Source organism: Pseudomonas sp. EpS/L25 (genome assembly GCF_001512295.1).
GTDB lineage: Bacteria > Pseudomonadota > Gammaproteobacteria > Pseudomonadales > Pseudomonadaceae > Chryseomonas.
The window spans coordinates 858,757-1,317,378 of sequence record NZ_LNUP01000002.1 but is presented as its reverse complement, the minus strand read 5'-3'; the positions used below and the strand labels follow the sequence as shown (position 1 = coordinate 1,317,378).

Below are 458,622 nucleotides of genomic sequence, written 5' to 3'. Positions count from 1 at the left end.
GGCCCCCACGCCGGCCACGGTCCTGCTCACCGGCGAATCCGGCGCGGGCAAGGAACTGTTCGCCAGCCACCTGCACCGCCTGAGTCGGCGCGCGGACGGCCCCTTCGTCGCCCTCAACTGCGCGGCCATCCCGGAAAATCTCATCGAAGCCGAACTGTTCGGCGTGGAGCGTGGTGCCTTCACCGGTGCCAACCAATCCCGCGCCGGACGCTTCGAACGAGCCCAGGGCGGTACCCTGTTCCTCGACGAGATCGCCTGCCTGAGCCTGCCTGGCCAGGGCAAGCTGCTGCGCGCCCTCCAGGAGCGCGAGATCGAGCGGGTCGGTGGCAGCCGCACCCTCAAGGTGGACGTGCGGGTGATCGCCGCCACCAACCTGGACCTGCGCGAGGCGGTGCGCCGCGGCGACTTCCGCGAAGACCTCTTCTATAGACTCAACGTCTATCCCATCGGCATCCCGCCGCTACGGGATCGTCGCGACGACGTGCCCCTGCTGGTGGACCTTTTTCTGCGACGCTTCTGTGCCGCCTACGAACGCCCGCCGGTGGGCCTGACCATGCGCGCCCTCAAGGCGCTGCTGCGCTATGACTTTCCCGGCAACGTGCGGGAATTGCAGAACCTGGTGGAGCGCGGCGTGATCGCCAGCGACCCCGGTGAGCTGATCGACCTGCCGCATCTGTTTCGCGGTGAACCCCTGCCGGACGATCTCGCCGCCCCCGCGCCCGCGGTGGATTGGCTGACTCGCCTGGGCGTGGACGCCGACCGTCCGCTGCACCTGGGCCAGCTCGAAGCCGAACTGCTGGACGAAGCCCTGGCCCGCAGCCGTGGAAACGTGGCCGCCGCGGCGCGCCTGCTGGGCCTGAGCCGCGCCCAGTTCGCCTATCGCCATCAGCGCGCGAGGCGGCACGGAGCGCGGGAACTGGATTAGAATGATGCAGCTGTCTCCTCCCTTCGCCACCACCGACGGAAACCCTTCCCGCCGATGAGTTCGCCCAACGACGCCGTGCCTCGCGACACCGCCACCCCCTGGCTGGACACTGCCGTAGGCTATGCCCTGCGCCGCGCCCAGATGAAGATGTTCCAGCACCTGGTGGACAGCCTGGCCAGCTACGACCTGCGCCCCGCCCAGTTCACCGCCCTGGTGATCCTGGAACAGGAGCCGGGCCTGATGCAGGCCGACCTGGCCCGGCGCCTGGCCATCGAGCCACCGCAACTGGTCCTGCTGCTGAACAAGCTGGAACGCCAGGGCCTGGCCGAGCGCGTACGCGGCACCCAGGACCGCCGCGCCTATGCCCTGCACCTCACCGACCAGGGCCGCGCCCTGGTGGGCGAACTCAAGGACCGCGCCGCCGCCAGCGACCGCGCCGCCAGCGCCCCGCTGGACGATGCCGAACGCGCCGAGCTGTTGCGTCTGTTGCGCAAGCTCAACGGGGATCTGCAGTAGTACGCCACGCCTGTCCGGCCCCCTCTGCTCTGGCTATCGCCCAGGTAGGCGTACCCTATCGCGGTCATGGCGGTCCGCTGCTGCGACCGCTCCTACAAGAGCACTGCCCTCTGTAGGAGCGACTGTATTGTCGCTACAGGCCTACATCACGCAGCGTGGAAAACGGCGCAGCCTTTTCCATGGGAGACGTCGCGCCGAGGGGCTCCCTCACCCCAACCCTCTCCCAAGGGGAGAGGGGCTATCCAAGCAGGCGTTCAGTTACATCCACCCCGGCAAAATCACGATAAACCGTCATGCCTCCTTCGTTAGGAGCAGCCCGTCACCGCGATCAGTCAGACAGTTGCCTCCACCGGTGTCGAGGTGCTTTGCAGGCGCGGCCGCATCGACGGACCGCTGGATCAGGTTGGCATCCGAGCCTGATCCAGGCTCCCTGCTCCCCCCATTGCACCGCCCAGCTCGCCCGAGCGTCAAAAGCCATAAAGACTGACCGGGTTGTCACGCAGGATGGCGCTGCGCACCCTGTCATCGGGCGCCCAGTCGGCCAGCAAGTCGAAGATATGGCCATCGTCCGGCTTGTTGCCGACCGCCACCGTGGGATGCGGCCAGTCGCTGCCCCACAGCAGCCGCTCTGGATGACACCGCACCAGTTCCCGGGCCACGGCGCCGACATCCACATAGTCCGGCGCACCACTGCGCGATTTGATGTAGGGGCCCGACAGCTTCACCCAGGTGCGCTCGCCGTCCAGCAGACGAGTGATGACGCCGAAGGCAGCCGAATTGATCCCCTCCGGTTGCGGCACGTGGCCCATGTGATCGATCACCAGACGCGCCGGCAACCGTCGCAGCCGGCTCTCCAGCTCTATCAGCTGATTGCCTGGCGCCACCACCTGGACATTCCAGCCCAGCTCATCGACCCGCGCCGCCAGGGGCTCCAGATCGGCCAGGTCGGCGCCGCCGTAGCTGAGGTTGAAGCGGATACCGCGCACCCCGGCCTTGTGCAGCTCCTGCAACTCGGCATCGGTGATGCTCCGGTCGATGACCGCCACGCCGCGGGCCTGGCCCTGGCTGCGCGCCAGGCCGTCGAGCAGGCAGCGATTGTCGGTGCCATAGGTGGACGGCGTGACGATGACCATGCGCTGCAGCCCCAGCAGTGCCTGGAGCCGGTGGTAGTCGTCCAGGGAGGCATTGGGCGGGAGCAGCTTGGCTCCCGGGGCGGCCGGGTAGCGGTCATCGTAGAGATGCATGTGGCAGTCGACGCTGCCGGCCGGGGCCTTGAGTTTCGGTGCCATCTGGATACTGGAGAACGGGGTGGCGGCCTGGACGCCGAGGGCATCGAACAGGCACAGGGCGGCACTCGCTGTGGCGCTCGCTTTCAGGAAGCGCCGACGATTGAAGGTCATGATGGATTCCTTGAAAGGCTGCCGGCCCCAGCGGGCCGGCAGTGATAGGCGACTTTTTCAGACCAGCCGCTAGCCGGCGTTGGTGGCTACGGTCTGGGCGTCTGCCTTGGCACGCGCGGCCTTACGGCCCATGACCAGCACCAGCAGGCCGCTGATGGCGCACAGCGTGGCCAGCGGCAATACCGCCAGGGCGTGGCTATGGGTCGCCCCATGGATGGCACCATAGACATTGACCATCACCCCGCCCCCGATCAGGTTGGCCAGGGCGCCGATGGCAGCCAGGCCGGCGGCGGCGGTCGAGGACGACAACCAGCCCGAGGCCAGTGCCCAGAACGGGCCCTTCATCGAGTAGGCACCGATCAGCACCAGGCTCAGCAGGATCACCGTGGCGGCCAGCGACGAGGTGAACATGCCCGCCAACAGACCCACGGCGATCAACAGCATGGTGAGCGAGGTGTGCCAGCGACGCTCGCCGGTGCGATCCGAGCTGCGGCCCCAGAGGACCATCGCCACGGAGGCCAGGCCATAGGGAATGGCGTTGGTCAGGCCGACCTCCAGGTTGGACAGGCCAAAGGACTTGAGCAATTGCGGCGCCCAGACGCTCATGGTGCTACCGGCCGCCGAGGCGCCCGAATAGATCAGCGCCATGACCCAGATGTCCTTGTGCTTGAGCAGCTGCCACAGGGAGATATGGCCGATGCTGGTCTTGCGCCCGCGCTCCTCGGCCAGTTTGAGGGTCAGCCAGCTGCGCTGTTCGTCGCTCAGCCACCTGGCCTGCTCCGGGCGGTCGGTGAGTACGAACAGGCAGGCGATGCCCAGCAGCACCGCCGGGATGCCTTCCAGGATGAATAGCCAGTGCCAGCCACGCATGCCCAGCCAGCCATCCAGGCTCAGCAGCAGGCCCGAGAGCGGCGAGCCGAGGAAGTTGGCGCCGGGGATCGCCACCATGAAGATGGCGACCATGCGCGCCCGGTAGTTGGAGGGCAGCCAGTAGGTGAGGTACAGCAGCACGCCAGGGAAGAAGCCGGCCTCTGCGGCACCCAGCAGGAAGCGCATCACGTACAGCGAGTTGGCGCCCTGGACGAAGGCGGTACCGGCCGAGACCAGGCCCCAGGTGATCATGATCCGGGCGATCCAGAGGCGCGCGCCGAAGCGCTGCAACGCCAGGTTGCTCGGCACTTCCACCAGGAAATAGGAAAAGAAGAACAGGCTGCTGGCGAAGCCGAAGATTGCCGGCGTCAGGCCCAGATCCTGGTTCATCTGCAGCGAGGCCATGCCGATGTTGCCACGGTCGATGATGGCGATGAGGTAGCAGACGATCAGGAACGGCAGGATGCGCCAGGCGACGCGGCGCATGGTGCTGCGCTCCAGTTCGCTGATCTCGGGCGTGGAAGAGGTCATGCAGGCTCTCCGTCTTATTGTTGTGGAGATAGGCGTAGCGGGCGGGCCCGGAAGGAGACCGCCCGCACTGACGCAAGGATCAGGCAGCGATGAGGTGACGATTGACCACGGCACGCGACTCGACGTTCTTGCCGCTCCAGTGATCGAGCACCTGCTGCACCGCCACCAGTCCGACCCGGTCCCGGGCCTCGGTGGTGTTGGCGCCCACGTGAGGGGTGGCGACCAGGTTGGTCAGGCCCCAGAGGGCACTATCGGCCGGCGGCGGCTCGGGGTGGAAGGTATCCAGGCCGGCACCGCCGATCCGCCCCTCACGCAAGGCGGCCACCAGCGCCTGGGTGTCGATCAGTTCGCCACGGGCGGTATTGATCAGCAGGCTGCCGGGACGCATCCGGGCGAACTGGGCGGCACCGAACAGGTGGCGGTTGGCCTCGGTCAGCGGGCAATGCAGGCTGATGATGTCGCACTCGGCCAGCAGGTTGTCGAAGCTCTCCTCCCGCTGCACGTGATCCCGCGCCGGCAGGGTCTGGAGATAGGGATCGTAGACCCGCACCTGCATCCGCAGCGGCGCCACCAGGTCCATCAGCACGCTGCCGATGGACCCCAGGCCCACCAGGCCGAGGGTCTTGCCGAACAGCTCGGTGCCGTTGGCCTGGGCCTTGTCCCAGTGCCCGGCGTGCATCCGCGCATTCAGCCACGGCGTCTGCCGGGCCACGCTGAACATCAGGGCGAAGGCGTGCTCGGCCACCGACTGGGCGTTGGCGCCCAGGGCGATGGTGACCGGAATGTTTCGGTCGGCAGCGGCCTGCAGGTCGATGGTGTCGTAGCCGACGCCGTGCTTGGCGATGATCTCGAGCTTGGCCGAAGCCTCGATCATCTCGCGGGTCAGCTTGCCCTGGCGGACGATGATGGCGTCGGGCTGCTCCTGGCGGATCAGCGCGACCAGCTCGTCCTGGGGCATGTAGGGCTGGGTCGGCACGACGCGGATGCCATGGGCAGCGGCCAGGGCCATGGCGTCGGGAGCGAGTTCGGGGCCGGTGAGAAGCAGGGTGCGGGTCATGTGGGTAATCCCTTGTTGTTATGACGTCGTCCGTCGGGCGGACAGCCAGAAAGGCAGGATTTGACCTTAGCATAATGGAACAGCGTTGCAATACTGGACGTAACTACGAATTACATGCCGATCATCCGACCATTGAATGTTCAAAAAAGAAATGACATTCTGAAATTCGACACCCGCTCCAGCGGCATCCAACAAAGCCCACAAGAGAAATGCCCATGACCATCGGATTCAGAGTTCTCAATGCCCAGCGCAAGGTCGCAGCCGAATGGGTTGCACGCTACCGCGAAGTCCCGGTCGCCAACGTCAGCGATTCCATGAACCGCATGACCGCCGGCGGCTCGCGCCTGCGCCCCATGCATCGCCAGGGCGTGCTGGCCGGCCCGGCGCTGACCGTGAAGGCGCGCCCGGGCGACAACCTGATGCTGCACTACGCCCTGGACATCGCCCAGCCGGGTGACGTCATCGTGGTGGATGCCGGCGGCGACCTGACCAATGCCCTGATCGGCGAGATGATGGTGGCCTATGCGGTCAAGCGCGGCGTGGCCGGCATCGTCATCAACGGCGCCATCCGCGATGCCGCCAACATCGGCGCGGGCGACTTCCCCCTGTTCGCCGCCGGCATCTCCCACCGCGGTCCCTACAAGGACGGCCCGGGCGAGATCAACGTCCCCATCGCCATCGACGGCATGGTCATCGAGCCGGGCGACCTGATCATCGGTGACGACGACGGTCTGCTCTGCGTGCCCTACGACCAGGTCGCCGAGGTCTACGACCGCGCCACTGCCAAGCACGCCGCCGAAGAGAAACAGATGCGGCAGATCGCCGAAGGTACCAACGACCGCAGCTGGGTGCTGGAATCGCTCAAGAAGAAGGGCTGCGCCCTGCCCTAGTCGTCTTCCTGTCCAAGCCGGGGTGCAACACCCGCCGGGCTGGACCGCTGGACCAACAAACGCCCGCTGCCTGCAGCGGGCGTTTTACCGTTCAGGACTTGGTAACGCCGCACTGTGTGGTAACGGCGCTCGGACTCCGCGCGTCTCTTCCGTTACCTCTTGGCGGTTGCCTGGATAACCAGGCCTTGAAGACCTCCGCTGCGCTCGGCCCGGGCGTCCAGGTGGTCGTGCCAGCCCTCTTATCGAGCGCCGGTGCCTTCTCGTTCAGGCAGCAACAACTCTCGCCCTCGTCGCGGCTGGCGCCGGCAAACCCGCGCCCAGCACCGGTGATAGCGCCACCAAAGCAGAAGGCGGCTCGTGGCCGCCTTCTGTGTCGCTCAACCCGGGCTCAGGTCCGCAGCGGTGCCTCGCCACCGGTCTTGAGCGGCGCCCGACGACTCGGATCGCCCAGCCAGAGCATCAGGATGACACCCAGCGCCAGTACCGAGGCCACCACATAGAAGGGCCCGGAGTAACTCTGGGTCGCATCCTTGACCAGGCCGATGGCGAAGGGTCCGACGAAGCCCCCGAGGTTACCGATGGAGACGATCAGCGCCAGTCCACCCGCCGCGGCCCGACCGGTCAGGAAGCTGGAGGGAATGGCCCAGAAGGTCGCCTGGAAGGACAGGATGCTCGCCACCGTCACGCTCAGGCAGCTCATGCGCAGCAGCGGATCGGCCGACAGCGCGGCACCGACCAGGCCGCAGGCGGCCAACCCCAGGGCGCCCGCCACATAGGGCAGGCGGTGGGTGCTCTGGTTGGCCTGGCGCGCCCAGAGCGTCATGGCGACGGCACCCAGTATGTAGGGGATCGCAGCCACCAGGCCTACGGTGCTGTTCTGCATGCCCAGGCTCTTGATGATCTGCGGCATCCAGATGCCGATGCCCACGGAGCCGACGATGCCGCAGAAATTGATGGCGGCCAGCATGAACACCTTGGGATTGGTCAGGGCCGCGCGCAGGGTGGAGCCATGGGTCGCACCGATCTCACGCTGCTCACGAGCCAGCCGCTCGGTCAGCCAGGTCCGCTCGCGGGTGGACAGCCAGCGCGCCTTGGCCGGCGAATCGACCAGCACGAAGAGACAGACGATCCCCAGCAGCACCGCCGGCAGGGCCTCCACCACCAGCAGGAATTGCCAGTTCTTCAGCCCCATGAAGTCGTGGACGTCCAACAGGAAGCCCGACAGCGGCGAGCCGATGATGTTGGCGGTCGGGATGCCCAGCAGGAAGGCGGCGGTGGCCTTGGCGCGCCATTTCCCGGGGAACCAGTAGGTGAAATAGAGATAGACCCCCGGGGTGAAACCGGCCTCGGCCACCCCCAGCAGGAAGCGCAGGATGCTGAAGCTGACCGGGCCGCTGGCGAAGGCCGTGGCCACGGAGATCAAGCCCCAGGTGATCATGATCCGCGCGATCCAGATCCGCGCGCCGAAGCGCTGCATGAGCAGGTTGCTGGGAATCTCGAAGATGAAATAACCGAAGAAGAACAGGCCGGCCGCCCAGCCGAACATGGTCGCGGTCAGCCCCAGGTCCTTGTTCATGCTGATGGCGGCGAAGCCGACATTGGTGCGATCCAGATAGCTGATCACGTAGCAGGCGAAGATGAACGGCAGGATGCGCCACAGGGCGCGCTGCAGGACCTTCTCACCTTCGGCATCGGTCATGGGCGCCTCGGCGCCCGGCGGGATCTGACTCATGGGTAACCTCTGTTGTAATTGTTGTGGTGCTGACAGGGATGTCGATACGCGGCTGGCTAGAGGTGAGAGAACATCGGTAGCCCCCGGACGCCGGTCTCTGCGCGCAGGATGCTGCCGGTCTCGGATTCGGTGATGAACAGGCTGCGCCCCTCGGGACCGCCGAAGGCCAGGTTGGTATTACTGATGCCGGCGCAGGATTTCAGCCGGGCCAGCGGCTCGGCCACCGGCGACAGCTGCCAGACCGAACCGAAGCCGGTATGGGCGATATAGAGGTTGCTCTGCTCGTCCAGCGCCAGACCGTCCGGACCGCCGAGTCCGCCGTGCAACTGGGCGAAGACGCCGACCTTGCCGATCAGCGAGCCGTTGCCCAGCGGAATGCGCCAGATCTGTTGCGCCCGGGTCACCGCCACCAGCAGGTGATTGAGCCGCGGATCGAAGACGATGCCGTTGGGGCTGGGCACCGTGGCCAGCAGGCAGCTGAGCTGGCCATCGGCGCCCAGGCGATAGACTCGGCCGCTGGCGTCCTGCAGACCGGTCTGGCCCTGATCGGTGAAGTAGAGATCGCCAGCCGGCGAGAACACCAGGTCGTTGACCCCTCTGAAACCTTCCGAGCCTGCACTCCCCAGCACCGTCTCCACTTCGCCGCGTAGCGGGTCGAGCAGCAGGATGCCGCGCCTGTAGTCGGTGATGAAGATGCGCCCATCACGATGGATCTTCAGGCCGTTGGGCCAGCCATCGTATTCGCAGACCAGCTCCCATTCGCCCCGTGGATCGATGCGGAAGATGCGCCCATTGGGAATATCGGTGACGTAGAGATTGCCCTGGCGATCGAAGGACGGCCCCTCCAGGAAGGAATCGATGGCCCGGCCCTGGCGATTGGCATCGGCCCAGGCCGTTCGCTTGGACTGACGATAACGGTCGGGCAGGCGGGTGAAGAGGGTGGTTTCCAGCGTCGGCGGCGCGGCGAAGAAGCTCATGAACAAGCACCTGAGAGAGGTCGAAGTCGTCCCCGAGGAAACCGAGGTCTTCGAGATTTTGTTATTTGCGGAATGTCGTTCCAAAAATAAAACAGCCAAGGCCAATTGCAAGCGAAAGTTTCACTAATCTACCGCTTGCCTTGACAGCACTGGCTTTTCTCCATACTCATAAAAGAAACGGCATTTCAAAAATAACAAGGAGAACGCCATGCTGCAGCCCTTCGGCCGCCCATCCCGTCGTGCCCTGCGCCGACTCGTCCAGCTACTGGGCCTAACCACCAGCCTCACCCTCGGCAGCGCCCTGCCCGTCCAGGCCCAGACCGAACAGGCCCAGGTCACCCTGGCGATCCAGTATGGCTATGCCTATCTACCGGTGACCCTGGCCGACAAACTGGGCTTCTTCCGCGAGCAGGCCAAGGCGGCCGGCCAGCCCGACACCCAGTTCGACATCAAGCGCATCAGTGGCTCGCCCGCCATCAACGATGCTCTCATCAGCGGCAACATCGACATCGGCGGCTATGCACTGCCGGGCACCCTGGTGGCCTGGCAGAAGACCCAGAAATCCCTCGACATCCGCGCCCTCTGCGCCCTGGTCGCCGGCGACAATGCCCTGTTCGTCAACGACCCCTCGATCAAGACGCTCAAGGACTTCAAGCCCGACCAGAAGATAGCCGTGAGCTCCCCCACCGGCCAGCAGGCCCTGCTCTTGCAGATGGCCGCCGAGCGTACCTTCGGCCCGGGTCAGGCGCATCGACTGGACAACCTGATGGTCGCGCTGCCCCATCCGGACGCCACCGCCAGCCTGCTCAACAAGGCCGGGATCACCGGCTATATCGGCCCCAACCCCTACAGCTACCTGCTGGCCAAGGACCCGAAGGTCACCAAGCTCTTCGATTTTGCCAAGGAACTGGACATGCGCATGACCAGCGGGGTGCTCACCACCACCGGCAAGTTCGTCAAGCGCAATCCGGGACTGAGCGCCGCGGTGGTCGCCGCCATCGGCCAGGCCCAGGATTTCATCAGGGCCGAGCCGCGCAAGGCCGCCGAACTCTTCCTGCAGTCCGAGCCTTCCAGCCTGAGCCTCGACCAGGTGGAGGACATGCTGCGCGGCGTCAGTAGCGAGTGGTCGGTGCAGCCCATCGGCGTCATGGCGCTGGCCAACTTCATGGTCAGCACCGGCGCCCTCAAGGAAGCCCCCCAGCGCTGGCAACAGGTCTTCTTCGATCCCGTGGCCAAGGGCGAGGGCAACTGACATGAACACCGCAGCCAATCAGTCGCCCGTCGCCACCCCCGCCAACGCCGCCTGCCTGTTGCAGGTGGACGAGGTCACCCTCCAGTACAAGACCCGCGAACAGCTGATCACCGCCACCCATCAGGTGTCCTTCGAAGTCCGCGAATACGACAGGTTCATCCTGCTCGGCCCCTCGGGCTGTGGGAAATCCAGCCTGCTCAAGAGCGTCGCCGGCTTTCTCGAACCGGCGGCGGGCCATATCCGTCTCAACGGCCAGGACGTCCGCGAACCCGGCCCGGATCGCATGATGGTGTTCCAGGAGTTCGACCAGCTGATGCCCTGGAAGACGGTGCTGGGCAACATCCTCTTCCCGCTTCAGGAAACCCGTCGCTTCCCCGCCAAGGAACTGCGCGACCGCGCCCGGACCGCCGCGGTCAAGGTCGGCCTGGAGAAGTTCGTCGATGCCTATCCACACCAGCTCTCCGGCGGCATGAAGCAGCGCGTGGCCATCGCCCGCGCCCTGGCCATGGAGCCGGCCATCCTGCTGATGGACGAACCCTTCGCCGCCCTCGACGCCCTCACCCGGCGGCGCATGCAGGAGGAGTTGCTCGGACTCTGGGAGCAGTCACCCTTCACCCTGATGTTCGTCACCCACTCCATCGAGGAGGCCATCCTGCTCGGCTCGCGCATCCTGGTGCTCAGCCCCCATCCCGGCCAGGTCCGTGCCGAACTCGATGCCAGCCAGTACGGCTTCCGCCAGCAGGGCGCCGCCGGCTTCACCGCCTTCCACCAGCGCATCAGCCAGATGCTGTTCGGCCCCAATGCCAGCGAGACCGCCCATGACTAAGCCCGCCGTCATCCTGCAACCGCGCCCGGATATCGAGTACACCCCCATCGCCCCCGGCCAGGTCGGCGACATCGCCCGCCGCCTGGGCCTGGCCGAGCGTCTGTTCGCCCAGGCCGGCGTGCGCCGCACCCTGGTACTGGTCGCCCTGGCCATCATCTGGGAGGTCTATGCCCGCTATCTGGACAACGCCCTGATGTTCCCGACCTTCAGCGACACCGTCGTGGCGCTGTGGACCGATCTGCTCAATGGCGCCCTGCCCCTCGCCGTGCTCAGCTCGCTCAAGGTGTTGATGGTGAGCTATGGCCTGGCCATCGCCCTGGCCATGCTGCTGACCACCCTGGCGGTATCCACCCGGGTGGGTACCGACATCCTCGCCACCCTCACCGCCATGTTCAATCCGCTGCCGGCCATCGCCATCCTGCCGCTGGCCATGCTCTGGTTCGGCCTCGGCGTGCAGAGCCTGATGCTGGTCATCGTCCACTCGGTGCTCTGGGCGGTGGCGCTCAACACCTACTCGGGCTTCCTCTCGGTCAGCCAGACCCAGCGCATGGCCGGGCGCAACTACGGCCTGCGCGGCATTCGGCTGGTGGCTAAGGTACTGATCCCGGCGGCGGTGCCCTCGATCCTCGCCGGCCTGAAGATCGGCTGGGCCTTCGCCTGGCGTACCCTGATCGCCGCCGAACTGGTCTTCGGTGTCTCCGGCAACTCAGGCGGCCTGGGCTGGTACGTCTTCCAGCACCGCAACGCCCTGGAGACCTCCAATGTCTTCGCCGGCCTGCTGATGGTGATCATCATCGGCCTGGTGGTGGAAGGCCTGGTGTTCCGCAGCATAGAGGTGCTCACGGTGCGCCGCTGGGGCATGCAGAATTGAGCCGCCGCGTGCCAATCGCCAAGATTAGCACCAGGAGCCGTCGTCATGGCTGATGTCCCGGCTTCTCCTCACGCTCCGGTACGCGAGGCCTGGCTGGCCCAGGTCCAGGAGCAGATCCTGGAGCCCGAGCTGCCCATCGTCGATGCCCACCACCACCTCTGGGACCGCCCCGGCCAGCGCTATCTGCTGCCCGAGTACCTGGCGGATACCAGCGGTGGTCATCGCATCCTGGCCTCGGTCTATGTGCAGTGCCGGTCGATGTACAGCGCGGATCGCGCCGCACCCTTCGATGCCGTGGGCGAAGTGGAATTCGCCGCCGGGGTGGCGGCCCAGAGCGCCAGCGGTCTGTACGGCGAGAGCCGGCTCTGCGCCGCCGTCGTCGCCGGCGCCGATCTCTGCCAGGGCGAGGGCGTCATCCCGGTCCTGGAAGAGATGCAGGCGCGCAGTGGCGGGCGGCTACGCGGCATCCGCAACGCCACCGCCTGGCATGCCGATCCGCGGCTGGTGTCCAATCCGCGGCCACCGCCGGCGGGCATCCTCATGGATGAGCGCTTCCATGCTGGGGTGGCCTGTCTCGCCCGCCATGATCTGTCGCTGGACATCTGGGCATACCACACCCAGCTCGACGAGGTGCTCGCCCTCGCCCGGAAATTCCCCGACCAGCCCATGGTGCTCGATCATTTCGGCGGCCCCCTGGGCGCCGGCCCCTATGCACAGCAGCGCCGGGAGGTCTTCCAGACCTGGTCCCTGGCCATCCGGGAACTGGCACGCTGCAGCAACCTGCGCCTGAAGCTGGGCGGCCTGGGCATGAAGGTCGGCGGCTTCGCCTTGGATGAAAGGGCCATGCCGCCCACCTCGGCCGAACTGGCGGACCTGTGGCGACCCTATGTGCTGACCTGCGTGGAAGCCTTCGGCGCCGAGCGCTGCCTGTTCGAAAGCAACTTCCCCGTGGACAAGGGCATGTTCTCCTATGGGGTACTGTGGAATGCCTTCAAGCGCCTGACCCAGGGTTGGCGTCAGACCGACCGTGAAGCCCTGTTCAGTGGCACGGCGATGGACACCTACCGGCTTTCATTAAATAGCTGATCAGCCGTGGTTACCGCACGATCCTGAGGCTGTCGCGACGGACGGCGCCGGGACTCTGGATACCCAACAGCGCCATGTTGCGCGACAGCTCGGTGGCCAGGATGCCGATCGCATGCTTGATGCCCGGCTGGCCGCCCACGGCGCCGGCATAGTTCATCGGTCGACCGACGAACACGAAGGCGGCACCCAGGGCGAGGGCCATGAGGATGTCGCCGCCGCGGCGAAAGCCGCTGTCGATCATCACCGGATAGTCCGGCCCGACCGCCTTGACCACCTGCGGCAGGATGGCGAGGGGCGCGACGCTGCCGTCCAGCTGGCGCCCACCATGGTTGGAAACGATGACGCTCTCCGCGCCGACCTCCCTGGCGCGCACGGCATCTTCCGGCGCGAGGATGCCCTTGACCACCAGGGTGCCTGGCCAGTGGCGGCGGATCAGCTCCAGGTGCCGCCAACTCAGGTGATCGCGGGCGCCGAAATCGCGCATCACCTTGGCCGACACGATGGGCGCGCCGCGGCCCACGCCGGCGTTCTCGAAGTGCGGCATGCCCCGTCGCAGCAGGGTCCTCAGGGCGGTACCGAGCAACCAACGCGGATGGGTGAGGCCTTCCCAGGCCAGGTGCAGATCCGGCTTGAGCGGCGTGGAAAAGCCCGCCCTGATCAGATTCTCGCGATTGGCCGACACCGGCACATCGGCGGTGATGACCAGCGTCTTGAAGCCGGCGTGTCGCACGCGGTTGAGCAGGGCCAGGATCCTGGCATCCTCGCCGGGTACATAGGCCTGGAACCAGGCGTCCGGATTCTCCCGGATCACCGCCTCCATGGGCAGCAGGGAGGAACCGCTCATGATCGCCGGGATATTGGCTTCCCTGGCCGCCCGGGTCTGGATGAGGTCCCCCTCGAAGGCGGTGAGTGCGCTGATGCCCATGGGCGCGATCCCGAAGGGGGCGCCATAGCGCTGCCCCAGGAGGGTCGTTTCGAGGCTACGCGTCGAGGTATCAGTGAAGGCGCGGGGCACCCAGGCATAACGATCGAAGCCCGCGCGGTTGCCGTGCAACGACTTCTCCTGTTCCGCGCCGCCGCTGACATAGGCGAAGAGCGGCTTGGGGAGGTGGCGGCGGGCGGCCGCCTCGAAATCATCGAGGGACAGGATGGCGCGCAGGCGCCGGGGTATCCGGTAGCCACCACTGCCCTTGGGCAGCGTGTGGGACGCCAAGGGATAGTCTTGCAGTCTGCTCGTCTGGTTCATGCCACTGGCCTGGTCGTTTTGGCCATCCTAGGCGCTCGACCCGCCAAGAAAAGTTATTCTTCGTCGCTCCAAAGACGAGAAAAACTCATGAAGATCGAAGCCTTCCTGACTCTGCAGGCGGCGGTGGAGCGCGGCTCCTTCGCCGCCGCCGCGGAAGCGGTGAACCTGACCCCCAGTGCGGTCAGCCTGCAGATCAAGCAGCTCGAGGCTTACTTCGGCCAGTCACTGTTCGATCGGTCGGGTCGGGCGGTGCAGGCCACCGGCTTCGCCCGACGATTGCTCGACACCATGGCCCGGCCGCTGGCCGATCTTGAGAAGCTGCGCAATCAGCGCGCCCAGCCGCTGACCGGTCGCGTCCGTCTCGGGGTGACGGGTTCGATCCTGACCACGCTGCTGCCCAGGGCGGTCGCCGAACTGCAGCGGCGCGCCCCCGGCATCACCCTGCAACTGGAACGGCACAATACGCCCGAACTGATCGCCGCCCTGAAAGCGGACCGCCTGGATGCCGCCATCCTGGTCAGACCACCGGGCGGCGGCTCGGCCCGGCTGCATTGGCATGACCTGCTCCGCGAACCCCTGGTACTGGTGGTGCCAGCGCAGCTCGCTCCCCTGGCGCCCGAGGCTTATCTGCGGCGTTATCCCTGGATCAGGCTGGACCGCAAATTGGTGGTCGGTCGCCTGGCGGCCCGCTTCGTCGACGGCCTGGTGCCCCAGTGCGAGGCCTTGCTCGACGTCCCCAGCGCCGACGCCATCATCGCCATGGTCGGCCTGGGTCTGGGCGTCTCGGTGCTGCCGCGGCTGCGCCCGGAACACCTGGGTCCCTATGAGATACGGGAGGTCTCCCTCGGCGCCGCGGCGCCCACTCGCCAGCTCGCCCTGGCACGGCGCAAGCAGGACTCCGAGAACGCCTTGCTCGACACCATCGCCCAGGCCTTCGACGTCGCCTGCCGCTAGCGCCACGACAGGGGGCGAGCGCAGCCCGTCGCCCCCTCCCCGCTCAGGCCTCTTCCTCCTGGAAGGCTTCCTCCCGCTTCCGGCGAAAGGCCGGCAGCACCATCATCACCAGCAGGATGGCGGAGGCGGCGAACAGGGTAGCGCTGATCGGCCGCTGGACCAGCACGGCCGGATCACCCTGGGAGATCAGCAAGGCGCGCCTCAGGTTGGTTTCCAGCAAGGGCCCGAGGACGAAGCCCAGCAGCAGCGGGCCCGGTTCGCACCTGGCCTTGCGGAACAGATAGCCCAGCAGGCCGAAGATGATCACCAGGGCGACGTCGAAGCCACGGTTGTTGACGCTATAGACCCCGACGCAGCAGAACAGCAGGATGGCCGGGAACAGCAGCCGATAGGGCACCTGCAGCAGCCGCACCCAGACGCCGATGAGCGGCAGGTTGATGACCAGCAGCATCAGGTTGCCGATCCACATGCTGGCGATCAGCCCCCAGAACAACGCCGGCTGGTTGGTGATCACCGAAGGCCCGGGGGTGATGCCATGGATCATCATGGCGCCGAGCATCATGGCCATGATCGAGTTGGAGGGAATGCCCAGGGTCAGCAACGGGATGAAGGACGACTGGGCGCCCGCATTGTTGGCCGACTCCGGCGCGGCGACGCCCTCCACCATCCCGGTGCCGAACCGCTCCGGCGTCTTCGAGACCTTCTTTTCCAGCGAATAGGCACTGAAGGCGCTCAGGGTCGCACCGCCGCCGGGCAATACGCCCAGGAAGGTGCCCAGGGCCGTACCGCGCAAGGTGGCCGGCCAGGCCCTGCGGAAGTCCTCGCGGGTGGGCCACAACCGGGTGATCTTGCCGGCGAGGGTGCCACGGGCTTCGCGGGATTCGAGGTTGACGGCGATCTCGGCGATGCCGAACAGGCCCACCGCGATCACCACGAAATCGATGCCGTCGTAGAGGTCAGTGGAACCGAAGGTCAGGCGCGTGGTGCCACTGCTGACATCCATGCCCACCATGCCGAGCAGCAGTCCCAGGCAGACCATGCCGACCGCCTTGATCACCGAGCCGCTGGCCAGGATGGTCGCCGCCAGCAGACCGAACACGGTCAGCGCCACGTATTCCGCCGGCCCGAAGGACAGGGCGAAGCGCGACAGCACGGGCCCGGCCACCGCCAGGGCCACGGTGGCGACGGTTCCGGCGAAGAAGGACGCCAGGGCAGCGGTGGCGAGCGCTGCCCCCGCCCGCCCGCGCTTGGCCATGGCATGGCCGTCCAGCGCCGTGACCACGGCCGAGGCCTCACCCGGCAGATTGACCAGGATCGCCGTGGTCGAGCCACCATACTGGGCGCCGTAGAAGATGCCGGCCAGCATGATCAGGGCGGCCAGCGGTGGCAGGAAATAGGTGATCGGCAACAGGATCGCCACCGTGGCCGTGGGCCCGATGCCCGGCAGCACGCCGATCAGCGTCCCGAGCAGGGCCCCGATCAGGCAGAACGCCAGGTTGGTCGGACTCATGGCTTCGGAGAAGCCCAGGTAGAGCGCGTCGAAGATCTCCATCAGAAAGGCCCTACCCGCATTTGGACATCCAGCCCGTAGATGAAGACCAGCACGCCGAACAGGGTCAGCACCACGCTGGAGATCAATACCTCGCGCAGCCGCCACTCGCGGTCGGCCAGGCTGCCGAAGATCACCAGCCCGGCCGCCGCGACGATGAAGCCGGCATACTCGGCCGCCAGGGCGAAGCCCCCGACGGAGGCCAGCAGGATCAGCAAGGGTCTGAGCTGCACGGCGCCGATGGACTCCGCGTGCTGCCACAGGCCCAGCAGGCCGATGACGACGCCGAGGATGATCACCAGCGAGCCGACCAATACCGGCAGATAGCCTGGCCCCATCATGGCCGCGCTGCCGAACGGCAGGTCCTTCGACGACCAGAGCACCAGCGCCCCCAGGCCGATGAAGAGGGCACTGGCGAGCAAGTCGGGACGATTGCCGCGCGTCACTGCACCCATGGAGAGACGCTCCACAGCTTCTGGTAGCCCGCGAGCTGCGCCGGCATCTGGGCGGCCCAGTCCTCACCGGACAGATAGGCCAGCGGCAGCGACAGGTCCTGGGCCTGTTTGACGAAGGCCGGATCCTCGATGACCTCCTTCACCGCCTGCGCCATGCGCTGCTCGATGGCCTCGGGCACCCCGGACGGCGCGGCGATGCCCCGTTCGGAGGTCATAACCAAGTTGACGCCCTGCTCCTTGGCGGTGGGGAGATCGGGCTGCTGGGGCATGCGCTCGGCGGAAAACTGCGCGAGGACGCGGAAGTCGTCGTCCGCGTTCATCTCGCTGATGTTCTGGCCCGCCGCGCTGATATGGCCACCCATCAGGGCGGTGCGGGATTCGGAGGCGCCACTGAAGGGCACGTGGGTGAGCTTGATGTCGGTCAGCTGTTGCAGCTCCACCATCATCAGGTGGTCATCCGTGCCGACGCCGGAGGTGCCGACCGAGAACTTGCCAGGTGCGGCCTTGGCGGCCGCGGTGAAATCCGCCAGGGTCTTGTAGGTGGAATCCTTGGGGACCGCCAGCACCGTGGGATCATCGACGATGCGCGCCACCGGGCGGATCTTCGCCGGGTCGTAACCCACCTTGCGCTGGACCCGTGTGCTCAGGAAGCCGGGGGTATTGATGAAGGCGAAGGTGTAGCCATCGGGTTTCGCCTTGCTCAGCATGGTATAGGCGATCTCACCCGCCGCGCCGGGCCGGTTGACGATGACGATCTTCGCGCCCAGGCGCTTCTCGAGATAGGGCTGCATCGCGCGCGCCATGATATCGGTGCTGCCACCAGGGGCATAGGCGACCAGGAATTCGATGGGCCGATCTTCCGGCCAGGCGGCGTGTGCCGTGACGGGGTTTAGGGACAGCGCCAGGAAAGAGGCTACTAAAGCGCTCGCGGTCTTGGTCATGGATGGCTCTCTGTTGTTCTTCTTGGAATGGCGGGTCACCGCGTCGGGCACACCCGAGGCATCGGGCGCCCTGGCCAGCGGTGTCCCTGCGCGGATACGCCGACAAGGACTCTCCCTGCGAAACCAAGATAATGCAATGCCGTTTCATAAACGAGCCAACAGACCGGGCGATGCTCAGAGAAATCGTAACCAGAAAAGACAGATACTCGCTCAATAGGACTTCAGGCCCGGCGGAAGGCCGACCAGCCAAAAGGCTCCCTTAAATTTTCAGAATGTAATTTTCTTTTTATCGATAAAGCCAGATCGGGAGCGTCACCCAGGTGGAGCCTCGTTCGGTCGGCGCCTGAGCAGCCGAGCAACATCCAGACCCAATCGGGTGACGCGCCAGCAGGCAGCCCGAGCGGCTGACAGGTGCGACTCTCTATGCGCTGCACGGACGCTAGCGGATAATGTGCGGATAGCTGCCCATTCAGGAACTTGAGCTTGAACACCACCCGTCCTCGCCCAGGCGTTTCCGGCGTCGCTTCCGCTGACCGCGTCTTGACCGTTCTCACCGCCTTTCGCGTCGGCGACGCCGCCTTGAGCCTCGCCGAACTGGCCAGCCGCACCGGCTTGATCAAGAGCACCATCATGCGTCTGGTGGTGTCGCTGGAGAAATACGGCCTGGTCACCCGGCTCGCCGATGGCAACTACATCCTGGCCAGCGAGGTGGTACGCCTCAATGCCGTCTACCAGGATTCCCACGACGTCGGCCGCCACATCATGCCGCGTCTGCATCAGCTCACCGAGGAAAGCGGGGAAACCGCCTCCTACTACGTCAGGCACGGAGCCTACCGCCTCTGCCAGTACCGGGTGAATTCCCCGCACCGCCTGCGCCTGCACCTGCAGCCCGGCGACATGCGGCCGATGGACAAGGCAGCCGGCGCCCTGGCGCTGCAGACCCCCTACGAGGTGGCCAAGGCCGGGATCACCCCCTACTACTCCTGTGGCGCCACGGACCCGCACGCCTCTTCCCTGGCCCTGCCCATCTACGACGCCCAGGAAGAGCTGCTGGGCGCCATCGTGATATCGGGCCCGGCGAACCGCCTCAGCCTGGAACGCGCCGAAACCCTATACGAGGTGCTGCGCAAGGCCGCGGATGAACTGACCCGCAGCCTGGGCGGCAAACCCCTGTACGGCACCGGCGCGACGACCAAGTCACGCAAGGGTTGAGCACCCTTCCCCTCCTGGAAGAAGGTCGGGGAGAGCGGTGGTATCAGCCACCGCCCCCCTGGTTGGGCGCCGCACGCGACCACCACCTACGGCAGCCGCACCCGCTGTCAGGCACACGCCCTAGCGCTTCCTATCCCTCAGGGAGAGGGTTGGGGTGAGGGACACCCAACTCCCCCACTCACGCCCGAATCAACAGTGGCGCCGTGCCCTGGTAGCAGGCCGCGACCCGCTCCGCCCGATAGGTCAGAACGCTGCGCTGGTTGAGCGAGCCCTTGTCGGTGATCTCACCACGGTCGGCGGACGGCGGCTCTTCCTGCAGGGCGATCCATTCCAGGCGGCTGGCGTTGCCCGAGGCGTCGCGGTTGAGGCGCCCCAGCCAAGCGGCGAACCATTGCTGTACCGGCGCGCTGGCCAGTACCGTGGCGGCGTCGGCGCCGTCGTCGAGCCCGGCCAGTTGCCGGCAGTCCGCCAGGCGCGGGAAGACCAGCAGTCCCAGACACTCCCGATCCGGCGCGGCCACTACCACGTCCTGCACCAGCGGCGTCCCCTCCAGCACCGCCCGGTTACGCAGCGGACCGACGCTGACGAACACCCCGGACGACAACTTGAAGTCCTCGGCGATGCGGCCATCGAACATCAGGCCCAGCTGCGGATTGGCCGGGTCGACCAGCTTGAGCGCATCGCCCGAGCAGTAGAAACCTTCCTCGTCGAAGCAGGCGGCGGTCTGCACCGGATCGCGCCAGTAGCCGGGCATGATGTGTGGACCCCGAAAGCGCCCTTCCAGCTTGCCGTCCACCGGCACCAGCTTGAGTTCACAGCCCGGTGCCGGCACCCCGACGTAGCCGGCCACCGACAGTGGCCCGGTAGTGAAGGTGCAACTGGGCGAGGCCTCGGTCATGCCCAGGCCAGCCATCATGCGGATGCGTTCGCCGCAGTGGGCCTCGGCGATGCGGTCCAGGCGATCCCAGACGCTTTGCGACAGCCCCGCCGCGGCGAAGAAGAACAGCCGCATGCGGGCGAAGAAGCGCTCACGCAGCTCGGCGTCGCGCTCCAGGGCATTGGCCAGTTCTTCCCAGCCGCGCGGCACCGTCAGGTAGGCGGTGGGTGAAACCTCGCGCAGGTTGCGCAGGGTCTCGCCGAAGCCCTGGGACGTCGGCTTGCCTTCGTCCAGATAGAAGGTGCCGCCGTTGTAGAGCACGATCCCCAGGTTATGGCTGCCGCCGAAGGTGTGGCTCCAGGGCAGCCAGTCCACCAGCACCGGCGGTTCCTCGCTGAATACCGGGAAGGTCTGCAAGAGCATTTGCTGGTTGGCGCAGAGCATGCGCTGGGTGGTGGTCACGGCCTTGGGCAACTTGGTGGAGCCGGAGGTGAAGAGGAACTTGGCGATGCTGTCCGGCCCGGTGGCGGCGAAGGCGCGCTCGGCCGCCGCCAGTTCACCGCGGGCGAGCAGCGTCGCGAAGGCCAGGGTGCCGCGGCCCTGTACCTGGCCGCGGGTCGCGATCACCGGTACGTCGGCGGGCAGCACGGCATCCAGCGCCTTCTGGAAGGCCGGGCCGTCGCTGACGAACACCAGTCCTGGCTGCAGCAGGCCGCAGACATGGCGCAGCTTGGCGTGGTCCTGGGACAGCAGCGAGTAGCCGGGCGATACCGGGCAGAACGGAATGCCGGCATAGAGCGCCGCCATGGCCAGTTGCAGGTGTTCGGGATCGTTGCCGGAGAGAATCGCCAGCGGGCGCTCGGCACAGAGGCCGAACTCCAGCAGCGCGGCGGCCAGCTGGCGCACCCGCTGCAGCATCTCGCCGTAGGAGAATTCGCGCCAGGCGCCGCCGGCTTGCCGGGCAGCGAAGAAGGTCCGCGTGGGCGCCACGCTGGCCCAGTGCACCAGGCGATCCAACAGCCGGTCCGGCAAGGGCGCCAAGGCTTCCTGGGATGTCATGTAGAGCAATCCATCCCGCTCTTCCACCTGGACGCCGGGGTGCCCCAGGGCGACCGGTCGATAGCGCAGCGACCGATCCGCAGGCGCGCGGGTTTGCGTGACATGGCTCACCGTGAATTCTCCTCTGGGCTGGCGCCAGGAGGCGCCTCTTATTGTTGTCGCGACAGGAGCTAGTGTGGTGTTTCAGAAGTTATCTACACAATTTTGGCGGCGCTTTTTCGGCCCTGGCGGCGTTGCCACTCCTCGCCATAGCTCTGCTATGACTCGTCGCGGCGCCTAGCCAGGACCTAAAAATCACTCGCCAATTCTTGCGCGAACTTCTGAAACACCACACTAGGCTTTGTCTGAAAAGTGCCTGCGCATCGGTGATGCTGCGTTAAAAATCAGCTGGATCGCCAGCCCGGCCTGGGCGGCCCCGTCGCAATGCTCATTTACCATTCGTAAACTCGAGCGCGAGTCCGATCCGCCTCCTCGCTGATTTTTGCCCTGCCTAACCTTCGTTCGGCGACTTTTCAAACAAGCCTTAATTAAGGAAAACTAGATCGGGTAGTGGCGCGGCCCCGTCTGCAGCGTCACCCAGCGCAACTGGGTGAAATGGTCGATGGACGCCCGCGAGCCGAAGCTGCCATAACCGCTGGCCTTGACGCCGCCGAAGGGCATCTGCGCCTCGTCGTGCACCGTGGGGCCGTTGATGTGGCAGATGCCGCTCTCCACCCGCTGGGCCAGTGCCAGGGCACGGGCGGTGTCGCGGCTGAAGATGGCCGACGAGAGCCCGAATTCGGAATCGTTGGCCAGGCACAGCAGGGCTTCGTCACCCTCGGCACGGATCACCACCGCGACCGGTCCGAAGGATTCCTCGGCATAGAGCTTCATCTCGGCGGTGACGCCATCCAGCAGCGTCGGCTGCAGGATGCTGCCCTCCAGCTCGCCGCCGCAGACCAGGCGCGCGCCCTTGCCCAGGGCGTCATCGATCAGCGCCTTGATGCGCGTGCCGGCGCTGGCGTCGATCAGGGAGCCCAGCACCGAATCGGGTGCGTTGGGATCGCCCGCCTTGAGGGTGCGCACCTTGGCCGCCAGGCGTTCGACGAAGGCGTCGGCGATCCGGCCGTCCACCAGCAGGCGCTCGGTGGACATGCAGATCTGTCCCTGGTTGAAGTAGGCACCGAAGGCCGCCGCGGCGACCGCGGCATCCAGGTCGGCATCGTCCAGCACCAGCAGCGGCGCCTTGCCGCCCAGCTCCAGCACGGCCGGCTTGAGATGGCGCGCCGCCAGCTCGCCGACGATGCGGCCGACCCGGGTGGAGCCGGTGAAGTTGACCCGCCGCACCGCCGGGTTGGCGATCAGCCGCTCGACGATGGCCGGGGCATCTTCCGGGGCGTTGGTGACGACGTTGACCACGCCGTCACCCAGCCCGGCGTCCTGCAGCACCTGGCCGATCAGCCGGTGCACGCCCGGGCTTTGCTCGGATGCCTTGAGCACCACGGTGTTGCCACAGGCCAGGGGCATGGCCAGGGCACGGGTGCCGAGGATCACCGGGGCATTCCAGGGCGCGATACCGAGCACCACGCCGCAGGGCTGGCGCAGCGCCATGGCGAAGCTGCCGGGTACGTCGGACGGAATGACCTCACCCTGGATCTGGGTGGTCATGGCCGCCGCCTCGCGCAGCATGTTGGCCGCGAGGTGCACGTTGAAGCCGTACCAGTTGGCCATGGCGCCGGTCTCCCCGGCCAGGGCGACGAATTCGCCACTGCGCGCGGCCAAGCCGTCAGCCGCCGCCAGCAATCGGCGACGGCGCTCACCCGGCGGCAGCGCCGCCCAGGCAGGATAGGCGACCTGGGCCGCCGCCACCGCGGCATCGGCATCGTCCAGGGTGGCAGCGGCCACCGTGGAGACCACCGCGCCGGTCACCGGATGGCGACGTTGATAGCTACGACCGTCACCGGCCGGGCGGCTGGCGCCGCCGATGAGCAGGGATACCTCGACCATGACGCTACCTCTTGTTGTTGTACGTGTGGGCAGTGGCGCTTCAGCGCTTGTAGGTCTGTAGGCCCGGCTTGATGCTCTTCTCGTCGAGGAATTGCTTCATGCCCTGTTCGCGACCGCCCTCCGGATCTTGCAGGCGCGACTGGTCGAGCTTGGCATAGAGGTAGTCCTCGTTCTGCTCCCAGGTCAGTTCGCGGCAACGCTTGAAGCCGACCTTGGCGGCGCGCAGCACCACCGGATTCTTGTCCAGCAGCTCCCGCGCCAGGGCGATGGTCACCTCGCGCAACCGATCGCGCGGCACGCTCTGGTTGACCAGGCCCATGGCCGCCGCCTCGGGACCGCTGAAGGTCTTGCCGGTCATCACATAGTAGAGAGCGGTGCGATGGCCAACGGTGTCGGCCAGGGCCTTGCTCACCAGGTTGCCCGGCGGGATGCCCCAGTTGATCTCGGACAGGCCGAAGGTGGCCTCGTCGGCGGTGATGGCCAGGTCGCAGGCCACCAGCGGGCTGAAGCCACCGCCGAAGCACCAGCCATTGACCATGGCGATGGTCGGCTTGGCGTACATGCGCAACAGCTTCCACTGCCACTGAGAGGCGTCGCGGCGAATCTTCTCTTGCAGAATCTCGGGGCCGGCATCGGTCTCGCGGAAGTATTCCTTGAGGTCCATGCCCGCGGTCCAGGCATCGCCGGCACCGGTCAGCACCAGCACGCCGGCGCTGGCGTCCTGCTCCAGGGTCTCCAATACCTCGACCATCTCGCGGTTGAGGGTGGGACTCATGGCGTTGCGTTTCTCAGGGCGGTTGAGCGTCACCCAGGCGATACCGTCCTCGATGTCCACCTTGACCGTCTGCCAGCGTCCGTCGTAGCTGCTCATGGCGTGTGCCTCTTGTTGTTTGGGGTATGGAATAGAAGCTACGCCGAGCATTTAGTTATGTCAATTAACTATTTTGCCGAGCTTGAACGATAGCGATGAGCGATGGGGATGATCCGGCAGACAGGATCCAATAGCAGAGGAGATAGCGACGCCATTCGTCCTGATAGACGCCTTTGCCACAGAATCACATTGACAGGAAAGGTTAAGCCTCATAACTATTGGATCCAATGAACAACAACAAGAGGTCCCGCTCATGTACCCGAAGAACGCCTGGTACGTCGCCTGTACCCCCGACGAAGTGCAGGACAAACCCCTGGGTCGCCAGATCTGCGGCGAACCCCTGGTCTTCTGTCGTGATGCCAACGGCCAGGTGGTGGCCCTGGAAGACTTCTGCCCGCACCGTGGCGCGCCGCTGTCCCTGGGCTTCGTCCGCGACGGCACCCTGGTTTGCGGCTACCACGGCCTGGAGATGGGCTGCGGCGGCAAGACCCTCGGCATGCCGGGCCAGCGGGTCGGGGTCTTTCCCGCGGTGCGCCCCTATGCCGTCGTCGAACGCTACGGCTTCGTCTGGGTCTGGCCGGGCGACCAGGCCAAGGCCGAGCCCGCGCTGATCCCCCACCTGGAATGGGCCGAGAGCCCCGACTGGGCCTATGGCGGTGGCCTCTATCACATCCAGTGCGACTACCGGCTGATGATCGACAACCTCATGGATCTCACCCACGAGACCTATGTCCACGCTTCCAGCATCGGCCAGAAGGAGATCGACGAGGCGCCGCCGGCCACCCGCGTCGAAGGCGACGAGGTCATCACCAGCCGGCACATGGAAAACATCTCCGCCCCGCCCTTCTGGCGCATGGCCCTGCGCGGCAACGGCCTGGCCGACGACGTTCCGGTGGATCGCTGGCAGATCTGCCGCTTCACCCCGCCCAGCCACGTGATGATCGAGGTGGGCGTGGCCCATGCCGGTCATGGTGGCTACCACGCTCCGGCCGCGGTCAAGGCCGCCAGCGTGGTGGTGGACTTCATCACCCCCGAAACCGAGACCTCCATCTGGTACTTCTGGGGCATGGCGCGCAACTTCAAGCCGGAGGACGCCGAACTCACCGCCAGCATCCGCGAGGGCCAGGGCAGGATCTTCAGCGAAGACCTGGAAATGCTCGAACGCCAGCAGCAGAACCTGCTGCGCTATCCCGAGCGCGGCCTGCTCAAGCTCAACATCGATGCCGGCGGCGTGCAGTCGCGGCAGATCATCGACCGCCTGCTGGCCGCCGAACAGGCCGCCACCGGCATCCCGGTCCGGCAGATCGCCTAGGAGACTCCTCATGCTCGATCTGATCGTCACCGCCGTGCAGCGCGAGGCCCCCACCGTCCTGGCCTTCGACCTGGCCCGGGCCGACGGCGGCCCCCTACCCGGCTTCGCCGCCGGGGCCCATCTGGAGATCACCCTGGGCGACGGCCTGGTGCGCCACTACTCGCTCTGCAGCGCGCCCGAGCCCGCACCGACCCACTACCGCATCGCCGTGCTGCTCGTCGCCGACTCCCGCGGCGGCTCCCAGGCCATGCATCGGCTGCAGGTGGGTGACCACCTCCAGGCGAGCGAGCCGCGTAATCTCTTCGCCCTGGTCCCCACTGCGCGCCGCACCCAACTGCTGGCCGGCGGCATCGGCATCACGCCGATCCTGGCCATGGCCGAACAGCTCCATCGGCTAGGCGCTCACTTCCAGCTGCGCTACCTGGTGCGGGACCGCGAGCATGCGGCCTTCATCCCCTGGCTCAAGGCGCGGCCCTATGCCGATCGGGTCAAGGTGCACTTCGACCAGCACGATCCGGCGCTACGCCCCAACTTCCAGCACCTGCTCGGTCCGGCGGCACCGGACGACCACCTCTATGTCTGCGGGCCGGCCGGTTTCATGGCCGCGGTGGTGGACGCCGCCCAGGCCCAGGGCTGGCAACCCGGGCAGATCCATCGGGAGTACTTCGCCGCCGATCCCGCCGTTCAGGGCGAGCAAAGACCCTTCGAGGTGGAACTGGCGCGCAGCGGTCGCCGCGTGCAGGTACCGGCCGAACGCAGCGTGGTCGAGGTTCTGGCTGACCTGGGTGTCGTCCTGCCGGTCTCCTGTGGCCAGGGCCTCTGCGGCACCTGCCTGACCCCGGTGCTGGCCGGCGAACCCGAGCACCGCGACCTCTTTCTCTCCGCAGCCGAGCACGCCGCCAATGACCGCTTCACCCCCTGCTGCTCCCGCGCCAAGGGCGAGCGGTTGGTGCTGGATCTCTGACAAACCGAGCCCACCCTAGAACCTGTTCACGATCTCGCGAGCTAGAGCCAAACAAGGCCTAGGCGGCCCCACGAAAATAGCTGAGGAAGCGCAGTTACAAGTGGTAAATGAGCATTCCGAAGGCATTTTCAACGCCGTTTGGCCGACGCGCAGCAGATCGTGAACAGGTTCTTACTCCCCCTCTCCCCTTGGGAGAGGGCCGGGGTGAGGGTCCGCTCTACACCAGCACCTTCAGCGCCCCCGTCTCACCCTCTTCCCCACCAAACCACCGTGCATACCCCAGGGTCGCCTGGGCGTGCTCGCGCATGATGCCCTCGGCGCACGCGCCCTGGCCGCGCACCAGGGCGTCGAACACCGCATGGTGCTGCAGATGGGCGAAGTTGAAGCGGCGGTATTCACGGTCGAGATTTCCGGCATCCACCGCCAGGGCGCTCACCGAGGCGAAAGGCAGATGCTCATGACGCCCCAGGGCCAGGGCGATGGCCGGATTGCCGCTGGCCGCGACGATGGCCTGGTGAAAGGCCCGATTGAGCTCGTGGTATTCCTCCAGGTCCTCCAGCAGCACGCACCCCTTGGCGAACAGCCGATCACCCCGGCGCAGGCAGTCTTCCAGCGTAGCGCGCGTCACGGCGTCCAGGCCTCGTTCGGCGGCCTGGCGCGCGGCCAGGCCTTCCAGCACGCCGCGCACCTCTACCGCGCCTTCCAGATCCGCGCTCGTTAGCGCCCGCACCTGATAGCCACGGGCGCCACTACTTTCCAGCAATCCCTCTTGGGCCAGGGTGCGCAAGGCCAGGCGCACCGGCATGCGCGACACGGCGAAGCGTTCGGCGGTGGGGATCTCCGCCAGTCGCTCACCCGCCGCCAGTTCGCCGGAGAGAATCATCTGCCGCAGCGCGGCCAGTACCCGCTGTCCCGGCTTGCTCATGGCTGTCCCTCTCCTTCGTTGATCTCGGCCAGCAGCCACTGACGAAAGGCCTGCAGCGACGGCAGCCCTTCGTTGCGCGGCGGATAGACCAGGTAATAGCTGCGTCGGCTGACCAGCACCGGACCGCAGGCCAGCAACTCGCCTTGGGCCAGTTCCTCTTCCACCAGCACCCGCGGCACCAGGCCGATGCCGATGCCGGCGCGCACCGCCTGGATCAGGTGCGAGGTCAGCTCGAAACTCGGCCCCGGGCGCATGGCCCGGTGCGGTAGCTCGTGGTGCCGGAACCATTCGCCCCAGGCCTGGGGATTGTTGGCCACGCCCAACAGCAGTTGCCCGGCCAGGGTGGCGGGCGTAGCGTCCGGTAATTCCGCCAGGGTGGCCGGGCTGGCGATGACGACGAGCTGCTCGGCTTGCAAGGGATGGGCACAAAGCCCCGGCCACTCACCGCTGCCGACGCTGATGGCGGCGTCGATCTCGCTGGCGGCGAAGTCCACCGCCTGGATGCGCGAATGCAGGTGCACCAGCATGCCGGGGTGGGCGGCGTAGAAATCGCCCAGGCGCGGCAACAGCCACTTGGAGCCGAAGGTCGGCAGCACCGCCAGGCGCAGGGTGCCCTGGCCAGAGGCGAAGGCCATGGCCTGCAGGGTGGCACTGCGAATCTGTCCCAGGGCCAGGCCCAGTTCGCGGCTGTAGGCGCGCCCCACATCGGTCAGCACGATCTGCCGGCCCTCGCGGCGGAACAGCGTCAGCCCCAGCAACTGTTCCAGCGCCTGCACCTGGCGACCCACGGCGCTCTGGGTCAGGGACAGCTCCTCGGCCGCCCGGGTATAGCTCTCGTGGCGCGCCGCCGCCTCGAAGGCCAGCAGCAGCGACATGGAGGGTGTCAGGCGACGGTGATTCATTCAGGATCTTCCGGCATAGGCGACGGAATCTTCGGTTGTGGCCCCGGCGCGCTGTGGTGAGAATGCCTACTATAGCCAGAAAAGGTCGACGCCATTCCTTCGTTCGCTGAAGGAGACGGCCGTCCGCCGCCAGAGAGCCCGCCTGATGAACATGATCGCCCGCCTGCCGGCCCCGGCGCCCCTCGCCGCCGCCTACACCGACTTCCTCAGCGCCCTCGCCGCCAGCGGCTTCCAGGGTGAGATCGCACCGGACCATGCCAGCCGCACGGTCATGGCCACCGACAACTCCATCTACCAGCGCCTGCCGCAGGCCGCGGTCTTTCCCAAGGACAGCGCCGACGTCCAGCGCCTGGCCCAACTGATGGGCGAGTCGCGCTTCCAGGGTGTGGTCCTCACCCCGCGCGGCGGCGGCACCGGCACCAATGGCCAGTCGCTCACCCACGGCATCGTGGTCGACCTCTCCCGCCACCTGAACAAGATCCTCGAGATCAATGCCGCTGAGGGCTGGGTGCGGGTGCAGGCCGGGGTGGTCAAGGACCAGCTCAACGCCGCGCTCCGGCCCCATGGGCTGTTCTTCGCCCCGGAGTTGTCCACCTCCAACCGCGCCACCATCGGCGGGATGATCAACACCGACGCCAGCGGCCAGGGCAGCGTGACCTACGGCAAGACCCGCAACCACGTGCTGGAACTGGACGCCTACCTGATCGGTGGCGAGCGCCTGGAAAGTCGTCCGGTGGACGGCACCGAGCTGGACGCCCTCTGCGCCCGCCAAGACCGCACCGGGGCCGTCTACCGCTGCGCGCGGGACATCGCCGTAAACCAGGCCGAACTGATCGAGGCACGCTTTCCCAAGCTCAATCGCTGCCTCACCGGCTATGACCTGGCGCACCTGATCGAGCCCGACGGCCACTTCAATCTCAACAGCGTGCTCTGCGGCGCCGAGGGCTCCCTGGCGTTCATCGCCGAGGCCAAGCTCAATGTCCTGCCGATTCCCAAGTATTCGGTGCTGGTCAACGTCCGCTACGCCAGCTTCATGGACGCCCTGCGCGACGCCCGCGCCCTGATCGAACTCAAGCCGCTGTCCATCGAGACGGTGGATTCCAAGGTCCTGCTGCTGGCCATGCAGGACATCGTCTGGCACAGCGTGGCGGAGTATTTCCCAGAGGACGTCGAGCGTCCCACCCTGGGCATCAACCTGGTGGAATTCAGTGGCGACGATCCCGAGGTCGTGGATGCCCGCGTCCAGGGCTTCCTCGACCATCTGCGCCAGGACGCCACCGTCGAGCGGCTCGGCCACACCCTGGCCGTGGGTCGCAGCGCCGTGACCCGCGTCTACACCATGCGCAAGCGCGCGGTGGGCCTGCTGGGCAACGTCCAGGGCGAGATCCGTCCGCAGCCCTTCGTCGAGGACACCGCGGTACCGCCCGAGCGCCTGGCCGACTTCATCGCCGAATTCCGCGCCCTGCTCGACGGCCACAACCTGCAATACGGCATGTTCGGCCACGTCGACGCCGGGGTGCTGCACGTACGTCCGGCGCTGGATCTCAAGGACCCGCGCCAGGCGGCGCTGGTGCGGCCGATCTCCGACCAGGTGGCCGCGCTGACGCAGAAATACGGCGGCCTGCTGTGGGGCGAACACGGCAAGGGCGTGCGCTCGGAATACGCCCCGGCCTTCTTCGGCGACCTCTACCCTGCCCTGCAGGCACTCAAGGGCGCCTTCGATCCACACAACCAGCTCAATCCGGGCAAGATCGCCACCCCGCTCGCCAGCGGCGCCGAGCTGCTGAAGATCGACGGCGTGCCCCTGAGAGGCGAACTGGACCGCACCCTCGACGAGCGCGTCTGGCAGAGCTACGGCACCGCCATGCACTGCAACGGCAACGGTGCCTGCTACAACTACGATCCCGACGACGCCATGTGCCCGTCCTGGAAGGCCACCCGCCAACGCATCCATTCACCCAAGGGCCGCGCCGCCCTGATCCGCGAATGGTTGCGCCTCCAGGGCCAGGCCGGCATCGACGTCCTGGCTCCGGCTCCGCGCGGTGCGCTGAACTGGCTCAAGGCCCTGCCCCAGCGCTGGCGCAATGGCCGCCAGGCCGAGGCGGACTTCTCCCACGAGGTCTATGACGCCATGGCCGGCTGCCTGGCGTGCAAGTCCTGCGCGGGCCAGTGCCCGATCAAGGTCAACGTGCCGGAATTCCGTTCGCGCTTTCTCGAGCTCTATCATCGTCGCTACCTGCGCCCGCTGCGCGACTACCTGATCGGCTCCCTCGAATTCAGCCTGCCGCTGTTCGCCCGCGCCCCGGGTCTCTACAACGCCGTGATGGGTGCGACGCCGATCCAGCGGCTGTTCGCCGAACGCATCGGCATGGTCGACAGCCCCCTGCTCAGCCGTTTCGACCTGGTACCGGTCATGCAGCAGTGGCAGGTCCAGATCGCCACTCCGGAGCGGCTGCTGGCCCTGAGCGACGCAGAGCGCGCCAAGACCATCGTGCTGGTGCAGGACGCCTTCACCCGCTACTTCGAGACGCCGCTCACCGCCGCCTTCCTCGAACTGGCCGCACGGCTCGGCCAGCGGGTGTTCCTGGCGCCCTATCGCGCCAACGGCAAGCCACTGCAGGTGCAGGGTTTCCTCGGCGCCTTCGAGCGTACGGCGCGGCGCAATGCCGCCCAGCTCGCCAGCCTGGCCGGCTTCGGTGTCAAGCTGGTCGGTCTCGATCCGGCCATGACCCTGGTCTATCGCCAGGAATACCCCAAGGTCCCCGGTATCGCCCGGATGCCCGAGGTCCTGCTGCCCCAGGAGTGGCTACTGCAGGTGTTGCCGAAGGAGCAGCAGGTGGTCGGCGACAAGGTCTATCGCCTGCTCGGCCACTGCACCGAGAAGACCAACGCCCCGGCCAGCGTCGGCCAGTGGCAGCAGGTGTTCGAACGCCTGGGGCTGGGGCTCAAGCCGGAATGCACCGGGTGCTGCGGCATGTCCGGCACCTACGGCCACGAGGCACGCAACCTGGCGACCTCCAAGACCATCTACGATCTATCCTGGGCCCGCGCCGTGGCGGCTCCAGCGGAACAGGGCGAAGCCCTGGCCACCGGCTATTCCTGCCGCAGCCAGGTCAAGCGCATCGACGACCGCCGCCTGCGCCATCCGCTGGAAGCGGTGCTGGAGGCGGTAAGGGGCTGAACCCACCTCGCGTTCTGCCAGGCTATCGCGGCCATGGGCCGCTCCTACAGAGGTATCCGTGCCTGTAGGAGCGGCCCTTGGCCGCGATCAGAGCTCTATCATGGGAGCGTCCGCATCGGCGGACCGCCACGACCACGATCAACGCGTAGCGTTTTCCACGCGTAGGCGATCAGGCCGAGATGCAAACCCCTCGCCCCAAGCAATCTATATAAAGGAGGGTAAACCTCAAGAAAGCCCGACCAGAAAATCGCGCCCAAACGAAAAGGCGGCCACTAGGGCCGCTCTTCGATGGTTGCTGGCGTTCAGAACCAGACAACCTTTGAATGGCGCAGCGGACGGGACTCGAACCCGCGACCCCCGGCGTGACAGGCCGGTATTCTAACCGACTGAACTACCGCTGCGCATTACCTCGAGTGGTGGGTGATGACGGGATCGAACCGCCGACCCTCTGCTTGTAAGGCAGATGCTCTCCCAGCTGAGCTAATCACCCGTTTGCTCTCGAAGTGGGGCGCATTCTACGGACGGGTCCCCGACCTGGCAACCCCTTTTTGAAAAAAAATTTCCCAGCACTTCCAAAGGCTTAGCGCCGTCCTCCGGCGCAACCGAAGAAAGCGCGCATTCCCGACGACCACCGCGATCCGGGGTTGGCCTCCAGGCCGAGCGACGCGGATAATGCGCGCTTCGTTTTTGGGAGTGACACCATGTGGTTCCGTAATCTGCTCGTCTACCGTCTCACCCAGGAAGTCGCCTTCGAGACCGAAGCCCTCGAAGCGGCCCTCGCCGCCAAGCCCGCCCGCCCCTGCGCCAGCCAGGAGCTCTCCACCTATGGATTCGTCGCCCCCTTCGGCAAGGGCCCGGACCTGCCGCTGGTGCACGAAAGCCAGGGCTTCTTGCTGATCGCCGCGCGCAAGGAAGAACGCATCCTGCCCAGCAGCGTGGTCAAGGAGGCCGTGCAGGAGAAGGTCGACGAGATCGAGACCCAGCAGATGCGCAAGGTCTACAAGAAGGAGAAGGAGCAGATCAAGGACGAGATCGTCCAGGCCTTCCTGCCACGCGCCTTCATCCGTCGCCAGACCACCTATGCCGCCATCGATCCCAAGCAGGGCTGGATCCTGGTGGACGCCTCCAGCGCCAAACGCGCCGAAGATCTGCTCTCCACCCTGCGCGATGCGATGGGCTCGCTGCCGGTGCGCCCACTGGGCGTGAAGCAGGCCCCCATGGCCACCTTCACCGACTGGGTCAAGGCCGGTGACGCCACCCATGGCCTGTTCATCCTCGACGAGTGCGAATTGCGCGATGCCGGCGAAGACGGCGGCGTGGTGCGCTGCAAAGGGCAGGACCTCACCAGCGAAGAGATCCAGAACCACCTGGGTGCCGGCAAGCTGGTCACCAAGCTGGCGCTGGCCTGGCAGGACAAGCTGGCCCTGCTGCTGGACGACAAGGTCACCATCAAGAGACTCAAGTTCGAGGACCTCTTGCAGGACCAGGCCGAACAGGACGGTGGCGAAGACGCCCTCGGCCAGCAGGACGCCAGCTTCGTGCTGATGATGATGACCCTGGCGGAATTCCTGCCACAGCTGATCGAAGCCCTCGGCGGCGAAGAATTGCCCCAAGGGCTCTAAGCTCCACTAGAGCCTGCTCAAAGTCTCGCGAGCTAGAGACAAACAAGGCGCAACGACCAACGGGAGTAACAGCCAACGGCTGGCCCGCAGGGTGAGCGCCAGCGAATCAAATGCCTGAGGAAGCGGAGTTTACGAGTGGTAAATGAGCATTCCGAAGGCATTTTCAACGCCGTTTGGCCGATGCGCAGCAGACTTTGAGCAGGCTCCAAGGCCGGCGCAGACCGGCCTTTTTTCTGCCCACTAAAAAAGGAGTTTGCCATGCGCGCCCTCGCCGCCTTCAGCCGCTTCGTCGGCAATACCTTCGCCTTCTGGGTGCTGCTCGCCGCCCTGCTGGCCTTCTTCGCCCCCGCGGCGTTCAAGCCGCTGAGCGTGGCCATCGTGCCGCTCTTGGGGGTGATCATGTTCGGCATGGGCTTGACCCTCAAGGTCGAGGACTTCGCTGCCGTTGGCCGGCATCCCTGGCGGGTGCTGCTGGGCGTGGTGGCGCACTTCGTCATCATGCCGGGCGTGGCCTGGGGGCTGTGCCAGCTGTTCCACCTGCCACCGGAGATCGCCGTGGGCGTCATCCTGGTCGGCTGCTGCCCCAGCGGGACCGCGTCCAACGTCATGACCTGGCTGGCCAAGGGCGACCTGGCGCTGTCGGTGGCCATCGCCGCGGTGACCACCCTGCTCGCCCCGCTGCTGACCCCGGCGCTGATCTGGCTGCTGGCTTCCACCTGGCTACCGATCTCCTTCGGCGGCCTGTTCTGGTCGATCCTGCAGGTGGTGCTGCTGCCCATCGCCCTGGGCCTCGTCGCCCAGCGCCTGCTCGGCCACCGCGTCGGCGCGCTGGTGGAGGTGCTGCCGCTGGCCTCGGTGGTGAGCATCGTGGTGATCGTCGCTGCGGTGGTGGCTGCCAGCCAGGCGCGCATCGCCGAATCCGGGCTGCTGATCATGGCGGTGGTGATCCTGCACAACGGCTTCGGCTTCCTGCTCGGCTACCTCACCGGCAAGTGCTGCAAGCTGCCAGTGGCCCAGCGCAAATCCCTGGCCCTGGAGGTCGGCATGCAGAATTCCGGTCTCGGTGCCGCCCTGGCCACGGCGCACTTCTCGCCCCTGGCCGCGGTGCCCAGCGCGCTGTTCAGCGTCTGGCACAACATCTCCGGCGCGCTACTGGCTACCGTTTTTCGCCGCTTCAAGGACGACGACGCTCGCTCCTGACGACTCGCGCCACACCTGCCGGACCAGCGCCTGGCAGGTGGCTTCGGTGAAGGGCTGCGGCCGGGCGATGCCGTAACCCTGGGCGTAGTCGACGCCCATCTTCGCCAGCGCCGCCACCACGGCCTCGTCCTCGGCGAATTCGGCGATGGTCTTCTTGCCGGTGAGCTGGCCGAGCTGGTTGATCGCCTCGACCATGGCGGCGTCCACCGGATCTTCGAGCAGGTGGCGGACGAAGCTGCCATCGATCTTCAGGTAGTCCACCGGCAGGTGCTTGAGATAGGTGAAGGACGACATACCGGCACCGAAGTCGTCCAGGGAGAATCTCACCCCCAGGCCGCGCAACTCGTCCATGAAGAGCCGTGCCGCATCCAGGTTGGCCACGGCGCTGGTCTCGGTGATCTCGAAGCAGATCCATCCCGGCGCGATCCGCCAGCGTTGGAGCTGCTGCTTGACGAAAGCCGCCAGCCCCGGCTCGCCGAGCGAATGTCCCGAGAGGTTGATGGCCAGGGTATCCAGCAGGCCGGCGGGCAGCTCGGCGAAACGCGCCAGGGTCGCGGCGATCACCCAGCGATCCAGGTCCGGCATCAGGCCGTAGCGCTCCGCCGCCGGAATGAAGGCTCCCGGGGCGATCAGTTGGCCACTCTCCTCCAATCGCACCAGCACCTCGACGTGGCGATCCGCCGCCGTCCGCTCGCCCAGACCGAGAATCGGCTGGACATAGAGGCAGAACCTATCCTCGTCCAGCGCCCGGTGCAGGCGCTGCACCCAGGTCATCTCCTCGTGGCGCTGGCCGAGCTCCACATCGCCCGGCGCGAACACCTGGACGCGGTTGCGCCCCTTGTCCTTGGCCGCGTAGCAGGCCAGATCGGCCAGGCGCAGGGCCTCCTCCGGCGTCAGCGGATGGCCCCCCAGATGCACCACCCCGATGCTCAGGCCCACCCGGAAGCTCTGACCCGCCGCCTCGAACTGCTGCGCACCGACACAACCACGCAGCCGCTCCGCCAGCGCCTCGGCCTCGCCCGGGGTGCGCCTCTCCAACAGCACCCCGAATTCATCGCCCCCCAGCCGGGCGAGGCAGTCATCCTCGTCCAGCTGGGCGCCCAGCAAGGCGCACAGTTGCCGCAACAGCCGATCACCGTGGAAATGCCCGGAGGTATCGTTGACGATCTTGAACTGATCCAGATCGATGAACAGCAACGAGGCCTGGCTCAGGTCGTCCCGCGCCAGCAGGCGTTCCAGCCGGGTTTCGAATTCCCGGCGATTGAGCAGCCCGGTCAGGGCATCGTGGCTGGCCTGCCAGGCGAGATCGCGAAGGAAGGCGCGCTCCCGGGTCTGGTCATGCATCACCAGTACCACCCCGGCAGCGGATTCGCCAGCCGGCAGGGCGGTCACCGTCAGGGCCACGGGATGGCGCGAACCATCGGTCAGCACCAGTTGCTGCGCCAAGGGTTCGTTGCCCTGCAGCCATCTCTCGCTCAGCAGCCGATCGGCCAGGGGCTCGGTGGACCCCAGCTGGTCCTCGGTCTGGATATCGAACAGCTGGGTGACGGGCGTGCCGACGACGAGCATCGGCTGTCGCAACAGCCGCTCCGCGGCGGGATTGTGATAGAGCAGCCGCCCCTGGGCATTCACCGCGAGCACGGCATCGCCGATGGAGGCGAGGATCACCTGGACCCGCTGCTTTTCCGCCTGCAGGGCGCGCTCGGAGCGCCAGCGCTGCTGCACCAGGAGATGCATGCGCCAGACCGTCAGCAGCACCAGCAGGGCCCCGACCAGGACGTTGGCGACGAGCAACCCCCAGACCAGTTGGCGCGAGGCCAGGCCGAGCCGCTCCGAAAAGGCCACCGTCTCCGGCATCATCCGGTCGTGCAGGTCCAGCAGATGGCGCTTCAGCGGGATCAGCAGCGGCCCGGGCTCCTGCAGCTTGATCAGCTCGAAGCCGGTTCGCGCCAGCGCCTGGAATTCGTCCAGGTAGGGGTCGGTGGCCTGCCAGCGGGCGATCACCCCCTGGAACGGCTCGACGTGGCGGGCTAGCTGGAAGAGCCCGATGAGCCCCTCGATGTCGTCCGGGTCGTTGCCGGCCAGCCGCAGCAGCCGTGCGGCCCCCTCCCCGCTGCCGCCGGTATCCAGCTCGTAGCGAGCGGCGCGGTCGAGAGTATTGACGCTGATCGAAGCCAGGTACGCCTGGTAGGCCTCCGGACGCCCCTCGTCGAGATAGGCGCCCAGGGAGAGCATGGCATTGCCCAGGCTCTTGCTCCACAGGCTTTCCGCCGAGACGTAGGCGCGCACTGTCGACAGCAGTTGCAGGCTGACGATGGCGACCAGGGCCTGGCACGACAGGATGATGACGAAGGGCCAGACCACCCTGAGCGTACGCAGCGCAGAAGTAGGCGAGAGTGGAAACATGCAGCGTCCGCGGATGAGTGCAGGCGAATTCTTGCCATTGAGCAAGAATGTCGACCGCCCTGCGGAAAACTGATGGGTAGCTGACGACTACCGTTGGATTACCGGCGCCAAAGTCGCGACGTAGACCTGTCGTCCAGGCACCACCGCCAATCCGTCCCGACGAACGGTAGCGGAGCCCTGGCCGATCAGTTGAAGGAGGCCTCGAGGCGCGCCTTCACCTCGGGCCATTCGCGATCGGTGATGCTGTACATCACGGTGTCGTCCAGACGGCCGTCGGCCAGACGACGGTGGTTGCGCAACAAGCCTTCGCGCACGGCGCCGAGCTTCTCGATGGCGCCCTGGGACCTGAGGTTGGCGGCGGCGGTCTTGAGCTGCACCCGGACCAGTTGCCAGTGCTCGAAGGCGTGCCGGAGCATCAGGTACTTGAGGTTGCCGTTGAGGCCGCTGCCATGCTGCTCCTGGTCGAGCCAGGTCCAGCCGATCTCGGCAGCCGGCAAGGCCGGCAGGAAGTCGGCGAAACGGGTAGTACCCACCAGCCGATCGGCCACCCGCACGGCGAAGGGCAGCGACCGCCCTTCGCGCTGTTCGGCCAGCGCCTGGCGATACCAGTCCGGCCGCAGGGGGCCGCTCAGGTAGTGCAGCGCCTCGCGATTGCGCTCGGCCAGGCTGACCAGCTCCAGGACATCGGCCTCCGCCAGGGGGTCCAGGCGCAGCGCACCACGTTGCAGGGAAATGGGCTGCGCTTGGAACATGACGGTCTCTCTCGCTTGAATCAGCCCGCCAACCTAACAGGGCCAGCGGCTGGGCTCAACCCACTGTCGCCGTACAGAGCCTCGGAGCCTGTTCAAAGTCTGCTGCGCGTTGGCCAAACCGCGTTGAAAATGTCCTGGAAGGCCAGGCCCGCCTGGGCGGCCCCGTCGCCATGCTCGTTTACCCCTCGTAGACCCGAGCGCGGGTCCGATCCGCTTCCACAGCCCTTTGACTCGCTGGCACTCACCCTGCGGGCCAGCCGCTGGCTGTTACTCCCGTTGGTCGTTGCGCCTTGCTGGGCTCTAGCTCGCGAGCCTTTGAACAGGCTCTCAGACCTGACGTCTGGCGGCCCAAGGTGCGACACTTTGTCCGGGCGCGACGGGCGCCCGGAACGTTCGGAGTCGCCATGTCCCTGCCCAGTGGGCTGATCATCACCGTTACCCTTGGCTACCTGGCCCTGCTCTTCGGCATCGCTTTCTATGGCGACCGCCGCCCGCCACTCCGGCCGCGGATGCGCGCCTGGGTCTACAGCCTGTCGCTGGCGGTGTACTGCACCAGCTGGACCTTCTTCGGCGCCGTGGGCCAGGCCGCCAATCAGCTCTGGTCGTTCCTGCCCATCTACCTGGGCCCCATCCTCTTCCTACTGCTGGCACCGCAACTGGTGAAGAAGATGGTGCTGATCAGCAAGAAGGAGAACATCACCTCCATCGCCGACTTCATCGCCGCGCGCTACGGCAAATCCCAGACCCTGGCCATCGTGGTGGCACTGATCTGCCTGGTCGGCGTGCTGCCCTATCTGGCGCTGCAGCTCAAGGGCATCGTCATCGGCGTCAACCTGCTGACCGGCATCAATGCCGAGACCCAGGGCACCCGCGCCCAGGACACGGCACTGTTCGTCTCCCTGGTGCTGGCGCTGTTCGCCATTCTCTTCGGCACCCGCAACCTGGACGTCACCGAGCATCACCGCGGCATGATGCTGGCCATCGCCTTCGAATCCCTGGTCAAGCTCGCCGCCTTCCTCGCCGTGGGCCTCTGGGTCACCTACGGACTGCACCAGGGCTTCAGCGATCTGCTCGAGCGCTCGCAGCAGGCGCCGCAACTGCAGAACTACTGGCGGGAGACCCTCGACTGGCCCGGCCTGCTGATCCAGACCGGTGTGGCCTTCATCGCCGTGATGTGCCTGCCGCGCCAGTTCCACGTCACCGTGGTGGAAAACACCGACACCCGGGACGTCAACCTGGCGCGCTGGGTATTCCCCCTCTACCTGGCATTGGCGGCGCTGTTCGTCATCCCCATCGCCCTGGCCGGCCAGTTGCACCTGCCCGGCGGCGTGCTGCCCGACTCCTTCGTCATCAGCCTGCCGCTGGCCCAGGATCGTCCCTGGCTCGCGTTGCTGGCCTTCCTCGGTGGCGCCTCGGCCGCCACCGGCATGGTGATCGTCGCCTGCGTGGCGCTCTCCACCATGGTCTCCAACGACATCGTGCTGCCCTGGCTGCTCAAGCGCCGCGGCCAGGTGGAAAGCCCCCACGAGGTATTCAGCCACTGGATGCTCACGGTGCGCCGCGCCAGCATCGTGGTCATCCTCGTGCTGGCCTACTGCAGCTACCGCCTGTTGGGCTCCAGCGCCAGCCTCGCCACCATCGGCCAGATCGCCTTCGCCGCCATCGCCCAGCTCGGCCCGGCCATGGTCGGGGCGCTGTTCTGGAAGGCGGCCAATCGTCGCGGTGTCTTCGCCGGGCTCACCGCCGGCGCCCTGCTGTGGGGCTACCTGATGGTGCTGCCGGTGGTCGCCGTCAGCCTGCAATGGCCGCTGGACGGCTTCCCCGGTCTCGCCTGGTTCGAGCAGCCCAGCAATGGCTGGACCCTGCAGCCCACCACCGTCGGCGCCCTGGTCTCCCTGGCCGGCAATTTCCTGCTGTTCGCCCTGGTCTCCCTGCTGTCGCGTACCCGGGTCGCGGAATACTGGCAGGCCGGGCGCTTCATCGCCCAGTACGCCCTGCCCAAGCCACGCAACCGCGCCCTGCTGGCGGTCAAGCTGGAAGACCTGCGCCTACTCGCCGCCCGCTTCGTCGGCGACGAGCGCGCCCGCCTCAGCTTCAGTCGCTTCGCCGAGCAGAGTGGCCTGACCTATAGGCCCGGCAGCAATGCCAACAGCGAATGGATCGCCCACACCGAACGCCTGCTGGCGGGGGTGATCGGCGCGTCCTCCGCCCGGGCCGTGGTGAAGGCCGCCATCGAAGGCCGCGACATGCAGGTCGACGATGTGGTGCGCATCGCCGACGAAGCCTCGGAGGTGCTCGAATTCAACCGGGCGCTGCTACAGGGCGCCATCGAGAACATCTCCCAGGGCATCAGCGTGGTCGACCAGTCGTTGCGCCTGGTGGCCTGGAACCAGCGCTACCTGGAGCTGTTCGACTATCCCGAGGGCATGATCCAGGTCGGCCGGCCCATCGCCGAGATCATCCGCTACAACGCCCTGCGCGGCCTCTGCGGCCCGGGCGATCCCGACGAACACGTGGCACGGCGGGTGGAGCGGATGCGCCAGGGCATTCCCCACACCTCCGAGCGTACCTTTCCCAATGGCCGGGTGATCGAGCTGATCGGCAGCCCCATGCCCGGCCGCGGCTTCGTCATGAGCTTCACCGACATCACCGCCTTCCGCGAGGCCGAGCGCGCCCTGCGCGAAGCCAACGAAGGCCTGGAACAGCGTGTGGAGGAACGCACCCGCGAGCTGTCCCAGCTCAACCAGGCGCTAGTGGAAGCCAAGGCTCATGCGGAAGCGGCCAACCAGTCCAAGAGCCGCTTCCTCACCGCGGTCAGCCACGACCTGATGCAGCCGCTCAGCGCCGCCCGCCTGTTCACCGCCGCCCTCGCGCACCAGGACGGCCTGGCCCGTGAGGCCCAGGAGCTGGTGCGCAACATGGACAGCGCCCTGAGATCCAGCGAAGACCTGATCGCCGACCTGCTGGACATTTCGCGGCTGGAAAACGGCCGCATCCTCGCCAACCCGGCGCCCTTCGCCCTGGCCACGCTGTTCGACGCCCTCGGTGTCGAGTTCAAGGCCCTGGCCCAGGACCAGGGCACCAGTCTGCGGATCCGCAACAGCCGGCTGGTCGTCAACAGCGATAGCAAGCTGCTGCGTCGGGTATTGCAGAACTTCCTCACCAACGCCCTGAGATACGCCGATGGCCGGGTGTTGCTCGGCGTCCGCCGTCAGGCACAGCACGTGAGCCTGGAAGTCTGGGACAGCGGCCCCGGCATCCCGCCGGACAAGCTCGGCCTCATCTTCGAGGAGTTCAAGCGCCTGGACAGCCACCAGACCCGCGCGGAAAAGGGCCTGGGGCTGGGTCTGGCCATCGCCGATCGCCTGTGCCGGGTACTCGGCCACGAATTGTCGGTACGCTCCTGGCCGGGCCATGGCAGCGTCTTCAGCGTCAAGGTGCCCCTCGCACCGCCCCTGGCGGTCCAGGCGGCGGCAGCCAGCGAGGCCAGCCAACCGTTGCCGGGCGACCCGGTGCTGTGCATCGACAACGAAGACAGCATCCTGCTGGGCCTGCGCAGCCTGCTCGGACGCTGGGGCTGCCAGGTCTGGACCGCACGCAGCCGGGAAGAATGCGCGGCGCTGCTCGAACAGGGCGTGGTACCGCGACTGCTGATCGTCGACTACCACCTGAGCGACGCCGATACCGGCCCGGAGGTCGCCGAGTGGATTCGTCGGACCCTCCGCCGGGACATTCCCGGCATCGTCATCAGCGCGGACGGCCGCCCCGAGTGTCTGGCCAGGGTGCGCGCCGCGCGCCTGGACTTCCTGCCCAAGCCGGTCAAGCCAGCCTCGCTACGCGCACTGCTGAGTCGACAACTGGCGCTTTCCGGCTGAGATCGACCCCCGGAGCGAGCCGCCGCAGGCGCCTGCGCCAGGAGGCTTTCGTTCAGCACCGATTAAGGTTGCAGCACCCTTGCCCGGCGGAACAATCCACAGCTTCTGTTGATAACTTTGTTGAAAACATGGTGGAAAAGAACCCTGAGCCTTGCTCTGCGGGCCCCCGGAACAAGTTGATCATTTTTTGATCACTTTAATAAGTTCAACATTATCAATGACTTAATTCAAAAGACTGGATTTTTGCGCCAAGCACACGACTGTCGAAGGGGCTTGACAAGCGCAAGTACAGGTTGTGCACAACTCCGCAGGAACATGACCCATTGCGGTCATCGATCCGTCGCACCCTTGTCAAGTATTCGTGAAACAAATTTTATCATCCACGCCTTCGCAACTTCTCGACACCATGACCCTGGGCTAGAGCCCGTCAAGCCGTCGACGCACCGGCCAATCGCCAGCCTTGTCCTGTGCCGGTCATCGGGTAGACTGGCGCCTTTTGCCGAGGGCTGTCGTGGCGACGGCCAACCTGTCACCCCAGGCATGGACGCGCCAGCCCTTCTGGAATCGATCAGTACATGAATGTCTTCATCGCGGGTCAACACGGACAACTCTCTCAAGCCCTCCAGGCGCTGCTGGCCGAACAGGCCCAGGTCATCGTGGTCGGTCGTGCCCAGGTGGATTTCACCCGGCTGGACGAGCTTCGCCAACGGGTACTGGCAGCCCAACCCGACGTCATCATCAACGCCGCGGCCTATACCGCGGTGGATGCCGCCGAAAGCGACGCCGAGACGGCCACCCTGATCAACGAGCGCGTACCGCGCGTCTTCGCCGAGGCGGCCCAGCAACTGGGCGTACCGCTGGTGCACTATTCCACCGACTACGTCTTCGATGGCACCCAGGAAGGCCGCTATCGCGAGGACGACCCCACCTGCCCGCTCAATGTCTATGGCCGCACCAAACTGGCCGGCGAGAACGCCGTACGGGACGTCGCCGAACGCCACCTGATCCTCCGCACCAGCTGGGTGTATTCCTGGCAGGGCAACAACTTCCTGCGCACCATGGTGCGCCTGCTCAGCGAGCGGGACGAATTGAACATCGTCGCCGACCAGGTGGGCGCCCCGACCTGGACCCGCACCATCGCCGACGCTACCCAGCGTCTGCTGGCATGCAGCGAACAGCACCAACTGTGGGGGACCTACCACCTGACCTCCACCGGCGAGACCTCCTGGTTCGGCTTCGCCGAGAAGATCGCGCAACGACTGCGCGAGGAAGGCCTGCTCAAGGCCCGGCTCAATCCCATCCCCAGCAGCGCCTATCCCACGCCAGCCTATCGTCCGAAGAATTCGCGCCTGTCCAGCGACAAGCTGGCCAGGGTGCTGGGCCAGCCGCTGCCCGACTGGCAGAGCGCTTTCGACCAGTGCTGGGCGGAGCGGACGGGACAGGTGGGCGGCTGAAACGGGCCGTCGGTCATACTTCTGGATATCGTTCCAGAACTACGCCCGCCCAGCGAAGTCAATGGCTCTGATCCCGCTCATGCCAGTCAGGTACGCCATGGATAACCCTTTCCAACTCATCGCCGCGGCTTTCGAGCACGACTATCGGGTCAATTTCCGCATCGAGCGCCTCGACGGCAGCGTCAGCCTGACCCTGTCCGACGACACGGGCATCAAGGTGAAGCGCCTGATCAGCAAGCAACAGTTGCACGACCGGACGCGCCTGGCACGATTGATCGACAGCATCCGCCTCGGCATGGCCATAGACGCGGGCCAGGGTGTCACGGCGCTTCTCGCCAATGGTGGCAGTACCGCCAATCGCCTGTCCGTCGCGAACTGAACCAGGATGAGAGGCATACAAGCCATGGACGGTGCCAGTCTGCTGTACCCCTCTAACCCCGCCCCGCTGTTCGACGCGACCCTGCCCGGTGCAGACCCGGCCGAGGCCTCCGTCTACCAATTGACCTGCGCCCGACTCGATGAGCAGCTGGCGCCGTTGAAGGTCTGGCCGACCCTGCCGGATCGCTTCGGGCGCTTCTCCTTCACCCTGCTGGACAGGTGCGGACGCATCCTCTATCGCTCGCCGGCGTTGCGCCAGGCGCTGTATCGGGAAGAGGAATTGCTCAATGGGGTCATCGCCAATGCGCGACTGGCCGCTACGCAGGCAGGTCAGGGATTTCCCTCCTGGGGCGTGGTCGACATCGCCTGTCCCATGTACAGCATGCCCGCCGCACAGTTGCCTTGCGCGCACTGTCGTCTGCTGAAGTGCAAGAGCTAGGGCAATAACTCTTTGTGGGTCGCTCAACCACCGCCTGGTGGGAGCCCTACGTTCAGCATTCGAGACCAACGAATGCGGGCGCATCCGTACTGCAAGTCTCGATCTGAACCTTTTCTCGGCAGTTGTTACTCCGAATATCTCAGCATGTTGGCACCGGTGGCGCGCAGTACCGCCATCGATTGCGGAGCCAGCGCGCCGGCACGCAGGGAAACGTCCTTGCGCACTTCGTCTATCACTGTCTTGAGCAGCTGGCTTTCACCCAGCTGTCGGGCACTGATCACTCGATTGACGCGGGCGTCATCGCACTGCTGGTCTTGCACGGTCAACACGATGCTGCCGTCGGGACGCGGTGCCGTCACCGAGCATTTATAGGTACTGAAAGCGGCCGTGAGTCTATCAATGGCGTTTTCCATTCTTCCCCTCTTATTTGTCTAGAAGCGCATGGACGATCAAATACGACGCAACTGACAGTGATAAAAACAGCAAAGTTCTCACGGGGGACTTGAATAAGTCGACCAATGGCGCTAGCGCTTGAATTTGTGAGCCATGGCGGTTATTGAGTAAGTGTCCGGAACTTTCCCAGCGAGGCGCATCCTGGCCCTGCAGCGCGGGCCTGAAGCGCAGCGCTGCCGACAGTTGCCAGCCGCGGGGGGCTTTGGCGCGAGGAACCTTTGCTCCGGGCGCTCACTCGAAAGGGCTGAAACGGATACCCACTACCTGAAAGGAGCGTGCCATGACCGACAAAATCCCTCCCGTGATCAAAGACGAGCTCGGCGCCGACATCGACAAACAGGCGCACACGCACAACACCGAGCGGGTCCGTCGTCATCTTGGCGAGGCCGAGCAGGCGCTCACCGACGAATTCCACACCCTGTTGGCCGATGCCGAGCAACTGCTCAAGCACACCGCCAGTATCGCCGGCGAGCAGGCTGACGAGCTGCGTGCCAAGCTGAGCTCCAGCCTGGAGCGCTCGCGCGACGTGCTCAAGACCAAGCAGGAAGACCTCTATCGCCAGGGCGTCGCCGCCAAGGAGACGACCGAGGAGTACGTGGTCGACAATCCGTTCAAGGCACTGGGCATCGCGGCCGGCGTCGGCTTCTTGATCGGCCTGCTGGCTTCGCGCCGCTAGGCCTGGGGGATGTCCATGGATACCTCACCGCCACGCGAGCTACCGGACGAAGCGCCCAAGCCATCGGTCAAGCGCCTCGCGGGTGCCGTGGTCGGGTTGCTGCAGAGTCATCTCGAGTTGTTGGGAATCGAGGTTCAGGAAGAGAAGGTCCGTACCTTCCAGCTGTTCCTCTTCACCGGGCTCAGCCTGATCTTCGGGCTGCTGGTGCTGGTGGGTGTTTCCGCAGCGATCATCATCGCCTTCTGGGATACCCACCGCATGACCGCCACCCTGGCGCTGTGCGGCTTCTATGCCGTGGCGCTGGTGATATGCATCGTGCGGGCCCTGAGCCTGGTGAAGGGCGCAGCCCCCTTCCATGCCACCCTGGAAGAGTTGAATCGCAACCGGGAGCGTCTACTGCCATGAATCAGCCACTGACAGCCGCCACGAGTCGTGAGAAGCGCAAGGAGCTGGTAAGGCTACGCATGGAAATGTACCGCCAGCAGCTCATCTATAACGCTCAGCCGCTGCATAACCCCATCAGCCTCATCGGCGATCTGATTCGTCCCAACAAGGACAAGGTCGCCAGTTCCGCGAAGAAGCCGTTAGTGCTGGGGGCCACGGTGCTCCTCTCGCTGTTCGGCAAGCGTCTCGGTGCGGTAGGCCGCCTCGCCCGCATCGGGCTGGCGCTCTACCCCATCGTCAATCGCCTGCAGACGCGGCATCGCGAACAGCAGCAGACGGATCATCCGCTACCACCCCCGCGCTGATCGAACGGCTCCCTAGGGAGCCGTTTGGTTTTGTGGCATCCTTCTCGCATAGGTTCTCCCTTTACCCGGCGCGAGCATTGCTGCCGCAGATAAGGATTCCCTCGTGTTGCAAGGCCAGCCCGCTGCCTTCTTTCAACCCTTCATCGACACCGCCACCGGCCGTATCGCCGGCGTCGAAGCCCTCGGCCGCCTGCGCCAGGCCGACGGCTCCCATGCCTCGGTCGGCCCCTTGTTCGCCGACCCGAGCCTGGCGACCGGCGACCTGCTGCAGCTCGACCGCGTGCTGCGGGACGACGCCCTGCGACGCTTCGCAGCCGCACCGGACGACTGGTTCCTGAGCCTAAATCTCTCCCCACTCTGGATCAGCCAGCTGGAGCCAGGCGCCAACCTGCCCAGCCTCTCGCAGCTGGAGCGCTCCGGTATCGCCCCGCATCGTATCGTCTACGAGATCACCGAAGCCGCTGGCGACCTGCCGCGCCTGATCGAGGCCGTGGCACGCTATCGGGCCATGGGCATCCGCATCGCCATCGACGATTTCGGTTCCGGCTACTCGCAACTGGACCGGGTATTCGACCTGCAGCCCGACATCCTCAAGCTGGACATGCGCCTGTTCCAGGCCGCCGCCCGTGGCGGCCCCCGTGGCGATGCGGTAAAGGCCCTGGCCCAGATGGCCGAAAGGACCGGTTGCTGGCTGATCGCCGAGGGCGTCGAGACCGAGGCCGAGCTGGACTTCGCCTTGGAATGCGGGGCGCGCTACGTCCAGGGCTTTCTCTTCGCCGAGGCCACCGCCGAACTCGCTGCCAGCGAACAGTACCGGGAGCGCTTCGCCGCCCTGCGCACGCGTTTCGTCGACGCCAAGCTGGCCCAGCAGACCCGCATGCTGGAATTACGCCAGCGTCTGGCAGACTTCATGCTACGCCTGAAGCCCTGGGCAGAACTGGGCGGCCCGCTGAGCGCCCTCCCCGATCCCCATGAGTTTCCCAGCCTGCTGCGCATCTACCAGTGTGATCGCAGCGGTACCCAGATCACCCCCAACCTCGAATGGAACGGCATGTTCTGGCGCGAGAATCGGCGCTACCTCAACCACAACTGGTCCTGGCGGCCCTACTTCTACGCGCTGCTGGCCGAGGGCTGGAACGAGCGTCGCCTGACCCTCTCGACGGTCTATCGCGACGCCACCACCAACCAGTACTGCCTCACCGCCAGCCAGTTCATGGAAAGCGGCCAGCGCCTGCTACTCATCGACCTGGATGCCAGCCTGCTGCCCGGTTTTGCAAGTGAGGGGGGATGATCGTATGTTGCCGAGGTCAGAACGCAGAAGCGCTTAACGGCAATCGCCGGCGCTCCCCCTACCGGTGATAGCTCGAGGACGGCCTTGGACTGGCAGACACTTCTTACCCGCGAACGGCTGGGCAAACCCCTGCACAGCCCGGATGAACTGGGGCGCAGCCCCTTTCACAAGGACCATGACCGCATCATCTTCTCCGGCGCCTTCCGCCGGCTGGGCCGCAAGACCCAGGTGCACCCCGTCACCAGCAACGATCACATCCACACCCGCCTGACCCACAGCCTGGAAGTCAGTTGCGTCGGGCGGTCGCTGGGCATGCGCGTCGGCGAGAGCCTGAGGGGCGCCCTGCCCGACTGGTGCGACCCCAGCGATCTCGGCATGGTGGTGCAGTCCGCCTGCCTGGCCCACGACATCGGCAATCCGCCCTTCGGCCACTCCGGCGAGGATGCCATTCGCTACTGGTTCACCCAGGCCGCCGGCCGCGGCTGGCTGGACGACATGAGCGAGGCGGAGCGCCAGGACTTCCTGCACTTCGAGGGTAACGCCCAAGGCTTCCGGGTGTTGACGCAGCTCGAATACCACCAGTTCGACGGGGGCACCCGCCTGACCTACGCCACCCTCGGCACCTATCTCAAGTATCCCTGGACCTCGCGCTATGCGGCGGCCCCGGGCTACAAGAAGCACAAGTTCGGCTGTTACCAGAGCGAGCTGCCGCTGCTGGAGCAGATCGCCGAGAAACTCGAACTGCCGCTGCTGGGTCCGGAGCGCTGGGCGCGACATCCCCTGGTCTACCTGATGGAGGCTGCCGACGACATCTGCTACGGCCTCATCGACCTGGAAGACGGGCTGGAGATGGAGCTGCTGGACTATGCCGAAGTCGAGGCCCTGCTGCTGGGCCTGGTCGGGGACGATCTGCCGGAAACCTATCGGCAACTGGGCCCGCGGGATTCCCGCCGGCGCAAGCTGGCGATCCTGCGCGGCAAGGCCATCGAGCATCTGACCAATGCCACCGCCCGCGCCTTCGTCCAGCAGCAGGATGCCCTGCTCGCCGGTACCCTGGGCGATGACCTGGTCGAGCACATGGACGGTCCGGCCAAGCTCTGCGTGCAGCGGGCCAAGGCCCTGGCGCGGGAGAAGATCTTCCACGACAAGCGCAAGACCCTGCACGAGATCGGCGCCTACACCACCCTGGAGATTTTGCTCAATGCCTTCTGCGGCGCGGCCCTGGAACAACACCGCGGACGCGAACCTTCGTTCAAGAGCCGGCGCATCCTCGACCTGCTGGGCAATAGCGCACCCGATCCCTCCTGGACGCTGCACCAGGCCTTCATGCGGGTGATCGACTTCATCGCCGGCATGACCGACAGCTACGCCACCGCCATGGCGGGCGAGATGACCGGGCGCTCCAGCCCGGTCTAAGGAGCCTCGATATGGCTACCGCGACGCGGTCGCGCAAGGGCCCTGGCAGCCGCTGGCTGGCCACCCAGGGCTGGAAGGCCTTTCCCTTCCAGCGCGAGGTGGCTGGCGCCATTGCTGCCGGGGAATCCGGGCTGCTGCACGCCACCACTGGCTCGGGCAAGACCTATGCCGTCTGGCTCGCCGCCCTGGATGCCTTCGTGGCGCCCAAGGCCCTCACCGCCAAGGGCCTGCCCAGCAAGCGCAAGCAGGCACCGCCGCCGCTCACGGTCCTCTGGCTCACCCCCATGCGCGCCCTGGCCGCGGACACCCTGCGCGCCCTGGAGCGCCCGGTGCTCGATGAAGGCCTGGAGTGGACCCTCGGCCTGCGTACCGGCGATACCGGCAGCAGCGAGCGAGCCAGGCAGAATCGTCGCCTGCCGACGGCCCTGGTCACCACCCCGGAAAGTCTGTCCCTGCTGCTGTCCCGCGAGGATGCCCAGGAGGCCCTGGGGCAGGTCCGCCTGGTGGTCATCGATGAGTGGCACGAGCTGCTCGGCAACAAGCGCGGCACCCAGACGCAACTCGCCCTGGCGCGACTGCGGCGGTGGAATCCGGGCCTGCTCACCTGGGGCCTGTCGGCCACCCTCGGCAACCAGGCCCATGCCCTCGACGTCCTGCTCGCCGGAGCCCCCGGTCATCTGGTGCAGGGCCGCCAGGACAAGCGCCTGCAGGTCGACACCCTCTTGCCCGAAGGCGGCGTCGAGCGCTTCGCCTGGGCCGGTCATCTGGGCATGCGCCTGCTGCAGCAGGTGATCCGCGAACTCGACGACAGCCCCACCACCCTGGTCTTCACCAATACCCGCGCCCAGACCGAACTCTGGTACCAGGCCCTGCTGCAGGCCCGTCCCGACTGGGCCGGCCTGATCGCCCTGCACCATGGTTCCATCGAGAAACAGGCCCGTGAATGGGTGGAAGCCGGGCTCAAGAACGGCCAGCTCAAGGCGGTGATCTGCACCTCCAGCCTGGACCTCGGCGTGGACTTCCTGCCGGTGGAGCGAGTGCTGCAGATCGGTTCGCCGAAGAGCATCGCCCGCCTGCTGCAACGCGCCGGCCGCAGCGGCCATGCACCAGGACGCGCCTCCCGCGCCACCCTGGTACCTACCTATAGCCTCGATCTGCTCGACGCCGCGGCCGCGCGCCGGGCGGTGGCCGCTGGAGAGATCGAAGCACGCAGCGCCCCGCTCAAGCCGCTGGACGTCCTGGTACAGCACCTGGTGACCGTGGCCCTCGGCGGCGGCTTCAGACCAGACGACCTGCTGCCGGAGATCCGCAGTACCTGGGCCTACCGCGAGCTCGGTGACGGCGAATTCGCCTGGGCCCTGGCCTTCGTCCGTACCGGCGGTGCCTCGCTGTCGGCCTATCCCGATTACCGCCGTGCCGAGCCGGATGCCGAGGGGATCTGGCGCGTCCCCGACAAACAGCTGGCCAAACGGCATCGCCTCGGCATCGGCACCATCGTCAGCGAGACCAGCCTCAACGTGCAGTTCTGGTCCAAAGGCGGCGGCGGCAATCGCCTGGGCAACATCGAGGAAGGCTTCATCGCCCGCCTGCGCCCCGGCGATCACTTTCTCTTCGCCGGCCGGACCCTGGAACTGGTGCGGGTAGAGAACATGACGGTCTATGTGCGCCGGGCCAGTGGCCGCAAGGCGGCCATTCCACGCTGGAGCGGCAGCCGCATGCCGCTATCGGGTACCCTGGCCAAGCATGTCCTGGCGCTGCTGGAAGAAGCCGAGGCCGATCGCTACGACAGTCCGGAAATGCGCCTGCTGCAGCCACTGCTAGACATCCAGCGGCAATGGTCGGCCCTGCCCAGCGCCCACTACCTGCTCGCCGAAACCCTGGAGTCCCGCGAGGGCTCGCATCTGTTCCTCTATCCCTTCGCCGGTCGCCACGCCCACCTGGGGCTCGCCAGCCTGCTGGCCTGGCGGTTGGCCCAGCGACGACCTTGCACCTTCTCCATCGCCGTCAACGACTACGGCCTGGAGCTGGTCTCGCCAGTCAGCCTGGACTGGCCTCAGTTGCTCGACACCAGCCTCTTCACCACCGACGACCTGCTCGGTGACATCCTCGCCAGCCTCAACGCCGCCGAACTGGCCCAGCGCCGCTTCCGCGAGATCGCTCGCATTTCCGGCCTGATCTTTTCCGGCTATCCCGGTGCCCACAAGAGCAATCGCCAGCTGCAGGCCAGCAGCAGCCTGTTCTACCAGGTGTTCCGCCAGTACGACCCGGACAATTTGCTGCTCGGCCAGGCGCAGAGTGAAGTGCTGCGCCAGGAACTGGATGCCGACCGCCTGCAGCAGACGCTGATCCGCACCGGTGCCCTGCCGCTACGCCTGGTCGCTCTGGAGCGGCCCTCGCCTTTCGCCCTGCCGCTCATGGTGGAGCGGCTGCGCGAGAGCCTGAGTTCGGAAAAGCTGGCCGACCGCATCACCCGCCTGGTCGGCGACCTCGAACGCGAAGCCGGACCGGATGAGCGCGCCCGCGCCTTCGACCCCGAATCCCTGGTTCAGCCGCACCATGACAGCGACCTGACACCACGTCGCTCCGCTAGTCCGCGGCGTCCTCGCGAACGGAAATCCGGTCGTCCTCGATGACGATGCGGCCCTGGCGATAGAGATGGCCGATGGCCTTCTTGAAGTTGCCCTTGCTGACACCGAACAGCTGATGGATCAGCGCCGGCGGACTGGCATCGCTGACCTCCAGCACGCCACCCCGGGCCTTCGCCAGATCGACGATCTGCTCGGCCAGATCGGCGCCGGCCGCGGCGCCCTGGGGCTGCAGCGTCAGGCTGATCTTGCCGTCCGCCCGCACCTCACGGATGAAGCCGCGCTCGCGCTGCCCCGATCGCAGCGGCTTGAACGCCTCGTTGCGATGCACCAGGCCCCAGTGCTTGTTGTCGACGATGACCTTGTGACCCAGGTCGGTCTGTTCGACCACCAGCAGCGGCACCGGCTGGCCGACCTTGTAGCGTGGCGGTTCGCGATCCAGGTAGCGATCCAGGCGCGCCGTGGCGACGATCCGCCGGGTACGGGCGTCCAGGTGCACGTGCACCACGCAGTGATCGCCGACCTGCAGCGGCCGCCTTTCCTCGGAATGGGGCAGCAGCAGGTCCTTGGGCAACCCCCAGTCGAGGAAGATACCGACCCGCTCCACCGCCACCACGCGCAGGCTGGCGAAGCCGCCGACCTGCACCCGCGGCTTCTCGGTGGTGGCGATCAGGCGATCCTCGCTGTCCAGATAAAGGAAGACATTGAGCCAGTCGCCTTCGGCGCAGGACTCGTCGCGCGGCGCATAGCGACGGGGCAGCAAAACCTCGCCATCGCTGCCGGCATCGAGGAACAGGCCGATGGGAGTGTTACGCAAGATCTGCAAGCTGTTGAAGCGACCCAGCAAGGCCATGAGTGGAGACTCCTGTAGAAAACGAACCATTTTACCGCGCCCATCAAAGCCGCTGTCTTGATAGGTAAAATTCACCGAAAAACAGTCGCACGGGGCAACGGAAAGGGTTAGAGTGCCCGCACTGTGTTGCTTGTGTACCGAAAATCGACCTGGTTCGTCTCGATCCACTTTACGGCTCGGTTCTTTGACTCTTTGCACTCAGTCGCGGCCTGGGCGGTCCAGTGCCGTTGTCCAACTTTGTTCAAGGAGAAATCCATGTCTACTCGCCAAACTGGCACCGTCAAGTGGTTCAACGACGAGAAAGGCTTCGGCTTCATCACCCCCCAGAGCGGCCCGGACGTCTTCGTTCACTACCGCTCCATCCAGGGCAACGGTTTCAAGAGCCTGCAAGAAGGCCAAGCCGTTTCCTTCCTGGTCGTGCAAGGCCAGAAAGGTCTGCAGGCCGATGAGGTGCAGGTGATCTGATCACCCGCCCCGTCGAAAAAAGCCCAACCCTCGGTTGGGCTTTTTTTTGGTCCATCGGTAGCTGCGCTACCTTTCGTTATCGGCTCTTAGGGATGAGGTGCGTTTCGTGAAGACTCCAGCCGCTCTGCTCTGCCTCCTGCTACTCGCCGGTTGCGCCGCCTTTCCCGGCGACGAACTCCCGTCCCAGCCGTTCCGCGCCCCCGCGAACGAGCAACAGCATCGCCCCAACGTTCTGGTGGAGTTCAACTTCTACCGTGGCGAAGCCCAGGACAAGGACGCTACCTCCATCGCCGTGGCCCGTGAAGGCCTGAAGCCTAAGCTGCGCGAGGTGCTGGAGCGCTCCGGCCTGTTCGAGCGCATCACCCTGGTGCCCGAGCCCGGCAGACCCGACGACGCCCTGTTGCGCCTCAAGCTCTACAACAGCACCTCCTACGCCGCGGCCATCGCCAGCGGCCTGATCACCGGCGCTACCTTCTTCCTGGTCCCGGGGACCGCCAAGGACGACTATGTGCTGACCGCCGAATGGCTGGCACCCGGCAGCCAGGCACCCGAGCGCGCGAGGAACGCGGCCTCGGTACGTACCTGGATGGGCGTCTGGTTCCTGCCGCTGGCCGCCAGCCATTCGGCCGGCACCGCCATCGAGGAAACCTTCGCTCGCCAGGTCAACGACGCTCTCAAGCAGTTGCAGGCCAGTAGTGCCTTCGCCGACCACTCCTCGCCCCGGGGGAACGGCGCTGCGCCGGCACAGGTCACACCTTGACCGGCAACCACGCAGACGAGGATCCCATGGCCGAAGAACAGCGCAAAGCCGACGAACGCAAGCTGCCCAAGGATGAGAAGCCCCTGCGCAGCGAGCACGCCAAGACCGATGACGGACGCGATCCGCCGTCGCCCAACAGCCCGGACCGTACCAAGGACGCCACGGGCTACAACTGATACTGCACTTTTGCGAAACGACCGCCGCGGCGGTCGTTTCTTTGTCCGCGCCACGTCCTCCGGGGTTGGCTCGTTCCTCCCTCCTTACTGCATAATGCCCACACTTCGACGTCTACCGGCCCCTTTCCTCTCCATCTCGGCCGGTACCCTGCAAAGGTGTGTGTTCCCATGCGAAATCCCTTCCGCTCCCTGGGCCTGCTGCTGAGCTGCTGCGCCCTGGGCTTTTCCCTGCCCGTCAACGCCGATACCTCCTTCCTGCCCCCGCGGATCGAGAAGGCCATGCAGACCAACAAGATCCCCGGTAGCGATCTGTCGCTGGTGATGCTGCCCCTCGATGGGCCGGGCGAGAACGACTACTACAACGCCGACGTCTCCGTGAATCCGGCGTCGACCATGAAGCTGATCACCACCTATGCCGCCCTGGAACTGCTCGGCCCCACCTACCAGTGGAAGACCGAGTTCTACACCGACGGCACCCTCAAGGACGGCATCCTCAACGGCAACCTCTATCTCAAGGGCGGTGGCGATCCCAAGCTGAACATGGAGCGGCTCTGGCTGCTCATGCGCGACCTGCGCGCCAACGGCGTGCTGGAGGTCACCGGTGACCTGGTGCTCGATCGCGGGCGCTTCGTGAAGCCCGAGTTGCCGGCCTTCAACGACGATGGCGAAGACGAGAACAAGACCTTCCTGGTCGGACCGGACTCGCTGCTGGTGAACCTGAAATCGGTGCGCATGGTGGTGCGCTCGGCGGATGGCCGGGTCAGCGTCTCCATGGACCCACCACTGACCAACGTCAACATCGACAACCAGATGCGCGCCACCGCCAAGAGCGGCTGCCCGGCCTGGCCGGACGTGCGCTTCAACCCGGTGCCCCAGGCCGATGGCAGTACCAGCCTGGTGGTCAGTGGCCAGTTGCCGGACGGCTGCAACGCCCAGAGCTATCTCTCCCTGCTGGATCATCCCGCCTATACCGCCGGTGCCGTACGGGCCATCTGGCAGGAACTGGGCGGCAGCATCAAGGGCCGCACCCGTGAGGGCAGCGTGCCGCGCAACGCCGAGCTGCTGGCGCGGGCTTTCTCCCCGGACGTGGTGGAGATCATTCGCGACATCAACAAGTACAGCAACAACACCATGGCCCAGCAGCTGTTCCTCTCCATCGGCGCGCAATTCCGCACCTCGGCGGATGCGGACGACGGCAAGGCGGCACTCCGGGTGATTCGCCAATGGCTGGCGCGCAAGGGCATCAATGCCAGCCACCTGATCATGGAGAACGGCTCGGGGTTGTCGCGCACCGAGCGGGTGAGTGCCCGGGAGATGGCCGAGATCCTCAGATCGGCCTGGCAGAGTCCCTATGCGCCGGAATTCATCGCCTCGCTACCGCTGGCCGGCATGGATGGCACCCTGCGCAAGCGCATGAAGAACTCGCCGCTGACCGGCCAGGCGCATATGAAGACCGGCACCCTGAACAACGTAAGGGCCCTGGCGGGCTTCGTGCGGGACGCCAACGCCCGCAGCTGGGTGGTGGTGGCCATTCTCAACAGCAACCGCCCCTGGGGCGCCTCCTCGATCCTGGACGAGGTGGTGCTGGACCTCTATCTGCGCAGTCGCCAGGATGGCACCGTCGCCAACTAAGAACCCGTTCAAAGTCTGCTGCGCGTCGGCCAAACGGCGTTGAAATGGCCTGGAAGGCCAGCCCCATCCGGGCGGCCCCGTCGCCATGCTCATTTACCCCTCGTAAACCCGAGCGCGGGTACGATCCGCTTCCTCAGCCATTTTCGCAGGGCCGCTTAGGCCCTGTGTGTCTCTAGCTCGTGAAAGGTTGAGCAGGTTCTGAGGCGCAAAACAAAACGGGAGCCTGTGCGAACAGGCTCCCGTTTTGTCTACAACACTCGGCAAGGCAGGCCGGAACGCTGACGTTACCGCGATGCACCGCTATGGGCAAGAACTTTGTCTAAAGCACCATTTCGGGGCATTTCCTGACCTGCCTCGACGCTAGATCATGCCAAGCAACAGCAGCACCAGCAGGACGACCAGAATGGCGCCCACGATGCCGGACGGGCCGTAACCCCAGCTACGCGAGTGCGGAAACACCGGAAGTCCGCCGATGAGCAGGACCAGCAGCACCAGAACCAGGATGGTCGAGAGAGTCATCTGCCATTCTCCAAGAAGTCCAGGAATCGGCCATCGTCGCAATATCAGGATACGGAGCGATGGGCTTATTCCATGGACCCCAGCGGGCCACTGAAAAATCCCGTTGCGGGTGGCCAGACTGCGGATTTGCGGTCCAGGACCAGTCATCCGCCCATGAAAAAGCCCGGATCGATAGCTCGATCCGGGCTTCGGCCTAACCGGGCAGACCATCAGTGGGTGACGGCACCGCTGGAACCCAGGCCGGTCTGGGATCTGACGAACTGCGGGTAAAAGCGCGCCCGCTCTTCCTCGGCCGCCGCCGACTTGTCGGTGATGGAGAAGAACCAGATACCGATGAAGGCCACGGCGATGGAGAACAGTGCCGGGTACTCATAGGGGTAGATCGGCTTGGCGTGACCAAGGATGGTCACCCAGATGGTCGGGCCGAGCACCATCAGAGCCACTGCGGTGATCAGGCCGAGCCAGCCACCGATCATGGCACCGCGGGTGGTCAGCCGCTTCCAGTACATCGAGAGCAGCAGGATGGGGAAGTTGCAGCTGGCGGCGATGGAGAACGCCAGGCCCACCATGAAGGCGATGTTCTGCTTCTCGAAGAGGATACCCAGGGCGATGGCGACCACGCCCAGGGCGACGGTGGTCATCTTGGAGACGCGGATCTCGTCCTTCTCGTTGGCCTTGCCCTGCTTGATCACGCTGGCGTAGAGGTCATGGGAGACCGCCGAGGCACCGGCCAGGGTCAGGCCGGCCACCACCGCCAGGATGGTGGCGAAGGCCACCGCCGAGATGAAGCCGAGGAAGATGCTGCCGCCCACGGCGTTGGCCAGGTGCACCGCGGCCATGTTGCTGCCGCCCAGCAGGGCGCCGGCGGCGTCCTTGAAGGCCGGATTGGTACTGACCAGCAGGATGGCGCCGAAGCCGATGATGAAGGTCAGGATGTAGAAGTAGCCGATGAAGCCGGTGGCGTAGAACACGCTCTTGCGGGCTTCCTTGGCGTCGCTGACGGTGAAGAAGCGCATCAGGATGTGCGGCAGGCCAGCGGTGCCGAACATCAGCGCCAGGCCCAGGGAGAAGGCCGAGATCGGGTCCTTCACCAGGCCGCCGGGGCTCATGATGGCCTCGCCCTTGGGGTGCACGGCGATGGCTTCGGCGAACAGTCGGTTGAAGTCGAAGCCGACGTGCTTCATCACCATGAAGGCCATGAAGCTGGCACCGGACAGCAGCAGCACCGCCTTGATGATCTGTACCCAGGTGGTGGCCAGCATGCCGCCGAAGAGGACATAGAGCACCATGAGGATACCCACCAGCACCACGGCGATGCTGTAGTCCAGGCCGAACAGCAGCTGGATCAGCTTGCCGGCGCCGACCATCTGGGCGATCAGGTAGAGGGCGACCACCACCAAGGAGCCGCAGGCGGACAGGGTACGGATGTCCTTTTGCTTGAGGCGATAGGAGGCCACGTCGGCGAAGGTGTACTTGCCCAGGTTGCGCAGGCGCTCGGCGATCAGGAACAGGATGATCGGCCAGCCCACCAGGAAGCCGATGGAGTAGATCAGGCCGTCGTAGCCGGAGGTGAACACCAGGGCGGAAATGCCCAGGAAGGAGGCGGCCGACATGTAGTCACCGGCGATCGCCAGGCCGTTCTGGAAACCGGTGATGCGCCCACCGGCGGCGTAGTAGTCGGCGGCGGAGCGATTGCGTTTGGAGGCCCAGTAGGTGATGCCCAGGGTGGCGCCGACGAAGGCCACGAACATCAGGATGGCGGAGACGTTCAGGGGTTGGCGCTGGACTGCGCCGCTGATGGCATCGGCGGCCCAGAGCGAAGGCGAAAGGGCCAGCAGTGTGGCAGCCAGGGAAAGACGTCTCATGGCTGCACCTCCCGGAGGATTTCCGCGTTGAGACGATCGAATTCGCCATTGGCCCGGCGGACGTAGATGCCGGTCAGGATGAAGGCCGAAAGGATCAGGCCGACGCCCAGGGGAATGCCCCAGGTCATGGCGGTCTCCGCATGGATACGGGTGCCGAGGACCTTGGGGGCGAAGGCGATCAGGAGGATGAAGGCGGAATAGAGTCCGAGCATGATGGCGGAGAGCGTCCAGGCGAAGCGTCCGCGCTTGGTCACCAGCTCTTGGAAACGCGGACTGGCTTCAATCCGCCGGTAGGTGCTGTCATTCATTATTGTTGTTCCTTACAGCATGACGGGAGCGTCGAGCTCTACTCTAGGCGCGCCCGGTAAGGCTTCCAGACGACTTTAGTCGTACTGAAAAGGGCATGCGCTCGGCCATGCCGCGTTGCAAATTCGCTCGGAATGCTCATTTACCACTCGTAGACTCGAACGCGAGCCCGGTCCGCTTCCTCGCGAATCTGATTCGCTGGCGCTCACCCTAAGGGCCAGCCACTGGCCGTTACTCCCGTTGGTCGTCGCGCCTTGCCTGGCCTTCGCTCGGCGACTTTTCAGCCCATTCGAGACTTTCAGTAGTCCCAGAGCCCGCGCCAGCCCTGCAGCGGATGATGACCCTCGTCATCGAGCACCGATACGCTGGCGGTCATGCCGGCGCTGAGGTGGATCTCGGCCGGCACATCCAGCAATTCGATGCGTACCGGGATGCGCTGCGCCAGGCGTACCCAGTTGAAGGTGGGCTCGACGTTGGCCAGCAGTTGCGCATCGTTGGCCGCGTTACGATCGGTGATTCCGCTGCTGATGCTCGCCACCCGGCCCTGCAGCGGTGCGGCGTGATTCATCAGCCGTACCCGCACCGCGTCACCCGGATGGATGTGGGGAATCTTGGTTTCCTCGAAATAGGCCATGACGTAGAAGGACCGGGTATCCACCAGGGCCATCACCGCCTGGCCGGTCTGCACGTAGTTGCCCTCGGCGAATCTGAGGTTGGTGATGCGACCTTCACGCGGCGCCAGCACCCGGCTGCGGTCCAGGTTGATCTGGGCCAGGTTGACGTCGCTCAGGGCCTCCTGATACTGGCTGCGGGCCACGGCGACATTGACCTGGGCCGTCTCGCGATCCTCGGCGCTGATGGCGCTGGTGCCCAGCCGCTGACGGCGCGCGGCCTCGCTCTCGCGCAGACGCAGTTGTTGCTGGCGCGTCTCGGCCACCGCCTTGGCATGCTCCAGATTGGCCTGGTAGCGCTGCTGGTCGATCTGCATCAGCAGGTCCCCGGGCTTCACCAGTTGGTTGTCCACCACCGCCAGGCGGGTGACCCAGCCCGACACGTCGGGCGCCACCACCACCACGTCGGCGCGGACCCGCGCATCTCGGGTCCAGGGTGTATAGAGATAGAAGTGCCACAGCCAGGTGCCGGCCAGTACCGCGAGCAGTACCACGACCAGGGTTATCGCCACACGCAGGGTCTTGTGCATCGCCGTCTCGATCCTCTTGTCGATAGAGCTCAGGTAGCCAGGACGGCGACGATGCCGGCCAGCCAGAGCACGAACAGGGCGCAGCCGAACAGGGCGCTGTGCCACAGGTAGCGCCCCAGCCCGCTGCGCTGCAGCAGCCACAGGGACAGCGCGGTCAGGACCAGGGCCAGGACGCCATAGACGAACAGCGGTCCGAGATAGACCCCGCCGATCGCCCACTCATGCAGATTCATAGGCACCCTCCTCCTGCTCCACCTTCGGACAACAGCCGCGCCAGGTCTGCTGGAGTTGACCGATGGCGCCGCGCGCGAGCCGATGGGGCTCGTCGTCCGGCGCCCCGTCCAGGGCCAGGCGCAGGCGACTCGCGGCCTCGTCCAGGGCGCTTGGTTGCAGCGCGCCGAAGCCTACGGCCAACCGCTCGGCGAAGAGGGCCAGAAAGGCATCCCGGGCCCGTGCCACCTCGCCCTGGGCACCGGCCAGGCAGGCGCGCAGGTGCAGCAGCTCGTTGCCCAGGTCCAGCGCCAGCAGCCCCTGCTCCCAACGCCTGCGCTCGCCTGGCGGCAGTTGCTCGATATGGCGCGCGAGCAGCAACAGGCGATCCGCCATGCGCCCACCGAACCAGGTCTCGGCGTTGGCCAGGGGGACGGCGGTCAGCCGCTGCAGGTCGTAGGTGGTGGCCTCCAGGATGCGGCGGCTGGTACGCCGCGGCGTGCGCAGGCTGATCAGGCGGAACATCAGCACCGCGAAGCCGACGCCGATCAGCAGACTCTGCAACTGATTGAGCAAGGCCGCCATGCCCACCTGTCCCTGGTTGCTCGGAGAGACCAGTACCAGCAGATGAATGGCGAAGGCCGTCGCCGTGCCCACCACCGCCGGCGGTCCGGCCATCCCCAGGGCGGCGAAGAACAGCGGCACACCCAGCACCAGGCAGAGCAAGGGATAGCCGGAAATCTGCGGCAGCAGCACCTGGCTGATGACGATGGCGACCGGTGCGGCATAGAGGATGCCGCGCAGGAAGCCGAAGCCGATGGTGACGGCATTGTCGCGGTTGGCGAACAGGCTGCAGATCACCCCGGCCATGAGCATGGCTCCGGGCGCCGAGGGCCAGGCGCTGGCCAGCCAGAACACCCCCACACCGAGCAGCGCGCCGGCGCTGCGCAGACCGTAGAGCAGCGCTGTCTGCAGATCACGATGGCGGGCCAGGGCCGAGGGTGCCACGGCGCTGAGCTGCGCCGTATGGACGCTGTCCAGGGCGCGCCCGGCGAGCAGGATCTTGTCCAGCAGGATGGCGAAGCGAGCGAGCAGGTAGCGCTGATCGTTGTCGAGCAAGGGGTCGGCACCCGCCGCCTCGCGCAAACGCTGCAGCAGGGCCTCCAGGGCCGGCGGACGGGGGTCGGCCAGGGTGGCGAGCAGTTCCTCGCGCCAGCCCTGCACCGCGGCGCGCCGGGGCGCATCCAGGGCCCGCCACTGGCGCATGGCACCCCGGGCCGTGCGCAGCAGGCTGAGCAGGTCGCGCGAGAGCAGACGCAACGCCCTGGCGCGTTGCCGACCGCGCTGGCCCTCGAACCAGGTGTGGTCACGCTGGGCATCCACCGCCACCACCTGGCCGAGCATGGCGAGCAGGCCCTGGGTGGCATCCTCGGCCTCAGCCAGCTCCGCCCGCGCCGCTGCCACGCCCTGCTCCCAGGTACGGCGCGCCTGGGCGGCCAGGGTCTGCTCGACGCGCTGCGGCCAGATCAGGGCGCTTACCGCCGAGGCCACCACGATCCCCAGACAGATCTCGGTGCAGCGGGCTACCGCCTGGTCGAACACCGTCAGCGGATGGGCGATGGCCGGCAGGCCGATGATGGCGACCGTATAGCCGGCCAGGACGAAGCCGTAGGAGAGGTGATTGCGCAGCAGCGTGGAGGCAGCCGTACAGAGCGCCATCCAGCTGGCCAGGGCCAGCAGGAACAGCCAGGGCGTCTGGGCGAACAGCCCCATGAGCACCACCGCCATGCAGGTACCGGCCAGGGTACCGAGCAGGCGGAACAGTCCCTTGGCCACCACCATGCCCGACAGCGGCTGGGACACGATCATCACCGTCATGCAGGCCCAGACCGGCTGCTCGAGATTGAAGCGAAAGGCCAGCCACAGTGCCAGTCCGGCGGCGAACAGGGTCTTGCCGGCGAAGGCGAGCGCCGCGGGCGAAGGTGCCAGAAAGACGGTCCAGGGTAGGCGCACTTAGGTTCTAGGATTGCCGGAGGTCCAGCATAGGCCGCGCTGCGCAGGCTAAGTTCCGACCGGTGCAGCAGACGAAAAAAAGGCGACCCGGGGTCGCCTGAAGTGCCTTGCGTGCTCGCGGCGACGACGCTCCGCCGTCACCACCCTTGGCAGCCTAGACGACCGGCGAGGACGCGTATTGATCGAGGTCAAGGTTGGCCGGGCTGGGGCCGTTCAGACCGAGCAGACGATCGATCAGGGCGCAATCGGACTCCCGCCGCACCTGGGCGAACAGCGCTGCGGCCTCGGGATAGCTGCGCGTCAGCATCCCCAGCCACTGCTTGAGTCGACCTGGCGCGTAGCGCGGTGCCAGCTTGCGCTGGGCCATCAGCCAGAACCGCTGCACCAGCGGCAGGATCTCGGCCCAGCCAAGGGGGCGCGCCTCCTCACCGCGCACGGCAGCGGCGATCTGCACCGCCAGGTCCGGGCGCGAGACCAGGCCACGACCCAGCATCACCGAGGCCTGGCCACTGACACTACGGCAACGCCAGTAATCGTCCAGGGTCCAGATCTCGCCATTGGCCAGCACCGGCACGGCTACCCGGTCGGCGACCCGCGCCACCCATTCCCAATGGGCCGGCGGGCGATAGCCCTCCACCTTGGTGCGCGCATGGACCACCAACTGCGCCGCGCCTCCGGCCGCCAGGGCCTCGGCGCAGGCCAGGGCGCTGTCCGGACTGTCATAGCCCAGGCGCATCTTGGCGGTCACCGGAATGGCCGCTGGCACGGCCTGGCGGACGCTCTCGACGATGCGGTTGAGCAGTTCGGGCTCCTTGAGCAACACCGCCCCGCCACGGGACTTGTTGACGGTCTTGGCCGGGCAGCCGAAGTTGAGATCGATCACCGGTGCGCCCTGGGTGCAGGCGAAGGCGGCGTTGTCGGCGAGGCAGGCCGGGTCCGAGCCCAGCAGTTGCACCCGCATGGGCGTGCCCGACGGCGTCCGCGCGCCCTGCGCCAGCTCCGGCGCCAGCTTGGCGAAGGCCGCCGCGGGCAACAGGCGATCGCAGACGCGAATGAATTCGCTCACGCACCAGTCGAGTCCACCGACCTCGGTCAGCAACTCGCGCAGGATGTCGTCGACGAGGCCCTCCATGGGCGCCAGGGCGATCTCCATGTTCAGACGCCCTCCCCTGGCAAGGCCTGGCCGTAACCGGCCAGGAACTCGGGTGGCATGCGCTTGGGCTTGCCGGACGACAGTTCGATGCAGACGAAGGTTGTCCGGGCGCGCAGCAGGGTCACGCCATCGACTGGACGCAGCAGTTGGAACTGGCGAGTCATGCGGAGGCGGTGATCCCAGTCCACCAGCCAGGTGCCCAGCAGCAACTCGTCATCCTGGCGGCCACTGACGAGATAGTCGATCTCGTGGCGGACGACGGCCATCGCCCGATCCAGCCGCCGGAAGGTAGCGAGGTCCAGGCCCAGGGCGCTGGAGTGCTGCCAGGCGCATCGCTCCAGCCAGGTGACGTAGGCCGCGTTGTTGGCGTGCCCCAGGCCGTCGATGTGCTCGGCACCGATCCGCAGCGGCATGACATGGGGAGCCGGTCTGTCCCATTGCATGTTGCGACCCTCTCGCTGGCAATATTCGAAAAACTGAGACCGGGCCTAGGCAGAACCTCGGCAAGGTGATTGACCCCAGATATCTTTATGGAGCCACGGGCAATAAGCACGAATCCATGGGCAATGACCATGAATTCCTGGAGCAATAAACATGAATCCACGGGCAATAAAAAAGGGCCTGCATCGCTGCAGGCCCTTCTTCATGTTTGGCGCACTCGGGAGGATTCGAACCTCCGACCGCTCGGTTCGTAGCCGAGTACTCTATCCAGCTGAGCTACGAGTGCGTTTCGGTGCGTTTAGCCAGAACACCGCTGGTACTGCTGAAGCCAGAGGCTTCGTCGATTTGGCGCACTCGGGAGGATTCGAACCTCCGACCGCTCGGTTCGTAGCCGAGTACTCTATCCAGCTGAGCTACGAGTGCGTTGAAGCCGTGTATTCTAGCCACCGTTTCTGACGTGTCAAGCGAATTTGCTTGTTTATCAGGTACTTACCTTCGAGGTCAGTACAGCGGAGCCAGGTCTTGCAAATGGCGGTGAGGGAGGGATTCGAACCCTCGACACCCTTTTGAGGTGTACTCCCTTAGCAGGGGAGCGCCTTCGGCCACTCGGCCACCTCACCGCAACGGGGCGAAACTATATCGAAGGTTTGCCCATTTGCAAAGAGAAAAATTCAAAAAAAATCAGTGGTTTGGTTCTTGGTCCTTTTCCTTCTGGATGCGCTGGTAGATTTCCTCGCGATGAACCGCGACTTCCTTGGGCGCGTTGACACCGATCCGGACTTGGTTGCCCTTGACTCCCAGCACCGTCACGGTGACTTCGTCACCTACCATCAGGGTCTCACCAACCCGACGAGTCAAAATAAGCATTCCATTCTCCTTAAGCTTTAACCCAGTCTGCACGAATAACCCGGAACGATCCCTGAATGGACCCTCTAGTCGCTATTGACCTGCATTCATGCAAGGAAAGTTCCGCAGCCCGGGCGATAGATGAAGCCCCTGTGGCAGGGGCCTCGCTTCACGATCACTCGGCGCCGCGTGCCGGGGCGTCGAGTTCGAAGGCGGTGTGCAATGCGCGCACGGCCAGCTCGAGGTATTTCTCCTCGATGACCACCGACACCTTGATCTCGGAGGTGGAGATCATCTGGATGTTGATGCTCTCCTTGGCCAGGGCTTCGAACATCTGGCTGGCCACACCGGCATGGGATCTCATGCCGACGCCGACGATGGACACCTTGGCGATCTTGGTGTCGCCCACCGACTCCCGCGCGCCGATCTCGACGCCGGTGCGCTTGAGGATCTCCAGGGCGCTCTGGTAGTCGTTGCGGTGCACGGTGAAGGTGAAGTCGGTGGTGTTATCGTGCGCCACGTTCTGCACGATCATGTCGACTTCGATGTTGGCCGCGCTGATCGGGCCGAGGATCTTGAAGGCCACGCCGGGGGTATCCGGCACACCGCGAATGGTCAGCTTGGCTTCGTCACGGTTGAAGGCGATGCCGGAGATGATCGGCTGTTCCATGGATTCCTCTTCATCAAGGGTAATGAGGGTGCCCGGACCCTCCTGGAAGCTGTGCAGCACGCGCAGCGGCACGTTGTACTTGCCGGCGAATTCCACCGAGCGGATCTGCAGCACCTTGGAGCCGAGGCTGGCCATTTCCAGCATCTCCTCGAAGGTGATCTTGTCCAGGCGCTGGGCCTGGGGCACCACGCGGGGGTCGGTGGTGTAGACGCCATCGACGTCGGTATAGATCTGGCACTCGTCGGCCTTCAGCGCGGCCGCCAGGGCCACGCCGGTGGTGTCGGAGCCACCCCGGCCAAGGGTAGTGATGTTGCCCTGCTCGTCGACGCCCTGGAAGCCGGCCACGACCACCACCTTGCGCGCCTTGAGGTCGGCACGGATGCGGGCGTCGTCGATCTGCTGGATGCGCGCCTTGGTGTGGGCGCTGTCGGTGAGGATGCGCACCTGGCTGCCGGTATAGGACACCGCCTGGACGCCGCGCTTGAGCAGCGCCATGGCGAGCAGGCCGATGGTGACCTGCTCGCCGGTGGAGACCATGACGTCCAGCTCACGCGGATCGGGTTGCTCCATGATCTGCTTGGCCAGGCCGATCAGGCGGTTGGTCTCGCCACTCATGGCCGACACCACCACCACGATCTCGTCACCCGCTTCATGGAAGCGTTTCACCTTGTCGGCGACCTGCTCGATACGCTCCACCGTACCCACCGAGGTACCGCCGAATTTCTGTACGATCAATGCCATTGCTTGCTGCCCGTCCGCAGAAAAATCTGATTTACATTGTTGGATGAGGTTTCGGGTCGCCCTCCCCTGGCAACCCGCACCCGCTTAGCAGCTGTTCACGATCTCGCGAGCTAGAGCCAAACAAGGCGCAACGACCACCGGGAGTAACAGCCAACGGCTGGCCCGAAGGGTGAGCGCTAGCGAATCAGATGCCTGAGGAAGCGGATCGGACCCGCGATCGGGTTTACGCAGGGTAAATGAGCATTCCGAAGGCATTTTCAACGCAGTTTGGCCGACGCGCAGCAGATAGTGAACAGCTTCTTAGAGGCTTTCCTCGGCGTATTGACCAGCACAAGCCAGGGCCGCTTCGAGCTGGCTGGCGTCGGTGCCGCCGCCCTGGGCCATGTCCGGCCGACCGCCACCCTTGCCCCCGACCACGGCCGCGGCGCGCTTCATCAGCTCGCCGGCCTTGAGCTTGGCGGTCAGGTCAGCGGTGACGCCGGCTACCAGCACTACCTTGCCGTCGGCTTCGCCGCCCAGCAGGATCATGCCGCTGCCGAGCTTGTTCTTGAGCTGGTCGACCAGCGCCAGCAGTGCCTTGCCGTCGAGGCCGTCCAGGCGCGCGGCCAGGACCTTGGCGCCCCGGACGTCCACCGCCTGATTGACCAGGTCACCGGCCGAGGCGCTGGCGGCCTTGGCCTTCAGCTGCTCGACTTCCTTTTCCAGCTGGCGATTGCGTTCGATCAGCGCGGCCAGCTTGTCCAGCACGTTGTCGCGGCTGCCCTTGAGCAGGCTGGCGGCTTCGCGCAGTTGCTCCTCGGCGCCATTGAGATAGGCCAGGGCCGCGGTACCGGTGATGGCTTCCACGCGGCGCACGCCGGAGGCCACGCCGCCCTCGCTGACCAGCTTGAGCAGGCCGATGTCGCCGGTCTGGGCCACATGGGTGCCACCGCACAGCTCGACGGAGAAATCACCGCCCATGCCGACCACGCGCACCACGTCGCCGTACTTCTCGCCGAACAGCGCCATGGCGCCACGGGCCTTGGCCTCGTCGATGGCCATGACCTCGGTAGTCACGGCGCTGTTCTTGCGGATCTCTTCGTTGACGATGGCCTCGATGCGCTTGAGCTCTTCGGGCTTGATGGCCTCGAAGTGGCTGAAGTCGAATCTCAGGCGCTGGTCGTTGACCAGGGAGCCCTTCTGGTGGACGTGATCGCCCAGCACCTGGCGCAGCGCCGCGTGCAGCAGGTGGGTGCCGGAGTGGTTCAGGGCGATGCCCTGGCGGCGGCCGGCGTCGACCTGGGCCATGAGTGAGGTGCCGACGTTGAGGCTGCCCTTGGTCACCACGCCGTGGTGCAGGAAGGCGCCCTGGGTCTTGGTGGTGTCACGCACGGCGAAGCCGACGCCGGCGCTCTCCAGGGTACCGGTATCACCGACCTGGCCACCGGACTCGCCGTAGAACGGCGTCTGGTCGAGGATGACCACGCCCTCCTCGCCTTCGGCCAGGCTGTCCACCGGCTGGCCGGCGCGGTACAGGGCGACGATGGTGCCCGAGGCACTGGTGGTGTCGTAGCCGAGGAAACGGGTCTCACCCTCGACCTTGACCAGGCTGTTGTAGTCCACGCCGAAGGCACTGGCGGAACGAGCCCGCTCGCGCTGGGCCTCCATCTCGCGCTCGAAGCCTTCCTCGTCGAGGCTCAGGTTGCGCTCGCGGGCGATGTCGTTGGTCAGGTCCACCGGGAAGCCGTAGGTGTCGTAGAGCTTGAACACCACGTCACCGGGAATGGTGTCTCCCTGGAGTTGTGCCAGATCCTGCTCGAGGATCTTCAGGCCCTGCTCCAGGGTCTTGGCGAACTGTTCTTCCTCGGTGCGCAGCACGCGCTCGATGTGCGCCTGCTGCTGCACTAGCTCGGGATAGGCCTGACCCATCTCGGCCACCAGGGCCGCGACGATCTGGTGGAAGAAGGTGCCCTGGGCGCCCAGCTTGTTGCCGTGACGGCAGGCGCGACGAATGATGCGGCGCAGCACGTAGCCGCGGCCTTCGTTGGACGGCAGCACGCCATCAGCGATCAGGAAGCTGCAGGAACGGATGTGGTCGGCCACCACCTTGAGCGACGGGGCGTCGTCGTTGGCGCAGCCGATGGCTGCGGCCGAGGCCGCCAGCAGGTTCTGGAACAGGTCGATCTCGTAGTTCGAGTGTACGTGCTGCAGTACGGCGCTCACCCGCTCCAGGCCCATGCCGGTGTCGACGCTGGGCGCGGGCAGCGGATGCAGGACGCCATCGGCGGTACGGTTGAACTGCATGAAGACGTTGTTCCAGATCTCGATGTAGCGATCGCCGTCTTCTTCCGGGGAGCCGGGCGGGCCGCCCCAGATCTCGGGACCGTGGTCGAAGAAGATCTCGGTGCAGGGGCCGCAGGGACCGGTGTCACCCATGGTCCAGAAGTTGTCCGACGCGTAGGGCGCGCCCTTGTTGTCGCCGATGCGCACCATCTGCGCCTCGGGCACCCCGACTTCCTTGGTCCAGATGTCGTAGGCCTCGTCATCGGTGGCATAGACGGTGACCCAGAGCTTTTCCCGGGGCAGGCCCAGCCAGTTCGGCGAGGTGAGGAATTCCCAGGCGAAGTGGATGGCGTCGCGCTTGAAGTAGTCGCCGAAGCTGAAGTTGCCCAGCATCTCGAAGAAGGTGTGGTGGCGCGCCGTGTAGCCGACGTTTTCCAGGTCGTTGTGCTTGCCGCCGGCACGCACGCACTTCTGGCTGGTGGCGGCGCGGGTATAGCTGCGCTTTTCCATGCCCAGGAAGCAGTCCTTGAACTGGTTCATCCCGGCATTGGTGAACAGCAGGGTCGGATCGTTCGCGGGGATCAGCGAACTGGAGGCGACGCGGGTGTGCCCCTTCTCTTCGAAGAAGCGGAGGAAGGCTTCGCGGATTTCGGCGCTTTTCATATTCATTCCAGACAATGGGCTTTTCGACGCGCGTGACGGGCATCCGACCTGGATCGCAGACGAGACGAACGAAGCGGGCGCCGCAGACGCGGCACGTGCGGAAAACGGACACGCATGCCTGGGAGTATATCGACGCCCGCGCCCCGGTGTCGCCCCGGTTGCGCAGGAAAAACGTCGTCGGAAGACTTAGCGGTGGAGGTAGGCGGCGAAAGCGGCGATGACGGTCTCGATATCGACGGCGCTGACGTCCAGATGGGTGACCAGCCGCAGCCGCGGTGCCGGGCTGATGCGGATGCCGCGTTCGGCGAGGAAAGCCTGCAGGGCGGGTGCCCCGTCGCCCATGGCGAGATAGACCATGTTGGTCTGCACCGGCTCCACTGAGTAGCCGAGTTCGGCCAGGGCGGTGCCGAGTTGCGCGGCGTGGGCGTGGTCCTCGGCCAAACGCTCGACGTGATGATCGAGGGCATGGAGACCCGCCGCCGCCAGCAGGCCGGCCTGGCGCATGCCGCCGCCGACCACCTTGCGCCAGCGCCGCGCCTTGGCGATGAGCGCGGCATCCCCGCAGAGTACCGAGCCGACCGGGGCGCCGAGGCCTTTGGAGAGGCAGACCGATACCGAATCGAAATACTGGCTGATCTCGCGCACGGGCACGCCCAGCTTGACCGCGGCGTTGTACAGTCGGGCGCCATCCAGGTGCAGCGCCAGGCCGTGCGTGCGGGTGAAAGCGTGCGCGGCGGCCAGATAGGCCAGCGGCAGCACCTTGCCGTGCATGGTGTTTTCCAGCGCCAGCAGGCGGGTGCGGGCGAAATGGAAGTCGTCGGCCTTGATATAGCTGCGCACCCGCTCGAGATCCAGGCTGCCATCGGCGGCCATCTCGATGGGCTGCGGCTGGATGGAGCCGAGCACCGCGGCGCCACCACCTTCGTACTTGTAGGTGTGGGCCTGCTGCCCTACCAGGTATTCGTCGCCCCGCTCGCAATGCGCCAGCAGACCCAGCAGGTTGCTCATGGTGCCACTGGGTACGAAAAGGCCGGCGGCCAAGCCGAGATCGCCCGCGAGGCGTTGCTCCAGGCGCGTGACGGTGGGGTCTTCGCCGTAGACGTCGTCGCCGAGCTCGGCGTCCAGCATGGCCTGGCGCATGGCCGGCGTGGGCTGGGTGACGGTATCGCTACGCAGGTCGATCATGGCTACCTCTATGCTGGGACCACGATGAGTCCAGCGCGCAGGCCGACGGCGACCTTGGGATTGGGGAAGATGATGCGCGCATCGGCTTCGTCAACGATCCAGCGCTCGCTGCCGTCCTCGGCCAGCAGCGAGCCCTGCCGCAGGGGCGAGAAGTTGGCTACATCGTCCGCCAGGTGCAGCTGGAAGCGCGGGCTGGACTTGTATACCTGCCGCGCCACGCGAAAGCGCAGCAACGACGAATCGGGTGGCGGCAATTCGGCTTCACGGCCTTCGATCAGGGCTTCGAGCATCAGCCGCAGGCGGCTCAGGTCAAGCTCGCTGTTCTCGCCGAAGGGGCGGGCCTGACCCAGCTCCAGGGTCAGGGCCTCGGCCTGGCACTCGGCGTAGGTGTAGGCGCTGAAGGTGATACCGGGTTTGTCGTAGAGCAGCACGGCTTCGATGCCGGCCGCTTCGAGGCGCTGCAGTTCGGCTTCCGAGTGTTCGCGCCCAGCGCTCCAGGGATAGAGGGCGAAGCGCGGCAGCGCCGAGGCGCGCAAGGCGGTGTGCAGGTCGTAGTGCAGCCGGGCGCGGTCGGGTTTGCTGAAGAATTGCGCGGACAGGCGCTCCAGATCGTTGGCGCGTTGCGCCTCGGGGCCTTCGGCCTGGGCATGGCGACCGTTGAACAGGCGGTTGAGATCCTGTTCCAGATAGCGGGTCCCCCGCCGCATGGCGTCGGGATTGCCGAACATGAACAGCAGGCGACTGGCCGGGCGCAGGGCTCCACTGGCGATGGCACCGAGCAGGTCGTCCAGCAGCTCCATGGGCGCCGTTTCGTTGCCATGGATGCCAGCCGAGAGCAGCAGGTCCATGCCATTGTCCCGAGCCACCGGCGGCGTCACTTCCAGGACGCCCTCGGTCAGCCAGTGGAGACGGGTACCGTCGGCGGTCAATTGAATCTTCTCGGTCGGCTCGCGGCCGGCCAGGGTCAGGTCCAGCAGGCGGCCAAGGGCCAACCGATAACGTTCAGGTGCAGCCATGCTCTACTCCGCTGAGCGATCTGTGCCTAGATACTCAATGATCGTGGCCGCAACCGCAATCGGCGTCATGGACATGATTCTCATCGCCGTCGTCGGCGAAGGTCTCGAAGGCGATGGACAGGCCAAGGGCATTCAGGGCCTGGGGCCGCAACACCAGTACCGGGGTCTGGTCTTCGTCATCCTGGGAGTCGGCGAAGATATTGAGGCCACCGGCACCGTCGGCCTCCAGCCAGAGGTCGCGGCCGGCCAGGCGGATGGCCAGGCGCTGGACCTGCAGTTCCTGCTGCTGGTCGGCGGTGGATTCGAGGATGAGGTCGAGACGATGGCTCATGGACACTCCGGGCATCAGGGCAATTGGAAGGGATAGACCGAGCCGAGGCCGAGCAACAGGGTCAGCTCGTCCAGGGCGGTACGGACCTCGCCCAGCAGCTGCGGATCGGCGAGGTCGGCCGGGTCCAGGCGATCACGGTAGTGGCGATCCACCCAGTCCAGCAACTGGGCGTGCAGCGCCGGGGTGAAGCGTACCCCGGGATTAACCGCCGCCAGTTCCTCGGCCTTGAGTGCCACCCGCAGCCGCAGGCAGGCGGGCCCCCCGCCGTTCTGCATGCTCTGCTTCAGATCGAAGACCTTGACCTCGCCCAGCGGACCCTGGCCGTTCACCTGGGCCTGCAGGTAGTCCCAGACCGCGGCGTTCTGCCGGCATTCGTCGGGTACCACCAGCAGCGCACCCTGGCCGGGCCGATCCAGCAACTGGCTGTTGAACAGGTAGGAGCGTACCGCATCGCCGACGCTGATCTCGCTGCGGCGCACGCAGAGCCGCTGCAACTCGCCGCCGCGCCGCGCCAGTTTCTCGCTCAGCTCGTCGAGGATGCGCGGACTGTCGAGGAAGGCGTCCTCGTGGTGGAACAGGACCTGGGCGTTGCCCACCGAGATCACATCGTTGTGGAAGACCCCCTGGTCCACCACCACGGGATTCTGCTGGGCGAAGACCACGCCCTCCTCGCTCAGGCCGTGCAGCCGGGCGATGGCCTGGGAAGCTTCCAGGGTCTGCCGCGCGGGGTAGCGGTGGGGCTCGGGATAGCGGGGATCGAAGGCGCTGCGGCCGAAGACGAAGAACTCCACGCCCGGGGCGCCGTGATCGCGACTGAAGCGGGTGTGGTTGGCCGCACCTTCATCGCCGAACTGGGCCACCGAAGGCAGCGGCGCATGGTGCTGGAAATGCGCAGGATCAGGGAACATCGCCTGGAGGATGCGCGCCGTGGTGGCCGGCTCCAGGCTGCGGTGGAACTTGCAGGCCAGGTTGGCCGGCGTGAAGTGGACGCGGCCATCCCGGGTGTCGGCGCTGGGGCTGACGGTGGCAGCGTTGGCCGTCCACATGGCCGAGGCGGAGCTGGCGGACAGCAGCAACGGCAGGGCTTCGCGCGCGGCGCTTGCCAGCACCTGGGCATCACTGCCGGCGAAGCCGAGACGGCGCAGCGAGGCGATGTCGGGCCGTTCGTGGGGTGCCAGAACCCCCTGCTCGAAGCCCAGCTCCATCAGTGCCTGCATCTTCGCCAGGCCCTGGCGCGCCGCTTCACGCGGATTGGAACGCAGCTGCTTGCTGGCCTGGGACGCCACGTTGCCGTAGGACAGGCCGGCATAGTTGTGGGTCGGGCCGACCAGGCCGTCGAAGTTGACCTCCCGAGCAGCGCAAGCGACGTGACTCATAGCTGTAGTCCTGGGGGCAGTTGGTTGGGCAGGTGCAAGGCGGCGCTCTCCAGCGAGGCAACCGGGAAGGCGCAGTAGTCCGCGGCGTAGTAGGCGCTGGGCCGGTGGTTACCGGAGGCGCCGACGCCACCGAAGGGCGCCGCGCTGGCCGCGCCGGTAAGGGGACGGTTCCAATTGACGATGCCCGCCCGCACGCCCTGCCAGAAGGTTTCGTAGGTGACGGGGTCGTCAGCCAGCAGCCCGGCGGCGAGGCCGAAACGGGTGGCGTTGGCCAGCGCCAGGGCTTCGGCGAAAGCGCCATAGCGCTGGACCTGCAGCAGCGGGCCGAAGACCTCTTCGTCGGGCAACCCGGCGACCCCGGATACCTCGAGGATCCCCGGCGTGAGCAATGCGCGACCCGCTTCCGGCTGACGCATCTCCAGCAAGGCGCGCGCGCCCTGGGCCAGGCGCTGGGCCTGGGTGCGCAGCAGGGCCTCGGCCGCGGCCAGGGAGATCACCGTGCCCATGAAGGGCGCGGGGTCGGCGTCGAAGCGACCGGCGGTGAGCTGGCTGCTCACGGTCACCAGGCGTTCCAGCAGGGCATCGCCCCAGGCACCCGCGGGCACGATCAGGCGGCGGGCGCAGGTGCAGCGCTGCCCGGCGGATAGAAAGGCCGACTGGACGATGGTCACCACGGCCGCGTCCAGGTCGGCCACGGGCGCCACCACCAGCGGATTGTTGCCGCCCATCTCCAGGGCCAGCAGCCGCTGGGGACGCTCGGCATTGAGCCGATGCAGGGCGGCGCCAGTGCTGCTGGAGCCGGTGAAGAGGATGCCGTCCAGGCCGGCATGGCCAGCCAGGGCTTCCCCGGTGGTGCGACCGCCCTGGACCAGGTTGAGCACACCGGCCGGCAGCCCGGCGGCGATCCAGCATTCCAGGGTCAGGGCAGCGAAGCGTGGCGTCAGCTCGCTGGGCTTGAACACCAGCGTATTGCCGGCCAGCAGCGCCGGCACGATGTGGCCGTTGGGCAGATGGCCCGGAAAATTGTAGGGTCCCAACACCGCCAGGACCCCGTGCGGCCGATGGCGGGTCACACTGCGGGCATCGGCCAGGGCGGTGGAACGCTCGCCGCCGCGGGCCTCTTCGGCCTGGGCGGAGATGGCCACCTTGGCGATCATGCTGCCGATCTCGGTATCGGCCTCCCAGAGTGGCTTGCCGGTTTCCTCGCCCAAGGCACGCGCCAGCTCCGCACGGCGTTGCTGCAGCACCTGGGCGAAGGCCTGCAGGATATCCAGGCGCGCGGACCGGCCGCGGCCTTCCCAGGCGGGAAAGGCTTGGCGCGCGGCCGCGATGGCCTGATCGACATCCGCGGCACTCGCCGCGGCACCCTGCCAGAGCACCGAGCCGGCATAGGGATCGAGCGAGGTGAAGGTCTCGCCCTGGCCGGGGCGCCACTGGCCAGCGAGGTACAGGCTATCCATGACGTCTCCTCAGGGCATCAGCCGCACGGCGCGCACCTGGGCACCCGCCATCAGCCGCAATTCGCGGGCGGTCGCAAGATCCACCACGAGGGTGCCGGCGGCCAATCGCGCCCGGGCGCTGGTGATGCGGCAGTCCTGGCACTTGCGGTTGTGGATCAGGTAGACCTCGGCATCGTCGCCCGGCGTGCCCACCGCCAGCACCAGGCGCTGGCTGTCGCGGATCGCCCGGACCTTGGCGGTCTCGGCTTCCAGGGTGGGGCCGGCGTCGAAGATGTCGACATAGCCCTGGTAGTTGAAGCCCTCGGCCTCCAGCAGTCGGCGGGCGGCCTCGGTGTCGGGATGGACCCGGCCGATCACCTGGCGGGCCTCGGGCGCGAGGAAGCAGGTGTAGAGCGGGAAGCGCGGCATCAGTTCGGCGATGAAGCCGCGATTGCCGATGCCGGTGAGGTAATCCGCCTGGGAGAATTCCATCTTGAAGAAGTGCCGGCCCAGGCCCTCCCAGAAGGGCGACTGGCCGTTGCCGTCGGACATGCCGCGCAATTCGGCGATGATCCGCTCGGCGAACAGCTCGCGGAATTCGGCGATGAACAGGAAGCGTGACTTGGACAGCAGTCGCCCGGCCGCGCCGCCCCGGCGATCGGCACGCAGGAACAGCGAGCACAGCTCGGAGCTGCCGGTCATGTCGTTGGCGAGGAACAGCGTGGGGATCTGCCGGTGGATGTCCAGCTCGCGGGAGGCGCTCACCGTCAGGCCGACGCGGTAGTTGTACCAGGGCTCGCGCAGGCCGAGGGCGGCGGCGATACCGGCGATGCCGATGACTTCGCCGTCGTCTTCCAGGGCGAAGAGATAGTCCGCATCGGCGGGCTGGGCCTGCTGCAGGAAGCTGCGCTCGGCGTTCTCGACGCGCTGCAGCAGGCGTTCCTCGCTGGCCGGCAGGGTGGTGAGACCGGCGCCGGCCGCTTGCGCCAGTTGCAACAGCGCGGGGACATCGGCACGGGTGACGGGACGGACGATCATCGGACCTCCAAAGACGCTAGGGTCGGCTACAGCGCTACCAGACGAACCCGGTCGCCTTCGGCGATCTCCAGGGCGGCGATCTGCTCGGTGGAAAGGGTGACGGCTGCGCCTGGCACCCAGTGCAGCGGCGCGGCCAGCGCCCGGAAGTTTTCCAGGCCATCGTTGGCGACGAGGAACCAGGGCGCGTCGTCGCGCGTGGCCGGGCCCTCCTGCACCGGTGCCAGGCGGCTCTCGACGATGGAGCGAATGGCCGTGGTGCGGGCGTGCAGCGTCGGGCCGCCATCGAAGATATCGATGTAGTTGTCGGTCTCGAAGCCTTCGCGACTGAGGATGTCGAAGGTGATCTGCGCCCGCGGGTGCACCTGGCCCATGGCCTCCTGGGCGCTGTCCGGCAACAGGGGCACATAGAGCGGATAGGTCGGCATCAGCTCGGCGAGGAAGGTACGGCTCTTCTGGCCGGACAGGCGTTCGGCGGAGGCGTAGTCGAGGTCGAAGAAGTTGCGCCCTACCCCGTTCCAGAACGGCGATTCGCCGGCCTCGTCCGACAGGCCGACGATCTCCACCACCACGGACTCGGCGAAGCGCTCCGGATGGGCGGCCATGAACAGCAGCCGGGCACGGGAATTGAGTTCGGCATGGGGCGTGTCCAGCAGCGGTCGCTGGACGTAGAAGCTGCTGAGGACGCTGTTGCCGGTGAGATCGTGGCAGAGCGACAGCACATGGACCTTGTTGTGGATCTTCAGCTCGCGCGAGGCGTGGATGAAGGTCTCGTTGCGGAAACTGTAGAAGGGCTCGGAGAAGCCGGCCGAGGCGACGATGGCCGAGCAGCCCAGCAGCTCGCCACTGGCGCTGTCTTCGAGCACGAAGAAATAGCTCTCCTCGCCATGGAAGCCCACCTCGGCCGCCAGCGACGCCTCGGAGGTGCGGATCTTGTCGCGCAGCCGCTCGGGGTTGTCGGGCAGCGAGGTGACGCCGACCGGGCTATCCGCGGCGAGCCGCTGGACCAGGGGCAGATCCGCGGCCCGCGCAGGGCGCATTACCAGCATGAGAACTCCTTGTGTACGGATCCATCCCTGGATGCCAGCGGTACGCGTCCCGCGTCCGGAGATTAGCCTTGGGTGAGGCGCGCCAGGGCGCGATCCAGCCGCGCCAGGCCTTCGTCGATGTCCGCCTCGGGGATGATCAGGCTCGGCGCTATACGCAGCACGTCCGGACCGGCCTGGAGGATCATCAGGCCCTCTTCGTTGGCAGCGGTGACGATATCCTTGGCGCGCCCCTTCCAGGCGTCGTTGAGCACGGCCCCGAGCAGCAGACCCAGGCCCCGTACCTGCTGGAACAGGCCATAGCGGGCGTTGAGGCGCTCGAGGCCGGCGACGAAGCGCTCGTGGCGGGCGGCGACGCCGGCCAGGGTATCCGGCGTGGCGACGATGTCGAGCAGCGCGGCGCCCACGGCGCACCCCAGCGGATTGCCACCGTAGGTACTGCCGTGCACGCCAGCGCTGAAGTGTTGGGCGACCTTCTCGGTGGTCAGCATCGCCGCCAGCGGGAAACCACCGCCGAGGCTCTTGGCGCTGGTGAGGATGTCCGGTACCACGCCGTAGTGCTGGTAGGCATAGAGGTGGCCGCTGCGGCCCACCCCGCTCTGCACCTCGTCGAAGATCAGCAGGGCGCCATGGGCGTCGCACAGGCGCCGAGCGCCTTCGAGGTAGGCCTGGTCGGCCGGCAGCACGCCGCCCTCGCCCTGGATGGGTTCGAGGATGACCGCGCAGGTCTTGTCCGAGACCACGGCTTCGAGGGCGGCCAGGTCGTTGTAGGGCACATGGCGGATGCCTTCGATCTTGGGACCGAAGCCATCGGAATACTTGGGCTGGCCACCGACGCTGACGGTGAACAGGGTCCGCCCGTGGAAGCTGTTGGTGGCGGCGACGATCTCGTAGCGGCTGCCGCCGCTGACGTCGTGGCCGTAGCGCCGGGCCAGCTTGCAGGCCGCCTCGTTGGCTTCGGCGCCGGAGTTGGCGAAGAAGACGCGGTCGGCGAAGGTATGGTCCACCAGCTTGCGCGCCAGGCGCAGGGCGGGTTCGTTGGTGTAGATGTTGGACACGTGCCAGAGCTTGTTGGCTTGCTCGGTCAGCGCCTGGACGAGCGCGGCGTGACCGTGCCCCAGGGCGCTGACGGCGATGCCGCCGGCGAAGTCGACGTATTCACGCCCGGCCTGGTCCCAGACACGAGAGCCCTCTCCTCGCACCGGAATGAACGCGGCAGGGGCGTAGGTCGGAACCATCACCTCATCGAAGGCGGCGCGTTGCACATTGGGTTGAGAAGCGGACATCGAGGTTTCTCCTGCCGATCACGGCGGTCGCTGAAAGGGATTGTAGGACGAGCCTCGGGTGCGGCATTGCGCCCAGGCGACAACTATTTACGGGCGAACACGCAAACGGGCGTCCGACTCGCAGTCTAGCGATTCGGACGCCCGCTCTGGAAGGGCAAGGGACGTACCCGGACGGCTACGTCCGCGACTTCGTCTGGAAGGTGACGACCTGGGTCAACCCCGCAGACCGGCCCAGGGCTCAGTTGGGCGCGACGCGGCTGGTGCCGTTGACGGTCATGATGCGTACCCGTTCGCCGACGCGGAACATCTCGCCCTTGTTCACCGCCTGCACATAGGCACGGGTGCCGCCATCGTCTTCCTTCACGGTGATCTCGACGCCGTTGGCCTTGGTGAAGCCCTCTTCGGTCGCCGCACCCAGCAGGCCACCGGCCACGGCACCGATGATGGCGGTGACGAAGCTGCCGCGGCCGCCACCGATGGCACTGCCGCCGATGCCACCCACCACGGCACCGGCACCGGCGCCGACGGGCGACTTGGTGCCCTCGATGGTGACCGGGCGCAGGGCGGTGATGGTGCCGGTGCGTACGGTCTGGACCTGGCGGGCCTCGTCGCGCGAATAGACGTCGCCGGACTGGTCGGAGGCGCAACCGGCCAGCAGGGCGACGGCGGTCAGGGAGGCGGCAAGTTGAAGGATTCTGTTCATGGAGCTACTCCGAAGGCAGTTGAAAGACCGAAAGCCGCGCCCGACGAGTCTGGGCCGCGGATCGCTACTATCCTTGACCCAGGGCACCCGGGGAGGTTTCCGGCGACTGTAGCTAGGGTACCTTGCGAACGCCTTAAGGTGCCAAGCGCTGGCGATGCCACTCATTGCCGACGCGCTGGTAGTCCAGTCGATCGTGGAGTCGGCTGGAGCGGCCCTGCCAGAATTCGATGCGCTGGGGCTTGAGGCGATAGCCCCCCCAGAACGGTGGCCGGCTGGGCTCGCCGTCGGCGAAGCGCTGCTGCACCTCGGCCAGGCGTTGCTCCAGTGCATGGCGATCGGCGATGGCCTCGCTCTGCGGCGACGCCCAGGCGCCCAGGCGGCTGCCCAGCGGTCTTACCCGGTAGTAGGCGTCGGATTCCTCGGCGGATACCCGCTCCACCAGCCCCTCGATGCGTACCTGGCGCTCCAGCGCCGGCCAGAAGAAGGTCATGGCGGCACGCGGCTGGCTGGCCAGTTGCTGGCCCTTGGCGCTGTCGTAGTTGGTGTAGAAGACGAAGCCCTGGGCATCGACGCCCTTGAGCAGCAGTACGCGGCAGTGGGGTTGCCCTTCGTCATCGACGGTGGCGAGCCAGCAGGCATTGGCTTCGACGGGGGGCTGCTCGGTGCGTACCGCCTCTTCGAACCACTGGCCGAAGAGGGCATAGGGATCGGCGGGTGCCTGCTGTTCGGTCAGGCCGTCGCGGGTGTAGTCGCGACGCATATCGGCGAGGGACGGTGACATGGTGGTCTCCAACGTGGATCGTCAGCGACCTAGCTTAACCAAGTCCCGCCCCGCTCGCCTGCTCCAGGACAAGCTTTGCCGATCTATCGCTGGGCCAAGGACTGCAGGCTGGCCAGCACGGTGGCGCGCGGCTGGATCAGTACCTCGACGCGACGATTGGCGGCACGGCCTGCGGCGGTGGCGTTGTCGGCGCGCGGATGGGCGGCGGCCAGGCCCCGCACGATCAGGCGATTGCCGCTGTAGCCGCTGAGACGGAAGATCGCCGCCACCGCCTGGGCACGCTGCAGGCTGATCTTGTCGTTGAGCGCCGCGGCGCCGCTGCTGTCGCTGAAGCCGAGCACGATCACCGCGCTGTCCTCGTCGACGCTGACCGACTTGGCCGAACGGGACAGCGGGCCGAGCATCACCGGCAGCAGCATCTCGGCGCGATCCGGGTTGAAGGAGCCGTCCACCGGCGTCACCAGCACCAGCGCATCGTCGCGGCGTTCGACCTTGACGTTGCTGCCGGCCACGGCGACGCGCAGCTTCTGCTCGTGCTCGTCCAGCCAGGCCTTGCTGACCTTGACCGGCACCGGCTTGAGTTCCTCGGCCTTGGCGACCGGCTTGGCATCCTCGCTCCCGAACGGCCACCACCAATGGGTGGCTTTCTCGTCGGCGGCAGTGGCAGGCGCGGGCTTGGCCGCCGTTGCCTTGGCCAAGGCCTTGGGTTCAGGCTTGGCTTCGACCGTGTTGGCGACCGGCTTGGCCGGCTCGGCAGGCTTGTCGTCAGCGCCGAAGGGCCACCACCAGTGACCGCCGCTGGCAGCGGTGGTGGAGTGGGCATCGCCCGGCTTGGCGGCGGCCTGGGTCTGGGCGTCCTGGCCTTGGAACGAACTGCAGGCGGACACGCCCAGGCAGAGAATCAGGGTGGTGGATTTGATCAGCTTCATGCAAAGTTTCCCATCGGCGAACCGGAGGACGGAGGAATCCGGCGCCCCGGCCAGAGCCAGAGACGCGAGTGAACTTAAAGTAGTTTCGAGATTGTGGCCGCAAAGCTACGGCCGGCAAAGCGGTGGCGTCACGAATTTTGCAAATTCGCCGACCAGCGGCAGCCCTTTGTAGTCATATCATTTAGCCATGAGCGCCATAGACGGAGGCGCCTGGCGGCACCGTTCGTGACCTCCGGGAGTCCACGCCCCTCCCTCCCCGAGTCCAATACCCCAAGGAAATCGCGCTCCTGGCCGTCCAGGCCGGCTGTCCATCGGTAATCTGCCGGTATGGGGATTTCTCGCGGGTGCCTTCATCGCCCTCGGCTTCCAGCACGTGTTGGCGAACATGTTCATCCTGCCCACCGCGGTCTTCGCCGGCACACTCGGCTGGGCGCAGCTGCTGCCCAACCCTGCCGCGGTGTTCCTCGGCAATCTGGTCGGCGGCGCAGTGTTCGTCGGCCTGGGGTATCACTCGGCCTATCGGCCGGGCATGCGGGGGGATGAGCGCTAGGGCGCCTCAGTGCCGCTGTAGCAATGAGTGGGGCGCGACCCCAAAGGCTTTGCGAAAGGCACGGCTGAAATGTGAGAAGTCGGAAAAGCCGAAATCCAGTGCCGCCTGGGACACGCTGCGGCAACGTCCCTGCTCCATGGCCTGGCGGCTGGCCAGGAGCCGCTCCTGGAGAATCACGCTCATCAGGGTTTTCTGGTGACGGGCGAAAGCGCGGGTAACGGTGCGGGTGGAGACGTGGTGCGCCTGGGCAACGCTCTCCAGGCTGAGTTGCGGGTCGCTCAGATGCCGCAGGACATGGTTCATCAGGCGAGGATAGAGATCCCGCTCGGCCACGGCCCGCTCCGAACCCTGCAGTTCGAGGCTCAGCACCAGCAAGTCGAGCAGGGTTTGGGAGAAACGCAGGGCGTAGGTTTCGTCTTCCAGTGCCGGCGAGCCATCGGCGGCCTGGCGCAGCATTTCCCGCAGCGGCACGATGCCCGGGCGCGCTTCGTCGAGCACCGTGGCAGTGAGCCGCTCCACGCCCGGTAACCGGGTACTGAGCAGGTAGCGCGGAATACGCACCAGGCGGTTGTCGCCGCCAAGGCTGAAATCGAAGGCCTGATCGGCGTCGTAGAGAAACAGGCGATTCGGTGCCAATACCGCCTGCCGTCCGCCCTGTTCCAATTGCCCATGCCCGGCCTGGCTGAAGCCGAGCCAGAGGTCGTCATCGGGACCGTTGCGCAGGTGATTGGCGCTCCGGCGCCAATGATGCAAGGGTGCGGACAGCGTACAGACGTCCAGCAAACCCAGCGGCGTGACCTGGAGCCGGGCGTCGAAGTCCAGACCGGAGTCGGGCCGGCTGGACGCCGGGATGCAATGCCGGCAGACCACTTCCTTCCAGTATTCGAAGCGCCGTTCGACGGAAACGACCAGAGTGGAGTAGCTCGTGCTAGCCATGCTGCTCATCCTCGTTGTGACCAACCGATCCTTTGCTGACGAGATTGGGCAACAACCATGCCACGCTCAGGCTAGACAGCTCGGCGCTGTTGCCTCGGCGCACCGCGCTCCGCCGGCAGCGCGGTCGGCACGCTGCCAGGCGGACCGGCAATCGACTCTGGCGTCCGTCCAGCCACGACTGGCGCCGCACCCAATGCATGCAGGGCCCCTCTCCGCCGTTCCGCGCTGGTGCAGACCACCGCTGCTCCTCATCGCTGTCCCTCCCAGTCAAGCACCTGTCCAGCTGGAACAAGCCGGACAGACGGCTGCGCCTTACCTTGGCTACCAAGCGAAGCCCAGCGCCGCAGGTACCGAGATGATCAACACCGCTCCCGTTCTTTCCACCGCCGAATGGGCCGCTGCCCATCCCGGTGAACCGGTGGCTGAAGAAGCCCTGGCGCTACTGATCGTAACGGCCTGGCAGCACCTGGTGCTGTGCCTGAGTTGCCGAGCAAGCCTTCGCCGGTAACACCCCGTCCAGCCGTGTTTCGAGGAGTTCGCCATGGAATCCGCCATCGCCAAGCACCTGCAGTGCCCCCGTACCCTGAGTCGTCGCGTGCATGATGAATACGAACCGCCCTACCCCATGTTCGTCGCCCGTGCCAACGAGGATCTCACCCAGGTCGTCATGGCCTACCTCGGCGTGCAGTTCCGCCCGGAGCGGCGCGCCGCGGCACTAGAAGCACTACGGACCCTGGTCGCCAGCTTCGCGGGCACCGAAGGCCCCGGCAATCACGACCTCACCTATCACGAAGATGCCCAGGGCTATGGCAACTTCATCGTGGTGGGCTACTGGCGCGATCCCGCAGCCTACTGTCGCTGGCTGCGTTCGCCCGCGATAGCCGACTGGTGGGCCGCCGATGCACGGCTGCACGAGGACCTGGGCTACTTCCGCGAGGTGATAGCGCCGCGGGCCGAGCAATTCGAGACGCTGTATGCCTTCACGGAGGAGCTGCCCGGCGTCGGCGCCCTCATGGATGGCATCAGCGGCGATATCCAGGAGCACGGCTACTGGGGCTCGGCGCGGGATCGCTTCCCGGTCTCCCAGACCAGCTGGATGCAGCCCGACGCCGAGTTGCAGGTGATCTCCGGCGATCCCCAGCAGGGCGGCCGGGTGGTGATCCGCGGCCACGACAACCTGACGCTGATCCGCTCCGGCCAGGACTGGGTCGAGGCCGGCCAGGAGGAGCGCGATATCTACTTCAACGAATTGCTGCCGCCACTGCAGGCGGGCATGGATTTCCTGCGCGATGAAGGCCAGGCGCTCGGCTGCTACAGCAACAGGTTCGTGCGCAACATCGACCTGGACGGCAACCTGCTGGACATCGCCTACGACATCGGCCACTGGCGCTCACTGGACAAGCTGGAGCGCTGGGCGGAATCCCATCCGACCCACCTGCGCATCTTCACCACCTTCTTCCGGGTGATCGGCGGCCTTTCCAAGCTGCGGCTGTACCACGAGGTGTCGGTCTCGGACGGCAATAGCCAGCAATTCGAGTACATCAACTGTCACCCCGCCACGGGAATGCTGCGCGACGCCAAGCGCCCGACGCCTTAACGAAAACCCTGACGCCTTGAGCCCCGTCTGCCTCGTGCAGACGAGGGACTCCCTTGCCCGAAAAAGGAACTTCGCCATGAAAGCCGTCCGTTATTCCCTGACTCTCGCCAGCGTACTGACGTCGCTGTCCGCCACTGCGGTAGAGGTGGCACCGGGAGACTACGAACAGTATCCCAGCGGCGCCACCATTGGCGTCCTCTATTACCAGTACGCAACGACGGATGCCCTCTATGCGAAGGGACACAAGACGAGTTCGGACTTCGACCTGACGTCGAACGTGAGCATCCTGCGCCTATTGCACGTCTACCAACTGACCGACCGTATCACCGTCGACCCCCAGTTCCTGCTGCCCTTCGGCCACCTGCAAGGGCGCGGTGACGCCTCGGCGCTGGGCAGTACCACGGGTATCGGCGATCTGATCCTGACCGCGCCCATCAAGTATCGCCTGAACGACGCACGAGACACGCTCAGCGCCACCGCCTACCTCTATGTACCGGTCGGCAGCTACGACCGGAACGATGGCCTCAACTTCGGCGAGAACCGCTGGAAGGTCGACCTGCAGGCCGCCTACATCAAGCACTTCAACGAGCACTGGGCCGTCGACCTAGTCGGCGACAGCATCTGGTATGGCGACAACGATGACTACGGTAGCGCCTCGGTACGCCGCGAGCAGGACGTCTCCTACGGCGCCCAGGCCATGGTGCGTTACATGCCCGATGCGACCTCGTCGCTCGCCGTGGGCCTCGGCCACAACTGGGGTGGTGAGAACCGCATCGCTGGCGTGGACCAGGACGATCGGCAAGAGACCACCAACGCCCGCTTCACCGCCACCAAGTTCTTCACGGCGAAGGACCAGCTCCAGCTGCAGCTGGGTCGCGATCTCAAGGTGGAGAACGGGACTCGCGAGGACTTCCGTCTGAATCTGCGCTACGCCCGTGTGTTCTAGCGCCGGGCTGACGGCAACAGACGGCCCGTGCTCGCCACCACGCCAGGGTGACTGATCTCAGCCAGCCTGGCCTCAACACCCAGCCGCTTCGGTGGTTCGACAAAGGAAATCCTTCCATGGCCATAGCCCGCCCCACTCCCGCCCAACTCCAGGCCCTCGCCGGCCGCCTGCACATGCAGTTGAGCGCCGACCAGGCGCAGGATTACCTGGCGCTGATGCAGGCCAGTTTCGACGCCTACGACCTGATCGACGACCTGCCCGACGAGATACCGCCGGTGCGTTTCCCCCGTGGGGCCGGGCATCGCCCCAGCGCGGCGGCAAATCCACTCAACGCCTGGTACTACCGGGCCGAAGTCGAGGGTGCCGCCGAGGGCAAGCTGGCCGGACGCACTGTGGCGCTCAAGGACAACATCGCCCTGGCCGGGGTGCCGATGATGAACGGCTCCACCACCCTCGAAGGCTTCGTACCGAGCCATGACGCCACCGTGGTGACCCGCCTGCTGGAAGCCGGCGCCACCATCCTGGGCAAGGCCACCTGCGAACACTTCTGCCTGTCCGGCGGCAGCCACACCTCGGACCCGGCGCCGGTGCACAACCCACGCCGACATGGCTACAGTGCCGGCGGCTCTTCCTCCGGCAGCGCCGCCCTGGTGGCCGCCGGGATGGTGGACCTGGCCATCGGTGGCGACCAGGGGGGCTCCATCCGTATCCCCTCGGCCTTCTGCGGCACCTATGGCATGAAGCCTACCCATGGCCTGGTGCCCTACACCGGGGCGATGCCCATCGAGGCGACCGTGGATCACCTCGGCCCCATCACCGCCAACGTGGCCGACAACGCCCTGATGCTGGAGGTGATCGCCGGGGCCGATGGCCTCGATCCGCGCCAATATGCTCCCCAGGTGACACCCTATACCCAGGCACTGGGACGTGGGGTGGAAGGCCTGCGCATCGGGCTGCTCGGCGAGGGCTTCGAGCTGGCCAACATGGACCCACGGGTAGCGGCCAAGGTGCGTGATGCCGCCGTTCGGCTGGAAGGCCTGGGGGCCAGGATCGAGGAAGTCTCGATACCCGAGCACCTGCTGGCCGGCGCGCTCTGGCAGCCCATCGGCTGCGAGGGGCTCACCGCCCAGATGATGCATGGGAATGGCATGGGCTTTAACTGGAAGGGCCTCTACGACGTCGGCCTGCTGGATGCCCACGGCGCCTGGCGCGAACAGGCCGATGCCCTGTCGCCGACCCTCAAGCTGTGCATGTTCGTTGGTCAGTACGGGATCGAGCGCTATCGCGGGCGTTTCTATGCCAAGGCGCAGAACCTGGCCCGCCGGGCCCGGGCTGGCTACGACCGGGTGCTGGAGCGCTACGACCTGTTGCTGCTGCCCACCCTGCCCATCGTCGCCCAACCGCTGCCGGCACCGGACGCTCCCCTGGCCGAGTATGTCGCCCGTGCCTTCGAGATGATCGGCAACACCACCCCCCAAGACATCACCGGACATCCGGCCCTGTCGCTGCCCTGCGGCACCGTGGACGGCCTGCCGGTGGGCGCGATGCTGGTGGGGCGGCACTACGCCGAGAGCATCCTCTACCAGGCCGCCGCGGCCTTCGAGGCCAGCGTGGATTGGCAAACCCTGTGAGACGGATCCGTTCTACCGAGGAGGAAATCGCATGAGTCATGACCATCATCACGACCACGACCACGACCACGACCACACCGAGCCGCCGGAAGAGGTCGCGCTGCGCGTCAAGGCGCTGGAGTCGCTACTACTGGAAAAGGGCTTGATCGATCCGGTCGCCATGGACGCTTTGATCGATACCTACGAGCACCAGATTGGCCCGCGCAACGGTGCCCAGGTGGTGGCCAAGGCCTGGGCCGATCCTGAATACCGCCGCCGCTTGCTGGAGGATGCCACCGCCGCCATCGCCGAGCTGGGCTTTTCCGGCGTGCAGGGCGAGGACATGGTGGTGGTGGAGAACACTCCGGCGGTGCACAACGTGACCGTCTGCACCCTCTGCTCCTGCTATCCCTGGCCGACCCTGGGATTGCCGCCCGCCTGGTACAAGTCCGCGCCCTATCGCTCGCGCATCGTCATGGACCCGCGCGGGGTGCTGGCCGAGTTCGGTCTGAACATCGCCGCGGACCGCGAGATCCGCGTCTGGGACAGCAGCGCCGAACTGCGCTACCTGGTGCTGCCGCAGCGCCCGGAGGGCACCGCGGACTGGAGCGAGGAACAACTGGCCACCCTGGTCACCCGCGATTCCATGATCGGTACCGGGCTGGCGCTGACGCCAGCGACCGCCTAGCAGAGGAGCCTTGCCCATGAACGGTATCCACGATCTCGGCGGCATGCATGGCCTCGGTCCCGTCGCCCCGCCCGCCCACGAACCGGTGTTTCACGCCGAATGGGAGCGACGGGTATTCGCCCTCTTTCCTTCGCTGTTCGTTGGCGGCTATTTCAACGTCGACGAATTCCGCCACGCCATCGAGCGCATGGCGCCCGGCGAATACCTGGAATCGAGCTACTACGAGCACTGGCTGCACGCCTTCGAAACCCTGCTGGTGGAAAAGGGCGTAATCAGCACCGAGGAGCTGCAGGGCCTGGTACAGCCGACGCCACCGTCCCAATCCGTCACGGTGCTGACGCCCGAGCTGGTCCAGCCGGTGGTATTGGGCGGCGCCTCGGCCCGCACCACCCACGGCGAGCCGGGACGCTTCCAACGCGGCGATCAGGTGCGCACCCGCAACCTCAATCCCGCAGGCCACACCCGGCTACCGCGCTATGCCCGCGGCAAGCTCGGCACCATCGAGCGGGTGCAGGGGCTGTTCATCACGCCGGACACCGCCGCCCATGGGCTGGGCGAACAGCCGCAACAGGTCTATGCGGTGCGCTTCAGCGCCCGGGAGCTGTGGGGCAGCGAGAGCCCGGACTCCATTTGCATCGATCTCTGGGACAGCTATCTGGAGGCGGTATGACGACGCTCGTACCCGTATGGCCATTATCGCCCAGCAACGAGGGCCCGGCCTTCGACAGCCCCTGGCAGGCCCAGGCCTTTTCCCTGGTGGTCCATCTGCACCGTAGCGGGCTCTTCGCCTGGCAGGACTGGGTGGCGATCTTCAGCGCCGTGATCCAGGAGGCGCCGGCGACCCCCAGCGAAAGCGTCAACGACGCCTACTACCGGCAATGGTTGCTGGCCACGGAACGCCTGGTGGAAAGCCTGGGCCTGACCACGGCCGCGGCCATCGCCGAGCGCACCGAAGCATGGCGCCAGGCCTATCTCAATACGCCCCATGGCCAGGCGGTGGCCCTGAGCCATGCCAGCTGCCCGCCCCATGCCGAACACCACCACCACCCTCGTCGCGCGCCGGTAGCCGTCAGCCAGGCGCGCTAGCCCTCACGCCCTCAACCCTTGTGCCGCCCCTGGGCGGCCTGGAGATCGTCATGCATATCGAACCTGGACTCGTGGATGCCGGCAAGATCGGCCTGAGCTACCTGACCGCCGCCGGTGCCGGCGCCTATGGCCTGAAATTATCGGGAGAGGCGTGGCGCGAACGCGGCCTGGGCTCGCTACTGGCCCGCACCCTGGCGACCACCGCCCTGGTGTTCGCCTTCTTCGAGGTGCTCCCCCATTACCCCGTCGGCGTCTCCGAGGTCCATCTCATCCTCGGCTCGACACTGTTCCTGCTCTTCGGCGCCGCCCCCGCCGCCCTGGGCCTGGCCTTGGGCCTGTTGCTGCAGGGACTGTTCTTCGCCCCCTTCGACCTGCCGCAGTACGGCATGAACGTCACTACCCTGCTGGTGCCCCTGTTCGCTACGGCAGCGCTGGCCAAACGCCTGATCGCCCCCGGCACGCCTTACGTCGCGCTCAGGTATCGACAGGCGCTGGCGCTGTCCACCGCCTTCCAGGCCGGCATCGTCGCCTGGGTGGCCTTCTGGGCGCTCTACGGCCAGGGCTTCAGCAGCAGCAACCTGATCGCCATTTTCAGCTTCGGCGGTGCCTACCTGGGCGTCATCCTGCTCGAACCGCTGGTCGACCTGGGGGTGCTGGCTCTGGCCAGACGCGCCACCCGCCTCCACGGCCATGCCGGGCTCGAACGGCGCCTCTATCAAGCCGCCTGAACTCGGGACTACTTGCCCGGCGCCACGGTTGGCGCCGCGGCGTATCGCAAAGGAGTGATCGATGGACCTGTTCAGTCGCACCTTCAATCACCAGCTCGATCTCGTCATCGACGCCCTGGAGACTGGCACGCAGCCAGCACCGCTCGCGACGGCAAACACCCGGCTGAAGCGCCTGGAAGGTGCCCTCGCACGGCAGCTTGCCGAGCGGACCGACCTTGTCCAGCACGTCAACGACCTACAGCGGCACACCGGGCAACTGGACGACCGACTCCAGGACCTGCAACGGCAACTGTCCTTGGCCGAGCAACGCTGGCAAGGCCTGGCCCCTGCCAAGGGCGCCTGCTGGGAGTTCAGGCCGCCGCTTGCGGGTCAGACGCCAACGCTGCGCTGGTCCGCCGAGCTCCCTGGCCTGGGTGCCCTGCCGACGCGGTTGCACGCCTGGTTGGAGCTGGTCCATCCAGAGGAACGCGCGGACGTTCGCCAGGCCCTGCTCACGCCCCACGGACCGGGCGAGTTCAGCTACGCCCTGCGCCTGGCAGACGGTACCGGCGCCTATCGTGGCTTCACCCTGCACGGCCGGCGCCTGGCTGGCAGCGCCGGGCAACCGCCGCTGCTGCTGGGTACGCTGCAGGACGATCACGAGCGGCGCAGCCGCGAGCACGCCCATGCCCTGCTCGAAACACGCTTCGACATCGCCCGCGACTGCATCCAGGATGCCTTGTGGGACATCGACATCAAGAACGGCGATCCGGCCAATCCCGCCAATGTCATCTGGTTCTCCCCGCAGATGCGGCACCTGCTCGGGTACGAGTCGGTGGCGGAATTTCCCGACGTGCTCAACAGCTGGCTTTCCCATCTCCATCCGGAAGACAGCGACCGCGCCGTACAGGCCTTCGTCGATCATGTCGGCGACCGCAGCGGCAAGACGCCCTTCGACGTCTCCTATCGACTGCGGTTGCGCACGGGTGACTATCGCTGGTTCCGCGGGCGTGGTGACAGCCAGCGCGCAACGGATGGCACCGCGCTGCGCACGGTTGGCGCCATCAGCGACATCCAGAGTCAGGAAGAAGAACGCTGGTTGCGGCAGGAGTACGAACAGCAGAGCGCCGGGGCCCAGGCTACCCTGCAGCGCCTGACGGGGATCGTCAGCACCATCCAGGGCATCACCCAGCAAACCAACCTGCTCGCGCTCAATGCGGCTATCGAGGCGGCCCGGGCTGGCAGCGCCGGGCGCGGTTTCGCGGTGGTCGCCGACGAAGTGCGCAAACTGGCGATCCGGGCCAGCGAAGCCACCCGTACCGCGGTCGAGATGCTCGAAGGTCAGAAGCAGGCCAAGGCACCTGGCACAGTCCATTCCTGAAGCGGTGGCGGGAAGATCTAAGAACCTGCTCACGATCTGCTACGCGTCGGCCAAACCGCGTTGAAAATGTCCTGGGTCGCCAGCCCGGCCTAGGCGGGTCGCAATGCTCATTTACCACTGGTAAACCCGAGCGCGGGTCCGATCCGCTTCCTCAGCCCTTTTCGTGGGGCCGCCTAGGCCTTGTCTGTCTCTAGCTCGCGAGATCGTGAACAGGTTCTAGCGGCGCACTAGCGCCGCGACCAAGCCAGCCAGGGCTGCTACCTGCTCGGTAGTCGCCACGGCGGCATCGGCCTGTGACTGGGCCATGGCCCGCAATAGCTGGGCCAGGGCGCCCAGCGCCATGCCCGGGTCATGACGAACACCGCCGAGTGCCTGGCTGAAGGCCTGCACCTGCTGCTGCCGGAGCGCGCCAATGCGCGCCCGCTGCCTGGAACTCAAGTGGCGAAACTCGTGCTGCGCCACCTGGGCGGACGCCCACTGCCGCTGGACCAGCACCAGGTAATCCTCGAGCAGAGCCGAGGGTGTCAGGGCGGACCGCCGCCCCCGCCCTGCATTCCTGAACAGCTGTAGGACGTCCAGCTCGTAGTCCTCGATCAACTCGAACAGCAGGTCCTGCTTGCCTTCGAAATAGTGGTAGAGCGAGCCGGGCAGCAGGCCGACGACATTCGCCAGGCGGCGCAGGCTGACGCCGTGATAGCCGTCCCTGCTGAACAACTCCAGGGCGGCCTGACGCAGGCGCTCGCCGCTGCCGTCGCCGGCCGGGTGCGACGCGACGGCGACCACCGGCTAGTCCCCCAGATGACGCGCGATGACCAGCCGCTGGATATCGCTGGTGCCTTCGTAGATCTGGCAGATGCGGGCGTCGCGATAGATCCGCTCCAGCGGATAGTCGTTCAGGTAGCCGTAGCCGCCCAGGGTCTGCAAGGCTGCGGAACAGACCCGCTCGGCCATTTCCGAGGCGAACAGCTTGGCCATGGACGCCTCCACCAGCGCCGGCCGCCCGGCATCGCGCAGCGCTGCGGCGTGCAGCACCATCTGCCGGGCCACGGCGATCTCGGTGGCCATGTCGGCCAGGCGGAAGGCTACCGCCTGGTGCTCGACGATGGGCTTGCCGAAGGTCTGCCGCTCGTGGGCATAGCCCCTGGCATAGTCGAACGCCGCGCGGGCCATGCCGACCGCCTGGGCGGCGATGCCGATGCGCCCGCCTTCAAGGTTGGCTAGGGCGATGCGATAACCCTCGCCTTCGGCGCCCAGGCGATAGGCCGCGGGCACCCGTACGTCATCGAGCTGGATCTGGCAGGTGTCGGAAGCGTGCAGCCCGAGCTTGTGCTCGACGCGCACCACCTGGTAGCCAGGGCTGTCGGTGGGCACCAGGAAGGCGGATATGCCCTTCTTGCCCGCTGCCGGATCGGTGACCGCGAAGACCAGCACCACCCCGGCCTGGCTGCCGGAGGTGATGAATTGCTTGGCGCCGCTGATGATGTAGTGGTCGCCGTCGCGCCGCGCCCGGGTGCGCAGGTCGCTGGCATCGGAGCCCGCCTGGGGTTCGGTGAGGGCGAAGGCGCCGATCATCTCGCCACTGGCCAGGGGCGTGAGGAAGCGCGCCTTCTGCTCATCACTGCCGAAGCGGTCGATGGGCACGCAGCCCACTGAATTGTGCACGCTCATGATGGTGGAGCAGGCGCCATCACCTGCGGCGATTTCTTCCAGGGCCAGGGAATAGGCCACGTAGCCGGTATCGCAGCCGCCCCAGGTATCCGGCACCAGCATCCCCATGAAGCCCAGCTCCCCCATCTCGCGCAAGGCTTGGCGGGGAAAGCTGCCGGTGCGGTCCCAGTCGGCGGACTGCGGTTGCAAGCGCTCCTGGGCGAAGCGGCGGGCCATGTCGACGATGCCCTGTTGTTCTTCGGTGATCAGCATGGAGGGTCTCCTCGCGAGGCTAGTGTGGTGTTTCAGAAGTTCGCGCAAGAATTGGCGAGTGATTTTTTGGCGGTTCGGCGTTCCGACTTGGCCAGGCGCCGCGACGAGTCATAGCAGGGCTATGGCGAGGAGTGGCAACGCCGCCCAGGCCAAAAAAGCGCCGCCAAAATTGTGTAGGTAACTTCTGAAACACCACACTATAGGGCTAGGCACTTTGCCGGGACGGCTCGGCCCTGGCGATTTCCTGGTTGCGCAGGATGAAACGCTGCAGCTTGCCGCTGGGCGTCTTGGGTAGCTCGGTGACGAATTCGATCTCCCGCGGATAGGCGTGGGCGGCCTGGCGCTGGCGCACGTGCAGCCGCAGTTCCTCGGCCAGCGCCGGGCTCGGCGGGTAGCCGGGCTGCAGCACCACGAAGGCCTTGATGATCTCGGTGCGCTCCGGGTCCGGCTTGCCGATCACCGCCGCCTCGACCACTGCCGGATGCTCGATGAGCGCACTTTCCAGCTCGAAGGGACCGACGCGATAGCCGGAGGTGGTGATGACGTCGTCGGCGCGGCCGACGAAGCTGATGCTGCCGTCGGCATTCAGCTCGCAGGTGTCGCCGGTCAGGTAGTAGTGGTCGACGAAGGCCTGGGTCGGGCCGCCCAGGTAGCCGCCGAACCAACACAGCGGCGAGCGTTCGAGATCCAGCGCCAGGATGCCGGGGACCCCCGCCGGCACTTCCTTCCGCGTCCCCTCGTCCAGCACTACCACGCGGTGACCGGGACTGGCGAAGCCGGCCGTTCCCGGCTGTACCGGATGGCGCAGGGCGTGATGGTTGCACAGCACCATGCCCAGCTCGGTCTGGCCGTAGTGATCGTGAATGGGCGCCTGCAGTTGCTCGGCGAACCAGCGGATGACCTCCGGGTTGAGCGGTTCGCCGGCACTGCTCACCACCCGTAGCCGTCCGCGCAGACTCTTACCGACCGCCTCGCCGCCCGCGATGAGCAGGCGGTAGGCGGTGGGCGAACCGGCCAGGTTGGTGATGCCATGCTCCCGTACCAGGCGACAGGTGCTGTCCGCCGAAAAGGGGCCGTCGTAGAAGAGCGTGGGATGCCCCAGCGCCAGGGGGCCAGTGACCGCATAGTAGAGGCCATAGGCCCAGCCCGGATCGGCCAGGTTCCAGAAGGCATCGCTGGGTCGCAGGTCGACGGCCTCCGTCATATAGCCCATGAAGGCGGCGATGGCCTTGAGCGGCACCGCCAGCGGCTTGGCCGGTCCGGTGGTGCCCGAGGTACACATCAAGAGGAAGGGATCGTCTGCGGTACGCAGCACGGGCTCGAAAAGGGTCGGCTGGCGCTCCAGCTCGTGCCAAAAGCTGAAATCGCCACGCTCGATGCCCTGGCCGCGCCGCTGGCACACGGTGAGGATCATGGGGCAGCCAAGCACCTCGGCCAGCTTGCCGCGATTGCCGGCATCGGTCACCACCAGTCGCGCCTGGGAGACCGCCAGGCGGTGCTCGATGGCCTTGGGCCCGAAGGCGGTGAACAGCGGCTGATAGACCGCGCCGATCCGCCAGGTGCCGAGAATGGCGATCAGCAGCTCCGGGGTCCGCGGCAACAGGCCGGCCACCCGATCCCCCGGGCCTATGCCCTGGCTGGCGAGAAAACCGGCGAATTGCGCGGCGCGCTGCTGTAGCTCGAGGAAGGTCCAGGACTCCCGCCGGCCATCGCGGCCTTCCCAGAAGAGGGCGATCCGGCCTGGCAGCGCATGGCGATCGCAGCACTCGACGCAGGCGTTGAGGGCCGCGAGCGAGCCACTCAGGCGCGCCGCGACGGTGGCGCGGTAATCGAACCGGGCATAGACGTCGGCGTAGTCCTGCATGATCCCTTCCTCGATCTTGTTGTTATCGAACGAGATCGACTCTAGCGCGCGCCTTGCGCCAGACAATGACCTTTAGCTACAACCGGGTTGAGCGGTTTGGACAGTCAGGCCGGAACGGCACCGGCCAGGATCAGTTGGCGGTAGTGGCCGGGATTGGTCCCGGTCCATTTGCGAAAGCCCTTGTAGAAGGCGCGCACGTCGGAAAAGCCCAGGGCCTCGGCGATGTCGTCCAGGCTGCGGCTCCGATCGGCCAGCCAGGCGATGGCGCGTTCGTGGCGGACGCTGTCCTTGAGCGCCTGATAGGACTGCCCCTGCTCCGCCAGGCGGCGCCTAAGGGTGGCCGAAGACAGGTGCAGCGCCTGCGCCATGACCTCGCCGGTCGGCCACTGGTCACCGGGCAGCGCCCGCAGCCGCGCCTTGAGGCGCTCGGCGAGGCTTTCGGGGTCGCGGTAGCGCTGCAGGATGTTGTTCGGTGCCCCGGCAAGGAAGCGTGCCACGTCCGCTGGCGTCCGGCGAACCGGGGCATCGAGCACCTCGGCGGCGAAGATCAGCCGGGTCTGTGGCTGGCCGAATCTGAGATTGTCGGAAAACAGCACCCGGTAGTCGTCGGTGAAGGCCGGCTCGGGGCAGCGCAGCTCCACCGCCAACAAGGGGATGCGGCGCCCGATCAACCAGCAGGCCAGGCCATGCACGATCAGCCAGTAGGTGAAACAGGTGAAGGCCCGTGTCTGCTGTCCCTCGGGCTCGCGCAGCTGAATGGACGCCAGGCTGCGTTGGCGGACCAGGTGCGCCTCCCGCTGCTCGAAGCCAAGGTTCAGGAAGTCCAGGACCAGCTCCAGGGCGTCGCCCAGGCGGGTCTGGGTCAGGCTCAGGCGGCAGAGAAAGGCGAAGCTGCCGGAGCGCAGGCGACGCGGGTCCATGCCGAAGAATTCGTCATCGAAGCGCAGTGCCAGGCGGCGCCAGAGCCGGCCGTAGAGCGCCACCGGCACCCGTGGCTCGGCCAGGCTGGCGGGACTCAGGCCCAGTTCGATGAGCAGGTCCGCCGCCGAGCGCTCTGCGGTGACGTAGGCCGCCAGGGCCTCGTGCAGCAGTTCGGTGGCGATGGTGCCGCGCGCCAGCGCGCCAGAGGTCATGGCAGACTCCCTTCGGAAGGTTGGTGGCACCGGCGCCGCTACCCGGCCGGTCCCGACAGCCGGTCAGCTAAGCACAACCGGGCGGCTGGCGCCAAAGGTCGAGGCGACCGCCAGACCTCAGAACCTGTTCACGATCTGCTGCGCGTCGGCCAAACGGCGTTGAAATTGGCCTGGGTCGCCAGCCCGGCCTGGGCGGCCCCGTCGCCATGCTCATTTACCACTCGTAAACCCAAGCGCGGGTCCGATCCGCTTCCTCAGCCGTTTGATTCGCTAGCGCTCACCCTTCGGGCCAGCCGCTGGCTGTTACTCCCTTTGGTCGTTGCGCCTTGTTTGTCTCTAGCGCGCGAGATCGTGGAAAGGTTCTCAGAGGCAGTCCTTCACCGCCTTGGCCAGGGCCTGGGCGCGCGGGTCCATCAGCACATAGGGCCCCAGGGTGTTGGTGACGAAGCCGAAGGCCACCTCGCGCTCGGGATCGGCGAAGCCGGTCGAGCCACCTGCGCCCGGATGACCGAAGGCCTGGGGACCGAGGCCGTAGCTGGCATTGGCCTGGTCCGGCTGGTCAAGCATGAAGCCCAGGCCGAAACGGGTCGGGGTCAGCAGGGTGCGGTCCTCGCCCTGGCTGTGTTCGCGCAGGGCTTCTGCGAGGGTTTCCCACTCCAGCAGGTCGCCTGCCAGCAGCCCGGCATAAAAGCCCGCCAGGCTGCGCGCATGACCGTGACCGTTGGCCGCTGGCTGCTCGAAGCGGCGCCATTCGGGTTTGTTGGTGCTGGTGAGCACCCCGGACGGATTGCCGAAGGCCAGGGTCGGCAAGGCTGTGGGATCGCTCATGGTGGTCTTGAGCAGGCGCTGCGCCGCGGCATCGCCCAGCACGCCCTTGCCACGGACGATGTGGGCGACGCGCGGCTCTTCACTCGCCGGCAGGCCGATGTGGAAGTCCAGGTCGAGCCGTCCCGCGGTGCGCGCCACGATGGCCTCACCGGGCGCGCGACCGTCGGCGCGCCGAATCAGCTCGCCGAGCAACCAACCGAAGGTGATGGGGGCATAGCCGTGGGCGGTGCCAGGTGTCCACCAGGGCGCCTCGGCGGCGACCGCGGCGGTCATCGTGGCCCAGTCGTAGAGGGCATCGCCTGCCAGGCGCTCACGTAGCGCCGAGACACCCGAGCGATGGCTGAGCAACTGGCGCAGGGTGATCGCGGCCTTGCCGGCGGCGGCGAATTCCGGCCAGTGCTCGGCCACCGGCGCATCCAGGGCCAGCTTGCCCTCCTCCACCAGTTGCAGGGCCGCCACCGTGGTGAAGGCCTTGGTGCAGGAGAACAGGTTGAGCAGGGTGTCGGTATGCCAGGGCGTCTGGCCATCCTTGTCGGCCAGGCCACCCCAGAGATCCAGCACCGTTTCCCCGCCGACCTGGACGCACAGGGCCGCACCCCGGGTCTGGCCGGCTGCGAGCAGGTCGGCGAAGGCGTCGCGGACGGATTCGAAGCGCAGATCGTGATAGCCGTGGACGGTCATGGGGGCTCCTGAGTGGATGAGGTGTCCGGCACTAGGTTCGACGCTGATCGCGGCCATGGGCCGCTCCTACGGTCGAGACTACCTGTAGGAGCGGCCCATGGCCGCGATATACGCCTGGCGTTCAGCGCTACTGAATCTCCCGCCGAAACGGCGGCAGGGCGTTGAGAATGGCCTTGCCGTAGCGCTGGGTGACCAGGCGGCGATCCAGCAGTGAGATGGTGCCGCTGTCCTGCTCGGTACGCAGCAACCGGCCACAGGCCTGGATCAGCCGCAGCGAGGCATCGGGCACGGCGATCTCCATGAAGGGATTGCCGCCGCGCGCCTCGATCCACTCGGCCAGGGCGGCTTCCACCGGATCGTCCGGCACGGCGAAGGGGATCTTGGCGATGACCACGTGCTCGCAATAGGCACCGGGCAGGTCGACGCCCTCGGCGAAGCTGGCCAGGCCGAACAGCACGCTGGCCTCGCCGTCGTCGACGCGGCTCTTGTGCTTGTTGAGGGTCTCCTGCTTGGACAGGTTGCCCTGGATCAGCACCCGCTTGCGCCAGTCGCGTTCCAGGCCGTCGAAGACGTCCTGCATCTGCCGTCGCGAGGAAAACAGCACCAGGGCACCGCGGGCGCCTTCGAGCATGGCTGGCAATTCGCGGACGATGGCGGCGGTGTGCTCGGCGGCGTTGCGCGGATCGGCCTTCAGATCCGGCACCCGCAGCACGCCGGCTTCGGCATGACGGAACGGACTGGGTACGATGGCGGTGGCCGCCGAACGCGGCAGGCCGGATCTCATGCGGAAGCGATCGAAGGTGCCGAGGGCGGTCAGGGTCGCCGAGGTCACCAGGGCGCCGTAGGCAACGTTCCACAGGTGCCGACGCAGCATTTCCGCCGCCAGGATGGGGCTGGCGTTGACCTCGATGTCGTACAGCGACCCCGTTTCCGCCAGGGTCATCCAGCGCGCCATGGGCGGGCTGTCTTCCGGGTCTTCGCAGGTGAAGGCGGTCCACAGCTCCCAGTTGCCCTGGGCGCGGGCCAGCAGGCTGCCGAACAGCGGATACCATTCCTCGGCCTGGTAGCTGGCCAGGCCGATGCTGGACTCGCCGTCCATGGCCTGCTTGAGCATCTCGGTCAGGCGGGTGAAGAGGTCGGTGAGCTTGGCGAAGCCCTTCTTCAGCTCGATGCCCATCTCGCGCAGGTCGTCGGGGATCACACCGCCGACGAATCTGTGCCGCGGCCGCTCGCGGCCTTCCATGTCCTCGCCGGCGCGGAAATCGGCCAGGGCCTCGCAGGCGCTGAACATGAATTGCTGCTGGGTACGGATCTCCCGCGCCAGCTCCGGCACCTGCTCCACCAGGCGACCGAGATCGCCCGGCAAGGGATGCTGGGCCAGCAGCTTGGTGAGGTTCTTGGCGATCTGCTCGAGCCACTCGGCGGTGGATCTCAGCCGGGTGAAATGGGCGAAGTGGCCGATGGCCTTGTCCGGCAGGTGGTGGCCTTCGTCGAACACATAGAGGGTGTCGCGCGGATCGGGCAGGATGGCGCCGCCGCCGAGGGCCAGGTCGGCCAGCACCAGGTCGTGGTTGGTGACGATGACATCGACCTTGGTCATGCCTTCGCGTGCCTTGTAGAAGGCGCACTGCTGGAAGTTGGGGCAGTGGCGATTGGTGCACTGGCTGTGATCGGTGGTGATGCGCGACCACTGGACGTCCTCGATGGCTTCCGGCCAGCTGTCGCGATCGCCGTCCCAGCGATTGCCGGCCAGACGCTCGATCATCTTGCCGAACAGCTCGTTGGCCGATTCGTCCACGTCGATCTTGAAACCGTCCTCGGCGAACAGCTGGGCGGTGGCGTTCTGCGCCTGGCCTTCCTGCAGGAGCATGTCCAGCTTGGACAGGCAGAGGTAGCGCCCCCGACCCTTGGCCAGGGCGAAGCTGAAGGACAGCCCGCTGTTGCGCAGGATGTCCGGCAGATCCTTGTGGACGATCTGCTCCTGCAGCGCCACCGTCGCCGTGGCGATCACCAGGCGCTTGCCGGCGGCCTTGGCCGCGGGAATGGCGGCCAGGGCATAGGCCACGGTCTTGCCGGTACCGGTGCCCGCCTCCACCGCCACCACCGCCGGCTCGCCTTCGCGATGGCCTTCCTCGTCCTGGGCGATGGCACCCAGGCCCTTGGCGGTTTCCGCGATCATCAGCCGCTGGCCGTAGCGCGGCTTGAGCGACTTGGCTTCGAGGAGACGCGTGTAGGCGCCCTGGATCTGGGTCTTGAGTTCAGTGCTGAGCATGCCTGGTTCCGGGCGATGGCAAAGCAGCGCCGCGTCCGGCGGACGAGCGCTGTATGCATCTACAGTAATGGATCTTGGGCGCTATGATAACGCGCCTGTCGTCAGGATGCGCCCGGCGTTGTGCCCACAGGCCTAATCAGGCACCCGGCAACTGCGGCGGCAGGCGATGAAAGGCACCGAAGATCAACAGGCTCAGACGGTCTAGCCAGGGATGGCGGCGCAGGCGCAGGGCACGGCGGCTGGCGAAGAGTTCTCCCAGGTGCAACAGCAGCAGGGCCAGGGCGACCAGGGCGAGCAATTGGGGGAAGGGACGCGCGAGGGGCAAGGCAAGAGCGGCGGCTGCAGCGAGCCAGAACAGCAGGAGAAGGATTTTGCCGGTAAGGGACAGGGTTTTCATGGATTCCAGCAGGAGAACGAGATGGATCGGACCATAACGCCTGTGGCTGGAAAAAGTAAAGGCGGCGGACCCAAGTCCGCCGCCTTTGCATCACTCGCGGTCGATCTGGATTTCGACGCGGCGGTTCTCGGCACGCCCTTCGGCGGTCTCGTTGGTGGCGACCGGGTTGGATTCACCCAGGCCTTTCACCGAGACAATGCTGGCGGCAGGCACGCCGGCCTGGATCAGGTACTCGCTGACCGACTTGGCACGACGCTCGGACAACCGCTGGTTGTAGGCGTTGGTACCGACGCTGTCGGTATAGCCCGTGATGGACAGGCGGGTACTGGCCGCCTCGCCACGCAGACGTCCGGCGATGCCATCGAGCTGAGCCTGGTCACGCGGATTGATCTTCGCGGAGTCGAAGGCGAAGTGCAGGTCACGCGCGGTGATCACTTCCTGCTTGGGCAGCGGCGCCGGAGCGGGAGCCGGTGCGGGCGCCGGCGCCGGGGCGGGAGCGGGTTCCATGCGAGCGACCTGCTCGTTGCCCTTGCCATGTACCCAGCAATAGGCGCCGGCGGTGGTGCCGAAGCCCAGGGCCGCCATGCCCGCGACGTTGCCGTTCTGGGTGGCACCCGCCGCGCCGCCTACCAGGGCGCCAACGGCCGCACAGACGGGCCAATCGGATTTCTGTACGCCGCCCGCGCAACCGGCCAGCACAGTGCTCGCCAGAATGAGGGGTAAAGCTGTCCTTGCGATGCTCTTGCTCATGAAGGGGTCTCCTATAGACCAGGTACCGCGAGTTGTGCTCGTCTTTGGCTTTATTGCGCTGTCAGACTAATGGTGGCGTACACGTCTTGACAACGCTGGTTGCTTAGTCAACACAGATTTAATTAGGGTTCCCTTAATGGCAAATTTATTCTCGTCCCGCACGCCCCAACAGGCTCTGGCAAGCCTGTTGACGCATCATCAGCCGTCTCGCCTGCTCTGCGTGGCGCGTGCGCCCTTGCCCGCGCTGCAGGCCTATGTCGACGCCCACCCCCAATGCCGCCTGGTACAGGCCTCGGTGCCCCTGGACGATCCCGCCCTGCTGGCCGAGCGCTACGACCTGGTGATCGTCGCCGACTGTCTGGAGCACCTGCCGCTGCGCCAGGGCCGCGAGCTGCTCGGCGGCCTGCGCAATTTCAACACCTCGCGGCTGGCCGTGCTGGTGGACCTGGCGGCCAGCGAATGGCAGGCCACGGATTTCTACGCCCTTGCCCTCCAGGCCAGCGAGCGCTTCGCCCGCGACGGCCAGGTGGTCACCCTGTTCAGCTATGATCTGCACGACTACAAGCAGGTCCCTGACTGGCTCAATGCCAAGTTCTGGGCCAATCCGCAGAATTTCGGCAAGTACTGGTGGTGAGATGGATTCCTTGGCTCCCTGCCCCTGTGGCTCGGCACACGCATTGGGCGACTGTTGCGGCCGCTACCACGCCGGCATGCCAGCGCCCGATGCCGAACGGCTGATGCGCTCGCGCTACAGCGCCTACGTGCTGGGGCTGATCGACTACCTGGTGGCCACTACCGCTCCGGCGCTGCAGCAGCGGCTGGATCGGGAGGCCCTGACGGCCTGGAGCCTGGGCAGCCGCTGGCAGGGCCTGCAGGTGCTGGAGCACAGCGCCGAGCCCGGCGATCCGGCCCATGCGCGGGTCGCCTTCGTGGCGCGCTGGGAGGATGGCCGCGGCGCCCATCGGCACGAAGAGCGCTCGGGTTTCGTCCAGCGGAATGGGCGCTGGTACTTTCTCGACCCCACCGTGCGCCCCCTGCCCGGTCGCAACGACGCCTGCCTGTGCGGCAGCGGCGCCAAGTTCAAGAAGTGCTGCGCCGACTATCTCTAGCGTCGCTATTGCCTGACCAGCGTCAGGTGATCGGTATCCGGCACGGCCACCGGCAGGGCCTCGGTGGCCGGCCCAAGGTCGCTGCCCACTGGCGCCAGGCTCAGGTGAGCGGTATCGACCCGGGGAGCGGGCGCGGATTCAGCGGCGTCCTGGAGGTCGGCGCCGACCGGCGCCAGCCCGAAGTCAGGCGCCTGCACCTCGCTGAAGGCGGCCATCACCGCATCCCGTGGGGCGACATTCAGGGAGGTACGCTCGCCGGACACGGCAGCAGCCGGCGACGTGGCCGGCGTGCGCGTCTCGGCAGGTGCAGCAGGCGGCTCGCCCGTCTCGGCCATGGGCACCACCTCCACCACCGCTCCGGCCTGGGCCAGGGTGGCGCGGTAACGCTCGGCGGTGGTGGCATCCAGGCGGTTCTTGATGATCATGCGGCGACCGGAAAAGAGCACGGCGATGCGCTGTTCATCGGCCTGAAACAGGCGCATCAGATTCTGTCGCGTCTGCTGCGCGTCGGCGCCGGCGATCAGTTCACCCTGGAAGGCGATTTCGTAGAGAGCAGCGGACATGACGACCTCCTCGGTCACGGCGAGAAGCGCAGGATGCAATGCCGGGCGCGAGCGGTCCAGCCACGGCGTCGTCAGGAGCCGACGTTTTTTTGTTAGCCTGTGCCGAAGCGGCCCCGACTTGTGCAGCAAGCGGTGCTCGTTAAACTGCGTAGAAAACGGGAGTGCCGCATGCTTCGCCAGGCTTTGATTCTTACCCTGCTTGGGGTTCTGCTGAGCAGCGTCGGTGGTTGCACCTACATCGGGCGCAACTACGACGAACCCCAGGTGGAGCTCACCGGCGTGGAGCTGATCCGCGCGCGGCTGTGGAGTCAGGACTTCGTGCTGCAATTCCGCGTCCAGAATCCCAACGACCATGCCCTACCCATCCGCAGCCTGGCCTACACGGTCTACCTGAACGATCTGTTGCTGTCCCAGGGCACGGCCGGCCTGCATGCCTCGGTGCCGGCCCATGGCCAGCGCAGCTTCGCCGTGCCGGTGCAGACCAATCTGTGGCGCTACGTGAAGGACGTGGGACGCATGCTGGAAGACCCCGACCAGCCGATCAGCTATCGCCTGCGCGGCCTGATCAAGACCGGCTGGCTGTTCGGGCGCAGTGTCCATTTTTCTCGCCAGGGACAATTCGTGCCTGGCGCCTACATCCCCGGAGTCATGAAATGAATCAACACGTCCACGGTCCCGATTGCAATCACGACCACGATCACGACCATGGCCATGCACACCACGTCCACGGCCCGCATTGCAACCACGGCCACGCCCAGGAGCCGGTGCGCAATCCGCTGAAGGAGGTCGGCCGCAACGATCCCTGTCCTTGCGGCAGCGAGAAGAAGTTCAAGAAGTGCCACGGTGCCTGATCGCGCCCCGAATGACGGGTGAGGCCCGCTCCTCACCCGTCTCACGACCCTGGCGCGTTACCAGGGCTGTCCGCCGCGTTGCGATTCCAGGCGCCGGATGAACTCCTCCAGTACCAGGGCATAGAGGTCGTCCTTGAGTACCAGGTCCTCCACCCCGCAATCGATGTTGGGGTTGTCGTTGACCTCGATCACCGCCAGCTTGTCGCCCGCCTGCTTCAGATCCACACCATAGAGCCCATCGCCGATCAGGTTGGCGGTGCGCACCGCCAGCTCCACCACCGCATGGGGCGCGTCCTGCACCGCGAGGGTGCGGAAATCGCCGCTGACTTCGGCAGCGCTGGCGCTGTGGTCGTAGATCTGCCAGTGGCCCTTGGACATGAAGTACTGACAGGCGAAGATCGGCTCCTGGTTCAGCACGCCGATGCGCCAATCATATTCGGTGTAGAAGAATTCCTGGGCGAGCAGCAATACCGAACGCTCGAACAGTTCGGCGCTGGCCTTGCGCAGCTGCGCCTGGTCCTCGACCTTGATCACGCCGCGGGAAAAGGAGCCATCGGGAATCTTCAGCACCAGCGGAAAGCCCAGGCGTTCGCCCAGGCCTTCGAGCTGGGCGGGATTGTCCTTGTAGAGGATCTCGGTGGCCGGCATGTCCAGTTTGTGGGCGCGCAGCAGGTCGGCCAGGTAGACCTTGTTGGTGCACCTGAGAATGGAACGCGGATCGTCCATGACCACCAGGCCCTCGCTCTCGGCCTTCTTGGCGAAGCGATAGGTGTGGTGATCGATGGCGGTGGTCTCGCGGATGAACAGGGCGTCGAATTCGCTCAGCCGCGCATAGTCCTTCTTTTCGATCAGCTCGACGTCCAGCCCCAGGTGCTTGCCGACCCGCACGAAGTTCTTCAGTGCCTTGGCGTCGGACGGCGGGAAGGCTTCCCTGGGGTCATGCAGGATGGCCAGGTCGAAGCGGTACTTCTCGCGGCGACCGGGCTTGAGCCAGACGCGGCGACTGAAGCGATCGAGGGCGTTGGCGAAGAGGTCTTCCTGGGTCTCGTGCAGCTTGTGGATACTGCCCAGCTTGAGGCCACCGATGTGCCAGCCGGCACGGTCGCGGCGGAATTCCACCAGCAGCAGCGGACAGGGAAAGGCCTCGAACAGCTGGCGCGCCAGGTCCTGCAAGGGTTCGATGTCGGTGGTGCCGAAGTAGAGCGTGAGGGTGAAGCCATCGGCGCTGCCATAGGGATGGCCGGCCAGCGCCTTGGTCAGCAGCTTGTCGAGATCCTCCAGCGCCAGGCCATAGAGGGCCTTGCGCGCCAGCTCGCTGATGGTGCGGACCGAGGGAATGACCTTGTGCCCACGGGCTTCGGCCAGCAGCGAGCAATAATAGCCGTGGCCGAGGTACTTCTGGCTACGGCAGAGGTTGATGACCTGCACCCGCTTGCCGTTGTCCTGCTCGTTGGATTGCTCCAGGTATTCCTGGGCGGTGATGACATCTTCGCTGGGATAGTAGGACGACCAGTCTTCCTTGCGCTCCACGACGATATACAGCTTGCTCACTGGACCTCCTGGTTGCGATACGGGGTGCCGACGGAAACCTGAATGCCGCCGACCACTCAAAGGTTGTAACGCGGGCGCTATTAACCATTGCTTAACCATGGCAGGCTGCCCGCTCCGCTCCAGGAGAATCCTTCGCGATGAGTTTCATGCTCAGGGCCGCCGACGTCGACGATCTGGCGGCGCTGGTCGATCTGGAAGCCCGCTGCTTCAGCTATGACCGCCTTTCCCGCCGCAATTTCCACTGGATGCTCACCCGGGCGAACGCCGTGCTGATCCTGGCGGAGAGCGGAACGCAGGTGGCCGGCTACGCCCTGGTGCTGTTCCACCAGAACACCTCCCTCGCCCGTCTCTACTCCATCGCCGTGGACCCAGCCGCCCGTGGCCATCGCCTGGGCCAGCGGCTGCTGGACGCGGCCGAGGCCGAAGCGGTGGAACGCGATTGTGCCTATTTGCGGCTGGAGGTCCGGCCGGACAACGCCGCCGCCATCGCCCTCTACGAGCGCAACGGCTACCTGCCGTTCGCCACGGTGGAGGACTACTACGAGGACCACAGCCAGGCATTGCGCTTCGAGAAGCGCATCCGCCAGCCCCGCGCAGGCCAGGCACGCCCGGTGCCCTTCTACCGCCAGACCACCGATTTCACCTGCGGCCCGGCCAGCCTGCTGATGGCCATGGGTGCCCTACAGCCCGGACGTCCGCTGGAGCGTCGCGAGGAGCTGCGGCTATGGCGCGAGGCCACCACCATCTACATGACCGCCGGCCATGGCGGTTGCGGTCCCCATGGCCTCGCCCTGGCGGCCCTGCGGCGGGGCTTCAAGGTGACGCTGCAGGTGAATACCCGTGGGCCCCTGTTCCTCGACGGGGTGCGCAGCGAGGAGAAGAAGGAGGTGATGCGCCTGGTCCACGAGGACTTCAGCGCCGAGGTCAAGCAGTCGCCCATCGAGCGGCTCTACCGGACACGCCTGGACATCGCCCACTGGGTCAACCAGGGCGCCTTCCCGCTGGTGCTGATCAGCTCCTTCCGGCTGACCAGGGCCAAAGGACCGCATTGGGTGTTGGTCACCGATTGCGACGAGGACTTCGTCTACCTGCACGACCCCGACGTGGATCACAGCCAGCACCGGCGCGAGCTGGATTGCCAGCACATTCCGGTTTCCCATGCCGAATTCGACAGGATGAGTCGCTTCGGCCGCGGCAAGCTGCGCGCGGCGGTGATCCTAGGTCCTGTACGAAAAGTCGCCGAGCGAAGGTCAGGCGAGGCGAAAAAGGCTGAGGAAGCGGATCGGACCCGCACTCGGGTTTACGAGTGGTAAATGAGCATTGCGACCGGGCTGGCGATCCAGGCCTTTTTCAACGAAGCATCACCGAGCGCAGGCACTTTTCGTACAGGACCGAGGGGCCGGCTGAACCCGGGGTTGTACTGGACGTCGAACAGGGCCACGATCAAGGCCAACAAGAACGATGGGTCGACCCATGAGTCAGTCCTTACGCAAGAGCAGCCCCTCCTATGAATTGATGGAGGACCTGAGCGGCCACTCGGTGATCTATCGGGAGCACGGCTTCCCCTGCCCGCTGGTGCGCTGGCACTTCCACAAGGAATACGAGCTGCACCTGATCGTGGCCAGTTCCGGCACGGCCTTCATCGGCGACTACATCGGCAACTTCTACCCCGGCAGCCTGTTCCTCACCGGCCCCAACCTGCCGCACAACTGGATCAGTCGCATCGCCGAGGGCGAGGTGGTGGTCAAGCGCGACATGCTGGTCAACTTCACCGACGAGACGGTGGACAACGCCACCGCGGTGTTTCCCGAGCTCAGCGGCCTGGCTCCCCTGCTGGAACGGGCGCGCTATGGGATCGAATTCCACGACCCCGAGTTGATCGGGCGTGCCGGGGAGCTGTTGCAACACATCGCCGACAGCGGCGGCGCCACCCGTCTCGGCCATTTCCTGGTACTGATGGAGGCGGTAGCCACCTCGGAGCGCTACCAGCTGCTGTCCGGCGCGGTGGAACCCGGAACCGCCAGTGAACAGGCGGTGGATCGCACCAACCGGGCGCTGAATTTCATCTTCGATCACTATCAGCGCGACTTCAGCCAGGAGGAAGCGGCCGAGCATCTGGGCATGACGCCCACCTATTTCTCGCGATTCTTTCGCCAGGCCACGGGGCGCACCTTCGTCGAATTCGTCAACAGCCTGCGCATCAGCAAGGCCTGCGAGATGCTGTCCCACAGCCGCATGCCGGTGACGGACATCTGTTTCGAGGCCGGCTTCAACAACATCTCCAACTTCAATCGGCGTTTTCATCAGCTCAAGGGCATGACGCCACGTCAGTATCGGAGCCTCACGGCGCAAAGACTCACCGAACAGAACGCCTGAACCGAGCCCTGGGAACGCAATGTTCGGTTATGATCGAACGACCGATCTATATCGACCGAGGACAGAGCCATCATGAGCGATTCCTACACTCCCCCGCGCGTCTGGGCCCCCACCACCTCCGGTGGCAATTTCGCCAGCATCAACCGGCCGGTGGCCGGTGCGACCCACGAGAAGGAGCTACCGGTGGGGGAGCATCCCTTCCAGCTCTATTCTCTGGGCACGCCCAATGGCATGAAGGTGACCATCCTGCTGGAGGAATTGCTGGCAGCTGGATATACCGACGCCGAGTACGACGCCTGGCTGATCCGCATCGGCGAGGGCGAGCAGTTCTCCAGTGGCTTCGTCGCGATCAATCCCAACTCCAAGATCCCGGCCCTGGTGGATCGCCGCGGCGCCGAGCCGTTGCGGGTGTTCGAGTCCGGCGCCATCCTGCTCTACCTCGCCGACAGCTTCGGTGCCTTCATCCCCCAGGATCATGCCGGCCGTACCGAGACGCTGAACTGGCTGTTCTGGCAGATGGGCTCGGCGCCCTTCCTCGGCGGTGGCTTCGGGCATTTCTACGCCTATGCGCCGGAAAAGCTCGAATACCCGATCAACCGCTACGCCATGGAAGCCAAGCGCCAACTCGATGTGCTCGACCGCCTGCTGGCCGAGCGCAGCTATGTAGCCGGCGAGGAATACGGCATCGCCGACATCGCCATCTGGAGCTGGTACGGCAACCTGGTACTGGGCCAGCTGTACAACGCCGCGGAATTCCTTTCCGTGCAGGACTATACCCATGTGCAGCGCTGGGCCAAGGCCATCGCCGCACGACCGGCGGTGCAACGCGGCCGCCGCGTCAATCGCACCTGGGGCGAGCCGGACGAGCAACTGGCCGAGCGGCATTCGGCAGCGGATCTGGACTGACGCTTCTTCGGACGCGGCGGGGCCGTGGGGCTGCGTTCAACGTTAGGGCGGTGTCTGGTCGCGGGTTCCCGGCCCCGAAGCAGGTCTTGGGTTCCTGATCGCGGCCATGGGCCGCTCCTACAGGAAGAGGTACGCCGGTTTGACGTGATCTTTGCCGTGGCTGATGGAAACTGAACGCCTGCTCGGCTAGCCCCCTCTCCCCTCGGGAGAGGGTTGGGGTGAGGGCCTCCTCGCCACCAAGTCTCCAGTGGAAAAGGCTGCGCCGTTTTCCACGCTACGTGAGGTATCCCCACAGCGACAAGGCAGTTGCTCCTACAGTTACATCGAGCCTGTAGGAGCGGCCGCATAGGCGGACCGCCATGGCCGCGATTGGAAGGCCGATCTCGTGCGGTGTTGCAGAAGTTATCTACATAGTTCTGGCGGCGCTTTTTCCGGCAACGGCGGACCGCCGGCCTGCGTTGTCGCTCCTCAGACCCTGGCCCGCGCTAAGTAGCGAACCGGCAAAAAGCGCCCGCCAACTCCTGCGCGAGCGTCTGAAACACTTCCTCAGCAGGCGCTGGAAGCCCTTTCCATATTTCCTGCACATTTGCCCAGCAGCCTGACACCTATCTCAGTCAGGTCTGGCAGGCATGAGCAGGAAATCCCGCATTATCGTCGTCGTTATCTTGGTCGGTGCCGCCGTGGCGCTAGGCCTCAGGCTGCATGAACGTTCGGGCGACGCTGGCAATGCCGCACACGGCAGCCATGGCGGTCGGGCCTGGAACGCGGCCGCCGGGCAAGGGCAGCCGATCACCGTCGCGGTGGGCCAGGCCGGGCATGCCGACGTACCCGTCACCCTCACCGCCCTGGGCACCGTGGTCGCCAACGCCAGCGTGACGGTGACCACTCGGGTGGCCGGCCAGCTGGAGCAGGTGTTCTTCACCGAAGGCCAGCGGGTGAAGAGGGGCCAGCTGTTGGCGCAGATCGATCCGCGCCCCTACCAGGCGACGCTGGACCAGTATCGCGGCGACCTGGCGCAGAACCAGGCGCAACTCAAGAGCGCCCAGCTGACCCTGGAACGCTATCGCCGGCTGGTGGCCAAGGATTCCCTGGCCAAACAGGAGCTGGATACCCAGGTCGCCACCGTGGGCCAGTACCAGGGCGCGGTACAGGCGGACCAGGCGCAGATCGCCGCTGCCCAGTTGAACCTGCAGTACGCGCGTATCACGGCACCGCTGGATGGCTACGTCGGCCTGCGCCTCGTGGACCCGGGCAACTACCTGGCGGCTGGCGACACCACTGGCATCGTCAGCATCACCCAGACCGACCCCATCGCCGTGACCTTCAGCCTGCCCCAGGCGACGCTCGCCAGCCTGCTGCCCAAGGTCCGCCAGGGCCAGGCACTGCCGGTTACCGCACTCGGCCAATTGGACAACACGACGCTGGCCGAAGGTACGCTGAAGTTCATCAGCAACGAGATCGATACCAGCACCGGCAGCCTCAAGCTCAAGGCGGTTTTCGCCAACCCGGACGAGAAGCTCTACCCCAACCAATTCGTCAACGTGCGCCTGCAGACCGACACCCTCAAGAACGCCGTGGTGGTCCCCGCCGCCGCGGTGCAGCTGGGCAGCGACGGCAGCTTCGTCTATGTGGTGGGCGCCGACGACAAGGTGGAGAGACGCGGCATCACCACCGGCCCGGCGCTGGGCGACCGGGTGGCCGTCACCCAGGGGCTCACGGGCGATGAACGGGTGGTCATCCGAGGTATCGACCACCTGCGCGACGGTGCCCAGGTCCGGGTGGAAGGCGCACCGGCGGCGGATGCCCGCCGATGAATCCGTCGCGGCTGTTCATCCAGCGGCCGGTGGCCACGGTGCTGCTGATGGTGGCGGTGCTGTTCGCCGGCATCCTCGGCTATCGTCTGCTGCCCATCTCGGCGCTGCCCGAAGTGGACTATCCCATCATCCAGGTGACCACCCTCTACCCCGGTGCCAGCGCCAAGGTACTGGCCACCGCGGTGACCGCGCCCCTGGAACGCCAACTGGGGCAGATGGCCGGCCTCGCGCAGCAGTACTCCACCAGCTCGGCCGGCGCCTCGGTGATCACCCTGAAGTTCGACCTGAGTCTGTCGCTGGACGTCGCCGAACAGGAGGTACAGGCCGCGATCAATGCCGCCAACAGTTTCCTGCCCAACGACCTGCCCAATCCGCCCACCTACAAGAAGGTCAATCCCGCCGACGCCCCGGTACTGACCCTGGCCGCCACCTCCGACAGCCTGCCGCTGACCCAGGTGCAGGACCTGGTGAACACCCGCCTGGCGCTGAAGCTGTCGCAGATCTCCGGGGTCGGCCTGGTGAGCCTGGCCGGCGGCCAGCAGCCGGCAGTACGCATCGACGTCAACCCCAAGGCCCTGGCCGCCCACGGCCTGACCCTGGAAGACGTCTACACGGTGGTCAACGCCGCCAACGTCAATGGCTCCAAGGGCGGCTTCGACGGCCCCGACCACTCCATCACCATCGACGCCAACGACCAGTTGCGTAGCGCCGCCGAGTACGGCGAGCTGGTGCTCAGCTACGAGAATGGCGCCGCCCTGCGCCTCAAGGACGTAGCCACCACCGCGGAGGCGCCGGAGAACGCCTACCTGGCGGCCACGGCCAACGGCCGGCCGGCCATCGTCATCAACATCCAGCGCCAGCCGGGGGCCAACGTCATCGGCGTGGTCGACGCCATCCAGGCGCAACTCCCCAAGCTGCGCGCGGCCCTGCCCGACAATGTCCAGCTGACGGTGCTGGCCGACCGCACCCAGACCATCCGCGCCTCGCTGGCGGACGTGCAGTTCGAACTGCTGCTGTCCATCGCCCTGGTGGTGATGGTGACCTTCCTGTTCCTGCGCAACCTCACCGCCACCCTGATTCCCAGCCTGGCGGTACCGCTGTCGCTGGTGGGTACCTTCGGCGTCATGTACCTGGCGGGTTTCTCGCTGAACAACCTGACCTTGATGGCCCTGACCGTCGCCACCGGCTTCGTCATCGACGATGCCATCGTGGTGGTGGAGAACATCGCCCGCCACCTGGAAGACGGCGAGCCGCCGCTGCAGGCGGCGCTGCGGGGTTCACGGGAGATCGGCTTCACCATCATCTCCCTGACCTTCTCGTTGATCGCCGTGCTGATCCCGCTACTGTTCATGGGCGACGTGGTGGGTCGCCTGTTCCGCGAATTCGCCATCACCCTGGCGGTGGCCATCCTGGTCTCCATGTTCGTGTCCCTGACGCTCACGCCGATGCTCTGTGGCCGGCTGCTGCAGCACGTGCCGCCGGAGCGCCAGAGCCGCTTCGCGCGCTGGGGCGAACGGCAATTCGAGCGCCTGGTGGCGGGTTACGATCGCACCCTGAGCGTGGTGCTGGACCATCAGCGGCTGACCCTGCTGGTGGCCGTGGCCACCGTGGCGCTGACCGCCCTGCTCTATCTGCTGGTGCCCAAGGGCTTCTTTCCCAGCGAAGACACCGGACTGATCGTCGGCTTCACCCGCGCCTCCCAGGATGTCTCCTTCGACGCCATGGCCCGCCGCCAGCAGGCGCTGGTGCAAAGGGTGCTGGCCGATCCGACGGTGGCCACGGTGACCTCGACCATCGGTGTCGACGGCAGCAACGCCACCCTCAACCAGGGGCGCCTGCAGATCCAGCTCAAGCCCTTCGACGAGCGCAGCGAGCGGGCGCCGGCCATCATCCAGCGCCTCAAGCAGGCCGCCGCAGGCGTCGCCGGCATTCGCCTGGACCTGGTGGCCAACCAGGAGCTGACGGTGGACGACCAGCTCACGCCCAGCCAGTACCAGTTCACCCTCGACGACGCCGACGGCACCCGGCTGGCCGCCCTGCTGCCGCGGCTGATGCCGCGACTGCAGGCACGGCCGGAGCTGCGTGACGTGCTCGACGACCTGGAAGACCAGGGCCTCACCGCCCAGGTGGAGCTGGACCGCGCCGCCGCCGCGCGCTTCGGCATCACCGCCGCCGATGTGGACACGGCTCTGTACAACGCCTTCGGCCAGCGGCTGATCTCCACCATCTTCACCCAGGCCAACCAGTACCGGGTGGTGCTGCAGGTGCCCGGTGCCTTCCGGCAGACCCTGGCGGCCTTCGGCGACATCTATCTGGCGCCCGCGACAACCGCCAACACCAGCGGCACCAGCACCAGCACCAGCACCAGCACCAGCACCAGTACGGCAACCACCAGCAGCAGTCCCAAGGGCCTGGTGCGCCTCACCGACATCGCCCGCATCGAGCAGCGCCCCGGCGCCCTGTCCCTGACGCGCCTGGGGCAATTTCCGGCGGTGACGCTGTCCTTCAACCTGGCCGATGGCTATTCCCTGGAGCAGGCGCAGCAGGCCATCGCCCAGTGCCTGGCCGAGGCCCAGGCGCCGAGCAGCGTCACCCTGAGGTACCAGGGCGCGGCCCAGGCCTTCCAGCAGGCGGCCGGCAATACCCTGTGGCTGATCCTGGCCGCGGTGGTGGTGATGTACATCGTGCTGGGGGTGCTCTACGAGAGCTTCATCCACCCGGTGACCATCCTCTCCACCCTGCCCTCGGCGGCCATCGGCGCCCTGGCGCTCCTGTTGCTGACCGGCACCGAGTTCACCCTGATCGCCCTGATCGGCGTGGTGCTGCTGATCGGCATCGTCAAGAAGAACGCCATCATGATGGTGGACTTCGCCCTGGAGGGGCGCCAGCAGCTGCACCTGGCGCCACGGGAAGCCATCCACCGCGCCTGCCTACTGCGCCTGAGACCCATCCTGATGACCACCCTGGCCGCCCTGCTCGGCGCCCTGCCGCTGATGTTCGCCAGTGGCTCCGGCGCCGAGCTGCGCCGGCCGCTGGGGCTGGTGATCGTCGGCGGGCTGCTGGTCAGCCAGGTGCTGACGCTCTACACCACGCCGGTGATCTACCTGGTCTTCGATAGCCTCGGCGAGCGGCTGGGACGGCGTTGGCAGCGGAGCGGCGGACGATGAATCCCATCCGCCTGTTCGTGCTCAAGCCGGTCGCCACCCTGTTGCTGAGCCTGGCGGTGCTGCTGCTCGGCCTGCTCGGCTACGCCCAGTTGCCGGTAGCGCCACTGCCCAAGGTGGACTTCCCCACCATCGTGGTCACCGCCAGCCTGCCGGGAGCCAGCCCCGAGACCATGGCCGCCACCGTGGCCACGCCGCTGGAGCGCAGCCTCGGCCAGATCGCCGGGATCACCGAACTGACCTCCAGCAGCAGCCAGGGCTCCACCACCCTGATCCTGCAGTTCGACCTGTCGCGCAACATCGACGGCGCCGCCCGCGACGTCCAGGCCGGCATCAACGCCGCCCGCAGCCTGCTGCCCAGCGGCATGCCCAGCCTGCCCACCTATCGCAAGGCCAACCCCACGGAATCGCCGATCCTGATGCTGGCGCTGACGTCCAAGACGCGCAGTCCGGGCGAACTCTACGACCTGGCGTCGAGCATCCTGCAGCAGAAGATCGCCCAAGTGCAGGGCGTCGGCCAGGTGTCGATCCGCGGGAGTTCGCTGCCGGCGATCCGCATCGACCTGCAGCCCCAGCAACTGGCCCATGCCGGCATCACCCTGGACAGCGTGCGCGCGGCCATCGCCAACGCCACCACCCATGGCGCCAAGGGCGTGCTGCACGCCGAGGGCCAGACCTGGTCCATCGAGAGCAACGGCCAGCTGGAGCAGGCGGCGGACTATGCGCAGCTGATCGTCGGTTACCAGCAAGGTGCCGCGGTGCGGCTGAGCGACGTGGCGCGGGTCTACGCCACGGTCGAGGACGTCTACGTCAGCGGCTCGCTGAACGGCCAGCCCTCGGTGACCCTGGGCGTCACCCGCCAGGCCGGCGCCAACATGCTGCAGACCCTGGACGCCATCAAGGCCCAGCTGCCGGCCCTGCAGGCCCTGGTGCCGGGCGACGTGGACCTGGTGCCGGTGATCGATCGCTCCGCCAGCATTCGCGCCTCGCTGCACTCCACCGAGGAAACCCTGCTGGTGGCGGTGCTGCTGGTGATCGCCGTGGTGTTCGTCTTCCTGCGTGACCTGCGCGCCACCCTGGTCCCCGCCGTGGCCCTGCCGCTGTCGCTGATCGGCACCTGCGCGATCATGTACCTGCTCGATTACAGCCTGGACAACCTGTCGCTGATGGCGCTGATCATCGCCACCGGCTTCGTGGTGGACGACGCCATCGTGGTGCTGGAGAACGTCACCCGCCACCGCGAGCTGGGCCGCGGGCCGCTGCGCGCGGCGCTGATCGGTGGCCGCGAGGTGGCCTTCACCGTGCTGTCGATGACGCTGTCACTGATCGCCGTGTTCATCCCGCTGCTGCTCATGGGCGGCATCGTCGGCCGGCTGTTCCGCGAATTCGCCGTCACCCTCAGCGTGGCCCTGGTCATCTCCATGCTGCTGTCGCTGACCCTCACGCCCATGCTCTGCGCGCGGGTACTGCGCGAGCGCTCACCCACAGCGCCAGTGCCAGCCCTCTATCGGTGGATCGAGAACGGCCTGGCGCGCCTGCAAGCCGGCTATCTGCGCGGCCTGGACTGGGTCCTGCGGCACCCGCTGCTGACCCTGGCGAGCCTGGCGCTGACCGTGGTGCTCAACGTCTACCTCTATGTGGTGGTGCCCAAGGGCTTCTTCCCGGACCAGGACACCGGGGTGGTGCTCGGCGCCATCCGCGCCGACCAGAGCATCTCCTACCAGGCCCTGGCGCCCTATGTGAAGGAAATCGCCGCCCGGTTGCGCCGCGATCCCGACGTGGCGGCGGTGATGGCCTCCACCGGCGGCGGCATGTTCGGCTCGCGCAACTCGGCGCAGTTCTTCATCCGCCTCAAGGACTACAGCGAGCGTCAGGACAGTGCCCAACAGATCGCCAATCGCCTGAGCCAACTGGGCAGTCGCCACGCCGGCATCCAGCTGTTCCTCATGCCGGCCCAGGATCTGCGCGTCGGGGGGCGCAGCGCCAACGCCACCTATCAATTCAGCCTGCAGGCCGACGATCTCGACGAATTGCGCAGCTGGACCCCGAAGGTGGAAGCCGCCTTCAAGACCCTGCCGGAACTCACCGGCGTGGATTCCGATGCCCAGAACGGCGGCCAGGAGGTGCGCCTGGAGATCGACCGCGCCGCGGCCAGTCGCCTGGGGGTGAGCGTCAAGGACCTCGACACCCTGCTGGACAACGCCTTCAGCCAGCGGCAGGTGGCCACCCTCTATCGCACCCTCAACCAGTACCACGTGGTGCTGGGGCTGGCGCCGAGCTACACCCAGGACCCAGAGGTGCTCAAGCAGCTGTACGTGGTGACCGGCAGTGGCGCCCAGGTCCCGCTGGCCGCCTTCGCCCGCTTCACCGGCGGCAATGCCCCCCTGGCGGTGGCGCACCAGGGTCAGATGGCCACCAGCACCCTGGCCTTCAACCTGGCCGACGGCGTCTCCCTGGAACAGGCCCAGGCGGCGATCCAGGCGGTGCTGGTCAAGGTCGGCCTGCCACGGGAGATCCAGTCCGGCTTCCAGGGCACCGCCCAGGCCTTCGCAACCCTGGTCGCCCAGATTCCCTGGCTGGTGGCCGCGGCCCTGGCGGCCATCTACCTGGTGCTGGGCATGCTCTACGAGAGCTACATCCATCCGCTGACCATCCTCTCCACCCTGCCCTCGGCCGGGGTCGGCGCCCTGTTGCTGCTGCTGGCCACCGGCACCCAGCTGACCCTCATCGCCCTGATCGGCATCCTGCTGCTGATCGGCATCGTCAAGAAGAACGCCATCCTGCTGGTGGACTTCGCCCTGGTGGCCGAGCGCGACCGCGGCCTCTCACCCGAGGCCGCCATCCGCGAGGCCTGCCGCCTGAGATTCCGGCCGATCCTGATGACCACCCTGGCAGCCTTCTTCGGCGCCCTGCCGCTGGCCCTGGGCAGCGGCGGCGACGACGCCCTGCGTCGCCCCCTGGGCCTGGCCATCGCTGGCGGCCTGGCCCTGAGCCAGGTGCTGACGCTCTTCACCACCCCGGTGGTGTTCCTCTGTCTCGACCGCCTGAGCCGCGCCAGCCGCCGGTTCTGGCGCCAGCATCTGCGCCGCGCCGCGGCCTGAAGGTGACGACCATGCCCCTCCTGCGCCTCCTGCCCCCGCTGCTCCTGCTGACCCTGCTCACCGGCTGCACCGTCGGGCCCGACTATCAGAGACCCAGCGCCCCCGTCTCGACCCAGTTCAAGGAGGCGGCCGGCTGGAAGGCCGCCAGTCCGCGCGACGACCAGGCCAAGGGCGCCTGGTGGCAACGCTACGACGACCCCCAGCTCAGCGCCCTGGTGGCGCAGGTGGCGGTCTCCAACCAGAACGTCGCCCAGTACCAGGCGCTCTATCGCCAGGCCCGCGCCCTGGTCCGCGAAAGCCGCGCCGAGACCCTGCCCAGCGCCACCCTGGACGCCAAGGCGACCCGCAGCGAGAACGCCAGCAGTTCCAGCGGCTCCAGCAGTTCCACTGCCGGCGGCGCCACGGTCAGGAACGCCGAAAGCCTGAGTCTCGGCCTGAGCTGGGACCTGGACCTCTGGGGCAGGCTACGCCGCACCCTGGAAGAGGACCGCGCCAGTGCCCAGGCCAGCGCCGCCGAGCTGGCCAATGCCACCCTCAGCGCCCAGGCGGAACTGGCCCAGGACTACTTCCAGCTGCGCGTGCTGGATCGGCGCCTGGCGCTTTACGACCAGACCCTGGCCGATTACCGGCGCTATCTCGCAGTGATCCAGAACAAGTACGACGAACAGCTCGCCTCCCGTGCCGATCTCGCCCAGGCACGGACCCAGCTGGAGAGCGCCGACGCCAATCGGCTGGCCCTGACCACCCAGCGCGCCCAGCTGGAACACGCCATCGCCCTGCTGCTGGGCAAGCCGCCGGCGGACTTCGCCCTGGCCGCCGATCCCCAGTGGCAGGCGCGGCTGCCAGACATTCCTGCCGGCCTGCCCACCGCCTTGCTGGAGCGCCGCCCCGACATCGCCCAGGCCGAGCGCCAGGTGGCCGCCGCCAATGCCGCCATCGGCGTGGCCACCGCCGCCTATTACCCCGACCTGACCCTGAGCGCCAGCGGCGGCTACCAGAGCAGCCTGCTCGGCGAGCTGTTCAAGACGCCGAGCCGCTTCTGGTCGCTGGGCCCGACGCTCTCCGGCACCCTGTTCGACTTCGGTGCCACCCGCGCGAGTGTCGACCAGGCCCGCGCCGCCTACGACGCCAAGGTGGCCAGCTACCGGCAGACGGTGCTCACCGCCCTGGGCGAAGTGGAAGACGACCTGGTGGCGCTGCACGTGCTCGGCCCCGAACTCGCCGCCCAGCGCCGCGCCGTGGCCGCCGCCCGCGACTCGGCCGACGTGACCCGCGACCAGTACGAGGCCGGCATCATCGACTACCTGGACGTGGCCACCACCCAGGCGACCCAGCTCAGCCAGGAGCAGAGCCTGCTGCAGCTGGAATCCAGCCAGCTGGTGACCAGCGTCCAGCTACAGATGGCTCTGGGTGGCGACTGGCAGGCCGCGCGCCTGGCCGACGCCCCCTGACAGCCACCCGTGGAGCTGCTAGCGTGCCACTACCTTCCGCCGTCGAGATCCGCATGGGCCTGCTGCGTCTGTCCCTGTCCGCCAAGGTCTTTCTCGCCGCCCTGGCGCTCTGCGCCTTCGCCGTGCTGGGCATGGCCTGGGCCTCTTACCTGAGTTTCTCGCGGGACTTCCTCGGCTATCTCAACGGCCAGGCCGAACAGCGCCTGGACGCCCTGGTGCCGCGCTTCGAGCACGCCTATGCCGAGCATGGCAGCTGGGATTTCCTGCTCAACCAGCATCCGCCGGAAGCCTGGATCCAGCTGCTGCGACCGGAATTGCCAGCGAACACCACCACGCGCCCCTCCCCACCGGTGTCGGATCTCACCGGGGCCTTTTTGCGCTTCTCGCTACTGGATACCGAGCATCGCTACCTGATCGGCTTTCGCGACCTGCCGCCCGTCCCCCTGCTGCGCGCCATCCACTGGCAGGGCCGGGTGGTCGGTTGGCTGGCATTGACCCCTTTCGAGGCGGTCATCAGCGACGGCGACCGCCGCTTCCAGCAGAGCCAGATCCGCTCCAGCCTGGTGATCGCCTTCGTCTGCCTGCTGCTGGCCGCCGCCCTGGCCTGGTGGATCGCCCGCACCCTGCTGCGCCCGATCCGTACCGTGGCCGCCGCCACCCATCGCCTGGCGGCCGGCGACTACGGCATCCAGTTGCCCGTCCGTTCCGCCGATGAAGCCGGCCAACTGGCCCAGGACTTCAACCGCCTGGCCAGCGTCCTGGCCAGCAACGAACGCCAGCGCCGCGCCTTCATGGCCGATATTTCCCACGAGTTGCGCACCCCCCTGGCGGTGCTCAGGGGCGAACTGGAAGCCATGGAAGACGGTATCCGCCCGCTGGATGTCGGCGGCCTGAAGTCGCTGCAGACCGAGGTCGGTTCGCTGAACAAACTGGTGGACGACCTCTTCGAGCTCTCCCTCGCCGAGGTGGGCGGCCCCACCTATCGTCACGAGCCGGTGGACCTCACGACCCTGCTGGCGCTGACCGCCGATGCCTGGCGCCCGCGCTATCGCCAGGCCGGCCTGGAACTGCGCTTGGAGCTGCCGGACGGGCCCCTGATGATCCGCGGCGACGAGGCGCGCCTCAGCCAGCTGTTCTACAACCTGCTGGAGAACAGCCTGAGATACACCGAGGCCCCTGGGCAGGTACACCTCGCCGCGCGCCAGGTCGGCAACCTGCTGCAGGTCGACCTGCAGGACTCCGCCCCCGGCGTGCCCACCACCGACCGCGAGCGACTGTTCGAGCGCTTCTACCGCGTCGAGGGTTCGCGCAGCCGGCGCAGCGGCGGTGCCGGCCTGGGCCTGGCCATCTGCCGCGGCATCGCCGAGGTGCACGGCGGACAGCTGCAGGCCCAGGCCTCTCCGCTTGGCGGCCTCCGGCTCGAACTCCAACTGCCCGCCCTCATTGATCGGAGCCCGGCATGAGCCAGACCATCCTGCTGGTGGAAGACGAACCCAAACTCGCCGCCCTGCTGGGTGACTACCTCAAGGCCGCCGGCTTCACCTGCGACTGGCACGCCGACGGTGAACAAGCCCTGGCGACCATCCGCGCCACGCCGCCCGACCTGGTGCTGCTCGACCTGATGCTGCCCGGCCTGGACGGCCTGGAGGTCTGCCGCGCGGTACGCGCCTTCAGCGCCCTGCCGATCGTCATGGTCACCGCCCGGGTCGACGAGATCGACCGCCTGCTCGGCCTGGAACTGGGCGCCGACGACTACATCTGCAAACCCTTCAGCCCGCGCGAGGTGGTGGCCCGGGTCAAGGCCGTGCTGCGCCGCAGCAGCACGCCGGGAGCCCTGCCCGCCCCCAGCGGCCTGCAACTGGACGCCGAGACCTACCAGGCCAGCTTCAACGGCCAGCCCCTGGAGCTGACCCCGGTGGAATTCCGCCTGCTGGCGACCCTGGCCAAGCACCCCGGCAAGGTGCTCTCCCGCGACCAATTGCTCAACCACCTGCACACCGACTACCGCATCCTCACCGACCGCACCGTCGACAGCCACGTACGCAACGTCCGCCGCAAGCTGCACCGCCTCGATCCGGACTGCGAGTTGATCCGCTCCATCTATGGCGTGGGCTACTGCCTGGAACCCTGACCCGCTCAGCCTGCCGTCGACCAGGCCGCACGTGCTGAACCCAGTTGGGTCGCCGGCCGCTCCCACTGCAGGCGCAGGTCGCCGATCTGCAGCGGCGGGCGCAACCGCAGCGCTGGCCCCCAGGCGGTAGGCTCGGGTGCGCTGTCGAAGTCGACGTTCTGCACGCCCCTGTAGAGCGGCTCACGAGCGATGGCCGGACGCTCGGTCAGCAGGCAGGCGGTGCGCGCCAGCGACAGGCGTGCCCTGAGGATACGGCCCTCACGCAGGCGGCCGGTGAGGCCCCGGATGACCGCGGCCGCCATCAGGTAGCCGGTGGCATGGTCGAGGGCCTGGACCGGTAGCGGCACCGGCTGCTCCGCCTGCCGCCAGTCGCGCCCGGCCGCCGCGATGCCAGCAGACAGCTGCACCAGGCTGTCGTAGCCGCGCCGCAGGGCCCAAGGCCCGGTCCAGCCATAGGCGCACAGGGACACGTCGATCAGCGCGGGATTCAGGGCCCGGCGCTCGGCGCTGCCATAGCCGAGCCGCTCCAGGGCGTCGGCGCGATAGCCGTGGACCAGGACGTCCGCCTCGGCCAGCAGCCCCTCGACTACCAGACGATCGGCCGGACGTCGCAAGTCCAGTCGCGCACACCTCTTGCCCAGCGTCACCTCCGGCGCCTGGGCTGGCTCGTCCCACCCAGGCGGATCGATGCGCAATACCTCGGCGCCCAGGCCGGCCAGCAGGCGCGTGGCGATGGGGCCGGCGAGGATGCGGGTGAGGTCGAGCACGCGGATGCCCTGCAAGGGACGTTGTGGATCGGGATGCCAATTGCGTGCGCTAGCAACGGCTGTCCATTCCTGGGCGATCAGCGGTTCGGCGCGGACGGCCTGCCCCTGGGGATGCGCCTGCCACTCCGCCTGGGTACGCAGCCTTGCCGCACAGCCACCCGCAGCGACGATGGCCGTCTCCAGGGCTTCGCCAGACCAGCCCGCCATGGCCTGTGCCACGGCTTCATGGCTATTGGCACAGCCCAGCACGGCCAGGGCACGCTCCCGGTGATGAGGCGCGTTGGCGTGCAGTCGCAGCCAGCCATCGCGGGTGCGATAGTCCCCCGTGACCGGGTCCCAGATCTCTGGCAATGCCCAACCCAGCGGGCGCAGAGTCGTCTTGAACCAGGCAGCGGCGAGGTGGCGATCCACCCGCACCGGGGCCGACGAGGCACCGTCGCCCAGCAGATCGGCGGTAGCCAGACCGGCTGCCGCGATGGCCGCCGCGGCGAGATCGCTGACCGGGAAGCAGGAGGAAAGGCTGTCGTCGCCCTGGACCTGAACGTCGGTTGCCAGGGGCGAGTGCAGCCCAAGGGCCGTGATGATGTCGCCGAGCAGGGAGTCCAGGACGGCCGGTGCGTGGGTAGGGTCGGACAAGGACGAATCCTCCGAGGCTGAACGCTGCCCCCACCATAGCCCTACTGGCCATGCCCGGACACCGACGTTCATCCGGCGACCGTCCAGCCCGCCAAGGGGACAAAGCAGCGGCTGCCAGGGTCTCCCCCTTCATCCCCAGTCAATAATCACCGGGAGTCCCCATGACCGAACGACAGCTACTCATCGCCGGCGCCAGCGGCATCATCGGCCAGGCCGTGCTGGAGGCCTTCGCCCAGGCCGGCTGGTCCATCACCACCGTGGGCCGCTCGAAGGATGCGCCGAGTCGCTTCCCCCATGTGACCGCCGACCTGCTGGACATCGGCAGCCTGGCCGCCGCCAAGGACAGCTTCGCCGGCGTTACCCACCTCTTCTACAGCGCCCTCAAGCCCGACCCGGACCCCGGCGTGGAGGCCGACGAGAACGCCGCCATGCTGGAGAACCTGGTGGCCGCGGTACGTAGCGCGGGAGCGCCCCTGGCGCGCATCACCTTCGTCCAGGGCGGCAAGATCTATGGCGCCCATCTCGGCGTCTACAAGACGCCGGCACGGGAAGACGACAGCCGCCACTTCCCGCCCAACCTCTACTTTCGCCACGAGGACTTCGTCCGCAGCCTGGCAGCCGAGGGTATCCGCTGGACCGCCCTGCGGCCCGACATCGTCATCGGCCACTCCCTCGGCTCAGCGATGAACCTGGGCAATCTGATCGGCCTCTATGGCGCGCTCTGCCAGGAAACCGGCACCGCCATGCAATTCCCCGGGCCGGAGCAGGCCTATCGCGGCGCCCTGGTCAACGTCACCGCCGCGCCGCTGCTGGGCGAAGCGGCCGTCTGGGCGGCTGAAGAGGAAAGGGACGGTGCCTTCAACCTCACCAATGGCGATGTCTTCCGCTGGAGCCATGTCTGGCCCAGGCTGGCCGACTGGTTCGGCGTCGAGGTCGGCGAGCCGCAACCCATCTCCCTGGCCCAGCGGCTGACCGCGCTCAAGCCGGTCTGGCAGGCGGTGGCCCAGCGTGAACAGCTGGTCGAAACCGATCCCGAACGGATCGCCCCGGGCGCCTTCGGCGACTTCATCTTCCACGTCGAGAAGGACGCCATCTTCGATGTCACCAAGGCCCGGCAAGCGGGCTTCCAACGGATGATCCTGAGGTCCGACGAAGTCCTGCTGGCGCACCTGGAGGACATGCGTCGACGGCGGCTGATTCCCTGAGCCTTGCACGGGGAAAACGCCAGGGACGGCGCGCGGTCTCATCCCGGTCGCTTCGCTCACCCTTATCAGGAGTCCTGGATGTACGTAGATACCCTCAGCTGGGGCCATGGCCCCCGCAGCTTCGAAGTCTTTCTCGAACCCACCTGCCCCTTCTCGGTCAAGGCCTTCAACAAGCTCGACGACCTGCTGGCCCTGGCCGGTCCGGAGCGGATCACCCTGAAGATCCGCCTGCAATCCCAGCCCTGGCACCTGTTTTCCGGGGTGGTGGTGCGCTGCGTCCTGGCCGCCGCTACCCTGGAAGGTGGCAAGGAGAGTGCCAAGGCGGTGCTGGCCGCGGTCGCCGCACATCGCGAGGAATTCGAGTTCCAGGACCACGCCACCGGGCCCAACCGCGACGCGACGCCCAACGACGTCATCGCGCGACTGGAAGGCTACAGCGGCCTGGCGCTAGCCGAGGCCTTCGCCGATCCGGACCTGCAGCACGCCATCAAGTGGCACTGCAGGTACGCCCGGCAGAACGGCATCCACGTGTCGCCCACCTTCATGATCGACGGCCTGGTGCAGCCGGATATCGGTAGCGGCGATTCGGTAGCGGACTGGGTCGCTCGGCTGGACTGAGCGGTGCAGTGTCCGTCCAGGGAGAAGACGCTCGCGTTCCTGGACGGCACGTTATGCCTGGCGGCTTCGTCCAGCCTGAAGAGCCAACCACCATGGCCGTTCCACCCGGTGCCCTCCCCTGGGAGCCCTGGGCGTCTACCTCAGGCTAGTCGCCCTCGCCTTCGGCGCCGCCACCCTGCTACCGCTGCAATCGGAAGCGGCCCTGGCCGGGCTGCTGCTGACCGAGCGCCATGCAACGACGGCGCTGCTGCTTGGCGCGACCCTGGGCAACGTCGCCGGCTCGACGCTGAACGGGGGGCTGGGTCGTCATCTCGAACGCTTTCGCCAGCGGCGCTGGTTTCCGCTCACCCCGGAGCGTCTGGCGCGTATCCAGAGCGTCTATCGGCGCCATGGCTGGTGGTCCCTGCTGCTGAGCTGGACACCGGTGATCGGCGATCCCCTGTGGCGCTTCCTGCTGGTGGTGACCCTGGTTCAAGGCGATCCGCTACGGCATAGTCGCCTGGCTCGCCCTGGGCTGGAGTTGACACCGGCAGCCCTTCATCCTTGGCGATGGAGAGGCCTAGCCGGCCTGACGCCTGCCGCGTGCCAGCCACCTGGCCTCGATGGCGGCGAGGTCGACGCGGGGAACGAGCTCGGCGGGAATACGGCTGCGGGTCGATAGATTGAACACTCGGCGACCGGCCGCCTGCATCACCGTCTGCATGATCTGCAGGCCCGGCAGGATGCGACTGTGCAGATGCTGCTCCAGGCCACAGGGCGACGCCGGACTGCGGCCGTCCTCGTAGAAGCGCGGCGCCTGGGTGTCGAGATCGACTCCAGCCAGGTAGATCTCGCTGAAGCCCAGGTGATAGGCCAGCTGCAAGGCGATGAAGGCCACGGTACGGACATCGAAGATGCCGTAGTCCAGGTCACGACTGAAGCCGATGTCCCGGGCGCGGCGACTGAACAGCGTGGACGCCCGCTGCGCCTGCTCCTGCTCGGCGCCCAGGTGATGCTCCAGGCGGGTCGCCGGGGCACGGTGCAGGGCATGGGCCTTGGCCGCCAGGTCCGCTGGTAGCGCCTGGATGGCTTCCGGCCAGAGCGCCAGACGCGTCGAGCGTTCGAGCCCTTGCCGGTAGAGGTCGGGTTGCTGCGCGGCGAAACTCAGGTCGCTGCAGACATAGAACAGCGGGCGCAAGGCGCTGTCCGCCAGCTTGGCGATGGCGCCGTTCATGGTGATGAGCGGAATGTCCTGCCAGGCCGCCAGGTCGAGCGCTCCCGCGGAGGGCCCCGAGGCGAGCAGCAGGACCGGGCCGCGATACCGGTTGCGCCAGGCGGCGAAGGAGCCAGAGGCCGAACTCACCGGCCTGGCCGACCGGAAAGAGAGGGGCGACAGGTACAAGACGCGAGACTCCAGACCAGAGAATGACGATGCGCACTCGGCAGCGACGAGGCCGAGCGCGCCCTGGCGACGGCTGCAGGCGGGGCACCGCTTCGGCCGCACACCCGGCCCGAGCTGTCACCCGGCCATTGTGCGCGCGCTGGGTTGGCCGGAATTCGAGCCAAGGTAAAAGTTTGTCGCGATCTTGTATCCACCGATATACAAATCACAGCACCGTGCCAGTATCGGCTTGCCTTCCCGTGCCAGGCCGTCGTTACAGGCGGTCTTCCAGCACTAGGAACCGCGGTAGGTACTGAAGCCGTAGGGACTGAGCAACAGCGGAATGTGGTAGTGCTGCTCCGGCTGGGTCACGTCGAAGACCACGGGGATCTCGGGGAAAAAGGCGCTGCGGCCCTGCTGGCGATAGTAGTCACCGGTCTTGAAGACCACGCGGTATTCCCCCTTCTCGAAGGTCTTTTCCTTGGGAAACAGCGCCGGCACCCGGCCCTGCTCGTTGGTGACTTCTTCCGCCAACGGCTGCCAGCCCTGTCCTACCTGACGCTCCAGGGTCACATGGACTCCCGCCGATGGCTTGCCGTCTTCCAGGTTGAGCACATGGACACTCAGGGGATTGGGTGCGGCGACCGCGAAGCCGGACAGGGCCAGGCCCGACAACAGCACGAACGTCTTCATGGATATCTCCTTCAAGGATGGGAGGTGAGGTTGAGGTGTTCAGCGGCCGCCAGCGCACAGCGCTCGTCCGCCCCGCCACCGCCGGCACCGGCGATGCCCAGGGCACCGACCAGGTGGTCGCCTTCGTAGAGGGGGATGCCACCGCCGAGCAGCAGCAATTCGGGTAGGGTGACGAGGTTGGCCGCATCCGGGTTCTGCCGGGCACGCTCGGCCAGCGCCTGCGAGGGGGTGCGGGTGGACAGCGCGGTGAAGGCCTTGCGCCGCGCCGCTTCGGCGTTGTGCGGCCCGACGCGGGTATCGCGTTGCAGGAGGATCAGTTGACCGCTGCGGTCGAGCACCGCGAGGGCGGCGCTGCAGGGCGCGGCTTGTGCCAGCCGATGAGCGGCAGCGAGGTCGAGATCAGGGTGCTGCGGCAGGGCCGCCTGCGCCTGACCGAGCAAGGTGGCGCCCAGCAGCGCGCCGGTTAGGGAAGAAAGAAAGCGCGACATGATTCGAGGTCCAGGAGATGACCCCGCCAACCTATCCTGATCGTTCGGTCAGGAATTGGTACTGCAGGATGACAATTTTGTCAGAAGGATCAGTGGGATAGCTGTCCCGACCCGACTGCGTCACCCCTCGCCCGCAGCATTAACATTCCTGCCTCGCGGCGCGTGGTTAACGCGCCGAGGCTCCCGTTGCCTTTATCCCTCTCTATTGCCAGCGACCGGAGCCGACAGTGGCCTCACAAAGGGCCGTTGCTTTCCAGAGGTGCACAGGCCCATCGAGCACGCAAAACCATCGGGCCGCTATTGATCGATTAGATCAAAACATGCTTTATTGTGATCAGAACAATCACAAGGTAGGCATGACCATGAAATTCCGCGGCATCGTTCCCGCCCTCGTTACCCCCTTCGACGCCCAACAGCGTGTCGATGAAAGCGCTTTGCGCGGTTTGATCGAAAACCTAATCGGCGCTGGCGTCCACGGCCTGTTCGTACTGGGCACCAACGGCGAGTTCTTCGCCCTGTCCGAAGCCGAGAAGCTGCGTATCGCCGAGCTCACGGTGGACGCCGCGGGCGGCCGGGTCCCGGTCGTGGCCGGTACCGGCGCCTTCGCCACGCACGAAGTGATCGAACTGAACAAAAAAATGGCCGATCGCGGCGTCGATGCTCTGTCGGTGATCACGCCCTACTTCAATGCCGTCAGCCAGAAAGAGCTGATCACGCATTACGAAGCCATCGGTGATGCCTCCAGCCTGCCGCTGATGCTCTACAACATTCCGGCCAAGACCGGCATGTCCATCGGCATCGGCGCCGTCGCGGCCCTGAGTCAGCACCCGCAGATCAAGGGCATCAAGGACAGCGCCGGCAATTTCGATGCGCTGGTACAGATGATGAAGTACCGCAGTGACGACTTCGCCGTCTTCGCCGGTACCGACTCCCTCATCTACTGGAACCTGCTGGCCGGCGGCGATGGCGCGGTGGCGGCCACGGCCAATGCCGTGCCCCAGGTCGTCATGACCATCTGGAATGCCTTCCAGGCCGGCGATCACGCCACCGCGCGCGCGGCCCAGGAAAAGCTGCGACCCCTACGCGACGCCTTCGCCCTGGGCACCATGCCGTCGGTGCTGAAGAAGGCCGCCGACCTGCTCAACGTCCCGGTCGGCCCCTGCCGGGCCCCGGTCGCGCCGCTGGACGAAGCCACGGTGCACAAGCTCGAAGGCCTGCTGGCCATCTACCGCGACTGATCCGGAGCGCCCATGTCCCTCTATCATTTCCAGACCGTCAAACACCTGGTCCACGGCGCCGGCGCCCTGGATCAGCTCGGCGACAAGCTCGCCCTCCTCGACGTCCCGCTGCGCCGCGTGGTGCTGGTCACCCAGCACGCCATGCACGGCCTGGGCGTGACCGAGCGCGTGAAGGCGCAACTGGCCGCCCGCGACATCGACGTGGCCGTGATCGACAACGTCGAGATCGAGCCGACCCTCGAGAACATCGAGCAGGTGTTCCGCGAGCAGGTCGCGCCGCGCCAACCGGACGCCCTGCTCGCCATCGGCGGCGGCTCGGTGCTGGATGCCGCCAAGCTGTTCGCGGTCATGCTCACCAACGAGCAGTCGCTCAAGTCCATGCTCGGCATCGACCAGGTCGCCCGCGCCGGGCTGCCCACCGTGCTGGTACCGACCACCGCCGGCACCGGCTCGGAAGTCACGCCCAATGCCATCGTCACCCTGCCCGACGAAGAGCTGAAGGTAGGCGTGGTCAGCCGCCACCTGCTGCCGGCCCTGGTGCTGCTCGATCCGCTGCTGACCCTGAGCCTGCCCAAGGCCATCACCGCGGCTACCGGGATGGACGCCTTCACCCATTCCCTGGAGTCCTTCATCTCCAACAAGGCCAATCCGGTCAGCGATACCTTCGCCCTGGAGTCCATGCGCCTGATCGCCGGCAGCATCGTCGAGGCCTACCAGCAACCGGACTCGGTGCGCGCCCGCAGCGACATGCTGCTCGGCTCCACCTATGGCGGCGTGGCCCTCACCGCAGCCGGTACGGCCGCGGTCCATGCGCTGGCCTATCCCCTCGGTGGCAAGTTCCACGTCACCCACGGCGTGGCCAACGCCATGCTGCTGCCCCATGTCATGGCCTTCAACCTGGACAGTTGCGCGCCGCGCCTGAAGCGCGCCGCCGTGGTCTGCGGCCTGGCCCGCGCGGAAGACAGCGACGAAGCCGCCGCACATAAGCTGATCGAGCAGATCGCCGCCTGGACCGCCACCCTGGAAATCCCTCAGGACCTGGCCGCCTTCGGCGTGCGCGAGGAGCACCTGCCAGACATGGCAGTGGCGGCGTCCAAGGTCACCCGGCTGATGGTCAACAATCCCAAGCCGCTGAGCCTGGACGACATCCAGGCGCTCTACCGGCGCCTGCTGCCATGACCCGCCTGCTGATCCTGGCCGACGACCTGAGCGGCGCCGCCGATTGTGCCCTGGGCTTTGCCAAGGCCCAGGCGACCCGGGTGCTGCTCGACGCCAGTGCCCTGGATGCCCGGGCGCCGGTGACGGCACTGGATCTGGACAGTCGTCGACTGGACGCGCGTGCGGCGGCCGCGCGCCACGCCGCACTGCTCGAGCATCCGGCGTTGGCTGGCGCCGCGCTGTACAAGAAGATCGACTCCACCCTGCGCGGCAATGTCGCCGCCGAGGTAGCGGCCCTCGCCCCGCGCGGCCTGGCCCTGGTCGCACCGGCCTACCCGGCACTGGGCCGCACGACCCAGGGTGGTATCCAGTACCTGGACGGCGTCCCGGTCGATCAGACCGACGTCTGGCGCAACGAGGGTCTGACCGGCAGTGCCGATCTGGTCACTCAACTGACCGATCACGGCATCAGCTGCGCGCGGCTGGACCTCGCCACACTGCGTCAACCGGTAGCCCTGGCCGCCGCCCTGCGCCGCGCCCTGGACAGCGGATTGCCCGCCCTGGTCTGCGATGCCGAGCGCCAGTCCGATCTGGAAGCTCTGGCGCGGGCCTCCGCGCCCCTAGCGCAACAGCTGTTCTGGGTCGGCTCGGCGGGCTTGGCCGAGGCGCTGCCCGCAGCGCTGGGCCTGACCGGCCACACCGCACTCCGCCCCCAGGGCACCGGCCCGATCCTCACGGTGGTGGGCAGCATGTCACGGCACTCCCAGGCCCAGGCCGAGCGTCTGGTGACTGGGAGCGGCCAACACTGGCAGCGGCTGGCCCCTGCCTGGCTGCTGGCTCCGCAGCGCGCCGCCGAGCGTACCGCGCTGGCCGCAGCCCTCGCTCAGCAGCTCGCCCGCGGCGAAGACGTCCTGGTCAGCCTCGACCAGCAGGCTCGTGATCCGCGCCAGGCCGCGGCCTTGAGCCAGGCCCTGGCCGAACTGCTGCAGCCCGCCCTGCAGGAGGCCGCCGCCCTCATGGCCACCGGCGGCGAGACCGCTCGCGCCCTGCTCGCCCAGGCCGGCATCACGGCGCTGGAGCTGCACGGCGCCCTCGCCCCGGGCGTGGCCCTGGCCAGTACCCGCTGGCGTGGTCGCGCCTTGCGGGTAGTGACCAAGGCCGGCGGCTTCGGCCAACCCGACACCCTCCTCGACGCCTGGCGCCAGTTGCGCGCCGACCTATCCGCACCGGCCGCACCGGCCGGCCTGCACAAGGAAGCCCACCATGTCTGAACGTCCCGTCATCGGCATCACCATGGGCGACGCCAGCGGCGTCGGTCCCGAGATCATCATGAAGTCCCTGGCCCACGCCGCGGTCTACGACAGCTGCCGGCCGCTGGTCATCGGCGATGCCGGTCGCCTGGAGGATGCCAATCGCATCGTCGGCGGTCGCCTGCAGATCAACGCCATCGAGCGCCCCGACCAGGCGCGCTTCCAACCCGGCGTGGTGGATTGCATCGACCTCGGGCTGATTCCGGCCGACCTGCCCTACGGCAAGCTGTCCGCCCTGGCCGGCGACGCCGCCTATCGCTACATCGAACGCACCGTGCAGCTCACCTCGGCCGGTGAACTCGATGCCATCTGCACCGCGCCGCTGAACAAGGAAGCCCTGCACGCCGGCGGCCATGTCTTCCCCGGCCACACCGAGCTGCTGGCGCACCTCACCGGCACCGAGGAGGTATCGATGATGCTGATGACGCCGATCCTCAAGGTCATCCACGTCACCACCCACATCGGCATCATCGATGCCATCGCGCGCATCGAGCCGGGCCTGGTCAAGCGCACCATCGAGCGCGCCCACGCCACCCTGCAGCGGGCCGGCATCCAGGATCCCCTGATCGCCGTCTGCGGCATCAATCCCCACGCCGGCGAGAACGGCCTGTTCGGCTACGGCGAGGAGGAAACCAAGATCCAGCCGGCCATCGACGAACTGCGCGCCCGTGGCTGGCGCGTGGAAGGGCCGCTGCCTGCCGACACCCTGTTCTTCCGCGCCGGGCGCGGCGACTTCGACTGCGTGGTGGCCATGTATCACGACCAGGGCCACGGGCCGGTCAAGGTCATGGGCCTGGAGGCCGGGGTCAACGTCACCGTCGGCCTGCCGGTGATCCGCACCTCGGTGGACCATGGCACCGCCTTCGACATCGCCGGCAAGGGCATCGCCGACGAGCGCAGCCTCATCGAGGCGCTGCGCCAGGCCACCGAACTCGCCAGCCGGCATCGCGCCAGCCAGGCCGCCTGAGGAGCTCGACCATGAAAGTCGTCTGCACTTCGCCGTCCTTCGCCAAGTACTCCCGGGAACCGCTCGACCTGCTGGCCCGCCACGGCATCGGGGTGGTGGTGGTCCCCGCCGACATCGACGCCCAAGGCTTCATCACGGCGGCCAGGGACTGCCAGGCCGCGATCACCGCCTTCAATGTCTTCGACGCCAACACCTTCGCGGCCCTGCCGCAGCTGCGCCTGGTGTGCAAGCACGGCGTCGGGGTCGACAACATCGACCTGGACGCGGCCCGCGCCAGCGGCGTGACGGTGTGCAATGTGCCCAACTCCAACCGCCACGCGGTGGCCGACTACACCTTCGCCCTGCTGCTGGCCTCGGCCCGCCAGGTGGCCCGCGCCGACCGTGAAACCCGTGCCGGCGAGTGGCCACGGCTGTTCGGCGCGGATGTCCACGGCAAGACCCTGGGCATCGTCGGCCTCGGCAGCATCGGCAAGGAAGTCGCCCGGCGCGCCAGTGGCTTCGCCATGCGCGTCATCGCCCATGACCCCTATCCCGACCAGGCCTTCGCCGACCGCGAGCGCATCGAATTCCGCGCCCTGGACGACCTGCTCGCCGAAGCCGACTTCGTCACCCTGCACATCGGCCTGTCCGACGCCACTCGCCATCTGCTGGACGCACGGCGACTAGGCCTGATGAAGCCGGGTGCCCACCTGATCAACGCCGCTCGCGGCGGCATCGTCGATGAAGAGGCGCTCTACCAGGCACTGTACAGCGGCCACCTGGGCGGTGCGGCCCTGGACGTGTTCGAGGACGAGCCGGCCAGCCAGCACCCGCTGTACGAACTGCCCACCGTGGTGGTGTCACCGCACATCGCCGGCTATACCCCGGGCGCGCTGGACATCCTCAGCCTCACCTGCGCCCGCAACGTGGTCGCCGCCCTCACCGGCAGCACCACCCTGGAGTCCGTCGTCGTCGCCCCCTGACCCCCAACCCTTTTCGGAACCTGATCATGGATAACAACAACAAGGCCACCAGGATTCGCTGGATCATCGCCGGACTGATGTGGACGGCGATCGCCATCAACTACATCGACCGCGTGGTGCTCTCCGCCGCCGCGCCCTTCATCAGCAAGGAATTCGCCCTCAACGCGACCGAGATGGGGCTGATCATGTCGGCCTTCTTCTGGTCGTACGCCCTGCTGCAGCTGCCCGCGGGCTGGCTGGCCGACCGCTTCGGCCAGAAGGCCACCCTCGGCGGCGCGGTGCTCTGGTGGTCGCTGGCGACCGCCCTGACCGGCCTTGCCACCGGCTTCAAGTCGCTGTTCGCCTTGCGCATCGGCCTGGGCATCGGCGAGGCGGCGGCCTACCCGAGCAACGCCGGCATCACCTCACGCTGGTTTCCCGACAAGGAGCGCGCCACCGTCTCGGGTATCTTCGACAGCGGTTCCAAGTTCGGCGGCGCGGTGGCCATGCCGTTGATCGTCGGTCTGATCGCGCTGTTCGGCTGGAAGCTGACCTTCGTCATCAGCGGCGCCCTCGGCATCCTCTGGGCCCTGGCCTGGTTCGCCTTCTACCGCAACGATCCGGAAGACCATCCGCGCATCAACCAGGCCGAACTCAATTACATCCGCGAGGGTCAGCGCCGCCGCGAAGGCAATGGCGAGAAGCCGGCCATGCGCTGGTACGAGTTGCTGCGCTATCGCAACGTCTGGGCCATGTGCCTGGGCTTCTTCTTCATCAACTACAACTCCTATTTCTTCATCACCTGGCTGCCCACCTACCTGGTCAAGGAAAAGGGCATGGACCTCATCTCCATGGGCTTCATGGCGGCGCTGCCGCTGCTGATCGCCATGGTGGTGGAAGTCTTCGCCGGCTGGCTGTCGGATCGCATCTACCGCAGCGGTCGCTATTCGCTGACCACCATCCGCAAGACCTTCCTGGTGGCAGGCCTGCTGATGGCCTCCTGCATCGGCCTGGCCGCCTTCGCCGAGTCGGCCTGGGTCGCCATCGTGCTGCTGTGCATCGCCAAGTCCGGCACCACGGTGGCCGCCACCCAGGTCTGGGCCATGCCCGGGGACATCGCCCCGCGCGGCATGACCTCGATGCTGGCCGGCCTGCAGAACTCGGTCTCCAACATGGGCGGCGTGGTCGGCCCCATCGTCACCGGGTTCATCGTCGCCACCACCGGCTCCTTCAACATCGCCCTGCTGTTCTCGGCGGCGCTGATCGTGGTCGCCATCCTCAACTACCTGTTCCTGCTCGGTCGGGTGGAACCCATCGTCAACGAGGATGACCCGGAGGCGGACGTGCTGGGCGTCGGCCAACCCAGCCACTGACGTTTCTCGCCCAGGGCGTCGGCGGCCTGCCGATGCCCTGTGAAAAAGCTCGTACAACAACAACACGGAGCGATTTCCATGCAGACGTTCGACGTGCAAAGCACCGCCATCATCGTCGGGATGGTGGTGGTCTACATCCTCTTCACCACCTGGCTCAGCATCCGCCTGCGCAGCCGCACCAGCGGCGAATTCATGGTGGCCGCGCGCAGCATGCCAGCCTTCGTGGTGGGTATCCTGATGATGTCGGAATTCATCGGCGCCAAGTCCACGGTGGGCACCGCCCAGGCGGCCTTCGAAAGCGGTTTCGCCGCCTCCTGGTCGGTGATCGCCGCGGCCATCGGCTTTCCGCTGTTCGGCCTGCTGATGGCGCGCAAGCTCTACGCCTCCGGCGAATTCACCATCTCCGGTTTCATCGCCCAGAAGTACGGGCTGTCCACCAAGCTGATGGTGTCGATCATCATGATCTACGCCCTCCTGCTGGTGAACGTGGGCAACTACGTCAGTGGCGCCGCCGCCATCGCCACGGTGCTCAAGATCAACCTGCCCACCGCGGCCTTCATCACCGCCATCGTCAGTACCCTGTACTACGCGTTCGGCGGACTGAAGAGCGTGGCCTATGTCAGTGTCCTGCACACCGCGGTCAAGTACGTGGGCGTGTTCATCGTCCTGGGCGTGGCCCTGCACCTGACCGGTGGCTTCACCCCGGTCATGCAGCAGATGCCGGAGCACTACTTCACCTGGGACGGCGCCATCGGCGGCAGCAAGATCTTCGCCTGGATCATCGGGACCGTCGGCGCCATCTTCTCTACCCAGTTCATCATCCAGGCGATCTCCTCCACCAAGGACGCCCGCGCCGCCCAGCGTTCCACCTTCCACGCCTCGCTGCTGTGCATCCCCATCTCCCTGGCGCTGGGCTTCATCGGGGTCGCCTCCAAGTACCTGCATCCGGAAATGAGCAGCCTCTACGCCCTGCCGGTCTTCCTGCAGTCGATGCACCCGGTACTGGCCGGGGTGGTGACCATTTCCCTGGTCGCCTCCATCTTCGTCAGCGTCAGCACCGTGGCCCTAGCCATCGCCTCGCTGGTGGTCCGCGACTTCTATGTACCGCTGCGCAAGCCCACGCCTGAGCGTGAATTCAAGGCCACCCGGGTGATCTCCCTGATCATCGGCTTCGTGCCGCTGTTCTTCGTGTTCTTCGTGCCCGAGATCCTCAACCTGTCGTTCTTCACCCGGGCGCTGCGCCTGTCCATCGCGGTGATCGCCACGATCGCCATCTACCTGCCGCTGTTCGCCACCAACCGCGGGGCGACCCTGGGCCTGCTGGCCTCGACCATCACCACCAGCGTCTGGTATCTGCTGGGCAACCCCTATGGCATCGACAACATGTACGTTGCCCTGGCGACCCCCGCCATTGTGGTGGTCATCGAACGTCTGTTTCCCCAGTCCGCCGCCAAAGCCGCTCCTGCCGAGGTCCCCCATGTCCACCACTGAAATCGCCATCGCCGGCCGCCAGGACAGCTTCCTGCCGACGCCCTATCCGCAGAACCACGCCGCCAACCTGCTGGCTCAGCCTGACGGCACCCTGCTATGCACCTGGTTCGCCGGGACCCAGGAAGGCAAGGCCGACATCTCGGTGCTGCTGAGCCGCCGCGATCCATCGAGCGGGACCTGGAGCGAACCGGTGCAATTGTCGGACGACCCGACCCGCTCCGAGCAGAATCCCATCCTGTTCCAGGCGCCGAACGGCCCGCTATGGCTGCTGTGGACGGCCCAGGTGGCCGGCAATCAGGACACCGCCATCGTCCGTCGTCGCCTCTCCACCGATGGCGGCCATAGCTGGGGCGCCATCGAGACCCTGATCGACACCCCCGGGACCTTCGTCCGTCAGCCGCCGGTGGTACTGGCCAACGGCGACTGGCTACTGCCGATCTTCCACTGCATCGCCCGCCCCGGCGAGAAATGGGTGGGCAGCCACGACACCAGCGCCGTGCTGATTTCCAGCGACCAGGGCCGCAGCTGGACCGAACATGCGGTACCGGAGAGCACCGGCTGCGTGCACATGAATATCCAGCCGCTGGGTGACGGCAGCCTGCTGGCGCTGTTCCGCAGTCGCTGGGCCGACTTCATCCACGCCAGCCGCTCCCAGGACGGCGGTCGCAGCTGGAGCGCCCCCACCCCGACGGCCCTGCCCAACAACAACTCCTCCATCCAGTTCGTGCGCCTCGCCAGCGGCGAACTGGTGGTGGCCTACAACCCCACCAGCGCCGCCGACTACAGCGAACGCCGCGCCTCGCTCTACGACGAGATCGACGATGGCGACAGCCGCGTCGATCCGGTGGCCCGGGACGGCGAGCGCAGCGCCATCTGGGGCGTGCCGCGCGGCCCCATGAGCCTTGCTGTCTCCACCGACGACGGGCAAAGCTGGCGGCGCCTGGATGTCGAGGCTGGCGATGGCTACTGCCTGACCAACAACTCCACCGAGAAGCTCAACCGCGAGTACTCCTATCCCAGCTTGGTACAGGCGCCTGATGGAGACCTGCACCTGGCCTTCACCTACTTTCGCCAGCGCATCAAGCACGTCCGCCTGCCCCTAGCGGCGCTGCGGTGAAGGAGACGGCGATGACAACTCAGCCTCATGCCCTGGTGACCGGCGTCAGCTCCGGCATCGGCGCCGCCATCGCCCAGCGCCTGCTCGCCGAGGGCTGGCGGGTGACCGGCCTCAGCCGCCGCCCGCCCGAGCACAAACATCCGGCGCTGACCTGGATCGGCGTCGACCTGGCCGATGATCAGGCGCTGGATGCCGTGCTGGCGGACATCGGCCCGCTGGACGCCATCGTCCATGCGGCCGGCTTCATGCGTACCGCGCCCCTGGGCGCGCTGGACCCGGCCGATGGCGACGCCATGTGGCACCTGCACGTCGCCGTGGCCAGCCGGCTGGTGGATCGCCTGATCGAGCGCCTCGCCGCAGGCGGTCGTATCGTGCTGATCGGCAGCCGCACCATGCAAGGCGCCGCTGGACGCAGCCAGTACGCCGCCACCAAGGCGGCCCTGGTGGGTCTGGTGCGTTCCTGGGCGCTGGAGTTGGCCGCGCGTGGCGTCACCGTGAACCTGTTGGCGCCCGGGGCGACCGAGACGCCTATGCTGCGTGATCCGGGTCGTGCCGGCACGCCGCCGCGGCTGCCGCCGCTGGGCCGCTATGTGCAGCCTGAGGAGATCGCGGGCCTGACCGCCTTCCTGCTCGGTCCGGATGCCGGTGCCCTCACCGGCCAGACGCTGACGGTCTGCGGCGGCGCCTCGCTGTGATGTGGGGGAAGCACGACTGCGCTAGAGTAGCGCGGTCTTTCCCGATGGATTCCCCATGAAGGTCGCCAAACGTCGCCAGGCCATCCTCGAGCTGGTTCTGGCCGGTCACACCAACGTCGAAACCCTGTGCCGGCATCTGGAGGTGTCGGAAGCCACGGTCCGCCGCGACCTGACCGCCCTCGCGGAAGAAGGCCAGATCCTGCGCACCTACGGTGGGGCGACCCATATCGGCACCCGTGAGCCGGAGCCGTCGCTGGAGCAACGCAGCAACCAGTCCGGTCCCGAAAAGGCCCTGCTCGCCCGCGCCGCCCTGGCTCATATCAACGACCACGACACCCTGGTGCTGGACGGCGGCACCACCACCGCCGCCCTGGCCAAGCTGCTCAACGAAAGACGCGGCCTGCACGTCATCACCAACAACCTGCTGGCGGTGCCGCTGCTGCGCGACCTGCCCGAAGGCCATGTGACGTTGCTCGGTGGCGACCTCCGCCCCGGCAGCATGTCCACCTTTGGCCCGGCGGCCTTCACCATGCTGGAGCGACTGTCGGCCGACAAGGTCTTCCTCAGCGCCGATGGCGTGGTCGCCGGCCGCGGCCTCTGCGAGGCCAGCACCGAGCAGGCCTACCTCAAGGAGCTGATGATCCAGCAGGCCGCCGAAGTCTTCGTCCTCGCCGACTCGACCAAGCTCGGCCGTGATCGCCAGCAACACTGGACGCCGCTGAAGACGGACTGGACGTTGATTACCGATGCGACGGCGAGCGAGGTCCTGGCGCCGTTCCGGCAGCAAGGGTTGGTGCGGGTCGAAGTGGTGTCCTGACGGCTCAAGCTTACAAAGTACGTAAGCTAGGCCCCTATTCAGGCAGATCGCAAAAGAGTTTGCGATTCAGCTTGCTCGCACCCGCCGACATCAAGGCAGAAGCTGCCAGATGATGACCACGAGCTACAGCCGGATACATCAGCGCGGACAGGACAAGGAACTATCAGCGGGGCCAAGGGGCTGGGCCGAACGCTATCCAAGAAACGTATATCAGCAAGATCGCGAGCTGATTTTGCCTAAATTTTGATTGAAGCCTTGAAACGAAAAAGGCCCAAGCCACTAAGTGCTTGAGCCTTTCCGTTAATTTGGTCGGGACGGAGTGATTCGAACACTCGCCCCCTTGCACCCCATGCGCTTATTTTTTGGATTCCCATGGATGTCCATAGACACTGACGGAGCACCTTAAACCTAGCAAACACGCGGATTACAGGCTAGATTAGCGTCCATTGCAGTCCACGAACATCCACCGACAGCCAAGCGATTCGGTGGGGCAAAAGTGGGGCAAAATTCCAGGGCGACCGAATCGAGCAAGGGGTAGGAAGTGGCCAAACTGACGGCGAAGCAATTGGAAGCGCTCACCTCGGCCGATGACGGCAAGACGCTGCGCGAAGACGGCGGGCTTGTTGCCAAGGTTCGCGCAGGGGTACGCGGTGTCACCGTCCTGTTTCGCTACGAGTTCAAGCTCGATGGAGCCAAGCGCGATCACCGCCTGGGTAGCTGGCCCAAGAAATCGCTGGCGCAGATCCGCGCTGAGCGCGACGAAGTGAAAGCGACCGTAACCAAGGGCATCGACCCTACTATCGCCCGTAAGGCCGCCAAGATAGAGGCCCAGGCTGCCATCGCCGCCACCATTGCCGAGGCCGAGCGCCAGGCTGCAGAGAACAAGACAGTCGCCGACCTTTTCGAAGAGTGGGTGCATGACGGCGTATCTCGCCAGGACGGCAACGCCGAACTGCGCCGGAGCTTCGCAAAGGACGTGCTACCGCTCATTGGCAAGAAGCCGTTGCGCAACCTCACCGAGAAAGACCTGCTCGCCGTCCTGCGCTTGATCAAAGCGCGCGGACTGAACCGTACCGTCGTAATCCGCAACAACGACATCGGCCAGATGCTGCGCTGGGCGGAGAAGCGAAGACCCTGGCGTGCTCTCATGGCCGACGGCAACCCGGCCGACCTAGTAGACGTTAACAAGCTCCTTGACCACGACTACCAGGAACAGCGCGACCGCCTTCTGTCACCCGACGAAATTCGCGAACTACGTGACATCTTTGCCCGCCTCGAACGCGACTACGACGCCCTCCCCACTGGCCAAAAATACTCCGGCATTCGCCCGGTCAACACACGTGTGCAATGCGCCGTCTGGATCTGCTTGAGCACCCTCTGCCGTATTGGTGAACTGCTCAAATCCGAATGGCGTCATGTGGATCTGGAAAAAGGCACCTGGTTTATCCCAGCCGAAGCTACCAAGGGCCATAAGGGTAAGCGCCAGGATCATCACGTGTTCTTGTCGCCGTTCGCGCTGGATCAGTTCAAGAGCCTGAAAGAGGAAACCGGCCATACCCTATTCTGCTTCCCAAGCAAGGACGAAAGCAGTCACGTCGACACCAAGACTGTCAGCAAGCTCATTGGTGACCGGCAGTGCCGGTTCAAGAACCGTAGCAAACCTCTAACAGGTCGCCACCATGATGACTCACTGGTGCTAAGCAAGGGCGCAAAAGGAGAATGGACACCGCATGATTTACGTCGTACAGGAGCGACCATGATGCAGGAGCTGGGCGTTACGCTGGAGATAATTGACCGCTGCCAGAATCACCTACTTGGCGGCTCAAAAGTACGCCGGCATTACTTACATCATGATTATGCTAAAGAAAAAACCGAAGCCTGGAGACTTCTGGGGCAGCAGCTTCTGAACATACTTGGTTCCTCTTGGCGCTCAATCAGCTGAGCATTTGGTAGATAGCTTCGCCCGACTCGGCCAATGCGGCCTGCTCAATGACATCCTGCCAATCGTCATAAAGGCGGTATAGCAAGATCGGTATACTAACCACCAGCAACGCTTAGTTTCTGCCCGACACGCACACCCATTTCATATCGCCACAGCCACCTGGTCCTGGTAGGCAAAGTAGATCGGCAGAGACGCAGCATCGATTGGATCGTCCTCTGCCGCAAGGCCGAGGAAGAGAAGCTGGTGCTGGCTCAGATCCAGCTATTGCATTCGCGCTCAGCGCTCTAACATGGCTGGGAAAACTTCCGTACCTCCCGACAATTAGACACCGACGCTGACCTACTCAAGAACCGACAGGTCCACAAAGCCTGGCAGCCTTGGCGACCGCACGCCCGTGCACTGCTAAGCTCTCGATATCACCCATACCAAACAGGTGACACCGCCCCCTGGGGCGGTGTCACCTGGACAGATGAACAGTCGAAAAGAGTTATCGGCATTTCAAGCGAAGCAACGCGTCGAAGACCTCACACCGAGACCCATACTATTGTTAAAATTAGCTGGCTCAGCTAACGTTGGGATGTTAATTTTTGCCGCCTATAATTGCTTACTTGAGAATCCGCCATTATTCATCGTTTCTAATAGCCCCTTCCGGGATATCTGTCAGCCACTAGAGTTAGCAGCAAAAATAATGAACCTTTTTATCACCCCACTAATTACACTTCTAGATCAAGGCCTAAACGAATCAAAAGGCGCAGTAAACGCTGAGATACAAGAACTCGAACTATTCGAGAAAATTGATATATTTTTACTCCGCCAAGTTATGCCGGAAGACCGGCACAGGAACATAAACCCTACAGCTCTTAAGCTTATGATACATTCTCGAAACTTATGGACGGCCAGTATTCGCATGACATTGAGTGGTCAGCCATATGCGGTGCCATCTATCGTGCGGACGGCTCTTGAAGCGAGCTGCTACGCCTTTTTGATCGCAAACGATGCTTCGCTTGCGCAAATATGGCAGGACCGTCACATCGACCAAGCGTCGATGAAAGCTTCCCGCAAGGCGTTTGGCAATGCTGTCGATGACGTAAAAAAATTGCTTAAAAACAAAGATTCTAGACTTAGCGAGCAGGTTTCTGACACATATCAGATCTGCATAGATGGCGGCGCCCATCCTAACATTAAAGGAATACCGTGCACTCCAAAACTAGCTATAGGCCCTAACAACTTTTATCAAGAACACGACGAAACAACTGACTTCTATGGCATTCCCTCCATTAAGTCTCGCGATGCCTTATGCCTAACAGCACACGTAGGGATACTTGTGGGGAAAATACTGAACCTTTCACTTAGCTCCTTTCAAAACTTACCCAGCAACCTCCTTGACGAGATAATAACAGAGTTAAAATCCATCATTCCTAACACTAGCGCTTCATCTATAGACTTTCCATCAATCATTTGATTAATTATATCACCCATCAACTAAAACCAGATGACCGATGAAGCTTTAATTTACAGGTGCAAAAACCCAAAACCACTCCAGCCTCATCTAGATCATAAAAGAAATTCATCGAAGACTATTATCTCCTGTGTATTTTCATCTCAATGCCCGGCTATTGACCTAGCGTTGAGACACCTTCAAATTAATCTTAAATGCAGCTGACGTTACCAGCCATGCCCAGGCGGTATGGATATCGAGACCACAGCACTAATTCTGTAACTTATCCTACCCCTCGGCCGTCGCTGCATAGGTACGCAAGATCCTATTATTGCCCAATCAACCATAATCCCCACGCCTCTAGGGAGGCTTGCCCCGAAATGCGCACCAGGGGGCTTTATGCCCAACGGTTCTCGAACTACGAATTAGAGGTGCCGATCTAGGTGAACGGAGGCGCAGTCATAGCTCGTGCGCTCTGAACCAGAACCAAACACTTTCCTTTCGCTCGCGTGATCGCATTGTAAAGAAGTCGCCTTTTTTGGATCTCGTCGCCCCCAATTGATGCGGGCCAGAGTACAAGCACCAAATCAAACTCACGATTTTTTGCGCCATGTACCGTAAGGGCTCGAATCCCAGCACCATCATTGCCTGCAAACCGACGCTGATTAGAAAACGCCTGGCGGATCGTTTCTTCCATTTCATGGCGGGAAAATGTGGTCCGCCCTTTGGTTCTTCGTTGCCGATTGACCCAGCGGGTAAAATCTTGAGCAATGCCTCGCGGCTTCCCATCCATCAACGCTAGGCTCTGTACGAAAAATACTGGCGCAGACAGCGCAGCGTGCAAGCGAGCGTGACCATCGCCGCGAAACTTTTTGCCAGCTTGTCGTAGCGAGTGCCGATCCTGCGACTCTCCTTCAGCCAGCCGAACATCGTAGGCGCTCGAGAACTCGATCAAAGGTGCCGTCATCTCGCCAGTCACGAAACCGCTGATACACCGTCGACCAGGGGCCGAACCGCTCTGGCAGGTCGCGCCAGGCAGCACCTGAACACAGGATCCAGAAGATGCCATTGAGCATCAGCCGGTCATCACTGCGTGGCCGCCCCCTCTTCTGCTCAGGCGAAACAACATCTGCAATCAGCTCCCACGCTTCATCCGGGAGTTCGTAACGCTTTGCCATGCGGCCCTCCAGCCCCTCATGGTGCCAATTCTACTCGCTCGGATTTTTCGTACAGAGCCTAGAGGGTATGCACGCTCCACTACAGGTGCGGCGCGAGCTGAGGCAGCTTTTCGGGCGCTGGCTATCGTTTTCAGGCCGCTCGCACTTCAACGCCGACCAGGAGGACGTAGTCGACGAGCTGAGCATTCTTAACTTGTGTCAATACTATCGATTAGAGTACCAAGGCGGCACCGATGATGTTGCCAAACTGTGGGATGAATCAGAGCAGCGTCTTGAAGACAACGGCCCAACGTTTGGCGAGCTCCAGTGCATGGGCTGGGTGTCGTACGACGGCGGTCGCTGGATTATGCCTAAAGCTCCTATCGGTACTTGGTCATACATCACCTATCCAAGCCCAAATACAAAGGTGTTTCTGAAAAAACTGGGCGAAGCCCGCCTCGTTGCTAAGTCCGATAGCCCTCCTCCTGATCTTAAAGCTCTCGTAGAAAAAATAATTGAGAAGCGTTGGTTAGAGCTAAAAATACCAACAAAGAGCCCGAATTGGCTTGCAGGACGACTGTGGGAGCAGTTATGCCCTAAGCAGCATAGCGCCACGGACGATACCAGCACTACTGCAAAGGTAGCAGTCCAGCTCGAAAGCGACACTGATCACGTGTCGCCGTTATTAGATGCGGAAGAAGAAGCAATCGATAGAGCTTTCTTGGAGTGGTCTGCGTGGTGCGACATCCTCGGCAGCTACAGTAGATGGGACACGAGCTGGAGCCCCCTTGAAATGCGCTACTGCCGTGAGGCAGCTATGAGGGCACTACAGCGGCAGACCCTCTGGGGCACATGGAAAAACGATACCACTCAGTACTATTCGCTTCTCAAGAATACATTTAAGATTCCGCGAGATCAACTACATTATCGACCGCCATCCTATATTTTTTCGAATGAAGCTTTGGTATTTAAAATCGACTTTCTCCAGCGCCCTGATTTCGAACACCTTGTGATGGAACGACTAATCGGATTTGACACGGCAAACTTTTCATTTGCTCTACTTTGCTCCGAGCTCGAACAAACCGATATTGCACATAACATTCTGGACACAGCAACATCAGTTTTATCAATCGCTGCTGAGCACCCAGTGGCATTGCAGCAGCTTCTGCTGCAGGTCCGTTCTGCGCCTGGGCTACTAGTGGATATGTTGATGCATCCTCATATGTCATGCCTGGCAACCAGACTTTTAGTCGAGTGGTGCCAAGAGTCTACAAGGCATGACGACCGAAGTTTAAGTCGTGAAGCCCAGACTAAGGATTTCGCAATCCAGGATGCTCTATCCCTTGTTGCTTACTATCTTCCTAGAGGCGCTATTCATCTAGCAGAATACGCCTCACTGATAACCTGGTGTCATACCGAAGCCTACACTCGCAGAAGGTCGCCTTCGGACTCACGCAGACCTATAGGCCGGACACTTTTGCAGTTATTGGCGAGAGAAAACGAAGAGCTACAAACCGCATTACTAAAAAATCTAGTAGACCTTGCATCATATAATGACAATGCCCCACGGGCTTGTTTTAATGCAGTGCTTGAGGGGTTAAACAATCTTCCAAAAGCATCGGTTTCCGTCGCCTTCCCAATCGTGACGCTGTATTCAAAATTTGCACGCGAACTCAATCTAGACTGGACGGATGCGCCTAATCTATCTGCAAACCTCGCAGCGCAGCTTATCAAGACTGCATTTGCGCACGATGCAGTCGAACGAGATAAATTGCTAATTCCATTCGATAGTTTAAAGTTATTACGAAATACACCGACCGAAGAAAAACCATCCTTACGCCATTCAATTGCCAAAACTTTAAGAGAACACGTGAGACTGCTAGCGCGGGCGGTTGCCTCTTGGCCAGACGAAGCCATTCCGCCAGAGCTAGCCACCACACTTCAAACGCTTATATCGCGCACTGTTATTGAGCATGATGAGAAAGGACGCATCGGTGCTCTAACAGACAGATATAAGCCTGCCAGTTTTCTTAAGCGTGAAGAGGCATCGCCTGCAGAAGATATTGCAGCCGCTTGGCGTCGGCTAAGCGGCAGCTATCAAGAGGATATCCTCCAAACGCTTTCAATATCCGATGATCCGGTGCTACTAGCGGAACTCTCCCAACACCTACCTGCTGTGGCAAAATCTACTATTAGGAAAAGATTGCAGCAGCTCAAGCCGGATGAAGCATCAGAATTTTGGACGTGGCCTGAGCTGCAACATCGCATTGAATCCTTAATACTTGCAGATGAAACAGACCTTGCCCGAGAGCATCTAGATGCTGCTGATCAAGACCTAAATCGTGCACCACCGCAGTTTCGGCTGGCATTTTTCGATCTTGAGCTACGATTACTTCTGAAAGAGAAAAATTGGCCTACCCTCGATGAAGCCATTATTCCCCTATCACTAGACCAACCTACAACGAGACAAGCACACGAAAAATTAGCTTTCTATAAAGCGACCTCTCAGTTATTACGCCCAAATGGAAACCTTAAAGAAGCCAGAGCAACCCTGCAGCGTCTTGCCGCACGTCCAGGAGCAGCAAGCGCATATAGAGAGAATATTTTTGCAGTTGCAATTCAACAGCTTCTCGGACCCACCTTGCAGCCGTTGGAAGGCGATGCCAAAATAACTGGCATAGATCTGATGACAGAAATAAATTCTGTTATTGCTACCAATGAGAACTCAGCCAGCAATAGCTTAATTGCTAATCGCGCCCTACTTATGCTGGCATTGCAACAGCCTGAAAATGCCTTAGAGGGAATCGCTACGTATCGCCAAGAGAGGCGAAGTCTAGATCTTGAAGTCATTGCGGTACTTTCTAAGCAGGAAATGGGACTTCATACAGACGCGATGGCAATATTAGATGCAGCCATTATTGAGTTCGGCCCTGATGATCGGCTAACTACGCTCAAGCATGACCTTCAATCTGGCAACTCTACTCCAAGCGTTGCTCAAGCATCGGTGGTTCAGGATTCGATTTCATCGATTCGGGCTGCATTGCAAATCCTGACTGAGCTTCAGCCTTCACAAGTAGGCGATATTCTTGGCCCTCTGGGTGGTGGGGTTCGCGGCTATCTCATCCGACAGGTGTCACGCGCCGTAGCTTCGCTACAACACATGACAGCGATGCTTCGTGACCGAAAAAATCCTGGTGAAGAGGCAAGGTTTGAAAACGATCTTAATACTGCATTTCGAGAAGTGCTAGCCGCACGGCTTGCAGTCACCAAATGGGATGTAGCAGATCAGTCCCTCGGAGGATCAACTGCAAATGGCAATCCTGGAGAGCGCGATGCAGTAATTCGTGTTTCCGGCCAGGAGATATCTATTTTCGAAGCACTCGTATGTACCTCAGTCGATCGAAGAAATATTAAGGCCCACTTTGACAAGCTATTATCTTACGGCGTCTGCGACCTATATTTCCATGTAATCTACTCATACACAAATCGCATAGGCGCCATCCTCGAATACATCGAAAAAATGATAGAACATGACCCTCCCATTCATCTCACGCACCTTGATTGCGAGCTTCTGGGACCTCCTGATTCTGAAATAGCTGGATACGTAGCAACCTATCGCATTGATCGTCGTGAGATTGCAGTGGCATTCATGGTTGTGGATCTCAAACACTAACTTGGCAAGTACGAGTTTCGCAAAACAGTTAGCAATTATTTTATTAGATGGAGAGTATACGGAGAGAAAGGCCGTGGCAGCGCACGGAATAGCAATTCAGTATCAGCGTCAGTGCTGGCAAAAAGAAGGACGGAAGCACTGTGCGGCCGACGATCCCGTGCTCCGCGGCAGTGAGGCTGACCTCTTCAACCTGCACTCTGTGGTAGGTGAAGTAAATGGACATCAAGCCAATCTCAACTAAGGTATTGCTTAGTTAAGCAACCACAGTACGGTCAGTGCTCAACGATGATGGACGTCCTAGACCGTACGGCTGAGCCGCGCGAGCTACGTAGGCACAACAGGACATCGGCATATTCCTGATGCAGCACTACAACTGGCAGCGGCCGCATCAATTCAATGGTGGGCTACCGCCCGCCATTGCCGAGGAAAGACTTAAACCAGTGTCCGGGATTAGTTGACCACTACAGCGCGCCAACGAGCGGAATGGAAGAATCCACCTACCTACCTACCTACCTACCGCGCTTAAGCGCTTGACCGGAAGGACTCGTCGCGGCCCTACCGGCCCTTTCCAAACAACCTCTAACTATTACTTGCCAACTCAATCGCACGTGACAGTCGCAGCCGGCTTGAGGCACTGAGCTTCTGTACTCCCAACTCTCGAGCCATACCGTAGAGTAATGCCTCTCCTGCAACCATTTGATTATCTAGCAGCTCACGTGCAAGCGACGCCAGCTCATCCAGGCAGATCTCATCTGCAGGACGACCTCCAGTCTCTGGACAGGCACGCCGGCAAATAACCTGCCTATTCAAGACCAAGCCGCTTGGCCAGAAGAACTCCCCTACCTGCTCTTCGTGGCTGCGGTGGTGACGCCGGGCAATATCTATCACTCGATCCCGAATTCGAGCGCCTGTCCGTGTCCAGCCATGAGCACGCGCAATACGTCGGGCCAGCGTCTGATCCAGCAAGGGCCCCTCGGCCTCGACGACATGAGCCACAAGCTGACTCAGAACCTGATCGTAGTCGGCATGTAGGAACGCATCTGCGTCAATGCCTTCAACCCAATCCTCCGGCGTGGACTCCCGGTAAATTGGCTTAGTTTGGCTGGAAGCTTGGTCTTCAGCCGCATGAGCGATAGGTACCGGTTCTAACGAGTGGGCGTAGCTAATCTGAACTGCCGCATTACCCGCAACGTGAGCCACCACAGGATCTTGCGCAGCGGGCACCTCGCTGGTTGCAGCCTGCTGCGCAGTCGCAAGAGCCTCTGCCGCCTGCTTCGCAGCTTGTCGCGCTTCCTCTCTTGCCTCCCGCTCCTGGCGGTTGGTTCGCGAAAGGGCTAACAAAGCTTCGAGTCGAGAATGCACTCGTGAAGCGGTTTCCTGAGCATCGATCCACCAGTCAGTAGACCAAATTCGCAGGATTTCCCAGCCCAAACCACGCAGCACCTGCTCGCGTAACTTGTCACGGTCACGCGCCGTTGCGCTGCGATGGTACGTCGCGCCGTCGCACTCGATACCCGCTAGATAACGACCGGGGGCATCTGGATCTACCACGCCCAAATCAATGCGGAAACCCGATACCCCAACTTGGGTGTGGACATGCCAGCCTTTTTTAGCAAGCGCTGCCGCCACGGCTTGCTCGAAGGGACTGTCGAAGCCACCTACACTACCGTTAACGGCTTCAGATAGAGCACGGGGACCGCGCTCGGCAAACTCCAAGAAGTGCTTGAGATCTCTTACTCCAACCGACTGGGTCCGAGAAAGATCGATGTGCTCAGGGCGGAGGCTAGAGAAAACCAGGAGCTCTTGACGCGCGCGAGTTACGGCCACGTTCAGTCGGCGCTCGCCTCCTTGCCGGTTCAGAGGACCGAAGTTCATCGACAGGTTTCCTACCTGGTCTTTGGCATAGGTGGTTGAGAAATAGATGATGTCACGCTCGTCACCCTGCACACTCTCCAGGTTTTTCACGAAGACAGGCTCAATTTGGTTTTCAGCAAAGAAGGTTTCTAGCACCGGATCAGTGCGGCGCTCATGGTCGAGCAGATCCTCGATCAGTCTCTGCTGTTCACCATTGAAGGTCACTACCCCGATTGTCTGACCGCTCTCGCGGAAACCTGAAGCTTTGAGACGGGCAACCAGATCCGCCACGACTGCGTGCGCCTCGATCGGATTCGTACGCGACAGACCTTTCTCGTAGACCCCCGACACCGCACAGAGGCGTACCGCGGTATCTGTCGTGACAGGCGACGGAAAGGTGATCAACTTCGAGTCATAATAGCGCTGGTTGGAGAAGGCAATCAGGCTTTCATGGCGACTACGATAGTGCCACCGTAGATTACGGGTGGGCAGATTCGCGCTAATGCACTCATCCAGGATGCTTTCAAGGTCCGTCTCGACATCGTCATCTTCGACACTGGATTCGGCTCGGTCGAAAAAGGAGGTTGGCGGCAGCTGCTTGGGATCACCCACCATGACGACCTGACGACCACGTGCCATAGCTCCAATAGCATCCCAAACTGGGATCTGTGAAGCCTCATCAAAGACCACCAAATCAAAGGGTGTGGCGCTCGGAGCCAAATACTGGGCGATCGATAGAGGACTCATGAGCAGGCAAGGCGTGAGCTTCATCAGGGCCTCCGGCGCCCGGGACATCAACTCGCGCAGCGGTAGATGGCGGGTCTTCTTACCCATCTCATGCCGTAGCAGTCCCCACTCAGAGGAACGGCTGACAGATTCCTGGTTGGGTAGATCGGCACACAGCCGTGCCCGCAGCCAGTCACGGGTCAAGGCGGTGAAACGCTCGTCCAAGGCGCGGAAGTCACGGATGCGTTGATCATGTTCGGCACTAACAAAGGTCCGGATCACCGACTCCTGATCAACAACGGTGTCCAGCCACCAACGTGCATAATTGACGCTAAAGGTCGTAAGTGTCATACCCGGTACTACCTGCTCTGCTTCCAGGGCCTCCACGAGTGGCATAAGGCCAACGCCCGCCGCCTCATCGCGGACCTTCTGCCAAGCGCACCAAGCCTTCAGACGCGGCTCGGCGCGAACTAGTCCGTCACACTGGGCCCGCAAGGCATCGAGGGTAAGATCGGACGACAGCGGCGATGCCGCTGAGAAATGCCCAGCGGTCGCCATCGCTTCGCGCTGCCGGCTAAAAATAACCAGTGCCTGCTGCAGTGCCACACCTGCTAGCGTTACAGAGCCCTGAGGTTCGAGGAGCGAATTTCCATCGCCTAGCAGAAGACCCAAGGCTGCTTTGCATGCCACTAGTTCCTCTGCCTGCGTGGCTAGCCGGGTAATCGCTCCGGCTAGTGCCGCCTGGAAGGCAATGACCTTTTGCACATTATCCGTGCGGGTTCGTAGCCCATTCCAAAGGCCTGCAGTGGCCTCGTGCAAATCATCGAGCTCTACCAATTTACGTTCTAGACCAGCACGCTGTTTGAGCAACTGGTAATCCTGCTGCATGCCCTTACCGCACTGACCAACTGCGACAAGATCATGGGCCTCCGACACTGCCCCATGCTCGCTAATCGACAGGCGCGCCCGCTGGAAAATAAGTGCAGCCTTAAGTGGCTCGACGGTGGTGGTAAGCCCCTGCCAGAGCCCGTCGGTGGCGACCTGCAGATCTTGGAAAGCCATCAGATCCTGCGTCATCTGCGCAACACTACGTAGCCTGTGAAGATCGGCCCGCAAAGATTCACCCAATGCCCCCTGCTCAATGGGCTCAAATCCACTGTCTGCCCAGATGCTGTCGCTCTTCTGTAGCTCTAGGGTCTGCTGCATACGAATACCGGCGGACAAGTGGGCGGGGTTAGATCGCCACCCTTGCCATACCGGACCGATCCTGTCTCCCAAAGCAAGGTCATCGATTTGCTTACGGACAACACGGATGTTGATCCAAGTAGAGAGATCCTTGGCCACATCCGTAGCGGCATGACCGCTTGCGGTCTTCCCGAAGGTTTCTCGGATCTTGCGCATACCAAAAAAGGATTTTGGCCAGAAAGACTGCTCTGCTTTACGCCAATGCTCCAGCAGTTGCTGGACATCGAGCGCTTCGACAGCGTCGGTATAGCTCACCGTCAGCTGTCGCCGTAGATCAGCGAGTTGCTCAAGCAAACCAATCGCCTGACTGGTCGCCGCTAACACCTCGGCTGTCCAGGTGGGCCCAAACACGGCTTGGGTTTCGCGTCGGCGCTGCAAAAGCGCCAGAGCTTCGTCCGCTTTGTTCAAGAGCATTGAAGGCCAAGCAGGCGTCAACTTTGCGTTAAGCGCTTGATGCTGAGCGATTAGCTCACATCCCTCCCCAAGTCTCTGGACCAACTTACGCGCATCTGGGCGTAGGACGAAACGCCAGTCATGACCCGCAGCTCGAGGCAAAACGGTCGACAGCATCGCCAAGCTGTCCAAAGCGGAACCGGTCAGGGCAACTGGAGGCAACTGAATCGTCTCAAAGAAACGGTCGGCGTTGCGCTGCATTGCATCAATCAGAGGGAGTAGATCACGTGTTACCTGGACGAGTTCGGACGCCCATTTGGGCGACCAGTCGGTCTGCCCGACCCCCATTAAGGCATGCGTTCTGAGATGGCCGTACCCCACTGCATCGGCATTCACCTCTATCCGTTTGGCTAGATCCTCCAGCGCCAGAAGTCCCGCCCGGTCATGGTGATGCGGCGATGACCAAAACAGCCTGATCGGACTCACCTCACGATTGGCAGTCACGACGCCGATGGCACCGAAGATCGACATACCATTTGGATAGCGGTGATGCAGACGCTCGACATACAAGTTGAGACTGTCGCGTAGGCCTTTGAGACGCTCTGCCTCTGCACGCCACAAAGCAGGATCGGTCTGCCCTTTGGCTTCCCATGCGGTTTGTAACTGAGCCAGGACGTCTACCTTGCTTGCCTTGCTGGAATGAACCTCCAGGCAGAATTCACCTAACCCGATTTCACGTAGCCGGCGATACACAACGTCTAGCGCAGCGATCTTCTCCGAGACGAACAGGACTCGCTTGCCCTGGGCAATAGACTGTGAAATCAGATTGGCAATGGTCTGGCTCTTACCAGTGCCTGGCGGCCCAATCAATACGAAGTTTTTACCTTTGGATCCGGCCATGACGGCGGCCAACTGAGACGAGTCCGACGGCAACGGGCAGAACACCTCCTCTGGACCATACTCAAGATCCAAGCGTTCGGCCTCAGGGAAGTCGACTTCCGAAGTAAAGGCGTCACGGGGAGTGTCCAGCAGATGGCGCACCACAGGGCTGTCCCGCAAATGATCCGCATGCTGGGACAGGTCTTGCCACATGAGGAATTTGGCAAAGGAAAAGGTCGAGAGGTAGATGTCTTCGCTCACCTCCCAGCCTGCGATGTCCTTGATGACCGTGGCTACCGTTTTCCAGATCAGTTCGACATTGAGCCCGGAGTCGTCCCTGGGTAACTCATGTTCGAGCTTGCCTAGGCTTAGCTCGAAATCTTCACGCAGCATCTCGATAAGCGTGGGATTGAAGCGAGGCTCGTCATCGTGCAGGTGAAGCGTGAATCCGGAGCGAGCGCTACGCCGCTCAAGGCGCACTGGAACAAGCACTAATGGAGCCCGGTATCTCTTGTCTTTACGGTCCTCAGGCGTCCAACTCAAGAAGCCCAATGCCAAGAATAGGGTATTAGCTCCGCCTTCCTGCAGCGCAGCGCGCGCTCCCCGGTAAAGCTCCGTCAGTCGGGTATCCAGCTCCATAGACGTTAGGCCAATAAATACCTCTTTGCGCTTGAGACCATCCAGTGCATGAGCACGACGCACGTCCTGACGTTCTCGTTGCTCATACAAGGCCCGCTCACGCGGATCAGCGCCATCCATGAAGTCCGGTCGCGACAGCATCTTTAGCGACTGCCCGGTAGCCAACACGTCTTCGAGCGCACCAGCATCAGGCGCCTCCAGCTTCAAGGAACGCTTGCCCGCCTTGAAATTGAGCAGATTGTTACGCATCGACAGGTCTAGCAGCTTGCGCTGCCAGCGCCCAAGGCGGTCTTGGGGATCCAGCTTTGACAGGTCTTCGATCTCAACCATATCGAGCTCTTCCGGAAGCGTCGGCGCATCCTCTACCAGGAGCTCACCATCTTGCTCGTATTCTAAGGCCGCATCGGCCTTAAGGTGCTGGGCATCAGCACTCGCCAGCGGTTTAATACGCTGCAATCGTGCCCGGCGAATATCGAGCACCATCTCGAATTGATGCTCTTGTTCTTCCGCGACCTGAGCAGCGCCACGCTCCACGGCATAGGCGAACGGTGAAACAGGCGCTTGGGTAATGAGCGTGGTTTCAAACAAGATAATCTCGCTCAATTTCAGCCGCTTGCGCAGAGCGGTCACGTCATCAATGAGCGTTGCGGAAAACTCTTCGGCTTTGAGCCAGACGCCCGCAAAAGCATGGCCCCGGGTGAAGACCAAAACAGGATTCAGGCCTGCCTGCTCAAGGGCTGCACAAAAGAACAACGCTAAATCAAAACAGGTGGCAAGGCCGGTGTCGGCTATGTGACTGGGGCTTCTGACCTTTTGGCCGTACAGCTCGAAACTGGCTGGCGGAAGGCTATAGACCAGCTTCATCCCAGCCATGGCGCCCCAAATCGCCGAGGCAATTTCCCACGCCCGTCTGGCGCCTCCGTTGTAACCATCCAGAGCTGGACTTTTGCCGCTCTTGCGCAACACCTCGGCGGCCTGGCGCAGTAGGTGTTCAACCGCCAGATCGTTGGGCTGTACGAAGGCAGCAGTCATATCCGGGATATGAGAGAGGCCGCCCCATTGCATACGAGGTAAAAGTTCAAGGACCGATTCGGCCGTCGCTATTTCTTCACCAGAAGCTCGAAGGCTGAACGTCAAAGTTGCTTTCTCCGCCTCGACGAGCCGAGCCAGCAAGGCACCATCAAGCACAAGATCTAGCCCTGAGATCTGTTGCTGCGCTTCAGCGCCTAAGGAGTCGATGTGCCATGTGGTTGGCTTGAAAACTTCTGGAGAAGAAGTCAGTGTCAGTACAAGCTCACGAAAACGCTGCGAGGTCTCATTGACAATCTTGAGCTCACGAATGACTGGTACGGCATTCTGGTAGTCCGCAAGGTTCAGCTTGGCAACGATGCTGTGTCGAATACCAATCACCGGCTCAGGCTGGGGCGACACGCTTGGCGACGTTTTTTCCAGGCTGTCGTCAAGTGACAATTGATTAGATTCGTCCATGAAAATACTCCATACACTAAAAAGGGCAATAATCCTGCTCACGCCATGATGGCGTCTTTAGCCAAACAGATCGGCACAGCTTTTAGATTCTTAAAAAAATTGATCCATTTACCGACCAGCGGTAACTCTAGCTGCCAAACGTCAAAGCCAGAGGCGTCGCTGAAATTACGACGATAGTAGCGCAGCTACCAACGTAGGAGCACGAGCGTGATAAAAGGATTGCCTTGGTGACATGCCACAGCATCCCATTCGTTGCAAGTAAGCAGCGTTGGATGCCTGCTCAAAAGCCCGTCGGTGACGACTTCGCGAGTTGTTACTGACACCTAAATCGGCGACGGTAGCACCTACTCAAATCAGTAACCTTGTGCCCTCCAGTCAGGGACTGATCCTCTGCAATCGCGGCAGTCATGTCTATCATCTCTCTGGAGGCTGCCAAGCTACGCTGAGGTGCTACCCTAGAATCAGGTTAGATTCGCTTCTGACTAACAGCAAGACGGCAGTATTCAGCAATTCGGGAAACTGCCGACTAGACTAGTAAGCCTCCAGCTAATTAACGCAGTTATCAATTATCAAAAGATTTGTGTATAGGGAATAACAGCTTTACGTATGGCTACTTCGGCCAGGAGACAGATCGAGCACAGTGAGAGTGCAAAAAGAGGATAGAGTGATGAGCATTCGTGGAATGAGCATATTTTTTGATTACGACCTTGAGTCACGTTGATGGAAAACTAATCATTCGCTGAAACGAAGGATTGCACATGGACATTATGGGTGGGCTGAAGGCTCTTGGCAGTGGATATCAATGGCTCAAAAGTCGCGTCAATCCAGCCCGCCAGCTATCCAGCCGTATGCTTGATGTCTTCGATGCACACGGCGTACCCCGGTCTCGGATCAATTCTCTTTTTCCCGAGTCGCTACAACTGCCGGTGATGGCCTGGTCCGATGCTGATCACCTCAAGATGGTCGTCCAACAAGGTCACATAGACTGGCTCATTGCACGGTTTGAGCTTCAGCGAGAATGGCTCGAAGGCAGCAGCCCGTCAGCAAATACGCACCTGTTCTGCTACAAGCAACCAAAGCTCCTCGAGGAATGGCTCGTCAGTCGCTCTGCTACCAACGACTCCGACTGTTTGCGGCTTCACGTCGTTGTCCCCGATGATTACGACATTCAACAGCCGAACGGATACTTCGCAATCGTGCTCGAGGTAATCCCAGCAGACGGCATCGATGATGCGTCGCGCTTCTATCACCTCGGCGAAGGTACGCATTTCGATCATCGTCCGAGCCTAATACACCTCGTTCAAGTGCAGGCCATAGCCTACTGCCATGGAGCAATCATGTGGCGCTCTACACTTAGGCAACGAGCGCTGAATAAGCTCAGCTGTAATGACGGGCTGATCCCCTTTTGGCTAGACAAAAGACGGTCTCATCGCCACACAGCCGACCATGAGCTGTGGTCTCACTTTTCCGGGTCTGCGCCCTGGTTGACGACGTTGCGGCAAGACGCAATGCATGGATTACACACCGCAGGCCTTGGCGGAATTGTCGAGCGAATCGAACTCGATCAAGCTCGCTACCTTTCCCAACGCAGATCGCCAAGGTAGAAAGTAAGACCTACAACGCAACGGCTTACGGAGCACCCTGGACACCCTTTCAATAGTTCAGCTGTCGCTCATCAGAGGGCGGATAGCTAAAGTAAGCCAAGTATCTCTTGCTGCACTGGGTGACCGAGGTGAAGCTGCCGGCAACCGCCATCTCCGGCACTGACAGAGCAGAATGCGGCAGTAGGCGGCGGCCTCCGTTGATGCGCAGTTCCAGGTAGTAACGTGTGGCCGCGGCGTAGAGATGTTTGTGAAACAGCCACTCGACCTGGCCCGCGATCGGCCGACCTAGTCGCGCAGCTGCTCGATGGTAAGAGGCGCTTCGACATTGGCGTTCATCTGGGTTCACCACCTCGAGCAGCGGCAGGATCATCTGCACCTTCTACGTTGGATTGAACTGGCGAAGCGCAATTTCTCATTACTGCCCCGTAGACGCGTTAGGCAGTCAATTCAACGCTTCGCGAGCCGGTCGACCAAAACTCGCCAATCGAAAGGCTCAGCATAAGGGATGTCCAGGTCCGCCATGCGCTCCACCAGATCACGCTGAGCCGCACTGATCGCCAGACTCATGCGCGGCTCCAGGCCCGCATCGGCGACGGTCTTGGCAACCCCTTCCATTTCTTCGGACCGGCGCCGACCATGCTCCGCCACGCGGCTGATCAGGTAGTGCGGTTGGCGAGCATCCCAGCCCATGTGCGGGAAGCTCGCGTGCAGTGACGTGAGCACCCTCTCTTCCGCGCCATAATGGCGGGCGGCCGACAGACATTCAGTCGTAAGCGCTTCCAGTCCTTTGATCATCACGCTGCGGCACATCTTGATGGCGGAAGCCACGCCTACCTCTTCGGCCACGACCTTCACGTTGAAGCCAAGCTCGCCCAGCGTTTCAGCCAGGGCGGCAGCGTCGGTGCCGCCCAGGAGCAGCGGCGTAGCCAGGCGCTGAGGTGGCACTGGTGCCATGACGGCAACATCCAGGTAGGAGGCGCCACCCCTAGTTACAGCGCTTTCCCCCGCCTTCTTGGTTGCTGGCGCGACAGAGTTTAGATCAAGAAAGTACTGTCTAGGTTTCAGCTGCCCCCCTGCTTCCGTTGCGACCTTCAACGCTGATCCGGCAGTCACCGTGGAGAACACCAAGTCAGTGTCAGCCAGAGCGTCACTGAGCGTGCGGCACAGTTCGACCCCGGCCTAGACAAGCGCTCAATGGTGTCTCCTAGCCGAAATGTGCGTCGCCGAAAACTGCAAGCATTACCAGGCCCTTCGGCGGTATCTGGTTGGCTCAACGAACTCTTCGATACAGTCTAAGAGAACGGTTGCTTTCAAGCCTTCGGAATCAAGAAGCCGACCGCCCTCATGCTTCGCAGCGCCCGGCATTCACACTGCGTTATTGCGCTGCTCTCCCAATCTCCAGACTGTGACTACAAGTTTGCCCTATTGCCGCTTGAACGCGCCCTTACGCAAACAGCGAGCCCCTTCCGGCTTTAGACACAGTTGCTGCTTATCCTTCACCAAATATCTCACTACCTCGTAGATATTAAATCGAGCTGACTGATCACTTCTAAGAATACGACCGACTCCTAGCTTTTCTCCAAGTTGCTCGTAATGATGGTTACTGCTATGGGCGAATCCCCGACCACATGTAACCTCTTGCCACAATTGGCAAATTCTTGTCGCCTTGTATATATCTCGACATGTCATATTGCCGTTGAAAAAGTACAACGCGTGAATATGGTAACCGCTCCCACCCTTGCGATCCCCCTGCTCCACTGCATAAGCGTAGCCAATTAGACGCTCGAATATCGGGTGACGACGCTGCTTGGCAATCAAGGCATCTGAATCTTCGAAAACATGCTCGATTCTTAACCTAGCTTGGCATTCAGCATGATATTTGAGATTCACTCTCACTAAGAGAGTCCTGGAATAGTGATCCATCACAGCGTCGGCGTACTCCGTAAGTTCTTGCTCTTGCTGCTTAACTATCTGTCGGCGAACCGTCTTGCTGCGACGATACCAGTGCTGCCGAGTCAGGTAACGGATCTGCGCAACAAGAAGATTCATACTCTGGTGGTAATCCAAATAGGCGGTACCACTTTCATTGAGACAAACAGGACCTTCAATGGAGCGCTCAAGGCCAATGTCTTGGCACGCACTACGAAACGCCTGCAGATATTCGCAGTAATCGTAGGGAACTCGATCATCGAAAAAATCGAACATCGGCTTAATTTGGTTAAAGTAATGGGAAAGCCGGGTACTCTTTACGCGCTCTGAGCCTAGCCGGCTTGGCTCGACCCAAAATGCGGGTCCATGGCCACTTTCGATCGCTTGAACTAAAGATTTAATCTGGAGTGCTGTGTCAGCTTGGGAAAGTTTGGCATGGCGAACTTTGTTATGCATGGCAGGTACCTGATGGATTCATTCTACATATCAGGTAACTGAGCATTTATTTTTAAACATCCCTACCACTGAACATGCATTGATAACACCACGTACACAACCCGCAACTGATACTCTAGATTTGCCCTCTACGAGTCCATTTAATTACCATTACGATTGCTATATCAATAGATGCATCTCAAACGCTTGAAGGCCACCCCGAAGATGTCGAGTAATCTGGAGCAGGATTGCCGTAATTCTTGAGAAATTCTCATCAAAACATGCTGACAGAGTTAACTGACATTACAACCTTTTTGAATAAAGCATAAACGCCACGATCAGCTTCAGCTGATCGTGGCGTTTATGCTTGTGATTCGAGATGCCAGATCACCAATTAAGACCGTGGCAGACCTCTAGGAAACATCGCGCTCTTCGATTTTGGCCAAGATCCAGTCCTGCACCTCACTATCAACCCAACCTACACACCGATCACCTAGAGAGACGGATTTTGGGAAAGTACCCTCCCCTATATATTTATAAATGGTCGACCGTGCCAATCCCGTTGAGTCCATGACTTCTTTCAAGCGGATAATCCTCATGAACGGGCTCCTCATATTCGTTCAGAGGATTGGCAGGATTCATAAATAAAAACTGTTCTAGCTGGCTGCTGGGGCAGCAGGCAGCAGGCAGCAGGCAGCAGGCAGCAGGCAGCAGGCAGCAGGCAGCAGGCAGCAGGCAGCAGGCAGCAGGAGCCTCCGTGACTGCCAAACCTATCGCTGCAAAAATTTCGTGAAAACTGATTTTTTTCTGCTAATTTCGCTAGCTATAGCCAAAATAGCTGTTTCACAGCAAGGTGGACTGAAATGGATGTACGAATGAGTAGCGGCGTTTCCGTGGCAGATGACGAATGGCCACGATTTAGGGAGCACAGCACTCTTGACGCCGCTGTCAGGGAGGCGGTCAGAGAACTGCAGATTTCCAGCGAGATGGCATATATGTGCGCTTTAGGTGCAATTACTACGGCCTGCCACGGGCGCATCGATCTAGAGATGCCTCCTGGCTATCAAACACCCACATCCCTGATGCTTCTTACAATCGCTGATTCAGGCGAGCGCAAAACAGCAACCCAAGACTATTTCTTTTCACGCATACACGAACTGGATAATTCTGCACGTAGAGCCGATGAAAGCGCTGCCAATGACTATCGAATAAAGCTCCAAATTTGGCACACAAAAAAGCGCCAACTAGAACGCGAATACAACAAATTTACATCGAAAGACAAAACTATTGCTCAGATAGCATTAACTACATTAGAAGAGCATCTTAAATCAGAGCCTAAGCTTGAACGTTCCGGTGCATTTCTTTATGAGGATACGACACCACAAGCTCTCGTCCAGATGCTCGATAGCCATAACCCCTACGGATGCCTGCTAACGAGCGAAGCCAACAGTATCTTTAACGGTAAAGCCCTTGGCGAACTCGATAAATTAAACACGCTGTGGGATGGTGGGACTGTAAACATAGGCCGAATCACCCGAGGCAACATTAACCTCGAAGGTGCACGCTTAACACTATCAATAATGGCTCAGCCAAGCGTCATTTCCCGCTTTATGGCTAAGCGCGGCGAAGAAGCTCGAGGCACCGGATTTCTTGCCCGATTTTTAGTTGCAAAGCCACGATCAATGGCCGGCAATCGCATTAGCAAGACCAATCAAAAACAAGAAAAAATTCGACATCAACAATTTAATAATAAAATAGAAAATTGCATTCAATCATCAACGAAAACGAACCGCCAAGTATTAAGATTTTCAGAGCCTGCTGTAGATTTTTGGCACAAGTGCGAAGAGCAGCTGGAAGAGGAAATGCGTGAAAATGGACTACATCAATTTTCTAAAGATCATGCGTCCAAATTGTTAGAAAATGCTAGCCGCCTATCTGCCAATCTGCATGCCTTCGAGCGTGACCGTGACGAGGACATTGAGATAGAGCTCGCTACTTTAGAGTTTTGCTGGAAGTTTGCACGCATATGCTCCAAGCACTTTCTTAAACATCTTGCTGGCGAACCCCAACTTGTAACAGATACTGAAAGCCTCGTTCAGCACCTCATTAAGAATTTTCCTCTAAGAGTCTATAGACAGGAATCTTACGATTCTAACCAAAATCAATCGGTTTCGATGCCCGAGCAGCCCCCTCCATACCTTGAGAATGGTGAGAGATACACATTCAGCCTAAGTGACATAAAGCAGAAAGGACCAAGCAAGCTTAGAGGAATAGCGGGCAATGATCGCCTGGAAGCGGCACTATCGTTATTGACAAAGCTTGGACATCTAAAAAGAGAACGAAATCGCTATACATTCAAAGAAACAATACTCCTAAAATCGGAACCAGAAATGAAAAACGGAGAAGCTATAACAATCAAATCTTTACCCTTATTTAAGGAACAAGAATATTGGAGACCAAAAAGACAAACCGGACTACTTGACAACTCCGGATATTACTTTATAAAAAGTAATCGTTAAATTAAAACATAAGGAAAAGCAGACGGTTTTGGGCAGAAGCTTTAGTCGTGTGGTCGTCAAGCTGAAAGCTTCGCTGCGAGGTGCATGCTCAATGAGGGCGATACGGAGATATGGAACCTGACGTTAGGCCTTCAGCACTCATTTGCCTCCATTGCATCTCACTGGAACAGTAATCCAATTGAAGCCTTTACTATCAAGTCATTCTTTCGAAACCAATCGTATCAACTATTGGCAGACTGGCGCCGATAGTCTTTGGGCGTACATGCGAAGCGCTTGCGGAAAGCACGGCTGAAATGGGCCGAATCGGTGAAGCCCCAGCGATAGGCAATCTCCGTGATGGAGGCGCTTTGGAGCATAGGGCTGCTGAGGTCGGCGGCGCTGCGCTCCAGCCGGGCGCGCATGATGGACTGGCAGATGCTGTCGCCCTCCTCGAAGGCTCGGTAGAGATTACGGACCGAGACGCCCAGTTCCTGGGCCAGCCAGTTGGGTGACAGCAGTGGCTGTCCCAGCGAGGCGTCGATCATGGCTAGGGCGTTGCGCTTGAGGCCACTCAGGGCCTGGTGTTCATTGCTCTCAAGCGGAAGATCACGTCGCTGATCGAGGGCTGGAATCAGCAGCGCGTGCAGGGCCTCGCTCAGGGCAGCGCCTTCTTCTGGGGTAGCGGCCTGCGCGTCGAGATGCGTGACCTGGCTGACCAGAGAGCGCAGCAGCAGAGTGGTCAGACCTGAGGTCGGCAGCTTGCCGAAGCGCGGATCGCCGCCGGCCAGCCGTCTTCCAAGCGCCTGGCGATCCAGATGGAAGGAGGTATGGCGGATCAGTCCGCAGGGCAGGATGTCACAATCAAACTCCGGGCACATCAGCGCCATGTCCCCGGGGCGCAACTCCACCGCCTCGCCCTGATGGCGCAGAACCGAGTGCCCGGCTTCTTGGACGATGAGAAAGCAGGTACGGTCATCCACCTGATCGCCCGGCGGCCGCTCGCAGGCGATGCGCCCGGCATTGGTGCTGATGGTGGTGTATTCGAAGCCGCCTATGTCGTGGTGCAGGATCTCGCCGATGAACAATGAGTGCTCGGGCGCCAGCCAGGACTGGAAGCGGCCGCAGACCGATTGCAGAGCCTGTGTCCAGTTGGCGAAATCCTGCATCAGGGCCTGTTGGGTCATCTCACTCTCCTCTGTTCGCGTGCGCTCGGGTTGCCGGGATCGGGCGTTACCCGCAGTAACCTGGCCGTTCAGAACGCAATAAGCACACCGGCGCACTATCCATATTCGGCACTTAACTTGGCACTACTTCCGGGGCGATCCAGGCCTGCAGGCGCGCGAGCACCTGCAAGGCGGCCTGGGCCTGGTCGGGCAGAAGCCGCAGGTAGCGGCGATAGGCAGGAAAGCGGCTCACCACCTCGCTGGCCGCAAAGGGCTCCAGCACAAGGCGCCACTGTCCTCCCCGGCGTTCAAGTTCTAGATGCCGGAAATCCAGTACCTGCAGCGCCTTGATTAGCGCCACATCCCGTACCAGTTCAACGCACCATTGCTCCAGCGCAGGATCGCGCCCTTCAAGGATGCGGAAAGCCAATCCCGTCCGCCGCCACCAGCCCCTATGCGTCAATCGGATACGAACAGGCGCAATGGCGCAGGTCGGCCGCTGCAACTGGAAGCGACAGGTCACTAGGTGCATGAGAAACAGCGCCTGAGGTCGCTCCTGGATCTCGAAGGTCCAGCCCCGGTCCTCCTGGCCCACCTGCAGGTGGTCGACGGCCAGTTCCGTTACCTTGAGACCGGGCAGATCACGTACTACGCGTGTCAGCGTAGCACCGGGACGATAGCCGGCCGGCTGCTTCCAAATTTGCCACATGTCAGACTGCACCACGCAGCACGGGCTCGATGGTGGGCAACTGCAGGGCGACCTCGCGGTTGAATTCTTTTTCAAGCGCCTCTTCCACCGGTACCGGGCGGAACGGGTGAACGCGCTGGACCACGAGCGTCCAGAACAACGCGAAGGCCGCCGTCAAAGCGAGCATGGCGCTAAAAGGGCGATAGATGTCCGCCGCGTTCATGCCTGGCGGGGTGATGAACCACATGCCCAGCAGCAGGCCAGCACTGGCGATGATCTGCGGCAGCGGGAACAGTGGTGAACGATAGGCACGCGGCAGGTCGGGCCGACGTATGCGCAACAGCACCACTGAGAGATTGACCAGCAGGTAGGCGGTACTCCAGGCACAGACCGCGGCGAGGATCAGCGGGACGATCCGGTCGGCATTGCCGCCCAGCCACCAGGCATGCAGGCAGGGAATGGCGGCGACCACCGCGATGCACACCACCGGTGTCTTGAAGCGCGGATGCAGGTAGGTAAAGACTCGCGGTAGGGCGCCATCCACAGCCATGCCGTAGAGAATGCGCGGCACACCCGCCATCAGGGTGTTGATGGTGGCCGCGCCGGCGAACAGTAGGCCAATGCCCAGCCAGATCCGGCCGAAGGGGCCCATCACCTGTTCGGCAAATTTGGGAATGGCCATGGGCGTGTCCAGCAGATGGATATTAGCTGCGGGATCGATCAGGACGTTCTCTACCTGCCGGCGCATGGCGGCGCCATATATGAACATGCAGCCCGCTACACCCAGCAGCCCAAGCAACATGGCGCGCGGGAGAGTCCGCGAAGCATTACGCACCTCGGGGGCCTGGGGGGTGACAAATTCGCAGCCGACAAACATGAACATCGCCATGCCGATCAAGGACAGCAGCGTGGTGAGGTCATCGCCTACCAGGGAGGCGCCGAAGGGACCGTCCAGAGCCACCGCGGGCGTCTTGAGCAAGCCGGCGATGCCAAAGATCATCAGGGTGGTCCACATGCCGAAGGTCAGGATGACTTCGGCCTTGCCGAACACCGTAACGCCCAAAACGTTGAGCACAGCGAAGCCGAGCACCAGGCCAACACCGACAAGCCAGGCCTGACCACCTGGTTCGGTCAGGACATTCAAGGATTCAAAATTGACCAGGGCCATAGTGCCGCTGAGGATGGTTTCTGCCGTGCCGGCAAAGACATGTACGATCAGGTAGGCGGACAGCGTGCCGGTGATGGCGAAGAAGCGGCCCAGGCCGCAGGCCAGGTAGTCGTAGACCGAACCGTTCGTGGGCAACAGGCAGGCGGCTTCGGCGAACGTGGTGGATTGCGCCAGCATCATGATTAGGGCGATACCCATGGCCAGGGCGAACAACCCACCGCCCAGGCCGAAGCCAGTGGTGGCCGTGAGGATCACCGGGCTGGCCATGATCAGGCGTCGGCAGTGCCCTCGCTCGCGCCTCGCGCTGGAACACCGTGCCCGACTACCTGAATCGTGCCGAGGAGCAACTCTGCCTGCTGGTGCAGGTGGAGAACCGCGCGGGCCTTGCCGCCCTGCCGGAGATCCTGGCGGTCGAGGGGGTCGACGGCGTCTTTATCGGCCCCGCCGATCTCAGCGCCGCCCTGGGCCATAGGAGCAATCCGGGGCATCCCGAGGTGCAGGCCGCAATAGAGACAGCCATCGGCCAGATCGTCGCCAGCGGCAAGGCAGCCGGCATCCTAAGCGCCGACCAGGGGCTGGCCCGGCGCTACCTGGAACTGGGCGCGACCTTCGTCGCCGTGGGCGTGGACACCAGCGTGCTGGTTAAGGGCTTACAGGCCTTATTGGCGAACTTCAAAGACGTAAAGCCGGTGGCAGGTGGTGGCGTCTACTAGGCGTCTAGGCGTCCTGCTCGGATCCAGAGGCCGGCGCCACCCCATCCTCTGGCTCGATCCGCTTGAGCTCTTCAAGCAGACCGATCAGCGTCCCGAGTTTCTCTTCGCCGAATTGCTCAAGGATGCGCTGATAGTTGGCTTCCATGCCGCCGGCCATGGCGGCAAAGCAAGCCTCGCCCTGGTCGGTCAGCTTGACGTGCACCCGCCTCGCATCCCGGGCATTGCGATAGCGCGTCACATAGCCCGTCTGCTCCATGCGCACCAGCACCCCGGACATGCTTGGTTTAAGGATGCAGGCCTGGTTGGCAAGCTCGTGCATCTCCGTATCTCCGCGCTGCTTGAGCAGCCGGATCACCCGCCACTGCTGCTCGGTTAGGCCATGCTGATTGAGCAACGGCCGGAAAAAGGCCATGGCAGCTTCGCGTGCTTGCAGCAATGATAAAGTCAGGGAAACGCGGGGGGTGAGCATCGAAAAACCAGGATCGGTGAAGGTTACTAATCGTACACCCTAGCCGACCGCTACATTGCTTTTGAGGCCTTTAGCTCGTTCAGACTAGCGATGATGGCGGATGGACCGCCGCTACCCAGTCTCGTGGGGATACAGGCAAAAACAGCTTGTTCAGAAGCAGCTTGCATAAGACTGGGCTTACCGCAATGCCCGGAATCGCCTCTACCTGAATCTGCAGCCAGTGTAAGCCGGGAGTCAGACAGCATCCCAGGCCAGCCCGGCAGTAAACGGCCATGGGCTGCTCGCTTTGTTGGTGACCGATTACTGCATTGCCTGCACTGAACGTGTCCAGGCCCTGCAGTGCGCCAGCCTAGCTTTAGACCTCTACCTGATAGCAATTAAAGCGACGATGCCAAATCCGCACTACCACGACCGGCAGCCATCGCCGCAGCGCTGATTAAATCTTGCCCCATGGGCCAAAGCTCCGACCAGATCCTGCAGGACGCCCGGCAGCACCTATTGCAGACCCTGACTGTGGAGGTAACCTGCAGCGTCTGGGTGCAGCCTTGAGGCTGTCGCAGGTAGCTGACGGCCAGCCATCCAAATGGGACTGCGGATTTCGAAGGGCCTGGCGGAGAAAGCCACACGTGCAGTAGTGGCTGGCGGAACGATCACACCGTCGGCGCCCATCAAACTAGCAGGCACCGTTTCAACACCTTTGAATCGCCTCTTTTGAGGCGTGATGAAAACAGGTGGGGCAAAAAGTGGGGCAAAATTTGAAAGATCGCGAAAACTATCAGGCATAAAAAAATCCAGTCACCGCTAAGTGACTGGATTTCTCGGAGTTTTTTGGTCGGGACGGAGTGATTCGAACACTCGACCCCTTGCACCCCATGCAAGTGCGCTACCAGGCTGCGCTACGCCCCGACTGTGTTCCCCTAGGGAACGGCGTGCATCTTACTGCAACACTTTGATTAATGGAAGCTTTTTTTCACTTTTTCAGTACGACGAGGACTTCTTCGAGTTCGCTGATCATCTGGCGGATGAGCTGGTGGTACTGCGAACCCTCGTCGCGGGTCTCGTCGCCTTGGGTGAGACGCTGGCGCGCCCCGCCGATGGTGAAGCCTTCGTTGTACAGCAGGGAGCGGATCTGGCGGATCATCAGCACGTCGTGGCGCTGGTAATAGCGCCGGTTGCCGCGGCGCTTCACCGGGTTCAGCTGGGGAAATTCCTGCTCCCAGTAGCGCAGCACGTGCGGCTTGACCAGGCAGAGATCGCTCACCTCACCGATGGTGAAGTAGCGCTTGCCCGGTATGACCGGCAGTTCGTCGTTATGACTTGGTTCCAGCATAGGCCTCGACCCTGGCTTTCAGTTTCTGCCCGGGGCGGAAGGTCACCACACGGCGCGCCGTGATGGGTATCTCCTCCCCTGTCTTGGGATTGCGTCCGGGGCGCTGGCGCTTGTCGCGCAGGTCGAAGTTGCCGAAACCGGACAACTTGACCTGCTCGTTGCTTTCGAGCGCATGACGAATTTCTTCGAAGAACAGTTCGACCAATTCCTTGGCTTCACGTTTGTTCAGACCGAGCTCTTCAAACAGACGTTCGGCCATCTCAGCTTTCGTCAGGGCCCCCATGCGCTATTTCCTTAACGTGGCGTTGAACCTTCTTTCCAGAGAAACGAGGATTTTCTGCGTCGTTTCGTTGACTTCTTCATCGGTTAATGTGCGCGATGGATGTTGCAAGGTCAAGCCGATGGCGACGCTTTTTCTATGTGGATCAATACCTTTGCCCTGGTAGACGTCGAACAGACGCAGCTCCTTGAGGCCTTCTCCGGCGTTTTCGCGGATGTCGGCCAGCAGGTCGCCTGCGGCTACGGTTTCGTCCACCACCAGCGCCAGGTCACGACGCACTTCCGGGAAGCGCGACAGTTCGCCGAAGCGCGGCAGGCTGCCGGTGGTCAGGGCATCCAGGGCCAGCTCGAAGAGGAACAGCGGACGATCCACGTCCAACTCGCGCGCCACTTCCGGGTGCAGGGCGCCCAGGTAGCCGACCGGCTGACCTGCCCGCTCGATCAGCGCGGATTGTCCCGGATGCAACGCCGGGTGCTCGCCCGCGACGAAGCGGAAGTCGCTACCTGCGCCAGCCTGGAACAGCAGCGCCTCGACATCGGCCTTGACGTCGAAGAAGTCCACCGCCTCACGCCCGGACGACCAGCTCTCCGGCAGACGCAAACCGCAAACGGCGCCAGCCAGGACGTTTTCCTGCACCAGGTTGTCCAGCTGGCCGACGAATCTCAGCCCCGATTCGAACAGCCTGACGCGGTCCTGCTGACGATTGAGGTTGTGCTGCACGGCCTTGACCAGACCCGGCCATAGCGACGAGCGCATGGCCGCCATGTCGGTGGAGATGGGGTTGGCCAGCATCACCGGCTGCGCCTCAGGCGCGAACAGCCGGAAAGTCTTTTCGTCGATGAAGCTGTAGGTGATGGCTTCCTGGTAACCGCGGGCCACCAGCAGGCGACGCAGCTGGCTCAGCTCGCCCTTGCTCTCGGGCAGGGGCTGCGGCGCCAGGCGCGCCTGGGGGAAGCGGATCGGCAACTGGTTGTAGCCATAGAGGCGCGCCAGTTCTTCGATCAGGTCCACTTCGATGCTGATGTCGAAACGATGGCTGGGTACGCCCACCTGCCAACGACCGGCTTCCAGGGGCGCCACGGCCAGACCCAGGCCACTGAGCAGACGCTCGACCTGGGCATCGTCCAGGGTAAGACCCAGGACGCGCTCGATGCGCTCGGCGCGCAGCAGGATCGGCTCGACCTGCGGCAGGTGCTCGGCACTGACCGCCTCGATCACCGGGCCCGGTTCGCCGCCGACGATATCCAGCAGCAGGTGGGTCGCCCGCTCCATGGCCTTGCGCGCCAGTTCGAAGTCCACGCCCCGCTCGAAGCGGTGGGAGGAATCGGTGTGCAGGCCATAGGAACGAGCCTTGCCGGCCACGGCGATGGTGTCGAAGAAGGCGCTTTCCAGGAAGAGATCACGGGTACCGGTGGCCACGCCACTGTACTCGCCACCCATGACGCCGGCGATGGCCAGGGCGCGTTCGTGGTCGGCGATCACCAGGGTGTCGTTGCGCAGTTCGATGTCCTGGCCGTCCAGCAGCACCAGGCGCTCGCCGGCATCGGCCAGGCGTACGCGGATGCCGCCCTTGATCTGGTCCAGATCGAAGGCATGCATGGGCTGACCGAGTTCGAGCATCACGTAGTTGGTGACGTCGACGGCGGCGTCGATGCTGCGCACGCCGCTACGGCGCAGGCGCTCGACCATCCAGTCCGGCGTCGGGCGGGACAGGTCGACGTTCCTGACCACACGACCCAGGTAGCGCGGGCAGGCCTGGGGGGCCAGCACCTCGACCGGACGGGTCTCCTGGTGCACGGGCGCTACCGGCTCGACCTGCAGCGGCTCGACGGTGGTGTTGTACAGGGCACCTACTTCCCGCGCCAGACCGGCGATGGACAGGCAGTCGCCGCGGTTGGGCGTCAGGTCGACATCGATGATGGCGTCGTCCAGCTGCAGGTAGCGGCGGATGCTCTCACCGACCGGAGCCGCGGCAGGCAGCTCCAGCAGGCCGCTGTTATCGTCGCTGATCTGCAGTTCGCTGGCCGAGCAGAGCATGCCGTGGGATTCCACGCCGCGCAGCTTGGCCTTCTTGATGGTGAAGTCACCGGGCAGGATGGCGCCGACGGTGGCGAAAGGCACCTTGAGGCCGGCGCGCACATTGGGCGCCCCACAGACTACCTGGAAGGACTCCTGGCCGTTGCTGACCTGGCAGACATTGAGCTTGTCGGCATCGGGATGGCGCTCGACGGAGACCACCTCGCCGACGATGACGCCCTGGAAGCTCCCGGCCGCCGCTTCGACGCCGTCCACTTCCAGGCCGGCCATGGACAGCCGGGCAACCAGATCCTCGTGCGTAGCCGCAGGGTTCACCCAGCTACGCAGCCATTGTTCACTGAATTTCATAGGACTCCCGTCTGGCAGCTAGCGGAATTGCGCCAGGAAGCGCAGATCGTTGTCGAAGAAGAGGCGCAGGTCGTTGACCCCGTAGCGCAGCATGGCCAGGCGCTCGGCGCCCATGCCGAAGGCGAAGCCCTGGTACTTCTCCGGATCGATGCCGGCCATGCGCAGGACGTTCGGGTGGACCATGCCGCAGCCCAGCACCTCGAGCCAGCGCGAGGCCGGTTCGCCGTCGCGGCTCGGGCGGCGGATGTCCACCTCGGCCGACGGCTCGGTGAAGGGGAAGTAGGAGGGACGGAAGCGCACTTCCAGCTCTTCCTCGAAGAATTCGCGCAGGAAACTCACCAGGGTGCTCTTGAGATCGGCGAAGCTGACTTCCTCGTCGATCACCAGGCCTTCGACCTGATGGAACATGGGCGAATGGGTCTGATCGCTGTCGCAGCGATAGACACGACCCGGGCAGATGATGCGGATCGGTGGTTGCTGGCTCTCCATGGTGCGGATCTGCACCGGCGAGGTGTGGGTGCGCAGCAGCATGTTGGCGTTGAAGTAGAAGGTGTCGTGCATCGCCCGCGCCGGGTGGTGGCCGGGAATGTTGAGCGCCTCGAAGTTGTGGTAGTCGTCTTCGATCTCGGGACCGGTGGCGACACCATAGCCGATGTTGGCGAACAGGCGCTCGATACGTTCCAGGGTGCGGGTAACCGGGTGCAGGCCACCGGAGGTCTGACCGCGCCCGGGGAGGGTCACGTCAATACGCTCTGCGGCAAGGCGAGCGGCCAAGGCGGCCTGCTCCAGCGTCGCCTTGCGGCTGTTGATCGCGTCCTGGACACGTTCCTTGGCGGCATTGATCAGGGCGCCGACCTGGGGCCGCTCCTCCGCCGAAAGGTTGCCCAGGGTCTTCATGATCTGGGTCAGCTCACCCTTCTTGCCCAGGTAATTGACCCGGAGCTGTTCCAGGGCATTGGTGTCTTCGGTGTGCCGCACGGCCTCCAGGGCTTGGGAGACCAGCGCATCCAGGTTTTCCATCTAGGGACTCCAGATACAAAATAGGGGAAGAGCTATGAGGCTCTTCCCCTATCGATAACGTTGCTTCGCGTCGGAGACGCGAGATTGCCGGGGGGCTTAAGCCAGCGAAGCTTTAGCTTTCTCGACAATCGCAGCAAACGCCGCTTTTTCGTTCACGGCCAGATCGGCCAGTACCTTACGGTCGATCTCGATGGCCGCTTTTTTCAGGCCGGCGATCAGACGGCTGTAGGACAGACCGTTGATACGAGCACCAGCGTTGATACGAGCGATCCACAGAGCGCGGAACTGACGCTTACGCTGACGACGGTCACGGTAGGCGTATTGGCCTGCCTTGATTACCGCTTGCTTAGCGACGCGGAAGACGCGCGAACGGGCACCGTAGTAGCCTTTGGCGAGCTTCAGGATTTTCTTGTGACGGCGACGAGCGATGACGCCACGCTTAACACGAGCCATGAGTAACTTCCTCTAGATTCTTGACCAGGATTAACGAAGGCGCAGCATGCGCTCGACCTTTTGCACGTCGGATGCATGCATCAGCGACGTACCGCGCAGCTGACGCTTACGCTTGGTGGTCATCTTGGTCAGGATGTGGCTCTTGAAGGCGTGCTTGTGCTTGATGCCGCCAGCAGTCTTCTTGAAGCGCTTCGCAGCGCCGCTTTTGGTTTTCATCTTTGGCATGTTCGGATACTCCGCATTGAGTGATTACGCATAACCGCAAGGCCTGCCAGTGCCCTGGTGGTTACTTTTTCTTCTTGGGGGCGATGACCATGATGAGTTGGCGTCCTTCCATCTTAGGATGCTGCTCAACGGCGCCATGTTCGGCGAGGTCGGCTTCGACCCGCTTCAACAGCTCCATGCCCAGCTCCTGGTGGGCCATCTCCCGGCCGCGGAATCTCAACGAGACCTTGGCCTTGTCCCCCTCGGTTAGGAAACGTACCAGGTTGCGTAGTTTTACCTGGTAATCCCCTTCTTCCGTCCCTGGACGAAACTTGATTTCTTTGACCTGAGCCTGCTTCTGGTTCTTCTTCGCCGCCGCGACTTGCTTCTTCTTCTCGAAGACGTGCTTGCCGTAGTCCATGATCCGACAGACCGGAGGTATGGCATCGGCGGTGATTTCCACCAGATCCAGCTTGGCGTCTTCGGCAGCCTGCATGGCCTCCTGGATGGAGACGATGCCTACTTGCTGACCATCGGCGCCAATAAGGCGAACTTCCCGGGCGGTGATATTTTCATTGATCGGTGCCCGAGGTGCGGCTCGCTTGTCTTGTCTCATGTCACGCTGCTTGATAGTGATTACTCCGATTCTTGCCGGCCACGCCGGGAAACCGCTTGCGTGAGCAGCTCGCGGAAACGCTCGACGGGCATCGAGCCCAGGTCTACGCCTTCGCGGGTACGCACGGCAACGGATCGTGTCTCAACCTCCCGGTCTCCAATAACCAGGAGATAGGGAACCTTGAGCAAAGTATGCTCGCGGATTTTAAAGCCGATCTTCTCGTTTCTCAAGTCGGCCTTCGCGCGGAAGCCCTCGGCGTTCAATTCGCCGACGACCTGCTGAGCGAAATCGGCCTGCTTGTCGGTGATATTGAGCACCACCGCCTGGGTCGGCGCGAGCCAGGCCGGGAACTGGCCGGCATAGTGCTCGATGAGCATGCCGATGAAGCGCTCGAAGGAACCGAGGATGGCGCGATGCAGCATCACCGGGCGCTGCCGGCTGTTGTCTTCGGAGACGTAGCTGGCGTCGAGGCGCTCCGGCAGGTTGGGATCGTACTGCAGGGTACCACACTGCCAGTTGCGACCCAGGCAATCCTTGAGGGTGAATTCGATCTTCGGCCCATAGAAGGCCCCCTCGCCCGGCTGGTATTCCCAGTCCAGGCCCGAGGCATTCAGGGCATCGGCCAGTGCCTTCTCGGCGCGATCCCACAGTTCTTCCGAGCCAACGCGCTTGGCGGGCCGGGTCGAGAGCTTCATGGCCACGTCGGTGAAACCGAAGTCGGCGTAGACCTGCAGGGTCAGCTTGATGAAGTCGGCCGCTTCCTTCTCCACCTGCTCCTCGGTGCAGAAGATGTGGGCATCGTCCTGGGTGAAGCCGCGCACGCGCATGATGCCGTGCAGGGCGCCGGACGGCTCGTTGCGGTGACAGGCACCGAATTCGGCCAGGCGCAGCGGCAGGTCGCGGTAGGACTTCAGGCCCTGGTTGAACACCTGCACGTGGCAGGGGCAGTTCATCGGCTTGACCGCGAAGTCGCGGTTTTCCGAAGCCGTGGTGAACATGTTCTCGGCGTAGTTGGACCAGTGCCCGGAACGCTCCCAGAGGATGCGGTCGACCACCTGGGGCGTCTTGATCTCCTGGTAGCCATGCTCGCGCTGGACCTTGCGCATGTACTGCTCGAGCACCTGATAGACGGTCCAGCCGTTGGCGTGCCAGAACACCATGCCGGGTGCCTCTTCCTGCAGGTGGAAGAGATCGAGCTGCTTGCCGATGCGGCGATGATCGCGCTTCTCGGCTTCCTCGATGCGCTGGATGTAGGCGGCCAGCTGCTTCTTGTCGGCCCAGGCAGTGCCATAGATGCGCTGCAGCTGCTCGTTCTTGGCGTCGCCGCGCCAGTAGGCGCCGGACAGCTTGGTCAGCTTGAAGGCCTTGAGGAAGCGGGTGTTCGGGACGTGCGGGCCCCGGCACATGTCGACGTATTCCTCGTGGTAGTACAGGCCCATGGCCTGCTCCTCGGGCATGTCGTCGATCAGGCGCAGCTTGTAGTCTTCACCCCGGGCCTTGAACACCTCGATGACCTCGGCACGCGGCGTCATCTTCTTGATGACGTCGTAGTCCTTGTCGATCAGCTCGCGCATCCGCGCCTCGATGGCCGAGAGGTCGTCGAGGGTGAAGGGACGCTCGAAGGCGATGTCGTAGTAGAAACCTTCGTCGATCACCGGACCGATGACCATCTTGGCGGTCGGGAACAGCTGCTTGACCGCATGACCCACCAGGTGGGCACAGGAGTGGCGAATGATCTCCAGCCCGTCCTCGTCCTTGGCGGTGATGATCTGCAGGTTGGCGTCCTGCTCGATGAGATCGCTGGCATCGCGCAACTGGCCGTCGACGCGACCGGCGATGGTGGCCTTGGCGAGACCGGCCCCGATGGACTGGGCGACTTCGGCTACGGTGACGGGCTTGTCGAATGGACGTTGGCTACCGTCGGGGAGAGTAATGACAGGCATGGCGCCTCCTCAACTCAGTGGTGACCCATACCAAGGGCCACATGGTGGGATTGGCCAGTAAGCAGCCGCACCGCTGGAAATCCCGCCGCACAGTGGCAGGGCCGCAAGGCATTCCGAGGCGACGCGAAAGGATCACTGGAAGTTTGGAACGGAAATCCTTTCAGAAACGGCCACCTGGCGCAACTGCGCGAAGGCGGCCAGGCAGATCAGCGCGGGGCGTCGGGATACTTCTTGAGGAATTGCTTCTGCATTTCCTGGCAGTTTTCCATCAGCGCCTGGCGATCGGCCGGCGAGGTATCCGGGGCGTCGGCGCGCGCCAGGCATTGGTCGATGGCCTGCTGCTCGTTGGCACGATTGGTGGGCGTCGCATTGTGGCGATAGACGTAGATGATGGAGCCGAACACCACCACCGCGAACAGGATCGACAGCAGGATCAAGCCCAGGCAGCCGCCCTTGCCGATCTGCCGCCCTTCACCCACTTGAGACATCTTCCCCTCCTCGTCGCTGCGGACCGCCATGCGCCGCTGTCACGGATCAACTGGCGGCCTCGGAAAAATCATCCGCCAGTCTACGTGAAAACGTCTGGCGCCACGAAGGAGGCAAGAGGTCACATCCCGGCAGCGCAGCCTCCACCCGCAACGACATTCAATCTTCGACCAGGCGTCAAGCACCCTATAACTTAATGCCTAGCCCCGGAACACTTGCCTTATTTAATCTCAAGATTAAATAAGGCAGACCAACACCCTCAATAAACCTGTTCAGCGCGCATTCAAGAAACTACCCAAAAGTGTTAATCCAGACTTAAGACGCCAGGCGGAGTATCGATCCCAGGCACTACAGAACCCAACCATGAAGAACCAGGTTCTGGTACCTGAGCGATAAACTTACTTCAATTGCATATCCCGCTGGAGGCAGCAAATGAACGTCAAGAACAAACTGGCAAAGAGCATGCTGGTCGTCGCCATCGTAGCCGCCTGCTCGTCCGCTGCAGTGTACGCCGCCACCGAAACGCCCGCCGCGAACGAGCTGAGCAGCTTCCAGGCCCTGTCCACCGAAGGCCAGAAGGCTTTTGCGGATATCTCCACTGCCCGCGTCGAGCTGTTCCAAGGCCATCCGAAGAAGGCCGAGGAGCAAGTCAAGGCAGCCCAACATGCGCTTAAACTCGCCCAAACGGACAATACGTCTTTCATCAAGGCCGCCAAGGACCTGAATGCCAAAGACAGCCAGGGCACAGCCGATATGGATACTACCGGAAAGGCCTGGCTACCCATCTGGGGTGACACCATTATCCAGGACAATTACTTGGCCAGCCCGCAGAAGGTGAAGGCAGTTGCCGACGCCAACCAGAAACTCAAACAGGGTGATGCCAAAGGAGCCGCGGAAGTTCTGCGCCTGGCCAACGTGAACGTCGATACTTCCATTGCCCTGGCGCCGCTCAAGCAGACCATCGCCGATGTCGATCAGGCAGCGCAACAATTGAGCAGCAACAAGTACTACGAGGCCAATCTGACGCTCAAACAGGCCCAGGACGAGGTACGTTTCGCCTCGACGGACGTGAATTTCGCCCCGCACGGCAAAGGCCTGCAGCCCGTTGGCTCCTTCACCGAGACGGTCACCCCGACCACCAGCCCGTCCAAGTAGCGGCTCGAGCTTCCGGCGCTCCCGGCGACGCCGGAGGCGAGAACCGACCAACCTCGAGAGAGGCCAGCCAACCGGATCGCCTCTCGGTTCCTGGATAGGGACCCGAGGCATTCGGGTAAGACAGGCAAACGAAAAAGGGCGACCCCTTCGGATCGCCCTTTTTCGTTACCCGCCAGCAGTGCGGGTTTTGTTTGGTAGGCACGATTGGATTCGAACCAACGACCCCCACCATGTCAAGGTGGTGCTCTAACCAACTGAGCTACGTGCCTGCTGTGGGTGCGCATTCTACAGACAGGCACCGGAGCGTCAAGCCCTTTTTCCAGCTAAACACCTGAAAACGTGAATTTTTTTCCGAGGCCTAGGAAATCCGCCGCGCCGGTCGCCTGGGGTAGAGCAGGATCGAAAGCCACAGGGCGAGGGTTTCCATGATCACCGCCAGAGCCAGGCCGAGGCCGACGCCCCAGGCGATGGCGGCGGGAGTGAGTACTACCTGATAGCGGTACTGCGCCAGGGTTTCGTCACGCAGTTCGGGGTTGGGACGCACCAGGATGCGCCAGGCCTTCTCGTACCAGGGCCCCTGCAACGCCTGCCACTCTTCGTTGAACAGGGCATTGCGGCGCATCAATATCCCGAGGCTGTCGGCATCGCTGCGGAAGACCGGGTCTTCGCTGGCCTGGTAGTGGGCCAACAGGCGCTCGAGACTACCCTCGAAGTATTGGTCCGCGGTGCGCCGGAAGCCGCCCAGGGATTGCTCGGACTCCAGCCGATGGGCATCCACCCGCTGCTCGTAGTCGAGCATGAACCCAGGCACCTGAACCCCGACCAGCAGGGCCAGGGAGAACAACAGCATTCGGATATAGCTACGCAACATCGCCGGTGAGATTCCTGTTCAGACGCGGCCCTGGGTGACGATCTCGCCATTCCACCAGAGATGCCATTCGCCAGGCTGGTGCAGGGTCCAGACCTCGTCGGAGGTCAGGGGTTCGGTAGCGACGATGGTGACCACGTCGTCGGGGGTGGTCTCGGCCTTGAAGTCGACGTGGACTTCGGCGTCGCGCAGGTGAGCCGGCCCGAAGGGTGCACGGCGGGTGATGTGGCCCAGCTTGGTGGTGCAGAAGCTGAACAGCCAGTCACCGTCGCTGAGCAGGCAATTGAAGACGCCCTTCCGGCGAAAGCCGTCGCAGGCATTCACCAGCTGAGGCAGCAGCATCTCCACCGGCACCGGCTCGGGGAAGCGTTCGCGGACCTGATCCAGCAGGCTGCAGAAGGCCGCCTCGCTATCGGTATCCCCGACCGGGCGGTAGAAGCGGGGTTCGGGGTGAAAATCCTGCAACTGGCCGTTGTGGGCGAAGCTCCAGTAGCGGCCACCCAGCTCGCGCACGAAGGGATGGGTGTTGGCCAGGTTGACGCCGCCGACGTTGGCATGACGGATATGGCCGATCACGGTGTGGCTCTTGATCGGATAGCCCTGGACCAGCTTGGCCACCTCGGAGTCGGCGCCCGGCAGAGCGTCCTTGAACAGGTGCAGCCCCCTACCCTCGTAGAAGGCCACGCCCCAGCCGTCGCGGTGCGGACCGGTGCGGCCGCCGCGCTGCATCAAGCCCTGGAGACTGAAGACCAGATCCGTGGGCACGTTGGCACTCATGCCCAGCAATTCGCACATGTCCGTCCCTCCGGGGTGGCCGCCTGGTTCGATCGCGGCTGCAGCCGCTGCCCATGGCAATCATGCTGAATGGGTGACGCCCCGGGCGCAAGCCTGGATTACAGCCGGGGTTCGACACGCTCGCCACGGCCACGGGGTTCGCGGCGCTCGACGGGCGCGGGGGCTCCGCGCCGCGCGGCGGACGCTTCCGGCAGCGGGTCGTCCACAGGGTCGGTCGTGGAGACGGCGGTCGGCTGCGGCCGTGAACGCCAGTACAGCCAGCGAACGATGACGAAGACCAGGTAGAGCACCAGGGCGAGGGCCCCGACGACGGAGAGGTCCGCCACCGCCGACCAGGCACTGTTGCCCACCTTGAACACCAGGTCGAGCACGGTCACGGCGATGGCCGGCGCATAGAAGCTGTGCTCCGGGTCGGCGATGGTCGGGGTCAGCAGGAGCACCGCCGCGACCAGGCGAATGGGCTCGCGCAGCCAGCGCCAGAGCCAGCCGGTGGCCTTGAAGGTCACCACCAACAGCAGCAGCGCGGCGATGGCGTAGACGGCCCAGGCGATCAGGTACTCTTGCTCGGTCATTGCGATCCATGGCGATAGCGGGAAGGGGAAGCCTATGATAACGGTTTTGCCCCGACCGCGTGCTTCCACGCGGCGCACAAGGAGCCCGCATGACCCAAGCCCCCACCGCTCGCCGCGCCCCTGGTGACGACCCCTACGCCTGGCTGGAACAGCGCGACGCTCCCGAGGTGCTGGCGCACCTGGAGGCGGAGAACGCCTACCTGGAAGCCCAGCTGGCACCCGAGGCCGCCCTGCGCGAGCAACTGTTCGAAGAGATCCGCGCGCGCATCCGCGAAACGGACCTGTCGCTGCCGGTCCCGCGTGGCGACTATCTCTATTACCAGCGCACCCAGGCCGGCGACGAATACGGCCGCAATTACCGCTGCCGCCGCCCGGCCGCTGGCGACCTGACGCCGGATGCCGCGAGCGAGGAACTGCTGTTCGATGGCAACGCCATCGCCGATGGGGGATTCCTGTCCGTGGGCCGCTTCACCGTCAGCCCGGATCAGAGCAAGCTCGCCTACAGCCTGGATCAGGTCGGCGACGAGACCTATCGGCTCTATGTGAAGGACCTGGTCACCGGCACGGTGACCGAACTGCCCTTCGACGAATGCGACGGCAGCCTGACCTGGGCCAACGACAGTCGCACCCTGTTCTTCGGCGAGCGGGACGACGCCCATCGCCCGCACAAGCTCTATCGCTATCATCTGGGCGATGCCGAACCGCAGTTGGTCTTCCACGAAACCGACGGCCGCTTCTTCCTCGGCTGCTATCGTTCGAGCTCCGAACGGAAGCTGTTGCTGCTGTCCCACAGCAAGACCACCAGCGAGGCCTGGGTGCTGGATGCGGATCGGCCGGACGAGGCCTTCGTCTGCCTGGCGCCGCGCGAGGAAGGGCACGAATACTTCCCCGACCATGGCGTCGATGGCTGGTACGTGCGCAGCAACCAGGACGGCATCAACTTCGCGCTGTACCGGGCTGCCGAAGAGAGCCCCACGCGGGCGCATTGGGAGTTGCTGGTGCCCCATGATCCGGAGGTGATGCTGGAGGATGCGAGCCTGGGCGCCCATGCCCTGGTACTGAGCCTGCGCGCCGCCGGCCTGCCGATCCTGGAGGTCCGTCCCTACGGCCGGGCGCCCTATCGCGTCGAGCTGCCGGACGAGGTCTACAGCCTGGATGCGATGGACGTGCTGGAATTCCACAGTCCGGTCATGCGCCTGCGCTACGAGGCGCTCAATCGCCCGGCGGAGATTCGCGAACTGGACCTGGCCAGCGGTACCCAGCGGGTGCTCAAGCAGGTGCCGGTGGAAGGCTCCTTCGACGCCGACGCCTACGAGAGTCGCCGCCTGTGGGCCACTGCCGCCGATGGCACCCGCATCCCCATCAGCCTGGTCGGTCGACGCGACCTGCCGCAGAGTGCCCCACTCTACCTCTATGGCTACGGCGCCTATGGCCATAGCCTCGATCCCTGGTTCTCCCATGCCCGCCTGAGTCTGCTGGACCGTGGCGTGCGCTTCGCCATCGCCCATGTGCGCGGCGGCGGCGAGTTGGGCGAGGCCTGGTATCGCAGGGGCAAGCTGGAGCACAAGCAGAACACCTTCGATGACTTCATCGCCTGCACCGAGCATTTGCTGGCCGAAGGCCTGAGCACTCCGCAACAAGTGGTCATCAGCGGCGGCAGTGCCGGCGGCCTGCTGATCGGGGCCGTGCTCAACCAGCGGCCCGACCTCTATGCCGCGGCCATCGCCGAGGTGCCCTTCGTCGACGTGCTCAACACCATGCTCAAGCCGGACCTGCCGCTGACCGTCACCGAATACGACGAGTGGGGCGATCCGAACGAGCCGGAGGTGCGCGCGCGCATCGCCAGCTACGCACCCTATGAGAACGTCAAGGCCCAGGCCTATCCGGCGATCCTGGCGGTGGCGGGTTATCACGACACCCGGGTGCAGTATTGGGAAGCCGCCAAATGGGTGGCGCGACTGCGCGAGCGGCGCACCGATCAGGCGCCTTTGCTGCTGCTCAAGACCGAGTTCGGCGCCGGCCACGGCGGCATGAGCGGGCGCTACCAGGCCCTGCGCGACGTGGCCCTGGAATACGCCTTCGTGTTTCGGGTGCTGGGCCTGAGCGGCTAGGGAACGGCGGGGGCTCTGGACAGGTCTTTCCCACAGTTGAAGGAGAATCTGCCATGCACCTAGACGCCCCCACTCCCCCTCTTGCTCCCCCAACCCGTGACGACGCCGCCGTGCGCGGCGTGGAACGCCTGGCCTCGCTGGCGGGCGGTGGCCTGCTGCTCAGTCGCGGCCTGGCGCGGGGCGGTCTGCTCGGCCTGCTCAGCGGGGCGACCGGCGCCTGGCTGCTGACCCGCGGCTTGCGTGGCCGCTGCCCGGTGCGCCGGGTGGTGGCCAACACCCGCTTCGAACGCGACGTGCGCCGCTCGCTGGCCTGGCGCTCGGCCGCCTCCCAGACCCGTCGGATCGTCATCGCCCGACCGCGCGACGAGCTGTATCGCTTCTGGCGGGACTTCTCCAATCTGCCGATCTTCATGCGCCATATCGAACGGGTGGACGTGCTCAACGACCGCTACTCCCATTGGGTGGTCAAGGCGCCCATGGGACGTTTCGAATGGGACGCGGAGGTCACCGACGACATCCCCGGCCAGTTGATCGGCTGGCGCTCCTGCGGCTATGCCGGCCTGAACAACCTGGGCTGGGTCAGCTTCGCCGAAGTGCCGGGCGGCACCGAGGTGACGGCAGTGATGGCCTACGAACCTCCGGCCGGTCGCCTGGGCCATCTCTTCGCCCGCCTGCTGCGCCGCGATCCCGGCACCCGCATCGCCCAGGACCTGGCTGAGCTCAAGGTGCTGCTGGAACGGGCCCACGCGGTGAGCGATCGCTACGGCGCGGTGGAGCGCACCTCGCACATGGAGTCGCCGCTGGGCTGACGCCAATGGCGGCGTCTCGGCCGAGACGCCGCTGCCCACCCCTGCTGCTTCGCGCTTGTCTCCAAGCGACACCTCTCCCCTGTTTACGACACTCCGATGACAGTCGGCTTCCCGCCACTTGCGACGCCTGGAAAGGCGATGTTAGCTTGAGAACAACAGAGCACTAAATGACAGATCGATAACATCGCAGGCCGCGGCGTGACCAAACCTCTCTTCTTCCAAGCCCTCGAAGGTGCCTTCGCCGACCTCACGCCCACCGGCAAGCGAGTCGCAGGCTACCTGTTGGCCAATCCGGAGAAGCTGCCCTTCGAGACCGCCGACAGCATCGCCCAGCGTACCAACACCACCGGCATTTCCGTGGGCCGGCTCCTACGCTCGCTGGGCTATCGCAACCTCGACGACGTCAAGCAGAGCCTGAGAGACGAAGGCCTGGAAGCCTGGCGCATCACCGATCGCTTCAGCGCCTTTCGCCAGCAGAGCGGACGCAGCGATGCCCTGGATCGCTCCCTGGCCGCCGAGCTCGCCGCCATCGAGGACGTCTATCAGCTGGCCCGCGGTCCGGTGTTCGAGCAGGTGGTGCAGCAGCTGACCGACGCCGATGCCGTGTTCATCGCTGGCATCCAGACCACCCGTGGCGTGCTCGGCAGTTTCCACAGCCTGCTGGAATACATCCGCCCCAAGGCCTTCTACGTCGACGGCCTGTCCGGCACCTACGCCGACATCTTCAACAGTGGCTTCGCCCGGCCCTATCTGGTGGTGGCCGACTTCCGCGCCTACTCCAGCGTGACCCGCAAGCTATGCGAAGCCGCCCGCGACGCCGAGCTACCCATGGCGCTGATCACCGACTACCACTGCCCCTGGGCCCGGGACTATCCGGCCGACCTGCTGCAACTGCGCCTGGAGGTCGGCCAGTTCTGGGACTCCGTGGCGCCCCTGGCCTGCCTGCTGAACCTGCTGGTGTCGGCGGTGGCGGATCGCTCCGGCGACGACCTGGAACAGCGCCTGGCGAGCAACCGCGCCTTGCAGCAGCGCTTCGGGCAATTCGAATGAGCCCCGGCATCTCTCTTTACTCCAAGGAAGCATCCCGTACCGTGAATCATCCGGAACTCGTCGAGATCGACGCCGACCACTATGGCGTAGCCATCCACCTGGTCTATGCGACCGCCGACAACCTGGCCGGCCGCGTGCTCTACCAGGACGCCCACTGCCTGCTGCACCGGGACGCCGCGGCCCGCCTGCAACGCGCCAGCGAACTGGCGCAACAGGCCGGTCTGCGCCTGCAGGTGCTGGATGCCTATCGTCCGCCCTATGCCCAGCAACTGCTGTGGCGGGTGCTGCCCGACGCCCAGTACGTGAGCGATCCGGCGCAGGGTTCGCACCACAGCCGCGGCGTGGCCGTGGACGTGACCCTACTCGACGAGGCCGGTGAGCCGCTGGACATGGGTACCGGCTTCGACGACATGCGCGAGCTGTCGCACCTGTTCAATCCGACGCTGCCCGCCGCCGCCCAGCGCAACCGCCTGCTGCTGCTGGGCATCATGCAGAGCGCCGGCTTCACCTTCATCCCCAGCGAGTGGTGGCACTTCGAATTGCCCGACGCCCGTCGTTATGCGCTGATCGACTACCACCATCTCAGTCAGGAGGAGCTCGCCGCCCTGCTGAACTGATCCTGCTGGCGACCGGGTCGTTCGAATCCGGCGCCGCGAGCTCTTCGCTCGACCGCCTTGCCCACTGCCGAAACACCCTTAGGCCTGCCCAAAGGCTGCTGCGCGTCGGCCAAACCGCGTTGAAAATGGCTTCGGAATGCTCATTTACCACTCGTAAACTCCGCTTCCTCAGCCATTTTCGCCTTGTTTGGCTCTAGCTCGCGAGACTTTGAACAGGCTCTTACAAACCCAAACAATCCGAGGTACCGGCATGTTCTCGTCTTCGCGCACTCACGTTTCATCGGCGTCCCGCCTGCTCGCCCTGGTTTCCCTGCTGGGCCTCGGCGCCTGGCAACCGGCCAGCGCCACCGCTACCGACACCCTGGTCATCGGCAAGCCGGCGGATCTGCAGACCGTCGACCCGGGCGTGACCTTCGACAACAACGATTGGACCGTGACCTACCCGGCCTACCAGCGCCTGATGCGCTACAAGGTGGAAGACGGCAAGGGCAGCACCGACGTGGAGGGCGACCTGGCCAGCGGCTGGACCGTATCCCCGGACAACCTGGTCTGGACCTTTACCCTCAAGCCCGGCAACAAGTTCGATGACGGCAGCGAGGTCACCGCCGAGGCGGTCAAGTTCTCCATCGAACGCCTGATGAAGCTCAAGCAGGGCCCGTCCAGCATCTTCCCGGCGGACATGACGGTCACCGTGGTGGACCCGCAGACGGTGAAGTTCACCCTGCAGAAACCCTTCGCCCCCTTCCTCTTCGCCCTGGCCCACGACGGTGCCAGCGTGATCAACCCCAAGGTGGCCAGCACCCATGGCAAGGACGTGGACGCCTGGCTGGCCGGCCACACCGCCGGCTCCGGTGCCTATCGCCTGGCCGCCTGGCAGAAGGGCCAGTCGCTGACCCTGGAGCCCAACCCGCACTACGCCGGCCAGACACCGACGCTCAAGCAGGTCGTGATCCGCATCATCGCCGAGCCCTCGGTGCGGCGCCTGCAGCTGGAACAGGGCGACCTGGACATCATCGAGGACCTGCCCGAAGACCAGGTCAAGGCCCTGGCGCAGAAGTCCGGTTTCGTCACCACCGCCTATCCTTCGCTGCGGGTGACCTACCTCTATCTCAACAACAGGCGCGCGCCCCTGAACGACGTCAACGCGCGCAAGGCGGTGGTCGACTCCCTGGACTACCAGGGCATCGTCGAAGGCATCGCCATGGGCAAGGCCAAGCTCATGAACGGTCCGATCCCGGACGGCATGTGGGGCCACGATCCGAGCCTGCCGCTGCCCAAGCAGGACCTGGAAGCCGCCCAGGCCGCCCTGGGCAAGGCGCCCAAGGTGCGGGAGCTACAGTTCCTCTACTCGGACAAGGACCCGGCCTGGGAGCCCATCGGCCTGACCCTGCAGGCGGGCCTGAGCACCCTCGGCGTCAACCTCAAGATGGAGAAGCTGGCCAACGCCACCTTCCGCGAACGTCTGGGCAAGGGCGACTTCGACGTCGCCATCGGCAACTGGAGTCCGGACTTCGCCGATCCCTACATGTTCATGAATTTCTGGTTCGACAGCAGCAATGCCGGCCTGGCGGGCAACCGCTCCTTCTACAGCAATCCCAAGGTGGACCAGCTGCTGCGCGACGCCGCCAGCGTCAGCGACGTGGCCCAGCGCAAGGCGCTGTACCAGGAAGCCCAGAAGATCGTGGTGGGCGACGCCGCCTACGCCTATCTCTACCAGAAGGCCTACACGGTGCCGATGCGCGCCACGGTCAAGGGGTACGTGTTCAACCCCATGCTCGAGCAGGTCTTCGATTTCGCTGCGATGTCCAAGTAAGGGCGACGGGTGCCGGCGCGCTCCGGCACCCGCCTCGCGAGGTGTGCCATGGCCTTCTTCCATCTGCTGCGCAAGCAGCTGACCGATATCCTCATCGTGGTGATCGGGGTGTCCCTGATCACCTTCGTCATCTCCCACCTGATCCCGGGCGATCCGGCACGGCTGATCGCCGGCGAGCGTGCCAGCGATGAAATCGTCGCCGGCATCCGTCAGCAGCTGGGCCTGGACCTGCCGCTCTACCAGCAATACTTCCGCTACATGGGGGACCTGCTGCAGGGCGATCTGGGCCAGTCGATCCGCACCCATCGCCCGGTGCTCGAAGACCTGCAGCTGTTCTTCCCGGCCACCCTGGAGCTGGCCCTGGCCGCGCTGCTGCTGTCGATCCTGATCGGTGTGCCGCTAGGCGTGCTCTCGGCGGTCTACAACAACCGCTGGATCGATCACATCAGCCGTACCCTGGCGGTGGCCGGCATCTCCACCCCGGCCTTTTGGCTGGGTCTGGGGCTGATCGTGCTGTTCTACGGGCACCTCGGCTGGCTGCCCGGCGGCGGGCGCCTGGACCAGGGACTGACGCCACCACCGACGGTGACCGGCTTCTACCTCATCGACACCCTGCTGGCGGGGGATCTCACCGGCTTCGTCAGCGCGGCCAGGCACCTGTTGCTGCCGGCGTTGACCCTGGCCTTCGTCAACCTGGGCGTCATCACCCGGCAGATCCGCGGCGCCATGCTCGAACAGCTGGGCGAGGACTACATCCGCACCGCCCGCGCCTATGGTCTGTCGCAGACCACCGTGGTGCTGCGCCATGCGCTGCCCAACGCGCTGATTCCCTCCATCACGGTGATCGGCCTGGCCTTAGGCGACCTGCTCTATGGCGCGGTGCTCACCGAGACCGTGTTCGCCTGGCCGGGCATGGGCGCCTATGTGGTCAAGTCGATCCAGGCGCTGGATTTCCCGGCGGTCATGGGCTTCGCCATCGTGGTGTCCTTCATCTACGTCCTGCTCAACCGCTTCATCGATCTGCTCTACCGGCTGGTCGATCCCCGCATCGGCAAGGTGAACTAGCATGACGACCCTGACCGCTTCGCGCCCCGGCTGGCGGGAGCAACTCGCCTGGCTGGCCTGGCGCATCCGCCGCAATCCGCTGATGCTCACCGGCCTGCTGATCACCCTGCTGGTGCTGCTGTGCATGGTCGCCGCGCCCTGGCTGGCGCCCTATCAGCCCAACGCCTTGAAACTCACCGCCCGCCTGCAGGCGCCCAGCGCCCTGCACTGGTTCGGTACCGACGAGGTGGGCCGTGACCTGCTCAGTCGGGTGATCTACGGCAGTCGCCAGTCGGTGGGCGTCGGCCTCTTCGTGGCCTTCGCCGCCTGCGCCCTTGGCGGCCTGCTCGGTTGCCTGTCGGGCATCGTCGGCGGCGCCTTCGACCGCCTGATGATGCGCCTGATGGACATCATCCTCTCGGTGCCGTCGCTGGTGCTGATCATGGCGCTGGCGGCCGCCCTCGGGCCGAGCCTGTTCAATGCCATGCTGGCCATCACCCTGGTGCGCATCCCCTTCTATGTCCGTCTGGCGCGCGGTCAGACCCTGAGCATCCGCCAACTGGCCTATGTGCAGGCGGCGCGCACCTTCGGTGCCGGCAAGTGGCACCTGGTGCACTGGCACGTGGCGCGCAACGCAATGCCGCCGCTGCTGGTGCAGTTCAGCCTGGACATCGGCAACGCCATCCTCATGGCCTCGGCACTGGGCTTCATCGGCCTGGGCGCCCAGCCACCCACCGCGGAATGGGGGGTGATGGTCGCCAGCGGCCGCAATTTCATCCTCGACCAGTGGTGGTACTCGACCTTCCCGGGCCTGGCGATCCTGGTCACCGCCATCGGTTTCAACCTGCTGGGCGATGGCATCCGCGATCTGCTCGATCCTCGCCAAAAGGGCAAATGACATGGGCCAGCCCGTACTGCACATCGACCAGTTGAACCTGGAGTTCCCCGGCTTTCGCAGCAGCGCCAAGGCGCTCAACGGCGTCAGCCTGAGCGTGGCCCCCGGCGAGATCGTCGGCGTGGTGGGTGAGTCCGGCTCCGGAAAGTCGGTCACCGCCATGCTCACCCTGGGCCTGTTACCACTCGGCAGCTACCGGGTCACCGGCGGCAGCGTCAACCTGGTGGGCCACGACATGCTCGCCTTAAGCGAGCGCCAACTGATGGAGGTCCGCGGCCGCGAGGCGGCGATGATCTTCCAGGAGCCGATGACCGCGCTCAATCCAACGCGGCGCATCGGTCGCCAGTTGCTGGACGTGATTCGCCGCCATACCGCGCTGGATGCCGCCCAGGCCCGCGCCAAGGCGATCGAGTTGCTCAAGGACATGCACATCGCCGACCCCGAGCAGATCCTCGAGCGCTATCCCTTCGAGCTCTCCGGCGGCATGCGCCAGCGCATCATGATCGCCCTGGCCTTCTCCTGCGATCCACATCTGCTGATCGCCGACGAGCCGACCACGGCGCTGGACGTCACGGTGCAACGCCAGGTGCTGCTCCTGCTACGCGAGAAGGCCCGGGCCCGGGGCACCGCCATCCTGCTGATCACCCATGACATGGCCCTGGTCGCGCAATTCTGCGACCGCGTCTATGTGATGTACGCCGGCGGCATCGTCGAACAGGGGGCTACCGCGGCAGTCATGCAGGCACCCCGGCACCCCTATACCCAGGGCCTGATGGCCTGCCTGCCGGAAAAGGCGATACCGGGCAGCGACCTCGCCAGCATCCCCGGACAGGTGCCCAACCTGGCCCAGTTGCCCAGCGGCTGCAGCTTCAAGGATCGCTGCAGTCGCCGCCATGAGCGCTGCGAGACGCGCCCCGCGCTGCTAGCGACGGACACCCCCGATCACCTGAGCGCCTGCTGGCTGCAGGCGGAGGACGCCCCGGCATGAACACCCTTGCTCCGCCCGCCGTACCGCTGCTGGAACTCAGCGGCGTCGAAGTTCGCTATCCAGTGGGCCGCGACTGGCTCGGACGCACCAAGGGCCAGGCCCATGTCCTCAACGGCATCGACCTGCGGCTCTTTTCCGGCGAGACCCTGGGTGTGCTCGGTGAATCCGGCTGCGGCAAGAGCACCCTGGCCCAGGTGCTGATGGGGCTGGTCGAGCCGGTGAGCGGCACCCTCGCCGGCACGGCCCGTGGCGAGCGCAACATCCAGATCGTCTTCCAGGACCCGCAATCCTCGCTAGATCCGCGGCTGCCGGTGTGGAAGCTGATCACCGAGCCGCTGGTGGTACGGGGTCGCCGCTCCACCAGGGAACTGCGCACCGTCGCCGAACGCCTGGCGGTGCAGGTCGGTATCCGTCCCGAATACCTGGATCGCTACCCGCACCAGTTCTCCGGCGGCCAGCGCCAGCGCATCGCCATCGCCCGGGCGCTGTCATCGGACCCGGACGTCATCATTCTCGACGAGCCCACCTCGGCCCTGGACATCTCGGTGCAGGCCCAGATCCTCAACCTGCTGGCCCAGCTGCAACGCGAACGCGGCCTGACCTTCGTGCTGATCTCCCACAACGTCTCGGTGGTGCGCCACCTGGCCGACCGGGTGGCGGTGATGTACCTGGGACAGATCGTCGAATTGGGGGCGGCGGCAGAGGTGCTGGAGCACCCCAGCCATCCCTATACCCGGCTCTTGCTGGAAGCGGTGCCGCGGCTGGATCAGCCGCTCACGGGCGATGTCGCCGCCCAGCGTACCGAGTTGCCGGGCAACCGGGTACTGCCGAGTGGCTGCTTCTTTCGGGATCGCTGTCCGCAGGCAGGCGCCGGTTGCGAAAGGCCCCAGGCCTTACTGCCGGCATCCCAGGTGGAGGTGCGCTGTCATCGCGCGGCCGGTCTGGCGTCGCCGTTGATGCTGAGTGTCGCGCAGGCCTGAGCCGCCAGTGGCGCTTAGCCGGCGCGGAAGATCAGATAGTCTTCCCAATCATCCTCGGCCACCTGGGTCTCGCTGAGCATGCGGCCGGACTGGGAGATGCCGGCCTTGTGCACTGCCTCGCGGTCATCGCAGATCAGCGGGTGCCACTCGGGCAGGTCCTTGCCCTCGGCCACCAGGCGATAGCCGCAGGTGGGTGGCAGCCAGGCGAACTGGTCGGCCTGGGCCGGGGTGAGCTGGATGCAGTCGGGTACGAAGCGGGTACGCTCGGCATAGCGGCTGCATTGGCAGGTCTTGAGATCCAGCAGCTTGCAGGCGATGCGCGTGTAGTAGACGGCGCCGTCGTCTTCGTCTTCCAGTTTCTGCAGGCAGCACAGGCCACAGCCGTCGCACAGCGACTCCCATTCCTGGGCATCGAGCTGGTCGAGGGTCTTGCGCTTCCAGAACGGCTGGGTGATGGCGGCCATGGCAGAGATCGTGGCAAGGAAAGGGGGCGCGCAGTCTAGTGCCGCACGCCGCGAGCGCCAAGCACCGTTCGCGCCCTTGTCGACTCCGCCCGGCCGGATTACCGTGCAGGGCTAACCTTTGTCCCACCCGGTGATCCCATGACCAGCACCAGCCGTACCCCGCAATACCCCGTCGATGAGCAATTCGTGCAGCGCTGGTCGCCACGCGCCTTCGCGCCGGTCGAAATCGACGAACAGACGCTGCTCGGTTTCATCGAAGCCGCCCGCTGGGCGCCCTCGGCCTTCAATGCCCAGCCCTGGCGCTTCCTCTACGCCCGCCGCGGCGATGCGCATTGGGAGCTGTTCCTGAGCCTGCTGGCCGAATTCAATCGCGGTTGGGCCCAGCACGCCTCGGCCCTGGTGATCATCCTGTCGAAGACCACCCATACCCGCGCCGGCAGCGGCGAGGAAGTGCCCTTCCCCAGCCACAGCTTCGATGCGGGTGCGGCCTGGGCCTATCTGGCGCTGCAGGCGACCAACGCCGGCTGGCACGCCCACGGCATGGCCGGGATCGACCGCGAAGGCATCCAGCGCGAACTCAAGGTGCCGGCCTCGTTCAAGGTCGAGCTGGCGGTGGCCATCGGCAAGCTGGGCGACAAGACCAGCCTGCCGGAGTCCTTGCAGGGGCGCGAGCTGCCCAGCCCACGCCTGACCGTCGAGGAGCTGGCGGTGGCCGGCCCCTACACCTTCGGCTGAGCGGCGAGCTCGACGGCGCCGCGCAGGGGTTGCCCCTGTCGCAGGCGCTGGAGATTGTCGAGGAACAACCGGACAGCCGCCGCGGGCGGCGTGGGTCCGGCGACATGGGCGGTGAGGTGCAGGTTGGGCGTCTGCCAGAAGGGATGCTCGGCCGGCAGCGGCTCCTGGCGGAACACGTCCAGCACCGCCCCGGCCAACTGGCCGCTTTCCAACGCCGTGATCAAGGCGGCGTCCACCACACTGGTGCCACGCCCGGCGTTGATGAACAGGGCTCCCTCGGGCAGGGCCGCGAAGAAGTCCGCGTCATAGAGATCCCGAGTGCTGGCGCTGTCCGGCAGCAGGTTGACCACGAAATCCGCGTCGGCCGCTGCTTCCTGCAAGGCCGTCAGCGGTACGACCCGCGCGAAACCCGGGATCGTCCGCGCACTGCGGGCGACGCCGGTGATGCTCAGGCCGAAGGGCGCGAACAGCCGAGCGATGTCCTGGCCGATGTCGCCGGCGCCTACCAGCAACAGCCGGCGTCCAGCCAGGGTACCTGGCGCCCGGGTGTCCCAGTGACGCTCGCGCTGGCTGAGCTGACGCGCAGCCACTTGGCGCTCATGCTGCAACAGATAGGTCAGGACGTATTCGCCGATGCTTTGGCCGAACAGCCCCACGGCGCGGCTGAAGCGGTAGTCGCACGGCAGGTCCGCCGCCAGCAGCGGCGCATAGCCGGCCCAGGTCGACTGCAGCCAGGCCGGCTTGGCGCCACGGCGCAGCAAGTCCGCCGCCCGGTCAGGCTGCCCCAACCAATAGCACGCTCCGCCAGCCAGGCGCTCGGCCTCGACCTGATCCCGGGCCACCCGCAGGTCGAGGCCGGGTGCCAATGCCTGCCAGGCGTCGAGATAGCCGGCTGGCTCGTGCTCCAGCAGCAGGACGGCCGTCATAGCGGATCGTTGAGCCGCAGCAGTTCTTCGGGCAGATGCTCGACGTAGTCATCGCTCTCGGGAGGCGGCGGCATCTGCAGATGGTAGCCCTGCTGCTCGATGTTCTCGAGGACCTTGGCGACGTCTTCCCGCGCCAGCTTGCGCTCCGGGGTCAGCACGAACTCGAAGGCCAGAGCCGGGGGGCCGAAGGCCGTGAGCAGCCCCTCGGGGACAAGTTTCAGGCCCTTGAGCTTGTCGACATAGAGGTACATTTCCGGCTTGCGCGGGCTGCGGTAGATGGAGCAGAGCAGTTTCATGGGGTGTCTTCCAGGGGCGCATCCGTGGTGCGTTGCGCCTGCAGGTGATCGAGAAGGGCCTGGCCGAAGCGCTCGCGACGCCAGCCACGGAGGTTGTCGGGCAGGCGGTATTCGCCATCGGGCCAACCGGTGCGCAGCAGGGCTTCGAGCACCTTCTTGCGCAGCATCAGCTCGGGTGCCATGCCGAGCGCCTCGGCGTCACGCTCGCCGATGGCGCGCAGGGCCTTGAGCAGCGGCGACACTTCATGGGGCAAGGGCTCGCCTTGCAGCTCCGGCCACTGCTCGGCGGGTGTGGCAGCGCCCTCGGCGATCAATTGCAGGAGGGTATCGCCATCCTGGCGCACGGTGCGCGGATGCATGTCGTCGATACGTGCCAGGGCCTGTTTGTCCGTGGGCTGGAAACGCGCCAGGGGCCACAGCGAGCGCTCGCGCAGCACATGGTTACGGGGCTGGTCGCGCTCGCGGGCGGTGACCTCGCGCCAGTGGCAGAGCACCCGCAACACCGCCAGTTGCTGGCGCGACAGCCGCCAGGCCAGCTTGACCTCGCGATAGGCCTCCCAGGGATCGCTGGTGCGACGCAGGTTGGCCACCAGCTCGGCACCGTCTTCCAGCAGCCAGGTGCGGCGCTGGTCATCCAGGCGCGCGTCCAGGTAGTGGTAGACGTCGACCAGATAGGTCACATCGGCCGCGGCGTAGCGTTCCTGCAGGGGCGTCAGGGGTCGTTGCAGCCAGTCGGAGCGAGTCTCGTCCTTGGGCAGATCGATCTGCAGCACCTCGGCGACCAGCCGCGAATAGCCCATGGAGTGCGCCAGGCCCAGGTAGGCCGCTGCCAACTGGGTGTCGTACAGCGGCTGCGGCAGGCTGCCGGTCAAACGCAGCAACACTTCCAGGTCTTCACCGCAGGCGTGCAGCACCTTCACCACAGCGGCGTCTTCCAGCAACCCAGCGAAGGGCGTCCAGTCATCGATGCACAGGGGATCGACCAGGTAGGCCTGCTCACCGTCGCCGATCTGGATCAGGCCGGCCTTGGGATAGAAGGTGTCGACCCGCATGAATTCGGTGTCGAGGGCGATGAAGGGCAAGGTCAGGCAACGCTGGCAGAGCGCAGCCAGCGAGGCGTCGTCGCGAATCCAGTGGGGGGTGGAAGTCAAGGGCTCACTCCAGGCAAGAGAGCCGACAGTATAAGCCACCCAGCCGGCCGGCATCGGCCTCCATCGTGGGCTTCGCCTGAGCCAGCGCGCCGGGCCTTTCGGCGTCTTTCCGGGCGGGTTCGTCGGATGAACGCGCGATGAACCCACCGGACCAAACGTGACCGAATAGTTTTTTTTGTATTCGTAAGCGGGGCCTGCTAAAAGCAGAGTGTGCGCAAGTACTCACTCGGACTTGGGAATCCGCGGAGGCAAGCGCTTCTCGCCTTTCAATGGAGCTGCAAGAGCATGAAAACAATAAAACTCACCCTACTTGCATTGGCCGTCTCGAGCGCTTCCGGCTATGCACTGGCCAACGGCCTGGCCATCAACGAACAAAGCGTCAGCGGCATGGGCACCTCCTTCGCCGGACGCTCTTCTTCCGCGCAGGACGCCTCCACCATCTATGGCAACCCGGCCGGCATGTCGCGCCTGGGTCGTGAGGTGTCCGTGGGCGGCGCCTACATCCATGCCAAGGTGGACATCAAGGACGTCAACGCCCGCTACGCCAATGGTCAGCAGGTGCCTGGCAGCAACGATGGCGACATGGTGCCCAACTCGGTGGTGCCCTTCGGCTACTTCGTGACCCCGGTCGACGACCGCCTGCACTTCGGCCTGGGCGTCTATGTGCCCTATGCGCTGATCAGCAACTACGAACACGCCTTCCAGGGTCGCTACCAGGGCCAGGCGAGCAAGGTGGAAGTCATCACCGTGCAGCCCACCGTCAGCTACAAGATCACCGACAAGGTCTCGGTCGGCTTCGGCCCGACCATCAACCGCATCGAAGGCAAGCTGAACAGCAACCTGAGCGCCGGCGCCTTCGGTGGCGGCGATGCCCAGGTCAAGGTCGAGGGCGACGACACCGCCTATGGCTACAACGTGGGCGTCCTGGCCGACCTGACCGACGACCTGACCTTCGGCCTGACCTACCACTCCAAGGTCAGCTACAAGCTCAAGGGCCATACCGAAGTCAGCGGCGCCGGCAGCGCCGTCCCGGCCTTCAACTCCATCCTCAGCCGGCTCAACGGCAAGTACGATGGCGGCCTGGACCTGACCCTGCCGGAAAGCACCGACGCCTCCTTCACCTATCGGCTGAACAACGACTGGACCCTTTATGCCGGTGCCACCTGGACGCGCTGGAGTCGTCTGGACGCCATCACCGTCGAGAACGAAGGTACCCCCTCCCTGCCAGCTCCAATCGGCAATCGCCTGGGCGAGATCACCGAGGAATTCAACTGGAAGGACACCTGGTCCTACGCCGTGGGTGCCGCCTACCAGTTGAATCCGCAGTGGGTGCTGCGCGCCGGCATGGCCCTCGACCCGTCCCCGGTGGACAACGCCGACCGCAACGTGCGCGTCCCGGTGGGCGATCGCAAGACCTTCTCCCTGGGCGCGGGCTGGTCCCCGACCAAGGAGATGACCATCGACGTGGCCTACGCCTACCTGTGGGAAGACAACGTCAAGGTCAACCGGGCGCCCGACGCCCTGCGCGGTGGCTACAACGCCAAGTACGACAACAGCGCCCATGGCCTGGGTGCCCAGCTGACCTACCGCTTCTAAGCACCGGGGTCCGCCGCCACGAGGCCGCCGCGAGGCGGCTTCGTGCTGTTCGGCTCACGCCATCCGCACCACCACCTTGCCGAAGGCGCCGCGGGCCAGATGCGCCAGGGCCGCAGGTAGATCGGCCAGGGCGTATTCGGCCCCCACCACGGGCGTGATGCCTGCCTGGTCGATCCAGCGCACCAGGTCTTCCAGTCCCCGACGGCTACCCACGCCGACGCCCTGGATGCGAGCCCGCTTGGCGAACAGCGTCGCGCAGGACCTGCAGCTGGAAGCCGTCCAGCACTCCGACCATGGCGATCACTCCGCCCGGCGCCAGGGCTCCAGCGTCAGGCCCAGATCACCGCTGGCGACCGCCACGGCGACATCCCTACACGGCCGCCGGTGGCCTGCCCTGGCGGAGCAGCGGTCAGCCAGCCCTGAGCGCTGTCAGGCGGGCACCGCCCAGCGCCCCTGGTGCGCGGCGTACCAGGCCTCGAAGGTCTCCCAGGGCATGGGGCCGGCCACCAGCAGGCCCTGCAACTGGTCGCAGCCCAAGGCCGCCAGCAAGGCAGCAGCCTCCGGTGTCTCCACCCCTTCTGCCACCACTCGCAGCCCGCGCAGCTGACCCAGCTGGACCAGCAGGCGAATGACTTCCTGATCGCCCGGCAGCTGGGAGTGCTCGATGAATTGCCTGTCGATCTTCAATTCGTCGATGGGAAAGCTGCTCAGGCAGGCCAGCGAGGAATGGCCCGCGCCGAAGTCGTCCAGGGCCAGTTCGAAGCCCATCGCCTTGAGTTGCCGCAGGCAGTCGAGCACCTGGACCGGATTGCTCATGGCACGCGACTCGGTGATCTCCAGGCAGAAGCTCTGGGCGATGGCGCCGGTATCGTCGAGCAGGCGGCCGATGCGGCCGATGAAGGCCGGATGCTCGAGATCCAGCAGCGACAGGTTGACGTTGAGCGTGAGCGAGCCCAGCGGCCAAGCGCGCTGCAGCCGCATGCAGCGCTCCAGTATCCAGAGGGTGATGTCGCAGATCTTGCGGCTCTGCTCGGCGATGCCGACGAAGACGTCCGGCCCGAGCAGGCCGAGTTCCGGGTGCTGCCAGCGGATCAATACCTCGGCACCGGCGATGCGACCGTCCGCCAGCGAGATCTTCGGCTGTAGGTAGAGGCGCAACTGATCGTGATCCACGGCCAGGTCCAGGGCATCGAGCAGGGCGATGCCGAGCTGGCGCTGGCGCTCCTGGTCCGGGTCGTGGAAGGCATAGGGGAGCTGTCGCCGCCGGGCTTCCTGCAGGGCGGTCTCGGCATTGGCCAGCAGCGCCTCGGCACCCTCGCCATGCTCGGGATAGCAGGCGATGCCGAAGGTGATGCGCAGGGAAAGGCGCTGGTTGCCGCTGATGACCGGTTTTTCCACCAGGTTGCGCAGGGAGAGCAGCGCCGCCTCGGCGGAGCCGGCATCGAACCAGGGCAACAGGAGCACGAAGGTATCGGCGCCGATCCGGGCCACACCGTTCTCCTCCGGCGCGGCTACCCTGAGACGCCGGGCCAGATGACGCAGGATCTTGTCGCCGCCCTCCTGGCCGAGCAGTTCGTTGATATTGCGGAAGTTGGCGACATCCAGCAGCAGCACGGCGAAGCGCCCCGCAGGCGCCTGCTCGATGCGCTGGCGGATCTCCAGCACCAGGCGCGTCTGGTTGGGCAGCCGGGTCAGCATGTCGCGGAACGCCAGCTGGCTGATGCGGCGCTCCCGGGCGGCCAGGGCGGCGCCCATCTGGTTCATGGCGCGCCCCAGGCGGCCCACCGGATCTCGCCCTTCCTTGAGACCGAGCTGGTAGTCGCCGTCGGCGATGCGCTCGGTGGCCTGTCCGAGGCGCAACAGGTAGCGATTGAGCGCTCCCGCCAGGATGCGCGCGACCAGCGCACCCAGGGCGAAGATGAGCACCCCGATGAGCAGCGATTCCAGCAGCGCCGAGCGCTCCGCCGCTGCTATGCCTTCCATGAACATGTCCGCCCCTATGACGACTACTTGCCCGTCCCGGCCGGGAACGGCCAGGAACAGCGAACGAAAGTTACCGAAACCATCCTGGTATTCGGCGAACCGGGGTTGGTGATCGGTGAATACCGCGCGCAGCTCCGGCGGCGCCTGGTCGTAGACCTGGCGATAGTTGCCGTAGTAGCCGATGCGGATATCCTCTTCGCTGGCCGAATCCATGATGAAGCGGAACTCGTCGCCGTCCTCGACGAAGGCGTAGAGCGCCGCCAGGCCAGCCTTCTGCGCATAGCGATCGAGGGTCACCAGGGTACGGTGATAGCGCTGCGGGTCGGCCTGCGTGGGGTCCTGCAATTGTGCCAGGTAGTCCTCGCCGAGGATCTCGGGCAATGCCAGGGCTGCGCTCATCAACCGGTAGTCGATGCTCTGGCTGCTGGCGTCGCGTGCCTGACGATAGCTGTGCAGGGTGAACAGCGTGGTGCCCAGGGCATCCACCAGGATGAAGGCCAAAAGAAACTTGGCGAACAGGCTGCGAGGCTTGAAACGAAAGCGGGGCTCGGCGGCAATCTCCGTGGCCGAATCCGCGCGCGAATACGCACCGGGCATTAGGGCTCCTTGTCCTGCTGACGACGACTCCCTCTGGACCCGCGCGTGTCTGGGTGGCGGTCGCACGAGGGCGATACCACAGGCCTTCTTAGCGGTAAAGGCGGCAACCTTCAAGGCGCAAGGCCGCAAACTTCCCGCCATCTCACAGTTACGCCGGCTATTTCACCGCACCACCAGGGCCAGCATGACCAGTACCCCGGTTTCACATAGCTCCAGCAGGGCCCCAGCGGTGTCGCCGGTGGTGCCGCCCAGGCGCTGGCGGAGGGCCCGGCGACCAAGCAGCGCAACCGCGGCGGTGGCGATCAATGCGAATCCGCCGAGGGGCAACGCCAGCAGCAGCGCCACGCCGCCGAGCAATACCCCGCGCAGGGTCGCCCGCGGCAGGTGGCGACTGAGCAGTTCACCGAGTCCGCCCGGGCGGACGTAGGGTGTGGTCAACAGCAGCCAGGGCAGCGCCAGGCGCCCGGCCAGGGCGGCCAGCCACAGGCTGGCGGACGACTGTGGCAGTAGCACGACCAGGGCGCTCCATTTGAGCAGCAGGGTCAGCAGCAGCGCCAGCACGCCCATGGGGCCACAGGCGGGATCCTTCATGATCGCCAGGGTGCGCTCGCGGTCGCCATAGCCGCCGACCCAGGCATCGGCGGTATCGGCCAGGCCGTCCAGGTGCGGGCCGCCGGTAAGCATTACCGAACCGGCCAGCGCGAGCGTCGCCTGCAGGAAAACCCCACCCGCCGCCCCCGACCAGGCGATCAGGCTCAGCAGTCCCCCCAGCAGCAGGCCCACCACCGGATACCAGAGCACGGAGCGGCCCACGGCCTCCGGCGGCGGCAGCCCCGGCAGGCGAACCGGCAGGCGGGTGAGGAATTGCACGGCGATCAGCAATGGCAAGGGCATCAGCAGGGCTCCAGCGTCAGCGCTTGGAGAGTCGCGTAAGGGGCCTCGACCTGCAGCAGGTCCCTGGGCGCGAGACCGCGCTGGCGGGCCAACAGCAGGCGGATCACGCCGCCGTGGGTGACGATCAGGCTACGCCGCCCGTGCAGCCGCGGCCGCCAGCGCGCCACGGCGCCCAGCACCCGTTCGGCGAAGGCGGCCACCGGCTCGCCCCCGGGCGGGGTATGGGCATAGGGATCGGCCCAGAACAGTCCGAGGGACTCGGCCTGGTCTTGCATCAGGTCGGCGGCGCTACGCCCTTCCCACTCGCCGAAATCCAGCTCGCGCAGATCGGTCTCCAGCACCAGGTCGGCGCCCTGCTCCGCCGCCAGCCACTCGGCGAAGCGTGCGCAGCGCTGCTGGGGTGAACTCAGGATCAGGGCGAACGGCGGCTGCAGGGCAACGGCCTCGCGCAACTGCGCCCAGCCCTGCTGCGACAACGGCGGATCGAGGCGGCCGCGAAAGCCCTCCGGACCTTCGGTGACGCCATGGCGCAGCAGCCAGCAGTCAGTCATGGGCACGGTCGGAGACGCTGGCTTCGGCGAAGGTGGCCATCTCGCTGTGCAGGCGACAGGACAGTTGCAACAGCGGCACCGCCAGGGCCGCGCCGCTGCCCTCGCCCAGGCGCAGACCCAGGTCCAGCATGGGCTCGCCGCCCAGGGCCAGCAGCACGGCGGCATGGCCGGGTTCGGCGCCACAGTGGGCGAAGAGCAGCCAGTCGCGGGTATCGGGTTGCAGTCGCAGGGCGCAGAGCGCCGCCACCGAGCAGATGAAGCCGTCCACCAGGGTCGGCAGACCCTGCTGGGCGCAGGTCAGGTAGGCACCGGTCAGGGCCGCCAGCTCGAAGCCGCCCAACCGGCGGAGCAATTCATAAGGGTCCTGCAGGGCCTCGCCGTGCCGCAGCAGGGCGCGCTGGATAACCGCGACCTTGCGCGCCACGCCGCTGGCGTCCAGGCCGGTCCCCGGGCCAGCCAGGGCCTGGGGCGAGGTATCCAGCAGCACGCTGGCCAGGGCGCTGGCGGCAGTGGTGTTGCCGATGCCCATCTCGCCGCCGATGAACAGGTCGGCGCCGTGCGCCCGGGCGCGCAGCACGGCATCGCGGCCGGCCTGCAGCGCGGCCTGGCACTGCTCGTGGGTCATGGCGGCGGTCAGGGTGAAGTTGGCGGTGCCGGGACCCAACGGCAGGTCGATCACTCCCGGCAGCGCTTCCAGGGGCGTAACGGTACCCAGGTTGACCACTTCCAGGGTAGCGTCGAGTTGCCGGGCCAGCACGCTGATGGCTGCCCCGCCGCGGACGAAGTTGCGCACCATCTCGGCGGTGACGGCCTGCGGATAGGCCGAAACGCCCTCCTCCACCACCCCGTGGTCGCCGGCGAAGACGGCGATGGCGGTGCGCTCCAGCACGGGCCGGGGGGTACCCTGCAGGGCCGCCATCTGGATGGCCAGCGCCTCCAGGTCGCCAAGCGAGCCGCTCGGCTTGGTCAGGACCGCCTGCCGCTGGCGCGCAGCCTCGGCGGCGGCGGTATCGGGTTGGCGGCAGGGTCCTTGCCACCAGGGCATGCTCATAGCGGGGTTCCTTTGAGGGTGAGGGGTAGCCCGGCCACGGTCAGGACCATGCGGTCGCAACGCGCGGCCAGGGCTTGGTGCAATTCGCCGGCGGCATCGACGTAGCGCCGCGTCAGCTCGCCCAGCGGGACGACGCCCAGGCCGGTCTCGTTGCTGACGAAGATCAGTCGGCCAGGCAACTGCGGCACGGCATCGAGCAATTCCGCACAGGCGCGGTCGAGGCGCTGGGGATCGTCGAGCAACAGCAGGTTGGTCAGCCAGAGGGTGAGGCAATCCACCAGCAGGCAGGCGTCCGGCGCGGCCAGGGCGCGCAACCGTTCGGCCAGCGCCAGCGGCTCTTCCACCAGCGCCCAGTGCGCAGGGCGACGCGCCGCATGACGCGCGATGCGGCGGGCCAGTTCGGCGTCGCTGCCGCCGGCGGTGGCGATGTAGGTGACGGCAAGGCCGGACTCGGTGGCCAGGCGCTCGGCCAGGGCGCTCTTGCCGGAACGAGCGCCACCGAGGATGAGTTCGCGCATCTAGAGCTCGCAGAGGGCGCGCAGGCGCCCGGTGTCCAAGTGGTGGTCGACCAGATCGGCCAGACGCTCGAGATCGCGCTCGCGCAGGGCGTGGTAGTCCAGTTGCTCGGGTTCGGCCAGACCGGCCCAGCGCAGCAGGGCGACACTGGCGGCCGGCGACTCGAACAGGCCATGCAGATAGGTACCCAGCACCTGGCCGTCGTCGCTGAGGCTGCCGTCGGCCCGGCCATCGGCGAAGCGCAGCACCGGGCGCTCCAGCGCCGGGCCCTGGCTGACGCCAGCATGGATCTCGTAACCGACGACCGCGGCCCCGCCGTCGCACAGCCAGCCACCCACGTTGCGCAGCTGCTTTTCCGCCGCCAGTTCGGTGGTCATGGCCAAGAGCCCCAGACCGGTACTATCACCCGGTGCACCTTCCAGGCCAAGGGGATCGGCGATGTTTTCGCCAAGCATCTGGAAACCGCCGCAGATGCCCAGTACCCGGCCGCCGTATCGCAGATGGCGGGCGATGGCCGTGTCCCAGCCCTGGGCCCGCAGGAAGGCCAGGTCGCTGCGCACGCTCTTGGAGCCGCCGAGGATGATCAGGTCTGCCGCCGGCAGGTCTTCGCCCTGGCGCACGAACAGCAGCTCCACCTGGGGATGCAGGCGCAGCGGGTCGAAATCGGTGTGGTTGCTCAGCCGCGGCATCACCGGCACGGCCACCCGCAGGCGCGGGCCCTGCTTGGCGACCTGGCCGGTAGCCAGGCGATCCTCGGCCTCCAGGTGCAGGTCGTGCAGATAGGGCAGCACGCCGAGCACCGGCTTGCCGGTACGGGCTTCCAGCCAGTCCAGGCCCGGTTGCAGCAGGGCCAGGTCGCCGCGGAAGCGATTGATGACGAAGCCGGCGACGCGCGCCTGCTCGCTGGGTTCGAGCAGATCGAGGGTGCCGACCAGATGGGCGAAGACGCCGCCGCGGTCGATGTCGGCCACCAGCAGCACGGGGCAATCCACCGCCTCGGCGAAGCCCATGTTGGCGATGTCGCCCTGGCGCAGGTTGATCTCGGCCGGCGAGCCGGCGCCTTCTACCAGCACCACCCGATACTGCGCCGCCAGCCGTGCATGGGAAGCCAGCACCGCTTCACGGGCTATCGGCTTGTAGGCGTGGTAGGCCTTGGCGTCCATGCTGGTGACGGCGCGACCATGGATGATCACCTGGGCGCCGACGTCGGTGTTGGGCTTGAGCAGCACCGGATTCATGTCGGTGTGCGCGGCGAGTCCGCAGGCCTGGGCCTGGACGGCCTGGGCCCGCCCGATCTCACCACCATCGGCGGTCACGGCACTGTTCAGCGCCATATTCTGTGGCTTGAAGGGCGCCACGCTCACGCCCTGGCGATACAGCCAGCGGCACAGCGCAGCCACCAGGGTGCTCTTGCCGGCGTCGGAGGTGGTGCCCTGCACCATCAAGGTACTCATGAGGAACTCCGGTAGCGGGCCAGGCCCTGGTCCAGCCGCTGCCAGCCGCACTCGTCGGCCGGCAGGCCGAATCTCAGGGCACTCAGGTCGGGAAACAGCCGGGTGAAGATCGCTCGGCGCGCCAGGTGTTCATGCAGCGCGGCGGCGTCCGGGCGGCGCAGCAGCTGGAACAGGGCACACCCGCCGCTGGGCGGCAGGTGGTGGGCAGCGAGCAGCGTCGCCAGCCGCTCGCCGGCCTGGAGCAACGCCGCGCGTTGACGCTCGTGAGCCGCGATATCCGCCAGCACCTGCCGGGCGAGATGACGACTCGGGCCGTTCACCGTCCAGGGACCGAGGTGTTCGTCGAGGCGTGCCAGGAGATCGGACGTAGCGAGCACGAAGCCCAGGCGCAGGCCGGCCAGGCCGAAGAACTTGCCGAAGGAGCGCAGCACGACCAGGCCCGGCAGATCGCTGTAGGGGGCCAGACTCAGGCCAGGCGTCGGGTCCATGAAGGCCTCGTCCACCACCAGCCAACCACCGCGGCGTTCGAGTCGGCCATGCCAGTCCAGCAGCCGCGCGGGCGTCAGTCGCTGTCCGGTGGGATTGTTGGGATTGACCACCACCAGGACGTCGAGCGAATCGAGTCCGGCCGCGATCTGCTCCTCATCCAGCTCCAGTACCTCGTGCCCGGCGTGACGCCAGGCCAGGGCGTGCTCGGCGTAACAGGGCGCCAGCACCGCGACGCGCGCGTGCGCACGCAGGGTCGGCAGGGCCTGGATGGCGGCCTGGGAGCCCGCCACCGGCAAGGCGGCGCGCGCGCGGTAGTAGGCGCAGGCGGCGTCGACAAGCCCATCGTCGGGCTCCGGCAGCCGTGCCCAGGCGCTCACCGGGATCTCTGGCAGCGGCCAGGGCCAGGGCGCCAGGCCGGTGGACAGGTCGAGCCAGTCGCCCAAGGGGATGTCATAGGTATGCGCCGCCCGGCGCAATCGACCGCCGTGCTCAAGCAAGCAGCAACCCTCCCAGGGCGATCAGCGCGGTCCACAACCAGGCACCACGGCGGACCAGCTTGAGCGCCCGTGTGATGGCCAGGAAGGTCGGCGCGGGGCCACGGCCCAGCAATGGGCGCTCGTGCCACTCACCGTGGTAGCGCGCCGCGCCGCCCAGGCTCACGCCCAGCGCACCGGCACCGGCCGCCATCACCGGACCGGCGTTGGGGCTGTCCCACAGCGGCGCCTGGGTGCGCCAGCATTCGATGGCGTTCCAGAAACGGCCGAGTCCGGCGTAGGTCAGGGCGACCAGACGCGCCGGGATATAGTTGAGAATGTCGTCGAGGCGCGCCGCAGCCCAGCCGAAGCGCTCCAGGCGCGGGGTGCGATAGCCCCACATGGCATCCAGGGTATTGGCCAGGCGATAGAGCACCACGCCCGGCGCGCCGAGCAGGGCGAACCAGAACAGCGCGGCGAAGACGGCATCGCTGCCATTCTCCAACACCGATTCGGTGGCGGCGCGAGCCACGGCGGTCTGATCCAGCTCGGCGGTCTCGCGGCTGACCAGATAGCCGACCCGGCGCTGCGCCTCGGGCAGGTTGTTGCGCTGCAGGGCGCGTGCCACCGGCTCGGCGTGCTCGCCCAGGCTGCGCAGCCCGATGGCCAGGTAGAGCGCCAGCGGCTGGATGATCCAGGCCAGCCAGCCCAGCTGGCAGAGCAAGGCGGTGAACAGCACCCAGGGCAGCACGGCGAGGCTCCAGGCCATCACCCCGTGACTGCGCCAGCCACGGCCACCGGGATTGAAGCGCGCTTCCAGGCCTTCGGCGAAGCGCCCGAACAGCACCAGCGGATGAGCACGGCGCGGCTCCCCGAGCAGGAAGTCGAGCAACATGCCGACCACCACCGCGAAGGCCAGCATCATGGCTTCCGGCCCCAGCGATTCTCGAAGACCAGTTCTTCCAGGGGACGGCCCTGACGCCAGCCCTCTTCTTCCAGCATCGGCCGCTCATAGAAGGCCTCGACCGGTCCGAGGCAGAGAATGGCCGCCGGCTGGGAGCCCTCGGGCATCCCCAGCAGGTTGCGCACGGCGTCGGGCTCGAACAGCGAGACCCAGCCCATGCCGAGGCCTTCGCAACGCGCCGCCAGCCAGAGATTCTGGATGGCGCAGGACAACGAGGCCAGGTCCATCTCCGGCAGGGTACGGCGGCCGAAGACGTGGGCTTCGCGTCCGTCCATGAGGGCGGCCACCAGCACCTCGGCGCAGTCGAGAATGCCCTGCACCTTGAGCTTCATGAAGTCGTCGCTACGCTCGCCGAGGGCCTCGGCGGTCGCACGACGCTCCTCTTCCACCAGCTCGTGCAACCGCTGGCGCAGCGTCGGATCGGTGATGCGCAGGAAGCGCCAGGGCTGCATCAGCCCCACGCTGGGCGCGTGATGAGCCGCGCTCAGCAGGCGCGCCAGTTGTTCGGCGGGCACCTCGCCACCGCAGAAATGGCGCATGTCGCGGCGCTCGGCGATGGCTCGGTAGACAGCGGCTCGTTCGGCGGGGGTATAGGGCGTCGTGGTCACGGCTTGAACATCGCGGCGGCCGCGGCGGGTGCCGACGGCAGGTAGAAGTGAATATAGCTGGCGATAAGGCGACCGTCGCGGTAGACCGCCTCGGCGACCGCCTTGCCATTGGGGCACAGCCCGCGCGCCCAGGGCGCCTCCGGGGACTCCAAGGCGGAATGGTGATAGGTGTGGCCGCGCAGGGTGCCCTGCTCGAATTCCACCGACTGCAACGCCAGGGCGGTCAACCGCGCCTGCATCCGCGCGCTGCCCGGCAACAGGCCGAGCATGGCGGCGGACTCACCGGCCTTGTCGGTCAGTTCATCGAGCAGATAGAGCATGCCACCGCACTCGGCCAGGATCGGCTTGCCGGCGGCGTGGTGAGCGCGGATGGCCGCGCGCATGCCCAGGTTGTTGGACAGCGCCTGCAGATGCAGCTCGGGATAGCCTCCGGGCAGATAGAGGCTATCCACCGCTGGCAAGGTGGTGTCCGTCAACGCGGAGAAGAAGGTCAGCTCGGCGCCCAGGGCGCGCAGAAGATCCAGATTGGCCTGATAAAGGAAGGCCAGGGCCGCGTCCCGCGCCACGCCGATACGTACGCCGGCCAACAGTGGCGCCACGGCGGTCGGCTCCGGCGCGGCAAAAGCCACCGGCGGCGGCAGCTCGATGTCGGAGCTGGCGCCCAGGGCATCGGCGGCCATGTCGAGGCGGCGATCCAGGTCGGTGACCTCATCGGCCTGGATCAGCCCGAGATGACGACTGGGCAGTTCGATGCCGGCATCCCGCGGCAGGCTGCCGAAGAAGGTCATACCCTCCGGCAGGCTGCCGCGGATCAACTGGGTCTGCCGTGGACTGCCACTGCGATTGGCCAGCACCCCGGCGAAGGGCAGGCTCGGCCGGTAGTGGGCCAGGCCATAGGCCAGGGCACCAAAGGTCTGCGCCAGGCCGGCGGCATCTATCACCCCCAGCACCGGTACGCCGAAGCGCTCGGCCAGGTCCGCCGCCGAGGGCTGACCGTCGAACAGGCCCATGACCCCTTCGATGAGGATGAGATCGGCCTCCCCCGCCGCTTCCCACAGCAGCCGCCGACTCTCGGCTTCGCCGATCATCCACAGATCGAGCTGGTAGACCGGCGCGCCGCTGGCGCGCGCGAGGATCATCGGATCGAGGAAATCCGGACCGCACTTGAACACCCGCACCCGTCGGCCCTGACGGGCATGCAGCCGGGCCAGGGCGGCGGTGACGCTGGTCTTGCCCTGGCCGGACGCCGGGGCGGCGATCAGCAATGCCGGACACTGCCGCGCTGCGCCTACCATTCGATGCCCTGCTGGGCACGGACGCCGGCCTGGAAGGCATGCTTGACCAGGCTCATGTCGGTCACGGTATCGGCGGCCTCGACCAACGCCGGCGGGGCGCCGCGTCCGGTGACCACCACGTGCTGATGGGCCGGACGCCCAGCCAGGTCGGCCAGCACCTGGTCGACGTCCAGATAACCATGTTTGAAGGCGATGTTGAGTTCATCCAGCAGCACCAGGCCAATGGCCGGATCACGCAGGAGTTCCACCGCCACCGCCCAGGCCGCAGCGGCCGACTGCAGGTCACGGGCACGGTCCTGGGTGTCCCAGGTGAAGCCTTCGCCCATGACGTGGTAGCGCACCTCCTCGGGGAAGCGCTTGAAGAAGAGTTGCTCGCCGGTGTCACGACGGCCCTTGATGAACTGCACCACCCCCACCTTCATGCCGTGGCCGAGGGCGCGTGCCGCCATGCCGAAGGCCGAGCTGCTCTTGCCCTTGCCGATGCCGGTATGCACCAACAGCAGACCACGTTCATCCTGGGCGTCGGCGATGCGGGCGTCGATGACCGCCTTCTTGCGCACCATGCGCGCCCGGTGGCGCTCATCGCGCTCATCGCTGGAGGTATCGGGGGTATCGGTCATGGCGGTTCTCCGGATGCGGGCGCGGCGGAGAAACGGGCAGAGACGCCCCCGCACAAGGCAGGTGACGACGCCGCGCGACGCCCTCCGCATCGCCGAGATGAACGCAAGCGTGGCCGGTCTCCGGGCTGGTGAGTCGATACCCTGGGGGGCATCCGCTGCGCCCCTTCCCGACCGAGGCCAGTGGGTGTCGCGCAGCCACTACTCAACTACCGTTGCGGGGGCAGCGCCGGCTCGACCGGCTTCCCTGTTTCACCCCGGCTCAAGCGGGGCACCACGTGCAAGGGCGCAGGGTACGGACTAGCCAGGAGAGCGTCAATCGATCACACCAGCCGAACTCGGCGCCTGGCGACCGGGTCCACCCTAGGCACCCCACGCCAGGAGATACCGGATGACCGATTCCACCCTCGCTGCCTGCATCAAGGCCTGCCTCGACTGTGCCGCCGCCTGTGAAACCTGTGCCAGCGCCTGCCTGGGCGAAGCCAACCTGGACATGATGCGCGACTGTGTCCGCCTGGACCGCGACTGCGCCGATGCCTGCCGCCTGGCCGCCACCTTCATGCAGCGCAATAGCGACCGCATCGCCGAAGTCTGCGCCCTGTGCCTGGCCACCTGCCGCGCCTGCGCTGCCGAATGCGGCAAGCACAAGGCCGATCACTGCCAGGCCTGCGCCCGGGCTTGCGAAGCCTGCGCCGATGCCTGCGCGGCCATGGCGGCCTGAGCGCGCTCAACCTGATGGTGCGCGTTCTGGTCGCAGCCAAAAGGTGCCTGCCGACCTGCCGCTGAAGCGGTCGGCATTGGCATTACGCACCAACGCCAGGGATAATGCCCGCCCTTTCATCGACATCCAGGCCTTCGCCATGACCGATACCAACCAAGATCCCCGTTTGAGCCGCATGAAGCGTCGCCTGCGCAAGAAGCAGTACCTGGGCGAATTCCAGGAACTGGCCTTTGAAATCAAGGTGAGCTTCAAGAACGAGCTCAGCGAAGACGATCTGGACACCTTCCTGGGCGACTTCATCGACTACGTCGAAGAGCGCAAGCTGGACTACATCGGCGGCTTCGACAACGCCTGGGTCGAAGGCACCATCATGGCCAACAAGCGTTACACCTCGCCCACCGCGGAAGACCGTACCGCGCTGCTGGATTGGCTGAAGGCCCGCGCCGAGGTCGGTGAAGCCAGCGCCTCCGAGCTGCATGACGCCTGGCACCACGACGGCGAAGTCTAAGAGACTATCCAAGGCTGCTGCGCGTCGGCCAAACGGCGTTGAAAATAGCTTCGGAATGCTCAAACTCCGCTTCCTCGGCTATTTTCGCGGGGCCGCCTAGGCCTTGTTTGGCTCCAGCTCGCGAGCCTTGGAACAGCCTCTAGGCGACCCTCGCCGGATAGCTTGGCGTCCGTTGCGGTCGTAAAGGGGAATCCGTTGGAAACCAGGTCCTCATGACGACCCTCCTGCAAATCTCCGATACCCACTTCGGCACCGAGCAACCCGCTGTGGTCGCGGCCCTGGAGGCCCATGTCCGCGAACACGGCGCCGATGTCCTCATTCTCTCCGGGGACATCACCCAACGCGCCCGCCGCGAGCAATTCGCCGCCGCCAGGACCTTCGTCGAACGCCTGGAAGGCTACGGCATTCCCCGTACCCTGGTGATCCCGGGCAATCACGACCTGCCGCTGTACAACGTCTTCGCCCGTTTCCTCGCCCCCTACGGCAACTATCGCCGGCATTTCGGCGACGACCTCGAACCCAGCTTCGAAAGCGACGAGCTGCTGCTGGTCGGCCTCAACACCACCGCCCCGCAACGCCACAAGGACGGCGCGGTGAGCCCTGAGCAGATCGAGCGCGTGGCCGAACGCCTGCGCCGGGCTGGACCTGCCAAGCTGCGCATCGTCATTGCCCATCAGCCCTTCGGCGCCCTCGAACTCAGCGACCTGAGCAACCTGCAGCACAACGCCGACCAGGCCCTGGCCACCTGGGCCGATGCCGGACTGGACCTGGTGATGGGTGGGCACATCCACCTGCCCTATGTCCTGCCGCTGAGCCGCCAGTATCCCGCTCTGCCCCGCGAGGTCTGGATCGTCCAGGCCGGCACCGCCCTCTCTTCCCGCGTACGCGGCACCTCGCCCAACTCCTTCAATCGCCTGCTGGTCGGTGACGGCGCGGAAAAGACCGTGGACGTGGAGCGCTGGGATTTCCAGGGCGACCGCTTCGTGGTCGGCGAACGCCACGAATTGCACTGGCAGGCGGCCAAAGACGCCTTGGCCGCGACCTAAGGGACTTGCCTGGGCCCGTCTATTGCGGGCCCCTACGCACTTTCAGCAATGGAAATTGATTCAAGCTGTTGAAACGGCTGGCAGACTCCAGGCGCCACGTAGTCTTAGAGACTATTCATAAGCTCGCGAGCTACAGCCAAACAACGCGCAACGACCAACGGGAGTAACAGCCAACGGCTGGCCCGTAGGGTGAGCGCCAGCGAATCAAAGGCTGAAGAAGCGGATCGGACTCGCGCTCGAGTTTACGTGCGGTACATGAGCATTCCGACGGGGCAGCCCAGGCCGGGCTGGCGGCCCAGGGGCTTTTCAACGCGGCTTGGCCGACGCGCAGCAGCTTATGAGCAGACTCTTAGACTTTCGGCAGGAGAGGCCACCCATGGAATCCTTGACTCAATCGCTGCTCGATTTCATCGAAACCCACCAGGCCTGGGCGCCGCTGATCGTCGGTCTGCTCGCCTTTGGCGAGTCCCTCGTGCTGCTCGGCGTCTTCATCCCGGCTACGGCACTCATGCTGGTCGTCGGGGGGCTGGCCGGTTCGGGCGTGCTGGCGCCGTTACCTCTGGTGCTGGCCGCCATCATCGGCGCCATCGTCGGCGACATCTGCTCCTACATCATCGGGCGCTGGCTCGGTCCCAGCATCGTCCACCGCCCGCCGTTCCGCCGCTATCGCAAGCAGGTGGCCAGGACCCGGTTGTTCTTCCGGCGCTATGGCTTCTTCGCGGTATTTGGCGGGCGCTTCCTGACCATGATCCGCAACACCGTGCCCCTGGTGGCCGGGATGATGGCCATGAACCAGCTGCGCTTCCAGTCGGCCAACGTGCTCTCGGCCATCGTCTGGGCGCCGCTGATGATGGCGCCGGGGTATCTGGCAGCCAAGGGCGTCGACCACTTCAGCTTCGCCGGCAACGAAACGCTGTGGATCGGCGCCGGCGTGGTGGCCTTGCTGGGCGCGGGCGGGGTGCTGCTCTTCAAGCAGCGGCTCAGACGCGCCTAGTGTGGTGTTTCAGACGTTATCTACACAATTTTGGCGGCGCTTTTTCGGCCTAGGCGGCGTTGCCACTCCTCGCCATAGCCCTGCTATGACTCGTCGCGGCGCCTGGCCCAGTCGGAACGCCGAACCGCCAAAAAAATCACTCGCCAATTCTTGCGCGAACGTCTGAAACACCACACTAGCTGTCGGCCAGCGCCGCGAGCAGGCGCGCCCGGGTCAGGGGTACCTCGCGCAGACGCACGCCGGTCGCGGCAGCTACCGCGTTGGCGATGGCCGCCGGGATCGCCGCCGTGGTGGCCTCCCCGGCGCCTACCGAGGGCTCTCCCGGGCGGTCGAGCAATTCCAGTTCCAGCTCGGGCAACTCGCTGAAGGTCAGCGGTGGATAGGCGCCCCACTCCAGGCTGGTCACCCCCTGATGATCGTACTGCACCGCCTGCTTGAGGGTGCGGGCGATGCCCTGCACCACGCAGCCTTCCAACTGGTTGCGCAGGCCATCGGGATTCACGATCAGCCCGCAATCATGGGCCACCACCACCCGGGTGACGCGGATACCGGCTGGCCGACTCACCGCCACCTCCACCACCGCCGCCACATAGGCGTTCTCGTTTTCGTAGTGCAGGAAAGCCAGGCCCTGTCCGGTTGCGGAAGTGCCGTCCCAGGCGGACTTGCGCGCCGGCGCCGGTTGCCAACCGGCCTTGGCCGTGGCGGCCTGCAGCACCGCCCGCGCCCGCGGGTCCTGCAGATAGCGCAGGCGGAATTCGAGGGGATCGACGCCCGCGGCCAACGCCAGCTCGTCCATGAAGGATTCGTTGGCGAAGGTATTGCCGACCGCTCCCAGGGCACGCAGGGCCGAGGGCCGTAGCGGCGAATCGCCAGCCTCCAGCCAGTGGGTCGCCACCTGGACGTTGACCAGGTCGTAGTCCAGCGGCGCATTGCGGTTGCCACCACCACGACCCCCCTTGAGCGGCAGGTTGTAGGCCAGTTGCCCGGCGAGCAGCGCTGCCGCGCCGGTCTGGCCATTCGGCCGGGTCAGATGGGTAGGCGTCCAGTTGGCGAAGCGCCAGGCGAGCAGATCGCCTGCGGCGCTCAGGCCACCGGCCAGGCGCATCAGCATCGCCGGGCCCTTTGGATTCCAGCCATGCTCGTCGGCGCGACTCCACTGCACCCGCACCGGGCGACCGCACAGTTTGGACAGCAGCGCCGCATCGGCCGCCGCGTCGTCCGCACCATTGTGACCGTAGCAACCTGAGGCCTGCTGGTAGATGACGTGGATGCTGTCTTCCGGCAGCCGCAGGAGTTCGGCCAACGCCGCGCGCAGCTGATAGACGCCCTGGGTGCCGCTCCAGACGGTGGCACCGTCGGCGCGCACGTCCGCGACCGCACAGGAGGGGCCGATGGAGTCGTGGTTCTGGTAGGGCCAGCGGTACTCCGCCGTCAGCCGCTGCGCCGCGTTCTGCAGCTCCTGCTCGACGTCGCCCACCTCCTGCTGGACGTCCGCCGGGCCACCTTTGGCTTCCAGATGCCCATAGAGCTCGCCCGGTAGCGGCATGTCCGGCACCAGGCTCCAATCCACCCGCAATGCTGCCGCCCCCTGCCGCGCCAGCCACGGCTGTTCCGCCAGCACCGCGACGAAGGCGCCCTCGTAGACCAATTGCGCCCCGGCGGGCAGCGCGCTGGCGTCGAGACCACGAATGCTCACCCCCGCCAGGCGCGCCGAGCCGGTGCACGGCGGTCGCACCACACAGCCTTGCAGCATGCCGGGCAGGCGCAGGTCATGGACGTAGTCGAAGGTGCCGAACAGCTTGGCGGGGATATCCTCGCGCGGCACCGAAGTGCCGACCAGGCGATAATCCTTCACGGCGCGGGTCCGCACGGCCTGGTTGACCAGCCGTCCCAAGGGCCGCCCACCGACCAGTTCGCCATAGCTGACGAAGCGCCCAGTGGGATCGCCGCGATACACCACACGCCCGTCCACCGTATCCACCACCGCCAGGTCCAGTCCCAGCCGACGTGAGCCCTCCAGGAACAGGAACTGCCGGGCGCTGGCCGCGGCCTTGCGCAGCTGGGCGCCCCCCACCTGCAGACTCTTGCTGCCCGCGGTGATGCCCTGATCGGGGGTCAGGCGGGTATCGCCCTGGATCAAGCGGGTGGCCGCGAAGGCGACGCACAGCTCCTCGGCCACGATCTGCCGTAGCGCCGTGCTGACCCCGGTGCCCAGCTCCACCTTGCCGCTGTAGACGGTAACCTGGCCCTGGGCGTCCACCGCCAGCCAGGCGTCCAGCTGACGCTCGTCGAGGGTCTTGCCCAGGCTGGCGGCATCGCTGGGCGCAGGCAGTATCTGAGCAGCGACCGGCCGTTGCAGACTGAAACCCAGCAGCAGCACGGCGCTGCCGCCGAGAAAGCGCCGGCGCGACAGCCTCATGCGGGGTCCTTCCTGTCGCGCAAGAGCAGCGCCGCCCGCTTGACCGCCCTCAGGATGCGATAGTGCGTGCCGCAACCGCAGAAGTTGGCCGACAGCGCCTGGCGAATCTGGGTATCGCTCGGCTCGGGGACTCGTTCGAGCAAGGCCCGGGCGGTCATCGCCATGCCCGGGATGCAATAGCCGCACTGGGCCGCCTGCTCCTCGATGAAGGCCTGCTGCAGCGCATGGGGCGCTTCCGGTGTCCCCAAACCTTCCAAGGTGAGCAACTCCCGCCCAACGAAAGAGGTGGCAGGCAACAGGCAGGCGCGCACCGGCTTGCCATCCGCCAGCACCGTGCAGGCACCGCATTCGCCCAGGCCGCAGCCGAATTTAGGCCCCTTGAGCCCCAGCTCGTCACGCAGGGCTTCCAGCAGGGGCATGCGCGGATCGACATCGAGTTGACGTGTCTCGCCGTTGACCCTGAGTTCGATGGTCGCCACCGCTATTTCTCCCGTTCCCGCGCCGCCGCCACATCCGCGGGACGGACGTCGGCAGCCTGGCCGCCGAAGTGGCGGCCGATGTAGTTGGCCAGGTCGGCGAGCTGCTGGTCACTGAGCAGATCGCGATAGGCCGGCATGAAGGCATGCTCGGTGCGACCCTGACGGTCGATCCCGTCGAGCAGCACCCGCACCAGGTTGGTCCCCGCCGGGTCGCGCACTGCCGAATAGTTGCCGAAGGATCTTGGATAGGGCCCCGCCGGTCCCTGGTCGTCTGGCGCATGGCAACTGGCACAGGCCGACTGCAACAGGGCGGCGCTTTCCACCTCGGCAGCGCTGAGTGATCCGCCCTCCCCGAGCGGCTGTACCTCGGCGCGCGCCGGCACCGCGCCGGGCTTGGCCGGCAGCGTTCGCAGGTAGGCGACCAGGGCGCCGAGATCGGCATCGCTCAGATAGCGGGTACCGCCACTCACCACCTCGGCCATGGGCCCCGCCGCCACCGCCTCGCCCCGCTGATGGCCTTCGCGCAGGTAACTCGAGAGCTTGGCGTCGCTCCAGCCACCGAGGCCGCGCTGATCGCTGGTGAGATTCCAGGCGGTCCAGCCCTGCTGGGTCGCCCCGGCATAGGCGCGATCTCTGTCCAGGCCCTGGCTCCAGGTGCGCGGCGTATGGCACTCCTGGCAATGTCCGACCGCCTCGGCCAGGTAGGCACCGCGCGCCACCTTGGCATCCGCCAGGGCGGGCAGCGGACCCGGTGTGAAATTCAACCATTTCCAGCCGCGGATCAGCGCGCGCTGATCGAAGGGAAAGCGCAAGGCATTGGCTGGCGGCGCATAGGTTACCGGCCGCTGCACCCGCAGGAAGGCGAAGATGGCCGCCACATCCTCATCGCTCAGGCGGGTATAGGCCGTATAGGGAAAGGCCGGATAGAGCTGCTCGCCATTCCGGCCGAAGCCTTCCTGCAACGCACGGCGAAACTCCTCTACCGTCCAGTCACCCAATCCCTGCTGCCGATCCGGGGTGATATTGCTCGAATAGAGCCGGCCAAAGGGGGTGTCGAAGGCGACCCCACCGGCGAAGGGCGCACCGTCGGGCCGGGTATGACAGCCCTGGCAATTGCCCTGGCGGGTAAGGTACTCACCACGCGCCAACGTCGTCTCGTCCGCCCGCGCCAGGCTGACTATAGACAGAAACAGGGCCCCTGCCAGGCACGACAGGGCAAGGGATCTCATCGGCTTTCCTTCTGAGCGCGAACCGGGTACCCGATTCCGTCTGGTTTTCCCCCATCCTAATCGGCGAGCCAGCCGCCTGCGGTACTCGAGCCCGGAGGTGAGATGCAGGCGACAGTTTGCGCATAGGCCGTGAGGTCAGACTTTACAAACCCAGGCGATGCTCTCCCTCCAGGTACCCGCCTGGAGGCCTGGCATCTCGCTCCTGCGACTGTCCGCCCGCGAGCGCCGCGCGGCGCGGCGCAAACACCGAGCAGGACGGGACAGGGCCATGGCCCAATCCATAGGGGTGGTATTATCTAGCGCTTGGGCACGAAGCCATCGGGCTTGGCCGCCAGCCAGTCGACGAACTGGCGAATGCGGGCGTCGCTCAGCAGCAGCTCGCGACTGTTGTATTCCAGCGCCAGGGTCTTTTCGTCGAAGGTCTGATGGATGTGGTTGTGGCAGGGCCGGCAGACCCAGAGGGTGGCGGTGATGCGGCTGACGCGGTCGAATCTCTTGCGCACGTAGGCCTTGTCGTGCAGCGAGCGAGGGATCAGGTGATGGCGGGTGAGCGGCGCCGCCCGACCGCACAGCTCGCAACGAGCCGGCTGGGGCGGCAGACGTATCGCCTGGGGCATGCTGGGCTCCGCTCGGGCTGGATGCTCATTCGAGCGACCCGGGCGGAACGGGGTTCAATAGCCGCCGGCGAGACTCGGCGTGACCAGCACCCGCTTGGCCTGCAGATAGCTCTTCTGCCAGTAGGGCTTGGCCAGGCTGTCCAGCCGCACCGTACCGCCCGTACGCGGCGCATGGACGAAGCGCCCCTCGCCCACGTAGATGCCGGCGTGGCTCACTTCGCGTCCGCCCGCCGTGGCGAAGAACACCAGATCGCCCGGCTGCAGGGCGTTGCGCGCCACGTTGGGCGAGCCCAGGGTGATCATCTCACGGGTCGAGCGCGGCAGGGTGACACCCGCCGCGTCGCGGTAGACATAGCCGATCAGGCCGCTGCAGTCGAAGCCGCCGGCCGGGGTGTTGCCGCCATAGCGATAGGGCGTCCCGACCAGGCCGATGGCCCGGAAGAGCACGTCGTTGGCCGCCTGGGCCTGGCTTTCGAGCAGCGGACGGGAGACCACCGGCGCGATCGGCGCCGCGGGCTGGGGCGGGCTACCGGCGCAGGCGGCCAGTAGCAGAAAGACGCAATACAATCCTAGGCGAGCCGCCTGCGGCATGGATGAGATCCTTAGTTGTCCATCGATCGCCGTCGGCCTGCCACGCAGCACCAACGGGTCCTCGCGGCCTACCGGGCGAACATCGCGACAGTAAACCTCAGCGCAGTACGCGCTTGCCTTCCAGGAAACTCACCTTCCAGTACTGGTCGTCCAGGCTGTCCACCCGCACTCCCCCGCTTCGACGGCTGGAGGAATGGATGAACTTGCCTTCGCCCATGTAGATACCAGTGTGACTGACCCGGCCACGGCCGTTGCTATTGAACAGCAACAGATCGCCGGGTTCCAGATCGTTCTTGCTGACTACCGGTACCTGGAGGTCGATGATTTCGCGCGTGGAACGCGGCAGCTTCATGCCGGCCCGCTCGCGGAATACGTAATTGACGAAGCCACTGCAATCGAAACCGGCCAGGGTGCTGCCACCCTTGCGATAGGGCGTACCGACCAGTTGGGTGGCGCGGTTGAGAATCTGATCCGCCAGATTCGGCAGTGCCTGGCGTGGGCCGATCTCACGATCCCAGTCGAGCTGACGCGGCGAATGGCTGTGGGGGAACGGCGGGCGTGGCTGCGCACCTTCGGCTTCCGTGGCCGCCGGCTCCAGGCCGGTCGAAGTGCCGAGCGAGCCATGCAGCGCGGCGGTCTGCAGAGGCTGCGAGGCGGTGGAACGAGCTTGGTCAACGACGGCGTCGGAGGGCTGCGGGGCACTCGCGCAAGCGGCGAGCAGGCAGACCAGCGTCAGGGGCACGAGGGGTGCGAGGCGATTCCTTGGCATGGGCACGACCGTGTCGTTTTTTCAAAGTTTCGACACCTTGCCGACCTGAGTCACAGTTGGCAAGTTTTTTTAGCCGTTGATGTGACTCAAAAGCCGAGGAAGGACGTCTACGGCCCTTTTTCTCACCTGAACGGTCGCCAGGCCGCTCAGCGCCGAGCGGTCGGGATTGACCTCGATGAGGTCCCCGCCCTGAGCCAGGGTCCGCCCCACCGGCGCTTGGATGTAGGCGAAGGCCGCTGTCGTGCCCACCGCGATCACCAGGTCGAAACCCTGATCCACCGCCGCCTGCAACCGCTGCAATTCGGCACCCGGCAGCGCCTCCTCGAACAGCACCACCGGTGGTCGCAGGATACCGTCACAATCCGGACACCGCGGCGGTAGCGATCCCGCCAGGCAGGCCCCGGCATCCGCCACCGGCCGCGCGCAAGCCATGCAGGCCAGCGGCTCCAGCTGGCCATGGATCTCGATCAGCCGCTCAGGCGGAAAACCCGAGCGGCGATGGAAACCGTCGATGTTCTGGGTCAGTACCCAGCTCCCGGCCTCACGTCGGCCGAAGTCGGCGATCGCCTGGTGCGCCGCATTGGGCGCCGCCGCGGCGCAGGCCCGCCCCAGTTGAGCGAGATAGCGCCAGCAGATCTCGGGACGCTGCCGCAGCATGCTGCCCGACAGCGCCATCTCGATGGGGAAGCCTTCGTCGGTGAGACCGTTGTACAACCCGCCCAGGCCGCGGTAGGTCGGCAGACCGGAATCGGCGGACAGCCCCGCCCCAGTGACGAACAGCACCCGCTCGGCGCGCTCGAGCAGTCGCCGGGCCCGCGTCAGGGCGTCGATCAATGATTCACCGTGTGGGCGAGCATCACCGACAGCTGGCACAGCGGCCGCCCGCTCTGTTCCCGCCAGAGGTTGAAGGCTTCCTGCATCTTCTGCCGGTCGCGCTTGGCGGTGGGCGCCTTGTCGAGGATGTTCTGCGCCTTGAGCGCCGCCACCACGTCATCGGTGGCGACGAAGGTGTCCTTGCCGGCCATGCGCAGGAAGCGCTGCGCCGACAGGCCGCCCAGCTGGTTGCCACGCCTGGTCAGCAGCTCCCACAGTCCGACGATGTCCTGTTCAGGCCACTCGGCCAGCAGACCGCCGAAGCTGCCATGGGTACGCTGCAGGTCGAGGATCATCTGGGCGTTGAGCGGCACGCTGCGCAGCTTGCCCAGGTGCCGGATCAGCCGGGCGTCCTGCATCAGCCGCTCCAGGCGCTCGCCGCCCATGAGCACCACCTTTTCCGGATCGAAGCCGAAGAACACCTCCTCAAAGGCCGGCCACTTGGCGTCCACCAGGCTGTGCTTGAGACCGGCACGGAAGATGCGCCGGGTCAGCAGCGACAGGTAGCGATCATCGCCCAGTCCCCTCAGGGTAGCGGCGTCCACCGGTTGCGGCAGGCGCGCCTCCAGGGCGGCCGGTGAGCCGAATCTATTGACACAGTATTCCAGCAGCCAGGCGTAATCCCGCATCAGAGATTCATCACCTGGACGAAGCGCGGCGTGGCGCTGTCGTCGACCTTGAGGCTGGCGAAGTCGAACAGCTCGCGATCCGCCAGTTGCGACGGCACCACGTTCTGCAACGCACGGAACATGATCTCGGTACGACCCGGGGTCTTGCGTTCCCACTCCAGCAGCATCTCCTTGACCACCTTGCGCTGCAGGTTTTCCTGGGAGCCGCAGAGGTTGCAGGGAATGATGGGGAATTCGCGCAGCACGGCATAGGCCTCGATGTCCTTCTCGCTGCAATAGGCCAGCGGGCGGATCACCACGTTGCGGCCATCGTCGGCACGCAGCTTGGGTGGCATGGACTTGAGCGTGCCGCCATGGAACAAATTGAGGAAGAAGGTTTCTACCATGTCATCGCGATGATGGCCGAGCGCCATCTTCGTGGCGCCGATCTCGTCGGCGAAGGTGTAGAGAATGCCTCGGCGCAGGCGCGAGCACAGTGAGCAGGTGGTCTTGCCCTCCGGGATCTTCTCCTTCACCACGGAATAGGTATCGCGTTCCAGAATATGGTACTCGATCCCCAGCTCCGCCAGGTACTGAGGTAAAACGTGTTCAGGAAAGCCCGGCTGCTTCTGGTCGAGGTTGACCGCCACTATCTCGAAACGGATCGGCGCGACCTTCTGCAGATAGAGCAGCATGTCGAGCAGGGTGTAGCTGTCCTTGCCGCCGGACAGACAGACCATCACCTTGTCGCCGTCCTCGATCATGTTGTAGTCGGCGATGGCTTCGCCGGTGAGACGGCGCAGGCGTTTCTGCAGCTTGTTCTGGTTGACCGAAAGGGTGCCCATGGATGAATCCGTGAAAGGAAAAAACGAAAGGCCGGCATTTTACGCGCAAAGCGCTCCGCGCCCTACCCCGAACGTCAGCCGGGAGCGACCAGCGACCATGAACGAGGCGCTGGAACTGAAGGCGGCCCTACATCGCGAGTTGCTGCGCGCCGGGACCTGCCTGTCGGAATACGAGCTGCTGCAGGCGTTGCGTAGATCCGGCTCGCCCTTCGTGCCACCGCGCCCGGTCACCGACAACTACGAGCTCTTCCAGCTGCACTTCCGCGTCTTCAACGCCCTCTATCTCCTGCGCGATGAATTGCGTGCCGAACAACGCGCCGAGCTGGTCATCAGTGCCTTGCGCATCGAGTTGCGGCCCTATCTCAGCGCCCGCCCCGGCCTGGTGGTGGCCGACCCGCTGCGCGCCTATTACCTGGACCTCAGCCAGCTGGATACCACCACGCCGGAAGACGTGGCCAATCTGCTCAATCACTTCTGGGCGCTGGTGAATGGCGAGTCCGATCTGCTGGAGGCCCTGCGTCTGCTTGGTCTGGACCGCTCGGCGGACTACGGCCAGATTCGCCGGCGCTATCGACAACTCGCCAGCCGACATCATCCCGACCATGGCGGCAGCACCGGCCGTCTGCAGGCCATCAATGCCGCCATGGATACGCTAAGACGCCACTACGGTCATCAGCCGACCGCGGACGCTAGGGCACAGGCACGGGCTTCGGCATAATCGACGGCCGCGCCAGAGGTTACCCATGCCTGAACAACTCCATGCCCGGGTCGAAGACTGCTATCGGCAGGCCGAGGCCTTCTTCAAACGCCGCTTCCCTCGTCCCGACGTCAGCATGGCCTTGCGCGGCCAGCGCGCAGGCGTTGCCCATCTCACCGAGAATCGACTGAGATTCAACAAGCTGCTCTACCAGCAGAATCCTGACCACTTCCTCGAACAGACCGTGGCCCACGAGGTGGCCCATCTGGTGGCGCACCAGCTGTTCGGTGGCGCCATCCGTCCGCACGGCGAAGAGTGGCAACTGATCATGCGAGGGGTCTACGGACTGCCGCCGGATCGCTGCCACACCTACGAACTGCCGCAGCGGGCGCGCACCCTCTACCTGTATCGCTGCAGTTGTCCGGATGGTCGCTTCGAATTCACCGCCCAACGTCACGCCCTGGTGCGCAAGGGACGTCGCTATCTCTGCCGGCGCTGCCGGGCACCGCTGGACTTCACCCAGGAAGTCATCCAGGGCTGATACCTGCCGGATCCTGGAACGGCTCCGGCTGTATCAGACCAAGGCTCAACCCTGGGCGAAGACCTCGTCGAACAGATTGTGCATCGCCAGGAAGGCGCGCTTGGCCACCACGGGATGGTACTGCTGCTTGCCGGGGTTATTGGCTTCGGGGTCGGTGAAGGAATGTACCGCGCCGCCATAGCTCAGCAGTTGCCAATCCACCTGAGCGGCATCCATCTCCTGGCGGAAACCGGTGAGTTGCTCGTCCGGCACCAGCGGATCGGAGGCACCGTGCAGGATCAGCACCGGACCGGTGATACGGGCAGCATCGGCTGGCGTCGGGGTATCCAGATTGGCGTGGAAGGTCACCACGGCGCTCAGAGCCGCACCATCGCGGGCCAGTTCCAGGGCCGCGCAGCCACCGAAGCAGAAGCCGATGGCGGCGATCTGGTGGACGTCCACCGCGGCGGTTTCAGCCTGGGCGATCAGCGCGGCATAGGCTGCCTGCATGCGCTGGCGCAGCAGGGCGCGATCACTGCGGATCGGCGTCATGGCCGCCAGGGCTTCGTCGGCATTCTGCGGACGAACATCACGGCCATAGAAGTCGACCACCAGATAGGCCAGGCCATCGGCCTCGGCCAGGCGCTTGGCCTGCTCCACGGCGCCGTGGGAAACCCCCATCCAGTTCGGCGCAAGCAGCACGCCCGGTCGGGTGGGCGTGCCGCTGGTGGCATACACCAGATGGCTCTCGAACGTCTGGCCATCGATCTCGTAGGAAACGGGTTTTACAGTGACATCGACCATGGGGTCCTCCAGAGGATGAAAAGAGAGAAGCCCGCCTAAGCTCCTGTTCAAAGCCTGCTGCGCGTCGGCCAAACGGCGTTGAAAAGACCTTCGGAATGCTCATTTACCCTGCGTAAACTCCGCTTCCTCAGGTCTTTTCGCCTTGTTTGTCTCTAGCTCGCGAGGCTTTGAACAGGCCCTAAGCGGGCTTCTGCATCTTTAAGCGGACAATTCCACCAGCAGTTTGTTTAACCGGCGGACATAGGCGGCCGGGTCCTTGAGGCTGTCGCCCGCGGCCAGCGCAGCCTGATCGAACAGGATGTGCGACAGGTCGGCGAAACGCTCCTCGTCCGGCTCGCCATCGAGCTTCTCGATCAGCGGATGCTGCGGATTGATCTCGAAGATCGGCTTGGAATCCGGAGCCTTCTGGCCGCTGGCTTCCAGGATACGGCGCATCTGCAGGCCGAGGTCCTGCTCGCCGATGGCCAGGATCGCCGGTGAGTCGGTCAGGCGATGGGAGACACGCACCTCGCTGACCTGGGCATCCAGGGCCTGCTTGAGGCGTTCCACCAACCCTTCCTTGGTCTTGGCGACCTCTTCCTGGGCTTGCTTGTCTTCTTCACTATCCAGCTTGCCGAGATCCAGATCGCCACGGGCGACATCGACGAAGTGCTTGCCGTCGAATTCCGTGAGGTAGCTCATCAGCCATTCGTCGATGCGATCAGTCAGCAGCAGCACCTCGACACCCTTCTTGCGGAAGACTTCCAGGTGCGGGCTGTTCTTGATCTGGGCGTGGCTCTCGCCGGTCAGGTAGTAGATCTTGTCCTGGCCTTCCTTCATCCGGCCAAGGTAGTCGGCCAGGGAAACGTTCTGGGCATCATCGCTGTTGTGAGTCGAGGCGAAGCGCAGCAGACCGGCGATCTTCTCGCGATTGGCGAAGTCTTCCGCCGGACCTTCCTTGAGCACCTGGCCGAAGTGGCCCCAGAACGACTGGTACTTCTCCGGCTCGCTCTTGGCCAGCTTCTCCAGCATGTCCAGCACGCGCTTGGTCAGGGCCGACTTCATGGAGTCGATCACCGGATCCTTCTGCAGGATCTCGCGGGAGACGTTCAGCGACAGGTCGTTGGAGTCCACCACACCCTTGATGAATCTCAGGTACAGCGGCAGGAACTGGTCGGCCTGGTCCATGATGAAGACGCGCTGCACATAGAGCTTGAGGCCCTTGGGCGCTTCGCGCTGGTAGAGATCGAAAGGCGCACGGGCCGGCACGTACAGCAGCGAGGTGTACTCGAGCTTGCCCTCGACCTTGTTGTGGCTCCAGGTCAGGGGATTCTCGAAGTCATGACCGACGTGCTTGTAGAACTCCTGATAGTCCTCGTCCTTGAGTTCGGTACGCGGACGGGTCCAGAGTGCGCTGGCGCGGTTGACGGTCTCCCATTCGGTCTCGGCCGGCTGCTCCTCGTCGCTGCCGTGGTGCTCCTTGGGCAGCTCGATGGGCAGGCCGATGTGGTCGGAGTACTTCTTGACCACGTTGCGCAGGCGCCAGCCGTCGGCGAATTCGGTTTCCTCGGGCTTGAGGTGCAGCACGATGCGGGTACCGCGCTCGGCCTTGTCGATGGTGGCCACCTCGAACTCCCCTTCACCCTTGGACGACCAGTGCACGCCCTCACTGGCGGGCTGGCCGGCGCGACGGGTGTAGACGTCGACCTGGTCGGCGACGATAAAGGCCGAGTAGAAGCCCACACCGAACTGGCCGATAAGGTTGGAATCCTTCTTCTGGTCGCCGCTGAGGTTCTTCAGGAAGTCGGCGGTGCCGGACTTGGCGATGGTGCCGAGGTGGGCGATGACCTCTTCCCGGCTCATGCCGATGCCGTTGTCTTCGAGGGTGACCGTGCCGGCCTCCTTGTCGAAGCTCAGGCGAATCTTCAGCGTATCCCCGCCTTCGAGCAGTTCGGGCTTGGACAGCGCCTCGAATCTGAGCTTGTCGGCCGCATCGGAGGCGTTGGAAATCAATTCGCGCAGGAAGATTTCCTTATTGGAATACAGCGAATGAATCATCAGGTGAAGCAGCTGCTTCACCTCGGTCTGGAAGCCTAGGGTTTCCTTTTGAGTCTCCACACTCATGCTACGAACTCCGCTATCGATAGATACGCACCAGTGGGTCTGGCGATGTCACGGAGATGGGGGCTGCCAGCGGTATTTCAAGCCTGGCGCCCGGCGGGAGGCTGCCGTTCGTGGCCCATTTCCCATTCCTGCCGCGAAGGGTCCAGCGCCTCGCACGAGCGGCGCATAAGCCAACTTTCCCGGCAAGGCAATAGCGAATCTGACCGATTGCGCTCGCCTGGCTACCGGCCGATGGTGCCGCTCGATAGCCGCCCCAGGAGCCACCATGCCGCAGCCTTCCGTGCCCACCACCCTGCTTCTCGCGACCACCCTGGCCCTGGTGGCCTGCGACCCGCCCGCGGAGCCAGCCAAGACCGCTCCCCGAGCCGCCGAAGCGCCCCAGGCGAACAACGCCGCCATCAGCGCCCTGCCCGCTCTCCATGTCGTCCTCACCTGGGAATCGCTTCCCAATGGTGAAAACATGGTGCTCAAGAACTATCGGGCGAAGCTCGAAGCCTGCCAGGGCGCCGGCTGGCCCACTCGGGCACTGTCCGCTGATGAGGAAGCCAAGCTCGGCAAGGGCCAGGTCGACATTGCCATCGATGCCCGCCGCCAGGTCGCGCGCCAGATCCAGTGGACCTTCGGCACCACTAGCGACGACGACCGCAGCACCTGCCTGATCACGCTGGAAGCGCACGAGGACCAGGACGAGATCGAGGACAAGGATGGTCTTTACGAAGCCATCGACGACAGCACCCGTAACCAGGCGCGGCTGACCTACCAGGCCGCTGGCTGGACCTTGCTGGGTGAAGCCGAGGTCCAGGGGCAGCCCTGTACCCGCTGGCGGAACGAGCGCCAGGAAGTCTGCATGTGGTCCGGCGGCCTGAAGTGGGGCTTCAGCGAAGCGCCGGCCGATGTAGCGGGCTGCACCATCGATGGCGCCGGCAACTATCTGACCGACATTCCGCTGCTGGGCGAGCCCCGGGAGGGTGGCGGCGGCTGCCGCTTGCAGGTCAAGACGTTCAGCCTTGGCCAGGGGCTGCTACCGACGAGCCAGTGAGGCGTCGGACCCAGGCCGAAGGCGCTCTCTACGCCGTGAAGCCCCAGGTAGACGCCTGCCTTCGTTAGTGAAGCCGCGCGTAATTCTGCGGATCAAAGCGACAAGGCGAGGAACTTAACTTTTGACCCGGCGCTCGAACGGGCTGTCGTGTAGTTCTATAAGGAGAAAACACATGAAAAAGCCCTTCGCTATTGCCCTGCTGTTCACTGCCGCCTTCGGCCTCGCCGCCTGTGACAAGCCTTCCGAAAACAAGGCTCAGGATGCTGCCAAGACCGAACAGAAAGCCCAGGAAAACCTGAACAAAGCCGCTGAGCAGAGCAACAAGGCTGCCGAGCAGCGCAACGAAGCCGCCAACGAGGCCGCCAAGGAGCAATCCAAAGGCGAAGCCACCTCGGTCAATCCGGCCACCGGCACCACCAACAGCACCGCGCCGGCTACCCAGCCCAAGCCGTAAGCTGATCGGATACGAAAAAAGCCCGCTGTTGCGGGCTTTTTTGTGTCTAGCCGGAATCAGGAGCGCGAGGGGCGCCCCTCGACTTCCGGCTCTTCCACCGGCCCCTTGCTTCTCAGGCTTTCCAGAACCAGGGCGACGAGCCCTACCCCTGCCGCTGGCAACAGCCAGCCCAGCCCCGAGTCGGCCAGGGGGAGCCAGAGTACCGCGGCATTCAGATAGGGCACCGTCAGGTGTGCGGCCTGCAGGCCATCGAGGATACCGAAGGCCAGGGCCACCAGCAGTACCGGACCGATGATGCGCCCGGGCGCCACCCAGCGTGCGCTGAAGAAGCTCAGCACCACCAGGGCGATACAGGGCGGATAGATGGCGGTGAGGATGGGTACCGAGACCTGGATCAGCTGGGTGAGGCCCAGGTTGGACACCAGCAGCGAGAAGGCGGCCAGCAGGACCACCAGGCTGCGATAGCTGAACGGCAGGAACTCACTGAAGAACTCCGCACAGGCACAGGTCAGGCCCACCGCCGTCACCAGGCAGGCCAGGGTGATCAGCACCGCGAGGAAGTCACTACCGACGCTGCCGAAGGTGTGCTGCACATAGGCATGCAGGACCTCGGCCCCATTGCCGGCGTGCGGCACCAGGGCGCCACTGCCAGCGCCGAGCTGGAACAGGCTCAGATAGACCAGTACCAGGCCTACCCCGGCGATCAGCCCGGCGATGACAGTGTAGCGCGTCAGCAGCTCGGGCGCGGTCACGCCCCGGGCGCGGATGGCGTTGACGATGACGATGCCGAATACCAGGGCGCCGAGGGTATCCATGGTCAGGTAGCCGTTGACGAACCCCTGGGACAGCGCGCGCGACGCGTATTCGGGCGCCGCGGTTGCCGGGCCGCCGGCCGGCCAGAACAGCGCTGCACCGCCCAGCACCGCCAGCGCCAGGATCTTCAGTGGCCCGAGGAAACGTCCCACCGTATCGAGCAGTCGCCCCGGATAAAGAGACACCAGCAGCACCACCAGGAAGTAGGCCAGGCTGTACAGGAACAGCGGGACCGGGCCGTTGCCCAGCAGCGGCGCGACGCCGACCTCGAAGGACACGGTCGCGGTCCGCGGCGTGGCGAACAGCGGTCCTACCGAGAGATAGCAGACGATGGCCAGCGCCCGGGCCGCCGTGCGGCCGAGGGGCTTGCTCAGGGCATCCATGCCGCCGCCGACTCGCGCCAGGGCGATCAGGGTCAGCACCGGCAGACCGACCGCGGTCAGCAGGAAGCCCAGGGCTGCGCTCCAGACATGCTCACCGGCCTGCAGGCCGACGATCGGGGGAAAGATGATGTTGCCCGCGCCGACGAACAACGCGAACGTCATGAATCCAAGGGCCAGGACGTCCCGGCTTTGCAAAGCTTTCATGGAAGGCAGTACCAGCAATGAGGAAAACGAGGCAGCCCGCCCTCGTGGGAGCAGGTCTTGGTAGAGCCACGGCGTGGCCGTTGGAGCGGAAAGGTTGTCATCCTAACGAATTAGCGGCGAAAAGGCAGCTGGCAGGCGATGAGGCGTAAGAGCCTGTGCAAAGTCTCGCGAGCTAGAGCCAAACCAGGCGCAACGACCAATGGGAGTAACAGCCAACGGCTGGCCCGTAGGGTGAGCGCCAGCGAATCAAAGGGCTAAGGAAGCGGATCGGACCCGCGCTCGGGTTTACGAGTGGTAAATGAGCATTGCGACGGGGCCGCCCAGGCCGGGCTGGCGGCCCAGGCCATTTCAAAGCGGTTTGGCCGACACGCAGCAGATTTCGAACAGGCGCTAAGGCGGTCCACAACGAAAAAGGCCGCCCGAAGGCGGCCTCTTTCCAGTCAGTCAGGCTCAGGCCTTCTTGACTTCCCAACCGGTCAGCTCGGCCAGGGCCTTGCCGATGTCAGCCAGGGAACGCACGGTCTTCACACCAGCGTCCTGCAGGGCGGCGAACTTCTCGTCCGCAGTGCCCTTGCCGCCGGAGATGATGGCGCCGGCGTGGCCCATGCGCTTGCCGGGCGGTGCGGTTACGCCCGCGATGTAGGACACCACCGGCTTGGTCACGTTGGCCTTGATGTAGGCCGCGGCTTCTTCCTCGGCGCTGCCGCCGATCTCGCCGATCATCACGATGGCTTCGGTCTTCGGATCGTCCTGGAACAGCTTCAGGATATCGATGAAGTTCGAGCCCGGGATGGGGTCGCCGCCGATGCCCACGCAGGTGGACTGGCCGAAGCCGGCATCGGTGGTCTGCTTCACGGCTTCATAGGTCAGGGTGCCGGAACGCGAAACGATACCGACCTTGCCCGGCAGGTGGATGTGACCGGGCATGATGCCGATCTTGCACTCGCCGGGGGTGATGACGCCGGGGCAGTTCGGGCCGATCAGGCGTACACCCAGTTCGTCGCACTTCACCTTGGCATCCAGCATGTCGAGGGTAGGGATGCCCTCGGTGATGCAGACGATCAGCTTGATGCCACCGAAGGCGGCTTCCAGGATGGAGTCCTTGCAGAACGGGGCCGGCACGTAGATCACCGAGGCGTCGGCGCCGGTGGCTTCCACGGCTTCGCGCACGGTGTTGAACACCGGCAGACCGAGGTGAGTGGAGCCGCCCTTGCCGGGAGTCACGCCGCCAACCATCTGGGTGCCATAGGCGATGGCCTGCTCGGAGTGGAAGGTACCCTGGCTACCGGTGAAGCCCTGGCAGATGACCTTGGTGTCTTTGTTGATCAGGACGCTCATTACTTACCCTCCGCGGCCTTGACGACCTGCTGGGCAGCGTCGGTCAGGCTGGTTGCCGCGATGATGTTCAGGCCGCTTTCGGCCAGGACCTTGGCACCGAGTTCGGCGTTGTTGCCTTCCAGGCGAACCACGACCGGCACCTTCACGCCGACTTCCTTCACGGCACCGATGATGCCTTCGGCGATCATGTCGCAGCGCACGATGCCGCCGAAGATGTTCACCAGAACGGCCTTCACGTTGCTGTCGGACAGGATGATCTTGAACGCTTCGGTCACGCGCTCTTTGGTCGCGCCGCCGCCGACGTCCAGGAAGTTGGCCGGCTTGCCGCCGTGCAGGTTGACGATGTCCATGGTACCCATGGCCAGACCGGCACCGTTGACCATGCAGCCGATGCTGCCTTCCAGGGCCACGTAGTTCAGTTCCCACTTCTGCGCATGGGCTTCACGGGCGTCGTCCTGCGACGGGTCGTGGAAGGCGCGCAGCTTGGGCTGACGGTAGATGGCGTTGCTGTCGATATTGAGCTTGGCATCCAGGCAGTGCAGGTTGCCGTCCTTCTTGATCACCAGCGGGTTCACTTCCAGCAGCGCCAGGTCGTAGTCCTGGAACAGCTTCGCCAGACCGACGAAGATCTGGGTGAACTGCTTGATCTGGTCACCTTTCAGGCCCAGCTGGAAAGCCAGGTCGCGACCCTGGTAGGGCTGAGCGCCCACCAGCGGATCGACGGTGGCCTTGAGGATCTTCTCCGGAGTGTCGTGCGCGACCTTCTCGATGTCCACGCCACCTTCGGTGGAGGCCATGAACACGATGCGGCGGCTGGAACGATCGACCACGGCGCCCAGATAGAGCTCCTTGTCGATGTCGGTGCAGGATTCGACCAGGATCTTGCTAACCGGCTGACCGTTGGCGTCGGTCTGGTAGGTCACCAGACGCTGGCCCAGCCACTTGGCGGCGAACTCCTTGGCTTCTTCCTTGCTCTTGACCAGCTTCACGCCACCGGCCTTGCCGCGGCCACCGGCGTGGACCTGGGCCTTGACGACCCACTCGTCGCCGCCGATACGGCCGCAAGCCTCGTAGGCCTCCTGGGGGGTGTCGACAGCGTAGCCTTTGGAAACGGGCAGGCCGTATTCAGCGAACAGCTGCTTACCCTGATACTCGTGGAGATTCATGCTTGTCTACCGTCTTCGTTGGGTATTGCGCATTCGACGCTGTGCGTTCTCCGAGCCGTCCTCCGGACGGTCGCGGGCACCGCGCCACCTGTGACCCCTGCCTGGCAAGAGTCCGAGGCGCCTTCCAGCGGTAGAGCCCTAAGGCTCAACGGCGGTCGGCCACCCCGTGGTTCTGTCAATCTCTTAACGCTTCTTGCGATTCACCGCGTGGATCGCATGACCGTTCACCGCCAGAGCCGCTTCGTGCAGCGCCTCGGACAGGGTCGGGTGCGAGAACACCATCATGCCCAGGTCTTCGGCGCTGGAGCCGAATTCCATGGCGATGGCGCCCTGCTGGACCAGTTCTGCCGCGCTCGGGCCGACCACGTGGACACCCAGGACGCGATCGGTCTTGGCATCGGCCACGACCTTGACGAAACCGGCGGTGTCGTTGGCTGCCAGGGCACGACCGCTGACGGCGAAGGGGAAGGTGCCGACGTTGACTTCGACGCCTTCGGCCTTCAGGGCCTGTTCGGTCTTGCCGACCCACGCGATTTCCGGGTGGGTGTAGATCACCGACGGCACCAGGTCGTAGTTCATCTGCGCCTTGTGACCGGCGATGCGCTCGGCGACCATCACGCCCTCTTCCGAGGCCTTGTGCGCCAGCATCAGACCGCGTACGCAGTCGCCGATGGCGAAGACGCCCGGCACGCTGGTGGCACAGTAGTCGTCGACATAGATGTAGCCGCGCTCGTCGCTTTCCACACCGCTGTCGGACGCCAGCAGGTCGGTGGTGACCGGACGGCGGCCCACGGCGACGATCAGGCGATCGAAGGTGATCTGCTTCTCTTCACCGCCTTCGGTGTAGTTGACGGTGACTTCCTCACCCTTGACCTCGGAACCGGTCACGCGAGCGCCCAGACGGATGTCCAGACCCTGCTTGGAGAGGATCTTGTAGGCTTCCTTGGACACCTGGTCATCGGCGGCGACCAGGAACTTGTCCAGGGCTTCCAGCACGGTGACTTCGGCACCCAGGCGCGCCCAGACCGAACCCAATTCCAGACCGATGACACCGGCACCGATCACCCCCAGACGCTTGGGCACGCTCTGGAATTCCAGGGCGCCGGTGGAGTCGACGATGACCTTCTGGTCCACCGGAGCCGGCGGGATGTCGATGGGACGCGAGCCGGACGCCAGGATGACGTTCTCGGCCTCGACCACCTGGACGTTGCCGTCCAGACCGGTGACTTCGACCTTCTTGCCGGACAGCAGCTTGCCGTTGCCTTCCAGCAGGGTCACGCCGTTGGCCTTGAACAGCGTGGCCACGCCGCCGGTGAGGTTCTTCACAATCTGGTCCTTGCGGCCGATCATGGTGGGCACGTCGATGGTGACGTTCGGCGCGTCGATGCCGTGGACCTTAAAGCCCTCGTGGGCTTCGTGGTACTTGTAGGAGCTGTCCAGCAGCGCCTTGGACGGAATGCAACCCACGTTCAGGCAGGTACCGCCCAGGGCGATCTTGCCTTCCTTGCCCTTGTAGCGCTCGACACAGGCCGTCTTCAGACCCAGCTGCGCGGCGCGGATGGCGGCCACATAGCCGCCAGGGCCGGCGCCGATCACCACTACGTCGAATTTGTCGCTCATACACTAATCCCCTTGGAGCAGCTTCAGGCATGAAAACTGGAGCGGTGCGTGGCCCCTGCCCCGCACCGCGAGAGCCGGATCAGATGTCCAGCAGCAGACGCGCCGGATCTTCCAGCAGGTCCTTCATGGTGACCAGGAAGGTCACGGCTTCCTTGCCATCGATCAGGCGATGGTCGTAGGACAGCGCAAGATACATCATCGGCAGGATCACTACCTGGCCGTTCACCGCCATCGGACGCTCCTGGATCTTGTGCATGCCCAGGATCGCGGTCTGCGGCGGGTTGACGATGGGGGTGGACAGCAGCGAACCGAAGACACCACCGTTGGAGATGGTGAAGGTACCACCCTGCATGTCTTCCAGGGTCAGCTTGCCGGCCTTGGCCTTCTTGCCGAACTCGGCGATGGTGCCTTCCACTTCCGCCAGGCTCATGAACTCGGCGTTGCGCAGGACCGGAACCACCAGGCCACGATCGCTGGACACGGCGACGCCGATGTCCTGGTAGCCGTGATAGACGATGTCGTTGCCATCGATGGACGCATTGACGCCCGGCTGACGCTTGAGCGCCTCGGTGGCGGCCTTGACGAAGAAGGACATGAAGCCCAGGCGCACGCCATTGTGCTTCTTCTCGAACAGGTCCTTGTACTTGGAGCGCAGGTCCATGATCGGCTTCATGTTGACCTCGTTGAAGGTCGTCAGCATGGCCATGCTGGACTGGGCTTCGACCAGGCGCTCGGCGACCTTGGCCCGCAGGCGGGTCATGGGCACGCGCTTCTCGGTACGGTCGCCAGCGGCGGTCACCACCGGAGCGGCGGCAGCGGCCGGCTTGGCAGCCGGAGCGGCGGCGCCGGATTTCTTGGCTTCGACGGCAGCGACGGCGTCTTCCTTGGTGACGCGACCGCCCTTGCCGGTCCCGACCAGGGTAGCCGGATCGATACCGTTCTCTTCGGCGATCTTGCGTGCGGCGGGAGCCAGGATCGGGTCCTCGTCGCTACCGGCGGCAGCGGGTGCAGCGGCAGGGGCACTGGCAGCAGCCGGCTGGGCAGCCGGTGCGGCCGCGGTAGCGCCCTCTTCCACGCGAGCGATGACTTCTTCGCTCAGCACGGTGTCGCCTTCGTTCTTGATGACCTCGGCCAGGACGCCGTCGGCAGGTGCCACGACTTCCAGCACGACCTTGTCGGTTTCGATGTCGACCAGCAGTTCGTCACGCTTGACCGCTTCACCGGGCTTCTTGTGCCAGGTGGCGACGGTGCCGTCAGCGACCGATTCCGGGAAGGTAGGGGCTTTGATCTCGATAGCCATTCTATGAATTTCCTTAGTGATCTCTAGTAGTCGCGTGGCGAATCAAACGGAGAACGCATCTTGCAGCAGTTTTTCCTGCTGCTCGGCGTGCATGGAGGCATAGCCGCAGGCCGGAGCGGCGGACGCATCGCGACCGGCGTATTCCAGACCCAGGCCCTGCTTGTAACCGGACACGGCGCGGCGCATGTGATGCTGGCTGCAGTACCAGGCGCCCTGGTTCATCGGCTCTTCCTGGCACCAGACCACACGCTCCAGATTCGGGTAGCCGGCCAGCACCTCGGCCAGGTCGTCTTCCGGGAACGGATAGAGCTGCTCCAGACGGACGATGGCGATGTCCTGGCGATTCTCGCTGCGGCGCTTCTCCAGCAGGTCGTAGTAGACCTTGCCGCTGCACAGCACCAGGCGCTTGACCTGCTGGGCATCGATGGGGTCCAGCTCGTTGATCACGGTCTGGAAGGAGCCGTGGGCCAGGTCTTCCAGGGTCGAGATGGCCAGCTTGTGGCGCAGCAGCGACTTGGGCGTGAGCACCACCAGCGGCTTGCGCAGCGGGCGGATCACCTGGCGACGCAGCAGATGGTAGATCTGCGCCGGAGTGGTCGGTACGCAGACCTGGATGTTCTGCTCGGCGCACAGCTGCAGGTAACGCTCCAGACGGGCCGAGGAGTGCTCCGGCCCCTGGCCTTCGTAGCCATGGGGCAGCAGCATGGTCAGGCCGCAGAGACGACCCCACTTGATCTCGCCGCTGGTGATGAACTGGTCGATGACGACCTGGGCACCGTTGGCGAAATCACCGAACTGGGCTTCCCAGACCACCAGCGCATTGGGCGTAGTGGTGGCGTAGCCGTATTCGAAGCCGAGCACCGCTTCCTCGGAGAGGAAGGAGTCGTAGATCTCGAACGACGGCTGGTTTTCCGCCAGATGCTGCAAGGGCACGTAGGGCACGGCATCCTTCTGGTTGTGCAGCACCGCATGGCGGTGGGAGAAGGTGCCACGACCGACGTCCTGACCGGTGATGCGGATCGGATGGCCTTCGTGCAGCAGGGTGGCGTAGGCCATGGTTTCGGCGAAGCCCCAGTTCAGCGGCAAGCCGCCGGCGGTCATCTTCTGCCGATCCTCATAGATCTTGCCGACCTGGCGCTGGATGACGAAACCCTCGGGGGTCTCCAGCAACTTGTTGGCCAGTTCCTGCAGGGTCTTCAGGTCGAAGCCGGTGTCGTGACGCGCGGTCCAGGCATGGCCCAGGTAGGGTTTCCAGTCGACGAACAGGTCGCGATTGGGTTCCTTGACCAGGCTGGCCACCACGTGACGACCCTCGTCGAGGGCGCCGCGGTAGGCTTCGAATTGCGCCTGGACCTGCTCGGCACTGACCACGCCGGCCTGGGTCAGGGCATCGGCGTAGAGATCGCGAGTGGTGCGCTGCTTGGCGATCTGCTGGTACATCAGCGGCTGGGTGCCGCTCGGCTCGTCGGCCTCGTTGTGGCCACGACGGCGGTAGCAGACCAGGTCGATGACGATGTCACGCTTGAACTGCATGCGGTAGTCGACCGCCAGCTGGGTAACGAACAGCACCGCCTCGGGATCGTCGCCGTTCACATGGAAGATCGGCGCCTGGATCATCTTGGCGACGTCGGTGGCGTACTCGGTGGAGCGCGCATCTTCCTGGCGGTTGGTGGTGAAGCCCACCTGGTTGTTGATGACGATGTGCAGGGTGCCGCCGGTCTTGTAGGCCCGGGTCTGCGACATCTGGAAGGTTTCCATGACCACGCCCTGGCCAGCGAAGGCGGCGTCGCCGTGGATGGCCACGGGTATGACCTTGTCGCCGGAGCGATCGCCGCGGCGATCCTGGCGGGCACGTACCGAGCCTTCCACCACCGGAGAGACGATCTCCAGGTGCGAGGGGTTGAACGCCAGCGCCAGATGGACTTCGCCACCCTGGGTCATGACGTTGGACGAGAAGCCCTGGTGGTACTTCACGTCACCGGAGCCCAGCTCGACCAGCTTCTTGCCTTCGAACTCGTCGAACAGGTCGCGCGGGTTCTTGCCCAGGGTGTTGACCAGGACGTTCAGGCGACCCCGGTGGGCCATGCCGATCACCAGTTCCTTCACGCCATAGGAGCCGGAACGCTGAATGATCTCGTCGATCAGCGGGATCAGGCTCTCGCCGCCTTCCAGACCGAACCTCTTGGTGCCCGGGTATTTGGTGCCCAGGTACTTCTCCAGGCCCTCGGCGGCGGTCAGACGCTCCAGCAGATGGGTGCGGACTTCGGCGGAATATTGCGGGCGGCCACGGACGCTTTCCAGGCGCTGGAGGAACCAGCGGCGCTCTTCGGAATCGACGATGTGCATGAACTCTGCACCGACCGTGCGGCAATATGTCTCTTGCAGCGCATCCCGGATTTCGCGGAGAGTTGCCTCCTCTTTGCCGATGAACAATTCACCGGTACGGAAGGTGGTATCCAGGTCGGCGTCGGTCAAGCCGTAGTGGTTGAGCAACAGATCGGCAGGCGGTTGACGCTTCCACAGGCCTAGCGGATCGAGCTGGGCGGCCTGGTGGCCCTGCAGACGGAACGCCTGGATCAGCCGCAGCACTTCGACCTGCTTCTTCTCGTGTTCGGAGCTCACGGTACCGGCCGATACCGGTTGCGCCCGCCGCTGGTTCTTGCCCAGCAGGACGAAGTGGTCGCGGATCGCGGAGTGCGCGACGTCCGGCGAATTGCCGGTTACCGCGGGCAGCTTCTGGAAGTAGGTACGCCATTCTTCCGGCACTGCGTTGGCATCGTGCAGAAACAGCTCATAGAGCTCTTCCACGTAGGCAGCGTTGCCGCCGGACAGGTGAGCGCTGTCCCACAGTTGCTGCATCTGACTTTCGTGCATCTAGTTCACCCCTTCGGCAGAGATAGCATCAGCCGATGACCTAACCCATACCTGGGGCCTGGTCGCCTTGCGGCTGCGCCGATGCCCGGATGACATTCCGGGTATCCCTGAATGGACGTTGGTTGAATCAAGCTATCAAGGTCACTAACGAACCCGCCCGGCACAACTGGCCGGGCGGGACGTGGATCAGGTACCGCTCTGCAGCAGCATCGCCCGAACGTGGCCGATGGCCTTGGTCGGGTTCAGCCCCTTGGGACAGACCGCCACGCAGTTCATGATCGAACGGCAGCGGAACACGCTGAACGGATCATCCATGGCGGCCAGACGTTCCTCGGTCTTGGTGTCGCGGCTGTCGGCCAGGAAACGATAGGCTTGCAGCAGCGCGGCCGGGCCGAGGAACTTGTCGGGATTCCACCAGAAGGACGGGCAGGACGTCGAGCAGCAGGCGCACAGGATGCACTCGTAGAGGCCGTCGATCTTCTCGCGATCTTCCGGGCTCTGCAGGCGCTCGATGGCCGGGGCCGGCGTCTCGTTCTGCAGGAAGGGTTTCACCTTCTCGTACTGCTTGTAGAAGATGCTCATGTCCACGACCAGGTCGCGGATGACCGGCAGGCCGGGCAGCGGGCGCACCACCAGCTTGTCGTTCTTGACCACGGCCGACAGCGGGGTGATGCACGCCAGGCCGTTCTTGCCGTTGATGTTCATGCCGTCGGAGCCGCACACGCCTTCGCGGCAGGAACGACGGTAGGAGAAGCCTTCATCCTGCTCTTTGATCAGAGCCAGGACGTCCAGCACCATGAGGTCCTTCCCACCGGTATCGACCTGGAACTCCTGCATGGACGGCAGGCCGTCCTGATCCGGGTTGTAACGATATACGCTGACTTTCAACATGGTGGTCACCTTTAGTAAGTCCGAACCTTGGGTTCGAACATCGGTACGGTCTTGGGCGCGAAATTGACTCCACGCTTGGAGACCCGCTTTTCACCGGGGAAATAGAGGGTGTGGCACAGCCAGTTCTCGTCGTCGCGCTCTTCGAAGTCTTCGCGAGCGTGGGCGCCGCGGGACTCCTTGCGGTTCTCGGCGGCGATGGCGGTCGCCTCGGCCACTTCGAGCAGGTTCTGCAGCTCGAGGGCTTCGACGCGGGCGGTGTTGAAGCCCTGGCTCTTATCGTTGATCTTGACCTTGGCGATGCGCTCGCGCAGATCGGCCAGCTCGGCGATGCCCTTCTGCATGTACTCGCCGGTGCGGAACACCCCGAAGTAGTTCTGCATGCAGGTCTGCAGTTGCTTGCGCAGCGTGGCGACGTCTTCACCGGTGGTGCGCTCGTTGACGCCGGACAGGCGCTGCAGCGAGGCTTCCAGGTCGCTTTCCGAAGCGCCGCGATGCTCGATGCCGTCCTTGAGCGCCTTCTCCAGGTGCAGGCCGGCCGCGCGACCGAAGACCACCAGGTCGAGCAGCGAGTTGCCACCCAGGCGGTTGGCACCGTGCACGGACACGCAGGCCACTTCGCCCACGGCGAACAGGCCTTCGATGATCTTGTCGTTGCCGTTGGCGTCCTGGGTGATGGCCTGGCCATGAATGTTGGTGGCGATGCCGCCCATCATATAGTGGCAGGTGGGGATCACGGGGACCGGTGCGACGACCGGATCGACATGGGCGAAGGTCTTGGACAGCTCGCAGATACCCGGCAGGCGGCTGTGCAGCACCTCTTCGCCCAGGTGGTCCAGCTTCAGCAGGACGTGGTCGCCATCGGGGCCGCAGCCATTGCCGGCCAGTACTTCCTTGACCATGGAACGGGCGACCACGTCGCGACCGGCCAGGTCCTTGGCGTTGGGCGCATAGCGCTCCATGAAACGCTCGCCGTGCTTGTTGATCAGGTAACCACCTTCACCACGGCAACCCTCGGTGACCAGCACCCCGGCGCCGGCGATGCCGGTCGGGTGGAACTGCCACATCTCGATGTCCTGCACCGGCACGCCGGCGCGCAGGGCCATGCCGACACCGTCACCGGTGTTGATCAGGGCATTGGTGGTGGAGGCGTAGATACGACCCGCACCGCCGGTGGCCAGCACGGTAGCCTTGGCCTTGACGTAGACGGTCTCGCCGGTTTCGATGCAGATGGCGATGACGCCGACGACGACGCCGTCCTGGTTCTTCACTAGGTCCACGGCGTACCACTCGTTCAGGAACACCGTGTTGTTCTTCAGGTTGCCCTGATAGAGAGTGTGCAGCAGGGCGTGACCGGTACGGTCGGCAGCAGCGCAGGTACGCGCGGCCTGGCCACCCTTGCCGTAGTCCTTGGACTGGCCACCGAAGGGACGCTGATAGATGCGGCCCTGTTCGGTACGGGAGAACGGCAGCCCCATGTGCTCGAGTTCGAACACCGCTTCCGGGCCCACGGAGCACATGTATTCGATGGCGTCCTGGTCACCGATGTAGTCGGAGCCCTTGACGGTGTCGTACATGTGCCAGCGCCAGTCGTCGTTCGGGTCGGCCGAGGCGATGGCGCAGGTGATGCCGCCCTGGGCGGACACGGTGTGGGAGCGAGTCGGGAAGACCTTGGTGATCACCGCGGTCTTGTGACCGGACTGGGCCAGTTGCAGGGCAGCGCGCATACCGGCGCCGCCGCCACCTACGATGATGGCATCAAACGAAATATGACGAATCGTGGACATTGATCAAACACCCCAAAAGATCTGCACGCCCCAGACGAAGAACGCGAACATCGCGAACCCGCATACCGCCTGGAAGAGGAAACGCACGGCGGTCGCACCCTTGCCGATCGCCATGGTGGTCAGGTAGTCGGTGGAGATGGTCCACATACCGACCCAGGCATGAACGCAGATGGACACCAGCGCCAGCAGGCTGAAGATGCGCATCAGGGTGTGGGAGAACAGGCCATGCCATTGCTCGAAGGTGAGCCCTGGATGAAGGATCAGGTAGCCGATGATGAAGAGGAAGTAGACCGCGAGGACGACTGCCGAGACCCGTTGCGCCATCCAGTCGTAGAGACCGGAACGCGAAAGATTGGTGACGTTGGTTACCATACCCAAACCCCTGCCAGAATGATCAGAACTGCGGAAATGACCAGCACTAGCTGCGCGCCCAACTTGCCACCCTGCAGGGTTTCACCGGCACCACCATCCATGATCAGGTGCCGAATGCCGGCGACCAGGTGGTAGAGCAACGCGGACAGCAGACCCCAAATCACCAGCTTGACCAGCGGATGCGCCAGAAAAGCTTTCACCTGACCGAAGCCTTCCTCGCTGCCCAGCGACAGGTGCAGCCCATAGAGCATTACCGCGATGCCGAGGAACAGGATGACGCCGGAGATACGGTGAAGGATCGAGGTATAAGCTGTGATAGGAAGTTTGATGGTCCTGAGATCTAGGTTTACAGGTCGTTTGCTATTCACGGCTTCTTTCACACTGAGGGCCCAATTGCGGTCGGGCTAGTTATAGGAGATCCCACATCTGCTAAGCGCTTCTGGATGGAAGCGCCGACCGCTCGGCGTCAGCTCACCGACCCGGTACGGTCGGGCGAGAATTATAGACAGTTAGCCTACTCATGACAAACGCGGATGCCCGATTCCGACGTCGCCAGCTGATATTCAAAAGCCTGCGTGTTAATGTCTTTTCGCCGCACAATCCGGCCATAAAGCCCCTCTAGGCGGATATTTTCGTAAATTGACTTTCAAATTTATCCCTCTATAGTGGGCGAGGCCCTGAGTGGAGGGTTTATTGATGATTTCAAAGCAAAATAAGGAGGCCTAATGGCTGACAAGAAAGCGCAGTTGATCATCTCGGGAGCGGATCCGGTTGACCTGCCCGTTATGTCCGGCACGCTTGGCCCGGACGTGATCGATGTTCGCAACCTCACCTCCACCGGTGTGTTCACCTTCGACCCGGGCTTCATGTCCACCGCGTCCTGCGAGTCCAAGATCACCTACATCGATGGTGACAAGGGCATCCTGCTGCACCGCGGCTATCCCATCGAGCAATTGGCGGAGAAATCCGACTACCTCGAGACCTGTTACCTGCTGCTCAAGGGTGAATTGCCGAACACGCAAGAAAAGGCGCAGTTCGTCGACACCATCAAGAACCACACCATGGTTCACGAGCAACTGAAGAACTTCTTCAACGGCTTCCGTCGCGACGCGCACCCCATGGCCATCATGTGCGGTGTGGTCGGCGCCCTCTCGGCCTTCTACCACGACTCCCTGGACATCACCGATCCGCAGCACCGCGAGATCTCGGCGATGCGTTTGATCGCCAAGATGCCGACCCTGGCCGCCATGGTGCACAAGTACTCCATGGGCCAGCCGATGATGTACCCCCGCAACAACCTGGGGTATTCGGAAAACTTCCTGCACATGATGTTCAACACCCCGTGCGAGGAAAAGCCGATCAGCCCGGTGCTGGCGCGCGCCATGGATCGCATCTTCATCCTGCACGCCGATCACGAGCAGAATGCCTCCACCTCCACCGTCCGCCTGGCCGGTTCTTCGGGTGCCAACCCCTTCGCCTGTATCGCCGCGGGCATCGCCGCCCTTTGGGGCCCGGCGCACGGTGGCGCCAACGAGGCGGTGCTGAAGATGCTGGACGAGATCGGCGATGTCGCCAACATCGACAAGTTCGTCGCCAAGGCCAAGGACAAGAACGATCCCTTCAAGCTGATGGGCTTTGGCCATCGCGTGTACAAGAACTTTGATCCGCGCGCCACGGTGATGAAGCAGACCTGCGACGAGGTCCTGGCCGAGCTGGGCATCAACGATCCGCAGCTGGAACTGGCCATGCGCCTGGAAGAGCTGGCCCGGAAGGATTCCTACTTCGTCGAGCGCAACCTCTACCCGAACGTGGACTTCTACTCCGGCATCATCCTCAAGGCGATCGGCATCCCCACCAGCATGTTCACGGTGATCTTCGCCATGGCCCGCACCGTCGGCTGGATCTCGCACTGGCAGGAAATGCTGTCCGGTCCGTACAAGATCGGCCGGCCGCGCCAGCTGTACACCGGCGTGACCCAACGCGACATCCCGGACGATCGCGACTGATTCAGTCGCGCCTCGAAGAACCCCGCCTCGGCGGGGTTTTTTATGGCTGCTATCCGCCTGACCGAGAAGAGGAATCGGCAGGCACAAAAAAGCCCGCACGAGGCGGGCTTTCTTGCATCTAGATCAGGCTGCTTACTTGGCCTGAGCTTCGACTTCGGCTTCTACGCGACGGTTAACGGCGCGGCCAGCTTCGGTGGAGTTGTCCGCAACCGGACGGGACTCACCGTAACCAACGGCGTTAACACGGCTGCCTTGCACGCCGTACTGGTTGACCAGCACGTTACGCACGGCATTGGCACGACGCTCGGACAGCTTCTGGTTGTAGGCGTCGGTGCCGACGGAGTCGGTGTGGCCTTCAACGGTGGTGCTGGTCTGCGGGTACTGCTGCATGAAGTCAGCCAGGTTCTTGATGTCGGCGTAGCTGTTGGGCTTGACCACGGCCTTGTCGAAATCGAATTTCACGTCCAGCTCGACGCGAACGGTTTCGGCGGCAGCCGGGCAGCCGGTAGCGTCAACGGTGACGTTGGCCGGGGTGTTCGGGCACTTGTCGACGTTGTCGCAGACGCCGTCGTTGTCGGAGTCGGTGCAGACATCGGCAACCGGAGCCGGAGCCGGGGCAACGGCTTTCTTGGTGGAACCACCGAAGTTCAGACCAACACCCACAGCAGCGCTCCACTCGGTGTCGCCGTAGTCGATGTTGTAGTTGGCTTGCACGCCGGTACGGGCGTACAGGTTCTCGGTGAAGTAGTACTTCAGACCGGCACCGACATTGGCGTAGGTGGAACGGTCACGACCACCTTCGTTGATGTCGCGGTTGCTGATGGACTGGTGAGCGAAGCCACCGGACACGTAGGGACGCAGGCCTACACCCGGCTGACCGAAGTGGTAGTAAGCGTCCAGAGCGGCCAGGCTGCCCTTGATGTTCTTGTGGCCCAGGTCACGGTCGCCACGGGCGTTGTGGTACTCACCGTAGGACAGCGCCAGCTCGACGTCGTCGGTCAGGAAGTAGCCTACGGAACCACCGTAGAGGTCAGCGTTGGTCATGTTGCGCTGGCTGTCGGTGAACAGACGGCTGCCGAACAGCTCAGTCTCGACGGCGCCTTGACCTTGTGCCAGGGCGCTCAGCGAGGCGCTTGCCAGCAGGGAGCCGATCACGACGCCCAAGGTGCTCTTCAGTTTCATCCTTTGTATCCCCATTGTAGTGGTACTAATTCCGGCAATCTCCGGAGGCTTCGACAACAAGTTTTCGTGAAGTTCAAAAACTTACGGCAGACTCATTCCGTCAGCTCTCAACTTCAGCTGCGAACCTGTCACGCAGTTTGTCGAGTGCCCGCTTGTATCGCATCTTGGTGGCGCTGAGACCCATGTGCATGATATCGGCGATCTCCTGGAACTCCAGTTCGGCGACGAAGCGCAGCACCAGAATCTCCCGATCGACCTGCCCCACATGCACCAGCCAGCGATCCATCCCTCCCTTTTCTTCCAGCTTCGGCGCCCGTTCTTCCGAGGCTTCTTCCATCGGATCCAGGCTTAATGCCTCCACCAGTCGCCGCTTGCGGCGCTCCTTGCGGTACTGAGTGATGCACTCGTTGTACGTGATGCTGTACAGCCAGGTCTTGAATTTCGATTTCCCCTCGAAATTCTTCAAACCGTAAAGCACCTTCAGCATGATCTCCTGGCAGACATCGTCCGCATCCCGGTCGTTCCCCAGGTAACGGGCGCAGACGTTGAACAGGGTGCGCTGGTAACGGCGCATGAGTTCTTCGTAGGCTCGCGTCACGTGGAAGAGTTCACCATGCGCACGCTGCACCAGCTCTTCGTCGCTGAGCGTGGTCGGGTCGTAGGCATGGGGGGCGGACTTGTTCAAGACGAGAGATGACTACCAAAAATTGGCGGGCATGATAGCCATCTCCGCAGCGCCTGTCAGCGGCTGCGCACCTGAGCCTCCAGTAATAGACGGTTCGGCAGCGAAACGATATCCCCCTCCTCGGTCAGGATGAGGGTTTTCGCGGTACCGATTTCCTCGATCTCACCTTCGACGTCCGCCAGGGTCACCCACTGCCCCACTTCATAGAGTTCGCGCACGTAGATGCCCGCCAGAATCTGCGAGACCAGCCCCCGGCTACCGAGTCCCAACGCCAGGGCCGCGGCCAGGGCGAAGGCGGTGAGCACGATGGCGATGACCATGTTCAGCAGTTCGGTCTTGATCTCCAGCTGGCCGACGGCGACCGAGATCGAGATGATGATCACCAGGCCCTGGGCCAGACGCCCCAGGCCCGCGGCATAGTCCAGCCCGACGCCTTCGGCCGCGCCATGGACCAGGCCGCTGACCAGTTGCGCCAGCAGCACGCCGACGATGAGCACCAGGGCGGCGCCGAAGATCTTCGGCACATAGAGTGCCATGACGTCCAGGGTGGAGGAGACGCGCTGCAGCCCCAGGGACTCGGCGGCCGAGACCAGGAACACCAGCAGCACGAACCAGTAGACGATACGGCCGATCAGGGTAGTGACCGGCATGCGCATGCCGATCTTGGCCAGTTGCTTGGTGACCCCGGCGCCGGCGAGTACCCGGTCCAGGCCGAGCTTGGCCAGCACCTTGGAGAGCACGGTATCGAGGATCTTGGCGACGGCGAAACCGGCCAGGATCACCACCAGGGCACCGAACACGTTGGGAATGAAGCCCGCCACCTTGCTCCACAGGGTGGTCATGGCGGACAACAGGCTTTGGGTCCAGATATCGAATTCCATCTACTTCAGGATCTCCGCGAAGAAGGATCGGTCCGCCCGGTACGACGGGACCGCGGCTTCAGATGAGGGGCGCCGTTGCCCAGCGCCATCAGCAGCGCCGACATCCAGTGGCGGCCGATCAGGTCGAAGAGCGCGCCGGCACCGACCTGGCGGTTGGCGGTCTTGAGCACCCGGTGCAATCTGGCCTGGTCATCGCCCTCCTCGTCCTGGGCTTGCGCCGGGGTATTGAGGAGCGCCTTGAGGGACGCTTCGAAGGGATCGTGCATAGGCACCTCGCTGGTCGTGTTCTCTTGACGCAACGAGGTGGAAGCGGGTCACAGCCAACGTAGCCGCCGGAACAGCCAGACCTGGAAGACCGCCACCGCGCCGATCACCAGGCAGGCGGCCACGAAGCCGAAGGCCGAGGACGAACCCGGCATGCCGCCCATGTTCATCCCCAGCAGACCGGTGATGAAGCTGATGGGCAGGAAGAAGCCGGTGATGATGGCGAGCAGATAGAGGGTGCGATTGGTTCTTTCGGTGGTCGCCCGCTGTTCGGCGTCCTGCAGCAGCGCGACCCGCTCGCGCATGACCTCGAGCTCTTCCAGGTTGCGCACCAGGCTGTTGTGCAGTTCGCTCCAGTAGCCTTGGCTGGCCGCCTCGACGAACCAGGCGGGCTTGCCGCGGGCGAGATCGGCATAGATGTCGCGTTGCGGGGCGAGGTAGCGCCGCAGTCCGGTCGCGCGGCGCCTGAGGGTCAGCACCTGGGCGTGATCGGGCAGGCTGCTCTCGTCCTGATCGACCTGCTCTTCGAGGCCATCGAGTTGATCGGAGAGACCACGGACCAGATCGTCGACCCGACTGGTCATGTAGCTGGCGAGGTAGAGCACCAGGTCTTCGGCGCTCTGGGCGCCGATGCCCGCCTCCAGGTCTTCCTGGACTTCGGCAGCGGCCTTCATGGGTCTCATGCGCAGGGAGATCACCCGGCGTCTGTCGACGAACACCCGCAGCGAGACCATGTCTTCGGGGACGGCACCGGGGTTGAGGTTCACCCCGCGCAGGAACAGCAGCAGGCTGTCGTCGGGCTGGTTCACCAGGCGTGGACGGGTCGCCTCCTCGAGCAGCAGGTCGCAGGCGAATTCGCTCAGACCACTGGACTGGCGCAGCCAGGCCTGGGCCTCGGGGACGCTGCGGTCCCAGTGCAGCCACAAGACTTCATTGGGCGAGGGTTCGACGTCGGCCAGTTCGCGCCGGCTCAGGCGGCGACCGCCGCCACGGCCATCGAGGAGGTAGCCGTAGATCAGGCCCTGTTCCACATCGCTGTCGTACTGCTGCATCTAGCGTCTCTTGCAGGGATCGCGACCGTTCCGGTCAGGCGATCCGGCGAAGGCGGCCCGGCGAGTGCAGCGGCCGCGTTCGGGGGAAATGAATGGCTTGATCCCGGGAAAGGGCCACCCCGCGCTTGGCCGGCGGGGTGGCCTTGGGGATCAGGCGTTGCCTTCAGCCAGGAAGAACCAGGTGTCGAGCACGGAGTCGGGGTTCAGCGAGACGCTCTCGATGCCCTGCTCCATCAGCCACTTGGCCAGGTCGGGGTGATCCGAAGGGCCTTGACCGCAGATGCCGATGTACTTGCCGGCCCGGTTGCAGGCGGCAATGGCATTGGCCAGCAGCTTCTTGACCGCCGGATTACGCTCGTCGAACAGGTGGGCGATGATGCCGGAGTCGCGGTCCAGGCCCAGGGTGAGCTGGGTCAGGTCGTTGGAGCCGATGGAGAAGCCGTCGAAGTGCTCGAGGAACTCATCCGCCAGCAGGGCGTTGGAAGGCAGCTCGCACATCATGATGATGCGCAGGTCGTTCTCGCCGCGCTTGAGGCCGTTCTCGCCGAGCAGTTCGACCACCCGCGCCGCCTCGTCCAGGGTACGGACGAAAGGCACCATGAGTTCGACGTTGGTCAGGCCCATCTCCTCGCGCACCTTCTTCATGGCGCGGCATTCCAGCTCGAAGCAGTCGCGGAAGTTCTCGCTGATATAGCGGGAGGCGCCGCGGAAGCCCAGCATGGGGTTCTCTTCCTCGGGCTCGTAGAGCTTGCCGCCGATGAGGTTGGCGTACTCGTTGGACTTGAAGTCCGACAGGCGCACGATGACCTTCTTCGGCCAGAAGGCGGCGGCCAGGGTGGACACCCCTTCCACCAGCTTCTCGACATAGAAGCCGACCGGATCCGAGTAGCCGGCGATGCGTTTGTCGACGCTTTCCTTCACCTCGAAGGGCAGGCTGTCGTAGTTGAGCAGCGCCTTGGGGTGGACGCCGATCATACGGTTGATGATGAATTCGAGGCGGGCCAGGCCCACGCCAGCATTGGGCAGCTGAGCGAAGTCGAAGGCGCGGTCCGGGTTGCCGACGTTCATCATGATCTTGAACGGCAGCTCCGGCATGGCATCGACCGAACTCTTGCGGATGTCGAAATCCAGTTCGCCTTCGTAGATCAGGCCGGTGTCACCCTCGGCGCAGGAGACGGTGACGGTCTGGCCGTCCTTGAGCAGGCTGGTGGCGTTACCGCAACCGACCACCGCCGGGATGCCCAGCTCGCGGGCGATGATGGCGGCGTGACAGGTCCGGCCGCCCCGGTTGGTGACGATGGCACTGGCGCGCTTCATCACCGGCTCCCAGTCGGGATCGGTCATGTCGGAGACCAGGACGTCGCCGGGCTGGACGCGGTCCATCTCGCTGACGTCGCGGATGATCTTGACCTTGCCGGCACCGATGCGCTGGCCAATGGCCCGGCCCTCCACCAGCACCTGCCCCTTGTCCTTGAGCAGGTAACGCTCCATGACGGTGGCGCTGGCGCGGCTCTTCACGGTCTCGGGGCGGGCCTGGACGATGTAGAGCTTGCCGTCGTCGCCGTCCTTGGCCCACTCGATGTCCATGGGGCGGCCGTAGTGGCGTTCGATGATCAGCGCCTGCTTGGCCAGCTCGGTGACCTCGGCGTCGGTGATGGAGAAGCGAGCACGGTCCGCGGGCTCGACGTCGACGGTACGGACGGAGCGACCAGCCTTGGCCTCTTCGCCGTAGACCATCTTGATCGCCTTGCTGCCCAGGTTGCGTCTGAGGATGGCCGGGCGACCGGCTTCCAGGGTGGGCTTGTGGACATAGAATTCGTCCGGGTTCACCGCGCCCTGCACCACGGTCTCGCCCAGGCCATAGGCGGCGGTGACGAAGACCGCATCGCGGAAGCCGGATTCGGTATCCAGGGTGAAGAGCACGCCGGCGGCGCCGGTTTCCGAACGCACCATGCGCTGCACACCGGCGGACAGGGCGACCAGCTTGTGATCGAAGCCCTGGTGGACGCGGTAGGCGATGGCGCGATCATTGAAGAGGGAGGCGAAGACTTCCTTGGCCGCGCGAATGACGTTGTCGACGCCGCGGATATTGAGGAAGGTTTCCTGCTGGCCGGCGAAGGAGGCATCCGGCAGGTCCTCGGCGGTGGCCGAGGAGCGCACGGCAACGGCCAGGTTGGGGTTGCCGGCGGAGATCTCGGCGAAGGCCTTGCGGATCTCGCTATCCAAACGCTCCGGGAAGGGGGCGTCCATCACCCACTGGCGGATCTGGGCGCCGGTCTTGGCCAGGGCGACGACGTCGTCGACATCGAGGGCGTCGAGCGCGGCGTGGATGCGATCATTCAAGCCGCTCTGCTCGAGGAAATCGCGGTAGGCCTGGGCCGTGGTGGCGAACCCACCCGGAACGGAGACGCCCGCGCCGGCCAGGTTGGCGATCATCTCGCCGAGGGATGCGTTCTTGCCGCCCACACGCTCGACGTCATGCACGCCGAGCTGCTCCAGTGAAATCACATACTCGTCCAAGGTCTTCTCTCCATCTTGTGTCTTTGTGGGAAAGCAGTACGCCTCGGCGCTCGTCCCATGGACAGTGGACGGCGGTAGGTTACAGTGCAGCGATCCCTGCCCTGCACGCCACCTGGACGTCCATCCCATGCAACGAACCGCCTTCTTCATCTCCGACGGTACCGGCATCACCGCCGAAACCCTCGGGCAGAGCCTCCTGGCCCAGTTCGGGGACATCACCTTCAGGAAGGTCACGCGCCCCTACGTGGATACGCTGGACAAGGCCAGGGCCATGGTACAGCAGATCAATGCCGCGGCCGTGCAGGACGGCGCGCGGCCCATCATCTTCGATACCATCGTCAACCGTGACATCCGGGCCATCCTGGACCAGTCGAACGGGTTCATGATCGACATCTTCTCGACCTTTTTATCCCCGCTCGAACGGGAACTTTCCGCCGAATCTTCGTATTCGGTAGGGAAGTCACATTCGATCATGCACAACAGCCACTACATGGAGCGCATCGAGGCCGTCAACTTCGCACTCGAAAACGACGACGGCGCCCGCACTACCCACTATGCGCAGGCCGATCTCATCCTGGTGGGGGTCTCGCGCTGCGGCAAGACGCCGACCTGTCTCTACATGGCACTGCAATACGGCATCCGTGCGGCCAACTATCCGCTGACCGAAGAGGACATGGAGCGCCTGCAACTGCCCGCCTCGCTCAAGACCTATCGCGACAAGCTGTTCGGCCTGACCATCGACGCCGAGCGTCTGGCCGCGATCCGTCACGAACGCCGGCCGAACAGTCGCTATGCGAGCTTCGCCCAGTGCGAGTTCGAACTGCGTGAGGTGGAGAGTCTGTTCCGCCGCGAGAACATCCCCTTCATCAACACCACGCATTTTTCCGTGGAGGAAATCTCGGCGAAGATTCTGGTGGAGAAAGGCGTGGAAAGGCGGTTTAAATAGCGCACCATCCTCATCTTCCGCGCCTGCATGGCGCACCAGGCGACCGCCATGAACCTCGTCGATGCCCTGCTGTTCTTTCCGGTCGCCCTGCTCATCGCCCTGACGCCCGGCCCGAACAATTTCTGCTCGCTGAGCAACGGCATCCGCCATGGCGCCGTCACCGCGGGGCTGGCGGCCCTCGGGCGCGACGTGGCCTTCGTGGTGTTCCTGGTGATCTCGGCGGTGGGGCTGGGCGCCATGCTGCTGGCCTCGGAGATGGCCTTCACGGTGATCAAGTGGATCGGCGCGCTCTATCTGCTCTACCTGGGCGTGAAGAGCTGGCGCAGCCGGGCCTTCGACGGCCTGGACCTGGACGAGACGGGCACTGCGCAGCCGCGCCCGCTGCACCGGCTGATGCTCCAGGAATTCCTCATCGGCATCAGCAATCCCAAGGCGATCCTGCTGTTCGCCGCGGTCTTTCCGCAGTTCATCGATCCCAACCAACCCACCACCCAACAGTTCGTCTACCTGGGTGGAACCCATCTGTTCGCGGAGCTGGTCGCAGCTTTCGTCTATGGGCTGTTCGGGCGGCAGATCCGCCGCTTCATCCGCGGCCCCCGCGGCGTCCGTCGCCTCAACCAGGCCACCGGGGCTTTCTTCGCCAGCGCGGGTGGGCTGCTGCTGACGGCCCACCGCTAGCGAGCTCGCCGTCCTCAGTGAGAGGCGAGTCCGGCCTGGGCGCCCAGTTTCGCCAGGGCCGCCTCTATCGCTGACCAGCTTCTGTCCTCGTTGCCCGCCACTGCCGGCTTGGCTTCGGCAGCTGTGCGGGCAGCCCGGACCAGCTCTCCGAATGCCGCTTCCGCCGTCGTCGACCACGCCTGGTCGGGTGCCAGCCACAGGCGCTCCTTGAGACGCTCGCCTGCCTGGCGGGCGAACTGCAACCGGCGTTCCCCGGCGCGGGTGTCCGCGTCGTGCTGCTCGATCAGGCCAAGGGACAGTGTCTTGTAGGCCGGCAGGCGGTCGAGGAGACCTTGCTGGGCCTGGACCGTCGTGGGCCAGTCGACGTGCAGGCCCTCGACCGGCAGGCCGGTCGCCAGTCCCAGGTTGTCGCTCAGTTCACCCCCACGCACGGCCAGGAGCTTCTTGAGCGGCTCGCGCTGCAGCAGGTTGTAGGCCCGCTCGAAGGCGGTACGCCAGGCGAGCGGCAGCTCCAGGCTGAGAAGGGGTTCGTCGATGTGGACCCATTCCACGCCCTGAGCGGCCAGACGGGCGAAGATTTCACCGTAGACCGGCAGCAGCCGTTCGAGCAGCTCCAGCCGGTCGAAGGCGGAATCAAGGGCCTGACCGAGCCATAGGTAGCTCAGCGGCCCCAGGATCGCCGGCTTGACGGCAAGGCCCAAGGCACGGGCCTCGGCCACCTCGACGAACAGCTGATCCCAACCGAGCGCGAAGGCCTGGTCACGGCTGAATTCCGGAATCCGGTAGGTCAGCTCGCCTGAGAACCAGGGCGCCCGGGCCTGACGAACCTGGCTAGCCTCTTCGAGCGCTTCGCCCCCGGCCACCTGGCCGACCAGATAGGAATGGGCGAGGACGCGATCACCCCAGCCGACGTCAGCGACGCCGATCAGCTCGATGCCCGCCGCTTGCTGGGCGCGCCAGGCCCGCTGACGTTGCTGGCGGCCGGCGGCGACAGGATCAGCCAGGGAGCGACCGGGATGCGGCCTGGTCGCCAAGGCGCCTTCGCCATCGCGTTCGAACCAAGCGGAACCCTGGGAATGAAGCCTGACCATCGCACACCTCCAACTGATGAGATGCCGATTGTCCTATCACCGACTGCATGAGACAAACTCAGGTTTCTTGTATAGAACTCAAGTTTTTCTCATACATAACCTTGTCAGGATTTGAAACGCGCCATGCTGTAGCAATCGACGAAGACGCCATCGCGCAACGCATAGCGGCGCAGCAGGCCCTCCTTCTCGAAGCCGAACTTGCGGTACAGCGCCAGGGCCGGCTCGTTGTCGCTGAAGACGGTCAGCTCCACTCGCTGCAGATTCATCCAGTTGTCGGCGAGGTCGAGCAGCGCGGTCAGCAACTGGCTACCTATGCCCTGCCCCTGGCAATCCTGGGCGACCCCCATCCCGAGGGCGCCACAATGCTGGCGCCGGATGCGTGGCTGCTGTTCGAGACTGGCGCTGCCCACTAGTCGGCCCTGCTGCAAGGCGACCAGTCCTATCCGCCCTTCGCGTTCGCCGCTCAGACGCTGGCGCCATTGTTCGGCGCTCTGATAGGGCAGCTGCAACACCTGACGGGCCACGGCCGGGTCGCCATAGAGGGCAGCGAGGCCCTCGGCATGGCGATCGGCATAGCGTTCCAAGTGGACGATCGAACTGGACATGGGCGGCACTCCTTCGCAGAAGTCCGCAGCTTCGCCCAGGTCCGGGGGATCGGACAAGGGCGACACCAGGGTCGGCTAGGCCGGTAGCTGGATCAGAGAGTCCACTTCAAGCTGACCATGACGTTGCGGGGATCGCCGTAGACGCCCGTGCCAGTGCCACTAGGAATACCCTGCCAGTACTTCTCGTCGAAGATGTTGTTGAAGTTGACGCGGCCATCCCAATGCTTGTTGAAGCGATAGCCCGCCATCAGGCCGACCACGGAGTAGCTGTCCTGCTTGGCTTCGCCGTTACCTACCCGCTTGAAGGTCTCGCTCTGGGCCAGGACATCGGCGCCGATGCGCCAGTTGCTCAGGTTACCGGTCAGCTGATAGCTGGTGGCGGCCTTGAACAGGTGCTTGGGCTGCTCCGGCGCGAAGCGGCGGTCTTCGTAGGTGACATCCTTGGTGTACTGGCTCAGCACCAGGGTATAGGCCGCCGAGGCCTGCCAGTTGGGCGCCAGCTGACCGGAGATCTCCGCATCGACGCCGCGGCTGCGGACTTCGCCGGCGGTGTCGTAACAGGTGCGGCTCTGTTGCGTACACTCGATCGGTTGAGGAGACAGCTCATAGGCACGGCCCTCCTGAATGGTTTCGAACAGCGCCATGGAGGCATTCAGCGTCCCGTCGAAATAGGCGCCTTTCAAACCGATCTCGTAACTCTTGCCCGTCATGGGCGCAAGGACCGAGTTACCAGTGCTCTGCTGGCTTTGGGGCTTGAAGATATCGGTGTAACTGGCATAGACCGAATAGGTGTCGTTCAGGTCGTAGATGATGCCGGCATAGGGCGTGAATTCACGCGTGGCCTTGTAATCGTCATCGCTATAAAGATTGTCGAAGTCATACCAGCTGACGCGGCCGCCGACGATGACGTGCAGGGGATCGATCGGATTGAGACGCGCAGCGGCGTAAATCGCTTCCTCGGTGGTGGTGTTCTTGCTGGCGTAAGGCGACAGGCTGTCCTTGGCCGGCTTGGGGATGCTGCTTGGCCGAAAGTTGTAGATGTCGATCGGCGTTGGCGCGGAGTAGCCGCCACGTTGATAGAACTTCTCCTGACGGCGACTTACCCCCGCCATCAGCTCGTGCTCACGACCCAGCAACTGGAAGGGACCACTGACCGACGCGTCGATGTTGAGCTGGTCGGAATCGGTACGGTAGGCACCGGAAGCAGTACCGAGATCTGCCACAGTGTTATAGGCGTAGTTGTTGCTTGGCAGGGTGGTGACGTAGTTGGAATAGGTATCGGAATTCGCCCAGATCTGTTGCGCCGCCAGCTTGGCCTTCCAGCCATTGTCGAAGGTATGGGTGATGTCCGAGAACAGGGTGTAGGTGTCCTGATCCCAGTAGGCCCAGTCGCCGCTCAGGAAGGTGGAGCGCGACAGGTGCAGGTCTTCGCCGTTGGGGCCGCTGGGCAGGCTGCCCCAGTCGGAGGTCTTGTCCTCGCGCTGCTTGGACGCGCCGATGGTCCAGGTGGTGGTATCGGAGAGATCGGCTTCGAGCACGCCGTAGAAGGTCTGCCGTTGGCGCTCGCGGACGTCCTGGAAGCTGTGACCGTCCTCGTAGGCCGCAACGGCTCGGCCGCGCAGGGTACCGGCTTCGTTCAGCTTGTTGGAGGCGTCGACCTCGGTGCGGTAGCGATCCCAGCTGCCGGCGCTGGTGGTGACGCTGACCTGCGGGAAGGCGGTCGGCCGCTTGCGCACCAGGTTCAGGGTGGCCGACGGATCGCCCGCGCCGGTCATCAGGCCGGTAGCGCCGCGCACCACCTCGACGCGATCGTAGATGGAGAGGTCCGCCGAGGACAGGGTGTCCAGGGTGAAGGTCCCGGCCGTGGTGGGCAGGCCGTCGTACATGATGTTGTCGATACGGAAGCCGCGGGAGAGGAATTCCTGACGGTCGCCACCGAACTTGTTCAGCGTCACCCCCGGCGCATAGCGCACGACGTCATTGAGGTCGGTCATGCCCTGGTCTTCCATGCGCTGCCGGGTGATGACGCTCACCGACTGGGGCGTCTCGCGGATGGACAGCGGCAGGCCGGTGGAGGTGCTCATGGCCCCGGTGGTGTAGGAATGGGTGCCCTCGGTGGTCGCACGGCCACTGAGCGAGCCATCGTCGGCGGTGATGGTGGTGGCGTCGAGGGCCAGGCTCCCCGTCGCCGCCCGGTTGGCCACCGGGGCGACAGTGGCGACGTTGCCCGTGACCGAGGCGGCCAGGCCACTGCCGGCCAGCAGGCGCTGCAGGGCGAGTTCCGGCTCCAGCCAACCCGACAGTGCCGGCGCACGTTTGCCCACCAAAGCGGCAGGATCGTAGTTCACCTTCAGGCCACTGGCTCGCGCGAAGCTTTGCAAGGCATCGGCGAGCGGCTGCGCGGGTTGCGACAGCATCACTGATGCAGCCTGCGCTGAGGCCATGACGCCCAGGGAAACGGAAAGCGCCAGGGCGCGAAGGGTGAAATGCTGCATTAAGGTTCGTCCTCAGAATGGACTCGATCCGTCCATACCCCACGTAAGGACTCGACAGACCCAGCTCCCGGGTCCGTGGACCGACGTCCTGCGCCGACAGCGGCGGGCTGAAAGACTATGAGATGACGTCATATCTGTAAATGCAAATTAGTATCATAAATATACGCAAACCCTACTCATTGACTTTAATCCGCTCTAGGCTTCGGTTCAGAGCCTGTTAGGCTCTGTACGAAAAATCCGAGCGAGTAGAATTGGCACCATGAGGGGCTGGAGGGCCGCATGGCAAAGCGTTACGAACTCCCGGATGAAGCGTGGGAGCTGATTGCAGATGTTGTTTCGCCTGAGCAGAAGAGGGGGCGGCCACGCAGTGATGACCGGCTGATGCTCAATGGCATCTTCTGGATCCTGTGTTCAGGTGCTGCCTGGCGCGACCTGCCAGAGCGGTTCGGCCCCTGGTCGACGGTGTATCAGCGGTTTCGTGACTGGCGAGATGACGGCACCTTTGATCGAGTTCTCGAGCGCCTACGTAGGCGCTCGAGAACTCGATCAAAGGTGCCGTCATCTCGCCAGTCACGAAACCGCTGATACACCGTCGACCAGGGGCCGAACCGCTCTGGCAGGTCGCGCCAGGCAGCACCTGAACACAGGATCCATAAGATGCCATTGAGCATCAGCCGGTCATCACTGCGTGGCCGCCCCCTCGTCTGCTCGGGCGAAACAACATCTGCAATCAGCTCCCATGCTTCATCCGGGAGTTCGTAACGCTTTGCCATGCGGCCCTCCAGCCCCTCATGGCGCCAATTCTACTCGCTCGGATTTTTCGTACAGAGCCTAGTAGCGAGCAGTATAACTGCGGGCGGTTCGAGTGCTACAGGCTACGGCGCAGTCACCATAGCTCTAGCGGGGATTACGCTAGGGACTCTGTACCAAAAGAAATTTCTAGGCGGAATTGACCTATGGGTGGGCTGTTTTGTTCAGATGGTAACGGCTAGCTTGGTTATGTTCGTCTTGGCCTATACCACCGAAACAATGAAGATAACAGCCGCACTGCCGTTTGCTGCATCGGTAGCCTGGATTACGCTGATGAACTCAGTGGGTGCTTTGACAATACTGTATGTAATGATTAGAAGAGGCGAAGCGAGCAAAGCGACAAACCTCTTTCATCTAATCCCGGCCACAACTGCAATCATGGCATCCATCACACTTGGAGAAACACCCACACCGCTCGCCATAGTTGGCTTTATTGTTTCAGGTGCTGGCGTATTCCTCATGAACAACTACAGACAAAAATAGCCAACACCAATTTAAACTGGAGATCACCATGAATCACGGAACGACTATTACCGATCTTTTTTCTGCAGCTACTACCGAGCCAAACATTAAAGATGCATTTAGCATCTCACACCTAGCCTTTACAGCATATCAAGTCGAAGGTCGGAAAGGGGTTTCAGTATATCCGCTTTACGATACTAGAGATGAATGCGAAGACGGATCGTCAGCTGCGCTAGTTCGTTATGCAAGCGGTGCAAAGACTCCAAGGCACATGCATCCAAGCTGGGAACTGGTGCTAGTGCTCGAAGGGGAGCTCATTGATGATCGTGGGCGCCATGGCCCTGGCGTCTTACAAGTCTATCCGCCCAAGTCCACCCATGAACTATCCTCAGAAACAGGCTGTACATTTTTGGTGATATGGGAGAAACCGGTAAAACCTGTACAGCCAATCTTATAACCTCATTTGTTTGGGAAGAGCTAGATATGAGGGTGATCAAAGACTTTCAAGCAGCGCAACTCATTAACGACGGATGGACGATCGTACCGGGAGGTTTTGGTAGCTGCGGGCATCCGGAATCATTAACAAAAGCTTTAGAAGATAGATTTAAAAGTGAAGGAAAGCCAAGGAATCTGAAGCTTTTATTTGCGTCGGCATCGGGCGACCGGAATGGAAGTGGAGTAGATAGACTTGCACACCCTGGTTTGATTAGCTCTGCGATAGGAGGGTTTTGGGGACTGACCCCGAAATTAGGCAGAATGGCGATGCAGGGTGTTATTGAGGGGCATAACTGGCCTCAAGGCATTGTAAGCCAACTATACAGAGCCATTGCTGCCGGTAAACCAGGCGTATGGTCATCTATTGGCCTTGAAACCTTTTTTGATCCCGACGTAGAAGGCGCATGCATTAAAAACGGCGCGAATAAAACAATGATAAAAAAGTCGGAAGAAGGAGGAAATCCAATACTTTTCTACCCATCGGTACAAGTTAATTGCGCACTTTTGAGAGGCACCAGTAGCGACCCTGAAGGCAACATATCCATGAACAAAGAAGTTTCGTATAGCGATGCATTGGCACAGGCGATGGCTGCGCGAAACTGTGGCGGTATTGTTATCGTTCAAGTAGAGAAGCTGGTCGATAAACACTCAATTAGCCCACAGGACGTTCGCATTCCAGGAATTCTTGTAGATTATGTTGTGGTAGCGAATCATGGAGAGCACGACCAGACGTATGGCGCCCCCTATGACTCGGCATATCTATCAGCCGGATACGGTATCCCCCCAGCTGTAAGCATGTCGTACGCAGAACAAATCATCACCAGACGCGCGTTACAGGAAATAGATTCACTCAACGCACGAATAATAAGTCTAGGCATCGGAATTCCGGCACTAATTGCGCAAGCGGCAAGGAGCTCCTCATGTCACCAAAGCTTAACGTTCACTGTTGAGTCTGGACAAATTGGAGGATGTCCGGCACCGGGTTTATCCTTTGGAGCTAGCTACCATCCTGCCGCCTTGATCGAACAATCAGCATTGTTCGACTTCTACGAAGGTGGCGGCCTGGACCTTTCTTGCCTCGGATTCGCGGAAGTAGATGGACTCGGAAATGTAAATGTATCCAGGTTCAATGATCAACTATATGGCGCTGGCGGATTTATAAATATATCTCAATCAACTGACACGTTACTATTCTGCGGAACCTTCACTGCCAGTGGTCTGGAAGTAGGCCAAAAAGGAGCCGGAATTTGCATCAAAAAGGAAGGGGAAATACGAAAATTTGTACAAAAGGTTTCCCAGATAACATTTAGTGCGAAAAACGCAAAGCGAAAAGGACAGGTGGTAAAATTCATCACTGAACGAGCTGTCTTGTCTCTGAAAGACGGGGTTATATATCTAGAGGAGATTGCTCCAGAGATTACTTTAGAGAGGGACATCATCCCAAACATTGAAGGAAATTTTGCAATCTCAGCAGATTGTAAATACATGGACGAAGCCCTGTTTGTGCATAACACCATTTATACGTGAGTCTTCCAAACCATAATCAGCAGCTACGGAAGGTAAGTCATGTCTGGCAAAGTAATCACAATTGTAGGCAGTGGTGCATCTAGCGTCTCCTTTATTGATGCGCTCCTGGAAAATCTATGCGTGGAAAACAACATCTTATCAGACCTCACTATTTTTCTACTGGACAAACGGCCACAATTCGGACGCGGCCTTGCATATGCTGACGACACGTCTACAAGCCTGCTTAATACGCGCGCTAGCTTCATTTCTCCTTTTTCAGACAAACCTGGACACTTTTATAATTGGCTTTTACAGAACAAATCCATTTGGGAAGATGACTTCCCTGACCTTATTCTATCTCCTGATGCCTTTCTACCAAGATCTCTTTTCGGAAACTATCTAACCCACATGCTTCAATCACTTTCCAAGAAAGCGGTAGAAATTGGATGCCGTGTGATAACAGTAAATGATGAGGCTTACAGGATTACCTTTGCACATGATGGAAAGATAGTGATATCCACGAGGGGGAACCTATCATTTCCGAGCGATCACGTTGTACTAAGCTGCGGTAACGGTGGAAGCCTTGAATATAAAAATCTTGAAGATACGCCAGGATTTTTTTCAAGCCCCTACCCGATCAAGCATACCACCAGAGTCATTCCCAAAGAGGCAAGAGTAGCAATTATCGGCTCTAGACTGAGTGCAATCGATATGGCTATAGGATTGAAAGCGAGCGGTCATACTGGACCCATTGTATTTCACTCACGTACTGGTTCCTTACCAGCTGTACGAGGCATCCAAGGGCGCTATAAGCCAGAATACCTTACACCTCAACGAATAAAATAACACATATTCAATCACGGCAAACTACCGTTGAACGAGCTACTTAATATTATAATGAAAGAGTTAGCAGCAGCTGGTCAAGTAATAGTACCTACGATTGACGAGCTTACCGAAAGATGTAGGCAGCTGCCACCGCTCCAATATCTGGAGCATGAAATTAATTCAGCTCAAGTTGCTAGACCTTGGCAAGCAGTCCTGTATGCAACAAATAGCATTATGGATCTCGTATGGCCAGCCATGCCCATGGAAGACAAGTTACGATTCTGGCCGTATATGAGCTGGTGGCTAAGCTACCGCGTATCTATTCCGATCGAAAACGCTCAAAGGATCTACTCGCTCCTAAAGTCGGGCCAGCTAAACATCATCACTGGAGAACTAACACTGGAAGCCCTACCCGACTCCGAGCTATGTGTTCGAGTAACAGGCAGAGGCGAAATAGAAGAATACAAATATGATGCAGTAGTTGTAGCTACTGGAACGCCTCGAGATCCATCGCTTCTGGACAATGAGCTGATACAAAACATGCTCATGCAAGGAATGGCGATAGCGGATCCTTTTGGCGGAATTCAAGTATCAGCCGACCGCGGATCACTACGAGGCTCCTCTGGAAGATTTGATGACAGGATCACCGTACTTGGCGAACTTACCAGCGGAACGTATTTCTTCACCAGCGCACTTGAGATTAATGCTAGGCACGCGGCCAATCGAGCAACCATCGTAATCGAGAAACTAGGCAATACCGGCAGACTGCCTGTAGAAGCACATGGCCATCATGCACCTGGATGGCAAGCAAAAAATTTCGGTCTAGACGCTTTCGCAACGTAGAACATGGTGGTAAAAGACGAATGAAGGAATGACGTTTCTGCGGAAATGCTGGCAGGTAGCTAATGAGAGTAAATCTAGATATTCAGGCGCTTCGGGTTTTCATAAAAATAAGCGAGTTACGCAGTTTTACTCGTGCTGCAGAAGCGCTTTACGTTACTCAACCAGCTATCAGCCAGCAGATCCGCCGTCTCGAAGAATCTCTTGAGGCTCAGCTTTTTATCCGAGACAACAAGCAGGCCTTATTAACTCTGGAAGGCGAAAAGCTTCTGAAATACGCACGAGAAATTGTGACATCCAACGATAAAATTGGAGAGATATTTGGTGAAAAACCTATTAAGCAAACAGTCACTATAGGCATGCCTGAACATTTCTGCGAACAGGTACTTCCCCAGATCATATCGGGAATGGCGTCACTGCTTCCATCTATTCAACTTATCGTCAAGGTCGCGCGATCAGTATTTCTTTCGGAGCTTGTCAACGATGGAAAGGTAGACGTCGGCTTAATAATTGATGAAATGGAACATATGCCTGAGACAATCTGGCATTCTCTGGCTGTGACGTGGTTTTCTAGTGAAAATCTTTCGCTTACTCAGGAAGGTCACATCCCACTGGCTTTATTTAAAGCGCCATGTGGCTTCCGTAGCCTAGCTATTCGCAAATTGGAAGAAAGCGGAATTCGCTGGCAATGCGCTTACGAATCGGAGGACCTAATTTCACTACGCTCGGCAGTACAAGCTGGCGTAGGAATCACGGTCCTACCTGATCTTTCCGACTCAAAGGGCTTGAGAAAACTGGATAACAGCGAGACACTGCCACAGCTTCCAAAATTCGCGGTAGGCCTTAAACAAAGAGACGGATGGAATCCGCCTTATAAACAAGATCTAATAAATATTATTCGTAGCGTCTGGACCAGCGAAAAAAATCTTCAGGCATAAGTTTTAGTAATTACCTACCCGACTGCAAAATCATCCTCGTCTCTATCGATATCTAGTTCGCCGGAAAACCCGCCAGTCCAGGAAGGGTCTTAAGTCAGCTATTTCTGCCGCTAAGCCCGCAGCACAAAAGGAAATCCTGGTGCCACTGAAGTCTGCTTCAAACAAGCTCGAATCACTCTGCCACATCCAAGATCTATATGTTTTCGAGCACAGCATTGGTAATCGACGAGAGATAATACCCATAATAACCGAGTACTCCGGCGCCACGCTGGACTTCGGCAAAGAGGGCCAATATGAATTCTTTAGGGTCAGGGGGGCAACGCGCGCTAGTAATAATTCCGCATTTCATCCGTGGCACAATCAGGTTTCCGTAACCATCTGCCACCTGACGCAGAAAATTAGAATTGGCCCAACTGGACAGCTCGTCATGAGGACAAAAGGTGTCGGATTAGGGCCATCCTTGATGGGCCATGTACTTTCATGGCTGGAGCTTAAAAATATTTCGGGATATCAGATTGATCCGGGGCAACTGTCATCGGTTGATGCAGCTACGGCTGCAGCGAGAGAGCAGCGAAACCGATTTTATATGGCTTTCGGATTTGAATTAAGCAATTACGATGGCACACAGACTGGCCTCGACGTTGTTGAAGGGTCTTTTACTGCTAAAAATGTTGGAGCGCTTTCCGTTCCTGATCGCTATAAAAATAGACTTAGGCCTTGGTTTGAATTTGCACCCCACCTCAAGGACGAACGTGAGACAGGGGTAAGAAGCCTTGCAAGCTTAAAAAAAATCGATAGATGGACGTATCAACTGTCTTGTCTTTCGAAAAAGTTTTTATCTCTTATGGGATGGCCGGAGCCATTCGAGACTAGACATATGCACAAGAAAAAACCATGGGAACCTGATTAACGCTGCAACGTTAATCCGATTCGATCTAAGTCGCGGGCGTCAACCGCAGGAGATTGAATTAGAGTCCACCTGGCAATGGCCCCTCACTCGCGCCAACGCTGGTGGGCCCATCGCACCGGGGCCGTCCATGCCCCCTCCCACGGACTAGAGATCGTCGTCTAAGCCCTGAAGATCCGGCAGAACTACCTCCTCCCCATCGTTGCGCCACCCGAGTAGCAAGCCACCCAGGCCGAAGCCTGGTCTGCAGCGGTCGCCTACTGCGTCCTCCATGACCTCGGCAAGATCGCCGTCGACATCGAAGTCGTCTTCGAGAACGGCACAGCCTGGCATCCCTGGGCATGGCCGCCTCGCCAAGCCCTACCACTTTCGCTATGTCATAGGTCGCGGCTACCAGCTTCATGGTGCTGCCTCAGGCCTCGTCTATGGCCAGATGCTGCCACTCCACGTCCTGGACTGGCTCAGCGCGTATCGTGAGCTTTGGTCATCACTGATCTTCGTGCTGGTAGGTCAGTACCTGCACGCCGGCGTCCTGGGCGAGATGGTCATCCAGGCCGAGCAGGCGAGCGTGACCTAGGAGCTGGGTGCGAATCCACGCCAGGCAATGAAGGCGCCGAAGAACACGATCCAACGCCAGTTGCGCCGACGGACTGCGTACCCTGGTCACCGAGAAATTCAAGCTGAACCAGCCCGATGGCCCTTTGGATGGATGGCTGACCCAGGAGGCGCTATGGTATCTCGAGATCAGGCGCCCTTAGGCCCTAAGTCAAAGCATACGCAATTTGACATCATCGAAACGCAGGGCTAGGTTCCGCCCCAGACGGCTGCTTTTCTTGGCTACGAGAAACGCAAAAACCCTCCTTGCGGAGGGTTTCTGGTGAAGATGGTGGGTCGTGTGGGATTCGAACCTACGACCAATTGGTTAAAAGCCAACTGCTCTACCGACTGAGCTAACGACCCGTTAGTGGGCGCCATTCTAGCGATTTTCTCAGGAGAATCAACACCCTAGATTAATTTTTTTATTGGTAGCGAGTGGGGTCGGCGATTCCGGCGGTCTTGAAGCCGTCGGCGCGCAGGCGGCAGCTGTCGCAACGGCCGCAGGCTTGGCCTTCGTCGTTGGCCTGATAGCAGGACACCGTCAAGCCATAGTCGACGCCCAGTTGCGTTCCAGTCTCGACGATCTGGGCCTTGGACATGAACTGCAAGGGCGCCTCGATCTTGAAGGCATCGCCTTCCACGCCGGCCTTGGTGGCGAGATTGGCCAGGCGTTCGAAGGCTTCGACGAACTCCGGTCGGCAATCCGGATAGCCGGAATAGTCCACGGCATTCACGCCGATGAACAGATGCCTTGCGCCGAGCACCTCGGCCCAACCCAGGGCGAGGGAGAGGAATACCGTATTGCGCGCTGGCACATAGGTGACCGGAATGCCCTCCCCCGGCGTTTCCGGCACGGCGATGTTCGGATCGGTAAGCGCCGAGCCACCGATGCCGTCGAGATTCAGACCGATCACCTTGTGCTCGACGACGCCCAACTGGCACGCTACCCGCTCAGCGGCGTGCAATTCGGCTCTATGGCGTTGGCCGTAGTCGAAACTCATGGTGTAGCAGGCGAAGCCCTGGGCCTTGGCCATGGCGACCACGGTGGCGGAATCGAGACCGCCGGAAAGAAGGATGACGGCTTTTGGCTGGTTCATGCTCAGTGTCCCGGTTCGTCGTTCCAGAGGAGCTTGTGCAACTGCAGTTGAAAGCGCACCGGCAGGTTGTCGGCCACGATCCACTCCGCCAGCTCCCGCGGTACGACCTGGCCATGGCTGGGCGAGAACAGTACCTCGCCGGCCCGCTGCTCCAGGCGATACTCGATCAGCTTGGAAACCGCCCACTCGTAGTCCTCACGGGAGCAGATGACGAATTTCACCTGATCGTTGGGCGTGAGATGGGCGATGTTGCTGTAGAGGTTGCGCCCCATCTCGCCCGATCCCGGCGTCTTGAGATCGACGACCTTGCTGACGCGCACATCGACGCCGCTGACGTCCAGCGCACCGCTGGTTTCCAGGGAAACCTGGTAACCGGCATCGCACAGCTGCTCGAGCAGCTTGAGGCAGTTGGGTTGTGCCAGGGGTTCGCCCCCCGTCACGCAGATGTGCCGCGGACGATAACTCGCGACCTGCCCCAGGATGGCGTCGAGGTGATGGATTTCACCGCCGGTGAAGGCATAGGCCGTGTCGCAGTACTGGCAACGCAGCGGGCAACCGGTGAGACGAATGAAGACGGTAGGCAGGCCGGCGGTGCGTGCCTCGCCCTGCAGCGAATAGAAGATCTCGGTAAGACGTAGGGTATCTTTTTGCATGGAAGCCACGGGCGTGACGGCTGAACAGGCCATCCGCCTCCGTTGCGGTAGATGAAAGAAAAAAGCCTGCGCTAGGGCAGGCTTTTCAGATCCCGCTGCGCCAGCTGCGCAGCGGATGTCCCGGGGTACTGGCTGATGACCTGCTGGTACATGCCCTTGGCCCGGTCGGTACGGCCGAGCTTCTGCTCGACCCCACCCAACTTGTACAGCGAATCCGGCACCTTGTTGCTGGTGGGATAGGCCTGACTGACCCTGGCGAACGCCTGACCTGCGGCCTGCAGATCGCCTTTGGCCAGATTCACCTCGCCCAGCCAGTACTGGGCATTACCGGCGTACTGACTGTTGGGATACTTGCGCAGGAAGGCATTGAATGCCTGACTGGCCTTGTCGAAATCCTTGGCTTTGATCAGGTCGAAGGCAGCGTCGTAGTACAGCTTTTCCTTCGCCGGATCGCCCGGCTCGTTGCTGGCAGCCGGAGCACCGGCCGGAGCGGGCGGTGTTGGCGTGGTATTGGCTGCGATGGCACCGTTCGGGGTGGCACCCGCAGCGGCTCCTGCACCTGCAGCAGGAGCGGAAGAAAGCTGGGATATTCGGCCATCCAGATCCTGGTAACGATCCAATCCTTCCTGCTTGAGCTGGCGGATTTCGTTTTCCTGGACCTCGACCTGGCCCCGCAGGCGCGCGATGTCGTCCTGCATCTGTTGCAACTGCATGAAGAGTTGACCCATGCCGGAAACGGGAGACCCGTTCCCGGCACTGGCCGCGCCTGCGTTGCCATAACCCTGCCCGGCGGACTGGGCGGGGGCATAGCTACCATCCTGTACGGGAACCTGAGCCCCGGCGACAACCGGTACACCGAGGGTCAGGGCGATCAAGAACTGCAGGCGCTTGGACATCGTTTATTACTTCTTCAGCTCAACGCGACGGTTCTGAGCCCAGGAAGCTTCGTCGTGACCGACGGCAACCGGACGCTCTTTACCGTAGGACACCACTTCCAGCTGGGCCGGGGAAACGCCTTGCAGGACCAGGTAACGCTGAACGGCCTTGGCACGACGCTCACCCAGAGCCAAGTTGTACTCGCGGGTGCCGCGCTCGTCGGTGTTACCTTCCAGAACGACGCGCTGGCCGCTGGCTTTCAGGTCACGGGCGTGGACGTCCAGAGCGCGCATGGCTTCCGGCTTCAGGTCGGAGCTGTCGTACTCGAAGTAGAAGACGGTGATGGCACGCAGGGCGGCTTCGTCGCCCATGCTGCCGTCGACGGCACCGGCGTTGGCACCGTAGCCAGCGTTCGGGTCGACAGCACCGGCGCCAGCGCCAGCGCCTTCACCGGAGGCGTCGCCACCCTTGGAGGAACAGCCCACGGCAACGGCCATAGCCAGAGCCAGTGCAGCGAACTTGCCGAATTTCAGCATTTCCATCATGTAACTCCTAAAAGAACCGCAATGTTGGTGTAACCAGGGACTTTTCTAATTGGCCGTCAGTTCAGGTAAGGAGACCAGGAAGGCTCGCGCACGTCACCTTGGGCGGTGGGAATAGGAATCCGAACGCGACCATTGATGGAGACAAGCATCAGTACGCCTCGGTCCTGCTGGCGGGTGGCGTAGATTAGCATGGTGCCATTGGGCGCGACAGTAGGCGAGTCGTTCAGGCTGGTGTTGGAAAGCACCCGTACAGAGCCGCGTTGCAGATCCTGCGCCGCGATCTGGAAATTGGTGAAACCTTCCTGGCGATGCACCATGACCAGGGTTTTTTCGTCCGCCGAAAGTTTCGGGTTGGCGTTGTAGTTACCGACGAAAGTGACGCGCTCAGCGCCTCCGCCATTGGCACTGGTTTTATAGATTTGCGGTTTGCCGGAACGGTCGGAGGTGAAGTAAATGGTCTGGCCGTCCTTACCCCAGAAAGGCTCGGTATCGATGGCCGAGTCATTCGTCACTCGACGAATGGCGCGCGAGCCCAGATCCATCACATAGATCTCGGGGTTGCCATCCTTGGAAAGGACGAAGGCCAGACGATTACCGTCGGGCGAAAACGCCGGGGCGCCATTCAGGCCTTCGAAGTTGGTCAGTTGCTCGCGGCGACCGGTGTCGATGTACTGCATGAAGATGCGTGGACGCTGCTGCTCGAAGGAGACGTAGGCGATACGCTTGCCGTCCGGGGCGAAGCGCGGCGACAGGATCGGCTCGCGGGACTGCAGCAGGGTCACCGAGCGGGCACCGTCGTAGTCGGCGCGCTGCAGGGTGTAGCGGGTGTTGGTGGCGGAGAAGCGCTCGGCGGTGACGTAGAGGATGCGCGTGGAGAAGGCACCCTTGACGCCGGTCAGCTTCTCGTAGGCCTGGTCCGAGATGAAGTGCGCCATGTCGCGCAGCTGATCGGTACCCCCCCCGACATTGCCGGTCATGACCTGCTGCTCGGTGGCGACGTTGAACAGGGCGTAGGTGATCTGCAGACGGCCGCCGTTGGGCACGACGTTGCCGACCAGTACGTAGTTGGCGCCCAGGGCCTTCCAGTCACGGAAGATCACTTCGCTGGCCTGGGTCGGCTGGCTGAGCATGTTCTGCCGCGGAATGGGCGAGAACACCCCGGAGTTGCGCATGTCGTCGCTGACGATGTTGGCGATGTCCTCCGGCAGCGGCTGACCACCCTGCCAACCGAACGGCACGACGGCGATCGGGATGGCGCGATCACTACCGCTGGAGATCACCAGCGGATCGGCCGCCTGGGCGGAGCCCACCACCAGGACCAAGCCCAGCAGGATGTAACGGATCAGGGTGTTCACAGACTCAGGTCCTCCGGTTTGAAGATCATGCGGCGCTGACGGTACAGCTGATCGAAGGTCTTGCGATCCAGCTGCTGCAGCTCGCGGATGCGACCGACGTTACGCACGGCCGATACCGCTGAATTATCGAATTCCTTGTTGCCACTGGAGCGCGTCACCGTAGCGCTGGTGATGGTGCCATCCGGCAGCATGTTGATCTGCACCTCGACGCTCATGCCGTTGCGCGCCGATTGCGGGCGGGTCCACTGCTCGCTGACCAGACGCACGATCAGGTCATCGAAGCTGGACGCCACTTCATCGCCCTGCTCATCGGCCAGGGCCTGCTGCCGCTGGGTGTCTTCCGACAACAGCTCGGCCAGGGCCTGGGCCTTCTTGTCTTCCGCCGCTTTGCGCGCAGCCGCCTGAGCGGCCTTCTTCTTGGCGTCGTCAGCCGCCTTCTTCTTCGCCGCTTCCGCAGCGGCTTCCTTCTTGGCCGCATCGGCAGCGGCTTTCTGCTTGGCTTCTTCCGCGGCCTTCTGCTTGGCCGCCTCGGCTGCCTTAGCCTTGGCCGCTTCGTCGGCTGCCTTCTGCTTGGCGGCTTCGTCGGCCTTCTTCTTGGCGATGTCCGCCTGCTTCTTCTGCTCGGCGGCCTGCTTGGCTTCCGCGGCCGCCTTGGCGGCATCCGCCTGTTTCTCGGCTTCAGCCTTGGCTTCGGCGGCCTTGGCCGCCGCTTCCGCTTGCTGCGCCTTTCGAGCGTCGTCGGCTTTCTTTTGTTCCGCGGCCTGCTGCTGGGCTTCCTTCTGCTCGGCCGCCTTGGCGGCCGCTGCTTCACGCTGGGCTTCCTGTTGCTGGCGACGCTGCTCCAGCTGCTCCTGCTCGTACTGCTTGGCAGCGGTCTTCTTCGCCTCACCCGCTAGTTTCTGCTCGGTCTGGACCTGGGCCGAGCTCTTGGATTTGAGCTGGACCAAGGTCGCCTGGACGACCGGGCGGGACTGGGGCAATTCAGGCGTGAAGGCGAAGCTGACGAACAGCAGGCCGAAGATCAGCACATGCAGGGCGACCGCCCAGATGACCGGCCAGAAATAACTCTCGGACGACGAAGGCTCGCGGTGTCGCATCAAGGCGCCTCGGTAATCAACCCGACGTTGGGTACGCCGGCCTGTTGCAAGGCCCCCATGGCGCCGGCGACGACCCCATAGTTGGCGGCCTTGTCACCGCGGATGAACACCTGGGTGTCCGCACGTTGACGCATGATGGCACCGACCTGCTGACTCAGTTGTGACAGGGATACCGCGGTCTCGGACTTGGCTTTCTGATCGGTATCCACCTCGGAACCGACGTTCCAGTAGTAGGTGCCGTCGGCCTTCACCGAAACGGTGAGGATCTGCTTGTCGTTGTCCTGCGGCAGGGCTTGGCTGTCGACCTTGGGCAGGTCGACCTTGACGCCCTGGTTGAGCATGGGCGCCGTCACCATGAAGATGACGAGGAGCACCAACATCACGTCGATGTAGGGCACCACGTTCATCTCGGCGACGGGCTTGCGTTTCTTGCGGCGAGGGACCATGGGATACCTCTTTATTCGTCGCTGGTGTGGACTTTGCGGTGCAGGATGGCCTGGAATTCGTCCGCAAAGGTGTAGTAGCGGTTGATCAGCATTTCCGAGCGGGCGGCGAAGCGGTTGTAGGCCACGACAGCGGGAATGGCGGCGAACAGGCCGATGGCGGTGGCGATCAGGGCTTCGGCGATGCCGGGGGCCACGGTGGCCAGGGTCGCCTGCTGGGCGGTGGACAGGCCCCGGAAGGAGTTCATGATGCCCCAGACGGTACCGAACAGACCCACATAGGGGCTGGTGGAACCGACGGTGGCCAGGAACGGCAGGGCCTGCTCGAGCTTTTCTTCCTCACGGGAGATGGCGACGCGCATGGCGCGCGAGACGCCTTCCATCACGGCATCGGGATCGACACCGGGCTGCTGGCGGAGGCGGGAGAATTCCTTGAAGCCGGCACGGAAGATCTGCTCGACGCCGGAGTCCGGATCGGGGTTGCTGCCGGCCTGGCGATAGAGCTTGGACAGGTCGATGCCCGACCAGAACTTCTCTTCGAAGGCGTCCAGCGAACGCTTGGCGGCGCGCATGGCGTTGCCGCGCTGGATGATCATGATCCAGGACGTGACGGAGGCTGCGACCAAGATGAGCATCACCAGCTGTACCACCAGACTGGCGTTGGCGATGAGGCTCCACATGGACGTATGGTCGACGTTGGGTTGCACGCTTAATCTCCTGATTGAATTGACGCCGGATTTCCGGCAAGAACCGTTCGCATGGCTTCGGGCATCGCCCTGGGCCTGAAGCTGTCAGCACGCACGCAGGCGACCGTCACCCACCCTTCACAGAGCAGGACAGCGTCCCTGGCGCGCCGGACCTCCTGGTGAAACCTGAGGCTGGCGCGCTTCGCCTCGACCACCTCGGCACCGATCAGCAACTCGTCATCCAGCCGCGCGGGCGCATGGTAGCGCGCTTCGCTGCTGTGGACGACGAAGAGCAGACCGTCCCGAGCGAGTTCGGACTGGGCATAGCCCAGCGCGCGCAGTCGCTCGGTGCGGGCGCGTTCCATGAATTTGAGGTAGTTGACGTAGTAGACGATGCCGCCGGCATCGGTATCTTCGTAGTAGACACGACACCTGAGGACGGGCGACGACGGGCTCCGCGGTTGCGCGTGCATACTCTAGAACCTAGCCTCGCCGTTGCCAATCAGAAATGTTCGCAACTGCATTTAGTTACCATTGACCTCGAACAGATCGGGCGTACCGCCCTGGGCCAGGCGCGATGGCAGGTTCAGCCCGAAATGCAGATAGGCGTGCCGGGTCACCACCCGCCCGCGCGGCGTGCGCATGATATAGCCTTGCTGGATCAGATAGGGTTCCAGGACGTCTTCGATGGTGTGACGCTCTTCGCTGATGGCAGCGGCGAGGCTGTCCACCCCGACCGGCCCGCCGTCGAACTTGTCGATCATGGTCAGCAGCAGGCGGCGATCCTGGTGATCGAAGCCCTGGGCATCTACGTCCAGCAGGTCCAAGGCACGACCGGCGATGTCGTGGCTGATGTGCCCCTGCCCGCGCACCTCGGCGAAGTCGCGGACCCTGCGCAACAGCCGATTGGCGATCCGCGGCGTACCACGCGCGCGACGGGCGATTTCCAGGGCGCCTTCGGCTTCGATGGCCAGCCCCAGGATGCCGGCAGAGCGGGTGACGATGGTGGCCAGGTCCGCGGTGCCGTAGAACTCCAGACGCTGGACGATCCCGAAGCGGTCGCGCAGCGGATTGGTCAGCATGCCGGCACGGGTGGTGGCCCCCACCAGGGTGAAGGGCGGCAGGTCCAGCTTGATGGAACGGGCCGCCGGGCCTTCGCCGATCATGATGTCGAGCTGGTAGTCCTCCATCGCCGGATAGAGCACTTCCTCGACGATGGGCGACAGCCGATGGATCTCGTCGATGAAGAGTACATCGCCCGCTTCCAGGTTGGTCAGCAGCGCGGCGAGATCGCCCGGGCGCTCCAGCACGGGCCCCGAGGTGCTCTTCAGGGAAACCTGCATTTCCTGGGCAATGATGTTGGCCAGGGTGGTCTTGCCCAGTCCGGGGGGGCCGAAGATCAGGGTATGGTCGAGCGCCTCGCCCCTGCCCTTCGCGGCCTGAATGAACAGCCCCATCTGGTCGCGCACCACCGGCTGGCCGATATAGTCCGCCAGGCGCACCGGACGGATGGCGCGATCCTGGAAATCTTCACGGTCGCGACCACTGCCCGAGATGAGACGATCGGTTTCTATCATGGGATCAGACCATGCCCTTCAGGGCGCGACGGATGAGTTCCTCGCTGGAAAGGTCTTCCCCTTCCACGGCGGCGACGGCGCGACTGGCTTCCTGGGGTTTGAAACCCAGGGCGACCAGGGCGCTGACCGCATCGGCCTCGGCACTGGCGACGACCGGCGTCTGGTTCGGCAACACCAGCGGCGCGATGGTGGGCAGGTTTTCCCAGGCCTTGAATCTGTCCTTCAGTTCGACCAGCAGACGCTCGGCGGTCTTCTTGCCCACCCCCGGCACCTTGACCAGGACGGAGGTGTCCTGGGCCTGAACACAGCGAACCAATTCATCCACCTCGAGACTGGACATCAACGCCAGGGCCAGCTTGGGGCCGACACCATTGAGTCGGATCAGCTCGCGAAACAGCTCGCGCTCGCGTTTTTCCCCGAACCCATACAGCAGGTGCGCATCTTCCCGTACCACGAGGTGGGTATGCAATGTGACGACTTCACCTTGGGCCGGCAGCCGATAAAGGGTCGTCATGGGCACCTCGACCTCATAGCCGACTCCGCCCACGTCGAGCAGGAGATGCGGCGGCTGCTTTTCCGCCAGGGTGCCACGTAGACGACCGATCACAGGGATACCTTCCTAACGTTGGAGCGAGAGGGTTGAGCGGATAGCACTAGAGCCGCAGACGACCGCCACGGCGGCGGGTCGCCAGCAGGCCATGGGGGACCAGGCTCTGCCGGGTATGGGCGTGGCAGAGGGCGATGGCCAGGGCGTCGGAGGCGTCGATCTGCGGCTTCTCGGTCAGGCGCAGCAGGTGCATGACCATCAGCATCACCTGCTGCTTGTCCGCGCCGCCGCTACCGACCACCGCCTGCTTGACCTGGCTCGCGGTGTACTCGGAGATCTCCAGGCCACCCTCGGCACCAGCGACGATGGCCGCACCGCGCGCCTGGCCCAGCTTGAGCGCCGAGTCGGCATTGCGCGCCATGAACACCTGCTCGATGCCCATGGTCACCGGCCCGTATTGGGCGATGACATCGCGCACGCCGCGATAGACGATCTGCAACCGCTCCGGCAAGGGACCGTTGCCGGTGCGGATGCAGCCCGAGGCGACGTATTCGCAGCCGCGCCCGGTGTCGCGCACCACGCCGAAGCCGGTCAGCCGCGAACCCGGGTCGATGCCCAGCACCAGGGTACCGGGCGCATCGGGCGGCAGGCGCTCGTAGAGGGACATCAGCCGAGCTGCGCCATGACGTCGTCGGGGATGTCGGCGTTGGAGTAGACGTTCTGCACGTCATCCAGATCTTCGAGCATGTCGATCAGCTTGAGTACCTTCTGCGCGGTCTCCAGATCCAGGGTCGCGGAGGTCGAGGGGATCATGGTCACCTCGGCTTCGTCGGCCTTGTAGCCGGCCGCGGTCAGGGCTTCGTTGACGGCGATGAAATCGGCGAAGCTGGTGAAGACGTCGATGGAGCCATCGTCGTTGGCCACCACGTCATCGGCACCCGCTTCCAAAGCCGCTTCCATCAGGGCGTCTTCGTCCAGACCGGGAGCGTAGCTGATCTGGCCCTTGCGCTCGAACAGATAGGCCACCGAACCATCGGTGCCCAGGTTGCCGCCGCACTTGTTGAAGGCATGGCGAACCTCGGCCGCGGTGCGGTTGCGGTTGTCGGTCATGGCTTCGACGATGATGGCGACGCCGCTCGGGGCGTAGCCTTCATAGGTCAGTTCCTCGACGTTCTCGCCCTCACCGGCACCCACGCCACGGGCGATGGCCCGGTCGATGGTGTCGCGGGTCATGTTGGCGGTAAGTGCCTTGTCCACCGCCAGACGCAGACGGGGGTTGTCGGCCGGGACGCCGCCACCCTGGCGCGCGGCCACGGTCAGCTCGCGGATGATCTTGGTGAAGATCTTGCCTTTCTTGGCATCCTGGCGTTCTTTGCGGTGCTTGATGTTGGCCCATTTGGAATGACCGGCCATGAGCTACTCCACTGTCTTGAAGATGGCTGCGCCCGGCGACGAGGACCGCGGCGCAGCGAAAACGAAGATAACGGAGGACGTCCGCAGCGGCCGCCCTCCTCCGGTACGACTCATTCCGCCTTGGGCTGCTCGCGCAGGCGGATGTGCAACTCGCGCAGGGCCTTGGCGTCGACCGCGCCGGGCGCCTGGGTCATGACGTCGGCAGCACTCTGGGTCTTCGGGAAGGCGATGACTTCACGAATGGATGAGGCGCCGGTCATCAGCATCACCAGGCGATCCAGGCCGAAGGCCAGGCCACCATGGGGCGGCGCGCCGAACTTCAGGGCATCGAGCAGGAAGCCGAACTTCTCTTCCTGTTCCTCCGCGCTGATCCCCAGCACCTCGAAGACGGCCTGCTGCATCTTCTTGTCGTGGATACGGATGGAACCGCCGCCCAGTTCGGTGCCGTTGAGCACCATGTCATAGGCACGCGACAGCGCGGTACCGGGGTTGGCCTTGAGCTCGTCCGGGCTGCACTTGGGCGAGGTGAAGGGATGGTGCATGGCGGTCAGGCTGCCGTCGTCGTTTTCCTCGAACATCGGGAAGTCGACGACCCACAGCGGCGCCCACTGGCAGGTCAGCAGGTTCAGGTCGTGACCGAGCTTGATACGCAGGGCGCCGAGGGCCTCGGAGACGATCCTGGTCTTGTCCGCGCCGAAGAAGACGATGTCGCCATCCACCGCGCCGACGCGGTCGAGGATGACGTTGATGTTGTCCAGCGGGATGTTCTTGACGATGGGCGATTGCAGGCCCTCGACGCCGGCGGCGCGCTCGTTGACCTTGATGTAGGCCAGGCCCTTGGCGCCATAGATGCCGACGAACTTGGTGTAGTCGTCGATCTGCTTGCGCGGCATGCTCGCCCCGCCCGGTACGCGCAGGGCGGCGACGCGGCACTTGGGATCGTTGGCCGGACCGGCGAAGACCTTGAAGTCCACGTCCTTGAGCTGGTCTTCCACGTCCACCAGCTCCAGCGGGATGCGCAGGTCCGGCTTGTCGGAGCCGAAGCGACGCATGGCTTCGGCCAGGGTCATGTGCGGAAGCGTACCGAACTCGACGTCCAGCACTTCCTTGAACAGGTTGCGCACCATGGTCTCGGTGATGTCCATGATGTCTTTTTCATCGAGGAAGCTGGTCTCGATGTCGATCTGGGTGAATTCCGGCTGGCGGTCGGCCCGCAGGTCCTCGTCACGGAAGCACTTGGCGATCTGGTAGTAGCGATCGAAGCCGGCGACCATCAGCAGCTGCTTGAACAGCTGGGGCGACTGCGGCAGGGCGAAGAAGCTGCCGGGATGGGTGCGGCTGGGCACCAGGTAGTCGCGGGCCCCCTCGGGGGTGGCACGGGTCAGGATCGGGGTTTCCACGTCGAGGAAACCGTTTTCGTCCAGATAGCGGCGGATGCTGGAGGTGATGCGTGAACGCAGCTTCAGCTTCTCGGCCATCTCCGGGCGGCGCAGATCGATGAAGCGATAGCGCAGGCGGGTCTCTTCGCCGACATCGGTGTATTCGTTGAGCGGGAACGGCGGGGTCTCAGCTTCGTTGAGCACCTCCAGCTCGTAGCCCAGCACCTCAATGGCGCCGGACGCCATGTTGGCGTTGCGCGCGCCTTCGGGACGCAGGCGCACCTTGCCGGTGAGCTTGACCACGTATTCGCTGCGCACGCGGTCGGCCTTGGCGAAGGTCTCGGCGCGATCCGGATCGAACACCACCTGAGCCAGGCCTTCGCGATCGCGGATGTCGAGGAAGATGACCCCGCCGTGGTCACGGCGGCGGTGGACCCAACCGCAGAGGGTGATTTCCTGGCCGTCCAGGCTCTCGTTCAACTGGCCGCAATAGTGGCTGCGCATCATGGTCGTGGTTTCGCTTCTCTAGAACAGGCTGAATGCGTGGAGGCGCCAGGCCGGCAAGGCCAGGCGCTCGACTGAACGGGAGATTCTATATCATTCCATATCATTGTATCGAACATCACGGTGGCGCTCACGGCTCAACCACTGGCTAAACGGCCAGCGGTTCTGTGGTAGCCTCGGGGCCTTTCGCAACCGACCGCAAAGGAGCTGTCAGCATGGAAATCAATATCGGAATCGCCGAACAGGATCGCGCCCAGATCGCCGAGGGCCTGTCGCGCCTGTTGGCCGATACCTACACCCTGTATCTGAAGACCCACAACTTCCACTGGAACGTGACCGGGCCGATGTTCAATACCCTGCACCTGATGTTCGAGACCCAGTACACCGAGCTGGCCGTGGCGGTGGACGACATCGCCGAGCGCATCCGCGCCCTGGGTTTCCCGGCGCCGGGCACCTATGCCGCCTATGCCCGCCTGTCGAGCATCAAGGAAGAGGAAGGCATTCCGGACGCCCAGGAGATGATCCGCCTGCTGGTGCAGGGCCAGGAAGCCGTGGTGCGTACCGCCCGGGGCATCTTCCCGCTGCTGGACAAGGTCAGCGACGAGCCCACCGCCGACCTGCTAACCCAGCGCATGCAGATCCACGAGAAGACCGCCTGGATGCTGCGCAGCCTGCTGGCCGCCTGAAGCGACACTCCGCCGCGGGCACGCGTCCGCGGCGGTGCCACGATTGAGCGACCTTCACCTTTTGGGTTTAATAAGGACGCGCGTTCCGCGCCGGGTCACGCCGCTGCCGTGCATCGCCACAGCAGTTTCGGCAGATCCGAGTTCTTGACCCCAAGGTGATTTCACATTGAACACGTTATCTACTGTCCATGTCGTGGTGGGCGCTGCCGCGCTCCTGTTATCGGCCATTCCCGGACTGCAGTCCGATACCTCTTCCTTCGATCAACCCGAGTCCATCCATCTGGCCCTGCTGGGTCTTGCCACCCTCCTCTTCACACCCTTCTCCCGTAGCCGCAGCAGCGGCGCGCAGAAACTCGCCAGCGCCCTGTTGGTGATTGCCGTGGTGGTGCAGACCTTCATCCTCCTGGCACCGCTCACCCACATCGGCGGCCTTACCGCCGAACTGCTGCCCCTGGGGCTGACCCTGGTCGCGGCCCTGGCCAGCCTGCCGGAGAAGTTTCGCGCACCGGCTGGCAGCGCTGTCGCGACCGAAACGGAAAGCCGGCCGCGCCCGGTCGCCCGCCCTGCAGCGGCCGCGCCCGCACGCCCGCTGGCCGATGACCGCGAGCGGGGCACGGTGAAGTGGTTCAACACCTCCAAGGGCTTCGGCTTCATCTCCCGGGATACCGGCGACGACATCTTCGTGCACTTCCGCGCGATCCGTGGCGAAGGCCACCGCGTGCTGATGGAAGGCCAGCGGGTGGAGTTCTCGGTGATCCAGCGGGACAAGGGCCTGCAGGCCGAAGACGTGGTCATCGCCGCCTGATCGCTGCCGACCAAAGCAAAGGCCGCCCTTGGGCGGCCTTTTTCATGGGGCGAGGATTACTGCCGCTGGGCAGCGGCAGCCTTGCTGTCGGTCATGCCGGTGGTGTTGCCCAGCAGGCTGGCGGTGGCGGTCTGGATGAAGGCCTCCAGGCGCTTCTGCAGCGCGGGCACGCTGGCATCGCCCTTGAGCACCTCGCCACCCGCCTCGGTGCCCAGGTGATAGCGATAGAGCACGGCGTCGCGGTCGCGCGGCTTGACCAGGATGCGGTCGCCGGTCACCAGTGCCACGGTCTGGTCGCTGCCCGAGGGCTTGATCACCGCCACGCCCGGATCGCCCTGGGGCAGACCGAGCAGGTCGCGGCCCCAGCATTGGTGCTGGGTCGGCTGGCCGAAGCGGGCCAGGACGGTGGGCACCACGTCGATCTGGCTGCCGACGGTGTCACGGCGGGCACCGAAGGTTTCCTGCACGCCCGGACCGATCAGCAGCAGCGGCACGTTGAAGCGCGACAGATCCATCTCGGTGATCTGCTCGTTGTTGCCGAAGCCGTGGTCGCCGAGGATGACGAACAGGGTGTCCTGGTACCAGGGCTCGTTCTTGACCTTGGCGAAGAACTGACCCAGAGACCAGTCGGCGTAGCGCATGGCGGTAAGGTGCTCGTCGAGCGAGCCGTGCCCGGTGACCGGGGTGACCGGCAGGTCCTTGGGCAGCGCATAGGGCGTATGGTTGGACAGCGTCTGCAGCAGCGCATAGAAGGGCTTGCCGTCCGGCGCCTTGGCCAGCTTGTCCAGCTCCTGCACCGAACGGTCGAACATGTCCTGGTCGGAAACGCCCCAGGTCGGGTCCATGAACACCGGATTGACGAAGTCCTCACGACCGACGAAGCGGGTCATGCCCTGGTTGCTGAAGAAGCCGGACTGGTTGTCCCACTGGAAATTGCCGTTGTAGACGTAGACGTCGTCGAAGCCACGGGTGCTGAGCAGTTGCGGCAGACCGGAGAACTGGTGGGCCCCCTCGGGCATGCGCATCAGGTACTCGAAGGCCGGCAGGTTGGGGAAGCAGGCCATGGTGGCGAACATGCCCTGGTGGGTATGGGTGCCATTGGAGAAGAAGCGGGTGAACAGGGTGCCCTGCTTGGCCAGGGCATCGAAGTTCGGGGTGATGCCGTCCTGGTTGCCCAGGGCGCCTATGTAGCGACCGGCCATGCTCTCCATGAGGATGACCACCACGTTGCGCACCTGGGGCAGTTGACCTTCGGCCGGCGGGGTATAGATCCGGCGGACGGCGGCCTTGTCGGCGTCGATCAGTTCGTCGCGCGGGGTCAGCAGCAGTTGCCGGGTGGTGGCCAGGGCTTCGGCAGCCGGCATGGTGGCCTTCCAGCTGTTGTCGCGGTGATCGGAAAAGCTGTTCTCGGCGGCGTCGATCAGGGTCAGGGTGCCGTTCAGGCCGAGGTGGTTGGCGAACATCGAGTCGGTGGTGTAGGCGTCGCCCCAGCGCAGCGGCGGACCGGATCTCAGGGTGCCACGGGCGGCGATGACGGCCACCACCAGGCAGAGCATGAACACCGCGCCCCGGCGATACCAGGCGGCCGGCCGCGGCGCGGCATGACGCCGGGTGGCTCGCTCGATGCCGAAGAACACCAGGCCCAGCAACAGGGTCGCCACCGCCCAGGCCAGGAGCAGCCGCACCACCGGGAAGCCGTTCCAGATCATGCTGGTCACGGTGTGCAGGTCTTCCTGCATGTATTGGAACACCAGGCTGTTCAGGCGCTGGTGGAATTCCCGGTAGAAGTTCAGCTCGCCAACGCCCAACAGCAGGCAGAGGCTGGCGGCGAGGGTGAACCAGCCGGCCTGCAGTCGGCGCGCGGCCATGGCTCGCAGGCTGAACAGGCAGAACAGCGAGGGCGCACAGATATAGACCACCAGGCGCAGATCGAAGCGGGCACCGTTGAAGAAGGCTTCGGCAAAGGTAGAGAAGGGCGAATTGCCGATCAGGTCGGTGTTGTAGCCCAGCAGCGCCAGGCGCAACAGGGTGAACATGACCATCAGCGCCAGGGCGCAGCCGAGCACGAAGCTCAGGTGGCTACCCAGCGTCGGCAGCGGTCGCCGGCCGGCGCGGCGGGGGGATTGCGGGACATCCATTTGCGACATGTAAACACCTTGTCAAAGGAAGCGAGGATTCGCGGCGCGTGGCCGGCGACTCGGGACCGCCCACGCAGAGGCCTGGGGCGCGGTCGGCAGGCCGAGGAGTTTAGTCATCCGCGGTCGCACCGTCAGCATCGAGGAGTGCCTGACAGGCGAAGTGCGACGACGGTCGCGCCGGCAAACGCCCAGCCTGACGCAGGCGTCGTCAAATTTTCGTCAAGCCGTTGCCTGGCAACGACCTCCGCGCAGGCATGGGCGTCAGCCGCCGCTTGCAGTAAAATTGCGCACCTTTCATCGCTCCCGCGCCGTATTCAGGATGCCCCATGGCTCACCGTGACGCTCTGCAGGTGCTTCGCACCTATCTGACCAGCCAGATCCTCGGCCAGGAAGCCCTGGTGGAGCGGCTGCTCATCGCAGTGCTGGCGGATGGACATCTGCTGGTGGAGGGCGCCCCGGGGCTGGCCAAGACCAAGGCCATCAAGGACCTGGCGGAAGGCCTCGAGGCGGACTTCCATCGCATCCAGTTCACTCCCGATCTGCTGCCCGCCGATATCACCGGCACCGAGATCTATCGCCCGGATACGGCGACCTTCTCCTTTCAGCAAGGGCCGATCTTCCACAACCTGGTATTGGCCGACGAGATCAACCGGGCTCCCGCCAAGGTCCAGTCGGCGCTACTGGAAGCCATGGCCGAGCGCCAGGTGAGCATCGGCCGCACCTCCTATGCCCTGCCCGAGCTGTTCCTGGTGATGGCCACCCAGAACCCCATCGAACAGGAGGGCACCTATCCCCTGCCCGAGGCCCAACTCGACCGTTTCCTCATGCACGTCAAGATCGGCTACCCGGATGCGTCGGTGGAACGCCGCATCCTGGCCCAGGCCCGCGGCGAAGCCCTGGACGGCGAGACCCTGCCCACCGAGCGGGTCAGCCAGGCGGCCATCGCCGCAGCGCGGCGCGAGGTGCTGGGGCTGTACATGGCCGATGCCGTGGAGGAATACCTGGTGCAACTGATCATGGCGACCCGCACGCCGGGCCGCTTCGACCAGGACATGGCGCACTGGATCACCTATGGCGCCAGCCCACGCGGCTCCATCGCCCTGGATCGCTGCGCCCGGGCCCATGCCTGGCTGGCCGGCCGGGATTTCGTCAGCCCGGAAGACATCCAGGCGGTGGTCTTCGACGTCCTGCGGCACCGGATCATCCTCTCCTTCGAGGCGGAGGCTGCCGGCATCGATCACGACCGGGTGGTGCAGCGCATCCTCGACCTGGTGGCCGTGGCCTGAGATGCCCGAGCGCAGCGGCGTGACCTTGGGCCTGGCCGAGCTCATCGAGATGCGCCACCGGGTGGTCGAGGTGCAGCTGTTTTCCGCCGCCGGCCGCCGCAGCCCGTTGATCGGCCTGCATCACTCGCGCCTGCGCGGCCGGGGCGTGGACTTCGACCAGGTGCGGGCCTACCAGCCCGGTGACGATGTCCGGGCGATCGACTGGCGCGTCACCGCCCGTACCCGTGAGCCCCACACCAAGCTGTTCCACGAAGAGCGCGAGCGACCGGTCTATCTGCTCCTGGAGCAGAGTCCACGCACCTTCTTCGGCACCCGCGAGCAATTCAAGTCGGTGCTGGGCGGACGCCTGGCCGCCCTGATCGGCTGGGCGGTGCTGGAGCATAACGACCGCATCGGCGGCATGATCTTCGGTGGCGAGCGATTGCACGAGGTACGTCCAAGGCGCAGCAAGCAGAACCTGCTGCGCTTCTTCGATCATCTGATCAACGCCAATCGAGCCCTGCAGGACCCGGCGCTGGCCCAGGCGCCGCGGATCACCTTCAACCAGGTGCTGCGGCGGGCCCGGGAGGTGCTGCGCCCCGGCAGTCTGGCGCTGGTGATCTGCGACGAGCGCAGCCTCGACGTGGCGACCGAGCAGCATCTCACCTTGCTTTCCCGGCACAGCGACCTGGTGCTGCTGCCGCTCTCCGACCCCCTCGACCACGAACTGCCCCAAGCCGGTCTGCTGCGCTTCACCAGCGGCGGCGCCGAGGTCGAACTGGATACCGATCGCGCGGACGTGCGCCAGGGCTACGCCGACCAGGCCGCGCAACGCCGCGAGCGCTGGACCGAACTCAGCCTGCGCCTGGGCGTTCCGCTGCTTCCTTTGTCCACCGCCGCCGACCTGGTGGAACAACTGCGCCACCAGTTGCGCCAGCACCGTCCGGGGTATACCTCGTGAATCCCGGCCTCGCCAATCTGGAACCGTTGCGGCTGCCGCCGGAGGTCCCCTTCTGGCCACCCGCGCCGGGTTGGTGGCTGCTGGTGCTGGTCGCGCTGGCCCTGGGCTTCTTCCTGCGCCATCGCCACGGCCGGCGCCCGCTGGTCTCGGCACCAGTCGCCGAGCAGACCAGCGAAGCGGACCTGCGCACCACCGCGCTGGCCGAGCTGGCACGCCTGCCCCGTCCCTATGGTGCCCCGGCCGGCCCCTGGTTGCAGGCGCTGAACGCCCTGCTCAAGCGACTGTGCCGCGCCAGCTATCCGGACCAGATCAGCCAGACCCTGAGCGGTCGCGATTGGCTGGCCTTTCTCGACTCGCGCTGCCCGGCGGCGGGGCTGACGCGTTACATGATCCTGGTGGACGGCGGCTACCGCCCCGACTGCCGACTGGAAGACCGTACCATCGACGGGCTGCAGGACGCAGTCGCCACCTGGATCCGCAAACATGTTTGAGTTCGCCTGGCCCTGGCTCTGGCTGCTGGCGCCCCTGCCCTGGCTGCTGCGGCAACTGCTGCCCGCCGCGGACAGCGGCCAGGCGGCGCTGCGCGTGGACTTCCTCGGCGAACTCCAGCACCTCGGCGGCCGCTCGACCCGTCCCGGCAGCCTGACCGGCGTCCGTCGCCTGCTGCCCTTCCTGCTGGGCTGGTTGCTGATCCTGGCGGCGGCGGCACGCCCGCAATGGGTCGGACCGCCCCAGCCGCTGGACGTGAGCGGCCGCGACCTGCTGCTGGCGGTGGACGTTTCCGGCTCCATGGACACACCCGACATGCAGCTGGGCGACGAGAACGTCAGCCGCCTGACGCTGGTCAAGCAACTGCTCGGTCGCTTCATCGACAGTCGCCAGGGGGATCGCGTCGGTCTCATCCTGTTCGGCTCCCAGGCCTATCTGCAGGCACCACTGACCGCCGACCGCCGCACCGTCCATGCCCTGCTGGAAGAAGCCCAGATCGGACTGGCCGGGCGCAATACCGCGGTGGGCGACGCCGTAGGGCTGGCGGTCAAGCACCTGCGCAAGCGCCCGGACAACAGCCGTACCCTGATCCTGGTCACCGATGGCGCCAGCAACGGTGGCGTAGTGACGCCGGAGGTGGCCGCCACCCTGGCGGCGAGCGAGCGGGTGCGGGTCTATACCCTGGGCATCGGCGCGGAACCCGACACCCTCGCCGGCGGCCCGAGCTCGAGCGATCTCGACGAGCCCATGCTGCGGCACCTCGCCGAACTCACCAACGGCGCCTACTTCCGGGTGCGCTCCAGCGCAGAGCTCGCCGCGGTGTCGCGCCAGCTGGACCGTCTCGAGCCGATCCGCCAGCAGCCCGACCAGGCGCGTCCCACCAAGGAACTCTACCCCTGGCCGCTGGCCCTGGCGCTGCTGCTCGGCCTGGCCCTGACCCTCGCCCGCCTGCCCTTGCCCGACCACTGGCGCCGTCTGGGACGCCGGCCATGAGCGACTGGCTGCCGCTGTTCCTCCGCCCGGCCTGGCTGCTGGCATTGCTGCCGGTCGCCCTGGCGCTCTGGGCGCTGCGCCGTCGTCGCCATAGACACGGCAACTGGCAGGCCCTGCTGCCCCCGGCGCTGCAGCCCTGGCTGCTCAGCGACAGCGACCGGCAACGCTCGCCACTCGGCCTCGGCCTGCTCGGCGCCGCTGGCGTCCTGGCTTGCCTCGCCCTGGCCGGGCCCAGTTGGCAGGAAGGTGAACAGCAGAACTTTCGCCGCGATGACGCCCTGGTGGTGGTGCTGGCGCTGACCCCGGAGCTGCTCGCCACTGACGTACCGCCCACCCGCCTGCTGGCCGTGCAGCGCAAGCTGCAGGATCTGCTGAAGGCCCGCCAGGATGGCGAGACCGCCATCGTCGTCTACGCCGGTAGTGCCCACACCCTGGTGCCCCTGACCGATGACCTGCCGACCATCGACAACCTGCTGACGGCCCTGCGGCCCTCGATCATGCCGGTGCCCGGTCAGCGCGCCGACCTGGGCATCGCCCAGGCCCTGGCATTGCTCGGCCCGGCGCCGAGCGCCAGTGCCCGGCTGCTGCTCATCGCCAGCGAACTCGACAGCCGCGAACGCCAGGGTATCGAACGGCTGTTGCAGGGTCGCCTGCGCCAGCTGGCGATCCTCGGCCCCGGGACGCCCCAGGGTGCCCCGGTAGCCGCCGAGACCGGCAATTACCTGAGCGATGCCGCCGGCGGTATCCGCATCGCCCGCCTGGATGAGGGGCAGTTGCAGGACTTCGCCCGCGAACTGGGTGGGCGCTATCAGCGCCTGCAACGCGACGACCAGGACCTGCGCCGGCTGGGCCTGCTGGACCGCCCCGACGAGGTCCGCCTCAGCGCCGGCCAGGGTCCCACCGGCTGGCGCGACCAGGGCTACCTGCTGCTCCTGCCGCTACTGGTGCTGGTCGCCTGCGGGGCAAGGCGGGGCTGGCTGCTCTGCCTGCCCTTCTGCCTGCTGCTGACGCCGCCACCGGCCCAGGCCGGCGGCTGGGACGACCTCTGGCATCGACGCGACCAGCAGGCCATGCAGTTGCTGAGCGACGACCAGGCTGCCGCGGCCGCCGAACGCTTCAGCGATGACCGCTGGCGCGGCGTGGCGCTCTATCGCAGCGGCGACTACGCCGGCGCCGCCGCGGCCTTCGCCCGCGATCCGTCGGCGGACGGTCACTACAATCGCGGCAACGCCCTGGCCATGGCCGGTCGCTACGACGAAGCCCTGAAGGCCTATGCCGCCGCCCTGGTACTGCGCCCGGACCTGACGGCGGCCCTGCGCAATCGTAATCGCCTGGAGCGCCTGCTCGCCCAGCGTGCCGCCGCCCAGGCCGAAGCGGCGGCGCGGCGCCAGAAAGCCCAGGCCGCCGCCACCAACGCCAAGGCCGACGAGCCGAGCAGCGCCAGCAGCACACCCGAGACCTCCGCCGCGGCCAGCCCCCAATTCCAGGCCCAGGCCGGCGCGGATTGGCTGGTCAGCCCCAGCGCGGTCGACGATCCCCAGCAGGAAGAACAGCGCCAGGCCGCCGAGCAATGGTTGCGGGAGATCCCCGACAATCCCGCCGAGCTGCTGCGCCGCAAATTCTGGTACCAGCAGCAACAACGCGAGGAGACCGCGCTGCAATGAAGCCCTATCCGTTGCTCGTGGCGCTCGTCCTCACGGCGCCGGTCGCCCAGGCCGCAGATCTCAGCGCCCGCCTGGAGCGCAGCCAGCTCAGCGAGAACGAGACCCTCGAACTCATCCTGGAAACCACCGACCCCGCCCAGTTCGGCAAGCCCGACCTCGCCCCGCTGGACCAGGACTTCAAGGTACTGGGCGTCCGCCAGAACAGCCTGCCGCCCGGAGAACGGGTGACCACCCGCTGGAACGTCACCCTGCAGCCCAAGACCAGCGGCGCCCTGACCATTCCCGCCCTGACCCTCGACGGTGCCCGCAGCCAACCCCTGAGCGTCACCGTCGCAGCGCCTTCCGCCAAGCGCCACAGCCGCGAGCCCGTGTACCTGGAAGCGGCGGTGGACAAACCGCGGCTGTACGTCCAGGCGGAAACCATCCTGACCATTCGCCTCTACCATGCGGTGGCGCTCTACGACGACCACGTGCTCACGCCGCCCAATCCCAGCGACGCCCGCGTCGACCTGCTGGGGACGCCGCAGGTCTACGAACGTGACGTCGACGGCGTGCGGCACGGGGTGATCGAATGGCGCTACGCCATCCATCCGCTGCAGAGTGGTGCCGTGGTCCTGCCACCCCAGACCTTCAGCGCGACCCTCGCCGGCGGCATCGACGACAGCTCGAGGGCTGGTCAGCCGATCCAGCTGCGCACCCCGCCGCTGACCCTGGACGTCCAGCCGCAACCCGCCAGCTATCCAGCGCAGACACCCTGGGTCCCCGCGCGCAGCCTCAGCCTCACCCAGCAGTGGAATCCCGCACCCGACAGCGCCCGCGAAGGCAGCGCCCTGACCCGGACGCTGCAGGTCCGCGCCGAAGGCCTGGCGCCGAGTCAGTTGCCGCCCCTGGTGCTGCCCGAGGTGGAAGGCATCAAGCGCTATGCCGAGCAACCACGCCTCACGACGCAAACCCAGGCCCGTGGCCTGGTCGGCCTGCGCGAGGAACGCATCGCCCTGATCCCCACGTCCACGGGCGACAAGGCACTGCCGCCCGTGGAGGTCGTCTGGTGGAACACCGAGACCGATACCCTGGAGCGTGCGACCCTGCCGGCACAGACCCTGGCAGTGGCGGAAGACCCCGCCCTGCAGAGTGCCAAGGTGGCGCCCCAGGGCAAGGCCAGTCCCGTCGCGTCCGGCCTGTGGCGCTGGCAGCTGGCGACGGCCTTCCTCGCCCTGACCACCCTGCTCGGCTTCGGCCTCTGGTGGCGCGCCCGACGTCAACCGGCGGTACTGCCGACCGTGCCGGACGTGGACAGCCGCCTACAGCGCGAGGAACTGCGCCGCGCCTGCCAGAGCAACGATCCCCATGCCACCCGCCATGCACTGGACGCCTGGGCCCGGCAGCAGCCGGAGACCCTGGCGGCCATGGGCGCTCGCTTCGAGCCCCTGGCCGCGGCCCTCGATGACCTCAACGGCGCGCTCTACAGCGAAGCCGGCCAGCGCTGGCAGGGCGAAACGCTCTGGCAGGCGATCAATGCCCTGCCGCCGCTGACGCCCGAAGCCATCCACGACAAGCTACCGCCGCTCTATCCGCGCTGAGCGCCCTCCTCCAAGCGCGCCAGGCGCTCTTCGAGGGCCGCGATTCGGGCTTCCAGCGCGTCCAGTCGCCCTTCGCGACCGCCCGCGGCCGTCCCGCCCTCACCGGCGCTGCCCAGCTGGGCGACCTGGGCATCGCGCTCCGCCGGCGTGCCGAACAGATGCAGATAGCGCTCTTCGCGCTGCCCGGGTTGGCGCCCGAGACCAGTGGCCAGCCCTCGGGCGATCAGGCGCTCCAGGTGATGGCGCACCTGCTCGATATCGTCGAAGGCGTGCAGGCGGTTGCTACGGGCGAGCAACTCTCCCAGGGTCTGGGGACCGCGCAGGAACAGCAGCGCGCAGAGCACCCACTGGGGCGGCGGCAGCTCCAGGGCCTTGTCCAGCCGCTGCTCCCAGCGATCGGCACGACTGCCCATGACCAGGCGCGCCAGGCCGCGCTCTTCCAGGCGCCGCAGGGCCTGGCCCACCTCGCCCGGGGTGAGGTTCAGCACGGGTTCACGACTGGTCTTCTGATTGCAGGCCAGCACCAGCGCATTGAGCGTCAGGGGATAGGTTTCCGGCGTGGTCAGCTGCTTTTCGATCAGGCTGCCGAGCACACGGGTCTCGGCGATCTCGAGCGGTTCTTCGGCGAAGGCTGGGGTGGCGTCTTGGCTCATGGCGAACTCCGCAAGGATGACGCGCCAGCCTAGCCTGCCCTCAGAACCTGTTCAACGTCTCGCGAGCCAGAGCCAAAAACGGCCCGGGCGGCCCCACGAAAATGGCTGAGGAAGCGAATCGGACCCGCGCTCGGGTTTACGCGTGGTAAATGAGCATGGCGACGGGGCCGCCCAGGCCGGGCCGGCGACCCAGGGCATTTTCAACGTAGTTCGACCGACGCACAGCGGCCTTTGAACAGGCTCTCAGTGGCGTCGCCACTGCGGCACAGCGATCAGCACCACGGCGCCGACGATGACCAGCATCGCCAGCAGCTCCGCCAGGCCGATCCGCTCGCCGGCGAACAGCGTCCCCAGCAGCACCGCCACCACCGGATTGACATAGGCGTAACTGGTAGCCGCCGCCGGCCGCACCCGACCCAGCAGATAGAGATAGGCGCTGAAGGCGATCAGCGAGCCGAACACCACCAGGTAGCCCAGTGCCAGCCACCCCCCCAGCGCCGGCCAGTGCTGCAGGCGCTCGCCACTGAACCAGCTGACCAACAGCAGTCCGGCGCCCGCCACCAGCATCTCCACGGCACTGGCCATGGCGCCCTTGGGCAACGGCAGGTAGCGGCTCCAGATCGAACCGAAGGCCCAGGCCGCTGCCGCGAGCAGGATCACCGCCGCGCCCAGGGGCGTCGCGCTCATGGTCTCGCCCAGGTTCAGCAAGGCGATACCGAGCAGGCCGAGGGCGATGCCGGCCCATTCCAGCCCGGTGTTGCGCTGGCCCCAGCACAGGCCGAACAACAGGGTGAACAGGGGCACCGTGGCGATGGACAGGGCCGCGACTCCCGAGGTCACGCCCCAGTGCTCGGCCAGGGTCACGCCGCCGTTGCCGAAGCCGAGCAGGAGGATACCGATCACTCCGGCGGCGACGGTCTCCCGCAACGTCGGCCAGGGCGCGCCGCGCCAACGGAGCCAGCCCAGCATGAGCAGGCCAGCCACCAGGAATCTCAGACCCGCCATCAGCAACGGCGGCCAGTGCACCACCCCGAGGCGGATCACCAGGTAGGTGGAGCCCCAGATCACATAGAGCGCGAAGAACGCCGCGAGCAAGGGCAGCCAGGTGGGCAGGCGGGGCGAGGCGGTCGAGGGTAAAGCGGAGGTATCCATGCGCGAGAAGGTCCCGGGGTATCAGGTTGACATTGTAGGAGCGCGCCTCGAGACGACTAAGATAGAGTCACCGGAGAAAGGGCCCGGGTCGGCTTGGGTTCTGTGGCATTTTAGGGAAAAGCCCTTCGATTCGAAGGCCAAGGAGCAGAGAGTGGACCACATCGATCGACGCCTCATCGACCTGCTGCTGGTCGATGGCCGCGCCAGCTACGCCGAGCTGGGCCGGCGCCTGGGGCTCTCCGCCCCGGCCATCGCCGAACGGGTCGCCAAGCTGGAGGACGCCGGCATCATCACCGGCTACGGGGCGCGCATCGACCGCCGCGCCCTGGGCTACGGTACCGAGTGTCTGATCTCGCTGCGACTGCACAGCACCAGCCATGGCCAGGTATTCAAGAAGCTGGAGGCCATTCCGCAACTGATCGCCTGCCACCGGGTCACTGGCGAAGACTGCGCCATGCTGCGTGCGGCGGTACGCGACATGGTCGAGCTGGAGGTGCTGCTCGACCAACTGATGAGCTTCGGCATGAGTCATACCGTGGTGGTGCTGTCGACGCCCTTCGAACGCCCGCTACCGCCCGCGCCCAGCTGACCGCGCCGATGCAAAAGCCCTGGACCTCGCGGCGCCAGGGCTGGTCGGACAGGACGCCTCAGATGAAGGAGTCGTCGTCGCCGCTGTCGTCGAAGAAGCCACCGCCGCCAGTGTCGCCATAGTCGGCGGTATCCTGGAAGCCACCGTTGTCCGGGAAGTTACCGGCGTCCTGGAAACCACCGCCATTGTCATAGCTGGCGTTGTCGGCCCAGGCATCCTGAGCACCGCCGCCAGCGAGACCAGGATCGGTGGCTGGTGTCTCGTTGATGACGTTGACGATCTCCTCGGGCTGCGAATGATGGAACAGCCCCGAAATGGCTTGGGCAGCCAGTACGCCGCCCGCCACGCCAGCGGCGGTCTGCAGCGCTCCCCCCATGAACCCACCCATGCGCGACGGCGCGGCCTGGGGTGCGGCATAACCCGGTGCCGGCTGGCCATAGCCGGGTGCCGGCTGGGCATACCCGGGGTTGGGCTGGCCGTAGCCGGGACGAGGCGCTGCCGGACCAGGGTCGTTCCAGCCACGCGACGGCGCAGCATTGTTCGCCGGCACCTGGGCGCTGGACGACTGGCCACCGCCGAACAGGCTGGAAAGAAAGCCACCGCTGCTGGGTCGATTCTGCTGGACCTGGGCCATCTGGCTCTCCAATTCCTTGACGCGCTGGTCCAGCCGCTTGATGGCGGCCTCCTGGATCAGCATCGCCTGGGCCATGTAGTAGGGCGCGGACGGCTGCTCGCGCAGGCGCTGCTGGATCAGTGCCTCGGCTTCCCGGTCACGGGGTGCGGTCTGGGCTTCCGTGGTCTTGAGACGGTCGAACAGACCCTCGATCAGCTGGCTTTCTTCGCGTTGCATGGTGACCCTCCCGCAGACGGTCTACTGGATGGCGTTCCTCTCGCGGAACGGCCTGGATGTCGAAAGGCGCAAACACCGGCGCCACCGTTCCAGATAATGGCGGACCAGAGCCTTTTCAAGGCCGACCGCCGGTGCGTTCAGCGCGGATTCAGCCTGGCCCGGGTCGGTGTCCACTTCGCATCTGAAATGAGCCCACACCCTGGAGTTCCTGAGCACCGTCGCGCCTGGACAATCGGCCGGTGCTGAGGGACGCTGGCGGCTTTGCGCGAGGCCTGACCATGCCCCCGCTGCTCCTCCTGATCGACCAGCAACAGGGCATCCGCTCGCCGCACCTGGGACCGCGCAACCACCCCGACGCCGAACGGCGCATGGCCGAGCTGTTGGCAGCCTGGCGCCTGGCGCGTGCGCCGCGGATTCACGTCCGCCATCTGTCGCGCAATCCGCACTCGGTGTTCTGGCCCGGTCAGCCCGGCATCGAATTCCAGCCGGAGTTGGCGCCCCGGCCCGGAGAGACGGTGTTCGACAAGCAGGTGCCCGGTGCCTTCACCCACAGCGGCCTGGAGCGCTGGCTGCTGCAACGCGGCATCGAGGAACTGGTCATCTGCGGCGTAGCCAGCGAGAACTCGGTGGAAGCCACGGCGCGCAGCGCCGGCAACCTGGGCTTTCGCACCTGGGTCGCGGAAGACGCCTGCTACACCTTCGCCAAGGTCGACTTCGCCGGACGCGCTCGCAGCGCCGAGGAGGTCCACGCGATGGCCATGGCCAACCTGCACGGCGAATACGCCACCGTCACCACCGCCACCGCGCTGCTCGAACGCCTGCGGGCAGAGGGGTCCGCCTGCTAGACTGCCGCCCTGCCCGTCTGGAATAGCTGCATGAACCCCGTCGATATCCTGCGCGACTCGCTGGTCTTCTTCGCTCGCAACCTGCGTCCCCTGGCTGTCCTCACCCTGCCCTGGCTGCTGCTCGAATCCCTGTTGCGCTACCAGGTGCTGGAGCGTTTCGGCGTCAGCAACGGCCTCTGGGACATGCTGGTCAGCCTGCTGTGCTATCCGCTGTACACCGCGTCGCTGCTGATCTTTCTGGAGGCGCGTACCCAGGGCAACACACCGCGCCTGAGTGGCGTCTGGGGGGCGGCCCTGCTGCTCTGGCCACGCTTCGCCATCCTCGCGGCCCTGACCTCGGGGCTGGTGATGCTGGGCTTTTCGCTGCTGATCGTCCCCGGCTTCCTGATCATGACCGTGCTGGCCTTCGCCGAGAACCTGCTGGTGCTGAAAGGACGCGCACCACTGGACGCCTTGCGCGGCAGCCTGCGCATGACCCGCGGTCATTTCTTCACACTGCTGGCCTGTATCCTGGTCACGGTATTGCCGGCCTGGCTGATAGACGCCTGGATCGCCCAGCACTTCGCCAAGGCAGCGCTCCCGGAGATCATCCTGCAGACCCTCTCGGGCCTGCTGCAGCTGATCCCCAGCATCGCCGTCTATCGTGTGTACATGCTGGTCAGGCCCAAGGCCTGAGCGCTAGTTGAAAGTCTGCTGCGCGGCGGCCAAACGGCGTTGAACAGACCTTCGGAATGCTCATTTACACTCGTAAACTCGCACGCGGGCCCGGTCGAGCGCGACGCCGATCCGCTTCCTCAGGTCTGTTCGCCTTGTTTCGCCCTGGCTCGCGAGACGTTGCACAGGCTCTGCCCCCCATCACCACATGAGGTCGTCAGGGACCTGGTAGGCGGCGTAGGGATCGTCCGGGTCCGGCTCGCCGCTCTGCACGTTGAGCAGCACCACCCGCTTGGGATCGCGCTCCTGGATGCGCTCGGCAGTGGCGCGCGGCACCACCTCGTAGCGCCCTTCGTAGCGCACGATGGCCAAGCTGCCCTTGCTGAGCTTGTCTCTCATCATGACGTTGACCGACAGGCGCTTGACCTTCTTGTCGTCGACGAAGTTGTAGTAATCCTCGGTGGTCAGCTTGGGTAGCCGGCTCGTCTCGATCAACTGCTTGATCTGCGCCTGCTCGGCCTTGCGCTTCTTCTTGTCTTCCTGGGCGCGATTGAGCTCCTGGTCCCTGGCCAGTTTTTCCGCCTGGGCCTGCTGGACGGCCAACTCCTGAGAGCGATCCTTTTCCGCCTGCCCGCGATGCTCCATGCGGTTCTGCTTCTGCTTCTGCTTGACGGCCTGCTTGGCCTGCTTTTCATTGACCAACCCGGCTTTCAGCAGCTGGTCGCGTAGGGACATGCTCATCGATACGACTCGTCTAGATCATCCAAGAGGGCGCAGCCTCGGAGTGGCCGCGCGCCAGGGTGTCCATCCTGCGCAGCCGACGAACCGAGTGCAAGCCTTTCACGGGGGTGAAATAATGTTCCTATTACCTATCCGCCCCTGGTTCGGGCGCTGCCGATCAGAATTCTGCCCATGATTACTCTCGCGATCGTCCTGCTCTTCGTCGCCAGCGTGCTCTTCGTCCACCTTCGCGGACGCGCACGGCTGCCCTTCCTGCGCCAGTTGGTCAACCACTCGGCGGTCTTCGCCCCCTACAACGCGCTGATGTACCTGTTCTCCGGCGTGCCCTCCAAGCCCTACCTGGATCGCAGCCGCTTTCCGGAGCTGGACGTGCTCAAGGACAATTGGCAGGAGATTCGCGTCGAGGCGCTGCGCCTGTTCGACGAGGGCTACATCCGCGCGGCGGAAAAGGACAATGACGCCGGCTTCGGCTCCTTCTTCAAGAAGGGCTGGAAGCGCTTCTATCTGACTTGGTACGGCGAGCCCCTGCCCTCCGCCCAGACCCTCTGCCCCCGCACCGTGGAACTGGTCCGCCAGATACCCAACGTCAAGGGTGCCATGTTCGCCCTGCTGCCGGGTGGTAGCCATCTGAATCCGCACCGCGACCCCTTCGGCGGTTCGCTGCGCTATCACCTGGGCCTGGCCACCCCCAACTCGGACGCCTGCCGCATCTATGTCGACGGCCAGCCCTACGCCTGGCGTGACGGCGAAGACGTGATGTTCGACGAGACCTATGTGCACTGGGTGAAGAACGAGACCGACCAGACCCGCGTCATCCTCTTCTGCGACGTCGAGCGGCCGCTGCGCAATCGCTTCCTGACCCGCGTCAACCAGGCGGTCAGCCGCTTCCTCGGCAGCGCCACGGCGCCGCAGAACGTCGAGGGCGAGCGCGTCGGCGGCATCAACCAGGCCTATGCCTTCAGCAAGAGATTCGGCGATCGCATCGGCGGTGGCGTGAAGAAGTTCAAGCGTCGCCACCCCAAGGCCTACCGCATCGCCAAGCCGATACTCGCGGTGCTGGTGGTGATCGCGCTGTATCACTGGATCGTCAGTTGAGGCTGATGGTCCTGCGCAAGAGAGGTCGAGAGGCTGACTGAGCGTAGCGAGGGGTTGTCCGGCGGGTGCGCACGACGCGCCGGATGGTCACCCGGCTCGCAGCGGGGGGGGTAGTGGCGGCCGAGCAATGCAGCGCGCCTAGCGGGTAGCGCCGCTGGTCGCTCTCAGCCGGAACGCTGCTGACGCTGCTTGTGCAGTCGCGTCACCAGCTCGGCCTCGGCCTGGGACAGTCCGCAGGCCTGGGTGAGATCGTCGGCGCTGGCGCCGAGCCCCACCAGACGGGCGGCCTGGGAGAACGACAGGCTGGTGGGATCGCTTTGCTCGATCTGGGTCAGGCGATCGGGCAAGGGCGCCACCATCTGCGCCAGGCCCTGGACCTGCTCGCCCATCCGTACCTGCCCCGCCTGGTAGGTTTCCAGGCGCTTGAGCAGGATCTGCATACGCTTGTCGACCAGGACATCCCGCTCCGCCTGTTTCGCCAGTTGCTGGCGCTGGCGTTGCCAGAGCAGCCAGCAACAGCCGCCGAGACCGGCACAGGCCAGTCCCAGCGCGACGCTGAGCAGGATGAGCCCGACGAGCATCAGATGCTTTCCAGCTCCGACCACTCTTCTTCGGTCATCAGCTTGTCCAGCTCGACCAGGATGAGCAGCTCGCCATTCTTGTTGCACACACCCTGGATGAACTTGGCGGACTCGTCGTTACCCACGCTCGGCGCGGTTTCGATCTCGGATTGCCGCAGGTAGACCACCTCGGCCACGCTGTCCACCAGGATGCCGACGACCTGTTTGTCGGCTTCGATGATGACGATGCGAGTGTTGTCGGTGACCTCGGTGGGCAGCAGGCCGAAGCGCTGGCGGGTGTCGATCACCGTCACCACGTTACCGCGCAGGTTGATGATGCCCAGCACGTAGCTAGGAGCACCCGGGACCGGGGCGATCTCGGTGTAGCGCAGGACTTCCTGGACCTGCATCACGTTGATGCCGTAGGTCTCGTTGTCCAGGCGGAAGGTGACCCATTGCAGGACCGGATCTTCGGAACCCTGTGCGGACGTTTTTTTCATGTTCCCTAGCCTCGTCAATTACCGCACGTGCGGCGAAGCGGGCGAACCCGCTGGTTAGTTGCGGCTGGCAGGCGCCTTACCGACGGCTGCCAACCACCTGTTCCGCGAGCGCCGCCACATCCAGCAGCGCGCACATCTGATCGATCACCGTACCCGCCAGCCAGGGGCGGTTGGCTCGGTGATTCCGCCATTTGACCTCGGCGGGGTCCAGGCGTATCGAATGGCTGACCCCGTGCACCGCCAGTCCCCAGTCCAGGCCTTGCAGCGATATCACGAATTTCAAGCCTTCGCGATAGTCGTCGCGATAGCGCTCGGGCATCACCCAGCGCGCCGTGTCGAGCACGCGCAGGTTACCGGCCTGGCAGGGCAGCAGTCCCAGGAACCAGTCTGGCTGACCGAACAGCGGCGTCAACTCTTCGTCGGTAAGCGGATAGATGGAGCCCAGGCAGACCAGGGGCGCAGCCAGGGTCAGACCGGCCACGTCGAACAGCAGGCATTCGAAGGGCTCCTCGCCCCACTCGGGACGCTCGTCCAGGCGCACCGCACTGGGCGGCAGGCCCTCTGCCAGAGCGGGCTGAACCGGCGCGTCGACACCCAGGGCGATGCCTTCCACCACCGGACGGGCCGGTTCGACGGCTGGTGCCAGCTCGGGCACGCGCCAGTCCAGCTCGATGTCGGTCTCTGGCGCAGCGGTGGGCAGGACCGGAGGCAGCACCACGTCCGGCAGGCTCCGCTCGGCCAGGGCGACGGCGGGACGGCGGGGAGCCAGCGGCACGACCCGGGGCTGCCGCGCGGCATCGCGCTCGAGCTCCTCGCGCACCGCTGCGGCGAATTCGTCTTCGCTGACGCTGGCGGCCGGCTCGGCGGGCGCCGCGACCGGCACGCTCTCGGCGGTCGGCAGCTCCAGGAACGCGTCCAGCAGCAGGGCATCGAGATAGCCCTGGAGGACACGCTGAGGACGGTTGTCGAGGGACGTCGGTTGGCTCATGGCGATCTACGTGGGTTGATTGTCCAGCCTATCGGCCGGCACGAGGGAAAACTTGAATCAGGCGACCTGGGTACTGGGCGCTCCATCGAGCAGATGCCGCAGCAGCGCTCGATAGGCGATCACGCCCCGGCTGTTGGCCTCGTAACGCGACGGCACCTGTCCGGACCGACTGGCATCGCGCAGGCGGGTATCGATGGGAATGAATGCCTGCCATAGCTGCTGCGGATAGGTATTGCGCAGCACCTTTAGGGTTCCGATGGACGCCTGGGTGCGCCGGTCGAACAGGGTCGGGACGATGGTGTACGGCAGCGCCTGCTTACGCGAGCGGTTGATCATGGTCAGGGTATTGACCATGCGCTCCAGGCCCTTGAGCGCGAGGAACTCGGTCTGGGTCGGGATCACCAGGTGCTGACTCGCCGCGAGGGCGTTGACCATCAACACACCGAGCAGCGGCGGGCTGTCGATCAGTACATGATCGAAGTCGTTCCACAGCTGCGCCAGGCTCTTGGAGATCACCAGGCCCAGGCCGCTCTGGCCGGGCGATTGACGCTCCAGGGTCGCCAGGGCGGTGCTGGACGGCAGCAGCGACAGCTGCGGATGGCTGGTGGGCAGCAGCAGCCGCTTCGGCAGTCCCTCGGGCACCTGGCCACCGTGCAGGAACAGATCGAAGACGCTGTGCTCGAGGCTATCCGGATCCTGGCCGAAATAACTGGTCAGCGAGCCGTGGGGATCGAGGTCCACCAGCAAGACGCGCTTGCCTTCATCGCCGAGCAGCCCGGCGAGGGCAACGGTGGTGGTGGTCTTGCCCACCCCACCCTTCTGATTGGCGACAGCCCAGACTCTCATGTGCAGACTTCCTCCCGACGACACGACCAGCCGGGTCAAGGTACCGGCTTAGCGGCCGGCGACGAAGATTTGACGGGCGCCGCCACAGGCGCCGACTCTCCAGGGGATGCTGCAGATTGTGTGCCAGTCGACGAATTTTGCAAGGTGCTCTGCGGGCGGAACAGGTTGAGATTGCGCGAAATTAGCAGGACCACCCGTCGATTGCGCGCCCGGCTGGCTTCGCTGTCGTTGGCGACCACCGGCTGGTAGGCGCCGTAGCCCACCACGGCCAGCCGCTGCGGGGCGATGCCGTTGCCGATCAGCAGCCGTACGATGCTGGCCGCCCGGGCCGCGGAAAGCTCCCAGTTGGTGGGATAGAGCGCCGTGCTGATGGGCCGGTCGTCGGTATAGCCCTGCACCTGGATTGGATTGCTGAAGGGCGCCAGGATCTTGGCCACCTTCTCCAGCAGGCCGAAGGCCGGATTGCTCGGCAGGGCATCGCCACTGGCGAAGAGCAGGTTGGAGCTGAGTTCGATCTCCAGCCACATCTCGCTGGCCTTGATGTTCAACTGATCCCCGGCGATGAGATCGCCGAAGGTGGCACGCACGCTGTCGGCGATCTGCTGCAAGGGGTCGCTCGGCGGTTTGATGCTGTTGTGCTCGGGCGTGGCAGTGGCCTCCATGACGGCGGGCGACAGTCCGGCTGGGCGCTGCTCGCCGATGGGAATGGGTTTGAGCGAGCGCTCCGGCTGGCTGAAGATGCCCGACAGGCTGTCCGAGAGCACCTTGTACTTGCTCTCGTTCAGCGAGGAGATGGAATACATCACCACGAAGAAGGCGAACAACAGGGTGATGAAGTCCGCATAGGAAACCAGCCAGCGTTCGTGGTTCTCGTGCTCTTCATGACGACGGCGGCGAGGCATGCGACGTCCTCTAGTGTGGTGTATCAGAAGTTCGCACAAGAATTGGCGAGTGATTTTTTGGCGGTTCGGCGTTCCGACTGGGCCAGGCGCCGCGACGTGTCATAGCAGGGCTATGGCGAGGAGTGGCAACGCCGCCCAGGCTAAAAAAGCGCCGCCAAAATTGTGTAGATAACTTCTGATACACCACACTAGTCCAGGAAACCTTGCAGCTTCATTTCGATGGAACGGGGATTCTCGCCTTCGCCGATGGACATCAGTCCCTCCAGCAACATCTCCCGATAGCGCGACTGTTGCAGCGTCAGCGCCTTGAGCTTGTTGCCGATGGGGAGCAGCAACAGGTTGGCGAAGCCGACGCCGTAGATGGTGGCGACGAAGGCCACGGCGATGCCACTGCCCAGCTGGGAGGGATCGGCCAGGTTCTGCATGACGTGGATCAAGCCCATGACCGCACCGATGATGCCGACGGTAGGCGAATAGCCGCCCATCGCTTCGAACACCTTGGCGGCCGCGAGGTCGCGATCCTCCTGGCCGTAGAGATCCACCTCCAGGATGCTGCGCAGGGCTTCCGGCTCGGTGCCGTCCACCAGCAATTGCAGGCCCTTGGCGGCGTAGGGATCGCCTTCCCGAGCAACCAGCGGCTCCAGCCCCAACAGGCCTTCCTTACGCGCCACGGTACTCCAGTTGACCACCTTGCGGATACCGCCGGTCATGTCCAGGGGCGGCGGCGTGAAGACCCATACCAGCATGGTCAGGGCGCGGCGCAGTACCGGTAGACGGGTCTGCAGCAGGACCGCCCCCAGGGTGCCACCCACCACGATCAGCGCCGCCGGGGCATTGGCCAGGGCACCGAAGGACCCGCCCTCGAGCAGGTTGCCACCCATGATGGCGGTGAAGGCCAGCAGGATGCCGATCAGACTCAAGACGTCCACGCTCAATCGCCTTCTCGCGAGCGCAGGCCTGCCTTCACGAACAGGCCTCGCTCAGGTACTTGCCGATGTCATCCAGGCCATAGATGGCGTCGGCCAGGTTGGCCTTGGCGATGGCCATGGGCATGCCGTAGATGACGCAACTGGCTTCGTCCTGGGCCCAGACCTGGCTGCCGGCCTGCTTGAGCATCCGCGCACCTTCGCGGCCATCGGCGCCCATGCCGGTCAGCACTACGGCCAGCACCTTGTCGGCGTAGGCCTTGGCCGCGGAACCGAAGGTCACGTCGACGCAGGGTTTGTAGTTCAGGCGTTCGTCGCCGGGCAGGATCTTCACCACACCCCGACCGTCCACCATCATCTGCTTGCCACCGGGTGCCAGGAGCGCCAGGCCCGGGCGCAGCTGGTCGCCGTCCTCGGCTTCCTTGACGCTGATGCGACAGAGCTTGTCCAGGCGTTCGGCGAAGGCCTTGGTGAAGGCGGCCGGCATGTGCTGGATAAGCACCAGGGGCGCCGGGAAATTGGCTGGCAGTTGCGTGAGCACCCGTTGCAGCGCCACCGGGCCACCGGTGGAGGTGCCGATGGCCACCAGCCGATAGTGCTTGCGCTTGGGCGGGGGCGACGCAGGACTGGCCGCCTGGGCGGCACCCGTGGGAGCCGGTGCCGGACGCGCGGCCGGACGCGTGCTGGCCGGCGCGTTCGCCGCCGGAGTCGGCGTGACGGGCGCGACACTGGGCGCTACGGCGAAGCGCCGATTGGAGCGAGCGATATGGTGGATCTTCTCGCACAGCAGCTTCTGCACGCTGGCCGGATTGCGCGAGATGTCCTCGAAGTTCTTCGGCAGGTAGTCCACCGCACCGGCATCCAGGGCATCCAGGGTGACCCGGGCGCCTTCATGGGTAAGCGAGGAGAACATCAGGACCGGCGTCGGACACTTCTGCATGATGTGGCGGACGGCGGTGATGCCATCCATCATCGGCATCTCGTAGTCCATGGTGATGACATCGGGGCGCAGCGCCAGGGCCTGGTCGACCCCTTCACGTCCGTTGCTGGCCGTGCCCACCACCGAGATGTTGGGATCGGCCGCCAGGATTTCCTTGAGCCGACGCCGGAAGAAGCCGGAATCGTCCACCACCAGTACTTTTACCGGCATACGTTGAAACTCCTAACCTGGGGCGGCGCAGGCCACCCGGAGGCATCGGCCCTCAGGGACCGGCGCCGCTCGTGCCGTGTCGGCTCAAAGCCCGCGACGGGCGTAACGCTTGAGCATGCTGGGCACATCGAGGATGAGCGCGATGCGGCCATCGCCGGTGATGGTGGCGCCGGACATGCCGGGCGTGCCTTGCAGCATCTTGCCCAGCGGCTTGATGACGACCTCTTCCTGGCCCACCAGTTGATCGACCACGAAGCCGATCCGCTGAGTACCGACCGAGAGGATCACCACGTGCCCCTCGCCCTGCTCGACATGGTCCGCATCGGGCACCAGCCAGCGCTTGAGGTAGAACAGCGGCAGCGCCTTGTCGCGCACCACCACCACTTCCTGACCGTCCACCACGTTGGTGCGGGACAGGTCGAGATGGAAGATCTCGTTGACGTTGACCAGCGGGAAGGCGAAGGCCTGGTTGCCCAGCATCACCATCAGCGTCGGCATGATCGCCAGGGTCAGAGGCACCTTGATGACGATCTTGGAGCCCTGGCCCTTGGTGGAGTAGACGTTGAGGGTGCCGTTGAGCTGGCTGATCTTGGTCTTGACCACGTCCATGCCCACACCGCGCCCGGAGATGTCGGAAATCTCGGCCTTGGTGGAGAAGCCCGGGGCGAAGATCAGGTTGAAGCACTCCGTCTCGGTCAGGCGATCGGCCGCGTCGCGATCGAGCAGGCCCTTTTCCACCGCCTTGTTGCGCAGCAGGTCCGCGTCCATGCCCTTGCCGTCGTCGGAGATCGACAGGAGGATGTGATCGCCTTCCTGCTCGGCGGAGAGCACCACGCGACCGGCGCGGGACTTGCCATTCTCTTCACGCTCGGCTGGACCTTCGATGCCATGGTCGACGGCGTTGCGCACCAAGTGGACCAGCGGATCGGCCAAGGCCTCGACCAGGTTCTTGTCCAGGTCGGTCTCTTCCCCGACCAGTTCCAGGTTGATCTCTTTCTTCAGGCTGCGTGCCAGGTCGCGGACCAGGCGCGGGAAGCGGCCGAACACCTTCTTGATCGGCTGCATCCGGGTCTTCATGACCGAGGTCTGCAAATCGGCGGTGACCACGTCGAGGTTGGACACGGCCTTGGCCATGGCCTCGTCGCCACTGTTCAGGCCCAGGCGCACCAGGCGGTTACGCACCAGCACCAGCTCGCCGACCATGTTCATGATCTCGTCCAGCCGTGCGGTATCGACCCGGACGGTGGTTTCCGCCTCGCTGGTGGGGCGCTCCCCGGCCGCCGCGGCAGGCGCCGGTGCGGCAGGCTTGGGCGGCTCGGCGCGGATAGGGGCGGCTTCGGCCGCGACCGGTGCCGGTTTCGCCACGGGGGCGGGAGCCGGCGTCGGCTTGGGCGCGGCAGCGGCCACGGGTGGCGCTACCGGCTCTGCGGCCACGGCGGGGCCACTGAACTTGCCCTTGCCGTGCAATTCGTCGAGCAAAGATTCGAATTCGTCATCGGTGATCTCGTCACCGGAAGCCGCGGCTGGCGTGGCCGTCGCCGCTGGCGCAGGCGCCTCGGCAGTAGCGAACTTGCCCTTGCCATGCAATTCGTCGAGCAGGGCTTCGAATTCATCGTCGGAGATGTCGTCGCCAGCGGCGGCAGCGGGTGCTGGCGCAGCCGCGGTCGCGGCAGGCGCAGGAGCCGGCGCTTCGCTGAACTTGCCCTTGCCGTGCAGCTGATCGAGGAGGGCTTCGAATTCGTCGTCGGTGATGTCTTCACCACCGGCGGCGCTGGGCGCTGCCACGTCGGGCGCACGCTCGGCGCTCGGCTCGTCGCCCAGGGCGTCGAGCAGATTCTGGAAGTCGGCGTCGCTCAGTTCCGGCTCGGCAGCCTCGGCTGCCACGGGCGGAGGTGCCGGCGCCACGACGGGAGCGGCGGCCACCGGCTCAGGCGCGGCAGCGGGCGCACTGCCCGCTGGCTCGGCCAGACGAGCCAGGGCAGCGAGCAACTCGGGCGAAGCCGGCTGGGGCTCCTCCCGCTCACGCACTCGACTGAACATTTCGTTGACGGAATCCAGGGCTTGCAGCACCACGTCCATCAGCTCGGCATCCACGCGGCGTTCGCCCTTGCGCAGGATGTCGAATACGTTTTCCGCGATATGGCAGCACTCGACCAGCGTATGGAGCTGCAGGAATCCGGCACCGCCTTTGACGGTATGGAAGCCACGGAAGATGGCGTTCAGCAAATCCATGTCGTCCGGGCGGCTTTCCAGCTCGACCAATTGTTCAGACAACTGTTCGAGAATCTCGCCGGCCTCAACCAGGAAATCCTGGAGGATTTCTTCATCGGCGTCGAAGCTCATTCCTGCACTCCCCAAGAGGGTCTGGGTCAGAAGCCCAGACTGGATAGAAGATCGTCGACGTCGACCTGAGCGGCCACGACGTCTTCACGCTTATCGGCATGAATCTGCGGACCTTCACCCTTCATCGTCTTTTCTTTTCGGTTTTGCTCGATCAATGCGGTGTGATCGTGGCTGAAGCCGGTGTAGCGGTCGACCTGGCTGGCCATCATCACCAGCTTGACCAGGTCTTTCTCGATCTGCCCGACGAGATTGACCACCCGCTTGATCACCTGCCCAGTGAGATCTTGGTAGTCCTGCGCGAGGAGGATGTCGTTGAGCTTGGCCGACAATTGTTCGGCACTGCTCTCGCTGTGGCTGAGGAAGGCGTCCACCCGCTTGGCGAGCTCGCGGAATTCGTCCGGGCCCATCTCACGGCGCATGAACTTCTTCCACTCGGCGTGGACCGCCCGCGCCTCGTCGCCGAAGTTGCCCACCAGCGGCGCGCTCTCCTCCACCAGATCCATGGTCCGGTTGGCGGCGTTCTCGGTCATCTTCACGACGTAGGAGAGACGATCGGTGGCATCGCTGATCTGGGAGACTTCCTCGCCGGCCATGCCGCGCGGATCGATCTCGAAGTTGACGATGGCGTTGTGCAGTTCGCGGGTCAGCTTGCCGACTTCCTGGTAAAGACCACGGTCGCGAAGCTGATTGAGTTCATTGATGAGGTGCACGGCCTGGGCGAAATCACCGCTCTCCAGGCATTTCACCAATTCTTGGGCGTGCTGTTTTAGATTCGACTCGAAGTCGCTGAAGCTGTTGGTGCCAAGCTGATCCATAACGTCCCCGCGGCTTTCTTCAGCCGTTCACCCGCTCGAAGATCTTGTCGATCTTTTCTTTCAGCACCTGGGCGGTGAAAGGCTTCACGACGTAGCCGTTCACTCCGGCCTGAGCGGCCTCGATGATCTGCTCGCGTTTGGCTTCGGCGGTTACCATCAGCACCGGCAGCGTCTTCAGGCGTGCATCGGCACGGACGTGACGCAGCAGGTCGATGCCGGTCATGCCGGGCATGTTCCAGTCGGTGACGAGAAAATCGAAGTTGCCACTCTGCAGCATCGGCAGTGCGGTGTTGCCGTCGTCTGCTTCGGCGGTATTGGTGAATCCCAGATCACGCAGCAAATTCTTGATGATCCGTCTCATCGTGGAAAAATCGTCCACGATGAGGATTTTCATGTTCTTGTCCAAGTCGACCTCCGTCCTAATCCGCACACACGCCCTAAAGCGCGCCTAAGCAATCGTAGTAGCCTGAGTACCAGCCCGTTAACGCGAACGCCACTCCGCCAGCCGAGCCCGCAGGCGCGCCGCGCATTGACTATGTAGCTGGCAGACCCGGGACTCGCTCACCCCCAGTACCTCGCCGATTTCCTTGAGGTTGAGTTCCTCGTCGTAATACAGCGAGAGCACCAGACGTTCGCGTTCCGGAAGATTGGCGATGGCGTCGGCCAGGGCCTTGCGGAAGCGCTGGTCTTCCAAGCCGCGACCGGGTTCGAGTTCATGCGAACCGCTCTCCTCGAGTCCATGCTCACCACCCTCCATGAGGTCGTCGAAGCTGAACAGGCGACTCCCCATGGTGTCGCCAAGGATGCCGTAGTACTCATCCAGACTCAATTTAAGTTCGGCCGCGACTTCGGAATCTTTAGCGTCGCGACCGGTGCGCGCTTCTACCGCACGAATGGCGTCGGTGACCATGCGCGTGTTGCGATGGACCGAACGCGGCGCCCAGTCGCCTTTGCGCACCTCGTCGAGCATGGCGCCGCGGATGCGGATGCCGGCGTAGGTCTCGAAGCTCGCCCCCTTGCCGGAGTCGTATTTGCGTGAGGCCTCCAGCAGGCCGATCATGCCGGCCTGCATCAGGTCTTCGACCTGCACGCTGGCGGGCAACCGTGCCAGGAGGTGGTAGGCGATGCGTTTCACCAACGGCGCGTAGCGGTTGATGAGTTGCTCCTGCTCGGTCCGTTCGGAAGTTTTGCTGTACATGCGAAGCCCGCTGGATGCTGTCATGCGTGGGTACCGGTGGCTGGTTGCACGAGGCGCTCGACGAAAAACTCGAGGTGTCCGCGCGGGTTGGCCGGCAGCGGCCAGCCATCGACTTTCTGTGCGACCGCGCGGAAGGCCAGCGAGGCCTTGGCACGGGGGAACGCTTCGAACACGGGGCGCTGTTTCTGTACGGCCTTGCGCACCGCTTCATCGAACGGAATGGCGCCCACGTATTGCAGGGCGACATCCAGGAACCTGTCGGTCACCTTGGTCAGCTTAGCAAAGAGATTGCGACCTTCCTGGGGCGTCAGCGCCATGTTCGCCAGCACCCGGAAACGGGTGACGCCATGGTCGCGATTGAGCAGCTTGATCAGGGCGTAGGCATCGGTGATGGAGGTGGGTTCGTCGCACACCACCACCAGGACTTCCTGGGCAGCGCGAACGAAGCTGACCACCTGGTCGCCGATGCCGGCAGCGGTATCGACGATGAGCACGTCGAGGTTCTCGCTGATGTCGCTGAAGGCCTGGATCAGACCGGCGTGCTGGGCCGGCGTGAGGTTGACCATCGCCTGGGTGCCCGAGGCCGCCGGGACGATGCGAATGCCACCGGGACCTTGCAGCAGCACGTCGCGCAGCTCGCACTCGCCGGAGATGACATCGGCCAGGGTACGCTTGGGCGACAGGCCCAGGAGAACGTCGATGTTGGCAAGGCCCAGGTCGGCGTCGAGCAGCATGACGCGCCGCCCGATATCGGCCAGGGCCAAGGCCAGGTTGACCGACACGTTGGTCTTGCCGACACCGCCTTTACCGCCCGTGACCGCTATGACTTGGACGGGATGCATGCTACCCATTGCCTGATACCTTTGATTGAAATCCGTCACACTTTAGACCAAGTGCATTTGGCGTGCCCAGGCATGCGATGCACGTATACCGTTCGTCTGCGCTAGCCGGCGCGGCGGGCGGCGTTTTGATACAGGCCGGCGAACATGCCCGCCATGGTTTCTTCGCTCGGCTCCTCGGGCGCCTGCAGGCTCACCGCACGGCTCACCAGCTGGTGGCTGCGCGCCGGATGCAGGTCGTCCGGGATACGCGGACCGTCGGCGATGTAGGCCACCGGCAGGCGCTGGCTGATGGCCAGGCCCAAGGCCTCGCCGAGGCTGGCGGCTTCGTCCAGCTTGGTCAGCACGCAGCCGCTGAGGCCGCACCGGCGATAGCTGTGGTAGGCCGCCTTGAGTACCTGGCTCTGGCTGGTGACGCCGAGTACCAGGTAGTTGCGAATCTTCAGCTGACGGTTTGCCAGCGCTTCGAGCTGCACCTTGAGCGCCGGATCGTTGGCGGGCATGCCCGCGGTATCGATCAGCACCAGGCGCTTGCGCGCCAGCGGAGCCAGCGCCTGGGCCAGGGACTGGCCCGGGTCGACCAGGGTCACCGGCACGTCGAGGATACGGCCCAGGGTCTTGATCTGCTCCTGGGCACCGATGCGGAAGCTGTCCATGCTGACCAGCGCCAGGCTTTGCGGACCGTACTTGAGCACGTAGCTGGCGGCGAGCTTGGCGAGGGAGGTGGTCTTGCCCATGCCGGCCGGACCGACGAAGGCGACGATGCCGCCCTCCTCCAGGATCTTGGCGTCGGTGGTCTTCGCCAACTGGGCGAAGTTGGCCAGCAACATGCGCCAGGCATGGCGCGGGTCCTGGATCTTGGCCACGCTGTCGAGCAGGTGGCGGGCCAGTTCGGCCGGCAGGCCCATGCGCTGCAGACGGCGCCAGAGGCCGGCCTGCTGCGGACGGGTGGACTGCACCTGGGTCCAGGCCATGGAACCGAGCTGGACTTCCAGCAGTTCACGCAGGCCGCTGAGCTCGCTGCGCATGGCATCCAGGGCGCGACGATCGTCCGGCGCGGCGCTGGCGGCCGGAGCGGCGGCTGCGGGCTGGGGCGTGCGCGGCGACGCGATCACCGGCTCGCGACGGCTGTCGGCGGCACTGATGGCACCGAGCAGCTGCTTGTCCTTGGGCGCGGTGGTGGGTACCCCCGGCGCGCGGATGCTGAGGTCGGCATGGGCCTGGGCGATCTTCGCATGGGTCTTGCGCAGCTCCGCCTGCAACTCGGCGTTGGGCGCAGCCGGTGCCGGGGCCTGGTAATCCAACGCGGCGGTCAGCTCGACCCCGCCGGCGACCCGACGATTGCTGAGGATGGCGGCGTCCGGGCCCAGCTCGTCGCGTACCAGCTTCATGGCTTGACGCATATCGGCGGCGAAGAAACGTTTGACTTGCATGATCTAGACCTCAGCCATTCTGGCCAACGGTAGCGACGATGGTGACCTGCTTGTTGTCCGGAATTTCCTGGTAGGCCAGTACACTCATGTTCGGTGCAGCCATCCGGGCGAAGCGGGACATCATCCCGCGGATCGCACCAGCAACCAGCAGCACCACTGGCTTACCCATCATTTCCTGACGCTGCGCCGCCTCGATGAGGGAACGCTGCAGTTTTTCCGCCATGCCAGGTTCGAGGAACATGCCGTCCTCAGCGCCTTGACCGGCCTTCTGCATACTACTTAGCAACATCTGTTCCAACCTTGGCTCAAGGGTGATAACAGGCAGCTCAGGCTCCATTCCTACGATGTTCTGGACGATTGCACGGGACAGCGCGACCCGCACGGCACCCGCGATGGCGGCGGGATCTTGACTCCGCGGACCGACGTTGGCGATGGCTTCGGCGATGGTGCGGATGTCACGGACCGGTACCTGCTCCTGCAGCAGTTGCTGGAGGATCTTGAGCAGGGTCGACAGGGACACGATGCCAGGTACCAGCTCCTCGGCCAGCTTGGGCGAACTCTTGGCCAGCACCTGCAGCAATTGCTGGACTTCCTCGTGGCCGATCAGCTCGTGGGCGTGCTTGAAGAGGATCTGGTTGAGGTGGGTGGCGACCACGGTGCTGGCGTCCACCACGGTATAGCCGAGGGACTGGGCCTGATCGCGCTGGGTGACGTCGATCCAGACGGCCTCCAGACCGAATGCCGGATCCTTGGCGGCCACACCATTGAGGGTGCCATAGACCTGACCGGGGTTGATGGCCAGCTCACGGTCGGGATAGATCTCGGCCTCGGCCACGCTCACACCCATCAAAGTCAGACGATAGGCGTTGGGCAGCAGATCCAGGTTGTCGCGGATGTGGACCGAGGGCATCAGGAAGCCCAGGTCCTGGGAGAGCTTCTTGCGCACGCCCTTGATCCGCGCCAGCAGCTGGCCACCCTGGTTGCGATCGACCATGGGGATCAGCCGGTAGCCGACTTCCAGACCGACCATGTCCACCGGGGTCACGTCGTCCCAACCCAGCTCCTTGGCTTCGGCGGGACGCTGCACGGGGGCCAGGTCCTGCTGCTTCTTGGCTTCGACCTCGGCGGTCTGCTTGGCCTGGCGCTGACGCTTGTGGATCAGCCAGGCGCCGGCGGCGGCAGCGCCACCCAGGCCGAGGAACGGCAGGTGCGGCATGCCCGGCACCAGACCCATGGCGATGATGATGAAGGCCGAGACTGCCAGCGCCTTGGGCGAGGCAAACATCTGACGATTGACCTGCTGCCCCATGTCCTCGGAAGAAGACACACGAGTCACCATGATGGCCGCGGCGACCGACAGCAGCAGCGACGGGACCTGGGCGACCAGGCCATCACCGATGGTCAGCAGGGCGTAGATGCGCGCCGCTTCGCCGAACGGCAGACCGTGCTGGGCCATGCCGATGGCCATGCCGCCGATGAGGTTGATGAAGAGGATCAGCAGGCCGGCGATGGCATCACCGCGAACGAACTTGCTGGCACCGTCCATGGAGCCGTAGAAGTCGGCTTCCTGGCCGACTTCGGTCCGGCGCTTCTTGGCTTCGGCCTGGTCGATGATGCCGGCGTTGAGGTCGGCGTCGATGGCCATCTGCTTGCCGGGCATGGCATCCAGGGTGAAACGGGCCGACACCTCGGAGATACGGCCGGCACCCTTGGTCACCACCACGAAGTTGATGATCATGAGGATGGCGAAGACCACCGCACCGACCACGTAGTTGCCGCCGACCACCACCTCGCCGAAGGCCTGGATGACCTTGCCCGCGGCGTCGTGGCCGTCCTGACCGTGCAGCAGCACCACGCGGCTGGAGGCCACGTTCAGCGCCAGGCGCAGCAGGGTCGAGACCAGCAGGATGGTCGGGAAGACGGCGAAATCCAGCGGCCGCAAGGCGTAGACGCTGACCAGCAGGACCACGATCGACAGGGCGATGTTGAAGGTGAACAGCACGTCCAGCAGGAACGGCGGCATCGGCAGGGTCATCATGGCGAGCATCGCCAGGACGGCCAGCGGCACGCCCAGGTTGCCACGCGCCAGACCGCGCATGTTGCCCATCATCAGGGATTTGTCGACTTTCACGCCCATTCCTCGTTTGCCGGTGCCGTCGTCACGGAAAGTTGACGCAGCGCACTGTTCGCAAGGGCTTGAGCAAGCTCCGGGCCAACTGCTCAACGCCTTGAAAAAGCGAGGTTTTCGACGCGGGCCGACAGGCCCGGTAACGGATCGCCGGGACGCTGCGGTGAACCGCACGAGAAAGGCACTGGTCTGTCTAGGGACCGCGCTAGCGCGCCTATCCGAGGAACAAGACCATGAAAACAATCTGGACCGCGACGCTGTTGGCCACCTGCCTGGCAGGCACTGCCCAGGCCGCCGAATCCCTGACCATCCCGCTGAACAAGGTCACCACCGAAGGCGTGGGTGAAAGCGTCGGCAGCGTACAGGTGACCCGCTCCAAGTACGGCCTGGTCTTCACGCCCGACCTCAAGGGCCTGGAGCCCGGCATCCATGGCTTCCACGTGCACACCAAGCCCAACTGCGGTCCGGCCGAGGTGAATGGCACCCTGACTGCGGGGGGCGCCGCGGGGGGCCACCTCGATCCGCGCAACACTGGCAAGCACAGTGCCCCTTGGTCGGACGATGGCCACCTGGGTGAGCTACCGGCGCTCTATGTGACCGCCGACGGCCAGGCCACCCAACCGGTACTGGCACCGCGCCTGAAGCGCCTGGAAGAGCTCAAGGGCCACGCCCTGATGGTCCATGCCGGTGGCGACAACTACTCCGACCAGCCCAAGCCCCTGGGCGGTGGCGGCGCGCGCGTCGCCTGCGGCGTGATCAAGTAGCCGGCTTGCCCTGCTCGTCCCGTCGCAGGTCCGACGGGATGGGCAGATCGGCCAGCTTGGGCTTGCGTCCGCGCCCGGCGCGGAACTGCCTGAGCTGGTAGACGTAGGCCAGTACCTGGGCCACGGCCACGTAGAGACCGGCCGGGATCTCTTGGTCCACCTCGGTGGAGAAGTACACCGCCCGGGCCAGGCCCGGCGACTCCAGCAGCGACACCTTGTGCTCCTGGGCGATCTCGCGGATCTTCAGGGCGGTGAAGTCGCTGCCCTTGGCCACCAGGATCGGCGCCCCGCCCTTGGCCGCGTCGTACTTGAGCGCCACGGCGAAGTGGGTCGGGTTGGTGATGACCACGTCGGCGTTGGGTACCTCCGCCATCATCCGCCGCTGGGCCATCTGTCGCTGCATCTGGCGGATCTTGCCCTTGACCTCGGGCTTGCCTTCGGCGTCCTTGTACTCGTCCTTGATCTCCTGCTTGGTCATCATCAGCTTCTTGCGGTTGCTGAAGATCTGGAAGGGCACGTCCACGGCGGCGATGATCAGCAGCCCCAGGGCCAACAACAGGGTGGCATGCCCGACCACCTGCATGCTGTGCAGCAGCGCCTGCTCCAGCGGCAGCTTGGCGATCTGCAGCAGGGCCGTGCGCTCGCTCATCAGCACCAGCACGGATACCCCGAGGATGATGCAGAACTTGCCCAGGGCCTTGAGCAATTCCACCAGGGAATTCTTGGAAAACATCCGGGCGATGCCGGACAGGGGGTTCATCCGGCTCGCCTTGGGTGCCAGCACCTTGCCGGAAAACAGGAAGCCGCCCAGGGCGATGTGGCCGACGATGGCGGCGATCACCACCAGGACGATCATCGGCACCATGCCCAGCATGGCCGCCTTGCCCGAGGCCAGCAGGAAGGTACCCATGAAGCGCTCGTCCATCACCTCTTCCCGGCGCAGGGAGAAATTGGCGCGCATCACCTCCAGCAGCTTGCCGCCGAGAAAGGCGCCATACATCAGCAGGCCGCCCACCCCCGAGAGCATGACAGCCACGGTGCCGAGTTCGCGTGAGCGCGGGAGTTGACCCTCCTCCCGGGACTCACGCTTGCGTTTGTCGGTTGGGTCTTCTGTGCGGTCTTCGCCATCGGATTCAGCCATGCGGCATACCTCCTAGCGGGCTCGGGCGAGTTCGCGCAGCCATTGCAGCGCCTCGCTGGCGAGACTTTCGTAGTGGGAGAGGATGTCGGCGGTGCCGAGCCAGACGATGACCATGCCCAGCACCACGATCAGCGGCATGCCGACGGAGAAGATATTCAACTGGGGCGCCGCGCGGGTCATGATGCCAAAGGCGATGTTGACCACCAGCAACGCGGTGATCGCCGGCAATACCAGCAGGATACCCGCACCCAGTACCCAACCCAGGCGCCCGGCCACCTGGCGGAAATGCTCGACGCTCAGGGTGTCGCCCACCGGCAGGGTGATGAAGCTTTCCGCGAGGATCTCGAAGACCACCAGGTGACCGTTCATGGCGAGGAACAGCAGGGTCACCAGCATGGTGAAGAACTGCCCCATCACTGGCGCCGAGGCACCGTTGACCGGATCGATCATGGACGCGAAGCTCAGGCCCGCCTGGGTCGAGATGATCTGCCCCGCCACCACGAAGACGTGGAAGAACAGCTGCAGGCTGAAGCCCATCACCGCCCCGATGAGGATCTGCTCGACGATCAGCGGCAAGGCCTGGACGCTGATGGCGTCCACCTGGGGCATGGGCGGCAGCGTGGGAACTAGCACCAGGCTCAGCGCCAGCGCCAGGTACATCCGCACCCGCACCGGGACCAGGGTGGTGCTGATGATCGGCATGGTCATCAGCAGCGCGGCGATGCGGAACAGCGGAAAAAGGAAGCTGCCGACCCAGCCGCCGATCTGGGCGTTGCTGAGCTCGAGCATCGCTCAGCCGATCAGCCGTGGGATGTTGGTCACCGTGACCTGGATGAACTCCATCAGTTGCCGCACCATCCAGGGCCCGAGCACGATCAGCGTCAGCAGGGTGACGATCAGGCGCGGCAGGAAGCTCAGGGTCTGTTCGTTGATCTGGGTGGCGGCCTGGAAGATGGAGACGATCAGGCCGACGATCAGACTGGGTACCACCAGTACGGTTACCAGCAGTGCGGTGAGCCAGAGACCCTGGCGAAACAGATCGACGGCGACTTCAGGGGTCATTTCGCTTCTCCACGCGAGGGAGCACCGCTAGACGGTGCCGAAACTGCTGGCCAGGGTACCCATGATCAGCGCCCAGCCATCCACCAGGACGAACAGCATCAGCTTGAACGGCAGGGAGATGATCATCGGCGAGAGCATCATCATCCCCATGGCCATCAGCACGCTGGCGATCACCAGGTCGATGACCAGGAAGGGAATGAAGATCATGAAGCCGATCTGGAAGGCGGTCTTGAGTTCGGAGGTGACGAAGGCCGGCACCAGGATCGACAGCGGCGCCTGGTCGGCGCTGGGGATGTCGGTACGCTTGGACAGCCGCATGAACAGCTCCAGGTCCGACTGCCGGGTCTGCGCCAGCATGAAGTCCTTCATCGGCACCTGCGCCCGGCCGATGGCGTCCTGGGCGCTGAGCTGCTCGTTGAGATAGGGCTGCACGGCGGTGGTATTGATACGGTCGAACACCGGCGCCATGATGAACAACGTCAGGAACAGCGCCATGCCCACCAGCACCTGGTTGGACGGCGTGGTCTGCAGCCCGAGCGCCTGGCGCAGGATGGCGAAGACGATGACGATGCGGGTGAAGCTGGTCATCAGCATGACGAACGCCGGGATGAAGCTCAGCGCCGTCATGATCAGCAGGATCTGCAGGCTGACCGAATATTCCTGCTGGCCCTGGGCGTTGGTGCTCAGGGTGATGGCGGGGACGGACAGTGGATTGCCCTGCCCCGCCTGCTGCGCCAGCGCCAGGGGCGCGAACAGCAGCACGGCGAATCCCAGCAGCCAGCCCAGGGTGCGCCCGAGACCGGCCGGTAGTCGCAGCCTGGTCATGGTTTCGCCTTGGGATCGCGGCTGATGAGTTCCAGCAGGCGCTGGGCGAATTCCGGTGCCGACGGGTCGGCCTCGCCCAGTCGTACCGGTTCGCGCAGGGTATGCAGTGGCGTGATGCGCCCGCCCGCGACCCCGATCAGGATCTGTTCCTGGCCGACCTGGACCAGCACCAGCCGCTCGCGCGGCCCCAGGTGCTGGATCGAGACCACCTTGATCGCCTGCTGGCCACGCGACCCCTGCAGTTGCACCCGGCGCACCAACCAGGCCAGGCCGAGGATCAGGCCTATCACCAGCAGCAGGCCGAGCAACAGCTGCCCGAGCTGGGCACCCACGTCCAGCCCCGGATGAGTGGCTTCGGCGGCGCTCGCGGTCAGGGGCAGGAGGCCCAGCGGCAATAGCAGACTCTTCATGGATCACCGCAGCTTCTTGATGCGTTCCGTGGGGCTGATGACGTCGGTCAGGCGGATCCCGAACTTCTCGTTCACCACCACCACTTCACCGTGGGCGATCAGGGTACCATTCACCAGCACGTCCAGCGGCTCGCCAGCCAGGCGGTCGAGTTCGATGACCGAACCCTGGTTGAGCTGCAGCAGGTTGCGGATGGAGATGTCGGTATGGCCGACCTCCATGGAAATGGTCACCGGGATGTCGAGGATCACGTCCAGGTTGGGTCCTTCCATGCCGCTCACCGTCAAACCGCCGCTGCTCTGGCCGAACTCCTCGACCGGCGCCTTGGGTGGCTTGGGCGCCTCGGGTGCCGCCGGTGAGGTGCCCTGGGCCATCAGGGCATCGATGTCGTCCTGGCTGGCATCGCCGGCTTCGGCCAGGGCCGCAGCCCATTCGTCCGCCAGGGCTTGTTCTTCGGGGTTTTCTGCCATCGTTCGTGTCTCGTGCAACGCCGGACCGCGGCCCGGACGGGAAAAACGGGTATCGTTCAGCGGCTACGGCTGACCGGTTCGAGAATCTGCAGGGCCAGGTTGCCCTTGCGCGCGCCCATCTTGACCTTGAAGGTGGGCATGCCGTTGGCTCTCATGAGCATCTCCTCGGGCATTTCCACCGGGATCACGTCACCGGGCTGCATATTGAGAATATCGCGGAGTTTGAGTTGGCGCCGGACAACCGTCGCCTCCAGCGGCACCCGTACATCCAACAGGTCCTCGCGCAGCGCCTTGACCCAGCGTTCGTCCTGGTCGTCCACGTCGGACTGGAAGCCGGCGTCGAGCATCTCGCGGATCGGCTCGATCATCGAATAGGGCATGGTCACGTGCAGTTCGCCGCCGCCGCCATCCAGCTCGATGTTGAAGGTGCTCACCACCACCACTTCGCTGGGGCTAACGATGTTGGCCAGCGCCGGGTTGACCTCCGAATTCATGTACTCGAACTGGCAGTCGAGCATGGCACCCCAGGCTTCCTTGAGATCGATGAAGCACTGGTCCAGCACCATGCGCACCACCCGCAGCTCGGTGGGGGTGAATTCGCGGCCTTCGATCTTGGCATGGCGGCCGTCACCACCGAAGAAGTTGTCCACCAGCTTGAACACCAGCCGAGCGTCGAGGATGAACAGCGCCGTACCGCGCAGCGGCTTCATCTTGACCATGTTCAGGCTGGTCGGCACGTACAGCGAATGGATGTACTCGCCGAACTTGGTGACCTGCACGCCACCCACGGACACGTCCGCGGAGCGCCGCAGCAGGTTGAACATGCTGACCCGGGTGTAGCGGGCGAAACGCTCGTTGATCATCTCCAGGGTCGGCATGCGACCGCGGACGATGCGATCCTGGCTGGTGAGGTCGTACCCCTTGATCGCGCCCGGCTCGACGTCGGTCTCGGTCTCGACGATGCCATCGTCGACCCCGTGCAGGAGGGCATCGATTTCATCCTGGGAGAGCAGATCTTGCACGGCCATGGCGGTACCTATTGCAGGACGAGATTGGTGAACAGTACCTGTTCGATAACGGTCTGGCCGGTCAGTTTCTTCGCCAGCTCCTGAACCTTGCTGGTCGCCTGCTGGCGTAGCATCTCCTTGCCCACCGGGGTGACCAGACTAGCGAAGTCCTGGCCGGAAAACAGCATGACCAACTGGTTGCGTACCTGCGGCAGTTGCGCCTTGAGCGCATCCATCTGCGCCTGGTCGCGCCCCATCAGGGTCACCGTCACCTGCATGTAGCGCTGCCGCCCCTCGGCGTTGTAGTTGACCACGAAGGCCGGCAGCAACGGCTGGTAGACCGCCGCCAGGTGCACCGGCGCCGCAGGTGCGGCCGCCGCGGCGTGCTCGGGCTCGGCGCTCTTCTTGCCGAGCAGGAACCAGGTCGCCCCCACCGAGGCGCCGATCACCAGCAGCAGGGCCACGACGATGATGATGATGAGTTTGAGCTTGCCCTTGCCCTTGCCTTCCGCGGCTGCACCCTCTGCCGCAGGCGCCTGCTTCTTCGCCATATACGCTCGACCGACCCTTGTCCGGAGCGCCACCCTTGCCGGGCAGCGCGGCTAACTTATTGATGCGAAGGGGATATAGCAGGTGCAGCCGAGGCTGTCACCTGCCGGCCGGTGGCCGCCATCACGCGTAGTAGTCGACCAGGCTGCGCGCAGCCAGGGTCGCGGAGCCACGGGTTTCGCCGACGCTCGCCAGCGGCTCCTCCTCGCCACCGCTCGCCGCATCCCCGCGGCCACGGCGTGAACCATCGCTCTGGCCGCCCTGTTGCGACTGCTGCCAGGCCTGCCCGGAGGATTGGTCGGAGACGTTCACGTTGGCCAGATTCATGCCCTGCTGGGCGAAGAGTTCCCGCAGCCGCTGGCTGCCATTGTCCAGGGCCTCGCGCACATCCGCATGGGGACTGGCGAAGGTCACCTGGGTCTGGTCCTGGGTCATGTCGATGCGTACCTCCAGCTTGCCCAATTGCGCCGGCTCCATCTGGATGTCGGCGGTCTTGAGGTTCTGGCTGGACATCCACATAACCTTGTCGACCACGGCCTCGCTGAAGTTGCCGGCCTGGGGATTGAGCGCCTGGCCGGGAACGGTGGCGCTGACGGGGCGAGCGGTCTGCGCCGGCGTGCTCAGCGATTGCGACAGCGCGGTGAGCTTGTCGGCGAAGGCATCCGCCTTGCTCGGGACCGCCGCATCCTTGGCATCCCCCTGCTCCAGCGTCGCGGCCAGGGACGCCGCGGCGGCCTGGTCCGCACCAGGCGGCGGAGCGGACGGGTCCGGCACCAGGGTATTGAGTTGCGCCGCCAGGTTGTTGGCGGTGGTGGCCGCCTTGTTGGCATCCCCCTGTCCCTGCTGCGGAGCCTGGCCAAGCAGCTGCGCCAGACCCTCGTCCTGGATCGCGGTGTCACCGGGCTTGGCGGCACCGGGCAGCGCCGCGCTCGGCAGGCCCGTGGCGGATGTCTGGGTCCCCAGGGCTGTCGCCGCGCCAAGAATGGCAGCCGGATCGAGTGCCTGGGAGGTGGTCGCGGTGGTCTGGGTGGCTGCCGTCGGGGTGCTCGTCGCCACCGGAGTCGTCGGGACGGGGGTCACGGCCGGGGTCGGGAACTGGCCAGTCATGCCGAGCAGGAACAGTGGATCCAGCTGCGTGGCGCCTGGCTCCTGGCTGTCCTGCTCCTGGGCGACCGGCAAGGTCTTGCCGTCGCCGTCGGCAGCGGTTGCCGGCTGCTCATCAGTCTTTGCCGCCGGGTCCGTCGGCTTGGCATCGGCGGCACGGTCATCGTCGGCGGAGCGCTTCGCCCGATCATCCCCCTCGCGCGCCCGCGCCGGCTCGTTCTTGCGCGCCTGGCTGGTGGACCTGGTGTCGCCGGTATCGCGCGGCTTCTCGCTGCGAGCCGCTTCGCGCGGCTGTTCCTGGGCGAAGACGTCGGCGAAACGCTCCGACGCCACGGAGCGATCCTGGACAGGAGGAGTCTTGACCACGGGCCTTCCGGCGGTGGCGGACGAAGTCGCGGTATTCAGTAGAAAATCGGGCACGACGGCCATGGAATGCTCCGAATGACGGGTTTTCCGATACCTAGCAAGTTACGCGCCAGCTGCAAACGCCAGCGCTTTGACGAGGCTCAGGTCGCGTAGCGCTGACGTTCGACCTTGAAGAGGATGCGGACGATGGCGAACTCGCGCTCGATCGCCGCCAGCCCCATGGCCAGCTCGGCCGTCGAGGCACGGCGGCGGGCGCCCTCCTCCACGTCCTTGCACAGTTGCGCCAGGGGACCAGCGCCCATGTTGCCCGCGCTGCCCTTGAAGCTATGGGCCAGCTGGCGAACCTGCTCGGCGTCGCCACCGATCACGCTGCGCTTGAGCGCCGCGATACGCTCGTCGCAGTCGGCGAGGAAGGTGTCGATAAGTCCGACGTACTCCTCCTCCATGCAATCGCGCAGGGTGGCGAGCGTGTCCGGATCGAGATGAGTGGAAAACATCAGGGTCTCACTGAGCGGAGGACGAGGAGCGCGAACGGCCCCTTCTAAAGATAGGCCGAGCGCGCGCGTTGAGCGTACTCGTCCATCTGTTTCTGTTCGCGCTTGTCTTCCACCACCCGCTGTTCCTGCCGATAGCGCTCGACCAGCTTGCGCAAGCCTTCCAGGCGCGCATAACGTTCCTGCCATTGGGTGCGAGCCTTGGCCACCACGTCGCGATGCCACTGGGCATTGCGCTCCTGCTGGCCGATGGCTTCTTCCAACTGGCTGAGAAAGCGTTGATAGCCGATCAGCCACTGACCGGTGACGCCGCGGCTGCCATTGACCACCAGGCGCTGCTGGTAGTCCTCGCGGTAGCGCTGCAACTCACCAAGCTTGAATTCGGCCTGGGCCAGCTGCTGCTGGCACTGCCCCAGGCGCTGGGCCGCGTCGCGCTCCTCGCGCTCGCTCATGTCCACCACGGGTGCCAGGCGTTCAGCTCTGCCTTTCATGATCTATCAGCCTCCCAACACAGCTTGAAGATTGGCGGCGCTCTGTTCCAACGACTCGCTTTCGCGCAACCCCTGGCGCAGGAACTGCTGCATGGGGGCGTAGCGGGCGATCGCCAGATCGGTTTCGGCATTACCACCGGGCACATAGGCACCGACGCTGATCAGGTCCTTGGTCTGCTGGTAGAGCGACCAGAGCTGCTTGACGCGCTGGGCGCTGCGCAGATGTTCGGGACTGACCACCTGGGGCATGACCCGGCTGATGGACGCCTCGATGTCGATGGCGGGATAGTGCCCCTCCTCGGCCAGCCTGCGCGACAGCACGAAGTGACCATCCAGCACACCCCGCGCCGAGTCGGCGATGGGGTCCTGCTGGTCGTCGCCTTCCGACAATACAGTATAGAACGCCGTGATCGAACCCCCACCCTTTTCGGCGTTGCCGGCCCGCTCCACCAGCCGCGGCAGCTTGGCGAACACCGATGGCGGATAACCCTTGGTGGCCGGCGGCTCGCCGATGGCCAGGGCGATCTCGCGCTGGGCCTGGGCATAGCGGGTCAGGGAATCCATCAGCAGCAGGACGTTCTTGCCCTTGTCGCGAAAGTATTCGGCGATCCGGGTGCAGTACATGGCCGCCCGCAGGCGCAGCAGCGGTGCATCGTCCGCTGGCGAGGCCACGACCACCGCGCGCTTGATGCCCTCCTCGCCGAGGATGTGCTCGATGAATTCCTTCACCTCGCGACCCCGCTCGCCGATCAGCCCGACCACGATGATCTCGGCCTTGGTCAGGCGGGTCATCATGCCGAGCAGCACGCTCTTGCCGACACCGGTACCGGCGAACAGGCCAAGGCGCTGACCGCGCCCCACCGTCAACAAACCGTTGATGCTGCGAATGCCCACGTCCAGCGGTTCGGAAATGGGTTCGCGCTTGAGCGGGTTGATGGTCGGCCCATCCATCGGCACCCAGTCTTCGGCGCGCATGCGGCCCTTGCCGTCCAGGGCATTGCCCAGGCCATCCAGCACACGACCGAGCATGGACATGCCCATCGGCAGGCGCCCGGTGTCCGGCACGGGCACCACCCGGGCCCCCGGCGCTATGCCTGCCAGACTGCCCACCGGCATGAGAAAGGTCTTGTCGCCATTGAAGCCCATCACCTCGGCCTCGACCTCCACCGGTTGGTAGCCGCCACCATTGATCAGGCGGCAACGACTGCCCACGGCCGCGCGCAGGCCTTCGGCTTCCAGGGTCAGGCCGACCATGCGCAGCAGGCGGCCTTCGATCACCGGCTGCTGCTCGACCCGGATGGCTTCTTCATAGCCGCCCAGGCGCCGTTCGAAACTCAAGCGGTCAAGACGCATGGGGCGGCTCCTGGATATCGATGTGCAAGTCGGGGTCCTGGGGCTGGGTGGCCTGCTGCCGCTGCTGTTCGGCCAGCTGCGTCAGCGCCTGCGCGAGACGGGTCTCGATACTGGCATCGATGACGCTGCTCTCGGTCTCGATCCGGCAACCGCCGGGCATGAGCGCCTCGTCTTCGAGGATGCGCCATTTTTCCTCGTGCCGATCCCGCAAGGCCTTCATCAGCTCGAAGTCCTGGGGGCTGACGTGGATACGGATGTTCTCGGCGCCCATCGGCAGAAGTTTGAGCGAGGTCCGTACTACCTGCGCGAGCTGGCTGGAATCGAGCTTGAGTTCACGCTGGATGACTTCGCGGACGATGTGACGCACCAGCTGGACCATCCCCGCTTCCAGGGCCTGGTCCTGTTCGCCGATGGGATCGAGCAGATGCCCCATCAGGGTTTCCAGACTGGCCAGTCGGGTCCCCAGGGCGGCTTCGACTTCCTGGCGCGCCTTGAGCTGCCCGGCATGATAGCCATCGCGCTCGCCGGTCACGAAGCCCTCGTTATAGGCCTCCTGGCGGATCGCCTCCAGTTCTTCGAGGGTGATCGGCTGGACTTCCTCGACCGGCACCTCCTCGATCGAGGCCTCCGGTTGCGGCTCCGGTTCGGGGGCGGGCGCAGGCGTCTGCGCAGGCTCGTCGAAGCTGTCGAAGGCCGGCAGTCGCCAGACGTCGAAGGCCTCCAGGTCCCGCGCCCTGATCAGTTCGCTCGCCGATTCTTTGCTCATCACCTATCCGTCAGAAAACCGCTACTGACAGGGCATTAGCAAAGCACAGGCCAACCCCTGAGAACCTGTTCAAAGTCTGCTGCGCGTCGGCCAAACGGCGTTGAAAATGGCTTCGGAATGCTCATTTACTACCTGTAAACCCGAGCGCGGGTCCGATCCGCTTCCTCAGCTATTTTCGTGGGGCCGCCTAGGCCTTGTTTGTCTCTAGCTCGCGAGACGTTGAAAAGGCCCTGAGAAGGGTCAGACCATTTCCTCGCCACCCTTGCCGCCCAGCACGATCTCGCCAGCATCGGCCATGCGCCGGGCGACCGCCAGAACTTCCTTCTGCGCCCCTTCCACCTCGGACAGCCGGACCGGCCCCTTGGCTTCCAGATCGTCGCGCAGCAGCTCGGCCGCGCGCTTGGACATATTGCGGAAGAACTTCTCCCTGATGCCCTCGTCGGCGCCCTTCAGCGCCAGCACCAGGACATCGGAGGACACTTCGCGCAGCAGTGCCTGGATGCCGCGGTCGTCCACGTCCGAGAGGTTGTCGAAGACGAACATCAGGTCCTCGATCTGCCCCGACAGGTCCTGGTCCGCATCGCGGATCGCGTCCATGAGCGGCCCTTCGACCGAGCTGTCCAGGTAGTTCATGATGTCGGCCGCGCGCTTGACGCCGCCGAGAGCCGTACGGGTGGTACTGGCGCTGCCGGAGAACTGCTTCTCCAGGATCAGGTTCAGCTCCTTCAGGGCCGCCGGCTGTACGGTGTTCAGCGACGAGACGCGCAGCACGATGTCGAGACGCACCTTGTGATCGAAGTGGCTGAGCACCTCGGCCGCCTGGTCGGGATCGAGGTAGGCCACCACGATGGCCTGGATCTGCGGGTGCTCGTAGCGGATCACGTCCGCCACCGCCCGCGGTTCCATCCACTTCAGGCTGTCCAGGCCGCTGGTATTGCCGCCCAGCAGGATCCGGTCGATCAGGCCACTGGCCTTGTCCTCGCCCAGCGCCTGGGTGAGCATCTTGCGGATGTAGCCATCGGCGCCGACGCCCAGGCTGGTCTGGTCGCCGACCACCTCTATGAAATCGCCCAGCACCCGCTCGACCTGCTCGCGGTTGACGTTGCGCATCTGCGCCATGGCCGTGCCGACCTTCTGCACTTCCTTGGGCCCCATGTGCCGAAGGATCTGCGCGGCATCGGCTTCGCCCAGCGACAGGAGGAAGATGGCGGCCTTCTCGACCTTGGAGAGTTGCGCTTCATTCGTCGCCATTGATCCAATCCTTCACTACCTGGGCTACACGGCCCGGATCATCGTTGACCAGTTGCTTGATGGCCGTCAGCTGGGCGTCGTAGCCCTCGCTCGGGCTCGGCAGCAGCAGCGGTGCCGGTCCCCCCAGGCTCACCTTGTCGTCGGCCAGATCGTCCGACAGGCCATCCAGGCCACCAGCACCCAGGGCGCCGGCACCACCGGCAGCGGCCAGCGCGGCGGCGTCCTTGGCATTGCCACCGGACAGGTTCTTCAGCACCGGCCGCAGTACCCCAAAGACTAGCACCAGGATGAACAGCACACCCAGCGCCTGCTTCACCACGCCCCAGAACCACGACTGCTGGTAGAAGGGAATGCTTTCGATCTCTTCCGGCTGCACCGGCGCGAAGGGCGCATTGATCACGCTCACGCTGTCACCACGGCTGGCGTCGAAGCCTACGGCGTCCTGCACCAGGCGGGTGAAGCGAGCCAGGTCTTCGGTGGACCAGGGCGTATGGGTCAGCTTGCCAGCCGCATCGACCTTGACCTGGTCATCCAGCACCACCGCGACGGAAAGCCGACGCAGGCGGCCCTGCTGCTGACGGGTATAGCTGATGCTGCGGTCCAGCTCGTAGTTGCGGGTGTTCTGCTCACGCTTGTCGGTCGGGTACGGCAGGGTGGCCGGGAGATTGGTCTTGCTGTCGTAGATGTACTGGTCGTTGGCATCCCGCAGCGGCTGGCCCGGCGCGATGTAGTTCGCTCCACCACCGGCAGCCCCGGCATTGGCCCGCTCTGGAGTGCTGGAGGGACCGGGCGGCTGGTTGGACAGCGCACCGGGCACGCCCTGGGCACCGCCGCCGGACGTCTGGCGTTGCTCACTGTTCTGCTGCTCACTGCGCAGCGCCGGCTGGTCGGGGTTGAACTGCTCGGAGGTCGACTCGACCGCGTTGAAGTCGACGTCTGCCGCCACTTCGGCCTTGAAGCGACCGCTGCCCACTACCGGCTGCATAATGTTCTGCACGCGCTGGGTCAGGGAGCCTTCCATCTTGCGGGTGTAGTCCAGCTGCTTGCCGGCGATGGACAGCTCGGACATGTTCTGCTGGTCGGACAGCAACTGGCCTTTCTGGTCGACGATGGTGACCTGGGACTTGTCCAGCTCCGGCACGCTGGTGGCGACCAGGTTGATGATGGCCATGACCTGGCCGGCATCCAGAGTACGGCCAGGGTACATTTCCACCAGCACGGACGCGCTCGGCTTGCGTTCGTCACGAACGAACACGGAGCTTTTCGGAATCGCCAGGTGTACCCGGGCACCCTTGATGTTGTTCAGGCTGGAAATGGTGCGGGCCAGTTCGCCCTCGAGGCCGCGTCGGTAATTCGCCGCTTCCATGAACTGGCTGGTGCCCAGCGGCTGCTCCTTGTCCAGCAGCTCGAAGCCGACGTTACCATCGGAGGCGGTGATGCCGGCAGCCGCCATCTTCATGCGCGCACGCCCCAGGTCATCGGCCTTGACCAGCAAGGCGCCGGAGTTCGGGTCGACCTTGTAGCCGATGTCGGCAGCGCCCAGGGCCTGCAGGACCTGGTTGGCGTCCAGGCCGTTCATGCTGGTGTACAGCGGCCGATAGTCAGGCTGCTGGGTCCAGAGCACCACAGCGAAACCCAGGGCGACACTGGCCGCCAGACCGATGAGCAGGCCCAGTTGGCGCAGCAGCGGCATCTCGGACAGGTTGTCGAGAAAGCTCAGGCCCAGCAGCGGCTTCTTGGCTTTGTCCTCGGCCTCGGGTTTGGCGGTGGGGACGGGAGCGTTGGTAAGAGCGTCAGCCATGATCTAGACCGTCCTCAAATCGACATTTGCATGATGTCTTGGTACGCCTGCACGAACTTGTTGCGTACCTGGGTCAAGGCCTGCACGGAAACGCTGGCCTTCTGCGAAGCGATCATGACTTGAGTGAGGTCGACACCGCCCTGTCCCAGTTCGAAGGCCTTGGCCATCTCGCTGGCGGTCTGCTGGGTCTCGGCAACGGAGCCCACGGCCTTGCTGAGCATGTCGGCGAAGCTCGGGCCCTGGACCTGTTCGGTGCTGGCGGGTGCAGCCACGGCTTTCGACCGGGCCATGGCCTCGGTCTGCATGGAACGCATTTCCAGCATCAACCGATTGAACTCGACACCTTGAACCATTTGCTCTGCTCCTCTGGTACGGGAAATTGACGCCGTACCCGCTCGTGCCAGAGATAGAGCAATGCCTGTGCCAGAACTTAGAATTCCAGCTAAAACAAGAAGTTGAGTATTCCCTAAGAAAAGCCGATTAAAGTTCGACAGGAATCAGTCGACGGTCAGCAGCGCACGATTGCGTTGCAGGAGGCCCTTGCCGATTCCCTTGACCTCGAGCAACTCGTCCACCGAAGCGAAGGCGCCGTGGACCTGACGATGATCGACGATGGCCTGGGCCTTGACCGCACCGATACCACTCAAGCGCTGCAGCTCGGTGACATCGGCGACATTGATGTTCAGCGGTGCCTGCACGGCACTGGCGGATGGCTTGGCGTGACCGCCGACGGCAGGCTCGCAGGCATAGGCCTGGGACTGCAGGACAACGAGAAAGAAGAGGATCCAGACGAATCTCATAGGGGAACCTCCCTGTTCCACCGTGAAATGCGAAAAGCTTATCGCGCTCCGTCAGGCTGTCAACTGACCAAGGATCCGGCGCGCTCGCGCTCGGTCTTGAGCGCGGCCAGGGTCTGCCGCACCCCCTGTCGCCAGTCGCTCGGCGCGATGCCGAAGGCGCTCTGCAGCGCGCTCGAATCCAACATCGAATAGGCGGGCCGCATGGCCAGGGTGGGAAACTCGGAGGTGGTGATCCCGGTGATGAGGGGTGCGCGCTGCAGCATGCCGACTTCCTGACCGGCATCGATGATGTACCGCGCGAAGTCGCACCAGCTCAATCCGCTGTCGCCGGCGTAATGGTAGAGCCCATAGGCCGCCTGCGCAGGACCTGCCTGGATCTGGCCAGCGATCTCCAGCAGCGCATCGGCGATGTGACCGGCATAGGTCGGGCAGCCGACCTGGTCGCCGACCACGCGCAGTTCGTCGCGATCGGCGGCCAGGCGCAGCATGGTCTTGAGGAAGTTGTTGCAGTGCTCGCTGAAGACCCAGGCCGTTCGCAGGATCACGGCCCGCGGGCACGCCGAGAGGATGCGATTCTCACCCTCCAGCTTGGTCATCCCATAGACCCCGGCGGGACTGACCGGGTCGCTCACCTGGTAGGGCTGGGTGGCCGTCCCGTCGAACACGTAGTCGGTGGACAAGTGCAACAGGGCGATACCGGCTGCACCACAGGCCTGCGCCAGGACCGCGGGGCCTTCGATGTTGCCGCGCGCGGCAATCTCCGGCTCCTGCTCGGCCTTGTCGACCGCCGTATAGGCGGCCGCGTTGACCACGACGTCTGGAGCGAATCGCTCGAGATGGCTGGTTACCGAGCCTTCGTCAGCGATGTCCAGAGTGGCACGTCCATGGGCCTCCCATGCCAGTTCTGAACGCTGAAGACGATCGGTCAGACAACGCCCGACCTGACCGTTCGCGCCGGTAACCAGTATCTTCATCTATACAGCTCCGCCAATCGAAGTCCTTGTGCATCTTTGGCGGACAGGATGGGATCCGTTACCCGCCAGTCGATATTCAGATCCGGATCATTCCAGATCAAAGACCCTTCATCAGAGGGATCGTAATAATCTGTGCACTTGTATTCAAAATCAGCGGTTTCGGACAGCACCACGAAGCCGTGGGCCAGGCCCGGCGGTATCCAGAGCTGGCGCTTGTTGTCTTCCGAGAGGATCTCGGCGACCACGTTGCCGAAGGTGGGTGAGCCGCGACGGATGTCGACGGCCACGTCCAGCACCTCGCCGCGCACGACGCGCACCAGCTTGCCTTGCGGCTTGCTGCGCTGGAAATGCAGACCGCGCAGCACGTTCCTGGCGGAACGCGAGTGGTTGTCCTGCACGAACGGCAGGGTGATCCCCGCCTGCTGGGCATAGCGCTCCGCCTGAAAGGACTCCAGGAAGAAGCCGCGGTCGTCACCGAAGACCTTGGGTTCGATCAGCTTGACGTCCGGGATCGCGGTTTCGAAGACCTGCATCAGTCCTGCTCCTTGCACAGCCGCGCCAGGTACTGGCCATAACCAGTCTTGCTCAGGGCTTCGGCCTGCAGCGCCATCTGCTCGCAGGTGATCCAACCTTTCTGGAAGGCGATCTCTTCGAGGCAAGCGACCTTCAGACCCTGGCGCTTCTCGATGGTCTGCACGAAATGCCCGGCTTCCAGCAGGGCATCGTGGGTACCGGTATCCAGCCAGGCGAAACCACGACCCAGCAAGGAGACGTTCAGCGAGCCGCGACGCAGGTACTCGTTGTTGACGTCGGTGATTTCCAGCTCGCCCCGGGGCGATGGCTTGATGTTGGCGGCGATGTCCAGCACGTCGTTGTCGTAGAAATACAGACCGGTGACGGCATAGTTGGATTTCGGCTTCTTGGGCTTCTCTTCGATGCTCAGGGCCTTGCCCTGTTCGTCGAACTCGACCACGCCGAAACGCTCGGGATCGGCGACGTAGTAGCCGAAGACGGTGGCGCCCTTCTCCACGCTCGCCGCCTTGAGCAGTGTCTCGCTGAAGTGCTGGCCGTAGAAGATGTTGTCGCCCAGCACCAGGCAGACGTTGTCATCGCCGACGAATTCGCGACCGATGATGAAAGCCTGGGCGAGGCCGTCCGGGCTGGGCTGCTCGGCATAGCTCAGTTGCATGCCGAAGTGGCTGCCGTCGCCCAGCATGCGCTGGAAGCCGGGCAGGTCGGCTGGTGTCGAGATGATCAGGACTTCCTGGATACCGGCCAGCATCAGCACGGACAACGGATAGTAGATCATGGGTTTGTCGTAGATCGGCAGTGACTGCTTGGACACACCCAGGGTAATGGGGTGCAAACGAGTACCGGAGCCACCGGCCAGCAGGATTCCCTTGTATTTGCTCATGGCAATCGTCCTCTGAAAATTGACTGTTGCTGTCGGTCGGACACGCCCTGGAGCCTGTCCGCGCCAGGATCGTTAAACGGCTTCGCCGAGGCGCTCGAGGCGATAGGCACCGGACAGTACCCGCTGCCACCACTCACGATTGTTCAGGTACCAGGTGACGGTCTTGCGCATGCCGGTCTCGAAGGTCTCTTCCGGCGTCCAACCCAGCTCGCGACCGATCTTGCTGGCATCGATGGCGTATCTCATGTCGTGGCCGGGACGATCCTTGACGAAGGTGATGAGGTCGCGATAACGCTCCACACCCGCCGGCTTCTCGGGTGCCAGCTCTTCGAGCAGGTCACAGATGGTCTCGACGACCTGCAGGTTGCGCTTCTCGTTGTGACCACCGATGTTGTAGGTCTCACCGACCTCGCCCTGGGTCACTACTGTGTAGAGGGCACGGGCATGGTCTTCGACGAACAGCCAGTCACGCACCTGGGAACCGTCGCCATAGACCGGCAGCGGCTTGCCATGGATGGCATTGAGAATGACGTGGGGAATCAGCTTCTCGGGGAAGTGATAGGGACCGTAGTTGTTCGAGCAGTTGGTCACCAGCACCGGGAGACCGTAGGTCCGGCCCCAGGCGCGCACCAGGTGGTCGCTGCCGGCCTTGCTGGCCGAATAGGGCGAGCTCGGCGCATAGGGGGTGGTCTCGGTGAAGAGGTCGTCGGTGCCGTGCAGGTCGCCATAGACTTCATCGGTGGAGATGTGGTGGAAACGGAAGGCCGCCTTGGCCTCCGGCTCCAGGCCGTTCCAGTAGGCGCGGGTGACTTCCAGCATCACGCCGGTGCCGACGACGTTGGTCTGGATGAAGTCGGCAGGCCCCTCGATGGAACGATCCACATGGGACTCGGCAGCCAGGTGCATCACCACGTCGGGCTGGAAGGTGGCGAATACCTTCTGCAGGGCGCCGAAGTCGCAGATATCCACCTGGTGAAACTCATAGCGCTCGGACGCCGCGACGTCTGCCAGCGAATCCACGTTACCGGCGTAGGTCAGCTTGTCGACGTTGGCGACCTTGCATGGGGTTTCGTTGATAAGAAAACGTACTACGGCGGAACCAATGAAACCCGCGCCACCCGTTACCAGTACCTTCATCCTGAATCCTGCCTATATCGATTTGCACATCATCCTGCCCGAACCGGCGCGCAGGACATCGGAGGACGGCGCAGCCATCCCTGGCTCGGGCCGCGGCCTACGCCGCACGCCCAAAGACCTGAGTTAAACAGTGGCAGAAAAGGAAAGTTCAGCTCAGCGACGAGAGGGTGCCGCTTCTGTGCTCGGCTTCAAATACAGGATTTGAGACAGTGCCCAAGGTCAATCGATGGACCGGTTGGTGTGCAACCAGTCGACGATATCGCCTTCCGGTGTATAACCGGCAACAATGTCGCGCAGCAGCTGGCGCACCCGGACATAGTCGCCGGCATCGACCGAGCGACTCAACTCGACGAGGGCGGACCGGAAAAGGTCCCAGGCAAGGAAGTCTTCGCTGGCACGCATGATCTTGGGATGCGAGGTGGGACTGACGTCATCGCCGATGAGCAATTCTTCGTAGAGCTTCTCGCCAGGCCGCAGACCGGTGAATTCGATGGCCACATCGCCATGGGGATTGGCAGGAGAACGCACGCTGAGGCCCGACAGCTTGATCATCTGCTCAGCCAGCTCGACGATGCGCACCGGCTCGCCCATGTCCAGAACGAAGACATCGCCCCCCTCGCCCATGGCCCCGGCCTGGATCACCAGTTGTGCCGCTTCGGTGATGGTCATGAAGAAGCGGGTGATCTTGGGGTGGGTCACGGTGACCGGCCCACCCTTGCGGATTTGCGTACGGAACAGCGGGATGACCGAGCCGGACGAGCCCAGGACGTTGCCGAATCTGACCATGGTGAAGCGGGTACGATTGACCTGGTGAATGCCGTCGGCCTGGCCATGGAGTATGGGCGCCGCTTCGCGGCTGAGCGCCTGCAGGACCATCTCGGCCAGGCGTTTGGTACTCCCCATGATATTGGTCGGCCGCACCGCCTTGTCGGTGGAAATCAGCACGAAGCTGGTCACGCCCGCCTGGATCGCCGCCTGGGCGGCGTTCAGTGTACCCAGCACATTGTTGCCGAATCCCTCGGCGATATTGTGCTCGACCATGGGCACGTGCTTGTAGGCTGCCGCATGGTACAGGGTCGCCACCTTCCAGTGGCGCATCACCTGCAGCAGCAGCGCAGCGTTACGAATCGATCCCAGGACGGGCACCAGGGTGATCGGCAGGGCTTCACGCTGGATATGGGCGTCCAGCTCCCGATGGATGCTGTAGAGATTGAATTCGGCATGATCGAGCAGGATCAGCACCCGCGGCCGCTGCCCGATGATCTGCCGGCACAGCTCGGAACCGATGGAGCCACCCGCGCCCGTCACCATCACCACCTGCTGGCTGATGCAGCGACTGAACAGTTCGGGTCGAGGCGCTACCGGATCTCGCCCCAGGAGGTCGGCGATATCGACCTCCTGCAGGTCGTCGACCTGCACCTTGCCACAGGCAAGATCGCTGATCCGCGGGACGGTACGGACATGCAAGGGATAGGGCTCGAGCAGACTCAGGACTTCCCGGCGCCGGGCACGGGTGGCGGACGGGATGGCCAGGAGGATTTCCTCGGCCCCGGTCTCTTCGATCATCTGCTGGATGTGCTTGGGGGTGTAGACCTTGAGGCCAGCGATGATGCGATTGGCGATGCTCTTGTCATCGTCGATGAAGGCCACCGGCCGCATCGCCCGCCCCATGCGCAGCGCTGCGATCAGCTGATTGCCCGCCGAACCGGCGCCATAGATGGCGACACGGGGCAGTTCGTCCGGCTGCTTGATGAAGGGTACGGTGATGGCACGATACCAGTCGCCCAGGAAGTACTGGCGCAGCGCCAGACGCAAACCGCCGATGAGGATCAGGCTGACGATCCAATAGTTGAAGATCATCGAACGCGGCACGATCTCCGGCAGGTCGCGATACCAGTAGATGACCACGGACAGCAGCAGGGTCGAGAGCGTCACCGCCTTGGCGATGGCGATCAGCGCATCGTTGCCCAGGTAACGCATGACCGCACGGTACATGCCGATGCGGATGAACAGGGGAATGGCGATGGCCGGGGCAGTGAGAAACAACCAGGCGTGGCCACTGAAGGGCTCGATCATCTGCGCGGAGCCCAGCCGCAGATAGAAGGCGAGCCACAGTGAAATCCAGATCAATACCAGATCGACCGCGACCTGGATGACTCGCTTGGTACGCCGGTTCAGCTTGACCAGACGGTCACGCAACATAGCAGTGTTCCTACTCCCTGAACCCGGTGGACGGCACAGCCGAGGCTGTCTCATCGGTCCCAGCATTGTATCCAAGGGCCAGACCCAACAGAGGTCCATAAGCAAGCAACAGCCCCAGTATGGCACCTAAATGTCCGGTGCCTACCAGCAATGCGATGGGCAGCAGCCAGCAGAGGTTGATGCAGAGCACTGCCAGGGTCACCGCCCTATGGCTGCGATGGCGCCGCGAGGCCCACTGATAGGCATGGGTACGGTGAGCCTCGTAGGGTTTCTTGCCGCGTGCCAGACGGCGCAGCAAGGTCCAGGTGGCATCGACGATGAAGACGCCCAGCAGGATCACCCAGGCCCAGAACAGTGAAAGCTCGGTCAGGGCCGCCTGCAGCGACAGCATGCCCAGGACGAGACCGAGAAAGCCGCTGCCGACATCGCCCATGAAGATTCGCGCAGGCGGGAAGTTCCATAGCAGAAAACCCAAGACCGCCGCCGCGAGCAGCAAGGGGGCTCCCAGCAACTGCGAATATCCTGCGAGACCATAGAGCAGCGCCATGCCCAGGCAGGCGCTCAAGGCCTCCACCGCGGCGATGCCATCGATGCCGTCCATGAAATTATAGAGATTCAACAGCCAGACCAGGTAGAGGGCGCCAAGGGCCAGGATCATCGCGATCGGCAAACCCAGCGCCTGCGCCAGGCTTCCGGGCAGCACCCCATACCCACCGAGCCACAGCAAGGCCAGGAAAGCCGCGAGAAAATGCCCGAGCAAGCGCCAGCCGGCGCCGACATGCCGATGATCGTCGATGAAGCCCAGCACCGCCACCAGCAGCCCTGCCCCGACCAGGACGGTGCCGGTCGCCGTATCGAGCCATCCCAGCATCTGCAAGGCGAGGCAACCGATCACGAACACCACCACGAAAGCCAGACCACCCCCGCGAGGGGTCGCTACCTGATGCGAGCTACGCGCATTGGGCTCATCGAGCAGACCACCGGACAGGGCATAGCGGCGCAACGCCGCCGTCCCCAGCCAACTGCCGACCAGCGCCGCGACCAGCACGAGAATCAGCATGTCGCCTGCGCCCGTTGCGCACCCAAGGCCCGCAAGGCGCTGCGGCCCGAGTATGGTGGCCGCCAATCCAGCAGGGTCTTGGTGGGCTGGATGTCCACCTGCAACGAGCCACAGAGTCGCTGCGCCAGCTCGCCACGCCCCAGTAGCCGGGCGCCTCTTTCGAGCCAGACGCTGGGAATCGGGACCAATCTGGCCTTCCTGCCCAAGCCCTCGCTCAGCAGCTCGAGCAATTCAACGGTAGACAGATCCTCATCGTCGCTGACCAGCAAGGTGGCGCCCACCGCCTGCGGCGCCGAGATGCACAGTGTCAGCAGGTCGACCAGGTTTTCCACGGCGACCAGGCTGCGCCGGTTGTGCCTTACCCCGCCCAGGGGCAGGGGTACGCCGCGAGCCAACACATCCAGCAAGCGGGCGACATTGGCTTTCACGCCTGGGCCATAGACCAGCGGTGGTCGGATGATGACCACCTCCAGGCCGGTCTCCGCCATGAGCGCCAGCAACTGCTGCTCGGCAACGGCCTTGGAGCGGGCGTAGGCATCGGTGGGAGCGGGCGGATCGTCCGCACGGAAGGGACGTCCTGGCCGTGTCCAGTCGCCATTGACCTTGATGCTGCTGACGAAGATGAAACGGCGGACACCGGCAAGGACGGCGTCCCGCGCCAGCCTCAAGGTAGCGGCCCGATTCACCTCGTCATATCGCCCGTCGCTGAGCGCGCCGGGTTGCTCACCCAGCTGATGGACGCGTGCGGCCAGATGGATGACGGTATCGACACCCACCAGCGCCGCCAACCAGTCGGTATCGGCCGCGAGCTCACGACTCACGAAGGCAAGGCCATTTCGCGGAGTGGCAGTTGACGCCTGGCGTAGCGCAGCGACTACGGGAAAACCCTCGTCGAGCAGATGCCGGACCAGGCAACTCCCCACGAATCCTCCCGCCCCCGTCACCAGAATACTGCCTTCCATCGATGCCAAGCGCCCTTCCAGCAGCCAAATCGGCGCCCATGGTAAGACATTGCTCGACGAGCACCTAGCGATGCAAAAACACTGGCCATAAAAAAACCCACCAGGCCAGGCCTGGTGGGCTATGAAAACGAGTTGGCTTAGAGCGTCTTGGCCGCAACGGGCACGTTGACGACCTGCTGGGCGACATAGTGGCGCGAGAAGGTCTCGACGCGCTGGGTGGGCTGCAGGAAGAGAGCAACCAGCCAGCTACCGGCCAGGGCGGCTACCGCCAGGAAGGGGTGTCCGAGTTGCATGCTGGTGAAGCAGGCGGCGATACCGATCCAGATGAAAAGATAGTGGCGCATGACAACTTCCTCACTCGGAGTGGACTACGAGGTCAACCAGGACCTTATGTGAGCGAAGTCTCATACAAAAAACGGAACCCGTCTACAAAAATATCAAAAAGACTTGACTTTTTTTGTAAACGTCAAAATACCGATATCACCTACAATAACAACGCTTTTTTGACGAGCCAACCGAGCGAAAAAAATGCTCTTCAATCAAAAGGTTGCAGGACATCAAAAGAAAGGGCCGACCTGAGTGTCGACTTTATGGCTCCAGCTCGTTTACGCGATCTCGTAGCTCCTTGCCAGGCTTGAAGTGCGGCACGAACTTGCCATCCAGCAGGACCGACTCCCCGGTCTTGGGATTGCGCCCGGTGCGAGGCGCACGATAATGCAGAGAGAAGCTGCCGAATCCCCTGATCTCGATACGATCACCGGTGGAAAGGGCCTGGGCCATCTGTTCCAGCATGGTCTTGATCGCCAGCTCGACGTCCTTGGACGACAGCTGCCCCTGGTAGGCAACGATACGCTCGATCAACTCCGACTTGGTCATGGATTTTTCCTTCGTTATCAAGCGGCTAGATCACCTCCGAGCACTTTTAGCACGCTGGCCGATTTTTGAAAAGTCAAGCGACCGGCTTTGCCGCCCTCACCTTTTTACTTGCCGCTACCGCCCACCTTTTTTCGCCGGGCAAGAAAAAGGCGACCCGGAGGTCGCCTTTTCATTCAAGCGAGAACTTAGTTCTGGCTTTCCATCTGGGCCTTGATCAGGTCACCGATGGTGGTGGGGCCGGCAGCAGGCTCTTGCTTGCTACGCAGGGAGCTCATGGCTTCCTTCTCGTCATCGACGTCCTTGGACTTGACGGAGAGGCTGATCACGCGGCTCTTGCGATCGATGCTGATGATCTTGGCTTCGACTTCGTCGCCTTCCTTCAGCACGTTGCGAGCGTCTTCGACGCGGTCACGGCTGATTTCGGACGCCTTCAGGACGCCTTCGATCTCGTTGGCCAGGGTGATGACAGCGCCCTTGGCATCGACTTCCTTGACGGTACCGCGCACGATGGTGCCTTTCTCGTTCAGGGAGGCGTAGTTGGAGAACGGATCGTCTTCTAGCTGCTTGATGCCCAGGGAGATGCGCTCGCGCTCCGGGTCAACGGACAGGATCACGGTATCCAGCTCGTCACCCTTCTTGAAGCGACGCACGGCTTCTTCGCCGGTTTCGTTCCAGGAGATGTCGGACAGGTGTACCAGACCGTCGATGCCGCCTTCCAGACCAATGAAGATACCGAAATCGGTGATCGACTTGATGGTGCCGGAGATGCGGTCGCCCTTGTTGAACTGACCCGAGAACTCTTCCCACGGGTTGGCACGGCACTGCTTGATGCCCAGGGAGATACGACGACGCTCTTCGTCGATATCCAGGACCATGACTTCCACTTCGTCGCCGACCTGAACGACCTTGGACGGGTGGATGTTCTTGTTGGTCCAGTCCATTTCGGACACGTGCACCAGGCCTTCCACGCCCTCTTCCAGCTCGGCGAAGCAGCCGTAGTCGGTGAGGTTGGTGACGCGCGCCTGAACGCGGGTGCCTTCCGGGTAACGGGCCTTGATGGCGACCCACGGATCTTCGCCCAGCTGCTTCAGACCCAGGGAGACGCGGTTGCGCTCGCGGTCGAACTTCAGCACCTTGACGTCGATCTCGTCGCCGACGTTGACGATTTCCGACGGATGCTTGATGCGCTTCCAGGCCATGTCGGTGATGTGCAGCAGGCCGTCTACGCCGCCCAGGTCGACGAACGCACCGTAGTCGGTGAGGTTCTTGACGATACCCTTGACTTGCTGGCCTTCCTGCAGGGATTCCAGCAGGGCTTCGCGCTCGGCGCTGTTCTCGGCTTCCAGGACGCTACGACGGGAAACGACAACGTTGTTGCGCTTCTGGTCCAGCTTGATGACCTTGAACTCGAGTTCCTTGCCTTCCAGGTGGGTGGTGTCACGCACCGGACGGACATCGACCAGGGAGCCCGGCAGGAACGCGCGGATGCCGCTGACGTCGACGGTGAAACCGCCCTTGACCTTGCCGTTGATGACACCCTTGACCACTTCGTCGGCGCTGAACGCGGCTTCCAGGACCAGCCAGGATTCGGCGCGCTTGGCCTTTTCGCGAGACACTTTGGTTTCGCCGAAACCGTCTTCGACGGCATCCAGGGCTACGTGGACTTCGTCACCCACGTTGATGGTCAGCTCGCCTTGTTCGTTGTAGAACTGCTCGAGCGGAACCAGGCCTTCGGATTTCAGGCCGGTATCGACCACAACCCAGTCACCATCGATCGACACCACGGTACCGGTGATGATGGCACCCGGCTGCATGTCGAGGGATTTCAGACTTTCTTCAAAGAGTTCTGCGAAGCTTTCGCTCATGTTCATACCTGTTGTATGGATACTCGATGTATCCGGCTACCGCATGACCAGCCCATGCGGGGTGAGTGGTTACCATCCGGCTACCGGGATGCGACTGGTTCCCGGCAGCTTTCACCGACGACTCGGATGAGCCTCGGCCTTCATCCCGCCAGGTCGCGCTCGGCGGCCAGGGTCAGGATGCGTTCCAATACCTGTTGTATGGAGAGATGCGTGGAATCCAGCTCGACGGCGTCGTCGGCGGGCTTGAGCGGAGCAACGCTACGCTGACTATCGCGGGCGTCCCGCTCACGGATCTCTTCCAGGAGGGCAGGCAAGCTAACATTTTCGCCCTTCTGCTTCAACTGAAGATAACGTCTCTGCGCGCGTTCCTCGGCACCGGCGGTCAGAAAGATCTTCAGTTCGGCGTCCGGAAACACCACGGTGCCCATGTCACGCCCGTCGGCGACCAGGCCAGGGGCCTCGCGGAAGGCCTGCTGGCGCTGCAGCAGCGCATCGCGCACGGCCGGCAGGGTGGCGACCTGGGAAGCGCCGGCACCGACTTCCTCGGTGCGGATGACGTCGGTGACATCCTCGCCTTCGAGGATGATGCGCTGACCGTGCTCGTGGCCAGCCAGGAACTGGACGTCCAGGTGGGCCGCCAACAGCTTGAGCGACTCCTCGTTGGTGTAGTCGACGCCATGGTTGCGGGCGGCGAAGGCCAGCAGGCGATAGAGTGCGCCGGAATCCAGCAGATTCCAGCCGAGCTGACGGGCGACCAGCGCCGCGATGGTGCCCTTCCCCGAACCGCCTGGGCCGTCGAGGGTGATGATGGGTGCGGTACTGCTCATGAGTGCCCCTCCGTGATGGGATGATTGGCGACGACCTGGGCGCCGGCCTGGGTACGGCTGGCAAGGATGTGACCGAAATACTCGCGCGCACCGCGAGCATGGGTCAGCACCCCCATGAGGAACTGACCATCGCCGGCCTGGATGGCGCCACGCAGCTCGTCGAGATCGGCGCGATAGGTGTCCAGCGCTTGTAGCACGGCTTCGCGATTGGCGATGAAGATGTCGTGCCACATGGTCGGATCGCTGCCGGCGATGCGGGTGAAGTCGCGGAAACCACCGGCGGCGTAATGGAAGATCTCGCGGTTCTCGCTGCGCTTGGCCAGGGAGTCCACCAGATTGAAGGCCAACAGATGCGGCAGGTGGCTGGTGGCGGCGAGGACCTGGTCGTGATGCTCCACGGTCATGTGCTCGACATCGGCACCGATGGCGCGCCAGAGCCGATCGACCTTGTCCAGGTCGGCCGGCAGGGTTTCGTCCAGTGGCGTGAGGATGACCTTGTGGCGATTGAACAACGCTGCATTGGCCGCCGTGATACCGCTGCGCTCGGAGCCGGCGATGGGGTGACCCGGCACGAAACGCAGCGACTGGCCGGCGAAGGCCTGGCGCGCGGCACGCACCACGTTGCCCTTGGCGCTGCCGACATCGGTGAGGATGGCATCCTGCAGCGGCAAGGCGGCGAGATCGGCCAGGACCCGCTCCATGGCCAGGATGGGCACCGCGAGCTGGATGACGTCGGCGCCCGGGCAGGCGTCGGCGAGTTCGGCGACGCAACGGTCGGCGACCCCCAGCTCGACGGCCAGCCGGCGGGTCTCGGGATCGCGATCGACCCCGACCACTTCACGGCAGAGCCCACTGGCGCGGGCACCCTTGGCGAAGGAGCCGCCAATCAGGCCGAGGCCGACAACGACCAGGCGTTCGATCAGGGGAGTGGCCACTTCAGCCACGACCCAGGACCTTGGCCAGGGCTACCAGGAAGCGGGTGTTTTCCGCTTCGGTGCCGATGGAGACGCGCAGGAAGGTGGGCATGCCATAGCCGGCGACGGGACGCACGATGACGCCCTCTTGCAGCAGTCCCTGGTTGATCGGTGCGGCATCGCAGCCCAGGTCGACGGCGATGAAATTGCCGCGCGAGGGAATCCACTGCAGGTCCAGTTCGCGGAAACCGGCTTCCAGCTGGGCCATGCCGGCGTCATTGAGGGCGCGGCTGCGGGCCAGGTAGTCGCTATCGGCCAGGGCCGCACAGGCCGCCGCCTGGGCCAGGCTGTTGACGTTGAACGGCTGACGCACCCGGTTGAGGACGTCGGCCACGGTCGGCGAGGAGAAGGCATAGCCCACCCGCAGGGCGGCCAGGCCATAGGCCTTGGAGAAGGTCCGCGACACGATCAGGTTCGGGTACTGTGCCAGGAACGCCAGGCCGTCCGGCAGTTCATCGCCCTCGGCGTATTCGATGTAGGCCTCGTCCAGCACCACCAGGACGTGCTCGGGGACGCGGGCGAGGAAGCGCGCCAGGGCCTCGCTGTCGAACCAGGTGCCGGTAGGGTTGTTGGGGTTGGCGACGAAGACCACGCGGGTGTCGGCATCGATGGCGGCGAGCATGGCGTCGAGGTCATGGCCATAGGCCTTGGCCGGGACGCTACGTCCTTCGGCACCGATGGCCAGGGTCACCAGCGGGTAGACGGCGAAGGCATGCTCGCTGAACACGGCGTTGTAGCCGGGCGCCAGGTAGGCCCGGGCGACCAGTTCGAGGATGTCGTTGGAGCCGTTGCCCAGGGTGATGCCGCTGGGCGCCACGCCGAACCTCTGGCTCAGGGCCTGCTTGAGATCGAAGGCGTTGCCATCGGGATAGCGGGTCAGTTCGGCCAGCTCGGCGCGGATGGCCTCGAGCGCCTTGACGCTCGGGCCGAGGGGGTTCTCGTTGCTGGCGAGCTTGACGATGCTCGCCGGTGCGATACCCAGTTCGCGGGCCAGTTCATCGACGGGCTTGCCGGGCACGTAGGGCGAGAGTTTCTGTACGCCGGGAAGGGCTTGTGCCAGGAAATCGCAGCTCATGGAGACCTCTTCAACTTGCGATGACGACAGCCGTGGCCGTCGAAAATGGGCGCCATCTTAAAGCCAAGGCGGGTCGCGGACCAATCGAAGTTGCGCTGGCGCGACGGAAAGCTCCTAGCTGATGGCGCTGTAGCGACCGGGGCGATGGTTGATCGCCAGGGTGAGATTGAGGATGACGGCACCGAGGATGGAGGTGAGGATGGCGCCCGGCGCGACGACGAACAGCGCCAGCAGGACGATCAGGCAATCGATGCCCATCTGCACCTTGCCCGCACGCCAGCCGTAGCGATGCTGCAGATAGAGCACGGCGATGTTGATGCCGCCGAGACTGGCCTGGTGGCGGAACAGGATCAGCAGGCCCACGCCCATCAGCACGCCGCCGAGCACCGCGGCGTAGAGCGGCTGCAGCGCGGTGAAGCCGATGAAGCGCGGCGTCAGCTCGGTGAGCAGCGAGACCAGGGTCACCGCGGCCAGGGTACGCAGGGTGAAGGCCCAGCCCATGCGCCGCACGGCCAGCCAGTAGAACGGCAGGTTGATGAGGAAGAACGCCTGGCCGAAGGACAGCCGCGTGCCGTACTGGGCGAGAAAAGCCAACCCGGCGGTACCGCCGGTGAGCAGGCCGGCGTGGCGATAGAGGTTCACCGCCAGGGCGATCATCAAGGTGGCGCTGAGCAGCGCCAGCACATCTTCGAGCAGATTGTGCCGTTGGGGAGTCAGGGTCGTCATGATGGCCATCCTGGCGCAGGAACGAGGAGCCGGCCCCGGATACAGGGCCGGCCGGGAGGGCGTCAGCCGAGTTCGGCCAGCAGCTTCTCCCACTCCTTGGTTTCCTTCTTGGAGGGGGCCCCCAGCAATTCGACCGCCTGGCGCAGACGAAAGCGGGTGAGGTCCGGACCGAGGATCTCCATGGCGTCCAGCACCGAGACCGAGCTGGCCTGGCCGGTGATGGCGGCGAACAGCAGCGGCATGACGTCGCGCAGCTTGAGTTGCTGGTGCTCGGCAACGGTCTGGATCACCGCGGTGATGCGCTCCTTGTCCCACGTCCGCAGGGCTTCGAGCTTCCACAGCAACAATTGCATGACCAGCCGCACCTGGTCGGCGGACAGTTTCTTGTGCTGGAACAGCGCCGGGTCCAGGTTGAGGGCGCCGCTGAAGAAGAAGCCGGCCAGCGGGGCGATCTGGCTGAAGGTCTCGACCCGCTGCTGCACCAGCGGGGCGATCTTGAGCAGGTACTCGGGATTGAGCGCCCACTGCTGTACCTCGGCGGCGAAGCGCTCGGGGCTCAGCTCGCGCAGCCACTGGCCGTTGAGCCAGGACAGCTTCTCGACGTCGAAGATGGGGCCGCCCAGGGATACGCGCTGCAGGTCGAAATGCTCGACCATCTCGGCCAGGGTGAACTTCTCGCGCTCATCGGGCATGGACCAGCCCATGCGCCCCAGGTAGTTGAGCATGGCCTCGGGCAGGTAACCCATGCGCTGGTAGAAGGTCACCGAGGTGGGATTCTTGCGCTTGGAGAGCTTGCTCTTGTCGGGGTTGCGCAGCAGCGGCATGTAGCAGAGCTGGGGCTGCTCCCAGCCGAAGTACTCGTAGAGCTTGATCAGCTTGGGCGCCGAGGGCAGCCACTCCTCGCCACGCAGGACGTGCGTGATGCCCATCAGGTGGTCGTCGACCACGTTGGCGAGGAAATAGGTGGGCAGGCCATCGGCCTTCATCAGCACCTGCATGTCCATGCGATCCCAGGGGATCTCGACATCGCCGCGCAGCAGGTCGGGGACGACGCAGACACCCTCCTCCGGCACCTTCATGCGGATGACATAGGGCTGGCCGGCATCCAGGCGCTGCTGCACCTCTTCCTTCGACAGGCGCAGGCCGCGACCGTCGTAGCGCGGAGTCTCACCGCGCGCCTGCTGTTCGGCGCGCATCTGGTCGAGTTCTTCCGGGGTGGCGAAGCAATAGAAGGCGTGGCCCTTCTCCACCAGTTCGCGGGCGTACTTCCAGTAGATCTCGCCGCGTTCGCTCTGCCGGTAGGGACCATGGGGGCCGCCGACGTCCGGCCCCTCGTCCCACTCGATACCCAGCCAGCGCAGGGCGTCGTAGATCTGCTGTTCGGATTCGCGGGTCGAGCGGACCTGGTCGGTATCCTCGATGCGCAGGATGAACTGACCGCCGTGCTGACGGGCGAAGCAGAGGTTGAACAGGGCGATATAGGCGGTACCGACATGCGGGTCGCCGGTGGGCGACGGCGCGATGCGCGTGCGAACGGTGGTCATCGGCTTTCTCGAGAAACGCGAAGGGACAAAGGCGGAATGGTAGCAGCGCCAGCCCTGGCGCTGCCAGTTGACGGGTCGGTAGAGCCTGTTCACGTTCTCGCGAGCTAGAGCAAAGCAAGGCGAAAATAGCTGAGGAAGCGGAGTTTACGAGTGGTAAATGAGCATTCCGAAGCTATTTTCAACGCAGCTTGGCCGACGCGCAGCAGAACGTGTACAGGCTCTCAGACCTGGACCAGGCGCTCGCGCAAGGCCTGGATCTCGTCGCGCAGCTGGGCAGCGGACTCGAACTGCAGGTCGCGCGCCAGTTGCAGCATCTTTTCTTCGAGCTGGCGGATGCGCTTGCCGATCTCGCTGGGCGAGCGCAACTCGGCGGCGTATTCGCCCTGGTCCTCGGCAGCCTTGGCCGCGCGGCGCTTGCCCTTAGCACCCGGCGCCGCGGCCCCTTCCATGATGTCGCGGATGTCCTTCTTGATACCCTGGGGCACGATGCCGTGTTCTTCGTTGAAGGCCAGCTGCTTGTTGCGCCGGCGCTCGGTCTCGTCGATGGCGCGCTGCATGGAGCCGGTGATGCTGTCGGCGTAGAGGATGGCCTTGCCGTTCAGGTTACGTGCCGCCCGGCCGATGGTCTGGATCAGCGAGCGCTCGGAGCGCAGGAAGCCTTCCTTGTCGGCGTCAAGCACCGCCACCAGGGACACCTCGGGCATGTCCAGGCCCTCACGCAGCAGGTTGATGCCCACCAAGACGTCGAAGGTGCCCAGGCGCAGGTCACGGATGATCTCCACCCGCTCCACGGTGTCGATGTCGGAGTGCAGGTAACGCACCCGCACGTCGTGATCGGCCAGGTAGTCGGTGAGGTCCTCGGCCATGCGCTTGGTCAGGGTGGTGCAGAGCACCCGCTCTTCCTGGGCCACCCGTAGGCGGATCTCGGAGAGCAGGTCGTCCACCTGGGTGGTGGCCGGACGGATCTCGATGATCGGGTCGACCAGGCCGGTGGGTCGTACCACCTGCTCGATCACGCGGCCGGCGTGTTCTTCCTCGTAAGGACCGGGGGTGGCCGAGACGAAGATGGTCTGGGGCGCGCCAGCTTCCCACTCCTCGAACTTGAGCGGCCGGTTGTCCAGTGCCGAAGGCAAGCGGAAGCCGTATTCCACCAAGGTTTCCTTGCGCGAGCGGTCGCCCTTGAACATGGCGCCGATCTGCGGAACGGTGACGTGGGATTCGTCGATCACCAGCAGGGCATTGCTCGGCAGGTAGTCGTAGAGGGTCGGCGGCGGCTCGCCGGGACCACGGCCGGACAGATAGCGGCTGTAGTTCTCGATGCCGTTGCAGTAGCCCAGCTCGAGGATCATCTCCAGGTCGAAGCGGGTACGCTGCTCCAGGCGCTGGGCTTCGAGCAGGCGATTCTGGCTGCGTAGCCATTCGAGGCGCTCGGCCAGCTCCAGCTTGATGTTCTCGATGGCGCCCAGCAGGGTTTCGCGCGGCGTGGCGTAGTGGGTCTTGGGGTAGAAGGTGAAGCGCGGCAACTTGCGGATCACCTCGCCGGTGAGGGGATCGAAGGCCGACAGGCTTTCCACCTCGTCGTCGAACAGCTCGATGCGCACCGCCTCCAGGTCGGATTCCGCCGGGAAGACGTCGATGACATCGCCGCGCACCCGGAAGGTGGCGCGGGCGAATTCCATGTCGTTGCGGCTGTACTGCAACTCGGCCAGCCGACGCAGGATGGTGCGCTGATCGATACGTTCGCCGCGATCCAGGTGCAGGACCATCTTCAGGTAGGCTTCGGGACTACCCAGGCCGTAGATCGAGGACACCGAGGCGACAATGATGGCGTCCTTGCGCTCCAGCAGCGCCTTGGTGGCGGACAGGCGCATCTGCTCGATGTGGTCGTTGATGGACGAGTCCTTCTCGATGAAGGTGTCCGACGAGGGCACATAGGCTTCCGGCTGGTAATAGTCGTAGTAGGAGACGAAGTACTCCACCGAGTTGTTCGGGAAGAAGGCCTTGAATTCGCCGTAGAGCTGGGCGGCCAGGGTCTTGTTCGGCGCCAGCACCATGGTCGGGCGCTGCACCTGGGCGATGACGTTGGCGATGCTGAAGGTCTTGCCCGAGCCGGTCACGCCGAGCAGGGTCTGGTGCGACAGGCCCGCTTCCAGGCCTTCCACCATCTGGCGAATGGCTTCGGGCTGGTCGCCGGCCGGGGTATAGCGAGTGGAGAGCTGGAATGCGGACATGGCTGCCTCAGTAGCACGGGAATGCAGGAACGTCATCGCCGCGACGTGGGCGTCGAGGCAAAGCGAGCGAGGGAAATGCTGGAACGCCCTAGATGAGGCCGCAAGCCTCTCTTTGCAATCTTCCGCCACTGCCACACGTCAGGAAATCCTCGACTGAGGTTGGGTCGCGATGGCGGTTGCAGGGGGCTATACTCCTGGCTCCAGGCGTTCCGCCCTTTCCTTCACCCCTCATTCGAGCCCCTGCCCCATGAGTTTGTTCTCCGCCGTCGAAATGGCACCCCGCGACCCCATCCTTGGCCTGAACGAGGCCTACAACGCCGATGCCCGTCCGCACAAGGTCAATCTGGGCGTGGGGGTCTACTACGACGAGCAGGGCCGCATCCCGCTGTTGCGCGCCGTGGCCGAGGCCGAGAAGCAGCGCGTAGCCGCCCAGGCGCCGCGTGGCTACCTGCCCATCGAGGGTATCGCTGCCTATGACCAGGCCGTGCAACACCTGCTGTTCGGTGCCGAATCGAGCCTGATAAAGGAAGGCCGGGCCATCACCGTCCAGGCCGTCGGGGGCACCGGTGCCCTGAAGATCGGTGCCGACTTCCTCAAGCGGCTGCTGCCCGATGCCGTGGTCGCCATCAGCGATCCGAGCTGGGAAAACCACCGCGCCCTGTTCGAGGGTGCCGGCTTTCCCGTGCAGACCTACCGCTACTACGACGCTGCCAGCAATGGCCTGAATCGCGAAGGCTTCCTGGCTGATCTCCAGGCGCTGCCGGAGCGTTCGGTGGTGGTGCTGCATGCCTGCTGCCACAACCCCACCGGGGTGGACTTGCAGCCGGCCGATTGGCAGGCGGTGCTGGACGTGGTCAAGGCGCGCAATCTGGTGCCCTTCCTCGACATCGCCTACCAGGGCTTCGGCGACGGCATCGACGAGGACGCCCAGGCCGTACGACTGTTCGCCGATTCCGGCCTGACCTTCCTGGTCTCCAGTTCCTTCTCCAAGTCCTTCTCGCTGTACGGCGAGCGAGTCGGTGCCCTGACCCTGGTCAGCGAGAGCCGCGAGGAAAGCGCCCGGGTGCTGTCCCAGGTCAAGCGGGTGATCCGCACCAACTATTCCAACCCGCCGACCCATGGCGCCACCATCGTCGCCACGGTCCTGAGCAACCCCGAACTGCGCGCCCTCTGGGAAGCCGAGCTGGGCGAAATGCGCCAGCGCATCCGTACCATGCGCAACGCCCTGGTGGAAGGCCTGGCCGCTGCCGGTGCGACTCGCGACTTCGCCTTCGTCAACGCCCAGCGCGGCATGTTTTCCTACTCGGGCCTGACCGCCGAGCAGGTGGAGCGGCTGAAAACCGATTTCGGCATCTACGCCGTGAGCACCGGTCGTATCTGCGTGGCGGCCCTGAACGGCCACAACCTGCAGCCGACCATCCAGGCGATCGCAGCGGTCCTCGAGGGGTGACGGCGCCCTTCCCGGCGGCGCCTTTTCCAGGTGCCGCCGAGGGTTGACTTCCTGTTAGTTATCAGTAAGATGCGCTCCGTTATTCCGCGATAGCTCAGTCGGTAGAGCAAATGACTGTTAATCATTGGGTCCCTGGTTCGAGTCCAGGTCGCGGAGCCAGAATCTGAAAAGCCCGTAGCGGGTCTCCTGCTACGGGCTTTTTGCTTTGTATCGCCGAAGGTTTCTTTCAGAAAGCGGCTCGCCCCTCAGGCGTAGCGCCGCTGTCCGACCGGCACGGGACAGCGCTCCAGCAGGGTCTGCAGGTCCCAGGGCTTGGGCAGGAACACGGCCTGAATGGCGGATGACGGTTGCTCGTCGTAATAGCCAGAGGTGATGACGATGGGCAAGCCCGCCTGCCAACGGCGTGCCTGCAGTGCCAGGTCGATGCCGCTGAGCACGCCGGGCATCCTGACATCGGTGAAGAGCAGATCCAGGTGCGGTCGTGCGTCGCGCATGAAGCTGCAGGCCGAATCGGCGCTCTGGAAGGCGTGTACCTCGCAGCCCCAATCTTCGAACAATTCCTGCAACAGTCCCAGTAGGACAGGCTCGTCTTCAGCGACCAGCACACGCGGGCGATTCATGGGGCAGGTCCTGTCCAGGTAAAGGCAATAGGTTCGACCGTACCGCCGTCACGCCCTCCCACCCTGTACGACGAAGCGCCCCTTTGTACAAGAAATGCACGAGCCAGAGCAGTCGCTGGCAGCGCTCGGTCGATCGAGTTCAATAGTTGTACAGTTTGCCGCCGTCGGCTCCGATAAAGACGCCATTGGCCCTCTGGCCAGCGCCAGCGGAACGGCCTTGCGTTAGACTCCGGCGGCCTTCCATCTTGCAGGTTAGAGCCTTGAAGCCGTCGCCTAGCCGTGCCTGGATCAGCGATTTGAGCAGTGCGATCAGAGCCCGGAAGACGCTCGCGTATGGATTGGCCATCCTGGCGTTCGCGCTGGCCCTGGTGGCGCGGTTCGCCCTGGTGGATGTCCTGGCCCGAGGGTTTCCCTATCTCACCTTCTTTCCCGCCGTCATTCTCACCGCCTTCTTCTGCGGCACCGGTGCCGGCATTCTCTGCGCCGTGCTTTCCGGGCTGGCCGCCTGGTACTTCTTCATTCCCGACCAGTGGTCCTTCGTGATCAATGGTCAGGGTGTGCTGGCGCTGGCCTTCTACGTGGTCATCGTCGGCGTGGACATCGCCCTGATCCACCACATGCACACGGCGAGCGCCCGACTGCGCGCCGAGCAGCAGCTGATCCATGGTCTCTACCGCCAGCAGAACACCATGTTCCAGGAACTGCAGCACCGGGTCGCCAACAACATCCAGTTCATCGCCTCGCTGTTGATGCTGCAGCAACTCAAGCTGCCCGATGACAGCGAGGCTTCCCGGGCGCTGGAGGAGGCCCGCTCTCGCCTGGAGAGCATCTCGCGCATCCATCGGCGCCTGCACGATCCGGCCGACGCCGACCAGCCGGTGGCGCATCACCTGCATCTGCTGACCAGCGACCTGCTGGAGGCCACGGGGCTCAGCCAGGTGTCCTGCACCATCAGCGCCGAACCGCTGAACTTCGATCTGTCGCGCCTGACGACCCTGTCGATGCTGGTCGCCGAGGTGGTGACCAATTCGCTCAAGCACGCCTTCGAGGGCGACCAGCGCGGCCTGATCAGCATCAGCCTGCAGCGTCTCGATGACCAGCGGCTGCTGCTGCGCGTCGCCGACAATGGCAAGGGCATGCCGCGGCATTTCAATCCACGGACCAGCCAGCGCCTGGGCTTCAAGATCATCAATGGCCTGGCGGAGCAGCTCGGCGGCGAGGCGCTCTACAGCAACGACAATGGCACGGTGATCGAGGTGGAGTTCGCCGCCTAGGGCGGGGCTGGCGAACTCACCCGAACGGGCTAAAACCCTATACAATGCGCGGCCTTTCCAGCCAGGTGCCTCGCCATGACCGCTCTCCCCCCTTGCCCCCAGTGCGCTTCCGAATACACCTATGCGGATGGCAGCCAACTGATCTGCCCGGAATGCGCCCATGAGTGGACGCCGGGTGAAGCGGGCACCGCCGACGAGGCGAAGGTGATCCGCGATGCCGTCGGCAATCCCCTGCAGGATGGCGACACCGTCAGCGTGATCAAGGACCTCAAGGTCAAGGGCTCGTCCCTGGTGGTCAAGGTGGGCACCAAGGTGAAGAACATCCGCCTGGTCGACGGCGATCACGACATCGATTGCAAGATCGACGGTATCGGTGCGATGAAGCTCAAATCCGAGTTCGTCAAGAAGGTCTGATCGTCGTGGCGGGGTGTTCCCTCGCGGAGCGATGGCCTACCCTTGGCGTCTTTCCCTCCTGCCAAGGACTTTCCATGTCTCATCGGTTCCTCCGCCCGGCCCTGTTCCTCGCACCCCTGCTGCTCGCCGGCCAGGCCTTCGCCCAGTCGGCGCCGCCCGCGCAGCAGGAGCCGCAGCCCTCGGTCACGGAAAAGTACGGCGACTGGCAGGTGATCTGCCGTATCGCCCGTAATGGGGAGCGCTCGGCACAGCTGTGCTCCATCACCCAGCAGAAGGACAGCGCCAAGGGCCAGCGCATGCTGGTCACCGAGCTGCGGCCCAATCGCGAAGGCGTGGACGGTATCCTGGTGCTGCCCTTCGGCGTGGCGGTGACCAAGCCGATCTCGCTGCAGGTGGACAAGCGCAGCCTGGAGAGTCGCCCCTTCCACACCTGCATTCCCCAGGGCTGCGTGGTGCCGGTGGAGTTCGTCGGCGACGCCTTCAAGCAGATGCAGCGCGGCAGCCGCCTGACCGTGACCACCCCGGTCGCCAACGGCGAGACCGCCAGCGAGAGCCTGTCGCTCAAGGGCTTTTCCAAGGCCTACGACCGCGCCAAGGAACTGACCAAGCCGCTGTAAGCGCCTGTGCAAAGTCTGCTGCGCGTCGGCAAGATGGCGTTGAAAAGGCCCTGGAAGGCCAGCCCCGCCCGGGTGGCCCCGTCGCAATGCTCATTTACCACTCGTACACTCGTGCGCGAGTCCGATCCGCTTCCTCGGCCGCTTTCGCGGTACCGCCTAGGTCTTGCTTGTCTCTAGCTCGCGAGACGTTCAACAGGCTCCAAGGGTTGCTAGCCGGGCACGGGTGCTTGCGGGCGCTGCGCCGTGCCGCTTTCGGCGGCGCGCTCGACGGCGGCCACCAGCGCCAGGGTACGGGCCGCATCTTCGGCACTGACCAGCGGGGCCTCCTCTCCCCGTGCGACGCGCACGAAATGCTCCAGTTGCAGCCGCAAGGCTTCGTCCCTGGTCGGCGCCTGGACCTGGGCGTCGAGGGGCTGGTGCCAGCCAGCGCCGCGTTCGGCATAGCGCCAGAGGCGGAGCTGCGGCACGCTCAGGGCACCCTCGGCACCGGCGAACAGGTAGCACGGCTGGTCCGGCTGGTGGGGATAGACCGGATTCTCGCCACTGGTGAGTTCCCAGCTCCAGGGCGCCGCCACACCGTCGCTGGCGGTCAGGCTGCCCAGGGCGCCACTGTCGAACTGCAGATTGATCACGGCGCTGTCGGCATTGGCGTAGCCGCGCAGGGCGTTGTCGGTGAAGGCCTGGACCTGGCGTACCTCGCCGCAGAGATGACGCAGCAGGTCGAGGTCATGGATCAGGTTGGTGAGCAGCATCCCAGCCCCGGCTTCGCGACGCCAGGCACTTTCGAAGTAGCTATCAGGCTTCTGCAGTTGCCAGAGCGCGGTAACGGTCACCAGGCGGCCGATGGCGCCCTGGCGCAGCAGCTCGCGGGTCCGCGCGATCAGCGGATTGTGGCGACGATGGTGACCTACCAGCAAGGGTACCCGCAGGTTACGCTGGGCGTGCAGCAGCTGAGCCACTTCGTCCGGCGTGGTCCCCACGGGCTTTTCCAGCAGCACCGGGATGCCGAGGGCCAGGCAATCGAGCGTGGTCGCGACGTGCAGGGCGTTGGGATTGGCGACGATCACCGCTTCAGGGCGCACGGTTTCGAGCAGTTGGCGGTGATCAGCGAACGACGGCACGGCCCACTGCGCCGCCAACTCGGCCGCCGCCGGATCGGGATCGGCCAGGGCGCACAGCTGGGCGCCGGAGACGTGCTGCAGGTGGTGCAGGTGCTGGCGACCCATGTTGCCGGCACCGATGAGGGCGATGCGCAAGGCAGCGACCATGGAAGACCCCTTGTTGTGGTTATCGAGGTCCCTCGACTCTAAGGCGCCCCCAGCGAAGGCGCTACTGCACCGGCAGGAAATTGATGAACAGCAGGCTCTGGGCGTAGTTGACGCCAATGCGCCGGTAGCGCTCGTCCAGCAATTGGGCGAGCAGGTCCAGGCGGGCGACGATCTTGCCGAACTCGGTGGCGAAGCTGAGGTTGCTGCCCTCCTCCGAGATCTCGTTGGCGAACAGCAGGGGCTCGCCCGCGGCGTTCTTGCGCTGGTTGAGCAGCCAGGTGGCCTTCTCGATGTTGCGCGCGGCATTGTTGACGAAGCGCGCATCCACCACGTCGGTGATGTAGAACTCGGTGCGATTGCCATGGGCGGCGATGATCATGCTGCCGATGGCGTAGATGAAGGCACCGACCCGGTCGCCGTGATAGTCGTCGCCGAGCACATAGCTCAGGGCCGCCACGTCCTTGCGTCCGCCCAGCGCCGGCAGGCTGCGTCTCTGCTCGATGGCCGTGCGGATCTCGCGTTCGGCACTGGCGGCATCGGGCAGGCCGGTCTTCTTCCACTCGGCCGGGTTGCGCAGGTAGAGCTTGTTCATCAGCAGATAGAGGCTCTGCAGATTGGCCTGCATGGCGAGGGTGGCCAGGCGGTCGGAGCTGGTCTGCAGGAATTCGCTGGGGCGGGTCTTGCCGAATTGCCGGGCGATGTCCTGGGCGGACTGGCTGGTGCAGCCGGGCAGGCTCGCGAGGAGGCCAATCACACACCCGAGACGGGCGACGGCTGTGAAGGTAGGGGCAGGCATGGGGGCTTCGGCGGCTGAGTACCACCGAAGGGTAAGGCCTTCCCTGGCCGGCCTGCTGTGCGGCAGGCCAAGGAATGGGCTTCCTAGCGCTCAGCCGTTGCTGGGGAAAGCGAACTGCGAAGCCTCCTGGGTCTCGCGCTGTGGCCAGCGTTGGGTGATGGTCTTGCGGCGGGTGTAGAAGCGCACGCCGTCGGGGCCGTAGGCATGGAGGTCGCCAAACAGCGACCTCTTCCAGCCGCCGAAGCTGTGGTAGGCCACCGGCACCGGCAGGGGTACGTTGATGCCGACCATGCCCACCTCGATCTGGTCGGCGAACAACCTAGCCGCTTCGCCGTCGCGGGTGAATATGCAGGTGCCGTTGCCGTACTCGTGAGCATTGATCAGGGCGATGCCCTCTTCCAGGCTCTTGACCCGCACCACGCAGAGCACCGGACCGAAGATCTCCTCCTTGTAGATGCGCATCTCCGGGGTGACCTGGTCGAACAGGCAGCCGCCGAGGAAGAAGCCGTCTGCGTGGTCGGCGACCTTGAGGCTGCGGCCATCCACCACCAGTTTGGCGCCGGCCGCCACGCCATCGGCGACATAGCCGGTGACCTTGTCCAAATGCGCGCCAGTCACCAGCGGGCCCATGTCCAGGCCGCACTGGGTGCCAGGACCGACTTTCAGTTTTTCGATCTCCGGCACCAGTCGGGCGATGAGGGCATCGGCGACCTGGTCACCGACGCAGACCGCCACCGAGATGGCCATGCAGCGTTCGCCGCAGGAGCCGTAGGCGGCACCCATCAAGGCATTGACGGTGTTGCCCAGGTCGGCGTCGGGCATGACCACCGCGTGGTTCTTGGCGCCGCCCAGGGCTTGGACGCGCTTGCCCTTGGCGGTGCCACGGGCATAGATGTATTCGGCGATGGGGGTGGAGCCGACGAAGCTCAGCGCCTTGACCTCGGGGGCGTCGATCAGGCCGTCCACGGCTTCCTTGTCGCCATGCACCACGTTCAACACGCCCTTGGGCAGGCCGGCTTCCTCGAACAGCTGGGCGATGGCCAGGGTGGAACTGGGGTCGCGCTCGCTGGGCTTGAGGATGAAGGTGTTGCCGCAGGCGATGGCCAGCGGGTACATCCACAGCGGCACCATGGCCGGGAAGTTGAAGGGCGTGATGCCGGCCACCACGCCCAGGGGCTGGAAGTCGGACCAGGTGTCGATGCTCGGGCCGGCGTTGCGGTTGTATTCGCCCTTGAGCAGCTCGGGTGCGGCGGTGGCGTATTCGACGTTCTCGATGCCACGGCGCAATTCGCCGGCGGCGTCTTCCAGGGTCTTGCCGTGCTCTTCGCTGATCAGCTGCACCAGGCGCGCTTCGTTGCTTTCCAGCAGCTGCTTGAAGCGGAACAGCACCTGGGCGCGCTTGGCCGGCGGGGTGTTGCGCCAGGCCGGAAAGGCAGCCTGCGCGGCATCGATGGCCTGCTGCAGGGTGGCCGCATCGGCCAGGGGCACTTCGCGGATGACCGCGCCGGTGGAAGGGTTGTAGACCGGTGCGCGGCGGCTGCCACCGTCGACCAGCTGGCCGCCGATGAGATGCTTGAGGCTCATGAAGGGACTCCTTGTACGAGAGACAGGCGCTCCGCAAGGGAGCGCCGAAGGGAATCAGTCGAGGCGGTTGAGGACGTCGCCGACCGCGGCGAAGACGCGATCCAGGTCTTCGATTTTGGCGTTGAAGGTGGGCCCGAATTGCAGGGTGTCGCCACCGAAGCGGACATAGAAGCCGGCCTTCCACAGGGCGATGCCGGCCTCGAACGGGCGGATTACCGCATCGCCGTCACGCGGGGCGAGCTGGAGTGCGCCAGCCAGGCCGCAATTGCGGATGTCCACCACGTGCTTGGCGCCCTTGAGGCCATGCAGCGAGGCTTCGAACTTGGGTGCCAGCTCGGCGGCCTGTTGCACCAGGTTTTCCCGCTCCAGCAGCTCCAGCGCCGCCAGGCCTGCAGCGCAGGCGACGGGATGGGCCGAGTAGGTGTAGCCATGGGGAAACTCGACCATATGCTCGGGCGTGGCCTGGTTCATGAAGGTGTCGTAGATGGCGCTGCTGGCGATCACCGCGCCCAGGGGCACGGCACCATTGGTGACCTGCTTGGCCACGTTCATGATGTCCGGCGTCACACCGAAGAATTCGGCGCCGGTGTGACGACCCATGCGGCCGAAGGCGGTGATGACCTCGTCGAAGATCAAGAGGATGTCGTGCTGGGTGCAGATCTCGCGCAGGCGCTGCAGATAGCCCACCGGCGGTACGATCACCCCAGCCGAACCGGACATGGGCTCGACGATGACGGCCGCGATGTTGGAGGCATCGTGCAGCTCGATCAGCTTGAGCAGTTCGTTGGCCAGCTCCACCCCGCCGGTCTCGGCCATGCCCTTGGTAAAGGCCAGGCCGGGTTGCAGGGTATGGGGCAGATGGTCGACATCCATGAAGGAGCCATACAACTTCCGGTTGCCGCCGATGCCGCCCAGGCTGGTGCCGGCAATGTTGACGCCGTGGTAGCCGCGGGCCCGGCCGATCAGCTTGGTCTTGGCCGGTTGCCCCTTGATACGCCAATAGGCCCGCGCCAGCTTGACCGAGGTGTCGGCACTCTCGGAACCCGAGCCGGTGAAGAAGACATGGTCGAGACCGGCCGGGGTCAGCTCGGCCATCTTTTCGGCCAGCTGGAAGGACAGCGGATGGCCGTACTGGAAGCCCGGCGAATAGTCGAGGGTGCCCAGCTGACGCGCCACGGCCTCCTGGATTTCCTGGCGCGAGTGACCGGCGCCGCAGGTCCAGAGCCCGGAGAGGCTGTCGTAGATGCGACGGCCCTGGTCATCCGTCAACCAGCTGCCCTCGGCGGCCACCACGATGCGCGGGTCCTTCTGGAAGGCGCGATTGGCGGTGAAGGGCATCCAGTGGGCGCGCAGGTTGAGCTGCGCGGCGACGGGTGGGGAAACGGTCAGTGGCTGGTTCATGGCGGGGTCTCGGGCGGGGACGTAGAGCCCGCAGAGTGCGCCCAGTGTTGCGTGAGTTAAATAGGTTTTTTCTCGCGCCTATATTGGTAAATACTCAACCATCGCAGTCGTGCTGACGCGCGGCTAGCGTTGACCGTAGTGAGCATCCCGATGTGCCTCTGTCGCCCTCGGAAATCCCGGTCCCCGCGGCGGTAGGAAGCCGCCAGAAATCGCCAGCCATGTCGCCTTCGCCCAATAACCAGCGAGCAGGCAGCGCAATGGTCGAGGTCGCCAAAGGTGCGGGGCAGAGCCCATCCAGAATCAAACGAAATATGCTGAAATGAATAAATATGATTACCAATCAGTGACTTGCCTGAAAGACTTTAAGCTGGCCGCCTGCCACCGTAGTCCCGTGGCGCCGAGGCACCCTCGCCTCACCTCTTTTCCCGGCGCGTAGTCCAGCCGGGCGCGGTAGCCTGTCCGCCGTCTCTGCCGCGTAGCCCACTTTCCGCTTTTGCCAACCCGTGCCCCTCTCCCGAGGCAGAGCGCGCGGTTTAGCTATTCCTCAAGGAAACCTCCCCCATGCTGATTCAGCTCAACTGGATCCGCGGCCTAGCAGCCGTTCTCATCGTTTTCCACCACATGACCGTGGGCAGCTACCAGACCACCGAGCACCAGCAGATCGCCCTGAACCTGCTGTCGCTGGAAACCACCTGCATCTTCGTCGCCCTCTCCGGTTTCTTCTTTCGCTACAACCTCGGCAAGTACAGCTACCAGGTCTATCTGGGCAAGAAGCTGCAGAACGTCATCCTGCCCTATCTGCTGATCTCGATCCCCGCCGTGCTGCTCTATGTCTCCGGACTCAAGCAGGAACACGAGTGGATCGACATGAACGCCTTCCATGACTGGCCGCCCTTCGCCCAGACCGCGCTGCTGCTGGCCACTGGCGCCCACCTGGGTCCGCTGTGGTTCATTCCGGCGCTGACGCTGATCTTCCTGCTCGCACCCATCCTGGAGTGGCTGGTCAAGCGTGGCCTGCTACCGGCGGCGACCCTGGTCGGCCTGCTGTATTTCCTGGTCTCCGATCGCCCGGCCAATGACGCCGACCCGCTGCTGGCGGCACTGCATTTCCTGCCGATCTACCTCTGCGGCATGCTGGCCTGCGAACAGCGCGAGCGGCTGCAACGGCCCCAGGCGCGTTACTGGCTGCTGGCGGCCCTGGTGCTGCTGAGCGGCGCGGCAGTGCTCGACAGCGCCTGCTACGGGCTGCAGAAACTGGCGCTGTGCCTGCTGCTCTTCGCCGTCTTCAGCCAGCCGGTCAAGGCACCGGGACGTGCCGACAGCCGTCTGGCCAGGGGCATGGGTCTGCTCGGCGCCTACAGCTTCGCCATCTACTTCCTGCACGGCTATCTCGCCGGCGCCTATCGCGTGCTGGGCCGCCTGCTGGGTGAGCAGAACTTCGCCCAGTACCTGGGCACCCGCCTGTGCCTGACGCTGATCACCCTGCTCTGCTGCGTCGCCGCGGTCTGGCTGGTCAAGCAGGTCACCCAGCAGCGCAGTCGGGTGTTGATCGGCGCCTGAAAGCGATCGCTGGCGCCGTGCCAAGCGGCGCCTTATGCTGTCCCGCATTTGCGGTGCCATCCATGAAAGCGACGCGCAAGGCCCTGCTCGCCCAGGTCGGCGACTTCGAGATCCGTCTGTTGCGGCTGTTCAAGACGGTGGTGGAATGTGGCAGTTTCACCGCCGCCGAAGGCCGGCTGGGCATCACCCGCTCGGCCATCAGCCTGCACATGAACGACCTGGAAAAACGCCTGGGCATGCGACTCTGCCAGCGCGGGCGCGCCGGCTTCTCCCTGACCGACGAAGGCCGTGAGGTGCTCAAGGCCAGCCAGTCGCTGTTCGCCGCCCTGGAAGGCTTTCGCAGCGAGGTCAACCAGCTGCACCAGCACCTGCGTGGCGAGCTGAACCTGGGCATCATCAACAACCTGGTGACCCAGCCACGCATGCGCATCACCCATGCCCTGGCCGCGCTTAAGCGCGCCGCGCCGGGGGTGGTGGTCAACATCGGCATGACCCTGCCCGGCGAGATCGAGACCGGCGTGCTCGACGGCCACCTGCACCTGGGCGTGCTGCCGCTGATCAATGCCCTGGCCGGCCTGGAATACCTGCCGCTCTACGAAGAGCGCGCGCTGCTCTATTGCAGCCGCGCCCATCCGCTGTTCGAGATTGCCGATGCCGAGCTGGACGAGAGCGTCCTGGCCGCCCAGGACGCGGTCGGGCCCAACCACCTGCTCAACCAGGACGGCCATGAACGTCATGCCGAGCTGAATTGCACGGCGCGCGCCTCGGATCGTGAGGGCGTGGCCTTTCTCATCCTCACCGGCTGCTACATCGGCTACCTGCCCGACCACGTCGCCCAGCCCTGGGTGGCCCAGGGCCAGTTGCGCGCCCTCGATCCCGAGCGCTTCCACTTCGATACCACCCTGGCCGCCGTCACCCGCAAGGGCCGGCGACCGAACCTGGTGCTGGAGCGCTTTCTCGAAGCCCTGGCCGAAACGGTCTAGTTGGCGCTGCGGGTCGGACGGACGACGATCTCGTTGACGTCCACGTCGTCCGGCTGCTCGATGGCATAGCGCACCGCACGGCCGATGGCATCGGGTTGCAGGGCGATGGCGCGATAGTCGTCCATCATCGCCCGCGCCGCCGGATCGGTGATGGTGGAAGCCAACTCGCTTTCCACCACGCCCGGATGGATGCAGGTGACCCTTAGATCGTCGCGCTCCTGGCGCAGGCCTTCGGAGATCGCCCGCACCGCATGCTTGGTGGCGCAGTAGACCGCCGCCGTGGGCACCACCGACAGGGCGCCGATGGAGCCCAGGTTGATGACGTGGCCGGCGCCACGGGCGGTGAATTCCGGCAGCACCGCGGCGATGCCGTTGAGCACGCCCTTGATGTTGACGTCGACCATCTGCATCCACTCTTGGGTCTTGAGCGAGGCCAGGGGCGACAGCGGCATGATGCCGGCATTGTTGACGATGACGTCCACCCGCCCCCAGCGCTCGCGGGCCGCCTGGACGAAGGCGACCACGTCGGCGCTGTCGGTGACGTCCAGCCGACGGCAGGCGGCCTCGCCACCCGCGACGTTGATCTCGGCCGCCAGAGCCTCCAGCCGCTCACTACGACGGGCGCCGAGCAACAGCTTGCAGCCGGCCGCGCCCAGTTCGCGGGCGATGCCCGCGCCTATGCCACTGGAGGCACCGGTGATAAGTACGACCTTGTCGATAGCCATGAAATATTCCTCTTGCAGGGTTGGGATTACTGGGCGGTGTAGCCGCCGTCCACCAGCACCTCGGCGCCGGTGATAAAGCTCGCCGCGGGCGAGACGAGGAAGGCGATGACCTCGGCCACCTCCTCCGGTTGGCCGATGCGGCCGAGTGGATGCACCGGGCCATAGCTGCGCAGCAGGGCCCGGCCGTCGTCGGCCACGCCGTCCAGGATGTCGGTGTCGATCACCCCGGGCAGCACGGCGTTGGCCCGGATGCCGTGACGCCCCTGTTCCACCGCCACCACCCGCATGAGCTGGGCGGCGGCGGCCTTGGAGGCGGCATAGGCGGCCTGGGTGGCGAAGCCGACCCGCGCCGATACCGAGGACACCGCGACCATGGCTCCGCCGCCGGCCTCACGCATCGGCGCCAGGGCCGCCCGGGCGGCAAGAAAGACGCCGCGGGCATTGCTCTGCTGAATGCGCTCGTAGTCGGCGAGCTCGGTGGCGTCCAGCGGCTGATTGAGGGTGCGGCCGGCGTTGGCGACCAGGATGTCGAGGCGACCGAACCGCGCCAGGGCGGCTGCCACCGACTGCTCGGCGAAGGCCTCGTCGGCGACGTCACCGGCCAGCGCCAGGACATCGTCGTCGGCCAATTGGAGCACCGACTCGGACAGATCGCTGGCGACGATACAGGCGCCGCGACTACGCAGCAGTTCGGCGGTGGCGAGGCCGATGCCGCGAGCGGCCCCGGTGACCAAGGCGACCTTGCCGGAAAGATCGTAGGAGGTGGCGAAAGGGCTCATGACAGGCTCCTGCAGGTGGCGATAAGACTTGCCACCACCTTAGCGAGCGTCCATTGTCGTGATAACTCTGTAGCTCCTGACTACCTTGGTTAGCCAGACTTACCAATGCAAACGGATCTGAATCTGCTGAAGGTCTTCGTCGTAGTGGCGACGGCCGAGAATTTCCGCGTGGCCGCGGATCGCCTGGGCGTCAGTCGCTCGGCAGTGAGCCAGGCCATCCGCCGCCTGGAGGACGAGCTGGGCAGTTCGCTGGTCCAGCGCACCACGCGCAGCGTGCGCCTCACCGAGTCTGGCGAGCGCCTGCACCGTCAGGTCGCCGGGCCCCTGGGCGGCCTGCTCGGGGCCCTGGAAGACGCCAGTTCCGCCGGGCCGCCCCGTGGTCTCCTGCGGGTCGCGGTCACCTCCATCGCCGAACGCTTTCTCGATGGCCCGCTGCTGGCACGCTTCGTCGAGGCCTATCCCGAGGTGACCCTGGACATCACCGTCACCGACGAGGAATTCGATATCGTCGAGCGGGGCTTCGATGCCGGGGTACGGCTGGGCGAGGTGATCGAGCAGGACATGGTCGCCATCCCGGTGACCGGTCCACAGCGCGAAGTGGCGGTGGCGACCCCGGCCTACTTCGCCCGGCATGGGCGTCCGGCCCATCCACGGGAGCTGGCCGACCACCGTTGCATCGGTTGGCGCCCAGCGCCGGAGGTGGCGCCCTGGCGCTGGGAGTTCAGCGAGGCGGGCCGGGCCTTCGACGTGGCGGTATCACCGCGGATCACCACCAACGACATGCTGCTGATGATCCGCACGGCGCTAGCCGGTGGCGGCATCACCTTCGGCATGGAAGATACCTTCCGGCCCTATCTGGAACGCGGTGAGCTGGAGCAGGTGCTGGAGGACTATCTGCCGCCCTTCCCTGGCTTCTATCTCTATTATCCGAGCCGGCACAACCTGGCGCCCAAGCTGCGGGCGCTGGTGGAGCATGTGCGGGGGTATCGAGAGGAGAACGAGGGGTAGGCCGGAGTTTGGGCGGCCCTCACCCCGGCCCTCTCCCGGAGGGAGAAGGGGCACATCGTATGAGTTGAGGCGTAGAGTGGAAAACGGCGAAGCCTTTTCCACCTGATGAGAAGGCAGGCCATGTTGGCTTCGGCGATGGCGCCGCCTCAGCCCAATCTACGTGTCCTGTAGGTCGGGCTGAGCGCAGCGAAGCCCAACAGGCAAGACCCCTCAGCTCCCCAAAATCCACCGGTCGATGGCTACCGCAACACCGTCTTCCTGGTTGCTGGCGGTGACCTGGTCGGCGGCTTCGCGAACCGCCGCACCAGCCTGGCCCATGGCGATGGCCAGGCCGGCCTGGCGGAACATGGGGACGTCGTTGCTGCCATCACCGATGGCCGCCGTACGCGCCACGGGTACGCTTGCGGCCTGGGCCAGCTCGAGCAGGGCGTCGCCCTTGTTGGCCTTGGGGTGGGTGATGTCCAGGTAGTAGAGCTGGGAACGCAACACCGTGGCGCCCTCCCCCAGCCGCTCGCCCAACTCGCCTTCCAGGGCTTCGAGTCCGGCGTGATCGCTGCCGGCGGCGACGATCTTGTCGACCCGATCCAGATAGGGTTCGAAGGACTCCACCACGGTCGGTCCATAGCCCAGTGCCCGGGTTTCCCGTGGCACATAGGGGCCCTGGGGATCGCGGGTCAGCCAGAGGTCATCGGCGAACAGCCAGACCTCGAAGGCTTCGCGCTCCAGTCGTTCCAGCACCTGGCGCGTCACCTGCTCGGCCAGGCGGTGGGCGCGGATCAGCTTCCCGTCGGCATCCACCAGGTTGCCACCGTTGAAGCCGGCCACTGGCTGACGGATACCGAGCCGTCGCACCAGTGGCAGCAGCGCCCGCGGTGGGCGGCTGCTGACCAGGGTGATGGCCTTGCCGGCGGCCTGCAGTCGCTCCACCGCGGCGATCACCGCCTCGCTCAGGCTCTTGTCGTCGCGTACCAGGGTGCCGTCGATGTCCGACACCAGCAGGTCGATGGGGATCAGGTCAGCGGATGCCATGAGCGGCCGTCCTTCTGCAGCAGTTCATCGGCACCGGCGGGACCCGCACTGCCCGCGGCGTAGCTTTCCACCTCTCCACCCTGTTTCCAGGCGTCGAGGAAGGGTTGCACGGCGCGCCAGCCGTTCTCGATGTTGTCGGCGCGCTGGAACAGGGTCTGGTCGCCGATCAGGGAATCATAGATCAGGGTTTCGTAGCCCGTGGACGGCTGCATCTCGAAGAAATCGCTGTAGGCGAAGCCCATGCGGATGTTCTCCAGTTCCACCAGGGGCCCTGGGCGCTTGGCGTGGAAGTCGAACCACATGCCTTCGTCGGGCTGGATCTGGATGATCAGGTAATTGGGCCGCATCCGGTCGATCTTGGTATCGCGGAATTGCGCATAGGGCGCGTGCTTGAAGCAGATGGCGATCTCGGTGTCGCGCGCGGTCAGGCGCTTGCCGGTGCGCAGGTAGAAGGGCACCCCGGCCCAGCGCCAATTGTCGACGAACAGCTTGAGCGCCACGTAGGTTTCGGTCTGGCTCTCGGGATCGACCCGCTCTTCCTCGCGATAGCCCGGCACCGGCTTGCCGTTCAGGGTGCCGGCGGCATACTGGCCGCGCACCGAGTTGGCCAGGGCCTCTTCGGTGGTTTGCGGGCGAATGGCGCCGACCACCTTGGCCTTTTCGTCGCGTACCGAGGTGGCGTTGAAGGAGGCCGGCGGCTCCATGGCGACCATGGCCAGCAGCTGGAACAGATGGTTGGGCACCATATCCCTCAAGGTACCGGTCTTCTCGTAGAAGTCGCCTCGCGACTCCACGCCCACGGTCTCGGCCGCGGTGATCTGCACGTGATCGATGTAGTGGTTGTTCCAGAACGACTCGAACAGGGCGTTGGAGAAACGGCTGACCAGGATGTTCTGTACCGTCTCCTTGCCCAGGTAGTGGTCGATCCGATAGATCTGCTTTTCTTCCATGTTCGCCAGCAGGCGCTGGTTGAGTGCCTGGGCACTGGCGAGGTCGGCGCCGAAGGGCTTTTCCACGACCAGCCGGCGATAGGCGTCCTCACGTTCTTCCAGCAGCCCGGCCTGGCCGAGGCGCTCGGCTACGTCACCGAAGAAGCGCGCGGCGGTGGCCAGGTAGAAGACGGCATTGTCGGTCCCCGCCTGGGCGATGCGCTCGCCTACCGCCTGGTAGGTGGCGTCTTCGAGGAAGTCACCTTGCAGGTAGTGGATACGGCTGCGTAGTTGTCCCCAGAGATCGGCATCCAGGGCTTCGTCGCGGGACTTGCCCTTGGCCTCGGCCTGGTCGCGGATGAAGGTCTCCAACCGATCGGCGAAGCCTTGGTCGGTGTTGGGATTGTGGTCGACGCCGATGATCTGGGTACGGTCGTCGAGCAGCCCATCGCGCAGGAGGTTGTACAGCGAGGGGATCAGCAACCGCTTCACCAGATCGCCATTGGCCCCGAACAGGAAGAGCGTGGCCGGCGGTGCGGTGGGGGCTTTCGTGCAGGAACGTCGCTCCTGGGGAGCGGTACTGGGAGTGACGGCAGGAGAGTCGGTCATGACAGGGCCTTAGCCACGAGGGCGGCTGATACCGTCCCCCGCGACGCGGCCCGTGGCCGCTCCACAGGGAACGGCCGGGGGTTTACTGCGGGATTTCGACGTGACCGCCGAAGCCGAAGCGCATGGCCGACAGGAGCTTGTCGGCATAGGTGGCTTGCTGGCGGGAACGGAAGCGCGCATAGAGGGCGGCGGACAAGACATTGACCGGCACCGCCTCCTCGATGGCCGCCTCGATGGTCCAGCGACCTTCGCCGCTGTCGGCCACCGAACCGGAGAATTTCTCCAGGGCGACGTCACCAGCCAGGGCCTGGGCGGTCAGGTCCAGCAACCAGGAGGACACCACGCTGCCGCGGCGCCAGACCTCGGCGATGTCGGCCAGGTCCAGGTCGAAGCGCTCGTCTTCCGGCAGCTTGTCGCTGTTCTTCATCTTGAGGATGTCGAAGCCCTCGGCATAGGCCTGCATCAGCCCGTATTCGATGCCGTTGTGCACCATCTTGACGAAGTGGCCGGAGCCGGCCGGGCCGGTGAAGATGTAGCCCCGCTCGGCACGCTCGTCCGGGGCGTTGCGCCCCTTGGTACGCTCGATGCTGCCATAGCCGGGGGCCAGGGCTTCGAAGATGGGCTCCAGGCGCTCGACGGCTTCCGACTTGCCACCGATCATCATGCAGTAGCCGCGCTCCAGGCCCCAGACGCCACCGGAGGTACCGACGTCGACATAGTCGATGCCCTTCTCGGCCAGGGACTTGGCGCGCCGGATGTCGTCCTTGTAGTAGGTATTGCCGCCGTCGATGATGACGTCGCCCGGCGCCAGGCGGTCGGCCAGCTCGGCGATGGTCTGTTCGGTCGGCTCGCCCGCGGGCAGCATGACCCAGATCGCCCGCGGCTGCGCCAGGGCAGCGATGACGCCATCCAGGCCGTCGGTGGCGATGGCGCCTTCCTTGCCGAGGCCGGCTACGGTTTCGGCACTGCGGTCGTAGACCGCGACTTCATGCCCATGCTTCATCAAACGCCGTGCGATGTTGCCGCCCATGCGGCCCAGTCCGATGATTCCCAATTGCATGCTGATGACTCCTTGAGGTCAGGCGACCGCCGCCTCGACCAGTTCGACGATTTGTTGCAGGCCGGCGTGAATGTCGCCGCCCTTGATATGCACACGCAGGTAGCGCCGTCCCCGTTCGGCCAGCACCTCGAGGTCGCCTTTGGCCTGGGCGGCCTCGACGACACCAAAGCTCAGACTCCGCCCTGGAATCTTCAGGTCGTTCTGGGCATCGGCGGTAATCTGGATGAACACACCCGAGTTGGGGCCGCCCTTGTAGGCTTGCCCGGTGGAGTGCAAAAAGCGGGGGCCGAAGCCGCCGACGGTCGCTACGCGCTTGCTGTCGCGAATGCTATCACGCATGGCGCTCAAGGCCTCCCCGTGCACGGCATTGCGCTCGAGATAGGCCAGCACGGCGAGGTAGTCGCCAGGCTGCAATCGCGCCAGGTGCGCCTTGATCGCCGCGCGGGCGGTGTCCTGCCCCTGCAGGTCGGCATCGCCGAACAGCGCGAGATCACCCTCCTCCAGCAGCGGCTCGTCCCCGGCCAGCCGGCCGTCGCGCTCGTAGCCATCGGTGAGGGCGCGGGTCTTGACCTTGCTGGCCTCCACATCCGGCTGGTCGAAGGGGTTGATGCCGATGACGGCACCCGCCACCTCGGTGGCCACTTCCCAGCGGAAGAATTCCTGGCCGATCAGCTCGGCGCGGGCCAGACGGATATCAACGACCGGGTGCCCAGCCGCGGCCAGGGCCTGCAGGCGACTGTCGCGCTCGGCGTCGTCTTCACCCGCCAGCGCCAGGCTGACGAACACTCGATCCGTGCCATAGACAGCGGGCTCGCCAAGCGGCTCCAGGTCCACCGGGATGATGCCTTTGCCCTGCTTGCCGGTGCTCTCCGCCAGCAACTGCTCCAACCAGGCCCCTAGACTGGCGACGCCAGGCGAGGCGATCAGGGTGACCTTGTCACGTCCTGCGCGAACCGCCTCGCCGAGCACTACGCCTAGCCGAATGCCAGGGTTGATGGCCGGGGGAGCACTGGGGCTGCAGGCCAGCACCATGGGTTGGGTCACCTTGAAGAAGTCGGCCACCGAATGGCCGAGCAGCGCCAGGGGCACCATGCCGAACACCGACAGTACCGAGTAGCGCCCGCCGATATGGGGATCGCCCTGGAAGATGGCGCGGTAGCCCTCGGTGGTAGCGCTGGCTTCGAGCTTGGAACCCGGGTCGGTAATGGCGACGAAGCGTCGCTGTACCTCGTTCGCACCCAATGCCCGCTCGACGGCCTGGTGGAAATAGGCGCGCAGGATTTCCGGCTCCAGGGTGGAGCCGGATTTGCTGGAGACGAGGAACAGCGTCTTGGCGAGGTCCAGCTGCTCTTCGAGGGCGGCAATTTGCGCCGGATCGGTGGAGTCGAGCACCTTGAGGGGCAGGCCGGTGGCGGTAGTCCCCAAGGTATTGGCCAGCACTTCCGGCCCCAGGCTAGACCCCCCCATGCCCAGCAGCACCACGGTCTCCAAGCCTTCTTCACGGACGGCTTCAGCCAAGGCTTCCAGTGCGGCGGAATCGGCTTGACGACCCTGGGCCGCGGCCAGCCAACCGACCCACTGGTCCTCATCGCGACCGGTCCAGAGCGAGGCGTCGCCCTGCCACAGTCGGCGTGACCAGCCTTCACGGCGCGCTTCTTCGAGGCGTGTCTCTACCGCCTCGTGCAACGCCGCGGGCAAGCGGTACCCGGCGGTATTCAACCGCTCGCCGAGGAAGTCGAGGCGCTTCTGTCCTACCGCGCCCAGCAAGGCATCGGCGGCATCCTCGAACTGCCGGGCGCCATCCTTGACCAGCTGCTTGGCCACGCCAGCCAGATCCAGACCGAGTCGCGCGGCCTGATCGATCACCTGCTGCGCCGCCTCGATCCCCTTGTCCAAGGTGGACGCCACGGTGCCGTGATCACGGAAGGCATCCATGGTCTTGGGCGGCAGGGTGTTGACCGTATCCGGGCCGATCAGCTGATCCACGTAGAGGGTATCGGGATAGGCCGGGTCCTTGGAGCCGGTGGACGCCCATAGCAGACGCTGCGGCCGCGCACCCTTTGCTTCCAGCACCTTCCAGCGCGGCGACTGGATCAGCCGCAGGTAGTCCTGATAGGCCAGCTTGGCATTGGCGATGGCGATCTTGCCGCGTAGCGCCGCCAGGCCGCTGTCACTGGCCTTGCGCTCGTCGATCAACTTGTCCAGCACACCGTCGACACGGCTGATGAAGAAACTGGCCACGCTGGCCAGCCGACTGATGTCCTGGCCCTGATGCAACCGCGCTTCCAGACCGGCAATATAGGCTTCCGCCACCGCCAGGTAGGCGTCGCGATCGAACAGCAGGGTCACGTTGACGTTGATCCCCTCCTCGATCAATTTGCGGATGGCCACCGCCCCCTCGGGCGTACCGGGCACCTTGACCATGAGGTTGGGCCGATCCACCGCCTGCCAGAGGCGCCGCGCCTCCTCCAGGGTGGCACGGGTATCCAGGGCCAGGTAGGGCGAGACTTCCAGGCTCACGTAGCCATCACGCCCTTCGAGGCGGTCGTAGACCGGTCGCAGGATATCGGCCGCCTGCTGGATGTCCTCGATGGCCAGGTGTTCATAGACGTCCACCGGCTCGGCATCGGCCTTTTCGAGGAAGGCCTCGAGGCTGGCGTCGTAATCGCTGCCGTGGCCCATGGCCTTCTCGAAGATCGAGGGGTTGGAGGTAACGCCGGTCAGGCCATCTCGCTCGATTAGCGTCTGCAATTCGCCCTTGGCGAGGAATTCGCGGCTGACGAAGTCGAGCCAGACCGCCTGGCCCTGCTCCGTCAGCTGTTTGAGGGGATTGCTCATGCGGCGCTCCCGGAGCGTTGTGCCTGCTCCTTGGCCAGTTTGACGACGTTCTCCACGGTGTAGCCGTATTTGGCCTGCAGCTTGCCGATGGGCGCCGAGGCACCGAAGGTGCTCATGGTCACCGAGGCGCCCTTGCGGCCGATGTAGCGTTCCCAGCCCAGGGGCCCGGCCTGCTCGATGGCGACGCGCCCGAGCACCTCATCAGGCAACACGGACTGCTTGTAGGCCTCGTCCTGCTCCTCGAACAGCTCCCAGCACGGCATGGAAACCACCCGCGCCTTCACCCCTTCGCCCTTGAGCTGTTCATAGGCCTGCATCGCCAGGCCCAGCTCGCTGCCAGTGGCCATGAGGATCACCTGGGGTTTGCCGCCTTCGGCATCGGCCACCACGTAGGCACCCTGGGCGACCCCTTCGGCACTGGCGTACTGCGAGCGGTCCAGGGTCGGCAGCGGCTGCCGCGACAGCACCATGCAGGAGGGTCTATTGGTTTGCTGCAGGGCGATCTTCCAGGCCTGCACGGCTTCGTTGGCATCACCCGGCCGCAGGGTCAGCAAACCCGGCGTGGCGCGCAATTGCGCCAGGTGCTCGATGGGTTGGTGAGTGGGGCCGTCTTCGCCGACGCCAATGGAGTCGTGGGTGAAGACGAAGACTACCGGCAGCTCCATGATCGACGCCAGGCGGATCGGCGGCTTCATGTAGTCGCTGAACACCAGGAAGGTGGCGGTGAAGCTGCGCAGGTAGCAGAGCGCCATGCCGTTGGCGATGGAGCCCATGGCGTGCTCGCGAATGCCGAAGTGCAGATTGCGCCCGGATGGCTCGCGCGCCGAGAAGCTGCCAGCACCGTCGAACTTGAGATTGGTCTTGGTGGACGGCGCCAGGTCCGCCGCGCCACCGATCAACCAGGGGATCTGCTGGGCGAAGGCATTGAGCGCCTTGCCGCCGGATTCGCGGGAGGCCACACCCTTGGCGTCGGGCTCGAAGCTGGGCAGCTTGGCGTCCCAGCCATCCGGCATCTCGCCGGCGCGCATGCGCTGGAGTTCATCGGCACGGGTCGGATCGTCTTGGCGCAGGCGCTCGAAGGCCCGATTCCAGCTTTCGTAGAGACCGCTGGCGCGTTCCAGCAGGGCATCGCGCAGGTGATGACGGGCTGCGTCCGGCACCAGGAAGTCGGCGTCCTCGGGCCAGCCATAGGCCTTCTTCGCCAGCTTGATCTCGTCCGCGCCCAGGGGCTCGCCGTGGGCCGCCGCGGTGTTCTGCTTGTTGGGCGCGCCATAGCCGATCAGGCTGTCGACCACGATCAGGGTCGGTTTGCCGGTGTTGCCCTTGAAGCGATGCAAGGCGGCCGCCAGGGCCTCGGCATCGTTGGCGTCCTTGACGTGCAGGGTGTGCCAGCCATAGCCACGGAAGCGCTCCGCCACGTCTTCGCTGAAGGCCAGTTCGGTGTGGCCCTCGATGCTGATGGTGTTGTTGTCGTAGATCCAGCAGAGGTTGTCCAGGCCCAGATGACCGGCGACGGAAGCGGCCTCGCCGGACACGCCCTCCATCATGTCGCCATCGCCGCAGAGCACATAGACGTCATAGTCGAACAGGGTCACGTCGGGACGATTGAAGCGCGCCGCCAGCCACTTCTGCGCCAGCGCCATGCCGACGCTGTTGCCACAGCCCTGACCCAGGGGACCGGTGGTGGTCTCGATCCCGGTGGTCATGCGGTACTCGGGATGGCCCGGGGTCTTGGAATCCAGCTGGCGGAACTGCTTGATGTCCTCGAGGCTGACCGCCTCCTTGCCGGTGGCGGTGCCGTGTTCGTCGATTTCCTTCACGCCGGCCAGGTGCAGCAGCGAATAGAGCAGCATGGACGCGTGGCCGACGGAGAGCACGAAGCGGTCGCGGTTGGGCCAGTCCGGGTGCTCGGGGTGATAGCGGAGGAAGCGGCTCCACAGCGTATGGCCGACCGGGGCCAGGGCCATCGGGGTGCCGGGATGGCCCGAATTGGCCTTCTGCACCGCGTCCATGGACAGGGTACGGATGGTATCGATGGTCAGCTGATCGGCGTTGGAATTGGAAGGTGCGGTGGAACCCATGGCAAGCATCCTCGTGCTGGCAGGAACGCCACCCGCGACGAAAACGGAATGCACCGTCCGTGAAACCGTTTTCAGCTGAGGCAACGCCCAGGAGAAGAAAGCAAAGCGGCCGGAGCGAGTCCGGGGCGGCGGGGGCGAGCTTCCTCTGCGACCCCACGCCGCAGTCGCGATCCTTTCTCTAGAACAGCGCCTTAGACGGTTGGTTCCCTCTGGGTAGATAGCCGGCTATCGACTTGCGCGCTCATCAACCGGCGAGCAATTCCTGCTCCACGTCCAGCCCGGCATCACGCATCTGCGCCAGCTTGTATCTCAGGGTGCGGGCGCTGATGCCCAGGCGTTCGGCAGTCTCCTTGCGGCGACCGCGCTCGGCCTTCAGGGTATCGAGGATCACCTGGAACTCCCGGTCACGCAGATCGGCGTCCAGGGGGCGCGGCGCTTCGAGGTTCGCCGGCTGTGCCAGGGGCGTCGCCGTAGTGGGTGCGACAGGCGCAAGCGAAAGGCTCGTCACCAGCCATTGCAGGCCGAAATCCTCGGGCTGCACCTCGTGCCCCGCTTGCAGGATCAGCGCCCGCTGCACGGCATTGTCCAATTCCCGCACGTTGCCCGGCCAGGGGTGCTCGGCCAGGGCCTGGCGCGCGGCGGCGCTCAGGGTCGGCATGGGTCGATTCATCCGCGCGGCCTGTACCGCCAGCAGGCGCTCGGCGAGGGGCGCGATGTCGGCCGGCCGGTCGCGTAGCGGGAGCCAGGCCAGGGGAAACACCGACAGCCGATAGAAGAGGTCTTCGCGGAAACGCCCGGCGGCCACTTCCTCAGCCAGCTTGCGGTTGCTGGTAGCCACCACGCGGATGTCCAAGGCCAGCGGCTTGCGTGCACCGACCCGCTCCACCTCGCGCTCCTGCAATACCCGCAGCAGCTTGGCCTGCAGGCCCAGCGGCATCTCGGAAATCTCGTCCAGCAACAGGGTGCCGCCCTGGGCCAGCTCGAACTTGCCGGGCTGGGCGGCGATGGCACCGGTGAAGGCACCCTTCTCGTGACCGAAGAGGATGGCCTCGAGCAGGTGATCGGGAATGGCCGCGCAATTGACCGCCACGAAGGGGCCGTCCGCCCGCGCCGACTCGTCATGAATGAAGCGCGCCAGTACCTCCTTGCCGGTACCGGACTCGCCGGTGATCAGCACCGTGGCCTCGCTCTGGGCCACGCGGCGGGCCAGCTCCAGCAGCTGGCGGCTCTGGGGATCGACGGCGACCGGCTGGCGGGCATCGGGCTGCCGCCGCCCCTGGGGGGCGAAGCGCGCCAGCGCCTCCAGCAGCAGCCGCGGCTCGAAGGGCTTGACCAGGTAGTCCGCCGCGCCGCCACGCATGGCCGCCACGGCGCGCTCGATGCTGCCGAAGGCGGTCATCAACAATACCGGCAAGCTCGGATCGCGCAGGCGAATGCTGGCCAGCAACTGATGACCGTCGATGCCGGGCATGTTGACGTCGCTGACCACCAGGGCGAAGGGCTGCTCTGCCAGGGCCAGCAAGGCGGCTTCGCCGCTGTCCACGGCGCGATAGGCATAGCCGCCGATCTCGAGGGTATCGGCCAGGGCCTCGCGCAGGGCGCGATCGTCTTCCACCAACAGGATGGGCAGGGTCATGCCGGGGTCTCCAGGGTCGATAGCAGCGGCAGGCTGAAGGTCACCACCGTGCCGCGACCCAGCCGGGAGCGCACCACCAGCCGACCGCCATGGGCCTTGGCCATCGCCAGGGCAACGGGCAGCCCGAGGCCGGTGCCGGTGGTCTTGGTACTGAGGAAGGGTTCGCCCAGGCGCTGCAGTACCACCGGGGGAATGCCGGGGCCGGCATCGCTGATGCTCAGGCGCAACTCAGCGCCGCGACGATAGAGATGCACCTTGAGCCGCCCCGGACGACCGCTGCCGGCCAGCGCCTGCAGGGCGTTGTGGATCAGGTTGAGCGCCGCGCCCACCAGCATGTCGCGATTGCAGACCAGCAGACCGGCAATGGCATCGTCCTGCCAGCGCACCGGGTAACTTCCCAGATGGGGCGTCGCCGCCTCGCGCAAGGCCGCGAACAGCGCCGCCGGGCTCAGGCGGTCCTGCAGCGGCAGCTCGCCACGAGCGAACACCAGCATGTCGCGGACCTGATTCTCCAGTTCGTGCAGCCGCTCCTTCAGCCGACCGGCGAAGCGCTGTTGCTGCTCCGCCGCCAGCCCCCCCTCCTCCAGATGACTGGCATAGAGCAAGGCGGCGGTCAGCGGCGTGCGGATCTGGTGGGCCAGGGACGCCATGGTGCGTCCCAGCGCCGAGAGGCGTTCATGGCGTGCCAGCTGGCCTTGCAGCTGGCGCGTCTCGGTAAGGTCGTTGAGCAGCACCAATTGGCCCGGTTCGCCATCCAGCGAGCGGATGGCGATGGACAGCCGCCGACCATCGCGCAGCGACACCTCGTGGCCGTCGTCATGCCGTGGGGCGAAGGCCCGGGCGATCACCTCGCGCCACAGCTCTCCCACCAGCGGCTCGCCCAACAGGGCGCTGGCCACTGGATTGACATCCCGCACCCGGCCGCCGCCATCCAGCACCACGATGCCGGCCGGCAACACATCGAGCAGATTCTGTAGCCGACTGGCCAGGCGTTCCTTCTCCGCCAGCTCCTGCAGTCGCTGGGCGGACACCCACTCCAGCTCGCCCTGCAGCGAATGCATCCGCGCTTCCAGCAACTGGAAGGATTCGCTCAGCTGGCGCGACATCTGCCCCAGGGCCTCACGGGCCTGCGCCGAGGCGGAGGCGTCCGCAGGCGCGTCGGCGGCAACGGAGGGGGCTAGTGCTTGAGCAGGCATAGGCTTCGGCTCGCGACGGACAATTGACGTTATCCGGGGTGGAGCAAGACCCATGCCGGCCTGACGCCAAAACGCCGTAGCGTGGAAAACGGCGAAGCCTTTTCCACGTGCAGAGCCCAAACCAAAAGGTGGATGAGGCTACGCCGTCATCCACCCTACCCGCGAATCAGGCAAAGCCTCGTAACGTGGAAAACGGCACCGCCTTTTCCGCTTGCGGAACCCCCAAAAAAACGAAGATGGATGAGGCCATGCCGTCATCCACCTTGGGTCGCTACGTTCGACGCTGCAGGCGCGCTAGTGTGGTGTTTCAGAAGTTCGCGCAAGAATTGGCGAGTGATTTTCTGTTCATGGACTAGGCGCCGCGACGAGTCAGGGCAGGGCTATGGCGAGAAGTGGCAACAACGTCCAGGGCGGTCCGCCGCTGCGGACAAAAAGCGCCGCCAAAATTGTGTAGGTAACCTCTGAAACACCACACTAGATCTCTTCGTCGAACTCGTCGTCGCGACGACCCATGCCGTACTTGCGCATCTTCTCCACCAGGGTGGTCCGACGAATGCGCAGGCGCTCCGCGGCCCGCGCGACCACGCCCCCGGCATCGTCCAGCGCCTGCTGGATGAAGCTCTTCTCCAGGTTGGCCAGGTAATCCTTGAGGTCCAGGCCCTCGCTGGGCAGCAGCGCCGAGGACGACACCTCGAGGGTACCGATGCCGGCCATGGCCTCGCGCTCCTGGAGTTCCTCGCGCAGCGACTCGACCATGGGATCGGCCTCGTCCTCCACGTAGCGAAACTTGAGCGGCAATTCGGCCACGCCGATCACGCCATAGGGATGCATGATCGCCATGCGCTCCACCAGGTTGGCCAGTTCGCGGACGTTACCCGGCCATTCATGGCGGCAGAGCGACATGATGGCCGCCGAGTTGAAACGGATGGAACCGCGTTTCTCGTGCTCCATCCGCGCGATCAGCTCGTTGATCAGCAGCGGGATGTCCTCGGCACGTTCGCGCAGCGGCGCCATGTCGATGGGGAAGACGTTGAGGCGATAGTAGAGGTCTTCGCGGAAGGTGCCCGCGGCGATCATCTGCTCCAGATTCTTGTGGGTCGCGGCGATGATGCGCACGTCCACGCTCTGGGTCTTGTTGCTGCCCACCCGCTCGTAAGTGCGCTCCTGCAGTACCCGCAGCAGCTTGACCTGCATGGGCAGCGGCATGTCGCCGATCTCGTCGAGGAACAGGGTGCCGGTGTTGGCCAGCTCAAAGCGTCCAGCCCGGCTGGTGATGGCACCGGTGAAGGCACCCTTCTCATGACCGAACAGCTCGCTTTCCAGCAGCTCCGCCGGAATGGCGCCGCAGTTGACCGGCACGAAAGGCGCCTCGCGCCGCTTGGAGTGGAAGTGCAGGTTACGCGCCACCACCTCCTTGCCGGTGCCGGACTCGCCGAGGATGAGCACCGTAGCTTCGGTATCGGCCACCTGCTGCATCATCTTGCGTACGCCCTGGATGGCCCGGCTGGTGCCGACCAGGCTGCGGAACAGCTCCGGTTCGCGCTGGCGGCCACGGTCGCGGGCCTGGTCGTACATCTCGCGATAGACCTGGGCCCGGTGCAGGGAGTCGAGCAGCTTGTTGTAGGCCAGCGGGTATTCGAGGGAGACCAGCACGCGGCGGCGGACGTCGTCCGGCCAATCCGGCTGGGTCGCCTCGCCCAGCAGCAGCAAGGGCACCATCTCGTCCCAGGCGACCACCTGCTTGAGCAGCTCCACGCTGTTGCCGCGGCTGTCCACGCGGCCGACCAGCACGCAAGCGATCTGGCGGCTGGTGTCGAGGGCTTCGAGGGAGGACTGCCAATCGGCACTGGCGCAGGCGATATGAGCTTCGCCGAGAAAGTCGAGGATGATGGATACGGCCTGTCGCCGCTCGGTCTCATCGTCGATCAGAAGGATCTTGGTTTCACGCCACATGTCCCTGCCTCATCCGGCTTGTCGTCTCGCTACGCGCAGGTTTTCACCTGCTCCAAGTGCCAACTGGTCGGCATCTTGCGCAAGTTAAGACAATTAGTGAGGCGGGGTCAATTTTATGACGTTCGATTGTCCAAATTTTGCAGAAATGCCAGCCGAACGTTGATCAACTGAACAGTTGGTACACCTTGGCTGCCTGGCTCGACTTGTTGACCTTGGCCAACTCATCCCCCACGGCATCTCGCTCGGCCTTGCAGGTTTGCAGCATGGACGCATAGAGCGCCAGCAGTCGTTCGAGGCTGGCCCGCAAGGCCAGCGCATCGTCGCCGGTCGCGTACAGGGCTTCGTCGACGAACAGCCGGCAGTCCAGATCCAATTCGGCGATCCGCGTCCAGTCTCGGGCCTTGAGCGCAGCCGCCATCTGCTCATAGACGAGCTCGACGCGCTCTACCGGGGTCTTTTGCATGGCGACGTTCATCGGTCGACTCCAGATCAGGGGGCGATGGCATCCCAGCCGGATTTGATCTCACGGATCAGGCCGGATACTTCTTCGAGGATAGCAGGATCGTTCTCGCGATTGGCTTCGCTGAGGCGACGGATCATGTAGTCGTACAGTCGATCGAGGTTGACGGCGATGTCGCCGCCCTGCTCGAAATCCAGCACGTCCTTCAGACCGGCGATGATGGACACCGCCTTGCCGATCAGCTCGCCCTTCTCGGAGAGCCAACCGCGCTCCAGAGCGCCCTGTGCCTTGGCCAGACGGTCCAGCGCGCCCTGCATGAGCATCTGTATCAGTTGATGCGGGCTGGCTTCGAATACCTGCGCCTGCAGGCCGACCTGCTGGTATTGGCGCATGGCTGTCATTGCGTTCATGTCACGACCTCTGTGCGTTTCCGATACCCTCTTTATCGGTCGGAGCGCGGGGAACTTGACACCTTTCTCGAGCTAATTAGCCGAAGCCCGGCCCTCAGCTCTTGTTGGCGAACGGCATGGCCGCCAGCTGTTCGGAGAGCGAGGACGCGGTGCTCGACAACGACGAGTACAGCTGGTCCATGGCGTTGTATTGCTTGTAGAGGCGATCCGACAGCGCCGTCATGCGGGTATTGAGCGTGGCGGTCTGGGCGTCCACGCTCTTCAGGGTGTTGCTCAGGGAGGTGGAACGCTGCTCGAGGATGCCATTGGCCATGGTGTAGGGATCGAGCTTGCCCTTGAGGCGCGCCGCTATCCCCTGGTCGCCGGTGAAGAAGCCGGCCAGGTCGCTGAAATTGGAGCTCACCATGCTGCCCAGCTTGGTGTCATCGATGGCGAGGGTGCCATCCTTCTGGGTGGTGATGCCCAGGTCGGCCAAGGCCCTGACCGAGCCGGTGCCCTGTAGCGTACTGAGTTCGTTGCGGATGGTGGAGGTCAGGCCCCGCGCCGTGGCATCGCCGACCAGGGCGGCGGCGATGGGCGCGCTGTTGTCGCCCACCTTCGTCACCGAGGTCTGGGTCTTGATGACGCCCATGAGCTTGTTATAGGCATCGACGAAACCCTTGATGTTGCCCTTGACGCCAGCCTCGTCCTGGCTGACCCCCACGGTCATGGGGCTGCCTGCCGTGGTGGTGGCCTTCAAGGTGAAACTCAAGCCACCCACGGCGTTGCTAACGGTATTCGAATCGCTGGTGACCTTCAGGCCGTCGATGGTCATGGCGGCGCTCTTGGCGCGCGTCAGCATGCGGGCAGCGGAAGGATCGCTGGGAACCGGCGGATCGACCACGCTCGGATCGGTCGGCGCCGCCGACGGGCTGAACGCCAGCTTGGTCAGGCTCAGGGTGCCCGAGCCATCGTCGCCACTCACGCCAACGGAGATATCGTTGCCAGCACCGGTCTTGGTACTGCTGAGGACCAGACGCGCGCCGGAGTTGTCGTTGACGATGTTGGCACTGAGCCCCTGGCTCTGCCCGGCCTTGTTGATGGCATCGCGGATGCCACTCAGGGTGTTGTTGGTGGCATCGACCTGGATATCCGACAGCTTGGTGTCGCCGATCTTGATGCTCAACGTGCCCTTGCCGAAGGTGGAAGGAGACGTGGTGGTAGCGCCGGTGCTGGAAGTGGACGTAGAGGTGGCCGGCAAGGCCGCCAGGGCCACCTTGCTGCTGCTGGCCAGCTGCGTGACCTCGACCTGGTAGCTGCCGATGCTGGCGCTGGGGCTGGCAGTGGCCGTGAGGTAGTCACTTTTCGACAGCGTGACGGCACGCGCCTGGAAGCTGGTAGGACTGTTGAGCGTGGTCAGCGCGGTCTGGAAATCGCTGATGGCGCTCTTCAACGAACCCACAGCGGTGAGCTGCGCGGTCGCCTTGCTCTGCGTCGCGGTCAACTGATCCTGCTTGGGCGCCTTCTCCGCCGCCACCATCTTGCTGACGATGGAGTCGATGTCCAGCCCCGAGCCGCCAATCCCACTGATACCTGCCATTTCAGATCTCCTGCGCCAACGTTACGTCGCCGTCCCTACTCCCATTGATCCAATACAAGTTCCGCGCCAACTAGGCTTCGGCCTTGAACATCAGACTACGCATATCATCCAGCTGCTTGGCCAGCTTGAGCACTTCCTCACTGGGCATCTGCCGAATGAGCTTGCCGGATTCGCCGTCCAGCACCTTGACCACCACCTCACCAGTGGAGTCGTCGATACTGAAATCCAGATTGCGGTGATCTTCCTGGAACTTGGTCTTGAGCTTGGAAAGCGCATCGTCGACGTTGCCGTCCTCCGGCTTGTCGGCTTTCTCCTTTTCAGCCTGACCGACCTTGGCGTCTTCCGAAGAAGCCGAAGGGCTGACAGATGCCGGAGGGGTGACGGCCGTCGCGGCCTGGGAGCCGGATTGAGCGCCATAGGGGGTTGCAGCTGCGAAACCCGTGATCTTGACGATATCCATGATTATGTCCTCACAACGCGTGAAAGGGAGAAGAGGCGTCCCCCTTCTCCCTGCCTAGACCGACGCCCTGCCTTACTGCAGCAGGCTGAGCACCGATTGCGGCAATTGTTTGGCCTGGGCCAGGATCGCGGTACCGGCCTGTTGCAGCACCTGGTTCTTCGACAGGTTCGCGGTTTCCGCGGCGTAGTCGGTGTCCTTGATGCGGCTGCGGGCGGAGGTGGCGTTCTCCGAGATGTTGGTCAGGTTGCTGATGGTGTTGTCGAAGCGGTTCTGCACCGCACCGAGGTCGGCACGCTGGCTGTCGATGTTGGCCAGGGCCTGGTCGATCACCGACAGGGCTTTCTGGGCACCGTCAGCCGTGGAGATGTCGACGTCGGACACCTTGCTCAGCGAGGACGCGCTACTGCCGAAGATCGCCGTGGTACTGCCGGTCATGGCGAAGGTGGTCGGCGAGTCCAGCTTGACGTAGCCCATGGCCTGGCCACCGGTGGCCCGCACATCGACCGCGGTGCTGAAGGTACCGTCGGATTTCTGCGAGGCGACGTTGATGTTGCCCGTGGCACCGTTGGTATCGCTGCCGAAGGTGATGTTGTCACCGGTCGCCGAGGTGATGGTCAGCTTCTTGGCCTGGGTGTCGTAGTTGGCGGTCACGCCCAGCTTGGCAGCGTTGGCATTGATCTGGTCGGCCATGTCCTTGGTGCTGGTCACGCCCACCAGGCTCAGCGAGTTACCGCCGACGTTCATGGTCATGTTGGCCGAGCCGCTGGAGATGGTGTCGGTCACGGTGACGACGGTCCGCGCCGAGGCGGTGAGGCCCGGGATCTGGCCGTTCATGTTGCCGGCGATGGTCTTGGCGGAGTCACCGGAGGCGTAGGTCACCGCCGTGCTCTTGCCACCACCCACCAGGGTGATGCTGCCGCTGGCGGTCAGGGCGCCGCCGCTACCGGCCACTACGCTGCCGGCGGTGGTGCTGGCACCGCTGCCCACCTGGTTGGAGCCCAGGGCGGTGGCCGAGGTGTCCTTCAGGGTGACGTCGATGGTTTCGTAGGCATTGGCACCGATCTGGAAGCTGGTGGTACCGAAGGAGCCGTCCAGCAGCTTGCGGCCACCGAAGGTGGTGGTCTGGGCGATACGGGTCAGTTCGTTCTGCTGCGCGGTCACTTCCTTCTGCAGGGCAGCACGGTCGGCATCGCTGTTGGAGCCGTTGGCGGACTGCACGGCCAGGTCGCGGATACGCTGCAGGATGTTGGTGGACTGCTGCATGGCGCCTTCAGCGGTCTGCGACAGCGAGATACCGTCGTTGGCGTTGCGCGTCGCCTGGTTCAGGCCGTTGATCTGGTTGGTCAGACGGTTGGAAATCTGCAGGCCGGCGGCGTCGTCCTTGGCGCTGTTGATGCGGCTACCGGTGGACAGGCGCTGCATGGAAGTGGCCAGGGAGCTGGACGCGTTCTGCAGGTTGCGCTGGGTGTTCAGCGAAGGAATGTTGGTATTGACGGTAAGGGCCATGGTGGCGTCCTCCAGTAGAGCCTCGTTTGCCTGAACACGCTAGTTAGAGCGGTTGGTTCAAGCGTCCCTGTATTTCACACTCATGGAATGTATCGGCGTCATGCGTCGAAACTTTAGTTCTGCATGATGGCTTTTTGCCGGCCACCATCCTCGAACATCCGCGCTTGACGGCTCCACGGCTCGTCACCAGGCAACAGGCCAAGGTGCGTTTCGGCAGCTTTCCGCGAGGGATCAGGGCTTCGCTCGAAACATTGATGCCAAAAAGGGAGAAGGGGTTACCCCCTTCTCCCTGTGTCTACCGCCGCGCCTTACTGGAGCAGGCTGAGTACCGACTGCGGCAGCTGCTTGGCCTGGGCCAGGATCGCGGTACCGGCCTGTTGCAGCACCTGGTTCTTCGACAGGTTCGCGGTTTCCGCGGCGTAGTCGGTGTCCTTGATGCGGCTGCGGGCGGAGGTGGCGTTCTCCGAGATGTTGGTCAGGTTGCTGATGGTGTTGTCGAAGCGGTTCTGCACCGCACCGAGGTCGGCACGCTGGCTGTCGATGTTGGCCAGGGCCTGGTCGATCACCGACAGGGCTTTCTGGGCACCGTCAGCCGTGGAGATGTCGACGTCGGACACCTTGCTCAGCGAGGACGCGCTACTGCCGAAGATCGCCGTGGTACTGCCGGTCATGGCGAAGGTGGTCGGCGAGTCCAGCTTGACGTAGCCCATGGCCTGGCCACCGGTGGCCCGCACATCGACCGCGGTGCTGAAGGTACCGTCGGATTTCTGCGAGGCGACGTTGATGTTGCCCGTGGCACCGTTGGTATCGCTGCCGAAGGTGATGTTGTCACCGGTCGCCGAGGTGATGGTCAGCTTCTTGGCCTGGGTGTCGTAGTTGGCGGTCACGCCCAGCTTGGCAGCGTTGGCATTGATCTGGTCGGCCATGTCCTTGGTGCTGGTCACGCCCACCAGGCTCAGCGAGTTACCGCCGACGTTCATGGTCATGTTGGCCGAGCCGCTGGAGATGGTGTCGGTCACGGTGACGACGGTCCGCGCCGAGGCGGTGAGGCCCGGGATCTGGCCGTTCATGTTGCCGGCGATGGTCTTGGCGGAGTCACCGGAGGCGTAGGTCACCGCCGTGCTCTTGCCACCACCCACCAGGGTGATGCTGCCGCTGGCGGTCAGGGCGCCGCCGCTACCGGCCACTACGCTGCCGGCGGTGGTGCTGGCACCGCTGCCCACCTGGTTGGAGCCCAGGGCGGTGGCCGAGGTGTCCTTCAGGGTGACGTCGATGGTTTCGTAGGCATTGGCACCGATCTGGAAGCTGGTGGTACCGAAGGAGCCGTCCAGCAGCTTGCGGCCACCGAAGGTGGTGGTCTGGGCGATACGGGTCAGTTCGTTCTGCTGCGCGGTCACTTCCTTCTGCAGGGCAGCACGGTCGGCATCGCTGTTGGAGCCGTTGGCGGACTGCACGGCCAGGTCGCGGATACGCTGCAGGATGTTGGTGGACTGCTGCATGGCGCCTTCAGCGGTCTGCGACAGCGAGATACCGTCGTTGGCGTTGCGCGTCGCCTGGTTCAGGCCGTTGATCTGGTTGGTCAGACGGTTGGAAATCTGCAGGCCGGCGGCGTCGTCCTTGGCGCTGTTGATGCGGCTACCGGTGGACAGGCGCTGCATGGAAGTGGCCAGGGAGCTGGACGCATTCTGCAGGTTGCGCTGGGTGTTCAGAGACGGGATGTTGGTATTGACGGTAAGGGCCATGGTGGCGTCCTCCAGTAGAACCTTGTTTGCCTGAGCATGCGAGTGGGACCTGCTTGCTCAGGCGCCCCGGTAATTCGCATTCAAGATATTTATCGGTGCTTATCGTCAAACCTTTAGAATTTTTAGCGACTTTTTTCGCCAGAAGCTTGACAGCAAGCGATCTTCCGATCCGTGCAGAAGGGTTATCGACCGGAGTGGCGATTTATTTAGCCCGCACGAGACAATTTGCGCGAATCACAGACGCCGCCGCCTGCGGTGCGCGGTCGTGAGCGTCCGGTGAAATGAAAAGCGCCCGAAAGACGGGCGCTTGGCAGGTGGCAGGCAGGCGCGGACGGCAGCGCGCCGTGCTGCAGCGCGATCAGTCGGGTAACCAGGCTGCTCGCCACGCCAGCAAGTTGTCCCCCTCCAGCATCCAGTCGCGGTGAACGGCGGCGCGCAATTCGGCTCCCAGCGTCCGCGAGCCTTCTCGATCCGCCAGGTGCTCACGAATGGCATCCAGCCAATCCTTGTACTTGTTGCGGACCAGGGTCACTGGCAGACCACAGCGGTAAGGCTCGATATTGGTGGCCACGACGGGATAACCGCAGGCGCCGAGTTCCAGCAGCCTTAGATTGCTCTTGCACCGGTTGAAGGAATTGATTTCCAGGGGGGCGATGGCCAGATCCAGGTCCAGACTCGCGAGCTTGGCCGGGAAGGCTTCGATTTCGACGCCTTGATGGAATTCATGCGGCGGCGCACCGGGCGGACTCATGCCAAGAAACACCCAGTCCACCTCCCCCGCCAGCTCCTTCATCACGTCGACCACGATCCCGAGATCGCCTGCATGACTTGAACCTCCCGCCCAACCGACCCGGGGACGCCCCTCCCGTCGTCCACTCTGCAGGTCTCCCCACCACTGCACAGGCAAGCGATTGGGGACGACACGGATGTCCGGATGGAGTCCGCGCATTTCCTCTGCCAACGGCTCAGTGGACACCGTCAGACGATCCACGATCGACAGCGCCTGGCGTATCGCTCGGGTGACTTGCGGCGGCTGGAAGGATTCGCGATGGATGCTCTTGAGCGGGATATTCCCGAGCAGGTCGTCCAAGTCATAGACGAGAAAAGACGAGGTGTTGCGCTTGAGCGACTGCAAGGCCTCCAGCTGGGAATCGGTGATCTGGCGCTGGACGACGATGCTGTCCGCCTGGATGCGAGCCTGATTGACGGGCTCAAGATAGCGCTCCTGATGAATCCCATCGACCAACAAGGCGGATCGCATCGCCTGAAACGGCTGGATCATCCGGTAGTGCCCACATCCCCAACGGTCGCCGGGTAGAACCTGGATAACGGGCAAGGGGCGCCAGGACAGCGGACGCCACAAATTGTCGGCATCGAGTTCCATGGTGAAATCGGCTTGATCGAGTGCGAGGTTGGCGTTGTACGCCGGATCGCTCCCGAGCACTGGCGACCAGCGCTGATAAAGCCGTGTTTCCGCGCTCTTCAGGTCCGCTTCGTCGAAACCCTGCTGTGACTCCCAACCGAGCCGCGCATAGGGCGTCCAGACCACCAGGTAGCCGGCCTGGCCGACTTGCAGACAGAACTCGACATCGGCGAAGGGCTGGGTGGCGAAGGAACCGCAATCGGGGATGGCGTGGAATACCTCCGCCCGCACCAGCAGGCAACGGCCGCTGACGGCACTGAAGTTCTGCACCACCTGCTGCCGGTAGAGATAACCCGCGCGATCGTCAGGTTCACCCTGGAAGAGGCTGCTGGCCGGCCCGCGTAGACCGAGCACCAGCCCGGCCATGGCGACCTTGCCTTCACGATCCAGCAACTTGGCGCCAACCACGCCGACCTCCGGACGCCGCGCCTGGTTGACCAGCTCGTCCAGCCAGGACGCCTTGATGCTCAGGCAACCGGCACTGAGCCAGAGCAGGTACTCGCCCTTGGCAGCCTGGGCCAGCGGCCGGGGCCCATCGGCAGGGATGACCCTCAGTTGCTCCAGGCCCAGCGTCACCAGTTCATCGAGCCAGAGACAGATATCGGCCGCGACGTTCGCTGGGCGGCCGACGAGGATTTCGTAATGCGGATAGGCGGTGCCACCCAGGATGGATTCCAGGCAGCGGCCCAGTTCTTCCAGCGGCCCCTGAGCCTCGATCAGGATGGATACCAGCGGCTGGTGATCGCTCAGGTACTGAATACGGCTCACGCATGGCAGGGCACCCGCGCTGACCTCCGCCGGTACGCCCAGGCGCGCCAGGTGCGCGCGGACGATGCCATGGGTCGCCGCCGGTTCGCATTGCTGCAGCCAGTCGGGAAAGGTCTGCGACGAGTGATGCAACACGTCCGGCAGATGGGCAATGGCCGTGACACCGTGACGCTCGACCACCTGCAGCAGCAGGTCCTGGACCAGCGCCACGCCAGGCGCAGGGACGCTGGCGGTGGATGCCAGCAACGCCTCACGACTGATGGCCAGCAGCGGACCGGTATAGGGATAGCTGCGCAGCAGATCCAGATTGAAGGCCGCTTTGAAGATCGGACATTCAGGACCACTGTCGGCGAGGTGATCTTCATCGACATAGCACGCATGCACATTCCCGGATACCAGAATGCGCTCGGCTAGCCGCAACAGAGCTTCAGGTTCGAGGCGATCACCCGCGGCGATTTTCAAGGACCAAGCCGCTTCGCTGTTCGCCAATGCCGCCTGCCAGCTCGCCAAGTCGGCAATAGACTGTTCCAACCGGACCGTCGTGAAACGCGGGTAATGCTGCTCTTTCAACGAAGACAGCGTCACCTCCGCCAGCGATGCCTCGCCCACGATCACCACGAGAAAATGCAGTTGCGCATCCTGAATTATCGCCTGGTGGTAAACATCAAGACGGGTGGGGCTCGAGCGTCTGGCTGCGAGCCAGTCGGTATATTGAATGACCGGGGCTTCCTGGGCCGCAGCAGCAAAAGGCTGGGCGACAAAGGGCGCCACCTGCGAGGAAGCGTCCGTGGCGACGGGTGTCCCCTTGACGTAACGTCTGGACAAGTCGCCGGAATCCCTACCGGGTCGAGCGCGAATGAGAAACTGCAGACTGCACAGTTCGCCAACATCCTCTGGCTGCAAGTGCTGCAACGTCATGTTGCCGACCTGCAAGGTTACATCGTGCTTATCCTTGTTTTCGTAATAGGCTTGAGCGACACGACCATCGAGGAGATAATTTAGCGTTTCGGTGTGATAACCCGTTTCATAGAGAAAGCGCCGAAATTCAGCCAGGGTGAAGAAGCGAATGTGGGTGACATCAAGCAGACCCGAGCCTTCATATTTCCAATAGCCTTGTGCCAGTTCCGACATCAGCCAAAGGTTACGCACGTTGGGAATCGAGATCACCAGTTGCGCATCAGGCGACAACAGGGGCTGCAAGGCCTTCATCACCGCCCATGGATTGTAGAGATGCTCCAGGACATCCCCGAGGATCACCCCATCCAGCGTTCCGGCTTCTATGCCTTCGGCCTGGAGATCGAAGTCTTCGAACTTGCCGACCAGTACCCTGTCGAGCCGCTGACCCGCGATCTGCGCGGCGGATTCGTTGACTTCGATGCCCCAAACCCGCGAGTGAGGATGGCGCTGCTTGAATAGCCCACTGGTCGCCCCTGCTGCGCAACCCACGTCAAGCAGGAAACGGGGCGGCGTGGCGAACGCGCCGATCAGCTCTTCACGGGGCGCTTGGTGGTAGGCGGCCTCGACATCGCTGACGCTCACATCCAGATGGGTCTGCCACACATAGGATTCGACAGCCGCCGCTCCAGCGATCATCTCCTGCATGAGTGCCGCGACCCGGTCAGTTGCCAAGCCATCGACACCCAGGTTGTAGTAGCCCGCGCGGGCCTGCATTTCGGCAACCATGGCGCGACGTCGCTCGTTGTCGCCAAGCAAGGAGGCCAGGGCCGTAGCCAACTCCGACGGCTCGACCTCCAGAACCCCGGATGCCGCATCAAAACTCGGCCCAAGCAATACGCCAGGCTGGTTGACGAGATTGATGGCCGGCGTACCCGCCAACATGGCCTCTACGCTGTAGTTGGAGTCCATGGCGATCAGTACGTCAGCCGCCAGGAGCCACTCGCGGCCATTCTCGCTGGTATGCAAATAGTGCGCGGAGTTCGCCCCCAACTCGGCGAGAAGCTCCTCAACACGCTGTGTCCCAAAGTGGGCATTGGCAGGACGATCCTTGATGACTGCCGCGAAGTCCCAGCCTGCTCGACGCAGTTGTTCGCAGGCATCGATAAAGACCCGTAGCGTGTTGCCATACAGGTGCTCGTCGCCGAGCGCAGTCAGATTGGCGGCCCAGGTGCTACCGAAGACGACGATCGGACGATTGACGGGATAGCCATAGCGCTGACACAACATCTCGCGGGCCTGAGGCCGCTGACCGCGCCATTGCAGGTAACCGTCCCATGCCGGATTACCGGTTACCCTGATGCGCTCCGGAGGTATCCCTATGTCGAGATATCCTTCACAGCCTCGCTCTCCGTACACCGCCAAAACATCAGCCTGTAGATGGGCGTGGACGGTATAGGGCTCGGACAGGGCCAGTGCGTGGGCGAGATGGAGACTAGGAATATCTTTCTGTACGGCCCAATTGACTACCGTCTTGGCAGAAGCCTGCATATCCTCGTTGACCACTACCAACCCGATGGCATGCTGCTCTGCTGCACGATTCAGGGCGGCTGTCAGCAGGAGTACCGTCGGCAAATCAGCCTGAAGCGTTTCCAGGATGATCTTCGTCAAGCCCGGATGCGCCAAATCTCCCAACGCCTGCCGCAGGTGCTCGTGAGTGAGGCCGCTTTCCAGACTGCTCCAGTCCAGTTCAGCGTTCTGCAGGACATGCCGTTGCTGCTCCACATCCAGCAGCCCCACTAGGTCGACCACTTCGGAACCGGTTTCCGCCAGCGCTCGCTCGATATCTGCGTCGATCAGGGATGAAAGGCTGAAAACGGTCATTGGCCCTTGCGTTCTGACGAAACGAAGCAGGGCCTCGCGCTGGGCTCCCCACAGCAAACTGACGATTGCCTGGCGCATCATGTTCTCACTCCGCTGAAGCAGCCATAGTGCTGCCTAAGCAGCTGCTCAACCAGGTTGTATTGAGCACCGGCGGCTATTTCCCGCTGAAGCCCGGAAGGTACGGTAAGCCCATCGGCCCAATGGCGAGCGATCGAAAGCGCTTGCTGATCTATGTCCAAAGCGGACTGCCACTGAGTGAAAAGCTCTCTGATATCGGTCGGAAGCAAAGAAAACCAGTCCAATCCAGGCCAATGCTCGGCAAAACTTTTGAATACCTGAAACAGATAATGTTGGCAGCGTAACGTGGGCAGTAGCGCAGTCCAGGAGGCATGATAGTCGGCAATGCTCAATGGCAGCTTTGCCAGTAGCGAGGTATCGGCCTGCCCCTGCAAGCCTCTCTCAAGCTCACTGAAGTCTTCAATGAAAGCTTCGTTGGCTGACGGATCATGACGATTCTCCAGGACGACAAAGAGCCGCCCAGCCATCGAGGGAGCGAGATGTTCGATCAGCGCCTGCTCGATAAACAGATTGAGCTGAAACAGTGCAGAATCCTTGGCGATCCAACTTTGCAACCGTTGCCATCTGCGGTTCAGCTCAAGTGAACGCCATAATTTCCAGTTGACATTTCCTGCGGACAGAAAAGCACCATACGGATGAATACCGCGGACACACAGCTGGTGATCCGTTGCGAACTCGACGATCTCTTCGGCAGTGACCCGCATATTGAAATGCATGAAGTCTTTAGGGTCTGAGCTTCGCGTCAGGGGCTCCGGCCACGAAGCAGGATCCTGACCGAATGCATAATGAGCGTTGGCCAGGGAATGTATATCAAATAGAATCCGCCCCCCCGGCCGCACGACCCTCAGCCAGTCCGTCAGGGCTTCACGCCAATTGGGAAAATGCACCAGGACGTTGAGAGCGACCACGGTGTCGGCACTGCCGTCAGTACAGGGTAGCGCCAATAGGTCGCCCTGCCGAAGATCGAGGGTCAGTTCCTCGGCCAGACGGCGCGTTTCGTCCAGCATCGCCTGGGAGCTATCCACACCGGTCACCTGGTAACCGTCGCGCGCCAGGGCAATGGCCGCCCGGCCCGTACCCGTCCCCACATCGACGACCTGCTTTCCGCTGACGTTTCGCCGAATCAGATCGATCTCCAGCAGATGCTTGAGCTGATTGGTGCCGCTATTCTCGACCATTCGCTGCGAATACCAGGAAACCATCCCTGGATCAGTCCAGGCGTGGGTTTTCCAGTTGATCAGGGCAGCGTGCGGAGTATGGCCGGCAGCCTGGGTAGTGTTAGCACTCATTGCAGCAAGCTCCAAGCAAGAGGGGTACCACGAGGAATGGCCTGCCGCGCTCGCCGGCCTATCACCTCGTCTAGATGAGCAGGGGCGAGCCCGAGTCCCGGACGTATCGACCTGACGTGCCCGGGCGTAAGGATCTCGCCCGCCCCGAGATCCTTCACCACGTATAGCGAACGACGAAACTGCAGCGATGGTCGCTCGGCCGCCTGAACGCCATAACGGATTCCACCCAATGCCTGCCAGGCCCGTTCGGTCTCGGTAACCAAGCTACGAAGTTCATCGGGCTCCAGAGAAAAAGCCGCATCAACACCGCCGTCAGCGCGATCCAGGGTGAAGTGCTTCTCGATGACCGTAGCCCCGAGCGCGACTGCGGCGACGGCCGCACCGATACCGCCGGTATGATCGGAAAGTCCTACCTCACAGCCGAACAGATCTCGCAGATGCGGCAGGGTACGCAAATGGCTGTCAGCTGCAGAGGCTGGGTAGGTGCTGGTGCACTTGAGTAACACCAGGTCTTGGCATCCAGCCTGACGGGCCGTGGTGACGGCGGCATCCAATTCCGCGATTGAGGCCATGCCGGTGGAAATGATCAGTGGCTTGCCCGTAGCGGCTACCCGAGCGATCAGCGGGAGATCCGTATTTTCAAAGCTGGCAATCTTGTAGGCCGGTACCGAAAGACGCTCGAGAAAATCGACGGCGCTGGCATCGAAGGGCGTGGAAAACGCCAGCAACCCAAGTTCCGCCGCGCGCGCGAACAAGGGCTCATGCCACTCCCAGGGCGTGTATGCCTGCTCATACAGGCGATACAGGGAGGTGCCCTGCCAAAGACTATTCGGATCGGAAACGTGGAACTCCCCTTCGTCCAGATCCAGCGTCATGGTATCGGCAGTGTAGGTCTGCAGCTTGATGGCATGGGCACCCGCGGCAGCGGCTGCCTCGACGATGGCGAACGCACGCTCCAGAGATTGATTATGGTTGCCGCTCATTTCGGCAATTATGAAAGGGGGAGCTTCACGGCCGATTAGCCGCTCACCGATACGAAATTCACTCATCGACAGCCTCCCCGCAAAGGACGGTAGAGTTGATGAAGGCGCGGCTGATAGCCGGCCTGTTGAAAGAGTCGTAGCGAGGCAGGATTGTCGTTACGCACTCGCGCCTCGATCTCTTCGATCTCCCACCCATGGTTGGCGAGATAGTCTTCTCCGGTCTGCAAAAGCAGCATTCCCCATCCTGCACCTAGCCGCCCTTCCAGGAGATAGAGCGAGACCTCCGCGATCTTTGCAGAGCGTCGCTGGAAACGTATAACCCCAACAGGGGCGTCGAGAAAGGACGCGATCAGTAGCAGTTGTCCTTCGGTGTCGGCCAGGGTTCGGGTCAGCCAGCCAAGATGGTCATCCCAGGAGAGCGGGTTCGTGTTCAGGGAGGCTCGACGAACCACCTCGGCATTACGTCCATCGTAGAGCAGCCGGGCATCATCTGCAGTGGCCGGACGCAGTCGAAGATCCTGGCCAAGCATGGCCGTGGTCACGCGGATGGTTCCCCGCCCGTCCACCAGCGCCTTTGATTGCGCGGCGAGACTGCGCCGCAGCTCATTGCTCAGCAGAAGCGTACGTACGGCCGCACGATAATCGGCAACCTCGAGCGTTTCGGCCTCGCCGAGGTACAGATGAGCGCCGCGCTCCGCCAGCGACGCGGCATTGCCCTGCTGGTTCGGCGCGAGAGCCACACAGAGAGTCGGTCGCCCCAGGGCGGCACGCTCCCAGGTACTACTGCCGCCTGCCCCGATACAGAGATCGGCAGCGGCCATGAGCGCCGCGAAATCCTCTACATGTCGCTGCAAACGCCAGTGCGAGTGCTTCGCCGTGAGCTGTTGAAGTCTGTCGAACGCCGGGTTGGCCGAGCCAGCGACGATATCGACCTGCAACGTTGGAAAGTCGGCCAATGCCTCCAGGACCTTGAACGTCTCACCCTTGGCATCCACGCCACCGAAGTTCACCAGTACCCGCTCGACCGTCGATCTTAGGGGAGTTTCCCTTCCCAGGAATGCCGGCCGCAGCAATGCGAATCGCGGTCCGAACAATGTCCGTCCGCTTTCGCTCGAAGCCATTTCCGGTCGAGTGAAGGCAGTGAGATTCTGATCCAGCAGCAGATCCACCGCGTGCTGACGTCGTGGCAAGTCGTCTATCGCCAGGACGCGCCTCGCGCGACGCCTGATCGCGCGCTCCCAGTCCACCCCCAGGCCGTAGTGATCCACCACGCACCAGTCGAAATCGAGTTCGTCGGGCAAGACTCGTAGCAGACAATCCATGTCCTCTGCCCAGGGCAATGGTGATTCGGGATCGTCACGCTGATCCAGGACCGACAGTCCATGTACCGGATAGCCACGCGACTCGATTTCCGCGAGTGCATGACCTGGCCCCACACGACAAGCGAAATGCACCGCGCAGCCCATCGTCGCCAGCGCGTCCGCCAGCGTAAGACAACGCACGACGTGGCCGGTACCGATTCGCAGCGAAGCATCGGCCCTGATCAGGATGCGCATTCAGAAACCCTAGCTCGCCAAGCGGTATAGATCAGCTCCGCTCGGTACCAGTCATCCAGGGTATCGATATCCTGGACCTGGTAGCGCGGTAGGCGCAGGGGTAGCGACTTCACGCCATGCAAAGGCTCACCCCGCAACCAGGCCGAGGCTCTTCCCCAGTAGAACTGGCCAGCATCGTGAAAGGCGGGTTCGAGATCCTGAGAACGGGTCTCCCGATATTGCGGATAGAGCGACTCAAGACTGCCGTCTGTTGTCATTCGTAACGCACGCTGCACCGGGGCCGGAAAGTCCGCGACAGTGAAGGCATAAGCCTTGTCGACTCGCGTCTCGAGCAACGCCAGCCCTGCAGCCAGGTCGCTCACCTGGACAAAGGGGGCTGTGGCGTAGAGGCAGCAGGTGTAATCCGGATGGCAGCCTGCCTTCTGTAGCTCATTCAGCGCATGCTGGATGACCGCAAGGGTACCTGCGTAGTCATTGGCCAGCTCGGCAGGCCTTACAAAGGGAACTTCGGCCCCATAACGCAGGGCGACATCGGCAATCTCTGCATCATCGGTACTGACCACCACACGCCCGAACAAGCCACTTCGCAGAGCTGCTTCGATCGAATAGGCGATCATGGGACGACCGTGAAACAAGCGGATGTTCTTACGCGGAATGCGCTTGCTGCCGCCGCGAGCAGGAATAATCGCTACGGCTCTCATAGGTGCCCCCCGATGCACAGGCAGCGCCGGCAGGGGCACAGCAGAACCTCTCGCAGCTTCACCATCCGCATCGAGCCACCCCGCTATCGAGCAGGCCAGCCAAACGCTTCACCACCCTATCCTGCTGCTCCTCGCTGAGGTCGGCGTACAGCGGCAGGCTCATGGCCTGGGCGTAGTAGCGCTCAGCCTCGGGGAAATCGCCCTGCTGGAAACCCAGCGCCTGGTAATAGGGCTGCAGATGTACCGGAATGTAGTGCAGGTTGACGCCGATGCCGGCGGCTCGCATCCCGGCGAAGACCCGGTCGCGCTGGGTCTCGTCGACTCGGATGGGGAAGAGGTGCCAGGCGGACTCGGCCAGGGCCTGATCGGCGATGAGCCCCACCGGCAAGGCCGCCAGCCGATCACGGTAGCGCGCGACCAGAGCACGCCGGCGCGCGATGAAGGGCTCCAGGCGGTCGAGCTGCGACAACCCCAGGGCCGCCTGGATATCGGTCATGCGGTAGTTGAAGCCCAACTCCAACTGCTCGTAGTACCAGCCACCCTGCTCTCGGGCCTGCAGCAGCGCGGGATCCCGGGTGATGCCATGGCTACGCAGTCGTCGTAGGCGCTCGGCCAACTCCGCATCGTTGGTGGTCAGCAGGCCGCCCTCGCCCGTGGTGACGATCTTCACCGGATGGAAACTGAACACCGTGATGTCGGCCTGGGCGCCGCAGCCAACCGGTCGACCGGCATAGCGCGCACCTATGGCATGGGAGGCATCCTCGATCACCCTGAAGCCGTAACGACCCGCCAGCGCCCGAATCGCCGCCATGTCGCAGCTTTGCCCGGCGAAGGCCACGGGTACCAGGATCTTGGGCAGGCGCCCTGCCCGCTCGGCGCGTTCGAGCTTGGCCGCCAGCGCCGTGACACTGAGGTTCAGGGTGAGCGGATCGATGTCGATGAAATCGACCTCGGCGCCACAGTAACGTGCGCAGTTGGCACTGGCGACGAAGGTATTGGGCGAGGTCCAGAGCAGATCGCCCGGCCCCAGATCCAGCGCCAGGCAGGCGATATGCAACGCGGCTGTGGCATTGCACACGGCCACCCCATGGGCCGCCTCGCAACGTTGCGCCACCGCCTGCTCGAAGCGCTCGATCATCGGGCCTTGCGTCAACCAGTCCGAGCGCAATACCGCGGTAACCGCGGCGATGTCGTCCTCGCTGATGGATTGCCGGCCATAGGGAATGCCGCTCATGGGCAGCGCTCGACCAACTGGCGCAGGGCCGCGACATCCAGATACTGCGGGTTGCTATCGGACAGGTATTCGAAACCAGGCTCGACCGGCAGCCCCTGCTCACCCAGGCCGTCGCGGGAATAGTCGCAAGGCAGGTTGAAACTCATGGCCGGGGTGATGACATAGTGCCTGGAGAATTCCAGCGTATGAGGACTGTCGTCCCGCGAGATCATCATCTCGTGCAGCTTCTCGCCAGGGCGAATACCCACTTGGCGCTGCGCCAGCTCCGGCGCCAGCGCCGTGGCCAGATCGACGATGCGCGCCGAGGGAATCTTGGGTACGAACAGCTCGCCCCCCTGCATCCGCTCGAAGCTGCGCATCACGAAATCCACGCCTTCATCGAGGGTGATCCAGAAGCGCGTCATGCGCGCATCGGTGATGGGCAGCTCCGTGACGCCATTGGCGATCAGCTTGCGGAATAGCGGTAGCACCGAGCCTCGCGAGCCGACCACGTTGCCATAGCGCACCACGGCGAAGGAGGTATCACGACTGCCGGCGATGTTGTTGGCGGCGACGAACAGCTTGTCCGACAGCAACTTGGTCGCGCCATAGAGATTGATCGGGCTGGCCGCCTTGTCGGTGGACAGCGCAATGACCTTCTTCACCCCGTTCTGCAGCGCGGCGGCGATGATGTTCTCCGCGCCGTTGACATTGGTACGAATGCATTCGGTAGGGTTGTATTCAGCCGCCGGTACTTGCTTCAACGCCGCGGCATGCACCACCAGGTCGATACCGCGCATGGCCTGCTGCAGGCGCTGTTCGTCACGCACGTCACCCAGGAAGTAGCGCATGCAGGGCGCGTCGAATTCCTGGCTCATCTCGTACTGCTTGAGTTCGTCGCGGGAGAAGACCACTACCCGCTTGGGCCGGTAGTCGCTCAGCAGGCGCTTGACGAAGGCTCGACCGAAGGAGCCGGTGCCGCCCGAGATGAAGATCGACATGCCATCAAACATTTTGCTATCCCTTCGCGATGAATCGAGCGGCCAACCGGCGGAAAACCGTCACAGCGAGCCTAACGGAAGAGTAGCAGCAAGAAGCCGGCCAATTCAGTGGAAGCGGGAAGTCATCAGAGGTACTTGAACAGGCTCAGCTGGGCGATCTTCACGAAGCTCTGCTGCGACGCCTGCAGTACGGTGTTCTGCAGGGCGTAGCGCGACAGGGCTTCAGGATAGTCGAGATCCTCGAGGTCGGACTGCACCGACTTGTTGACCAGGGTGACGTTGGCGATGAAGTCGCTGGTGGAGTCGATCACGTTGAGACGCGCGCCGACCTTGCCACGGATGCCGTCGACCTGGGTATAGGCGGTGTCCAGGTTGCTCAGGGCCACGGCGGCGCTGTCGCGGATCTGGTAGACGCCCTCGGTACTGCCATCACCGTTCTCCAGGGCCTTGCGCAGGTCGGAGACGACGTTGAGCAGGCTGCGCTTTTCGTTGGCGGTGTCGCGGGTGATCTTGAATTCGTCTCCAGCCGCCGGGGCGCCATCCATTTGTACCTTGACGCCACCATAGGTCACGAAACGACTGGACTCCGCCGTGCTGCTCAGACTGTCGGCCTTGAGTTGGCCGGCGGGCGGGCTGGCTGGATCGTAGGCGGCCCACTGGGCGGCGGTAGGCGGATTCGCCAGGTCGTAGATGACGTATTTCTTGTCATCCAGAAAATGGATGCCGACCCCATCGGTGGCCACCGGCGGGCTGCTGGCCGGGAAGGTGGAGTCATAGGCGCCCTTGTCCTCCACCAGGCCGAGAGAGATCCGGCCGGTACCGGTATTGGTCGCCGACTTGGCGGTATCCACGCGGTTGGCGTTGAAGTTGTTCTCGAAGGCATCCTTGCCGCTGTCGCTGACCGGTACGAAGGTGGAGCTGGCGATCTGTACGCTGCGCTGGCCTTCGTCGCCGTTGTAGCTGTAGGTACCATCGGCATTGCGCACATAGGGCTGGGTATCGCCCATGGACCCGGAGAACAGGTACTTGCCACTGGCGTCCTTGCTGTTCATCAGGTTCATCAGTTCGTCCTCGCGCTGTCCGACCTCCTTGGCCAGGGAGGCCCGGTCGGTCGGGTCGAGGGCACCGTTGCCGGCCTGGACGGCGATCTCGCGGATGCGCGTCAGCACGGTCTCCACCGAGGTCAACATGGCTTCCTCGGTGTTCAGGCCGTTCTTGGCCGAGGTCATGCCGCTGTTGTACTGGTCGTTGAGCGCCCCCTCCTGGCTCAGTTGCAGCAGCTTGATCGAGGCCACCGGGTCGTCCGCCGGGGTGAGGATCTTCTTGCCGGTGCTGATCTGCTCCTGGGTACGGCTGACGTCGCCATAGTTGCTCTGCAGGCCGGTGATGCCGTTGTTGAAAGCCTGGACGGTGGAAATACGCATGGGCGGGTTCCTTATCTGAAGGCGCCGATCAGGGTGTCGAACAACGACTGGGCGATCTTGATGACCTGCGCCGAGGCGCCGTAGTACTGCTGGAACTGGACGAGCTTGGCCGCCTCTTCGTCCAGGTTCACGGCGGACAGGGAGTCGCGGTTGTCCTCGGATTGCTTGAGCACGGTCTCGCTGGCGGCGGAGTCCACGCGGACCTGGGCGGTCAGGGTGCCGACCCGCTCCACCAGACCGCCATAGGCGTTGTTGTAGGTGGTGCCGGTGGTACCGAAGCCACCCATGGTGTTCTTGGTCTGCAGCGCCACCAGGTTCAGGGCGTTGCGGTTATCGGAGACGGCGCCATTGTTGGTGCCGAGGGTGAAGCTGTCACCGTCCTGCGGCACGCCGCTGATGTTGAAGTCGTAGCTGTAGCTGTTGTTGGTGGTCGGATCGGTGTACTGCAGGCGCAGCGTGTTGGTCTGCCCCGAGGTCAGGCCGGTCGTCGACGGCGACACATAGCTCAGGGTCGCACCGGTGGGCAGGGTGCCGGTCAAGGTCCCGGTGGCGGAACCGAACGTCAACTTCAGACCCGAGCTGCCGAACAGCCGGCCGAAATCGGCGGTGTTCACCGGCGAGGGGGCGCTCTTCAGGTCGGGCTGGGTGATGGCACCGGTGCCACGGTTGTTGGTGGTGCTGGAGGCCTTGGCGGTGCCGGCGAAGCCCAGCTGGCTGGACTGGTCGAGGTCGACGCTCATCTGCGCCGCGCCGCGGCGGGTGGGCTGCAGACTGAAGACGTCGCCGGCCTGGGCCTGAGCCAGCTCCGCTGCGGTGAACTGCACCTTGAAGCCCTGATCGGTGCCGCTACCGTCGGCGAAGCTCAGGGTGACCGGATCGGTACCGCTGCGGGTCACGGTGATATTGGTGCTGTCGCTGATGCGCAGCGCCTTGAAGTTGGTGCCGTCGAAATCCAGGCGGTAGTCGCTGGGATTGAGCTTGGAGGTGTCGGTGATGCTCAGCGTCGCGGTCGCCGAACCGAAGTTGGTCGAGCGGCCGAGCACGCGCAGGCCGGTGCTCTGACCACCGTTCACATCGCTGAACAGGGGCGAACCGGCGTTGCCCGCCAGGTCCAGGCCCTGGCCGAGCTGCTTGTTCACGGTATCGGTCAGGGTCAGCGCCAGCTGCCCGAGGCTGTTGTAGGCATGGTCCAGGGCGGTATCGCGATAGGACAGCAACCCCCCCATCTCGCCGCCATTGAGCTGGGAGGTGACGATCTGCGAGGTGCTGCCGGCCGTCAGGGTGACCTGGTAGCGCGACGGATCATCGTTACCCGGCTGGGCGCTCAGCGACGAGACGTTGCTGCCGACCACCAGCGGCTGGCCGGTTCCGACGAAGAGGTTCAGCGAGCCGTCGTCCTGGCTGACCACCTGCAGGCCGACCAGGCTGGACAGCTGCTTGATGGCCTGCTCACGGGAATCGATGAGGTCGTTGGGCGCGGCGCCGGCCGCCTTGGAACGGGCGATGGCGTCGTTGAGGCTGCCGACGCTCTTGGCCAGCGAATTGATCTGGCCGGTGAGCGCCGTGAGCTGGTCGTTGATCTGGCCGTTCTGCTTGTCGATCTGGTCGTACAGGGTATTGAACGACTTGGTCAGCCCCTGGGCCTGGGCCAATACCGCCTCGCGCGCCGGTACCGAGGACGGGTCCTGGGCGGCGGTCTGCAGGGTGGCGAAGAACTTCTGCATGGCCGGCGTGATGCCGGTGGTGCTGTCCGACAGCAACCCGTCCAGCTGGGAGATCTGCGACTTGAAGGTCTGCAGCTCGCTGTTCTGGCTGTTGGCGGTACGCACCTGGCTGGTCAGGAAGTCGCTGGCCAGGCGCCGCACGTCCACCGTCTGGGAACCGGAGCCGATGTAGCCCGAGCCACTGAACTGGGCGATGTTGGTCTGCTGGATGGCTTCCTGGCGCGAATACCCCGGGGTATTGACGTTGGCGATGTTGTGACCGGTGACCGTCAGGGCATTCTGCGTGGATCTCAGGCCCGACAGACCGATGGAAAGAAGATCAGCCATGGTTCACCTCAACCGCGCGACGGACTGGTGCCCAGGGAGGCGACCGTCTGATAGGTGTTCATGTTGCGGGCGATCTGGATCACCTTGCGCGCGTACTGCGGATCGGTGGCGTAACCGGCCTGCTGCAGCCCCTGCATGAAGCGCTCGGAGTTGCCACTGGTGGACAGCGCCTTGTCATAGCGGTCGTTGCTCTGCAGGAAGTTCACGTAGTCGTGGAAGCTGTCGGCGAAGGAATCGTAGGTACGGAATTTCTCCGTCTCCTTCACCGCCTTGCCATTGACGAACTCCTGGGTCACGGCCGTGGCGCTACCGCCGTCCCAACCGTGGGACTTGATGCCGAACAGGTTGTTGCTGTTGCTGCCATCGGCCTGCTTGACCATGTGCTTGCCCCAGCCGGTTTCCAGCGCAGCCTGGGCTACCAGGTACTTGGGATCGACGCCCAGGCGCTTCGCCGCGGCCTCGGCCATCGGCATCATGGTGTCGACGAATTCCTGACGGGTGCGAAAGCGCGTCTTGCCGCTGGTGGCTGCGGTATTGTCGAGGACGGACACGGCGTCAGTGGCCGCCGCAGTTTTGCCGGTCGCCTGATTGGGGTTCTGGCGCCAGGCGCTCTGCGCTGCCGCCACGTCCTGGAAGCTCTGCTTGAGCGTGGCGCCCTGCTCGGCAGCGCCGGCAATATTGGCGGCCATGCGCTCGGCCACTCGGCCCGGCAGGGCCAGGCGGCGGGTGTTGAGGGCGGCGGAATCGTCCCGTCCGGAAGCGGCGGCGCCCGCGGCAGCCGGGGTCAGGCCACGGCTGCCGACCTCGTTGAGCTTGGCATTGCGCCCGGCGGCCAGCTGGCTTTCGCTTGGCGCGGCCTGGCCGACCTGGGCGAAGGGATTGGGCCGCGAGGAATGCTGGCCGGTCTTGCTCAGCTGGCGCTCGAGGACATTGGCCAGGCCGATGCCGCCGCCGTCCCGCGACAGGGATACGGCCAGCTGCTGGTCGTACATGTCCTGGTACTGCTTGGTGGTCTCGCTGGAAAAGGGGCTGTCCTTGTCCGCCAGCGCCTGGTTGGCGCTGCGCATGGACTTGAGCATCTGGTTCAGGAACAGCGACTCGAATTCGCCCGCGACCTTCTTGACGTTTTCCGCGCTGTCGCGATCCTTACCCTTCATCTGGGCCAACCGATTCAGGTCGGTGAAGGCCCCCGAATCCTTGACGTTGCCGTAGTTGCCACCCAGACGAGATTCCATCGCCCGCTCTCCTTAAATTACGATCAGATCGGCCTGCAAGGCGCCGGCCTGTTTCAACGCTTCGAGAATGGCGACCAGGTCGCTGGGCGCTGCGCCCACCTGATTCACCGCCCTCACGATCTCATCCAACGTGGTTCCCGGACCGAACTTGAACATCGGCTTGGCCTCCTGCTTGGCCTTGACGGTCGACTGGGGAGTCACCACCGTCTGCCCACCCGACAAGGGATTGGGCTGGCTCACCTGGGGGTCTTCGCTGATGGTCACGGTCAGGCTGCCCTGGGTCACCGCCGCCGGCGAGACCTTGACGTTCTGGCCGATGACGATGGTGCCGGTCCGGGAATTGACGATGACCTTGGCCACCGCCTGCCCCGGGTCCACTTCCATGTTCTCCAGGATCGAGATGTAGTCGACGCGCTGGCTGGGATCCACCGGCGCCGTGACGCGAATCGACCCGGCATCGAGAGCAGATGCAACACCCGCGCCAAGTGTCTCGTTGATCTTGTCGACGATGCGCTTGGCGGTGGTGAAGTCGCTGCGATTGAGGTCCAGCGTGATGCTGTTGCCCTGGTCGAAGCCGCTCGGCACCGGACGCTCGACGGTGGCCCCATTGGGAATGCGACCGGACGACGGAACGTTGACGGTGATCTTCGAGCCATCGCGGCCTTCGGCGTCAAAACCCCCGACAACCAAGTTGCCCTGGGCGATGGCGTAGACCTGGCCATCGATCCCCTTGAGCGGTGACAGCAGCAGGCTGCCGCCTCTCAGGCTCTTGGAGTTACCGATGGAGGACACGGTGATATCGATGGTCTGACCGGGCTTGGCGAAGGCCGGCAGATCGGCATGGATGGACACCGCCGCGACGTTCTTCAACTGCGCCGTGGTGCCCGGCGGTACCTTGATGCCGAACTGCGCCAGCATGTTGTTGAAGGTCTGCACGGTGAAGGGGGTCTGGGTGGTCTGGTCGCCGGTGCCGGGCAGGCCCACTACCAGGCCGTAGCCGATCAGCTGGTTGGTCCGCACGCCCTGGATGCTGGCGATGTCCTTCAGACGATCCGCCTGAGCCAGGGGCATCACCAGCACCAGCGCCGCCGCAGCGAAGAGAGACTTGAACATGGTGCTCATCCTCAGAACGGCATCAAGGGGCTGCCGAAGAACTGGCTCAACCAGCCCGGCTGACTGGCGTCGGCGAAGGCCCCGGTCCCCGAGTAGGTGATCCGTGCATCGGCCACGCGGGTCGAGGACACGGTGTTGTCGGTGGCGATGTCGTCGGCGCGGACCATGCCCTGGATGCGCATGAGCTCGTTACCGGTGTTGAGCGTGAGCCACTTCTCGCCGCGAACCACCAGGATGCCGTTGGGCAGTACCTCGGCGATGGTCACGGTCAGCGAGCCGGACAGGCTGTTGCCCTGGGCCGCCGTGGACTTGCCGGTGTTGGAACGGTTGCCGGAGAAACCGGCATCCAGGCTCAGGTCGCCATCGGCCAAGGGATTAGGGATCGATGGCTTGGCGCCGAACAGCGAGGTCAGCCCGAGGGTGGCCTTGGTGTTCTTGGCGATGTCGGAACTGGCATTCTTGCTGGCCTGGGTCTTCTCCTGCAGGGTGACGGTGATGATGTCACCCACGCGGAAGGCCTTGCGATCGGTATAGAGGTTCTGCTCGAACCCCGACTGGAAGATGGCGCCATTGTTCTGCGCCGCCGGCACCGGGGTACGCGGCAGCACCGGGGCGTAGTAGGGATCGTCCGGCTTGGCGGCCGGGGCTACGCATCCTGCGAGGACGAGCGCTCCCAGGAGCGGGGCGACGGCGAACAGAGGTTTCATGGAGCACTTCCTCACAGGGGATTAGAGCTGCTGGGTAACGAAGCCGAGCATCTGATCGGCGGTGGAAATGACCTTGGAATTCATCTCGTAGGCGCGCTGGGTGGTGATCATGTTCACCAGTTCCTCGACGGTGCTTACGTTGGAGTTCTCCAGGGTGCTCTGCAGCACGGTGCCCAGGCCGTTCAGGCCCGGGGTGCCGACCTGGGGCGCGCCGCTGGAAGCGGTCTCGGCGAACAGGTTCTGGCCCACGGCCTGGAGACCACCCGAGTTGACGAACTGGGCGATCTGCAGGTTGCCGACGATCTGCGGGGCGGCCTGGCCAGCGGTGGTGACCGATACCGTGCCGTCTTCGCCGACGGTGAAGGTCTTGGTGTCGGCCGGCAGCACGATGGCCGGCTGCAGCGGGAAGCCATTGGCGGTGACGACCTGGCCATCGGCGTTCAGGTGGAAGGTGCCGTCACGGGTGTAGTTGATGGTCCCGTCGGGCATGGTCACCTGGAAGAAACCATCGCCGTTGATGGCCATGTCCAGCGGCTGGTCGGTGGTCTGCAGCGAGCCTTCGGCGAAGTTCTTCTGGGTGCCGACGATGCGCACACCGGTACCCAGCTGCAGGCCGGAGGGCAGTTGGTTGTCCTGGGTGGACTGGGCACCCGGCTGGCGGCGGATCTGGTACAGCAGGTCCTGGAACTCGGCGCGATCGCGCTTGAAGCCGGTGGTGGACACGTTGGCCAGGTTGTTGGAAATGGTGGTGAGGTTCATGTCCTGGGCGGACAGACCGGTCTTGGCGACCCACAGTGACGACATCATGATGGTATTCCTCGAAGTGCCGGTTTTACGTCGGCGCTAGCCGTTATCAGGAGAATTGCAAAACCTTTGCCATCGCGGCGTCGTTGTCTTCCGCGCTGCGCATCATCTTCACTTGCAGCTCGAATTGGCGGGACAGCGACAGGATCGAGGTCATCTCCTCGGCGGCGTTGACGTTGCTCGACTCGACGAAGCCGGAGATCAGGGACACGTTGGCGTCCATGGGTGGCGCAGCCTGCCCCTGCTTCATGTGCAGCAAGCCGTCGAGGCCCTTTTCCATCTGCTTGGTGTCGGGATTGACCAGCTTGATCCGGTCGACCTGGGCCAGGGCGTTGGCCGCCTGACCCATGCCGCGCACGGTGATGCTGCCGTCCTGGCCGATCTCCACCTTGGAGGCCGGCGGCACGGCGATGGGACCGCCATTGCCGAGCACCGGCAAACCGTTGCCGGTGCGCAGCATGCCGAGGGCATCGATCTGCAGGCTGGAGGTACGGACATAGGCCTCCTTGCCGGCGGGGTCCTGAACGGCCACGAAGCCCGGCCCCTGGATGGCGACATCCAGGTCGCGACCGGTCTCCTGCAGGGAGCCCGCCGTGAAGTCCGTCGCCGGCCGCTCGCTCATGGAATAGACGCGCGACGGCATGGTCTCGCCGAACACTTGCATCGAGCGCGCCTGCTCGAGGTCCTTGCGAAATCCCGAGGTCGAGACGTTGGCCAGGTTGTTGGCGTGGGCGCGCTGGGCCATCTCGTTCTGGCTGGCGCCGGTCATGGCGACGTACAGCAGCTTGTCCATCTGATCCTCCGACGGCGGCAGATTACCGCCAAAACGTGCGTTCGGAGGTTTTATAGCAAGCGCCGTTCCAGAAAACGAAAAGACCTATGAATCAGTCACTTGAAAATGAAAAAGCCTCCCGAGGGAGGCTTTTTCCGGCGCTTGGCCGGCAGGCCGTCAGAGAAACGACATCAACGCAGGTTGATGATCGTCTGGGTGATGGCGTTCTCGGTCTCGATGGTCTTGGCGTTGGCCTGGTAGTTGCGCTGCGCCACGATCATGTCGACCAGCTCGGTGGAGATGTCCACGTTGGAGGCTTCCAGCGCCCCGGACTGCAGGGCACCCAGGGTGCCTGAGCGCGGCGTCCCCACCACCGGCTGGCCGGATTCGGCGGACTCGGTCCAGGAGGTCTTGCCCATGGGCGACAGGCCCTGGACGTTGGCGAAATTGGCCAGCACCACCTGCCCCTGCACCTTGGACTGGCCATTGGTGTAGCGCGCGAAGATCTGGCCGGTGTCGTCGATCTCCAGGCCCGACAGCTGGCCGGTGGTGTAGCCGTCCTGGTTGACACTGTTCACCGCGAAGGCGGTGGAAAACTGCGTCGACCCACGCGGATCGAAGGTGAAGCCGCCAGTGTTGCCGAGGGCGCCGTTCCAGCTGTAGTTGGCCGGATTGCCGCCATCGGAGATGGCCGGGATCCAGCCACTGCCACTGGAGCCGGTAGGATCGGCGGCGAAGGTGATGATATTGGTCGTCGGATCGACAGTGACCCCCGGGGACGAGGACGTCACGGTGCTCAGCTTGCCGGAGGCATCGAAGGTGACGCCGAAGCTCTGCGGTTGGGTGCCATAGGCGGCTACCGCGGCAGCCACCGAGGCTGCGGTGGCACCGGTCGCAGCGGCGGCGGTGTTCGCGATGGCCTTCACCTGGGGCGTCGCCCCGGCCATGCCATTGACCGCCGTGGCGACGCTCGCCGGCGTGGCGCCGGCCGCGGCCGCCGCGGTGTTGGCGGTCTTGGTGGCGATACCGGGATCCAGCGGATTGCGGCCGTCGATCAGTACCTGCATCGACCATTGGTTGGTCGCTGGCGCCGGTGCCTTGATGAAGTACTGCGACATGACGTGGGAGTTGCCCTGGCTGTCGTAGATGTTCAACGAGGTCGAGGAATTGTAGGTCTTCGGGTCCGAGGGATCGAAGGGCGTCAGCGTCGGCGGCGTGCTGGTCGAGTTCAGGTTGAACGCCTGGGAGATCTGCGTGGTGGACTTGGGCGCCTGGCTGGCGGTCTCGATGCGCAGGTCGCTCCGCACGCCAGGCTGCAGCAGGCCCTGGGCGTTGGTGGTATAGCCCTGCAACCGATAGCCATTGTTGTCGACGATATAGCCGCTCTTGTCGGTGCCGAAGTAGCCCGCCCGGGTGTACTGGATCGCACCGTTGTTGCTGGTCATGAAGAAGCCATTGCCATTGACCCCCATGTCCAGGGCGTTCTGGGTGTAGTCGATGGTACCCTGATTGAACAGCTGGCCGACGTTGCCGAGCAGCACACCGCTGCCCTGGGCGTTCTTGCCGGTCCCCAGCACCGAGGCGGCGTAGAGGTCCTGGAACTCCGCCCGCGACTGCTTGAAGCCGACGGTGCTGGCGTTGGCGATGTTGTTGCCGGTGATGTTGAGGTCACTGGACGCGGCCTTGATGCCGCTCAAACCGATATTGAAAGACATGCTGGATTCCTCTTTCGCGCCGCGCCTTACTGGCCGACCGCCTGGACTTTGGAGATGCCGATACTGCCGACGCCGGCAAGGTTGAGCGTCATTTCACCGCCGTTCTGTCCCAGCGTGACGCTGTCGACGTTGGCGGGCAGGCTGGTTTTCATGGCCTCGGTCTTGCCGTCGATGCTGGCCTGGGCCTCGAAGCGATAGGTCCCGGCGCCCAGCTTGTTGCCGTTGGCGTCGGTGCCATCCCAGGTGAAGTTCACCAGGCCACTGGTCTGCTGGCCAAGGTTGATCCGATTCACCTGGCTACCCGCGGTGTCGTAGACGTTGACCCAGACGTTGGAACTCGAGGCGGTCAGATTCAGGGCACCCTTGAAGTCGGCGCTGGTGTCCACCTTCACCTTGTCGGTATCGACGATCACCTTGCGTCCGACCAGCGTCGAGGCCTGCAGCGCCTGGGACGACTGGCTGCCGGACAGGATCGAGCTGACGCTGGTGTTGAGGTTGGTGATGCCCTCGACGGTACTGAACTGCGCCAGCTGCGCGATGAACTCGCCATTGCCCTGGGGCTCCAGCGGATTCTGGTTGTTCATCTGGGCGACCATCAGCTTGAGGAACTCGTCCTTGCCGAGCTGGCTGGTCTTCTTGGTGTCGCTGCCACTGCCGTCGCCCGTCGCACTCGTCTTGTTGAGCGAGTATTTGTCGAGCACCGATTGAGCGGTGGAATTGGTGGTACTTATGGCCATGGCGCCGGTTCCTTACTGACCGAGGGTCAGTACCTTCTGCATCATCTGTTTGGCGGTGTTCATCATTTCCGCATTGGTCTGGAACGCACGGCTGGCCGAGATCATGTCCGCCATTTCCTCCACCACGTTCACGTTCGGGTAGTAGACGTAGCCGTCCTTGTCCGCCATGGGGTGGTTGGGCTCGTAGCGCTTCTGCACCTCGCTCGGGTCCTCGACGATCCCCTTCACCTCCACTCCGACCCCGGCCTGGCTCTGGTCGTCGAACAGCGAGGCGCCACCCTGGGCGGCGTTGAGCTGGGTAGCGAACACCGGGTGCCGCGCCTTGTAGGTCTGGTCGACGCTGGAAGACACGGAATCGGCGTTGGCCATGTTGCTGGCCACGGTATTGAGGCGAACGTTCTGGGCGCTCATCCCGCTACCGGCGATGTTGAACAGCGAACTCAGGGACATGGCTATTCTCCGCGCAGGGCCGACATCAGCCCCTTGAACTTGCTATTGAGCAGGGTGAAGCTGGCCTGGAAATTCATGGCGTTCTCGGCGTAGTTGGCCTGCTCCACCTGGGCGTCCACGGTGTTCTGGTCCACCGAAGGCTGGGTGGGGATACGGTATTTCAGCGCCGCATCGCCCATACCCATGTCGAAACCCTCGGCCGCGATATGGCGACTGTTGGTGGTTTCCAGCTGATAATGGCCGGAAGCTCCGCTGGCGCTCTTGGCCGCCTGCTCCGCCATCACGGCGCTGAAGTCGAGATCCCGCGCCTTGTAGCCGGGGGTATCGGCGTTGGCGATGTTGTTGCCCAACACCTCGGCGCGCTGTGAACGGAAGTTCAGCGCCTGCTCGTGCAACCCGAGTGCCTTATCGAAACTGATGCTCATGTCGAGAGACCTTTGACGTGGCTTGCCTAAGATTTAGCAAGCCCCGTGCCAGACTCTCGAACCCTGTAAAATCAAGGGTTTATGCGGATGCAGCGGGGAGGAAGGCGGCAAGCGGCAAGGTTTTTCCGCCGTCTTTGCCGGTGTGGACGAAGCGGGCGGCAAAACTTTGGCGCAAAAGAAAGGCAGACCGAAGTCTGCCTCGTCATCCCTTGAGCCGGCTCACTTGGCCTTATAGATGATGCCCGGATTGCACTGCACCATCTGATAGAGATCCGGCAGCCCGTTAAGCGCCTCGGACGCGCCGAGGAACAGATAGCCACCCGGCTTGAGGGTGCCATGGATGCGCGTCAGGATGTCCTTCTTCACGTCGGCGGAGAAGTAGATCAGCACGTTGCGGCAGAACACCATGTCGAACTTGCCGAGGCTGGCGTAGCTGTCGAGCAGATTCAGCGCGCGGAATTCGATGCGGCTGCGGATCGCCGGCTTCACCGCCCAGCGTCCCGGCTGGAGGACATCGAAATAACGCTGCAGTCGCTCCTGGGAAAGCCCTCGACCGATGGCCAGCGAATCGTACTCGCCCGACTTGGCCGCGGTGAGAATGGCACCCGACAGGTCGGTCGCCACGATCTGCATGCCCCCACGGGCCTGCCCCGGCGCACTGCGCTCGAACTCGTCCATGGTCATGGACAGCGAATAGGGTTCCTGCCCGGACGAGCAGGCCGCCGACCAGACGCGCAGGCGCTGGCCGAAGGTGTTCTTGGTCAGTTCCGGCAGCAGGCGGTTCTTCAGCACCTCGAAGGGGTAGGTATCGCGGAACCAGAGGGTTTCGTTGGTCGTCATCGCATCGATGACCTTCTCCCGCAGACCGCCACGGGGTTGCATCTGGATGCGCTGGACCAACTCAGACAACGTCTTGATTCCCTCGGTCTCCATCAGCTTGTTCAGCCGACTGGAGACCAGGTACTGCTTGTTGTCGCCGAGCAGGATCCCGCTGGATTTCTCGAGGAAATCGCGAAAAAGCACAAAATCCGCGTTGACTGCTGACACTGCCGCTCCGCCTTCTGGATACCGGTATGGAGACGCCTTCACCTAGTGACTGTCGACCGCGTTGATGCGTTCGACCACCCGGGAGGCGAGATCATCGGGGCGGAACTTGGCCAGGAAGTCGTCCGCTCCAACCTTCTTGACCATCGCCTGGTTGAAGACACCGGACAAGGAGGTATGCAGCAGTATATGCACTTTCTGCATCCGCGAATCATGACGGATTTCCGCCGTGAGGGTGTAGCCATCCATTTCCGGCATCTCGATGTCGGAAATGATCATCAGCAACTCGTCTTCCGGACGCTTGCCCTCGCTCACCATCGTCTGCAGATAGTTCAGTGCCTGCCGACCGTCATTGAGTGCTATGACTTCCACACCGACGGTTTCCAGGCAGCGGCTCACCTGCTTGCGCGCCACCGAGGAGTCGTCGACGATCAGCACCCGCTTGGTGACGGCCTTGGCCTGCACCACCTCGCTGATCACGCCGGCCGAGATGGTTTCCACGGACGGGGCGACTTCGGAGAGGATCTTCTCCACGTCGATGATCTCGACCAGCTGGTTGTCGACCCGGGTGACCGCGGTGAGGTAATGGTCACGACCGGTGCCCTTGGGCGGCGGGTTGATGCCTTCCCAATTCATGTTGACGATCCGCTCCACCGAGCGCACCAGGAAACCCTGCACCTTGGTGTTGTACTCGGTGATGATCACGAAGCAGTTGTTGATGTCTTCCAGTCCACGACGACCGGTGGCCATGGCCAGGTCGATGATCGGAAAGGTGCCGCCACGGATGCTGGCCACGCCCCGTACGACCGGACTGGATTTCGGCATCACGGTGAGTTTGGGGCACTGCAGCACCTCCTTCACCTTGAAGACGTTGATGCCGTAGAGCTGCGAGCCATCCAGGCGGAATAACAGCAGTTCCAGACGGTTCTGGCCCACCAATTGGGTACGTTGGTTGACGGCGTCCAATACACCAGCCATTTGGCGACTCCTCTCGTTGCCGCGAGCCGGTCGGAAAACTCGGCACAGGGCTTGCTTAGGTTAAATCATGAAGACCGAAGCGACGTGTTTCCGACCTATGAAAACCTCCAGCCGTTGGGCAGCGAATCTCGTATTGATCCTGGCATGCCTGGGCGGAAAGGCCTTTGCAGAAGACGACTACACCTCATCTGACGAACTTATCGGCGCTGTCGAAAGTTTTCTTGAGGAGCGTGTGCAGGAATATTTGCTGGAAGCGGGTTTCAACGCCCGCCATGAAAATCAGATCAATGCCCTGGACCCACGGCTGCGCCTCGCTGCCTGCGACAAGCCGCTGACGCTGTCACAACAGGGTGCCCCCACGCCGGTGGGTCGAATCAGCGTCAAGGTGCGGTGCGAAGGCAGCAGCCCCTGGACGGTATTCGTGCCGGTGCAGGTGAAGCTATACCGCCCCGTGGTGGTCGCCGTCCAGCCATTGTTGCGCGGAACGGTGCTGGACGACCAGAACGTGGCGCTCATGGAACGGGATGTCGGGACTTTGACCCAGGGCTACCTCACCAGCCTGCAACAGGTGGTGGGGACCAAGCTCAAGCGCCAGGTGGTCAACGAGCAGATACTCGCCCCGGCCTTCATCGAACAGGCCGAGCTGATCCGCAAGGGTGAGCAGGTGGTCATCAACGCGCGCAGCGCCTCCTTCAATATACGCATGCAGGGCGAGGCCCTGGCCGACGGCGCCAAGGACGAAGAGATCCGCGTGCGCAACCTCAGCTCGAACCGGGTGATCCGGGGTCGCGTGGTCGATCAGGGGCAGGTGGAGGTAGCGCTTTAGTCACAGAGCCAAAAGGAGTACCTTGGAGCGTCCGCACCCTGAACCTCTGCGTCTCATCCTGTCGAAGGATGTGAACCGCCGCACAGGTCTATGGCTAAAGTTTCGGTCTATCACGCCGATAAGCCGGGTATGCGAACGAGACTACACGAGGATTTTCACTCATGGCTCTAGATATCAACCGCCTGAATCCGTCCTCCACTTCCGGCATGGGCGGCACCAAGGCTGCAAGCAACAAGGAAGCGGCTCCGGCTCAGACCAGCGATGTCAAGGCTACCGCCAGCACCGCCTCCGGCGAGTCGGTCAGCTTGAGCGCCCAGGCCCAGCAGCTGAGTTCCCTGACGGCAGGGCTGAAGGATTTGCCGGTGGTCGACAGCGACAAGGTCAGCCGCCTGAAACAGGCCATCGCCGATGGCTCCTACAAGGTCGACAGCCAGAAGGTGGCCGACAAACTGCTGGCGTTCGAGTCCTGACGCCCGGTTCCGGCATGGCCTTCCTGACGATCGCGACTCACGTTCCAAGGAAAAACGCGCCATGCCCAATGCCACCTTGCTCGAGATCACCCGTCACGACATCGACCTGAGCGAGCAGTTGCTGATCCTGATCGACCAGGAATTCCAGGCTCTCTCCGAGCGCCAGCTCGATGCCCTGGAGGCCCTGCTGGGCAGCAAGCAGATCCTGCTCAAGCAGCTCGACCAGCATGCCCAGCACCGTACCCAGCTGCTCCGCCACCATGGCCTGCAGGCCGATGTACAAGGTCTGCGCGCCTACGCCGCGACGCAACCCGATGGGGCGGAGCTGCTGGCCGCATCGAGCCAACTCGCGCAACTCATGGAACAGTGCAAGACCCGCAACGCGCGCAATGGCCAGGTAATCCAGGCCAACCGCTTCGTGGTGGGCAAACTGCTCAACGTCCTGCAGGGCACCTCGGCACCCACGCTGTACAACAGCCGCGGCAGCCAGACCGGCGGCGGCTATCAGCGACCGCTGAGTTCGGCCTGACGACCGTCGTTCGTCTGCCACTGCGTTTTAGCTGCATTGCTGGCAGGTAGCCATTATCCTTGCGTACCGCCATTTACAGGAGTTCCCAGGTGCGAGGCCCTTCCGTCAGCGACAACGCGCCCCAGCCGCCCCAGGTGTACCGCTCCATGGGAGAGATCCTGATGTGCCTGCGCCCGGCCGTCGAACAGCATCTGCCCCTGCGCATCACCTTCGGCCAGCAAGGTCCGCAATTCCAGAGCTTCATCGTCCAGCTCGACGAAGCCAAGGGACTGATCGCCCTGGACGAATTCGTCCCCAGCGAGGGCGAGCGCCTGCTGGAGCAAGGCCTGCCCTTCCTGGTGGACAGCTTCCACGATGGCATCAAGGTGACCTGGCGCAGTGAACAGCCTGCGCGACGGGGAGAGCTCAATGGCACGCGCTGCTATTGGATCGCGCTGCCCAGCGCCCTCACCTACCATCAGCGGCGCAATGCCTACCGCGTCAAGCTGCTGCTCAATCGTCCGGCGAAGGCCCAGCTGCTCCAGGGCAGTGATCAGCTGCAACTCCAGGGCCAGCTGATCGATCTGTCGGCCACCGGCTGCAAGCTGCGCTTCCCCGGCAACGTCACCCATCTGCTGCAACCCGGCCAATTGATCCAGCGCTTCACCGCCGAGCTACCCATAGGCACCATAGAAGCTGCGGTGAACATCCGTCACGTGGCCTGCCTGAGTCGCCTGGAGTACAGCGACGTGGGCGTCAGCTTCGATAATCTCAGTGGCGCGGACCAGCGCCAGATCGAGCGCTTCGTCTATCAGTTGCAGCGGGAAAATCGCCGCTTCGAATGAATGACGGCAGCGCGCCCGGTCGATCCGGGCGCAACGCGATCATGGCGTCGCCGGCTTGGCTGGCGTCTCGCCGCCCTCTTCTTCCGTGCCAGTGGGCACAGCCACCTCCTCCACCGCAGCTTCCGTCACCACCGGCTCGCCTTGCATCTGTTCCTGCACTACCTGGGTATCCACCCGCGGATCCAGGGCGGCGGCCAGGGGCGAGCTGGTGGAGCCCTCGGGCATGGGCACGTGGTTCAGCGGCGCCTCGTCCACCAGATGCTTGCCCGTGACGGCATCGGGCCGAATGCGCCAGATGAGGATGCCGCCGCAGAGTACGACGAAGGCATAGAGCATGTTCGGGCCGATCAGATTCATCAGGGCGCCCACCACCAGCGGACCGATACAGGCTCCCAAGCCAAAGGTCACCAGCAGCATGGCGCTCAGGGATACCCGCCGCTCGCCTTCGATATGGTCGTTGGAGAGGGCCACTGCCAGGGGGTAGAGCACGAATTGCAGCAGGCTGGCGATCAGGCCCAGTGGCAGCAGCACCACCGGCGGGACATGGGGCAGCACCGCCAGCGGCAGGGCCGCCACGGTGAGGGCGATGGCGACCACCCGGATCAGCCAGCTGCGATCATGACGATCCGACAGCCAGCCGATCGGCCACTGGGCGATCAGACCGGCGAAGATGCAGCAGGCCATGAACAGACCGATGCGTTCGGTCGGCAGGCCCTGGGCGCTGGCGTAGAGCGGTGCCAGGCCATAGAAGGCCCCGATCACCAGCCCGGCGACCAGGGTGGTGGTCAGGGACTGGGGAATGCGTCGAATGAAGAAGGCTGGCTCCAGCGGCGCCGGCTTGAGCGGTGCCGGGTGGATCTTGCCGGTGACGGCCACCGGTACCAGGCACAGGGCATAGCAGATGGCGACCAGCATCACCTTGTCGACGCCGAGATCGGGCGAGGCCACCAGCACCAGCTGACCCAGTGCGAGGCCGAGATAGGAGGCGGTCATGTAGCCGGAGAACACCTTGCCCCGCTCACCGGGGCCGGCCTGCTCGTTCAGCCAGCTCTCCAGCACCATGTACTGGCACATCATGCCCATGCCGATGAGAATCCTGAGCGCGACCCAGACCGGCAACCAGGGCAGCAGGCCGATGCCGAGCACCGCGGCGCCCGCGACCCCGGCGCAGGTGACATAGGCGCGGATGTGGCCGACCTTGGCGATCAGTCGATGTCCCAGCTTGCCGCCGATCACCAGTCCCAGGTAATAGGCGGCCGTCAGGGCACCTACCCAGAGTCCCTGTACCTGCTCGGCAGCCAGTCGCAGCCCCAGATAGGTACTCAAGAGACCGGTTCCGATCAACATCAACAGCGTCGCGAAATAAAGTCCACGAAACGCCGACAGCACACGCCCCATCACCTACTCCATCGTCTCTTGGAAGCTGTCTACGATCTCGCGAGCTAGCGCCAGACTAGGCCTGGACGGCCCCGCGAAAACACCCGAGAAAGCCCAGTTTACGAATGGTAAACGAGCATTTCGACGGCACCGCCTAGGCGAGGCCGGCCTTCCCGGGCCTTTTCAACGCCGTTTGGCCGACGCGCAGTAGATCGTGAACAGCTTCTTCCGCACCGGGCGAGCGCGACGGGATCAGCTTCGTCGTTGCGCCGCCAACTGGGCATCCGCGCCCAGGCGTGGATTGTACTGGCCTGCACAGGCCTTCATCAGCACCTGCAGCACCGAGAGATTACCTCTCACGCTGCTGATCTTGGTCGGTACCTCGCCCTTCGGATAGCGTCGCACGGTGGGGAGTTCCACGCAGCGGTAACCTAATTTCGGCACGCGATAGGACAGATAGGCGAGCAGCTCGTAGGTGGTGAACTCGTCGCGGAACGGCGCCACCCGGGGATCCAGCAGCATGGCCCGGCTGTAGGCGCGAAAACCCTGGGTGGTATCGGTCCAGTGGAAGCCCGACGCCAGGCTCAGCATGGGTGCATGGATGAAGCGAATGGCGAAGTCGCGGGACTTGGGAGTGTTCTCCGCCACGCCACCGGCGAGGAAGCGCGAGGCCTGCACGAAGTCGTAGCCCTGTTCGATGGCCGCGATGAAACGGGGGATGGCATCGGGATCGTCCTTGTCGTTGCCGTCGATGGTGACGATGCCGGTGTAACCCTCGTCGAGCACGAAGGCATAGGCGCAGCGCAACTGGGCGCTGAGCTTGCCGGGCGCCGTCTTCACCAGCAGCCCCCGTACGCCCAGCTCCTGCAGGCGCTGAGGCTCCAGCGAGCCATCGGTGCTGCCGCCGTCGACGATGATGACATCGGCGATGGCGGCGATGTCTATCGCCGCCATGCGCCGCAAGAGATTGAGGATGCGCTCGCCTTCGTTGATGACCGGAATCACCACGCAATGCGGGCGGCTACGGCCGTTCCAGAAGGTCGTCTGGTAGCTGGGTACCTGCCAGAGGGCACGCTCGGCGGCGGGAATTTGAGTAGTCATGAATCCTCCAGGGTCAACCGACACGGGCCGTGATGAGCGCCACACCGGCGATGATCAGCACGATCCCCGCCGCCGTGGTCCAGGGAAAGGCTTCGCGGAAGATCACCACCGACAGCAGGGCGACGCTGGCGATGGCCCCGGCGGTGAGCACCGGGTGCGCGACGTTCAGGGGCAGCTTCGCCAGGGCCGCGGCGTACAGCAGGAAGGCCAGGCCATACATGAACAGGCCCAGCCAGAAGGGCCAGTTGGACAGCGCGCCCAGGGGATCGCTCAGACTGGGAAAGCGCCGCGGCGGCAGCATGGCCATCTTCACCAGCACGCTGGCGGAGGCGTTCGAAGCGATGCCAAGAATCAGGATCAGCCACTTCATGCGGCCGTCTCCGGCAGATCGCGGTAGGCGCGGATCGCCACCTGCACGCCGCGCTCCAGCGCCGCCAGGTTGGAGCCCTGCTTGGCCGGCAGCATCTCGATACTGACGACCTGCTCCGGCAGGCGCCGGGTCAGGGCGAAGGCGATGCCGTCGTGGTTGGTCCCGCCCTCCCCCAGGGTCACCAGGTCCGGCTCGCTGGCATGGACATGGCCAATCAGCTCGGCGTGCTCTTCCAGCACCCGGGCGGCATCTTCCTCGTTGATGGTCAGGGCGCCGGTATCCAGCTGCATGCGGATCGCCGGGTGATCCACCGCCCGCACCACGGCGGCCGTGGAATCGCTGTCGATCATGAAATTGGCGCCGTAGCGCGGCGGATTGGGCTCCAGGCAGATCAGCACGCCACGGGCCGCGGCGACCTCGCCCAGACGTCGGAAGAAGTCGCTGGCCTGGGCCAGGGCCTGGTCGTCGCTCAGCCCGGAGCGATCCCGGTTGCGTGGCGAGCCGAACACCAGGCGCGTGGCGCCGAGGCCTTCGGCGACCCGACAGACACCCTCCAGCTGAGCGAGCAAGGCCTGCTGGACGTCAGCGTCGCCGAACACGTTGAGTCCCGAGGTACCGAACAGCAGCGCCTGCATGCCGGTGATCTCGATGCCCCGCGCCTGCCACGCCAGTCGTACCTGTTGGATCTCCTGGACGGTCGCGGTCTTGGGATCGGCGAAATACTTGCCGGGTGCGATGTCGATGGCGTCCACCCGGTATTGCTGCAGGATCTCGGCGACCATGGCGTCGTCGGCGGTTTCCCAGGCGATATTGGAAATGGCGACGCGCATCACTGGCCCTCCGCCTTGATCACCGGCGGCTCCGACTGCGCATAGGCACGAACCGCCAGCAGGGTGTCACGGGCGCTGTACTGGTAGCCGTCGCGGCCACCGAACACTTCCGCATGGACACTGCGGAAGTCGTAGCGCGCTGGCGCCCCGTCCAGGGTATTGTCGAATTCCCGCCCGAATCCCTGGCTGGCGATGTCCGCCACGCTGATGGGTTCGGCGGTCAGGTGGACGAGCTCCAGACCGGCCGCCTGGGCGGTCTGGATGTCGTAGCCGAGATTGACCATGGGATAGAACTGGAACACGCCGCGGCTTTCCACCGCCTGCAGGTTGTTGTCGTTGAGCAGGTCGTAGATCACGTTCTTGCGCAGCCCCGGACCGACCAGGCCGGGCAGGCGCACGATCAGGGCCTTGGCGAAGTGCTCGCGCACGAACCGCTCGAGGCGATAGCGGTTGGCGCCATAGGCATGCAGGCCCTCTTCATCCACCGGGGTGGTTTCGTCCACGCCGAGCGGGCGCTTGAAGACGTCCACGGTGCTGATCAGCACGAAGGAATCGCACTGGATGCGCGAAAGGTGGGCGATCAGGCCATCGATCTTCTGACGGTCCGCCTCGGGATCACGGTTGGCGATCCACTTCTGCGCGGGCGCACCGGCGCAGATGACCTGGCCATAGGGCTGGTCGCCGATCTGATCGATATTGGTGGAGCGAAACAGCGCACCGAAGGCCTTCTGCTTGAGCAGCGTCGACCCCACGAAGCCGCTGTACCCTATCAACGCGTCGGTCTTCATGTTGCTCACCCCTTGGTCTTGAATCTCAGGCAATAGTCCGGTTGGCACTCCTCGACGGGATAATGCTCGTCCAGGTAGGCCTTGAGTCGTGGAAACTTGTCGTGCATGGACAGGTTGTTCAGGTTGAACGACCAGAACGTCGTGGAATACACCACCGCCGGCGGATCGGCGTGCTGCAGATCGCTGAGCAGGTCCGCCTCGTAGGGCGGTGTGGCATAGACCGGATAGATGTACTTGGTGCAGGCCGGCAGGTCCGTCACGCCGTTGATCACGCCATTGTTGGCGAGGTCGAACACGCACTGGGCGCCGCTGTCCAGCAACCGCTGCGCGGCCCACTGCACGCCGGGCGTCGCCAGCGCCGCGTCGTCCGGCATGGCAGCCAGCTCGGGGACCCAGGCGAGTCCCTGGGCCCAGACCCGCTCGACCGGCGACTTGTAGAGATTGAACGCCGCCAGCAGCAGCACCAGGGCCGCCAGCGCCGGCAGCAGCAGGCGCCGGGTGAAGGCCAGCAGCGCCACCCCCAGCAGTACGGCGAAGAAAGGTGACGGATTGAGCCCTACCAGCCCGAGCAGCACCGCTGCCGCGACGAAGGCGTAGGCAGCACGCGGATGGGCCGAGAGGTCCCAGCCACCGTTGCGCGCCAGGCGCTGACGGCGCGCGGCGTAGAGCAGGCTCAGCAGGGGTACCCAGAAGCCCATCTGGATGTGCTGGAAGTCCGCACGGTTGACCCCGATCTTGAAGAAGATCGCGAGCAGTACCGCCAGGGCACCGATCAGCGGCAGATCCTCGCTCCAGCGCCACGGCCAGGGCAGGCAGCGGATCAGGGCAAAGGCCGCCAGCGCCGTCGGCACCGCCAGCAGCAGGCTGAGCGCCAGCGGACGGGCGCTCAGCCCATAGCCCCACTGGGAAGAGGTTTCGAGCAGGAAGGTCAGGTTCTTCACGTAGTCGGTCAGCGCGAAGAAGTCGGTTCCCAGCCCCAGCCAGGCGACGGTCACGCCGAAGGTCAGGATCGACAGCAGGTGGCGACGCTGCAGCAGCAGCGTCAGCAACACCGCCGAGCCGATCGCCAGTACCCCGGCGATACCGCGATCGTAGGACCAGAATACGTTGAAGCCGGCCGCCAGCCCCAGCAGCAGCTCGCAGCCCAGTCGCGCCGTGGGGGTTTCCACCTTGCGGTGCAAGCAGAACAGGAACAGCGACAGCAGCAGGAAGAGATCGCGGTAGCCCACCACCTGGGTGGCCAGCGCCCCCACGGCGACCAGCAGGATCAGCCGGCCGCGGCCGCTCGGCAGCGGGCAGAGCAACAGCGCCGTCCCCCAGAGCAGCAAGGCTGCCGCGGTATTGCACAGGCCATAGAGGAGCTGCGTCACCAGGAAGGTGTGCTGCGGCCCGAACCAGCTCTGCGCCAGCCACACCGGAACGAAGTCCAGTCCACCATGGATGGTGAAGGCATGGGCACCCGGCTGGCTGTGCAGCAGGGTCGGCAAGGTGGCGAAGTATTCGCCCTGATGGAAGGGATCGAGAATGACGCCCTTGCCGAACAGAAAGAAGTTGATGACGGAAAAGACCAGAACGGTGATGAAACCGGCAACGCTGGACGCCCCCCTGGGCGCCGCTTCAGTGGAAGGGTTCCGCATCGAGGCGCTCCAAGGCATCGAAAATGTTGTCGATCTTGCCGCCCAGCATCGAATAGCAGCCGGGCAATTGCGGATGCTGTTCGAAGAGAATGGGACGACCATCGTCCCCCTCGTTCTTCATCAGGATGGTCTTCACCTCGAAGAGCGAATCGTGGTACTCCACTCGTGCCACATCCGCCATGTACCGCGACACGTCACGCACCATCCAGTCGACCCGGGAGGCGCGATCGTAGTCGTCGAGCAGCCCGTAGGGATCCTTGCCGTTGACGTCCTCCCAGTTCAGGTGCGGCGTGTAGCGCACGTGGGACAGGGTGTGCAGACCACGTGCCGGGAACGGCATCATCGAGAAGAAGGGGCCGTCCATCACCGTGACGCCGAGATTGCGCAGCTCCGGCGGCATCTGCACCAGCGCCATCTCGGTGATCTCGTGGCGCAGGCGGGTGGCGGTACCGGGGAAATCTCCGCCGTACTGGTTGAGGCCGCTGTAGGTGCAGTTGAACAGATATCGTCCGTGCCGCTCCTGCTGGGCGCCGCCCTTCCCCTCCACCTCGACGCTCAGACCATCCGCCGTACCATGGATGGCGGTGACCCGGCTCTCGAACAGCAGCTCGACGCCGGCAGCCTCGAGCTCGCGCCCCACTTCGGCGGCGAGGATGGCCGAGTTGAACGCATATTCCTCGGTCAGATACACGGCTTCTATGAGTCGGTCGTCGAAGAGTCGGGAGAACTCTTCCGGCGCCGCCTGCAGCGACGCCTCGATACCCTGGCAAAAGCGTTCGAACTGCTTGGCAGTGACCTTGGAGTTGTTGCGAGCGATGGCATACAACTTGGTGAAGTCCTTCACCACGACATCGGGATAGTCCTGCAGAAAGCGCGGCAAGTTGACCCGACTGCGAAAGGCCGTGACGAAACTTCGCGGATAGTGGTAACCGTTATGGACCCGTGCCTGATTGTGATAAGAAGCACGCTTCAACAAACCCTGCTCGCGTTCGATCAAGGTGACTTTGGCGAAGCCTCTTACCCGCATCAGATACAGGGCGGTCATGGCCCCATAGAATCCGCCGCCTATGACGATCGCGTCTTTCATGATCGTCCTCAGGCCACGCCGGTCTGGGTGATAGGTCTCGCGCTACCGCCCTGCACTACTTCCACATTGAGCTTGTCCCGGCGCGTCATGACCGCGCTGGTGAACTCCTGGGCCACGTGATACAGCGGACCTTCATTGGCCCTGTGGGTCAATTGCAGGACATATTCGCCCAGGACCAGCAGCACCAGCGATATAAGAAAGAACATGCCCGACTGCTGTAACGAAATCGTCACCCAACCCGGTGCCACGTCATCCTTGAACAATCCGATGGCGATCACGTAAACGGAATAGAGCAGGTTCGACAAGGCGCCGACGATGGACAGGAAGCTGACCATCCGCATCGGCTTGCGCGTGGACGACACCAGCAACCGCGCGCCCCGGTCGAAGCTGCCGGACAGCCGCTTGGCTCGGACATTGCGCGGCGGCACGCTGTATTCCAGGTTGCTGCGGGAGAACCCCGCGGTGGCGGGCAGGTGACGATAGGTCAGCGCTGGCGCCGGATGGCGCAGGATGTAGTTGATGACCTTCTTGCTGAGCATGCGGTACTGGGGCGCATCCTTGGCGAGATCGACCCCGTTGAATCTCTTGTAGAGGCTGTTGAAGCCCTTGGCGCAGAGGCTGTACGAGAGTGTCTGCCGAACTTTCTGCTGGTTGTTGGCGAACACCACGTCGGTTCCTTCGGCGGCACGGCCCAGCATGTCGGGCAGGAAGCCGATGTCATCCGTTTCGGGATCTATAACTACCGCGAAGTCACCCAGCGCGTTCTCCAGGCCTACCCAGGCAGCGGTATCGGAGTCCACTTCCTTGGTCAGCGCATATACCTGCAAATTGGGAAGTCCATCGACACTGGTCAGTTGCTTCAATCGAGCTACGCTGTCATCAGCGGACGCGTTATCGACGATGATAAGTTCGTAGTCACTTACCAGAGGACCGACGACAGCCGCGGCACGCTCCAAGGCGCCCTGCAGCTCAGTTGCCTGATTACGAACGACGAACACGACTGAAAGTAGGACGGGATAAAAGGCCATGACGCGAACCTCCAGAGGCGTTCCAGATTCATGCAATGCAGACGGTTAGCCATCGGAGAGTACAGATAAATTCGTCAGGTTTTATTCCGCTGCGCTACGCTGTGACCATAGCCACAAATCGGTATCTGAAGAGCCTGGAAGTCGGACAGTGTCGCCGTTTTTATCCTATGCTGCCGAACTGCTGTAACGGTTCGGCAAGGCGATAGGGTTGGCGGAAAGCCAGGAAGAAGAGTGGAAAAGGAATCTGGTGTCCCAGAGTGGGGTCGAACCACCAACCTTCCCCTTAGGAGGGGGATGCTCTATCCAATTGAGCTACTGGGACAGGAAAGGGCGACCATGGTAGCGATCACCGGAAGGTTTGTCATGCCTCCGCTGACGCCGGCCAGATTCGCTGTAACGTCAACCGCCCTGCCGTTCGAGCTTATAGTTTTGCAATTTAGGCAGTACGTCGGTAAATTGACGTCAATAAAAACAGTTACCTAGGGAAGGGTGTTCTTAACGTCCCAGGTGCCCGTGAGTGCTAGCGGAACGAACGAGGGCTCGCGCCTTCACTGATTTTTGACTCCAGATGAAGTACCTCAATGACCCAGGCCATTAGATCCTACTCAAGCCGTACCGCTGACAAATTCGTCGTGCGCCTGCCCGAGGGCATGCGAGAGCGCATCGCGGATGTGGCCCGCAACCATCACCGCAGCATGAACTCCGAGATCATCGCGCGTCTCGAGCAGAGCCTGCAGCAGGAAGGCGCCCTGGGCGACGAACCTGGCTTACGCCTGGACAGCCCGGAGATCAACGCCAACGAGCGGGAATTGCTGCAGCGCTTTCGCCAGCTGTCCGGCCGACAGCAGAACGCGCTGATCTCGCTCATCGCCTACGACATCGACGCCGCTTCCTAGTCACGGCTAGGCTGCCCGGTGATCGGGCAGCCCCTTGCCTACATCAGGAACAGGGTGGCGAGTCCCAGGAAGATGAAGAAGCCACCGCTGTCGGTGACTGCAGTGATCAGCACGCTGGATCCCATCGCTGGATCGCGACCGAAGCGCTGCAGCGTCATGGGGATGAGTACTCCCATGAAGGCGGCGAGCAGCAGATTCAGGGTCATGGCCCCCATCATCACCAGTCCCAGCGACCAGCTGCTGTAGAGATAGAAGGCCACCAGGCCGATCACCCCACCCCAGATCACGCCATTGCACAGCGCCACGCCCATTTCCTTGCGTAGCAGGCGCGCGGTGCTGGTCACACTGATCTGCCCCAGGGCCATGGCCCTGACGATCATGGTGATGGCCTGGTTGCCCGAGTTGCCGCCGATCCCGGCCACGATGGGCATGAGCGCGGCCAGGGCCACCAGCTTCTCGATCGAGCCCTCGAACAGGCCAATGACCCGCGAGGCGATGAAGGCGGTGATGAGGTTGGTGGCCAGCCAGGTCCAGCGGTTGCCTACCGACTTCCACACCGAGGCGAAGACATCCTCGTCTTCGCGCAGACCGGCCATGCTGAGGACTTCGCTCTCGCTCTCCTCGCGGATCAGGTCGACCATCTCGTCGATGGTAAGACGGCCGATCAGCTTGCCGTTCTTGTCCACCACGGGCGCGGAGACCAGGTCGTAGCGCTCGAACGCCTGGGCAGCGTCGTAGGCATCCCCATCGGGATGGAAGGCGACCGCCTCCTTGGCCATGACGTCGGCCACCAGCTTTTCCGGGTCGTTGACCAGCAGCCGCTTGATCGGCAGCACGCCCTTGAGGATGCTGTCGGTATCGATGACGAAGAGCTTGTCGGTATGGTCCGGCAGCTCCTTGAGCCGCCGCAGATAGCGCAGCACCACCTCCAGGGCGACGTCGTCGCGGATGGTCACCATCTCGAAGTCCATCAGGGCACCGACCTGATCCTCGTCGTAGGACAGGGCGGAACGCACGCGCTCGCGCTGCTGGGCGTCGAGGGCGTCCATGAGCTCGTGGACCACATCGCGCGGCAGATCCGGCGCCAGATCGGCCAGCTCGTCGGCATCGAGCTGGCCGGCCACCGCGAGGATCTCCTGATCGTCCATGTCGGCGATCAGGGTTTCGCGTACGGCGTCCGAGACTTCCAGCAGGATTTCACCGTCGCGCTCGGTCTTGACCAGCCCCCAGACGGTCAGGCGATCTTCCTGCGGCAGGGCTTCCAGGATGAAGGCGACGTCGGCCGGGTGCAGCTCGTCCAGGCGCGCACGCAGCTCTTCGAGGCCTTCTTCGGGAATGTCGGCGGGGGAGACGGGGCCGCGGTCCTGGTCTTCACGCGCCTCGACGGCGAGGTCGTAGCGCTCCAGCAACTCGACGACCTGGGCGAGCCGCTCTTGCAGCGTCTCGTGGGGCTTTCTGATCTCTGCTTCGTTCACTACGGTCATAGCGCACTCCGGCCCGTCGGCGGAGCGCACCGACGAACCCTATCTCAACAACGGGACGAAAAAGGCGATTGAGTATTGACTGGGTAAGTCCATAGGGGATGACCACTGCCCCGGCGGGGCTGACGGCGGGGATGATACACCGGACCGGTTGCGGGTGCGAAGGCAAAAGGTTTTCAAAACAGCTATTTGCACGGCTTCCAAGCAGGTGGGAAGACAGCGCTCCAGCTCTCGTCGAGAGTCCCTCGCTCCGCTAAGCTTGAGCCCCTACGTCAAGGAGGACGCCCCATGAAGAAGCTGCTCGTGCTCGGCCTGCTGCTGGGCTGCACCACCGCGCCAGCGGCCACGGTGTATCGCTGCGAAGATGCCGCCGGCCATGTCACCTTTTCCGCCACGGGCTGCGCCCCGGACAGCGATGGCCACCTGCAGCGCGCGGACAACCCGCGCCCGGGCGGCGCCAAGCCCACCCTGATGGCGAAACCGAAAGCCGCGCCGCGCAAGCGCAAGCGCAAGGCACAGGAGCCGACGGTGGTCGCCACCAAGACGGATGGTTGCGGTGATCTGCTCACCGCCAGCGAAAGGCGCCAGGCGATCATTCGGGGGCAGGTGAAGGCCGGCATGAGCCGCGCGGACGTGGAGAACGCCCTGGGCCAACCGCGGCGGATCTCCCAGCTGGATACCCTGACGCGCTATCACTACGAGGCGCGCAACCGCAAGGAGCGCTCGCGCCTGGTGACCTTCGACGAGCACGGTTGCGTGCGTCGGCGCTGACGCACGTAGATCCTAATCAGAGCCTGTTCAATGTCTCGCGAGCCAGAGCCAAACGAGGCCTAGGCGGCCCCACGAAAATAGCTGAGGAAGCGGATCGGATTCGCGCTCGAGCTCACGAGTGGTAAATGAGCATGGCGACGGGGCTACCCCTACCCAGGCCGGACTGGCGACCCAGGCCATTTTCAACGCCGCCTGGCCGACGCGCAGCAGCCTTTGACAGGTTCTCAGAGCACGGCGCGTGGGTAGGAGCCGAGTACCTTCAGCGCCACGGCACTGCTGGACAACCGCTCCAGGACATCGCGGATCAGCGGATCGGCCTGGTGGCCGACGAAGTCGATGAAGAAGACATAGGTCCACTTGCCGCTGCGCGAGGGGCGCGTCTCGATGCGGCTGAGATCGATGTTGTTGGCATGGAACGGCAGCAGCAGCTCGTGCAGAGCGCCCGGCTTGTTCTGCATGGAGACGATGATGGAGGTCTTGTCGTCGCCACTGGGCGGCACGTCCTGGTTGCCGATGATGAGGAAGCGTGTGGAGTTGTCCGGCCGATCCTCGATCTTCTGCTGTACCGGGGTCAGGCCGTAGAGCGAGGCCGCCATGTCGCCGGCGATGGCCGCGCTGTTCCACTCCCCTTTCACCCGCCGCGCCGCTTCGGCGTTGCTGGCCACCGCCACCCGCTCGACGCTCGGGTAGTAGGAGTCCAGCCACTTGCGGCACTGGGCCAGCGACTGGGCATGGGAATAGATGCGGGTGATGCTGTCGGCTTTGGTGTTCTCGCCGATCAGCAGATGGTGATGGATACGCAGCTCCACCTCGCCGCAGATCGACAGGTTGTGCTCGAGGAAGCTGTCCAGGGTATGGTTGACCGCCCCCTCGGTGGAGTTTTCCACCGGCACCACGCCGAACTGGGAGGCACCGGCCGCGACCTCGCGGAACACCTCGTCGATGGCGGCCATGGGACGCGTCACCACGGCCTTGCCGAAGTGCTTGAGCGCGGCGGCCTGGGAGAAGGTGCCTTCCGGGCCGAGGTAGGCCACGTGCAGCGGTTCTTCCAGGGCCAGGCAACAGGACATGATCTCGCGGAACAGCCGCGCCATGTCCTCGTTGCCCACCGGACCACTGTTACGCTCCATCACCCGCTTGAGGACCTGGGCCTCGCGTTCGGGTCGATAGAACACGGGCTTCTCGCCCTCCGCCAGCGTCTTCATCTTGACCCGCGCCACGTCCTGAGCGCAGCGGGCGCGTTCGCTGATCAGCTCCTGGATGCGTTCGTCCAGACTATCGATCCGCAGGCGCAGGGCCTTGAGCTCGTGTTCCGACATGATCAGCCGTGCTCCTTCTCGAATTCGGCCAGGTAGGTCACCAGGGCCTGGACGGCCTCCAGGGTGACGGCGTTGTAGATGGAGGCGCGCATGCCGCCCACCGAGCGGTGCCCCTGCAGATACAGCAGCCCACGCTCGTCGGCACCCTTGAGGAAGGCCTTGTCCAGGCGCTCGTCGGCCAGGCGGAAGGGTACGTTCATCCAGGAGCGGTCGTTCTTGGCGATGGGGTTGCTGTAGAAGTCGCTGGCGTCGATGAAGCCATACAGCAGCTCCTTCTTCTGGCGATTCAGGCGCTCCATGGCGGGCAGGCCGCCCTGCTCCTTCAGCCACTTGAACACCAGGCCCGACAGGTACCAGGAGAAGGTCGCCGGGGTGTTGTACATGGAGCCGTTGTCGGCCTCGACCTTGTAGTCCAGCAGCGTCGGGCAGGCGGCGCGGGCGCGACCCAGCAGGTCTTCGCGGACGATCACCACCACCAGGCCGCTCGGGCCGATGTTCTTCTGGGCACCGGCGTAGATCAGGCCGAAGCGCGAGACGTCCAGCGGGCGCGAGAGGATGTCGGAAGAGGCATCCGCCACCAGGGGCACGTCACCGACCTCGGGAATCCAGTCGAACTCCAGGCCGCCGATGGTCTCGTTGGGCGTGTAGTGGACGTAGGCCGCGTCCTTGGACAGCTGCCACTCGTTCTGCCCGGGGATGGCGAAGTAGTCGTACTGCTTGGCGCTGGCGGCGACATTGACCGCACCGTAGTGCTGCGCCTGCTCGATGGCCTTGCGCGACCAGATGCCGGTGTCGATGTAGTCGGCCTTGCCGCCCTCGGGCATCAGGTTCATCGCCAACTGCGCGAATTGCAGGCTGGCACCGCCCTGCAGGAACAGCACCCTGTAGTTGTTGGGAATGACCAGCAACTCGCGCAGGTCGGCCTCGGCCTGGCTCGAGATGGCGGTGAAGTCTTCACCGCGGTGGCTCATCTCCATCACCGACAGGCCACGCCCCTGCCAATCCAGCAGATCGGCCTGGGCCTGGCGCAGTACCGCTTCGGGCAGGGCCGCCGGGCCGGCGCAGAAGTTGTAGGCACGCTTGCTCATCGCTCGTCATCCTCGTCGGGAAGGTCATCGCTCGGCACGTCGCTGGCGCCGGGAAGCACATCGTCCTGGTCCGGCTCGTGGCTGTCGACGGGCAATTCCTTGTCCAGCACCTCGCCGTCCAGTTCCGCCTCGTGGTCCAGCAGCTCTTCGTCCACCGAAGGCTCCTGCACCCGTTCCAGGCCCACCAGCTTCTCGCCCTTGCCGAGCTTGATCAGGGTCACGCCCTGGGTATTACGGCCGGTGCGGGAGATGCCTTCGACCGGGGTCCGCACCAGGGTACCTTGGTCGGAGATCAGCATGATCTCTTCGCCGTCCAGCACCTGGATGGCGCCGATCAGGGGACCATTGCGCTCGTTGATGACCATGGCGATCACGCCCTGGCCACCACGGCCGCGCTGCGGGTATTCGGCCATGGCGGTGCGCTTGCCGAAACCGTTGAGACTGGCGGTGAGGATCTCGGCGCCCGGCTCGGGGATCAGCATGGAGATCAACCGCTGGCCTTCGGCCAGGCGCATGCCGCGCACGCCGCGGGCGGTACGGCCCATGGTACGCACGTGGCGCTCCTTGAAGCGGATGACCTTGCCACCGTCGGAGAACAGCATGACTTCACGGGCGCCATCGGTGATGGCGGCGGCGATCAGGCTATCGCCCTCTTCCAGCTTCAGCGCGATCAGCCCGTTGCTACGCGGGCGGCTGAACTGCACCAGCGGGGTCTTCTTCACGGTGCCATTGCGGGTCGCCATGAAGATGTAGGCGCCGGTGGGTTCGTCCTGGCCTGCTTCGAGGAGCTCGCCCTCTTCGCCTTCGACCTCGGTCTCGACGTCGTCTTCCACCAGCACGGCGTCTTCGATGTCCAGGTTGTCGTCCTGCTCGCCCAGATCCTCGTCACCCGCCGGTGCCTGCTGGCGCACGGCTTCCAGGTCCACCGGCAGCATGGCGGTGATGCGCTCGCCTTCGGCCAGCGGCAGCAGGTTGACCAGTGGGCGACCACGGGCGGCGCGGGAGGCCTCGGGGATCTCGTAGGTACGCTTCCAGTAGACCTTGCCCAGGCTGGAGAACAGCAGCAGGGTGGTATGGCTGTTGGCGACCAGCAGGTGTTCGATGTAGTCCTCTTCCTTGACCGCCGAGGCCGAACGGCCGCGACCGCCGCGGCGCTGGGCCTGATAGGCATGCAGCGGCTGGGACTTGGCGTAGCCGCCATGGGAGATGGTGACGACGCGGTCTTCCTCGGTGATGAGGTCGGCGATGGTCAGGTCCACCTGGGAGGCGATGATCTCGGTACGACGCTTGTCGCCGAACTCGGCCTTGACCTTCTCCAGCTCTTCGCGGATGACTTCCATCAGCCGCTCGGGGTTGGTGAGGATGCGGATCAGCTCGCCGATCTGCTGCAGGATCTCCTGGTACTCGGCGATGAGCTTCTCGTGCTCCAGGCCGGTCAGGCGGTGCAGACGCAGGTCCAGGATCGCCTGGGCCTGCTCGGGCGAGAGGTGATACTTGCCTTCGTGCAGACCGTACTGCTCGGGCAGTTCGTCCGGACGGCAGGAATCGGCCCCGGCGCGCTCCACCATCTCGCGCACCGCGCTGGACTCCCAGGGCGTGGCGATCAGGCGTTCCTTGGCTTCGGCCGGCGTGGGCGAGGTCTTGATCAGCTCGATGACCGGATCGATGTTGGACAGGGCGACCGCCTGGCCTTCGAGGATGTGGCCACGCTCGCGCGCCTTGCGCAATTCGTAGACGGTCCGCCGGGTGACGACTTCGCGACGATGGCGAATGAAGGCTTCCAGCAGTTCCTTGAGGTTCAGGGTGCGCGGCTGGCCGTCGAGCAGGGCCACCACGTTGATGCCGAACACCGTCTGCAGCTGGGTCTGGGCGTAGAGGTTGTTGAGCACCACCTCGGGGGTTTCGCCGCGACGCAGCTCGATGACCACCCGCATGCCGTCCTTGTCGGACTCGTCGCGCAGCTCGGTGATGCCTTCGATCTTCTTCTCTTTCACCAGCTCGGCGATCTTCTCGATCAGCCGTGCCTTGTTGAGCTGGTAGGGCAGCTCGGTGATGACGATCTGCTGGCGATTGGCGCTCTTGTCGATGTCCTCGACCTCGGCGCGAGCCCGCACATAGATGCGCCCACGACCAGTGCGATAGGCCTCGATGATGCCGGCACGGCCGTTGATGATGCCCGCGGTCGGGAAGTCCGGACCGGGGATGTACTGCATCAGGTCGTCGACGGTCAGCTCGCTGTTCTCGATCAGCGCCAGGCAGCCGTCGATCACCTCGCCGAGGTTGTGCGGCGGGATGTTGGTGGCCATGCCGACCGCGATGCCGCTGGAACCGTTGACCAGCAGGTTGGGGATGCGCGTGGGCATCACCGCCGGGATCTGCTCGGTGCCGTCGTAGTTGGGCACCCAGTCGACGGTCTCCTTGTCCAGGTCGGCCAGCAGTTCGTGGGCGAGCTTGGACATCCGCACTTCGGTGTAACGCATGGCCGCGGCGTTGTCGCCGTCCACCGAACCGAAGTTGCCCTGGCCGTCCACCAGCATGTAGCGCAGCGAGAAGGGCTGCGCCATCCGCACGATGGTGTCGTAGACGGCGGTGTCGCCGTGGGGGTGGTATTTACCGATGACGTCACCCACCACACGGGCGGATTTCTTGTACGGCTTGTTCCAGTCGTTGCCCAGCTCGCTCATGGCGTAGAGCACGCGCCGGTGCACCGGCTTGAGGCCGTCGCGCACATCCGGCAGGGCCCGGCCGACGATGACGCTCATCGCGTAGTCGAGATACGACTGCCGCAGTTCGTCTTCGATATTGACCGGGAGGATTTCTTTGGCCAGTTCACCCATGAGAAGCCTGGTTCCTTCTGATCTGAAAAGCGCTAGGGCTCGTCCGCACGGCGGCCGAGCCTGATATTAGGAGAGGCGAAAGCCCCGTCTGGCGGCGGCTGCCACCGGTGGCGCGAAGGGCGTCCCGACCGGTTTTCGGCACTGCATCACCGCCTGCCGAGGGCTTTCGAACACAGCCTGTGCAAAGAGCGAAATTCTAACACATTCAGGGATGTATCCGCCCCTGGCGATCACCTCAATGCAGGCGTCGGCGATTCATCAGCTCGGCCATCTTCTTGGCGTCCGGCCGCTCCACCACACCGCGCTCGGTGACGATGGCGTCGATGAGATCGGCCGGAGTGACGTCGAACACCGGATTGAAGGCCTCCACGCCGGCGGCGATGCGCTGCCCACCCACTTCCAGCAACTCATGACCGGCGCGCTCCTCGATGGGGATGTCGTCGCCGGACGCGAGTTTCATGTCGATGGTGGAGCTGGGCGCCACCACCATGAAGCGCACCCCGTGGTGCATGGCGATGACCGCCAGGTTGTAGGTACCGATCTTGTTGGCGACGTCGCCATTGGCGGTGATGCGATCGGCGCCGACGATCACCCAGGCGACGTTGCGCGTCTTCATCAGGTGCGCGGCGGCGGCGTCGGCGTTGAGACTGACCGGGATGCCCTCCCCGACCAGTTCCCAGGCGGTCAGGCGCGAGCCCTGCAGCCAGGGACGGGTCTCGTCGGCGTGGACGCATTCCACCAGGCCGTCCAGGTGCGCCGCGCGCAGCACACCCAGGGCGGTGCCGAAGCCACCGGTGGCCAGGGCGCCAGTGTTGCAGTGGGTGAGGAAGGTCTGCTTGCTGGCGTCGTGCTTGCGGATCAGCTCGACGCCCAGCTGGGCCATGGTCAGGTTGGCTTCGCGGTCGCTCAGGTGGATGGCCACGGCCTCGGCCTCCAGCGCCGCCAGGGCACCTTCGCCGGACGCCCGTGCCAGCCGCTCGCGCATGCGATTGAGGGCCCAGAACAGGTTGACCGCGGTGGGGCGCGAGGCCGCCAGCAGCTCGAAGTCGGCGGTCAGGGTCTCTTCCCAGTCTTCACCTGCCGCCGCGCGTTGCCGCGCGCCCAGCACCACGCCGTAGGCGGCGCTGATGCCGATGGCCGGGGCGCCGCGCACCAGCATGTCGCGGATGGCCTGGGCCACCTCGGCGGCGCTGTGGCAGGCGACCCAGTGTTCGCGCAGCGGCAACAGGCGCTGGTCGAGCAGGTGCAGGGCACCGTCCCGCCAGTCGATCGCCTTGATCTTTTCCGCCGCCAGCAGACGCTCTCGCATGATCTCTCCTCGACCTGAATCTGTAGCCCGCCAGTATACCGGCATCGGCGTGCGGATTTAGCGGTAGCGCCGCAAGGACCGCTATACTGCCGATTCGCCCCTCTTGGAACCGCCGCAGATGCCCACCCCCGCGCCCCTGGACCTCTTGTTGCTCCCCAGCTGGATCGTGCCGGTGGAGCCCGCCGGAGTGGTCCTGAGCGACTACGCCCTGGGCGTGCGCGACGGCTGCATCGCCCTGCTCGCCCCGCGCGCCGACGCCCTGCGCCATCCAGCCAGGGAAACCCGGGAGCTGCCCGGCAAGGTACTGATCCCCGGGCTGATCAACGCCCACGGCCATGCTGCCATGACGCTGTTCCGTGGCATGGCCGACGACCTGCCGCTGCAGACCTGGCTGCAGGACCATATCTGGCCCGCCGAGGGCCGCTGGGTCGACGAGGACTTCATCCGCGACGGCACCACCCTGGCCATCGCCGAGCAGATCCGTGGCGGCATCACCTGCTTCTCGGACATGTACTTCTATCCCCAGGTGGCCTGCGAGGCGATCCATCGCACCGGGGTGCGCGCCCAGGTCTGCCTGCCGATCCTCGACTTCCCGATTCCCGGCGCCCGCACCGCGGACGACATGATCCGGCGTGGCCTGGAGTTGTTCGACGACATGAAGCTGCACGAGCGCATCAGCGTGGCCTTCGGTCCCCATGCGCCCTATACCGTGGCCGATGCCAAGCTCGAACAGATCCTGGTACTGGCCGAGCAGTTGCAGGCACCGATCCAGATGCACGTGCACGAGACCGCCTTCGAAGTGGAACAGGCGCTGGAGCAGACCGGCGAGCGGCCACTCAGCCGGCTGCGCCGCCTGGGCCTGCTGGGGCCGCGCTTCCAGGCCGTGCACATGACCCAGGTGGACGACGAGGATCTGGAAAATCTGGTCGAGACCAACAGCCACGTCATCCACAGCCCGGAATCCAATCTCAAGCTGGCCAGCGGCTTCTGCCCGGTGGAGCGCCTCCGGCAGGCCGGCGTCAACGTCGCCATCGGCACCGACGGCGCGGCCAGCAACAACGACCTCGATCTGCTCGGCGAGACCCGCACCGCCGCCCTGCTGGCCAAGGCCGTCGCTGGCTCGGCCACGGCCCTGGATGCCCATGGCGCCCTGCGCATGGCCACCCTCAATGGCGCCCGCGCCCTGGGCCTGGAGCGTTGCCTGGGCTCGCTGGAAGTCGGCAAGGCCGCCGACCTGACCGCCATCGACCTCAGCGGCCTCGCCCAGCAGCCACTCTACGACCCCGTTTCGCAACTCATCTATGCCACCGGCCGCGACCGCGTCAGCGACGTCTGGGTCGGCGGCGTGCCGCTGCTGCGCCAGGGCGAACTCGTGCGCCTGGACGAGGCCGAACTCATAGCCAATGCGCAGCAGTGGGCCACCCGTATCCAGCAGGGCGCCTGACGCGCCCCGCTTCCTTGCCTCTGGAGAACGCCATGTCCAACGTCGATAACGCCGAGATCGCCAAGTTCGAGGCCCTCGCCTACCGCTGGTGGGATCGCGAGAGCGAATTCAAGCCGCTGCACGACATCAATCCGCTGCGCGTCAACTGGATCGACCAGCACGCGGGCCTCGCCGGCAAGAAGGTGCTGGACGTGGGCTGCGGTGGCGGCATCCTCAGCGAGGCCATGGCCCAGCGCGGCGCCCAGGTGACCGGCATCGACATGGCCGAGGCCCCCCTGGCCGTCGCCCGCCTGCATCAGTTGGAGTCCGGCGTGCCGGTGGAATACATCCAGGAGACCACCGAGGACCACGCGCGCAAGCACGCCGGTAGCTACGACGTGGTGACCTGCCTGGAGATGCTCGAACACGTGCCGGACCCCGCCTCGGTGATCAAGGCCTGCCACGACCTGGTCAAGCCGGGCGGCCAGGTGTTCTTCTCCACCATCAACCGCAATCCCAAGGCCTATCTGTTCGCCATCGTCGGCGCCGAATACGTGCTGCGCCTGCTGCCGCGCGGCACCCACGATTTCCGCAAGTTCATCCGTCCCGCGGAACTGGGGGCCTGGGCGCGCGCCGCCGGCCTCACTGTGCGCGACATCATCGGCCTCACCTACAACCCGCTGACCAAGAGATACAAGCTCGAAGGCGACGTGACGGTGAACTACATGGTGCGCACCCAGCGCGAGGATTGATCCATGCGTCTGCAAGCGGTCCTCTTCGACATGGACGGCACCCTGCTGGACACGGCGCCGGACTTCATCGCCATCCTCCAGGCCATGCGCCAGGACCAGGGTCTCCCGCCGGCCGATGAAGCGCGCCTGCGCGGCGTCATCTCCGGTGGTGCCAAGGCCATGATCCTGGCCGGCTTCGAGGTCGATCCGCTGGGCACCGAGCTGGAGCCGTTGCGCCTGGAATTCCTCGAGCGCTACCAGGAGCACTGCGCGGTGCATACCCGGCTGTTCGAGGGCATGGACGAGATCCTGCGCGACCTGGAGGCTGCCCGGCTGCGCTGGGGCGTGGTGACCAACAAGCCGGTGCGCTTCGCCGAGCCGATCATGCAGCGCCTCGGCCTGGCCGAGCGCTCGGCCTGCCTGGTCTGCCCGGATCACGTCACCCGCAGCAAGCCGGACCCGGAGATGGTGCTGCTGGCCTGCCGGCAACTGGACGTCGATCCCCAGACCGCCCTGTTCATCGGCGACGACCTGCGCGACATCGAGTCCGGTCGCGCGGCGGGCAGCAAGACGGTCGCGGCGCGCTACGGCTACATCCACCCCGACGACCATCCGGAGCATTGGGGCGCCGATGCCATCATCGACCACCCACTGGACTTGCGCCCCCTGCTCGATCGCGCGCTGTGCGGTTGCTAGGAAATTCCATGTTCGACTACCACGTCCCAGCCGATCTGCTCAGAGACCGCGTCATCCTGATCACCGGCGCCAACCGCGGCATTGGTGCCGCTTTGGCCAAGGGCTGCGCCGCGCTAGGTGCGCAGGTGATCCTCCACGGCCGCGATGTGGCGGCGCTGGATCAGGTGCGTGACGAGATCCTCGCCGCCGGTGGCCAGCCCGCGGAAACCCTGGTGCTGGACCTGGAACAGGCCGATGTCGCCGCCTATGCCGCCGTGGCACAGCGCCTATCGCAGCGTTTCGGACGTCTCGATGGCCTGGTGCACAACGCCGGCCTGCTCGGCCCGCGCGTATCTCTGGAAGAAACCCCGGCTTCGGCACTGGCGCAGGTGCTGAACGTCAACGTCCAGGCGGGTTTCGCCCTGACGCAGGCACTGTTACCGCTGCTCAAGGCCTCGAGCGATGCCTCCGTGATCTTCACGTCGAGCAGTGTCGGCCGCAAAGGTCGCGCGGGCTGGGGCGCCTATTCGGTGTCCAAGTTCGCCACCGAAGGGCTGATGCAGGTCTGGGCCGAGGAGCTGGCGGATGCCGGCATTCGGGTCAATAGCGTCAACCCGGGCGGCACCCGCACCGCCATGCGCGCGGCCGCCTATCCCGAGGAAGACCCCGTGCGCGTGCCTCTGCCGGAAGCCATCCTGCCGGTCTATCTCTACCTGCTCGGCCCGGCGGGCCAGGGCACCACCGGCCAGGCGCTCAACGCCCAATAGCGCTGCACTAGACGCGGAAGCGGCGGACCAGGGTGGTGAGTTCCTCACCCAGCGCGGCCAATTCACGACTGGCCGCTGCCGTTGCCGCCATCACTTCGCTGGTCTGGTCGGCACCATCACGGATGCGTGTCACGTTGACCGCGACCTCTTCCGCCACCGCGCTCTGCTGCACTGCCGCGGCGGCGATCTGCTGATTCTTCTGCTGGATGCTGGCCACCGCCGTGGCGATCTCGGCGAACGCCTGGCGAGTATCGGTCGCATTGTTCAGCGTGCCGGTCAGCAGCAGTTCGCTCTGCTGCATCCGTCCGACCGCTTCGCCACTGCCCCGCTGCAACACGGCGATGAGCTGCTCGATCTCCACGCTGGACTGCTGCGTGCGCTTGGCCAGGGCCCGTACCTCGTCGGCGACCACGGCGAACCCCCGCCCCTGGTCCCCGGCGCGCGCGGCCTCGATGGCGGCGTTGAGGGCCAGCAGGTTGGTCTGCTCGGCCACCGCCTTGATCACGTCGAGCACCGCACTGATCGCCTGGCTGTCGCGGGAGACGCCCTGCAGGCTTTCGGCCGCGGCCCGCACGTCCACGCCCAGCGTCTCGACACCGGCAAGACTCCGGCCGACCACGGCATGGCCATCGCTCACCCGGCGCTCAGCCTGGTCCACCGCCGTGGCGGCGCCCTCGGCATCCGCGGCGACGCTATGGGCGGTCGCGGCCAATTCCGCCATGGCCGCAGCGACCTGGTCGGTCTCCTCGCGCTGGCGCGTCATGCCCAGTTGCGCCTCGCGGGCCTGGTCGGTCAGCACCTCGACGGCCTGACCGAGGCGACCGATGCCACCCTGCAACTGCAGCACCATGTTGCGCAAGGCGGCTACCATGCTGGCGCTGGAGCGCTGCAATTGGCCGATCTCGTCAGTGCGATCGACCTTCAGCTCGACATCCAGGTCGCCCTCGGCGATCCGCTCGGCGGCGGCGATCACCTGGCGCAGCGGCCGGACGATGGCCAGGGTGATGAACAGCGCCGCCAGGGCCCCGACGATCAGCGCCAGCAGGGCGATACCGGCGATGGCCAGCAGGCGCTTGGTCATCATCGCCTGCAACTCGGCTTCCTGCTCCCCATAGAGGGCGTCGACGCGCTGCACGGCGGTCTGGGCCAGGTTGGTCATGCCGGCGCCGGCGATCTGCTCCTTGGCGAGGGCGGCGGAGTAGTCGCCGAGGCGCGTGGTGAATTCCTTGATGTTGGTGGAGACGTCCTGGATGACCGAGGAATAGGCTGGGTCGCTCAGTTGCGGCTCCACCTTGGCCAACTGCGCGAGGGCGGCGGTCGCCGAGGGCAACGGTGAATCATCCACACTGGACTTGCTGGCCCGCGCCTGGGCCTCGTCGAGGCTCTTGAGCATCAGCCGATAGAGTTCGCCCACCTGCTGCGAGAGTGCGAGCAACTCGGCGCCCTGCTTGCCCTGGGAGTCGCGCAGGGCGTAGGTACCGTCATCCAGCAGGCCGGACTGCAGGATGTCCAGGCTGTTGGCCGCCCCCTCCACCAGGAAGGTCGCGCCATCCATGGCCAGGTGCCGCGAGGTGTTGAGTCTTTCGAATTCGGTGAAGGCCGCACCATAGGCCTTGATGCTTTCCATGGCCGCCGAGACGCTCGCCGCGTCGGCGCTGCCCGCTTCGCCGGAGAGCCTGGAAAGTCCCGCCAGGACGTCGGGCAACGCCTTCTGCAGACGCTCGGACAACGCCTTGTCGCCAGTCAGCCGAAAGCCCTGCTCCAACGCCCGGACCTGCATCATCTGCCGATTGACCGCAGCCATGTCCTTGAGCGAGCCGAAACGATGCTCGACGTCCTTGAGCGCCAGCCCGCCCTGGACAGCCACCACCAGGGTCAGCAGCAGGACCAGACCGAACCCGACCGCCAGTTTCGTCGCGGTACGCCAATTGGCCAGCCGGTACCTCGCCATCCCATCCATACGGCTTCCCCAGAAGAATGAGTTCCACGCCGAGCTTTCGTCCGTGGAAACCTTTTCTTGAGGAGTGAACGCCGGAATCGGCCTGATCCGTCGCCAGCGGCTATGTACGGGTCGCTTTCGCGGATGGCCTTAGGCTCCGTACGAAAGGTCGCCGAGCGAAGGTCAGGCGAGGCGAAAAAGGCTGAGGAAGCGGATCGGACCCGCGCTCGGGTTTACGAGTGGTAAATGAGCATTCCGAAGCCTTTTTCAACGAAGCATCACCGAGCGCAGGCATTTTTCGTACAGAGCCTAGAGCCTGTTCATCATCTCGCGAGCTAGAGCCAAACCAGGCGCAACGACCAACGGGAGTAACAGCCAACGGCTGGCCCGTAGGGTGAGCGCCAGCGAATCAAAGGGCTGAACAAGCGGATCGGACCCGCGCTCGAGTTTGCGACTGGTCAATGAGCATGGCGACGGGGCCGCCCAGGTGGGGCTGGCCTTCCAGGCCCTTTTCAACGCCGCTTGGCCGACGCGCAGCAGATTTTGAACAGGCTCTCAGGCCAGCACGGGGATACTCAGCGTCCCGCGCGGGACTCCCGAATGTAGAAACGTGCCTTTTCCGCATTCTTCACGCAGCCATCGTAGGCCTCGACCTGCTGCTGCGTCTTGGCGGTGGACAGCAGCGCCAGCGCCTTGGAATAGCTCACCGTGCCGGAAAACCCCTCGGCCTTGGCCAGGTCCAGTTCCTGCCAGGCGGAACGGGTCTGGCTGGCGCAGCTATCACGATTGACCACCTTGCCCGAACAGCCGGCGAGCACGGCGAGTGCCAGGGCGGCAGACACCACGGGGACCAGTTTCGACTTCATCTTCTTCTCCTTGCGAGCTGGGGCGACTAGCCGAAAGCCTCGGATAGTCGCTGCGTAGACCGCTTTCGCGCGGCGCTGTTCAGCCGGCGCGGCGCAGATAATCGACCACCGCGGCCTGGTCGCCGCTGAACACCACGCGGGCTGCCTTGCTCTCGCGCTGGTAGGCGTACATGGGGTCGTAGTATTCCGCCAGCAGGCCCTCGATCCAGCCGCGATGGACCGCCACGTCACCCGAGCGTTCCTGTTCGGCCAGGGCCGCCTCCAGGATGGCCGACAACCGCTGGAAGCGTTCGCCACCCAGCCGCTTGGCGATGCCGGAGAGACTCTTGCGCAACTGCTCGGCGAACAGCGCGAAGCCCTGCTCCGGTCCGTGCAGGGCAATGAACTCCGCCGCCAGGTCGACGACGTAGTCGCGCAGGATGCGTTCGACGCGATTTTCCCGACTGTCGTCCAGCCAGACCAGCGGGAACTGCTGCATGCCCTGATGCAGTTCCAGCGGCAGCGAGCAGCGGCCGACCAGGCGCGATTCGTCCTCCAGGACGAACGACGTCTGTCCGGCATGGCGGCGCCGCAGCAGGTCGATGGCCAGGCGATTCTCGAAATCGATCTGCCCCGGCTGCGGCGTGGCGCGCTTGCCGAAACTGGAGCCGCGGTGATTGGCGTGGCCTTCGAGATCGACGGCATTGGCGAGCTGGGCGACCACCTCGGTCTTGCCGGTGCCGGTCATGCCGCCCACCACGACGAAGCGACACTCGGCGAGCGCCTGTTGCAGCGTCTCGATCAGGAAGGTCCGCATCGCCTTGTAGCCACCCACCACCCGTGGATAGGCGATGCCGCCCTCGCTGCGCAGCCACTGCTGGCTGATCTGCGAGCGCAGGCCGCCACGGAAGCAATAGAGATAACCCTCCGGATGGGCCTGGGCGAAGGCGGCCCAGGCCTGGATACGCTGCTCTTTCACCGCGCCGGACACCAGCTGATGCCCCAGCTCCAGCGCTGCCTGCTGGCCCTGCTGCTTGTAGCGGGTGCCGACGCGCTGGCGCTCCAGGTCGTTCATCAGTGGCAGGTTGGTGGCCATGGGAAAGGCGCCCTTGGCGAACTCCACCGGGGCGCGCACATCGATCAGCGGCACCTCGCTCAGGAACAGCGCCCGCAGGTCACGGGCATCCTCACGCTGGGTCATCAGGCCACCTCGACCGCATGGGCGCGCCGGGCCACCAGCCGGCCGATGGGCCGTAGGGCCAGACCCTGCTCGGCAGCCACCGCCTGGAACTCCGCCTCACCCTCGGGCGCGACGGCCACCAGCAGGCCGCCGCTGGTCTGGGGATCGCACAGCAGCTGGCGACGGCGCTCGTCGAGCGGGGCGATGCGGGCGCCGTAGCTGTCGAAGTTGCGCTCCGTCCCGCCGGGGACGCAGCCCTGGTCGAGATAGAAGTCCACCCCCGGCAACTGGGGGATGGCGGCGCAGTCGAGCTCCGCGGTCAGGCCGCTGCCATCGGCCATTTCCACCAGGTGGCCGAGCAGGCCGAAGCCGGTGACGTCGGTCATCGCCGTGACCCCCGCCAGGCGCCCGAAGCGGCTGCCGGGACGGTTGAGCTGGCACATGGTGTCACGCGCCAGGTGCTGGTCGGCCGGCCGCAGCAGGGCTCGCTTCTCGGCGGTGGTGAGGATGCCGATGCCCAGCGGCTTGGTCAGGTAGAGACGGCTGCCCAGGGTCGCGGTGTCGTTGCGCTTGAGATGGCGCTTTTCGACGATACCGGTGACCGCCAGGCCGAAGATCGGCTCGGGGGCATCGATGGAATGTCCGCCCGCCAGGGGGATGCCCGCGTCGTCGCACACCCGGCGCCCGCCGGCGATGACCTCACGGGCCACCTCGGGCGGCAGCACGTTGACCGGCCAGCCGAGGATGGCGATGGCCAGCAGGGGATCGCCGCCCATGGCATAGATGTCGCTGATCGCATTGGTGGCGGCGATGCGGCCGAAGTCGAAGGGATCGTCGACGATGGGCATGAAGAAATCGGTGGTGGACACCACGCCCCGCTCCTCGTCCAGGCCGTACACCGCGGCATCGTCGCGCGAGGCGTTGCCGACCCAGAGGCGCGGGTCCAGGTGCTGGGCACCGCTCCCCGCCAGGATGGTCTCCAGGGTCTTGGGAGCGATCTTGCAACCACAACCGGCGCCGTGGCTGTATTGGGTAAGGCGAATGGGATGGGACATGGGTACTCCGGATCAGCGTGGCACTCGGTCGACGAGCAGCGCGAAGGGTCGTCATAGTAGCAAAAGCCCGCCCAGCGGCGGCGAGGGCCACGCCTAGCAGATCGCCGGACAAAGCAAAAGGCCTGTTTTTCGGCGGTAATCCACAGTTGCTGTGGATAACCTCGTGGAAAACCTTCGACCGACCGCGGACAAGCGAGCGGGGATGCGGCGATGAACGATCTGGCGATTTTTTAGCCGCCTCGCCGACTATTTTTTTCCCGCGCAGGGTGGCGGTCGAAGGCGCCGTGCGTTATGGCCAGACTGAGCTAGCATTGGCGGTTTCCGTCAGTGCAACCTTCCGCATGTCCTCTCCCAGCCTTTCCTGCCGTTCGCCGTGGCAACGCGGCCTGCTCCTCGCCAGCCTCATGCTCATCGCCCTCAACCTGCGCCCGGCGCTGTCGAGCCTGGCGCCCCTGTTGCGCCAGATCGAAAGCAGCACCGGACTCTCCAGCAGCGCCATCGGGCTGCTCACCACCCTGCCCGTCCTCTGCCTGGGCCTGTTCGCCCCGCTGGCACCGCGCCTGGCCCGCCGCTGGGGCAGCGAACGTACCCTCGGCGCCGTCCTGGCGCTGCTGGCAGGCGGTATCGTCCTGCGCAGCCTGCTGCCGCCCACGGGTCTGTTCCTCGGCAGCCTGATCGCCGGGGCCTGCATCGGCATCCTCGGCGTCCTCCTGCCGGCCCTGGTCAAGCGCGACTTCCCCGCCCAGGCCGGCCAGCTGATGGGCCTCTACACCATGATGCTGTGCATTGGCGCGGCCCTGGCCGCCGGTGCCACCGCCCCCCTGGCCGAGGCCTTCGACGGGCGCTGGCAACCCGCCCTGGCGACCTGGGCGACGGTCGCCCTGGTCGCCCTGCTGGTGTGGCTACCGCAACTGCGCCAGCCGCCCAGCGTACCGGCCCGACGCCACGCGGGAGGTTCGCTGTGGCGCAATCGCCTGGCCTGGCAGATCACCCTCTACATGGGGCTGCAGTCATCCCTGGCCTATATCGTCTTCGGCTGGCTGCCCACGCTGTTGGTCGACCGTGGCCTCGGCACCGTGCAGGCCGGCGTGATGCTGTCGGGCTCGATACTGACCCAACTGGTCAGCGCCTTGACCGCACCCTGGCTCGCGACCCGTGGACGAGACCAACGCCTGGCCATCGTCCTGGTCATGGTCGCTACCCTCGCGGGTCTGCTGGGTTGCCTCTATGCGCCCTTGAAGACGCTATGGCTCTGGGCCGTGGTGCTGGGACTGGGCCAGGGCGGCACCTTCAGCCTGGCCCTCGCCCTGCTGGTATTGCGCTCGCGGGATGCGGAGACCGCCGGACGGCTTTCCGGCATGGCTCAGGGCGCGGGCTACAGCCTGGCGTCCCTCGGTCCACTGCTGGTCGGCATCCTCCACGACGCCACCCAGAGCTGGGCGCCCATGGGCGTGCTCTTCACCCTGATCGCCGTGCTGGCTACGCTGTGCGGCCTGGGCGCCGGGCGCACCCGCTACGTCAACGACGTCTAGTGTGGTGTTTCAGACGTTCGCGCAAGAATTGGCGAGAGATTTTTCTGTGTGGGCCAGGCGCCGCGACGAGTCATAGCAGGGCGATGGCGAGGAGTGGCAACGCCGCCCGCGCTAAAAGAGCGCCGTCAACATCGTGTAGATAACGTCTGAAACACCACACTAGGACCGCCGATAGAGACCGGCCGGCCGGCTCGCATCGCTCTGCAGCCGCGCAGCGCGAATGCCCGCCTGGCGCAGGGCATCCTGCCAGGCCTCGGCCTGGGCACCGCCCAGGATCACGGCCACGTCGCCATTGAGCGCCAGGGCCGCGGCCAGCCGCGCCACCCAGGGCTGCTCCGGCGCGGCGGTCAGCACCGGCAGCAGCACCTGACCATCGCGCTGCAGTTCCTTGAGCAGGGTACTGGCGCTGGGTAGCAGTGCGGGCAATGGCTGCGCGGACCGCAGGCGCTCGGCATGCAGGTAGCCGCGGCGATTGCCGCGGGTGATGCCGTAGAGCGTCAGCACCGTCTGCGGTTCGGCCAACTGCAGCACCAGCAGCCCCTGCTGATCGTCGGGGCCGTAGAGCATGGCCTCGCCGAGGATGCTGTTGGCGATGACATTGCTGGCACCGCAGTCGCGCCCTTCGCACCAGTAGAGCACGGTCGCGCCGTGCTGCTGCAGGCGTTGGCGCTCGGTGTCGAGGCGTGCCAGCGGCGGGTGACCGCTGGCCAGCTCGAAGGTCTGGGCCTGCAGCTCGCCTTCGATCTGCAGCGAATCCTCCAACCGCAGACGACCGCCGATGCGGCTGGCCGGCCCCAGGGGATAGAGGCGCTCCGTCACGGCCGGTCCGCTGTCGCGGACGAGCTGGGCGTGGTCGAAAGGTTCGAGTTCGGCCAGCACGGCTGCCTGCACCCCGCCCAGGGACGACAGCAGGCCAACCAGCAGCAGGCGGCGGGCAAGGATGAGAGATGGATCACAACGACGGCTAGGCATGCCGCATTATTCAGGCAGCCCGCCCCTGGCGGCAAAGAAGGCATTGAAACAATCTGCGACGGCCGCGGCACCCTCCTCGTCATCAAGGTGCAGATGATGACCGCCCGGCAGCTCATACAGATTGAAGGAAGGCTGTTCCCGAGCCAGCGCCATGGCTTCGGCATGGGGCGCCAGCAGACCGTTCGCGGCGATCACCAGCGCTACCGGGCAACGCACGGCGCGCACGCAGGCGCGGGCCTGCTCCGGGGTGAATCGCAGCCGGCTGGGCAGCCGTAGCGAAGGATCGGAACGCCATGTATAGCCGCCCGGCACCGCCATCAGGCCACGCTCGGCGAGCAACTCCGCGGCTTCCCGACTCACCGTCAGGGCGCCCGTCAGGCGGGCCGCCACGGCATCTTCCACCTGGGCATAGACCGGTTTGCGGCGATTGGGCAGCTCCCGCTCCGCCAGCAGTGCCTTGCCCAGCTTCTCGGGCACCTCGTCCGCCGGCGTGGTGTAGGGCAGCAGGCCATCGATCAACGCCAGCCGCTCGATCCGCTCCGGCAAGGCGGCCGCAGTGATCATGCCGACGATGGCGCCCATGGAATGGCCGAGCAGCCCGAAGCGTGCCCAGCCCAGTTGGTCGGCAGCGGCCAGGACGTCGAGCGCATAGTCCTGGATGGCGTAGCCGACGCCAGCCGGGCGATGTGCCGACAGTCCGTGTCCGGGCAGGTCCAGTGCGACGATGCGCAGCCCTGCCAGGCGTGGGGCGAGACGGGCGAAGGTCATGGCATTGTCCAGCCAGCCATGCAGCGCCAGTACCGGATAGCCATCCTCGGGGCCACACACTCGCGCGCTCAGCTCCACATGGGGCAGCTCCAGCCGCAACTCCTGGACATGAGCCGTCATGAGCGGTGTCCCGGACAGCCGGCCATGCTCAGGAGGCGTCCCGCTGCAGGGGCACCACGGCGACGGTCAGGCGCGACACGCAGGTCAGGCGCCCCTCCTCGTCGCTCAGGCGGATGTCCCAGACATGGCTGCTGCGGCCCAGGTGCAGGGGGCGGGCAACCGCGGTCACCCGCCCGGAACGCACGCCGCGCAGGTGATTGGCATTGATCTCCTGGCCCACGCAGTAGAAACGCGAGCGATCGACGCAGAGCATGCTGGCTATTGATCCGACGGTCTCGGCCAGGGCCACCGAGGCACCGCCATGCAGTAGCCCCATGGGCTGGTGGGTGCGCCGATCGACCACCATGCTGGCGGTGAGGCTGTCGTCGTCCCAGGCCTCGATGCGCATGTCCAGGTGTTGGCCGAGGGTATCGTCGAGCAGCCGGGTCAAGGCTTCGGGGTCGGGAGGGGTGTGCCAGATCGTCATGTCGCTTCCTTGAAGGTCGTCAGGCGTCGAAACGGCTGACCAGATCGAAGCCGCCCGCCAGTGGCAGCGGCGCTTCCAGAGAGAGCAGGCAGGCGGTACCCATGGGCACCGGTGCCTGCCGGTGCCCGTGTAGCAACCAACCGGCCAGCTCGCCGACGAAGGGATTGTGGGTCACCAGCAGCAGGCGTTCCACGCCCAGGCGCTCCAGCTCCTGCAACGCCCGCTCGGGCTGGCCTTCCGGGGTCGCCCAGGGGGCGCTGAGCAACTCGCCGGTCCAGGCCAACTGCCGCTGCACCAGCGCCGCCGTCTGCCGTGCCCGTACATAGGGACTGGCAAGGATCAGTTGCAGATCGGCCCGCTCCAGCTGCGCGGCACTGAGCACCACCGCTGCCTGGCCTGCCGGGGTCAGTTCGCGCAGTTCGTCGCTCGCCGCCCGCACCTCGGCCTCACCATGCCTGAGCAGCCAGAGCTTCATGGCGCGGTGGCGGAGCGGTCTTCGGGCAATTCTTCGGCCGGCCAGTCGGCGAAGGGCCAGGGCTTCGCCTCGCTGGCGAAGGTGCCGAAACGCACGATCTGCGCCAGATAGGTCGCCAGCGCGGCGCCGAAGCCGGTGAGGCCCGGATGGGGTTCGCCCTTGACCAGGCGCACCACCAGTTGCACCAGCACCACCATCGCCAGCACATACTGCGCGCCCAGCCAGACGAACAGGAACAGCAGCATCCAGATCAGGCGCAGGCCCAGCAGCTCGCGGGAATGCTCGGGTTGAGACATGGAAATTCCTCTTTTCGAACAGTGTAGCGTCTTAGCCGAAGGTAGCATCCACGACATCGACATCCGTCTTGGGCTCGCCGCCCATCAGGGCCTCGATCACCTGCCCCAGGCTGCGACCCTGGAACAGGATGGCATAGAGGCCATTGACCAGGGGCATGTAGACGCCCAGCTCATCCGCCTTTTCCTTGAGCACGCGCAGGGTGTTGACGCCCTCGGCGGTCTCGCCGATCTGCGCCACCGCTTCGTCCAGGCTCAGCCCACGACCCAGGGCATGGCCCACCCGGTAGTTGCGACTCTTCTCCGACGAGCAGGTCACGATCAGGTCCCCTACCCCGGCCAGGCCCAGGTAGGTGATGGGGTTGGCGCCACGCTGCACGGCGAAACGGGTCATCTCCGCCAGGGCGCGGGTGATCAGCATGCTGCGGGTGTTCTCGCCCATTTCCAGCGCCGCGGCCATGCCGGCGATGATGGCGTAGACGTTCTTCAAGGCACCGGCCAGCTCCACGCCGAGGCGGTCGGCGCTGGCATAGACGCGGAAGGTGCGACCGTGCAGCGCGGCCTGCACCCGGCGGCAGACCTCCTCGTCCTCGCTCGCCACCACGGTGGCGGTGAGCTGGTGCTCGGCGATCTCGCGGGCGAGATTGGGGCCGGAGATGATGCCGATGCGCGCCCGCGGCACGATCTCCGCGAGGATCTCGCTCATCAGCATGAAGGAATGCGCCTCGATGCCCTTGGTGGTGCTGACCAGGAAGCGGCCTTCCAGCTGGGTGGCGATGGGAGCCAGGGCCTGGCGCAGGGCGCTCGACGGCAGCGCCACCAGCACCAGCTCGCAGTCGGCGATGGCGCCCTGCAGGTCGCTGGTCGCCTCGACCGCGGCGTGCACCTTGATACCCTTCAGGTAACGGGGATTCTCGCGCTCGCGACGGATGGTCTCGGCCTGCTGCGGATCGCGCATCCACAGGCGTACTGGCAGCCCGTTCTCGGCGACCAGATTGGCCAGGGCGGTACCGAAACTGCCGCCGCCCAGGACGGCGATGGGGGATTGGACTGTCATCGAAACTCTCGTCTTCACCGCGATCGCGCGGCCTCGTCGCCAGTATACGGCAGCCGCTCGCGCGGCTCAGAGCCTGTTCATGATCTGCTGCGCGTCGGCCAAACGGCGTTGAAAAGCCCTTCGGAATGCTCATTTACCACTCGTAAACTCCGCTTCCTCAGGCCTTTGATTCGCTGGCGCTCACCCTTCGGGCCAGCCTTCGGCTGTTACTCCCGTTGGTCATTGCGCCTTGTCTGGCTCTAGCTCGCGAGAGCCTGAACAGGCTCACAGGATGGAGAATTGACTGCGGAAAGTGCACAATGGTCCGTTAACGAGCGGGGCGCTGGCCTGTGACTTTCCCCATGCCCCGGCAGTCTACTGCTACACGAAGCCATACCCAGAGCGACCATTGGAGTCGCCAGAGCCTGGACCTAGGCCAGCTACAGGAGCTTGCATGACCAAACAACACGCCTTTACCTACGAAGACTTGCTGCGCTGCAGCCGTGGCGAGCTCTTCGGGCCGGGTAACGCCCAACTGCCCGCGCCGAACATGCTCATGATCGATCGGATCGTGCATATCAGCGAGGTAGGCGGGAAATACGGCAAGGGCGAACTGGTGGCGGAACTCGATATCCGTCCCGATCTCTGGTTCTTCGGTTGCCACTTCGAAGGCGATCCGGTGATGCCGGGCTGCCTGGGCCTGGACGCCATGTGGCAGCTGGTCGGCTTCTACCTCGGCTGGCAGGGCAATCCGGGTCGCGGTCGCGCCCTGGGCTCCGGCGAAGTGAAGTTCTTCGGCCAGGTACTGCCGACCGCCAAGAAGGTCACCTACAATATCCATATCAAACGCACCATCAACAGGTCGCTGATTCTCGCCATCGCCGATGGCACCGTAAGCGTGGACGGCCGCGAGATCTACTCCGCCGAAGGTCTGCGCGTCGGCCTGTTCACTTCCACCGATAGCTTCTAAGGGCTTTTCGCATGCGTCGCGTCGTCATTACCGGTCTGGGTATCGTTTCGTGCCTGGGCAATGATAAAGACACCGTTTCCGCCAACCTGCGCGCGGGCCGTGCCGGCATCCGTCACAATCCGGAATATGCCGAGATGGGTCTGCGCAGTCAGGTTTCCGGTTCCATCGACCTGAACCTCGAAGAATTGATCGACCGCAAGGTCAAGCGCTTCGTCGGCGATGCCGCCGCCTACGCCTACCTGGCGATGGAGCAGGCGATCAAGGATTCCGGCCTGTCCGAAGAGCAGGTGTCCAACCCCCGTACCGGCCTGATCGCCGGTTCCGGTGGCGCTTCCACCTTCAACCAGATGGAAGCCCTGGACATCCTGCGCGAGAAGGGCGTCAAGCGCGTCGGTCCCTACCGCGTGACCCGGACCATGAGCAGCACGGTCTCCGCCTGCCTGGCCACTCCCTTCAAGATCAAGGGCCTGAACTACTCCGTGGCCTCGGCCTGCGCCACCAGTGCCCACTGCATCGGCCTGGCCATGGAGCAGATCCAGCTCGGCAAGCAGGACGTGGTCTTCGCCGGCGGCGGCGAGGAAGAGCACTGGACCCAGAGCATGCTGTTCGATGCCATGGGCGCGCTCTCCAGCGACTACAACGAGACCCCGGAAAAGGCTTCCCGTGCCTACGACAGCAAGCGTGACGGTTTCGTCATCGCCGGCGGCGGCGGCATGGTGGTGGTCGAGGAGCTCGAACACGCCCTGGCCCGTGGCGCCAAGATCTACGCCGAGATCGTCGGCTACGGCGCGACTTCCGATGGCTACGACATGGTGGCCCCGAGTGGCGAAGGCGCCATCCGCTGCATGCAGCAGGCGCTGTCCACCGTCGATGGCGAGATCGACTACCTGAACACCCATGGCACCTCCACGCCGGTGGGCGACGTGGCCGAGATCAAGGGCGTGCGTGCCGTGTTCGGCGACAAGGCGCCGGCCATCAGCTCCACCAAGAGCCTGTCGGGTCACTCCCTGGGCGCGGCCGGTGTGCACGAGGCCATCTACTGCATGCTGATGATGGAAGGTAACTTCATCGCCGGCTCGGCCAACATCGACGAGCTGGATCCGGAGGTCGCCGACCTGCCGATCCTGCGCGAGACCAAGGAAGACGCCAAGCTGGACCTCATCATGAGCAACAGCTTCGGCTTCGGCGGCACCAACGCCACCCTCGTGCTCAAGCGCTGGCAGGGCTGATAGCCCTCGCTCGTGTGACCCGAACGGCGCCTCTGGCGCCGTTTTTCATTTCTGCTCCCTGCTCGGCTGAACCGGTCACGAGCCCCGCGGTCGAAGGCGCCAGCGCTTCGGCTGCGAACCCGCAGGAAGAATGGATTCAGCAGCGCGAATAGCTTACTCTCGCGCCGCTTTGCTGTGCCTGCACAGCCGCCATAGACAGCGCTGTCCGACTATCTCGGGCAGATACAAGAAACCGTCGTACCCATGGAGCCCCAATGCACAATCAAAACCAGAGCTACCGCGGACCCCTGATCGTCCTCACCATGCTGTTCTTCATGTGGGGCCTGATCACCTCGCTGAACGACATCCTCATCCCCCACCTCAAGGCGGTCTTCACCCTCAGCTATCTGCAGGCCTCGCTGATCCAGTTCTGCTTCTTCACCGCCTACTTCATCGTCTCCTTCCCGGCGGGTCGCCTGGTGGAGAGCCTGGGCTACAAGAAGGGCATCATCGTCGGCCTGATCACCGCCGGCGTGGGCTGCGTGCTCTTCTACCCTGCCGCTGGAGCCCACTCCTACGGCTTCTTCCTGACCGCCCTGTTCGTCCTGGCGGCCGGTATCACCGTGCTGCAGGTGGCGGCCAATCCCTATGTCACCATCCTCGGCAAGCCGGAAACCGCGGCCTCGCGCCTCAACCTGACCCAGGCCTTCAACTCTCTGGGTACCACCGTCGGCCCGCTGGTGGGCGCGGTGACCATCCTGGCCCTGGTGGGTGAAGACTCCGCCGCCCATTCGGTGCAACTGCCCTACCTGATCCTGGCCGGCATGCTGGTCGCCCTGGCCGTCATCATCGGCCTGTTCCGCCTGCCGCAGATCAAGGACACCGAACAGGACAACGCCACCGACGAGAATGCCCTGACCGCCAACAGCGTCTGGGCCTATCGCCATTTGTTGCTCGGCGTGGTCGGCATCTTCATGTACGTGGGTGCGGAAGTGTCCATCGGCAGCTACCTGGTGAGCCTGATGGAGAGCCCGGACGTGGCCAGCCTGGATGCCGCCACCGCCGCCAAGTACCTGTCCCTCTACTGGGGTGGCGCCATGGTCGGTCGCTTCATCGGCGGTGTGATCATGACCAAGGTGCGGCCGAACCTGGTGCTGAGCTTCAACGCCATCGCCATCGGCGTGCTGCTGGCCGTGGCCGTCCTGCAGGGCGGCAAGGTCGCCATGTGGGCGCTGCTGGCCATCGGCTTCTTCAACTCCATCATGTTCCCGACCATCTTCTCCCTGGCGCTCAAGGGCCTGGGCAAGTTCACCTCCAAGGGTTCGGGCCTGCTGTGCATGGGGATCGTCGGCGGCGCCCTGGTGCCGGCCATCCAGGGCTACTTCGCCGATACCATCGGCCTGCTGCCCTCCTTCCTGATCCCGCTGGTCTGCTACCTCTACATCCTGTTCTACGGCGTGATGGGCTACCGCCCCACCCTGCGTCGCTGATCCACCCCGAAGCGCTGGCGCCCCGCCAGCGCTTCACCCCTCCTCCTGCTCTTCCCGTTTCTTCCCCCCGCCTCAAGCTTCCGCAACCGACCTGTCACCATCCCGGATGGCGCGCTGCCCTCGCCGGCCTGACGTCACTGCCCATCCCTTCAGCCACACCCTGGCCCGCGGTGCGACAACATCGGGTGTCCTCGCCCTGCGTCCTGCGATCGCCCGCGGGCCCGTAAGCCCTCTCGCTGGCACTCAGCAGCAGCCGACGCAGCCTCCCGGCAGGGCCGTACCGGAGCCAGCCGAGCACCCGGGCTTGAGGCCCGCCACAACCCCATCGCCCCTGCCCCGGCCAAATCGCAGGCAAAAGAAAACGCCCGCATCTCTCGACACGGGCGTTTCGGTGTTGCGGGAGAGCGGCTCGGGGAGCGGCCCTCGGCTAGGCTCAGGCGGTCTGACGCGCTTCCTCGATCTCGACGAAGTTCGGGCCGCGGGACAGCTCGGTCTTCAGGGTCTGCTCGTCCAGCTGGCCGCACCACTTGGCGACCACGATGGAGGCCACGCCGTTGCCGACCAGGTTGGTCAGGGCACGGGCTTCGGACATGAAGCGGTCGATACCCAGGATCAGCGCCAGGCCAGCGACCGGTACGTGACCGACGGCGGACAGGGTAGCGGCCAGCACGATGAAGCCGCTACCGGTGACGCCGGCAGCGCCCTTGGAGGAGATTAGCAGCACCAGCAGCAGGGTGATCTGGTGGGTGATGTCCATCTGGGTGTTGGTGGCCTGGGCGATGAACACGGCGGCCATGGTCAGGTAGATGGAGGTGCCGTCGAGGTTGAAGGAGTAGCCGGTGGGGATCACCAGGCCAACCACCGACTTCTCGGCGCCCAGCTTCTGCATCTTGGTCAGCATGCGCGGCAGGGCGGACTCGGAGGACGAGGTACCCAGCACGATCAGCAGTTCTTCACGGATGTACTTGATGAACTTGAGGATGCTGAAGCCGTGCAGGCGCGCCACGGCACCCAGCACCACCAGCACGAACAGCAGGCAGGTGATGTAGAAGCAGGCCATGAGGTAGCCCAGCTGCACCAGGGTGCCGACGCCGTACTTGCCGATGGTGAACGCCATGGCACCGAAGGCGCCGATGGGGGCGAGCTTCATGATGACGTTGATGATGTTGAAGAAGACGTGGGAGATACGGTCGATGAAGTTGAACACCAGTTGACCGGTCTCGCCCAGGCGATGCAGGGCGTAGCCGAACAGCACGGCGAAGAACAGCACCTGGAGGATCTCACCGGTGGCGAAGGCGTTGACCACCGTCGACGGGATGATGTTCAGCAGGAAGTCGATGGTGCTCTGCTTCTCGCCAGCCGCGGCGTAGGCCGCGATGCCCTTGGTGTCCAGGGTACTGACGTCGACGTTCATGCCGGCGCCCGGCTGGACGACGTTGACCACGATCAGGCCGATCAGCAGTGCGATGGTGGAGAAGATTTCGAAGTACAGCAGGGCCATGCCGCCGGTCTTGCCGACCGCCTTCATGTTCTGCATGCCGGCGATCCCCGTCACCACGGTGCAGAAGATGATGGGCGCGATGACCATCTTGATCAGCTTGATGAAACCGTCGCCCAGCGGCTTCATGGCGGCGCCGGTCTGGGGATAGAAGTGGCCGAGCAGCACACCCAGAATGATGGCGACGATCACCTGGAAGTACAGACTTTTGTAGAGGGGTCGTTTGACGGGCAGCTTGGGCGCGGGAGCGGTAGTAGTTGTTGTGTCGACGGTTGCTGTCATGGCTCTTTCCCTTGTGGCCACTACCTGACGTCCTGTCTCGAGTGGGCACCTGACTGAAAGTGGCTCTCTCATCCTGAGAGCTTTTTGTTGTGGACCCGATGGCCGCGCGACGGTGACACCGGTATCTGCCGGTAGCTAAGCAATAGCCGTTCCACTTTTGCCTGCGCAAGCAAATGGCCAGCTTTCATGCACCTTTCAGTCGAAAGTCTAGTGGCGAAACCAGGGCGGGACTCCGCCACCCGACGAAAGTGGGCGGAAATCCCCCATCGTCCCAGGCGGTTTTCCGCCCATGAAGGATCGGTAGTCGGCTATCCTCGGCAGCCTTTCGCGGAACTGCGGTATGAACCGCCACTTCCCTGGCCAGGTAGAATGCCGGATCACCCTGCCACCGTACCCACCATGCAAGTGAAGGATCTACCGGGCTGCTGCACCCTGCCCGCCCCCCTCGCCCCCCTGGGCGAAGACCTGGCGTCGCTGGAGGTCTTCTGCTGCCGCTTCGATGCCACCCAGGTCGACTTCGAGCGCGACACCTCGCGCCTGGGCGTGCAGCCACCGGACAACCTCTGGCGCGCCGTGGCCAAACGCCAGGCCGAATACCTCGCGGGTCGTCTCTGCGCCCGGGAAGCCCTGCGGCGCCTGACCGGCAGCGCCATGGTCCCCGGGCACCGCAGCCAGGACCGCGGCCCGGCCTGGCCGACGGGCCAGGTGGGCGCCATCACCCATAGCCATGGCTGGGCCGCGGCGGCGGTGGCTCAGCGGCAGGAGTACCTGGGCATAGGCCTGGACGCCGAGTCGCTGCTCGAACCCGCCAAGGCCCTGCGCCTGGTCGACCAGATCCTCACCCCGGCCGAACTCGCGCGCCTGCATCCCCTCGACGAAAGCGAGCAAGCCTTGGCCATCACCCTGGCCTTTTCGGCCAAGGAGAGTCTGTTCAAGGCCCTTCATCCCCAGGTGCAACGGATGTTCTTCTTCCAGGACGCCGAGATCCTCGCGTGGGACCTCGCCGCCGGCCGCTTCGCCATCCGCCTGCTCAGCGACCTGTCCCCGCGCTGGAGCGCCGGAGCCGAGCTGAGTGGTCACTTCCAGCTGGACGACGAGCAGCGGCTGCTGACGCTATTGGCCGTGCGCGCCCAGGACCACGCCGACGTCCACCTGGCTATATAAGGAAGGCGACAGTGGTCAGGATGAAAAGGCGCCGAGGCGGAAGGTCGCACCGTCTATCTACCGTTTTCTTATGTCGGCAGGGGCGCTCATAGCGAACCGGTATATCCCGCGACTTTTCTGGATGCGACAGGGGCGGGAACTGTACGTTATTTGACCAGCAGGCTCTAAGGCCGGAGTTCGCGAGGGCTGGCCTGGGCCCACCCCCAGGATACCCCCCAGCGCCGAACAGCTTATCCACTCGTTATCCACAGCCGAAAACGTGATAAACGCGACATCTAGTGGCCAGTAGCGCATCGCACCACCATATATAGCAGTTCGTCGGGGGTGGCTGGGACGGCGAAACACCCCCCTGTCAAGACTGTCTCTCCTTGCGAGGAGGGCTTATCCTGTCGTCCGAATTATGAATTTCCAGGATCTTGGACCCCGCCCGTCGACACCCTCGGGAGTCGGCGTCGGCACGGCTTTTCGTGGGAATCTTCATTGGTAGTCGCGTGACGCCGCGTCGCGCAGGCCCTGGGCCAACCCTCTTCCGGACCGTCGGCTCGCCGCCGGTCCCCTTATTTCAGATCAAGGGAGATCCGCATGCACACCGACCTGACCCGCGAGCAAGCCCAGCAGGGCCGCCCGGCGCAAGACGACAGCCAGGACCTGGGCGCCACCGCCCCCGGCCAACTGCGCGTCATCAAGCGCAACGGTACCGTCGTCCCCTACACCGACGACAAGATCACCGTGGCCATCAGCAAGGCTTTCCTCGCCGTGGAAGGCGGTACCGCCGCGGCCTCGTCGCGCATCCACACCACCGTCAAGCAGCTCACCGACCAGGTCAGCAGCACCTTCAAGCGCCGCATGCCCTCCGGTGGCACCATCCACATCGAAGAGATCCAGGACCAGGTCGAACTGGCCCTGATGCGCGCTGGCGAGCAGAAGGTCGCCCGCAGCTACGTGATCTACCGTGAAGCCCGCAGCCAGGAGCGCAAGCAGGGCGCCGCCAGCGACATCGCCGAGCCGCACCCGAGCATCCGCGTGACCAAGGCCGACGGCACCACCCAGCCGCTGGACATGGGCCGCCTGAACACCATCATCAGCGAAGCCTGCGAAGGCCTGGAAGAGGTGAACGGCGAGCTGATCCAGAAGGAAACCCTGAAGAACCTGTATGACGGCGTGGCCGAGAAGGACGTCAACACCGCCCTGGTGATGACCTCCCGGACCCTGGTCGAGCGCGAGCCGAACTATTCCTACGTCACCGCCCGCCTGCTGATGGACAGCCTGCGCGCCGAAGGCCTGAGCTTCCTCGGCGTGGCCGAGTCCGCCACCCATCACGAGATGGCCGAGCTGTACGCCAAGGCCCTGCCCGCCTACGTCGCCAAGGGCGTGGAGCTGGAGCTGCTGGACCCGAAACTGGCCAGCTTCGACCTGGAGCGCCTGGGCGCCGCCATCGATCACGAGCGCGACCAGCAGTTCACCTACCTGGGTCTGCAGACCCTGTACGACCGCTACTTCCTGCACAGCCACGGCACCCGCTTCGAGCTGCCGCAGCTGTTCTTCATGCGCGTGGCCATGGGCCTGGCGCACATGGAGAAAGATAAAGAAGCCCGCGCCATCGAGTTCTACAACCTGTTGGCCAGCTTCGACTACATGGCGTCCACCCCGACCCTGTTCAACGCCGGCACCCTGCGTCCGCAGCTGTCCAGCTGCTACCTGACCACCGTGCCCGACGACCTGTCCGGCATCTATGGCGCCATCCACGATAACGCCATGCTCTCCAAGTTCGCCGGCGGCCTGGGCAACGACTGGACCCCGGTGCGCGCCCTGGGCTCCTACATCAAGGGCACCAATGGCAAGAGCCAGGGCGTCGTGCCCTTCCTCAAGGTGGTCAACGACACCGCGGTGGCGGTCAACCAGGGCGGCAAGCGCAAGGGCGCGGTCTGCGCCTACCTGGAAACCTGGCACCTGGACATCGAGGAATTCCTCGAGCTGCGCAAGAACACCGGTGACGACCGTCGGCGTACCCACGACATGAACACCGCCAACTGGATCCCCGACCTGTTCATGAAGCGTGTCTTCGAGGACGGCAACTGGACCCTGTTCTCCCCCGCCGACGTGCCCGACCTGCACGACCTCTACGGCAAGGCCTTCGAAGAGCGCTACGAGTACTACGAAGCCCTGACCGAGTACGGCAAGCTCAAGCTGCACAAGACCATCAAGGCCAAGGACCTCTGGCGCAAGATGCTGTCCATGCTGTTCGAGACCGGCCACCCCTGGCTGACCTTCAAGGACCCGTGCAACCTGCGCAGCCCGCAGCAGCACGTGGGCGTGGTGCACAGCTCCAACCTCTGCACCGAGATCACCCTGAACACCAACAAAGACGAGATCGCCGTGTGCAACCTGGGTTCGGTGAACCTGGTGAACCACATCGTCGACGGCAAGCTGGACGTGGCCAAGGTCGCCCGCACCGTCAAGACCGCCGTGCGCATGCTCGACAACGTCATCGACATCAACTACTACTCGGTGCCCCAGGCGGAGAACTCCAACCTCAAGCACCGTCCGGTCGGCATGGGCATCATGGGCTTCCAGGATGCGCTGTACCTGCAGCACATCGCCTACGGCTCGGATGCCGCCGTGCAGTTCGCCGACACCTCCATGGAAGTGATCAGCTACTACGCCATCCAGGCCTCCTGTGACCTGGCCGAAGAGCGTGGCAGCTACTCCAGCTTCCAGGGTTCGCTGTGGTCCCAGGGCATCCTGCCGATCGACTCCGAGAAGCGCCTGATCGAAGAGCGCGGCGCCAAGTACATCGAGGTCGACCTGTCCGAGACCCTGGACTGGGCCCCGCTGCGCGAGCGTGCCAAGAAGGGCATCCGCAACTCCAACATCATGGCCATCGCCCCGACCGCGACCATCGCCAACATCACCGGCGTGTCCCAGTCGATCGAGCCGACCTACCAGAACCTCTATGTGAAGTCGAACCTCTCGGGCGAATTCACCGTCATCAACCCCTACCTGGTACGCGACCTCAAGGCGCGCGGCCTGTGGGACTCGGTGATGGTCAACGACCTCAAGTACTACGACGGCTCCGTGCAGCAGATCGAGCGCATCCCGCAGGATCTGAAGGACCTCTACGCCACCGCCTTCGAAGTGGAGACCAAGTGGATCGTCGAGGCCGCCAGCCGGCGCCAGAAGTGGATCGACCAGGCCCAGTCGCTGAACCTGTACATCGCCGGCGCCTCGGGCAAGAAGCTCGACGTGACCTACCGCATGGCCTGGTTCCGCGGCCTGAAGACCACCTACTACCTCCGTGCCCTGGCCGCCACCAGCACCGAGAAGTCCACCATCAACACCGGCAAGCTGAACGCCGTGAGCGCCGATCCCATCACTGGCGTCCAGGCCAGCGCAGCCCCGGCCTCGGCCTCGGCCCAGAAAGTCGAAGCCGCACCGGCTCCGGTGCCCAAGGCCTGCAGCCTCGACGATCCCGAGTGCGAAGCCTGCCAGTAACCCCCGCGCCGCTGCTCCTGCGCTTTCTGTAGGAGCGGCCCATGGCCGCGATCCTTTCTATCCGCCCGGCCCTTACAGGCCGGGCCCACCCAGGAGACACCCCATGCTGAACTGGGAAGAATTCGACAAAGACGACGACACCACCACGGCCAAGCCCGCCCAAGCGGCCGGCCAGGCGCCCGCCCAGACCGAGCGCCTGGACTCCGAGGGCGACGCCCTGGTCCATGACGCCCGCGCCCTGTCCGCCGACGACTCCGACGCCGTGGCCCGCGCCAAGGCCGCGCTGAACGAGCTGGACATCCAGGAAGGCCTGGACGACCTGGAAGGCTCTTCCGCGCGCGTACACGTCGGCGACAAGCAGATGATCAACGCCCGCGCCGACCTCAACCAGCTCGTGCCCTTCAAGTACGACTGGGCCTGGCAGAAGTATCTGGATGGTTGCGCCAACCACTGGATGCCCCAGGAAGTGAACATGAACGCCGACATCGCGACCTGGAAGAGCGCGGACGGCCTCACCGAGGACGAGCGCCGCATCGTCAAGCGCAACCTCGGCTTCTTCTCCACCGCCGACTCCCTGGTCGCCAACAACCTGGTGCTGGCCGTCTACCGCCTGATCACCAACCCCGAATGCCGCCAGTACATCCTGCGCCAGGCCTTCGAAGAGGCGATCCACACCCACGCCTACCAGTACTGCATCGAGTCGCTGGGCATGGATGAAGGCGAGATCTTCAACATGTACCACGAGATCCCGAGCGTCGCGAAGAAGGCGAGCTGGGGTCTGAAGTACACCCGCTCCATCTCCGACCCCGAGTTCAAGACCGGCACCCCGGAGACCGATCGCCAGTTCCTCAAGAACCTGATCGCCTACTACTGCGTGCTGGAAGGCATCTTCTTCTACTGCGGCTTCACCCAGATCCTCTCCATGGGTCGCCGCAACAAGATGACCGGCACCGCCGAGCAGTTCCAGTACATCCTGCGTGACGAGTCCATGCACCTGAACTTCGGCATCGACATGATCAACCAAATCAAGATCGAGAACCCGCAGCTGTGGGATGCCCAGATGAAGGACGAAGCCACCCAGATGATCCTCCAGGGCACCCAGCTGGAGATCGAATACGCCCGCGACACCATGCCCCGCGGCGTGCTGGGCATGAATGCGGCGATGATGGAGGACTACCTCAAGTTCATCGCCAACCGCCGCTTGACCCAGATCGGCCTCAAGGAAGAATACCCGGGCGCCACCAACCCCTTCCCCTGGATGAGCGAGATCATGGACCTGAAGAAGGAGAAGAACTTCTTCGAGACGCGGGTGATCGAGTATCAGACGGGTGGGGCGTTGAGCTGGGATTAAGACTCTTTCGACAAAGCCCCGCAATAGCGGGGCTTTTACTAGGAATTCAAGATGAGCTATAAAAAATTCATATCTGAAAAACGGCTAAGAAAAAGCACTTCAGAAAGAGAAAAAAACCTTATTATAGAAACAGAAAGCGATAAGGCAAGGATTATATTTTCAGCTCCTTTTAGAAGACTTCAAAAGAAAGCCCAAGTATTCCCGCTCGAACAAAATGCAGCAGTCAGAAGCAGACTGACACATTCCTTAGAGGTGTCTACGATTGGAAGACAGATATCTCAAAAGATAGTAAGAAAAATAGAAAGTTTATCTCACGAAGAAAAAGAAGCCTTCGTAAACATAGTAGAATCTGCTTGTTTGCTTCACGATATCGGTAACCCACCGTTTGGCCACTTCGGGGAAGCAGCAATTTCCAAGTGGTTCAAGAATGCAGGAAATGGCTGCTATGCGCACCATAAAAATGAGCATCCCGATTGGTATTCTGACCTAGAAAAATTTGAAGGTAATGCTCAAGGTCTTAGAATAATCACTAAACTGCAGAGTGAAGATGACTATGGTCTAAATCTAACATGCTCAGCCATATGCGCCTATCTTAAATACACGTACCCTGAGCACGAGAGAAAAAAACAAGAAGAAAACCCATCGACCAAAAAGAATGGATACTTCTTAAGCGAAAGCACCAAAATACAGGGGGCTTGGAAAAAACTAAGAATCCCTCCACATAATCGCCACCCGTTGAACTTTGTAATGGAGGCGGCAGACGATATTGCTTACTGCCTTAGCGACATTGAAGATGGCATAGAAAAAAAGCTAACCACGATAGACGAATTGATAGCACACATCAAAAGTGAGCTAAAAAAAGGCGAGAATGCCATGGCAAATGATGCTTGGATTGAAATCCTGACCCATGCATCTAAAGAAAAGATGCCAACCAACAAGTTTATTTCAATCAGAACAAACCTGATTAACAGATCAACTACGATTGCTGCAGAGCATTATATTAAACGCGAAGATGATATATTAAAATTCAGATTCAGTGAATCCTTGATAGATGAACGCAGCGCAGAGTACATAATCCTCAATATAATAAGGAAATTTGTCTCTGAAAAGGTTTACACAGCTAGGGAAGCAGAAATCCTCGAACTTGCTGGCGACAGTGCAATCTCCGGAATACTTGAGAAATTCAAACCCTTGCTTGACCTTCCGAAAAGCTCCTTCGATGCATTGTTAGAAAAAGACAGAAAAATAATAAAATCCCTAAATCTAGATATCGAAAAGCGGTTGCTAAACCTCATACCTAAGCAATGCATAAAGACCTACAACCACGAGAAAGATAGTCCACTAGAATGGTACTACCGAGCACACTTGATCATAGACTATATTTCTGGCATGACTGACGACTTTGCACTTGAAATCTACCAAAAGCTCTCGGGAATCCGAGTTCTATGATACGCCCAAACCATCCGTTCGATCTGATAAATCATATTGCGCAAGAACTGCCACCTGAAGCAGTTCTTGAATTCAGCACTTATGAATATGAACCTCAAAGCATTTTAGATCAACGAAACATATTTCAGTACGAAGCCAGCCTTATAAACGAAGAGCTTTTAGAGAGACTTCTAAGCATATTAGGCCCTAGAGAAGAACTTGCAATACACTCCAAGATAACTCTTAATAAAAAGATATTTCACATACCCATGATCGATTTCTGCTGCAAACTAGACACCTTAAAGGAAAGCAGCTCAGTACTAAAAAACATAATCCCAAAAGAAATAAATACCGAAATCAGCATCTTTGACTCAGGCAACTCCCTACATGGCTATGGAATAAATAAAATAAGAAACAAAGAATGGCTAGAGTACATGGGAAGGCTTCTTTTGCTAAATCTTCCAAGCCGTCTCCCCGTTGTCGATACGAGATGGATAGGCCACAGACTCATGGCTGGCTACTGCAGCTTACGTCTCAGCAATAACTCCAAAAAATATCTGAAAGAGCCAACTTTTGTCGATTTCTTGTACAAGATTTAGTAGATAATCCATGCTTCATTAAAGTGGACAATTTGGAGCTTGTCCACTGAACGCTTCGATTTTAGGTATACTCTGTTCTTAGCGACTGGATATGTCGTTTTATAGAAAGGCCGTACCTTTCCACACTACCAATGATCGACATATAGCTACACAAGGCTGCTGCCATCAAGGACGATCCTATGCCCCGCTGGACCGACCAACCCGCCACCGACACGGATGCCATCTTCGATTTCATCCTCAAGTTCTCCGGCACCTTCCTACGCCGTCATGCTTCGTTGCTGGCCAAGGTGCTGCCGCCGACCCTGGGCTTCGGGATGTTCCTGGCCTATTTCGCTCGTAATCATTTCTATCCCAGCTTCGATCTCTTTCAGTTTTCGTCGCTACTGCTGGCGGCTGCCTGCCTGGGCTTCCTGACCATTGGCGCCTTCGTTGCCGCGCTGTTCCTGCCAGGGGCCTGGGTCTATTACCGCTTCATCAATACGCCGGCGATCAAGGAAGACATCACCTACGCCCTGCCCTATCGCACCGAGGGGCGCTTTCGCAAGATCATGCTGTTGATGACGCTGGTGTTCTTCGTGCCCTATCTGTTGGCGGGGTTCAGCGATGCGGCCATTCTTTTCGTCGATCCTGAGCTGTTCGTCAGCGTCGCCTTTCTGGCGCCCGTCCCTATCACGCTACTGGCGGGCATGGCAGTCCAGGGGCTGTTCGACTTGCGCCGCTTCAGCTTCCTGAAGTTCGTCTGGGAGGCTTACCTGCCAACGATGGTCGTCGGCCTGTTCATTGTCTGGATGCTGGCCCAGGCCTATCCGCTGGTGAGCGCTTGGCAGCCGCTGTTCAAGTGGAGCGCCCTGGCCATCGCCCCCTTCGTCATCGCCTTTATCACGACGCTGACCTCCATGGTGTTCATCGCTGGCTGGAATGCAGCGCTGATGTTTTCGCTGTTCTTCGCGCTCTTTCTGGCCGGCTACAGTGGAGTGCTCACCACCCTGCCCGAAACCATGGTCAAGACGCTGGGCCTAGGTAACTACCAGGCCAAGGCCATCGTGCTGGATGCGTCCTATTGCGCCAAGGAACAGGCCAAGGTGCTGCCTACGAACGACCAATGCGTGCTGCAGGATGTGCAGGTGGTCTGGTCGTTAGGAGAGGCCTTCGTGCTGCGGCTGGCGGATGGCAGTGCGGCGCGGTTGCCGGCAGCGGCGATTCGGGCGCTGGTGAAGCCCTAGGCGAGTCCAGGGTTCAGCCGTTGCAGGCGTGAGCGTGAGGCTTCAGTCCGCGGCCAGGCGCGTCCAGCGAGTGGCTTGAGCGGGCGTCGCGTGGACAACGCGCAGCTTGTCCACGCGGAACTGGGTGCGAGTGGAAAAGGCTGCGCCGTTTTCCACGCTACGGGAAAGCGCTTCCGTCACTCGCCTAGGAGGCCCGGCCGGTGCCGTTGCGGTGTGGGTAGGTTGTCGTGGGAGCCTATCGTTGAAGGCGGCGCGGCACGGTGGCGCCGGATCACTCTTTCGCTTTGCCGCCCTTGGCGTTCGGCTGGCCGGGGCCGGCCTTGACGAAGGCGAGGATGACGTCGCGTACCACCTTGCGCTGTTCGTCGGGCAGGTTGAGGAAGGCCTCGATGGCTTCGCGCTCGGGATAGTGCTCGGGCTTCGCCCAGTTGCCCCTTGGCTCGCGCACGTTTGCCACGGCCTGTTCGCCGTAGCGCAGGACCTGGGGTTCGATGTGCAGCCACTGGGCCAGTACCTGCAACTTGTCCTGAGCGGGAATGGACTTGCCACCCAGCCAGCGGGACACCGCCTGGAAGGTCACGGAGCGCCCCCAGTAACGGGAGTTGAACTCGCGCTCCAACACCGCGGGCCGGTCAGGGTAGCCGGCCGCGAGCATGGCGGAGCGCAGACGCTGGGCGAAGTCGAGTTTGTCGTTCATGGGGCGGACGTTAAAGTCCGCTTCCAGCCTGGACTGAACATTCGATTGCGGAAAAATTGAAATTCATGATTTCATCCAGGCGGTAGGAGGACCATGAGGGTCCTGCGGTGGGCAGCGGCCGCTCGGTGGCTGCGTTCCCAGCGATGGCGCCTAGAGACGGAGATCAGGGAATGTCCACGCCCCATCTTTTGCATTTCGCGGGTCGTCCCCTGCGGGTCTATCAGTTCTTCGATGGGCAGCTGTGGTTCGATTGCCGCGATGTCGCCAGGCTGCTGGATTACCCGGACCCGCTGGAAGCCGTGCGCCGTCACTGCAAGCGCGACGGCGTGCACCAGGGGCTCGGCGAGCGGCCAACCCTGCTGATCGATCTCCCCAACACCCTGCGCCTGCTGATCGGCAGCACCAGCGAGCGCGCCGGGCCGTTCGAGGACTGGCTCAGGCGCGACTGCCTGAAGCTGTTCCTCGGCCGCCTCATGCCGCCCAGCGAAGGCCAGCTGCTGCTGGACGGCCAGCCGCTGAGCCGGCTGTGCTGGCGTGACCAGTACTGGGTGAAACTCGCCGACGTCGCGGAGGCGATCGGACCGCGCTTGCGGCTCAACCGGGGGTATTGAGCGGAGTCCCCGCCTTGCGGCCGGGGACCTCGCTCGGCGTTGCCGATCACCCTGCGCGCGGCTGTCGCGTCGGCGACGACGCGTTCTCGCTCCTGCCCTCAAGACAAGTTCGGTCTGGCCGATAGCGTTCCAGCGGCTGCGCATGCGCGCCTGATCCTGGTGGCTTTCCGCGAGCATCTTAGCCTATCGGACGTCAGACAGGGTGCCCGACCGCGGTAGACTGGCGGCCTGCGCCAGGTTTCTCCTTGTCCGCCACGTGCTCCACGGCACGTCGGGCAGGCTCCGGTATTCGTTGCACGCTGCAAAGGTCCGCCTCTCCCATGGCCCTCGATGCCCCTACTCTCCTGACCATCACCATCGCCCTGGCGGTGGCAGCGGCTGGCTACCTGGCCATCGAATGGCGCTCGGTGCGCGAATCCGCGTTGTTGTACTGGAGCACCGGGTTCGCCCTCATCGGCGTGGGCAGCCTGCTCGCCCTGTTGCGCAGCCAGGGATTCCTGCTGGTGGGGATCTGGTTAGCGAATGGGCTGCTGATCTTCGTGCATGGGCTGTTTCTCCTCGGTGTCGCACGCTTCACCGGGCGCCGCCTGAGCCTGGGCTGGTGGGCCTTCGCGCTGCTCTGGTTGGGGCTGTTGCTGCTGCCGAACGAGCCCTGGTGGTCCAAGGTGATGCTGGTGGTGAATTCGCTGCTGATTGGCACCCTGGCGGTACGGGCGGGGCTGCTACTGCGGCGGCGCCATGCCGGCGAGCGGCAGCTACGTTTCGTGCTGCTGGGACATGGTCTCTTCTATTTATTTCGCCAAGATGATCCCGCCGCTGATGCCTGGCGCCCTGCTCAACTTGGAATCCTATCGCGGGGCGATCATCCAGGTGTCCCTGGTGGAGGGGGTGATGGCAGTGATGCTGATCGCCCTGTCGATGACCGGCACGGTGCGCTATCGCCGCGAGCAGCGCATCGAGCGCCTGGCGGGCAGCGATCCGCTGACCGGGCTGCACAACCGGCGCGCCCTGGAGACGGAGGCGCCCCGGCTGCTCGGCATGGCGACGCCCGCGTGCCCGGGCGCCCTGTTGCTGATCGACCTGGACAATTTCAAGCTGGCCAGCGACCTGCATGGCCATGCGGCGGGCGACGGTCTGCTGATCGCCCTGAGCGAACTGCTGCGCAGCGCCCTGCCCCGCCAGTCGCTGGCGGCGCGGCTGGGCGGCGATGAATTCGTGGCGCTGCTGGGCGGCATGGGCCATGCCGAGGTGGTAGCCCTGGCGGACAGCCTGCGCGAGCGTTTCGGCCTGCTGGCGACCCAGCGCCTCGCCACGCCCGAGCGGGTCACCCTGAGCATCGGCGCGGTGCTGTTCGATCACCCGCCGCGAAGCCTGGCGGACCTGCTGGCCCAGGGTGATCGGGCGCTGTACGAGGCCAAGCGCGGCGGACGCGACGGGGTGCGGCTGAGCAAGGGGTGAAGGGCGACGGGATGATGGCTTAGGCTTGAGCGATTGCCTGAGCGGAGTCGCCATGTCCATCGCCCTCGAATCGCCCGACCAACCCGAGGTGATCGCTTTGATCGCCGAACTGGACGCCTACCAGGACGGGCTCTATCCACCCGAGAGTCGTCATGCCTTGGATCTCGCATCCTTGATGCAGCCGAAGGTGCTGTTCTTGGTGGCGCGTGACGAGTGTGGGAGCGCGCTTGGCTGCGCCGCCATGGTGCTCAACGCGGGCTACGGGGAGATCAAGCGGATGTATGTGAGCCCCTCGGGGCGGGGTCAGGGGTTGGGTAGGCGTTTGCTCGCTCGACTGGAGGCTGAGGCGGTCACGACAGGATGCGAGCGGGCGATGCGGGAGACCGGTCCTTACCAACCCGAGGCATTGGCGTTGTATGGGGCAGCGGGCTACGAACGGCGCGGACCTTTTGGTGGGTATCGGGATGATCCCTTGAGTGTGTTCATGGAGAAGGGGTTGGTGGCGATGGCGCCGTGATGCGGGGGCATTGATCGGTGAGGGTGGAAAAGGCTGTCGCCGTTTTCCACGCTACGGAGGCTCAGGCGTAGGGTGGACAACGCGAAGCTTGTCCACGCGGGGTCGGGCGTCGAGCGGGGGGATCAGTGGAAAAGGCTGCGCCGTTTTCCACGCTACGGGGGTCTGGGCGGTAGGGTGGACAACGCGAAGCTTGTCCACGCGGGGTCAAGCTTCGAGCGGGGGGGATCAGTGGAAAAGGCTGCGCCGTTTTCCACGCTACGGGGGTCTGGGCGGTAGGGTGGACAACGCGAAGCTTGTCCACGCGGGGTCGGGCGTCAAGCGGGGGGATCAGTGGAAAAGGCTCCGCCGTTTTCCACGCTACGGGGGCTGGGCGGTAGGGTGGACAACGCGACGCTTGTCCACGCGGGGTCGGGCGTCGAGCGGGGGGATCAGTGGAAAAGGCTCCGCCGTTTTCCACGCTACGGGGGTCTGGGCGGTAGGGTGGACAACGCGAAGCTTGTCCACGCGGGGTCGGGCGTCGAGCGCGGGGATCAGTGGAAAAGGCTCCGCCGTTTTCCACGCTACGGGGTTGCGCTATCGTTTCCAACTCTGCTCAAGGAAGAGCTGTCATGTCTCGCTTTCGTCGTGCCCGAGCGCCGGGGGCTTCCTATTTCTTCACCGTGGTCCTGGCGGATCGGCGTAGCGATCTGCTGACACGCCATATCGATCTGCTTCGCGATACGGTGCGCGCGACACGGCTACGCCATCCCTTCCATATCGATGCCTGGGTGACCCTGCCCGACCATCTGCATTGCGTCTGGACCTTGCCGGAAGGCGATACGGATTTCGCCTTACGGTGGAAAGTGATCAAGTTCGGCTTCTCCAAGCGCCTGCCGGCGGATGAAGCTCGTACGCCAACGCAGCAAGCACGAGGTGAGCGTGGCGTATGGCAGCGACGGTATTGGGAGCATCTCCTACGGGACGAACAGGACTACCAGCGTCATCTGGATTACATCCATTTCAATCCGGTCAAGCACGGTCACGCACGGGCGGTTAAAGATTGGCCCTATTCGAGCTTTCACCGGGCAGTGCGGGAGGGACGATATCCAGCGGATTGGGGGAGCGATTTTGTCGTGCAGACTGGGCGCTGGGGGGAGTAATGAGTGGAAAAGGCTATCGCCGTTTTCCACGCTACGGAGGCTCAGGCGTAGCGAAGCTTGTCCACGTGGATACGGGGTGGAGCTTGGAGTGGTCAGTGGAAAAGGCTGTCGCCGTTTTCCACGCTACGGGGTGAATTCCGCCAACAGGAATTCCACGAAGCTTCTCACCGTCACCGAGCGCCATCTCGTCTGGGGATAGAGGGCATGCAGCGGCCGGGTGAGTTCCTGGCCTTGGAAGAGGCGCACCAGGCGGCCGGCGGCGACGTCGTCCTGTAGCAGGAAAGCCGGCTGGAGGATGATGCCGAGGCCCTGCAGGGCGGCCAGGCGCAGGGCGGGGCCGTTGCTGAGGTGCAGGCGGCCGGGCGGCAGCGGGCCGAAGGTGGCGCCGGTCTGGGTGCGCCACTGGGCCAGGGCGCGGGGGTCCATGCCGAGACAGTCGTGACTTTGTAGATCGGCCACGCCGTCGGGCGTACCGTGGCGCGCCAGATAATCCGGCGCGGCGCAGCACCACACCACATAGGGCGCCAGCGGTCGCGCCACCAGGGAAGAATCGGCCAGTTCGCCGATGCGGATGGCGATGTCGATGCCCTCCTCCACCAGGTCCTGCACCCGGTCACTCAACACCAGGTCGAGGGTGACCTGGGGATGCCGTGCGAGGTAGTCCCCGAGCCGCGGCGTGAGGCCGTAGGTGCCGAAGGATACCGGCGCGGACACGCGCAGGATGCCGGCGGGCGCCAGCCGCTGGGTTTCGGCCTGGCGGTCGGTGTCGGCGACCAGGGCGAGGATCTCGCGGCAGCGGGCGTAGTAGCCCTCGCCAAAGGCGGTCAGGCGCTGGCGCCGGGTGGTGCGTACCAGCAGTTGCAGGCCCAGGCGCTGCTCCAGGGCGCGCAGGTGGTTGCCGGCCATGGTCGGCGAGATGCCCTGGGCCTGGGCCGCCCCGGCCAGGCTGCCGCGCTCCACCACGGCGACGAACACCTGCATGCTGTCGAGCAGATCCATTCCACACTCCTGCTGAGGAATCCTAGCACCCGGAAGGTGTTTATCTCATTTGGGTGGTGGGTGAGGCTAGTGGCGTGGATGAGGTGGCGGCGTGTTGGGCTTCGCTGCGCTTAGCCACCGCGTGGAAAAGGCTGCGCCGTTTTCCACCCTACGACCCTGACCTGGAGAATCGATCATGGACCTGCAACTGCACGACCGTACCGCCCTGGTGACCGGCGCCAGCATGGGCATAGGCGTGGGCGTCGCCCGTATCCTGGCGGCCGAAGGCGTTCGGCTGGCGATCACCGCGCGCCGGCGGGAAGCCCTGGAAGAATTGGCCGGAGAGCTTGCCGCAGCGGGTCATCCAAAGCCGCTGGTGATCGCGGCGGATATCGCCGATGCCAAGGACGTCCAGCGTCTGGCGCGGGAAGCCGAGGAAGGGCTGGGCCGGGTGGATATCCTGGTCAACACCGCAGGCGGCCATCGCAGTCTCCCCCTGGATGCGGGTGACGATCTATGGGAGGAAGCTTTCGACCTGAACTTCGCCTCCGCCCGCCGCCTGACCCAGGCGCTGCTGGGTGGGATGCGCGAAAGACGCTGGGGACGGATCGTGAATTTCAGCGGGAGCATGGAGCCACGCGAGATCAACGCGGCCGGCGCGGCCAAGGCGGCAATCCAGTTCTGGTCCAAGGGGCTGGCGAGCCAGCTGGCGGCCGAGGGCATCACGGTCAATACCATCGCCCCGGGGCGGATCAATTCCGAGCAGATCCTGCAGCGGCTGCATCCGACGCCCGAGGCGCGCCAGGCCTTCATCGCCCGGCACATTCCCATCGGCTATTTCGGCGAGCCGGAGGACGTGGGGCATCTGGTGGCCTTTCTCGCCTCACCGCTGGCGCGCTACCTCACGGGTGAGGTCATCGCAGTGGATGGCGGGATGCATGCCCATGCCCACTAAGACTCTGTAAAAAAGTCTGCTGCCCGTCGGCCAAACTGCGTTGAAAAGACCTTCGGAATGCTCATTTACCACTCGTAAACTCGCGCGCGAGCCCGGTCCGCTTCCTCAGGCATTTTCGCCTTGTTTGGCTCTAGCTCGCGAGACTTTGAACAGACTCTAGCGCCTGACGCAGACGAACAGGGCATTGCCCGCCTCGCCGGCCCAGGGTTCGATGCGCTGATAGTCGTGCTCCAGCACCTGGACCTCGAAGTGGGGCTCTAGCAAGACCAGCAGTTCGGGGAAGTCCACCGCCACCATGGGGTGTTCGTCCTGCCAGGTCTGCTGCTGGCCGGCGTGGCGGCGTTCGATGCGCAGGCGGAGCTGCTGATGCTCACCCTCGCCCGGGTAGTGCCAGGCGGAGGCGAAGCTGAAGTGGCCATCGGCCCGCGCGACGCTGTGGCCGACGCTGGAGGCATTGTCGATACGGCGCTTGTCTACGGCGTTGAAGCAGAACAGGCCACCCGGGGTCAGGGCCGCCTGGACCTGCGTCAGGCACGCCTGGAGGCGTGCAAGGCTACCGCTGTAGTGCAGGGAGTAGAGAAAGCAGGTGATCAGGTCGACCGGCCGCGCCAGTTCGAAGGCGCACATGTCCTGGCAGGAGAAGTCCGCCTCGGGGCAGCGCAGCGCGGCCTGGGCCAGCATCGGCGGATTGAGGTCCAGCCCGCTGCTCTGGAAGCCGGCATCGAGGAAATGCCGCACATGGGGGCCGGTGCCGCAGGCGAGGTCGAGATGACGACTGCCACCGTTGCCGAACAGTCGCTGCAGGCGCAGCACCGCCTGGCTCTGGGCCTGGTAGTCGATGTCGGCGCAGAGCAGGTCGTAGTAGGCCGACAGGTCGGTGTAGAGGGCGGTGGCGGACATCGCAGGGGCTCGGGGCTGGAGACGCGGGCGCGCATCTTAGAGCGGCTAACAAAACGTAGCGAGCGGTTGTCAGGCGGGTGCACGCGGCGCGCAGGAACCGCAGTGTACGAGAGGTACATGAGGATTCCGAGCACTGCACGCGCCCGTCTGGCGGACGCACAGTAGTTTTGCCAGTCGCTCTTAGTCGGTTTCTGCAACCTTCGACGCCTTATACTGGCGGTTTTCCCGAGAGTCCCCTGACGTGAGCAACAAGAGATACGCCTGCATCGGCCTGAGCAACCCCAAGTCGCCGTCCAACGTCGGGTCCATCATGAGGGCGGCGGGTTGCTACGGGGTGGCCTCGGTGTTCTATACCGGCACCCGCTACGACCGCGCCAAGGACTTCGTCACCGACACCAAGAAGGTCCACCAGGACATCCCGCTGATCAACATCGACGACCTGCGCCGCATCCTGCCGCTGGGTTGCGTGCCGGTGGCGGTGGAGCTGGTGGACGGCGCCCGGCCGCTGCCCGAATACACCCATCCCGATCGCGCGCTCTATCTGTTCGGCTCAGAGGACGGTTCGCTGAGCCAGGAGCTGCGCGACTGGTGCGAGGACGTGGTGTACATCCCCACCCAGGGCTGCATGAATCTGGCGGCCACGGTCAACGTGGTGCTCTATGACCGCCTGGCGAAGGGGAATAACACCCGCTCCGGTCCGCTGTTCTAGGCCTTGCCTGAAAACTGCCTGCGTTCGGCCAGGCAGCGTTAAAAATCCGCTGGATCGCCAGCCCAGCCGGAATGCTCATTTACCCCTCGTAAACTCGAGCGCGAGTCCGATCCGCTTCCTCACGGATTTGATTCGCTGGCGCTCACCCTTCGGGCCAGCCATTGGCTGTTACTCCCGTTGGTCGTTGCGCCTTGCCTGACCTTCGCTCGGCGACGCTTCAGACAAGCCCTAGTCGGCCGGACAGCGCAAACGCACCGCTGGATGTCGACCCTGGACAACTCCGGTCCGGGGCGACCCCTCACCCTTGGCGGCTTCCATCATCAGGAGAGCCGCCATGGCCAACCCGCCCATCACCGTTCTGCGCGATACCCAGCCCCTGCCCGTGGTCGATGCCTGCAAATGGGAGCGCATCGAAGGCGAGCCCCATACCGTCAACCTCAATGCCTACACCTCCGATGACGGCAGCAAGATCATGGGCACCTGGATCTGCACCCCCGGCAAGTGGCGCGTCGACTACGTGAAGTGGGAGTACTGCCACTTCCAGGAGGGCTACTGCATCATCACCCCCGATGGCCAGGAACCCATCCACCTCAAGGCCGGCGACATCTTCGTCGTCGAACCCGGCATGAAGGGCACCTGGGAAGTGGTCGAGACGGTGCGCAAGTACTTCGTCTTCGCCTGACCGGAAGGCAACGCCTGCCGGCGCTCGCCGGCGGGCTGCTCAGGGCGTGGCAGTACTCGCATAGCAGGCCCAAGCCGGCCGGGTGGCCAGGCGTTCGAGATAGGCCTCGATCGCCGGCGCCGCGATGCGCTCCATCGGGGTGCTGCGCCAGCGGTGCAGCGACAGGCCGAGGACGATATCGGCCAGGCTGAAGTGTTCGCCGGCCACGTAGGGGCCATGCTGCGCCAGGTGCGCTTCCAGAATGGCGATGCGTCCGTTCCAGGCGGCGATGCCTTGCGCCAGGCGCTGCGGATCGGGCTCTGGTGGCTGCTGCTTCACCAGGGCCAGATAGGCATAGCTCCAGGCCGGATTGAGTTCGCTGGCCTGCCAGTCCAGCCACTGATCGACCCGCGCCCGCGCGCGCGCTGCGGTGGGATACAGCGCCTCGCCACCGTGGGCGTTGGCCAGGTAGCGCAGGATGCTGTTGGACTCCCAGAGCACGAAGTCGCCGTCCAGCAGCACCGGGATCTGGCCATTGGGATTCCACTGCAGGTACTCCGCGGATTGCGCCGAGCGAAAGCCGGCGCCCCAATCCTCGCGCTCATAGCCCAGGCCCAGTTCGTCGAGGCACCAGAGCGCCTTGCGGACGTTGATCGAAGAGACGCGACCAAGAATCTTCAGCATGCCGAGGCGACCTCCAGCGGTGGGTGGACGAGATAAGGCTCGATATTGCCAAGCGCCCGCTGCACATAGTCTTCCTTTTCCCCTACCGGCGCCACGTAGTGCAGGGCCTCGGCCGCGGCCTCGCGTCCTACCAGGCGGGCGATGGCCCAGGCGGCGAGGTAGCTGGAAGCCAGGCAGCCACCGGCCGTGGCCAGGTTGCCGCGGGCGAAGAACGGCTGCGCCAGCACCTCGATGCCAGCCTCCTGCACCCAGGGCTTGGTGGTGAGATCGGTACAGCCGGGTACCCCGTCGAGCAGGCCGAGCCGCGCCAAGAGCAGCGTGCCGGAGCACTGGGCACCGATCAGTTGACGTTTGGGATCGAGCACTGCCAGTTGCTCCAGCAGCGTCCTGTCCTGGGCGAATTCACGGGTACGGATACCGCTGCCCACCAGCACCGCAGCGCAATCCGCCAGCTCGTCGAAACCGGCCTGGCGTTCCAGGCGTACGCCATTCATGGAGGTCACGCAGGGCGTCGGTGCCATCAGCGAGACCCGCCAGTCCGGGCGCTTGATGCGATTGAGGATGCCCAGGGCGATCAGGGAATCCAGTTCGTTGAAGCCGTCGAAGGTGAGGATGGCGAGGTGCATGGCATGGCTCCGCGACAGGAAAGCCCGGATTCTCCGCGCAGGCCCTCCCGCGGACCAGATACAGCGTGGCGTCCAGGCACCCATACAGCCTGAAGCGGCCGATAAAAACCGCTCTAGATCAGTGCATACACGGCGAAGAAAATGGCAATAATGGCTTCTAGCCACTAAAGAAATGGCGGGGGGCGTCGATAGCCTTGGTCACCCAGCCCCGCACGGTCAAACCTTTCACGAGCGGTATCAGAGATTTCCATGGACGACGAAATCCGTTACGAGCGCCACGTCAAGAGGGTATTCCGCATACCCCTGCTGGTGCTGCAGCCGCTGCTGCTGGTGATCTGGCCGCTCAGCCTGGTGAGCAATCCCCTCATCGCCGATCCCTACCAGTTGCGCTACCTCGGGATACTGGCGCTCCTGCTGTGCTCCGTCCTCCTGCTCGCCAGGGCGCGTAGCGCGCGGCTGATGAGCCTGGCCTTCACCGGCAACATCTGGGTGATCGCCTTCGCCTTTCGCGTCCAGATCAACGATTGCGGTCCACTCGGCCACTACTGGAATCTGCCGATCGCCCTGCTCATCACCCTGGGCACCTGCGGCATGACCTATCGCATCAGCGCCTATCTCATCACCCTGGCCGGATCCTGGCTGATCCTGTTCATCGGCCTGGATCGACTGGCGCCGGCCACCATGCCTGGACAGTTGGTCGCCATCCTGGTCGGGGTGACGCTGGCGATCGGTATCGCCTACAACTATGTCAACAGCCATTGGATGCGGCGCACCTTCTCCCTCAAGGAGCGCTACCGCCTGATGGCGGAAACGGACGCCCTCACGGGCATCGCCAACCGGCGCAAGTTGCTGGCGCAGCTGGAGGAAGCCGTGCGTATCAGCCGCGACTCGCCCTGCCATTTCGCCATGCTCGACATCGACAACTTCAAGGCCATCAACGACCTCTGGGGCCATCAGACCGGCGACGAAGTCCTGGTCGCCCTGGCCGATGAAATCAGCCACCTCGATCCCGTGCTCAGCGTGGGCCGGCTCGGCGGCGAGGAGTTCGGCATCCTCGCCCAGGGTGTCGACCAGGCGCGACTGGACGGATTGCTGGGCGAGTTGCGCACGCGCCTGGCACGCCGCCCACGACAGGCCATCACCTTCAGCGCGGGGGTGACGCAGGCGCATCCGGGCGAACCCATCACCGAGCTGATGCGCCGCTCGGACGAAGCCCTCTACCAGGCCAAGCGCCAGGGCAAGGACAGGGTCGTCTGGTCTTCCTGAGAGCCTGTTCAAAGGCTCGCGAGCTAGAGCCAAACAGGGCGCAACGACCAACGGGAGTAACAGCCAACGGCTGGCCCGCCGAATCAAAGGGCTGAGAAAGCGGATCGGACCCGCGCTCGGGTTTACGCGTGGTCAATGAGCATGGCGACGGGGCCGCCCAGGCCGGGCTGGCGACCCAGGACATTTTCAACGCCGTTTGGCCGACGCGCCGCAGCCTTTGAACAGGCGCTGAGCCACCCTACTCCAGCTTCTCCACCTTCACCGGGGTGGTGCCGTCCTCGACCATGTCCACCCGCCGCGCGGCGGCACGGGAAAGGTCGATGATGCGCCCGCGGATGTAGGGACCGCGGTCGTTGATACGCACGATGACGGCGCGATCGTTCTCCAGGTTGGTCACCTTGACCTTGGTACCGAGCGGCAGGGTCTTGTGGGCGGCGACCAACTCGTCGTTGTTGAAGGTCTCGCCGCTGGCGGTCTCCTTGCCGTGGAACTTGCGCGCATAGAAGGACGCCTTGCCGCGCTGTTCGAAGCTCGCTTCCTTCTTCACGGGTGCCGCGACGGTCTTGGAGTCCTTTTCCTGGCAGGCGGTGCAGGCGAGCACCAGCAGCCACATCAGATAGCGGGAACGGAGGAGCACGTTTCACCTTCCTCTTCTTCTTCGTTCTGGGGAGGCAACGCAGGGGGTCGATCGTTTAGCTCTGAGCGGGCCAGGCGCCGAGAGGTTCGGCGGCGCTGGCCAATGGCCTTCCTAGCTGTGATGCACGCCTCACGCCCAGGTCAGCGCGCTGGCAGCACGTACCTGAGGATGGCCACGAAATGCAGGGCGCTGCCGGCCATGACGAAGCCATGCCAGATGCCATGCCAGTGACGAAAGCGGTCGTCGAAGACGAAGAACAGGATGCCGACGGTGTAGAGCACCCCGCCCGCCGCCAGCCAGGCGAAGCCGGCCTCCCCCAGCTGGGCCTTGAGCGGCCCGACCGCCACCAGCACGATCCAGCCCATGGTGGCGTAGATCACCAGCGACAGGACGCGCGCCTCGGAGCGCGGCTTTATCTCCTGCAGCATGCCGATCAGCGCCAGCCCCCAGACGATGCCGAACAGCGTCCAGCCCCAGGGGCCGCGCAGGGTCACCAGGCAGAACGGCGTGTAGCTGCCGGCGATCAGCAGGTAGATCGACAGGTGATCGAGCTTCTGCAGCAGGCGTTTCGCCCGCCCCTTCACGCTGTGATAGAGCGTCGAGACGCTATAGAGGATCACCAGCGCCACCCCGTAGATGGTGACGCTGACGATGCGCCAGGGATCGCCCTGCAGGCTGGCCAGCACCACCAGGGTGATGGCGCCGGCCAGGGCCAGCACGGCGCCGATGAGATGGGTCCAGGCATTGAGCCGTTCGCCGTGGTACATGCGTCCTCCTTGGGTTCTGGACGAGAAGTCGATGAGCGAAGGTCCGGCGAGGCATAACGACCATCGGGAGTGACGGCCGAAGACCGCCCCGAAGGGCGAGCGCCAGCGAAGCAAAACGCTGAGGAAGCGGAACGGACCGCGCTCGCCTGCGAGTTTACGAGCGGTAGATGACCATTGCGACGGGGTCGCCCAGGCCGGGCTGGCGATCCGGGTGGTTTTTCAAGGAAACATCACCGCGCGCAGTCACCTCTCGTACTGAGCCTGACCGAGGGCGCAAGGGCCGACTCAGGGTCTGGCCGAGCCCTCGCGACGGGCGGTGAGGCGCTCGTAGTGGTCGAGCAGCGGTTGGATGGACACACCATGGACCGCGATGCTCAGGGCGACCACCGACAGGGTCAGGTCGACGACGGTCCCGGCCCAATCGGCCGTGACCTGGTGCGTGAGCGCGTAGCACAGATAATACAGGCTACCGATGCCGCGGATGCCGAACCAGCCGATCAGCGCCCCCTGATGACGATCGATACGGGTGAAGGGCAGCATGGTCGCCACCCCCACCGGGCGGATCACCACGAACAGCAAGGCGCCGAGCAGCAGCGCGCGGCTGTCCCAATGGGTGATGAGCACCACACCGAGCAGGGTCACCAGCAGCACCTCGAAGGAGCGCTCCACCAGGCTGCCGAAGGCGAGCATGTCGCCCATCATCACCCCGGCGGCCATCCGCGGTTCTTCGATGTCTTCCGCCTTGGCCACGGTGGCGCGCTCCGGCGCCCCGGTGAGATGACCGATTACCGGTTGCGCCAGGTGCTCGGAAGGCGTTTCCGCATGGCCCGAGGTCTGGACCTCCGCCTGACGCAGGCCGAGGCCGGCGGCGAAGACCGCGAGAAAGCCGAAGGCACCGATCTCGTCGGCCAGCACATAGGACAGGGCGATCAGCGCCAGGGCGAGGAAATCGTTGGGGGAAATGGTGCTGTCGCCATGGCGGGTGCGCAGGTAGATCATCAGCCGGCCCACGCCCTTGCCCATGGCATAGCCCAGCAGCAGACCCGCTGGCACGCCCCAGACCACGCTCTTCAGGAACCACTCCAGGGTCCAGCCCCACTGCAGTTCGCCGTGCTGCAGGAGCAGCAGGCCGAGCAGCACGAAGGGAAAGGCGGTGCCGTCGTTGAGCCCCGCCTCGCCAGAGAGACCGAAGCGCACCCGGTCGAAATCCTGGGCGTGGTTGACCTGCACCAACCCGGCCAGCACCGGATCGGTGGGGGCGAGAATGGCGCCGATAACCAGCGCCACGCCCCAGGGCAGGCCCAGCAGGTAGTGGGCGACCAGGCAGACCCCGGCGATGCTGAGGATCATCACCGGGCCGGCCAGCAGATAGGCGCCATGCCAGGCGGAGCGGTGGAACGACAGCCGCAGCTTGAGGCCGCTGACGAACAGCGAGAAAAGCACCGCCACCTCGGTGAGGTGGCCGATCCAGGTCGCCGACTGCTGAAAGTTGACCTCGGCCAACCCCAGGCCGATAGGGCTGATGAGCATGCCGAAGCCCAGGCAGACTACCGAGGTGGTCACCGGCAACCAGCGTAGGTAAGCGGAGGTCAGGGCCAGGATCATCAACAGCGAACCCAGCACCCCGACCCAGACGAGAAAAGTCATGAGCGCGTGTGATCCAGAACGAAGAAGAAGAGCGAGTGACGAACGCCACGCTCATGATGGAGACTGCGCCAACGCAGCCGCGGTGCCCCCGGTCTGCCGAATGGTGCGCCCGGCAGTGACCGCGGCGCCCCGGCCGGGGTCCCATGCCCTATAGCCACCAAGGAAAGCCTCCTCCCGCATGAGCGATCACCGCCTCCGCAAGCAACGCCGTCTCGACCGCCTGCAGCGTTTCCTCGACTGGGCCAGCCGTACCCATCCGGCCTTCGTCGCCAAGCAACAGCACCAGGAACTGTGGATCAAACCCTACGCCGGCTATCCCCTGCCGCATCTGGGACGGATCGCCAAGGCCTTCTGGCTGGGCCTCGACGAGACCGCCGCGGTAGCCGCCGGCAGCGCGCCCGATCCCGACAGCCTGCTCGGCCAAGTCCTGCTCGGCGCCGGCAAGACCTTCGGCTATGCAGTGGACGTCTTCGGCAGCCCCAAGCTCTTTACCGGCGGTGCGGCGAGTGAATTGCTCGAAGCGCATTGGGCGCTGAGCCTGGACGATAGCGACTCGGCCGCCACCTTCGAGGTGGCCGTCCAGCGGCGGCTGGGCGAGGCCGTGCGGGAACGCCTCAAGGTGTTGCAGCAGCCCTTCGCCGACCTGGCGGAAGAGGATCGCCAGCGCGTGCTGGAGCGGGTCCCCCAAGCCTTGATCCGGCTGGACGACTTCCTGCCACGGCTAACGGAAGTCCTCAACGAAGTCCGCCATGAGCTGCGCTTCAGCGTGGTGCTGGCCCACGACGACATTCGCCTGGAGATTCCCCGGCGCCTGGCGGCCAACCAGGGCCGGCTGCTCAGCGAGGCCGATGTCCTGGCGCTCAAGGCCGAGGCGGAGCAGGAGCTGCGCGCGCGCTTCGCCGTGCTGGTCGATGAAGCTGACGCCCTGGATTTCGACCTGCACCAGCTGGGCATCCCCCGTCTGCAGGAATTGCTGCGCCTGGAGCACGACAAGTTGCGCCGCGCGCTACGCCAGGCGGTGGAGCAGCAGCGCGAGAAGATGGCCTTCGCCGTGCTGCTGGAACACAACCCACGCTTCGGCCAATACCATCAGAACTACCCCGCCCGGCGCCTCACCCGCACCTGGACCGCCCTGCTCGGGCCCACCAACAGCGGCAAGACCTACAGATCCATCGAGGCCATGGCGGCGGTCACCCACGCCATCTACCTATCGCCGCTGCGGCTGATGGCGCTGGAGAACCAGGAGCGTCTGGAAGCCCTTGGCGTGCCCTGCTCGCTGGTCACCGGCGAGGAGGAAATCATCCGCCCCGGCGCCACCCACTTCTGCTGCACCGTGGAGGAATTCGCCCGCTTCCGGCGCCAGCAGTGGGAGGTGGTGGTGGTCGACGAGGTGCAGATGCTGGCCGACCCGCAACGCGGCTGGGCCTGGGTCGACGCCCTGGTCAGCGCCCAGACCAGGCGCCTGCTGATGACCGGCCCGGCGCTGATCGAACCCTCGCTGCGCACCCTCTGCGCCCTGTGCGAGGACCGCCTGGAGATCAAGCCCACCAAGCGCCTGTCGCCGGTCACGGTGGCGCGCCATGCCACCACCCTTGAACGCCTGGAGCCCGGCTCGCTGCTGGTGGCCTTCAGCCGCCGCGTGGTACTGGAACTCAAGGGCCTGCTGGAAATGGCCGGGCGCCGGGTGTCGGTGGTCTACGGTGCCCTTTCGCCGGAGGTCCGCCGCGAACAGGCCCGGCGCTTCCGCGAAGGCGAGACCGAGATCATGGTCGCCACCGATGCCGTGGGCATGGGCCTCAACCTTCCCGCCCATACCCTGTGTTTCTACACCGACGAGAAATTCGACGGGGTAGAGAACCGACCGCTGCGGGTGCAGGAGGTCAAGCAGATCGGCGGCCGCGCCGGCCGCTTCGGTCACCATGCCGAAGGCGAGATCACCGCCCTGGCGCCCCATGTGCTGCGCAACATCAAGCGGCTGTTCCACAGCCCGGACGATCCGGTGGACCTGCACCAGTTCCAGGTGCGGCCGAGCCTGGAACACCTGCGCGCGCTGTCGGACTTCATGCAGGAGCCCAGTCTGCTGCGCACCTGGCTGACCTTCAACCGCAACATCAACTACGGCGACGCCTTCGTCTCGGTGCTGCCCGACGAGCTGGCGGAGTGGATCAAGCTGATCGACCTGCCCGGCATCGACTTCCAGCTGCGCTGGGTCTTCGCCTGCACGCCGATCCGTGGCGGCCTGGAAGGGCCGGCCAGCGGCCAGGCGCAACGCTGGCTACGGATGGTCGCCCGCGGCGAACCGGTGGACCTGCCGCGCATCCCCCTCGGCACCGATCTCGCCGGTCTGGAAAGCGCCCTGCACGTGGTGGAGACCTATCTGCACCTGGCGCGCAGCCTGCCCGAGCTGTTTCCGGCCCTGACCCGAGGTCAAGAGCATCGCGACCTGCTCAACGACGCCATCACCCGCGAGTTGTCACGCCGGCGGCGGCCACGTGGCCAGGAGCGGGGTCAGGGCAAAGGCAAGGGCGAGCGCCGCCAGGGACGGGGCGAACGCCGCGGCGGCCGCTTCGGCCGCTAGGCGGCGCGGTCAATCCGCCCCAGGCACCACGGTAACCGTAGGAGCGGCCCATGGCCGCGATCAGCCGCGTAGCCTGGATAACGGCGAAGCCTTATCCACCGGTCGAGGCAGCCGGCCAGTGGAAAACGCTGCGCGGCTTTCCACGCTACGGTGATTGCAGGCATCGCGGTCAAGCCACCCCAGGCTCCGCGGTAACCGTAGGAGCGGCCCATGGCCGCGATCAGCCGCGTAGCCTGGATAACGGCGAAGCCTTATCCACCGGTCGAGGCACTCGGCCAGTGGAAAACGCTGCGCGGCCTTCCACGCTACGGTGATTGCAGGCATCGCGGTCAAGCCGCCCCAGGCACCGCGGTAACCGTAGGAGCGGCCCATGGCCGCGATCAGCCGCATAGCCTGGATAGCGGCGAAGCCTTATCCACCGATCGAAGCAGCCGGCCAGTGGAAAACGCTGCGCGGTTTTCCACGCTACGGTGAGCGCAGGCATCGCGGTCGACCCGCCCCAGGCACCGCGGTAACCGTAGGAGCGGCCCATGGCCGCGATCAGCCGCGTAGCCTGGATAGCGGCGAAGCCTTATCCACCGGTCGAGGCAGCCGGCCAGTGGAAAACGCTGCGCGGCTTTCCACGCTACGGTGAGCGCAGGCATCGCGGTCAAGCCGCCCCGGGCACCACGGTAACCGTAGGAGCGGCCCATGGCCGCGATCAGCCGCGTAGCCTGGATAACGGCGAAGCCTTATCCACCGGTCGAGGCAGTCGGCCAGTGGAAAACGCTGCGCGGCTTTCCACGCTACGGTGAGCGCAGGCATCGCGGTCAAGCCGCCCCAGGTACCGCGGTAACCGTAGGAGCGGCCCATGGCCGCGATCAGCCGCGTAGCCTGGATAACGGCGAAGCCTTATCCACCGGTCGAGGCAGCCGGCCAGTGGAAAACGCTGCGCAGTTTTCCACGCTACGGTGAGGCGGCAGGGTGGTCCACCAAGGCGTCAACCCCTGCCGCTCCTACAGGGACTTCGCCAGCGGCACCCGCGCCTTGAAGCTCCAGGTGAAGATGAATTCCGCCACCTGCTCGCCCCTTTCGTCGGTGCCGACACTGCGCAGCTCGACCTGCTGGGGCTCGCCGGTCTCCCGGGCCAGCACCAGGGCGGCGGCGATGGCCTCGCCCTGGTCGCAGCGAAAGACGATGGTGCCCACCGCCTTCTTGGTGAAACGGGCGTTCAGGGCCACCACCAGCATGGAGTAGCGACTACCAGAGCGACGGATGTGCCAGTCGGCGAGGATGCCGGTGGAAAATTCCGCCGCCATGCCTTCCACCGCCCAGAACATGCTCTTGAACGGATTCTGGTTCAGCCAGCCAAGGGTGACCTGGATCTGGCAGCCAGCAGCGTCCAGCTGACGCAGGCGCAGGCCGGCGAGCTTGGCGATGGGCACCTTGGTCCAGACGAAGAGATTGAACAGCAGTCGATTCATGGCGAGCGCATCCGGCAGCCTGGCCGGAGCGCCAGGTGCCTGGCAGCTTAGCGCGTCGCTCCAGGCCGCTCCATGACTGGGGCGCGCGGCCCGGCAGACAGTTCGCGACCTCCGGGTCGCGCGGCCGGCGGCGCCTCGAACCGGGCGCGACGCCGCCGCGGCACTACAGCGGATTGGCGTTAAGCTGCTCGGCGTAGCGGCGGGTCATGAACACCGCGAAGGCCAGGCCGGCCACCGCCAAGGCACCGCCCACGAGGCCGACGTAGGGCATGCCGACATGGGTGCCCACCACGCTGCCCAGCAGCGCGCCGCCACCGATGCCGACGTTGTAGATGCCGGAGAACAGCGCCATGGCCACGTCGGTAGCGTCCTTGGCCAGGGCCAGCACCTTGGCCTGCAGCGCCAGGCCGAAGCTCATGATGGCGACGCCCCAGACCACACTGAGGCCTTCGAGCATCAGCCCCTGCCGGGCGAAGGGCAACAGCAGCAGCAACGACAGGGCGATGCCGGCGATGGCCACCACCAGGAAGCCATTGGGGAATCTCAGGCTGTAGCGGCTGAACAGCAGCGAACCGATCACCCCGGAGCCGCCGAACAGCAGCAGCAAGGCGGTGATCATCATGCCGCTCATGCCGGCCACTTCCACCGCGAAGGGCTCGATGTAGCTGTAACCGGTGAAATGGGCGGTCACCACCAGCACCGTGAGCAGGTACACGCAGAGCAGCGCCGGGCGCTTGAACAGCACCGGCAGGCTGGCCAGGGAACCGGAGTTCTCGCTGGGCAGCAACGGCAGGTTGCGCGCCAGCCAGATCACCGTACCCACCGCCACGGCGGCGATGGCGAGGAAGGTGTAGCGCCAGCCGAGCAGCTCGCCCAGCACTCGCCCGAGAGGAATGCCGAGCACCATGGCCAGGCAGGTGCCGGTGGCCAGCAGGCCGAGGGCCTGGGTCTGCTTGCCCGGCGGGGCGATGCGCACGGCGAGCGAGGCGGTGATCGACCAGAACACCGCATGGGCGAAGGCGATGCCGATCCGGCTGGCCACCAGGGCCTCGAAACTCCAGGCCACGCCCGACAGCGCATGGCAGGCGACGAAGACCACGAAGACGAACACCAGCAGGCGCCGCCGCTCGATGGATCGCGTAGCGAGCATCATCGGCAGGGACATGAGGGCGACCACCCAGGCATAGATGGTCAGCATCAGACCGACCTGGGAGGCGCGCATGTCGAAGCTGCGGCCGATGTCGCTGAGCAGCGCCACCGGGACGAATTCCGTGGTGTTGAAGATGAAGGCGGCCAGGGCCAGGGCGATGACACCGGACCAAGTGGATTTCCGGGCTTCGGCGTTAGCATCCATCAAAGATCTTCTACTCCAGAGCGGGTGGGTGGATCGCGGCCTCGACTGGGGCCCGACGACGAAAACCCACGAGCAAGACCGCTGCCCGCCTGCGACGAGGGGGTCGCGAGCGAGAGGGTTGTCGTAGGGAGGATTGGTATTGAATGTAGTAAAAATTCTACGCCGTTGCTTCGGGCAACCACAACCGCCACGGGTTCCCAACGGTCCGACGTTTGCCCGGGTCTTGACGCCAACTCCTTGTTCAGCTGGACTTTTTCGCGCGACGCGGCGCCTCGTCCGCTGCGACAAAACATCGCGAAACCTTTCTGCGGCACCGGGCGCCGAGCGGGCGAGGCGCAGCGGTTGACCTTGCCCTGGGGGCAAGCTCTAGCCTCGGCATCGTCCCCTTCTTCCAGGAGCTTCTCCCATGCGTATCGTCCTGCCCACCACCCTGCTCGCCCTCACCCTGCTCGCGAGTGGCGTCGTCAATGCCGCCGAGGACAACCACCAGGCTCACCAGGACATGCAGAAGAGCATGGACGCCATGCACCAGGGCATGGAAGAAGGGCTCAAGGCCAAGGACCCGGACCTGGCCTTCGCCAAGGGCATGCTGGCCCATCACGAGGGCGCGGTCGACATGGCGCGCTATCAGCTCCAGCACGGCAAGGACCCGGAGATGCGCAAGCTGGCCGAGAACATCATCCAGGCCCAGCAGAAGGAGATCGATCAGCTCAATCGCTGGATCAAGGCTCACAGCAAGTGATGGTCCAGGACGCGCAGGGCTGGCACAGTGGAATTCCAGTCCTGCCGTGGAACGCCTCATGCTGATCGACCATCTGGATCACCTGGTCCTGACCACCGTGGACCTCGCCGCCTGCGAGGACTTCTATACCCGGGTGCTGGGCATGCGCCAGGAAACCTTCGGCGCCGGGCGCAAGGCGCTGCGCTATGGCAACCAGAAGATCAATCTGCACGAGCGTGGCCGGGAATTCGAACCCAAGGCGCACCTGCCGGTGCCGGGCGCCCTCGACCTCTGCTTCATCGCCTGCCAGCCGCTGGAGGCGGTGATCGCCCATCTCCAGCGTGAAGGCTGGCCGATCGTAGAGGGGCCGGTGGAGCGTACCGGTGCCACCGGGCCGATCCGCTCGGTCTATGTGCGCGATCCCGATCTCAACCTGATCGAGATCGCCGAGTACCCGACCTAGCGCGGCCGGCCGAACACCTGGGTCCAGTAGAGACTGTGGGTGCTGCGCGGATTCAGGGCGTAGGCCGCGCCCATCTCGGTGAACTCCGGATTCATCAGGTTGGCGCAGTGGCCAGGGCTGGCCAGCCAGCCCTGCATGGCCTGGCTGACCGAGCCCGCGCCCGCGGCGATGTTCTCGCCGATACCCGTCCAGGCGTAACCCTGCCTGGCCACCCGCTCGGCTACGCTGCCGCCGCCCGGTGCGGTGTGGGCGAAGTAGTCGCGGCTGGCCATGTCCTGGCTGTGGGCCAGGGCAGCATTGGCCAGGGCCGGACTCCAGCGCAACGGCGTGGCGGCGGCGAAGCGCCGGGTACCGCAGGTGCGCGCCTGGGCACGCGCGCGATTGACCTCGGCGAGCACGGCCTTGCCAGCGGTCTGCCAATCGCCCAGGCCGGCGCTCACCACCGGCCGCGCCAGCACCAGTTGCCAACGCGCCCCCTGCTGGCTCACGCCGATCTGGGCGAAGTCGCCACTGGCCAGCGGCCGGCAGTACTGCTGGCGCAGACCCGCCATGGCCACCTGAGCCGTGGGCGCGCCGGCCAGCAGGATCACCTGCACCGCCGCGGCCTGGTAACCCGCGGCGCGCAGGTCGTTCTGCAACCGATCCCGTCCCGTCAGGCGGACGGCTGCCAGGCGGTTGTCCGCGGCCAGCGGCGCGGCGGCGCGGGCGCCGGTACAGCCCTGGGGGGCGGCGCGATAGGCGTTGATCAGCTCGAGCAGGCGCGCCTCTTCGGGCGTGGCCGCCAGGGCGGCCTCGGTCAGCAGGCCGGTGGTGAGCAGCAGGGAAACAGCGAGGAGACGAGGCATGCACGAGCCGATTCGGGAACAGGGAAGCGCTATGTACCCGGCCTGATCCCGAGGCGCAAGCTAGGGTCTGTACGAAAAATGCCTGCGCTCGGTGATGCTTCGTTGAAAAAGGCTTCGGAATGCTCATTTACCACTTGTAAACCCGAGCGCGGGTCCGATCCGCTTCCTCAGCCTTTTTCGCCTCGCCTAACCTTCGCTCGGCGACTTTTCGTACAGAACCTAGTGTGGTGTTTCAGAAGTTACCTACACAATTTTGGCGGCGCTTTTTGTCCGCAGCGGCGGACCGCCCTGGACGTCGTTGCCACTCCTCGCCATAGCCCTGCCATGACTCGTCGCGGCGCCTAGCCCAGTCGGAGCGCCGAACCGACAAAAAATCACTCGCCAATTCTTGCGCGAACTTCTGAAACACCACACTAGACGGCTCGCCAACCGAGGAACGGACGGCAGTTTGCTTGCCTGGGGGATTGGGGTAGGCTCGCCGGTCAATTCAACAGGAGTCATCCCATGGCCAAAGCCTCTGCCCGCCACATCCTGGTTTCCAGCGAAGCCAAGTGCAACGAACTCAAAGCCGCCATCGAAGGGGGCGCCGACTTCGCCCAGGTGGCCAAGGACAATTCCAGCTGCCCCTCCAGCCGCCAAGGCGGCGACCTGGGCACCTTCCGCCCGGGCCAGATGGTCAAGGAATTCGATACCGTGGTGTTCAGCGCGCCGCTGCACCAGGTCCAGGGTCCGGTGAAGACCCAGTTCGGTTACCACCTGGTGGAAGTCACCAGCCGCGAGGATTGATCCCGCAGACGCTCCCGCACCGTGCGGGAGCGTCGTTCCTCCCTCCGCATTCCCGGCTATCCTGCAGACTCCCCTGCCCTCGTGAGGATAGCGCC

410 protein-coding genes, 10 tRNA genes, 1 other RNA gene, 15 pseudogenes and 1 riboswitch (1 of these 437 only partly in view) are annotated in these 458,622 nt (G+C 64.5%); of the genes and pseudogenes, 158 read left to right on the top strand and 278 right to left on the bottom strand.

Features of this window, described 5'->3' with window-relative positions:
• Positions 1-925, top strand: the 3' portion of a protein-coding gene (locus AR540_RS07100) for a sigma-54-dependent Fis family transcriptional regulator (RefSeq protein ID WP_059227318.1). It extends 806 nt beyond the left edge of the window; the window shows 925 of its 1,731 coding nt (coding positions 807-1,731); its start codon lies off the left edge, out of view; the stop codon is at positions 923-925.
• Positions 926-979: 54 nt separating this feature from the next.
• Positions 980-1,441 carry a MarR family winged helix-turn-helix transcriptional regulator gene (locus tag AR540_RS07095; protein ID WP_059227316.1) on the top strand — a complete coding sequence of 154 codons (462 nt, stop codon included), beginning with the start codon at positions 980-982 and terminating at the stop codon, positions 1,439-1,441.
• 467 nt (positions 1,442-1,908) lie between these two features.
• Here the strand turns inward: AR540_RS07095 and AR540_RS07090 are convergent, their stop codons facing one another.
• The 3 genes from AR540_RS07090 to AR540_RS07080 all read right to left on the bottom strand — a co-directional run bounded on the left by AR540_RS07090 (position 1,909) and on the right by AR540_RS07080 (position 5,299).
• Positions 1,909-2,841 (bottom strand): amidohydrolase family protein, encoded by a 933-nt coding sequence (locus tag AR540_RS07090; RefSeq protein ID WP_059227315.1) that lies wholly within the window; start codon positions 2,839-2,841, stop codon positions 1,909-1,911.
• A gap of 69 nt (positions 2,842-2,910) precedes the next feature.
• Entirely contained in the window at positions 2,911-4,242 is a 1,332-nt protein-coding gene (locus AR540_RS07085; protein WP_059227312.1) for an MFS transporter, read from the bottom strand.
• A gap of 79 nt (positions 4,243-4,321) precedes the next feature.
• Positions 4,322-5,299 (bottom strand): hydroxyacid dehydrogenase, encoded by a 978-nt coding sequence (locus AR540_RS07080; protein WP_059227311.1) that lies wholly within the window; start codon positions 5,297-5,299, stop codon positions 4,322-4,324.
• Positions 5,300-5,514: 215 nt separating this feature from the next.
• On the opposite strand from AR540_RS07080, the gene AR540_RS07075 reads away from it, so the two are divergent.
• Positions 5,515-6,189, top strand: a complete 675-nt coding sequence (locus AR540_RS07075; RefSeq protein ID WP_059227309.1) for an RraA family protein — start codon at positions 5,515-5,517, stop codon at positions 6,187-6,189.
• Positions 6,190-6,577: 388 nt separating this feature from the next.
• Here AR540_RS07075 and AR540_RS07070 read toward each other — a convergent pair whose 3' ends face one another.
• Both AR540_RS07070 and AR540_RS07065 read right to left on the bottom strand, forming a co-directional pair.
• Positions 6,578-7,921 (bottom strand): MFS transporter, encoded by a 1,344-nt coding sequence (locus tag AR540_RS07070; protein ID WP_059227307.1) that lies wholly within the window; start codon positions 7,919-7,921, stop codon positions 6,578-6,580.
• 56 nt (positions 7,922-7,977) lie between these two features.
• Positions 7,978-8,898, bottom strand: coding sequence for an SMP-30/gluconolactonase/LRE family protein (locus AR540_RS07065; protein ID WP_059227305.1), 921 nt, complete (start codon positions 8,896-8,898; stop codon positions 7,978-7,980).
• Positions 8,899-9,106: 208 nt separating this feature from the next.
• On the opposite strand from AR540_RS07065, the gene AR540_RS07060 reads away from it, so the two are divergent.
• The 4 genes from AR540_RS07060 to AR540_RS07045 are packed head-to-tail and all read left to right on the top strand — an operon-like array spanning position 9,107 to position 12,933.
• Positions 9,107-10,150: an ABC transporter substrate-binding protein gene (locus AR540_RS07060; RefSeq protein ID WP_059227303.1), complete on the top strand. Its 1,044-nt coding sequence runs from the start codon at positions 9,107-9,109 to the stop codon at positions 10,148-10,150.
• 1 nt (position 10,151) lies between these two features.
• Entirely contained in the window at positions 10,152-10,976 is an 825-nt protein-coding gene (locus AR540_RS07055) for an ABC transporter ATP-binding protein (RefSeq protein WP_059227301.1), read from the top strand.
• Positions 10,969-11,847 carry an ABC transporter permease gene (locus AR540_RS07050; RefSeq protein WP_059227299.1) on the top strand — a complete coding sequence of 293 codons (879 nt, stop codon included), beginning with the start codon at positions 10,969-10,971 and terminating at the stop codon, positions 11,845-11,847. Before AR540_RS07055 ends, AR540_RS07050 begins: the two co-directional genes overlap by 8 nt.
• 45 nt (positions 11,848-11,892) lie before the next feature.
• Positions 11,893-12,933 (top strand): amidohydrolase family protein, encoded by a 1,041-nt coding sequence (locus AR540_RS07045; protein ID WP_059227297.1) that lies wholly within the window; start codon positions 11,893-11,895, stop codon positions 12,931-12,933.
• A 10-nt stretch (positions 12,934-12,943) separates the two neighbouring features.
• On the opposite strand, the gene AR540_RS07040 is transcribed toward AR540_RS07045, so the two are convergent.
• The gene (locus AR540_RS07040; RefSeq protein ID WP_082706931.1) at positions 12,944-14,179 is read right to left on the bottom strand and encodes an alpha-hydroxy acid oxidase; all 1,236 of its coding nucleotides are present in this window, start codon (positions 14,177-14,179) and stop codon (positions 12,944-12,946) included.
• An 87-nt stretch (positions 14,180-14,266) separates the two neighbouring features.
• On the opposite strand from AR540_RS07040, the gene AR540_RS07035 reads away from it, so the two are divergent.
• On the top strand, positions 14,267-15,133 hold the full coding sequence (locus AR540_RS07035) for a LysR family transcriptional regulator (protein ID WP_059227295.1): 867 nt from the start codon (positions 14,267-14,269) through the stop codon (positions 15,131-15,133).
• Positions 15,134-15,176: 43 nt separating this feature from the next.
• Here the strand turns inward: AR540_RS07035 and AR540_RS07030 are convergent, their stop codons facing one another.
• Genes AR540_RS07030 through AR540_RS07020 form a run of 3 tightly spaced genes read right to left on the bottom strand, consistent with a single transcriptional unit; the run spans position 15,177 to position 18,078 of the window.
• A complete protein-coding gene (locus AR540_RS07030) occupies positions 15,177-16,685 on the bottom strand; it encodes a tripartite tricarboxylate transporter permease (protein WP_059227293.1) in 1,509 nt (502 codons plus the stop codon).
• Positions 16,685-17,137, bottom strand: a complete 453-nt coding sequence (locus AR540_RS07025; RefSeq protein WP_059227291.1) for a tripartite tricarboxylate transporter TctB family protein — start codon at positions 17,135-17,137, stop codon at positions 16,685-16,687. Before AR540_RS07025 ends, AR540_RS07030 begins: the two co-directional genes overlap by 1 nt.
• Positions 17,125-18,078 carry a tripartite tricarboxylate transporter substrate binding protein gene (locus AR540_RS07020; RefSeq protein ID WP_082706930.1) on the bottom strand — a complete coding sequence of 318 codons (954 nt, stop codon included), beginning with the start codon at positions 18,076-18,078 and terminating at the stop codon, positions 17,125-17,127. Before AR540_RS07020 ends, AR540_RS07025 begins: the two co-directional genes overlap by 13 nt.
• Positions 18,079-18,561: 483 nt before the next feature.
• On the opposite strand from AR540_RS07020, the gene AR540_RS07015 reads away from it, so the two are divergent.
• Positions 18,562-19,290: an IclR family transcriptional regulator gene (locus AR540_RS07015; protein ID WP_059227289.1), complete on the top strand. Its 729-nt coding sequence runs from the start codon at positions 18,562-18,564 to the stop codon at positions 19,288-19,290.
• 178 nt (positions 19,291-19,468) lie between these two features.
• Here AR540_RS07015 and AR540_RS07010 read toward each other — a convergent pair whose 3' ends face one another.
• The 3 genes from AR540_RS07010 to AR540_RS07000 all read right to left on the bottom strand — a co-directional run bounded on the left by AR540_RS07010 (position 19,469) and on the right by AR540_RS07000 (position 24,083).
• Positions 19,469-21,337 (bottom strand): feruloyl-CoA synthase, encoded by a 1,869-nt coding sequence (locus tag AR540_RS07010; protein ID WP_059227287.1) that lies wholly within the window; start codon positions 21,335-21,337, stop codon positions 19,469-19,471.
• 426 nt (positions 21,338-21,763) lie between these two features.
• Positions 21,764-23,212: an aldehyde dehydrogenase gene (locus tag AR540_RS07005; protein ID WP_059227285.1), complete on the bottom strand. Its 1,449-nt coding sequence runs from the start codon at positions 23,210-23,212 to the stop codon at positions 21,764-21,766.
• 40 nt (positions 23,213-23,252) lie between these two features.
• On the bottom strand, positions 23,253-24,083 hold the full coding sequence (locus tag AR540_RS07000; protein WP_059227283.1) for a p-hydroxycinnamoyl CoA hydratase/lyase: 831 nt from the start codon (positions 24,081-24,083) through the stop codon (positions 23,253-23,255).
• Between the two features lie 253 nt (positions 24,084-24,336).
• On the opposite strand from AR540_RS07000, the gene AR540_RS06995 reads away from it, so the two are divergent.
• Both AR540_RS06995 and AR540_RS06990 read left to right on the top strand, forming a co-directional pair.
• Entirely contained in the window at positions 24,337-25,395 is a 1,059-nt protein-coding gene (locus AR540_RS06995) for an aromatic ring-hydroxylating dioxygenase subunit alpha (protein ID WP_059227282.1), read from the top strand.
• A 10-nt stretch (positions 25,396-25,405) separates the two neighbouring features.
• Positions 25,406-26,359: a PDR/VanB family oxidoreductase gene (locus AR540_RS06990; RefSeq protein ID WP_059227279.1), complete on the top strand. Its 954-nt coding sequence runs from the start codon at positions 25,406-25,408 to the stop codon at positions 26,357-26,359.
• 217 nt (positions 26,360-26,576) lie between these two features.
• Here AR540_RS06990 and AR540_RS06985 read toward each other — a convergent pair whose 3' ends face one another.
• Entirely contained in the window at positions 26,577-27,284 is a 708-nt protein-coding gene (locus tag AR540_RS06985) for a GntR family transcriptional regulator (RefSeq protein WP_059227278.1), read from the bottom strand.
• Entirely contained in the window at positions 27,281-28,186 is a 906-nt protein-coding gene (locus tag AR540_RS06980) for a LysR substrate-binding domain-containing protein (protein ID WP_059227276.1), read from the bottom strand. The genes AR540_RS06985 and AR540_RS06980 overlap by 4 nt, the downstream gene beginning before the upstream one ends.
• Before the next feature lie 151 nt (positions 28,187-28,337).
• Here AR540_RS06980 and ydiJ point away from each other — a divergent pair, with 151 nt between their 5' ends.
• The gene (gene ydiJ / locus AR540_RS06975) at positions 28,338-31,367 is read left to right on the top strand and encodes a D-2-hydroxyglutarate dehydrogenase YdiJ (RefSeq protein WP_059227990.1); all 3,030 of its coding nucleotides are present in this window, start codon (positions 28,338-28,340) and stop codon (positions 31,365-31,367) included.
• Between the two features lie 324 nt (positions 31,368-31,691).
• On the opposite strand, the gene AR540_RS06970 is transcribed toward ydiJ, so the two are convergent.
• Both AR540_RS06970 and AR540_RS06965 read right to left on the bottom strand, forming a co-directional pair.
• Positions 31,692-31,768 (bottom strand) — tRNA-Asp (locus AR540_RS06970).
• Positions 31,769-31,781: 13 nt separating this feature from the next.
• A tRNA-Val gene (locus tag AR540_RS06965) sits at positions 31,782-31,857 on the bottom strand.
• 211 nt (positions 31,858-32,068) lie between these two features.
• Between AR540_RS06965 and rdgC the strand changes: the two genes are divergently transcribed.
• Together rdgC and AR540_RS06955 are read left to right on the top strand one after the other, a co-directional pair.
• The gene (gene rdgC / locus AR540_RS06960) at positions 32,069-32,989 is read left to right on the top strand and encodes a recombination-associated protein RdgC (RefSeq protein ID WP_059227274.1); all 921 of its coding nucleotides are present in this window, start codon (positions 32,069-32,071) and stop codon (positions 32,987-32,989) included.
• 258 nt (positions 32,990-33,247) lie between these two features.
• Positions 33,248-34,189, top strand: a complete 942-nt coding sequence (locus AR540_RS06955) for a bile acid:sodium symporter family protein (protein WP_059227272.1) — start codon at positions 33,248-33,250, stop codon at positions 34,187-34,189.
• On the opposite strand, the gene AR540_RS06950 is transcribed toward AR540_RS06955, so the two are convergent.
• Positions 34,139-36,595, bottom strand: a complete 2,457-nt coding sequence (locus AR540_RS06950) for a putative bifunctional diguanylate cyclase/phosphodiesterase (protein ID WP_059227270.1) — start codon at positions 36,593-36,595, stop codon at positions 34,139-34,141. The genes AR540_RS06955 and AR540_RS06950 overlap by 51 nt on opposite strands.
• 185 nt (positions 36,596-36,780) lie before the next feature.
• The gene (locus AR540_RS06945; RefSeq protein ID WP_059227267.1) at positions 36,781-37,347 is read right to left on the bottom strand and encodes a GNAT family N-acetyltransferase; all 567 of its coding nucleotides are present in this window, start codon (positions 37,345-37,347) and stop codon (positions 36,781-36,783) included.
• 404 nt (positions 37,348-37,751) lie between these two features.
• Here AR540_RS06945 and AR540_RS06940 point away from each other — a divergent pair, with 404 nt between their 5' ends.
• The 4 genes from AR540_RS06940 (at position 37,752) to AR540_RS06925 (ending at position 43,493) form a co-directional block, all read left to right on the top strand.
• Positions 37,752-41,222: a hybrid sensor histidine kinase/response regulator gene (locus AR540_RS06940; RefSeq protein ID WP_059227265.1), complete on the top strand. Its 3,471-nt coding sequence runs from the start codon at positions 37,752-37,754 to the stop codon at positions 41,220-41,222.
• Between the two features lie 575 nt (positions 41,223-41,797).
• On the top strand, positions 41,798-42,676 hold the full coding sequence (gene rfbD / locus AR540_RS06935) for a dTDP-4-dehydrorhamnose reductase (protein WP_059227264.1): 879 nt from the start codon (positions 41,798-41,800) through the stop codon (positions 42,674-42,676).
• A 97-nt stretch (positions 42,677-42,773) separates the two neighbouring features.
• Positions 42,774-43,055, top strand: a complete 282-nt coding sequence (locus AR540_RS06930) for a DUF3509 domain-containing protein (protein ID WP_059227262.1) — start codon at positions 42,774-42,776, stop codon at positions 43,053-43,055.
• A 24-nt stretch (positions 43,056-43,079) separates the two neighbouring features.
• Positions 43,080-43,493 (top strand): hypothetical protein, encoded by a 414-nt coding sequence (locus AR540_RS06925; protein ID WP_059227260.1) that lies wholly within the window; start codon positions 43,080-43,082, stop codon positions 43,491-43,493.
• 125 nt (positions 43,494-43,618) lie between these two features.
• Here AR540_RS06925 and AR540_RS06920 read toward each other — a convergent pair whose 3' ends face one another.
• Positions 43,619-43,906: a DUF3509 domain-containing protein gene (locus AR540_RS06920; protein ID WP_059227258.1), complete on the bottom strand. Its 288-nt coding sequence runs from the start codon at positions 43,904-43,906 to the stop codon at positions 43,619-43,621.
• A gap of 320 nt (positions 43,907-44,226) precedes the next feature.
• Here AR540_RS06920 and AR540_RS06915 point away from each other — a divergent pair, with 320 nt between their 5' ends.
• The 6 genes from AR540_RS06915 (at position 44,227) to AR540_RS06890 (ending at position 50,711) form a co-directional block, all read left to right on the top strand.
• Complete coding sequence (locus tag AR540_RS06915; protein WP_059227256.1) at positions 44,227-44,622, top strand: DUF883 family protein; 396 nt, start codon at positions 44,227-44,229, stop codon at positions 44,620-44,622.
• Between the two features lie 15 nt (positions 44,623-44,637).
• The gene (locus AR540_RS06910; RefSeq protein ID WP_059227254.1) at positions 44,638-45,027 is read left to right on the top strand and encodes a phage holin family protein; all 390 of its coding nucleotides are present in this window, start codon (positions 44,638-44,640) and stop codon (positions 45,025-45,027) included.
• Entirely contained in the window at positions 45,024-45,371 is a 348-nt protein-coding gene (locus AR540_RS06905) for a hypothetical protein (protein ID WP_059227252.1), read from the top strand. Before AR540_RS06910 ends, AR540_RS06905 begins: the two co-directional genes overlap by 4 nt.
• Positions 45,372-45,474: 103 nt before the next feature.
• Positions 45,475-46,662 carry an EAL domain-containing protein gene (locus AR540_RS06900; protein WP_059227250.1) on the top strand — a complete coding sequence of 396 codons (1,188 nt, stop codon included), beginning with the start codon at positions 45,475-45,477 and terminating at the stop codon, positions 46,660-46,662.
• A gap of 84 nt (positions 46,663-46,746) precedes the next feature.
• Positions 46,747-48,078, top strand: a complete 1,332-nt coding sequence (locus AR540_RS06895) for a deoxyguanosinetriphosphate triphosphohydrolase (protein ID WP_059227248.1) — start codon at positions 46,747-46,749, stop codon at positions 48,076-48,078.
• Positions 48,079-48,089: 11 nt separating this feature from the next.
• A complete protein-coding gene (locus AR540_RS06890) occupies positions 48,090-50,711 on the top strand; it encodes a ligase-associated DNA damage response DEXH box helicase (RefSeq protein WP_059227246.1) in 2,622 nt (873 codons plus the stop codon).
• Here AR540_RS06890 and AR540_RS06885 read toward each other — a convergent pair.
• A complete protein-coding gene (locus AR540_RS06885; protein ID WP_059227244.1) occupies positions 50,665-51,516 on the bottom strand; it encodes a CvfB family protein in 852 nt (283 codons plus the stop codon). The genes AR540_RS06890 and AR540_RS06885 overlap by 47 nt on opposite strands.
• 255 nt (positions 51,517-51,771) lie before the next feature.
• On the opposite strand from AR540_RS06885, the gene AR540_RS06880 reads away from it, so the two are divergent.
• The 4 genes from AR540_RS06880 to dacB all read left to right on the top strand — a co-directional run bounded on the left by AR540_RS06880 (position 51,772) and on the right by dacB (position 54,549).
• Entirely contained in the window at positions 51,772-51,981 is a 210-nt protein-coding gene (locus AR540_RS06880) for a cold-shock protein (RefSeq protein ID WP_007159089.1), read from the top strand.
• Positions 51,982-52,087: 106 nt separating this feature from the next.
• Positions 52,088-52,741, top strand: coding sequence for a hypothetical protein (locus AR540_RS06875; RefSeq protein ID WP_059227243.1), 654 nt, complete (start codon positions 52,088-52,090; stop codon positions 52,739-52,741).
• Positions 52,742-52,767: 26 nt separating this feature from the next.
• On the top strand, positions 52,768-52,917 hold the full coding sequence (locus AR540_RS25700) for a hypothetical protein (protein ID WP_167371465.1): 150 nt from the start codon (positions 52,768-52,770) through the stop codon (positions 52,915-52,917).
• 168 nt (positions 52,918-53,085) lie between these two features.
• Positions 53,086-54,549: a D-alanyl-D-alanine carboxypeptidase/D-alanyl-D-alanine endopeptidase gene (dacB, locus tag AR540_RS06870; RefSeq protein WP_059227239.1), complete on the top strand. Its 1,464-nt coding sequence runs from the start codon at positions 53,086-53,088 to the stop codon at positions 54,547-54,549.
• A 360-nt stretch (positions 54,550-54,909) separates the two neighbouring features.
• Here dacB and AR540_RS24395 read toward each other — a convergent pair whose 3' ends face one another.
• The 25 genes from AR540_RS24395 to AR540_RS06750 all read right to left on the bottom strand — a co-directional run bounded on the left by AR540_RS24395 (position 54,910) and on the right by AR540_RS06750 (position 78,566).
• Positions 54,910-55,068, bottom strand: coding sequence for a DUF3309 family protein (locus AR540_RS24395; protein ID WP_007159093.1), 159 nt, complete (start codon positions 55,066-55,068; stop codon positions 54,910-54,912).
• Between the two features lie 209 nt (positions 55,069-55,277).
• On the bottom strand, positions 55,278-56,933 hold the full coding sequence (locus AR540_RS06865) for a cation acetate symporter (protein WP_059227236.1): 1,656 nt from the start codon (positions 56,931-56,933) through the stop codon (positions 55,278-55,280).
• Positions 56,930-57,241 (bottom strand): DUF485 domain-containing protein, encoded by a 312-nt coding sequence (locus AR540_RS06860; RefSeq protein ID WP_059227234.1) that lies wholly within the window; start codon positions 57,239-57,241, stop codon positions 56,930-56,932. The genes AR540_RS06865 and AR540_RS06860 overlap by 4 nt, the downstream gene beginning before the upstream one ends.
• Before the next feature lie 296 nt (positions 57,242-57,537).
• Positions 57,538-58,440, bottom strand: coding sequence for an efflux RND transporter periplasmic adaptor subunit (locus AR540_RS06855; protein ID WP_059227232.1), 903 nt, complete (start codon positions 58,438-58,440; stop codon positions 57,538-57,540).
• A gap of 29 nt (positions 58,441-58,469) precedes the next feature.
• Positions 58,470-58,673: a DUF1656 domain-containing protein gene (locus tag AR540_RS06850; protein ID WP_059227230.1), complete on the bottom strand. Its 204-nt coding sequence runs from the start codon at positions 58,671-58,673 to the stop codon at positions 58,470-58,472.
• On the bottom strand, positions 58,660-60,663 hold the full coding sequence (locus tag AR540_RS06845; protein ID WP_059227227.1) for an FUSC family protein: 2,004 nt from the start codon (positions 60,661-60,663) through the stop codon (positions 58,660-58,662). Before AR540_RS06845 ends, AR540_RS06850 begins: the two co-directional genes overlap by 14 nt.
• Positions 60,664-60,817: 154 nt before the next feature.
• Positions 60,818-61,816 carry a tRNA dihydrouridine synthase gene (locus tag AR540_RS06840; protein ID WP_059227225.1) on the bottom strand — a complete coding sequence of 333 codons (999 nt, stop codon included), beginning with the start codon at positions 61,814-61,816 and terminating at the stop codon, positions 60,818-60,820.
• A gap of 2 nt (positions 61,817-61,818) precedes the next feature.
• Positions 61,819-62,259, bottom strand: coding sequence for an acyl-CoA thioesterase (locus AR540_RS06835; protein WP_059227223.1), 441 nt, complete (start codon positions 62,257-62,259; stop codon positions 61,819-61,821).
• Positions 62,260-62,466: 207 nt separating this feature from the next.
• Positions 62,467-62,543 (bottom strand) — tRNA-Arg (locus AR540_RS06830).
• Positions 62,544-62,603: 60 nt separating this feature from the next.
• Positions 62,604-62,680 (bottom strand) — tRNA-Arg (locus AR540_RS06825).
• A gap of 106 nt (positions 62,681-62,786) precedes the next feature.
• Positions 62,787-62,877 (bottom strand) — tRNA-Ser (locus AR540_RS06820).
• Positions 62,878-62,938: 61 nt separating this feature from the next.
• Positions 62,939-63,124 (bottom strand): carbon storage regulator CsrA, encoded by a 186-nt coding sequence (csrA, locus tag AR540_RS06815; RefSeq protein WP_007159101.1) that lies wholly within the window; start codon positions 63,122-63,124, stop codon positions 62,939-62,941.
• A gap of 154 nt (positions 63,125-63,278) precedes the next feature.
• Positions 63,279-64,514, bottom strand: a complete 1,236-nt coding sequence (locus AR540_RS06810) for an aspartate kinase (RefSeq protein WP_059227222.1) — start codon at positions 64,512-64,514, stop codon at positions 63,279-63,281.
• A 300-nt stretch (positions 64,515-64,814) separates the two neighbouring features.
• Positions 64,815-67,439 (bottom strand): alanine--tRNA ligase, encoded by a 2,625-nt coding sequence (alaS, locus tag AR540_RS06805; protein ID WP_059227220.1) that lies wholly within the window; start codon positions 67,437-67,439, stop codon positions 64,815-64,817.
• Between the two features lie 186 nt (positions 67,440-67,625).
• Positions 67,626-68,624, bottom strand: coding sequence for a low-specificity L-threonine aldolase (ltaE, locus tag AR540_RS06800; RefSeq protein ID WP_059227218.1), 999 nt, complete (start codon positions 68,622-68,624; stop codon positions 67,626-67,628).
• A gap of 8 nt (positions 68,625-68,632) precedes the next feature.
• Positions 68,633-69,640 (bottom strand): succinylglutamate desuccinylase, encoded by a 1,008-nt coding sequence (astE, locus tag AR540_RS06795; protein ID WP_059227216.1) that lies wholly within the window; start codon positions 69,638-69,640, stop codon positions 68,633-68,635.
• A 34-nt stretch (positions 69,641-69,674) separates the two neighbouring features.
• Positions 69,675-69,971: a hypothetical protein gene (locus AR540_RS06790; protein ID WP_059227214.1), complete on the bottom strand. Its 297-nt coding sequence runs from the start codon at positions 69,969-69,971 to the stop codon at positions 69,675-69,677.
• Positions 69,972-69,985: 14 nt separating this feature from the next.
• Positions 69,986-71,347: an N-succinylarginine dihydrolase gene (astB, locus tag AR540_RS06785; protein WP_059227212.1), complete on the bottom strand. Its 1,362-nt coding sequence runs from the start codon at positions 71,345-71,347 to the stop codon at positions 69,986-69,988.
• Complete coding sequence (gene astD / locus AR540_RS06780; RefSeq protein WP_059227210.1) at positions 71,344-72,807, bottom strand: succinylglutamate-semialdehyde dehydrogenase; 1,464 nt, start codon at positions 72,805-72,807, stop codon at positions 71,344-71,346. The genes astB and astD overlap by 4 nt, the downstream gene beginning before the upstream one ends.
• 9 nt (positions 72,808-72,816) lie before the next feature.
• Positions 72,817-73,824, bottom strand: coding sequence for an arginine N-succinyltransferase (gene astA, locus AR540_RS06775; RefSeq protein ID WP_059227208.1), 1,008 nt, complete (start codon positions 73,822-73,824; stop codon positions 72,817-72,819).
• A 26-nt stretch (positions 73,825-73,850) separates the two neighbouring features.
• Positions 73,851-74,870: an arginine/ornithine succinyltransferase subunit alpha gene (gene aruF, locus AR540_RS06770; protein ID WP_059227205.1), complete on the bottom strand. Its 1,020-nt coding sequence runs from the start codon at positions 74,868-74,870 to the stop codon at positions 73,851-73,853.
• Positions 74,871-74,932: 62 nt separating this feature from the next.
• Positions 74,933-76,153 (bottom strand): aspartate aminotransferase family protein, encoded by a 1,221-nt coding sequence (locus AR540_RS06765; RefSeq protein WP_059227203.1) that lies wholly within the window; start codon positions 76,151-76,153, stop codon positions 74,933-74,935.
• Positions 76,154-76,391: 238 nt separating this feature from the next.
• On the bottom strand, positions 76,392-76,856 hold the full coding sequence (locus AR540_RS06760; protein ID WP_059227201.1) for a hypothetical protein: 465 nt from the start codon (positions 76,854-76,856) through the stop codon (positions 76,392-76,394).
• A gap of 133 nt (positions 76,857-76,989) precedes the next feature.
• Positions 76,990-77,637 carry a pyridoxamine 5'-phosphate oxidase gene (gene pdxH / locus AR540_RS06755; RefSeq protein WP_059227200.1) on the bottom strand — a complete coding sequence of 216 codons (648 nt, stop codon included), beginning with the start codon at positions 77,635-77,637 and terminating at the stop codon, positions 76,990-76,992.
• An 83-nt stretch (positions 77,638-77,720) separates the two neighbouring features.
• Entirely contained in the window at positions 77,721-78,566 is an 846-nt protein-coding gene (locus tag AR540_RS06750; protein ID WP_059227198.1) for an OmpA family protein, read from the bottom strand.
• 265 nt (positions 78,567-78,831) lie between these two features.
• Here AR540_RS06750 and AR540_RS24670 point away from each other — a divergent pair, with 265 nt between their 5' ends.
• Positions 78,832-79,116 (top strand): formate/nitrite transporter family protein, encoded by a 285-nt coding sequence (locus AR540_RS24670; RefSeq protein ID WP_082706929.1) that lies wholly within the window; start codon positions 78,832-78,834, stop codon positions 79,114-79,116.
• 6 nt (positions 79,117-79,122) lie between these two features.
• Here AR540_RS24670 and AR540_RS06745 read toward each other — a convergent pair whose 3' ends face one another.
• Entirely contained in the window at positions 79,123-80,052 is a 930-nt protein-coding gene (locus AR540_RS06745) for a helix-turn-helix domain-containing protein (protein ID WP_059227988.1), read from the bottom strand.
• Between the two features lie 355 nt (positions 80,053-80,407).
• Between AR540_RS06745 and AR540_RS25625 the strand changes: the two genes are divergently transcribed.
• The 10 genes and pseudogenes from AR540_RS25625 to AR540_RS26385 form a co-directional block, all read left to right on the top strand.
• Positions 80,408-80,560: a hypothetical protein gene (locus AR540_RS25625; protein WP_160328331.1), complete on the top strand. Its 153-nt coding sequence runs from the start codon at positions 80,408-80,410 to the stop codon at positions 80,558-80,560.
• 33 nt (positions 80,561-80,593) lie between these two features.
• Complete coding sequence (gene oxdA, locus AR540_RS06740) at positions 80,594-81,649, top strand: aliphatic aldoxime dehydratase (protein WP_059227196.1); 1,056 nt, start codon at positions 80,594-80,596, stop codon at positions 81,647-81,649.
• Positions 81,650-81,725: 76 nt separating this feature from the next.
• A complete protein-coding gene (locus AR540_RS06735) occupies positions 81,726-82,595 on the top strand; it encodes a transporter (protein ID WP_059227194.1) in 870 nt (289 codons plus the stop codon).
• Between the two features lie 116 nt (positions 82,596-82,711).
• Positions 82,712-84,226 (top strand): amidase, encoded by a 1,515-nt coding sequence (locus AR540_RS06730; RefSeq protein WP_059227191.1) that lies wholly within the window; start codon positions 82,712-82,714, stop codon positions 84,224-84,226.
• 31 nt (positions 84,227-84,257) lie between these two features.
• Positions 84,258-84,893 (top strand): nitrile hydratase subunit alpha, encoded by a 636-nt coding sequence (gene nthA / locus AR540_RS06725; protein ID WP_059227189.1) that lies wholly within the window; start codon positions 84,258-84,260, stop codon positions 84,891-84,893.
• A 16-nt stretch (positions 84,894-84,909) separates the two neighbouring features.
• Positions 84,910-85,563 (top strand): nitrile hydratase subunit beta, encoded by a 654-nt coding sequence (gene nthB / locus AR540_RS06720; protein ID WP_059227187.1) that lies wholly within the window; start codon positions 84,910-84,912, stop codon positions 85,561-85,563.
• Positions 85,560-85,979 (top strand): nitrile hydratase accessory protein, encoded by a 420-nt coding sequence (locus tag AR540_RS06715; RefSeq protein WP_059227185.1) that lies wholly within the window; start codon positions 85,560-85,562, stop codon positions 85,977-85,979. Before nthB ends, AR540_RS06715 begins: the two co-directional genes overlap by 4 nt.
• A 50-nt stretch (positions 85,980-86,029) precedes the next feature.
• Positions 86,030-86,707, top strand: coding sequence for an energy-coupling factor ABC transporter permease (locus AR540_RS06710; RefSeq protein ID WP_059227986.1), 678 nt, complete (start codon positions 86,030-86,032; stop codon positions 86,705-86,707).
• A 61-nt stretch (positions 86,708-86,768) separates the two neighbouring features.
• A pseudogene (locus AR540_RS26185) lies at positions 86,769-87,737 on the top strand (PAS domain-containing protein); the annotation flags it as partial.
• A 93-nt stretch (positions 87,738-87,830) separates the two neighbouring features.
• Positions 87,831-87,996, top strand: a pseudogene (locus AR540_RS26385) (methyl-accepting chemotaxis protein); the annotation flags it as partial.
• A 287-nt stretch (positions 87,997-88,283) separates the two neighbouring features.
• Here AR540_RS26385 and AR540_RS06700 read toward each other — a convergent pair.
• The 8 genes from AR540_RS06700 to AR540_RS06665 all read right to left on the bottom strand — a co-directional run bounded on the left by AR540_RS06700 (position 88,284) and on the right by AR540_RS06665 (position 97,912).
• Complete coding sequence (locus tag AR540_RS06700; protein WP_059227182.1) at positions 88,284-88,850, bottom strand: TetR/AcrR family transcriptional regulator; 567 nt, start codon at positions 88,848-88,850, stop codon at positions 88,284-88,286.
• A gap of 3 nt (positions 88,851-88,853) precedes the next feature.
• The gene (locus AR540_RS06695; RefSeq protein WP_059227180.1) at positions 88,854-89,987 is read right to left on the bottom strand and encodes an acyl-CoA dehydrogenase family protein; all 1,134 of its coding nucleotides are present in this window, start codon (positions 89,985-89,987) and stop codon (positions 88,854-88,856) included.
• 205 nt (positions 89,988-90,192) lie between these two features.
• Positions 90,193-91,851 (bottom strand): AMP-binding protein, encoded by a 1,659-nt coding sequence (locus AR540_RS06690; protein WP_059227178.1) that lies wholly within the window; start codon positions 91,849-91,851, stop codon positions 90,193-90,195.
• 104 nt (positions 91,852-91,955) lie between these two features.
• A complete protein-coding gene (locus AR540_RS06685; protein ID WP_059227176.1) occupies positions 91,956-92,984 on the bottom strand; it encodes an AraC family transcriptional regulator in 1,029 nt (342 codons plus the stop codon).
• A gap of 363 nt (positions 92,985-93,347) precedes the next feature.
• Positions 93,348-94,493, bottom strand: a complete 1,146-nt coding sequence (locus tag AR540_RS06680) for a serine hydrolase domain-containing protein (RefSeq protein WP_059227174.1) — start codon at positions 94,491-94,493, stop codon at positions 93,348-93,350.
• 127 nt (positions 94,494-94,620) lie between these two features.
• Positions 94,621-96,765: an ATP-dependent DNA helicase DinG gene (gene dinG, locus AR540_RS06675; RefSeq protein ID WP_059227173.1), complete on the bottom strand. Its 2,145-nt coding sequence runs from the start codon at positions 96,763-96,765 to the stop codon at positions 94,621-94,623.
• 136 nt (positions 96,766-96,901) lie between these two features.
• The gene (locus AR540_RS06670; protein WP_059227171.1) at positions 96,902-97,162 is read right to left on the bottom strand and encodes a DUF1145 domain-containing protein; all 261 of its coding nucleotides are present in this window, start codon (positions 97,160-97,162) and stop codon (positions 96,902-96,904) included.
• Between the two features lie 90 nt (positions 97,163-97,252).
• Positions 97,253-97,912 (bottom strand): OmpA family protein, encoded by a 660-nt coding sequence (locus tag AR540_RS06665; RefSeq protein ID WP_059227169.1) that lies wholly within the window; start codon positions 97,910-97,912, stop codon positions 97,253-97,255.
• 136 nt (positions 97,913-98,048) lie between these two features.
• On the opposite strand from AR540_RS06665, the gene AR540_RS06660 reads away from it, so the two are divergent.
• Both AR540_RS06660 and AR540_RS06655 read left to right on the top strand, forming a co-directional pair.
• Entirely contained in the window at positions 98,049-98,546 is a 498-nt protein-coding gene (locus AR540_RS06660; RefSeq protein WP_059227167.1) for a DUF6231 family protein, read from the top strand.
• Position 98,547: 1 nt separating this feature from the next.
• On the top strand, positions 98,548-99,021 hold the full coding sequence (locus AR540_RS06655; RefSeq protein WP_059227164.1) for a YchJ family protein: 474 nt from the start codon (positions 98,548-98,550) through the stop codon (positions 99,019-99,021).
• 5 nt (positions 99,022-99,026) lie between these two features.
• On the opposite strand, the gene AR540_RS06650 is transcribed toward AR540_RS06655, so the two are convergent.
• Complete coding sequence (locus tag AR540_RS06650; RefSeq protein ID WP_059227163.1) at positions 99,027-99,584, bottom strand: hypothetical protein; 558 nt, start codon at positions 99,582-99,584, stop codon at positions 99,027-99,029.
• A 168-nt stretch (positions 99,585-99,752) separates the two neighbouring features.
• Here AR540_RS06650 and AR540_RS06645 point away from each other — a divergent pair, with 168 nt between their 5' ends.
• Together AR540_RS06645 and AR540_RS06640 are read left to right on the top strand one after the other, a co-directional pair.
• The gene (locus AR540_RS06645; protein WP_059227160.1) at positions 99,753-100,241 is read left to right on the top strand and encodes an LEA type 2 family protein; all 489 of its coding nucleotides are present in this window, start codon (positions 99,753-99,755) and stop codon (positions 100,239-100,241) included.
• Entirely contained in the window at positions 100,238-100,435 is a 198-nt protein-coding gene (locus tag AR540_RS06640; protein WP_058762382.1) for an SEC-C metal-binding domain-containing protein, read from the top strand. The genes AR540_RS06645 and AR540_RS06640 overlap by 4 nt, the downstream gene beginning before the upstream one ends.
• Positions 100,436-100,492: 57 nt before the next feature.
• Here the strand turns inward: AR540_RS06640 and AR540_RS06635 are convergent, their stop codons facing one another.
• Complete coding sequence (locus AR540_RS06635; RefSeq protein ID WP_059227158.1) at positions 100,493-101,986, bottom strand: RimK family protein; 1,494 nt, start codon at positions 101,984-101,986, stop codon at positions 100,493-100,495.
• Between the two features lie 137 nt (positions 101,987-102,123).
• On the opposite strand from AR540_RS06635, the gene AR540_RS06630 reads away from it, so the two are divergent.
• From AR540_RS06630 to AR540_RS06590, 9 genes are all read left to right on the top strand, one after another.
• Entirely contained in the window at positions 102,124-103,299 is a 1,176-nt protein-coding gene (locus AR540_RS06630; protein WP_236712012.1) for a GNAT family N-acetyltransferase/peptidase C39 family protein, read from the top strand.
• Between the two features lie 160 nt (positions 103,300-103,459).
• A complete protein-coding gene (locus AR540_RS06625; RefSeq protein WP_059227156.1) occupies positions 103,460-104,362 on the top strand; it encodes an AraC family transcriptional regulator in 903 nt (300 codons plus the stop codon).
• Positions 104,363-104,434: 72 nt separating this feature from the next.
• Positions 104,435-105,268, top strand: coding sequence for a glutathione-dependent disulfide-bond oxidoreductase (yghU, locus tag AR540_RS06620; protein ID WP_059227154.1), 834 nt, complete (start codon positions 104,435-104,437; stop codon positions 105,266-105,268).
• Between the two features lie 629 nt (positions 105,269-105,897).
• A complete protein-coding gene (locus AR540_RS06615; protein ID WP_059227152.1) occupies positions 105,898-107,082 on the top strand; it encodes an MdtA/MuxA family multidrug efflux RND transporter periplasmic adaptor subunit in 1,185 nt (394 codons plus the stop codon).
• Positions 107,079-110,249 carry an efflux RND transporter permease subunit gene (locus tag AR540_RS06610; protein WP_059227150.1) on the top strand — a complete coding sequence of 1,057 codons (3,171 nt, stop codon included), beginning with the start codon at positions 107,079-107,081 and terminating at the stop codon, positions 110,247-110,249. The genes AR540_RS06615 and AR540_RS06610 overlap by 4 nt, the downstream gene beginning before the upstream one ends.
• Positions 110,246-113,347, top strand: a complete 3,102-nt coding sequence (locus tag AR540_RS06605; RefSeq protein WP_059227148.1) for an efflux RND transporter permease subunit — start codon at positions 110,246-110,248, stop codon at positions 113,345-113,347. The genes AR540_RS06610 and AR540_RS06605 overlap by 4 nt, the downstream gene beginning before the upstream one ends.
• A gap of 11 nt (positions 113,348-113,358) precedes the next feature.
• Positions 113,359-114,798, top strand: a complete 1,440-nt coding sequence (locus tag AR540_RS06600; RefSeq protein WP_059227146.1) for an efflux transporter outer membrane subunit — start codon at positions 113,359-113,361, stop codon at positions 114,796-114,798.
• A 62-nt stretch (positions 114,799-114,860) separates the two neighbouring features.
• Positions 114,861-116,261, top strand: coding sequence for an ATP-binding protein (locus AR540_RS06595; RefSeq protein ID WP_059227984.1), 1,401 nt, complete (start codon positions 114,861-114,863; stop codon positions 116,259-116,261).
• On the top strand, positions 116,258-116,929 hold the full coding sequence (locus tag AR540_RS06590; RefSeq protein ID WP_059227143.1) for a response regulator: 672 nt from the start codon (positions 116,258-116,260) through the stop codon (positions 116,927-116,929). The genes AR540_RS06595 and AR540_RS06590 overlap by 4 nt, the downstream gene beginning before the upstream one ends.
• A 5-nt stretch (positions 116,930-116,934) precedes the next feature.
• Here AR540_RS06590 and AR540_RS06585 read toward each other — a convergent pair whose 3' ends face one another.
• Positions 116,935-118,302, bottom strand: a complete 1,368-nt coding sequence (locus AR540_RS06585) for a CoA transferase (RefSeq protein ID WP_442963769.1) — start codon at positions 118,300-118,302, stop codon at positions 116,935-116,937.
• A gap of 191 nt (positions 118,303-118,493) precedes the next feature.
• Here AR540_RS06585 and AR540_RS06580 point away from each other — a divergent pair, with 191 nt between their 5' ends.
• The 3 genes and pseudogenes from AR540_RS06580 to AR540_RS25980 all read left to right on the top strand — a co-directional run bounded on the left by AR540_RS06580 (position 118,494) and on the right by AR540_RS25980 (position 120,679).
• A complete protein-coding gene (locus tag AR540_RS06580) occupies positions 118,494-119,537 on the top strand; it encodes an NAD-dependent epimerase/dehydratase family protein (RefSeq protein ID WP_059227140.1) in 1,044 nt (347 codons plus the stop codon).
• A gap of 78 nt (positions 119,538-119,615) precedes the next feature.
• Complete coding sequence (locus AR540_RS06575) at positions 119,616-120,155, top strand: DsbA family protein (protein ID WP_059227138.1); 540 nt, start codon at positions 119,616-119,618, stop codon at positions 120,153-120,155.
• A 118-nt stretch (positions 120,156-120,273) separates the two neighbouring features.
• Positions 120,274-120,679 (top strand): annotated as a pseudogene (locus AR540_RS25980) (YqaA family protein).
• 35 nt (positions 120,680-120,714) lie between these two features.
• Here the strand turns inward: AR540_RS25980 and AR540_RS06565 are convergent.
• The 3 genes from AR540_RS06565 to AR540_RS06555 form a co-directional block, all read right to left on the bottom strand.
• The gene (locus AR540_RS06565; protein WP_082706950.1) at positions 120,715-121,497 is read right to left on the bottom strand and encodes a lipopolysaccharide biosynthesis protein; all 783 of its coding nucleotides are present in this window, start codon (positions 121,495-121,497) and stop codon (positions 120,715-120,717) included.
• Positions 121,498-121,809: 312 nt separating this feature from the next.
• Positions 121,810-122,208 carry a hydroxyisourate hydrolase gene (gene uraH / locus AR540_RS06560; RefSeq protein ID WP_027602718.1) on the bottom strand — a complete coding sequence of 133 codons (399 nt, stop codon included), beginning with the start codon at positions 122,206-122,208 and terminating at the stop codon, positions 121,810-121,812.
• 11 nt (positions 122,209-122,219) lie between these two features.
• Positions 122,220-122,696, bottom strand: coding sequence for a GlcG/HbpS family heme-binding protein (locus AR540_RS06555; RefSeq protein WP_059227134.1), 477 nt, complete (start codon positions 122,694-122,696; stop codon positions 122,220-122,222).
• 362 nt (positions 122,697-123,058) lie between these two features.
• On the opposite strand from AR540_RS06555, the gene dapA reads away from it, so the two are divergent.
• From dapA to AR540_RS25250, 12 genes are all read left to right on the top strand, one after another.
• On the top strand, positions 123,059-123,934 hold the full coding sequence (gene dapA / locus AR540_RS06550; protein ID WP_082706949.1) for a 4-hydroxy-tetrahydrodipicolinate synthase: 876 nt from the start codon (positions 123,059-123,061) through the stop codon (positions 123,932-123,934).
• 12 nt (positions 123,935-123,946) lie between these two features.
• Entirely contained in the window at positions 123,947-125,113 is a 1,167-nt protein-coding gene (locus AR540_RS06545) for an iron-containing alcohol dehydrogenase (protein WP_059227129.1), read from the top strand.
• Positions 125,110-126,363, top strand: a complete 1,254-nt coding sequence (locus tag AR540_RS06540) for a four-carbon acid sugar kinase family protein (RefSeq protein ID WP_059227127.1) — start codon at positions 125,110-125,112, stop codon at positions 126,361-126,363. Before AR540_RS06545 ends, AR540_RS06540 begins: the two co-directional genes overlap by 4 nt.
• Positions 126,356-127,369 carry a 4-hydroxythreonine-4-phosphate dehydrogenase PdxA gene (gene pdxA / locus AR540_RS06535; protein WP_059227125.1) on the top strand — a complete coding sequence of 338 codons (1,014 nt, stop codon included), beginning with the start codon at positions 126,356-126,358 and terminating at the stop codon, positions 127,367-127,369. Before AR540_RS06540 ends, pdxA begins: the two co-directional genes overlap by 8 nt.
• A gap of 11 nt (positions 127,370-127,380) precedes the next feature.
• Positions 127,381-128,331 (top strand): phosphoglycerate dehydrogenase, encoded by a 951-nt coding sequence (locus AR540_RS06530; RefSeq protein WP_059227123.1) that lies wholly within the window; start codon positions 127,381-127,383, stop codon positions 128,329-128,331.
• 26 nt (positions 128,332-128,357) lie between these two features.
• Complete coding sequence (locus tag AR540_RS06525; RefSeq protein ID WP_059227122.1) at positions 128,358-129,683, top strand: MFS transporter; 1,326 nt, start codon at positions 128,358-128,360, stop codon at positions 129,681-129,683.
• 78 nt (positions 129,684-129,761) lie between these two features.
• Positions 129,762-131,174 (top strand): sodium:solute symporter family protein, encoded by a 1,413-nt coding sequence (locus AR540_RS06520; RefSeq protein ID WP_059227120.1) that lies wholly within the window; start codon positions 129,762-129,764, stop codon positions 131,172-131,174.
• On the top strand, positions 131,161-132,291 hold the full coding sequence (locus tag AR540_RS06515; RefSeq protein WP_059227118.1) for a sialidase family protein: 1,131 nt from the start codon (positions 131,161-131,163) through the stop codon (positions 132,289-132,291). The genes AR540_RS06520 and AR540_RS06515 overlap by 14 nt, the downstream gene beginning before the upstream one ends.
• A gap of 11 nt (positions 132,292-132,302) precedes the next feature.
• Positions 132,303-132,986, top strand: a complete 684-nt coding sequence (locus AR540_RS06510; protein WP_059227116.1) for an SDR family NAD(P)-dependent oxidoreductase — start codon at positions 132,303-132,305, stop codon at positions 132,984-132,986.
• Between the two features lie 55 nt (positions 132,987-133,041).
• Complete coding sequence (locus AR540_RS06505) at positions 133,042-133,803, top strand: DeoR/GlpR family DNA-binding transcription regulator (protein WP_059227114.1); 762 nt, start codon at positions 133,042-133,044, stop codon at positions 133,801-133,803.
• A 541-nt stretch (positions 133,804-134,344) separates the two neighbouring features.
• On the top strand, positions 134,345-135,745 hold the full coding sequence (locus tag AR540_RS06500) for a tyrosine-type recombinase/integrase (RefSeq protein ID WP_059227112.1): 1,401 nt from the start codon (positions 134,345-134,347) through the stop codon (positions 135,743-135,745).
• 469 nt (positions 135,746-136,214) lie between these two features.
• Positions 136,215-137,207, top strand: a complete 993-nt coding sequence (locus AR540_RS25250) for a hypothetical protein (protein WP_153014180.1) — start codon at positions 136,215-136,217, stop codon at positions 137,205-137,207.
• A gap of 415 nt (positions 137,208-137,622) precedes the next feature.
• Here the strand turns inward: AR540_RS25250 and AR540_RS26380 are convergent, their stop codons facing one another.
• Positions 137,623-137,880, bottom strand: a complete 258-nt coding sequence (locus AR540_RS26380) for an ATP-binding domain-containing protein (protein ID WP_442963768.1) — start codon at positions 137,878-137,880, stop codon at positions 137,623-137,625.
• A gap of 101 nt (positions 137,881-137,981) precedes the next feature.
• Positions 137,982-138,361, bottom strand: a pseudogene (locus tag AR540_RS24655) (transposase).
• Positions 138,362-138,428: 67 nt separating this feature from the next.
• Here AR540_RS24655 and AR540_RS25245 point away from each other — a divergent pair.
• The gene (locus tag AR540_RS25245) at positions 138,429-142,013 is read left to right on the top strand and encodes a hypothetical protein (protein ID WP_153014178.1); all 3,585 of its coding nucleotides are present in this window, start codon (positions 138,429-138,431) and stop codon (positions 142,011-142,013) included.
• A gap of 332 nt (positions 142,014-142,345) precedes the next feature.
• Positions 142,346-142,471, top strand: a pseudogene (locus AR540_RS25975) (IS3 family transposase); the annotation flags it as partial.
• 121 nt (positions 142,472-142,592) lie between these two features.
• On the opposite strand, the gene AR540_RS06485 reads toward AR540_RS25975, so the two are convergent.
• Complete coding sequence (locus AR540_RS06485) at positions 142,593-149,237, bottom strand: DUF3320 domain-containing protein (protein ID WP_059227109.1); 6,645 nt, start codon at positions 149,235-149,237, stop codon at positions 142,593-142,595.
• Between the two features lie 758 nt (positions 149,238-149,995).
• Here AR540_RS06485 and AR540_RS25240 point away from each other — a divergent pair.
• Positions 149,996-150,841 carry a hypothetical protein gene (locus AR540_RS25240; RefSeq protein WP_153014177.1) on the top strand — a complete coding sequence of 282 codons (846 nt, stop codon included), beginning with the start codon at positions 149,996-149,998 and terminating at the stop codon, positions 150,839-150,841.
• Between the two features lie 49 nt (positions 150,842-150,890).
• On the opposite strand, the gene AR540_RS26375 is transcribed toward AR540_RS25240, so the two are convergent.
• The 4 genes from AR540_RS26375 to AR540_RS24645 form a co-directional block, all read right to left on the bottom strand.
• A complete protein-coding gene (locus AR540_RS26375; RefSeq protein WP_153014176.1) occupies positions 150,891-151,211 on the bottom strand; it encodes a hypothetical protein in 321 nt (106 codons plus the stop codon).
• A 77-nt stretch (positions 151,212-151,288) separates the two neighbouring features.
• A complete protein-coding gene (locus AR540_RS06475) occupies positions 151,289-151,795 on the bottom strand; it encodes a DUF1932 domain-containing protein (RefSeq protein WP_059227105.1) in 507 nt (168 codons plus the stop codon).
• Between the two features lie 468 nt (positions 151,796-152,263).
• Entirely contained in the window at positions 152,264-153,226 is a 963-nt protein-coding gene (locus AR540_RS24650; protein ID WP_082706925.1) for an inovirus-type Gp2 protein, read from the bottom strand.
• A 392-nt stretch (positions 153,227-153,618) separates the two neighbouring features.
• Entirely contained in the window at positions 153,619-153,804 is a 186-nt protein-coding gene (locus AR540_RS24645) for a helix-turn-helix transcriptional regulator (RefSeq protein WP_082706924.1), read from the bottom strand.
• 276 nt (positions 153,805-154,080) lie between these two features.
• Between AR540_RS24645 and AR540_RS24640 the strand changes: the two genes are divergently transcribed.
• Positions 154,081-155,724, top strand: a complete 1,644-nt coding sequence (locus AR540_RS24640; protein WP_160328330.1) for a YfjI family protein — start codon at positions 154,081-154,083, stop codon at positions 155,722-155,724.
• 221 nt (positions 155,725-155,945) lie between these two features.
• Here AR540_RS24640 and feaR read toward each other — a convergent pair whose 3' ends face one another.
• The 3 genes and pseudogenes from feaR to AR540_RS06455 form a co-directional block, all read right to left on the bottom strand.
• On the bottom strand, positions 155,946-156,887 hold the full coding sequence (gene feaR, locus AR540_RS06465) for a transcriptional regulator FeaR (protein WP_059227101.1): 942 nt from the start codon (positions 156,885-156,887) through the stop codon (positions 155,946-155,948).
• A 112-nt stretch (positions 156,888-156,999) separates the two neighbouring features.
• Positions 157,000-157,590: a DUF3156 family protein gene (locus AR540_RS06460; RefSeq protein ID WP_236712011.1), complete on the bottom strand. Its 591-nt coding sequence runs from the start codon at positions 157,588-157,590 to the stop codon at positions 157,000-157,002.
• Positions 157,577-158,995: pseudogene (locus AR540_RS06455) on the bottom strand (APC family permease); the annotation flags it as partial. The gene AR540_RS06460 and the pseudogene AR540_RS06455, both read right to left, overlap by 14 nt.
• Here AR540_RS06455 and AR540_RS06450 point away from each other — a divergent pair.
• Positions 158,995-159,435 (top strand): annotated as a pseudogene (locus AR540_RS06450) (aldolase/citrate lyase family protein); the annotation flags it as partial. The pseudogenes AR540_RS06455 and AR540_RS06450 sit on opposite strands and share 1 nt — an antisense overlap.
• A 4-nt stretch (positions 159,436-159,439) precedes the next feature.
• Here AR540_RS06450 and hpaR read toward each other — a convergent pair.
• The 11 genes from hpaR to AR540_RS06395 all read right to left on the bottom strand — a co-directional run bounded on the left by hpaR (position 159,440) and on the right by AR540_RS06395 (position 168,623).
• Positions 159,440-159,904 carry a homoprotocatechuate degradation operon regulator HpaR gene (hpaR, locus tag AR540_RS06445; protein WP_059227097.1) on the bottom strand — a complete coding sequence of 155 codons (465 nt, stop codon included), beginning with the start codon at positions 159,902-159,904 and terminating at the stop codon, positions 159,440-159,442.
• 829 nt (positions 159,905-160,733) lie between these two features.
• Positions 160,734-160,810 (bottom strand) — tRNA-Pro (locus AR540_RS06440).
• 64 nt (positions 160,811-160,874) lie between these two features.
• Entirely contained in the window at positions 160,875-161,234 is a 360-nt protein-coding gene (locus tag AR540_RS06435; protein ID WP_007159195.1) for a MerR family transcriptional regulator, read from the bottom strand.
• Positions 161,215-161,517, bottom strand: a complete 303-nt coding sequence (gene ihfA, locus AR540_RS06430; RefSeq protein ID WP_007159196.1) for an integration host factor subunit alpha — start codon at positions 161,515-161,517, stop codon at positions 161,215-161,217. The genes AR540_RS06435 and ihfA overlap by 20 nt, the downstream gene beginning before the upstream one ends.
• 3 nt (positions 161,518-161,520) lie before the next feature.
• Positions 161,521-163,899 carry a phenylalanine--tRNA ligase subunit beta gene (pheT, locus tag AR540_RS06425; RefSeq protein WP_059227094.1) on the bottom strand — a complete coding sequence of 793 codons (2,379 nt, stop codon included), beginning with the start codon at positions 163,897-163,899 and terminating at the stop codon, positions 161,521-161,523.
• A gap of 18 nt (positions 163,900-163,917) precedes the next feature.
• Entirely contained in the window at positions 163,918-164,919 is a 1,002-nt protein-coding gene (gene pheS / locus AR540_RS06420; protein ID WP_059227092.1) for a phenylalanine--tRNA ligase subunit alpha, read from the bottom strand.
• A gap of 96 nt (positions 164,920-165,015) precedes the next feature.
• Positions 165,016-165,372 (bottom strand): 50S ribosomal protein L20, encoded by a 357-nt coding sequence (gene rplT, locus AR540_RS24630; RefSeq protein ID WP_058762410.1) that lies wholly within the window; start codon positions 165,370-165,372, stop codon positions 165,016-165,018.
• Positions 165,373-165,402: 30 nt separating this feature from the next.
• Positions 165,403-165,597, bottom strand: coding sequence for a 50S ribosomal protein L35 (gene rpmI, locus AR540_RS06410; protein ID WP_059227088.1), 195 nt, complete (start codon positions 165,595-165,597; stop codon positions 165,403-165,405).
• A gap of 61 nt (positions 165,598-165,658) precedes the next feature.
• Complete coding sequence (gene infC / locus AR540_RS06405; RefSeq protein WP_059227086.1) at positions 165,659-166,192, bottom strand: translation initiation factor IF-3; 534 nt, start codon at positions 166,190-166,192, stop codon at positions 165,659-165,661.
• Positions 166,193-166,212: 20 nt separating this feature from the next.
• A complete protein-coding gene (gene thrS, locus AR540_RS06400; protein WP_059227084.1) occupies positions 166,213-168,135 on the bottom strand; it encodes a threonine--tRNA ligase in 1,923 nt (640 codons plus the stop codon).
• 206 nt (positions 168,136-168,341) lie between these two features.
• Complete coding sequence (locus AR540_RS06395; protein ID WP_059227082.1) at positions 168,342-168,623, bottom strand: hypothetical protein; 282 nt, start codon at positions 168,621-168,623, stop codon at positions 168,342-168,344.
• Between the two features lie 430 nt (positions 168,624-169,053).
• Between AR540_RS06395 and AR540_RS06390 the strand changes: the two genes are divergently transcribed.
• Complete coding sequence (locus tag AR540_RS06390) at positions 169,054-169,776, top strand: YfdX family protein (protein ID WP_059227080.1); 723 nt, start codon at positions 169,054-169,056, stop codon at positions 169,774-169,776.
• A 192-nt stretch (positions 169,777-169,968) separates the two neighbouring features.
• On the opposite strand, the gene AR540_RS06385 is transcribed toward AR540_RS06390, so the two are convergent.
• The 4 genes from AR540_RS06385 to AR540_RS06370 form a co-directional block, all read right to left on the bottom strand.
• Positions 169,969-170,045: transfer RNA gene (locus AR540_RS06385), tRNA-Val, on the bottom strand.
• 89 nt (positions 170,046-170,134) lie between these two features.
• Positions 170,135-170,647: a DUF2937 family protein gene (locus tag AR540_RS06380; RefSeq protein ID WP_059227077.1), complete on the bottom strand. Its 513-nt coding sequence runs from the start codon at positions 170,645-170,647 to the stop codon at positions 170,135-170,137.
• 18 nt (positions 170,648-170,665) lie between these two features.
• Positions 170,666-171,439 (bottom strand): class II glutamine amidotransferase, encoded by a 774-nt coding sequence (locus AR540_RS06375; RefSeq protein WP_059227075.1) that lies wholly within the window; start codon positions 171,437-171,439, stop codon positions 170,666-170,668.
• 98 nt (positions 171,440-171,537) lie between these two features.
• Positions 171,538-172,011, bottom strand: a complete 474-nt coding sequence (locus AR540_RS06370) for a hypothetical protein (protein WP_059227073.1) — start codon at positions 172,009-172,011, stop codon at positions 171,538-171,540.
• An 89-nt stretch (positions 172,012-172,100) separates the two neighbouring features.
• On the opposite strand from AR540_RS06370, the gene AR540_RS06365 reads away from it, so the two are divergent.
• The 9 genes from AR540_RS06365 to AR540_RS06325 all read left to right on the top strand — a co-directional run bounded on the left by AR540_RS06365 (position 172,101) and on the right by AR540_RS06325 (position 182,318).
• Entirely contained in the window at positions 172,101-174,122 is a 2,022-nt protein-coding gene (locus AR540_RS06365) for a S9 family peptidase (RefSeq protein WP_059227071.1), read from the top strand.
• Between the two features lie 53 nt (positions 174,123-174,175).
• Positions 174,176-174,931: an SRPBCC family protein gene (locus AR540_RS06360; protein WP_059227069.1), complete on the top strand. Its 756-nt coding sequence runs from the start codon at positions 174,176-174,178 to the stop codon at positions 174,929-174,931.
• 198 nt (positions 174,932-175,129) lie between these two features.
• Positions 175,130-175,981, top strand: a complete 852-nt coding sequence (locus tag AR540_RS06355) for a MurR/RpiR family transcriptional regulator (protein WP_059227067.1) — start codon at positions 175,130-175,132, stop codon at positions 175,979-175,981.
• 41 nt (positions 175,982-176,022) lie between these two features.
• Entirely contained in the window at positions 176,023-176,598 is a 576-nt protein-coding gene (ddpX, locus tag AR540_RS06350; protein WP_059227065.1) for a D-alanyl-D-alanine dipeptidase, read from the top strand.
• A gap of 250 nt (positions 176,599-176,848) precedes the next feature.
• Positions 176,849-178,411, top strand: coding sequence for an ABC transporter substrate-binding protein (locus tag AR540_RS06345; RefSeq protein ID WP_059227063.1), 1,563 nt, complete (start codon positions 176,849-176,851; stop codon positions 178,409-178,411).
• A gap of 48 nt (positions 178,412-178,459) precedes the next feature.
• Positions 178,460-179,476 carry an ABC transporter permease gene (locus AR540_RS06340; RefSeq protein ID WP_059227061.1) on the top strand — a complete coding sequence of 339 codons (1,017 nt, stop codon included), beginning with the start codon at positions 178,460-178,462 and terminating at the stop codon, positions 179,474-179,476.
• A gap of 1 nt (position 179,477) precedes the next feature.
• Positions 179,478-180,353 carry a D,D-dipeptide ABC transporter permease gene (ddpC, locus tag AR540_RS06335; protein WP_059227059.1) on the top strand — a complete coding sequence of 292 codons (876 nt, stop codon included), beginning with the start codon at positions 179,478-179,480 and terminating at the stop codon, positions 180,351-180,353.
• A gap of 1 nt (position 180,354) precedes the next feature.
• The gene (locus tag AR540_RS06330) at positions 180,355-181,338 is read left to right on the top strand and encodes an ABC transporter ATP-binding protein (RefSeq protein WP_059227057.1); all 984 of its coding nucleotides are present in this window, start codon (positions 180,355-180,357) and stop codon (positions 181,336-181,338) included.
• Complete coding sequence (locus tag AR540_RS06325) at positions 181,335-182,318, top strand: oligopeptide/dipeptide ABC transporter ATP-binding protein (RefSeq protein WP_059227056.1); 984 nt, start codon at positions 181,335-181,337, stop codon at positions 182,316-182,318. Before AR540_RS06330 ends, AR540_RS06325 begins: the two co-directional genes overlap by 4 nt.
• A 14-nt stretch (positions 182,319-182,332) precedes the next feature.
• Here AR540_RS06325 and AR540_RS06320 read toward each other — a convergent pair whose 3' ends face one another.
• Positions 182,333-182,782, bottom strand: coding sequence for a YcgN family cysteine cluster protein (locus AR540_RS06320; protein WP_058762427.1), 450 nt, complete (start codon positions 182,780-182,782; stop codon positions 182,333-182,335).
• 138 nt (positions 182,783-182,920) lie between these two features.
• On the opposite strand from AR540_RS06320, the gene AR540_RS06315 reads away from it, so the two are divergent.
• On the top strand, positions 182,921-183,517 hold the full coding sequence (locus AR540_RS06315; RefSeq protein ID WP_059227054.1) for a nitroreductase family protein: 597 nt from the start codon (positions 182,921-182,923) through the stop codon (positions 183,515-183,517).
• On the opposite strand, the gene AR540_RS06310 is transcribed toward AR540_RS06315, so the two are convergent.
• Genes AR540_RS06310 through rnd form a run of 3 tightly spaced genes read right to left on the bottom strand, consistent with a single transcriptional unit; the run spans position 183,502 to position 185,890 of the window.
• The gene (locus AR540_RS06310) at positions 183,502-184,443 is read right to left on the bottom strand and encodes a D-2-hydroxyacid dehydrogenase (protein ID WP_059227052.1); all 942 of its coding nucleotides are present in this window, start codon (positions 184,441-184,443) and stop codon (positions 183,502-183,504) included. The two genes, AR540_RS06315 and AR540_RS06310, sit on opposite strands and share 16 nt — an antisense overlap.
• On the bottom strand, positions 184,440-184,739 hold the full coding sequence (locus AR540_RS06305) for a YcgL domain-containing protein (RefSeq protein ID WP_059227050.1): 300 nt from the start codon (positions 184,737-184,739) through the stop codon (positions 184,440-184,442). Before AR540_RS06305 ends, AR540_RS06310 begins: the two co-directional genes overlap by 4 nt.
• Complete coding sequence (gene rnd, locus AR540_RS06300) at positions 184,736-185,890, bottom strand: ribonuclease D (RefSeq protein ID WP_059227048.1); 1,155 nt, start codon at positions 185,888-185,890, stop codon at positions 184,736-184,738. The genes AR540_RS06305 and rnd overlap by 4 nt, the downstream gene beginning before the upstream one ends.
• Before the next feature lie 285 nt (positions 185,891-186,175).
• Between rnd and AR540_RS06295 the strand changes: the two genes are divergently transcribed.
• The gene (locus AR540_RS06295) at positions 186,176-187,486 is read left to right on the top strand and encodes an OmpP1/FadL family transporter (protein WP_059227046.1); all 1,311 of its coding nucleotides are present in this window, start codon (positions 186,176-186,178) and stop codon (positions 187,484-187,486) included.
• Between the two features lie 54 nt (positions 187,487-187,540).
• On the opposite strand, the gene AR540_RS25230 is transcribed toward AR540_RS06295, so the two are convergent.
• The 12 genes from AR540_RS25230 to cobO form a co-directional block, all read right to left on the bottom strand.
• Positions 187,541-187,699, bottom strand: coding sequence for a zinc-binding dehydrogenase (locus AR540_RS25230; RefSeq protein WP_160328329.1), 159 nt, complete (start codon positions 187,697-187,699; stop codon positions 187,541-187,543).
• Between the two features lie 216 nt (positions 187,700-187,915).
• The gene (locus tag AR540_RS06290) at positions 187,916-190,066 is read right to left on the bottom strand and encodes a putative bifunctional diguanylate cyclase/phosphodiesterase (protein ID WP_059227043.1); all 2,151 of its coding nucleotides are present in this window, start codon (positions 190,064-190,066) and stop codon (positions 187,916-187,918) included.
• A gap of 162 nt (positions 190,067-190,228) precedes the next feature.
• A complete protein-coding gene (locus tag AR540_RS06285; RefSeq protein WP_059227041.1) occupies positions 190,229-190,960 on the bottom strand; it encodes an adenosylcobinamide-GDP ribazoletransferase in 732 nt (243 codons plus the stop codon).
• Positions 190,960-191,511: a histidine phosphatase family protein gene (locus AR540_RS06280; protein WP_059227038.1), complete on the bottom strand. Its 552-nt coding sequence runs from the start codon at positions 191,509-191,511 to the stop codon at positions 190,960-190,962. Before AR540_RS06280 ends, AR540_RS06285 begins: the two co-directional genes overlap by 1 nt.
• Positions 191,504-192,562 carry a nicotinate-nucleotide--dimethylbenzimidazole phosphoribosyltransferase gene (gene cobT, locus AR540_RS06275; protein WP_059227037.1) on the bottom strand — a complete coding sequence of 353 codons (1,059 nt, stop codon included), beginning with the start codon at positions 192,560-192,562 and terminating at the stop codon, positions 191,504-191,506. The genes AR540_RS06280 and cobT overlap by 8 nt, the downstream gene beginning before the upstream one ends.
• Entirely contained in the window at positions 192,559-193,080 is a 522-nt protein-coding gene (cobU, locus tag AR540_RS06270) for a bifunctional adenosylcobinamide kinase/adenosylcobinamide-phosphate guanylyltransferase (protein ID WP_059227034.1), read from the bottom strand. Before cobU ends, cobT begins: the two co-directional genes overlap by 4 nt.
• A complete protein-coding gene (locus AR540_RS06265) occupies positions 193,081-194,532 on the bottom strand; it encodes a cobyric acid synthase (RefSeq protein ID WP_059227032.1) in 1,452 nt (483 codons plus the stop codon).
• A complete protein-coding gene (cobD, locus tag AR540_RS06260; RefSeq protein ID WP_059227031.1) occupies positions 194,529-195,518 on the bottom strand; it encodes a threonine-phosphate decarboxylase CobD in 990 nt (329 codons plus the stop codon). Before cobD ends, AR540_RS06265 begins: the two co-directional genes overlap by 4 nt.
• Positions 195,511-196,419: an adenosylcobinamide-phosphate synthase CbiB gene (gene cbiB, locus AR540_RS06255; RefSeq protein ID WP_059227029.1), complete on the bottom strand. Its 909-nt coding sequence runs from the start codon at positions 196,417-196,419 to the stop codon at positions 195,511-195,513. Before cbiB ends, cobD begins: the two co-directional genes overlap by 8 nt.
• Positions 196,416-197,066, bottom strand: a complete 651-nt coding sequence (bluB, locus tag AR540_RS06250) for a 5,6-dimethylbenzimidazole synthase (RefSeq protein ID WP_059227027.1) — start codon at positions 197,064-197,066, stop codon at positions 196,416-196,418. Before bluB ends, cbiB begins: the two co-directional genes overlap by 4 nt.
• Positions 197,063-198,361, bottom strand: coding sequence for a cobyrinate a,c-diamide synthase (locus AR540_RS06245; RefSeq protein WP_059227025.1), 1,299 nt, complete (start codon positions 198,359-198,361; stop codon positions 197,063-197,065). The genes bluB and AR540_RS06245 overlap by 4 nt, the downstream gene beginning before the upstream one ends.
• Entirely contained in the window at positions 198,355-198,981 is a 627-nt protein-coding gene (cobO, locus tag AR540_RS06240) for a cob(I)yrinic acid a,c-diamide adenosyltransferase (RefSeq protein WP_059227023.1), read from the bottom strand. The genes AR540_RS06245 and cobO overlap by 7 nt, the downstream gene beginning before the upstream one ends.
• 94 nt (positions 198,982-199,075) lie before the next feature.
• Positions 199,076-199,272, bottom strand: a riboswitch (cobalamin riboswitch).
• 97 nt (positions 199,273-199,369) lie between these two features.
• Here cobO and AR540_RS06235 point away from each other — a divergent pair.
• The 4 genes from AR540_RS06235 to AR540_RS06220 all read left to right on the top strand — a co-directional run bounded on the left by AR540_RS06235 (position 199,370) and on the right by AR540_RS06220 (position 202,247).
• A complete protein-coding gene (locus AR540_RS06235) occupies positions 199,370-199,699 on the top strand; it encodes a four-helix bundle copper-binding protein (protein ID WP_059227021.1) in 330 nt (109 codons plus the stop codon).
• Between the two features lie 139 nt (positions 199,700-199,838).
• A complete protein-coding gene (locus AR540_RS06230; RefSeq protein ID WP_059227978.1) occupies positions 199,839-200,207 on the top strand; it encodes a YggL family protein in 369 nt (122 codons plus the stop codon).
• A 212-nt stretch (positions 200,208-200,419) separates the two neighbouring features.
• Positions 200,420-201,253, top strand: a complete 834-nt coding sequence (locus tag AR540_RS06225; RefSeq protein ID WP_059227019.1) for a metallophosphoesterase family protein — start codon at positions 200,420-200,422, stop codon at positions 201,251-201,253.
• A gap of 376 nt (positions 201,254-201,629) precedes the next feature.
• Positions 201,630-202,247: a DedA family protein gene (locus tag AR540_RS06220; RefSeq protein WP_059227016.1), complete on the top strand. Its 618-nt coding sequence runs from the start codon at positions 201,630-201,632 to the stop codon at positions 202,245-202,247.
• A gap of 175 nt (positions 202,248-202,422) precedes the next feature.
• On the opposite strand, the gene AR540_RS06215 is transcribed toward AR540_RS06220, so the two are convergent.
• The 9 genes from AR540_RS06215 to ttcA form a co-directional block, all read right to left on the bottom strand.
• Positions 202,423-204,666, bottom strand: coding sequence for a xanthine dehydrogenase family protein molybdopterin-binding subunit (locus AR540_RS06215; RefSeq protein WP_059227014.1), 2,244 nt, complete (start codon positions 204,664-204,666; stop codon positions 202,423-202,425).
• Complete coding sequence (locus AR540_RS06210; protein WP_059227012.1) at positions 204,663-205,145, bottom strand: (2Fe-2S)-binding protein; 483 nt, start codon at positions 205,143-205,145, stop codon at positions 204,663-204,665. Before AR540_RS06210 ends, AR540_RS06215 begins: the two co-directional genes overlap by 4 nt.
• A 2-nt stretch (positions 205,146-205,147) precedes the next feature.
• Positions 205,148-206,374 carry a c-type cytochrome gene (locus AR540_RS06205; protein WP_059227010.1) on the bottom strand — a complete coding sequence of 409 codons (1,227 nt, stop codon included), beginning with the start codon at positions 206,372-206,374 and terminating at the stop codon, positions 205,148-205,150.
• A gap of 296 nt (positions 206,375-206,670) precedes the next feature.
• A complete protein-coding gene (locus AR540_RS06200) occupies positions 206,671-206,991 on the bottom strand; it encodes a hypothetical protein (protein WP_007159236.1) in 321 nt (106 codons plus the stop codon).
• Between the two features lie 54 nt (positions 206,992-207,045).
• Positions 207,046-207,582 (bottom strand): C40 family peptidase, encoded by a 537-nt coding sequence (locus tag AR540_RS06195; protein WP_059227007.1) that lies wholly within the window; start codon positions 207,580-207,582, stop codon positions 207,046-207,048.
• Between the two features lie 97 nt (positions 207,583-207,679).
• The gene (locus AR540_RS06190) at positions 207,680-208,351 is read right to left on the bottom strand and encodes a C40 family peptidase (protein ID WP_059227005.1); all 672 of its coding nucleotides are present in this window, start codon (positions 208,349-208,351) and stop codon (positions 207,680-207,682) included.
• Positions 208,352-208,420: 69 nt separating this feature from the next.
• Positions 208,421-209,185, bottom strand: a complete 765-nt coding sequence (locus AR540_RS06185; protein WP_059227003.1) for an SIR2 family NAD-dependent protein deacylase — start codon at positions 209,183-209,185, stop codon at positions 208,421-208,423.
• The gene (locus AR540_RS06180; RefSeq protein WP_059227002.1) at positions 209,182-209,853 is read right to left on the bottom strand and encodes a DNA-3-methyladenine glycosylase I; all 672 of its coding nucleotides are present in this window, start codon (positions 209,851-209,853) and stop codon (positions 209,182-209,184) included. The genes AR540_RS06185 and AR540_RS06180 overlap by 4 nt, the downstream gene beginning before the upstream one ends.
• The gene (ttcA, locus tag AR540_RS06175; RefSeq protein WP_059227000.1) at positions 209,853-210,677 is read right to left on the bottom strand and encodes a tRNA 2-thiocytidine(32) synthetase TtcA; all 825 of its coding nucleotides are present in this window, start codon (positions 210,675-210,677) and stop codon (positions 209,853-209,855) included. The genes AR540_RS06180 and ttcA overlap by 1 nt, the downstream gene beginning before the upstream one ends.
• Before the next feature lie 97 nt (positions 210,678-210,774).
• Between ttcA and AR540_RS06170 the strand changes: the two genes are divergently transcribed.
• Positions 210,775-211,395, top strand: coding sequence for a DNA-J related domain-containing protein (locus AR540_RS06170; RefSeq protein WP_059226998.1), 621 nt, complete (start codon positions 210,775-210,777; stop codon positions 211,393-211,395).
• A complete protein-coding gene (locus tag AR540_RS06165; RefSeq protein ID WP_269085521.1) occupies positions 211,349-211,915 on the top strand; it encodes a SprT family zinc-dependent metalloprotease in 567 nt (188 codons plus the stop codon). The genes AR540_RS06170 and AR540_RS06165 overlap by 47 nt, the downstream gene beginning before the upstream one ends.
• Before the next feature lie 45 nt (positions 211,916-211,960).
• Here AR540_RS06165 and AR540_RS06160 read toward each other — a convergent pair whose 3' ends face one another.
• Together AR540_RS06160 and htpG are read right to left on the bottom strand one after the other, a co-directional pair.
• Positions 211,961-212,698, bottom strand: coding sequence for a dienelactone hydrolase family protein (locus tag AR540_RS06160; RefSeq protein ID WP_059226994.1), 738 nt, complete (start codon positions 212,696-212,698; stop codon positions 211,961-211,963).
• Positions 212,699-212,896: 198 nt separating this feature from the next.
• Positions 212,897-214,801 carry a molecular chaperone HtpG gene (htpG, locus tag AR540_RS06155; RefSeq protein ID WP_059226992.1) on the bottom strand — a complete coding sequence of 635 codons (1,905 nt, stop codon included), beginning with the start codon at positions 214,799-214,801 and terminating at the stop codon, positions 212,897-212,899.
• 265 nt (positions 214,802-215,066) lie between these two features.
• On the opposite strand from htpG, the gene AR540_RS06150 reads away from it, so the two are divergent.
• Positions 215,067-215,840 carry a hypothetical protein gene (locus tag AR540_RS06150; protein ID WP_201786100.1) on the top strand — a complete coding sequence of 258 codons (774 nt, stop codon included), beginning with the start codon at positions 215,067-215,069 and terminating at the stop codon, positions 215,838-215,840.
• A gap of 172 nt (positions 215,841-216,012) precedes the next feature.
• On the top strand, positions 216,013-216,294 hold the full coding sequence (locus tag AR540_RS06145; RefSeq protein ID WP_059226991.1) for a hypothetical protein: 282 nt from the start codon (positions 216,013-216,015) through the stop codon (positions 216,292-216,294).
• Between the two features lie 56 nt (positions 216,295-216,350).
• On the opposite strand, the gene brnQ is transcribed toward AR540_RS06145, so the two are convergent.
• From brnQ to sdhC, 10 genes are all read right to left on the bottom strand, one after another.
• Positions 216,351-217,694 (bottom strand): branched-chain amino acid transport system II carrier protein, encoded by a 1,344-nt coding sequence (gene brnQ / locus AR540_RS06140; RefSeq protein WP_059227973.1) that lies wholly within the window; start codon positions 217,692-217,694, stop codon positions 216,351-216,353.
• A gap of 450 nt (positions 217,695-218,144) precedes the next feature.
• A complete protein-coding gene (gene sucD / locus AR540_RS06135; protein ID WP_059226989.1) occupies positions 218,145-219,032 on the bottom strand; it encodes a succinate--CoA ligase subunit alpha in 888 nt (295 codons plus the stop codon).
• Positions 219,032-220,198 (bottom strand): ADP-forming succinate--CoA ligase subunit beta, encoded by a 1,167-nt coding sequence (gene sucC, locus AR540_RS06130; protein ID WP_059226986.1) that lies wholly within the window; start codon positions 220,196-220,198, stop codon positions 219,032-219,034. Before sucC ends, sucD begins: the two co-directional genes overlap by 1 nt.
• 183 nt (positions 220,199-220,381) lie before the next feature.
• A complete protein-coding gene (gene lpdA / locus AR540_RS06125) occupies positions 220,382-221,818 on the bottom strand; it encodes a dihydrolipoyl dehydrogenase (protein ID WP_059226985.1) in 1,437 nt (478 codons plus the stop codon).
• A 79-nt stretch (positions 221,819-221,897) separates the two neighbouring features.
• Positions 221,898-223,118: a 2-oxoglutarate dehydrogenase complex dihydrolipoyllysine-residue succinyltransferase gene (gene odhB / locus AR540_RS06120; protein WP_059226982.1), complete on the bottom strand. Its 1,221-nt coding sequence runs from the start codon at positions 223,116-223,118 to the stop codon at positions 221,898-221,900.
• Positions 223,119-223,160: 42 nt separating this feature from the next.
• Complete coding sequence (locus AR540_RS06115; RefSeq protein ID WP_059226980.1) at positions 223,161-225,992, bottom strand: 2-oxoglutarate dehydrogenase E1 component; 2,832 nt, start codon at positions 225,990-225,992, stop codon at positions 223,161-223,163.
• A 186-nt stretch (positions 225,993-226,178) separates the two neighbouring features.
• Positions 226,179-226,883 carry a succinate dehydrogenase iron-sulfur subunit gene (locus tag AR540_RS06110; protein WP_059226978.1) on the bottom strand — a complete coding sequence of 235 codons (705 nt, stop codon included), beginning with the start codon at positions 226,881-226,883 and terminating at the stop codon, positions 226,179-226,181.
• 11 nt (positions 226,884-226,894) lie between these two features.
• Positions 226,895-228,667 (bottom strand): succinate dehydrogenase flavoprotein subunit, encoded by a 1,773-nt coding sequence (gene sdhA, locus AR540_RS06105; protein ID WP_059226975.1) that lies wholly within the window; start codon positions 228,665-228,667, stop codon positions 226,895-226,897.
• A 3-nt stretch (positions 228,668-228,670) separates the two neighbouring features.
• Positions 228,671-229,039, bottom strand: coding sequence for a succinate dehydrogenase, hydrophobic membrane anchor protein (gene sdhD / locus AR540_RS06100; RefSeq protein ID WP_027596955.1), 369 nt, complete (start codon positions 229,037-229,039; stop codon positions 228,671-228,673).
• Positions 229,033-229,419, bottom strand: a complete 387-nt coding sequence (gene sdhC / locus AR540_RS06095) for a succinate dehydrogenase, cytochrome b556 subunit (RefSeq protein ID WP_177339194.1) — start codon at positions 229,417-229,419, stop codon at positions 229,033-229,035. The genes sdhD and sdhC overlap by 7 nt, the downstream gene beginning before the upstream one ends.
• 345 nt (positions 229,420-229,764) lie before the next feature.
• Here sdhC and gltA point away from each other — a divergent pair, with 345 nt between their 5' ends.
• Positions 229,765-231,045 (top strand): citrate synthase, encoded by a 1,281-nt coding sequence (gene gltA, locus AR540_RS06090; protein WP_059226972.1) that lies wholly within the window; start codon positions 229,765-229,767, stop codon positions 231,043-231,045.
• A 132-nt stretch (positions 231,046-231,177) separates the two neighbouring features.
• Here the strand turns inward: gltA and AR540_RS06085 are convergent, their stop codons facing one another.
• The 6 genes from AR540_RS06085 to ppsA form a co-directional block, all read right to left on the bottom strand.
• Entirely contained in the window at positions 231,178-232,227 is a 1,050-nt protein-coding gene (locus AR540_RS06085; protein ID WP_059226970.1) for an OmpA family protein, read from the bottom strand.
• Positions 232,228-232,327: 100 nt separating this feature from the next.
• Complete coding sequence (gene sigX / locus AR540_RS06080; protein ID WP_059226968.1) at positions 232,328-232,912, bottom strand: RNA polymerase sigma factor SigX; 585 nt, start codon at positions 232,910-232,912, stop codon at positions 232,328-232,330.
• Positions 232,913-232,968: 56 nt separating this feature from the next.
• On the bottom strand, positions 232,969-233,793 hold the full coding sequence (locus tag AR540_RS06075; protein WP_059226966.1) for a mechanosensitive ion channel family protein: 825 nt from the start codon (positions 233,791-233,793) through the stop codon (positions 232,969-232,971).
• A 5-nt stretch (positions 233,794-233,798) separates the two neighbouring features.
• Positions 233,799-234,059 (bottom strand): hypothetical protein, encoded by a 261-nt coding sequence (locus AR540_RS06070; protein WP_059226964.1) that lies wholly within the window; start codon positions 234,057-234,059, stop codon positions 233,799-233,801.
• A 48-nt stretch (positions 234,060-234,107) separates the two neighbouring features.
• A complete protein-coding gene (locus AR540_RS06065; protein WP_059226963.1) occupies positions 234,108-235,109 on the bottom strand; it encodes a zinc transporter ZntB in 1,002 nt (333 codons plus the stop codon).
• Positions 235,110-235,259: 150 nt separating this feature from the next.
• Positions 235,260-237,629, bottom strand: coding sequence for a phosphoenolpyruvate synthase (ppsA, locus tag AR540_RS06060; protein WP_059226961.1), 2,370 nt, complete (start codon positions 237,627-237,629; stop codon positions 235,260-235,262).
• Between the two features lie 127 nt (positions 237,630-237,756).
• On the opposite strand from ppsA, the gene ppsR reads away from it, so the two are divergent.
• The gene (gene ppsR, locus AR540_RS06055) at positions 237,757-238,575 is read left to right on the top strand and encodes a posphoenolpyruvate synthetase regulatory kinase/phosphorylase PpsR (RefSeq protein ID WP_059226959.1); all 819 of its coding nucleotides are present in this window, start codon (positions 237,757-237,759) and stop codon (positions 238,573-238,575) included.
• A 48-nt stretch (positions 238,576-238,623) separates the two neighbouring features.
• Positions 238,624-239,253 (top strand): LysE family translocator, encoded by a 630-nt coding sequence (locus AR540_RS06050; RefSeq protein WP_059226957.1) that lies wholly within the window; start codon positions 238,624-238,626, stop codon positions 239,251-239,253.
• A 14-nt stretch (positions 239,254-239,267) separates the two neighbouring features.
• Here AR540_RS06050 and AR540_RS06045 read toward each other — a convergent pair whose 3' ends face one another.
• The 3 genes from AR540_RS06045 to AR540_RS06035 form a co-directional block, all read right to left on the bottom strand.
• Positions 239,268-240,344 (bottom strand): 5-methyltetrahydropteroyltriglutamate--homocysteine methyltransferase, encoded by a 1,077-nt coding sequence (locus AR540_RS06045; RefSeq protein WP_059226955.1) that lies wholly within the window; start codon positions 240,342-240,344, stop codon positions 239,268-239,270.
• Between the two features lie 104 nt (positions 240,345-240,448).
• The gene (locus AR540_RS06040) at positions 240,449-240,949 is read right to left on the bottom strand and encodes a GNAT family N-acetyltransferase (RefSeq protein WP_059226954.1); all 501 of its coding nucleotides are present in this window, start codon (positions 240,947-240,949) and stop codon (positions 240,449-240,451) included.
• A gap of 92 nt (positions 240,950-241,041) precedes the next feature.
• Positions 241,042-243,444, bottom strand: a complete 2,403-nt coding sequence (locus tag AR540_RS06035; protein WP_059226952.1) for a TonB-dependent siderophore receptor — start codon at positions 243,442-243,444, stop codon at positions 241,042-241,044.
• A gap of 279 nt (positions 243,445-243,723) precedes the next feature.
• Here AR540_RS06035 and AR540_RS24620 point away from each other — a divergent pair.
• Positions 243,724-243,978: pseudogene (locus AR540_RS24620) on the top strand (transposase); the annotation flags it as partial.
• Here the strand turns inward: AR540_RS24620 and AR540_RS06030 are convergent.
• A pseudogene (locus AR540_RS06030) lies at positions 243,942-244,217 on the bottom strand (transposase); the annotation flags it as partial. The pseudogenes AR540_RS24620 and AR540_RS06030 overlap by 37 nt on opposite strands.
• Here AR540_RS06030 and AR540_RS24615 point away from each other — a divergent pair.
• The 8 genes and pseudogenes from AR540_RS24615 to AR540_RS24600 all read left to right on the top strand — a co-directional run.
• Complete coding sequence (locus AR540_RS24615) at positions 244,216-244,737, top strand: DMT family transporter (RefSeq protein WP_082706921.1); 522 nt, start codon at positions 244,216-244,218, stop codon at positions 244,735-244,737. The pseudogene AR540_RS06030 and the gene AR540_RS24615 sit on opposite strands and share 2 nt — an antisense overlap.
• A gap of 28 nt (positions 244,738-244,765) precedes the next feature.
• On the top strand, positions 244,766-245,173 hold the full coding sequence (locus AR540_RS26370) for a cupin domain-containing protein (protein WP_065242509.1): 408 nt from the start codon (positions 244,766-244,768) through the stop codon (positions 245,171-245,173).
• A 26-nt stretch (positions 245,174-245,199) separates the two neighbouring features.
• Positions 245,200-246,738, top strand: a complete 1,539-nt coding sequence (locus AR540_RS24385; RefSeq protein ID WP_065242508.1) for an acyl CoA:acetate/3-ketoacid CoA transferase — start codon at positions 245,200-245,202, stop codon at positions 246,736-246,738.
• Positions 246,739-246,777: 39 nt separating this feature from the next.
• A complete protein-coding gene (locus AR540_RS24610) occupies positions 246,778-247,563 on the top strand; it encodes an FAD/NAD(P)-binding protein (RefSeq protein WP_082706919.1) in 786 nt (261 codons plus the stop codon).
• 27 nt (positions 247,564-247,590) lie between these two features.
• A complete protein-coding gene (locus AR540_RS25225) occupies positions 247,591-248,385 on the top strand; it encodes a hypothetical protein (protein ID WP_153014174.1) in 795 nt (264 codons plus the stop codon).
• A 62-nt stretch (positions 248,386-248,447) separates the two neighbouring features.
• Entirely contained in the window at positions 248,448-249,320 is an 873-nt protein-coding gene (locus AR540_RS24605) for a LysR family transcriptional regulator (RefSeq protein WP_082706918.1), read from the top strand.
• Positions 249,321-249,459: 139 nt separating this feature from the next.
• Entirely contained in the window at positions 249,460-250,230 is a 771-nt protein-coding gene (locus tag AR540_RS25220; RefSeq protein ID WP_153014173.1) for a hypothetical protein, read from the top strand.
• Between the two features lie 135 nt (positions 250,231-250,365).
• Positions 250,366-250,961: pseudogene (locus AR540_RS24600) on the top strand (TraI domain-containing protein); the annotation flags it as partial.
• Between the two features lie 150 nt (positions 250,962-251,111).
• Here AR540_RS24600 and AR540_RS06020 read toward each other — a convergent pair.
• From AR540_RS06020 to aspS, 15 genes are all read right to left on the bottom strand, one after another.
• Positions 251,112-251,187, bottom strand: a tRNA-Lys gene (locus AR540_RS06020).
• A gap of 59 nt (positions 251,188-251,246) precedes the next feature.
• Positions 251,247-251,921: a 7-cyano-7-deazaguanine synthase QueC gene (gene queC, locus AR540_RS06015; RefSeq protein WP_059226945.1), complete on the bottom strand. Its 675-nt coding sequence runs from the start codon at positions 251,919-251,921 to the stop codon at positions 251,247-251,249.
• Positions 251,922-251,923: 2 nt separating this feature from the next.
• Entirely contained in the window at positions 251,924-252,574 is a 651-nt protein-coding gene (queE, locus tag AR540_RS06010) for a 7-carboxy-7-deazaguanine synthase QueE (protein WP_177339193.1), read from the bottom strand.
• A 71-nt stretch (positions 252,575-252,645) separates the two neighbouring features.
• Complete coding sequence (ybgF, locus tag AR540_RS06005; RefSeq protein WP_059226941.1) at positions 252,646-253,470, bottom strand: tol-pal system protein YbgF; 825 nt, start codon at positions 253,468-253,470, stop codon at positions 252,646-252,648.
• Between the two features lie 6 nt (positions 253,471-253,476).
• Positions 253,477-253,992: a peptidoglycan-associated lipoprotein Pal gene (gene pal, locus AR540_RS06000; protein WP_059226938.1), complete on the bottom strand. Its 516-nt coding sequence runs from the start codon at positions 253,990-253,992 to the stop codon at positions 253,477-253,479.
• A 59-nt stretch (positions 253,993-254,051) separates the two neighbouring features.
• A complete protein-coding gene (gene tolB / locus AR540_RS05995) occupies positions 254,052-255,350 on the bottom strand; it encodes a Tol-Pal system beta propeller repeat protein TolB (RefSeq protein ID WP_059226936.1) in 1,299 nt (432 codons plus the stop codon).
• Positions 255,347-256,447, bottom strand: a complete 1,101-nt coding sequence (tolA, locus tag AR540_RS05990; protein ID WP_059226933.1) for a cell envelope integrity protein TolA — start codon at positions 256,445-256,447, stop codon at positions 255,347-255,349. The genes tolB and tolA overlap by 4 nt, the downstream gene beginning before the upstream one ends.
• Positions 256,447-256,893: a protein TolR gene (gene tolR, locus AR540_RS05985; protein WP_059226932.1), complete on the bottom strand. Its 447-nt coding sequence runs from the start codon at positions 256,891-256,893 to the stop codon at positions 256,447-256,449. Before tolR ends, tolA begins: the two co-directional genes overlap by 1 nt.
• Before the next feature lie 11 nt (positions 256,894-256,904).
• Positions 256,905-257,597 (bottom strand): protein TolQ, encoded by a 693-nt coding sequence (gene tolQ / locus AR540_RS05980; RefSeq protein WP_007160332.1) that lies wholly within the window; start codon positions 257,595-257,597, stop codon positions 256,905-256,907.
• Between the two features lie 2 nt (positions 257,598-257,599).
• Positions 257,600-258,049: a tol-pal system-associated acyl-CoA thioesterase gene (ybgC, locus tag AR540_RS05975; protein ID WP_059226930.1), complete on the bottom strand. Its 450-nt coding sequence runs from the start codon at positions 258,047-258,049 to the stop codon at positions 257,600-257,602.
• A gap of 51 nt (positions 258,050-258,100) precedes the next feature.
• Positions 258,101-259,153, bottom strand: a complete 1,053-nt coding sequence (gene ruvB / locus AR540_RS05970; protein WP_059226928.1) for a Holliday junction branch migration DNA helicase RuvB — start codon at positions 259,151-259,153, stop codon at positions 258,101-258,103.
• Positions 259,154-259,157: 4 nt separating this feature from the next.
• On the bottom strand, positions 259,158-259,760 hold the full coding sequence (gene ruvA, locus AR540_RS05965; protein ID WP_059226927.1) for a Holliday junction branch migration protein RuvA: 603 nt from the start codon (positions 259,758-259,760) through the stop codon (positions 259,158-259,160).
• 46 nt (positions 259,761-259,806) lie between these two features.
• Entirely contained in the window at positions 259,807-260,367 is a 561-nt protein-coding gene (gene ruvC / locus AR540_RS05960) for a crossover junction endodeoxyribonuclease RuvC (protein WP_059226925.1), read from the bottom strand.
• The gene (locus tag AR540_RS05955) at positions 260,367-261,113 is read right to left on the bottom strand and encodes a YebC/PmpR family DNA-binding transcriptional regulator (RefSeq protein ID WP_059226922.1); all 747 of its coding nucleotides are present in this window, start codon (positions 261,111-261,113) and stop codon (positions 260,367-260,369) included. Before AR540_RS05955 ends, ruvC begins: the two co-directional genes overlap by 1 nt.
• A 110-nt stretch (positions 261,114-261,223) precedes the next feature.
• Entirely contained in the window at positions 261,224-262,999 is a 1,776-nt protein-coding gene (aspS, locus tag AR540_RS05950; protein WP_059226920.1) for an aspartate--tRNA ligase, read from the bottom strand.
• 212 nt (positions 263,000-263,211) lie between these two features.
• Between aspS and AR540_RS05945 the strand changes: the two genes are divergently transcribed.
• The 3 genes and pseudogenes from AR540_RS05945 to AR540_RS25965 all read left to right on the top strand — a co-directional run bounded on the left by AR540_RS05945 (position 263,212) and on the right by AR540_RS25965 (position 264,487).
• Positions 263,212-263,682: a Dps family protein gene (locus AR540_RS05945; RefSeq protein ID WP_059226917.1), complete on the top strand. Its 471-nt coding sequence runs from the start codon at positions 263,212-263,214 to the stop codon at positions 263,680-263,682.
• A 166-nt stretch (positions 263,683-263,848) separates the two neighbouring features.
• Positions 263,849-264,157, top strand: a pseudogene (locus AR540_RS26260) (cold shock domain-containing protein membrane protein); the annotation flags it as partial.
• 114 nt (positions 264,158-264,271) lie between these two features.
• The gene (locus AR540_RS25965) at positions 264,272-264,487 is read left to right on the top strand and encodes a cold shock domain-containing protein (protein ID WP_160923550.1); all 216 of its coding nucleotides are present in this window, start codon (positions 264,272-264,274) and stop codon (positions 264,485-264,487) included.
• 56 nt (positions 264,488-264,543) lie between these two features.
• Here AR540_RS25965 and AR540_RS05935 read toward each other — a convergent pair whose 3' ends face one another.
• Positions 264,544-266,634, bottom strand: coding sequence for an LTA synthase family protein (locus AR540_RS05935; protein WP_059226914.1), 2,091 nt, complete (start codon positions 266,632-266,634; stop codon positions 264,544-264,546).
• Between the two features lie 317 nt (positions 266,635-266,951).
• Here AR540_RS05935 and AR540_RS05930 point away from each other — a divergent pair, with 317 nt between their 5' ends.
• Genes AR540_RS05930 through AR540_RS05905 form a run of 6 tightly spaced genes read left to right on the top strand, consistent with a single transcriptional unit; the run spans position 266,952 to position 273,577 of the window.
• Complete coding sequence (locus AR540_RS05930) at positions 266,952-267,911, top strand: AAA family ATPase (RefSeq protein ID WP_059226912.1); 960 nt, start codon at positions 266,952-266,954, stop codon at positions 267,909-267,911.
• Between the two features lies 1 nt (position 267,912).
• Complete coding sequence (locus AR540_RS05925; protein ID WP_059226910.1) at positions 267,913-268,851, top strand: DUF58 domain-containing protein; 939 nt, start codon at positions 267,913-267,915, stop codon at positions 268,849-268,851.
• Positions 268,848-269,342: a DUF4381 domain-containing protein gene (locus AR540_RS05920; protein WP_059226908.1), complete on the top strand. Its 495-nt coding sequence runs from the start codon at positions 268,848-268,850 to the stop codon at positions 269,340-269,342. Before AR540_RS05925 ends, AR540_RS05920 begins: the two co-directional genes overlap by 4 nt.
• Complete coding sequence (locus tag AR540_RS05915) at positions 269,335-270,333, top strand: VWA domain-containing protein (RefSeq protein WP_059226906.1); 999 nt, start codon at positions 269,335-269,337, stop codon at positions 270,331-270,333. Before AR540_RS05920 ends, AR540_RS05915 begins: the two co-directional genes overlap by 8 nt.
• Positions 270,330-271,997, top strand: a complete 1,668-nt coding sequence (locus tag AR540_RS05910) for a tetratricopeptide repeat protein (RefSeq protein ID WP_059226905.1) — start codon at positions 270,330-270,332, stop codon at positions 271,995-271,997. Before AR540_RS05915 ends, AR540_RS05910 begins: the two co-directional genes overlap by 4 nt.
• The gene (locus AR540_RS05905; RefSeq protein WP_059226903.1) at positions 271,994-273,577 is read left to right on the top strand and encodes a BatD family protein; all 1,584 of its coding nucleotides are present in this window, start codon (positions 271,994-271,996) and stop codon (positions 273,575-273,577) included. Before AR540_RS05910 ends, AR540_RS05905 begins: the two co-directional genes overlap by 4 nt.
• Here the strand turns inward: AR540_RS05905 and AR540_RS05900 are convergent.
• Both AR540_RS05900 and yedA read right to left on the bottom strand, forming a co-directional pair.
• A complete protein-coding gene (locus AR540_RS05900; protein ID WP_059226901.1) occupies positions 273,565-274,230 on the bottom strand; it encodes a YceH family protein in 666 nt (221 codons plus the stop codon). The two genes, AR540_RS05905 and AR540_RS05900, sit on opposite strands and share 13 nt — an antisense overlap.
• Before the next feature lie 243 nt (positions 274,231-274,473).
• Complete coding sequence (gene yedA, locus AR540_RS05895; RefSeq protein ID WP_059226899.1) at positions 274,474-275,382, bottom strand: drug/metabolite exporter YedA; 909 nt, start codon at positions 275,380-275,382, stop codon at positions 274,474-274,476.
• 151 nt (positions 275,383-275,533) lie between these two features.
• Between yedA and AR540_RS05890 the strand changes: the two genes are divergently transcribed.
• Positions 275,534-275,971 carry an Lrp/AsnC family transcriptional regulator gene (locus AR540_RS05890; RefSeq protein ID WP_059226897.1) on the top strand — a complete coding sequence of 146 codons (438 nt, stop codon included), beginning with the start codon at positions 275,534-275,536 and terminating at the stop codon, positions 275,969-275,971.
• Between the two features lie 58 nt (positions 275,972-276,029).
• Here AR540_RS05890 and AR540_RS05885 read toward each other — a convergent pair whose 3' ends face one another.
• Positions 276,030-276,821, bottom strand: coding sequence for a DUF2076 domain-containing protein (locus AR540_RS05885; protein ID WP_059226895.1), 792 nt, complete (start codon positions 276,819-276,821; stop codon positions 276,030-276,032).
• Positions 276,822-277,099: 278 nt separating this feature from the next.
• On the opposite strand from AR540_RS05885, the gene AR540_RS05880 reads away from it, so the two are divergent.
• Positions 277,100-277,666, top strand: coding sequence for a cysteine hydrolase family protein (locus AR540_RS05880; protein ID WP_059226892.1), 567 nt, complete (start codon positions 277,100-277,102; stop codon positions 277,664-277,666).
• A gap of 30 nt (positions 277,667-277,696) precedes the next feature.
• On the top strand, positions 277,697-278,341 hold the full coding sequence (locus AR540_RS05875) for a YciC family protein (protein ID WP_059226890.1): 645 nt from the start codon (positions 277,697-277,699) through the stop codon (positions 278,339-278,341).
• 180 nt (positions 278,342-278,521) lie between these two features.
• Here AR540_RS05875 and AR540_RS05870 read toward each other — a convergent pair whose 3' ends face one another.
• Complete coding sequence (locus tag AR540_RS05870; RefSeq protein WP_059226888.1) at positions 278,522-279,061, bottom strand: DUF2058 domain-containing protein; 540 nt, start codon at positions 279,059-279,061, stop codon at positions 278,522-278,524.
• 171 nt (positions 279,062-279,232) lie between these two features.
• Between AR540_RS05870 and AR540_RS05865 the strand changes: the two genes are divergently transcribed.
• On the top strand, positions 279,233-280,156 hold the full coding sequence (locus AR540_RS05865; RefSeq protein ID WP_059226886.1) for an aspartyl/asparaginyl beta-hydroxylase domain-containing protein: 924 nt from the start codon (positions 279,233-279,235) through the stop codon (positions 280,154-280,156).
• 164 nt (positions 280,157-280,320) lie between these two features.
• On the opposite strand, the gene AR540_RS05860 is transcribed toward AR540_RS05865, so the two are convergent.
• The 14 genes from AR540_RS05860 to flhA form a co-directional block, all read right to left on the bottom strand.
• A complete protein-coding gene (locus AR540_RS05860; protein WP_059226883.1) occupies positions 280,321-280,737 on the bottom strand; it encodes a DUF2802 domain-containing protein in 417 nt (138 codons plus the stop codon).
• On the bottom strand, positions 280,737-281,216 hold the full coding sequence (locus AR540_RS05855; protein ID WP_058761264.1) for a chemotaxis protein CheW: 480 nt from the start codon (positions 281,214-281,216) through the stop codon (positions 280,737-280,739). Before AR540_RS05855 ends, AR540_RS05860 begins: the two co-directional genes overlap by 1 nt.
• Positions 281,217-281,292: 76 nt before the next feature.
• The gene (locus AR540_RS05850) at positions 281,293-282,204 is read right to left on the bottom strand and encodes a chemotaxis protein CheW (protein ID WP_059226882.1); all 912 of its coding nucleotides are present in this window, start codon (positions 282,202-282,204) and stop codon (positions 281,293-281,295) included.
• A gap of 57 nt (positions 282,205-282,261) precedes the next feature.
• Positions 282,262-283,050 carry a ParA family protein gene (locus AR540_RS05845; protein ID WP_059226879.1) on the bottom strand — a complete coding sequence of 263 codons (789 nt, stop codon included), beginning with the start codon at positions 283,048-283,050 and terminating at the stop codon, positions 282,262-282,264.
• A 35-nt stretch (positions 283,051-283,085) separates the two neighbouring features.
• Positions 283,086-283,952: a flagellar motor protein MotD gene (gene motD, locus AR540_RS05840; RefSeq protein ID WP_059226878.1), complete on the bottom strand. Its 867-nt coding sequence runs from the start codon at positions 283,950-283,952 to the stop codon at positions 283,086-283,088.
• 188 nt (positions 283,953-284,140) lie between these two features.
• Positions 284,141-284,881 carry a flagellar motor protein gene (locus AR540_RS05835; protein ID WP_059226877.1) on the bottom strand — a complete coding sequence of 247 codons (741 nt, stop codon included), beginning with the start codon at positions 284,879-284,881 and terminating at the stop codon, positions 284,141-284,143.
• A 34-nt stretch (positions 284,882-284,915) separates the two neighbouring features.
• Complete coding sequence (locus tag AR540_RS05830; protein ID WP_059226874.1) at positions 284,916-286,028, bottom strand: protein-glutamate methylesterase/protein-glutamine glutaminase; 1,113 nt, start codon at positions 286,026-286,028, stop codon at positions 284,916-284,918.
• Between the two features lie 84 nt (positions 286,029-286,112).
• Positions 286,113-288,371 (bottom strand): chemotaxis protein CheA, encoded by a 2,259-nt coding sequence (locus tag AR540_RS05825; protein ID WP_059226873.1) that lies wholly within the window; start codon positions 288,369-288,371, stop codon positions 286,113-286,115.
• A gap of 26 nt (positions 288,372-288,397) precedes the next feature.
• Positions 288,398-289,186: a protein phosphatase CheZ gene (locus tag AR540_RS05820; RefSeq protein WP_059226872.1), complete on the bottom strand. Its 789-nt coding sequence runs from the start codon at positions 289,184-289,186 to the stop codon at positions 288,398-288,400.
• Positions 289,187-289,205: 19 nt separating this feature from the next.
• Positions 289,206-289,580 (bottom strand): chemotaxis response regulator CheY, encoded by a 375-nt coding sequence (locus AR540_RS05815; RefSeq protein WP_177339191.1) that lies wholly within the window; start codon positions 289,578-289,580, stop codon positions 289,206-289,208.
• A gap of 87 nt (positions 289,581-289,667) precedes the next feature.
• Positions 289,668-290,408 carry an RNA polymerase sigma factor FliA gene (fliA, locus tag AR540_RS05810; protein WP_153014171.1) on the bottom strand — a complete coding sequence of 247 codons (741 nt, stop codon included), beginning with the start codon at positions 290,406-290,408 and terminating at the stop codon, positions 289,668-289,670.
• Complete coding sequence (gene fleN / locus AR540_RS05805) at positions 290,405-291,235, bottom strand: flagellar synthesis regulator FleN (protein WP_059226869.1); 831 nt, start codon at positions 291,233-291,235, stop codon at positions 290,405-290,407. Before fleN ends, fliA begins: the two co-directional genes overlap by 4 nt.
• 92 nt (positions 291,236-291,327) lie before the next feature.
• Positions 291,328-292,656: a flagellar biosynthesis protein FlhF gene (gene flhF / locus AR540_RS05800; RefSeq protein WP_059226868.1), complete on the bottom strand. Its 1,329-nt coding sequence runs from the start codon at positions 292,654-292,656 to the stop codon at positions 291,328-291,330.
• Between the two features lie 10 nt (positions 292,657-292,666).
• Positions 292,667-294,793: a flagellar biosynthesis protein FlhA gene (flhA, locus tag AR540_RS05795; protein WP_059226867.1), complete on the bottom strand. Its 2,127-nt coding sequence runs from the start codon at positions 294,791-294,793 to the stop codon at positions 292,667-292,669.
• Between the two features lie 224 nt (positions 294,794-295,017).
• On the opposite strand from flhA, the gene sodC reads away from it, so the two are divergent.
• Entirely contained in the window at positions 295,018-295,548 is a 531-nt protein-coding gene (gene sodC, locus AR540_RS05790; RefSeq protein ID WP_059226866.1) for a superoxide dismutase family protein, read from the top strand.
• Here sodC and flhB read toward each other — a convergent pair.
• The 33 genes and pseudogenes from flhB to uvrB form a co-directional block, all read right to left on the bottom strand.
• The gene (gene flhB / locus AR540_RS05785) at positions 295,541-296,689 is read right to left on the bottom strand and encodes a flagellar biosynthesis protein FlhB (RefSeq protein WP_059226865.1); all 1,149 of its coding nucleotides are present in this window, start codon (positions 296,687-296,689) and stop codon (positions 295,541-295,543) included. The two genes, sodC and flhB, sit on opposite strands and share 8 nt — an antisense overlap.
• A 12-nt stretch (positions 296,690-296,701) precedes the next feature.
• Positions 296,702-297,478 (bottom strand): flagellar biosynthetic protein FliR, encoded by a 777-nt coding sequence (gene fliR, locus AR540_RS05780; protein ID WP_059226864.1) that lies wholly within the window; start codon positions 297,476-297,478, stop codon positions 296,702-296,704.
• A 3-nt stretch (positions 297,479-297,481) separates the two neighbouring features.
• Positions 297,482-297,751: a flagellar biosynthesis protein FliQ gene (gene fliQ / locus AR540_RS05775; RefSeq protein WP_059226863.1), complete on the bottom strand. Its 270-nt coding sequence runs from the start codon at positions 297,749-297,751 to the stop codon at positions 297,482-297,484.
• Positions 297,752-297,778: 27 nt separating this feature from the next.
• Positions 297,779-298,576: a flagellar type III secretion system pore protein FliP gene (gene fliP / locus AR540_RS05770; RefSeq protein WP_059226862.1), complete on the bottom strand. Its 798-nt coding sequence runs from the start codon at positions 298,574-298,576 to the stop codon at positions 297,779-297,781.
• Entirely contained in the window at positions 298,573-298,986 is a 414-nt protein-coding gene (gene fliO / locus AR540_RS05765; RefSeq protein WP_059226861.1) for a flagellar biosynthetic protein FliO, read from the bottom strand. The genes fliP and fliO overlap by 4 nt, the downstream gene beginning before the upstream one ends.
• Positions 298,987-298,989: 3 nt before the next feature.
• A complete protein-coding gene (fliN, locus tag AR540_RS05760) occupies positions 298,990-299,454 on the bottom strand; it encodes a flagellar motor switch protein FliN (protein WP_059226860.1) in 465 nt (154 codons plus the stop codon).
• 56 nt (positions 299,455-299,510) lie between these two features.
• Positions 299,511-300,482 (bottom strand): flagellar motor switch protein FliM, encoded by a 972-nt coding sequence (gene fliM, locus AR540_RS05755; protein ID WP_059226859.1) that lies wholly within the window; start codon positions 300,480-300,482, stop codon positions 299,511-299,513.
• Between the two features lie 8 nt (positions 300,483-300,490).
• Entirely contained in the window at positions 300,491-301,012 is a 522-nt protein-coding gene (gene fliL / locus AR540_RS05750; RefSeq protein ID WP_059226858.1) for a flagellar basal body-associated protein FliL, read from the bottom strand.
• Positions 301,013-301,133: 121 nt separating this feature from the next.
• Entirely contained in the window at positions 301,134-302,447 is a 1,314-nt protein-coding gene (locus AR540_RS05745; RefSeq protein ID WP_177339190.1) for a flagellar hook-length control protein FliK, read from the bottom strand.
• A gap of 173 nt (positions 302,448-302,620) precedes the next feature.
• Positions 302,621-302,977 carry an Hpt domain-containing protein gene (locus AR540_RS05740; protein WP_059226856.1) on the bottom strand — a complete coding sequence of 119 codons (357 nt, stop codon included), beginning with the start codon at positions 302,975-302,977 and terminating at the stop codon, positions 302,621-302,623.
• 44 nt (positions 302,978-303,021) lie between these two features.
• The gene (gene fliJ / locus AR540_RS05735) at positions 303,022-303,465 is read right to left on the bottom strand and encodes a flagellar export protein FliJ (RefSeq protein WP_059226855.1); all 444 of its coding nucleotides are present in this window, start codon (positions 303,463-303,465) and stop codon (positions 303,022-303,024) included.
• Between the two features lie 6 nt (positions 303,466-303,471).
• Positions 303,472-304,818 carry a flagellar protein export ATPase FliI gene (gene fliI / locus AR540_RS05730; protein ID WP_059226854.1) on the bottom strand — a complete coding sequence of 449 codons (1,347 nt, stop codon included), beginning with the start codon at positions 304,816-304,818 and terminating at the stop codon, positions 303,472-303,474.
• Positions 304,808-305,584: a flagellar assembly protein FliH gene (gene fliH / locus AR540_RS05725; RefSeq protein ID WP_059226853.1), complete on the bottom strand. Its 777-nt coding sequence runs from the start codon at positions 305,582-305,584 to the stop codon at positions 304,808-304,810. The genes fliI and fliH overlap by 11 nt, the downstream gene beginning before the upstream one ends.
• A gap of 240 nt (positions 305,585-305,824) precedes the next feature.
• On the bottom strand, positions 305,825-306,835 hold the full coding sequence (gene fliG, locus AR540_RS05720; protein ID WP_059226852.1) for a flagellar motor switch protein FliG: 1,011 nt from the start codon (positions 306,833-306,835) through the stop codon (positions 305,825-305,827).
• Positions 306,822-308,636, bottom strand: coding sequence for a flagellar basal-body MS-ring/collar protein FliF (fliF, locus tag AR540_RS05715; protein ID WP_059226851.1), 1,815 nt, complete (start codon positions 308,634-308,636; stop codon positions 306,822-306,824). The genes fliG and fliF overlap by 14 nt, the downstream gene beginning before the upstream one ends.
• A 14-nt stretch (positions 308,637-308,650) precedes the next feature.
• On the bottom strand, positions 308,651-308,989 hold the full coding sequence (gene fliE / locus AR540_RS05710; protein WP_059226850.1) for a flagellar hook-basal body complex protein FliE: 339 nt from the start codon (positions 308,987-308,989) through the stop codon (positions 308,651-308,653).
• Positions 308,990-309,133: 144 nt separating this feature from the next.
• Complete coding sequence (locus AR540_RS05705; RefSeq protein WP_059226849.1) at positions 309,134-309,436, bottom strand: ComEA family DNA-binding protein; 303 nt, start codon at positions 309,434-309,436, stop codon at positions 309,134-309,136.
• 59 nt (positions 309,437-309,495) lie between these two features.
• A complete protein-coding gene (gene rfbD / locus AR540_RS05700; RefSeq protein ID WP_059226848.1) occupies positions 309,496-310,410 on the bottom strand; it encodes a dTDP-4-dehydrorhamnose reductase in 915 nt (304 codons plus the stop codon).
• Positions 310,407-310,943: a dTDP-4-dehydrorhamnose 3,5-epimerase gene (rfbC, locus tag AR540_RS05695; RefSeq protein ID WP_059226847.1), complete on the bottom strand. Its 537-nt coding sequence runs from the start codon at positions 310,941-310,943 to the stop codon at positions 310,407-310,409. The genes rfbD (AR540_RS05700) and rfbC overlap by 4 nt, the downstream gene beginning before the upstream one ends.
• Positions 310,943-311,824 carry a glucose-1-phosphate thymidylyltransferase RfbA gene (gene rfbA, locus AR540_RS05690; RefSeq protein WP_059226846.1) on the bottom strand — a complete coding sequence of 294 codons (882 nt, stop codon included), beginning with the start codon at positions 311,822-311,824 and terminating at the stop codon, positions 310,943-310,945. The genes rfbC and rfbA overlap by 1 nt, the downstream gene beginning before the upstream one ends.
• Before the next feature lie 72 nt (positions 311,825-311,896).
• A complete protein-coding gene (gene rfbB / locus AR540_RS05685; protein ID WP_059226845.1) occupies positions 311,897-312,961 on the bottom strand; it encodes a dTDP-glucose 4,6-dehydratase in 1,065 nt (354 codons plus the stop codon).
• 219 nt (positions 312,962-313,180) lie between these two features.
• On the bottom strand, positions 313,181-315,163 hold the full coding sequence (locus AR540_RS05680) for a polysaccharide biosynthesis protein (protein WP_059226844.1): 1,983 nt from the start codon (positions 315,161-315,163) through the stop codon (positions 313,181-313,183).
• A gap of 10 nt (positions 315,164-315,173) precedes the next feature.
• Entirely contained in the window at positions 315,174-316,220 is a 1,047-nt protein-coding gene (locus AR540_RS05675; protein WP_442963767.1) for an MraY family glycosyltransferase, read from the bottom strand.
• Positions 316,217-317,185 carry an NAD-dependent epimerase/dehydratase family protein gene (locus AR540_RS05670; RefSeq protein WP_059226842.1) on the bottom strand — a complete coding sequence of 323 codons (969 nt, stop codon included), beginning with the start codon at positions 317,183-317,185 and terminating at the stop codon, positions 316,217-316,219. The genes AR540_RS05675 and AR540_RS05670 overlap by 4 nt, the downstream gene beginning before the upstream one ends.
• Before the next feature lie 137 nt (positions 317,186-317,322).
• Entirely contained in the window at positions 317,323-317,529 is a 207-nt protein-coding gene (locus tag AR540_RS05665) for a hypothetical protein (protein ID WP_059226841.1), read from the bottom strand.
• Positions 317,530-317,773: 244 nt separating this feature from the next.
• Positions 317,774-318,061: an integration host factor subunit beta gene (gene ihfB, locus AR540_RS05660; protein WP_059226840.1), complete on the bottom strand. Its 288-nt coding sequence runs from the start codon at positions 318,059-318,061 to the stop codon at positions 317,774-317,776.
• Positions 318,062-318,246: 185 nt separating this feature from the next.
• Entirely contained in the window at positions 318,247-319,926 is a 1,680-nt protein-coding gene (rpsA, locus tag AR540_RS05655) for a 30S ribosomal protein S1 (RefSeq protein ID WP_059227970.1), read from the bottom strand.
• A 140-nt stretch (positions 319,927-320,066) separates the two neighbouring features.
• Positions 320,067-320,753: a (d)CMP kinase gene (gene cmk / locus AR540_RS05650; RefSeq protein ID WP_059226839.1), complete on the bottom strand. Its 687-nt coding sequence runs from the start codon at positions 320,751-320,753 to the stop codon at positions 320,067-320,069.
• Between the two features lie 38 nt (positions 320,754-320,791).
• Positions 320,792-321,676 (bottom strand): annotated as a pseudogene (locus AR540_RS05645) (prephenate dehydrogenase/arogenate dehydrogenase family protein); the annotation flags it as partial.
• A 13-nt stretch (positions 321,677-321,689) separates the two neighbouring features.
• Positions 321,690-322,802 carry a histidinol-phosphate transaminase gene (gene hisC / locus AR540_RS05640; RefSeq protein ID WP_059226837.1) on the bottom strand — a complete coding sequence of 371 codons (1,113 nt, stop codon included), beginning with the start codon at positions 322,800-322,802 and terminating at the stop codon, positions 321,690-321,692.
• A 114-nt stretch (positions 322,803-322,916) separates the two neighbouring features.
• On the bottom strand, positions 322,917-323,528 hold the full coding sequence (locus tag AR540_RS05635) for a YitT family protein (protein ID WP_059226836.1): 612 nt from the start codon (positions 323,526-323,528) through the stop codon (positions 322,917-322,919).
• Positions 323,529-323,590: 62 nt separating this feature from the next.
• Positions 323,591-325,072 carry a glutamate--tRNA ligase gene (gltX, locus tag AR540_RS05630; RefSeq protein ID WP_059226835.1) on the bottom strand — a complete coding sequence of 494 codons (1,482 nt, stop codon included), beginning with the start codon at positions 325,070-325,072 and terminating at the stop codon, positions 323,591-323,593.
• Positions 325,073-325,293: 221 nt separating this feature from the next.
• Positions 325,294-327,303: an excinuclease ABC subunit UvrB gene (gene uvrB, locus AR540_RS05625; RefSeq protein ID WP_059226834.1), complete on the bottom strand. Its 2,010-nt coding sequence runs from the start codon at positions 327,301-327,303 to the stop codon at positions 325,294-325,296.
• Between the two features lie 247 nt (positions 327,304-327,550).
• Here uvrB and AR540_RS05620 point away from each other — a divergent pair, with 247 nt between their 5' ends.
• Together AR540_RS05620 and AR540_RS05615 are read left to right on the top strand one after the other, a co-directional pair.
• Positions 327,551-328,753 carry an amino acid aminotransferase gene (locus AR540_RS05620; protein WP_059226833.1) on the top strand — a complete coding sequence of 401 codons (1,203 nt, stop codon included), beginning with the start codon at positions 327,551-327,553 and terminating at the stop codon, positions 328,751-328,753.
• A gap of 83 nt (positions 328,754-328,836) precedes the next feature.
• A tRNA-Asn gene (locus AR540_RS05615) sits at positions 328,837-328,912 on the top strand.
• A gap of 86 nt (positions 328,913-328,998) precedes the next feature.
• Here AR540_RS05615 and AR540_RS05610 read toward each other — a convergent pair.
• Positions 328,999-329,373 carry a response regulator gene (locus AR540_RS05610; protein ID WP_059226832.1) on the bottom strand — a complete coding sequence of 125 codons (375 nt, stop codon included), beginning with the start codon at positions 329,371-329,373 and terminating at the stop codon, positions 328,999-329,001.
• Between the two features lie 338 nt (positions 329,374-329,711).
• On the opposite strand from AR540_RS05610, the gene AR540_RS05605 reads away from it, so the two are divergent.
• The 3 genes from AR540_RS05605 to AR540_RS05595 all read left to right on the top strand — a co-directional run bounded on the left by AR540_RS05605 (position 329,712) and on the right by AR540_RS05595 (position 331,678).
• Positions 329,712-330,647, top strand: a complete 936-nt coding sequence (locus AR540_RS05605) for a sensor histidine kinase (protein ID WP_236712009.1) — start codon at positions 329,712-329,714, stop codon at positions 330,645-330,647.
• 75 nt (positions 330,648-330,722) lie between these two features.
• Positions 330,723-331,061, top strand: coding sequence for a zinc ribbon domain-containing protein YjdM (locus AR540_RS05600; RefSeq protein ID WP_059226831.1), 339 nt, complete (start codon positions 330,723-330,725; stop codon positions 331,059-331,061).
• Between the two features lie 74 nt (positions 331,062-331,135).
• Positions 331,136-331,678, top strand: coding sequence for an invasion associated locus B family protein (locus AR540_RS05595; RefSeq protein ID WP_059226830.1), 543 nt, complete (start codon positions 331,136-331,138; stop codon positions 331,676-331,678).
• Between the two features lie 209 nt (positions 331,679-331,887).
• Here AR540_RS05595 and AR540_RS05590 read toward each other — a convergent pair whose 3' ends face one another.
• From AR540_RS05590 to AR540_RS05575, 4 genes are all read right to left on the bottom strand, one after another.
• Positions 331,888-332,946 carry a Gfo/Idh/MocA family protein gene (locus AR540_RS05590; RefSeq protein WP_059226829.1) on the bottom strand — a complete coding sequence of 353 codons (1,059 nt, stop codon included), beginning with the start codon at positions 332,944-332,946 and terminating at the stop codon, positions 331,888-331,890.
• Positions 332,947-333,007: 61 nt separating this feature from the next.
• The gene (locus AR540_RS05585) at positions 333,008-333,742 is read right to left on the bottom strand and encodes a hypothetical protein (protein ID WP_059226828.1); all 735 of its coding nucleotides are present in this window, start codon (positions 333,740-333,742) and stop codon (positions 333,008-333,010) included.
• 90 nt (positions 333,743-333,832) lie between these two features.
• Positions 333,833-335,326 carry a CoA-acylating methylmalonate-semialdehyde dehydrogenase gene (locus AR540_RS05580; RefSeq protein ID WP_059226827.1) on the bottom strand — a complete coding sequence of 498 codons (1,494 nt, stop codon included), beginning with the start codon at positions 335,324-335,326 and terminating at the stop codon, positions 333,833-333,835.
• 54 nt (positions 335,327-335,380) lie between these two features.
• Positions 335,381-336,727, bottom strand: a complete 1,347-nt coding sequence (locus AR540_RS05575) for an aspartate aminotransferase family protein (protein WP_059226826.1) — start codon at positions 336,725-336,727, stop codon at positions 335,381-335,383.
• Positions 336,728-337,288: 561 nt separating this feature from the next.
• On the opposite strand from AR540_RS05575, the gene AR540_RS05570 reads away from it, so the two are divergent.
• Positions 337,289-338,287: an acyltransferase family protein gene (locus tag AR540_RS05570; RefSeq protein WP_059226825.1), complete on the top strand. Its 999-nt coding sequence runs from the start codon at positions 337,289-337,291 to the stop codon at positions 338,285-338,287.
• Between the two features lie 62 nt (positions 338,288-338,349).
• The gene (locus tag AR540_RS05565) at positions 338,350-339,270 is read left to right on the top strand and encodes a LysR family transcriptional regulator (RefSeq protein WP_059226824.1); all 921 of its coding nucleotides are present in this window, start codon (positions 338,350-338,352) and stop codon (positions 339,268-339,270) included.
• Here AR540_RS05565 and AR540_RS05560 read toward each other — a convergent pair.
• A complete protein-coding gene (locus AR540_RS05560; protein WP_059226823.1) occupies positions 339,267-339,995 on the bottom strand; it encodes an SDR family oxidoreductase in 729 nt (242 codons plus the stop codon). The genes AR540_RS05565 and AR540_RS05560 overlap by 4 nt on opposite strands.
• Before the next feature lie 26 nt (positions 339,996-340,021).
• Positions 340,022-340,774 (bottom strand): SDR family NAD(P)-dependent oxidoreductase, encoded by a 753-nt coding sequence (locus tag AR540_RS05555; protein WP_059226822.1) that lies wholly within the window; start codon positions 340,772-340,774, stop codon positions 340,022-340,024.
• A 105-nt stretch (positions 340,775-340,879) separates the two neighbouring features.
• Between AR540_RS05555 and AR540_RS05550 the strand changes: the two genes are divergently transcribed.
• Positions 340,880-341,782 carry a LysR family transcriptional regulator gene (locus AR540_RS05550; protein ID WP_059226821.1) on the top strand — a complete coding sequence of 301 codons (903 nt, stop codon included), beginning with the start codon at positions 340,880-340,882 and terminating at the stop codon, positions 341,780-341,782.
• A gap of 210 nt (positions 341,783-341,992) precedes the next feature.
• On the opposite strand, the gene AR540_RS05545 is transcribed toward AR540_RS05550, so the two are convergent.
• The 34 genes from AR540_RS05545 to AR540_RS05380 all read right to left on the bottom strand — a co-directional run bounded on the left by AR540_RS05545 (position 341,993) and on the right by AR540_RS05380 (position 386,515).
• On the bottom strand, positions 341,993-342,811 hold the full coding sequence (locus tag AR540_RS05545; protein ID WP_059227966.1) for a Cof-type HAD-IIB family hydrolase: 819 nt from the start codon (positions 342,809-342,811) through the stop codon (positions 341,993-341,995).
• A complete protein-coding gene (zwf, locus tag AR540_RS05540; protein WP_059226820.1) occupies positions 342,793-344,349 on the bottom strand; it encodes a glucose-6-phosphate dehydrogenase in 1,557 nt (518 codons plus the stop codon). Before zwf ends, AR540_RS05545 begins: the two co-directional genes overlap by 19 nt.
• A gap of 82 nt (positions 344,350-344,431) precedes the next feature.
• Positions 344,432-345,409 (bottom strand): phosphogluconate dehydrogenase (NAD(+)-dependent, decarboxylating), encoded by a 978-nt coding sequence (gene gnd / locus AR540_RS05535; RefSeq protein WP_058761319.1) that lies wholly within the window; start codon positions 345,407-345,409, stop codon positions 344,432-344,434.
• Positions 345,410-345,427: 18 nt separating this feature from the next.
• The gene (locus AR540_RS05530) at positions 345,428-348,247 is read right to left on the bottom strand and encodes a bifunctional transaldolase/phosoglucose isomerase (RefSeq protein ID WP_059226819.1); all 2,820 of its coding nucleotides are present in this window, start codon (positions 348,245-348,247) and stop codon (positions 345,428-345,430) included.
• Positions 348,244-350,328 carry a transketolase gene (tkt, locus tag AR540_RS05525; RefSeq protein ID WP_059226818.1) on the bottom strand — a complete coding sequence of 695 codons (2,085 nt, stop codon included), beginning with the start codon at positions 350,326-350,328 and terminating at the stop codon, positions 348,244-348,246. The genes AR540_RS05530 and tkt overlap by 4 nt, the downstream gene beginning before the upstream one ends.
• 244 nt (positions 350,329-350,572) lie before the next feature.
• The gene (locus AR540_RS05520) at positions 350,573-351,964 is read right to left on the bottom strand and encodes a sigma-54-dependent transcriptional regulator (RefSeq protein WP_059226817.1); all 1,392 of its coding nucleotides are present in this window, start codon (positions 351,962-351,964) and stop codon (positions 350,573-350,575) included.
• Positions 351,961-353,160 (bottom strand): sensor histidine kinase, encoded by a 1,200-nt coding sequence (locus AR540_RS05515; protein ID WP_059226816.1) that lies wholly within the window; start codon positions 353,158-353,160, stop codon positions 351,961-351,963. Before AR540_RS05515 ends, AR540_RS05520 begins: the two co-directional genes overlap by 4 nt.
• A 474-nt stretch (positions 353,161-353,634) precedes the next feature.
• A complete protein-coding gene (locus tag AR540_RS05510) occupies positions 353,635-355,113 on the bottom strand; it encodes a sigma-54 dependent transcriptional regulator (protein WP_059226815.1) in 1,479 nt (492 codons plus the stop codon).
• A gap of 163 nt (positions 355,114-355,276) precedes the next feature.
• Entirely contained in the window at positions 355,277-355,588 is a 312-nt protein-coding gene (locus tag AR540_RS05505; RefSeq protein WP_059226814.1) for a flagellar protein FliT, read from the bottom strand.
• Positions 355,589-355,602: 14 nt separating this feature from the next.
• Positions 355,603-355,983 carry a flagellar export chaperone FliS gene (gene fliS / locus AR540_RS05500; protein ID WP_059226813.1) on the bottom strand — a complete coding sequence of 127 codons (381 nt, stop codon included), beginning with the start codon at positions 355,981-355,983 and terminating at the stop codon, positions 355,603-355,605.
• 94 nt (positions 355,984-356,077) lie between these two features.
• Positions 356,078-357,562: a flagellar filament capping protein FliD gene (gene fliD / locus AR540_RS05495; protein WP_059226812.1), complete on the bottom strand. Its 1,485-nt coding sequence runs from the start codon at positions 357,560-357,562 to the stop codon at positions 356,078-356,080.
• Between the two features lie 70 nt (positions 357,563-357,632).
• A complete protein-coding gene (locus AR540_RS24380; protein WP_065242507.1) occupies positions 357,633-358,022 on the bottom strand; it encodes a flagellar protein FlaG in 390 nt (129 codons plus the stop codon).
• 72 nt (positions 358,023-358,094) lie between these two features.
• On the bottom strand, positions 358,095-359,528 hold the full coding sequence (locus AR540_RS05485) for a flagellin N-terminal helical domain-containing protein (RefSeq protein WP_059226811.1): 1,434 nt from the start codon (positions 359,526-359,528) through the stop codon (positions 358,095-358,097).
• 308 nt (positions 359,529-359,836) lie between these two features.
• Entirely contained in the window at positions 359,837-361,270 is a 1,434-nt protein-coding gene (locus AR540_RS05480) for a flagellin N-terminal helical domain-containing protein (RefSeq protein ID WP_059226811.1), read from the bottom strand.
• A gap of 358 nt (positions 361,271-361,628) precedes the next feature.
• Positions 361,629-366,320, bottom strand: coding sequence for a methyltransferase domain-containing protein (locus tag AR540_RS05475; protein WP_059226810.1), 4,692 nt, complete (start codon positions 366,318-366,320; stop codon positions 361,629-361,631).
• On the bottom strand, positions 366,317-367,606 hold the full coding sequence (locus AR540_RS05470) for a class I SAM-dependent methyltransferase (RefSeq protein WP_059226809.1): 1,290 nt from the start codon (positions 367,604-367,606) through the stop codon (positions 366,317-366,319). Before AR540_RS05470 ends, AR540_RS05475 begins: the two co-directional genes overlap by 4 nt.
• Positions 367,603-368,655, bottom strand: coding sequence for a pseudaminic acid synthase (gene pseI, locus AR540_RS05465; RefSeq protein WP_059226808.1), 1,053 nt, complete (start codon positions 368,653-368,655; stop codon positions 367,603-367,605). Before pseI ends, AR540_RS05470 begins: the two co-directional genes overlap by 4 nt.
• On the bottom strand, positions 368,652-370,145 hold the full coding sequence (pseG, locus tag AR540_RS05460; protein WP_059226807.1) for a UDP-2,4-diacetamido-2,4,6-trideoxy-beta-L-altropyranose hydrolase: 1,494 nt from the start codon (positions 370,143-370,145) through the stop codon (positions 368,652-368,654). Before pseG ends, pseI begins: the two co-directional genes overlap by 4 nt.
• The gene (pseF, locus tag AR540_RS05455; protein ID WP_059226806.1) at positions 370,133-370,846 is read right to left on the bottom strand and encodes a pseudaminic acid cytidylyltransferase; all 714 of its coding nucleotides are present in this window, start codon (positions 370,844-370,846) and stop codon (positions 370,133-370,135) included. The genes pseG and pseF overlap by 13 nt, the downstream gene beginning before the upstream one ends.
• Positions 370,847-370,904: 58 nt before the next feature.
• Entirely contained in the window at positions 370,905-372,080 is a 1,176-nt protein-coding gene (pseC, locus tag AR540_RS05450; RefSeq protein WP_059226805.1) for a UDP-4-amino-4,6-dideoxy-N-acetyl-beta-L-altrosamine transaminase, read from the bottom strand.
• Positions 372,077-373,072, bottom strand: coding sequence for a UDP-N-acetylglucosamine 4,6-dehydratase (inverting) (pseB, locus tag AR540_RS05445; RefSeq protein ID WP_059226804.1), 996 nt, complete (start codon positions 373,070-373,072; stop codon positions 372,077-372,079). The genes pseC and pseB overlap by 4 nt, the downstream gene beginning before the upstream one ends.
• A 113-nt stretch (positions 373,073-373,185) precedes the next feature.
• Positions 373,186-374,484: a flagellar hook-associated protein FlgL gene (gene flgL / locus AR540_RS05440; protein WP_059226803.1), complete on the bottom strand. Its 1,299-nt coding sequence runs from the start codon at positions 374,482-374,484 to the stop codon at positions 373,186-373,188.
• Between the two features lie 11 nt (positions 374,485-374,495).
• The gene (flgK, locus tag AR540_RS05435) at positions 374,496-376,535 is read right to left on the bottom strand and encodes a flagellar hook-associated protein FlgK (RefSeq protein ID WP_059226802.1); all 2,040 of its coding nucleotides are present in this window, start codon (positions 376,533-376,535) and stop codon (positions 374,496-374,498) included.
• 8 nt (positions 376,536-376,543) lie between these two features.
• On the bottom strand, positions 376,544-377,770 hold the full coding sequence (gene flgJ, locus AR540_RS05430; RefSeq protein WP_059226801.1) for a flagellar assembly peptidoglycan hydrolase FlgJ: 1,227 nt from the start codon (positions 377,768-377,770) through the stop codon (positions 376,544-376,546).
• Positions 377,771-377,782: 12 nt separating this feature from the next.
• A complete protein-coding gene (locus AR540_RS05425; RefSeq protein ID WP_442963758.1) occupies positions 377,783-378,892 on the bottom strand; it encodes a flagellar basal body P-ring protein FlgI in 1,110 nt (369 codons plus the stop codon).
• Positions 378,893-378,894: 2 nt separating this feature from the next.
• A complete protein-coding gene (flgH, locus tag AR540_RS05420; protein WP_059226799.1) occupies positions 378,895-379,590 on the bottom strand; it encodes a flagellar basal body L-ring protein FlgH in 696 nt (231 codons plus the stop codon).
• A 21-nt stretch (positions 379,591-379,611) separates the two neighbouring features.
• Positions 379,612-380,397 carry a flagellar basal-body rod protein FlgG gene (gene flgG / locus AR540_RS05415; protein WP_059226798.1) on the bottom strand — a complete coding sequence of 262 codons (786 nt, stop codon included), beginning with the start codon at positions 380,395-380,397 and terminating at the stop codon, positions 379,612-379,614.
• Between the two features lie 46 nt (positions 380,398-380,443).
• Positions 380,444-381,187 carry a flagellar basal body rod protein FlgF gene (locus tag AR540_RS05410; RefSeq protein ID WP_059226797.1) on the bottom strand — a complete coding sequence of 248 codons (744 nt, stop codon included), beginning with the start codon at positions 381,185-381,187 and terminating at the stop codon, positions 380,444-380,446.
• Between the two features lie 170 nt (positions 381,188-381,357).
• Positions 381,358-382,881 carry a flagellar hook protein FlgE gene (locus tag AR540_RS05405; RefSeq protein WP_059226796.1) on the bottom strand — a complete coding sequence of 508 codons (1,524 nt, stop codon included), beginning with the start codon at positions 382,879-382,881 and terminating at the stop codon, positions 381,358-381,360.
• A gap of 26 nt (positions 382,882-382,907) precedes the next feature.
• Entirely contained in the window at positions 382,908-383,618 is a 711-nt protein-coding gene (flgD, locus tag AR540_RS05400) for a flagellar hook assembly protein FlgD (protein WP_059226795.1), read from the bottom strand.
• Positions 383,619-383,630: 12 nt separating this feature from the next.
• Positions 383,631-384,068, bottom strand: coding sequence for a flagellar basal body rod protein FlgC (gene flgC / locus AR540_RS05395; RefSeq protein WP_059226794.1), 438 nt, complete (start codon positions 384,066-384,068; stop codon positions 383,631-383,633).
• A gap of 2 nt (positions 384,069-384,070) precedes the next feature.
• On the bottom strand, positions 384,071-384,493 hold the full coding sequence (gene flgB, locus AR540_RS05390) for a flagellar basal body rod protein FlgB (protein WP_059226793.1): 423 nt from the start codon (positions 384,491-384,493) through the stop codon (positions 384,071-384,073).
• A 219-nt stretch (positions 384,494-384,712) separates the two neighbouring features.
• Positions 384,713-385,540 (bottom strand): protein-glutamate O-methyltransferase CheR, encoded by an 828-nt coding sequence (gene cheR / locus AR540_RS05385; protein ID WP_059226792.1) that lies wholly within the window; start codon positions 385,538-385,540, stop codon positions 384,713-384,715.
• 42 nt (positions 385,541-385,582) lie between these two features.
• Positions 385,583-386,515 (bottom strand): chemotaxis protein CheV, encoded by a 933-nt coding sequence (locus AR540_RS05380; protein ID WP_059226791.1) that lies wholly within the window; start codon positions 386,513-386,515, stop codon positions 385,583-385,585.
• 67 nt (positions 386,516-386,582) lie between these two features.
• On the opposite strand from AR540_RS05380, the gene flgA reads away from it, so the two are divergent.
• From flgA to AR540_RS05360, 4 genes are all read left to right on the top strand, one after another.
• Positions 386,583-387,341: a flagellar basal body P-ring formation chaperone FlgA gene (gene flgA / locus AR540_RS05375; protein ID WP_082706916.1), complete on the top strand. Its 759-nt coding sequence runs from the start codon at positions 386,583-386,585 to the stop codon at positions 387,339-387,341.
• A 161-nt stretch (positions 387,342-387,502) separates the two neighbouring features.
• Complete coding sequence (flgM, locus tag AR540_RS05370; protein WP_059226789.1) at positions 387,503-387,811, top strand: flagellar biosynthesis anti-sigma factor FlgM; 309 nt, start codon at positions 387,503-387,505, stop codon at positions 387,809-387,811.
• A 61-nt stretch (positions 387,812-387,872) separates the two neighbouring features.
• Complete coding sequence (locus AR540_RS05365; protein WP_059226788.1) at positions 387,873-388,340, top strand: flagella synthesis protein FlgN; 468 nt, start codon at positions 387,873-387,875, stop codon at positions 388,338-388,340.
• A gap of 89 nt (positions 388,341-388,429) precedes the next feature.
• The gene (locus AR540_RS05360) at positions 388,430-389,164 is read left to right on the top strand and encodes a flagellar brake protein (protein WP_059226787.1); all 735 of its coding nucleotides are present in this window, start codon (positions 388,430-388,432) and stop codon (positions 389,162-389,164) included.
• 39 nt (positions 389,165-389,203) lie between these two features.
• On the opposite strand, the gene AR540_RS05355 is transcribed toward AR540_RS05360, so the two are convergent.
• The 9 genes from AR540_RS05355 to AR540_RS05315 all read right to left on the bottom strand — a co-directional run bounded on the left by AR540_RS05355 (position 389,204) and on the right by AR540_RS05315 (position 397,704).
• Positions 389,204-390,562 (bottom strand): MFS transporter, encoded by a 1,359-nt coding sequence (locus AR540_RS05355; RefSeq protein ID WP_059226786.1) that lies wholly within the window; start codon positions 390,560-390,562, stop codon positions 389,204-389,206.
• Positions 390,563-390,793: 231 nt separating this feature from the next.
• Complete coding sequence (locus AR540_RS05350) at positions 390,794-391,642, bottom strand: glycosyltransferase family 2 protein (RefSeq protein WP_059226785.1); 849 nt, start codon at positions 391,640-391,642, stop codon at positions 390,794-390,796.
• Between the two features lie 13 nt (positions 391,643-391,655).
• Positions 391,656-392,012, bottom strand: a complete 357-nt coding sequence (locus AR540_RS05345; protein WP_059226784.1) for an SMR family transporter — start codon at positions 392,010-392,012, stop codon at positions 391,656-391,658.
• Positions 392,009-392,842, bottom strand: a complete 834-nt coding sequence (locus AR540_RS05340) for a sugar phosphate isomerase/epimerase family protein (RefSeq protein ID WP_059226783.1) — start codon at positions 392,840-392,842, stop codon at positions 392,009-392,011. Before AR540_RS05340 ends, AR540_RS05345 begins: the two co-directional genes overlap by 4 nt.
• Positions 392,842-393,630, bottom strand: a complete 789-nt coding sequence (locus AR540_RS05335; RefSeq protein ID WP_059227964.1) for an NAD(P)-dependent oxidoreductase — start codon at positions 393,628-393,630, stop codon at positions 392,842-392,844. Before AR540_RS05335 ends, AR540_RS05340 begins: the two co-directional genes overlap by 1 nt.
• Before the next feature lie 5 nt (positions 393,631-393,635).
• The gene (locus AR540_RS05330) at positions 393,636-395,267 is read right to left on the bottom strand and encodes a hypothetical protein (RefSeq protein WP_059226782.1); all 1,632 of its coding nucleotides are present in this window, start codon (positions 395,265-395,267) and stop codon (positions 393,636-393,638) included.
• Entirely contained in the window at positions 395,248-396,354 is a 1,107-nt protein-coding gene (locus tag AR540_RS05325) for an FAD-dependent oxidoreductase (protein ID WP_082706915.1), read from the bottom strand. The genes AR540_RS05330 and AR540_RS05325 overlap by 20 nt, the downstream gene beginning before the upstream one ends.
• An 8-nt stretch (positions 396,355-396,362) precedes the next feature.
• Positions 396,363-397,382: a glycosyltransferase gene (locus AR540_RS05320; protein ID WP_059226781.1), complete on the bottom strand. Its 1,020-nt coding sequence runs from the start codon at positions 397,380-397,382 to the stop codon at positions 396,363-396,365.
• A gap of 245 nt (positions 397,383-397,627) precedes the next feature.
• Positions 397,628-397,704 (bottom strand) — tRNA-Arg (locus AR540_RS05315).
• Between the two features lie 259 nt (positions 397,705-397,963).
• On the opposite strand from AR540_RS05315, the gene AR540_RS05310 reads away from it, so the two are divergent.
• Positions 397,964-398,278: an Arc family DNA-binding protein gene (locus AR540_RS05310; protein WP_059226780.1), complete on the top strand. Its 315-nt coding sequence runs from the start codon at positions 397,964-397,966 to the stop codon at positions 398,276-398,278.
• A 38-nt stretch (positions 398,279-398,316) separates the two neighbouring features.
• Here AR540_RS05310 and mgtE read toward each other — a convergent pair whose 3' ends face one another.
• Positions 398,317-399,762 carry a magnesium transporter gene (gene mgtE, locus AR540_RS05305; RefSeq protein ID WP_442963757.1) on the bottom strand — a complete coding sequence of 482 codons (1,446 nt, stop codon included), beginning with the start codon at positions 399,760-399,762 and terminating at the stop codon, positions 398,317-398,319.
• Positions 399,763-400,047: 285 nt separating this feature from the next.
• On the opposite strand from mgtE, the gene AR540_RS05300 reads away from it, so the two are divergent.
• A complete protein-coding gene (locus tag AR540_RS05300) occupies positions 400,048-400,530 on the top strand; it encodes a DUF4124 domain-containing protein (protein ID WP_059226779.1) in 483 nt (160 codons plus the stop codon).
• A 224-nt stretch (positions 400,531-400,754) separates the two neighbouring features.
• On the opposite strand, the gene pheA is transcribed toward AR540_RS05300, so the two are convergent.
• The 4 genes from pheA to mtnA form a co-directional block, all read right to left on the bottom strand.
• The gene (gene pheA, locus AR540_RS05295) at positions 400,755-401,849 is read right to left on the bottom strand and encodes a prephenate dehydratase (RefSeq protein WP_059226778.1); all 1,095 of its coding nucleotides are present in this window, start codon (positions 401,847-401,849) and stop codon (positions 400,755-400,757) included.
• Positions 401,850-401,851: 2 nt separating this feature from the next.
• On the bottom strand, positions 401,852-402,937 hold the full coding sequence (gene serC / locus AR540_RS05290; RefSeq protein ID WP_059226777.1) for a 3-phosphoserine/phosphohydroxythreonine transaminase: 1,086 nt from the start codon (positions 402,935-402,937) through the stop codon (positions 401,852-401,854).
• Positions 402,934-405,774 carry a DNA gyrase subunit A gene (gene gyrA, locus AR540_RS05285; RefSeq protein WP_059226776.1) on the bottom strand — a complete coding sequence of 947 codons (2,841 nt, stop codon included), beginning with the start codon at positions 405,772-405,774 and terminating at the stop codon, positions 402,934-402,936. The genes serC and gyrA overlap by 4 nt, the downstream gene beginning before the upstream one ends.
• A gap of 235 nt (positions 405,775-406,009) precedes the next feature.
• Positions 406,010-407,083, bottom strand: a complete 1,074-nt coding sequence (gene mtnA, locus AR540_RS05280; protein WP_059226775.1) for an S-methyl-5-thioribose-1-phosphate isomerase — start codon at positions 407,081-407,083, stop codon at positions 406,010-406,012.
• Positions 407,084-407,201: 118 nt separating this feature from the next.
• Here mtnA and AR540_RS05275 point away from each other — a divergent pair, with 118 nt between their 5' ends.
• From AR540_RS05275 to AR540_RS05260, 4 genes are read left to right on the top strand one after another with little or no spacing between them, the layout of a single operon-like run.
• The gene (locus AR540_RS05275; RefSeq protein ID WP_059226774.1) at positions 407,202-408,527 is read left to right on the top strand and encodes a TRZ/ATZ family hydrolase; all 1,326 of its coding nucleotides are present in this window, start codon (positions 407,202-407,204) and stop codon (positions 408,525-408,527) included.
• A 32-nt stretch (positions 408,528-408,559) separates the two neighbouring features.
• Complete coding sequence (gene ubiG / locus AR540_RS05270) at positions 408,560-409,258, top strand: bifunctional 2-polyprenyl-6-hydroxyphenol methylase/3-demethylubiquinol 3-O-methyltransferase UbiG (protein WP_059226773.1); 699 nt, start codon at positions 408,560-408,562, stop codon at positions 409,256-409,258.
• Between the two features lie 3 nt (positions 409,259-409,261).
• A complete protein-coding gene (mupP, locus tag AR540_RS05265; protein ID WP_059226772.1) occupies positions 409,262-409,933 on the top strand; it encodes an N-acetylmuramic acid 6-phosphate phosphatase MupP in 672 nt (223 codons plus the stop codon).
• Between the two features lie 8 nt (positions 409,934-409,941).
• The gene (locus AR540_RS05260) at positions 409,942-410,679 is read left to right on the top strand and encodes a YciK family oxidoreductase (RefSeq protein WP_059226771.1); all 738 of its coding nucleotides are present in this window, start codon (positions 409,942-409,944) and stop codon (positions 410,677-410,679) included.
• Between the two features lie 7 nt (positions 410,680-410,686).
• On the opposite strand, the pseudogene AR540_RS26365 reads toward AR540_RS05260, so the two are convergent.
• The 5 genes and pseudogenes from AR540_RS26365 to selD all read right to left on the bottom strand — a co-directional run.
• Positions 410,687-411,202, bottom strand: a pseudogene (locus AR540_RS26365) (methyl-accepting chemotaxis protein); the annotation flags it as partial.
• A 369-nt stretch (positions 411,203-411,571) separates the two neighbouring features.
• A pseudogene (locus AR540_RS26360) lies at positions 411,572-411,760 on the bottom strand (HAMP domain-containing protein); the annotation flags it as partial.
• Between the two features lie 1,433 nt (positions 411,761-413,193).
• Positions 413,194-413,484 (bottom strand): hypothetical protein, encoded by a 291-nt coding sequence (locus AR540_RS05250; RefSeq protein ID WP_059226769.1) that lies wholly within the window; start codon positions 413,482-413,484, stop codon positions 413,194-413,196.
• 79 nt (positions 413,485-413,563) lie between these two features.
• Complete coding sequence (gene mnmH, locus AR540_RS05245; protein WP_059226768.1) at positions 413,564-414,664, bottom strand: tRNA 2-selenouridine(34) synthase MnmH; 1,101 nt, start codon at positions 414,662-414,664, stop codon at positions 413,564-413,566.
• Complete coding sequence (gene selD / locus AR540_RS05240; RefSeq protein ID WP_059226767.1) at positions 414,664-415,698, bottom strand: selenide, water dikinase SelD; 1,035 nt, start codon at positions 415,696-415,698, stop codon at positions 414,664-414,666. Before selD ends, mnmH begins: the two co-directional genes overlap by 1 nt.
• A gap of 341 nt (positions 415,699-416,039) precedes the next feature.
• On the opposite strand from selD, the gene AR540_RS05235 reads away from it, so the two are divergent.
• On the top strand, positions 416,040-417,230 hold the full coding sequence (locus AR540_RS05235; protein ID WP_236712008.1) for a CynX/NimT family MFS transporter: 1,191 nt from the start codon (positions 416,040-416,042) through the stop codon (positions 417,228-417,230).
• A gap of 159 nt (positions 417,231-417,389) precedes the next feature.
• Here the strand turns inward: AR540_RS05235 and AR540_RS05230 are convergent, their stop codons facing one another.
• Genes AR540_RS05230 through AR540_RS05205 form a run of 6 tightly spaced genes read right to left on the bottom strand, consistent with a single transcriptional unit; the run spans position 417,390 to position 421,381 of the window.
• Positions 417,390-418,202, bottom strand: a complete 813-nt coding sequence (locus AR540_RS05230) for a DUF4892 domain-containing protein (RefSeq protein ID WP_059226765.1) — start codon at positions 418,200-418,202, stop codon at positions 417,390-417,392.
• A gap of 6 nt (positions 418,203-418,208) precedes the next feature.
• Positions 418,209-419,090 (bottom strand): alpha/beta fold hydrolase, encoded by an 882-nt coding sequence (locus AR540_RS05225; RefSeq protein ID WP_059226764.1) that lies wholly within the window; start codon positions 419,088-419,090, stop codon positions 418,209-418,211.
• A 28-nt stretch (positions 419,091-419,118) separates the two neighbouring features.
• Complete coding sequence (locus AR540_RS05220) at positions 419,119-419,556, bottom strand: hotdog fold thioesterase (RefSeq protein WP_059226763.1); 438 nt, start codon at positions 419,554-419,556, stop codon at positions 419,119-419,121.
• Between the two features lie 19 nt (positions 419,557-419,575).
• Entirely contained in the window at positions 419,576-420,031 is a 456-nt protein-coding gene (sixA, locus tag AR540_RS05215; protein ID WP_059226762.1) for a phosphohistidine phosphatase SixA, read from the bottom strand.
• Positions 420,028-420,327: a DUF4389 domain-containing protein gene (locus AR540_RS05210; protein WP_059226761.1), complete on the bottom strand. Its 300-nt coding sequence runs from the start codon at positions 420,325-420,327 to the stop codon at positions 420,028-420,030. Before AR540_RS05210 ends, sixA begins: the two co-directional genes overlap by 4 nt.
• A gap of 31 nt (positions 420,328-420,358) precedes the next feature.
• Positions 420,359-421,381, bottom strand: coding sequence for an NAD(P)H-dependent glycerol-3-phosphate dehydrogenase (locus tag AR540_RS05205; protein WP_059226760.1), 1,023 nt, complete (start codon positions 421,379-421,381; stop codon positions 420,359-420,361).
• 433 nt (positions 421,382-421,814) lie between these two features.
• Here AR540_RS05205 and fabA point away from each other — a divergent pair, with 433 nt between their 5' ends.
• From fabA to AR540_RS05190, 3 genes are all read left to right on the top strand, one after another.
• Entirely contained in the window at positions 421,815-422,330 is a 516-nt protein-coding gene (gene fabA, locus AR540_RS05200; RefSeq protein WP_058761548.1) for a 3-hydroxyacyl-[acyl-carrier-protein] dehydratase FabA, read from the top strand.
• Between the two features lie 11 nt (positions 422,331-422,341).
• Positions 422,342-423,559: a beta-ketoacyl-ACP synthase I gene (gene fabB / locus AR540_RS05195; RefSeq protein WP_059226759.1), complete on the top strand. Its 1,218-nt coding sequence runs from the start codon at positions 422,342-422,344 to the stop codon at positions 423,557-423,559.
• A gap of 254 nt (positions 423,560-423,813) precedes the next feature.
• Positions 423,814-425,028 (top strand): sugar MFS transporter, encoded by a 1,215-nt coding sequence (locus AR540_RS05190; protein WP_059226758.1) that lies wholly within the window; start codon positions 423,814-423,816, stop codon positions 425,026-425,028.
• A gap of 433 nt (positions 425,029-425,461) precedes the next feature.
• Here the strand turns inward: AR540_RS05190 and AR540_RS05185 are convergent, their stop codons facing one another.
• Entirely contained in the window at positions 425,462-426,808 is a 1,347-nt protein-coding gene (locus tag AR540_RS05185) for a dicarboxylate/amino acid:cation symporter (RefSeq protein ID WP_059226757.1), read from the bottom strand.
• 405 nt (positions 426,809-427,213) lie between these two features.
• Here AR540_RS05185 and AR540_RS05180 point away from each other — a divergent pair, with 405 nt between their 5' ends.
• The 6 genes from AR540_RS05180 to AR540_RS05160 all read left to right on the top strand — a co-directional run bounded on the left by AR540_RS05180 (position 427,214) and on the right by AR540_RS05160 (position 436,065).
• A complete protein-coding gene (locus AR540_RS05180) occupies positions 427,214-427,972 on the top strand; it encodes a 4'-phosphopantetheinyl transferase family protein (protein WP_442963766.1) in 759 nt (252 codons plus the stop codon).
• 582 nt (positions 427,973-428,554) lie between these two features.
• The gene (locus AR540_RS05175) at positions 428,555-431,464 is read left to right on the top strand and encodes a ribonucleoside-diphosphate reductase subunit alpha (protein ID WP_059226755.1); all 2,910 of its coding nucleotides are present in this window, start codon (positions 428,555-428,557) and stop codon (positions 431,462-431,464) included.
• A gap of 103 nt (positions 431,465-431,567) precedes the next feature.
• A complete protein-coding gene (locus AR540_RS05170) occupies positions 431,568-432,815 on the top strand; it encodes a ribonucleotide-diphosphate reductase subunit beta (protein ID WP_059226754.1) in 1,248 nt (415 codons plus the stop codon).
• A 51-nt stretch (positions 432,816-432,866) separates the two neighbouring features.
• Positions 432,867-434,264: a dGTPase gene (dgt, locus tag AR540_RS24375; protein ID WP_065242505.1), complete on the top strand. Its 1,398-nt coding sequence runs from the start codon at positions 432,867-432,869 to the stop codon at positions 434,262-434,264.
• Entirely contained in the window at positions 434,261-434,842 is a 582-nt protein-coding gene (locus AR540_RS25210; RefSeq protein WP_236712007.1) for a primase 1D-like protein, read from the top strand. Before dgt ends, AR540_RS25210 begins: the two co-directional genes overlap by 4 nt.
• Positions 434,843-435,021: 179 nt before the next feature.
• Entirely contained in the window at positions 435,022-436,065 is a 1,044-nt protein-coding gene (locus tag AR540_RS05160; RefSeq protein ID WP_059226752.1) for a hypothetical protein, read from the top strand.
• 271 nt (positions 436,066-436,336) lie between these two features.
• Here the strand turns inward: AR540_RS05160 and AR540_RS05155 are convergent, their stop codons facing one another.
• A complete protein-coding gene (locus AR540_RS05155) occupies positions 436,337-436,762 on the bottom strand; it encodes a hypothetical protein (RefSeq protein WP_059226751.1) in 426 nt (141 codons plus the stop codon).
• Between the two features lie 170 nt (positions 436,763-436,932).
• On the opposite strand from AR540_RS05155, the gene AR540_RS05150 reads away from it, so the two are divergent.
• The 4 genes and pseudogenes from AR540_RS05150 (at position 436,933) to AR540_RS05135 (ending at position 440,487) form a co-directional block, all read left to right on the top strand.
• Positions 436,933-437,373 carry a BRO-N domain-containing protein gene (locus tag AR540_RS05150; RefSeq protein WP_059226750.1) on the top strand — a complete coding sequence of 147 codons (441 nt, stop codon included), beginning with the start codon at positions 436,933-436,935 and terminating at the stop codon, positions 437,371-437,373.
• A gap of 320 nt (positions 437,374-437,693) precedes the next feature.
• Positions 437,694-438,831, top strand: a pseudogene (locus AR540_RS05145) (GGDEF domain-containing protein).
• Positions 438,832-438,883: 52 nt separating this feature from the next.
• The gene (locus AR540_RS05140; protein WP_059226749.1) at positions 438,884-439,348 is read left to right on the top strand and encodes a GNAT family N-acetyltransferase; all 465 of its coding nucleotides are present in this window, start codon (positions 438,884-438,886) and stop codon (positions 439,346-439,348) included.
• A gap of 608 nt (positions 439,349-439,956) precedes the next feature.
• Positions 439,957-440,487: an REP-associated tyrosine transposase gene (locus AR540_RS05135; protein ID WP_059226748.1), complete on the top strand. Its 531-nt coding sequence runs from the start codon at positions 439,957-439,959 to the stop codon at positions 440,485-440,487.
• Positions 440,488-440,610: 123 nt separating this feature from the next.
• On the opposite strand, the gene AR540_RS05130 is transcribed toward AR540_RS05135, so the two are convergent.
• A complete protein-coding gene (locus tag AR540_RS05130; protein WP_059226747.1) occupies positions 440,611-441,486 on the bottom strand; it encodes a LysR family transcriptional regulator in 876 nt (291 codons plus the stop codon).
• Between the two features lie 175 nt (positions 441,487-441,661).
• Here AR540_RS05130 and AR540_RS05125 point away from each other — a divergent pair, with 175 nt between their 5' ends.
• A complete protein-coding gene (locus tag AR540_RS05125) occupies positions 441,662-442,420 on the top strand; it encodes an SDR family oxidoreductase (protein ID WP_059226746.1) in 759 nt (252 codons plus the stop codon).
• A gap of 156 nt (positions 442,421-442,576) precedes the next feature.
• Here the strand turns inward: AR540_RS05125 and AR540_RS05120 are convergent, their stop codons facing one another.
• Both AR540_RS05120 and AR540_RS05115 read right to left on the bottom strand, forming a co-directional pair.
• Complete coding sequence (locus tag AR540_RS05120) at positions 442,577-443,320, bottom strand: class I SAM-dependent DNA methyltransferase (RefSeq protein WP_059226745.1); 744 nt, start codon at positions 443,318-443,320, stop codon at positions 442,577-442,579.
• 43 nt (positions 443,321-443,363) lie between these two features.
• Positions 443,364-443,439: non-coding RNA, sX9 sRNA (locus tag AR540_RS05115), on the bottom strand.
• A 122-nt stretch (positions 443,440-443,561) separates the two neighbouring features.
• Here AR540_RS05115 and AR540_RS05110 point away from each other — a divergent pair.
• Positions 443,562-444,029, top strand: a complete 468-nt coding sequence (locus AR540_RS05110) for an RNA methyltransferase (protein ID WP_059226744.1) — start codon at positions 443,562-443,564, stop codon at positions 444,027-444,029.
• 334 nt (positions 444,030-444,363) lie between these two features.
• Entirely contained in the window at positions 444,364-444,711 is a 348-nt protein-coding gene (locus AR540_RS05105; protein ID WP_007160512.1) for a cupin domain-containing protein, read from the top strand.
• A 39-nt stretch (positions 444,712-444,750) separates the two neighbouring features.
• Here AR540_RS05105 and AR540_RS05100 read toward each other — a convergent pair whose 3' ends face one another.
• Positions 444,751-445,374, bottom strand: coding sequence for a glutathione S-transferase family protein (locus tag AR540_RS05100; protein WP_059226743.1), 624 nt, complete (start codon positions 445,372-445,374; stop codon positions 444,751-444,753).
• Positions 445,368-446,000 (bottom strand): DJ-1/PfpI family protein, encoded by a 633-nt coding sequence (locus AR540_RS05095; protein ID WP_059226742.1) that lies wholly within the window; start codon positions 445,998-446,000, stop codon positions 445,368-445,370. Before AR540_RS05095 ends, AR540_RS05100 begins: the two co-directional genes overlap by 7 nt.
• A gap of 249 nt (positions 446,001-446,249) precedes the next feature.
• Between AR540_RS05095 and AR540_RS05090 the strand changes: the two genes are divergently transcribed.
• Positions 446,250-447,266, top strand: a complete 1,017-nt coding sequence (locus AR540_RS05090) for a GGDEF domain-containing protein (protein ID WP_059226741.1) — start codon at positions 446,250-446,252, stop codon at positions 447,264-447,266.
• A 238-nt stretch (positions 447,267-447,504) separates the two neighbouring features.
• Here AR540_RS05090 and AR540_RS05085 read toward each other — a convergent pair whose 3' ends face one another.
• From AR540_RS05085 to AR540_RS05075, 3 genes are all read right to left on the bottom strand, one after another.
• Complete coding sequence (locus tag AR540_RS05085) at positions 447,505-447,879, bottom strand: septal ring lytic transglycosylase RlpA family protein (protein ID WP_059226740.1); 375 nt, start codon at positions 447,877-447,879, stop codon at positions 447,505-447,507.
• A gap of 164 nt (positions 447,880-448,043) precedes the next feature.
• Positions 448,044-448,670: a PAQR family membrane homeostasis protein TrhA gene (gene trhA / locus AR540_RS05080; protein ID WP_059226739.1), complete on the bottom strand. Its 627-nt coding sequence runs from the start codon at positions 448,668-448,670 to the stop codon at positions 448,044-448,046.
• 285 nt (positions 448,671-448,955) lie between these two features.
• Complete coding sequence (locus tag AR540_RS05075; RefSeq protein WP_177339189.1) at positions 448,956-450,317, bottom strand: cation:proton antiporter; 1,362 nt, start codon at positions 450,315-450,317, stop codon at positions 448,956-448,958.
• 178 nt (positions 450,318-450,495) lie between these two features.
• On the opposite strand from AR540_RS05075, the gene AR540_RS05070 reads away from it, so the two are divergent.
• Positions 450,496-452,895: a DEAD/DEAH box helicase gene (locus AR540_RS05070; protein ID WP_059226738.1), complete on the top strand. Its 2,400-nt coding sequence runs from the start codon at positions 450,496-450,498 to the stop codon at positions 452,893-452,895.
• Positions 452,896-453,890: 995 nt separating this feature from the next.
• On the opposite strand, the gene AR540_RS05065 is transcribed toward AR540_RS05070, so the two are convergent.
• Together AR540_RS05065 and AR540_RS05060 are read right to left on the bottom strand one after the other, a co-directional pair.
• The gene (locus AR540_RS05065; RefSeq protein WP_059226737.1) at positions 453,891-454,358 is read right to left on the bottom strand and encodes a DUF4442 domain-containing protein; all 468 of its coding nucleotides are present in this window, start codon (positions 454,356-454,358) and stop codon (positions 453,891-453,893) included.
• Positions 454,359-454,521: 163 nt separating this feature from the next.
• Positions 454,522-455,712: a sugar transporter gene (locus AR540_RS05060; RefSeq protein ID WP_059226736.1), complete on the bottom strand. Its 1,191-nt coding sequence runs from the start codon at positions 455,710-455,712 to the stop codon at positions 454,522-454,524.
• A 406-nt stretch (positions 455,713-456,118) separates the two neighbouring features.
• On the opposite strand from AR540_RS05060, the gene copM reads away from it, so the two are divergent.
• Both copM and AR540_RS05050 read left to right on the top strand, forming a co-directional pair.
• Positions 456,119-456,454 carry a CopM family metallochaperone gene (copM, locus tag AR540_RS05055; RefSeq protein ID WP_059226735.1) on the top strand — a complete coding sequence of 112 codons (336 nt, stop codon included), beginning with the start codon at positions 456,119-456,121 and terminating at the stop codon, positions 456,452-456,454.
• Between the two features lie 61 nt (positions 456,455-456,515).
• The gene (locus tag AR540_RS05050) at positions 456,516-456,896 is read left to right on the top strand and encodes a VOC family protein (protein ID WP_153014197.1); all 381 of its coding nucleotides are present in this window, start codon (positions 456,516-456,518) and stop codon (positions 456,894-456,896) included.
• Here the strand turns inward: AR540_RS05050 and AR540_RS05045 are convergent.
• Positions 456,893-457,741, bottom strand: a complete 849-nt coding sequence (locus tag AR540_RS05045; protein WP_059226733.1) for a CAP domain-containing protein — start codon at positions 457,739-457,741, stop codon at positions 456,893-456,895. The genes AR540_RS05050 and AR540_RS05045 overlap by 4 nt on opposite strands.
• Before the next feature lie 504 nt (positions 457,742-458,245).
• Here AR540_RS05045 and AR540_RS05040 point away from each other — a divergent pair.
• Positions 458,246-458,527: a peptidylprolyl isomerase gene (locus tag AR540_RS05040; protein ID WP_007160531.1), complete on the top strand. Its 282-nt coding sequence runs from the start codon at positions 458,246-458,248 to the stop codon at positions 458,525-458,527.
• Positions 458,528-458,622 lie beyond the last annotated feature (95 nt).

Bases quoted from the DNA above. Each gene is read 5' to 3' on its own strand.
- AR540_RS07095 (WP_059227316.1), top strand. From the start codon at position 980: ATGAGTTCGCCCAACGACGCCGTGCCTCGCGACACCGCCACCCCCTGG.
- AR540_RS07090 (WP_059227315.1), bottom strand. From the start codon at position 2,841: ATGACCTTCAATCGTCGGCGCTTCCTGAAAGCGAGCGCCACAGCGAGT.
- AR540_RS07085 (WP_059227312.1), bottom strand. From the start codon at position 4,242: ATGACCTCTTCCACGCCCGAGATCAGCGAACTGGAGCGCAGCACCATG.
- AR540_RS07080 (WP_059227311.1), bottom strand. From the start codon at position 5,299: ATGACCCGCACCCTGCTTCTCACCGGCCCCGAACTCGCTCCCGACGCC.
- AR540_RS07075 (WP_059227309.1), top strand. From the start codon at position 5,515: ATGACCATCGGATTCAGAGTTCTCAATGCCCAGCGCAAGGTCGCAGCC.
- AR540_RS07070 (WP_059227307.1), bottom strand. From the start codon at position 7,921: ATGAGTCAGATCCCGCCGGGCGCCGAGGCGCCCATGACCGATGCCGAA.
- AR540_RS07065 (WP_059227305.1), bottom strand. From the start codon at position 8,898: ATGAGCTTCTTCGCCGCGCCGCCGACGCTGGAAACCACCCTCTTCACC.
- AR540_RS07060 (WP_059227303.1), top strand. From the start codon at position 9,107: ATGCTGCAGCCCTTCGGCCGCCCATCCCGTCGTGCCCTGCGCCGACTC.
- AR540_RS07055 (WP_059227301.1), top strand. From the start codon at position 10,152: ATGAACACCGCAGCCAATCAGTCGCCCGTCGCCACCCCCGCCAACGCC.
- AR540_RS07050 (WP_059227299.1), top strand. From the start codon at position 10,969: ATGACTAAGCCCGCCGTCATCCTGCAACCGCGCCCGGATATCGAGTAC.
- AR540_RS07045 (WP_059227297.1), top strand. From the start codon at position 11,893: ATGGCTGATGTCCCGGCTTCTCCTCACGCTCCGGTACGCGAGGCCTGG.
- AR540_RS07040 (WP_082706931.1), bottom strand. From the start codon at position 14,179: ATGAACCAGACGAGCAGACTGCAAGACTATCCCTTGGCGTCCCACACG.
- AR540_RS07035 (WP_059227295.1), top strand. From the start codon at position 14,267: ATGAAGATCGAAGCCTTCCTGACTCTGCAGGCGGCGGTGGAGCGCGGC.
- AR540_RS07030 (WP_059227293.1), bottom strand. From the start codon at position 16,685: ATGGAGATCTTCGACGCGCTCTACCTGGGCTTCTCCGAAGCCATGAGT.
- AR540_RS07025 (WP_059227291.1), bottom strand. From the start codon at position 17,137: ATGGGTGCAGTGACGCGCGGCAATCGTCCCGACTTGCTCGCCAGTGCC.
- AR540_RS07020 (WP_082706930.1), bottom strand. From the start codon at position 18,078: ATGACCAAGACCGCGAGCGCTTTAGTAGCCTCTTTCCTGGCGCTGTCC.
- AR540_RS07005 (WP_059227285.1), bottom strand. From the start codon at position 23,212: ATGGTCGAGGTATCCCTGCTCATCGGCGGCGCCAGCCGCCCGGCCGGT.
- AR540_RS07000 (WP_059227283.1), bottom strand. From the start codon at position 24,083: ATGAGCAGCTACGACGGACGCTGGCAGACGGTCAAGGTGGACATCGAG.
- AR540_RS06995 (WP_059227282.1), top strand. From the start codon at position 24,337: ATGTACCCGAAGAACGCCTGGTACGTCGCCTGTACCCCCGACGAAGTG.
- AR540_RS06990 (WP_059227279.1), top strand. From the start codon at position 25,406: ATGCTCGATCTGATCGTCACCGCCGTGCAGCGCGAGGCCCCCACCGTC.
- AR540_RS06985 (WP_059227278.1), bottom strand. From the start codon at position 27,284: ATGAGCAAGCCGGGACAGCGGGTACTGGCCGCGCTGCGGCAGATGATT.
- AR540_RS06980 (WP_059227276.1), bottom strand. From the start codon at position 28,186: ATGAATCACCGTCGCCTGACACCCTCCATGTCGCTGCTGCTGGCCTTC.
- ydiJ (WP_059227990.1), top strand. From the start codon at position 28,338: ATGATCGCCCGCCTGCCGGCCCCGGCGCCCCTCGCCGCCGCCTACACC.
- rdgC (WP_059227274.1), top strand. From the start codon at position 32,069: ATGTGGTTCCGTAATCTGCTCGTCTACCGTCTCACCCAGGAAGTCGCC.
- AR540_RS06955 (WP_059227272.1), top strand. From the start codon at position 33,248: ATGCGCGCCCTCGCCGCCTTCAGCCGCTTCGTCGGCAATACCTTCGCC.
- AR540_RS06950 (WP_059227270.1), bottom strand. From the start codon at position 36,595: ATGTTTCCACTCTCGCCTACTTCTGCGCTGCGTACGCTCAGGGTGGTC.
- AR540_RS06945 (WP_059227267.1), bottom strand. From the start codon at position 37,347: ATGTTCCAAGCGCAGCCCATTTCCCTGCAACGTGGTGCGCTGCGCCTG.
- AR540_RS06940 (WP_059227265.1), top strand. From the start codon at position 37,752: ATGTCCCTGCCCAGTGGGCTGATCATCACCGTTACCCTTGGCTACCTG.
- rfbD (WP_059227264.1), top strand. From the start codon at position 41,798: ATGAATGTCTTCATCGCGGGTCAACACGGACAACTCTCTCAAGCCCTC.
- AR540_RS06930 (WP_059227262.1), top strand. From the start codon at position 42,774: ATGGATAACCCTTTCCAACTCATCGCCGCGGCTTTCGAGCACGACTAT.
- AR540_RS06925 (WP_059227260.1), top strand. From the start codon at position 43,080: ATGGACGGTGCCAGTCTGCTGTACCCCTCTAACCCCGCCCCGCTGTTC.
- AR540_RS06920 (WP_059227258.1), bottom strand. From the start codon at position 43,906: ATGGAAAACGCCATTGATAGACTCACGGCCGCTTTCAGTACCTATAAA.
- AR540_RS06915 (WP_059227256.1), top strand. From the start codon at position 44,227: ATGACCGACAAAATCCCTCCCGTGATCAAAGACGAGCTCGGCGCCGAC.
- AR540_RS06910 (WP_059227254.1), top strand. From the start codon at position 44,638: ATGGATACCTCACCGCCACGCGAGCTACCGGACGAAGCGCCCAAGCCA.
- AR540_RS06905 (WP_059227252.1), top strand. From the start codon at position 45,024: ATGAATCAGCCACTGACAGCCGCCACGAGTCGTGAGAAGCGCAAGGAG.
- AR540_RS06890 (WP_059227246.1), top strand. From the start codon at position 48,090: ATGGCTACCGCGACGCGGTCGCGCAAGGGCCCTGGCAGCCGCTGGCTG.
- AR540_RS06885 (WP_059227244.1), bottom strand. From the start codon at position 51,516: ATGGCCTTGCTGGGTCGCTTCAACAGCTTGCAGATCTTGCGTAACACT.
- AR540_RS06880 (WP_007159089.1), top strand. From the start codon at position 51,772: ATGTCTACTCGCCAAACTGGCACCGTCAAGTGGTTCAACGACGAGAAA.
- AR540_RS25700 (WP_167371465.1), top strand. From the start codon at position 52,768: ATGGCCGAAGAACAGCGCAAAGCCGACGAACGCAAGCTGCCCAAGGAT.
- dacB (WP_059227239.1), top strand. From the start codon at position 53,086: ATGCGAAATCCCTTCCGCTCCCTGGGCCTGCTGCTGAGCTGCTGCGCC.
- AR540_RS24395 (WP_007159093.1), bottom strand. From the start codon at position 55,068: ATGACTCTCTCGACCATCCTGGTTCTGGTGCTGCTGGTCCTGCTCATC.
- AR540_RS06865 (WP_059227236.1), bottom strand. From the start codon at position 56,933: ATGAGACGTCTTTCCCTGGCTGCCACACTGCTGGCCCTTTCGCCTTCG.
- AR540_RS06860 (WP_059227234.1), bottom strand. From the start codon at position 57,241: ATGAATGACAGCACCTACCGGCGGATTGAAGCCAGTCCGCGTTTCCAA.
- AR540_RS06855 (WP_059227232.1), bottom strand. From the start codon at position 58,440: ATGCACAAGACCCTGCGTGTGGCGATAACCCTGGTCGTGGTACTGCTC.
- AR540_RS06850 (WP_059227230.1), bottom strand. From the start codon at position 58,673: ATGAATCTGCATGAGTGGGCGATCGGCGGGGTCTATCTCGGACCGCTG.
- AR540_RS06840 (WP_059227225.1), bottom strand. From the start codon at position 61,816: ATGGAGATCGCCCTGGCGCCCATGGAGGGCCTCGTCGACGACATCCTG.
- AR540_RS06835 (WP_059227223.1), bottom strand. From the start codon at position 62,259: ATGCAATGGGACAGACCGGCTCCCCATGTCATGCCGCTGCGGATCGGT.
- csrA (WP_007159101.1), bottom strand. From the start codon at position 63,124: ATGCTTATTTTGACTCGTCGGGTTGGTGAGACCCTGATGGTAGGTGAC.
- AR540_RS06810 (WP_059227222.1), bottom strand. From the start codon at position 64,514: ATGGCATTGATCGTACAGAAATTCGGCGGTACCTCGGTGGGTACGGTG.
- alaS (WP_059227220.1), bottom strand. From the start codon at position 67,439: ATGAAAAGCGCCGAAATCCGCGAAGCCTTCCTCCGCTTCTTCGAAGAG.
- ltaE (WP_059227218.1), bottom strand. From the start codon at position 68,624: ATGATCGACCTGCGTAGCGATACCGTCACCCAGCCCACGCCGGCCATG.
- astE (WP_059227216.1), bottom strand. From the start codon at position 69,640: ATGGCTGCACCTGAACGTTATCGGTTGGCCCTTGGCCGCCTGCTGGAC.
- AR540_RS06790 (WP_059227214.1), bottom strand. From the start codon at position 69,971: ATGAGCCATCGTCTCGACCTCATCCTCGAATCCACCGCCGACCAGCAG.
- astB (WP_059227212.1), bottom strand. From the start codon at position 71,347: ATGAGTCACGTCGCTTGCGCTGCTCGGGAGGTCAACTTCGACGGCCTG.
- astD (WP_059227210.1), bottom strand. From the start codon at position 72,807: ATGGATAGCCTGTACCTCGCTGGCCAGTGGCGCCCCGGCCAGGGCGAG.
- astA (WP_059227208.1), bottom strand. From the start codon at position 73,824: ATGATCGTCCGTCCCGTCACCCGTGCCGATGTCCCCGCGCTGTTGCAA.
- aruF (WP_059227205.1), bottom strand. From the start codon at position 74,870: ATGCTGGTAATGCGCCCTGCGCGGGCCGCGGATCTGCCCCTGGTCCAG.
- AR540_RS06765 (WP_059227203.1), bottom strand. From the start codon at position 76,153: ATGTCCGCTTCTCAACCCAATGTGCAACGCGCCGCCTTCGATGAGGTG.
- AR540_RS06760 (WP_059227201.1), bottom strand. From the start codon at position 76,856: ATGAACAGAATCCTTCAACTTGCCGCCTCCCTGACCGCCGTCGCCCTG.
- pdxH (WP_059227200.1), bottom strand. From the start codon at position 77,637: ATGTCACCGTCCCTCGCCGATATGCGTCGCGACTACACCCGCGACGGC.
- AR540_RS06750 (WP_059227198.1), bottom strand. From the start codon at position 78,566: ATGAAGCTGATCAAATCCACCACCCTGATTCTCTGCCTGGGCGTGTCC.
- AR540_RS06745 (WP_059227988.1), bottom strand. From the start codon at position 80,052: ATGGCTAGCACGAGCTACTCCACTCTGGTCGTTTCCGTCGAACGGCGC.
- AR540_RS25625 (WP_160328331.1), top strand. From the start codon at position 80,408: ATGATCAACACCGCTCCCGTTCTTTCCACCGCCGAATGGGCCGCTGCC.
- oxdA (WP_059227196.1), top strand. From the start codon at position 80,594: ATGGAATCCGCCATCGCCAAGCACCTGCAGTGCCCCCGTACCCTGAGT.
- AR540_RS06735 (WP_059227194.1), top strand. From the start codon at position 81,726: ATGAAAGCCGTCCGTTATTCCCTGACTCTCGCCAGCGTACTGACGTCG.
- AR540_RS06730 (WP_059227191.1), top strand. From the start codon at position 82,712: ATGGCCATAGCCCGCCCCACTCCCGCCCAACTCCAGGCCCTCGCCGGC.
- nthA (WP_059227189.1), top strand. From the start codon at position 84,258: ATGAGTCATGACCATCATCACGACCACGACCACGACCACGACCACACC.
- nthB (WP_059227187.1), top strand. From the start codon at position 84,910: ATGAACGGTATCCACGATCTCGGCGGCATGCATGGCCTCGGTCCCGTC.
- AR540_RS06715 (WP_059227185.1), top strand. From the start codon at position 85,560: ATGACGACGCTCGTACCCGTATGGCCATTATCGCCCAGCAACGAGGGC.
- AR540_RS06710 (WP_059227986.1), top strand. From the start codon at position 86,030: ATGCATATCGAACCTGGACTCGTGGATGCCGGCAAGATCGGCCTGAGC.
- AR540_RS06695 (WP_059227180.1), bottom strand. From the start codon at position 89,987: ATGCTGATCACCGAAGAACAACAGGGCATCGTCGACATGGCCCGCCGC.
- AR540_RS06690 (WP_059227178.1), bottom strand. From the start codon at position 91,851: ATGCAGGACTACGCCGACGTCTATGCCCGGTTCGATTACCGCGCCACC.
- AR540_RS06685 (WP_059227176.1), bottom strand. From the start codon at position 92,984: ATGACCTCTGGCGCGCTGGCGCGCGGCACCATCGCCACCGAACTGCTG.
- AR540_RS06680 (WP_059227174.1), bottom strand. From the start codon at position 94,493: ATGACCGTCCACGGCTATCACGATCTGCGCTTCGAATCCGTCCGCGAC.
- dinG (WP_059227173.1), bottom strand. From the start codon at position 96,765: ATGCTCAGCACTGAACTCAAGACCCAGATCCAGGGCGCCTACACGCGT.
- AR540_RS06670 (WP_059227171.1), bottom strand. From the start codon at position 97,162: ATGAAAACCCTGTCCCTTACCGGCAAAATCCTTCTCCTGCTGTTCTGG.
- AR540_RS06665 (WP_059227169.1), bottom strand. From the start codon at position 97,912: ATGAGCAAGAGCATCGCAAGGACAGCTTTACCCCTCATTCTGGCGAGC.
- AR540_RS06660 (WP_059227167.1), top strand. From the start codon at position 98,049: ATGGCAAATTTATTCTCGTCCCGCACGCCCCAACAGGCTCTGGCAAGC.
- AR540_RS06655 (WP_059227164.1), top strand. From the start codon at position 98,548: ATGGATTCCTTGGCTCCCTGCCCCTGTGGCTCGGCACACGCATTGGGC.
- AR540_RS06650 (WP_059227163.1), bottom strand. From the start codon at position 99,584: ATGTCCGCTGCTCTCTACGAAATCGCCTTCCAGGGTGAACTGATCGCC.
- AR540_RS06645 (WP_059227160.1), top strand. From the start codon at position 99,753: ATGCTTCGCCAGGCTTTGATTCTTACCCTGCTTGGGGTTCTGCTGAGC.
- AR540_RS06640 (WP_058762382.1), top strand. From the start codon at position 100,238: ATGAATCAACACGTCCACGGTCCCGATTGCAATCACGACCACGATCAC.
- AR540_RS06630 (WP_236712012.1), top strand. From the start codon at position 102,124: ATGAGTTTCATGCTCAGGGCCGCCGACGTCGACGATCTGGCGGCGCTG.
- AR540_RS06625 (WP_059227156.1), top strand. From the start codon at position 103,460: ATGAGTCAGTCCTTACGCAAGAGCAGCCCCTCCTATGAATTGATGGAG.
- yghU (WP_059227154.1), top strand. From the start codon at position 104,435: ATGAGCGATTCCTACACTCCCCCGCGCGTCTGGGCCCCCACCACCTCC.
- AR540_RS06615 (WP_059227152.1), top strand. From the start codon at position 105,898: ATGAGCAGGAAATCCCGCATTATCGTCGTCGTTATCTTGGTCGGTGCC.
- AR540_RS06610 (WP_059227150.1), top strand. From the start codon at position 107,079: ATGAATCCGTCGCGGCTGTTCATCCAGCGGCCGGTGGCCACGGTGCTG.
- AR540_RS06605 (WP_059227148.1), top strand. From the start codon at position 110,246: ATGAATCCCATCCGCCTGTTCGTGCTCAAGCCGGTCGCCACCCTGTTG.
- AR540_RS06600 (WP_059227146.1), top strand. From the start codon at position 113,359: ATGCCCCTCCTGCGCCTCCTGCCCCCGCTGCTCCTGCTGACCCTGCTC.
- AR540_RS06590 (WP_059227143.1), top strand. From the start codon at position 116,258: ATGAGCCAGACCATCCTGCTGGTGGAAGACGAACCCAAACTCGCCGCC.
- AR540_RS06580 (WP_059227140.1), top strand. From the start codon at position 118,494: ATGACCGAACGACAGCTACTCATCGCCGGCGCCAGCGGCATCATCGGC.
- AR540_RS06575 (WP_059227138.1), top strand. From the start codon at position 119,616: ATGTACGTAGATACCCTCAGCTGGGGCCATGGCCCCCGCAGCTTCGAA.
- uraH (WP_027602718.1), bottom strand. From the start codon at position 122,208: ATGAAGACGTTCGTGCTGTTGTCGGGCCTGGCCCTGTCCGGCTTCGCG.
- AR540_RS06555 (WP_059227134.1), bottom strand. From the start codon at position 122,696: ATGTCGCGCTTTCTTTCTTCCCTAACCGGCGCGCTGCTGGGCGCCACC.
- dapA (WP_082706949.1), top strand. From the start codon at position 123,059: ATGAAATTCCGCGGCATCGTTCCCGCCCTCGTTACCCCCTTCGACGCC.
- AR540_RS06545 (WP_059227129.1), top strand. From the start codon at position 123,947: ATGTCCCTCTATCATTTCCAGACCGTCAAACACCTGGTCCACGGCGCC.
- AR540_RS06540 (WP_059227127.1), top strand. From the start codon at position 125,110: ATGACCCGCCTGCTGATCCTGGCCGACGACCTGAGCGGCGCCGCCGAT.
- pdxA (WP_059227125.1), top strand. From the start codon at position 126,356: ATGTCTGAACGTCCCGTCATCGGCATCACCATGGGCGACGCCAGCGGC.
- AR540_RS06530 (WP_059227123.1), top strand. From the start codon at position 127,381: ATGAAAGTCGTCTGCACTTCGCCGTCCTTCGCCAAGTACTCCCGGGAA.
- AR540_RS06525 (WP_059227122.1), top strand. From the start codon at position 128,358: ATGGATAACAACAACAAGGCCACCAGGATTCGCTGGATCATCGCCGGA.
- AR540_RS06520 (WP_059227120.1), top strand. From the start codon at position 129,762: ATGCAGACGTTCGACGTGCAAAGCACCGCCATCATCGTCGGGATGGTG.
- AR540_RS06515 (WP_059227118.1), top strand. From the start codon at position 131,161: ATGTCCACCACTGAAATCGCCATCGCCGGCCGCCAGGACAGCTTCCTG.
- AR540_RS06510 (WP_059227116.1), top strand. From the start codon at position 132,303: ATGACAACTCAGCCTCATGCCCTGGTGACCGGCGTCAGCTCCGGCATC.
- AR540_RS06505 (WP_059227114.1), top strand. From the start codon at position 133,042: ATGAAGGTCGCCAAACGTCGCCAGGCCATCCTCGAGCTGGTTCTGGCC.
- AR540_RS25250 (WP_153014180.1), top strand. From the start codon at position 136,215: ATGAACAGTCGAAAAGAGTTATCGGCATTTCAAGCGAAGCAACGCGTC.
- AR540_RS26380 (WP_442963768.1), bottom strand. From the start codon at position 137,880: ATGGAAGAAACGATCCGCCAGGCGTTTTCTAATCAGCGTCGGTTTGCA.
- AR540_RS25245 (WP_153014178.1), top strand. From the start codon at position 138,429: ATGCACGCTCCACTACAGGTGCGGCGCGAGCTGAGGCAGCTTTTCGGG.
- AR540_RS06485 (WP_059227109.1), bottom strand. From the start codon at position 149,237: ATGGACGAATCTAATCAATTGTCACTTGACGACAGCCTGGAAAAAACG.
- AR540_RS25240 (WP_153014177.1), top strand. From the start codon at position 149,996: ATGGACATTATGGGTGGGCTGAAGGCTCTTGGCAGTGGATATCAATGG.
- AR540_RS26375 (WP_153014176.1), bottom strand. From the start codon at position 151,211: ATGATCCTGCCGCTGCTCGAGGTGGTGAACCCAGATGAACGCCAATGT.
- AR540_RS06475 (WP_059227105.1), bottom strand. From the start codon at position 151,795: ATGGCACCAGTGCCACCTCAGCGCCTGGCTACGCCGCTGCTCCTGGGC.
- AR540_RS24650 (WP_082706925.1), bottom strand. From the start codon at position 153,226: ATGCATAACAAAGTTCGCCATGCCAAACTTTCCCAAGCTGACACAGCA.
- AR540_RS24645 (WP_082706924.1), bottom strand. From the start codon at position 153,804: ATGAGGATTATCCGCTTGAAAGAAGTCATGGACTCAACGGGATTGGCA.
- AR540_RS24640 (WP_160328330.1), top strand. From the start codon at position 154,081: ATGAGTAGCGGCGTTTCCGTGGCAGATGACGAATGGCCACGATTTAGG.
- feaR (WP_059227101.1), bottom strand. From the start codon at position 156,887: ATGACCCAACAGGCCCTGATGCAGGATTTCGCCAACTGGACACAGGCT.
- hpaR (WP_059227097.1), bottom strand. From the start codon at position 159,904: ATGCTCACCCCCCGCGTTTCCCTGACTTTATCATTGCTGCAAGCACGC.
- AR540_RS06435 (WP_007159195.1), bottom strand. From the start codon at position 161,234: ATGCTGGAACCAAGTCATAACGACGAACTGCCGGTCATACCGGGCAAG.
- ihfA (WP_007159196.1), bottom strand. From the start codon at position 161,517: ATGGGGGCCCTGACGAAAGCTGAGATGGCCGAACGTCTGTTTGAAGAG.
- pheT (WP_059227094.1), bottom strand. From the start codon at position 163,899: ATGAAATTCAGTGAACAATGGCTGCGTAGCTGGGTGAACCCTGCGGCT.
- pheS (WP_059227092.1), bottom strand. From the start codon at position 164,919: ATGGAAAACCTGGATGCGCTGGTCTCCCAAGCCCTGGAGGCCGTGCGG.
- rplT (WP_058762410.1), bottom strand. From the start codon at position 165,372: ATGGCTCGTGTTAAGCGTGGCGTCATCGCTCGTCGCCGTCACAAGAAA.
- rpmI (WP_059227088.1), bottom strand. From the start codon at position 165,597: ATGCCAAAGATGAAAACCAAAAGCGGCGCTGCGAAGCGCTTCAAGAAG.
- infC (WP_059227086.1), bottom strand. From the start codon at position 166,192: ATGAGACAAGACAAGCGAGCCGCACCTCGGGCACCGATCAATGAAAAT.
- thrS (WP_059227084.1), bottom strand. From the start codon at position 168,135: ATGCCTGTCATTACTCTCCCCGACGGTAGCCAACGTCCATTCGACAAG.
- AR540_RS06395 (WP_059227082.1), bottom strand. From the start codon at position 168,623: ATGTCTCAAGTGGGTGAAGGGCGGCAGATCGGCAAGGGCGGCTGCCTG.
- AR540_RS06390 (WP_059227080.1), top strand. From the start codon at position 169,054: ATGAACGTCAAGAACAAACTGGCAAAGAGCATGCTGGTCGTCGCCATC.
- AR540_RS06380 (WP_059227077.1), bottom strand. From the start codon at position 170,647: ATGTTGCGTAGCTATATCCGAATGCTGTTGTTCTCCCTGGCCCTGCTG.
- AR540_RS06375 (WP_059227075.1), bottom strand. From the start codon at position 171,439: ATGTGCGAATTGCTGGGCATGAGTGCCAACGTGCCCACGGATCTGGTC.
- AR540_RS06370 (WP_059227073.1), bottom strand. From the start codon at position 172,011: ATGACCGAGCAAGAGTACCTGATCGCCTGGGCCGTCTACGCCATCGCC.
- AR540_RS06365 (WP_059227071.1), top strand. From the start codon at position 172,101: ATGACCCAAGCCCCCACCGCTCGCCGCGCCCCTGGTGACGACCCCTAC.
- AR540_RS06360 (WP_059227069.1), top strand. From the start codon at position 174,176: ATGCACCTAGACGCCCCCACTCCCCCTCTTGCTCCCCCAACCCGTGAC.
- AR540_RS06345 (WP_059227063.1), top strand. From the start codon at position 176,849: ATGTTCTCGTCTTCGCGCACTCACGTTTCATCGGCGTCCCGCCTGCTC.
- AR540_RS06340 (WP_059227061.1), top strand. From the start codon at position 178,460: ATGGCCTTCTTCCATCTGCTGCGCAAGCAGCTGACCGATATCCTCATC.
- ddpC (WP_059227059.1), top strand. From the start codon at position 179,478: ATGACGACCCTGACCGCTTCGCGCCCCGGCTGGCGGGAGCAACTCGCC.
- AR540_RS06330 (WP_059227057.1), top strand. From the start codon at position 180,355: ATGGGCCAGCCCGTACTGCACATCGACCAGTTGAACCTGGAGTTCCCC.
- AR540_RS06325 (WP_059227056.1), top strand. From the start codon at position 181,335: ATGAACACCCTTGCTCCGCCCGCCGTACCGCTGCTGGAACTCAGCGGC.
- AR540_RS06320 (WP_058762427.1), bottom strand. From the start codon at position 182,782: ATGGCCGCCATCACCCAGCCGTTCTGGAAGCGCAAGACCCTCGACCAG.
- AR540_RS06315 (WP_059227054.1), top strand. From the start codon at position 182,921: ATGACCAGCACCAGCCGTACCCCGCAATACCCCGTCGATGAGCAATTC.
- AR540_RS06310 (WP_059227052.1), bottom strand. From the start codon at position 184,443: ATGACGGCCGTCCTGCTGCTGGAGCACGAGCCAGCCGGCTATCTCGAC.
- AR540_RS06305 (WP_059227050.1), bottom strand. From the start codon at position 184,739: ATGAAACTGCTCTGCTCCATCTACCGCAGCCCGCGCAAGCCGGAAATG.
- AR540_RS06295 (WP_059227046.1), top strand. From the start codon at position 186,176: ATGAAAACAATAAAACTCACCCTACTTGCATTGGCCGTCTCGAGCGCT.
- AR540_RS06290 (WP_059227043.1), bottom strand. From the start codon at position 190,066: ATGCCCGGTGCGTATTCGCGCGCGGATTCGGCCACGGAGATTGCCGCC.
- AR540_RS06285 (WP_059227041.1), bottom strand. From the start codon at position 190,960: ATGCCCTTGCCATTGCTGATCGCCGTGCAATTCCTCACCCGCCTGCCG.
- AR540_RS06280 (WP_059227038.1), bottom strand. From the start codon at position 191,511: ATGACTGACTGCTGGCTGCTGCGCCATGGCGTCACCGAAGGTCCGGAG.
- cobT (WP_059227037.1), bottom strand. From the start codon at position 192,562: ATGAGCATGCCCTGGTGGCAAGGACCCTGCCGCCAACCCGATACCGCC.
- cobU (WP_059227034.1), bottom strand. From the start codon at position 193,080: ATGCGCGAACTCATCCTCGGTGGCGCTCGTTCCGGCAAGAGCGCCCTG.
- AR540_RS06265 (WP_059227032.1), bottom strand. From the start codon at position 194,532: ATGAGTACCTTGATGGTGCAGGGCACCACCTCCGACGCCGGCAAGAGC.
- cbiB (WP_059227029.1), bottom strand. From the start codon at position 196,419: ATGATGCTGGCCTTCGCGGTGGTGGTCGGCATGTTGCTCGACTTCCTG.
- AR540_RS06245 (WP_059227025.1), bottom strand. From the start codon at position 198,361: ATGGTAGGCGCAGCGCGGCAGTGTCCGGCATTGCTGATCGCCGCCCCG.
- cobO (WP_059227023.1), bottom strand. From the start codon at position 198,981: ATGACCGATACCCCCGATACCTCCAGCGATGAGCGCGATGAGCGCCAC.
- AR540_RS06235 (WP_059227021.1), top strand. From the start codon at position 199,370: ATGACCGATTCCACCCTCGCTGCCTGCATCAAGGCCTGCCTCGACTGT.
- AR540_RS06230 (WP_059227978.1), top strand. From the start codon at position 199,839: ATGACCGATACCAACCAAGATCCCCGTTTGAGCCGCATGAAGCGTCGC.
- AR540_RS06225 (WP_059227019.1), top strand. From the start codon at position 200,420: ATGACGACCCTCCTGCAAATCTCCGATACCCACTTCGGCACCGAGCAA.
- AR540_RS06220 (WP_059227016.1), top strand. From the start codon at position 201,630: ATGGAATCCTTGACTCAATCGCTGCTCGATTTCATCGAAACCCACCAG.
- AR540_RS06215 (WP_059227014.1), bottom strand. From the start codon at position 204,666: ATGAGGCTGTCGCGCCGGCGCTTTCTCGGCGGCAGCGCCGTGCTGCTG.
- AR540_RS06205 (WP_059227010.1), bottom strand. From the start codon at position 206,374: ATGAGATCCCTTGCCCTGTCGTGCCTGGCAGGGGCCCTGTTTCTGTCT.
- AR540_RS06200 (WP_007159236.1), bottom strand. From the start codon at position 206,991: ATGCCCCAGGCGATACGTCTGCCGCCCCAGCCGGCTCGTTGCGAGCTG.
- AR540_RS06195 (WP_059227007.1), bottom strand. From the start codon at position 207,582: ATGCCGCAGGCGGCTCGCCTAGGATTGTATTGCGTCTTTCTGCTACTG.
- AR540_RS06190 (WP_059227005.1), bottom strand. From the start codon at position 208,351: ATGCCAAGGAATCGCCTCGCACCCCTCGTGCCCCTGACGCTGGTCTGC.
- AR540_RS06180 (WP_059227002.1), bottom strand. From the start codon at position 209,853: ATGCGGGATTACGCCTGGCTGCTGGAATACTGTGTCAATAGATTCGGC.
- ttcA (WP_059227000.1), bottom strand. From the start codon at position 210,677: ATGGGCACCCTTTCGGTCAACCAGAACAAGCTGCAGAAACGCCTGCGC.
- AR540_RS06170 (WP_059226998.1), top strand. From the start codon at position 210,775: ATGAACGAGGCGCTGGAACTGAAGGCGGCCCTACATCGCGAGTTGCTG.
- AR540_RS06160 (WP_059226994.1), bottom strand. From the start codon at position 212,698: ATGGTCGATGTCACTGTAAAACCCGTTTCCTACGAGATCGATGGCCAG.
- htpG (WP_059226992.1), bottom strand. From the start codon at position 214,801: ATGAGTGTGGAGACTCAAAAGGAAACCCTAGGCTTCCAGACCGAGGTG.
- AR540_RS06150 (WP_201786100.1), top strand. From the start codon at position 215,067: ATGCCGCAGCCTTCCGTGCCCACCACCCTGCTTCTCGCGACCACCCTG.
- AR540_RS06145 (WP_059226991.1), top strand. From the start codon at position 216,013: ATGAAAAAGCCCTTCGCTATTGCCCTGCTGTTCACTGCCGCCTTCGGC.
- brnQ (WP_059227973.1), bottom strand. From the start codon at position 217,694: ATGAAAGCTTTGCAAAGCCGGGACGTCCTGGCCCTTGGATTCATGACG.
- sucD (WP_059226989.1), bottom strand. From the start codon at position 219,032: ATGAGCGTCCTGATCAACAAAGACACCAAGGTCATCTGCCAGGGCTTC.
- sucC (WP_059226986.1), bottom strand. From the start codon at position 220,198: ATGAATCTCCACGAGTATCAGGGTAAGCAGCTGTTCGCTGAATACGGC.
- lpdA (WP_059226985.1), bottom strand. From the start codon at position 221,818: ATGAGCGACAAATTCGACGTAGTGGTGATCGGCGCCGGCCCTGGCGGC.
- odhB (WP_059226982.1), bottom strand. From the start codon at position 223,118: ATGGCTATCGAGATCAAAGCCCCTACCTTCCCGGAATCGGTCGCTGAC.
- AR540_RS06115 (WP_059226980.1), bottom strand. From the start codon at position 225,992: ATGCACGAAAGTCAGATGCAGCAACTGTGGGACAGCGCTCACCTGTCC.
- AR540_RS06110 (WP_059226978.1), bottom strand. From the start codon at position 226,883: ATGTTGAAAGTCAGCGTATATCGTTACAACCCGGATCAGGACGGCCTG.
- sdhA (WP_059226975.1), bottom strand. From the start codon at position 228,667: ATGTCCACGATTCGTCATATTTCGTTTGATGCCATCATCGTAGGTGGC.
- sdhD (WP_027596955.1), bottom strand. From the start codon at position 229,039: ATGGTAACCAACGTCACCAATCTTTCGCGTTCCGGTCTCTACGACTGG.
- gltA (WP_059226972.1), top strand. From the start codon at position 229,765: ATGGCTGACAAGAAAGCGCAGTTGATCATCTCGGGAGCGGATCCGGTT.
- AR540_RS06085 (WP_059226970.1), bottom strand. From the start codon at position 232,227: ATGAAACTGAAGAGCACCTTGGGCGTCGTGATCGGCTCCCTGCTGGCA.
- AR540_RS06075 (WP_059226966.1), bottom strand. From the start codon at position 233,793: ATGGAATTCGATATCTGGACCCAAAGCCTGTTGTCCGCCATGACCACC.
- AR540_RS06070 (WP_059226964.1), bottom strand. From the start codon at position 234,059: ATGCACGATCCCTTCGAAGCGTCCCTCAAGGCGCTCCTCAATACCCCG.
- AR540_RS06065 (WP_059226963.1), bottom strand. From the start codon at position 235,109: ATGCAGCAGTACGACAGCGATGTGGAACAGGGCCTGATCTACGGCTAC.
- ppsR (WP_059226959.1), top strand. From the start codon at position 237,757: ATGCAACGAACCGCCTTCTTCATCTCCGACGGTACCGGCATCACCGCC.
- AR540_RS06050 (WP_059226957.1), top strand. From the start codon at position 238,624: ATGAACCTCGTCGATGCCCTGCTGTTCTTTCCGGTCGCCCTGCTCATC.
- AR540_RS06045 (WP_059226955.1), bottom strand. From the start codon at position 240,344: ATGGTCAGGCTTCATTCCCAGGGTTCCGCTTGGTTCGAACGCGATGGC.
- AR540_RS06040 (WP_059226954.1), bottom strand. From the start codon at position 240,949: ATGTCCAGTTCGATCGTCCACTTGGAACGCTATGCCGATCGCCATGCC.
- AR540_RS06035 (WP_059226952.1), bottom strand. From the start codon at position 243,444: ATGCAGCATTTCACCCTTCGCGCCCTGGCGCTTTCCGTTTCCCTGGGC.
- AR540_RS24615 (WP_082706921.1), top strand. From the start codon at position 244,216: ATGCGGCCCTCCAGCCCCTCATGGCGCCAATTCTACTCGCTCGGATTT.
- AR540_RS26370 (WP_065242509.1), top strand. From the start codon at position 244,766: ATGAATCACGGAACGACTATTACCGATCTTTTTTCTGCAGCTACTACC.
- AR540_RS24385 (WP_065242508.1), top strand. From the start codon at position 245,200: ATGAGGGTGATCAAAGACTTTCAAGCAGCGCAACTCATTAACGACGGA.
- AR540_RS24610 (WP_082706919.1), top strand. From the start codon at position 246,778: ATGTCTGGCAAAGTAATCACAATTGTAGGCAGTGGTGCATCTAGCGTC.
- AR540_RS24605 (WP_082706918.1), top strand. From the start codon at position 248,448: ATGAGAGTAAATCTAGATATTCAGGCGCTTCGGGTTTTCATAAAAATA.
- queC (WP_059226945.1), bottom strand. From the start codon at position 251,921: ATGAACCAGCCAAAAGCCGTCATCCTTCTTTCCGGCGGTCTCGATTCC.
- queE (WP_177339193.1), bottom strand. From the start codon at position 252,574: ATGCAAAAAGATACCCTACGTCTTACCGAGATCTTCTATTCGCTGCAG.
- ybgF (WP_059226941.1), bottom strand. From the start codon at position 253,470: ATGTCCAAGCGCCTGCAGTTCTTGATCGCCCTGACCCTCGGTGTACCG.
- pal (WP_059226938.1), bottom strand. From the start codon at position 253,992: ATGGAAATGCTGAAATTCGGCAAGTTCGCTGCACTGGCTCTGGCTATG.
- tolA (WP_059226933.1), bottom strand. From the start codon at position 256,447: ATGCGACACCGCGAGCCTTCGTCGTCCGAGAGTTATTTCTGGCCGGTC.
- tolR (WP_059226932.1), bottom strand. From the start codon at position 256,893: ATGGTCCCTCGCCGCAAGAAACGCAAGCCCGTCGCCGAGATGAACGTG.
- ybgC (WP_059226930.1), bottom strand. From the start codon at position 258,049: ATGCACGCGCAACCGCGGAGCCCGTCGTCGCCCGTCCTCAGGTGTCGT.
- ruvB (WP_059226928.1), bottom strand. From the start codon at position 259,153: ATGATAGAAACCGATCGTCTCATCTCGGGCAGTGGTCGCGACCGTGAA.
- ruvC (WP_059226925.1), bottom strand. From the start codon at position 260,367: ATGTCCCTCTACGAGCGCCTGCCGCCCGATGCGCCCGGTACCCTGGTG.
- AR540_RS05955 (WP_059226922.1), bottom strand. From the start codon at position 261,113: ATGGCCGGTCATTCCAAATGGGCCAACATCAAGCACCGCAAAGAACGC.
- aspS (WP_059226920.1), bottom strand. From the start codon at position 262,999: ATGATGCGCAGCCACTATTGCGGCCAGTTGAACGAGAGCCTGGACGGC.
- AR540_RS05945 (WP_059226917.1), top strand. From the start codon at position 263,212: ATGGAAATCAATATCGGAATCGCCGAACAGGATCGCGCCCAGATCGCC.
- AR540_RS05935 (WP_059226914.1), bottom strand. From the start codon at position 266,634: ATGTCGCAAATGGATGTCCCGCAATCCCCCCGCCGCGCCGGCCGGCGA.
- AR540_RS05930 (WP_059226912.1), top strand. From the start codon at position 266,952: ATGGCTCACCGTGACGCTCTGCAGGTGCTTCGCACCTATCTGACCAGC.
- AR540_RS05925 (WP_059226910.1), top strand. From the start codon at position 267,913: ATGCCCGAGCGCAGCGGCGTGACCTTGGGCCTGGCCGAGCTCATCGAG.
- AR540_RS05915 (WP_059226906.1), top strand. From the start codon at position 269,335: ATGTTTGAGTTCGCCTGGCCCTGGCTCTGGCTGCTGGCGCCCCTGCCC.
- AR540_RS05910 (WP_059226905.1), top strand. From the start codon at position 270,330: ATGAGCGACTGGCTGCCGCTGTTCCTCCGCCCGGCCTGGCTGCTGGCA.
- AR540_RS05905 (WP_059226903.1), top strand. From the start codon at position 271,994: ATGAAGCCCTATCCGTTGCTCGTGGCGCTCGTCCTCACGGCGCCGGTC.
- AR540_RS05900 (WP_059226901.1), bottom strand. From the start codon at position 274,230: ATGAGCCAAGACGCCACCCCAGCCTTCGCCGAAGAACCGCTCGAGATC.
- yedA (WP_059226899.1), bottom strand. From the start codon at position 275,382: ATGGATACCTCCGCTTTACCCTCGACCGCCTCGCCCCGCCTGCCCACC.
- AR540_RS05885 (WP_059226895.1), bottom strand. From the start codon at position 276,821: ATGCAACGCGAAGAAAGCCAGCTGATCGAGGGTCTGTTCGACCGTCTC.
- AR540_RS05880 (WP_059226892.1), top strand. From the start codon at position 277,100: ATGCCCCCGCTGCTCCTCCTGATCGACCAGCAACAGGGCATCCGCTCG.
- AR540_RS05875 (WP_059226890.1), top strand. From the start codon at position 277,697: ATGAACCCCGTCGATATCCTGCGCGACTCGCTGGTCTTCTTCGCTCGC.
- AR540_RS05870 (WP_059226888.1), bottom strand. From the start codon at position 279,061: ATGAGCATGTCCCTACGCGACCAGCTGCTGAAAGCCGGGTTGGTCAAT.
- AR540_RS05865 (WP_059226886.1), top strand. From the start codon at position 279,233: ATGATTACTCTCGCGATCGTCCTGCTCTTCGTCGCCAGCGTGCTCTTC.
- AR540_RS05860 (WP_059226883.1), bottom strand. From the start codon at position 280,737: ATGCTCGTCGGGCTCATCCTGCTCAGCGTCGCGCTGGGACTGGCCTGT.
- AR540_RS05855 (WP_058761264.1), bottom strand. From the start codon at position 281,216: ATGAAAAAAACGTCCGCACAGGGTTCCGAAGATCCGGTCCTGCAATGG.
- AR540_RS05850 (WP_059226882.1), bottom strand. From the start codon at position 282,204: ATGAGCCAACCGACGTCCCTCGACAACCGTCCTCAGCGTGTCCTCCAG.
- AR540_RS05845 (WP_059226879.1), bottom strand. From the start codon at position 283,050: ATGAGAGTCTGGGCTGTCGCCAATCAGAAGGGTGGGGTGGGCAAGACC.
- motD (WP_059226878.1), bottom strand. From the start codon at position 283,952: ATGCCTCGCCGCCGTCGTCATGAAGAGCACGAGAACCACGAACGCTGG.
- AR540_RS05830 (WP_059226874.1), bottom strand. From the start codon at position 286,028: ATGCCGGTAAAAGTACTGGTGGTGGACGATTCCGGCTTCTTCCGGCGT.
- AR540_RS05825 (WP_059226873.1), bottom strand. From the start codon at position 288,371: ATGAGCTTCGACGCCGATGAAGAAATCCTCCAGGATTTCCTGGTTGAG.
- AR540_RS05820 (WP_059226872.1), bottom strand. From the start codon at position 289,186: ATGGATCAGCTTGGCACCAACAGCTTCAGCGACTTCGAGTCGAATCTA.
- AR540_RS05815 (WP_177339191.1), bottom strand. From the start codon at position 289,580: ATGAAAATCCTCATCGTGGACGATTTTTCCACGATGAGACGGATCATC.
- fliA (WP_153014171.1), bottom strand. From the start codon at position 290,408: ATGACAGCATCCAGCGGGCTTCGCATGTACAGCAAAACTTCCGAACGG.
- fleN (WP_059226869.1), bottom strand. From the start codon at position 291,235: ATGGGTAGCATGCATCCCGTCCAAGTCATAGCGGTCACGGGCGGTAAA.
- flhF (WP_059226868.1), bottom strand. From the start codon at position 292,656: ATGCAAGTCAAACGTTTCTTCGCCGCCGATATGCGTCAAGCCATGAAG.
- flhA (WP_059226867.1), bottom strand. From the start codon at position 294,793: ATGGGCGTGAAAGTCGACAAATCCCTGATGATGGGCAACATGCGCGGT.
- sodC (WP_059226866.1), top strand. From the start codon at position 295,018: ATGAAAACAATCTGGACCGCGACGCTGTTGGCCACCTGCCTGGCAGGC.
- flhB (WP_059226865.1), bottom strand. From the start codon at position 296,689: ATGGCTGAATCCGATGGCGAAGACCGCACAGAAGACCCAACCGACAAA.
- fliR (WP_059226864.1), bottom strand. From the start codon at position 297,478: ATGCTCGAGCTCAGCAACGCCCAGATCGGCGGCTGGGTCGGCAGCTTC.
- fliQ (WP_059226863.1), bottom strand. From the start codon at position 297,751: ATGACCCCTGAAGTCGCCGTCGATCTGTTTCGCCAGGGTCTCTGGCTC.
- fliP (WP_059226862.1), bottom strand. From the start codon at position 298,576: ATGACCAGGCTGCGACTACCGGCCGGTCTCGGGCGCACCCTGGGCTGG.
- fliO (WP_059226861.1), bottom strand. From the start codon at position 298,986: ATGAAGAGTCTGCTATTGCCGCTGGGCCTCCTGCCCCTGACCGCGAGC.
- fliN (WP_059226860.1), bottom strand. From the start codon at position 299,454: ATGGCAGAAAACCCCGAAGAACAAGCCCTGGCGGACGAATGGGCTGCG.
- fliM (WP_059226859.1), bottom strand. From the start codon at position 300,482: ATGGCCGTGCAAGATCTGCTCTCCCAGGATGAAATCGATGCCCTCCTG.
- fliL (WP_059226858.1), bottom strand. From the start codon at position 301,012: ATGGCGAAGAAGCAGGCGCCTGCGGCAGAGGGTGCAGCCGCGGAAGGC.
- AR540_RS05740 (WP_059226856.1), bottom strand. From the start codon at position 302,977: ATGTTTTCCACTCATCTCGATCCGGACACGCTCGCCACCCTGCGCGAT.
- fliJ (WP_059226855.1), bottom strand. From the start codon at position 303,465: ATGAAAGGCAGAGCTGAACGCCTGGCACCCGTGGTGGACATGAGCGAG.
- fliI (WP_059226854.1), bottom strand. From the start codon at position 304,818: ATGCGTCTTGACCGCTTGAGTTTCGAACGGCGCCTGGGCGGCTATGAA.
- fliH (WP_059226853.1), bottom strand. From the start codon at position 305,584: ATGAGCAAAGAATCGGCGAGCGAACTGATCAGGGCGCGGGACCTGGAG.
- fliG (WP_059226852.1), bottom strand. From the start codon at position 306,835: ATGGCGACGAATGAAGCGCAACTCTCCAAGGTCGAGAAGGCCGCCATC.
- fliF (WP_059226851.1), bottom strand. From the start codon at position 308,636: ATGGCTGACGCTCTTACCAACGCTCCCGTCCCCACCGCCAAACCCGAG.
- fliE (WP_059226850.1), bottom strand. From the start codon at position 308,989: ATGGTTCAAGGTGTCGAGTTCAATCGGTTGATGCTGGAAATGCGTTCC.
- AR540_RS05705 (WP_059226849.1), bottom strand. From the start codon at position 309,436: ATGAGATTCGTCTGGATCCTCTTCTTTCTCGTTGTCCTGCAGTCCCAG.
- rfbD (WP_059226848.1), bottom strand. From the start codon at position 310,410: ATGAAGATACTGGTTACCGGCGCGAACGGTCAGGTCGGGCGTTGTCTG.
- rfbC (WP_059226847.1), bottom strand. From the start codon at position 310,943: ATGCAGGTCTTCGAAACCGCGATCCCGGACGTCAAGCTGATCGAACCC.
- rfbA (WP_059226846.1), bottom strand. From the start codon at position 311,824: ATGAGCAAATACAAGGGAATCCTGCTGGCCGGTGGCTCCGGTACTCGT.
- rfbB (WP_059226845.1), bottom strand. From the start codon at position 312,961: ATGAAGGTACTGGTAACGGGTGGCGCGGGTTTCATTGGTTCCGCCGTA.
- AR540_RS05680 (WP_059226844.1), bottom strand. From the start codon at position 315,163: ATGTTGCGTGACCGTCTGGTCAAGCTGAACCGGCGTACCAAGCGAGTC.
- AR540_RS05670 (WP_059226842.1), bottom strand. From the start codon at position 317,185: ATGGAAGGCAGTATTCTGGTGACGGGGGCGGGAGGATTCGTGGGGAGT.
- AR540_RS05665 (WP_059226841.1), bottom strand. From the start codon at position 317,529: ATGCGCCACTATCTTTTCATCTGGATCGGTATCGCCGCCTGCTTCACC.
- ihfB (WP_059226840.1), bottom strand. From the start codon at position 318,061: ATGACCAAGTCGGAGTTGATCGAGCGTATCGTTGCCTACCAGGGGCAG.
- rpsA (WP_059227970.1), bottom strand. From the start codon at position 319,926: ATGAGCGAAAGCTTCGCAGAACTCTTTGAAGAAAGTCTGAAATCCCTC.
- cmk (WP_059226839.1), bottom strand. From the start codon at position 320,753: ATGAGCAGTACCGCACCCATCATCACCCTCGACGGCCCAGGCGGTTCG.
- hisC (WP_059226837.1), bottom strand. From the start codon at position 322,802: ATGAGCTGCGATTTCCTGGCACAAGCCCTTCCCGGCGTACAGAAACTC.
- AR540_RS05635 (WP_059226836.1), bottom strand. From the start codon at position 323,528: ATGACGACCCTGACTCCCCAACGGCACAATCTGCTCGAAGATGTGCTG.
- gltX (WP_059226835.1), bottom strand. From the start codon at position 325,072: ATGACCACCGTTCGCACGCGCATCGCGCCGTCGCCCACCGGCGACCCG.
- uvrB (WP_059226834.1), bottom strand. From the start codon at position 327,303: ATGTCCGCATTCCAGCTCTCCACTCGCTATACCCCGGCCGGCGACCAG.
- AR540_RS05620 (WP_059226833.1), top strand. From the start codon at position 327,551: ATGAGTTTGTTCTCCGCCGTCGAAATGGCACCCCGCGACCCCATCCTT.
- AR540_RS05610 (WP_059226832.1), bottom strand. From the start codon at position 329,373: ATGAATCGCCCGCGTGTGCTGGTCGCTGAAGACGAGCCTGTCCTACTG.
- AR540_RS05600 (WP_059226831.1), top strand. From the start codon at position 330,723: ATGACCGCTCTCCCCCCTTGCCCCCAGTGCGCTTCCGAATACACCTAT.
- AR540_RS05595 (WP_059226830.1), top strand. From the start codon at position 331,136: ATGTCTCATCGGTTCCTCCGCCCGGCCCTGTTCCTCGCACCCCTGCTG.
- AR540_RS05590 (WP_059226829.1), bottom strand. From the start codon at position 332,946: ATGGTCGCTGCCTTGCGCATCGCCCTCATCGGTGCCGGCAACATGGGT.
- AR540_RS05585 (WP_059226828.1), bottom strand. From the start codon at position 333,742: ATGCCTGCCCCTACCTTCACAGCCGTCGCCCGTCTCGGGTGTGTGATT.
- AR540_RS05580 (WP_059226827.1), bottom strand. From the start codon at position 335,326: ATGAGCCTCAAGCATCTCATCGGCGGCCAGCTGGTCGACGGTGGCAGC.
- AR540_RS05575 (WP_059226826.1), bottom strand. From the start codon at position 336,727: ATGAACCAGCCACTGACCGTTTCCCCACCCGTCGCCGCGCAGCTCAAC.
- AR540_RS05570 (WP_059226825.1), top strand. From the start codon at position 337,289: ATGCTGATTCAGCTCAACTGGATCCGCGGCCTAGCAGCCGTTCTCATC.
- AR540_RS05565 (WP_059226824.1), top strand. From the start codon at position 338,350: ATGAAAGCGACGCGCAAGGCCCTGCTCGCCCAGGTCGGCGACTTCGAG.
- AR540_RS05560 (WP_059226823.1), bottom strand. From the start codon at position 339,995: ATGGCTATCGACAAGGTCGTACTTATCACCGGTGCCTCCAGTGGCATA.
- AR540_RS05555 (WP_059226822.1), bottom strand. From the start codon at position 340,774: ATGAGCCCTTTCGCCACCTCCTACGATCTTTCCGGCAAGGTCGCCTTG.
- AR540_RS05550 (WP_059226821.1), top strand. From the start codon at position 340,880: ATGCAAACGGATCTGAATCTGCTGAAGGTCTTCGTCGTAGTGGCGACG.
- AR540_RS05545 (WP_059227966.1), bottom strand. From the start codon at position 342,811: ATGGCATCCGCTGACCTGATCCCCATCGACCTGCTGGTGTCGGACATC.
- zwf (WP_059226820.1), bottom strand. From the start codon at position 344,349: ATGACCGACTCTCCTGCCGTCACTCCCAGTACCGCTCCCCAGGAGCGA.
- gnd (WP_058761319.1), bottom strand. From the start codon at position 345,409: ATGCAATTGGGAATCATCGGACTGGGCCGCATGGGCGGCAACATCGCA.
- AR540_RS05530 (WP_059226819.1), bottom strand. From the start codon at position 348,247: ATGAGCAATCCCCTCAAACAGCTGACGGAGCAGGGCCAGGCGGTCTGG.
- tkt (WP_059226818.1), bottom strand. From the start codon at position 350,328: ATGGGTTCCACCGCACCTTCCAATTCCAACGCCGATCAGCTGACCATC.
- AR540_RS05520 (WP_059226817.1), bottom strand. From the start codon at position 351,964: ATGACCCTGCCCATCCTGTTGGTGGAAGACGATCGCGCCCTGCGCGAG.
- AR540_RS05515 (WP_059226816.1), bottom strand. From the start codon at position 353,160: ATGCCTGCTCAAGCACTAGCCCCCTCCGTTGCCGCCGACGCGCCTGCG.
- AR540_RS05510 (WP_059226815.1), bottom strand. From the start codon at position 355,113: ATGTGGCGTGAAACCAAGATCCTTCTGATCGACGATGAGACCGAGCGG.
- AR540_RS05505 (WP_059226814.1), bottom strand. From the start codon at position 355,588: ATGAACGTCGCCATGCAAAAGACCCCGGTAGAGCGCGTCGAGCTCGTC.
- fliS (WP_059226813.1), bottom strand. From the start codon at position 355,983: ATGAACGCAATGACAGCCATGCGCCAATACCAGCAGGTCGGCCTGCAG.
- fliD (WP_059226812.1), bottom strand. From the start codon at position 357,562: ATGGCAGGTATCAGTGGGATTGGCGGCTCGGGGCTGGACATCGACTCC.
- AR540_RS24380 (WP_065242507.1), bottom strand. From the start codon at position 358,022: ATGGATATCGTCAAGATCACGGGTTTCGCAGCTGCAACCCCCTATGGC.
- AR540_RS05485 (WP_059226811.1), bottom strand. From the start codon at position 359,528: ATGGCCCTTACCGTCAATACCAACATTCCTTCGCTGAACACCCAGCGC.
- AR540_RS05480 (WP_059226811.1), bottom strand. From the start codon at position 361,270: ATGGCCCTTACCGTCAATACCAACATCCCGTCTCTGAACACCCAGCGC.
- AR540_RS05475 (WP_059226810.1), bottom strand. From the start codon at position 366,320: ATGATGCGCCAGGCAATCGTCAGTTTGCTGTGGGGAGCCCAGCGCGAG.
- AR540_RS05470 (WP_059226809.1), bottom strand. From the start codon at position 367,606: ATGAGTGCTAACACTACCCAGGCTGCCGGCCATACTCCGCACGCTGCC.
- pseI (WP_059226808.1), bottom strand. From the start codon at position 368,655: ATGAGTGAATTTCGTATCGGTGAGCGGCTAATCGGCCGTGAAGCTCCC.
- pseG (WP_059226807.1), bottom strand. From the start codon at position 370,145: ATGCGCATCCTGATCAGGGCCGATGCTTCGCTGCGAATCGGTACCGGC.
- pseF (WP_059226806.1), bottom strand. From the start codon at position 370,846: ATGAGAGCCGTAGCGATTATTCCTGCTCGCGGCGGCAGCAAGCGCATT.
- pseC (WP_059226805.1), bottom strand. From the start codon at position 372,080: ATGAGCGGCATTCCCTATGGCCGGCAATCCATCAGCGAGGACGACATC.
- pseB (WP_059226804.1), bottom strand. From the start codon at position 373,072: ATGTTTGATGGCATGTCGATCTTCATCTCGGGCGGCACCGGCTCCTTC.
- flgL (WP_059226803.1), bottom strand. From the start codon at position 374,484: ATGCGTATTTCCACCGTCCAGGCTTTCAACAACGGCATCACCGGCCTG.
- flgK (WP_059226802.1), bottom strand. From the start codon at position 376,535: ATGGCTGATCTTCTTTCCATCGGTCTGTCGGGCCTGAGATCCACGCAG.
- flgJ (WP_059226801.1), bottom strand. From the start codon at position 377,770: ATGGAATCTCGTCTGGGTGGCAACTACGGCAACGTCAAGGATTCGGGG.
- AR540_RS05425 (WP_442963758.1), bottom strand. From the start codon at position 378,892: ATGAGCACCATGTTCAAGTCTCTCTTCGCTGCGGCGGCGCTGGTGCTG.
- flgH (WP_059226799.1), bottom strand. From the start codon at position 379,590: ATGAAACCTCTGTTCGCCGTCGCCCCGCTCCTGGGAGCGCTCGTCCTC.
- flgG (WP_059226798.1), bottom strand. From the start codon at position 380,397: ATGATGTCGTCACTGTGGGTCGCCAAGACCGGTCTGTCCGCCCAGGAC.
- AR540_RS05410 (WP_059226797.1), bottom strand. From the start codon at position 381,187: ATGGACAAGCTGCTGTACGTCGCCATGACCGGCGCCAGCCAGAACGAG.
- AR540_RS05405 (WP_059226796.1), bottom strand. From the start codon at position 382,881: ATGTCTTTCAATATCGGTTTGAGCGGCATCAAGGCCGCGTCCAGTGAC.
- flgD (WP_059226795.1), bottom strand. From the start codon at position 383,618: ATGGCCATAAGTACCACCAATTCCACCGCTCAATCGGTGCTCGACAAA.
- flgC (WP_059226794.1), bottom strand. From the start codon at position 384,068: ATGTCCCTGAGTTCGCTGTTCAACATCGCCGGTAGCGGGATGAGCGCC.
- flgB (WP_059226793.1), bottom strand. From the start codon at position 384,493: ATGAGCATCAGTTTCGATAAGGCACTCGGGTTGCACGAGCAGGCGCTG.
- AR540_RS05380 (WP_059226791.1), bottom strand. From the start codon at position 386,515: ATGGCTGGTGTATTGGACGCCGTCAACCAACGTACCCAATTGGTGGGC.
- flgA (WP_082706916.1), top strand. From the start codon at position 386,583: ATGAAGACCGAAGCGACGTGTTTCCGACCTATGAAAACCTCCAGCCGT.
- flgM (WP_059226789.1), top strand. From the start codon at position 387,503: ATGGCTCTAGATATCAACCGCCTGAATCCGTCCTCCACTTCCGGCATG.
- AR540_RS05365 (WP_059226788.1), top strand. From the start codon at position 387,873: ATGCCCAATGCCACCTTGCTCGAGATCACCCGTCACGACATCGACCTG.
- AR540_RS05355 (WP_059226786.1), bottom strand. From the start codon at position 390,562: ATGGGGCGTGTGCTGTCGGCGTTTCGTGGACTTTATTTCGCGACGCTG.
- AR540_RS05350 (WP_059226785.1), bottom strand. From the start codon at position 391,642: ATGACTACTCAAATTCCCGCCGCCGAGCGTGCCCTCTGGCAGGTACCC.
- AR540_RS05345 (WP_059226784.1), bottom strand. From the start codon at position 392,012: ATGAAGTGGCTGATCCTGATTCTTGGCATCGCTTCGAACGCCTCCGCC.
- AR540_RS05340 (WP_059226783.1), bottom strand. From the start codon at position 392,842: ATGCGCGTCGCCATTTCCAATATCGCCTGGGAAACCGCCGACGACGCC.
- AR540_RS05335 (WP_059227964.1), bottom strand. From the start codon at position 393,630: ATGAAGACCGACGCGTTGATAGGGTACAGCGGCTTCGTGGGGTCGACG.
- AR540_RS05330 (WP_059226782.1), bottom strand. From the start codon at position 395,267: ATGCGGAACCCTTCCACTGAAGCGGCGCCCAGGGGGGCGTCCAGCGTT.
- AR540_RS05325 (WP_082706915.1), bottom strand. From the start codon at position 396,354: ATGAAAGACGCGATCGTCATAGGCGGCGGATTCTATGGGGCCATGACC.
- AR540_RS05320 (WP_059226781.1), bottom strand. From the start codon at position 397,382: ATGGCCTTTTATCCCGTCCTACTTTCAGTCGTGTTCGTCGTTCGTAAT.
- AR540_RS05310 (WP_059226780.1), top strand. From the start codon at position 397,964: ATGACCCAGGCCATTAGATCCTACTCAAGCCGTACCGCTGACAAATTC.
- mgtE (WP_442963757.1), bottom strand. From the start codon at position 399,762: ATGACCGTAGTGAACGAAGCAGAGATCAGAAAGCCCCACGAGACGCTG.
- AR540_RS05300 (WP_059226779.1), top strand. From the start codon at position 400,048: ATGAAGAAGCTGCTCGTGCTCGGCCTGCTGCTGGGCTGCACCACCGCG.
- pheA (WP_059226778.1), bottom strand. From the start codon at position 401,849: ATGTCGGAACACGAGCTCAAGGCCCTGCGCCTGCGGATCGATAGTCTG.
- serC (WP_059226777.1), bottom strand. From the start codon at position 402,937: ATGAGCAAGCGTGCCTACAACTTCTGCGCCGGCCCGGCGGCCCTGCCC.
- gyrA (WP_059226776.1), bottom strand. From the start codon at position 405,774: ATGGGTGAACTGGCCAAAGAAATCCTCCCGGTCAATATCGAAGACGAA.
- mtnA (WP_059226775.1), bottom strand. From the start codon at position 407,083: ATGCGAGAGCGTCTGCTGGCGGCGGAAAAGATCAAGGCGATCGACTGG.
- AR540_RS05275 (WP_059226774.1), top strand. From the start codon at position 407,202: ATGCCCACCCCCGCGCCCCTGGACCTCTTGTTGCTCCCCAGCTGGATC.
- ubiG (WP_059226773.1), top strand. From the start codon at position 408,560: ATGTCCAACGTCGATAACGCCGAGATCGCCAAGTTCGAGGCCCTCGCC.
- mupP (WP_059226772.1), top strand. From the start codon at position 409,262: ATGCGTCTGCAAGCGGTCCTCTTCGACATGGACGGCACCCTGCTGGAC.
- AR540_RS05260 (WP_059226771.1), top strand. From the start codon at position 409,942: ATGTTCGACTACCACGTCCCAGCCGATCTGCTCAGAGACCGCGTCATC.
- AR540_RS05250 (WP_059226769.1), bottom strand. From the start codon at position 413,484: ATGAAGTCGAAACTGGTCCCCGTGGTGTCTGCCGCCCTGGCACTCGCC.
- mnmH (WP_059226768.1), bottom strand. From the start codon at position 414,664: ATGACCCAGCGTGAGGATGCCCGTGACCTGCGGGCGCTGTTCCTGAGC.
- selD (WP_059226767.1), bottom strand. From the start codon at position 415,698: ATGTCCCATCCCATTCGCCTTACCCAATACAGCCACGGCGCCGGTTGT.
- AR540_RS05235 (WP_236712008.1), top strand. From the start codon at position 416,040: ATGTCCTCTCCCAGCCTTTCCTGCCGTTCGCCGTGGCAACGCGGCCTG.
- AR540_RS05230 (WP_059226765.1), bottom strand. From the start codon at position 418,202: ATGCCTAGCCGTCGTTGTGATCCATCTCTCATCCTTGCCCGCCGCCTG.
- AR540_RS05225 (WP_059226764.1), bottom strand. From the start codon at position 419,090: ATGACGGCTCATGTCCAGGAGTTGCGGCTGGAGCTGCCCCATGTGGAG.
- AR540_RS05220 (WP_059226763.1), bottom strand. From the start codon at position 419,556: ATGACGATCTGGCACACCCCTCCCGACCCCGAAGCCTTGACCCGGCTG.
- sixA (WP_059226762.1), bottom strand. From the start codon at position 420,031: ATGAAGCTCTGGCTGCTCAGGCATGGTGAGGCCGAGGTGCGGGCGGCG.
- AR540_RS05210 (WP_059226761.1), bottom strand. From the start codon at position 420,327: ATGTCTCAACCCGAGCATTCCCGCGAGCTGCTGGGCCTGCGCCTGATC.
- AR540_RS05205 (WP_059226760.1), bottom strand. From the start codon at position 421,381: ATGACAGTCCAATCCCCCATCGCCGTCCTGGGCGGCGGCAGTTTCGGT.
- fabA (WP_058761548.1), top strand. From the start codon at position 421,815: ATGACCAAACAACACGCCTTTACCTACGAAGACTTGCTGCGCTGCAGC.
- fabB (WP_059226759.1), top strand. From the start codon at position 422,342: ATGCGTCGCGTCGTCATTACCGGTCTGGGTATCGTTTCGTGCCTGGGC.
- AR540_RS05190 (WP_059226758.1), top strand. From the start codon at position 423,814: ATGCACAATCAAAACCAGAGCTACCGCGGACCCCTGATCGTCCTCACC.
- AR540_RS05185 (WP_059226757.1), bottom strand. From the start codon at position 426,808: ATGACAGCAACCGTCGACACAACAACTACTACCGCTCCCGCGCCCAAG.
- AR540_RS05175 (WP_059226755.1), top strand. From the start codon at position 428,555: ATGCACACCGACCTGACCCGCGAGCAAGCCCAGCAGGGCCGCCCGGCG.
- AR540_RS05170 (WP_059226754.1), top strand. From the start codon at position 431,568: ATGCTGAACTGGGAAGAATTCGACAAAGACGACGACACCACCACGGCC.
- dgt (WP_065242505.1), top strand. From the start codon at position 432,867: ATGAGCTATAAAAAATTCATATCTGAAAAACGGCTAAGAAAAAGCACT.
- AR540_RS25210 (WP_236712007.1), top strand. From the start codon at position 434,261: ATGATACGCCCAAACCATCCGTTCGATCTGATAAATCATATTGCGCAA.
- AR540_RS05160 (WP_059226752.1), top strand. From the start codon at position 435,022: ATGCCCCGCTGGACCGACCAACCCGCCACCGACACGGATGCCATCTTC.
- AR540_RS05155 (WP_059226751.1), bottom strand. From the start codon at position 436,762: ATGAACGACAAACTCGACTTCGCCCAGCGTCTGCGCTCCGCCATGCTC.
- AR540_RS05150 (WP_059226750.1), top strand. From the start codon at position 436,933: ATGTCCACGCCCCATCTTTTGCATTTCGCGGGTCGTCCCCTGCGGGTC.
- AR540_RS05140 (WP_059226749.1), top strand. From the start codon at position 438,884: ATGTCCATCGCCCTCGAATCGCCCGACCAACCCGAGGTGATCGCTTTG.
- AR540_RS05135 (WP_059226748.1), top strand. From the start codon at position 439,957: ATGTCTCGCTTTCGTCGTGCCCGAGCGCCGGGGGCTTCCTATTTCTTC.
- AR540_RS05130 (WP_059226747.1), bottom strand. From the start codon at position 441,486: ATGGATCTGCTCGACAGCATGCAGGTGTTCGTCGCCGTGGTGGAGCGC.
- AR540_RS05125 (WP_059226746.1), top strand. From the start codon at position 441,662: ATGGACCTGCAACTGCACGACCGTACCGCCCTGGTGACCGGCGCCAGC.
- AR540_RS05120 (WP_059226745.1), bottom strand. From the start codon at position 443,320: ATGTCCGCCACCGCCCTCTACACCGACCTGTCGGCCTACTACGACCTG.
- AR540_RS05105 (WP_007160512.1), top strand. From the start codon at position 444,364: ATGGCCAACCCGCCCATCACCGTTCTGCGCGATACCCAGCCCCTGCCC.
- AR540_RS05100 (WP_059226743.1), bottom strand. From the start codon at position 445,374: ATGCTGAAGATTCTTGGTCGCGTCTCTTCGATCAACGTCCGCAAGGCG.
- AR540_RS05095 (WP_059226742.1), bottom strand. From the start codon at position 446,000: ATGCACCTCGCCATCCTCACCTTCGACGGCTTCAACGAACTGGATTCC.
- AR540_RS05090 (WP_059226741.1), top strand. From the start codon at position 446,250: ATGGACGACGAAATCCGTTACGAGCGCCACGTCAAGAGGGTATTCCGC.
- AR540_RS05085 (WP_059226740.1), bottom strand. From the start codon at position 447,879: ATGTGGCTGCTGGTGCTCGCCTGCACCGCCTGCCAGGAAAAGGACTCC.
- trhA (WP_059226739.1), bottom strand. From the start codon at position 448,670: ATGTACCACGGCGAACGGCTCAATGCCTGGACCCATCTCATCGGCGCC.
- AR540_RS05075 (WP_177339189.1), bottom strand. From the start codon at position 450,317: ATGACTTTTCTCGTCTGGGTCGGGGTGCTGGGTTCGCTGTTGATGATC.
- AR540_RS05070 (WP_059226738.1), top strand. From the start codon at position 450,496: ATGAGCGATCACCGCCTCCGCAAGCAACGCCGTCTCGACCGCCTGCAG.
- AR540_RS05065 (WP_059226737.1), bottom strand. From the start codon at position 454,358: ATGAATCGACTGCTGTTCAATCTCTTCGTCTGGACCAAGGTGCCCATC.
- AR540_RS05060 (WP_059226736.1), bottom strand. From the start codon at position 455,712: ATGGATGCTAACGCCGAAGCCCGGAAATCCACTTGGTCCGGTGTCATC.
- copM (WP_059226735.1), top strand. From the start codon at position 456,119: ATGCGTATCGTCCTGCCCACCACCCTGCTCGCCCTCACCCTGCTCGCG.
- AR540_RS05045 (WP_059226733.1), bottom strand. From the start codon at position 457,741: ATGCCTCGTCTCCTCGCTGTTTCCCTGCTGCTCACCACCGGCCTGCTG.
- AR540_RS05040 (WP_007160531.1), top strand. From the start codon at position 458,246: ATGGCCAAAGCCTCTGCCCGCCACATCCTGGTTTCCAGCGAAGCCAAG.